Source organism: Streptomyces sp. ICC4, from assembly GCF_003287915.1.
Taxonomy (GTDB): domain Bacteria; phylum Actinomycetota; class Actinomycetes; order Streptomycetales; family Streptomycetaceae; genus Streptomyces; species Streptomyces tritrimontium.
Genome location: NZ_CP030286.1, coordinates 1427508 through 1882746, shown reverse-complemented (window position 1 = coordinate 1882746; position 455239 = coordinate 1427508). Strand labels below are relative to the sequence as shown.

The 455239-nt window shown below is 71.6% G+C and carries 407 protein-coding genes, 5 tRNA genes, 18 pseudogenes and 2 riboswitches (2 of these 432 only partly in view); of the genes and pseudogenes, 210 read left to right on the top strand and 220 right to left on the bottom strand.

Going from position 1 to position 455239, the window contains the following annotated elements; genetic code table 11:
• The 4 genes from DRB89_RS08560 to DRB89_RS08545 all read left to right on the top strand — a co-directional run.
• Positions 1-2527: the 3' portion of a UPF0182 family protein gene (locus tag DRB89_RS08560; RefSeq protein WP_239516759.1), read on the top strand. It extends 356 nt beyond the left edge of the window; 2527 of the gene's 2883 nt are visible here — the last part of the coding sequence; its start codon lies beyond the left edge, outside the window; it ends in the stop codon at positions 2525-2527.
• Between the two features lie 44 nt (positions 2528-2571).
• Positions 2572-2645: transfer RNA gene (locus tag DRB89_RS08555), tRNA-Met, on the top strand.
• 206 nt (positions 2646-2851) lie between these two features.
• The gene (locus DRB89_RS08550; RefSeq protein ID WP_112447775.1) at positions 2852-4807 is read left to right on the top strand and encodes a tetratricopeptide repeat protein; all 1956 of its coding nucleotides are present in this window, start codon (positions 2852-2854) and stop codon (positions 4805-4807) included.
• A 110-nt stretch (positions 4808-4917) separates the two neighbouring features.
• Positions 4918-4991: transfer RNA gene (locus DRB89_RS08545), tRNA-Met, on the top strand.
• Positions 4992-5117: 126 nt separating this feature from the next.
• Here DRB89_RS08545 and DRB89_RS08540 read toward each other — a convergent pair.
• The gene (locus DRB89_RS08540; RefSeq protein ID WP_112447776.1) at positions 5118-5534 is read right to left on the bottom strand and encodes a Fur family transcriptional regulator; all 417 of its coding nucleotides are present in this window, start codon (positions 5532-5534) and stop codon (positions 5118-5120) included.
• 130 nt (positions 5535-5664) lie between these two features.
• Between DRB89_RS08540 and DRB89_RS08535 the strand changes: the two genes are divergently transcribed.
• On the top strand, positions 5665-7137 hold the full coding sequence (locus DRB89_RS08535) for a catalase (protein WP_112447777.1): 1473 nt from the start codon (positions 5665-5667) through the stop codon (positions 7135-7137).
• A gap of 133 nt (positions 7138-7270) precedes the next feature.
• Here the strand turns inward: DRB89_RS08535 and DRB89_RS08530 are convergent, their stop codons facing one another.
• Positions 7271-7672, bottom strand: coding sequence for a CBS domain-containing protein (locus DRB89_RS08530; RefSeq protein WP_112447778.1), 402 nt, complete (start codon positions 7670-7672; stop codon positions 7271-7273).
• A 174-nt stretch (positions 7673-7846) separates the two neighbouring features.
• A complete protein-coding gene (hisN, locus tag DRB89_RS08525) occupies positions 7847-8659 on the bottom strand; it encodes a histidinol-phosphatase (RefSeq protein ID WP_112447779.1) in 813 nt (270 codons plus the stop codon).
• 107 nt (positions 8660-8766) lie between these two features.
• Between hisN and DRB89_RS08520 the strand changes: the two genes are divergently transcribed.
• Positions 8767-9366 (top strand): TetR/AcrR family transcriptional regulator, encoded by a 600-nt coding sequence (locus DRB89_RS08520; RefSeq protein WP_239516058.1) that lies wholly within the window; start codon positions 8767-8769, stop codon positions 9364-9366.
• On the opposite strand, the gene DRB89_RS08515 is transcribed toward DRB89_RS08520, so the two are convergent.
• From DRB89_RS08515 to DRB89_RS08500, 4 genes are all read right to left on the bottom strand, one after another.
• Positions 9332-9655 carry a multidrug efflux SMR transporter gene (locus DRB89_RS08515; protein WP_112447780.1) on the bottom strand — a complete coding sequence of 108 codons (324 nt, stop codon included), beginning with the start codon at positions 9653-9655 and terminating at the stop codon, positions 9332-9334. The two genes, DRB89_RS08520 and DRB89_RS08515, sit on opposite strands and share 35 nt — an antisense overlap.
• A 120-nt stretch (positions 9656-9775) precedes the next feature.
• A complete protein-coding gene (gene rsgA, locus DRB89_RS08510) occupies positions 9776-10786 on the bottom strand; it encodes a ribosome small subunit-dependent GTPase A (RefSeq protein WP_112447781.1) in 1011 nt (336 codons plus the stop codon).
• A gap of 8 nt (positions 10787-10794) precedes the next feature.
• Positions 10795-12147 (bottom strand): 3-phosphoshikimate 1-carboxyvinyltransferase, encoded by a 1353-nt coding sequence (gene aroA / locus DRB89_RS08505; protein ID WP_112453283.1) that lies wholly within the window; start codon positions 12145-12147, stop codon positions 10795-10797.
• A gap of 100 nt (positions 12148-12247) precedes the next feature.
• Positions 12248-12961: a M50 family metallopeptidase gene (locus DRB89_RS08500; protein ID WP_112447782.1), complete on the bottom strand. Its 714-nt coding sequence runs from the start codon at positions 12959-12961 to the stop codon at positions 12248-12250.
• Between the two features lie 53 nt (positions 12962-13014).
• On the opposite strand from DRB89_RS08500, the gene DRB89_RS08495 reads away from it, so the two are divergent.
• The 8 genes from DRB89_RS08495 to def all read left to right on the top strand — a co-directional run bounded on the left by DRB89_RS08495 (position 13015) and on the right by def (position 20772).
• The gene (locus DRB89_RS08495) at positions 13015-13830 is read left to right on the top strand and encodes an SOS response-associated peptidase (RefSeq protein WP_112447783.1); all 816 of its coding nucleotides are present in this window, start codon (positions 13015-13017) and stop codon (positions 13828-13830) included.
• A 27-nt stretch (positions 13831-13857) separates the two neighbouring features.
• Positions 13858-14517: an alpha/beta family hydrolase gene (locus DRB89_RS08490; RefSeq protein WP_112447784.1), complete on the top strand. Its 660-nt coding sequence runs from the start codon at positions 13858-13860 to the stop codon at positions 14515-14517.
• A 279-nt stretch (positions 14518-14796) separates the two neighbouring features.
• A complete protein-coding gene (locus DRB89_RS08485; protein WP_008741505.1) occupies positions 14797-15441 on the top strand; it encodes a sigma-70 family RNA polymerase sigma factor in 645 nt (214 codons plus the stop codon).
• A complete protein-coding gene (gene rsrA / locus DRB89_RS08480) occupies positions 15438-15767 on the top strand; it encodes a mycothiol system anti-sigma-R factor (RefSeq protein ID WP_112447786.1) in 330 nt (109 codons plus the stop codon). The genes DRB89_RS08485 and rsrA overlap by 4 nt, the downstream gene beginning before the upstream one ends.
• 229 nt (positions 15768-15996) lie before the next feature.
• Positions 15997-17613: an HD-GYP domain-containing protein gene (locus tag DRB89_RS08475; RefSeq protein ID WP_112447787.1), complete on the top strand. Its 1617-nt coding sequence runs from the start codon at positions 15997-15999 to the stop codon at positions 17611-17613.
• Between the two features lie 20 nt (positions 17614-17633).
• Complete coding sequence (locus tag DRB89_RS08470) at positions 17634-18860, top strand: HD domain-containing protein (RefSeq protein WP_239516057.1); 1227 nt, start codon at positions 17634-17636, stop codon at positions 18858-18860.
• A 141-nt stretch (positions 18861-19001) separates the two neighbouring features.
• A complete protein-coding gene (locus DRB89_RS08465) occupies positions 19002-20021 on the top strand; it encodes a hypothetical protein (RefSeq protein WP_112447789.1) in 1020 nt (339 codons plus the stop codon).
• Positions 20022-20127: 106 nt separating this feature from the next.
• Positions 20128-20772, top strand: coding sequence for a peptide deformylase (def, locus tag DRB89_RS08460; RefSeq protein ID WP_112447790.1), 645 nt, complete (start codon positions 20128-20130; stop codon positions 20770-20772).
• 8 nt (positions 20773-20780) lie between these two features.
• On the opposite strand, the gene DRB89_RS08455 is transcribed toward def, so the two are convergent.
• Entirely contained in the window at positions 20781-21761 is a 981-nt protein-coding gene (locus DRB89_RS08455; RefSeq protein ID WP_112447791.1) for a helix-turn-helix domain-containing protein, read from the bottom strand.
• Between the two features lie 81 nt (positions 21762-21842).
• Here DRB89_RS08455 and DRB89_RS08450 point away from each other — a divergent pair, with 81 nt between their 5' ends.
• The gene (locus DRB89_RS08450) at positions 21843-22079 is read left to right on the top strand and encodes a hypothetical protein (RefSeq protein ID WP_112447792.1); all 237 of its coding nucleotides are present in this window, start codon (positions 21843-21845) and stop codon (positions 22077-22079) included.
• 20 nt (positions 22080-22099) lie between these two features.
• On the opposite strand, the gene DRB89_RS08445 is transcribed toward DRB89_RS08450, so the two are convergent.
• The 6 genes from DRB89_RS08445 to DRB89_RS08420 all read right to left on the bottom strand — a co-directional run bounded on the left by DRB89_RS08445 (position 22100) and on the right by DRB89_RS08420 (position 29777).
• Positions 22100-23056: a ribonucleotide-diphosphate reductase subunit beta gene (locus DRB89_RS08445; RefSeq protein WP_112453284.1), complete on the bottom strand. Its 957-nt coding sequence runs from the start codon at positions 23054-23056 to the stop codon at positions 22100-22102.
• A gap of 71 nt (positions 23057-23127) precedes the next feature.
• The gene (locus DRB89_RS08440; protein WP_112447793.1) at positions 23128-25533 is read right to left on the bottom strand and encodes a ribonucleoside-diphosphate reductase subunit alpha; all 2406 of its coding nucleotides are present in this window, start codon (positions 25531-25533) and stop codon (positions 23128-23130) included.
• A gap of 141 nt (positions 25534-25674) precedes the next feature.
• Positions 25675-25787: riboswitch (cobalamin riboswitch) on the bottom strand.
• A 56-nt stretch (positions 25788-25843) separates the two neighbouring features.
• On the bottom strand, positions 25844-26341 hold the full coding sequence (locus tag DRB89_RS08435; protein WP_112447794.1) for a GNAT family N-acetyltransferase: 498 nt from the start codon (positions 26339-26341) through the stop codon (positions 25844-25846).
• A gap of 91 nt (positions 26342-26432) precedes the next feature.
• Positions 26433-26630: a YbdD/YjiX family protein gene (locus DRB89_RS08430; RefSeq protein WP_112447795.1), complete on the bottom strand. Its 198-nt coding sequence runs from the start codon at positions 26628-26630 to the stop codon at positions 26433-26435.
• On the bottom strand, positions 26627-28789 hold the full coding sequence (locus DRB89_RS08425; protein ID WP_112447796.1) for a carbon starvation CstA family protein: 2163 nt from the start codon (positions 28787-28789) through the stop codon (positions 26627-26629). Before DRB89_RS08425 ends, DRB89_RS08430 begins: the two co-directional genes overlap by 4 nt.
• Before the next feature lie 223 nt (positions 28790-29012).
• Positions 29013-29777 carry a GntR family transcriptional regulator gene (locus DRB89_RS08420; RefSeq protein ID WP_112447797.1) on the bottom strand — a complete coding sequence of 255 codons (765 nt, stop codon included), beginning with the start codon at positions 29775-29777 and terminating at the stop codon, positions 29013-29015.
• A gap of 295 nt (positions 29778-30072) precedes the next feature.
• Between DRB89_RS08420 and DRB89_RS08415 the strand changes: the two genes are divergently transcribed.
• The 4 genes from DRB89_RS08415 to DRB89_RS08400 all read left to right on the top strand — a co-directional run bounded on the left by DRB89_RS08415 (position 30073) and on the right by DRB89_RS08400 (position 34959).
• Positions 30073-31353 carry an extracellular solute-binding protein gene (locus DRB89_RS08415; protein ID WP_112447798.1) on the top strand — a complete coding sequence of 427 codons (1281 nt, stop codon included), beginning with the start codon at positions 30073-30075 and terminating at the stop codon, positions 31351-31353.
• Positions 31354-31528: 175 nt separating this feature from the next.
• Complete coding sequence (locus DRB89_RS08410; RefSeq protein WP_112447799.1) at positions 31529-32551, top strand: sugar ABC transporter permease; 1023 nt, start codon at positions 31529-31531, stop codon at positions 32549-32551.
• A 56-nt stretch (positions 32552-32607) separates the two neighbouring features.
• The gene (locus DRB89_RS08405) at positions 32608-33444 is read left to right on the top strand and encodes a carbohydrate ABC transporter permease (protein ID WP_239516758.1); all 837 of its coding nucleotides are present in this window, start codon (positions 32608-32610) and stop codon (positions 33442-33444) included.
• Between the two features lie 6 nt (positions 33445-33450).
• Positions 33451-34959, top strand: coding sequence for a glycoside hydrolase family 3 protein (locus tag DRB89_RS08400; RefSeq protein WP_112447800.1), 1509 nt, complete (start codon positions 33451-33453; stop codon positions 34957-34959).
• Positions 34960-35038: 79 nt separating this feature from the next.
• Here the strand turns inward: DRB89_RS08400 and nagB are convergent, their stop codons facing one another.
• Both nagB and DRB89_RS44345 read right to left on the bottom strand, forming a co-directional pair.
• Entirely contained in the window at positions 35039-35824 is a 786-nt protein-coding gene (gene nagB, locus DRB89_RS08395) for a glucosamine-6-phosphate deaminase (protein ID WP_112447801.1), read from the bottom strand.
• A gap of 134 nt (positions 35825-35958) precedes the next feature.
• Positions 35959-36105, bottom strand: a pseudogene (locus DRB89_RS44345) (short-chain dehydrogenase); the annotation flags it as partial.
• A gap of 7 nt (positions 36106-36112) precedes the next feature.
• Here DRB89_RS44345 and DRB89_RS44340 point away from each other — a divergent pair.
• Positions 36113-36379: pseudogene (locus DRB89_RS44340) on the top strand (elongation factor G-like protein EF-G2); the annotation flags it as partial.
• Here the strand turns inward: DRB89_RS44340 and DRB89_RS08380 are convergent.
• Positions 36377-37141: pseudogene (locus tag DRB89_RS08380) on the bottom strand (GTP-binding protein); the annotation flags it as partial. The pseudogenes DRB89_RS44340 and DRB89_RS08380 sit on opposite strands and share 3 nt — an antisense overlap.
• Before the next feature lie 245 nt (positions 37142-37386).
• On the opposite strand from DRB89_RS08380, the gene pgsA reads away from it, so the two are divergent.
• The 15 genes from pgsA to DRB89_RS08305 all read left to right on the top strand — a co-directional run bounded on the left by pgsA (position 37387) and on the right by DRB89_RS08305 (position 52743).
• Positions 37387-38085 (top strand): phosphatidylinositol phosphate synthase, encoded by a 699-nt coding sequence (gene pgsA, locus DRB89_RS08375; protein WP_112446773.1) that lies wholly within the window; start codon positions 37387-37389, stop codon positions 38083-38085.
• The gene (locus DRB89_RS08370; RefSeq protein WP_112446774.1) at positions 38085-38990 is read left to right on the top strand and encodes a phosphatidylinositol mannoside acyltransferase; all 906 of its coding nucleotides are present in this window, start codon (positions 38085-38087) and stop codon (positions 38988-38990) included. Before pgsA ends, DRB89_RS08370 begins: the two co-directional genes overlap by 1 nt.
• Complete coding sequence (locus DRB89_RS08365; protein WP_112446775.1) at positions 38987-40150, top strand: glycosyltransferase family 4 protein; 1164 nt, start codon at positions 38987-38989, stop codon at positions 40148-40150. The genes DRB89_RS08370 and DRB89_RS08365 overlap by 4 nt, the downstream gene beginning before the upstream one ends.
• Before the next feature lie 32 nt (positions 40151-40182).
• Positions 40183-40722, top strand: a complete 540-nt coding sequence (locus tag DRB89_RS08360) for a hypothetical protein (protein ID WP_112446776.1) — start codon at positions 40183-40185, stop codon at positions 40720-40722.
• Positions 40723-40862: 140 nt separating this feature from the next.
• Positions 40863-41780, top strand: a complete 918-nt coding sequence (gene pdxS / locus DRB89_RS08355; protein WP_112446777.1) for a pyridoxal 5'-phosphate synthase lyase subunit PdxS — start codon at positions 40863-40865, stop codon at positions 41778-41780.
• Positions 41781-41788: 8 nt separating this feature from the next.
• Entirely contained in the window at positions 41789-42379 is a 591-nt protein-coding gene (gene pdxT, locus DRB89_RS08350; protein WP_112446778.1) for a pyridoxal 5'-phosphate synthase glutaminase subunit PdxT, read from the top strand.
• A 57-nt stretch (positions 42380-42436) separates the two neighbouring features.
• Positions 42437-43189, top strand: a complete 753-nt coding sequence (locus DRB89_RS08345) for a YebC/PmpR family DNA-binding transcriptional regulator (RefSeq protein ID WP_112446779.1) — start codon at positions 42437-42439, stop codon at positions 43187-43189.
• Positions 43190-43373: 184 nt separating this feature from the next.
• A complete protein-coding gene (gene ruvC / locus DRB89_RS08340) occupies positions 43374-43910 on the top strand; it encodes a crossover junction endodeoxyribonuclease RuvC (protein WP_112446780.1) in 537 nt (178 codons plus the stop codon).
• A complete protein-coding gene (gene ruvA, locus DRB89_RS08335; RefSeq protein ID WP_112446781.1) occupies positions 43907-44539 on the top strand; it encodes a Holliday junction branch migration protein RuvA in 633 nt (210 codons plus the stop codon). Before ruvC ends, ruvA begins: the two co-directional genes overlap by 4 nt.
• Positions 44540-44837: 298 nt before the next feature.
• Positions 44838-45899, top strand: a complete 1062-nt coding sequence (ruvB, locus tag DRB89_RS08330; protein WP_112446782.1) for a Holliday junction branch migration DNA helicase RuvB — start codon at positions 44838-44840, stop codon at positions 45897-45899.
• Between the two features lie 166 nt (positions 45900-46065).
• Positions 46066-46530, top strand: a complete 465-nt coding sequence (gene yajC / locus DRB89_RS08325; RefSeq protein ID WP_275431881.1) for a preprotein translocase subunit YajC — start codon at positions 46066-46068, stop codon at positions 46528-46530.
• Positions 46531-46682: 152 nt separating this feature from the next.
• On the top strand, positions 46683-48470 hold the full coding sequence (gene secD / locus DRB89_RS08320) for a protein translocase subunit SecD (RefSeq protein ID WP_112446784.1): 1788 nt from the start codon (positions 46683-46685) through the stop codon (positions 48468-48470).
• Between the two features lie 3 nt (positions 48471-48473).
• Entirely contained in the window at positions 48474-49529 is a 1056-nt protein-coding gene (gene secF, locus DRB89_RS08315; protein WP_112446785.1) for a protein translocase subunit SecF, read from the top strand.
• A 2-nt stretch (positions 49530-49531) separates the two neighbouring features.
• On the top strand, positions 49532-50080 hold the full coding sequence (locus DRB89_RS08310) for an adenine phosphoribosyltransferase (RefSeq protein WP_112453193.1): 549 nt from the start codon (positions 49532-49534) through the stop codon (positions 50078-50080).
• 230 nt (positions 50081-50310) lie between these two features.
• Positions 50311-52743, top strand: coding sequence for a bifunctional (p)ppGpp synthetase/guanosine-3',5'-bis(diphosphate) 3'-pyrophosphohydrolase (locus tag DRB89_RS08305; RefSeq protein WP_112446786.1), 2433 nt, complete (start codon positions 50311-50313; stop codon positions 52741-52743).
• A gap of 99 nt (positions 52744-52842) precedes the next feature.
• On the opposite strand, the gene DRB89_RS08300 is transcribed toward DRB89_RS08305, so the two are convergent.
• Both DRB89_RS08300 and DRB89_RS08295 read right to left on the bottom strand, forming a co-directional pair.
• Positions 52843-54072: a DUF349 domain-containing protein gene (locus DRB89_RS08300; RefSeq protein WP_112446787.1), complete on the bottom strand. Its 1230-nt coding sequence runs from the start codon at positions 54070-54072 to the stop codon at positions 52843-52845.
• Positions 54073-54282: 210 nt separating this feature from the next.
• A complete protein-coding gene (locus DRB89_RS08295; protein ID WP_112446788.1) occupies positions 54283-55065 on the bottom strand; it encodes a peptidylprolyl isomerase in 783 nt (260 codons plus the stop codon).
• A gap of 154 nt (positions 55066-55219) precedes the next feature.
• On the opposite strand from DRB89_RS08295, the gene DRB89_RS08290 reads away from it, so the two are divergent.
• The gene (locus DRB89_RS08290) at positions 55220-55951 is read left to right on the top strand and encodes an MBL fold metallo-hydrolase (protein ID WP_112446789.1); all 732 of its coding nucleotides are present in this window, start codon (positions 55220-55222) and stop codon (positions 55949-55951) included.
• A gap of 10 nt (positions 55952-55961) precedes the next feature.
• Positions 55962-57221: a histidine--tRNA ligase gene (gene hisS / locus DRB89_RS08285; RefSeq protein WP_112446790.1), complete on the top strand. Its 1260-nt coding sequence runs from the start codon at positions 55962-55964 to the stop codon at positions 57219-57221.
• Positions 57222-57362: 141 nt separating this feature from the next.
• Here hisS and DRB89_RS08280 read toward each other — a convergent pair whose 3' ends face one another.
• The 4 genes from DRB89_RS08280 to DRB89_RS08265 are packed head-to-tail and all read right to left on the bottom strand — an operon-like array spanning position 57363 to position 60919.
• Positions 57363-57989: a response regulator transcription factor gene (locus DRB89_RS08280; protein WP_112446791.1), complete on the bottom strand. Its 627-nt coding sequence runs from the start codon at positions 57987-57989 to the stop codon at positions 57363-57365.
• A 13-nt stretch (positions 57990-58002) separates the two neighbouring features.
• The gene (locus DRB89_RS08275; RefSeq protein ID WP_239516056.1) at positions 58003-59202 is read right to left on the bottom strand and encodes a sensor histidine kinase; all 1200 of its coding nucleotides are present in this window, start codon (positions 59200-59202) and stop codon (positions 58003-58005) included.
• Entirely contained in the window at positions 59199-60044 is an 846-nt protein-coding gene (locus DRB89_RS08270) for an ABC transporter permease (protein WP_112446793.1), read from the bottom strand. Before DRB89_RS08270 ends, DRB89_RS08275 begins: the two co-directional genes overlap by 4 nt.
• Positions 60041-60919 (bottom strand): ABC transporter ATP-binding protein, encoded by an 879-nt coding sequence (locus tag DRB89_RS08265; RefSeq protein ID WP_112453194.1) that lies wholly within the window; start codon positions 60917-60919, stop codon positions 60041-60043. The genes DRB89_RS08270 and DRB89_RS08265 overlap by 4 nt, the downstream gene beginning before the upstream one ends.
• Before the next feature lie 137 nt (positions 60920-61056).
• Between DRB89_RS08265 and DRB89_RS08260 the strand changes: the two genes are divergently transcribed.
• The 3 genes from DRB89_RS08260 (at position 61057) to DRB89_RS08250 (ending at position 63870) form a co-directional block, all read left to right on the top strand.
• Positions 61057-61677: a vitamin K epoxide reductase family protein gene (locus DRB89_RS08260; RefSeq protein ID WP_112446794.1), complete on the top strand. Its 621-nt coding sequence runs from the start codon at positions 61057-61059 to the stop codon at positions 61675-61677.
• Between the two features lie 81 nt (positions 61678-61758).
• A complete protein-coding gene (locus DRB89_RS08255; RefSeq protein ID WP_112446795.1) occupies positions 61759-63114 on the top strand; it encodes a replication-associated recombination protein A in 1356 nt (451 codons plus the stop codon).
• 45 nt (positions 63115-63159) lie between these two features.
• Positions 63160-63870: an HNH endonuclease family protein gene (locus DRB89_RS08250; protein WP_112446796.1), complete on the top strand. Its 711-nt coding sequence runs from the start codon at positions 63160-63162 to the stop codon at positions 63868-63870.
• Here the strand turns inward: DRB89_RS08250 and DRB89_RS08245 are convergent.
• Positions 63867-64784, bottom strand: a complete 918-nt coding sequence (locus DRB89_RS08245; protein ID WP_112446797.1) for a DUF2470 domain-containing protein — start codon at positions 64782-64784, stop codon at positions 63867-63869. The genes DRB89_RS08250 and DRB89_RS08245 overlap by 4 nt on opposite strands.
• Before the next feature lie 55 nt (positions 64785-64839).
• On the opposite strand from DRB89_RS08245, the gene rpsD reads away from it, so the two are divergent.
• Positions 64840-65451: a 30S ribosomal protein S4 gene (gene rpsD / locus DRB89_RS08240; RefSeq protein ID WP_112446798.1), complete on the top strand. Its 612-nt coding sequence runs from the start codon at positions 64840-64842 to the stop codon at positions 65449-65451.
• Between the two features lie 27 nt (positions 65452-65478).
• Here the strand turns inward: rpsD and DRB89_RS08235 are convergent, their stop codons facing one another.
• Entirely contained in the window at positions 65479-67707 is a 2229-nt protein-coding gene (locus tag DRB89_RS08235) for an AAA family ATPase (protein ID WP_112446799.1), read from the bottom strand.
• A gap of 166 nt (positions 67708-67873) precedes the next feature.
• Between DRB89_RS08235 and DRB89_RS08230 the strand changes: the two genes are divergently transcribed.
• From DRB89_RS08230 to DRB89_RS08155, 15 genes are all read left to right on the top strand, one after another.
• Positions 67874-68314 (top strand): DUF948 domain-containing protein, encoded by a 441-nt coding sequence (locus DRB89_RS08230; RefSeq protein WP_112446800.1) that lies wholly within the window; start codon positions 67874-67876, stop codon positions 68312-68314.
• Positions 68315-68322: 8 nt separating this feature from the next.
• Entirely contained in the window at positions 68323-68697 is a 375-nt protein-coding gene (locus DRB89_RS08225; protein ID WP_112446801.1) for a DUF6167 family protein, read from the top strand.
• Positions 68697-71366, top strand: a complete 2670-nt coding sequence (gene alaS / locus DRB89_RS08220; protein ID WP_112446802.1) for an alanine--tRNA ligase — start codon at positions 68697-68699, stop codon at positions 71364-71366. The genes DRB89_RS08225 and alaS overlap by 1 nt, the downstream gene beginning before the upstream one ends.
• Positions 71366-71836 carry a Holliday junction resolvase RuvX gene (gene ruvX / locus DRB89_RS08215; RefSeq protein ID WP_112446803.1) on the top strand — a complete coding sequence of 157 codons (471 nt, stop codon included), beginning with the start codon at positions 71366-71368 and terminating at the stop codon, positions 71834-71836. The genes alaS and ruvX overlap by 1 nt, the downstream gene beginning before the upstream one ends.
• 125 nt (positions 71837-71961) lie before the next feature.
• Positions 71962-73716, top strand: coding sequence for an endolytic transglycosylase MltG (mltG, locus tag DRB89_RS08205; RefSeq protein WP_112446804.1), 1755 nt, complete (start codon positions 71962-71964; stop codon positions 73714-73716).
• A 6-nt stretch (positions 73717-73722) separates the two neighbouring features.
• On the top strand, positions 73723-74547 hold the full coding sequence (locus DRB89_RS08200; RefSeq protein ID WP_112446805.1) for a shikimate dehydrogenase: 825 nt from the start codon (positions 73723-73725) through the stop codon (positions 74545-74547).
• 26 nt (positions 74548-74573) lie between these two features.
• Positions 74574-74777 (top strand): hypothetical protein, encoded by a 204-nt coding sequence (locus tag DRB89_RS08195; RefSeq protein ID WP_162688506.1) that lies wholly within the window; start codon positions 74574-74576, stop codon positions 74775-74777.
• A 113-nt stretch (positions 74778-74890) separates the two neighbouring features.
• Complete coding sequence (aroC, locus tag DRB89_RS08190) at positions 74891-76075, top strand: chorismate synthase (RefSeq protein ID WP_112446807.1); 1185 nt, start codon at positions 74891-74893, stop codon at positions 76073-76075.
• Positions 76076-76119: 44 nt separating this feature from the next.
• Entirely contained in the window at positions 76120-76602 is a 483-nt protein-coding gene (locus DRB89_RS08185) for a shikimate kinase (RefSeq protein WP_112453195.1), read from the top strand.
• Positions 76599-77690 carry a 3-dehydroquinate synthase gene (gene aroB, locus DRB89_RS08180; RefSeq protein WP_112446808.1) on the top strand — a complete coding sequence of 364 codons (1092 nt, stop codon included), beginning with the start codon at positions 76599-76601 and terminating at the stop codon, positions 77688-77690. Before DRB89_RS08185 ends, aroB begins: the two co-directional genes overlap by 4 nt.
• Positions 77691-77786: 96 nt before the next feature.
• Complete coding sequence (locus DRB89_RS08175) at positions 77787-78554, top strand: AAA family ATPase (protein ID WP_112446809.1); 768 nt, start codon at positions 77787-77789, stop codon at positions 78552-78554.
• Positions 78555-78689: 135 nt separating this feature from the next.
• Positions 78690-79799, top strand: coding sequence for an aminopeptidase P family protein (locus tag DRB89_RS08170; RefSeq protein ID WP_112446810.1), 1110 nt, complete (start codon positions 78690-78692; stop codon positions 79797-79799).
• A gap of 59 nt (positions 79800-79858) precedes the next feature.
• Complete coding sequence (gene efp, locus DRB89_RS08165) at positions 79859-80425, top strand: elongation factor P (RefSeq protein ID WP_112446811.1); 567 nt, start codon at positions 79859-79861, stop codon at positions 80423-80425.
• A gap of 2 nt (positions 80426-80427) precedes the next feature.
• Entirely contained in the window at positions 80428-80865 is a 438-nt protein-coding gene (gene nusB, locus DRB89_RS08160; protein ID WP_112446812.1) for a transcription antitermination factor NusB, read from the top strand.
• Between the two features lie 407 nt (positions 80866-81272).
• Positions 81273-82004 (top strand): tyrosine-protein phosphatase, encoded by a 732-nt coding sequence (locus tag DRB89_RS08155; protein ID WP_112451862.1) that lies wholly within the window; start codon positions 81273-81275, stop codon positions 82002-82004.
• A gap of 76 nt (positions 82005-82080) precedes the next feature.
• Here DRB89_RS08155 and DRB89_RS08150 read toward each other — a convergent pair whose 3' ends face one another.
• On the bottom strand, positions 82081-82299 hold the full coding sequence (locus tag DRB89_RS08150; RefSeq protein ID WP_112451861.1) for a hypothetical protein: 219 nt from the start codon (positions 82297-82299) through the stop codon (positions 82081-82083).
• Positions 82300-82410: 111 nt separating this feature from the next.
• Here DRB89_RS08150 and DRB89_RS08145 point away from each other — a divergent pair, with 111 nt between their 5' ends.
• On the top strand, positions 82411-84021 hold the full coding sequence (locus DRB89_RS08145; RefSeq protein WP_112451860.1) for a hypothetical protein: 1611 nt from the start codon (positions 82411-82413) through the stop codon (positions 84019-84021).
• A gap of 4 nt (positions 84022-84025) precedes the next feature.
• On the opposite strand, the gene DRB89_RS08140 is transcribed toward DRB89_RS08145, so the two are convergent.
• Complete coding sequence (locus DRB89_RS08140; RefSeq protein ID WP_112451859.1) at positions 84026-85645, bottom strand: ATP-binding cassette domain-containing protein; 1620 nt, start codon at positions 85643-85645, stop codon at positions 84026-84028.
• 220 nt (positions 85646-85865) lie between these two features.
• Here DRB89_RS08140 and DRB89_RS42755 point away from each other — a divergent pair, with 220 nt between their 5' ends.
• The 14 genes and pseudogenes from DRB89_RS42755 to DRB89_RS08075 all read left to right on the top strand — a co-directional run.
• Positions 85866-86021: a hypothetical protein gene (locus tag DRB89_RS42755; RefSeq protein ID WP_162688505.1), complete on the top strand. Its 156-nt coding sequence runs from the start codon at positions 85866-85868 to the stop codon at positions 86019-86021.
• Positions 86022-86150: 129 nt separating this feature from the next.
• On the top strand, positions 86151-87152 hold the full coding sequence (locus DRB89_RS08135) for a cupin-like domain-containing protein (RefSeq protein ID WP_112451858.1): 1002 nt from the start codon (positions 86151-86153) through the stop codon (positions 87150-87152).
• Positions 87142-88554, top strand: a complete 1413-nt coding sequence (locus DRB89_RS08130; RefSeq protein ID WP_112451857.1) for an ABC transporter substrate-binding protein — start codon at positions 87142-87144, stop codon at positions 88552-88554. Before DRB89_RS08135 ends, DRB89_RS08130 begins: the two co-directional genes overlap by 11 nt.
• Positions 88551-89699: a ThiF family adenylyltransferase gene (locus DRB89_RS08125; RefSeq protein ID WP_162688504.1), complete on the top strand. Its 1149-nt coding sequence runs from the start codon at positions 88551-88553 to the stop codon at positions 89697-89699. The genes DRB89_RS08130 and DRB89_RS08125 overlap by 4 nt, the downstream gene beginning before the upstream one ends.
• Positions 89690-91294: a hypothetical protein gene (locus DRB89_RS08120; protein ID WP_112451855.1), complete on the top strand. Its 1605-nt coding sequence runs from the start codon at positions 89690-89692 to the stop codon at positions 91292-91294. The genes DRB89_RS08125 and DRB89_RS08120 overlap by 10 nt, the downstream gene beginning before the upstream one ends.
• Positions 91233-92843: a metallopeptidase TldD-related protein gene (locus DRB89_RS08115; protein WP_162688503.1), complete on the top strand. Its 1611-nt coding sequence runs from the start codon at positions 91233-91235 to the stop codon at positions 92841-92843. The genes DRB89_RS08120 and DRB89_RS08115 overlap by 62 nt, the downstream gene beginning before the upstream one ends.
• Before the next feature lie 91 nt (positions 92844-92934).
• Entirely contained in the window at positions 92935-94455 is a 1521-nt protein-coding gene (locus DRB89_RS08110; RefSeq protein WP_162688502.1) for an FAD-dependent oxidoreductase, read from the top strand.
• Positions 94452-95765, top strand: coding sequence for an MFS transporter (locus tag DRB89_RS08105; protein ID WP_343234498.1), 1314 nt, complete (start codon positions 94452-94454; stop codon positions 95763-95765). Before DRB89_RS08110 ends, DRB89_RS08105 begins: the two co-directional genes overlap by 4 nt.
• A 164-nt stretch (positions 95766-95929) precedes the next feature.
• A complete protein-coding gene (locus DRB89_RS08100; RefSeq protein WP_162688501.1) occupies positions 95930-96229 on the top strand; it encodes a transposase in 300 nt (99 codons plus the stop codon).
• On the top strand, positions 96226-96945 hold the full coding sequence (locus tag DRB89_RS08095) for an IS3 family transposase (RefSeq protein ID WP_162688500.1): 720 nt from the start codon (positions 96226-96228) through the stop codon (positions 96943-96945). Before DRB89_RS08100 ends, DRB89_RS08095 begins: the two co-directional genes overlap by 4 nt.
• 166 nt (positions 96946-97111) lie before the next feature.
• A pseudogene (locus DRB89_RS08090) lies at positions 97112-97792 on the top strand (helix-turn-helix domain-containing protein); the annotation flags it as partial.
• Positions 97793-98471: 679 nt separating this feature from the next.
• On the top strand, positions 98472-100274 hold the full coding sequence (gene ltrA, locus DRB89_RS08085; RefSeq protein ID WP_112453169.1) for a group II intron reverse transcriptase/maturase: 1803 nt from the start codon (positions 98472-98474) through the stop codon (positions 100272-100274).
• A 72-nt stretch (positions 100275-100346) separates the two neighbouring features.
• Positions 100347-100865 (top strand): annotated as a pseudogene (locus DRB89_RS08080) (IS30 family transposase); the annotation flags it as partial.
• A gap of 49 nt (positions 100866-100914) precedes the next feature.
• Positions 100915-101145, top strand: a pseudogene (locus DRB89_RS08075) (integrase core domain-containing protein); the annotation flags it as partial.
• Positions 101146-101186: 41 nt separating this feature from the next.
• Here the strand turns inward: DRB89_RS08075 and DRB89_RS44335 are convergent.
• The 3 genes and pseudogenes from DRB89_RS44335 to DRB89_RS08060 all read right to left on the bottom strand — a co-directional run.
• Positions 101187-101367, bottom strand: a pseudogene (locus DRB89_RS44335) (enoyl-CoA hydratase/isomerase family protein); the annotation flags it as partial.
• Between the two features lie 118 nt (positions 101368-101485).
• Positions 101486-102397 carry a hypothetical protein gene (locus DRB89_RS08065; RefSeq protein ID WP_112446597.1) on the bottom strand — a complete coding sequence of 304 codons (912 nt, stop codon included), beginning with the start codon at positions 102395-102397 and terminating at the stop codon, positions 101486-101488.
• Positions 102394-109659, bottom strand: a complete 7266-nt coding sequence (locus tag DRB89_RS08060) for an RHS repeat-associated core domain-containing protein (RefSeq protein ID WP_162688499.1) — start codon at positions 109657-109659, stop codon at positions 102394-102396. Before DRB89_RS08060 ends, DRB89_RS08065 begins: the two co-directional genes overlap by 4 nt.
• 433 nt (positions 109660-110092) lie before the next feature.
• On the opposite strand from DRB89_RS08060, the gene DRB89_RS08055 reads away from it, so the two are divergent.
• From DRB89_RS08055 to DRB89_RS08040, 4 genes are all read left to right on the top strand, one after another.
• Positions 110093-114304, top strand: a complete 4212-nt coding sequence (locus DRB89_RS08055) for a LamG domain-containing protein (protein WP_162688498.1) — start codon at positions 110093-110095, stop codon at positions 114302-114304.
• 549 nt (positions 114305-114853) lie between these two features.
• Positions 114854-114926: transfer RNA gene (locus DRB89_RS08050), tRNA-Arg, on the top strand.
• Between the two features lie 153 nt (positions 114927-115079).
• On the top strand, positions 115080-115649 hold the full coding sequence (locus DRB89_RS08045; protein WP_112446600.1) for an HAD family hydrolase: 570 nt from the start codon (positions 115080-115082) through the stop codon (positions 115647-115649).
• Positions 115627-117222 (top strand): ISL3 family transposase, encoded by a 1596-nt coding sequence (locus tag DRB89_RS08040; protein WP_239516755.1) that lies wholly within the window; start codon positions 115627-115629, stop codon positions 117220-117222. The genes DRB89_RS08045 and DRB89_RS08040 overlap by 23 nt, the downstream gene beginning before the upstream one ends.
• On the opposite strand, the gene DRB89_RS08035 is transcribed toward DRB89_RS08040, so the two are convergent.
• From DRB89_RS08035 to DRB89_RS08020, 4 genes are all read right to left on the bottom strand, one after another.
• Complete coding sequence (locus DRB89_RS08035) at positions 117185-117751, bottom strand: DUF2716 domain-containing protein (RefSeq protein ID WP_112453170.1); 567 nt, start codon at positions 117749-117751, stop codon at positions 117185-117187. The genes DRB89_RS08040 and DRB89_RS08035 overlap by 38 nt on opposite strands.
• Before the next feature lie 78 nt (positions 117752-117829).
• Positions 117830-118084: a hypothetical protein gene (locus DRB89_RS08030; RefSeq protein ID WP_112446602.1), complete on the bottom strand. Its 255-nt coding sequence runs from the start codon at positions 118082-118084 to the stop codon at positions 117830-117832.
• A gap of 200 nt (positions 118085-118284) precedes the next feature.
• Positions 118285-118674 (bottom strand): hypothetical protein, encoded by a 390-nt coding sequence (locus DRB89_RS08025; protein WP_030722049.1) that lies wholly within the window; start codon positions 118672-118674, stop codon positions 118285-118287.
• 182 nt (positions 118675-118856) lie between these two features.
• A complete protein-coding gene (locus DRB89_RS08020) occupies positions 118857-119078 on the bottom strand; it encodes a hypothetical protein (RefSeq protein WP_112446603.1) in 222 nt (73 codons plus the stop codon).
• Positions 119079-119865: 787 nt separating this feature from the next.
• Between DRB89_RS08020 and DRB89_RS08015 the strand changes: the two genes are divergently transcribed.
• The 5 genes and pseudogenes from DRB89_RS08015 to DRB89_RS07995 all read left to right on the top strand — a co-directional run.
• Positions 119866-120069, top strand: a complete 204-nt coding sequence (locus tag DRB89_RS08015) for a cold-shock protein (protein ID WP_112446604.1) — start codon at positions 119866-119868, stop codon at positions 120067-120069.
• Between the two features lie 318 nt (positions 120070-120387).
• On the top strand, positions 120388-121920 hold the full coding sequence (locus DRB89_RS08010; RefSeq protein WP_112446605.1) for a DEAD/DEAH box helicase: 1533 nt from the start codon (positions 120388-120390) through the stop codon (positions 121918-121920).
• 46 nt (positions 121921-121966) lie between these two features.
• The gene (locus tag DRB89_RS08005; protein WP_112446606.1) at positions 121967-122371 is read left to right on the top strand and encodes a CBS domain-containing protein; all 405 of its coding nucleotides are present in this window, start codon (positions 121967-121969) and stop codon (positions 122369-122371) included.
• Positions 122372-122420: 49 nt separating this feature from the next.
• Positions 122421-122735, top strand: coding sequence for an SCO5918 family protein (locus tag DRB89_RS08000; RefSeq protein ID WP_112463238.1), 315 nt, complete (start codon positions 122421-122423; stop codon positions 122733-122735).
• A gap of 105 nt (positions 122736-122840) precedes the next feature.
• Positions 122841-123035 (top strand): annotated as a pseudogene (locus tag DRB89_RS07995) (STAS domain-containing protein); the annotation flags it as partial.
• A gap of 59 nt (positions 123036-123094) precedes the next feature.
• On the opposite strand, the gene DRB89_RS07990 reads toward DRB89_RS07995, so the two are convergent.
• Positions 123095-123499: an ATP-binding protein gene (locus DRB89_RS07990; RefSeq protein WP_112452791.1), complete on the bottom strand. Its 405-nt coding sequence runs from the start codon at positions 123497-123499 to the stop codon at positions 123095-123097.
• A gap of 927 nt (positions 123500-124426) precedes the next feature.
• Here DRB89_RS07990 and DRB89_RS07985 point away from each other — a divergent pair.
• From DRB89_RS07985 to DRB89_RS07965, 3 genes are all read left to right on the top strand, one after another.
• On the top strand, positions 124427-124765 hold the full coding sequence (locus tag DRB89_RS07985) for a helix-turn-helix domain-containing protein (protein WP_112452790.1): 339 nt from the start codon (positions 124427-124429) through the stop codon (positions 124763-124765).
• A gap of 247 nt (positions 124766-125012) precedes the next feature.
• Positions 125013-125216 carry a cold-shock protein gene (locus DRB89_RS07980; RefSeq protein ID WP_112452789.1) on the top strand — a complete coding sequence of 68 codons (204 nt, stop codon included), beginning with the start codon at positions 125013-125015 and terminating at the stop codon, positions 125214-125216.
• Positions 125217-126729: 1513 nt separating this feature from the next.
• Complete coding sequence (locus DRB89_RS07965; RefSeq protein ID WP_112451173.1) at positions 126730-128304, top strand: alpha/beta hydrolase; 1575 nt, start codon at positions 126730-126732, stop codon at positions 128302-128304.
• 88 nt (positions 128305-128392) lie between these two features.
• Here the strand turns inward: DRB89_RS07965 and moeZ are convergent, their stop codons facing one another.
• From moeZ to DRB89_RS07910, 13 genes are all read right to left on the bottom strand, one after another.
• Positions 128393-129571, bottom strand: a complete 1179-nt coding sequence (gene moeZ, locus DRB89_RS07960) for an adenylyltransferase/sulfurtransferase MoeZ (RefSeq protein WP_112451172.1) — start codon at positions 129569-129571, stop codon at positions 128393-128395.
• A gap of 63 nt (positions 129572-129634) precedes the next feature.
• Positions 129635-130381, bottom strand: a complete 747-nt coding sequence (locus DRB89_RS07955) for a spherulation-specific family 4 protein (RefSeq protein WP_112451171.1) — start codon at positions 130379-130381, stop codon at positions 129635-129637.
• A complete protein-coding gene (locus DRB89_RS07950; protein WP_112451170.1) occupies positions 130369-131382 on the bottom strand; it encodes an NAD-dependent epimerase/dehydratase family protein in 1014 nt (337 codons plus the stop codon). Before DRB89_RS07950 ends, DRB89_RS07955 begins: the two co-directional genes overlap by 13 nt.
• A gap of 114 nt (positions 131383-131496) precedes the next feature.
• Positions 131497-132396 (bottom strand): hypothetical protein, encoded by a 900-nt coding sequence (locus DRB89_RS07945; protein WP_112451169.1) that lies wholly within the window; start codon positions 132394-132396, stop codon positions 131497-131499.
• Positions 132393-134192, bottom strand: coding sequence for a DUF3492 domain-containing protein (locus DRB89_RS07940; RefSeq protein ID WP_112451168.1), 1800 nt, complete (start codon positions 134190-134192; stop codon positions 132393-132395). The genes DRB89_RS07945 and DRB89_RS07940 overlap by 4 nt, the downstream gene beginning before the upstream one ends.
• Before the next feature lie 175 nt (positions 134193-134367).
• The gene (locus DRB89_RS07935) at positions 134368-136053 is read right to left on the bottom strand and encodes an ABC transporter ATP-binding protein (RefSeq protein ID WP_112451167.1); all 1686 of its coding nucleotides are present in this window, start codon (positions 136051-136053) and stop codon (positions 134368-134370) included.
• Entirely contained in the window at positions 136050-137042 is a 993-nt protein-coding gene (locus tag DRB89_RS07930; RefSeq protein WP_112451166.1) for an ABC transporter permease, read from the bottom strand. Before DRB89_RS07930 ends, DRB89_RS07935 begins: the two co-directional genes overlap by 4 nt.
• A complete protein-coding gene (locus DRB89_RS07925) occupies positions 137039-138022 on the bottom strand; it encodes an ABC transporter permease (RefSeq protein WP_112451165.1) in 984 nt (327 codons plus the stop codon). The genes DRB89_RS07930 and DRB89_RS07925 overlap by 4 nt, the downstream gene beginning before the upstream one ends.
• Positions 138019-139761, bottom strand: coding sequence for an ABC transporter substrate-binding protein (locus DRB89_RS07920; RefSeq protein WP_112451164.1), 1743 nt, complete (start codon positions 139759-139761; stop codon positions 138019-138021). The genes DRB89_RS07925 and DRB89_RS07920 overlap by 4 nt, the downstream gene beginning before the upstream one ends.
• A 184-nt stretch (positions 139762-139945) precedes the next feature.
• Positions 139946-140041: an Ms4533A family Cys-rich leader peptide gene (locus tag DRB89_RS46300; RefSeq protein ID WP_343234612.1), complete on the bottom strand. Its 96-nt coding sequence runs from the start codon at positions 140039-140041 to the stop codon at positions 139946-139948.
• Positions 140042-140087: 46 nt separating this feature from the next.
• Positions 140088-140897: a DUF3152 domain-containing protein gene (locus DRB89_RS07915; protein ID WP_162689188.1), complete on the bottom strand. Its 810-nt coding sequence runs from the start codon at positions 140895-140897 to the stop codon at positions 140088-140090.
• 20 nt (positions 140898-140917) lie between these two features.
• Entirely contained in the window at positions 140918-141274 is a 357-nt protein-coding gene (locus DRB89_RS46295) for a hypothetical protein (protein ID WP_343234821.1), read from the bottom strand.
• 4 nt (positions 141275-141278) lie between these two features.
• Complete coding sequence (locus tag DRB89_RS07910) at positions 141279-142298, bottom strand: alpha/beta hydrolase (protein ID WP_112448732.1); 1020 nt, start codon at positions 142296-142298, stop codon at positions 141279-141281.
• Positions 142299-142423: 125 nt separating this feature from the next.
• Here DRB89_RS07910 and DRB89_RS07905 point away from each other — a divergent pair, with 125 nt between their 5' ends.
• The 4 genes from DRB89_RS07905 (at position 142424) to DRB89_RS07890 (ending at position 144252) form a co-directional block, all read left to right on the top strand.
• Positions 142424-142639, top strand: coding sequence for a hypothetical protein (locus DRB89_RS07905; protein ID WP_112448731.1), 216 nt, complete (start codon positions 142424-142426; stop codon positions 142637-142639).
• A gap of 180 nt (positions 142640-142819) precedes the next feature.
• A complete protein-coding gene (locus tag DRB89_RS07900) occupies positions 142820-143458 on the top strand; it encodes a TetR/AcrR family transcriptional regulator (RefSeq protein ID WP_112448730.1) in 639 nt (212 codons plus the stop codon).
• A 131-nt stretch (positions 143459-143589) separates the two neighbouring features.
• A complete protein-coding gene (locus DRB89_RS07895; protein ID WP_112448729.1) occupies positions 143590-143817 on the top strand; it encodes a DUF3107 domain-containing protein in 228 nt (75 codons plus the stop codon).
• A gap of 132 nt (positions 143818-143949) precedes the next feature.
• Positions 143950-144252, top strand: coding sequence for a hypothetical protein (locus tag DRB89_RS07890; RefSeq protein WP_204357715.1), 303 nt, complete (start codon positions 143950-143952; stop codon positions 144250-144252).
• Positions 144253-144362: 110 nt separating this feature from the next.
• Here DRB89_RS07890 and DRB89_RS07885 read toward each other — a convergent pair whose 3' ends face one another.
• Positions 144363-145121, bottom strand: a complete 759-nt coding sequence (locus DRB89_RS07885; protein WP_112448728.1) for a ferritin-like fold-containing protein — start codon at positions 145119-145121, stop codon at positions 144363-144365.
• 308 nt (positions 145122-145429) lie between these two features.
• Between DRB89_RS07885 and DRB89_RS07880 the strand changes: the two genes are divergently transcribed.
• The 3 genes from DRB89_RS07880 to DRB89_RS43665 all read left to right on the top strand — a co-directional run bounded on the left by DRB89_RS07880 (position 145430) and on the right by DRB89_RS43665 (position 148864).
• Positions 145430-147586, top strand: coding sequence for a DEAD/DEAH box helicase (locus tag DRB89_RS07880; protein ID WP_112448727.1), 2157 nt, complete (start codon positions 145430-145432; stop codon positions 147584-147586).
• 121 nt (positions 147587-147707) lie between these two features.
• On the top strand, positions 147708-148592 hold the full coding sequence (locus tag DRB89_RS07875; RefSeq protein WP_112448726.1) for an alpha/beta hydrolase: 885 nt from the start codon (positions 147708-147710) through the stop codon (positions 148590-148592).
• 119 nt (positions 148593-148711) lie between these two features.
• Positions 148712-148864: a hypothetical protein gene (locus tag DRB89_RS43665; RefSeq protein WP_204357714.1), complete on the top strand. Its 153-nt coding sequence runs from the start codon at positions 148712-148714 to the stop codon at positions 148862-148864.
• Between the two features lie 104 nt (positions 148865-148968).
• Here DRB89_RS43665 and DRB89_RS07870 read toward each other — a convergent pair whose 3' ends face one another.
• The 4 genes from DRB89_RS07870 to DRB89_RS07855 all read right to left on the bottom strand — a co-directional run bounded on the left by DRB89_RS07870 (position 148969) and on the right by DRB89_RS07855 (position 152016).
• Positions 148969-149574, bottom strand: a complete 606-nt coding sequence (locus DRB89_RS07870; RefSeq protein WP_112448725.1) for a MarC family protein — start codon at positions 149572-149574, stop codon at positions 148969-148971.
• Between the two features lie 65 nt (positions 149575-149639).
• Positions 149640-150506: a PHP domain-containing protein gene (locus DRB89_RS07865; RefSeq protein WP_112448724.1), complete on the bottom strand. Its 867-nt coding sequence runs from the start codon at positions 150504-150506 to the stop codon at positions 149640-149642.
• Between the two features lie 207 nt (positions 150507-150713).
• A complete protein-coding gene (locus DRB89_RS07860) occupies positions 150714-151355 on the bottom strand; it encodes a DUF6758 family protein (RefSeq protein WP_112448723.1) in 642 nt (213 codons plus the stop codon).
• A 76-nt stretch (positions 151356-151431) separates the two neighbouring features.
• Positions 151432-152016 carry a suppressor of fused domain protein gene (locus DRB89_RS07855; RefSeq protein ID WP_112448722.1) on the bottom strand — a complete coding sequence of 195 codons (585 nt, stop codon included), beginning with the start codon at positions 152014-152016 and terminating at the stop codon, positions 151432-151434.
• Between the two features lie 392 nt (positions 152017-152408).
• On the opposite strand from DRB89_RS07855, the gene DRB89_RS07850 reads away from it, so the two are divergent.
• Both DRB89_RS07850 and DRB89_RS07845 read left to right on the top strand, forming a co-directional pair.
• A complete protein-coding gene (locus DRB89_RS07850) occupies positions 152409-153524 on the top strand; it encodes a magnesium and cobalt transport protein CorA (protein ID WP_112453405.1) in 1116 nt (371 codons plus the stop codon).
• A gap of 31 nt (positions 153525-153555) precedes the next feature.
• On the top strand, positions 153556-154068 hold the full coding sequence (locus DRB89_RS07845) for a hypothetical protein (protein WP_112448721.1): 513 nt from the start codon (positions 153556-153558) through the stop codon (positions 154066-154068).
• 36 nt (positions 154069-154104) lie between these two features.
• On the opposite strand, the gene DRB89_RS07840 is transcribed toward DRB89_RS07845, so the two are convergent.
• Positions 154105-154896 (bottom strand): hypothetical protein, encoded by a 792-nt coding sequence (locus tag DRB89_RS07840; RefSeq protein ID WP_112448720.1) that lies wholly within the window; start codon positions 154894-154896, stop codon positions 154105-154107.
• 202 nt (positions 154897-155098) lie between these two features.
• On the opposite strand from DRB89_RS07840, the gene DRB89_RS07835 reads away from it, so the two are divergent.
• The 3 genes from DRB89_RS07835 (at position 155099) to DRB89_RS07825 (ending at position 158339) form a co-directional block, all read left to right on the top strand.
• Positions 155099-156415 (top strand): CBS domain-containing protein, encoded by a 1317-nt coding sequence (locus tag DRB89_RS07835; protein ID WP_112448719.1) that lies wholly within the window; start codon positions 155099-155101, stop codon positions 156413-156415.
• Positions 156416-156620: 205 nt separating this feature from the next.
• Entirely contained in the window at positions 156621-157127 is a 507-nt protein-coding gene (locus DRB89_RS07830) for a DUF1003 domain-containing protein (RefSeq protein WP_204358023.1), read from the top strand.
• A 42-nt stretch (positions 157128-157169) separates the two neighbouring features.
• Positions 157170-158339 carry an Mrp/NBP35 family ATP-binding protein gene (locus DRB89_RS07825; RefSeq protein WP_112448717.1) on the top strand — a complete coding sequence of 390 codons (1170 nt, stop codon included), beginning with the start codon at positions 157170-157172 and terminating at the stop codon, positions 158337-158339.
• An 85-nt stretch (positions 158340-158424) separates the two neighbouring features.
• On the opposite strand, the gene DRB89_RS07820 is transcribed toward DRB89_RS07825, so the two are convergent.
• From DRB89_RS07820 to sigE, 5 genes and pseudogenes are all read right to left on the bottom strand, one after another.
• Positions 158425-159144: a hypothetical protein gene (locus DRB89_RS07820; RefSeq protein ID WP_112448716.1), complete on the bottom strand. Its 720-nt coding sequence runs from the start codon at positions 159142-159144 to the stop codon at positions 158425-158427.
• A gap of 157 nt (positions 159145-159301) precedes the next feature.
• Positions 159302-159754: a sec-independent translocase gene (locus tag DRB89_RS07815; protein ID WP_112448715.1), complete on the bottom strand. Its 453-nt coding sequence runs from the start codon at positions 159752-159754 to the stop codon at positions 159302-159304.
• Between the two features lie 116 nt (positions 159755-159870).
• Positions 159871-160968: pseudogene (locus DRB89_RS07810) on the bottom strand (trypsin-like peptidase domain-containing protein); the annotation flags it as partial.
• Positions 160969-161356: 388 nt separating this feature from the next.
• Complete coding sequence (locus DRB89_RS07805) at positions 161357-162046, bottom strand: zf-HC2 domain-containing protein (RefSeq protein ID WP_239516055.1); 690 nt, start codon at positions 162044-162046, stop codon at positions 161357-161359.
• Positions 162043-162822 carry an RNA polymerase sigma factor SigE gene (gene sigE / locus DRB89_RS07800; RefSeq protein WP_112448713.1) on the bottom strand — a complete coding sequence of 260 codons (780 nt, stop codon included), beginning with the start codon at positions 162820-162822 and terminating at the stop codon, positions 162043-162045. The genes DRB89_RS07805 and sigE overlap by 4 nt, the downstream gene beginning before the upstream one ends.
• A gap of 143 nt (positions 162823-162965) precedes the next feature.
• On the opposite strand from sigE, the gene DRB89_RS07795 reads away from it, so the two are divergent.
• Complete coding sequence (locus tag DRB89_RS07795) at positions 162966-163628, top strand: class I SAM-dependent methyltransferase (RefSeq protein WP_112448712.1); 663 nt, start codon at positions 162966-162968, stop codon at positions 163626-163628.
• 162 nt (positions 163629-163790) lie between these two features.
• On the opposite strand, the gene DRB89_RS07790 is transcribed toward DRB89_RS07795, so the two are convergent.
• Positions 163791-163958 carry a DUF3117 domain-containing protein gene (locus DRB89_RS07790; protein ID WP_003966491.1) on the bottom strand — a complete coding sequence of 56 codons (168 nt, stop codon included), beginning with the start codon at positions 163956-163958 and terminating at the stop codon, positions 163791-163793.
• Positions 163959-164289: 331 nt separating this feature from the next.
• Here DRB89_RS07790 and DRB89_RS07785 point away from each other — a divergent pair, with 331 nt between their 5' ends.
• A complete protein-coding gene (locus DRB89_RS07785; protein WP_112448711.1) occupies positions 164290-165093 on the top strand; it encodes an enoyl-CoA hydratase-related protein in 804 nt (267 codons plus the stop codon).
• Between the two features lie 22 nt (positions 165094-165115).
• Here DRB89_RS07785 and DRB89_RS07780 read toward each other — a convergent pair whose 3' ends face one another.
• Entirely contained in the window at positions 165116-165691 is a 576-nt protein-coding gene (locus DRB89_RS07780) for a DNA-3-methyladenine glycosylase I (RefSeq protein ID WP_112448710.1), read from the bottom strand.
• Positions 165688-166023 carry a DivIVA domain-containing protein gene (locus DRB89_RS07775; RefSeq protein WP_112448709.1) on the bottom strand — a complete coding sequence of 112 codons (336 nt, stop codon included), beginning with the start codon at positions 166021-166023 and terminating at the stop codon, positions 165688-165690. Before DRB89_RS07775 ends, DRB89_RS07780 begins: the two co-directional genes overlap by 4 nt.
• A gap of 76 nt (positions 166024-166099) precedes the next feature.
• On the opposite strand from DRB89_RS07775, the gene folP reads away from it, so the two are divergent.
• Positions 166100-166960, top strand: a complete 861-nt coding sequence (gene folP, locus DRB89_RS07770) for a dihydropteroate synthase (RefSeq protein WP_112448708.1) — start codon at positions 166100-166102, stop codon at positions 166958-166960.
• A 13-nt stretch (positions 166961-166973) separates the two neighbouring features.
• Here folP and DRB89_RS07765 read toward each other — a convergent pair whose 3' ends face one another.
• The 4 genes from DRB89_RS07765 to DRB89_RS07750 all read right to left on the bottom strand — a co-directional run bounded on the left by DRB89_RS07765 (position 166974) and on the right by DRB89_RS07750 (position 171138).
• Positions 166974-167732: a TIGR00730 family Rossman fold protein gene (locus DRB89_RS07765; RefSeq protein ID WP_112448707.1), complete on the bottom strand. Its 759-nt coding sequence runs from the start codon at positions 167730-167732 to the stop codon at positions 166974-166976.
• Between the two features lie 64 nt (positions 167733-167796).
• On the bottom strand, positions 167797-168876 hold the full coding sequence (gene dapE / locus DRB89_RS07760; RefSeq protein WP_112448706.1) for a succinyl-diaminopimelate desuccinylase: 1080 nt from the start codon (positions 168874-168876) through the stop codon (positions 167797-167799).
• 20 nt (positions 168877-168896) lie between these two features.
• Positions 168897-170567 carry a transposase gene (locus DRB89_RS07755; protein ID WP_112448705.1) on the bottom strand — a complete coding sequence of 557 codons (1671 nt, stop codon included), beginning with the start codon at positions 170565-170567 and terminating at the stop codon, positions 168897-168899.
• Positions 170560-171138 carry an IS607 family transposase gene (locus DRB89_RS07750; protein WP_112448704.1) on the bottom strand — a complete coding sequence of 193 codons (579 nt, stop codon included), beginning with the start codon at positions 171136-171138 and terminating at the stop codon, positions 170560-170562. Before DRB89_RS07750 ends, DRB89_RS07755 begins: the two co-directional genes overlap by 8 nt.
• A gap of 147 nt (positions 171139-171285) precedes the next feature.
• Between DRB89_RS07750 and DRB89_RS07745 the strand changes: the two genes are divergently transcribed.
• Entirely contained in the window at positions 171286-172281 is a 996-nt protein-coding gene (locus DRB89_RS07745; RefSeq protein ID WP_239516054.1) for a hypothetical protein, read from the top strand.
• Positions 172282-172353: 72 nt separating this feature from the next.
• Entirely contained in the window at positions 172354-173028 is a 675-nt protein-coding gene (locus DRB89_RS07740) for an SMI1/KNR4 family protein (RefSeq protein WP_112463237.1), read from the top strand.
• A gap of 28 nt (positions 173029-173056) precedes the next feature.
• Here DRB89_RS07740 and DRB89_RS07735 read toward each other — a convergent pair whose 3' ends face one another.
• Entirely contained in the window at positions 173057-173914 is an 858-nt protein-coding gene (locus tag DRB89_RS07735; RefSeq protein WP_112452186.1) for an aldo/keto reductase, read from the bottom strand.
• Between the two features lie 44 nt (positions 173915-173958).
• Here DRB89_RS07735 and DRB89_RS07730 point away from each other — a divergent pair, with 44 nt between their 5' ends.
• The gene (locus DRB89_RS07730) at positions 173959-174960 is read left to right on the top strand and encodes a 2-dehydropantoate 2-reductase N-terminal domain-containing protein (RefSeq protein ID WP_112452185.1); all 1002 of its coding nucleotides are present in this window, start codon (positions 173959-173961) and stop codon (positions 174958-174960) included.
• Positions 174961-175386: 426 nt separating this feature from the next.
• Here DRB89_RS07730 and DRB89_RS07725 read toward each other — a convergent pair whose 3' ends face one another.
• A complete protein-coding gene (locus DRB89_RS07725) occupies positions 175387-175878 on the bottom strand; it encodes a hypothetical protein (protein ID WP_112452184.1) in 492 nt (163 codons plus the stop codon).
• A 758-nt stretch (positions 175879-176636) separates the two neighbouring features.
• A complete protein-coding gene (locus DRB89_RS07715; protein ID WP_112452182.1) occupies positions 176637-176825 on the bottom strand; it encodes a hypothetical protein in 189 nt (62 codons plus the stop codon).
• A 141-nt stretch (positions 176826-176966) separates the two neighbouring features.
• On the opposite strand from DRB89_RS07715, the gene DRB89_RS07710 reads away from it, so the two are divergent.
• Complete coding sequence (locus DRB89_RS07710; RefSeq protein ID WP_112452181.1) at positions 176967-178073, top strand: helix-turn-helix transcriptional regulator; 1107 nt, start codon at positions 176967-176969, stop codon at positions 178071-178073.
• Positions 178074-178164: 91 nt separating this feature from the next.
• Here DRB89_RS07710 and DRB89_RS07705 read toward each other — a convergent pair whose 3' ends face one another.
• The 14 genes from DRB89_RS07705 to DRB89_RS07645 all read right to left on the bottom strand — a co-directional run bounded on the left by DRB89_RS07705 (position 178165) and on the right by DRB89_RS07645 (position 191922).
• Positions 178165-178908: a sirohydrochlorin chelatase gene (locus DRB89_RS07705; RefSeq protein ID WP_239516753.1), complete on the bottom strand. Its 744-nt coding sequence runs from the start codon at positions 178906-178908 to the stop codon at positions 178165-178167.
• Positions 178909-178990: 82 nt separating this feature from the next.
• Positions 178991-179887, bottom strand: a complete 897-nt coding sequence (locus tag DRB89_RS07700) for an ABC transporter permease (protein WP_112452179.1) — start codon at positions 179885-179887, stop codon at positions 178991-178993.
• The gene (locus tag DRB89_RS07695) at positions 179874-180668 is read right to left on the bottom strand and encodes an ABC transporter ATP-binding protein (protein ID WP_112452178.1); all 795 of its coding nucleotides are present in this window, start codon (positions 180666-180668) and stop codon (positions 179874-179876) included. Before DRB89_RS07695 ends, DRB89_RS07700 begins: the two co-directional genes overlap by 14 nt.
• 40 nt (positions 180669-180708) lie before the next feature.
• Complete coding sequence (locus tag DRB89_RS07690; RefSeq protein ID WP_204358137.1) at positions 180709-181845, bottom strand: aliphatic sulfonate ABC transporter substrate-binding protein; 1137 nt, start codon at positions 181843-181845, stop codon at positions 180709-180711.
• 214 nt (positions 181846-182059) lie between these two features.
• Positions 182060-183400 carry a GTP-binding protein gene (locus DRB89_RS07685; RefSeq protein ID WP_112448391.1) on the bottom strand — a complete coding sequence of 447 codons (1341 nt, stop codon included), beginning with the start codon at positions 183398-183400 and terminating at the stop codon, positions 182060-182062.
• Positions 183401-183402: 2 nt separating this feature from the next.
• A complete protein-coding gene (gene cysD / locus DRB89_RS07680; RefSeq protein WP_112448389.1) occupies positions 183403-184341 on the bottom strand; it encodes a sulfate adenylyltransferase subunit CysD in 939 nt (312 codons plus the stop codon).
• On the bottom strand, positions 184338-184883 hold the full coding sequence (gene cysC, locus DRB89_RS07675) for an adenylyl-sulfate kinase (protein ID WP_112453346.1): 546 nt from the start codon (positions 184881-184883) through the stop codon (positions 184338-184340). The genes cysD and cysC overlap by 4 nt, the downstream gene beginning before the upstream one ends.
• Before the next feature lie 71 nt (positions 184884-184954).
• A complete protein-coding gene (locus DRB89_RS07670; protein WP_112448388.1) occupies positions 184955-185674 on the bottom strand; it encodes a phosphoadenylyl-sulfate reductase in 720 nt (239 codons plus the stop codon).
• Positions 185671-185850, bottom strand: a complete 180-nt coding sequence (locus tag DRB89_RS07665; protein ID WP_112448387.1) for a hypothetical protein — start codon at positions 185848-185850, stop codon at positions 185671-185673. Before DRB89_RS07665 ends, DRB89_RS07670 begins: the two co-directional genes overlap by 4 nt.
• Positions 185847-187559 carry a nitrite/sulfite reductase gene (locus DRB89_RS07660; protein WP_112448385.1) on the bottom strand — a complete coding sequence of 571 codons (1713 nt, stop codon included), beginning with the start codon at positions 187557-187559 and terminating at the stop codon, positions 185847-185849. The genes DRB89_RS07665 and DRB89_RS07660 overlap by 4 nt, the downstream gene beginning before the upstream one ends.
• A gap of 184 nt (positions 187560-187743) precedes the next feature.
• Positions 187744-187827 (bottom strand): putative leader peptide, encoded by an 84-nt coding sequence (locus DRB89_RS46290; protein ID WP_312847410.1) that lies wholly within the window; start codon positions 187825-187827, stop codon positions 187744-187746.
• Between the two features lie 220 nt (positions 187828-188047).
• Positions 188048-188611, bottom strand: coding sequence for a GNAT family N-acetyltransferase (locus DRB89_RS07655; protein WP_112448384.1), 564 nt, complete (start codon positions 188609-188611; stop codon positions 188048-188050).
• Between the two features lie 13 nt (positions 188612-188624).
• Positions 188625-189920: a GAF domain-containing protein gene (locus DRB89_RS07650; RefSeq protein ID WP_112453345.1), complete on the bottom strand. Its 1296-nt coding sequence runs from the start codon at positions 189918-189920 to the stop codon at positions 188625-188627.
• Between the two features lie 358 nt (positions 189921-190278).
• Positions 190279-191922, bottom strand: a complete 1644-nt coding sequence (locus tag DRB89_RS07645) for an acyl-CoA dehydrogenase family protein (RefSeq protein WP_112448383.1) — start codon at positions 191920-191922, stop codon at positions 190279-190281.
• A 17-nt stretch (positions 191923-191939) separates the two neighbouring features.
• Between DRB89_RS07645 and DRB89_RS07640 the strand changes: the two genes are divergently transcribed.
• Positions 191940-193055, top strand: a complete 1116-nt coding sequence (locus DRB89_RS07640) for a YihY/virulence factor BrkB family protein (protein ID WP_112448382.1) — start codon at positions 191940-191942, stop codon at positions 193053-193055.
• 23 nt (positions 193056-193078) lie between these two features.
• Positions 193079-193876: a helix-turn-helix domain-containing protein gene (locus DRB89_RS07635; RefSeq protein WP_239516053.1), complete on the top strand. Its 798-nt coding sequence runs from the start codon at positions 193079-193081 to the stop codon at positions 193874-193876.
• Here DRB89_RS07635 and DRB89_RS07630 read toward each other — a convergent pair.
• Positions 193810-194208, bottom strand: coding sequence for a VOC family protein (locus DRB89_RS07630; RefSeq protein ID WP_112448381.1), 399 nt, complete (start codon positions 194206-194208; stop codon positions 193810-193812). The genes DRB89_RS07635 and DRB89_RS07630 overlap by 67 nt on opposite strands.
• Before the next feature lie 113 nt (positions 194209-194321).
• Positions 194322-195098, bottom strand: coding sequence for a TetR family transcriptional regulator (locus DRB89_RS07625; protein ID WP_204357695.1), 777 nt, complete (start codon positions 195096-195098; stop codon positions 194322-194324).
• A gap of 474 nt (positions 195099-195572) precedes the next feature.
• On the opposite strand from DRB89_RS07625, the gene rsgA (DRB89_RS07620) reads away from it, so the two are divergent.
• Positions 195573-196679 (top strand): ribosome small subunit-dependent GTPase A, encoded by a 1107-nt coding sequence (gene rsgA / locus DRB89_RS07620; RefSeq protein WP_112448378.1) that lies wholly within the window; start codon positions 195573-195575, stop codon positions 196677-196679.
• A 98-nt stretch (positions 196680-196777) separates the two neighbouring features.
• Here the strand turns inward: rsgA (DRB89_RS07620) and DRB89_RS07615 are convergent, their stop codons facing one another.
• From DRB89_RS07615 to DRB89_RS07580, 8 genes are all read right to left on the bottom strand, one after another.
• Positions 196778-198208 carry an FAD-dependent monooxygenase gene (locus DRB89_RS07615; protein ID WP_112448376.1) on the bottom strand — a complete coding sequence of 477 codons (1431 nt, stop codon included), beginning with the start codon at positions 198206-198208 and terminating at the stop codon, positions 196778-196780.
• Entirely contained in the window at positions 198205-199413 is a 1209-nt protein-coding gene (locus DRB89_RS07610) for a DUF6545 domain-containing protein (protein ID WP_112448375.1), read from the bottom strand. The genes DRB89_RS07615 and DRB89_RS07610 overlap by 4 nt, the downstream gene beginning before the upstream one ends.
• A 139-nt stretch (positions 199414-199552) precedes the next feature.
• Entirely contained in the window at positions 199553-200704 is a 1152-nt protein-coding gene (locus DRB89_RS07605) for an MAB_1171c family putative transporter (RefSeq protein ID WP_112448373.1), read from the bottom strand.
• Positions 200704-201291, bottom strand: a complete 588-nt coding sequence (locus DRB89_RS07600; RefSeq protein WP_162688496.1) for a toxin-antitoxin system, toxin component — start codon at positions 201289-201291, stop codon at positions 200704-200706. The genes DRB89_RS07605 and DRB89_RS07600 overlap by 1 nt, the downstream gene beginning before the upstream one ends.
• Positions 201292-201334: 43 nt before the next feature.
• Complete coding sequence (locus DRB89_RS07595; protein WP_112448370.1) at positions 201335-201919, bottom strand: helix-turn-helix transcriptional regulator; 585 nt, start codon at positions 201917-201919, stop codon at positions 201335-201337.
• 191 nt (positions 201920-202110) lie between these two features.
• Positions 202111-202494, bottom strand: a complete 384-nt coding sequence (locus DRB89_RS07590; RefSeq protein WP_112448368.1) for a PPOX class F420-dependent oxidoreductase — start codon at positions 202492-202494, stop codon at positions 202111-202113.
• A gap of 110 nt (positions 202495-202604) precedes the next feature.
• Positions 202605-203096 (bottom strand): DUF456 domain-containing protein, encoded by a 492-nt coding sequence (locus DRB89_RS07585; RefSeq protein ID WP_112448367.1) that lies wholly within the window; start codon positions 203094-203096, stop codon positions 202605-202607.
• A 24-nt stretch (positions 203097-203120) separates the two neighbouring features.
• The gene (locus DRB89_RS07580) at positions 203121-204098 is read right to left on the bottom strand and encodes a helix-turn-helix domain-containing protein (RefSeq protein WP_112448366.1); all 978 of its coding nucleotides are present in this window, start codon (positions 204096-204098) and stop codon (positions 203121-203123) included.
• Positions 204099-204299: 201 nt separating this feature from the next.
• Here DRB89_RS07580 and DRB89_RS07575 point away from each other — a divergent pair, with 201 nt between their 5' ends.
• The 4 genes from DRB89_RS07575 to DRB89_RS07560 all read left to right on the top strand — a co-directional run bounded on the left by DRB89_RS07575 (position 204300) and on the right by DRB89_RS07560 (position 212618).
• On the top strand, positions 204300-208091 hold the full coding sequence (locus DRB89_RS07575) for a S8 family serine peptidase (RefSeq protein ID WP_112448365.1): 3792 nt from the start codon (positions 204300-204302) through the stop codon (positions 208089-208091).
• Between the two features lie 106 nt (positions 208092-208197).
• Entirely contained in the window at positions 208198-210219 is a 2022-nt protein-coding gene (locus DRB89_RS07570) for a protein phosphatase 2C domain-containing protein (protein ID WP_112463236.1), read from the top strand.
• 66 nt (positions 210220-210285) lie between these two features.
• A complete protein-coding gene (locus tag DRB89_RS07565; protein WP_112448363.1) occupies positions 210286-212028 on the top strand; it encodes a pyruvate dehydrogenase in 1743 nt (580 codons plus the stop codon).
• A 209-nt stretch (positions 212029-212237) separates the two neighbouring features.
• Positions 212238-212618 (top strand): ATP-binding protein, encoded by a 381-nt coding sequence (locus tag DRB89_RS07560; RefSeq protein WP_112448362.1) that lies wholly within the window; start codon positions 212238-212240, stop codon positions 212616-212618.
• Positions 212619-212685: 67 nt separating this feature from the next.
• Here DRB89_RS07560 and DRB89_RS07555 read toward each other — a convergent pair whose 3' ends face one another.
• The 3 genes from DRB89_RS07555 to DRB89_RS07540 all read right to left on the bottom strand — a co-directional run bounded on the left by DRB89_RS07555 (position 212686) and on the right by DRB89_RS07540 (position 217008).
• The gene (locus DRB89_RS07555) at positions 212686-213753 is read right to left on the bottom strand and encodes a DUF2637 domain-containing protein (RefSeq protein WP_112448360.1); all 1068 of its coding nucleotides are present in this window, start codon (positions 213751-213753) and stop codon (positions 212686-212688) included.
• 105 nt (positions 213754-213858) lie between these two features.
• Positions 213859-215289: an RNA-guided endonuclease IscB gene (iscB, locus tag DRB89_RS07550; protein WP_239516052.1), complete on the bottom strand. Its 1431-nt coding sequence runs from the start codon at positions 215287-215289 to the stop codon at positions 213859-213861.
• 846 nt (positions 215290-216135) lie between these two features.
• On the bottom strand, positions 216136-217008 hold the full coding sequence (locus DRB89_RS07540; protein WP_112453343.1) for a (2Fe-2S)-binding protein: 873 nt from the start codon (positions 217006-217008) through the stop codon (positions 216136-216138).
• 128 nt (positions 217009-217136) lie between these two features.
• Between DRB89_RS07540 and DRB89_RS07535 the strand changes: the two genes are divergently transcribed.
• The 4 genes from DRB89_RS07535 to DRB89_RS07520 all read left to right on the top strand — a co-directional run bounded on the left by DRB89_RS07535 (position 217137) and on the right by DRB89_RS07520 (position 221435).
• Positions 217137-217799 (top strand): GntR family transcriptional regulator, encoded by a 663-nt coding sequence (locus DRB89_RS07535; protein WP_112448358.1) that lies wholly within the window; start codon positions 217137-217139, stop codon positions 217797-217799.
• A gap of 188 nt (positions 217800-217987) precedes the next feature.
• Entirely contained in the window at positions 217988-218935 is a 948-nt protein-coding gene (locus DRB89_RS07530) for an SGNH/GDSL hydrolase family protein (RefSeq protein ID WP_239516051.1), read from the top strand.
• 142 nt (positions 218936-219077) lie between these two features.
• Complete coding sequence (locus DRB89_RS07525) at positions 219078-220298, top strand: acetyl-CoA C-acetyltransferase (protein WP_112452763.1); 1221 nt, start codon at positions 219078-219080, stop codon at positions 220296-220298.
• Between the two features lie 315 nt (positions 220299-220613).
• Positions 220614-221435 (top strand): hypothetical protein, encoded by an 822-nt coding sequence (locus DRB89_RS07520; protein ID WP_204357935.1) that lies wholly within the window; start codon positions 220614-220616, stop codon positions 221433-221435.
• Here DRB89_RS07520 and DRB89_RS07515 read toward each other — a convergent pair.
• Positions 221419-221796 carry a hypothetical protein gene (locus tag DRB89_RS07515; protein ID WP_112452765.1) on the bottom strand — a complete coding sequence of 126 codons (378 nt, stop codon included), beginning with the start codon at positions 221794-221796 and terminating at the stop codon, positions 221419-221421. The two genes, DRB89_RS07520 and DRB89_RS07515, sit on opposite strands and share 17 nt — an antisense overlap.
• A 101-nt stretch (positions 221797-221897) precedes the next feature.
• On the opposite strand from DRB89_RS07515, the gene DRB89_RS07510 reads away from it, so the two are divergent.
• Positions 221898-222128 (top strand): DUF4287 domain-containing protein, encoded by a 231-nt coding sequence (locus DRB89_RS07510; protein WP_112452766.1) that lies wholly within the window; start codon positions 221898-221900, stop codon positions 222126-222128.
• A gap of 134 nt (positions 222129-222262) precedes the next feature.
• Here DRB89_RS07510 and DRB89_RS07505 read toward each other — a convergent pair whose 3' ends face one another.
• Both DRB89_RS07505 and DRB89_RS07500 read right to left on the bottom strand, forming a co-directional pair.
• Positions 222263-223117 (bottom strand): Bax inhibitor-1/YccA family protein, encoded by an 855-nt coding sequence (locus DRB89_RS07505; protein ID WP_112450937.1) that lies wholly within the window; start codon positions 223115-223117, stop codon positions 222263-222265.
• A gap of 181 nt (positions 223118-223298) precedes the next feature.
• Positions 223299-223380: transfer RNA gene (locus DRB89_RS07500), tRNA-Leu, on the bottom strand.
• Positions 223381-223842: 462 nt separating this feature from the next.
• Between DRB89_RS07500 and DRB89_RS07495 the strand changes: the two genes are divergently transcribed.
• Entirely contained in the window at positions 223843-224607 is a 765-nt protein-coding gene (locus DRB89_RS07495) for an ABC transporter ATP-binding protein (protein ID WP_112463847.1), read from the top strand.
• Between the two features lie 62 nt (positions 224608-224669).
• Positions 224670-227231 (top strand): ABC transporter permease, encoded by a 2562-nt coding sequence (locus DRB89_RS07490; protein ID WP_112450935.1) that lies wholly within the window; start codon positions 224670-224672, stop codon positions 227229-227231.
• Positions 227232-227297: 66 nt separating this feature from the next.
• Here DRB89_RS07490 and DRB89_RS07485 read toward each other — a convergent pair whose 3' ends face one another.
• From DRB89_RS07485 to DRB89_RS07445, 9 genes are all read right to left on the bottom strand, one after another.
• Positions 227298-228620, bottom strand: coding sequence for a cyclopropane-fatty-acyl-phospholipid synthase family protein (locus DRB89_RS07485; protein WP_112450934.1), 1323 nt, complete (start codon positions 228618-228620; stop codon positions 227298-227300).
• 177 nt (positions 228621-228797) lie between these two features.
• Complete coding sequence (locus DRB89_RS07480) at positions 228798-230183, bottom strand: NAD(P)/FAD-dependent oxidoreductase (RefSeq protein WP_112450933.1); 1386 nt, start codon at positions 230181-230183, stop codon at positions 228798-228800.
• 412 nt (positions 230184-230595) lie between these two features.
• Positions 230596-231537, bottom strand: a complete 942-nt coding sequence (locus DRB89_RS07475) for a Ppx/GppA phosphatase family protein (RefSeq protein ID WP_112450932.1) — start codon at positions 231535-231537, stop codon at positions 230596-230598.
• Positions 231534-232082, bottom strand: a complete 549-nt coding sequence (locus DRB89_RS07470) for a DUF501 domain-containing protein (RefSeq protein WP_112450931.1) — start codon at positions 232080-232082, stop codon at positions 231534-231536. The genes DRB89_RS07475 and DRB89_RS07470 overlap by 4 nt, the downstream gene beginning before the upstream one ends.
• A gap of 67 nt (positions 232083-232149) precedes the next feature.
• On the bottom strand, positions 232150-232638 hold the full coding sequence (locus DRB89_RS07465; RefSeq protein WP_112450930.1) for a septum formation initiator family protein: 489 nt from the start codon (positions 232636-232638) through the stop codon (positions 232150-232152).
• Between the two features lie 120 nt (positions 232639-232758).
• The gene (eno, locus tag DRB89_RS07460; RefSeq protein WP_112450929.1) at positions 232759-234051 is read right to left on the bottom strand and encodes a phosphopyruvate hydratase; all 1293 of its coding nucleotides are present in this window, start codon (positions 234049-234051) and stop codon (positions 232759-232761) included.
• A gap of 296 nt (positions 234052-234347) precedes the next feature.
• Positions 234348-235040, bottom strand: a complete 693-nt coding sequence (locus tag DRB89_RS07455) for a transglycosylase family protein (protein ID WP_112450928.1) — start codon at positions 235038-235040, stop codon at positions 234348-234350.
• 2 nt (positions 235041-235042) lie between these two features.
• Positions 235043-235214: riboswitch (cyclic di-AMP (ydaO/yuaA leader) on the bottom strand.
• Positions 235215-235489: 275 nt separating this feature from the next.
• Positions 235490-236527, bottom strand: coding sequence for a transglycosylase family protein (locus tag DRB89_RS07450; RefSeq protein WP_343234601.1), 1038 nt, complete (start codon positions 236525-236527; stop codon positions 235490-235492).
• Between the two features lie 142 nt (positions 236528-236669).
• Positions 236670-237905, bottom strand: coding sequence for a cytochrome P450 (locus DRB89_RS07445; RefSeq protein ID WP_112463846.1), 1236 nt, complete (start codon positions 237903-237905; stop codon positions 236670-236672).
• Positions 237906-238134: 229 nt separating this feature from the next.
• Between DRB89_RS07445 and DRB89_RS07440 the strand changes: the two genes are divergently transcribed.
• Entirely contained in the window at positions 238135-239322 is a 1188-nt protein-coding gene (locus DRB89_RS07440) for a globin domain-containing protein (RefSeq protein ID WP_239516050.1), read from the top strand.
• Positions 239323-239358: 36 nt separating this feature from the next.
• On the opposite strand, the gene DRB89_RS07435 is transcribed toward DRB89_RS07440, so the two are convergent.
• Together DRB89_RS07435 and DRB89_RS07430 are read right to left on the bottom strand one after the other, a co-directional pair.
• Positions 239359-240348 carry a nucleoside triphosphate pyrophosphohydrolase gene (locus DRB89_RS07435; protein ID WP_112449655.1) on the bottom strand — a complete coding sequence of 330 codons (990 nt, stop codon included), beginning with the start codon at positions 240346-240348 and terminating at the stop codon, positions 239359-239361.
• 29 nt (positions 240349-240377) lie between these two features.
• On the bottom strand, positions 240378-240998 hold the full coding sequence (locus DRB89_RS07430; protein ID WP_112449656.1) for a SurA N-terminal domain-containing protein: 621 nt from the start codon (positions 240996-240998) through the stop codon (positions 240378-240380).
• Positions 240999-241190: 192 nt separating this feature from the next.
• On the opposite strand from DRB89_RS07430, the gene DRB89_RS07425 reads away from it, so the two are divergent.
• The gene (locus tag DRB89_RS07425) at positions 241191-243578 is read left to right on the top strand and encodes a YfhO family protein (RefSeq protein ID WP_112453576.1); all 2388 of its coding nucleotides are present in this window, start codon (positions 241191-241193) and stop codon (positions 243576-243578) included.
• On the opposite strand, the gene DRB89_RS07420 is transcribed toward DRB89_RS07425, so the two are convergent.
• The 3 genes from DRB89_RS07420 to DRB89_RS07410 all read right to left on the bottom strand — a co-directional run bounded on the left by DRB89_RS07420 (position 243571) and on the right by DRB89_RS07410 (position 246263).
• On the bottom strand, positions 243571-243987 hold the full coding sequence (locus tag DRB89_RS07420; protein ID WP_112449657.1) for a hypothetical protein: 417 nt from the start codon (positions 243985-243987) through the stop codon (positions 243571-243573). The genes DRB89_RS07425 and DRB89_RS07420 overlap by 8 nt on opposite strands.
• Positions 243988-244122: 135 nt before the next feature.
• Positions 244123-245634 carry a serine/threonine-protein kinase gene (locus DRB89_RS07415; protein WP_275431968.1) on the bottom strand — a complete coding sequence of 504 codons (1512 nt, stop codon included), beginning with the start codon at positions 245632-245634 and terminating at the stop codon, positions 244123-244125.
• A complete protein-coding gene (locus DRB89_RS07410) occupies positions 245631-246263 on the bottom strand; it encodes a hypothetical protein (protein WP_112449658.1) in 633 nt (210 codons plus the stop codon). Before DRB89_RS07410 ends, DRB89_RS07415 begins: the two co-directional genes overlap by 4 nt.
• A gap of 208 nt (positions 246264-246471) precedes the next feature.
• Here DRB89_RS07410 and DRB89_RS07405 point away from each other — a divergent pair, with 208 nt between their 5' ends.
• A complete protein-coding gene (locus tag DRB89_RS07405) occupies positions 246472-246645 on the top strand; it encodes an antitoxin (protein WP_112449659.1) in 174 nt (57 codons plus the stop codon).
• Positions 246646-246802: 157 nt separating this feature from the next.
• Here DRB89_RS07405 and mfd read toward each other — a convergent pair whose 3' ends face one another.
• From mfd to DRB89_RS07390, 3 genes are all read right to left on the bottom strand, one after another.
• Complete coding sequence (gene mfd, locus DRB89_RS07400) at positions 246803-250348, bottom strand: transcription-repair coupling factor (protein WP_112449660.1); 3546 nt, start codon at positions 250346-250348, stop codon at positions 246803-246805.
• 299 nt (positions 250349-250647) lie between these two features.
• On the bottom strand, positions 250648-253221 hold the full coding sequence (locus DRB89_RS07395) for an ABC transporter permease (RefSeq protein ID WP_112449661.1): 2574 nt from the start codon (positions 253219-253221) through the stop codon (positions 250648-250650).
• Positions 253218-254006 carry an ABC transporter ATP-binding protein gene (locus DRB89_RS07390; protein WP_112449662.1) on the bottom strand — a complete coding sequence of 263 codons (789 nt, stop codon included), beginning with the start codon at positions 254004-254006 and terminating at the stop codon, positions 253218-253220. The genes DRB89_RS07395 and DRB89_RS07390 overlap by 4 nt, the downstream gene beginning before the upstream one ends.
• Positions 254007-254326: 320 nt before the next feature.
• On the opposite strand from DRB89_RS07390, the gene DRB89_RS07385 reads away from it, so the two are divergent.
• Positions 254327-255970, top strand: coding sequence for an MFS transporter (locus tag DRB89_RS07385; protein ID WP_112449663.1), 1644 nt, complete (start codon positions 254327-254329; stop codon positions 255968-255970).
• 133 nt (positions 255971-256103) lie between these two features.
• The gene (locus DRB89_RS07380; RefSeq protein ID WP_112449664.1) at positions 256104-256910 is read left to right on the top strand and encodes a hypothetical protein; all 807 of its coding nucleotides are present in this window, start codon (positions 256104-256106) and stop codon (positions 256908-256910) included.
• A gap of 116 nt (positions 256911-257026) precedes the next feature.
• Here the strand turns inward: DRB89_RS07380 and DRB89_RS07375 are convergent, their stop codons facing one another.
• From DRB89_RS07375 to DRB89_RS07365, 3 genes are all read right to left on the bottom strand, one after another.
• Positions 257027-257899 (bottom strand): DivIVA domain-containing protein, encoded by an 873-nt coding sequence (locus DRB89_RS07375; RefSeq protein ID WP_112449665.1) that lies wholly within the window; start codon positions 257897-257899, stop codon positions 257027-257029.
• A 160-nt stretch (positions 257900-258059) separates the two neighbouring features.
• A complete protein-coding gene (locus DRB89_RS07370) occupies positions 258060-260591 on the bottom strand; it encodes an SUKH-4 family immunity protein (RefSeq protein ID WP_112449666.1) in 2532 nt (843 codons plus the stop codon).
• 7 nt (positions 260592-260598) lie between these two features.
• Entirely contained in the window at positions 260599-261606 is a 1008-nt protein-coding gene (locus DRB89_RS07365) for an SMI1/KNR4 family protein (protein ID WP_112449667.1), read from the bottom strand.
• A 465-nt stretch (positions 261607-262071) separates the two neighbouring features.
• Between DRB89_RS07365 and DRB89_RS07360 the strand changes: the two genes are divergently transcribed.
• A complete protein-coding gene (locus tag DRB89_RS07360) occupies positions 262072-262536 on the top strand; it encodes a YwqJ-related putative deaminase (protein WP_112463845.1) in 465 nt (154 codons plus the stop codon).
• An 8-nt stretch (positions 262537-262544) separates the two neighbouring features.
• Entirely contained in the window at positions 262545-263069 is a 525-nt protein-coding gene (locus DRB89_RS07355) for an SUKH-3 domain-containing protein (protein ID WP_112453032.1), read from the top strand.
• An 88-nt stretch (positions 263070-263157) separates the two neighbouring features.
• Here DRB89_RS07355 and DRB89_RS45905 read toward each other — a convergent pair whose 3' ends face one another.
• Positions 263158-263697, bottom strand: a complete 540-nt coding sequence (locus tag DRB89_RS45905) for a hypothetical protein (RefSeq protein WP_112453033.1) — start codon at positions 263695-263697, stop codon at positions 263158-263160.
• Positions 263698-263782: 85 nt separating this feature from the next.
• Here DRB89_RS45905 and DRB89_RS44325 point away from each other — a divergent pair.
• A pseudogene (locus DRB89_RS44325) lies at positions 263783-263926 on the top strand (MerR family transcriptional regulator); the annotation flags it as partial.
• A 274-nt stretch (positions 263927-264200) separates the two neighbouring features.
• Here the strand turns inward: DRB89_RS44325 and DRB89_RS07340 are convergent.
• Both DRB89_RS07340 and DRB89_RS07335 read right to left on the bottom strand, forming a co-directional pair.
• Positions 264201-264419, bottom strand: a complete 219-nt coding sequence (locus tag DRB89_RS07340; protein WP_112447660.1) for a hypothetical protein — start codon at positions 264417-264419, stop codon at positions 264201-264203.
• 420 nt (positions 264420-264839) lie between these two features.
• Entirely contained in the window at positions 264840-265040 is a 201-nt protein-coding gene (locus DRB89_RS07335; protein WP_112447659.1) for a hypothetical protein, read from the bottom strand.
• 119 nt (positions 265041-265159) lie between these two features.
• On the opposite strand from DRB89_RS07335, the gene DRB89_RS42745 reads away from it, so the two are divergent.
• The 3 genes from DRB89_RS42745 (at position 265160) to DRB89_RS07325 (ending at position 266761) form a co-directional block, all read left to right on the top strand.
• Complete coding sequence (locus DRB89_RS42745; protein ID WP_239516751.1) at positions 265160-265315, top strand: DUF6131 family protein; 156 nt, start codon at positions 265160-265162, stop codon at positions 265313-265315.
• A gap of 327 nt (positions 265316-265642) precedes the next feature.
• A complete protein-coding gene (locus DRB89_RS07330) occupies positions 265643-266194 on the top strand; it encodes a hypothetical protein (RefSeq protein WP_112447658.1) in 552 nt (183 codons plus the stop codon).
• A 51-nt stretch (positions 266195-266245) separates the two neighbouring features.
• On the top strand, positions 266246-266761 hold the full coding sequence (locus DRB89_RS07325; RefSeq protein ID WP_112447657.1) for a hypothetical protein: 516 nt from the start codon (positions 266246-266248) through the stop codon (positions 266759-266761).
• Between the two features lie 244 nt (positions 266762-267005).
• On the opposite strand, the gene DRB89_RS43660 is transcribed toward DRB89_RS07325, so the two are convergent.
• Positions 267006-267173: a hypothetical protein gene (locus DRB89_RS43660; RefSeq protein ID WP_204357664.1), complete on the bottom strand. Its 168-nt coding sequence runs from the start codon at positions 267171-267173 to the stop codon at positions 267006-267008.
• Between the two features lie 47 nt (positions 267174-267220).
• Positions 267221-267577: a PRC-barrel domain-containing protein gene (locus DRB89_RS07320; protein WP_112447656.1), complete on the bottom strand. Its 357-nt coding sequence runs from the start codon at positions 267575-267577 to the stop codon at positions 267221-267223.
• An 86-nt stretch (positions 267578-267663) separates the two neighbouring features.
• Between DRB89_RS07320 and DRB89_RS07315 the strand changes: the two genes are divergently transcribed.
• Positions 267664-268146 (top strand): hypothetical protein, encoded by a 483-nt coding sequence (locus DRB89_RS07315; protein WP_204357663.1) that lies wholly within the window; start codon positions 267664-267666, stop codon positions 268144-268146.
• Between the two features lie 110 nt (positions 268147-268256).
• Here the strand turns inward: DRB89_RS07315 and DRB89_RS07310 are convergent, their stop codons facing one another.
• Positions 268257-269114: a DUF2785 domain-containing protein gene (locus tag DRB89_RS07310; RefSeq protein ID WP_204357662.1), complete on the bottom strand. Its 858-nt coding sequence runs from the start codon at positions 269112-269114 to the stop codon at positions 268257-268259.
• Positions 269115-269239: 125 nt separating this feature from the next.
• Between DRB89_RS07310 and DRB89_RS07305 the strand changes: the two are divergent.
• Positions 269240-269569, top strand: a pseudogene (locus DRB89_RS07305) (metalloregulator ArsR/SmtB family transcription factor); the annotation flags it as partial.
• A 39-nt stretch (positions 269570-269608) separates the two neighbouring features.
• On the opposite strand, the gene DRB89_RS07300 reads toward DRB89_RS07305, so the two are convergent.
• Complete coding sequence (locus DRB89_RS07300) at positions 269609-270433, bottom strand: sulfite exporter TauE/SafE family protein (RefSeq protein ID WP_239516049.1); 825 nt, start codon at positions 270431-270433, stop codon at positions 269609-269611.
• Between the two features lie 355 nt (positions 270434-270788).
• Between DRB89_RS07300 and arsB the strand changes: the two genes are divergently transcribed.
• A complete protein-coding gene (gene arsB / locus DRB89_RS07295; protein ID WP_112447654.1) occupies positions 270789-271910 on the top strand; it encodes an ACR3 family arsenite efflux transporter in 1122 nt (373 codons plus the stop codon).
• A 300-nt stretch (positions 271911-272210) separates the two neighbouring features.
• Here arsB and DRB89_RS07285 read toward each other — a convergent pair whose 3' ends face one another.
• The 3 genes from DRB89_RS07285 to DRB89_RS07275 are packed head-to-tail and all read right to left on the bottom strand — an operon-like array spanning position 272211 to position 274409.
• Positions 272211-273269 (bottom strand): ArsO family NAD(P)H-dependent flavin-containing monooxygenase, encoded by a 1059-nt coding sequence (locus DRB89_RS07285; protein ID WP_112447652.1) that lies wholly within the window; start codon positions 273267-273269, stop codon positions 272211-272213.
• The gene (locus DRB89_RS07280) at positions 273266-274060 is read right to left on the bottom strand and encodes an aquaporin (protein ID WP_112447651.1); all 795 of its coding nucleotides are present in this window, start codon (positions 274058-274060) and stop codon (positions 273266-273268) included. Before DRB89_RS07280 ends, DRB89_RS07285 begins: the two co-directional genes overlap by 4 nt.
• A gap of 34 nt (positions 274061-274094) precedes the next feature.
• A complete protein-coding gene (locus DRB89_RS07275) occupies positions 274095-274409 on the bottom strand; it encodes a metalloregulator ArsR/SmtB family transcription factor (RefSeq protein ID WP_112447650.1) in 315 nt (104 codons plus the stop codon).
• 73 nt (positions 274410-274482) lie between these two features.
• Here DRB89_RS07275 and DRB89_RS07270 point away from each other — a divergent pair, with 73 nt between their 5' ends.
• The 4 genes from DRB89_RS07270 to trxA are packed head-to-tail and all read left to right on the top strand — an operon-like array spanning position 274483 to position 276817.
• The gene (locus DRB89_RS07270; RefSeq protein ID WP_112447649.1) at positions 274483-275022 is read left to right on the top strand and encodes an arsenate reductase ArsC; all 540 of its coding nucleotides are present in this window, start codon (positions 274483-274485) and stop codon (positions 275020-275022) included.
• A gap of 50 nt (positions 275023-275072) precedes the next feature.
• A complete protein-coding gene (locus DRB89_RS07265) occupies positions 275073-275492 on the top strand; it encodes an arsenate reductase ArsC (protein WP_112447648.1) in 420 nt (139 codons plus the stop codon).
• A 6-nt stretch (positions 275493-275498) separates the two neighbouring features.
• A complete protein-coding gene (gene trxB, locus DRB89_RS07260) occupies positions 275499-276464 on the top strand; it encodes a thioredoxin-disulfide reductase (RefSeq protein ID WP_112447647.1) in 966 nt (321 codons plus the stop codon).
• A 26-nt stretch (positions 276465-276490) separates the two neighbouring features.
• Positions 276491-276817: a thioredoxin gene (gene trxA / locus DRB89_RS07255; RefSeq protein WP_112447646.1), complete on the top strand. Its 327-nt coding sequence runs from the start codon at positions 276491-276493 to the stop codon at positions 276815-276817.
• A gap of 174 nt (positions 276818-276991) precedes the next feature.
• Here the strand turns inward: trxA and DRB89_RS07250 are convergent, their stop codons facing one another.
• From DRB89_RS07250 to DRB89_RS44320, 10 genes and pseudogenes are all read right to left on the bottom strand, one after another.
• Positions 276992-277270 carry a hypothetical protein gene (locus DRB89_RS07250; protein ID WP_112447645.1) on the bottom strand — a complete coding sequence of 93 codons (279 nt, stop codon included), beginning with the start codon at positions 277268-277270 and terminating at the stop codon, positions 276992-276994.
• A gap of 353 nt (positions 277271-277623) precedes the next feature.
• Positions 277624-278427: an arsenite methyltransferase gene (arsM, locus tag DRB89_RS07245; RefSeq protein ID WP_112447644.1), complete on the bottom strand. Its 804-nt coding sequence runs from the start codon at positions 278425-278427 to the stop codon at positions 277624-277626.
• Positions 278428-278705: 278 nt separating this feature from the next.
• A pseudogene (locus DRB89_RS07240) lies at positions 278706-278912 on the bottom strand (ATP-binding cassette domain-containing protein); the annotation flags it as partial.
• Between the two features lie 91 nt (positions 278913-279003).
• The gene (locus DRB89_RS07235; RefSeq protein ID WP_112447643.1) at positions 279004-279330 is read right to left on the bottom strand and encodes a DUF1048 domain-containing protein; all 327 of its coding nucleotides are present in this window, start codon (positions 279328-279330) and stop codon (positions 279004-279006) included.
• A 1-nt stretch (position 279331) separates the two neighbouring features.
• Positions 279332-279688: a DUF1048 domain-containing protein gene (locus DRB89_RS07230; protein WP_112447642.1), complete on the bottom strand. Its 357-nt coding sequence runs from the start codon at positions 279686-279688 to the stop codon at positions 279332-279334.
• Positions 279685-280011, bottom strand: a complete 327-nt coding sequence (locus DRB89_RS07225; protein WP_112447641.1) for a PadR family transcriptional regulator — start codon at positions 280009-280011, stop codon at positions 279685-279687. The genes DRB89_RS07230 and DRB89_RS07225 overlap by 4 nt, the downstream gene beginning before the upstream one ends.
• A 556-nt stretch (positions 280012-280567) precedes the next feature.
• The gene (nhaA, locus tag DRB89_RS07215) at positions 280568-281872 is read right to left on the bottom strand and encodes a Na+/H+ antiporter NhaA (RefSeq protein ID WP_112447639.1); all 1305 of its coding nucleotides are present in this window, start codon (positions 281870-281872) and stop codon (positions 280568-280570) included.
• 395 nt (positions 281873-282267) lie between these two features.
• Complete coding sequence (locus DRB89_RS07210; RefSeq protein ID WP_112447638.1) at positions 282268-283338, bottom strand: SPFH domain-containing protein; 1071 nt, start codon at positions 283336-283338, stop codon at positions 282268-282270.
• Positions 283339-283341: 3 nt separating this feature from the next.
• A complete protein-coding gene (locus DRB89_RS07205; protein WP_112447637.1) occupies positions 283342-283773 on the bottom strand; it encodes an NfeD family protein in 432 nt (143 codons plus the stop codon).
• 56 nt (positions 283774-283829) lie between these two features.
• Positions 283830-284174, bottom strand: a pseudogene (locus tag DRB89_RS44320) (slipin family protein); the annotation flags it as partial.
• A gap of 307 nt (positions 284175-284481) precedes the next feature.
• Here DRB89_RS44320 and DRB89_RS46285 point away from each other — a divergent pair.
• The 4 genes and pseudogenes from DRB89_RS46285 to DRB89_RS07175 all read left to right on the top strand — a co-directional run bounded on the left by DRB89_RS46285 (position 284482) and on the right by DRB89_RS07175 (position 288079).
• Positions 284482-285583: pseudogene (locus DRB89_RS46285) on the top strand (SLC13 family permease).
• Between the two features lie 23 nt (positions 285584-285606).
• The gene (locus DRB89_RS46280; RefSeq protein ID WP_112447636.1) at positions 285607-285891 is read left to right on the top strand and encodes a DUF3040 domain-containing protein; all 285 of its coding nucleotides are present in this window, start codon (positions 285607-285609) and stop codon (positions 285889-285891) included.
• A gap of 572 nt (positions 285892-286463) precedes the next feature.
• Positions 286464-287417: a HAMP domain-containing sensor histidine kinase gene (locus tag DRB89_RS07180; RefSeq protein WP_204357661.1), complete on the top strand. Its 954-nt coding sequence runs from the start codon at positions 286464-286466 to the stop codon at positions 287415-287417.
• Positions 287414-288079 carry a response regulator transcription factor gene (locus DRB89_RS07175; RefSeq protein ID WP_112447633.1) on the top strand — a complete coding sequence of 222 codons (666 nt, stop codon included), beginning with the start codon at positions 287414-287416 and terminating at the stop codon, positions 288077-288079. The genes DRB89_RS07180 and DRB89_RS07175 overlap by 4 nt, the downstream gene beginning before the upstream one ends.
• 113 nt (positions 288080-288192) lie before the next feature.
• Here the strand turns inward: DRB89_RS07175 and DRB89_RS07170 are convergent.
• Positions 288193-288700: pseudogene (locus DRB89_RS07170) on the bottom strand (nucleotidyltransferase domain-containing protein); the annotation flags it as partial.
• A 206-nt stretch (positions 288701-288906) separates the two neighbouring features.
• Here DRB89_RS07170 and DRB89_RS07165 point away from each other — a divergent pair.
• The 4 genes from DRB89_RS07165 to DRB89_RS07155 all read left to right on the top strand — a co-directional run bounded on the left by DRB89_RS07165 (position 288907) and on the right by DRB89_RS07155 (position 291628).
• Positions 288907-289557, top strand: coding sequence for a hypothetical protein (locus DRB89_RS07165; protein ID WP_112463235.1), 651 nt, complete (start codon positions 288907-288909; stop codon positions 289555-289557).
• 644 nt (positions 289558-290201) lie between these two features.
• Positions 290202-290606, top strand: a complete 405-nt coding sequence (locus tag DRB89_RS07160) for a proline dehydrogenase (RefSeq protein WP_239516047.1) — start codon at positions 290202-290204, stop codon at positions 290604-290606.
• 3 nt (positions 290607-290609) lie between these two features.
• Positions 290610-290750: a hypothetical protein gene (locus DRB89_RS44305; RefSeq protein ID WP_239516046.1), complete on the top strand. Its 141-nt coding sequence runs from the start codon at positions 290610-290612 to the stop codon at positions 290748-290750.
• Positions 290751-291100: 350 nt separating this feature from the next.
• The gene (locus DRB89_RS07155; RefSeq protein WP_162688495.1) at positions 291101-291628 is read left to right on the top strand and encodes a hypothetical protein; all 528 of its coding nucleotides are present in this window, start codon (positions 291101-291103) and stop codon (positions 291626-291628) included.
• Positions 291629-291976: 348 nt separating this feature from the next.
• On the opposite strand, the gene DRB89_RS07150 is transcribed toward DRB89_RS07155, so the two are convergent.
• A complete protein-coding gene (locus tag DRB89_RS07150) occupies positions 291977-292483 on the bottom strand; it encodes a DinB family protein (RefSeq protein WP_112447630.1) in 507 nt (168 codons plus the stop codon).
• 555 nt (positions 292484-293038) lie between these two features.
• Here DRB89_RS07150 and DRB89_RS07145 point away from each other — a divergent pair.
• On the top strand, positions 293039-294256 hold the full coding sequence (locus DRB89_RS07145) for an acetylhydrolase (protein ID WP_112447629.1): 1218 nt from the start codon (positions 293039-293041) through the stop codon (positions 294254-294256).
• 353 nt (positions 294257-294609) lie between these two features.
• Here DRB89_RS07145 and DRB89_RS07140 read toward each other — a convergent pair whose 3' ends face one another.
• The gene (locus tag DRB89_RS07140) at positions 294610-295218 is read right to left on the bottom strand and encodes a TetR/AcrR family transcriptional regulator (RefSeq protein ID WP_239516045.1); all 609 of its coding nucleotides are present in this window, start codon (positions 295216-295218) and stop codon (positions 294610-294612) included.
• A gap of 81 nt (positions 295219-295299) precedes the next feature.
• Between DRB89_RS07140 and DRB89_RS07135 the strand changes: the two genes are divergently transcribed.
• Positions 295300-295815: a cupin domain-containing protein gene (locus tag DRB89_RS07135; protein ID WP_204357660.1), complete on the top strand. Its 516-nt coding sequence runs from the start codon at positions 295300-295302 to the stop codon at positions 295813-295815.
• A gap of 346 nt (positions 295816-296161) precedes the next feature.
• A complete protein-coding gene (locus DRB89_RS07130; protein WP_112447627.1) occupies positions 296162-296650 on the top strand; it encodes a hypothetical protein in 489 nt (162 codons plus the stop codon).
• Positions 296651-296891: 241 nt separating this feature from the next.
• Here the strand turns inward: DRB89_RS07130 and DRB89_RS07125 are convergent, their stop codons facing one another.
• The 7 genes from DRB89_RS07125 to DRB89_RS07095 form a co-directional block, all read right to left on the bottom strand.
• Positions 296892-297497 (bottom strand): hypothetical protein, encoded by a 606-nt coding sequence (locus DRB89_RS07125; protein WP_112447626.1) that lies wholly within the window; start codon positions 297495-297497, stop codon positions 296892-296894.
• Between the two features lie 353 nt (positions 297498-297850).
• Positions 297851-299041 (bottom strand): hypothetical protein, encoded by a 1191-nt coding sequence (locus tag DRB89_RS07120; protein ID WP_162688494.1) that lies wholly within the window; start codon positions 299039-299041, stop codon positions 297851-297853.
• Positions 299042-299234: 193 nt separating this feature from the next.
• Positions 299235-299423 (bottom strand): transposase, encoded by a 189-nt coding sequence (locus tag DRB89_RS07115; RefSeq protein WP_112453260.1) that lies wholly within the window; start codon positions 299421-299423, stop codon positions 299235-299237.
• A 591-nt stretch (positions 299424-300014) separates the two neighbouring features.
• Entirely contained in the window at positions 300015-300761 is a 747-nt protein-coding gene (locus DRB89_RS07110) for an ISL3 family transposase (RefSeq protein WP_162688493.1), read from the bottom strand.
• Between the two features lie 199 nt (positions 300762-300960).
• Entirely contained in the window at positions 300961-301500 is a 540-nt protein-coding gene (locus DRB89_RS07105) for a DUF1877 domain-containing protein (RefSeq protein ID WP_112447623.1), read from the bottom strand.
• Between the two features lie 61 nt (positions 301501-301561).
• The gene (locus DRB89_RS07100) at positions 301562-302254 is read right to left on the bottom strand and encodes an SMI1/KNR4 family protein (protein ID WP_112447622.1); all 693 of its coding nucleotides are present in this window, start codon (positions 302252-302254) and stop codon (positions 301562-301564) included.
• A gap of 9 nt (positions 302255-302263) precedes the next feature.
• On the bottom strand, positions 302264-303742 hold the full coding sequence (locus tag DRB89_RS07095) for a carboxylesterase family protein (protein WP_112447621.1): 1479 nt from the start codon (positions 303740-303742) through the stop codon (positions 302264-302266).
• Positions 303743-303879: 137 nt separating this feature from the next.
• Here DRB89_RS07095 and DRB89_RS07090 point away from each other — a divergent pair, with 137 nt between their 5' ends.
• Positions 303880-304728 carry an MBL fold metallo-hydrolase gene (locus tag DRB89_RS07090; RefSeq protein ID WP_112447620.1) on the top strand — a complete coding sequence of 283 codons (849 nt, stop codon included), beginning with the start codon at positions 303880-303882 and terminating at the stop codon, positions 304726-304728.
• A 131-nt stretch (positions 304729-304859) separates the two neighbouring features.
• On the opposite strand, the gene DRB89_RS07085 is transcribed toward DRB89_RS07090, so the two are convergent.
• Together DRB89_RS07085 and DRB89_RS07080 are read right to left on the bottom strand one after the other, a co-directional pair.
• Positions 304860-306197 carry a carboxylesterase family protein gene (locus DRB89_RS07085; protein WP_204357659.1) on the bottom strand — a complete coding sequence of 446 codons (1338 nt, stop codon included), beginning with the start codon at positions 306195-306197 and terminating at the stop codon, positions 304860-304862.
• A gap of 257 nt (positions 306198-306454) precedes the next feature.
• On the bottom strand, positions 306455-307780 hold the full coding sequence (locus DRB89_RS07080; RefSeq protein WP_162688492.1) for a M20/M25/M40 family metallo-hydrolase: 1326 nt from the start codon (positions 307778-307780) through the stop codon (positions 306455-306457).
• Between the two features lie 236 nt (positions 307781-308016).
• Here DRB89_RS07080 and DRB89_RS07075 point away from each other — a divergent pair, with 236 nt between their 5' ends.
• On the top strand, positions 308017-308769 hold the full coding sequence (locus tag DRB89_RS07075; RefSeq protein WP_112447618.1) for a methyltransferase: 753 nt from the start codon (positions 308017-308019) through the stop codon (positions 308767-308769).
• A gap of 415 nt (positions 308770-309184) precedes the next feature.
• The gene (locus tag DRB89_RS07070) at positions 309185-309571 is read left to right on the top strand and encodes a hypothetical protein (protein WP_112447617.1); all 387 of its coding nucleotides are present in this window, start codon (positions 309185-309187) and stop codon (positions 309569-309571) included.
• 160 nt (positions 309572-309731) lie between these two features.
• On the opposite strand, the gene DRB89_RS07065 is transcribed toward DRB89_RS07070, so the two are convergent.
• The 4 genes from DRB89_RS07065 to DRB89_RS07050 all read right to left on the bottom strand — a co-directional run bounded on the left by DRB89_RS07065 (position 309732) and on the right by DRB89_RS07050 (position 314961).
• On the bottom strand, positions 309732-310916 hold the full coding sequence (locus tag DRB89_RS07065) for a cation:proton antiporter (RefSeq protein WP_162688491.1): 1185 nt from the start codon (positions 310914-310916) through the stop codon (positions 309732-309734).
• Positions 310917-311083: 167 nt separating this feature from the next.
• The gene (locus tag DRB89_RS07060; protein WP_162689054.1) at positions 311084-312064 is read right to left on the bottom strand and encodes a HEAT repeat domain-containing protein; all 981 of its coding nucleotides are present in this window, start codon (positions 312062-312064) and stop codon (positions 311084-311086) included.
• 306 nt (positions 312065-312370) lie between these two features.
• Positions 312371-313963, bottom strand: a complete 1593-nt coding sequence (locus DRB89_RS07055) for an acyl-CoA carboxylase subunit beta (RefSeq protein WP_112447576.1) — start codon at positions 313961-313963, stop codon at positions 312371-312373.
• Between the two features lie 170 nt (positions 313964-314133).
• A complete protein-coding gene (locus tag DRB89_RS07050) occupies positions 314134-314961 on the bottom strand; it encodes an AfsR/SARP family transcriptional regulator (RefSeq protein WP_112447577.1) in 828 nt (275 codons plus the stop codon).
• A 281-nt stretch (positions 314962-315242) separates the two neighbouring features.
• On the opposite strand from DRB89_RS07050, the gene DRB89_RS44300 reads away from it, so the two are divergent.
• The 4 genes from DRB89_RS44300 to DRB89_RS07035 all read left to right on the top strand — a co-directional run bounded on the left by DRB89_RS44300 (position 315243) and on the right by DRB89_RS07035 (position 319760).
• Positions 315243-315470: a hypothetical protein gene (locus DRB89_RS44300; protein WP_239516044.1), complete on the top strand. Its 228-nt coding sequence runs from the start codon at positions 315243-315245 to the stop codon at positions 315468-315470.
• Complete coding sequence (locus DRB89_RS07045) at positions 315467-317719, top strand: TOMM precursor leader peptide-binding protein (RefSeq protein WP_239516043.1); 2253 nt, start codon at positions 315467-315469, stop codon at positions 317717-317719. Before DRB89_RS44300 ends, DRB89_RS07045 begins: the two co-directional genes overlap by 4 nt.
• A gap of 97 nt (positions 317720-317816) precedes the next feature.
• On the top strand, positions 317817-319115 hold the full coding sequence (locus DRB89_RS07040; protein ID WP_112447578.1) for a histidine kinase: 1299 nt from the start codon (positions 317817-317819) through the stop codon (positions 319113-319115).
• 30 nt (positions 319116-319145) lie between these two features.
• Complete coding sequence (locus DRB89_RS07035; protein ID WP_112447579.1) at positions 319146-319760, top strand: response regulator transcription factor; 615 nt, start codon at positions 319146-319148, stop codon at positions 319758-319760.
• Positions 319761-319774: 14 nt separating this feature from the next.
• Here the strand turns inward: DRB89_RS07035 and DRB89_RS07030 are convergent, their stop codons facing one another.
• The 4 genes from DRB89_RS07030 to DRB89_RS07015 form a co-directional block, all read right to left on the bottom strand.
• The gene (locus DRB89_RS07030) at positions 319775-321010 is read right to left on the bottom strand and encodes an acyltransferase domain-containing protein (RefSeq protein WP_112447580.1); all 1236 of its coding nucleotides are present in this window, start codon (positions 321008-321010) and stop codon (positions 319775-319777) included.
• Positions 321011-321050: 40 nt separating this feature from the next.
• Entirely contained in the window at positions 321051-322766 is a 1716-nt protein-coding gene (locus DRB89_RS07025; protein ID WP_239516042.1) for a fatty acyl-AMP ligase, read from the bottom strand.
• A 219-nt stretch (positions 322767-322985) separates the two neighbouring features.
• Positions 322986-323198: an acyl-CoA carboxylase subunit epsilon gene (locus DRB89_RS07020; RefSeq protein ID WP_112447582.1), complete on the bottom strand. Its 213-nt coding sequence runs from the start codon at positions 323196-323198 to the stop codon at positions 322986-322988.
• 147 nt (positions 323199-323345) lie between these two features.
• Positions 323346-323966 carry a hypothetical protein gene (locus DRB89_RS07015; protein ID WP_112447583.1) on the bottom strand — a complete coding sequence of 207 codons (621 nt, stop codon included), beginning with the start codon at positions 323964-323966 and terminating at the stop codon, positions 323346-323348.
• 163 nt (positions 323967-324129) lie between these two features.
• On the opposite strand from DRB89_RS07015, the gene DRB89_RS07010 reads away from it, so the two are divergent.
• The 9 genes from DRB89_RS07010 to DRB89_RS06970 all read left to right on the top strand — a co-directional run bounded on the left by DRB89_RS07010 (position 324130) and on the right by DRB89_RS06970 (position 330834).
• Positions 324130-324387: a hypothetical protein gene (locus DRB89_RS07010; RefSeq protein ID WP_112447584.1), complete on the top strand. Its 258-nt coding sequence runs from the start codon at positions 324130-324132 to the stop codon at positions 324385-324387.
• Between the two features lie 54 nt (positions 324388-324441).
• Positions 324442-326184 (top strand): acyl-CoA dehydrogenase, encoded by a 1743-nt coding sequence (locus DRB89_RS07005; RefSeq protein WP_112447585.1) that lies wholly within the window; start codon positions 324442-324444, stop codon positions 326182-326184.
• Positions 326185-326260: 76 nt separating this feature from the next.
• Entirely contained in the window at positions 326261-327094 is an 834-nt protein-coding gene (locus DRB89_RS07000; RefSeq protein ID WP_239516041.1) for a 4'-phosphopantetheinyl transferase superfamily protein, read from the top strand.
• 89 nt (positions 327095-327183) lie between these two features.
• The gene (locus DRB89_RS06995; RefSeq protein WP_112447586.1) at positions 327184-327978 is read left to right on the top strand and encodes an alpha/beta fold hydrolase; all 795 of its coding nucleotides are present in this window, start codon (positions 327184-327186) and stop codon (positions 327976-327978) included.
• A 118-nt stretch (positions 327979-328096) separates the two neighbouring features.
• Positions 328097-328945 carry an AfsR/SARP family transcriptional regulator gene (locus DRB89_RS06990; RefSeq protein ID WP_112447587.1) on the top strand — a complete coding sequence of 283 codons (849 nt, stop codon included), beginning with the start codon at positions 328097-328099 and terminating at the stop codon, positions 328943-328945.
• Between the two features lie 20 nt (positions 328946-328965).
• Entirely contained in the window at positions 328966-329235 is a 270-nt protein-coding gene (locus tag DRB89_RS06985) for an acyl carrier protein (protein ID WP_112447588.1), read from the top strand.
• A complete protein-coding gene (locus tag DRB89_RS06980) occupies positions 329232-329996 on the top strand; it encodes a 3-oxoacyl-ACP reductase family protein (protein WP_112447589.1) in 765 nt (254 codons plus the stop codon). Before DRB89_RS06985 ends, DRB89_RS06980 begins: the two co-directional genes overlap by 4 nt.
• The gene (locus DRB89_RS06975; RefSeq protein WP_112447590.1) at positions 329996-330385 is read left to right on the top strand and encodes a SchA/CurD-like domain-containing protein; all 390 of its coding nucleotides are present in this window, start codon (positions 329996-329998) and stop codon (positions 330383-330385) included. Before DRB89_RS06980 ends, DRB89_RS06975 begins: the two co-directional genes overlap by 1 nt.
• Complete coding sequence (locus DRB89_RS06970) at positions 330382-330834, top strand: DUF1772 domain-containing protein (RefSeq protein WP_112447591.1); 453 nt, start codon at positions 330382-330384, stop codon at positions 330832-330834. The genes DRB89_RS06975 and DRB89_RS06970 overlap by 4 nt, the downstream gene beginning before the upstream one ends.
• 265 nt (positions 330835-331099) lie before the next feature.
• Here the strand turns inward: DRB89_RS06970 and DRB89_RS06965 are convergent, their stop codons facing one another.
• The 12 genes from DRB89_RS06965 to DRB89_RS06910 all read right to left on the bottom strand — a co-directional run bounded on the left by DRB89_RS06965 (position 331100) and on the right by DRB89_RS06910 (position 339767).
• Positions 331100-331411: an antibiotic biosynthesis monooxygenase family protein gene (locus DRB89_RS06965; RefSeq protein ID WP_112447592.1), complete on the bottom strand. Its 312-nt coding sequence runs from the start codon at positions 331409-331411 to the stop codon at positions 331100-331102.
• Complete coding sequence (locus tag DRB89_RS06960) at positions 331408-333060, bottom strand: FAD-dependent monooxygenase (protein ID WP_112447593.1); 1653 nt, start codon at positions 333058-333060, stop codon at positions 331408-331410. Before DRB89_RS06960 ends, DRB89_RS06965 begins: the two co-directional genes overlap by 4 nt.
• 13 nt (positions 333061-333073) lie before the next feature.
• Complete coding sequence (locus DRB89_RS06955) at positions 333074-333940, bottom strand: NAD(P)-dependent oxidoreductase (RefSeq protein ID WP_112447594.1); 867 nt, start codon at positions 333938-333940, stop codon at positions 333074-333076.
• Between the two features lie 83 nt (positions 333941-334023).
• The gene (locus tag DRB89_RS06950) at positions 334024-334335 is read right to left on the bottom strand and encodes an antibiotic biosynthesis monooxygenase family protein (protein WP_112447595.1); all 312 of its coding nucleotides are present in this window, start codon (positions 334333-334335) and stop codon (positions 334024-334026) included.
• Positions 334325-334657 carry an antibiotic biosynthesis monooxygenase family protein gene (locus DRB89_RS06945; protein WP_112447596.1) on the bottom strand — a complete coding sequence of 111 codons (333 nt, stop codon included), beginning with the start codon at positions 334655-334657 and terminating at the stop codon, positions 334325-334327. Before DRB89_RS06945 ends, DRB89_RS06950 begins: the two co-directional genes overlap by 11 nt.
• On the bottom strand, positions 334657-335412 hold the full coding sequence (locus DRB89_RS06940) for an SDR family oxidoreductase (RefSeq protein ID WP_112447597.1): 756 nt from the start codon (positions 335410-335412) through the stop codon (positions 334657-334659). The genes DRB89_RS06945 and DRB89_RS06940 overlap by 1 nt, the downstream gene beginning before the upstream one ends.
• Positions 335413-335470: 58 nt before the next feature.
• Positions 335471-335932 (bottom strand): anthrone oxygenase family protein, encoded by a 462-nt coding sequence (locus DRB89_RS06935; RefSeq protein WP_112447598.1) that lies wholly within the window; start codon positions 335930-335932, stop codon positions 335471-335473.
• A 10-nt stretch (positions 335933-335942) separates the two neighbouring features.
• On the bottom strand, positions 335943-336410 hold the full coding sequence (locus DRB89_RS06930; RefSeq protein ID WP_112447599.1) for an SRPBCC family protein: 468 nt from the start codon (positions 336408-336410) through the stop codon (positions 335943-335945).
• Between the two features lie 77 nt (positions 336411-336487).
• Entirely contained in the window at positions 336488-337720 is a 1233-nt protein-coding gene (locus DRB89_RS06925; protein WP_162688489.1) for a ketosynthase chain-length factor, read from the bottom strand.
• Positions 337721-339004, bottom strand: coding sequence for a beta-ketoacyl-[acyl-carrier-protein] synthase family protein (locus DRB89_RS06920; RefSeq protein WP_112447600.1), 1284 nt, complete (start codon positions 339002-339004; stop codon positions 337721-337723).
• Complete coding sequence (locus DRB89_RS06915; protein ID WP_112447601.1) at positions 339001-339435, bottom strand: cupin domain-containing protein; 435 nt, start codon at positions 339433-339435, stop codon at positions 339001-339003. The genes DRB89_RS06920 and DRB89_RS06915 overlap by 4 nt, the downstream gene beginning before the upstream one ends.
• Positions 339432-339767: a TcmI family type II polyketide cyclase gene (locus DRB89_RS06910; RefSeq protein ID WP_112447602.1), complete on the bottom strand. Its 336-nt coding sequence runs from the start codon at positions 339765-339767 to the stop codon at positions 339432-339434. The genes DRB89_RS06915 and DRB89_RS06910 overlap by 4 nt, the downstream gene beginning before the upstream one ends.
• 167 nt (positions 339768-339934) lie before the next feature.
• Here DRB89_RS06910 and DRB89_RS06905 point away from each other — a divergent pair, with 167 nt between their 5' ends.
• Positions 339935-340318, top strand: a complete 384-nt coding sequence (locus DRB89_RS06905; protein ID WP_112447603.1) for a SchA/CurD-like domain-containing protein — start codon at positions 339935-339937, stop codon at positions 340316-340318.
• A gap of 81 nt (positions 340319-340399) precedes the next feature.
• Here DRB89_RS06905 and DRB89_RS06900 read toward each other — a convergent pair whose 3' ends face one another.
• Positions 340400-341890 carry an MFS transporter gene (locus tag DRB89_RS06900; RefSeq protein ID WP_162688488.1) on the bottom strand — a complete coding sequence of 497 codons (1491 nt, stop codon included), beginning with the start codon at positions 341888-341890 and terminating at the stop codon, positions 340400-340402.
• A gap of 238 nt (positions 341891-342128) precedes the next feature.
• Between DRB89_RS06900 and DRB89_RS06895 the strand changes: the two genes are divergently transcribed.
• Genes DRB89_RS06895 through DRB89_RS06885 form a run of 3 tightly spaced genes read left to right on the top strand, consistent with a single transcriptional unit; the run spans position 342129 to position 346749 of the window.
• Positions 342129-343964 (top strand): asparagine synthase-related protein, encoded by a 1836-nt coding sequence (locus tag DRB89_RS06895; protein ID WP_112447605.1) that lies wholly within the window; start codon positions 342129-342131, stop codon positions 343962-343964.
• Complete coding sequence (locus tag DRB89_RS06890; RefSeq protein WP_239516040.1) at positions 343961-345157, top strand: Xaa-Pro peptidase family protein; 1197 nt, start codon at positions 343961-343963, stop codon at positions 345155-345157. The genes DRB89_RS06895 and DRB89_RS06890 overlap by 4 nt, the downstream gene beginning before the upstream one ends.
• 8 nt (positions 345158-345165) lie before the next feature.
• Entirely contained in the window at positions 345166-346749 is a 1584-nt protein-coding gene (locus DRB89_RS06885; protein WP_112447606.1) for a multicopper oxidase family protein, read from the top strand.
• Positions 346750-346846: 97 nt separating this feature from the next.
• Here DRB89_RS06885 and DRB89_RS45890 read toward each other — a convergent pair whose 3' ends face one another.
• Positions 346847-348484, bottom strand: a complete 1638-nt coding sequence (locus DRB89_RS45890) for an FAD-dependent oxidoreductase (protein ID WP_162688487.1) — start codon at positions 348482-348484, stop codon at positions 346847-346849.
• A gap of 146 nt (positions 348485-348630) precedes the next feature.
• Here DRB89_RS45890 and asnB point away from each other — a divergent pair, with 146 nt between their 5' ends.
• From asnB to DRB89_RS06830, 11 genes and pseudogenes are all read left to right on the top strand, one after another.
• On the top strand, positions 348631-350481 hold the full coding sequence (gene asnB, locus DRB89_RS06875) for an asparagine synthase (glutamine-hydrolyzing) (RefSeq protein ID WP_112447608.1): 1851 nt from the start codon (positions 348631-348633) through the stop codon (positions 350479-350481).
• On the top strand, positions 350481-351437 hold the full coding sequence (locus tag DRB89_RS06870) for a DUF6410 domain-containing protein (protein ID WP_112447609.1): 957 nt from the start codon (positions 350481-350483) through the stop codon (positions 351435-351437). The genes asnB and DRB89_RS06870 overlap by 1 nt, the downstream gene beginning before the upstream one ends.
• A 23-nt stretch (positions 351438-351460) precedes the next feature.
• On the top strand, positions 351461-352207 hold the full coding sequence (locus tag DRB89_RS06865; RefSeq protein WP_112447610.1) for a GNAT family protein: 747 nt from the start codon (positions 351461-351463) through the stop codon (positions 352205-352207).
• Positions 352204-353172: a 2,3-diaminopropionate biosynthesis protein SbnA gene (gene sbnA, locus DRB89_RS06860; RefSeq protein ID WP_112447611.1), complete on the top strand. Its 969-nt coding sequence runs from the start codon at positions 352204-352206 to the stop codon at positions 353170-353172. Before DRB89_RS06865 ends, sbnA begins: the two co-directional genes overlap by 4 nt.
• A gap of 242 nt (positions 353173-353414) precedes the next feature.
• A complete protein-coding gene (locus DRB89_RS06855; RefSeq protein WP_112447612.1) occupies positions 353415-354710 on the top strand; it encodes a cytochrome ubiquinol oxidase subunit I in 1296 nt (431 codons plus the stop codon).
• Positions 354711-354729: 19 nt separating this feature from the next.
• Entirely contained in the window at positions 354730-355740 is a 1011-nt protein-coding gene (cydB, locus tag DRB89_RS06850) for a cytochrome d ubiquinol oxidase subunit II (RefSeq protein ID WP_112447613.1), read from the top strand.
• Entirely contained in the window at positions 355740-357533 is a 1794-nt protein-coding gene (gene cydD / locus DRB89_RS06845) for a thiol reductant ABC exporter subunit CydD (protein ID WP_112447614.1), read from the top strand. Before cydB ends, cydD begins: the two co-directional genes overlap by 1 nt.
• Positions 357530-358372: pseudogene (locus DRB89_RS46275) on the top strand (ABC transporter transmembrane domain-containing protein); the annotation flags it as partial. The gene cydD and the pseudogene DRB89_RS46275, both read left to right, overlap by 4 nt.
• Positions 358373-358678: 306 nt before the next feature.
• A complete protein-coding gene (locus DRB89_RS42740) occupies positions 358679-359146 on the top strand; it encodes a ferritin-like domain-containing protein (protein WP_162688983.1) in 468 nt (155 codons plus the stop codon).
• 74 nt (positions 359147-359220) lie between these two features.
• Positions 359221-360123: an aminoglycoside phosphotransferase family protein gene (locus tag DRB89_RS06835; RefSeq protein WP_112449338.1), complete on the top strand. Its 903-nt coding sequence runs from the start codon at positions 359221-359223 to the stop codon at positions 360121-360123.
• Positions 360124-360165: 42 nt separating this feature from the next.
• The gene (locus DRB89_RS06830) at positions 360166-361017 is read left to right on the top strand and encodes a slipin family protein (RefSeq protein WP_112449339.1); all 852 of its coding nucleotides are present in this window, start codon (positions 360166-360168) and stop codon (positions 361015-361017) included.
• 25 nt (positions 361018-361042) lie between these two features.
• Here DRB89_RS06830 and DRB89_RS06825 read toward each other — a convergent pair whose 3' ends face one another.
• The 12 genes from DRB89_RS06825 to DRB89_RS06770 all read right to left on the bottom strand — a co-directional run bounded on the left by DRB89_RS06825 (position 361043) and on the right by DRB89_RS06770 (position 378660).
• Complete coding sequence (locus tag DRB89_RS06825) at positions 361043-362740, bottom strand: proline--tRNA ligase (RefSeq protein ID WP_112449340.1); 1698 nt, start codon at positions 362738-362740, stop codon at positions 361043-361045.
• A gap of 75 nt (positions 362741-362815) precedes the next feature.
• Positions 362816-363388 (bottom strand): GNAT family N-acetyltransferase, encoded by a 573-nt coding sequence (locus DRB89_RS06820; protein ID WP_112449341.1) that lies wholly within the window; start codon positions 363386-363388, stop codon positions 362816-362818.
• 73 nt (positions 363389-363461) lie between these two features.
• A complete protein-coding gene (locus tag DRB89_RS06815) occupies positions 363462-364307 on the bottom strand; it encodes a GNAT family N-acetyltransferase (protein WP_204357757.1) in 846 nt (281 codons plus the stop codon).
• Positions 364308-364507: 200 nt separating this feature from the next.
• On the bottom strand, positions 364508-365665 hold the full coding sequence (gene ispG / locus DRB89_RS06810) for a flavodoxin-dependent (E)-4-hydroxy-3-methylbut-2-enyl-diphosphate synthase (RefSeq protein WP_112449343.1): 1158 nt from the start codon (positions 365663-365665) through the stop codon (positions 364508-364510).
• 206 nt (positions 365666-365871) lie between these two features.
• The gene (locus DRB89_RS06805) at positions 365872-367173 is read right to left on the bottom strand and encodes a site-2 protease family protein (RefSeq protein WP_112449344.1); all 1302 of its coding nucleotides are present in this window, start codon (positions 367171-367173) and stop codon (positions 365872-365874) included.
• Positions 367170-368423, bottom strand: a complete 1254-nt coding sequence (gene dxr, locus DRB89_RS06800; protein ID WP_112449345.1) for a 1-deoxy-D-xylulose-5-phosphate reductoisomerase — start codon at positions 368421-368423, stop codon at positions 367170-367172. Before dxr ends, DRB89_RS06805 begins: the two co-directional genes overlap by 4 nt.
• Before the next feature lie 20 nt (positions 368424-368443).
• A complete protein-coding gene (locus DRB89_RS06795) occupies positions 368444-369778 on the bottom strand; it encodes a hypothetical protein (RefSeq protein ID WP_112449346.1) in 1335 nt (444 codons plus the stop codon).
• 88 nt (positions 369779-369866) lie between these two features.
• A complete protein-coding gene (locus tag DRB89_RS06790; RefSeq protein WP_239516039.1) occupies positions 369867-371861 on the bottom strand; it encodes an acyl-CoA dehydrogenase family protein in 1995 nt (664 codons plus the stop codon).
• A gap of 133 nt (positions 371862-371994) precedes the next feature.
• On the bottom strand, positions 371995-372717 hold the full coding sequence (locus DRB89_RS06785) for an alpha/beta fold hydrolase (RefSeq protein WP_112449348.1): 723 nt from the start codon (positions 372715-372717) through the stop codon (positions 371995-371997).
• A gap of 173 nt (positions 372718-372890) precedes the next feature.
• On the bottom strand, positions 372891-374336 hold the full coding sequence (locus DRB89_RS06780) for an aldehyde dehydrogenase family protein (RefSeq protein ID WP_112449349.1): 1446 nt from the start codon (positions 374334-374336) through the stop codon (positions 372891-372893).
• A gap of 150 nt (positions 374337-374486) precedes the next feature.
• A complete protein-coding gene (locus DRB89_RS06775; RefSeq protein ID WP_112449350.1) occupies positions 374487-376067 on the bottom strand; it encodes a PucR family transcriptional regulator in 1581 nt (526 codons plus the stop codon).
• A 139-nt stretch (positions 376068-376206) separates the two neighbouring features.
• Positions 376207-378660 (bottom strand): ATP/GTP-binding protein, encoded by a 2454-nt coding sequence (locus DRB89_RS06770; protein WP_112449351.1) that lies wholly within the window; start codon positions 378658-378660, stop codon positions 376207-376209.
• Between the two features lie 242 nt (positions 378661-378902).
• Between DRB89_RS06770 and gabT the strand changes: the two genes are divergently transcribed.
• Together gabT and DRB89_RS06760 are read left to right on the top strand one after the other, a co-directional pair.
• Positions 378903-380237 (top strand): 4-aminobutyrate--2-oxoglutarate transaminase, encoded by a 1335-nt coding sequence (gabT, locus tag DRB89_RS06765; protein ID WP_112449352.1) that lies wholly within the window; start codon positions 378903-378905, stop codon positions 380235-380237.
• 165 nt (positions 380238-380402) lie between these two features.
• A complete protein-coding gene (locus DRB89_RS06760; RefSeq protein WP_112449353.1) occupies positions 380403-381188 on the top strand; it encodes a phosphatase PAP2 family protein in 786 nt (261 codons plus the stop codon).
• Here the strand turns inward: DRB89_RS06760 and DRB89_RS42735 are convergent.
• A complete protein-coding gene (locus DRB89_RS42735; RefSeq protein WP_162688486.1) occupies positions 381148-381321 on the bottom strand; it encodes a hypothetical protein in 174 nt (57 codons plus the stop codon). The two genes, DRB89_RS06760 and DRB89_RS42735, sit on opposite strands and share 41 nt — an antisense overlap.
• A 152-nt stretch (positions 381322-381473) precedes the next feature.
• On the opposite strand from DRB89_RS42735, the gene DRB89_RS44285 reads away from it, so the two are divergent.
• Entirely contained in the window at positions 381474-383612 is a 2139-nt protein-coding gene (locus DRB89_RS44285; RefSeq protein WP_239516038.1) for an SUKH-4 family immunity protein, read from the top strand.
• A 111-nt stretch (positions 383613-383723) separates the two neighbouring features.
• On the opposite strand, the gene DRB89_RS06750 is transcribed toward DRB89_RS44285, so the two are convergent.
• The 8 genes from DRB89_RS06750 to DRB89_RS06715 form a co-directional block, all read right to left on the bottom strand.
• Positions 383724-385568: a glycoside hydrolase family 18 protein gene (locus DRB89_RS06750; RefSeq protein ID WP_112463231.1), complete on the bottom strand. Its 1845-nt coding sequence runs from the start codon at positions 385566-385568 to the stop codon at positions 383724-383726.
• A 100-nt stretch (positions 385569-385668) separates the two neighbouring features.
• Positions 385669-386133 carry a hypothetical protein gene (locus DRB89_RS06745; RefSeq protein WP_112449768.1) on the bottom strand — a complete coding sequence of 155 codons (465 nt, stop codon included), beginning with the start codon at positions 386131-386133 and terminating at the stop codon, positions 385669-385671.
• Positions 386134-386333: 200 nt separating this feature from the next.
• Positions 386334-387752, bottom strand: a complete 1419-nt coding sequence (locus DRB89_RS06740; RefSeq protein WP_112449769.1) for an FAD-dependent oxidoreductase — start codon at positions 387750-387752, stop codon at positions 386334-386336.
• 32 nt (positions 387753-387784) lie between these two features.
• A complete protein-coding gene (locus DRB89_RS06735; RefSeq protein WP_112449770.1) occupies positions 387785-388591 on the bottom strand; it encodes an ABC transporter permease in 807 nt (268 codons plus the stop codon).
• Positions 388591-389523 carry an ABC transporter permease gene (locus tag DRB89_RS06730; RefSeq protein WP_112449771.1) on the bottom strand — a complete coding sequence of 311 codons (933 nt, stop codon included), beginning with the start codon at positions 389521-389523 and terminating at the stop codon, positions 388591-388593. The genes DRB89_RS06735 and DRB89_RS06730 overlap by 1 nt, the downstream gene beginning before the upstream one ends.
• On the bottom strand, positions 389520-390671 hold the full coding sequence (locus DRB89_RS06725; protein WP_112449772.1) for an ABC transporter ATP-binding protein: 1152 nt from the start codon (positions 390669-390671) through the stop codon (positions 389520-389522). The genes DRB89_RS06730 and DRB89_RS06725 overlap by 4 nt, the downstream gene beginning before the upstream one ends.
• An 85-nt stretch (positions 390672-390756) precedes the next feature.
• Entirely contained in the window at positions 390757-392007 is a 1251-nt protein-coding gene (locus DRB89_RS06720) for a spermidine/putrescine ABC transporter substrate-binding protein (protein WP_112449773.1), read from the bottom strand.
• 52 nt (positions 392008-392059) lie between these two features.
• Positions 392060-393586: a gamma-aminobutyraldehyde dehydrogenase gene (locus DRB89_RS06715; protein WP_112449774.1), complete on the bottom strand. Its 1527-nt coding sequence runs from the start codon at positions 393584-393586 to the stop codon at positions 392060-392062.
• Between the two features lie 194 nt (positions 393587-393780).
• On the opposite strand from DRB89_RS06715, the gene DRB89_RS06710 reads away from it, so the two are divergent.
• Positions 393781-394329 carry an NADAR family protein gene (locus tag DRB89_RS06710; protein ID WP_112449775.1) on the top strand — a complete coding sequence of 183 codons (549 nt, stop codon included), beginning with the start codon at positions 393781-393783 and terminating at the stop codon, positions 394327-394329.
• 467 nt (positions 394330-394796) lie between these two features.
• Positions 394797-396419 carry a TROVE domain-containing protein gene (locus DRB89_RS06705; protein WP_112449776.1) on the top strand — a complete coding sequence of 541 codons (1623 nt, stop codon included), beginning with the start codon at positions 394797-394799 and terminating at the stop codon, positions 396417-396419.
• A gap of 135 nt (positions 396420-396554) precedes the next feature.
• Here the strand turns inward: DRB89_RS06705 and DRB89_RS06700 are convergent, their stop codons facing one another.
• Positions 396555-397238 carry a DUF4190 domain-containing protein gene (locus DRB89_RS06700; protein WP_112449777.1) on the bottom strand — a complete coding sequence of 228 codons (684 nt, stop codon included), beginning with the start codon at positions 397236-397238 and terminating at the stop codon, positions 396555-396557.
• A gap of 108 nt (positions 397239-397346) precedes the next feature.
• Here DRB89_RS06700 and DRB89_RS06695 point away from each other — a divergent pair, with 108 nt between their 5' ends.
• From DRB89_RS06695 to DRB89_RS06675, 5 genes are all read left to right on the top strand, one after another.
• Positions 397347-398372, top strand: coding sequence for an adenosine deaminase (locus DRB89_RS06695; protein ID WP_112449778.1), 1026 nt, complete (start codon positions 397347-397349; stop codon positions 398370-398372).
• 21 nt (positions 398373-398393) lie between these two features.
• Positions 398394-399083, top strand: coding sequence for a glycerophosphodiester phosphodiesterase (locus tag DRB89_RS06690; RefSeq protein ID WP_204357781.1), 690 nt, complete (start codon positions 398394-398396; stop codon positions 399081-399083).
• Positions 399084-399178: 95 nt separating this feature from the next.
• Positions 399179-400276, top strand: a complete 1098-nt coding sequence (locus DRB89_RS06685) for a histidine kinase (protein WP_112453593.1) — start codon at positions 399179-399181, stop codon at positions 400274-400276.
• Positions 400273-400983 (top strand): response regulator transcription factor, encoded by a 711-nt coding sequence (locus DRB89_RS06680; protein WP_112449780.1) that lies wholly within the window; start codon positions 400273-400275, stop codon positions 400981-400983. The genes DRB89_RS06685 and DRB89_RS06680 overlap by 4 nt, the downstream gene beginning before the upstream one ends.
• Positions 400984-401127: 144 nt before the next feature.
• Complete coding sequence (locus DRB89_RS06675; RefSeq protein WP_112449781.1) at positions 401128-402342, top strand: serine hydrolase domain-containing protein; 1215 nt, start codon at positions 401128-401130, stop codon at positions 402340-402342.
• Here the strand turns inward: DRB89_RS06675 and DRB89_RS06670 are convergent.
• From DRB89_RS06670 to DRB89_RS06660, 3 genes are all read right to left on the bottom strand, one after another.
• Positions 402335-402838, bottom strand: coding sequence for a hypothetical protein (locus tag DRB89_RS06670; protein WP_112449782.1), 504 nt, complete (start codon positions 402836-402838; stop codon positions 402335-402337). The genes DRB89_RS06675 and DRB89_RS06670 overlap by 8 nt on opposite strands.
• Before the next feature lie 104 nt (positions 402839-402942).
• Positions 402943-404121: a spermidine/putrescine ABC transporter substrate-binding protein gene (locus DRB89_RS06665; RefSeq protein WP_112449783.1), complete on the bottom strand. Its 1179-nt coding sequence runs from the start codon at positions 404119-404121 to the stop codon at positions 402943-402945.
• A gap of 104 nt (positions 404122-404225) precedes the next feature.
• Positions 404226-405665, bottom strand: a complete 1440-nt coding sequence (locus DRB89_RS06660; protein ID WP_112449784.1) for a gamma-aminobutyraldehyde dehydrogenase — start codon at positions 405663-405665, stop codon at positions 404226-404228.
• Between the two features lie 169 nt (positions 405666-405834).
• Between DRB89_RS06660 and DRB89_RS06655 the strand changes: the two genes are divergently transcribed.
• The 3 genes and pseudogenes from DRB89_RS06655 to DRB89_RS06645 all read left to right on the top strand — a co-directional run.
• A complete protein-coding gene (locus tag DRB89_RS06655) occupies positions 405835-406338 on the top strand; it encodes an Lrp/AsnC family transcriptional regulator (protein WP_112449785.1) in 504 nt (167 codons plus the stop codon).
• Positions 406323-407702 (top strand): aspartate aminotransferase family protein, encoded by a 1380-nt coding sequence (locus DRB89_RS06650; RefSeq protein WP_112449786.1) that lies wholly within the window; start codon positions 406323-406325, stop codon positions 407700-407702. The genes DRB89_RS06655 and DRB89_RS06650 overlap by 16 nt, the downstream gene beginning before the upstream one ends.
• Positions 407703-407905: 203 nt before the next feature.
• Positions 407906-408628 (top strand): annotated as a pseudogene (locus DRB89_RS06645) (ATP-binding cassette domain-containing protein); the annotation flags it as partial.
• Positions 408629-408702: 74 nt separating this feature from the next.
• Here the strand turns inward: DRB89_RS06645 and DRB89_RS44280 are convergent.
• The 6 genes from DRB89_RS44280 to ssd all read right to left on the bottom strand — a co-directional run bounded on the left by DRB89_RS44280 (position 408703) and on the right by ssd (position 413343).
• Entirely contained in the window at positions 408703-409056 is a 354-nt protein-coding gene (locus tag DRB89_RS44280; RefSeq protein WP_112447490.1) for a TadE family type IV pilus minor pilin, read from the bottom strand.
• Positions 409043-409240 (bottom strand): DUF4244 domain-containing protein, encoded by a 198-nt coding sequence (locus DRB89_RS06635; protein ID WP_112447489.1) that lies wholly within the window; start codon positions 409238-409240, stop codon positions 409043-409045. Before DRB89_RS06635 ends, DRB89_RS44280 begins: the two co-directional genes overlap by 14 nt.
• A 140-nt stretch (positions 409241-409380) precedes the next feature.
• A complete protein-coding gene (locus DRB89_RS06630) occupies positions 409381-410154 on the bottom strand; it encodes a type II secretion system F family protein (RefSeq protein WP_112447487.1) in 774 nt (257 codons plus the stop codon).
• Positions 410154-411038, bottom strand: coding sequence for a type II secretion system F family protein (locus DRB89_RS06625; protein ID WP_112447485.1), 885 nt, complete (start codon positions 411036-411038; stop codon positions 410154-410156). Before DRB89_RS06625 ends, DRB89_RS06630 begins: the two co-directional genes overlap by 1 nt.
• Positions 411035-412183: a TadA family conjugal transfer-associated ATPase gene (locus DRB89_RS06620; RefSeq protein WP_112447483.1), complete on the bottom strand. Its 1149-nt coding sequence runs from the start codon at positions 412181-412183 to the stop codon at positions 411035-411037. Before DRB89_RS06620 ends, DRB89_RS06625 begins: the two co-directional genes overlap by 4 nt.
• Positions 412180-413343, bottom strand: coding sequence for a septum site-determining protein Ssd (ssd, locus tag DRB89_RS06615; RefSeq protein WP_162688981.1), 1164 nt, complete (start codon positions 413341-413343; stop codon positions 412180-412182). Before ssd ends, DRB89_RS06620 begins: the two co-directional genes overlap by 4 nt.
• 492 nt (positions 413344-413835) lie before the next feature.
• On the opposite strand from ssd, the gene DRB89_RS06610 reads away from it, so the two are divergent.
• Positions 413836-414705, top strand: a complete 870-nt coding sequence (locus DRB89_RS06610; protein ID WP_112447479.1) for an HAD-IB family hydrolase — start codon at positions 413836-413838, stop codon at positions 414703-414705.
• Positions 414706-415095: 390 nt separating this feature from the next.
• Here DRB89_RS06610 and DRB89_RS06605 read toward each other — a convergent pair whose 3' ends face one another.
• Entirely contained in the window at positions 415096-415929 is an 834-nt protein-coding gene (locus DRB89_RS06605; protein ID WP_112447476.1) for an oxidoreductase, read from the bottom strand.
• Between the two features lie 109 nt (positions 415930-416038).
• Here DRB89_RS06605 and DRB89_RS06600 point away from each other — a divergent pair, with 109 nt between their 5' ends.
• The gene (locus DRB89_RS06600; RefSeq protein ID WP_239516037.1) at positions 416039-417145 is read left to right on the top strand and encodes an ATP-binding protein; all 1107 of its coding nucleotides are present in this window, start codon (positions 416039-416041) and stop codon (positions 417143-417145) included.
• Here DRB89_RS06600 and DRB89_RS06595 read toward each other — a convergent pair.
• On the bottom strand, positions 417099-418457 hold the full coding sequence (locus DRB89_RS06595) for a hypothetical protein (RefSeq protein ID WP_112447474.1): 1359 nt from the start codon (positions 418455-418457) through the stop codon (positions 417099-417101). The genes DRB89_RS06600 and DRB89_RS06595 overlap by 47 nt on opposite strands.
• A gap of 234 nt (positions 418458-418691) precedes the next feature.
• Between DRB89_RS06595 and DRB89_RS06590 the strand changes: the two genes are divergently transcribed.
• From DRB89_RS06590 to DRB89_RS06570, 5 genes are all read left to right on the top strand, one after another.
• The gene (locus DRB89_RS06590) at positions 418692-421079 is read left to right on the top strand and encodes a SulP family inorganic anion transporter (RefSeq protein ID WP_112447472.1); all 2388 of its coding nucleotides are present in this window, start codon (positions 418692-418694) and stop codon (positions 421077-421079) included.
• A gap of 157 nt (positions 421080-421236) precedes the next feature.
• Positions 421237-423246 (top strand): acetate--CoA ligase, encoded by a 2010-nt coding sequence (gene acs / locus DRB89_RS06585; protein ID WP_112447470.1) that lies wholly within the window; start codon positions 421237-421239, stop codon positions 423244-423246.
• A gap of 219 nt (positions 423247-423465) precedes the next feature.
• A complete protein-coding gene (nhaA, locus tag DRB89_RS06580) occupies positions 423466-424899 on the top strand; it encodes a Na+/H+ antiporter NhaA (RefSeq protein ID WP_112447468.1) in 1434 nt (477 codons plus the stop codon).
• A 52-nt stretch (positions 424900-424951) separates the two neighbouring features.
• Positions 424952-425410 carry a phage holin family protein gene (locus tag DRB89_RS06575; RefSeq protein ID WP_112447466.1) on the top strand — a complete coding sequence of 153 codons (459 nt, stop codon included), beginning with the start codon at positions 424952-424954 and terminating at the stop codon, positions 425408-425410.
• Positions 425407-426384 carry an alpha/beta hydrolase gene (locus DRB89_RS06570; RefSeq protein ID WP_112447464.1) on the top strand — a complete coding sequence of 326 codons (978 nt, stop codon included), beginning with the start codon at positions 425407-425409 and terminating at the stop codon, positions 426382-426384. The genes DRB89_RS06575 and DRB89_RS06570 overlap by 4 nt, the downstream gene beginning before the upstream one ends.
• 417 nt (positions 426385-426801) lie before the next feature.
• Here DRB89_RS06570 and DRB89_RS06565 read toward each other — a convergent pair whose 3' ends face one another.
• The 3 genes from DRB89_RS06565 to nth form a co-directional block, all read right to left on the bottom strand.
• Positions 426802-428004 (bottom strand): MarP family serine protease, encoded by a 1203-nt coding sequence (locus DRB89_RS06565; protein ID WP_112447462.1) that lies wholly within the window; start codon positions 428002-428004, stop codon positions 426802-426804.
• A 13-nt stretch (positions 428005-428017) separates the two neighbouring features.
• Complete coding sequence (locus DRB89_RS06560) at positions 428018-428875, bottom strand: CoA pyrophosphatase (RefSeq protein WP_239516036.1); 858 nt, start codon at positions 428873-428875, stop codon at positions 428018-428020.
• An 85-nt stretch (positions 428876-428960) separates the two neighbouring features.
• Entirely contained in the window at positions 428961-429761 is an 801-nt protein-coding gene (gene nth / locus DRB89_RS06555) for an endonuclease III (protein WP_112447460.1), read from the bottom strand.
• A gap of 397 nt (positions 429762-430158) precedes the next feature.
• Between nth and DRB89_RS06550 the strand changes: the two genes are divergently transcribed.
• Positions 430159-430833: a Crp/Fnr family transcriptional regulator gene (locus tag DRB89_RS06550; protein WP_003981529.1), complete on the top strand. Its 675-nt coding sequence runs from the start codon at positions 430159-430161 to the stop codon at positions 430831-430833.
• Between the two features lie 142 nt (positions 430834-430975).
• On the top strand, positions 430976-431815 hold the full coding sequence (locus DRB89_RS06545; RefSeq protein ID WP_112447458.1) for a nucleotidyltransferase domain-containing protein: 840 nt from the start codon (positions 430976-430978) through the stop codon (positions 431813-431815).
• 10 nt (positions 431816-431825) lie between these two features.
• Here the strand turns inward: DRB89_RS06545 and DRB89_RS06540 are convergent, their stop codons facing one another.
• The 4 genes from DRB89_RS06540 to DRB89_RS06525 form a co-directional block, all read right to left on the bottom strand.
• On the bottom strand, positions 431826-432671 hold the full coding sequence (locus DRB89_RS06540; protein ID WP_112447456.1) for an MBL fold metallo-hydrolase: 846 nt from the start codon (positions 432669-432671) through the stop codon (positions 431826-431828).
• A complete protein-coding gene (locus DRB89_RS06535) occupies positions 432668-433603 on the bottom strand; it encodes an NUDIX hydrolase (protein ID WP_112447454.1) in 936 nt (311 codons plus the stop codon). Before DRB89_RS06535 ends, DRB89_RS06540 begins: the two co-directional genes overlap by 4 nt.
• Before the next feature lie 301 nt (positions 433604-433904).
• Complete coding sequence (locus DRB89_RS06530) at positions 433905-434375, bottom strand: RidA family protein (protein ID WP_112447452.1); 471 nt, start codon at positions 434373-434375, stop codon at positions 433905-433907.
• A complete protein-coding gene (locus tag DRB89_RS06525) occupies positions 434372-434536 on the bottom strand; it encodes a DUF4177 domain-containing protein (protein ID WP_112447450.1) in 165 nt (54 codons plus the stop codon). Before DRB89_RS06525 ends, DRB89_RS06530 begins: the two co-directional genes overlap by 4 nt.
• Before the next feature lie 76 nt (positions 434537-434612).
• Here DRB89_RS06525 and DRB89_RS06520 point away from each other — a divergent pair, with 76 nt between their 5' ends.
• Positions 434613-435593 (top strand): ArsA-related P-loop ATPase, encoded by a 981-nt coding sequence (locus tag DRB89_RS06520; RefSeq protein WP_112447448.1) that lies wholly within the window; start codon positions 434613-434615, stop codon positions 435591-435593.
• Between the two features lie 8 nt (positions 435594-435601).
• On the top strand, positions 435602-436891 hold the full coding sequence (locus DRB89_RS06515; RefSeq protein WP_239516035.1) for an ArsA family ATPase: 1290 nt from the start codon (positions 435602-435604) through the stop codon (positions 436889-436891).
• 58 nt (positions 436892-436949) lie between these two features.
• Here DRB89_RS06515 and DRB89_RS06510 read toward each other — a convergent pair whose 3' ends face one another.
• On the bottom strand, positions 436950-437300 hold the full coding sequence (locus tag DRB89_RS06510; protein ID WP_204357996.1) for a WhiB family transcriptional regulator: 351 nt from the start codon (positions 437298-437300) through the stop codon (positions 436950-436952).
• Between the two features lie 385 nt (positions 437301-437685).
• Here DRB89_RS06510 and DRB89_RS06500 point away from each other — a divergent pair, with 385 nt between their 5' ends.
• Positions 437686-439965: a transglycosylase domain-containing protein gene (locus tag DRB89_RS06500; RefSeq protein ID WP_112447442.1), complete on the top strand. Its 2280-nt coding sequence runs from the start codon at positions 437686-437688 to the stop codon at positions 439963-439965.
• Between the two features lie 150 nt (positions 439966-440115).
• On the opposite strand, the gene DRB89_RS06495 is transcribed toward DRB89_RS06500, so the two are convergent.
• Positions 440116-440577: a GatB/YqeY domain-containing protein gene (locus tag DRB89_RS06495; RefSeq protein ID WP_112447440.1), complete on the bottom strand. Its 462-nt coding sequence runs from the start codon at positions 440575-440577 to the stop codon at positions 440116-440118.
• Between the two features lie 79 nt (positions 440578-440656).
• Between DRB89_RS06495 and DRB89_RS06490 the strand changes: the two genes are divergently transcribed.
• The 4 genes and pseudogenes from DRB89_RS06490 to DRB89_RS06475 form a co-directional block, all read left to right on the top strand.
• Complete coding sequence (locus DRB89_RS06490) at positions 440657-441595, top strand: metallophosphoesterase (protein ID WP_112447438.1); 939 nt, start codon at positions 440657-440659, stop codon at positions 441593-441595.
• A 31-nt stretch (positions 441596-441626) separates the two neighbouring features.
• Positions 441627-442316: a Pr6Pr family membrane protein gene (locus DRB89_RS06485; RefSeq protein ID WP_112447436.1), complete on the top strand. Its 690-nt coding sequence runs from the start codon at positions 441627-441629 to the stop codon at positions 442314-442316.
• A gap of 39 nt (positions 442317-442355) precedes the next feature.
• Positions 442356-442429, top strand: a tRNA-Pro gene (locus DRB89_RS06480).
• A 210-nt stretch (positions 442430-442639) separates the two neighbouring features.
• A pseudogene (locus DRB89_RS06475) lies at positions 442640-444070 on the top strand (SulP family inorganic anion transporter); the annotation flags it as partial.
• Between the two features lie 48 nt (positions 444071-444118).
• Here DRB89_RS06475 and DRB89_RS46270 read toward each other — a convergent pair.
• Together DRB89_RS46270 and DRB89_RS06465 are read right to left on the bottom strand one after the other, a co-directional pair.
• Positions 444119-446143: an RNA polymerase sigma factor gene (locus tag DRB89_RS46270; protein WP_112447434.1), complete on the bottom strand. Its 2025-nt coding sequence runs from the start codon at positions 446141-446143 to the stop codon at positions 444119-444121.
• A 126-nt stretch (positions 446144-446269) separates the two neighbouring features.
• Positions 446270-446593, bottom strand: a complete 324-nt coding sequence (locus DRB89_RS06465) for a YciI family protein (RefSeq protein WP_112447432.1) — start codon at positions 446591-446593, stop codon at positions 446270-446272.
• Between the two features lie 178 nt (positions 446594-446771).
• On the opposite strand from DRB89_RS06465, the gene DRB89_RS06460 reads away from it, so the two are divergent.
• The 4 genes from DRB89_RS06460 (at position 446772) to DRB89_RS06445 (ending at position 449840) form a co-directional block, all read left to right on the top strand.
• Positions 446772-447446, top strand: a complete 675-nt coding sequence (locus DRB89_RS06460; RefSeq protein ID WP_112447430.1) for a DUF998 domain-containing protein — start codon at positions 446772-446774, stop codon at positions 447444-447446.
• Positions 447447-447553: 107 nt separating this feature from the next.
• Positions 447554-448177: an ABC transporter ATP-binding protein gene (locus tag DRB89_RS06455; RefSeq protein ID WP_112447429.1), complete on the top strand. Its 624-nt coding sequence runs from the start codon at positions 447554-447556 to the stop codon at positions 448175-448177.
• Positions 448174-449052, top strand: coding sequence for a metal ABC transporter permease (locus DRB89_RS06450; protein WP_112447428.1), 879 nt, complete (start codon positions 448174-448176; stop codon positions 449050-449052). Before DRB89_RS06455 ends, DRB89_RS06450 begins: the two co-directional genes overlap by 4 nt.
• Entirely contained in the window at positions 449007-449840 is an 834-nt protein-coding gene (locus DRB89_RS06445; protein ID WP_112447427.1) for a zinc ABC transporter substrate-binding protein, read from the top strand. The genes DRB89_RS06450 and DRB89_RS06445 overlap by 46 nt, the downstream gene beginning before the upstream one ends.
• A gap of 73 nt (positions 449841-449913) precedes the next feature.
• On the opposite strand, the gene DRB89_RS06440 is transcribed toward DRB89_RS06445, so the two are convergent.
• Both DRB89_RS06440 and DRB89_RS06435 read right to left on the bottom strand, forming a co-directional pair.
• Entirely contained in the window at positions 449914-451665 is a 1752-nt protein-coding gene (locus tag DRB89_RS06440; protein ID WP_112447426.1) for a class I adenylate-forming enzyme family protein, read from the bottom strand.
• A complete protein-coding gene (locus DRB89_RS06435; RefSeq protein WP_112447425.1) occupies positions 451662-453575 on the bottom strand; it encodes a CoA transferase in 1914 nt (637 codons plus the stop codon). The genes DRB89_RS06440 and DRB89_RS06435 overlap by 4 nt, the downstream gene beginning before the upstream one ends.
• 247 nt (positions 453576-453822) lie before the next feature.
• On the opposite strand from DRB89_RS06435, the gene DRB89_RS06430 reads away from it, so the two are divergent.
• Positions 453823-454953, top strand: coding sequence for an acyl-CoA dehydrogenase family protein (locus DRB89_RS06430; RefSeq protein WP_239516746.1), 1131 nt, complete (start codon positions 453823-453825; stop codon positions 454951-454953).
• A 201-nt stretch (positions 454954-455154) separates the two neighbouring features.
• Here the strand turns inward: DRB89_RS06430 and DRB89_RS06425 are convergent, their stop codons facing one another.
• A protein-coding gene (locus DRB89_RS06425; protein WP_112453245.1) for a sugar ABC transporter permease crosses the window boundary here: on the bottom strand, positions 455155-455239 show its 3' end. It continues 974 nt past the right edge of the window; only the last 85 of its 1059 coding nucleotides appear in the window; the start codon falls outside the window, past its right edge — the gene reads right to left on this strand; its stop codon occupies positions 455155-455157.

Here is a 455239-nt window from a genome sequence, read left to right as displayed (position 1 = left end):
GTGGCTGCTCCTGGGCATCGCCGCGCTGGTCGGCCTGATCGCGGGCGCCTCGGCGGCGGGCCAGTGGAAGACCTGGCTGATGTATGTGAACGGGGTGCCCTTCGGCCAGAAGGACCCGCAGTTCAACCTGGACGTGTCGTTCTACACCTTCGACCTGCCCTGGTACCGCTTCCTGCTCGGCTTCGGCTTCGCCGCGGTCGTGCTCTCGGTGATCGCCGCCGCCGTCGTGCACTACCTCTACGGGGGACTGCGCGTCACCAGCCCGGGTGCGCGGGCCACCGCCGCGGCGACCGGCCACCTGTCGGTGCTGCTCGGTCTCTTCGTCACCCTCAAGGCGGTCGCGTACTGGCTCGACCGGTACGGCCTGGCCGTGAAGTCCAGTGACTTCAAGGCCGCGGACAACTGGACCGGCCTGCGCTACGTCGACGCCAACGCCTACCTGCCGGCCAAGACGATCCTCGTGGCCATCGCGGCGATCTGCGCGGTGCTGTTCTTCGCGACGCTGTGGCGGCGCACCTGGCAGCTCCCGGTGATCGGCTTCGGCCTGATGGTCCTCTCGGCGATCCTGATCGGCGGGCTGTACCCGGCGATCGTGCAGAAGTTCCAGGTCCAGCCGAACGAGCAGGCCAAGGAATCCCCGTACGTCGAGAAGAACATCAAGGCGACGCGCGACGCCTACGGGGTCGCCGGCTCGGACGTGACGGACTACGCCGGCGTCCCGGCCGAGGGGACCGACAAGGCCCAGCTGCGCAAGGCGGCCGACACGACCGCCAGCATCCGCATCCTGGACCCGAACATCGTCTCCCCGGCCTTCCAGCAGCTCCAGCAGGTCAAGGGCTACTACGCCTTCCCGTCGACGCTCGCCGTCGACCGGTACAGCGGCCAGGACACGGTCATCGGCCTGCGCGAGCTGAACATCGGCGGCATCCCGAAGAACAACTGGATCAACGACCACTTCAAGTACACCCACGGCTACGGCGTGGTCGCCGCCAAGGGCACCACGGTCGGAGACCAGGGCGCGCCGGACTTCACCCAGTCCGACCTGCCCTCCAAGGGCATGTTCGGCTCGGACTTCGAGCAGCGGGTCTACTACGGCGAGCAGACGAAGCAGTACTCGATCGTCGGCGGACCGCAGAAGGAGCTCGACTACTCGGACGACAAGGGCGAGAAGGAGACGAGCTACAAGGGCGACTCCGGCGTCAACCTCGACAACCCGGTCAACCGTGCCGCGTACGCGCTCGCCTTCAGCGAGCCGCAGATCATGTACTCCGGCGCCATCGGCGAGGGCTCGCGGATCCTGTACAACCGCACGCCCAAGGAGCGCGTCGAGGCCGTCGCCCCGTGGCTGACCATCGACGGCGCCCCGTACCCGGCGGTCATCGACGGCCGGATCAAGTGGATCGTCGACGCGTACACGACGACCAACGGCTACCCCTACGCCTCGCGCACCACGCTGGGCGAGAGCACCCACGACTCGCTGACGAACAACCAGCGCGCCGTGGTGGCCCAGGAGAACCAGGTCAACTACATCCGCAACTCGGTGAAGGCCACCGTCGACGCGTACGACGGCACGGTCGACCTGTACCAGTGGGACACCCAGGACCCGATCCTCAAGACGTGGATGAAGGCGTTCCCGGGCACGGTCAAGGCCAAGAGCGAGATCTCCAAGACGCTCATGGACCACATGCGCTACCCGCAGGACCTCTTCAAGGTCCAGCGCGAGCTGCTGACCCGCTACCACGTCACCGACCCGCAGACCTTCCTCAGCGGCAGTGAGGCCTGGGCCGTCCCGGACGACCCGACCGCGAAGCCGGGCACGGCGGTCCCGCCGTACTACCAGTCGATGAAGATGCCGGGGCAGAAGGAGAAGGACCAGGTCTTCTCGCTCACGACGACGTTCACGCCGAACGAGCGCGACAACCTGAGCGCCTTCATGGCGGTCAACGCCGATCCGGGCACCCCGGACTACGGCAAGATCAGAATCCTGAAGCTGCCGACCAGCAAGCCGGTCGACGGCCCCAAGCAGGTCCAGAGCAAGTTCCAGTCCGAGCCGAAGATCGCCGAGTCCATCCGCCTGCTGCGCGGTGGCGACTCCGAGGTCGAGTACGGGAACCTGCTCTCGGTCCCGCTCGACGGCGGAATGCTCTACGTGGAGCCGGTGTACGTGCGCAGCTCCGGGCTGAAGTACCCGCTGCTGCGCAAGGTGCTCGTGACCTACGGCGGTCAGACGGCCTTCGAGGACACCCTCGAGAAGGCGCTGAACGTGGTGTTCGGGTCCGAGACGGCGACCCCGCCGACCAACCCGACGACCCCGCCGGGCGACGGCACCACCACCCCGCCGACCAGCCAGGACCCGACGGTCAAGGCGGCCCTCTCGGACGCGCAGAAGGCGGTCGAGGATGCCGACAAGGCGCTGAAGGCCGGCGACTGGGCGGCGTACGGAAAGGCCCAGGGTGACCTGCAGGCCGCGCTGAAGCGGGCCATCGAAGCCGAGGCGAAGCTGCAGGCGGCCAAGCCTGCGGGCTGACGGTAATGGCTCCACCCCGCGTCGTGATACTGTGGTTTCACCGACGCGGGGTGGAGCAGCTCGGTAGCTCGCTGGGCTCATAACCCAGAGGTCGCAGGTTCAAATCCTGTCCCCGCTACTGAAAACGAAGGCCCGGATCCGATGGATCCGGGCCTTCGTCATGTCCGGTGCGATGTGTGTTCTTCACCGACGCGGTCACTGGGGTGGGTGAGTTGGGGTGCGAACGTGTTTGACTTGTCTCTCTGTGGGCATGTCGACAAAACGCTGTAGTGACCTCACTGGCTGCGACATACCAGGTGTACGCGGGTAGCAGGTGATGCGACGATGGGATTTATGGGGGACAGGTCAACTCTGCTGGAGACAGGGCGGTTTGTGAGGGCGGAGGCCGAATCGGGTACCGAGGCCGATGGGGCGGCTCAGGCTGTTGACGTGCGGACCGCGATGACCACGCGGGAAGCGCGGGAGACGACGGCCGTGGACCCCGTGCGGCCTGTTCCGGCCACACGCGCCGCGCGGACGCCCCGGACCCCGCAGACGGCACAGGACGACGCGGTCTTCGACGACGAGGTGTTCACCCTGGCCGACGCGGCCAGCGACGCCGAGCTCGAGGCCCGCCACCGGGTGGCCGCCGACAAGGGGGACCCGGGCGCCATGAGCGTGCTCGGCGCGCTCCTGCTGCGCCGCGGCGACCTCGCCGGAGCCGAGCCGTACCTGCGCGGGGCGACGGGGGAGGGCGACCGCGCCGCCGCCAACAACCTCGGCGTGCTCCTGCACCAGCGCGGCTACCCCGAAGAGGCCGCCGGCTGGTGGCGCGTGGCCGCCGTGGCCGGGTCCGCTCCCGCCGCGCACGCCCTGGGCCGCCACTACCGCGAGCGCGGCGACGAGCCCGCGGCCGAGTACTGGATGCGCCAGGCGGCGGAATCCGGCCACGCGCTGGGTGCGTACGGGCTCGCGGACCTGCTCGAGCACCGCGGGGACAAGGGCGTCGAGCGCTGGTTCCGTGCCGCCGCCGAACAGGGGCACCGCGAGGCCGCCTACCGGCTGGCACGGCACCTGCGCAAGGGGGACCCCGCCGAGGCCGAGCAGTGGTACCGGCAGGCCGCCGCGCGCGGGCACCGGCGCGCCGCCCTGCACCTGGGCACGCTGCTGGAGGCGCGCGGGGAGCTGAAGGAGGCCGGGCGCTGGTACCTGACCTCCGCCAAGCAGGGCGAGCCGCGGGCGGCGTGCGCGCTCGGCTTCCTGCTGCGCGACGCCGGCGACGAGGAGAACGCGGCCACGTGGTGGCTGCGGGCGGCCCAGGACGGTGACGGCAACGCGGCGAACGCGCTGGGCGCGCTGCACGCCGCGCGGGGCGAGACCCAGACCGCGGAGAAGTGGTACCGGGCCGCGATGGACGCCGGCGACCAGAACGGGGCGTACAACCTCGCGCTGCTGTGCGCCGCGCAGGAGCGGACCGCGCAGGCCGAGCAGTGGTACCGGCGCGCCGCGTACGCGGGGCACCGCGAGGCGGCCAACGCGCTGGCCATCCTGCTGCTGCAGGGCGGGGACGCGGCGGGTGCCGAGCCGTGGTTCTCCAAGGCGGCCGAAGCCGGCAGCGTGGACGCGGCCTTCAACCTCGGGATCCTGTTCGCCAGCCGCGACGAGGACCGCACCGCGCTGAAGTGGTACGAGCGGGCCGCGTCCGCCGGACACACCGACGCGGCGCTCCAGGTCGGCATCGCGCTGGTCCGGGACGGCGAGGAGCGGGCCGCCGAGCGCCACCTGCGGTGCGCGGCGGGCGGCGGCAGTGCGGAGGCGGCCTTCCGGCTGGCCTCCCTGCTGGAGTCGCTGGCCCCGCCGCCGGAGCCGGTGGCACTGGGCGAGCCGGTGGGCGGCGCGCCCAAGACCGAGGGCGAGGAGTGGTACGAGCGGGCGGCCGAGCTGGGGCACCGGCGGGCGCAGGTGCGCATCGGCATGCTCGCCGCCGCGCGGGGCGAGCTGGGGCTCGCCGCGCGGTGGTACCGCGAGGCGGCGGAGGCGGGCTCGCGCAACGGGGCCTTCAACCTCGGGCTGTTGCTCGCGCGCGAGGGCAACGAGCCGGAGGCGGCGCTGTGGTGGACGCGGGCGGCGGTGGCCGGTCACGGCCGGGCGGCGCTGCGGCTCGGACTGCTCGCCGCCCGCCAGGGTGACCTGGCGGAGGGGCAGAAGTGGTGCGTGCGCGCGATGGAGCTGGGTCCGGCGGAGGTCTCGCAGCGCGCGGCCCGGCTGCGCGAGGCGCTGGCCGAGGAGCTCTCGGCCTGACCCGGCCCCCGGGCCGGGCCGCCCCGCGGCCCTCTCGGGGCGGCCCGCGACCCGGCCTGTTAACCGATTTGCATCTGCTCGCCGCGCTCGCGTAGAGTCAGGTTTACCGACGCGGGGTGGAGCAGCTCGGTAGCTCGCTGGGCTCATAACCCAGAGGTCGCAGGTTCAAATCCTGTCCCCGCTACTGAAGGCTTGAAGGCCCGGATCCATTGGATCCGGGCCTTCAGTCGTTTCCGGACGCCAAGACAGCGAAGAAAAGGGGGCGGGGGCTCATCGAGCCCCCGCCCCCTTTCGCCGTCCTTCCGGCCCGTTACGCGCCGGCGCAGTTCGGGCACACCCCGCGGTACGTCACCTCGACCGCCGACACCGTGAAGCCGAAGCGCTCCGTGTCGGGCAGGTCGGCCAGCGGGTTGCCCGCCGGGTGGACGTCGCGGATCGCGCCGCACCGGGCGCACACCAGGTGCTGGTGCGGCCGGTGGGCGTTCGGGTCGTAGCGCTTGGCGCGCCGGTCCGTGGACACCTCCAGGACCTCGCCGAGGGTGACGAGCTCGCCCAGGGTGTTGTAGACGGTCGCGCGCGAGATCTCCGGCAGCCTGGCCACGGCGCGCGAGTGCACCTCGTCGGCCGTCAGGTGAACGTGGTCACCGTCGAGCACCTCGGCCACGACGCGCCGCTGTGCGGTCATGCGCCATCCGCGTCCGCGAAGTCGTTCCAGCAGGTCACTCATGGACGTCAGCCTAACAGCGAGGGGATTCGGTGTAACTCCCGAATCAGTGCGGACTTGGATGCTTACTTGACTTAGACAAAGTCCATCGTAGGATCAGATACGGCGAAGGCCAAGGACAGGACATGCAGGAATGACGCAGGAGGCGCACGTGACGCAGCAGGGACCGCTCACCACGGAGGCCGGGGCACCGGTTGCCGACAACCAGAACAGCGAGACGGCCGGCATCGGCGGTCCCGTTCTGGTCCAGGACCAGCTGCTGCTCGAGAAGCTCGCGCACTTCAACCGCGAGCGCATCCCGGAGCGCGTGGTGCACGCCCGCGGCGCCGGCGCGTACGGCACCTTCACGCTGACCCGCGACGTCTCGCAGTGGACCCGTGCGAAGTTCCTGTCCGAGGTCGGCAAGGAGACCGAGACCTTCCTGCGCTTCTCCACCGTCGCGGGCAACCTCGGCTCGGCCGACGCCGTGCGCGACCCCCGCGGCTGGGCGCTGAAGTTCTACACCGAAGAGGGCAACTACGACCTCGTCGGCAACAACACCCCGGTGTTCTTCATCAAGGACGCCATCAAGTTCCCGGACTTCATCCACACCCAGAAGCGCGACCCGTACACCGGCTCGCAGGAGGCGGACAACGTCTGGGACTTCTGGGGTCTGTCGCCCGAGTCCACCCACCAGGTGACCTGGCTGTTCGGTGACCGCGGCATCCCGGCGACCTACCGCCACATGAACGGCTACGGCTCGCACACGTTCCAGTGGAACAACGAGGCCGGCGAGGTCTTCTGGGTCAAGTACCACTTCAAGACCGACCAGGGCATCAAGAACCTCACCCAGGCCGAGGCCAACCAGCTCGCCGGTGAGGACCCCGACTCGCACCAGCGCGACCTGCGCGAGTCGATCGAGCGCGGCGACTTCCCGTCCTGGACCGTGCAGGTCCAGATCATGCCGGCGGCCGAGGCGGCCGAGTACCGCTTCAACCCGTTCGACCTCACCAAGGTGTGGCCGCACGAGGACTACCCGCCGATCGAGATCGGCAAGCTGGAGCTCAACCGCAACCCGGAGAACGTCTTCGCCGAGGTCGAGCAGTCGATCTTCTCCCCGGCGCACTTCGTCCCCGGCATCGGTCCGTCCCCGGACAAGATGCTCCAGGGCCGTCTCTTCGGCTACGGCGACGCCCACCGCTACCGCGTCGGCATCAACGCCGACCACCTGCCGGTGAACCGCCCCCACGCCACCGAGGCGCGCACCAACTCCCGTGACGGACACCTGTACGACGGCCGCCACAAGGGTGCGAAGAACTACGAGCCGAACAGCTTCGGCGGCCCGCACCAGACGGACCGCCCGCTGTGGGTCTCCACCCCGGTGACGGGCGGCACGGGCAACCACGCCGCTCCGGTGCACAGCGAGGACACCGACTTCGTCCAGGCGGGCAACCTCTACCGCCTGTACTCGGAGGACGAGAAGTCCCGTCTGGTCGAGAACCTGTCCGGCTTCATCGCCAAGGTCTCGCGCGACGACATCGTCGAGCGCGCGATCGACAACTTCCGCCAGGCGGACGGCGACTTCGGCAAGCGTCTGGAAGCCGCGGTCCAGGCCCTTCGCGGCTGAACCCCTCTTCGCGGCTAGACCGCCGCCGCTCTCGCGGAGGTGGTTGCCCGCCATGGGGGCATCTCGATTGATGGTTGCTCGCCGAATGAGGAGGGCCGGATTCCCGTCCAGGGGATCCGGCCCTCCTCGCTGTTCAGCCGGCCAGCTGGGCCGTGCGCCGTCGACTCGGAGCCCAGCAGCGGATGACGTCGCGGACGGAGACGATGCCCACGGGGCCGCCGTCCTCCAGCACGATCAGGTGCCGGAAGCCGCCGTGGGCCATCGCCTCGGCGGCTTCCTGCACGGTGGCGTCCGGGGTGCAGAAGACCACGTTGTTGGTGGTGTGGGCGCCCACGGACTCGTGGTCGGGGTCGTGTCCGGCCCCGACCGAGTTGAGGATGTCGCGCTCGGTCAGAATGCCGATCCCGCTGTGCTCGGGATCGAGGACGACCGCCGCGCCGACGCGCCGGCCGGACATCAGGCAGGCCGCCTGACGCAGGGTGTGTGTGGGTCCGAGGGTGAGGATCACGGTGCTCATGGCGTCACGGACGAGCATGAAGAGAGCCACCTCCTGTGGGTCCCTCCGCTCGGGTGGGGTGCGCCGTGAAGGACCGGACTTAGAGAAGTCCTTCACAAGCGCACAAGCGGAGGAGTCCCAGATTCCCATGAACACGGAGTGCCAACAAGGAGGCGTGCAAGGGGGCGCGCCGGGCACCTCCTCGCGCGCCCGTCAGGTGCGCGGGCGCAGCAGGTCCAGCATCCGCTCGTGCAGCAGCCCGTTCGAGGCCGCCGCGTTCCCGCCGTGTACGCCGTCCGCCCCGTCCAGGTCGGTGAAGCGGCCGCCGGCCTCCTCCACCACGACCGCCAGGGCCGCCATGTCCCACAGGTTCAGCTCCGGCTCGGCGCACAGGTCGAGCGAGCCCTCGGCGACCATCATGTACGGCCAGAAGTCGCCGTAGCCCCGGGTGCGCCAGCACGCGCGGGTCAGGTCCAGGAAGCCGGGCAGCCGCCCCTGCTCCTCCCAGCCGCTCAGCGAGGAGTAGGCGAAGGAGGCGTCGGCCAGATCGGCGACCTTGGACACCCCGAGCGCGGTGGTCTCGCCGAGCGCGCCGCCCGCGTACGCGCCCTGGCCGCGCGCCGCCCACCAGCGGCGGCCCAGCGCCGGGGCGGACACCACGCCGACGACGGGCCGGAAGACCCCGGCCGGGTCCTCGGGGTCCGCCTCCATCAGGGAGATCAGCGTGGCCCAGACCGGCACGCCGCGCACGTAGTTCTTCGTCCCGTCGATCGGGTCCACGACCCAGCGGCGCGGGCCGTCGCCCTTGAGGCCGTACTCCTCGCCCAGGATCGCGTCGGCGGGCCGCGCGGCGGCGATCCCGGCCCGGACGATCTCCTCGGTGGCGGTGTCGGCCTCGCTCACCGGGGTCATGTCGGGCTTCGTCTCGACCTTCAGGTCGAGGGCGCGGAACCGCTCCATCGTGGCGGCGTCCGCCGCGTCGGCGAGTTCGAGGGCAAGGCGCAGGTCATCGTCATACTCGGGCATGGCCGAACCCTACCGAGAGGGCCGGGGAGCGCGCGTGCGGCGTCCACGGTGCGGCCCGCGCACCCTTGACAGGACCTGGCGGTCCGTCAACTCTGACGGTGACGTCAATGGGGGAGGCGACGGTGCGGACGGCCCGGGAGTCCTTGCTGGAAGCGGCGGGAGCGGCCCTCGCGGCGCGCCCCTGGCCGGCGGTGCGGATGGTCGACGTGGCGGCCGCCGCCGGGGTGTCGCGCCAGACCCTCTACAACGAGTTCGCCGGCAAGGCGGGCCTGGGCCACGCCCTGGTCCGGCGCGACGCCGCCTGGTACCTCGACGGGGTGGACCGGGTGCTCGGCTCCCCGGACGGCCCCGCCGAGCGGCTGCTGGCCGTCGCGGAATGGACCGTCAGCGCGGCCGGCGCGCGCCCCCTGGTACGGGCCCTGCTGACGGGGTGCTGGAACGGGAACTTACCCGTGCCGGCCGGTCGGGGTCTGCGGCCGGGACTGCCCGCGCTGGGCCCCGCCGAACTGGTCCGCGCGGTGCGCGAACGGGCCGCCGCGGCCTTCGCCCCGGGAGAGGGGGCGCACCGGTGCGAGCTGGCCGTACGACTCGCGGTGTCCTACCTGATCGCCCCGGGCGGCCCGCCGGGACCCGGCTCCGGCGAACTGCTGCGGCTGCTGAACGGGTCGGGCCTCAGTGCGACGAACCCGACAGCTGCAGCCCGATGACGCCGAGGATGACCAGCGAGATCGAGACGAGTTTGAGCGTGGAGACCAGGTCGCCGAGGAAGACCATCCCGTAGATGGCGGTCCCGGCGGCCCCGATGCCCGTCCACACCGCGTAGGCCGGGCCCACGTCCAGCTTCTTCAGGGCCAGCGTCAGCAGACCGAAGCTGCCGAGCGCGAAGCACGCGAAGGCGATGGTCGGCCACAGCCGGGTGAAGCCGTGCGACAGCTTGAGGCAGACCGCGAAGCCCGTTTCCAGGATTCCGGCGACCACGACCAACAGCCACGCCATGGCGCATGCCTCCCCGCGTCACGTGGTGCGCTCCCGGCATCAGCCGTCGCACCACTTGGTGCGATTATGCATTTACCAGGCACCCCGTACGGCAAACCCCGCCGGGCCGTAAGGCGTCGATCAGTCGCCCTCGCGCCGCTCCCGCGTCTGGAGCAGCCGGCGCAGCGAGTACAGCCGTGCGGGATCCGCGTGGCCGTCCTCCACCCACTTGTCGAGCGCGCAGTCCGGCTCGTCGTGGCTGCACGCGCGCGGGCACCCCTCCGTCCCCGGCACCAGCTCCGGGAAGGCCAGGATCACCCGGGACGGGTCCACGTGGTGCAGGCCGAAGGAGCGCACGCCCGGGGTGTCGATGACCCAGCCGTCGCCGCCCGGCAGCGGCAGCGCGAGCGCCGAGGTGGTGGTGTGCCGGCCGCGGCCGGTCACCGCGTTGACCACGCCGGTGGCGCGCTGGCGGCCCTCGGCGACCAGCGAGTTCACCAGGGTGGTCTTGCCGACGCCGGAGTGGCCGACGAAGGCGGTGATCCGGCCGTTGAGGAACTCGCGCACCCGGTCGGCCGCGTCGCCCGCCGCCAGCTCCTCGCGGTTGGTCACCACGTACTTCAGCCCGAAGGTCGAGTAGATCTCCAGGATCTTGTCCGCGGAGGTCAGATCGGACTTGGTGAGCACCAGCAGCGGCTCCAGCCCGGCGTCGTACGCGGCCACCAGGCAGCGGTCGATCATCCGGGGCCGCGGCTCCGGGTCGGCCAGCGCCGTCACGATCGCCAGCTGGTCGGCGTTGGCGACGACGACGCGCTCGTACGGGTCGTCGTCGTCGGCGGTGCGCCGCAGGACGGACTTGCGCTCCTCGATCCGCACGATGCGGGCGAGGGTGTCCTTCTTGCCGGACAGGTCACCGACGATCCAGACCCGGTCGCCGACCACGGCCGCCTTGCGGCCCAGCTCACGGGCCTTCATGGCGTGCACCGCCCGGTCCTCGACCAGGCAGGTGAGCCGGCCCCGGTCCACGGTCAGGACGAATCCCTCGGCCGCGTCCTCGTGCTTGGGACGGATGGTCGTACGCGGCCGGTTGCCCTTGGGGTTGGGCCGCTGGCGGATGTCGTCCTCGTCGGTGTTCTTCCCGTACCTGCGCATGGCGGGCCCTACGCTCCCGTTCCCAGCGGCGGATGGCCGAGCATGTCCGACCACATCTTCGGGAAGCCCGGCAGCGTCTTCGCGGTCGTCGCCACGTTCTCGACGAGCACGCCCTCGACGGCCAGGCCGATCACCGCGCCGGCGGTGGCCATCCGGTGGTCGTCGTACGTGTGGAAGGTGCCGCCGTGCAGCGGGCGCGGCCGGATCCGCAGACCGTCCTCGGTCTCCGTGACGTCACCGCCCAGGGCGTTGATCTCCTTGGTGAGCGCCGCCAGCCGGTCCGTCTCGTGCAGCCGCAGGTGCTGGACGCCGCGCAGCACGGACTCCGAGTCGGCCAGCGCCGCGACCGCCGCGATGCCCGGGGTGAGCTCGCCGACCTCGCCCAGGTCCACGTCGATGCCGTGGATCTTGCCGGTGCCGGTGAAGACCAGGCCCGCGTCGGTCAGCTCGCAGGAGCCGCCCATCTCCGTGAAGATCCGGCGCAGCGCATCACCGGGCTGGGTGGTGCGGCGAGGCCAGTCCGGGATGGTCACCGTGCCGCCCGTGATCATGGCCGCCGCCAGGAACGGCTGGGCGTTGGACAGGTCCGGCTCCACGACCAGGTCGCGGCCGAGCAGGGCGCCGGGGGCGACCCGCCAGACGTTCTTCTCGCCGCCCGCCTCCGGGGTGTCGACCTGGGCGCCCGCCGCGCGCAGCATCTCCACCGTCATCCGGATGTGCGGCATCGACGGCAGGTTGGTGCCCACGTGCCGGACCTCGACGCCCTGGTTGAAGCGCGGGGCGGAGAGCAGCAGCGCGGAGACGAACTGCGAGGAGTTGGTCGCGTCGATCTCGACGGTGCCGCCCTCCAGCGCCCCGCCGCCCTGGACGGTCAGCGGCAGCGCGCCGCGGCCGTCGTCGTCGATGCGGGCGCCGAGGGTGCGCAGCGCCGTGATGACCTGGCCGAGGGGGCGCTCGTAGGAGCGCGGGTCGCCGTCGAAGCGGATGTCGCCGGAGGCGAGGGTGGCGACGGGCGGCAGGAAGCGCATGACCGTGCCGGCGTTGCCGACGTCGACGGTGGCCGGGCCGTGCAGCGCGGCCGGGATGATCCGCCAGGCCTCGCCGCTCTCGCCCGCCCCGGCGGAGCTGGAGGAGACGGTCTCCTCGATGCCGACGCCGAGCGCGCGCAGCGCGTCGGACATCAGCTGGGAGTCGCGCGAGCGCAGCGGGCGGCGCACCCAGCCCGGCTCGGAGGCGAGCGCCGCGAGCACGAGGGCGCGGTTGGTGACCGACTTCGACCCGGGCACGGTGACCGTGGCCTGGACGGCGGATTCGGCGAGCGGTGCGGGCCAGAGAGCGGGAAGAGCGGGGGTCGCGGTCATGGCCACCACTTTAATGGCTTCCCGGCGCCGCAGATCTTGATCGCGGTGGGCGTCTCGGCGGGCGGACGGGCCCGGCAAGATCCGAAAGAGACGGCCTAGGCTAGAGGGCGAGCAGCCAGCGGCCGCCGCCGACGAGCGAGCACAGCGCGACGACGTGGAAGAGCAGCAGCCACACGACCGGGTGCACATGGGTGAGCCGCCCCAGCTGGTCCGCGTCCGAGTCGGGCGCTCCGCCGTGCCGGCGCTTCGCCCCCAGCTCGAAGACCGGCCGGACCCCGCCCAGCAGCAGGAACCACACCACGGCGTAGGCGAAGACCGCCTGGACGTCGGCCGTGGCCAGCCAGGAGACCAGGACGAAGGTGGCGCCCGTCAGGACCACCGTCAGCAGCCCGTAGGCGTTGCGGATCATCACCAGCACCGCCAGCAGCAGGGCGGTCGCCACCCACAGCAGCAGCGTGATCCGGTGCGCGGAGAGCAGGGCCGCCCCGCCGAGGCCGAGCAGCGAGGGCGCCGTGTACCCGGCGGCGGCGGTGAGGATCATCCCGAGGCCGGTCGGCTTGCCCCGGCTGACGGTGACCCCGCTGGTGTCCGAGTGCAGCCGGATCCCGTCCAGGCTGCGGCCCGTCAGCAGCGCCAGCAGCCCGTGCCCGCCCTCGTGCGCGATGGTGATCGCGTTGCGCGACAGCCGCCACAGCGGGCGCGGGCCCACGGCGGCCAGCGCGGCCAGGCCCGTCGCGATCACCAGCCACAGGTCGGGAGTCGCCTGTATGCCGGTGAGCCGGTCCCACAGGCCGGCCGTGGTGCTCGTGTCCATGAGGTGGCGGACTCCTTGCGGTGGTGGTCGGGTGCCATGGCAGTGTGGCAGCCATGTGCGGAAGGTATGCGGCGAGTCGCAAGCCCGAGGATCTGGTGGAGGTCTTCGGCGTGGAGCGGTGGGAGTCCGAGGAGACCCTGGACCCCGACTGGAACGTGGCTCCGACGAAAGAGGTCCACGTCATCCTCGACCGTCCACTGAAGGACGCTCCGAGCCCGCGTCCGGTTCGCCAGCTCAGGGTCCTGAGATGGGGACTCGTCCCGTCCTGGGCGCAGAATCCCGACGGCGCCGCCCGGATGATCAACGCCCGGTCCGAGACCATCGCCGAGAAGCCGTCCTTCCGCCGCCCCTTCGCGCAGCGCCGCTGCATCATCCCGGCCGACGGCTACTACGAGTGGGTCACCGCCCACGACGAGCGGCAGCTGGAGGTGGAGGGGAAGAAGAAGCGGGCCCGCAAGCAGCCCTACTTCGTCCGCCCCTGCGACGGCTCCGTCTTCGCCATGGCCGGGATCTACGAGTTCTGGCGCGACCGGACCCTGCCCGACGAGCACCCGCTCGCCTGGTGGGCCACCTGCTCGGTGATCACCCTGGAGGCCGAGACCGGACCGCTGGGCGCCGCCCCGGCCGACGGCCCGCGCTCGCTCTCCGAGATCCACCCCCGGATGCCGCTGATGCTCACCCCGGACCGCTGGGACGCCTGGCTGGACCCGGCGCGGACCGACCCCGACGAGCTCCAGGGACTGCTCGCCCCGCCGCCGGGCGGGCTGCTGCGCGCCCACCCGGTGTCCACGGCCGTGAGCAACGTGCGCAACAACGGGCCCGAGATGCTCGAAGAACTGGCCGCGCCGGAGGAGAGCACGCTCTTCTGACCGCCCCCGGACCGGCATGATCGGGGGATGACCACGCGTACCGAGAGCGTCGACACCCCGGCGGGCGAGGCCCGCATCACCTGGCACCCGGCCCGGGGCCGCGGGGCGCGCCTCGTGCTCGCCCTCGGCCACGGCGCCGGCGGCGGGATCGAGGCCCGGGACCTCGTGGCCCTGGCCGCCGCCCTGCCCGCCCACGGGGTCACCGTGGCGCTGGTCGAACAGCCGTGGCGGGTCGCGGGCAAGAAGGTCGCCGCCGCGCCCAAGGTGCTCGACGAGGGCTGGCGCGCCCTGTGGCCCGCGCTCGCGGCGCCGGGAGCGCCCGTCGTCGCGGGCGGGCGCAGCGCCGGGGCCCGGGTGGCCTGCCGGACCGCAGCCGGGCTGGGCGCGGCCGGGGTGCTGGCCCTGGCCTTCCCGCTGCACCCTCCGGGCCGGCCCGAGAAGTCCCGGGCCGAGGAGCTGCTGGGCGCCGGGCTGCCGACGCTCGTCGTGCAGGGCGGCCGCGACCCCTTCGGGCGGCCCGGCGAGTTTCCGGCGGCGGCCGGGCGCGAAGCCCCGTACGAGCTGGTGGAGGTGGCCTTCGGCGACCACGGCTTCGCCGTGCCGAAGAAGGCGGACCTGACCCAGGACGAGGCCCTGGAGGTGATCACCGGGGCGGTGGCCGGGTGGCTCGGCCGGCTTCCCGTGTGAGCCCGGACGCCCGTTCGGCCCCGAACCCGCCGCCGCCGGGGAATGCCGTGCCCCGCCCTTCTGTTGTCCCGGATGTCGGTACATACGGGAGCACGTCGTGAGGAGAGCGAGCGCATGACGCAGGTCATCAGCCAGAACCGTCCGCAGGCCGCTGACCTGGACTGGACAGTGCTGCCCGCACCGGGGCGCGGGACGCTTCGGGCGGCGGCCGACCGGGATGGTCGACTATTCTCCGATTCGAGCGGGTCCGCTTTCGGAGCCGCCACGCAGTCGGAGGAGGTGGGTCCTGTCGCCGGGACCGACGAAGGCCACGCGGAGGAGACGACCCCGGAGCGCAACGCGCGCTTCGAGAGGGACGCCCTCGGCTACCTCGACCAGATGTACTCGGCCGCCCTGCGCATGACGCGCAATCCGGCCGACGCCGAGGACCTGGTCCAGGAGACGTACGCGAAGGCGTACGCGTCGTTCCACCAGTTCCGCGAGGGCACCAACCTCAAGGCGTGGCTGTACCGCATTCTGACCAACACCTTCATCAACTCCTACCGCAAGAAGCAGCGCGAGCCCCAGCGCAGCGCGGCGGAGGAGATCGAGGACTGGCAGCTGGCGCGCGCCGAGTCGCACATGTCGACCGGGCTGCGTTCCGCCGAGTCGCAGGCGCTCGACCACCTGCCCGATTCGGATGTGAAGGAAGCCCTGCAGGCCATTCCGGAAGAGTTCCGCATCGCGGTCTATCTTGCCGACGTAGAGGGCTTTGCGTACAAGGAGATCGCGGACATCATGGGTACACCCATCGGTACGGTCATGTCGCGACTGCACCGTGGCCGCCGTCAACTCCGCGGAATGCTGGAGGACTATGCCCGTGAGCGCGGGCTCGTCCCCGCCGGCGCGGGAGAGTCGAACGACCTGAAAGGCTCGGGCTCATGAGCTGCGGAGATGCGCACGAGACGGAGTGCTCCGAGGTCCTGGACCACCTATACGAGTTCCTGGACCAGGAGATGCCCGACAGCGACTGCACGAAGTTCGAGGCGCACTTCGGCGAGTGCAATCCCTGTCTTGAGAAGTACGGCCTGGAACAGGCCGTGAAGAAGCTGGTCAAGCGCTGCTGCGGATCGGACGACGTACCGACCGACCTGCGCTCGAAGGTGATGGGACGGATCGAACTGATCCGTTCGGGTCAGGCCGTTCCGGACCACGACGTCACCGCCTCGCCGGTGGTCGCCGAACCGCTGCCGGGATCAGCGAAGGGCTGAATTCGGCCGCGTACGCCGATGGGGCCGATCAAGTAGTCGCTGATTGAACCATCTCGAACAGCCGCCCCCGGAAGGGCACTTCCTTCACTCGAAGGTGGTAATCCGGGGGCGTCCGCATGGTGCAATGCGAAAATGTGGCCCAGCTCGCTCCCGGCCCCACTTATTCTCCCCATTCGGTACTGGTTTGATTCGGTACCTGGCTTGCACGGCTCAGGGGGAGGAGAGCGCCATGCGGGTACTTCCGTCGGCGGCGCGCGCCTACATCCTGTGCGCCGTCCTCGCCGCCTGCGCCTGCATCGCCCCGGCCCTCGTCGATCCCGCCACCCCGTGGCCCTCCGCGGGCCTGCTCGCCGTGCTCTACCTCGGCTGTGAACTCGTCAAGGTCTGCCCGCTCATGGGCCGCCGGGTGCCCGAGGGGCTCGGCTCCTTCTTCCCCGTGGTGCTGGCCGCCGTGTTCCTGCTGCCGCCCGCCGCGGCCGCCCTCGTCGCGCTGCCCGGCGCCTTCGCCGGGACGGTGGTGCAGCGGCCCGCCCGGGTGCGGCGCGTCTGGCACGCGGCGCAGCAGGCGATAGCCGCCTGGACCGCCGGCCGGCTCTACGGGCTGCTGGGCGGTCCGACGGCGCTGGGCGCGGGCTCCTCCGGCGGTGCCGGGCCGCCGGGTCCGGGCGCCCCCGGTCCCGCGGCCTGGGTCGCCGACTTCCCCTACGCGATGCTCCCCGCGGCGGCCGCCGCCGTCGCCTTCTGCCTGGTGCTCACCGCCCTCGACGGCGGCGTCCTGGCCACCGCCGAACGCCGGCCCGCCGCCACGGCCTGGCACGGTCTGCTGACCCGGTCCCTCGCCCCGCACTGCGTGCACGGCCTCGCCGGGCTGATGATGGCCGTGATGTGGCGCAGCCCGTACGGACTGCCGGCCGCACTCCTCGTCCTGCTGCCGATGTACATCTCCTGCTGGGTCTTCGCCCAGTACCACCGCGAGCGCGCCGCCCACCAGGCCACCATCCGGGCACTGGTCCAGGCCGTCGACATCAAGGACCGCTACACGCGCGGCCACAGCGAGCGCGTCGGCCAGGCCTCCGCGATGATCGCCCGCGAGCTGGGCATGGCCGAGGACCGCCTCGAAGTCGTCCGCATCGCCGGGATCCTGCACGACGTGGGCAAGCTGGGCGTGCCGACCCGACTGCTGCGCAAGGACGGACCGCTGACCCCGGAGGAACGCCGGATCATCGAACTGCACCCCGAGTACGGGCACGAGATGGTGCGCGGCATCGGCTTCCTGGGCGAGGCCCGGGCCGCGATCCTGCACCACCACGAGCGGGTGGACGGCTCCGGCTACCCGTACGGGCTGACCGGTGAGCAGATCCCGGTGCTGGCCCGGGTGGTGGCGGTGGCCGACGCCTTCGACGCGATGACCTCGACCCGGTCCTACAGCCGGGCCCGCCCGGTCCCGGTGGCGCTGGCCGAGCTCGAACGGTGCGCGGGGGCGCAGTTCGACCCGGACATGGTGCGGGCGCTGGTCGAGGCCATCGGCCGGCAGGGCTGGCACCCGACGGTGACCTCCGACGAGGACCTCCAGGTGATCCCCTCGGGGGCCCCGGCCGACAAGGCGGCCCCGGCCGACAAGGCGGCCCCGGCCGACAAGGCGGCCCCGGCCGACAACGCGGCCCCGGACGCCCGGAGCGGGCCGGACGCCCGGAGCGCCCCGGACGCCCGGAGCGCCCCGGACGGCAAGGGTGCCCCGGTGCTCGCCGGACTGCCCGCCCAGGCGGGCCGGCCCGCGGAGAGCGGCGCCGCGCCCCAGACCGGCCGCGACGCCGACGGCGCCGGCGCGGCGGGGGCGGGCACGTGAGGACATGGGCCGCCGGATGCGTGCGCGGGGTAGCCGGCCTGCTGACGGCGGCCGCGCTCGGGCACACCCTGTGGACCGGGCTCGCCGAGCCGGGCATCGCGCTGGCCTTCGGCACCCTGATCACCATCGGCGAGCTCGCCCGCCGGGACCGCGGCGACGCCGCCCGCCGCCGGCCCGCGCCGCTCGGCTCCGCCGGAGCGCTCGCGTACGCCCTGCTCGGGCAGAACGCCGGGCAGTCCACCCACCACGGGGTCCTGCAGATCGTCGCCGTCGTCGTCGCGGCCGCCCTCGTCGGGATCGTCCCGCACATCGCCCGCGGCCGCGGCCCCGCCCTCGACCACCTGGCCCGCCGGGTCCTCACCGTCACCTTCGCCGCCGTCTGCTTCCAGCCGCTCTACAACTCCGGCCGGCTGGAGGACTGGGTCGGCCAGGGCCCGTACCTCGTGCTCTTCCTGCTCGGACTGACGGCCCTGTGCGACGCCCTCCTCGCCGCCGTCCTCGGCTGGGCCCGCACCGGCTGGCCCTTCGCCCCGCTGCTGCGCGACGAGATGCGCGCCCAGCTCGGCATCGGCTCCGCGATCTGTGCCACGGGCGTGGTCATGGCGCTGGGGGTCGCCGTCGCCGGCCTGTGGGCGGTGCCCGTCTTCAGCGTGCCGCTGCTGCTGACCCAGATGTCCTTCCACCGGATCACCGCCATCCGCACCACCTACCGCCAGACCATCACCTCGCTGGCCCGCGCCACCGAGATCGCCGGCTACACCCGGCCCGGCCACTCCCGCCGCGTCGCCGCCCTCAGCTGCGCGGTGGGCCGCGAGCTGGGGCTCTCGGAGCGGGAGCTCACGGTGCTGGAGTACGCCGCCCTCATGCACGACATCGGGCAGCTCTCCCTCGTCGACCCGGTCCCGGCCGGGGCCACCGCCGAGCTGCCCGCCGCCGAAGCCCGCCGGATCGCCGCGCTCGGCGGGGAGGTGGCCCGCCAGACGGGAGTCCCGGCCGAGGTCGCGGTGGTGGTGGAGCTCCAGGCGGACCCGTACCGGGACCAGCCCGTCGCCGCCCGCATCGTGCGCGCGGTCAACGCGTACGACGACCTCGTGGGCGGGGCCCGTCACCCGGGCGGCTCACTGGAGGCCCTGGAGCGGCTCCGGCTGGGCACCGGGCACGACTACCAGCCAGAAGTGGTCGAGTGTCTGGCCAGGGTGCTCGCCCGCGGGGGACGTGCCAGAGTCGTACCCGTCCCGCCTGGGTAACCCATGGGTAATGAGCGGCCGCCCGAGTGGGCATGGTTGGATGCCAGTAAGAGTGTCCCGGGCAAGAATGTCACCAGGAAGAGTGTCCGGAAGAGTCCGCAAGGCTGCACCGTTGCATCGTCGGACCGGCAGGCGGGAATCGTGAGGATCTTCGGGAAGGTACGGCACAGGCCCTCCGCCTCGTGGCGGCAGGCCACCGACCGCGCGTTCACGCTGATCGGCGACGGTCGGTACGAGGACGCGGGCGCGCTCCTGACCAGAGCCGCGGACCTGGAGCCCTGGCTCTCCGAGTCCTGGTTCAACCTGGCGCTGCTCCACAAGTTCCGCCACGACTGGGAGCAGGCGCGGGCCGCCGGACTGCGCGCCGTGGCCCTGCTCGACCGGGAGACCGGCGCCCCGGACTGGTGGAACGTCGGCATCGCCGCGACCGCCCTGCAGGACTGGCCACTGGCCCGCCGAGCCTGGCAGGCGTACGGGCTGAAGGTGCCCGGGGACCCGCACGGAGCGGGAGCGGGCACCCGCCCCGGGGGGCCCGCCCACGGCGAACCGGTCGGCATGGAGCTGGGCAGCGCGGCCGTGCGCCTGTCGCCCGAGGGCGAGGCCGAGGTGGTCTGGGGCCGCCGGCTGGACCCGGCCCGCATGGAGGTCCTGTCGATCCCGCTGCCCTCCTCGGGGCGGCGCTGGGGCGAGGTCGTGCTGCACGACGGGGTCCCGCACGGCGAGCGCGTCACTGCGGCCGGCCCCTCCTACCCCGTCTTCGACGAGATCGAGCTGTGGGCCCCCTCCCCGGTGCCGACCTGGGTGGTGCTGCTGGAGGCGGCCACCGAGGCCGACCGCAATGCCCTGGAGCAGCTGGCCTCCGACGCCGGCTTCGCCGCCGAGGACTGGTCCTCGTCGGTGCGGCTGCTGTGCCGGACCTGCTCGGAGAGCGCGATGCCGAGCGGCGAGGGGGACGGCGAGCACCTGGACCCGCACGACCACAGCGAACCGGGGCACCCCGGCCCGCTGGGGCACCGTACGGCGGGCTCCGGATCCCTGTGGGTGCCCGAGCGGGAGTGCGGGATCGCGGCGCCGGCCGGGCTCGTGCGCGGGCTGCTCGACGGATGGGTCGCGGACAGCCCGGACAGCCGCGAGTGGCGGGATCTCGAAGAAGTCTGCTGAGCGGGGGCCGTAGGCTGTACCGGCACATCAGGACGCGCCGATCAGTGGCGCGGTGCTCATGTTTTTTATTGGGCGGACCGGGACTTACGGAAGGCGTACGGCGGACATGGCGCAGCAGGAGAACGACGTGGTCGGTGTCGTCGGTGAAGAGAACGACGGGTACGTCGTGGACACCGAGGACTGTGAGGCGCGCGAGCTCGCCCACCGCGAGCGCGGCACGGCCCGCCCCATCACGGTGGTCGGCAACCCGGTCCTGCACCGGGAGTGCAAGGACGTCACCGAGTTCGGCGACGAGCTGGCGCGGCTGATCGACGACATGTTCGCCAGCCAGAAGGCCGCGGAGGGCGTGGGCCTGGCCGCGAACCAGATCGGCGTGGACGCCAAGGTCTTCGTCTACGACTGCCCGGACGACGACGGCAACCGCCACACCGGCGTCGTGGTCAACCCGAAGCTCGTCGAGCTGCCGGCCGCCGCGCGCGTCCTGGACGACTCGAACGAGGGCTGCCTGTCGGTCCCGACCGCCTACGCCTCGCTGGCCCGCACGGACTACGCCGAGGTCACCGGGCAGGACGCGCAGGGCAACCCGATCAAGGTGCGCGGCACCGGCTACTTCGCGCGCTGCCTCCAGCACGAGACCGACCACCTGTACGGGTACCTGTACATCGACCGGCTCTCCAAGCGGGACCGCAAGGACGCGCTGCGCCAGATGGAAGAGGGCACCCCGCGCTACGAGACGGTCCCGAACGCGTAGCCGACCCCTCAGGCCGCCGCCGGGCCGCGGAAGGCACGGCGGAAGGCGTTCGGGGTGGTGTCCAGGGCGCGCAGGAAGTGGTGGCGCAGGGCGGCCGCGGTGCCGAAGCCGCAGCGGCCGGCGATCGCGTCGACCGTCTCGTCCGTGGCCTCCAGGAGCTCCTGCGCCAGCAGGACCCGCTGGCGCAGCACCCACTGGTACGGGGTCGTGCCGGTCTCCTGGAGGAAGCGGCGGGCGAAGGTCCGCGCGGACATGTGGGCGCGCTCCGCGAGCTGCTCCACGGTGATCTCCTCCTCCAGGTGGCGGGCCATCCAGCCGATCACCTCGCCCACGGTGTCGCAGGCGGTGCGGGGCAGCGGGCGCTGGATGTACTGCGCCTGCCCGCCGTCGCGGTGCGGCGGGACGACCATCCGGCGCGCGATGGTGTTGGCCACCTCCGCGCCCTGCTCCTGGCGTACGACGTGCAGGCAGGCGTCGATCCCGGAGGCGGTGCCGGCCGAGGTGATCACCTGGCCCTCGTCCACGTACAGCACGTCCGGGTCGACCACGGCCCGCGGGAAGCGGCGGGCCAGGGCCGGGGCGTGCATCCAGTGCGTGGTGCAGCGCCGGTCGTCGAGCAGGCCGGCCGCGCCCAGCAGGAAGGCGCCGCTGCACACGCTCAGCACGCGCGCCCCCCGGTCCACGGCCCGCCGCAGGGACTCCAGGAGGGGCTCCGGATAGTCGCGGGTGGGGGCGTCGCGGTCGGCGGGCAGGCAGATCAGGTCCGCCTCCTCCAGCCGCTCGGGTCCGTGGGGGAGGGTGAGGCGGTAGTGGCCGTCGCCGACGGTGAGCGGGTTGTCCTCCATCGCGCAGACGGCGAACTCGTAGGTCGGCAGCCCCATCGCGCTGCGGTCGATCCCGAATACCTCGCAGAAGATGCCCATCTCGAAGGGGGCGACGCCGTTCACGACGGCCACGGCGACGTTGTTCAGCGAGGAAGTCTTCACCATGACCCCAGTGTGGCAGTAATTCGCTCTCTTGTGACAGTCCTGCCACTGTCCGGTTTCTGGCGACCCGGCGAAAGTGGAGTCATGAACACGTTCCTCGATTACCTCCTCGTCCTCGCCGTGGCCGCCCTCCTCCTGGGGCCCGCGCTCTACGGGGCCCTGCGCGAGCGCCGCCTCGACCGCCAGATCCGCGCGGCCCGGCGGGGCGCGCGGACGCCGGGAACGACGAAGCGCCCCCGCCCGGGGATCCGACCGGCCAAGCCGGTCGCCCCGTGGGCGGGGACGCTGTCGGGAAAGCCGATCGGCTCTCCCCGGGCCTAGGTCCAGGCCTCGGTCCAGGCTTAGAAGTCCTCGTCCAGGTCGACCGAGCCCTCGACCGCGACCTGGTAGGCCGACGGGCGGCGCTCGAAGAAGTTCGTCAGCTCCTGGACGCCCTGCAGCTCCATGAACGAGAACGGGTTCTGCGAGCCGTAGACCGGCGCGAAGCCGAGGCGGACCAGGCGCTGGTCCGCGACGCACTCCAGGTACTCGCGCATGGACTCGGTGTTCATGCCCGGCAGGCCGTCACCGCACAGGTCGTGGCCGAACTGCAGCTCCGCCTCGACGGCCTCCTTCAGCATGTCGACGACCTGCTGCTGGAGGGCGTCGTCGAAGAGCTCGGGCTCCTCCTTGCGGACCGTGTCGATGACCTCGAAGGCGAAGCTCATGTGGGCGCTCTCGTCGCGGAACACCCAGTTGGTGCCCGTCGCCAGGCCGTGCAGCAGGCCGCGGGAGCGGAACCAGTACACGTACGCGAAGGCGCCGTAGAAGAACAGGCCCTCGATGCACGCCGCGAAGCAGATCAGGTTCAGCAGGAAGCGGCGCCGGTCGGCGGCCGTCTCCAGCCGGTCGATCTTCTCGACCGAATCCATCCAGCGGAAGCAGAACTGGGCCTTCTCGCGGATCGAGGGGATCTCCTCGACCGCGTCGAACGCGGCCGCGCGGTCGTCCGGGTCGGGCAGGTAGGTGTCGAGCAGCGTCAGGTAGAACTGGACGTGCACGGCCTCCTCGAAGAGCTGGCGCGACAGGTACAGGCGCGCCTCCGGGGAGTTGATGTGCTTGTAGAGCGTCAGCACCAGGTTGTTCGAGACGATCGAGTCGCCCGTCGCGAAGAACGCGACCAGACGGCCGATCATGTGCTGCTCGGAGGGCGTCAGCTTCGCGAGGTCGGCGACGTCCGAGTGGAGGTCGACCTCCTCGACGGTCCAGGTGTTCTTGATCGCGTCGCGGTAGCGCTCGTAGAAGTCCGGGTACCGCATGGGGCGCAGCGTCAGCTCGAAGCCCGGGTCCAGCAGGTTCTTGACGGACGCGGTCTTGGTGTCGTTGGAGCTCACTGGCAGGCCTCGCAGGACTCGGGGTTCTCAAGGGAGCAGGCCAGCGCGTCGGCGTCGACGGCCTGCGGGAGGGGGGCGGCGGCCGCGGGGACCACGCTGCCGGAGGCGGCGCGGGCGATCTTCGTCGCCGGGCGCGAACGCAGGTAGTACGTGGTCTTCAGACCCTGCTTCCAGGCGTACGCGTACATCGAGGACAGCTTCCCGATGGTCGGCGTCTCCAGGAACAGGTTCAGCGACTGCGACTGGTCGAGGAACGGCGTACGGGCCGCCGCCATGTCGATCAGGCCGCGCTGCGGGATCTCCCACGCCGTGCGGTACAGCTCGCGCACCTCCGCCGGGATCCAGCCGAAGCCCTGGACCGAGCCGCTGGCCTCGCGCAGCGCCTCGCGGGTCTGGGCGTCCCACACGCCGAGCCGCTTGAGCTCCTGCACCAGGTAGCCGTTGACCTGGAGGAACTCACCGCTCAGGGTCTCGCGCTTGAAGAGGTTGGAGACCTGCGGCTCGATGCACTCGTACACGCCCGCGATGGAGGCGATGGTCGCCGTCGGGGCGATCGCCAGGAGCAGCGAGTTGCGCATGCCGCTCTTCGCGACGCGGGCGCGCAGCGCGACCCAGCGCTCCGGCCAGTTCAGCTCGACGTCGTAGTGGTCGGGGTGCAGGACGCCGCGCGCGGTGCGGGTCTGCTCCCACGCGGGGAGCGGGCCGCTGCGCTCGGCCAGGTCGCACGAGGCCTCGTACGCCGCGAGCATGATGCGCTCGGAGAGCTTCGTCGAAAGGGCCTTCGCCTCGGGGGAGTCGAAGGGCAGCTTCAGCTGGAAGAAGACGTCCTGCAGACCCATCGCGCCCAGGCCCACCGGACGCCAGCGGCCGTTGGACCGGCCGGCCTGCTCGGTCGGGTAGAAGTTGATGTCCACGACGCGGTCGAGGAAGGTCACGGCGGTGCGGACGGTCTCGTCCAGCCGCTCCCAGTCGATCTCCCCGTTCACCACGAAGGCGCCGAGGTTGACCGAGCCGAGGTTGCAGACGGCCGTCTCGCCGTCGTTGGTGACCTCGATGATCTCGGTGCAGAGGTTCGAGGAGTGGACGACGGTGCCCGGCTCGGCGGTCTGGTTCGCCGTGCGGTTGGAGGCGTCCTTGAAGGTCATCCAGCCCTGGCCGGTCTGCGCGAGGGTGCGCATCATCCGGCCGTACAGGTCGCGCGCGGGCATGGTCTTGCGGGCCAGGCCCTCGGCCTCGGCCTTGCGGTAGGCGGCGTCGAACTCGTCGCCCCACAGGTCCACCAGGTCGGGGACGTCGGCCGGGGAGAACAGCGACCAGTCGGAGTCGGCGTTCACGCGGCGCATGAACTCGTCCGGCACCCAGTGGGCCAGGTTCAGGTTGTGCGTGCGGCGCTGGTCCTCACCGGTGTTGTCGCGCAGCTCCAGGAACTCCTCGATGTCCGCGTGCCAGGTCTCCAGGTACACGGCTGCGGCCCCCTTGCGGCGCCCGCCCTGGTTCACGGCGGCGACGGAGGCGTCGAGGGTCTTCAGGAACGGCACGATGCCGTTGGAGTGGCCGTTCGTGCCGCGGATCAGGGAACCGCGGGCGCGGATGCGGGAGTACGACAGTCCGATGCCGCCGGCGTGCTTGGACAGGCGCGCGACCTGGTGGTAGCGGTCGTAGATCGAGTCCAGCTCGTCCAGCGGGGAGTCCAGCAGGTAGCAGGAGGACATCTGCGGGTGGCGGGTGCCGGAGTTGAAGAGCGTGGGGGAGGACGGCAGGTAGTCGAGGCGGCTCATCAGCCGGTAGAGCGAGGCCACTTCCTCGACGGCCTGGACGCCGCCGATCTCACCGTTGGGACCAGCCTCCGCGAGGCCGCAGGCCACGCGCAGCATGAAGTACTGCGGGGTCTCGACGACCTGGCGGGTGATCGGGTGGCGCAGCAGGTAGCGGCTGTGCAGGGTGCGCAGGCCGAAGAAGCCGAAGCGGTCGTCGGCGCCCTCGGCGAGCGCGTGCTCGACCAGCGCGTCGAGCCGGTTCGCGTGCAGGCGCACGAAGTCGGCGGTGCGGTCCGCGATGAGCCCCTCGCGGTGGCCGACCTCGACGGACTCGGAGAAGGAGGTGGCGCCCTGGCCGGCGGCCTCGTCGCGGACGGCCAGCGTCAGCAGGCGGGCGGCGAGGCGGGAGTACGCCGGGTCCTCGGAGATCAGGCCGGCGGACGCCTCGGTGGCGAGCGTGCGCAGCTCCGCGTCGTCGGCGGCCGCGCTGCGGCCGCGCAGCGCGGCGGCGGCGACCCGGCCGGGGTCGGTGTCGGGGAGGTCCGCCGTCAGTTCGGTGAGGGTACGCAGCAGCGTGGCCCCCGGGCCCTCGGTGTTGTCGCCAGAAATGGACTCGGCGCGCGGTGCGGAAGGCGCGATGGTCACGGCGGGAGCTCTCCCTCGCTCGGCCCGGATCTTCGGCGGGCGGGCACGGGGGAGCGCATGCGGGCGTGGCAGGAACGCGTACACCGCACGGCGTCCACCGGCCCAACCTCGAGGCCCGGACGTATCGGCACCCGGTTCGGTCGACCCGGGCGCGCTGTCGGCAGGTCCTCGGACTTTTCATACCGTTGCGGGACAGTTCCGGATTCACACCGGATTTCCCTGCGGCGACAGCAGCCATGAGCATACATGTGGGGGCGACCGTATGCGGTAGCCCCCACATGTTGTGTCGTTCACCGAAGTCGGCGCACCGTCACAGCTCGATGCGGTAGGTGAGCAGGGGGAGTCCGGGGACCGGGTACCAGTCCCGTTCCGGCGTCCGGACGAAGCCGAGACGGTGGTAGATCCGGTGGGCTCCCAGCATTTTCTCCGTGGTCGAGAGCACCAGGTGGTCCACGCCCTCCAGGCCCCGGGCGCGGGTCATGCAGGCCCGTACGAGCGCCTCGCCGGCGCCGCGCCCGCGCGCGGCGGGGGAGACGGCCAGCATCCGGAACTCCGCCTCGCCGGGGCCGGCGATGTCGCACAGCGGGCTGCCGGGCGGGGCGAAGGTCACGCAGCCGAGCAGCGCGCCGTCGTGTTCGGCGACGAGCACCTCGCCGTCGGGGGCCCGGCCGGCGACGTCGCGCAGCCGGCTCAGGTAGGGGTCGTCCTCGGAGAAGGTCAGCAGTCCGTCATCGAGGTAGGCCCGCGCGGTGAGCTCGCCCAGCTCTTCGTATTCGGCGGCCGCTGCCGCCCTGATGAGGATGTCCATGGCACCGAGTGTGCGACAGGGCGCGCGAAAGGGCCGCCGCGTTTCGCACCGTGAACGGCGCGGACGCGGCGGCCCTTTCGGCCCCGCGGGTTCAGCAGCAGCGGAACCCTTGGCGCGGGTCGGCCTCGCGGGCGTCGGTGCGGGCGCGCTCGAAGGCCCGGCGGCTCTGGACCCGCGCGTCCGGGTCGTGCGTACGGGCGTGCGCGACGTAGCGGTCGTACGCGGCTTCGCCCGAGAACTCCCGTACGAAGAACCGGGCCCGGCCCAGCACGCGGCGCAGCCCGCTCACGCGGGTTCCCGTACGGTCTCCTCGACGCGGCCCCCGCCCGAGTCGAGGCCGGCTGCGGCGAGCTCCGCCCGCTCTTCGGCGGTGGCGATCAGCCCGGCGGGGGCGATGATCTTGGACTCGCTCCACGGGACCTCGGCCAGTGTCACCGACTCCGGCTTGCGGATGGCGCGGAAGCAGGTGCGGGCGGCGTCCAGCAGCACGATGATGATCAGCACGGCGAAGAGCACCGACAGGACGCCGTCCACCGTGGCGTTGGTGACCACGGTGTGCATCTCGTCCATGTTCTTGGCGGGCTTGAGGACCTTGCCCGCGTCGATGCCGTCCTGGTAGACGTCCCGCTGTGCGAAGAAGCCGATCTTCGGGTTGTCGGAGAAGATCTTCTGGTAGCTGGCGGTGAGCGTGACGGCCACGTCCCAGGCCAGCGGGATGCCCGTCACCCAGGCCCACTTGAGCCGGCCCGACTTGATCAGCAGGGTGGTGCAGACGGCCAGGGCGACCGCGGCGAGCAGCTGGTTCGCGATGCCGAACAGCGGGAAGAGCTGGTTGATGCCGCCCAGCGGGTCCTTGACGCCGACCCACAGGAAGTAGCCCCAGCCGCCGACCACGACCGCGCTGGCGAACCAGACGCCCGGCTTCCAGCTGACGTCCTTGAAGGACTTGTGCACGTTGCCGAGGGTGTCCTGCAGCATGAAGCGGCCCACGCGGGTGCCCGCGTCGACCGTGGTCAGGATGAACAGGGCCTCGAACATGATCGCGAAGTGGTACCAGAACGCCTTCATCGAGGCGCCGCCGATCACGGAGGAGAAGATCTCCGACATCCCGAGTGCGAAGGTCGGGGCGCCGCCCGTACGGGACAGCAGGCTGGTCTCCTCCACGTCCTTGGCGGCCTGGGTGAGCGCCTCCGGGGAGATGGAGAACCCGAAGTTCGTGACCGCCTGGGAGGCGGTCTCGACGGTGGCGCCGACCACGCCGGCGGGCGAGTTGATCGCGAAGTACAGGCCCGGCTCGATGATGCAGGCCGCGATGATCGCCATGACGGCGACGAAGGACTCGGTCAGCATCGCGCCGTAGCCGATGACCTTGACCTGCGTCTCCTTCTGGATCATCTTCGGGGTCGTGCCCGAGGAGACCAGCGAGTGGAAGCCGGACAGCGCTCCGCAGGCGATGGTGATGAAGACGAACGGGAACATGGAGCCGGCGAAGACCGGTCCGTCACCGCGCGAGGCGAACTCGGTGACCGCGGGCATCTTCAGCGTCGGCATGGCGATGACCACGCCCACGGCGAGCAGCCCGATGGTGCCCACCTTCATGAAGGTGGAGAGGTAGTCGCGCGGGGCGAGCAGCATCCACACCGGCAGCACGGACGCCACGAAGCCGTAGACGACCATCCAGATGACCAGCGTCTCCTTCTCCAGGGTGAAGGTGCCCGCCAGGGAGGACTCCGCGACCCAGCCGCCCGCGACGATGGCGAGCAGCAGCAGCGCCACGCCGACGGCGGAGACCTCGGTGACCCGGCCCGGGCGCAGGACGCGCAGGTAGAAGCCCATGAAGAGGGCGATCGGGATGGTCATGCCGATGGAGAAGACGCCCCACGGCGAGTGCGCCAGCGCGTTGACGATGACCAGGGCCAGCACGGCCAGCAGGATGATCATGATGATGAAGACGGCGATCAGCGCGGCGGCGCCGCCGACCGGGCCGATCTCGTCCCGGGCCATCTGGCCGAGCGAACGGCCGTTGCGCCGGGTGGAGAAGAAGAGCGTGACCATGTCCTGGACGGCGCCCGCGAAGATCACGCCCGTGATGATCCAGATGGTGCCGGGCAGGTAGCCCATCTGCGAGGCGAGTACGGGGCCCACGAGCGGCCCGGCGCCGGCGACGGCGGCGAAGTGGTGGCCGAAAAGCACCCGTCGGTCGGTCGGGTGGAAGTCGACACCGTTGTCAAGGCGTTCGGCGGGGGTGGCGCGGGTCTTGTCCACCCGCAGCACGCGGGTCGCGATGAAGCGCGCGTAGAAGCGGTAGCCGATCGCGTACGAGCCCAGTGCGGCGGCGAGCAGCCAGGCGGCCGAGATCTCCTCGCCGCGCGAGAGCGCGAGCACGCCCCAGCCGATGGCCCCCACGAGCCCCACGAGCACCCACAGGGCCACTGACTTGGGGGACATGCCCCCGAGCCCGCCCTGCGCGCCCGCAGGGCCCCCTGATGGAGAAGGCGAGCCCGGCATGGTGCCCGGACTCGCCGCGTTCCGTTCCGTTTCCGATGCTTCCGGTTCCGGCATGATCTCTGGTCCCCTCGTCGATCATCTGCGTAAGCGCAGGGAATCTACGGGGGCCCGACCGCTGGACGTAAGCCCCCGTCCGCATAGCGGAACGAGAGTCAACTACGGATCAGAGGGCGGGGCGCTGGAGTCGGGCGACGAACTTGTAACGATCGCCGCGGTAGACGGAGCGCACCCATTCGACGGGCTCCCCGTCGGCGTCCAGCGAGTGGCGCGAAAGCATCAGCATCGGCAGGCCGACGTCGGTGCCGAGCAGGCCGGCCTCCCGCGGGGTGGCCAGCGAGGTCTCGATGGTCTCCTCGGCCTCGGCGAGCCGTACGTCGTACACCTCGGCGAGGGCGGTGTAGAGGGAGGTGTACTTGACCAGCGAACGGCGCAGCGCCGGGAAGCGCTTCGCCGAGAGGTGGGTGGTCTCGATGGCCATCGGCTCGCCGCTCGCCAGGCGCAGCCGCTCGATGCGCAGGACCCGGCCGCCGGTGGCGATCTTGAGCAGGCCGGCGAGGGTGTCGTCGGCCGTCACGTAGCCGATGTCCAGGAGCTGGGACGTCGGCTCCAGGCCCTGGGCCCTCATGTCCTCGGTGTACGAGGAGAGTTGGAGCGGCTGGGAGACCTTGGGCTTGGCCACGAAAGTGCCCTTGCCCTGGATCCGTTCCAGCCGGCCCTCGACGACGAGCTCTTGGAGCGCCTGTCGCACCGTGGTGCGGGAGGTGTCGAATTCGGCCGCGAGCGTGCGCTCGGGCGGTACCGGCGTGCCGGGCGGCAGTGTCTCGGTCATGTCGAGCAAGTGCCGCTTGAGTCGGTAGTACTTGGGCACGCGCGCCGTGCGGGTGGCTGGCCCGCCGTCCGGCTCCGTGGTCGCCCCTTCGGTGGCCATCGCCGCCCGCCTTCCCGACTCCAGTTTCGTTGCCGTCACCGGCTCCTCCGATATGTGCGGTCACATCGTGACACGGGCGGGAGGACAGGCCTCCTCCCTCCCCCAGGTGTCGGTCCGATAACGGACCGAGCACCCGCTCATTAGACCCTTGACACCCCCAAAGGTCTAGGCCAAGCTCCAGCTACTGGTCTACACCAATATGGATCAGATCCCGGCCCCACGGGCAGTACTTGACGCTTTTGAGTCACCGCGGCGGGCGAGGGAAGTTGCAGGCAGCATCCCTGAGGAGGGTGGCGTGAAGCGCAAGCTCATCGCGGCGGTCAGTGTCGCGGGCATGATGGTCGGAGTCGCGGCGTGCGGCAACGGCGACGACAAGCCGAAGGCCGACGCGGGTGGCGCCAAGGAGATCACCGTCTGGGTGATGGACGGCTCCGCACCGAAGACCTGGATCGACGCGGTCAACGCGGAGTTCTCGGCCAAGCACCCCGGTGTCACGGTCAAGGTAGAGGTCCAGCCGTGGAAGGGCATCCAGGAGAAGGTCACCACGGCCCTCTCCGAGAACACCCCCCCGGACGTCCTGGAGCTGGGCAACACCCAGACCGCCGGTTACGCGGTCACGGGCGGCCTCGCCGACCTGACCAAGGACAAGGCCAAGCTCGGTGCGGACGCCTGGGCCAAGAGCGGTCTGGCCTCGGCCGAGATCGACGGCAAGCTCTACTCCGCTCCCTGGTACGCGGCCAACCGCGTCGTCATCTACGACAAGAAGGCCTTCGAGAAGGCCGGCGTCACCGCGCCGAAGACCCGCGACGAGTGGGTCGCCGGTCTGGAGAAGCTGAAGGCGGCGGACCCGGCCTCGCAGCCGATCTACCTGCCCGGCCAGAGCTGGTACGTCCTCGCCGGTCTGATCTGGGACGAGGGCGGCAACCTCGCCGTCAAGGACGGCGACAAGTGGAAGGGTGGCCTCGCCACCCCCCAGGCCGCTTCCGCGATGGAGTTCTACAAGAAGCTCCAGTCCTTCTCCACCGCCCCGAAGGACAAGGACGAGGCGAACCCGCAGCAGTCCACCGACGTCGTTCCCAAGGGTGGCGTCGCCTCCTGGATCGGTCTCGGCTGGGAGGCCGGCGGTGCCGAGAAGGCGCTGAAGGACGCGGGCAAGGAAGCCGACTTCGGTTACTTCCCGATCCCGGGCAAGACCGCCGACAAGCCGGGCACCGTCTTCCTCGGTGGCTCGAACCTGGCGATCGCCGAGCGCTCCAAGAACAAGGACCTCGCCAAGGAGTGGCTGGCCCTCGCCGCAGGCAAGGACCAGATGACCAAGTACGCCGCCGAGACCAAGGGCGCGCTGCTCCCGAACCAGGTCGGCGCGAACTTCGCCCCGGCCCCGGGCTCCTTCGCCGAGGCGATGGCCAAGGCCGGCGCCAACGGCAACATCACCCCGGTGACCCCGGGCTGGGCGAACGTCGAGACCGAGCCGAACCCCATCAAGGAGTTCATGACGAAGGTCCTGAAGGGTGACGACGCCGCCAAGGCGGGCGCGGACGCGGACAAGGAAATCGCGAGCCGCATCAACAAGTAGCACCCCGAAGCACCCGAAGGACCCGCAGTACCAGTACTGAACGCACCGGGGGGTGCGGTGGGCGCCCAGAGCGCCCGCCGCGCCCCCGGTCGCGCATTGACAGACGTAAGCGCCGCCTGCTCCGAGCGGGGAAGCGGGTGCGAGTCGCCACAGTCAACCGCGAGGAAGCCCAGACATGACCGTGCACTCCCAGGGAGCGGCGACCTCCGCTCCACAGGACGCACCACACGAGTCCGCGGGGCCGGCCAAGACGCCGCCGCCCACCGGAGCCAAGGCAGCGTCCCAGTCTCCTCGCGGGGGCAGAAAGTCGCTCCCCTCAGGGTGGTTGCCGTACCTCCTGATCGGGCCCGCCGTGCTCAGCATGGCGACCCTGCTGCTGTACCCGCTGGTCAAGAACATCATCCTGTCGTTCCAGAAGGTCGACAAGATCGAGTTCATCCAGCGGAAGGCGCCGTTCAACGGCGTGGAGAACTACACCCAGCTGCTGGGCGACTCCCAGTTCTGGACCGTGGTGGTCCGCAGCTTCCTCTTCACCGCCGGCAACGTCCTCCTGATCATGGTGATCGGCAGCCTCATCGGGCTCCTGCTGAACCGGCTCGGGAAGTGGATGCGCCTGGTCCTGTCGATGGCGCTGGTGATGGCCTGGGCCATGCCGATCGTCGCCTCCGTGACCGTCTTCCAGTGGCTGTTCGACGAGCAGTACGGCGTCATGAACTGGATCATGCGCACGCTCGGCTTCGCCGGCTACGACCAGCACAACTGGTTCGAGACCGGCCTCTCCACCATGGTGATCATCACCGTGCTGGTGGCCTGGGGCTCGATCCCCTTCGTCGCCCTCAACATGTACGCCGGCCTGACCACGGTCAGCGGCGAGCTGTACGAGGCCGCGCGCATGGACGGCGCCAACGGCTGGCAGACCTTCTGGAAGGTCGTCTTCCCGAACCTCAAGTCGTTCTTCCTGGTCACCACGTTCCTCGAGGTCATCTGGGTCTTCAAGGCCTTCACCCAGATCTACGCGATGAACAAGGGCGGCCCCGACCGCGGCTCCGAGACCCTCACGATCTACGCGTACGTAGAGGGCCAGAGCCAGGGCCACTACGGCCTGGCCGCGGCGATCTCCGTCCTGACGATCGTGATGCTCGTGATCGTCATGTCCTTCTACTTCCGTCTGATCCTGAAGCAGGAGGAGGAGCAGTGAGCACCACCACCGCCCCGAAGCCCGCGCCGTCCGCGCCGTCCGCGAAGCCCCAGCAGCTGCGCAACCGCCGGCCGATCCGCCCCGCGGCCGTCGCCAAGAACGTCGGCGCCCTGCTCCTGGCCGTCCTCTTCGTCTTCCCCGTCTACTGGATGTTCTCCTCGGCCCTCAAGCCGTCCAGCGAGATCCTCTCCAAGGACCCCGTCTTCGTCTTCACCCCGACGGCGGAGAACTTCACCAAGGCCACCGGCGTCGACCTGTTCTGGACCTACGTCACGAACAGCTTCATCGTCACCGTCGGAGCCGTCACCCTGGCCCTGGTCGTGGCCCTCGCCGCGAGCTTCGCCATCGCCCGCATGAAGTTCAAGGGCCGCAAGGGCCTGGTCCTCGCGGTGATGATGGCCCAGATGGCGCCCTGGGAGGTCATGGTCATCGCGATGTACATGATCGCCCGTGACTCCGAGATGCTGAACAGCCTCCCGCTGCTCACCGCGATCTACTTCGTGATGGTCCTCCCCTTCACCATCTGGACCCTGCGCGGCTTCATCGCCGCCGTCCCGGTGACCCTGGAGGAAGCCGCCCAGATCGACGGCTGCACGCGCGGCCAGGCCTTCCGCAAGGTGATCTTCCCGCTGCTGGCCCCCGGCCTGATGTCCACCTCGCTCTTCGGCTTCATCACGGCCTGGAACGAGTTCGCGATGGTCCTGATCCTGAACAAGGACAAGACCGCGCAGACCCTGCCGCTGTGGCTCACCCAGTTCCAGACGGCGTTCGGCAACGACTGGGGCGCCACCATGGCCGCGTCCTCGCTCTTCGCGGTCCCGGTCCTGCTGATCTTCATCTTCCTCCAGCGCAAGGCCGTCGGCGGCATGACCGCCGGCGCCGTGAAGGGATAACGGCCCATGACTGTCCTTGCGCACCGCACGACCGTGCCCGATCCCGGCGACGACCTGACCCGCGACGCCCTCGCGGTCCTCCAGCCCGGCTTCGAGGGCACCACCGCCCCCGCCTGGCTGCTGCGCCAGGTCTCCGAAGGCCTCACCTCCGTCGGCCTCTTCGGCCGCAACATCACCTCGCCCGAGCAGCTCGCCGCGCTGACCGCGCAGCTGCGCGCCGAGCGGGACGACGTCCTCGTCGCCATCGACGAGGAGGGCGGCGACGTCACGCGCCTGGAGGTCCGGGGCGGCTCGTCCTTCCCCGGCAACCTGGCGCTCGGCGCCGTGGACGACGTCGACCTGACCCGCGACGTCGCCCGCGAGCTGGGCCGCCGGCTCGCCGAGTGCGGGGTCAACCTCAACTGGGCCCCGTCCGCCGACGTCAACTCCAACCCCGACAACCCGGTCATCGGCGTACGGTCCTTCGGCGCCGACACCGGCCTCACCGCCCGGCACACCGCCGCGTACGTCGAAGGCCTGCAGGCCGCCGGCGTCGCCGCCTGCACCAAGCACTTCCCGGGCCACGGCGACACCAACGTCGACTCGCACCACGCGCTGCCCCGCATCGACGTGGACCTCGACACCCTGGCCGCGCGCGAGCTCGTACCGTTCCGCGCGGCCATCGAGGCCGGCACCAAGGCCGTCATGAGCGCGCACATCCTGGTGCCCGCCCTGGACCCGACCCGGCCGGCCACCCTGAGCCCGCAGATCCTGACCGGTCTGCTGCGCAAGGAGCTCGGCTACGACGGCCTCATCGTCACCGACGGCATGGAGATGCACGCCATCGCCGGGACGTACGGCATCGAGCGCGGCTCGGTGCTGGCCATCGCGGCCGGCGCCGACGCCATCTGCGTCGGTGGCGGGCTCGCCGACGAGGGCACCGTGCTGCGGCTGCGCGACGCGCTGGTCGCGGCCGTGCGCGAGGGCGCGCTGCCCGAGGAGCGGCTCGCCGAGGCCGCCGCCCGGGTCCGCTCGCTGGCCGAGTGGACCCGCCAGGTCCGTCAGGGTGCGCGGTCGGAGGGGAGCCGCGCGCCCGGCATCGGACTGGCGGCGGCCCGCCGTGCCGTGGTCGTGACGGGTTCGCCCGCCGCGGCCTCCCCGGTCAACGCCCCGTACGTCGCCACGCTCACCCCGGTCGCGAACATCGCGGTCGGCGACGAGACCCCGTGGGGGGTGGCCGGCGAGCTGGCCGCGCTGATCCCGGGCACCGAGTCGGGTGTGTACCCGCAGGGTTCGGCAGCGGCCGACGTCCTGGCGGCCGCGGGCAACCGCACGGTCGTCGCGGTGGTCCGCGACGCGCACCGCCACCCGTGGATGACCGAGGCCCTGGACGCGCTCGTCGCGGCGCGCCCGGAGACGATCGTGGTCGAGATGGGCCTGCCGCGGGCCGAGCCGCGCGGCGCCCTGCACATCGCCACGCACGGCGCCGCCCGGGTGTGCGGGCGCGCTGCCGCCGAGCTCATCGCCGGGGTGTAGCGGGCCCCTGGCGGGGCCACGCACGCGTGAAGGGCCGGGCCCCCGAGGGGGCCCGGCCCTTCACGCGTACCGGTACGTCTTACAGGCCCTGCCAGGCGGGCTTGTTGACGAACGCGTGGCGGAAGTAGTCCGCCAGCTTCAGCTTGGACGCCGCGGCCTCGTCCACGACGACCGTGGCGTGGCGGTGCAGCTGGAGCGCGGAGGCCGGCACGAGGGCGGACAGCGGGCCCTCGACGGTCTGCGCGACGGCCTCGGCCTTGCCCTCGCCGGTGGCCAGCAGGACCAGGTGGCGGGCGTCGAGGATGGTGCCGATGCCCTGGGTGATGACGTGGTGGGGCACCTGGTCTATGTCGTTGTCGAAGAAGCGTGCGTTGTCCACGCGGGTCTGCTCCGTCAGCGTCTTGATGCGGGTGCGGGAGGCGAGCGAGGAGCAGGGCTCGTTGAAGCCGATGTGCCCGTCCGTGCCGATGCCGAGCAGCTGCAGGTCGACGCCGCCGGCGGCGGCCAGGGCCTGGTCGTAGGCGTCGCACGCGGCGACGATGTCGGCGGCGGAGCCGTCGGGGCCGATGAAGGAGGCCTCGGACAGGCCCAGCGGCTCGACGACCTCGCGCAGGACGACGGCGCGGTAGGACTCGGGGTGCCCCGCGGGCAGGCCGACGTACTCGTCGAGCTGGCAGATGCGGGCCTTCGAGGCGTCGACCTTGCCCGCCTTGACCTGGGCGGCCAGGGCCTCGTAGATGGGCAGCGGGGTCGAGCCGGTCGCCACGCCGAGCAGGGCGTCGGGCTTGCGACGGACCAGGGCGGCCATGGCCTCCGCGATGAGCTCGCCGCCTGCCTTGGCGTCCGGGACGATGACAACTTCCACGCGGGGCCTGCCGATCTGGAGTGTGGTGACGTTGTGGTATAGACCAATCTAGCAGAGGTGGCGGCCCGTTGCCGGGTGTTCGCCCCCGTCCATCGTGGTCCGGATCCGCCGCCTCGGCCTCCCGGGGCCGGCCCGCCCGCGTTGTTCACCAGGACATCCACCTCCTCGGTGGCCAGCGGATGGGCCGCGTACGCCGCCCAGAGCGCCTGTGCGTCGCCCGGGACCCCCAGCTCCGCCCCTACCGCGAAGGCGCGGCCCCCGGCCGCCTCGATGGCGTCCACGGCCGCCCTCTCAGGAGTTCTCTCCCAGCTGGTCTACGACTCCACCTCCGGCGACCGCGTGGAACGCGATCCGGACCCCGCCGAGCTCGCCCTGATCACCGACGCCCGCGCCCGCCTGATCGAGGGGATCATCGCCGAGAGCGAGGACGAGACCCTCATGGACCGCTACCTCGGCGGCGAGGACATCGACCTCAAGACCCTCGTCGACGACCTTGAGCGGGCCGTCGCCCGCGGCACCTTCCACCCCGTCCTGATGGCCGCCCCCGCCGCCGAGGTAGCGGTCCATGAGGGTCTCGTCCTCGCTCTCGGCGATGATCCCCTCGATCAGGCGGGCGCGGGCGTCGGTGATCAGGGCGAGCTCGGCGGGGTCCGGATCGCGTTCCACGCGGTCGCCGGAGGTGTAGTCGTAGACGCGCTGGGAGAGCAGCCCGAGCAGGCCGGTGACCGGGGCGTGCCCGTCGGGTCCGGCGGGGCCGTGGAGGGGGAGGTAGAGGGGGCGGACGGCATCGGGGTCGTCGGCGCCGAAGGCGTCGCCGCAGACGGCGGTCATCTGCGTGTAGTCGGCGCGGGCGGCTTCCAGGTGGGTGACGACGATGGCGCGGGGCATGCCGACGGCGGCGCATTCGTCCCAGACCATGCGGGTGGCGCCGGACAGCCCGTCGCCGTCCTCGGCGGCCGAGACGACGAAGAGGGCGGCGTCGGCGGCGCGCAGCCCGGCCCGGAGCTCTCCGACGAAGTCGGCGTATCCGGGGGTGTCCAAAATGTTGATCTTGATTCCGGCCCACTCGACGGGGACCAGGGAGAGCTGGATCGAGCGCTGGCGGCGGTGCTCGATCTCGTCGTAGTCGGAGACCGTGGCGCCGTCCTCGACGCGCCCGGCCCGGTTGACGGCGCCGGCGGTCAGGGCCAGGGCCTCGACCAGGGTGGTCTTGCCGGATCCGCTGTGGCCGACCAGCACGACGTTCCGTACGGAGGCGGGGCGGTCGGCCGTCAGTGCCCTGCCGGCGGCCCCGGCTTGGTGTGATGTGGCTCCCATGGTGTTCGTGCCTCCCGGTTGGAGGGGAAATGGGGCCCTTCGAGCTTTGCACTGCCGTCACACTGCGTCCATACGTCGTACGGGAGCCGCTGTCCGGGAGGCGGCGAGGGGGCGCCGATGGCCGAAGAACGGCTTACGTGGTGTGAACCGGTGGGTGCGTGGCGTTGACGGGGCGAGGTGCTGGCTACGATGGGCCAGCCGGTGGCCGCAGTGGCCGTGCGGCCCAGCGACCCTCCGGGAAGGCCATGCTGAACAAGTACGCGCGTGCATTCTTCACGCGTGTTCTCACGCCATTCGCCGCTCTTCTGCTCCGGCTGGGAGTGAGTCCCGACGCGGTCACCCTCATCGGCACGGCCGGAGTGGTGGCGGGAGCGCTGGTCTTCTTCCCCATGGGCGAGTTCTTCTGGGGCACGATCACCATCACGCTCTTCGTCTTCTCCGACCTGGTGGACGGGAACATGGCCCGCCAGGCCGGCGTCTCCAGCCGGTGGGGCGCCTTCCTCGACTCCACCCTCGACCGGGTGGCGGACGCGGCGATCTTCGGCGGGCTCGCGCTCTGGTACGCGGGCTCCGGGAACAACAACGCCCTGTGCGCCGTCGCGATCTTCTGCCTGGCCAGCGGCCAGGTGGTGTCCTACACCAAGGCCCGCGGCGAGTCGATCGGGCTGCCGGTCGCCGTGAACGGGCTCATCGAGCGCGCCGAACGCCTCGTGATCACGCTGGTCGCGGCAGGCCTGTCCGGCCTGGCGACCTTCGGGGCGCCCTCGTGGCTCGGGCTGCTCCTGCCGATCGCGCTGTGGGTGGTCGCGGCGGGCTCGCTCGTGACACTGATCCAGCGCGTGGTGACCGTACGGCGCGAGTCGGCGGAAGCCGACGCGGCGGCCGCGGCCGCCACCGCTTCGGAAACCCCTTCGGAAACCCCTTCGGAAAGCGGAACGGCCTGATGGGCAAGGCACAGGACAAGCTGGTCGACGGGCTGTACGGGCTCGGCTGGGCCGGGGTCAAGAAGCTGCCCGAACCGGCCGCGACCGCCCTCGGCCGGCGGATCGCGGACTACGTCTGGAAGCGGCGCGGCAAGAGCGTGCTGCGGCTGGAGTCGAATCTCGCCAGGGTGGTGCCGGACGCGGGCCCGGAGCGGCTGCGCGAGCTGTCGCACGCGGGCATGCGCTCGTACATGCGGTACTGGATGGAGTCCTTCCGGCTGCCGACGATGGCCAAGGAGCGGTTCAGCTCCGACGTGGACATGAAGGACGACCACATCCTGCGCGAGGCGCTGGCCACCGGGCGCGGAGTCGTGGTCGCCCTGCCGCACCTGGCCAACTGGGACCTCGCGGGCGCCTGGGCCGTCACCCACATCGGCGTCCCGTTCACCACCGTCGCCGAGCGGCTCAAACCGGAGACCCTCTACGACCGCTTCGTCGCCTACCGCGAGAGCCTGGGCATGGAGGTGCTCCCGCACAACGGCGGCGCCGCGTTCGGCACGCTCGCGCGCCGGCTGCGCTCGGGCGGCCTGGTCTGCCTGGTCGCCGACCGCGACCTGTCGGCGTCCGGCGTGGAGGTGGACTTCTTCGGTTCGGCGACGCGCATGCCGGCCGGGCCGGCGCTGCTGGCGCAGCAGACGGGCGCGGTCCTGCTGCCCGCCACCCTGTACTACGGGGAGTCGCCGCAGATGTACGGCCGGATCCACTCCCCGGTGGAGGTGCCCGCCACCGGCACCCGGCAGGAGAAGACGGCCGCCATGACACAGGCGCTCGCCGACGCCTTCGCGCAGGGGATCGCCGAACACCCGGAGGACTGGCACATGCTCCAGCGATTGTGGCTCGAGGACCTGGAGGAGCGCTCCGCGTGAAGATCGGCATCGTGTGCCCCTACTCGTGGGACGTGCCGGGCGGCGTCCAGTTCCACATCCGGGACCTGGCGGAACACCTGATCGGCCTCGGCCACCAGGTGTCCGTGCTGGCCCCGGCGGACGACGAGATCCCGCTGCCCCCCTACGTGGTCTCGGCGGGGCGGGCGGTGCCGGTGCCGTACAACGGGTCGGTCGCCCGGCTGAACTTCGGCTTCCTGTCGGCGGCCCGGGTGCGGCGCTGGCTGCACGACGGGGTCTTCGACGTGGTCCACATCCACGAGCCGACCGCCCCGTCGCTGGGCCTGCTGACCTGCTGGGCGGCGCAGGGGCCGATCGTGGCCACCTTCCACACCTCCAACCCGCGCTCCCGGGCGATGCTGGCCGCGTACCCGATCCTCCAGCCGGCGCTGGAGAAGATCAGCGCGCGGATCGCGGTGAGCGAGTACGCGCGGCGCACGCTGGTGGAGCACCTCGGCGGGGACGCGGTGGTCATCCCCAACGGCGTGGACGTCGACTTCTTCGCCAAGGCCGACCCGAATCCGGACTGGTCCGGCCAGACCCTCGGCTTCATCGGCCGGATCGACGAGCCGCGCAAGGGCCTGCCGGTCCTGATGGCAGCCTTCCCCCGCATCGTGGAGGAGTGCCCGGACGTACGCCTCCTCGTGGCGGGCCGCGGCGACGAGGAGGAGGCGGTCGCCTCCCTCCCGGCGGACCTCCGCTCCCGCGTCGAGTTCCTCGGCATGGTCTCGGACGAGGACAAGGCGCGGCTGCTGCGCAGCGTCGACGTGTACGTGGCACCGAACACCGGCGGCGAGAGCTTCGGCATCATCCTGGTCGAGGCGCTGTCCGCCGGGGCGGCGGTCCTCGCGGCCGACCTGGACGCCTTCGCCCAGGTCCTGGACCAGGGCGCGGCGGGGGAGCTGTTCACGAACGAGGACCCCGCGTCCCTGGCGCGCTCGGCGATCGCCCTCCTGCGGGACCCCGGGCGCCGCGCGGAACTGAGCGCCCGCGGCGCGGCGCACGTGCGCCGCTTCGACTGGTCGACGGTCGCGGCGGACATCCTGGCGGTCTACGAAACGGTGACGGACGGCGCGGCGGCGGTGGCCACGGACGAACGCGTCTCCCTCCGCACCCGCCTGGGCCTCTCCCGCGACGCATAGCCCCACCGCGGCGAAAGGTAGAGTCGCCGCCCGTGATCGAAACCCTTGTCTGGATTGCCCTCGTGCTCGGCCTCGTCGGGGTCTACCTCAGTTGGACCGCCGGGCGGCTCGACCGGCTGCATTCGCGGATGGACGCCGCGCGGGCCGGGCTCGACGCGCAGCTCGTGCGGCGGGCCTCCGTGGTGCTGGAGGTCGCCACCTCCGGGGTGCTCGACCCGGCCTCCGCCCTCGTGCTCTACGAGGCCGCGCACGCCGCCCGGCAGGCCGAGGAGGAGCACCGCGAGGTCGCCGAGAGCGAGCTCAGCCAGGCGCTGCGCGCGGTGTTCGCCGACGCCGGGCAGGTGGACGCGCTCAAGGCCGCCCCGGGTGGGGCGGAGGCCACGGAGGAGCTCGCGGCGGCGGTCCGCCGGGTGCCCATGGCGCGGCGGTTCCTCAACGACGCCGTGCGCGCGGCCCGCGCGCTGCGCCGCCACCGCAAGGTCCGCTGGTTCCGGCTGGCGGGCCACGCGCCCTTCCCGTTGGCCTTCGAGATGGACGACGAGCCTCCGGCGGATCTGGCGGAACGGCCTTAACTTGTACCCAATGGCCAAATCGCGAGGAGCCACCGGCTGCACATTGGCCCTTGCAGTGGACTGGTCGACAGGGTTTCCTCGGTCAAGTACCACCAGGTCACCAGTACCGCCTGAATTTTCCTTTCGAGTGAGGTCAATCCGTGAGCACGCTTCCCTCCACCCCGCAGTCCGCTGAGTCGGCGATCGGCACCTCGCGCGTCAAGCGCGGCATGGCCGAGCAGCTCAAGGGCGGCGTGATCATGGACGTGGTCAACGCCGAGCAGGCGAAGATCGCCGAGGACGCCGGCGCCGTGGCCGTCATGGCCCTGGAGCGGGTTCCGGCCGACATCCGCAAGGACGGCGGCGTCGCCCGGATGTCCGACCCGAACATGATCGAAGAGATCATCGAGGCCGTCTCCATCCCGGTCATGGCCAAGTCCCGCATCGGCCACTTCGTCGAGGCCCAGGTGCTGCAGTCCCTCGGCGTCGACTACATCGACGAGTCCGAGGTCCTGACCCCGGCCGACGAGGTCAACCACTCCGACAAGTGGGCGTACACCACCCCCTTCGTCTGTGGCGCCACCAACCTGGGCGAGGCCCTGCGCCGCATCGCCGAGGGCGCGGCCATGATCCGCTCGAAGGGCGAGGCCGGCACCGGCAACGTGGTCGAGGCCGTCCGCCACCTGCGTCAGATCAAGAACGAGATCGCCCGCCTGCGCGGCTACGACAACAACGAGCTGTTCGCCGCCGCCAAGGAGCTGCGCGCGCCGTACGAGCTGGTCAAGGAAGTCGCCGAGCTCGGCAAGCTCCCGGTCGTGCTGTTCTCCGCCGGTGGCGTCGCCACCCCGGCCGACGCCGCGCTGATGCGCCAGCTCGGTGCCGAGGGCGTCTTCGTCGGCTCCGGCATCTTCAAGTCGGGCGACCCGGCCAAGCGCGCCGCCGCCATCGTGAAGGCCACCACCTTCTACGACGACCCGAAGATCATCGCGGACGCCTCCCGCAACCTGGGCGAGGCCATGGTCGGCATCAACTGCGACACCCTCCCCGAGTCCGAGCGCTACGCCAACCGCGGCTGGTAGTCATCACCATGACCACCCCCGTGATTGGTGTCCTGGCACTCCAGGGCGACGTACGGGAGCACCTGATCGCCCTGGCCTCGGCTGACGCCGTGGCCAGGCCGGTCCGGCGCCCCGAGGAGCTCGCCGAGGTCGACGCCCTGGTGATCCCCGGCGGCGAGTCCACGACCATGTCGAAGCTCGCCGTGCTGTTCGGCATGCTGGAGCCGCTGCGCGAGCGCGTGCGGGCCGGGATGCCGGTCTACGGCACCTGCGCCGGCATGATCATGCTCGCCGACAAGCTCCTGGACGGCCGTGAGGACCAGGAGACCCTGGGCGGCATCGACATGATCGTGCGCCGCAACGCCTTCGGTCGGCAGAACGAGTCCTTCGAGGCGCAGGTCGACTTCGCCGGCATCGAGGGCGGCCCGGTGGAGGGCGTCTTCATCCGCGCCCCCTGGGTCGAGTCCGTCGGCGCCACCGCCGAGGTGCTTGCCACGTACGACGGCCACACGGTCGCCGTGCGGCAGGGCAATGTGCTCGCCACCTCGTTCCACCCCGAGCTGACGGGTGACGACCGGGTCCACGCGTACTTCGTCGACATGGTGCGCGCGGGGCTGTAATGGTGTCCCGGTAGGATCTGAGGCGAACACTGTTGGTGACGCGAAGGAGACAGGCAGATGTCCGGCCACTCTAAATGGGCTACGACGAAGCACAAGAAGGCCGTGGTTGACGCCAAGCGCGGCAAGCTCTTCGCGAAGCTGATCAAGAACATCGAAGTCGCGGCCCGCATGGGCGGTGCCGACATCGACGGCAACCCGACCCTCTTCGACGCCATCCAGAAGGCGAAGAAGAGCTCGGTCCCGAACAAGAACATCGACTCCGCGGTCAAGCGCGGCGGCGGCCTCGAGGCCGGCGGCGCCGACTACGAGACGATCATGTACGAAGGCTACGGACCGAACGGCGTCGCGGTGCTCATCGAGTGCCTCACCGACAACCGCAACCGTGCCGCGTCCGACGTGCGTGTCGCCATGACCCGCAACGGCGGCTCGATGGCCGACCCGGGCTCGGTCTCGTACCTGTTCAACCGCAAGGGCGTCGTGCTCCTGCCCAAGGGCGAGCTCTCCGAGGACGACGTCCTGGAGACGGTGCTCGAGGCGGGTGCCGAAGAGGTCAACGACCTCGGCGACAGCTTCGAGATCATCAGCGAGGCCACCGACATGGTCGGGGTCCGCACCGCGCTCCAGGAGGCGGGCATCGACTACGACTCGGCCGACTCCAACTTCCTGCCGACCATGCAGGTCGAGCTCGACGAGGAGGGCGCGCGCAAGATCTTCAAGCTGATCGACGCGCTCGAGGACAGCGACGACGTGCAGAACGTCTTCGCCAACTTCGACGTCTCGGACGAGGTCATGGAGAAGGTCGACGCCTGACCGGCGCAGACCGCTCACAGCGTGGAGCAGCGGGCCGACGGGGGACACACCCCGTCGGCCCGCTGCGTTGTCAGAGGCAGCCATTAGTCTGGCGACCGCAACCATCGATCGAGCAGCCACGACGGCGAGGCGCCACCTCCGCGAGAGCGGCGGCGGCCTCGCCGCACAGGGGGAAGGGGGCGGGGTGCGCGTACTCGGCGTTGACCCGGGGCTGACCCGGTGCGGTGTCGGCGTGGTCGAGGGGGTGGCCGGCCGCCCCCTGATGATGCTGGGTGTCGGGGTCGTACGGACTCCCGCGGACGCGGAGTTGGGCCTGCGCCTCGTCGCCATCGAGCAGGGCATCGAGGAGTGGCTGGACGAGTACCGGCCCGAAGTCGTCGCAGTGGAGCGGGTGTTCAGCCAGCACAACGTCAGCACGGTGATGGGCACGGCCCAGGCCAGCGCCGTGGCGATGCTGTGCGCCGCCCGGCGCGGACTGCCGGTCGCCCTGCACACGCCGAGCGAGGTCAAGGCCGCCGTCACCGGCAGCGGCCGCGCGGACAAGGCGCAGGTCGGAGCCATGGTGACCCGGCTGCTTCGGCTGTCCGCCCCGCCCAAGCCCGCCGACGCGGCGGACGCGCTGGCCCTCGCCATCTGTCACATCTGGCGGGCCCCCGCCCAGAACCGCCTCCAGCAGGCGGTCGCCCAGCATGCCACCGCCCTGAAAGGCCGCACCTCATGATCGCCTTCGTCAGCGGCCCCGTCGCCGCGCTCGCCCCCACCCTGGCCGTGATCGAGGTCGGGGGAGTGGGCATGGCCGTCCACTGCACGCCCGGCACCATCGCCGGCCTGCGCGCGGGGGAGACGGCCCGGCTGGCGACCTCCCTGGTCGTGCGCGAGGACTCGCTCACGCTGTACGGCTTCGCCGACGACGACGAGCGCCAGGTCTTCGAGCTCCTCCAGACGGCGAGCGGGGTCGGCCCGAAGCTCGCGCAGGCGATGCTCGCCGCGCACAGCCCGGACGCGCTGCGCGTCGCCGTCTCGGTGGGGGACGAGAAGGCGCTGATGGCCGTCTCCGGCATCGGGAAGAAGGGCGCGCAGAAGCTGCTGCTGGACCTGAAGGACAAGCTGGGCGCGCCGCTGGGGTCGAGCGGGATGGTCGGCGCGCAGCGCGCGGCGGCGGTTGGTCCGGCGGCGTGGTCCGAGCAGTTGTCCGCGGCGCTGATCGGGCTGGGGTACGCCTCCCGGGACGCGGAGGAGGCCGTTTCGGCGGTGACGCCGCAGGCGGAGGCGGCGATTGCCGCCGGCGGGTCGGCCCCGGTTCCGCAGCTGCTGCGCGCCGCCTTGCAGTCCCTGAACCGGGCCCGGTGACGCCGGTGCGGCGCCGCTGCCGGGGGCCGGCCCCCGGCAGCGGCGCCTCAAGCGCCGGCGGGGCTGAAGGATCGCCTCAAACGCCGGCGGGGCTGCAAGATCGCCTCAAGCGCCGGCGGGGCTGAAGGATCGCCTCAAGCGTCGGCGGGGCTGCAAGATCGCCTCAAGCGTCGGCGGGGCTTGATTTTCGCCGGCGGGGCTGGATTTTGGCCGACGGCGGCGCGCACGTGCGCGCAGCGCATCCGGTGTGACGGCCCGCGCACAGACCACCGCACGACCGAGAAAGCAGACTGACACCGTGAACTGGGATGACGAGAGCGACGACCGGATCGTCGCGGCGGCGGCGGACGGCGAGGACACCGCCGTCGAGGCCGCGCTGCGGCCCAAGGACCTCGGCGAGTTCGTCGGCCAGGAGAAGGTCCGCCAGCAACTGGACCTGGTCCTCAAGGCGGCCCGCCAGCGCGGTGCCACCGCCGACCACGTGCTGCTGTCCGGCGCCCCGGGGCTGGGCAAGACCACCCTGTCCATGATCATCGCCGCCGAGATGGGCGCGCCCATCCGGATCACCTCCGGCCCCGCCATCCAGCACGCCGGCGACCTGGCCGCGATCCTCTCCTCCCTCCAGGAGGGCGAGGTCCTCTTCCTCGACGAGATCCACCGCATGTCCCGGCCCGCCGAGGAGATGCTGTACATGGCCATGGAGGACTTCCGGGTCGACGTGATCGTGGGCAAGGGGCCCGGCGCGACCGCCATTCCGCTGGAGCTGCCCCCGTTCACCCTGGTCGGCGCCACCACCCGGGCCGGTCTGCTGCCCCCGCCGCTGCGCGACCGCTTCGGCTTCACCGGCCACATGGAGTTCTACGCCCCCGAGGAGCTGGAGCGCGTCATCCACCGCTCCGCGCGCCTCCTGGACGTGGAGATCGACACCGCCGGCGCCGCCGAGATCGCCGGGCGCTCCCGCGGCACCCCGCGCATCGCCAACCGGCTGCTGCGCCGCGTCCGTGACTACGCCCAGGTCAGGGCCGACGGCGTGATCAACCGCGAGGTCGCCGGTACCGCCCTGAAGGTCTACGAGGTGGACGAGCGCGGGCTCGACCGCCTCGACCGGGCCGTCCTGGAGGCGCTCCTCAAGCTCTTCGGCGGCGGACCCGTCGGCCTGTCGACGCTCGCCGTGGCCGTCGGCGAGGAGCGCGAGACGGTGGAAGAGGTGGCCGAGCCGTTCCTCGTACGGGAGGGGCTTTTGGCCAGGACCCCGCGGGGGCGGGTCGCGACCCCGGCCGCATGGGCCCACCTGGGACTTGTCCCGCCGCAGCAGAGCGGGAGCGGATCAAGCGGACAACAGGGCCTGTTCAGGGCCTGACGGCGAGGAGGATGGCCCCACCAGGAACTGCGGTGACATGCTGGGCGTTGTTCCATCGGTGCGGACTCGCCTAGACTCCGCCGATGCCGACCCTTACGGTCGGCGTACCCACCCCCCGTAGAAAAGGCCGCCTTCTCGTGCGGTCGATGCGAAGGACCTGCGTCCCGTGACGAATATCTACTCTCTCCTCCCGTTCTTGCTGATCATCGGGGCGATGTTCCTGCTGACCCGCAGCCAGAAGAAGAAGCAGCAGCAGGCCGTGAAGATGCGCGACCAGCTGACGCCCGGCACCGGTGTCCGCACCATCGGCGGCATGTACGCCACGGTGAAGGAGATCGGTGACGACACCGTCACGCTCGAGGTGGCTCCCGGCGTCCACGCGATCTACGCGAAGAACGCCATCGGCGCTGTCCTGGAGGACGAGGAGTACAACCGCATCGTCCACGGCATCACCGATGATCTGACGATCGACGCGCCGGTCGTCCCGGACGACGCGTCCTCCCTCACCGACGACGAGGCTCCCAAGCTCGACCTGGGCAAGAAGGACGAGCCCAAGGCCGACGAGGCGAAGGCGCCCGAGGGCGACGAGCCCAAGGACGGCAAGGCCGACGGCGAGGCCGGCGCGAAGTAGCGCCCGGCCGGGGGCCGCGAAGGGCGCCTGACCGGCGGCCGCGCGGTCCCCGCCTGTGACACTTCTGCGGGGGGCAGGGGTCCCCACACACATTTCGTGGCCGTCCGCGCGCTGACCCGGCGCAGGACGGTTGGACAGGGAGATACGACAAGGTGGCAGCACCGAAGAAGGGCCGGCGGCCCACGGGGGCTCAGGGGAGGCCGGGGCGTTCCCTGGCCATCATCCTGATCGCGATGGTGGCGCTCACCGCGGGGATGTTCCTCACGAAGCAGACGACGCCGCGCCTCGGCATCGACCTCGCCGGCGGTACGAGCATCACGCTCAAGGCCAAGAGCGAGCCCGGCAAAGAGAGCGCCGTCAACGAGACCAACATGAACACGGCGGTCGGCATCATCGAGCGCCGCGTCAACGGTCTCGGCGTCTCTGAAGCCGAGGTCCAGACGCAGGGCAAAGACCACATCATCGTGAACATCCCCAAGGGGACGAACGAGCAGCAGGCGCGCGAGCAGGTCGGTACCACCGCCCAGCTCTTCTTCCGCCCGGTGCTCGCGGTGGCGGACGGCGCCCCGATCGTTCCCGAGGCGAACGCGAGCGGTTCTCCGAGCCCCTCCGCCAGCGGCTCCGGGTCTCCGTCGGCCGGTGCGCCCACCCCGTCGTCCAGCGCCACTTCCCAGGGCCGTGCGCTCAGTGAGGCCCTCAAGGCCCCGAACGCCCCCTCTCCCTCGCCCTCGGCGAGCGAGTCGAAGAAGGCAGACGACAAGGCCACCCCGTCCACGTCGCCGTCCGCGCCGACCGCCGACGAGGCGGCCGCCGCCGACCTGCAGGCGAAGTTCGCCGCGCTGGACTGCAGCAACGAGGCGCAGCGCGCCGCCGTCAGCAAGAACGTCAAGCCCGAGGACCCGACGCTCGCCTGTGGCAAGCGCGGCGACGCCTGGGGCAAGTGGGTACTCGGCCCGGCGCAGGTCAACGGCCAGGACGTGAAGGACGCCAAGGGCGTCATCGACCCGCAGCGCGGCATGTGGATCGTCACGATGCAGTTCACGGACAAGGGCGCCGACAAGTTCGCCAAGATCACCGGTGAGCTGGCGGCCAAGCAGTCCCCGCAGAACCAGTTCGCGATCGTGCTCGACGGCGAGGTCATCTCCGACCCGTCCGTCAGCCAGGCGCTGACCGGCGGCAACGCCGAGATCTCCGGCGGCTTCACCCAGCAGTCCGCGATGGACCTGGGCAACATGCTCTCGTACGGCGCCCTGCCGCTGTCCTTCCAGGAGGACAGCGTCACCACCGTCACCGCCGCGCTCGGCGGCGAGCAGCTGAAGGCCGGCCTCATCGCCGGCGCCATCGGCCTCGCCCTCGTCGTGATCTACCTGCTGGCGTACTACCGGGGCCTGGCGTTCGTCGCCATCATCAGCCTCATGGTCTCCGGCGTCCTGACCTACACGATCATGGCGCTGCTCGGAAAGGGCATCGGCTTCGCGCTGAACCTGCCGGCCGTCTGCGGTGCGATCGTCGCGATCGGCATCACCGCGGACTCGTTCATCGTGTACTTCGAACGCATCCGCGACGAGATCCGCGAGGGCCGCACCCTGCGTCCGGCCGTCGAGCGTGCCTGGCCGCGTGCCCGGCGCACCATCCTGGTCTCCGACTTCGTGTCGTTCCTGGCCGCCGCGGTGCTGTTCATCGTCACCGTCGGCAAGGTGCAGGGCTTCGCCTTCACCCTGGGTCTGACCACCCTGCTCGACGTGGTCGTGGTGTTCCTCTTCACCAAGCCCGTCATGACGCTGCTGGCCCGTACGCAGTTCTTCTCCAGCGGTCACCCGTGGTCCGGGCTGGACCCGAAGCGACTGGGCGCGAAGCCGCCGCTGCGACGCTCGCGTCGTACCGGCTCCGACGCGGCCGCCGCGACCGCCTCCGTTCCCGTCGACGCAAAGGAGGCGTGAGAGATGTCGAAGCTCGGAGATCTCGGCGCCAAGCTGTACCGGGGTGAGGTCGGCTACGACTTCGTCGGCAAGCGCTTCGTCTGGTACGGCGTTTCCATCCTGATCACCATCACGGCGATCGTGGCCGTGGCCGTGTCCGGCCTCAACATGGGCATCGAGTTCAAGGGCGGTGCCGTCTTCACCACCCCGAAGACCTCCGTCTCGGAGACCCGGGCCCGCGAGGACGCGGAGAAGGCCTCCGGCCACGACGCGATCGTCCAGAAGCTCGGCACCGGCGGCCTGCGCATCCAGATCTCCGATCTGGACACCGACTCCGCCGCCGAGGTGAAGACGAAGCTCGCCGCCGACTTCAAGGTCGACGCGGGCCAGATCAACGCGGACCTGGTCGGCCCCAGCTGGGGCGAGCAGATCGCCAACAAGGCCTGGACCGGCCTCGGCGTCTTCATGGTCCTCGTGGTGATCTACCTGGCCATCGCCTTCGAGTGGCGGATGGCGATCGCGGCCCTGATCGCGCTGATCCACGACCTCACGATCACGGTCGGCGTCTACGCGCTGGTCGGCTTCGAGGTCACCCCGGGTACGGTCATCGGCCTGCTGACCATCCTCGGTTACTCCCTCTACGACACCGTCGTCGTCTTCGACGGTCTCAAGGAGGGCTCGAAGGACATCACCAAGCAGACCCGCTGGACGTACAGCGAGGTCGCCAACCGCAGCATCAACGGCACGCTGGTCCGCTCGATCAACACCACCGTCGTGGCGCTGCTCCCCGTCGGCGCGCTGCTCTTCATCGGCGGCGGCTTCCTGGGCGCCGGCATGCTGAACGACATCTCGCTGTCGCTGTTCGTCGGCCTCGCGGCCGGCGCCTACTCGTCGATCTTCATCGCGACCCCGCTGGTCGTGGACCTGAAGGAGCGCGAGCCGGCGATGAAGGCGCTGAAGAAGCGGGTGCTCGCGAAGCGGGCGGCCGGCGACGCCAAGGGCGGGGCGCCCGAGGACGGCGTCGAGAACGAGGACGGGCCGCAGGTGGTGGCCCAGGGCCGTTCGGGACGGCGCCGGTGACCGTGGAGCTGTCTCCCGACGTACGCGACCTGCTGCTCAGCCGGATCACGGACGTGGCGGACTACCCGAAGCCGGGCGTGATGTTCAAGGACATCACCCCGCTGCTGGCCGACCCGAAGGCGTTCGGCGCCCTGACGGACGCGCTGGTGGAGCTGGCGCGGGCGTACGGAGCGACGAAGATCGTCGGACTGGAGGCGCGGGGGTTCATCCTGGCGGCTCCGGTGGCCGTCCAGGCGGGCATCGGCTTCGTGCCGGTGCGCAAGGCCGGGAAGCTGCCGGGGGCGACGCTCCTGCAGTCCTACGACCTGGAGTACGGGTCGGCGGAGATCGAGATCCACGCGGAGGCGCTGGACGCCGGGGACCGGGTCATGGTCATCGACGACGTGCTGGCCACCGGCGGTACCGCGGGGGCCTCGCTGGAGCTGATCCGGCGGGCGGGTGCGGAGGTCGCGGGCGTGGCGGTCCTGATGGAGCTGTCGTTCCTGCCGGGGCGCGAGCGGCTGGCGCCCCTGTTGGGCGATGCCCCGCTGGACGCACTGATCGTGGTCTGACCCCGTTCGCGTGAAGCGGCGGGCACCCGGGACACCCGGGTGCCCGCCGCTTCTGCGTGCGGCGCCGTTGCCGGGGCCGGGGCGGAGCCGCCGGGAGCGGACCCGCACCCGTCGCGCAGGCTCGGGGAACGGCGTGCCGCAACCCTCGCTACCATGGGTTGTCCGGACCTGACCGGGGCCACCGGATCCTCCCCCGGACTCCGTCCGGGGGGACTCCCAGAGGAGCGCTCTTGCCAGACGAGGTCCAGCCAATCTCCGCCGCGCAGCCCGACCCGCAGGCCGAGCCGGCCGCGGCGCCCGCCGCCACGCCCCCGTCGGCCCCGCCGGCCCCGCCGGTCAAGCCCGCGCCCGCGAAGTCGGCCGGGTCCTCCAACCGGGTACGCGCTCGGCTGGCCCGCCTCGGCGTCCAGCGCACCAACCCGTACAACCCGGTCCTCGAACCGCTGCTCCGCATAGTCCGCAGCAACGACCCGAAGATCGAGACGTCGACGCTGCGCCAGATCGAGCAGGCCTACCAGGTCGCCGAGCGCTGGCACCGCGGCCAGAAGCGCAAGAGCGGCGACCCGTACATCACCCACCCGCTCGCGGTGACGACGATCCTCGCCGAGCTGGGCATGGACCCGGCCACCCTGATGGCGGGGCTGCTGCACGACACCGTCGAGGACACCGAGTACGGGCTGGAGGACCTGCGGCGCGACTTCGGCGACGCGGTCACCCTGCTCGTCGACGGCGTCACCAAGCTCGACCGGGTCAAGTTCGGCGAGGCGGCCCAGGCCGAGACGGTCCGCAAGATGGTCGTCGCCATGGCCAAGGACCCCCGGGTCCTGGTCATCAAGCTCGCCGACCGCCTGCACAACATGCGCACCATGCGCTACCTCAAGCGGGAGAAGCAGGAGAAGAAGGCCCGCGAGACCCTCGAGATCTACGCCCCGCTGGCGCACCGCCTGGGCATGAACACCATCAAGTGGGAGCTGGAGGACCTCGCCTTCGCGATCCTCTACCCCAAGATGTACGACGAGATCGTGCGCCTGGTGGCCGAGCGGGCGCCGAAGCGCGACGAGTACCTCACCGTCGTCACCGACGAGGTGATGGCCGACCTGCGGGCCGCCCGCATCAAGGCCACCGTCACCGGGCGCCCCAAGCACTACTACAGCGTCTACCAGAAGATGATCGTGCGCGGCCGCGACTTCGCCGAGATCTACGACCTGGTCGGCATCCGGGTGCTCGTCGACACCGTCCGGGACTGCTACGCCGCCCTCGGCACCGTGCACGCGCGATGGAATCCGGTCCCCGGCCGGTTCAAGGACTACATCGCGATGCCCAAGTTCAACATGTACCAGTCGCTCCACACGACGGTCATCGGACCCAGCGGCAAGCCGGTCGAGCTCCAGATCCGCACCTTCGACATGCACCGCCGCGCCGAGTACGGCATCGCCGCGCACTGGAAGTACAAGCAGCAGACCGTCGCCGGCACCTCGAAGGTGCGCACCGACGTGCCGCAGGCCGCCAAGGGCAGCGCCGGCCACGACACGGTCAACGACATGGCCTGGCTGCGCCAGCTGCTCGACTGGCAGAAGGAGACCGAGGACCCGAGCGAGTTCCTCGACTCGCTGCGCTTCGACCTCTCGCGCAACGAGGTCTTCGTCTTCACGCCCAAGGGCGACGTCATAGCGCTGCCGGCCGGAGCCACCCCCGTGGACTTCGCGTACGCCGTCCACACCGAGGTCGGCCACCGGACCATAGGGGCACGGGTCAACGGGCGGCTCGTCCCGCTCGAATCGACCCTCGACAACGGCGACCTGGTCGAGGTCTTCACCTCCAAGGCCGAAGGCGCCGGACCGTCCCGCGACTGGCTCGGCTTCGTCAAGTCCCCGAGAGCCCGGAACAAGATCCGCGGCTGGTTCTCCAAGGAGCGCCGCGACGAGGCCATCGAGCACGGCAAGGACGCCATCGCGCGGGCCATGCGCAAGCAGAACCTGCCGATCCAGCGCATCCTGACCGGCGACTCGCTCGTCACGCTCGCGCACGAGATGCGCTACCCCGACATCTCCTCGCTCTACGCGGCGATCGGCGAGGGCCACGTCACCGCGCAGAACGTCGTCCAGAAGCTGGTCCAGGCCCTCGGCGGCGAGGACGCGGCCAACGAGGACATCGAGGACACCATCCCGCCGGCCCGCGGCCGCAGCTCGCGACGCGGCAACGCCGACCCGGGCGTGGTCGTCAAGGGCGTCGAAGACGTGTGGGTCAAGCTGGCCCGCTGCTGCACCCCGGTGCCGGGCGACCCGATCGTCGGGTTCGTCACGCGCGGCAGCGGTGTATCGGTCCACCGCGCGGACTGCGTCAACGTGGACTCCCTCTCCCAGGAGCCCGAGCGGATGCTCGAGGTCGAATGGGCCCCCACCCAGTCCTCCGTCTTCCTGGTCGCCATCCAGGTCGAGGCACTGGACCGGTCCCGGCTGCTGTCGGACGTCACGCGCGTCCTGTCCGACCAGCACGTCAACATCCTCTCGGCGGCCGTGCAGACCTCCCGCGACCGGGTGGCCACCTCCCGGTTCACCTTCGAGATGGGCGACCCGAAGCACCTGGGACACGTCCTGAAGGCCGTCCGGGGCGTCGAGGGCGTCTACGACGTCTACCGGGTCACCTCGGCCCGCAGGCCGTAGCCGCACACCGCACGCCGCCGGAACACCGTGCGCACGCGCGAGGGCCCCGGTACGGAAGATCCGTACCGGGGCCCTCGTACGTGCGGGGGCGGCCCCGAATCAGCCGCCGAACTCCTCGAGACCCTTCAGCGCCTGGTCCAGCAGGGCCTGACGGCCCTCCAGCTCCCGGGACAGCTTGTCGGCCTTCGCGTTGTTGCCCGTCGCGCGCGCGGCGTCGATCTGGCCGCGCAGCTTGTCCACCGCCGCCTGCAGCTGACCCGTCAGGCCGGCGGCACGGGCCCGCGCCTCCGGGTTGGTGCGGCGCCACTCGCCTTCCTCGGTCTCCTGGATGGCCCGCTCGACGGAGTGCATCCGGCCCTCGACCTTGGGACGCGCGTCCCGCGGTACGTGGCCGATGGCCTCCCAGCGCTCGTTCAGGGAGCGGAAGGCGGCACGGGCCGCCTTCAGGTCCGTGACCGGGACGAGCTTCTCGGCCTCGTCGGCCAGCTCCTCCTTCAGCTTCAGGTTCTCCACCTGCTCGGCGTCGCGCTCCGCGAACACCTCGCTGCGCGCCGCGAAGAAGACGTCCTGCGCACCGCGGAAACGGTTCCACAGGTCGTCCTCGGACTCGCGCTGCGCGCGGCCCGCGGCCTTCCAGCTCTCCATCAGCTCGCGGTAGCGGGCGGCGGTCGGACCCCAGTCGGCCGACTTCGACAGCGCCTCGGCCTCCGCGACCAGCTTCTCCTTGACCTTGCGGGCGTCCTCGCGCTGCGCGTCGAGCGAGGCGAAGTGGGCCTTGCGGCGCTTGGAGAAGGCGGAGCGGGCGTGCGAGAAGCGGTGCCACAGCTCGTCGTCCGACTTGCGGTCCAGGCGGGGCAGACCCTTCCAGATGTCCACCAGCGCCCGCAGCCGCTCACCGGCGCTGCGCCACTGGTCGCTCTGCGCCAGCTGCTCGGCCTCGACGACCAGCGCGTCCTTGGCCGTACGGGCCTCGTCCGTCTGCTTGGCCTTCTGGACCTTGCGCTCCTCGCGCCGCGAGTCCACGGTCGACACCAGCTTGTCCAGCCGGACGCGCAGCGCGTCGAGGTCGCCGACGGCGTGGTGCTCGTCCACCTGCGTGCGCAGGTGCTCGATGGCCGTCTGGGCGTCCTTGGCGGGCAGATCGGTGGTCCGCACCCGTCGTTCGAGGAGGCCGATCTCGACCACCAGGCCCTCGTACTTGCGCTCGAAGTAGGCCAGGGCCTCCTCCGGGGTGCCGGCCTGCCACGAGCCGACGACCTTCTCGCCATCGGCAGTACGCACGTACACGGTGCCGGTCTCGTCGACTCGGCCCCACGGGTCGCTGCTCACAGCGCCTCCTCCACCTGATGCCTTGCGAGGGGTTCACCCCCTGGGCATCGTCCACAGTTTCCTGGGGGCGGGCCGCGCCCGCCCTGCACAACGCCAACATAGGCGACCGCCGGGCCGGCTGTCCGCATCCAGCACGACGGAATATCGCCGTACCAGAGCGCCGTCGAAGAAATCGAGGGGACAGCCCGGGCCCGGGGCGCCCGGTCCTGGTCAGTTCTGGGTGACGGTGCCCTTCTCGATGGTCACGGGGGTCTTGGGGGCCCCGTCCTGGCCGCCGTCGGCCGTACCGGCCTTGGCCACTTCTTCGAGCACCTTCAGGCCGGCCGCGTCGATCTTGCCGAACGGGGTGTACGAAGGCGTCAGAGGGCTGTCCTTGTACACCAGGAAGAACTGGCTGCCGCCCGAGCCGGGCTGGCCGGTGTTGGCCATCGCCACCGTGCCCGCCGGGTAGACCACCTGGCCCTGCTCGTTGGGCTTGCCGAGGGACTCGAGGTTCTCGTCCGCGATCGTGTAGCCCGGGCCGCCCGTGCCGGTGCCCTGCGGGTCACCGCACTGCAGGACGAAGATCCCGCTCGTCGTCAGGCGGTGGCACTTGGTCTTGTCGAAGAAGTTCTTGTCGGCGAGCGACTTGAACGAGTTGACCGTCTGCGGGGTCTTCGCCGCGTCCATTTCGAACGTGACGTCGCCCGCGCTGGTCTTCAGGTCGAAGGTGTACTTCGCCTTGGCGTCGATCGCCATCGCCGGCGAGGGGGACTGCTGGGGCGTCGGCGAGGCCGACGGGTTCGCGGCCGGGTCGGCCGCCTCGTCCTTCTTGTCCTTGTCGAAGACGCCGCCGACCACCAGGCCGACCAGCGCGGCGACCACCACGGCCACCGCCGCGCCGATCACGGCCGCGCGCCTGCGCGACTTCTGCCGTGCCTCGGCACGCCGCTTCTGCTGGCGTTCGTACTTCTCCCTGGCGAGCTGGCGCCGCCGCTGATCGTTCGTGACCACCGGGTCGTCTCCTTGTGCGTGTCTGGTACCACTGTCCGGGCTGGGTTAGGCCGTACCGTATATGGGTTCGCTGTGTAATGAGCGGCGCCGGTAGGCTCTGAGCAGCAGCATTCCGATCTGCAGCCTCCCACCCGGACGACGATTGAGGACGAACGTGCTGATTGCCGGATTCCCCGCCGGGGCCTGGGGGACCAACTGTTACGTGGTCGCCCCCGCCGCCGGTGAGGAGTGCGTCATCATCGACCCCGGCCACCAGGCCACCCGGGGTGTCGAGGAGACGCTGAGGAAGCACCGGCTCAAGCCCGTCGCGGTCGTCCTGACCCATGGCCACATCGACCACGTGGCCTCGGTGGTCCCGGTGTGCGGAGCGCACGACGTACCGGCCTGGATCCACCCCGAGGACCGCTTCATGATGAGCGACCCGGAGAAGGCGCTCGGCCGCTCCATCGGGATGCCGCTCATGGGCGAGCTGACCGTGGGGGAGCCGGACGACGTCCGCGAGCTCACCGACGGCGCGGGCCTGAAGCTGGCGGGGATGGACTTCTCGGTGGCGCACGCCCCCGGCCATACCAGGGGGTCGGTGACCTTCCGGATGCCCGAGCTGGCTGCCACTCCACAAGATCAAGGGTGCCCGCCGGTCTTCTTCTCGGGCGACCTGCTCTTCGCCGGCTCCATCGGACGCACCGACCTGCCCGGCGGCTCCCACGCCGAGATCCTCGAGTCGCTGGGCCGCGTGTGCCTGCCGCTCGACGACTCGACCGTGGTGCTGTCCGGCCACGGTCCCCAGACCACCATCGGCCGAGAGCGCGCGACCAACCCGTACCTGCGGGAGGTCGCGGCCGGCCTGGCAGCGGATCCGACAGCCGCTCCACGACGAGGAATGTGACGAGAGTTTCGTGAGTACTTTTCAGGCCCCCAAGGGCACGTACGACCTGCTGCCGCCCCGCTCCGCCACCTTCCTGGCGGTGCGCGAGGCGATCTCGGCGCCCCTGAAGAACTCCGGCTACGGGTACATCGAGACCCCCGGCTTCGAGAACGTCGAGCTGTTCTCGCGCGGTGTCGGCGAGTCCACCGACATCGTCAGCAAGGAGATGTACACCCTCACGACGAAGGGCGGCGACGAGCTCGCCCTGCGTCCCGAAGGCACCGCGTCCGTGCTGCGCGCGGCGCTCCAGGGCAACCTGCACAAGCTCGGCGGCCTGCCCGTCAAGCTCTGGTACTCCGGCTCGTACTACCGCTACGAGCGGGCGCAGAAGGGCCGCTACCGCCACTTCTCCCAGGTCGGCGCCGAGGCGATCGGCGCCGAGGACCCGGCGCTGGACGCCGAGCTGATCATCCTGGCCGACCAGGCGTACCGCTCGCTGGGCCTGCGCGACTTCCGGATCCTGCTGAACTCGCTGGGCGACAAGGAGTGCCGCCCGGTGTACCGGGAGGCCCTGCAGTCCTTCCTGCGCGGGCTGGACCTGGACGAGGACACCGTCCGCCGTGCCGAGATCAACCCGCTGCGCGTCCTCGACGACAAGCGGGACGACGTACAGAAGCAGCTGGTCGGCGCGCCGATGCTGCGCGACTACCTCTGCGACGCGTGCAAGGCGTACCACGAGGAGGTGCGGGCGCTGGTGACGGCGGCCGGGGTCGCCTTCGAGGACGACGAGAAGCTGGTCCGCGGGCTGGACTACTACACGCGGACCACCTTCGAGTTCGTCCACGACGGCCTGGGCTCGCAGTCGGCGGTCGGCGGCGGCGGCCGCTACGACGGCCTCTCCGAGATGATCGGCGGACCGGCGCTGCCGTCGGTCGGCTGGGCGCTCGGCGTGGACCGTACGGTGCTGGCGCTCGAGGCCGAGGGCATCGAGCTGGACATCCCGTCGGCGACCTCCGTCTTCGCGGTGGCGCTGGGCGGGGCGAAGCCGGTGCTGTTCGGTCTGGTGACCGAGTTGCGGCGGGCCGGTGTCGCCGCGGACATCTCGTACGGGGGCAAGGGCCTCAAGGGTGCGATGAAGGACGCGAACCGCAGCGGGGCGCGGTTCGCGGTGGTCGCGGGCGACCGCGACCTCGAAGAGGGCGTGGTCCAGCTGAAGGACATGGAGTCCGGGGAGCAGACGCCGGTGGCACTGGCCGACGTGGTCGCCACGGTCCAGGCGCGCCTGGCCTGACGGACGCTGCCGCCTGGTGGGGCGGGGCCGGGGGACCCGCTGCGCGGAGCTCTCCCCGCCCCGCCCTTTCGCCGTTTCCCGGGGCGGAGCCCCGGTTTCGGGAAGGGGCGGGGTGGGGGAAGGCCCGCGCAGCGGCCGCAGTCACAGCAAGCCGTGCCGCATGGCCGTGGTCACGGCGGCCGTGCGGTCCGTGACCTCCAGTTTGCCGAAGATGCGGAGCATGTGGGTCTTGACCGTCGACTCCGCCACGAACAGCCGGCGGCCGATCTCGGCATTGGTCGAGCCCTCCGCGACCAGGCGGAGCACCGCCACCTCCCGGTCGGAGAGCCGCGGCAGCGACGGGCGGGTGCGGAGCTGGTCCACCAGGCGGCCCGCCACCGTCGGGGCGAGGACCGTCTCGCCGCGCACGGCCGCCCGGATCGCGGCCGTCAGCTCCGCCCGCGCCATGTCCTTCAGCAGATAGCCCGCCGCTCCCGCCTCCACCGCGCGCAGGATGTCCCGGTCGTCCTCGTACGTGGTCAGGACCACCACGCGGACCGGCAGCCCGGCCGCGCAGATGCGGGCGATCGATTCGACGCCGTCGCCGCCCGGCATCCGCAGGTCCATCAGGATCAGGTCCAGGTCGGGGAGCAGCCGCGCGGCCAGCGCCTCCGCCTGCGGGCCGTTCGAGGCCTCCGCGACGACCTCCAGGTCCGGCTCGGCGCTGAGCATGCCGCGCAGGCCCTCCCGCACCACGGGGTGGTCGTCGGCCAGCAGGATGCGGATCATGTCGTACGGCTCCTCAGCGGATCGGGAGGGTGACGGTGACGGTGGTACCGGTCGAGGCCGTGCTGTCGATCGCCGCCGTCCCGCCGGCCTCCGCCGCGCGGGCGCGCAGGCCCCGCAGGCCGTAGCCCGGTGCGGGGGCCGCCGGGTCGAAGCCCCGCCCGGTGTCCCGGACAGTGACGGTCAGCTCGGAGCCGCCGTAGGCCAGGGACACCGCGCAACGTGCCTGCGGGCCCGCGTGCTTGGCCGCGTTCGAGAGGGATTCCTGACAGGTGCGCAGGGCCACGACCTCCAGGGCCGGGGCCAGCGGACGGACGTCCCCCGTCACCGACACGGCCGCAGGCGGGTCGTGCCGGGCCGCGAGGCGGCGTACGGCGTCCGGCAGCGAGCCGCCGTCCAGATCGGCGGGTGCGCCGCCGGTGACCAGGGCGCGGGCCTCCGCCAGGTTCTGCCGGGCGGTGGCGGCCATCAGGTCCAGGTGGCGGCGCGCCTGCGCCGGATCGGTGTCCAGCTCCGACTGCACGGCCTGCACCAGCATCAGGAGACTGGTGAAGCCCTGCGCGAGCGTGTCGTGGATCTCCCGGGACATGCGTTCCCTCTCGGTGTGGGCGCCGCGTTCGGCGGAGAGCCTGGCCACCTCCTCCCGGGTGGCGTCGAGTTCGGCGATCAGGGAGGCCCGGTTCTGGCTCTGCTCGATGATGCGGATGATCCAGGCGCCGAAGAACGCGGAGAACGCGAAGGTGACGACGGAGCCGAGGACGCCCACGAACACCTCGTTCCCGGGCGGCCGCCACAGCAGCGCCCAGCCGGCCACGGGCAGCAGGGCCACCATCCCCATCGCGGCCACCGCCCGGCGCAGCGGCAGCAGCATGAAACAGGGCGGGGCGAGCGCGAAGGTGATCAGGCGGGCCTCGCCGGCGAGGGCGGAGGCCGGCAGGAACAGCGCCAGGTTCCCCGCCAGGTAGCGCACCGACCGCCCGTACCGGGCGCCCGGCTCCAGCAGGAGCAGCGGGCGCCCGGCCCACGCGTACCAGGGGACGAGCAGCGCGAGCAGGGCCACGGCGGCCAGCCGGTGGGGGAGCGGCGGGAAGTCGCCGCCGAGGACGAAGGCCGCGGTGGCGGCCCACACCAGCCCGAAGTAGAGGTCCCACGGCCCGAAGGCGCGGTCCCAGACGTGGGACTCGCGCGCTCCGGGGAACCGGGCGGGGCCGCTCAACCGTCGCGGCGGTTCTTCCACTTGAAGGTCAGCAGACACAGGACCAGCCCCCCGACGACCCAGGCGCCCAGGACCAGGGCGACCTTGCCATACTCCCAGCCGCCGGCCTGTTCGAGAACGGCCGCGGACTCCGGGAGGAACACCCCGCGCAGCCCCTGGCACATCCACTTGAGCGGGAACAGCGCACCGATGTTCAGCAGCCAGTCGGGGATCTGGTGGACCGGGATGAAGACCCCGGAGACGAACTGCAGGATCAGGAACGGCAGGACCACGACCGAGCTGGCGCTCTTCCCGGACTTGGGCAGGCTGCTGATCGCGATGCCGAGCAGGGCGCAGCCGGCCAGCCCGAGGGCGAAGATCCAGGCGAAGGTCAGCCACTTGGCGGCGGACACCGGCAGATCGAGGTCGAACAGGGTGGAGCCGACCAGCAACAGGATCGCGGTCTCGGCGAGCCCGGTGACCAGCACCAGCCAGACCTTGCCGAGGAAGTACGCCGCCGGCGGCATCGGCGTGCCGCGCAGCCGGCGCAGCACCTTCTCGTCGCGTTCGACGGCGATCGAGATGCCGAGGGACTGGAAGCTGGTGGACATGATGCCGGCGGCGACCATGCCGGCCGCGTACATCTGGGAAGCGGTGACCCCGGTGCCCTCCATGCCGTCGCGGAAGATCGAGGCGAACAGCGCGAGGAGGACGATGGGGAAGGCGAAGGTGAAGATCACCGCGTCGCGCTGGCGGGCGAACTGCCTGATCTCCAGCGCGCCCCGGCTCAGCCCCAGCGACCAGGCGCCGGGCAGGGCCTTGGCGCGGCCGCCGCGCACGCTCGTACCGGTCACCGTGCTCATCGGGACTCCTCCTGCCGCGTCGTGCCCGGGTCGAGCTGGCCCGTGAGGCGCAGGTACACGTCCTCCAGGGTGGGGCGGGTGATCCTCAGGTCCGGGACCTCGCCGTCGAAACGGGCCGCCAGCTCGGCGACCGTACGGGTGGGCGTGTCGGTACGGGTGCTGCGCGTGCCGCCGTCGCGGTCGGTCCACTCGACGGTGGCCCCGGTCCCCAGGCGGGCCCGCAGCGAGGCCGGATCGCCCTCGGCGACGACCTTGCCGCGGGCGATGACCGCGAGCCGGTCGGCGAGGGCCTCGGCCTCCTCCAGGTAGTGGGTGGTGAGCACGATGGTGGTGCCGGCGTCGGACAGCAGGCGGATCAGGTCCCAGAACTGCCGCCGGGCCGCCGGGTCGAAACCGGTCGTCGGCTCGTCGAGGAGCAGCAGCTCCGGGTCGCCGATGACGCCCAGCGCGACGTCCAGACGCCGGCGCTGGCCGCCGGAGAGGCCCTTCACCCGGTGGCCGCGCTTGTGCTCCAGGCCGACGAGGGCGATGACCTCGGCCGGATCGCGCGGCGCCGGGTAGTAGCGGGCGAAGTGCTCGACCGTCTCCCGTACGGTCAGTTCGGCGGGCGCCGACTCGTCCTGCCAGACGATGCCGACGCGCGAGCGCCAGGCCCGCCCGCCGGTGGCGGGGTCCGCGCCGAGCACGGACACCTCGCCGCCGTCCCGCTCCCGGTGCCCCTGGAGTATTTCCACGGTCGTGCTCTTGCCTGCGCCGTTGGGCCCGAGGAGGCCGAAGACCTCGCCCCGCCGGATCGTCAGGTCCAGTCCGTCCACCGCGGTGACCCCGCCGTACTGCTTGCGGAGCCCCCGCACTTCCACCGCGTTTCGTGTCATGTCCCCCATGGTGTGCCGGGGGCGCGTCCACCGGTTCCCCCGTGCGTACGTCCTTATGTCCGTCGAACGGTGGACAGCGGGCCGCGTACGGCACAATGGCCGGTGCTTGTTGACCTTGCAGATGTGGAGCGGGCGGGATGACGACACGAGGGACCGGCACGGACACCGCGGAGCCGCGGACGGCGGTCGGCGGAAGCCGGGCGCTGGCCCTGCTGCTGGTGATCACAGGGCTCGCGGGACTGCTCGCCGCCTGGGTCATCACGATCGACAAGTTCAAGCTGCTGGAGGACCCGGACTTCACGCCGGGCTGCAGCCTCAACCCGATCGTCTCCTGCGGCAACATCATGAAGAGCGACCAGGCGGCCGTCTTCGGCTTCCCCAACCCGATGCTGGGCCTGGTCGCCTACGGCATCGTCGTCTGCGTCGGCGTGAGCCTGCTGGCCCGCGCCCGCTTCCCGCGCTGGTACTGGCTGACCCTGAACGCCGGGATGCTGTTCGGCGTCGGCTTCTGCACCTGGCTGATGTACCAGTCGCTGTACAACATCAACTCCCTGTGCCTGTGGTGCTGCCTCGCGTGGGTCGCCACCATCGTCATGTTCTGGTACGTGACCTCGCACAACGTCCGGGGCCGCCTGCTGGGGGCCCCCGGCTGGCTGCGCGCCTTCTTCGACGAGTTCACCTGGGTGCTGCCCGTCCTGCACATCGGGATCATCGGGATGCTGATCCTGACGCGCTGGTGGGACTTCTGGACCTCCTGAGGCCCCTGTGAGGCACCTGTGAGGCCCCTCGCGGATCCCGCCCCGGGCGGTCCTGTCAGTGGGCTCGCATAGGCTTCCGGTGTGGAACCAGACCTCTTCACCGCCGCAGCCGAAGAACGACAGGCGAAGGACCCCTCCAGTTCTCCGCTCGCCGTCCGGATGCGTCCGCGCACCCTGGACGAGGTCGTCGGCCAGCAGCACCTGCTGAAGCCCGGCTCACCGCTGCGCCGGCTCGTCGTGGACGGGGCGGGCGGTCCGGCCGGAGCCTCCTCGGTGATCCTGTGGGGTCCGCCGGGCATCGGGAAGACCACGCTCGCCTACGTGGTGAGCCAGGCGACGAAGAAGCGGTTCGTCGAGCTGTCCGCGATCACCGCCGGCGTGAAAGAGGTACGGGCCGTCATCGAGGGCGCCAAGCGCGCGGCCGGCGGCTACGGCAAGGACACCGTCCTGTTCCTCGACGAGATCCACCGCTTCAGCAAGGCGCAGCAGGACTCCCTGCTCCCGGCCGTGGAGAACCGCTGGGTCACGCTGATCGCCGCGACCACGGAGAACCCGTACTTCTCGATCATCTCCCCGCTGCTGTCGCGGTCCCTGCTGCTGACGCTGGAACCGCTGACCGACGAGGACCTGAGCGCCCTGATGCACCGGGCGCTGACGGAGGAGCGCGGACTGGGCGGGGCCGTCACCCTGCCGGAGGACGCCGAGGCGCACCTGCTGCGCATCGCGGGCGGTGACGCCCGGCGCGCCCTGACGGCCCTCGAGGCGGGCGCCGGTTCCGCGATCGCCAAGGGCGAGCCGGAGATCACCCTCCAGACGGTGGAGGAGGCGGTCGACCGGGCGGCGGTGAAGTACGACCGGGACGGCGACCAGCACTACGACGTGGCGAGCGCACTGATCAAGTCGATCCGCGGCTCGGACGTGGACGCGGCGCTGCACTACCTGGCACGGATGATCGAGGCGGGGGAGGACCCGCGGTTCATCGCCCGGCGGCTGATGATCTCGGCGAGCGAGGACATCGGGCTGGCCGACCCGACGGCCCTGCCGCTCGCGGTGGCGGCCGCGCAGGCGGTGGCGATGATCGGCTTCCCGGAGGCGGCGCTGACCCTGTCGCACGTGACGATCGCGCTGGCGCTGGCCCCGAAGTCCAACACCGCGACGACGGCGATCGGTGCGGCGCTGGCGGACGTCCGGGCCGGGCTGGCCGGCTCCGTTCCGGCTCACCTGCGGGACGGGCACTACAAGGGGGCGGCGAAGCTGGGCCACGCGGTGGGGTACGTCTACCCGCACGACGTGCCCGGGGCGATCGCCGCGCAGCAGTACGCGCCGGACGCGGTGCACGGCAAGCGGTACTACGAGCCGACGCGCTACGGCGCCGAGGCGCGGTACGCGGACGTGGTGGAGAAGGTCCGCGAGCGCCTGCGGGGCGGCGGGTCCTGACGTGTCGGCGGGCCGGGCCCGGGGGAGGGGCCTAGGCTCCGTCGCATGGGACGTCCCGCTCCGCTCGTCGCCGTCGCCGCCACCGCGCTGCTGCTCGGCGGATGCCACCACGGGGACGCCGGGAAGGCCCGCGCCAGCGCCGCCGCGCTCGTCGCGCAGGTGCCGCTCGCGAGCGCCGGGTTTCCGCCGGACGCCGCCACCGCCAGGACCGGGCTGGGCGGGCTCACCGTCGAGTGGGGCAAGAACTGGGAGACGTACAAGCGAGAGAACTTCGGCAGGTACTGGTCCGACGAGACCGACGCCGTCGGCGGGCGCAACGGCTGCGACACCCGGGACGACGTGCTCCGCAGGGACCTGCGGGAGCTGCGCGAGGGGGACCGCAACGCCTGCGTCGTCCTGTCCGGGGTGCTGCACGACCCGTACACCGGCAAGGAGCTCCCCTATTTCTACCGGCGCGCCTCGCAGATCCAAACCGACCACGTCGTCGCCCTCGGCGCCGCCTGGCGCGGGGGCGCGTACGCCTGGACCCCGCAGCGCAGGCTGGAGTACGCCAACGACCTCGACGTGCTGCTCGCGGTGGACAAGCAGACCAACTACGACAAGAGCAGCAAGACCGCCGACAAGTGGAAGCCGCCGCAGAAGGCCTACTGGTGCGAGTACGCGCGGCGCTACACCGGCATCAAGGTGAAGTACCGGCTGTCCGTGACCCCGCCCGAGAAGCAGGCGCTGCAGGAAATGCTCGCCACCTGTCCCTAGTCGAACAGTGTGCGCATGGCCTGGCGCAGCTCGCAGACGTCGGCCACCGGCTCGGGGAAGTCGAAGCGGGCGTCGAAGGCCGACCCCGCGCCCGTGCCCGCGCCGCGCGTGAAGCGCACCCGCAGGCCCAGGCGGTCGAGTGCGAGGGGGACCGCCGTCAGGTCCGCCGCCTCCCGGGTGCCGAGCAGCGCGCGCAGGTCGGCCAGCCGGTCGCCGTGCGCGGTGGCCAGGTGCTGGAGGATCTCGGTCTCGTGCGCCGTCATCGGGTCGGGCTCGGCCGCGGCGAGCAGCTCGGGCTCCACGTGCTCGGCGCCCCACAGGTCGTCGACGGAGATCTCCCCGACCTCCAGGCGCAGCAGCATCCACGCGGGCCGGCCGCCGCCCTCGAGGAGAGCGGACGGGCCCTCGAGGGTTTCGGACATCCCGAGGAGCTCGCCGACCGGGTGGCGCTCCGCCAGCAGGGCCGCGCAGGCCGCCCGGTCGGCGTCCCCGCGCACCGGGGTGAGCCACCCGGCGAGCCACGCTCGGCCTCGGATACGATGGGGCACGGACACCGGCGCCACATCCGTGATCTCGATCACGGCGGTGAGGTCGTCGTCCTGGGCGTGAGCGGCTGCCCTGGCAGCCGCGGATTCCCCTGATACCAGGAGAATCACGTCCCCGTCCGGGGTGACGGTCCTTGCGGCCGGCGCCCCCGTTCCGAACTCTCCCTGGTCACGAGCACCGGGCAGGGTGAGGGATACTGAGGCGTTGGACTCTACGAGGGTTCGTACGCGTTCGGCTCCGGTGAGCTGCCGAACGCCTTCCCTGGGACGCGGCTGACCTTGCCAATCGTCGTCGAAAGCAGATCCTGTTTCGTTTGGATCTGAACTTCGATGCGCACTGGGCAGGGGGATCCCATGTGGTCGAGACATTACGTCCTCCTCGCTAAGGTAAGCCTCACCTAACTTACATGGAGGTAGGTTCCACGTGAACCAGAAGCGACCCAAGGTCAAGAAGTCGCGTGCCCTCGGCATTGCGCTGACCCCGAAGGCCGTCAAGTACTTCGAGGCCCGCCCCTACCCGCCGGGCGAGCACGGCCGTGGCCGCAAGCAGAACTCGGACTACAAGGTTCGTCTGCTGGAGAAGCAGCGTCTGCGCGCTCAGTACGACATCTCTGAGCGTCAGATGGCCCGCGCGTACGACCGCGCCAAGAAGGCCGAAGGCAAGACGGGCGAGGCGCTGGTCGTCGAGCTCGAGCGTCGCCTCGACGCCCTGGTCCTGCGTTCGGGCATCGCCCGCACCATCTACCAGAGCCGTCAGATGGTCGTTCACGGCCACATCGAGGTCAACGGCGACAAGGTCGACAAGCCGTCGTTCCGTGTCCGCCCGGACGACGTCATCACGGTGCGCGAGCGCAGCCGCGAGAAGGTTCCGTTCCAGGTTGCCCGTGAGGGTGGCTACGCAGGCGAGGGCGAGACCCCCCGTTACCTGCAGGTCAACCTGAAGGCCCTGGCCTTCCGCCTGGACCGCGACCCGAACCGCAAGGAAATCCCGGTCATCTGCGACGAGCAGCTCGTCGTCGAGTACTACGCTCGCTGATCCAGCGGACGTAGCCTCACAGGCTGGTCAGCCCGCCGGTTCCCCCTTGGGGGAGCCGGCGGGCTTCCTGTTGTCCGCCCCCGGGCGGGTCGCCGGCCGGTCGGCGGCGGCGCGCGGCCTCGGCAGCGGACCCGTCGGCGCGGGTGCCGGCTCCGGCCCGCGCAGGGCCCGCTCCACCAGCGCGTCCACCCCCAGCGTCCGCCCGTGCCGGGCGCAGGACGCGTACCGCTCGGCGCCCAGCAGCTCGCCCGCCCGCTCCTGGCACATCAGCCGCGGGGCGTTGAAGTACCCCGAGCCGAACAGCCGCAGCCCCACCCCGTCCCACATCGGCTCCGCCGCCCCCTGGAGCAGCGCCGCCTCCGCCGGGTGCCCCTCGGCCACCGTCACCAGCGCCAGCAGCTCCACCGCCAGCACCAGCCCGACCAGGTCGCGGAAGGCGTGGTTGACGGCCACGCACTCGGACAGCAGCCGCCGCGCCTCGGCCGTGCCCCCCGCGTCCAGCGCCGCGTACGCCAGGACGTACAGGGCGTACGCCTTCGTCCAGCGCTCCCCGCGCTCCTCGCAGATGTCCCGGACCTCCTCGCACAGCGAGAGCGCGCCCTCCTGCTCCCCCTGGAAGGCCAGCGCCATCGCCAGCTCCACCTGGCACATCAGCACGTTGCTGTTCAGCTCGCCGGCCTCCCGGTAGCGCTCCAGCGCCGAGCCCAGCAGCTCCCGGGCCCGCACCATGTCGTCCGAGACCAGCGCCAGGCAGCCCAACCGGTGCACCGCGTACGCGGCCGCCACCGGGTTCCCGCTCTGCGCGGCCCCGTCCCGGCACTCGTACAGGGCGCTCATCGAGGCCACCGAGTCCCCCTGCAGGGCGGCGACGTACCCGAGCACCCACAGCGCCTTCAGCCGCGAGCTCTCGTACTCCGAAGGCTCGCCCGGCCCGGGTCCGGCCTCCAGGGAGCGGTCCAGCCAGTGCCGGCCCTCGGTGAGCCGGCCGCAGCCCGCCCAGTAGAACCAGAGGGTGCCCGCCAGGTACTGGCCGAGGTGGACCTCGTCCGGCTCGTCCAGGCAGCACTCCAGCGCGAGCCGCAGGTTCGCCAGCTCCGCCTCGACCAGCGCGGCCACCTCCTGCTGGCGCGGGCTGAACCAGTCCAGCTCGCACCAGGTCGCCAGGCCCATGTACCAGTCCCGGTGCCTGCGCCGCAGCCGCCCGGCGTCGCCCGTCGACTCCAGCCAGCCCGCCCCGTAGATCCGTACGGTCTCCAGCATCCGGTAGCGGACCCCGGCGGCCGTCTCCTCCCGGACCAGCAGGGACTGCCCCAGCAGCTCCCCGACCAGGTCCAGCACCGACTCCACCGGCAGGTCCGGGCCCGCGCACACGTACTCGGCGGCATCGAGGTCGAACTGCCCGGCGAAGACCGAGAGCCGCGCCCACAGCAGCCGCTCCGCGGTGGTGCACAGCTCGTGGCTCCAGCCGATCGCCGTGCGCAGGGCCCGGTGGCGGGGCAGCGCCCCGCGCGAGCCGCCCGTCAGCAGGGCGAAGCGGTCCTCCAGCCGGGACAGCACCTGCGCCGGGGACAGCGTGCGCATCCGGCCCGCCGCCAGCTCCAGAGCCAGGGGCAGGCCGTCGAGCCGGGCGCACAGCTCGGCCAGCACCGCCCGGTTCGCCTCCGTCAGGCTGAACGAGGGATCGGCCGCAGAGGCCCGTTCGATCAGCAGGGCCAGGGCCTCCTCGGGGTCCAGCGGGGCCAGCGGCCAGGACAGCTCGCCGTCGAGGGTCAGCGGGCGCCGGCCGGCGGCGAGCACGCGCAGGCCGGGGGAGCCGCGTAGGAGGTCCCGTACCAGGGCGGCGGTCTCGTCCACCAGTTGCTCGAAACCGTCCAGGACCAGCAGCAGCCGCCGTTCGGCCAGGTGCTCGGCGAGCACCTGGCGGGGCGGCCGGACGGTGTGGTCGGTCAGCCCGAGGGCCTCCGCGATGGTCAGTTCCAGCAGCGTCGGATCCCGTACGGAAGCCAGCTCGGCCAGCCACACGCCGTCGCAGTGGCGTTCCTGCGCGGGGTCCGCGGACCTGTCGTCCGCCGCGGCCCGGGCCGCCGCCAGGACCAGCCGGGACTTGCCGACCCCGCCCGCGCCGGTCACCGTGACCAGCCGCGAGGACTCCAGCAGTCGCTCCAGCTCGGCCAGTTCGACCCCCCGCCCGACGAAGCCGCTCAGGTCCGAGGGAAGATTGCCCGGCGTCCTTCGGGGAATGGGTCTCTGTCGCATGGGACACGGAGGGTACTGGTCCGGATGCTCTGCGTACAAGGCGGACTCCGCCCGGCCGCGGGCCGGGGCGCGGCCGGGAATTCCGGTACTTCGGCGGATCTCCGGCGCGATAGGGTCGGAGGACGACTTTTTCGCTTGCTGATCAATGTGTAGAGAGCGGTGTGACGTGTCCGGTGGAGAGGTGGCCGGGATCCTCGTGGCCGTCTTCTGGGCCATCCTGGTCTCCTTCCTCGCCGTGGTGCTGGTGAGGCTGGCCCAGGTGCTCAAGGCGACCACCAAGCTGGTGGCCGACGTGACCGACCAGGCCGTCCCGCTGCTCGCGGACGCCTCCACGACCGTCCGCTCGGCCCGCACCCAGCTGGACCGGGTCGATGCCATCGCGAGCGACGTCCAGGAAGTCACCTCCAACGCCTCCGCGCTGTCCTCCACCGTGGCGTCCACCTTCGGCGGCCCGCTCGTCAAGGTCGCGGCCTTCGGCTACGGCGTCCGCAAGGCGCTCGGCAAGAACGGCGCCGCCCCCGAGGACGTGCCGCGCAAGACGCCGCGACGTAACGTGATCGTTGGCCGTACGGTGCCGGCGGCCCGGCGCCGGAAGCAGAAGGGCTGAGACCGCCGATGTTCCGCCGAGCCTTCTGGTTCACCGCAGGCGCAGCCGCCGGCGTGTGGGCCACCACCAAGGTCAACCGCCAGCTCAAGAAGCTGACACCGGAGAGCCTCGCCGCCCAGGCCGCCGACAAGGCGCTGGAAGCGGGCCACCGCCTCAAGGACTTCGCCCTCGACGTCAAGGCGGGAATGTCGCAGCGCGAGGACGAGCTGAACGACGCACTGGGGCTCCACCAGGACCCCGACCTGCCCGGCAACGTCAGCGCCCTTCCCGGGCCGCGGCGGCTGCGGGCCATCGCGCACGACCCGTACGACAAGCAGGACCAGACCACCACTCACCGCTCGAGCCGCTCGAGGGGCAAGTACAACCGGAATGAGGACCACTGATGGAGTCGGCTGAAATCCGCCGCCGCTGGCTGAGCTTCTTCGAGGAGCGCGGTCACACCGTTGTCCCTTCGGCGTCGCTCATCGCGGACGACCCGACTCTGCTGCTGGTGCCCGCGGGCATGGTGCCGTTCAAGCCGTACTTCCTGGGCGAGGTCAAGCCGCCCGCACCCACGCTCACCAGCGTGCAGAAGTGCGTCCGCACGCCGGACATCGAAGAGGTCGGCAAGACCACCCGCCACGGCACGTTCTTCCAGATGTGCGGCAACTTCTCCTTCGGCGACTACTTCAAGGAAGGCGCCATCAAGTACGCCTGGGAGCTGCTCACCAGCTCCGTGGCGGACGGCGGCTACGGCCTCGAAGCCGAGAAGCTCTGGATCACGGTCTACCTCGACGACGACGAGGCCGAGGCCATCTGGCGCGACAAGATCGGCGTCCCGGCCGAGCGCATCCAGCGCCTGGGCAAGAAGGACAACTTCTGGTCCATGGGCGTCCCGGGCCCCTGCGGCCCCTGCTCGGAGATCAACTACGACCGCGGCCCCGAGTTCGGCGTCGAGGGCGGCCCCGCCGTCAACGACGAGCGCTACGTGGAGATCTGGAACCTGGTCTTCATGCAGTACGAGCGCGGCGCCGGCGACGGGAAGGAAGACTTCCCGATCCTCGGCGACCTGCCGTCGAAGAACATCGACACCGGTCTCGGTCTCGAACGCCTCGCCATGATCCTGCAGGGCGTGCAGAACATGTACGAGACCGACACCCTGCGCGTGGTCATGGACAAGGCCACCGAGCTGACGGGCGTGCGGTACGGCGCCGCCCAGGGAACCGACGTCTCGCTGCGCGTGGTCGCCGACCACATCCGCACCTCCGCCATGCTCATCGGCGACGGCGTGACCCCCGGCAACGAGGGCCGCGGCTACGTGCTGCGCCGCATCATGCGCCGCGCCATCCGCAACATGCGCCTCATGGGCGCCACCGGGCCGGTCATCCAGGAGCTCGTCAACGTGGTCATCGAGACCATGGGGCAGCAGTACCCGGAGCTGGTGACCGACCGCAAGCGCATCGAGACCGTCGCGCTCGCCGAAGAGGCCGCCTTCCTCAAGGCCGTCAAGGGCGGCACGAACATCCTCGACACCGCCGTGACCGAGACCAAGGCCGCCGGCGGCACGGTCCTGGCCGGCGAGAAGGCGTTCCTGCTCCACGACACCTGGGGCTTCCCGATCGACCTCACCCTGGAGATGGCCGCCGAACAGGGCCTCGCCGTGGACGAGACCGGCTTCCGCCGCCTGATGCAGGAGCAGCGCGACCGCGCCAAGGCCGACGCCAAGGCCAAGAAGACCGGCCACGCGGACATGTCCGCCTACCGGGAGATCGCCGACGGTTCCGGCGCCACCGAGTTCACCGGCTACGCCACCACCCAGGGCGAGTCCGTCATCGTCGGCCTCCTGGTCAACGGCGTCTCCGCGCCCGCCGCCTCCGAGGGCGACGAGGTCGAGGTCGTCCTGGACCGCACCCCCTTCTACGCCGAGGGCGGCGGCCAGCTCGCCGACCAGGGCCGGATCCGGCTCGACACCGGTGCCGTCATCGAGGTCCGCGACGTCCAGCAGCCGGTCCCCGGTGTCTCCGTGCACAAGGGCTCCGTCCAGGTCGGCGAGGTGACGGTGGGCGCCTCGGCGTACGCCGCCATCGACATCAAGCGCCGCCGGGCCATCGCCCGCGCCCACTCGGCCACCCACCTGACCCACCAGGCGCTGCGCGACGCGCTCGGCCCCACGGCCGCCCAGGCCGGTTCCGAGAACTCGCCCGGCCGCTTCCGCTTCGACTTCGGTTCGCCGAACGCCGTTCCCGGCTCGGTCCTCACCGACGTCGAGCAGAAGATCAACGACGTGCTCTCCCGCGAGCTCGACGTCACCGCCGAGGTCATGAGCATCGACGAGGCGAAGAAGCAGGGCGCCATCGCCGAGTTCGGCGAGAAGTACGGCGAGCGCGTGCGCGTCGTGACCATCGGCGACTTCTCCAAGGAGCTGTGCGGCGGCACCCACGTCGGCAACACCGCCCAGCTCGGCCTGGTGAAGCTGCTCGGCGAGTCCTCCATCGGCTCCGGCGTGCGCCGCGTCGAGGCCCTCGTCGGCGTGGACGCCTACAACTTCCTCGCCAAGGAGCACACGGTCGTCGCCCAGCTCCAGGAGCTGGTCAAGGGCCGTCCGGAGGAGCTGCCGGAGAAGATCGCCTCCATGCTCGGCAAGCTGAAGGACGCCGAGAAGGAGATCGAGAAGTTCCGCGCGGAGAAGGTCCTCCAGGCCGCCGCCGGCCTCGCCGCGGACGCCCAGGACGTACGCGGCGTCGCCGTGGTCACCGGCCGGGTGCCGGACGGCACGGGCGCCGACGACCTGCGCAAGCTGGTCCTCGACGTCCGCGGGCGCATCCAAGGAGACCGCGCGGTCGTCGTGGCCCTGTTCACCGTCGCCAACGACCGCCCGCTGACCGTCATCGCCACCAACGAGGCGGCCCGCGAGCGCGGCCTCAAGGCCGGCGAGCTGGTCCGTACCGCCGCCAAGACCCTCGGCGGCGGCGGTGGCGGCAAGCCGGACGTCGCGCAGGGCGGCGGCCAGAACCCGGCCGCCATCGGCGACGCCATCGCGGCCGTCGAGCGCCTCGTGGGCGAGACCGCCTGATGACGCTGCGCCGCGGCCGCCGGCTGGCCATCGACGTCGGGGACGCCCGGATCGGGGTCGCCTCGTGCGACCCCGACGGGGTGCTGGCCACACCGGTGGAAACCGTGCCGGGCCGGGACATCCCCTTCGCCCACCGGCGGCTGCGGCAGCTCGTCGAGGAGTACGACCCCATCGAGGTGGTGGTCGGTCTGCCCCGTTCGCTCAGCGGGCGGGAGGGGCCGGCCGCGGCCAAGTGCCGCGCCTTCGCCATGGAACTCGCCAAGGGCATCAAGCCCGTGACGGTGCGTCTGGTGGACGAGCGGATGACGACGGTCACCGCGGCCCAGGGCCTGCGGGCCTCGGGGCGCAACGCCAAGAAGGGCCGGTCCGTCATCGACCAGGCGGCCGCCGTGGTCATCCTGCAGAACGCCCTGGAGACCGAACGGGTATCAGGTAATCCGCCCGGTGAGTGCGTCGAAGTGGTTGTCTGATCGCGATACGGTAACGTTCCGCGCGAAGTGACGGCATTCGAACAGCCGTCGCCCACCAAGAGGCGGAACCGGGTGTCGCGGCGGATGGAGTCGCGGCCAACGCCCTGCGGCGCGCTAGGGGATCGATGACTGAGTATGGCCGGGGCCCTGGCCCCGAACCGTGGCACCCCGAGGATCCCCAGTACGGGGACCAGGGGTGGACCGGGCACGAGGCCCAGCAGGGTCAGATGCCTTACATCGATGGTCAGCAGCAGTACCCGCAGGAGCCGCAGTACCAGCAGCAGGTCCAGTACCCGCAGCAGACGTATCAACCGGAGCAGCAGTACCAGCAGCAGCAGTACCAGCAGTACCAGCAGCAACCGCAGCAGCAGTACCAGCAGCACCAGGGGACGTACGGGGGCCAGGGCTGGGACACCGGCCAGGTCCCCGTCGGCCTGGACCAGAACCACGGTTTCGACCCGAACGCCGGGTTCGATCACGGCGCCGGGTTCGATGCCGGCTACGTGAACGCCGCGCAGGCCGCGGACCCGTACGCGGGTGCGGACCCCTACGCGCAGCAGCAGACGGCCGGCTATCCCGGCGAGACCCCCGACCTCTACGGCACCCCCGAGGCCTTCCCTCCGCCGCGCCCCCCGGGCCGCCGGCACCTGGAGCCGGAGGAGCAGTGGCAGGAGGAGGCCCCGGCCGAAGAGCCCGAGGAATCCTTCCTGGCCGGCGGCGGTGGCGGCCGCGACGACGGTGACGACGACGAGCCCGGCGGCCGCCGCTCGGGACGCTCCGGCGGCAAGCCGAAGAAGCGCAGCGGCATGGCCTGCCTCATCGCGTCCGTGGTCATCATCGGCGTGCTCGGCGGTGGCGGCTACTACGGCTACAGCTACCTCAAGGACAAGTTCGGCGCGGCCGAGGACTTCGCGGGCGCCGGCATCGACGAGGCGGTCGACGTCGAGATCCCCAAGGGCGCGGGCCTGGGCCAGATGGGCCGCATCCTCAAGGAGAAGGGCGTGGTCGCGAGCGCCCAGGCTTTCGTGGACGCCGCGACGGCCAACCCCGATGGGAAGAAGATCCAGCCCGGCATCTATCCGCTCAAGAAGAAGATGTCGGCGGCCTCGGCGGTCGCGGTCATGGTGGATCCCACCAAGCTCCACGTGCTCACCATCACCGAGGGCATGCGCAACAGCACGGTCTACGACGCGATCGACAAGAAGCTCGAGAAGCCGGCCGGCACCACCAAGGACATCGCCTTCAAGGAGGCCAAGAACCTCGGCCTGCCGGCGTGGGCGAACAACGACCCGAAGATCATGGACCCGCTCGAGGGCTTCCTGTACCCGATGCGCTACGACCTCTCCAAGGACAGCACCCCCGAGTCGCTGCTCAAGCAGATGGTCAAGAACGCCACCGACAAGTACATGGAGCTCGGGATCGAGGGCAAGGCCAAGGACCTGGGCCTGAGCAACCCGCTCCAGGTGGTCACGGTCGCCAGCCTCGTCAACGCCGAGGGCAAGAACCACGACGACTTCCGGAAGATGGCGGAGGTGGTCTACAACCGCCTCAAGAAGACCAACGACATCTCCAACCAGAAGATCGAGTTCGACTCGACGTACAACTACGTCAAGGGCACGAGCGAGATCAACTTCAACCTCACGGAAGCCAGGAACTTCGTCCACCCCTACAACACGCACAACGTCAGGGGACTGCCCCCCGGCCCGATCGGGAACCCCGGCCTGGACGCGGTGACCGCTACGCTCAACCCGGACGGCGGCGGCTGGATGTTCTTCGTGTCGGTCGACGGCGACAAGACGAGCTTCAGCAAGACCTACGACGAGCACCTGAAGCTCGTCGCCGAGTTCCAGGCACGGCAGAAGCAGAAGAACGGCGGGTAGCAGGACATGTCACGGATACGGGCCGCGGTGCTGGGTTCGCCCATCGAGCACTCCCTCTCGCCGGTGCTGCACCGCGCCGCGTATCAGGAGCTCGGCCTCGCCGACTGGTCGTACGACCGGTTCGAAGTCGACGAGGCCGCGCTCCCGGACTTCATCGCCGGGCTCGGCCCGGAATGGGCCGGCCTGTCGCTGACCATGCCGCTCAAGCGGGCGATCATCCCGCTGCTCGACGGGATCAGTGACACGGCCGCCTCGGTCGAGGCGGTCAACACGGTCGTGTTCACCGAGGACGGCCGCCGCGTCGGCGACAACACCGACATCCCCGGTCTGCTCTCCGCCCTCGCCGAACAGGGCGTGGGCAAGGTGGAGTCCGCCGCGATCCTCGGCGCCGGCGCCACCGCCTCCTCGGCGCTCGCCGCGCTCGCGCGGATCTGCTCCGGCGAGGTGACCGCGTACGTACGCTCCTCCGCCCGCGCCGCCGAGATGCGGGAGTGGGGCGAGCGGCTCGGCGTGGACGTCCGCACGGCCGACTGGTCGCGGGCGGCCGAGGCGCTGGCCGCGCCGCTGGTCATCGCGACCACCCCGGCCGGAGCCACGGACGAGCTGGCCGGCTCCGTTCCCACGGCCCCGGGCACCCTCTTCGACGTGCTGTACGACCCCTGGCCCACCGCGCTGGCCGCCGCCTGGTCCGGCCGCGGCGGCAAGCTCCTCGGCGGCCTGGACCTGCTGGTCCACCAGGCCGTGCTGCAGGTCGAGCAGATGACCGGCAGCCCCGCGGCGCCCCTGGCGGCCATGCGGGCCGCCGGAGAGCGGGCCCTCGCCGCCCGATAGGCTTCCCGGTCGGGACAACGGGGACCTTGGGGGGCCAAGTGGACGAGATCGGCACGGATCAGGTGTTGGCGTCGAGGTGGGACGCCGCGTACGCGGTGGGTCTCTTCTTCCGCAGCCTGCTCAGCTCGTGGCCGCTCTGGGTCAAGCTGACCATCGGCGCCCTGGTGGGTGGCGCGGTCTGCTGGGAGGGCTACCGGTGGTGGTCCCGGCGCCGGTCCGCCGTCCGATAGCTGGACCGAGGGCGGTGTACCGGCGCGGACATGGGAGGATCGGGTGAAGGCGGGTCCGGGCCGCGCACCCGGTCGCGCCGTCGCTGAATCAGGCGCGAGCATGAGGAGCATCGTTGAGCAGGTTGCGTTGGCTGACGGCCGGGGAATCGCACGGCCCGGCTCTGGTAGCGACGCTGGAGGGGCTTCCCGCCGGCGTTCCGGTCACCACTGAGCTGGTGGCCGACCACCTGGCCCGGCGCCGGCTCGGCTACGGCCGCGGTGCCCGGATGAAGTTCGAGCAGGACGAGATCACGTTCCTCGGCGGTGTCCGCCACGGTCTGTCCCTCGGTTCCCCGGTCGCCGTGATGGTGGGCAACAGCGAGTGGCCCAAGTGGGAGACGGTCATGTCGGCCGACCCGGTCGACCCCTCGCTGCTCAAGGACACCGGCCGCAACGCGCCGCTCACCCGGCCGCGTCCCGGCCACGCCGACCTCGCCGGCATGCAGAAGTACGGCTTCGACGAGGCCCGGCCGATCCTGGAGCGCGCCAGCGCCCGTGAGACCGCCGCCCGCGTGGCCCTCGGTGCCATCGCCCGGTCCTTCATCAAGGAGGTCGCCGGCATCGAGATCGTCTCCCACGTCGTGGAACTGGCCGCCGCCAAGGCCCCGTACGGCGTCTACCCGACCCCCGCCGACGTCGAGAAGCTCGACGCCGACCCGGTGCGCTGCCTCGACGCCGACGCGTCGAAGGCGATGGTCGCGGAGATCGACCAGGCCCACAAGGACGGCGACACCCTCGGCGGCGTCGTCGAGGTGCTCGCCTACGGCGTGCCCGTCGGCCTCGGCTCGCACGTGCACTGGGACCGCCGCCTCGACGCGCGCCTCGCGGCCGCGCTCATGGGCATCCAGGCCATCAAGGGCGTCGAGGTCGGCGACGGCTTCGACCTGGCCCGCGTACCCGGCTCGCAGGCGCACGACGAGATCGTCTCCACCCCCGAGGGCCTGCGGCGCACCTCCGGCCGCTCCGGCGGCACCGAGGGCGGTCTGACCACCGGTGAACTGCTGCGCGTCCGCGCCGCCATGAAGCCGATCGCGACCGTGCCGAAGGCCCTCGCGACCGTCGACGTGGCGACCGGCGAGGCCACCGTCGCGCACCACCAGCGCTCCGACGTCTGTGCCGTGCCCGCCGCGGGCATCGTCGCCGAGGCCATGGTCGCCCTGGTGCTGGCCGACGCCGTCGTCGAGAAGTTCGGCGGCGACTCCGTCCCCGAGACCCGCCGCAACGTGCGGTCGTACCTCGACAACCTGCAGATCCGGTGACCGCCGCCCCCGCGACCGGCCCCCTGGTCGTCCTCGTCGGCCCCATGGGATCCGGCAAGTCCACCGTGGGCGAGATCGTCGCGCACCGGCTCGGCGTCTCCTACCGGGACACCGACGCCGACATCGTCGCGGCCCAGGGCCGGGAGATCTCCGACATCTTCGTGGACGAGGGCGAGCCCTACTTCCGTGCGCTGGAGCGGGAGGCCGTCGCGGCCGCCGTCGCCGGGCACGACGGAGTCCTCGCCCTCGGCGGCGGCGCGATCCTCGACGAGGAGACGCGCGCCCTGCTGGCCGGGCTGCCCGTCGCCTACCTCTCGATGGACGTGGAGGAAGCCGTACGGCGCGTGGGCCTCGGCGCCGCGCGCCCGCTGCTCGCCGTCAACCCGCGCCGCCAGTGGCGCGAGCTGATGGAGGCCAGGCGCCCCCTGTACACCGAAGTCGCGCGCGTCGTGGTGGCCACCGACGACCGCACCCCCGAAGAGGTCGCGCAGGCGGTCCTCGACGCTCTGGAGTTGAAGAACGCATGACAGACCAGGTGACGCGGATCCAGGTCGGCGAGAGCGCCGGGCACGACGCGTACGAGGTGCTGGTCGGCCGGCAGCTGCTCGGCGAGCTGGGCTCCCTGATCGGCACGAAGGCCCAGCGGGTCGCGGTCATCCACCCGGAGGCCCTGGCCTCGACCGGGGAGGCGCTGCGCGACGACCTCGCGGCGCAGGGCTACGAGGCCGTCGCCATCCAGGTGCCGAACGCCGAAGAGGCCAAGACGATCGAGGTCGCGGCGTACTGCTGGAAGGCCCTGGGGCAGTCCGGCTTCACCCGCACCGACGTCATCGTCGGCGTCGGCGGGGGAGCCACCACCGACCTCGCGGGCTTCGTCGCGGCCTCCTGGCTGCGCGGCGTGCGCTGGATCGCCGTGCCGACCACCATCCTGGCGATGGTGGACGCGGCCGTCGGGGGCAAGACGGGCATCAACACCGCCGAGGGCAAGAACCTCGTCGGCGCCTTCCACCCGCCGGCCGGCGTGCTCTGCGACCTGGCAGCGCTGGAGTCGCTGCCGGTCAACGACTACGTCAGCGGCCTCGCCGAGATCATCAAGGCCGGATTCATCTCCGACCCGGTGATCCTCGACCTGATCGAGGAGGACCCGGAGGCGGCCCGCACGCCCGCCGGCCCGCACACGGCCGAGCTGATCTGCCGCTCCATCCAGGTCAAGGCGGACGTGGTCTCCAGCGACCTCAAGGAGGCGGGGCTGCGGGAGGTCCTGAACTACGGGCACACGCTCGCGCACGCCATCGAGAAGAACGAGCGCTACAAGTGGCGGCACGGCGCGGCCGTTTCGGTCGGCATGCTCTTCGCGGCCGAGCTCGGCCGGCTGGCGGGCCGCCTCGACGACGCGACGGCGGACCGGCACAAGGCGGTCCTCGCCTCGGTGGGGCTGCCGCTGACCTACCGCGGCGACCAGTGGCCCAAGCTGCTGGAGACGATGAAGCTCGACAAGAAGTCCCGGGGCGACCTGCTGCGCTTCATCGTCCTGGACGGGCTGGCCAAGCCGACCGTCCTGGAGGGCCCGGACCCGGCCGTCCTCGTGGCGGCGTTCGGCGAAGTCACGGCCTGATCGGGGCCTTCGCTTGATCGAGTGACCCGCCGGAGCTCCCGGGTCATATAACGTTCTCGCATCAGTCGGGCCGGAACGGGACGGGGTTGGCAGCGGATGCAGCACGGAGTGGGTGGCGGGAGCTGGGATCCGTCGGGGCGTCAGCACTCGGCGGCGCCCCCGCAGCCGCCGGTCCCCCCGGCGCAGGGCTGGCCCGTTTCCCCGGTGCCCGCGCCCGCGTCCCTGCCCGTCCGGCATCCCGGGGCCCCCGGGATGCCGGACGGGTCCACCGGGCACATCCCGCTGCCGCCCGCCGTCGCGGGCACCGGCGGAGCCACCCTCGCGGTGCTGCTGATCGGTCCCGCGGGCGCCGGCAAGACCACCGTGGCCCGCCACTGGGCGGCCACCCGGCCGGTCCCCACGGCGCACGTCAGCCTGGACGACGTACGGGAATGGGTGTGCTCGGGGTTCGCGGACCCGCAGGCCGGCTGGAACGACCACTCCGAGGCCCAGTATCGCCTCGCCCGCCGCACCTGCGGCTTCGCCGCCCGCAACTTCCTGGCGAACGGCATCTCCTGCATCCTCGACGACGCGGTCTTCCCCGACCGCCCCGTGGTGGGCCTCGGCGGCTGGAAGCGCCACGTCGGGCCCGCGCTGCTGCCCGTCGTCCTGCTGCCCGGCCTGGAGATAGTCCTGGAGCGCAACGCGGCCCGCTCCGGGAACCGGCGGCTCTCCGACGAGGAGGTCGCGCGGATCCACGGCCGCATGGCGGGCTGGTACGGATCCGGGCTGCCGATCATCGACAACTCCCACCTGGACGTCGAGGGCACCGCCCGCGCCCTGGACGAGACCCTGGCCCGCGCCATCTCGGCGCCGGCCCACTGAAGCCCGGGCCCGCTGAAGCCCCGGCCCACTGAAGCCCCGGCCCGCTGAGGCCCCGGCCCTCCGAAGCCCCGGCCGCGTCCTCGTACGGCCGCGCTCACCAGGCCGGATGCGCCCGCCGCTCGTAGGCTCGGAAGCATGTCAGACGTGTACGCGGCCCGCCGGGGCCTGCTTCGCGACCGCTGTGCGGCCGCCGGAAACGCCGCCGCACTCATCACGCGTCCGGCGAACGTCCGCTACCTCTCCGGGGCGTCGCCGCTGGGCGCCGTCCTGCTGGTCGGACCGGGCGGGGAGGACATGCTGTTCTGCGCCGGGCAGCCCACCGGGGAGGCCGACGAGGGACGGCTCGACGAGAACCTGCGGATCTCCGTGCTGGCGGGCCCGGGAGCCGATCCCGCCGTCGCCGCCGCCGACCTCGCCGCTTCCGCGCGCGCCGACTCCCTCGCCGTCGAGGAGCACCACCTCACCGTGGGCCGGCACCGCGCCCTGCGCTCCGTGGCGCCCGGACTGCGCCTCGCCGACCTCGGGACCGCCGTCGAGCAGCAGCGCCTCGTCAAGGACGAGGAGGAGATCGCCTGCCTGCGGATCGCCGCCGAGATCGCCGACCAGGCCCTCGGCGAGCTGCTGGAGTCGATCCTGGTGGGCCGCACCGAGCGGCACCTCGCCCTGGAGCTCGAACGCCGCCTCGTGGACCACGGGGCGGACGGCCCGGCCTTCCCGACCTCCGTCGGCACGGGTCCGCACTCCGGTCGCTCCCGGCACCGGCCCTCCGACCGACGGGTGGAGGAGGGCGACTTCCTCTCCGTCTGCCTCGGCGCGAACTACCGGGGCTACCGCTGCGAGATCGGCCGGACCTTCGTCATCGGCACGACCCCCGCCGACTGGCAGATCGAGCTGTACGACCTCGTGTTCGCCGCCCAGCGGGCGGGCCGCGAGGCCCTGATGCCCGGGGCCGCCTACCGAGACGTGGATCACGCCGCCCGTTCCGTGCTGGACTCCGCGGGACACGGGGAGGCCCTCGCGGCGTGGACCGGACACGGCGTCGGTCTCGAAATCGACGAGGACCCGCAGCTTGCACCTACGGCCATGGGTAAACTGGACGCTTGCGTGCCGGTCACCGTCGAACCGGGGGTTCACCTCCCGGGCCGGGGCGGTGTCAGGATCGATGACACGCTCGTCGTACGCCCCGAGGCGGACGGCGGTCCCGAGCTACTCACCATTACGACCAAGGAGCTGCTCGCGCTCTAGCCCGCATCGCCGGGCTGTGCGCGCACCCGTGGTCTTCCAGTGCAGGAGATTCCCAAACCGTGGCTTCCACGAACGACCTCAAGAACGGCATGGTGCTGAAGCTCGACGGGGGCCAGCTCTGGTCCGTCGTCGAGTTCCAGCACGTCAAGCCCGGCAAGGGCCCGGCCTTCGTGCGCACCAAGCTGAAGAGCGTCATGTCCGGCAAGGTCGTCGACAAGACGTTCAACGCCGGCACCAAGGTCGAGACGGCCACCATCGACCGCCGCGACATGCAGTTCTCCTACATGGACGGCGAGTACTTCGTCTTCATGGACATGGAGGACTTCGACCAGCTGATGGTCGACAAGAAGGCCGTCGGCGACTCCGCCAACTTCCTGATCGAGGGCTTCACCGCCTCCGTGGCCCGCCACGAGGGCGAGGTGCTCTACGTAGAGCTCCCGGCCGCCGTCGAGTTGACCATCCAGCACACGGACCCGGGCGTCCAGGGCGACCGCTCCACCGGCGGCACCAAGCCGGCGACGCTGGAGACCGGCCACGAGATCCAGGTCCCGCTCTTCATCAACACGGGCGAGAAGATCAAGGTCGACACCCGCACCAGCGACTACCTCGGCCGGGTGAACAGCTAACCGTGGCTGCCCGGAGCAACGCGCGCAAGCGCGCTTTCCAGATCCTGTTCGAGGCCGACCAGCGCGACGTGTCCGTGCGCGAGGTCCTCGCGGACTGGATCCGCCACTCGCGGTCGGACACCGACCGCCAGCCCGCGGTGAACGAGTTCACCATGGAACTCGTCGAGGGGTACGCCGACAAGGTGGACCGCATCGACGATCTGATCGCCACCTACGCGGTGGACTGGGACCTGGACCGCATGCCGGTCGTGGACCGGAACATCGTGCGCCTCGGTGCCTACGAGCTGATCTGGGTGGACGACACCCCGGACGCCGTGGCGATCGATGAGGCCGTCCAGCTGGCCAAGGAGTTCTCCACGGACGAGTCGCCCTCGTTCGTGAACGGACTGCTCGGCCGCTTCAAGGACCTCAAGCCGAAGCTGCGTCGCAGCGAGAGCTGACCCGCGCCGGACCGGCGCGGACGAAAGGGCCCGCAGCGCACGCGCGCTGCGGGCCCTTTCGTCGTGCCGGTCCGGGTCGTGCCGGGTCGTGCCGGGTCGTGCCGGGTCGTGTCGGCCCGGGCCGGCTGGGTCCGCGGATCCGGGACGGGACGCAAAAGACCGGCGGGGCGCCGGGGGCCTCTCGCGGCCGCCCAGCGCAAGGCTGGGGTCCGGCTCGGCGCGTGGACCAGCCTGGTGTACGCCTCCGCCAGAGCGGTCGTCGTCCTGCCCACCGTGAACTCGTTCGAGTCGATGGCGCGGACGGGCTGAACCTCGTAGGCGGTGCCCGTGAGGGATCGGCGGGGTGGCGGACGTTTTGAACTCCAGCGCTCCGGACCGCCGGAGCCCGCGAGCAGGGGGACCCCGCGATGACCACCCGTCACATCGACTTCGAGCGGCTGCACAACTTCCGCGACCTCGGGGGCTACCGCACGGCCGACGGCGCCACCGTCGCGTGGGGCGCCCTGTACCGCGCGGACTCGCTCGGCAAGCTCGCCGGCGCCGACTGGGACCGCTTCCTGGACCTCGGCGTCCGCACCGTCATCGACCTGCGCTACCCGTGGGAGGCGGACGCGAAGGGCCGCATCCCGGAGCCCGAACGGTTCACGTACGCCAACCTGAGCATCGAGCACCGGCCCTACGACCAGGCGGAGATCGATCCGGACCTCGACCCGTGGCGGTTCCTCGCGGACCGGTTCGCGGAGGTCGCCGAGGACGGCGCGGCCGAGATCCGCCAGGCGATCGAACTGCTCGCCGAGGGCCCCGGCCCGGCCGTCTTCCACTGCACCTCGGGCAAGGACCGCACCGGCCTGATCGCCGCGCTCGTCCTGACCCTCCTCGGCGTGGACGAGGAGCAGATCCTCGCGGACTTCGCCCTGACCGAGCTGGCCACGGACCGCCTGAAGGCCGACTGGCACACCGCGCACCCGGGCCGCACCATGCGCTGGCCGGCGTACGGCCGCGCGCCCGCCGAGATCCTGCGCCTGACCCTCGCGGACCTCGGAGCCCGCCACGGCTCGGTCGAGGCCTACCTCACCGAGGCGGTCGGCATCACGGCCCCCACGAGGGCCGCCCTGCGCACCCGCTTCCTGACGGCCTGACGGCCTGACCGCCTGGCCGCCTGGCCGCCCTGTCTCCTGGCCGCCTGACGGCCTGGCCGCCTGGTCTCCCGGCGGGTCAGCGCTCGCGGCTGCCGTGGAGCACCGCCCGGGACCAGGAGGTCAGTTGGCGCAGCATGCCCTCCGTGCGCGGGCGGGCGGCCGGCACGAAGGGCAGCACGAGCAGCGCCGGAAGGAACGCGAGGGTGACCAGGGTCAGGGGGACCAGCGCGAAGAGGACGATGAGCGCCCGCTGGAGCCGGCGTACGGAGTGGGCGAGACCCGGGGGGACGGACATCTGGAGGTTCCTCTCGTCGGTCGGTGTGACAGGTCCGAGAGTCCGCGCCGCGGGATACTTGCGACAGCGGTCAAGAGTTGCCGGAACGGCGGCAACGGAGCGGGGGCCTTCATGGACGATCTGCCCGGCCGAAGCCGGAACTCCTCGGAGGTCGAGCGGGGCGCGGCGCCCGAAGTTGTCACGCTCGGCAAGACGTTGACAGGCCTGTTCAACGGGCTGGGCGTGACGCAGAAGGTCTACGGAGTCCGCGTCGGCCTCGACAACACGACGGTCTCCCGCTACTTGGGCGGCAACCGGGTGCCGCCCAAGCCCTTCATCGAGCAGCTCGTGCGCGAGGTGGAGGGCGAGTTGGGCCTCCCCCTCCAGGAGAGCGCCAAGGAGACCGTCCACCAGCAGTACCTCGCCGCGCTCAAGGTGACGAGCAGGAGCGGCGAGTACGAGCTCGCGGTCATGCGCGACGAACTGGAGCTCGCCAAACGGGAGGTCGCGCGGGAGCGCCGCACCGTCGAGTCCCTGCACCTGCTCCTCGACAGCAAGGAGGAAGAGGCGCAGGGGCTGAAGGTGGACGTACAGCGCCTCGCTCTGGACTGGGCGCGGGAACGCTCCACCACGCAGAGCGCCGCCGCCGGCTTGAGGAAGGCCTACGAGGATTCGGCCGGGCAGGCGGACTCCTTGATGGAGCAGATCAGGGAGCTGAAGGCCCAGCTCGGGGAGGCCGAGGCCAGGCGGGAGACGGCGGAGGGGCGCAGCGCGTCCTTGCGGGAAGAGGTCCGCCACCTGGAGGGCCTGCTTGCGGAGCGGGTGGCGGAGCGGGTGGCGGGGCCGGTTGCGGGGCCGGCGTCGCTCGAGGAACTGAAGGCGGAGTTCGCGGCCGGCGAAGGCCGCCCGGCGGTGGAACTGGCACGCCAGTTGACCGACGCGGCGTGGAGTCGGCCGGTGGCCGAAGTGATCGAGATCTACTCCTGGCTGCGGACGACCCGCACCCCGCACCAAGTGGCCCAGTTCTGCGGTGATGTGGCCCGCCTGCGGGATCTCGACGAGAGCGTCGACTTCCTCGCGGCCACCTGTCCGGAGGCTTCCAGGCAGACGGTCGCGAGCATGGTGGAGGTGATCGCTTCCCGGATCGACCCCGGCAACGTCAGTCGGGTGTGCGGCCGGTTGGGGGACGTCCGTACCGGGTGGTCCGCCGTGGCCGCGGACTCGGTGATGAGCACCTTCGGCACCCCCGCCCTCCGTCCGCGGATCCCGCAGTCGGAATACGTCTCGCTCCTCACCGCGATACGGCCCGAGGACCGGTATCCGCGGCCGACGTCCACGGGGATGCGCCTGGACTCCCTCGGGGCGGGCCAGGACCCCGGCAGAACCCCGAAAGCCCTGCTGGACGTGGCCGCGGCGGGCTGGGAAGAGCTGGCGCTCACCGCGCTGGCCGTCCTCGTCAGCCGCAGGGGAGCCCGCGGGACCGCTCGCCTCCTGGACGAGATCGGTGTTCCGCAGGCCGGGCACTTGATCCGTTTCGCCGCGGCCGCGAGGCACGAACCGATTCGCCTCCCGCAGGCACCCGTCGTTTCCGTCGCGGCCCTGTTGGCCGACGCCCTGTTCTCGGGCAGCACGATTTCGCCCTGGTTCTTCCGGCTCCACGACGCCCTCGGCGACAGCGGCAACCTGGATCAGCTCAAGCATTCGGAGATCATCACGGTGCGCAAACTCGCGACGGAGCCGTAGGGCGTCAGCGGGCCCGCTCGACCCGTCGTTCGACCCACACCGGTTCGGTCGTCTCGCGGAGGAGGCCGTCCGAGCCGAAGACCAGGAAGCGGTCGAAGGAGCGGGCGAACCAGCGGTCGTGGGTCACGGCCACGACCGTGCCGTCGTACGCCTCGAGGCCCTCCTGGAGGGCCTCCGCGCTCTCCAGGTCGAGGTTGTCCGTCGGCTCGTCCAGCAGCAGCGCGGTCGTCCCCGCCAGCTCCAGGAGCAGGATCTGGAAGCGGGCCTGCTGGCCGCCCGAGAGCCGGTCGAAGCGCTGCTCCGCCTGCCCGGTGAGCTCGTACCGGCGCAGGACGGACATCGCGGCGCCGCGGTCCTGGGACTGCTCGTTCCACAGGATGTCCAGGAGGGTGCGCCCCTCCAGCTCGGGGTGGGCGTGGGTCTGCGCGAAGTGGCCGGGGACGACCCGCGCGCCGAGCTGCCACTTCCCGGTGTGCGCGACCTCCTCGCCGGCGAGGAGCCGCAGGAAGTGCGATTTCCCGGAGCCGTTGGAGCCGAGCACGGCGACCCGCTCCCCGTAACTGACCTCCAGGTCGAAGGGCTTCATCAGCCCGGTCAGCTCCAGGCCCTTGCAGGTGACCGCCCGCACCCCGGTGCGCCCGCCGCGCAGCCGCATCCGGATGTCCTGCGCCTTCGGGGGCTGCGGCGGCGGCCCGGCCTCCTCGAACTTGCGCAGCCGGGTCTGCGCGGCCGCGTACCGCGAGGCCATGTCGTGGCTGACGGACGCCGCCTGCTGGAGCGTGGCCACCAGCTTCTTCAGCTGGGCGTGCTTCTCGTTCCAGCGCCGGCGCAGCTCCTCGAAGCGGGCGAACCGCTCCGTACGCGCCTGGTGGTACGTGCCGAAGCCGCCGCCGTGGACCCAGACGTCGGCGCCGCCCGGGCCCGGTTCGACGCTGACGATCTTCTCGGCGACGCGGGCGAGGAGTTCGCGGTCGTGGGAGACGAACAGCACCGTCTTGCGGGTCTGGCGGATCTGCTCTTCGAGCCAGCGCTTGCCGGGCACGTCGAGGTAGTTGTCGGGCTCGTCGAGCAGCAGCACCTCGTACGGTCCGCGCAGCAGCGCCTCCAGGATCAGGCGCTTCTGCTCGCCGCCGGACAGGGTGCGCGCGAGCCGCCATTGCGCCTTCTCGTACGGGATCCCGAGCGCGGCCATGGTGCACATGTCCCAGACGGTCTCCGCCTCGTACCCCTGCACCTCGGCCCAGTCGGCGAGCGACTGGGCGTACCGCATCTGCGCGGCCTCGTCGTCGACCGTCATGACCCGCTCCTCCGCGGCGTCGACGGCCCGCCCGGCTTCCCGGATGCGGGCCGGGGCGACGGCCAGGAGGAGGTCGCGGACCGTGCGCTCGTCGCGGACGCTGCCGACGAACTGGGGCATGACGCCGAGTCCGCCGCTGACGGCGACCGTGCCGCCGTGCGGCTGGAGTTCGCCGGCGATCAGGCGCAGGAGCGTCGTCTTGCCGGCGCCGTTGGGCCCGACGAGGGCCATGGCGGCCCCTTCGGGCACACGGAACGAGACATCGCCCAGCAGTGCCCGACCGTCCGTCAGATAATACTCAAGATGCGCAGCTTCAAGATGCCCCATGATCGGGAATTCTCGGCGATCCGGGCTCTCGCGCGCAACACATTTTCCCGGCGGGGTTTTTGCGAAACCAGCCACATCCAGACAAGGAATCGGCCATTCCCGGCCGTCTTGACCGATGCGGCATAGACGCTCATTCCGGCCACTCGCTAACATCCAGGTGCCGGAGCACATTCACTCCGGACAACGCGGCAACATCAATTTCCACAAGAAATGAGGAACCGTGGAGAAGGCCAAGAAGACCGAAACCGTCACCCCCGAACTCACCCCGAAGCCCGTCCAGGAGCAGGACCGCGTGAGTGCGCGGGAGAGCATCGAGCTGCGCGTCACCGACCTGAGCAGCCCCGCGATGGTCGCGGGGCTCGCCCGCCGTTGTTGATCCGCCACGCGTGACGAAATAGCCCGGAGCGAGGAACACAAGGGCTGTTTTGTCACCACATCCTCCCCGTGGAACACCCTCCACGGGGAGGACGTCGCTTCCGGCCCGGTCTCATGAGGAGGGACACGCGTGGCGCCCATACCGGTCACCCCCCTGCGGACGCTGGACGCCCAGGCCGCCGCCGACCTGGGTGACATCGACGGGCCGGTGGTCATCCGCGGCCTGCACGCACCGTGGCGCGCGCGGGGGCTGTGGACCACGGAGTTCTTCCGCCGGGAGTACGGCCCGACGCCCGTGCCGGTCCGGAATTACCCCGCCGGTTCGGAATACGACTACACGCTCGCCCACACCACGCTCGGGGATTTCCTGGACTACTGGGAGAACACCCCGGCCGACACCGCACTCGTCAGGGACCGGCAATACCTCGCCGAATGGAATTTCGTCCGCGACTGCCCGGGGCTCCTCGACGACTTCGACATTCCGGAGATCTTCTCCGAGGACTGCATCGAGAGGCTTCCGGAGCAAGTGCGCTTCGGCCGGATGTGGTTGTTCTTCGGCGAGCCCGGATGCTCCACCGGACTGCACCGCGACACCTTCTCCACCAGCGCCTGGCTGGCGGTCCTCAGCGGCAGCAAGACCCTGCGGCTGGTGACCCCGGAAGCCGGCGGGAAGCTGCGGCCCGGGGACGGCCTGTGGTCGGCGGCCTCGTACGACGAGGTGCTCCGGCCGGCCGGCGCGGTCGTCCACGAGGTCACGCTCCGGGCCGGGGACACGCTCTACATCCCCGGCGACTGGTACCACGAGGTCCGCAATCCGGAGCGCAACCTCATGCTGACCGCCAACTTCGTCGAGGAGCGCCGGCTCCTGTCCTTCCTCTCCCAGTTCGAGACGCGGCTCATCGAGCCCATCTCCGTCCTGCGCCGGGCCCGCAACGCGCAGGTGCGCACGTGGGCGGAGCGCGAGGAGAAGACCCCGCCGACCGAGCTCGACGACGAGGCGTTCCGCGCCCGCGAGGCCGCCTGGGTTCGCGGGATGACCGCCGAACTCGAGGAGTACGGGCGGGCGCTGGCCCGGTGGGGCGCGGAGCGGCCGGACGGCCCGGAGCACGAGGCGCCGTCCGATGCCGGCTGACCGGGCCGGGGGCGCGGGCGCGTACGAGGCTGGGGGCGCGGCCGCGTACGGCGCCGGTAGCGCGGCCGCGCACGAGGCTGAGGGCGAGGGCGAGGGCGCGTACGACGTCGAGACCGTCGTCGCGTTCGACTCCATGCCGTCCACGCCGGAACAGCCCGACTGGAGCGACCACAGCGGACTGCAGCTGGCCGCGCTCACGACCCGCCCCCTCCTCGCCCACCGCGACGGCGTTCCCGCGCTGATCGGTGCCCGCTCCCTGGACTCCTCCCCGGACGGGCGCCGGCACGAGTTCGCCGTCCGCCCCGGCGCCCGCTGGGCGGACGGCAGCCGGCTCACCGCCGCCGACTACGCGAAGGCCCTGCGCCGCGCCGCGTCCTCGCACACCGCCACCGGCTACTGGCTGCGCCACGTCGAGCGCGTGCACGCCCGCGGGGACCGCCTCCGGGTGACCCTGGCCGAACCGGACTTCGGGTTCCCGCTGATGACCTCGCTGCCCGCGCTCGCCCCGTACCGCGGTACGGGCGACGGCGTCGGCCGGTACCGCATCGCCCGGGCGACGTCCCGCACGATCGTCCTCGACCGCGCCGGCCACCGCGCCGAAGGCGCCGCGCGCGTGCTCGTCCGCAGGATCAAGAGCCCCGAGCGGGGCATCGCGGCCTTCGCCGAAGGCCGGATCGACGTCACCTCCGACACCGCCTTCCCCCTGCACCGGTACCCGCAGTACGCGGCCCACCCCGCCCTGCGGATCCGGCCGCTCGGCATCATCGTCGCGCTGTGCTTCGAGGGCGCCCTGCTCGGCCCGGGCGCGGACACCGCACGGCAGGCGATCCGCCGCGCCCTGGCGGCGCCCGGAGCCGGGGCCCTGCTGCCGGCCCCGCTGCTCGCGCGCGACGGCTTCCTGCCGGTGCGGGACTTCGACGGGGCCTTCCGCGGGGCGGCGGAGCGCGAGGCCGTCCCCGCCGGCCGGATCGCGCGGCCCGCGCCCGGCCCCCGCCACCGGCTCGCGTACGACACGTACTACCCGAACCGGGAGCTCGCCCGGGCCGCCGCCCGGCTCCTGGGGCGGGCGGGCATCGCGGTGGAACTCGTACCCGACCGGTACGAGGCCCGGTCCCGCCCGGCCGACCTGCGCCTCAACCTCTTCCGCGGGCTGCGCCAGGACCCGCTCGGGGTCCACCGGGGGCTGGTGTTCCTGGAGGCACTGCGTACGCACGCGTCGCTGGAGTCCTACCTGAAGGTGCTGCGGCGCTACGACACCTCCCCGCAGACCTCGGAGACGCTGGAGGAAGCCGTCGGGGAACTCGACGCCATCCTGCTGGACAACGCCCTGTGCCTCCCGCTCGCGGAGGTGCCCGGGATCTTCCTCGCGCGCCGGGCGCGGGCGCCCTGGGAGTGGACGTGACCGGGGACGGGGGCGCGAGCGGGGACGAGGGCGTATACGGGGACGGGGACGTGAACGGGACCGGGGAAGCGCCACTCCTCGACCGGCTGCGGCGGCGCTTCCCCGCCGGGGTCATGCTCCGCGCGAACACCACGATCGCCGCCGGGGAAGCCGGGGAACTGCTGGTGATCGGGGAGAACGGCTTCGGCATCGACGGCGCGGACGACGGCTTGCGGGAGCTGGCGGGACGGCTCGCCGGTGGCCTGGCCTGGCCCGACGGCCGCGGCGCCCTCAGCCCCCGGCAGCTGGCGCTGCTGGAGGTGTTCGAGGCGCGCGGCATGCTCGTACCCCTGCCCCGCGCCGGATCGGCCGACCAGTACACCAAGCAGCGGCACTGGCTGGCGCACTTCGACCCGCGGCCCGAGGACGCGATGGAGCGGATCGCCCGCCACCGGGCGGTCGTCGTGGGCTGCGGCGGAACGGGGTCCATCGTCGCCACCCACCTGTGCGCGATGGGCGTGCGGGACCTCCTGCTCGTCGACCACGACCGGGTCGAGATCACCAACTTCAACCGGCAGTTCAGCTACCGGCGCCGCGACCTCGGCCGGCCCAAGACCGAGGCCCTGCGGGACTTCCTGCGGGAGCGGTACCCGGACGCCGAGATCTCGGCGTCGCAGGTCTTCGTCGACGAGGACACCGTGGGCGGACTCGGCGGGGCCGGCGGGGCCGGCGGGCCTGGTGGGACCGGCGACCCCGGCGGGCCCGGAAGCCGTGGGTCGTGGACGCTGTTCTGCTGCGCGGACCGGCCCGTGGGCACGCTGGCGCTGCTGCTGGCCGCGCACGCCCGCGCGCACGGCGGCGCGGTGATCTTCGCGGCCGCGGGGCTCGAGGAAGCGGCCGTGGGGCCGCTGCTGCTACCGGAAGCGGACGCCGCCCACCGGGAGTTCGCACGGGAGATGGCGGAACTGGGCGCCTTCGCCCGCACCACGCTCGCCGACCCGGTGATGAGCGCCTCGATCGCCCCGGTGAACACCGTGACGGCGGCCTGGATGGTCGGCGAGTGGACGAACGGCGTGATCCTGAGCCGCGCCACCCGCGCTTCGAACGCGCGGTTCGTCGTGGACCTCGGAAACTCAACTACGCGCGAGGAGAGGACATGGGGATGACGAACTCCCCCGGCCCGCGGGCGGTCACCATCGCGGTACGGCACGCACGCGAGGGCGGGCCCCTGTCGAAACGGGCCTGGGCCCTGCGCGAGGCCTTCGGCGTGGAGAGCGCCGAGGAGACCGTCAGCCTCGCCCCGGTCTCCGTCTCCCTCGACGGCATCACCCTGGTCACCGGCTTCAGCGGAACCGGGAAGTCGAGCGTGCTGCGGGAGCTGTCCCGCCTCGCGAAGGTCCGTACGGTGGCCGACCTGCCGCCCCACGGCCCCACGGACCGCGTCATCGACCTCTTCGACGGCGAGGTCGGGGCGACCGTGTCCTGGCTGGGACGGTTCGGCCTGGGCGAGCCCCGGCTGATGATGTCGCGGCCGGAGCACCTCTCCGACGGACAGCGGCACCGGCTCACCCTGGCCCGGCTGGCCCGTACGGGCGGCGGTGACGGCAGCGAGGGCGGCGGAGGCGAGGGCGGTGACGGCTTCGACCTGATCGTGGTGGACGAGTTCTGCTCCAACCTGGACCGCACCACCGCCAAGGTCATCGCCCACAACTTCCAGCGGGTCTGCCGCTCCCTGCGGTTGAACGCCGTCGTCGCGACCGCCCACGACGACCTGCACGAGTTCCTCTCCCCGGACGAACACCTCCGGCTCGACTTCGACGGCACGGCCCGCAAGACGGTGGGCGCGTACGTGCCGGGGCGGCGCATCGAGCGGTGGATCGGCGAGGAGTTCGCGGAGTCCGCGGGAGACCGCGCCGACTACGAGCAGCTGGCCGACTACCACTACCGCGTCGAGGACGAGCGGTGGATCGACTGGGAGAACCTCGTCACCGAGGTGCGCACCATCCGCGTCGGCGGCACGCTCGCCGCGGTCAAGGTCTTCTGCCGGCCCTTCCCCCGCGAGTTCGAGGCGCTGGAGACGCTCCGCCGGATCAACGGGTCCGTCCTGCTGCAGGAGCGGGTCATCGTGCACCCCGCCTTCCGGGGGCTCTCGCTGAACGCGCGCATGTGGCCGGAGTCGGGGTCGGAGTCGGGGTCGGGGTCGTCCGGTGTGCCGCCGGCCGAGCCGGAACGCAAGACCGTCTTCGCGCAGTCCGCCCTGGGCCGGCTCTTCCCCTTCCACCTGCGGGCCGGCTACCGCGCTGTCGAGCATCCTTCCGAGACCCCGGCCCGGGAGCAGATCGACCTGGCGGCCGCGCTGCGCCGGCACGACCCCGGCATCAACGCCAACTCGACGCGGGCGATCGCCGCACTGCTCACCGCCCTTCCCGAGGAGGGCCTTTCGGAGATCCGGGAGCTGGCCTCCGCCGCGTTCGTCATCGCCACGCGCCGGCAGATCGTGTTCCTGGCGGAGCTGGCCGGGCTCGAAGCGCGGGAAGCGGACCTGGACTTCGTGGGCCGCGCCTCGCTGGAGGCCGCGCGGACCGCGGACCCCGCATCGCTGGCCGTCCTGGTCGAGACGGCGACCCCGTTCCGCATGGCCGGCTTCATCCGGCACTGGTCCCCCGAGCACGGATGGCGCGTCACCACGAATGGAACCCATGACGACGAGGCCACGCCCGCCGATCCCGCGACCGCCCCGGTCGCCGCTGCCGGCCGCTGACCGGCCGTTCGGCGTGGACGCCGCCGCGACGGCCGGGATCGCCGACCTGCTCGAGGAGGTACGGGCCGCCACGGGCATCCGCATCGACCTCTTCGCCGAGCGCGTGCTCGGGGACGAGTTCTTCCTGCTCGACGACGCACCCGTGCGCGAGGAGTCGTACCGGCAGGCCGGCTTCTCCGTGAGCATCCGGTACCGCGGGAGCACGGGCCACGCGGCCGTCAACAGCCTCTCCCGGGAGGGGTTCCTGCTCGGCCTCGAAGCCCCCGCCTCCGCCCGCGCGGCGGGGGTCCGCGTACCGCACCCGGAGCGGCTGGCCGCCGTACTGCACGGGGCCCTGGCCGCGTGGGACCCGTCGTACGACGACCCCTCGTGCGGCAGCCCGTCGTACGGCGGCGAAGGCGACGGGCCCGCGCGGGTCGCCGTGGCCGGGGCCGCCGAACTGCTGCGCACGGCCCGCGCGGCGGCCCTCGACGCGGCGCGGCGCGGCGGCGGCCTCGACTCGCTCTCCGTCTCGTACTCCGCGGTGGCCCGGGACTTCGTCCTGCTCGGGCCCGGCACCGCGCACCTCCAAGGCGACGGGCAGCGGCACCTGCTGTCCTGCCGGGCCATCGCGGACGGCACGGGCACGGGCGGCACAGGTACGGGCGGCTCCTGCACGGGCGGCTCCGGCCCGGGCGGCCCGTCCGTCGGGTACCGCAAGGCCGGATACCGCAAGGCCGGGGACCCGGGCTCACGGGAGTCCGGCGCGTGGGAGCCCGGCCGGGACGCCCTGGCCGTCGGGCGCGGTGCGGCCCTCGCCGCCGTGGCCAAGCGCGGGGCGGAGCCGGTGGCCGAGCGGAACGCCACGGTGGTCATCGCCGCCGGCGCCAGCGGGGTGTTCGCGCACGAGCTCCTCGGACACCCGCTGGAGCGGGACGTCATGGCCGGCGGCCTCGCGGGCGTGTCCTGGCGGGAGGGCGAGCGCGTCTGCCCCGTCGCGCTGGACGTCACCGACGATCCGGGGATCCCGGGCGCCTGGGGCAGCTACGCGTACGACGACGAGGGGACCGCCGCCCTCCCCGGACACCTCGTCCGGGGAGGCACGGTCGCGGGGTTCGTCGAGGACGCGGGACGCCTGCGCCGGCAGTCCTTCCGGCATCCGCCGATGTGCCGGATGAGCAATGTGTGCATCGGTCCCGGCCCCGACGACCCCGCCGCCCTCCTGGCCTCCGTCGCCCGCGGCTACCACGTGTCCCGCCTCGGCGGCGGGGAGGTGCGCGCGGACGGCACGTTCTCCCTCGGCGCGGTGGACGTACGCCGCGTCCGCGACGGCCGGCCGGCCGAGCCGGTCGCCGACGCCGTCCTCACCGGGGAGGTCGCGGCCGTCCTCGCGGGCCTCCGGGGGATCGGCTCCGACTTCGCGATGGGCAGCCCCGCCTCCTGCGCCAAGTACGGCCAGGAGGTGCCCGTGGGCGACGGCGGTCCCACGCTCCTGGTGACGGGCGTGGACCTGGGGCCGGGGGTGGACCCATGGCCCGGGCCGGGGCCCAGGCCGGGGCCGTCGGGCTGAGGCGGCGCGCGCGGACCCGTACGACCGACCGCTCCCCGTCGGCTTCCCGTCAGCTCCCCGTCCGACCATCGACCGAGGAAACGAGAGAGACTTGATCACGGCAGACATCGCCATCGTCGGCAACGGCATCCTCGCCCTGTCCACGGCCTTCGAGCTGACCGCCCGCGACGCCTCCCTGTCGGTCGCCGTCATCGGCCCGGAGGACCGCGCGGGCGCGGCCACGCCGGCCTCCGGCGCGATGCTGAACTGCTTCGCCGAAATCACCAAGTACACGCTGCGCTCCGACGCCTCGCGCGCCAAGTTCGCCATGTGCCGGGACGCGTTGGCCCTCTGGCCCTCCTGGCTCGACCGGATCGGCGAGGCGTCCGGCCACGACCGGCCCCACACCGTCTCCGGCACGGTCGTCATCGAGAACGCCGTCTCCGGCGAGCTGGACTCGGAGAACTTCGACGCCATGCTCGACGCCGTCGCCAAGTACGGCGAGGCCCACGAGCTGATCAGCCCGCGCTCGATCGCGGGCCTGGACCCGACCCCGACCGCGCGGCCGCTGCGCGCCCTGTTCCTCCCCGACGAGGGCGCCGCCGACAGCGCGGCGGTGTACGGGGCGGTGCGGGCCGCGCTCGACGCGCGGGGCGTGCGCTTCGTCCCGTACGCCGCCCGCGCGCTCACGCGCGACGGTGACAAGGTGACGGGCGCCGTGCTGGAGAACGGCGACCAGGTGCGCGCGGGCACCACGCTCGTGGCCGCCGGGGCGTTCACCACTCCCCTCCTGGACACCGTGCTCGGGCCCGACGACGTACAGCCCGTCTTCTCCGGCACGGGGATCGCCGCGGTCACCCATCGCTCGGACGCCACGCCCTTCCACCACGTGGTGCGCAGCGTCAACCGGGCGGGCTCGTGCGGGCTGCACGCCGTCCCGTTCCCGGGGGGACGCGACTACCTGGGCGCCACCAACGTCGTCTTCGCCACTCCGCGCACGCTCCCGTCGGCGGGTCTCAGCCATTTCCTCCTGCAGTGCGCGATCGACCAGTTGAACAACGGCTTCGCCTTCTCCGAGATCATGGAATGGCGCGTGGGCAACCGGCCGGTGTCGCTCGACACGTTCCCGCTGATCGGGCGGGGCCCCTTGGACGGCCTCCACATCGCGACCGGCACGTACCGGGACGGGTTCCACAACAGCCCGCTGATCGCCGCGATCACGGCGTCCGAAATCCTCGGCGGCGCCGAGGGAGCCGAGGAAGCCGACGGATACGACCACCCCTTCGTCCCCGCCCGCCGCCCGATCAGCGTGTTCACGGCGGCGGAGAGCGCCGGCGAAACCGCGTATCAGGGCGCGTGCACGGGCTTCGAGGCCTCGCTCGTCCTCCCGCGCCTGTGGCGGCATCAGGCGGTGCCGACGCTTTTCAGCCAGGGCGCCGTCCGCCTGTACGAGGACCTGGGCGCGGCGGGGGGCGCGGCTTCCGGGGAAGCGTACGGATTCTCGCCGGACCTCGTACCGTTCCTCGTCGCGGGCCTGTTCAGTGAGGACGGGCCCGATCGTGAGGCCTATCTACGGGTGAAGTCGCTGCTGGGCAGCCGCGGAGCCTCTGTCGGACTGGAGACGGCACGTTGACCACGGATTCGAGCGAGATCGCGCAGGACGACGGCACCACGCCGGGAACATCCCCGGGAACACCCGCGGGAACCCCGCCGGGGGCCACTGAGGACTCGTCGTCCCTCCAGTCGGCCCGAAGAGTGGCGCTGCCCTTCTACGCGTACGCCATCCTCGCCAACTCCCTCTTCCAGCGCGGTGTGTTCGTCCTCTACCTGGCCCACCAGGGCTTCTCCATCTCGCAGATCGCGCTGCTGCAGACGCTGCTCTACATCATCAGCGCGGTGGCCGAGGTCCCGACCGGGTTCGTCGCGGACCGCGTGGGCCGGCGGGCGAGCATCGTGATCGGCCAGGGCCTGATCGCCGCCTGCCTGGTGGGCCAGGTGGCCCTGACGGGCTTCCCGTGGTTCATCGCGCTGTTCGCCGTCCAGGGCATCGGCATGGCCTTCGTCTCCGGGGCCGACACCGCGCTCCTCTACGACCTGCTCAAGCGGCGCGGCGCCCAGACCCACTACATCAAGGTCAAGTCCCGCTACGCCACCTTCGGCGCCACGACCATGGCACTGGCCATCGCACTGGGCGGCAGCCTGCAGAAGCTGTCCTGGGAGCTGGTGTACCTGGCCTCGGCCGGCGCGCTCGTGCTGGCCGCGTGCGTCCTGCTGGCCCGGGTGCCGGAGATGGGCGGGAAGGAGGCCGCGGAGCTGGACGAGCCGGAGGACTCCGCGTCGGAGAACGGCGCGACCCCGTTGGGCACGGCGGCGGTCCTGCGCGCGCTGACCCCGCGCCTGGCCTCCCTGGTGGTCGTCTCGGGCCTGATGCACGCCACGATGACCCCGTACTTCATCTTCACGCAGGAGGCGCTCAGCGATCAGGGCTTGGCCACCACCCTGGTCAGTGTGGTCATGTCGGCGGGCTTCCTCATCGGCGGCTTCGCCCCGCTCCTCGCCGACCGGGCCGACCGCCGCCTCGGCGTACACCTGCTGGTCCCGCTGACCCTGCTGGTCCTCGCGGCGGCCCTGGGCGTGAGCGGCCTGGGCCTGGTCTGGCTGACGGTGGCCGTCTTCCTCCTGGCGGTGGGCGCCCCGGACATCACGGCGGTCGTGGTCGACAACGTCTTCAACGAGGGGGTCCCGTCGCGCTACCGCGCGAGCCTGCTCTCGATGATCACGTTCGTGGAGTCCCTCCTCATCGGCTGCGGCTACCTCGCGCTGGGCAAACTGATCGACGTCTTCGGCCCGGGCGAAGGCTTCGCCTGGTACGCGGCGGTCCCGACGCTGGCCCTGCTCCTCAGCATCCCGTCCCTGAGAAAGGGCCACTGGATCAAACCCTGACCGCCGACGCGCCACTATCGCCAGATGCTGTTCGCCGGAATTACTGGAACCCACGAACCCTGTTCGTCAAACCGTCTCAGCGTGATCGTGGGCTTGATCCGCTTTGACGGACATCTGAGATCAGGGGCTTCAGCCCCGGAAGGATGATGTTCATCATGGAGAGCATGGGGAAGAAGAAGGCGCGTCCTCGCCGCTCGTTCACGCCGGAGTTCAAGGCAGAGATCGTCGAGCTGTGCCGGCGGGGCGACCGCGTGGTTGGCCAGGTCGCCAGGGGTTTCGAGCTGACCGAGACCGCGGTGCGGAGCTGGGTGAGGCAGGCCGAGGTCGACGCCGGCGAACGGGACGGTCTGACCAGCAGCGAACACGAGGAACTGGCCGCACTGCGGCGGGAGAACCGCCGGCTGCGGGAGGACGTCGAAATCCTCAAGCGCGCGACGGCTTTCTTCGCGACGGAGACCCGGTGAACGTGCACCCGTTCATCGAGGCGGAGAAAACCGCAGGTCACAACGTCAAAAGGGCGTGTGAACTCCTCAAGGTCTCCCGGACCGCCTACTACGCCCGCCGCACTGGCACCCCTGGCCTCCGGGCGGTGCGGGACGCCGAGCTGACCGAACAGATCACCGCTGTTCGCCAGCAGTCCCGTGGCACCTACGGTGCCCCGCGCGTTCACTCCGTCCTCGAGCGCGAGGGCGCCGGCTGCGGACGCCGCCGGGTCGCACGGCTGATGCGGCTGGCCGGCCTGACCGGTAGGCACCGACGACGCCGGCACCGCACCACCATTCCCGACCCACACGCGTCCACCCGAACTGACCTGGTTCTTCGTGACTTCCAGCCCGATTTCGCAGCTCTCGACACCCGCTGGTGCGGGGACATCACCTATGTCGCCACAAGTGAGGGCTGGCTCTATCTGGCCACCGTGATCGACATCGCCTCACGCCGTGTCGTCGGCTGGGCGACGGCCGACCACCTGCGAACCGAGCTCGTCGCCGACGCACTGCGGACCGCCTGCCGAACCCGGCGGCCGGCCGGTCCGGTGATCTTCCATTCCGACCGCGGCTGTCAGGGTGAATTCAACTGGTCGTCGCAACACCTCGTGATCATGGAGGTGTGTAATGGGTCTGCCGAGGAAGCAAGGGTCGCAGCCGCCATCCGGTGTGCGTCGGCAGTGGGCTGCGGATAGGGCGATGCGGCCGCCGATGCGCTCACCGGGCCGGCCTGAGCCATCGCGTGCTGTGCAACGAGACTTCTGGCGCCTGATCGCCTCGGGGATCACTTCTGTCCAGGCTGCCGAGGGGGTCGGGGTGTCGGCACCGGTCGGGATCCGATGGTTCCGACACGCTGGCGGGATGGCGCCGCTGAGTCTGGACGAGCCCTCGGGCCGGTACCTGTCGTTCGCCGAGCGTGAGGAGATTGCACTGCTCAAAGCTCAGGACAAGAGCGTGCGTGAGATCGCCCGCACGATCGGGCGCGCCCCGGGAACGATCTCTCGCGAACTGCGTCGCAACGCCGCGACCAGGAGCGGCAAGCCGGTCTACCGCGCCGTGGTAGCCCAGTGGAAGGCGCAGCAGGCCGCGAAGCGCCCAAAGACGGCGAAGCTCGTGGACAACGACCGTTTACGTGAGTACGTGCAGGACCGGCTCGCCGGTGACATCCGTCGGCCCGACGGCACGATCGTTTCAGGTCCTGCGACGGCACCGTGGAAGGGACTGAACAAGCCCCGCCGCCAGGACAGGCGGTGGTCGACGGCATGGAGTCCGGAGCAGATCGCGCGCCGGCTGCGGGTCGACTTCCCTGATGATGAGTCCATGCGCATCAGCCACGAGGCGATCTACCAGTCGCTGTTCATCGAGGGCCGGGGCGCGCTCAAGCGCGAGCTGGTCACGTGTCTGCGCACGGGCCGTGCGTTGCGGGAGCCAAGGACTCGGTCCCGAAACAAGCGGCAGGGCCACGTCACCGCTGACGTCGTTTTGAGTGAGCGCCCGGCCGAGGCCGACGACCGTGCTGTCCCTGGCCATTGGGAGGGCGACCGTGCGACACGAAGTTGCACGAATTTGAGTGGACTGACCGATTGGAGAGGCAGTTGATGAAGCTGTAGGTGCAGTCACGGGTCCGTGTCCGTGTGACCCGTCCCCGCCCTTGACGTGCGATGCCGGTAACGGAGTGGTGCGAAGCTCAGGGGAAAGCCCAAGAACTTCCGTTCCATCCGGGAGTTACCGGCAAGGGGAAGACCGGACGGGTGAAGTACATGAACTCCCGATGATGCCTCGTGATCCCAAGCCCCGCCGATGGAATGCGTGAGTGGGGTGCATGGCTAGCCGTCGAGAAGCGGCAGGCGCTGGCTGGTAGAGGTCACTCCGGCCAGGTGGACACCGCCGCCTCGGGGTAAAGGGAGCACCCACCCCGGTCGTATCTCATTCGTGTGGAACGTGGAAACCCCGTTGGGGTCCGGGCCGCTTTGGCCCGGTCAGCCGACCGTAAGGAAGGCTCAACTCCCCAGCGGGAACAGGACGGCCCAAGAAGCCAATGCCGGAAGCCGAAGGGAAACGGAAACCCGGGGCAGAAGATCGGACTCTCCGCCGGTCGCCTCGCATAACCGTCCGGATACGGGTGATCTGCCCGGACCCGAAAGGGTGCTGACGTGGGCCGGGTGAGCCTGTGCAGAATCACTGGACAAAGACGACGGAACCGAGGGGCAAGTTGGACATCATGCAGATAGCGGACGGGCTGGCCTCGGCCCTTCCGGCTGCTCCTGCACCGGTGAACGGACCCGAGGGCGAAGACTTGGACTGGGCGTCGATTGACTGGCGGCGGGTCGAGGAGGACGTACGGCGTCTGCGGCAGAGAATCTTCACGGCATCGCAGGCAGGGGATCTGAAGAAGGTCCGTAATTTGCAGAAGTTGATGCTCCGGTCCCGGTCGAACACGCTCCTGAGCGTGCGACGGGTCACGGAGATCAATGCTGGACGCGCGACGGCGGGAGTCGACGGAAAGGTAGTGCTGCTTTCCCAGTCCAAGGCCGCATTGGCCCACTGGGTTCAGCACCGTTCCCGACCATGGATTCCCAAGCCCGTCAAGCGGGTGTTCATCCCCAAACCGGGGACCATGAAGAAGCGCGGACTCGGGATTCCCGTGATTGTTGACCGGTGCCTGCAAGCTGTGGCATTGGGAGCATTGGAGCCCGAGTGGGAAGCGCGGTTCGAGCCGAAGTCGTACGGCTTTCGGCCCGGCCGTGGCTGTCACGACGCGATCGGGGCCATCTACTCCACGCTCAACGGGAAGAACCCGCAGCGTGCGTGGGTGCTCGACGCGGACCTGACGGCGGCGTTCGACCGTATCGACCACGGCCGGCTCATGGCCGCTCTCGGCACCTTCCCCGCCCGGGGACTGGTCCGTCAGTGGCTGAAGGCCGGGGTCGTGGATCGCGGTCGGTTCGCCCCGACCGAGGAGGGAACTCCACAGGGTGGGGTGATCAGCCCATTGCTCTTCAACGTGGCCCTGCACGGAATGGAGGAAGCCGCAGGGGTCCGCTATTACACCACCGGCAGAGATGCCGGGAGTGCGCAAAGCGGCAGCCCCGTGCTGGTGCGGTACGCAGATGACTTTGTCGCGATGTGCACCAGCCGTGAACAGGCCGAGCAGGTCAAGGAACGGCTGGCTGCATGGCTGACGCCCAGGGGACTCGCCTTCCACGAGGACAAGACACGAATCGTCCACGCGGAGAGCGGATTCGACTTCCTGGGGTTCAACGTCCGCCGCTATCACGGCAAGCTGCTGATCAAGCCGAGTAAAGCGGCTCAGCGACGGATCCGGGAACGGCTCAGTACCGAAATGGTGGCTCTGCGAGGGGCCAACGCCGGTGCGGTACTCAAGAAGATCAACCCGATCGTGCGGGGTTGGTCGGCCTACTACCGGACGGTGGTGTCCAGCGAGATCTTCACGGCGCTGGACAATCACATGTGGAAGCTCGCTTACAAGTGGGCCAAACACAGCCACCCGAACAAGCCGAAGCACTGGATATCCGACAAGTACTTCGGCCGGTTCAACAGGTCCAGGAACGACCGGTGGGTGTTCGGTGACCGCGACAGCGGTGCCTACCTGCTCAAGTTCTCCTGGACGAAGATAGTCCGGCACCAACTGGTCAAGGGGAAGGCGTCCCCGGACGATCCTGCCCTGGAATCCTATTGGGCTCAGCGGCGCCGCAAGGGAACCCCTCTACCGGTCGATGCCATGACCGTGCGCCTACTACAGGCACAGCACGGCCGGTGCTCGATCTGCGGAGGGCTCCTCCTGCACGCCGACCACCCGCCACAAAGCCCAGGAGAATGGGAAGTATGGCGGGCTGTCATCCGGAAGGCGATCTCCAAGCAATACATCGCGTTCCCGGACGGGAGCACGCCGGACGGTCAACGACCCCGTCTCCTCCACACCCATTGTCAACGGCGGAATGGAGACGCCGCGATGACGAGTCCAGCACTTTTGTCTGCCAACGAGCCTCTGGGGCTTGCTTGAGCCGTGTGCGGTGAAAGCTGCTTGCACGGTTCTGAGGGGGCGGGGACGCAGTAATGCGTCCCCGCTACCCGACTGATCATCGGGACGGGTAGGTCCGCGATCGGCACGCTCGTCGAGCGCAGCAGCAGGTCCACGCTCCTGGTCCATCTGCCACGGCTGGACGGCTGGGGCGAGGAACCGTATGTGAAGAACGGGCCAGCGCTCGGCGGATACGGGGCCGTCGCGATGAACGCGGCACTGACGGAGTCGATGACCAAGTTGCCCGAGCAGCTACGGAAGACCCTTACCTGGGACCGCGGGAAGGAGCTCTCCGGTCACGCCCAGTTCGCCATGGAGAGCGGGACGCGGGTGTTCTTTGCTGACCCCCACTCGCCCTGGCAGCGACCGACGAACGAAAACACCAACGGGCTCCTGCGACAGTACTTTCCGAAAGGCACGGACCTGTCTCGGTGGTCCGCCGAAGACCTCGAAGCCGTCGCATACGCACTCAGTAGCCGACCCCGCAAGATCCTCGGGTGGAAGACACCCGCCGAAGTCTTCGAAGAGCAACTACGCTCACTTCAAAAACCCGGTGTTGCATCGATCGGTTGAACTCGCCCAGTACACGAGCCGTGAACTCGCCCTCTTGGCAGCCGAGGTCGGCATCCGCCTGTCGGTCGGACGCACTGGGCAATGTTGGGACAACGCGCTCGCGGAATCGCTTTTCTCGACCCTGAAGAACGAGCTGGGCGACACCAACCCCTGGCCGAGCCGGGCTGCCGCACGCACCGCGATATTCGAGTGGATCGAGAGCTGGTACAACTTGCACCGGCTCCACAGCAGCCTCGGCTACCGCAGTCCCGCCGAATACGAGACCGCCCTCGCCGCCTGACCACCACACCAAAGGTGTCCGTCAAAGCGGAACAAGCTCACCCCACCGCCACAAAGCCCACGCTCCCCGGCCCCTGAATGACCACCTGCTTGACGCCTGGGTCCCGCTCCCACCCGACCAGCGCCTCGGCCATCCGCGCCACCATGGGGTGGGTCAGCACATTGAGGGCCCGCGCCGATTCAGGGTGATCACTCGAGCCCAGCCGTCACAGGTACACAACACGGGTCGTCGTCACTCATCACCCACCAAGTGGGCCCTCTCCCCAGCCCCTGCTCGACGGCCTCCGGTCCCCGCCTTGAATACAGTTGGCACTCGATCAGCCCGGACGGGCCGGTGCGCATCACATTCGCGCCCAAGGCCTGGGATTCGGACAGCGCTGCCACCACCAACCAGCCATGCCCGGTTCGACGGACACACCCATCAGCTCTCTGTAAAGACTCCCCGACGCGTCTCCGTCTGTTGCCGCGACGAATCGGCAGTCCAAATCCTCCAGAGCCCCATCAAGAAGCTCGGCGACCTCACCCGGCAGACGTGCACCGATACGGGCGAGCTCGTCCCGGGCTTCCAGTCGTTCTCGGTAGAGGTCTGCCGGATACCAACCCGACGGCGCCCACCCGGACTCCATCTGCCGGATAACCCGTTCCCATATGACCAGGTTGTCCTGCACAGCCCAGAGGATGCTGCCGATTCCGTCATCGAGAGAGGGACGAGCCCCGTTCGAGTCAGTGCGCCGTAGCTGTTCCACCGACACTTTGAAGGCCTCGGCTACAGGGCTTGCCAGCCGCTGCTCCCGTACGATCTCTGCGAAACGCGTGACGATCGCCCGCGGAAGCTGCGGAACAGCCTCCTCGACGGCGGTCACCTCAAGCAGTGGGGGCTCGTCATCGGACGGTTCGAGCCGTGCACGCGTGAGAAGACCTCCCGGCGTCACAGCCCAGTATGCGCTGGGGGGTGCTTCAACGGCAGGGAATAGGACCGTCGTCGCTGTGGCCTGCGCGAGTCCGGCGGCAACCTCGGACTCGGTCGGCCGCACGGTGATGTAGTCCTGGATGTAGATGTCCAGCGACCACGCGACGTCGCCAAAGGTCGCTTGGTAAGTGCACAGGACAGGCGCATCCCAGTTCGGGAGACCGGGGTCGCCATCGGGGTCGACCATCTCCACGTCATTAGCTGCCGTCCCGAGGCATGCGGCAAGTGCGGCGGCCATGGCCGTGGGCCTGACAGCGTCGACCGTGAGAAGGTTGTACGTCACTTGTACGTCCCGTTGTAGATGGCGAGCGCTTTCTCGACGATTCCTGGATTGTTGGTGAAGCGCGGGTTCCTGCTCAACTGCGGCGCGGCACTAAGGTCACCTTTCGCCTTGGCGACCTGCTGCAGGGCAGCGTACTCATTCCTGTCGAGACTCACGAAGCCAGGGCCGGAGTCAGGGAACACCGTCCCTGAGTGCTCGACACCATATAGGCGATTGTTCACTTGGTAGCGGTCGAGTTCACTAATATAGGCCGCCTTCCCACTGGCAATGTCAGCGACATCCTGCTTAACGGTGCCCATCTCGCCGCGCAGGATGACAGTGTTGTTCCCCCTCACCTCGCCACTGGCCGACCCCGAAACAGTATGGCGCGCGTTGGGTGCCTTCAGGTTCTTTCCGGCAGCTGGACCTGGTATATCGCTTGATGCTGGCCAGGGACCTCGACCGGGCCCCGAATCCGCCCCGGAGGACGACCCGTCCCCGCCCGGAGCCTTCGCAGTGCCTGATTCCGGGGTGCTGGGCGACGTGCTGTCCGGAGCGGAGTCGGCCGGGGTGTCCTTGCCTGCGGGCTTGGGGGTGTCATCGATGAGGCTTTTCAGTGCCGAGATGAGGGACTGACCTCCGCCGAGGCCATCAGCCTTAGCGAGTTTATACTCCCGGTATGCGACCACCCCGACTTTGCCCACACCGTAGCCGTCCACGAAGAGCGAGCCGATGAGCCCAGTCCACCAGCCAGCCTGGTAAGCCTTCGAGTCCGGATCGATATTGAAGAGCTCACCGGCCGGCCGGCCACCCCAGAGATTTGGTACATGCCGCTTCGGCGCCTTGTAGCCGGTCCAGTCGTTGAATTTCTTATTCTTGCCGTTATAAATCTCAACGCAATTATTGAGCAGAAATCCGGGGGCATTAAACCCGAGGTTGACACTATTCATGCCTCCGAGCGCTCCGTCGACCACCCCCGCGAGGAATTTGCCGACGTCGGCCCAGCCAACGAATAGCCCGGACGGGTCGCTCATGTTGACGGGGTCGTCGCCGGCGTAGGTGTAGCCGCCCATTTGGTTCTGGTCGCCGGCTTCGAAGACCGGGTCGCAGGTGAGGAAGCGGCCGATGACCGGGTCGTAGTTGCGGGCGCCCAACAGGTTCAGGCCGCTGGTGGGGTCGACTGGCTGGCCCAGGTAGGCGCGGTTGTCGGCCCAGGCCGGCGGGGCGGTGCCGCGCGGGGCTCCGTACGGGTCGAAGGCGCGGCGGGTGACCGTGAGGGTAGTTGCGTCGATCTGGAGCTGGGAGGTGTTCTGCGGGGTGGTGAGCTGGTAGGTGACGGAGCCGGTGGAGGAGCGGGTGATCCGGGTGCCGTCGGGGCTGGTGTAGTTGCGGAGGCCTTCGACCGTCTTCGTGGTGTTGTTCAGCTTGAGCTGTTCGGTGCCGCCGAAGAGGTAGAGGGTGTCGCTGTCCGGAGACCGCTGGATCAGCAGGCCGCCGTCCGCGTCGTACAGGTAGGTTGCGGTCTGGGTGCCGCCGCCCGGCTTGGGGGTGGTGACCGTTTCGGTGCGGCCCTGGGCGTTGTACGTGAACGTCTGGGTCGTGGTCGCGGCCGTGCCGGCCTTGGTGTCACGGCTGGTCGTGTTGCCGACCGAGTCGTAGTGCGGGGTCAGCGTGGTCGTACCGGTGGGCCCCGTGGTGGTGATGGACGTGGCCGTGTTCGGCTGGGCCGCCGGCGTGGAGCCGCTGCCGGGGTAGGTGCTGGTCTGGGTGACGTCCTTGAGGGGGTTGCCCGCGGGGTCGTGCTTGACCTGCTGGGTGCGGTCGCCGAGCTGGTTGTAGGTGAAGGACTGCCAGTACGGGTTCGGTCCGCCGATCGTCGTGGACGTCGGCTGCGCGGTGTTGCACTTGGACAGCTGGCCGGCCTTCGGAGCCGCGAGACCCTTGGTGTCCGTCCAGGCTTGGGCCAGGCGGTTCTGCCCGTCGTAGAGGAAGCACTGCGTGTCCGTGCCGGTGGCCGATCCGCCGCTGGACTGCACGCTGGACGTTCCGGTGAGGTTGCCAGCCTCGTCATAGGCATAGGTGGTGTCTTCGACCGCGTCGCCAGTGGTGCCGGTTTGCAGGCTGACCCTGTTGGTGGCCTGTCGGCCGGTGGCGTCGTCGTAGGTCTGAGCGGTGCGGAGCTGCTTTCCGTAGGGACCGTACGTGGACTGGATGACCTGGCCCAGCGGTGTGTAGATGGCCTTGTTCAGGTACGGGGTGGTGGCGGATCCGTACCCGGTGAGGCCGCCCTGCGGGTTGTACCCGTACCCGATCCGCTCGGCCGGCAGGCCGCCGTCGGCGCCGTAGGTCGTTGAGTTCAGCAGCCCTACAGTGGGCGTGTATTCGGCGGTCGCGGTATACGTCCCTGCGAGCTTGCCCTCGTCGGAAGGGATGACCGTCGTGGTGCCCGTGGGCTGGTAGGCGGTCGTGTAGCCGTCGATCTTCTTCGTGTACGCCTTGCCGGCTGTTCCGCCCACGAATCGGGTCGAGGACGTCGGGCGTCCCTTGAGGAGCGTGTCGTACGTCCACTCGGCCAGCTTCTTGGTCTGGTCCGTGGTGCTGGTGCCCTCGTATTCACCGGTCTTGCGGCCGAGGGTGTCGTAGGTGGTGGAGAGGCTCTTGCCCCGCGCATCGGTGCTCAGGATCACTCGCCCGAACAGGTCGTAGCCGGTGGTGGAGGTACCGGTGTCCGGGTCGGTCTGGGACAGTTTCTGGCCGAGCAGGTTGTACGTGTAGGTCCACTTATTGCCGGCGGTGTCGCCGATGGACGCGACGTTTCCGGCAGGGGTGTACGAGTACGTGGTGGTCGCGTCAGCCGTGGCGGCCTTGCCCGCGGTCCCGGACGTCCAGATGGAGGTTCCGGCGGCGTCGTACATCTGGGCGGTGTCGTCGCCCTTGACGAGGAGGTAAGCGCCCGTGGCTCCGGCGGTGCCCGTACCCGAAGACCAGAGAACGGTTCCTGTGATGCTGGTGACGACGAGGTTGCCGTCGGCACGGACCGTCGCACTCGCGCCCGGGTTGCCGGCAGTGCCCGAGGACCAGAGAGTCTTGCCGTCCGTTATGGCGGCCAGGACGAGGTTGCCGTCCGCCTGCATGACGAGCCGGACGCTCCGGGAATCAATGGTGGTGCCGGATGAAATGGTCTTGCCGGCTGTCAGCTTGTTGTCTGCCGTGGTGTCCAGGGACTGGGTGGACGTCGTCTGGCCGATGGCGTTGGTGTAGGTGAGCGTGGCCTGCCCGCCCTTGGGCGGAGTGGTGGAGGTCTTGTCGACACCCGAGTACGTCGTGCTTCCCTGCCAGAGCTTGGCCCCCTTCGACCACTGCTCCGAGGCGGTGACACGTCCCTGGCCGTCGTACACCTGACGGGCCTGGCTGGGCACTGTGTTCTCGGCCTCGACCCACAGGGTGGTCCCAGGAGCGGTGGTCGGATCCGCGTAGGGCGCGATGCTGGAGACGGCCCAGCCGTGGCTGTCGTAGGCGGTCGAACTGATCAGACGGCCGGCGGAGTTGTTCGCGGTCGTCGACTGTTGCTGACGAACCTGGAGCATGCCGTCGTAGAGCGTGACGGACTTGCCGTAGCTTCCGTTATCCCGGAGCGTCTCCGTGGTGACCGACGGCGGGTTCGGGCTGTCGCCGGCCCCGCTGACGGTGTACGTGAACTTGCGGTCCGGGGTCTGCGTGGCCTTGTCCCGGCCCGGTGTCCAGACTGCGGTACGGCGGCCCAGCGTGTCGTAGGTGCTGGCGGTGACGCGACCGTTGACATCGACAGATTGGAGATCCAGCCCGCGCGCCGGAGACACGTCCATCGTGGATGTCCAGCCATAGGGCTGCGGGTACGTCGTAGTGACCTTGGTCGGCAGGGTCACCGAGGAAGGCGTGTACGAAATAGTCGTGAACTGCGAAGCCGCGTCGGTCTGCTTGATGGCGCGCCCGTAGTCGTCATACGTCAGACCGCCGTTGGTCTGGAAGACCGGATTCCCCGCGCCGTCGTACTTGGTTACCACCTGCGCCGCTGTCAACCGGCCGACAGAATGGGTCTTTCCGTCCGAGGCCCAGGTCTGCCCGAGCTGCCCGTGCGTGCCAGGACTGGTAACGGACCCGTCGCCGTCGTAGAAGAACCGTTTGTGGCTGAGGGTCGTACCCGCACCAGGCGTCGTGGTGCAGGGGCCGGCCACTGCGATGACCTCACTCTGAAGGGTCACCATCATCGGGTTGCTCGCAGGCGCCGATGCGTACGTCGTGGTGGTGCAGTTCTCCTGTTCGGGTGCGGCGACGTCACCCTTGTCGTCGATCTGATGGACCCGGCCCAGGTCGTCGTACTTGGTTACGACTTTCGACGTGCGCCATGCCCCGGTCGACATGAGTCCCATCGACCGGTTGGCCACGTCCGTGGTCCGCCGGGAAACCAGGCCCGGCAGCGTGGACAACGATGCCGGAGCGGGAACCTTGGATGTCCAGGCCGTGCGGCTCTGAGTTGAGGTGACCTTCGTGGTGAGCGGACCGTTGAGCGTCTTGGAGGTGACGGTCCCACCGGCCGCCGTGAAGACCTGCGACTCCAGCGTGGCGCCGGACAGCCAGTCACTGTCCGGGAAGGATTCGCCCAGGGAGTTGGTCAAGGAGACCGATCGCCGGGTGCCGTCCTTCTTGTAGTCGCCGTCCATGCCCTGCAGGTACGTCGAGACGGACTGCGTGATCGGGTCAGGGGCGACGCCGGACTTCGTGGTCACGGTGCGGTAGCCGCGGAAGTCGTTCCACGTCCGGTACTCGTCGTCGGTCAGCTCCGAATCGTCCCGGTGCCAGGCCGCGCCGCCGCCGTACTCGTAGTTGGTGACCTGGTGAGGAGAGCCCGCCTTGGTGAGGTCGCTGGTGACCACCTGGGTGACGAGGGTCTTCACGAACCAGTCGGCGATCGGCTTTGCCACCCCGGACGGGGCCCAGTAGGCCTGGTAGCAGGCCATCGTGTTGTTGTCCGCCGCCGCGGGCATCGTGTTCTTGACGCGCGAGCACTCGGGATCTCGGTAGGTGACCGCCGTGGAAGCGCCGGTCTCCGTACGGATGCTCGAGATGCGGGGGTGGTAGAGCGCCGGCGCTGCCGGCGTCAGCCCGTCCACGCGGTTGTCGATCTCGATGCCCGTGAAGGTGACCGGGTCCATCGTGAGGGGTTTGCTGCCACCGCCGGTGGTGTCCCGCCCGGTGTGCTGGATGGAGGACAGCCACAGGATCGACTGAAGCATTCCGGCGCTGTCCGGCTTGCCTGTCTTCCCGGTGACCGGGTCGATCACGCCACCGGCGTCGGAGAAGACGTGCGTGAGGGAGTACGAGTCGACGTCCTGCCAACCCGTACCGATCTTTACCTTGGTGTTGATGCCCATCAGCCGGTGCGTGGACCAGAACGTCGGAGAACCGAACCGGCAGACGTCGTCGCCCTCACCCTTGGTCTTGTAGGTGGAGGGGCAGTTGATGTCGTAGGGGACGTCGGGCCAGTTCTTGGCCGTGTCCTTCGACAGGTTGCCGGCCGCGCACACGGTGTCGGAGGTCGTGCACCGCTGCTTGGTGTCGAAGTTGATCTGAGCCGCGGGGTCCCTGCCGGCGACGGCGTCGGCGAGCTTGTAGCCGTAGGAGATGCGCGTGAGCTCGCCCGAGCGCGTGTACGGGGTCAGGGTGCCACCCTCACCCTTCGCGGCGACCTGACCAAAGCCCATGTTGTAGTAGTTCGACTCGGTCGTGTAGTCGTACCGCTGGACGTTGCCCTGCGAGTCGACGGCGAAGTCCAGGTTGAAGCGGTACCCGACCTGCTCGTCGCACCGGGAGGCGTTGCCCTTGGCCGCGCTGTAGCAGGGGTCCCCCGACTTGGGGTGGTATACCGGAATGCCCCAGGCGCTGTTGGTCGCGGAGTCCGCCGCTGTACCGGGCGCGTGGTTGAGGCCGAGGTAGTACGCGGTGCCGTCGGTCGTGGTGACCTTGAAGTACTCGCCATCCCACAGGCCGTTCGTCGCCCCGCTGAGCCGCTCGATCTTCGTGCCGTCGTCGGACGCCAGGCGGTAGACGCCGTCACTGCCGCGGATGAGCTGGCCGGTGTGCGCGCCGAGCGAAAGCGTGCCGTTGAAGCCGGCCCAGCACTGGTCACCCGAGTCCTTGATCCCCGAGTCCTTGCAGGACTTGTAGGAGCGCTCGATGAAGCCCGGCGCGTACGACCAGCCGTCACCGATCCAGGAGGACTGCGAGTTCCGCGCGGACGTCTTCCCGTCGATGGACTGCGAGTTGTACGTGAGCGCCACGGAGGGCGCCGTGCCGCCCAGCGAGGGCGGTACCGCGATCGGGTAGCTGTAGGTGAAGGCACCGGATGCCGACTGCGCCCAGGATCCCGACGCCGACAGGGACGTCGCCGCGTATTCGCCCTGCGAGCCACCCGTGTCGGACACCGCCGCGACGGCGACCTCCTGAGTCGCGGCCGACGCGGCCATCAGCGGGGTCGCCGCACCGGAGAGGACCGCATCCTTGAACCGCGGCGTGCTGCTCGGCATGTCGACGTTGGCCGTGAGCCGCTGCTTCGTCGGGTCGTTGACTGTCTGCAGGGGGGTCTGCACCCGGCAGGCGGCAACCGACGGAGTGGTGAGAGCGCAGCCTGGCAGGGACACCAGATGCAGACGGGATGCCCATCCGCCGCCATATGCGTTGACCAGTTCGCCGTAGTCCACGCCCACTGACAACTGGCCGCCGACTGCCTTGCCGTCGGTGGGCGCCACACCGATGAGCATGCCGTTGACGTTCACCGATTCGGTCTGCTGACGGCTCGCCGTCTGCACGCGAACGGCTGTCGGGCCGTCCGCTGCCGGGCCGCTCTGCGCCCCGCCGGCTGAACGCGCTACGCCCTGTGCCCCGGCAGGCGCGGCCGGAGCGATCCAGACCGGCGACTTTCCGGCCCGGACCGGCTGAACCGGATCCGCGCCGACACTGTCCGAGCGCAGCAGGGAGCCTGACGCCGCCTTCGTGGGCTGGTTCACCGAGACGGTTTCCGTGCCCGCCGTCGACCACTTGGGGGTCTTCGGCACGTGGGCGCGCAACTCGCGCGCCCCTTGCGGAGTACGCGGAGCCGCAGGCTTGGCCGAACCCTTGACCGGGTGGCCCTTCACCACGGGCAAAACCGGCAATGTGCCATCCGGCCAGGATTTGCCCGTGTACTTGTATCCGACCATGCCGTCGGCGTTGGCCAGCGGCACGACAAGCGACATCGCCGCCGTCATCACCGTGACGAACAGGGCCCGACGCCTCCAACCCTTAACGGGCATACCGGTAGATCTACGAATCGATGAACGCACCTTGACAGTCCCCACCCCAAGTGCGCGGTCCAAGAAGAACCGGAAATAGACAGAGCCGCAATCAGCCCTGCAAGATCAGTGGAACAGTATTGCGACGACAACTCGAACCGCAATAGCCTTCTCGCGGATCAGGCCTCAACCCTTTAGATGGGTGTGCCCCAATAGCACCTCGTTGAGGCCGGTCGATTCGGCTCAAGAAAGCCGGAACGGATAATTCAACATGCCACAAGACTGCGCATCTTTGGCCATTTCCGTTCGCAACTTGGCTGGATGAAACCATCCGGCAAAAGCGCCATGTGGGGGGATACCACGTATGCAGCAACATCGAATTTCAGACATTAGACGGGCTGCTGTTCTCATGACTGCCCTCGGCCTGCTCGCCGCAGGTCCTGGGACCGCCTTCGCCGGTACGCGCTCTGTCGCGCCCTCCGGCACTGCCTCCGCGGCTGCTGAGCCACCCGCTGGTTCCATCCCCGGGGCGATCCAGCGCGCGAAGGCCGAAAGAAAGCCGGCCCCGGTCACCACGCTGACCACTACGACCGCGGAAACGGTCGCGAACCCTGACGGCTCGCTGAGCACGACCACCCGTCTGAAGCCCGTACGCGTCCTGAAGTCCGGAAAGTGGACCGGGGTGGACGCGACCCTTCAGCGGAACGTCGACGGCACCTACACCCCGCTCGCGACACCGTCGGGCGTGACCCTCTCCGGAGGCGGCACCGGCCCCCTCGCAACACTGACCAACGGCGAAGGCCGTCGCATCACGCTGTCCTTCCCCACCGCCCTGCCCGCCCCGAAGGTCACCGGCAACAGCGCTCTGTATCCGGAGGTCTTCGCCGGAGTCGACCTACAGGCCTCCGTCAACGACCAGGGCGCCTTCAGCGAGGTCCTGATCGTCCATAACGCCGAAGCGGCAGCCAATCCGGCGCTGCGCAGCCTGCGTCTGGCGACCACGGCCGACGGCCTGACCTTGGGCAGCGACGCCGCCGGCAACTTCCAGGCCACCGCTCCCGACGGAACCCCCGCGTACACCAGCGCCACACCGCTCATGTGGGACTCCCGTACGGATCCGGGCCAGAAAGCAGCCGCAGCAGGCAAGGCCTCCGTGCTCCTCCGCAACGCGGCTGCTGCCGGCGGAGAGGGCCCCGTTGCCCCTCCCCAGGAGGATCCGCAGACCCGGTCGTCGGCCAGTAGCCCCGGCCTTGGTGCTCAGGTCAAGCCGATCGGCATCTCGACGCGGCCCGACGCGCTGACCCTCACTCCCAACCAGGAGTTGCTCACCGGCACAGGGACGACCTATCCCGTCTACATCGACCCCATCGTCAATCCGGTGACGTCGGGAACGGGCCACTTCGTCGTCGCCCAACAGGGCTGCGAGACCGCAACCACCTACGACAAGCCGCAAACCAACGGAGAGGGAGTCGGCTACCAACAGTACTCCTCCACCTGTTTTGGCATGCAGGAGTCGTTCTTCGAGATCAACACGAGCGCGCTGTCACCCCAGATGGTCATCTCGAAGTCGACTCTGTACTTGACCGAGACCTATGGGGCCGATCACGGCTGCTCCAACACGTGGCCCATCACGGTGAAGCAGACGGACCGCATCCACAGCGGAACCAACTGGCGCAACCGTCCCGGTGTCATCGCCACCGTGGACACCCAGCAGATCTCCAGCGCCTACTTCGACTGTGGCTACAAGTACGCGAACTTCGACATCACCGACCGCATCCGGCAGGTGGCTTCACAGGACGCGGACACCTGGACCTTCGGGCTCTACGGCAACGCGAGTACCTCGGCGACGAACCACGGCTTCATGCGGTTCAGCACCAACCCGTACATCACCACGGTCTTCGACATCCCACCGGCCGCGCCTGACTCCCCCAGCACTACGCCCGACTCCGCGAACCCGTCCGGTGCGGCCTGCAACAGCGGTACCCCCGGCTGGATCGGCCGCACCTCCACGACCGGTGGAAAGAGCAACATCTCGCTCAACGCCCGCCTGACGACACCTATGGAGGGCGTGAACCTCCAGGCCGTCTACCAGGTCTGGGACAACATGAAGAACAACGGCAGCGGCGGTGCCGCGACCGTCTCCCAGCCCCGAAGCCCCTACGTGGCATCCGGCACGACGGCACGGACCAACGTGGACGTCGCCGTGGCCGACGGTCACCGATACGGCTGGGGAGTCAAGGCATACGACGGGACCCTGGACGGTCCCTGGACCTCGAACTGCAGCTTCAAGGTGGACCTGACGCTTCCCACCGCCGCCGCGTTCGGCGACTCCACGGCGTTCCCTCCGCTCGGCAGTGGCCGCACCCCCACCGCACACGCCGGCGACACGGGAATCACCATCCCCGTATCCAGCACGGACGTCCTTCCCACCGGCTGTGAGCTCACCGCGTGCCTGAGCAGCGGCATCCGCCGCTTCGAGTACGCCCTCGATACGGCCATTCCACCGACCGGTGCCCAGCAGATCACCGTCACACCGGACGCGAACGGCGCCGCCACCGCCAACATCCCGATCAACCTCACCGCCCAGCAGTGGGGCACACACACCCTCTACGTCCAGGCCGTGGACGGAGCCAACAACGCGGGCCCCGCCACCTACAGCTTCTACGCCCCCTGGAACCCGGCAACGCCGGTCACCGCGGGAGACGTCACAGGGGACGGGATCCCGGACATCCTCAGGCCCGACCGGGCCGGCAGCGGAAACCTCCTGCTCATCCCCGGCAACACGGACGCCTCCGCGACGCCCATCACAGCATCCACGCCGGACAGGAGCCCTGACCAGAACACGGGCTGGGACAACTACCTCATCACCCACCGGGGCAGCCTCAGCCAGTCCGGCGTAGACGACATCTTCGCCTTCAACAAAACCACCCACAGCATGTACGTCTACGGCAACGACGCCTCCGGCAACGGAACTCCGGGGCGCTTCACGCTCACGGACAACATCACGCACATCCCGATCAAGCCCTCGTGCAATACGGCAGCCCCATGCACCGGATACCCGGCAGACTGGTCAAAGGTCACCCAGATACTGGCCCCGGGCAGCTTCAACAACCCGGCCGGACTCGCCGACCTGATCACCATCGAGGACAAGCGCCTCTGGTACTACCCCGGCACTTTCAGCGGTGACTCCCGCCTCGGCCAAGGCATGCTGCTCGGCACCGGCGACTGGTCGGGCACCACCCTCATCGCCCCGGGCAAGGTCGGCGGGACGCCCACCCTTTGGGCGCGCGACGACATCACGGGCCGCATCCACAGCTACTCACTGACCTTCAACGCCGCAGGCGTACCCACCACCCAGCTGACACCGCCGTCGGGCCAGACGCCGGCTACAGCGATCACGACCCTCGACCCCGCGCTGTACCCGCAGGTCGGCTCGTACGGGGACCTCAACGGGGACGGCCGCGCCGATCTCTGGGCGATCGACAGCAACCAGCAACTCGTGGCGTTCTCCGGCACGAGCACGGGCTTCTCCACGAAGCCCACCCCCCTCGGCAACCTCAACAAGCCGACCGCGCAATGGAAGCTGGCCGGGCAAACCGCCGGCACCTCCACGACACCGAGTGCTGTCGGCAACTACCCCGCCACCGCTGCCAACATCGCCTGGCCCACAGAGTCCATCGGTGGCCGCTCCACCCCGTACGCGAACTTCAACGGCGCCCAGTCCACCATCACCACGACCGGCCCCGTGATCGACACCCGCAAGAGCTTCACCATCAGCACCTGGGCCAAACCTGGAACCGGGATGAGCATCATCGCCAGCCAGGACCTCACGCGCGGCAGCTCGTTCCGCCTCTACGCCGAGGAATCCACCTCCCAGTGGCACTTCGGCCTGGCCTACGCGGACGCCAACGGCTATCCCTTCGACTACACCTCCGCAACCAACAACGCAGCCGTCTTCACCCCCGGAGCGTGGGCCCACCTGACTGCCGTCTACAACGCCGACAGCGGCCTGATGAGCCTCTACGTCAACGGCGTGCTCGCCGGAAGCGGCACGCACAAGGCCTCGACCAGCCCCGCCCCCAGCGGCTCGCTCGTCTTCGGACGCTACAAGGCCAACGGCGCGCCCCTGGACAGTCTGAAGGGCGGCGTCAGCAACTTCGCCACCTACCCGTACGCCGCCGCCCCCGCCGCAGTCGGCACCAAGAGCCCGATCACGCTGACCGCCGCAGCAGCCAACTGCATGGACAACGACCACGGCTCCACCAATGACGGCAGCAAGATCGAGATCTGGACCTGCGGAGGTGGCGACAACCAGAACTTCGAAATCCGAGGCGACGGAACCATTCGCATCCAAGGCAAATGCCTCGACGCCACCGGCGCGGCCACAGCTGCCGGCACCCTGCTACAGCTGTGGACCTGCAACCAAGGGCCCAACCAGACGTTCCTCCCCCGCGCGGACGGCTCTGTCTACAATCCGGCCTCCGGCCGGTGCATCGACCTGGATCACATGAACACCACACCCGGCATCCAGCTCTGGCTGTGGGACTGCCACGGAGACGACGCCCAACGCTGGACCATTCCGTCCCTGGCCACAGTGACACTGCCCGCCCCGACCCCGTAGCACGGGACTTCACTAGCCAACACGGCCGCCTTCCTGTAGTCGGGAGGGCGGCCGTCGCCATACCCAGGGCAGCCCGCGCAAGAAGCCACCATCAACGGCCCACCGGCTGCCAGCAGGCTCATGGGACTCTTCCCCGCGGACGCCCCCAAGGTCTGGAGTCGACCTGAGCGCCGCCAGCTCCTGGTCGGGGACGCCACCGTCCCCAAAGCGCCCTCGAAATCCCGCACTGTGGAAATCTCCGACGAGAACACCGGCCTGATCCGAACCCACCGCGTCGACCCGCCGCCCGCATCTACCACCCCAGACGCTCAGAAACCCCAGGTCACGACCATGCCTTCACCTCAGGCCCACTCCCACGGCAATCCATGCGACCACTCCCAGCACCATCCGCTAGGCTGTCAGCGGTCAGACGACTACCAGGCGTGTGCCCGGGAAAGTGTCCGCGAGGGCATCTCCATCTGGGTGTATGCACGTCATCTGACCAGCATGTTTGTCGAGGCAGCTCACGTGATCCCTCTGGGGTTCCGGCAACGTTTCCGACAAGCCCCCGCCTTCGTAGCTCAGGGGATAGAGCACCGCTCTCCTAAAGCGGGTGTCGCAGGTTCGAATCCTGCCGAGGGCACAGCACGCAAGCCGCCGACCTGGGATTTCTTCCCAGGAAGGCGCTCCATTCGGCCCCGGACTCCGCGTCCGGGGCCGTTTGCGTGAGCGGTGCGTGAGCGGACGTGCCAGCGGCCTCTGGGATTCCCGCCGACGGATCGGCACGATCCGGCACGTGCTCCGCGCCTTCTTCCGGCTCCGCGGCCGCCTTGGCAGGGGCTTCCTGTCCGGCTACCCGGGCACGCGGTACGAGCCGGGCGGCGGCCTCGGCGATCGCGAGATCGGCTTCGGGGAGATGGACCGCGCCCGCGCCGTGGTCACCGCCTGGTCCGACCTCATGCCACGCGTTGATCAAGAGGTCGTCGCCCTGCTCAAGCGCGCCCGCAAGGCCGTCACCGTCGCCCTGGTCTCCAACGCGACCACGCGGCTGGATTCGGATCTCGCTCGGCAGGGGCTGGACGTCCTCGCCGACGCCGTGGTGAACACCGCCCACATCGGTGTCGCGAAGCCGGACCCGCGTGTCTACCTCATCGCCGCCGAGCCAGTCGGGGCGCCAGTCCAGCGCTGCCTCCCCAGGCTCCCCAGGCTCCCCAGAACGTTCAACCCCCAACCAGCTGAGGGGAAGAGCGACCCTGGGGATTTTCACGGCTCTGACCGGAGTTCCGTGAATCCCCAGGTCAGGGGGTGTGTGAAGGAACGTTCCGGCAGGGCATCCATTGCTGGTGGGGGTTTGCTCGCTGGATGATGTGCTGTTTCCGGATGTCGACGTGCGTTTGGAGGGTGTGGAGTTCACGGCGGACATCCTGGTCGTCGTGGCGGCTGCGTGCGGTCCGCCGTCCAGATGCCCGGGATGCAACGCCAGGGCTCGACGGGTGCATTCCTGCTACGAGAGGCGCCTGGCCGAGCGGCCTTTGACCGGGAGAAAGCTACTGGTCAGGCTGCGCGTCCGACGATTCTTCTGCGACCGGGCCACGTGCCGGCGGCGGACCTTCGTCGAACAGGTCAGTGGCCTGAGCGAGCGGTACCGTCGCTCCAGCCTCGGGCTGAAGACATGGCTCCGCCGGGTCGCGGTCGAGCTCGGCGGCCGGGCCGGCGAACGGTTGTGCCGTCGCCTGCATCTCGTCGCAGGACGGACGCGGCTGCTGGGACTTCTGGAGCCCCCGATGGCGCCGGAACGGTCCCCGCGGGTCCTCGGCGTCGACGAGTTCGCCTTTCGCAAGGGCCGCACGTACGGAACCATCCTGGTCGACGTGGAGGCCGGCCAGGTCGTGGACGTCCTGCCCGACCGCACCTCCGAGACCTTGGCCGCCTGGCTGCGCAACCATCCCGGCGCCGAGATCATCTGCCGAGACCGGGCCTCGGCCTACACGCGGGCAATCAAGCAAGCGGCCCCCGACGCTGTGGAAGTCGCCGACCGCTGGCACCTGCTCCAAAACCTCGCCGCCGCAGTGGAGAAGACCTGCCACCAGCACCGCGCCTGCCTGCGCAAACGGGCCGACGAGGAGACCGGCCGCATCCGAGAGGCACCACCGCCCATACAGGTCCCAGTCCACGAATTACCCCGGACGCAGATCGTCGAACGGACCCGGCACCGCTACACCGACGTCCAGAAACTCGTTGCGGCTGGCTGGACGATCAGCGCCATCGCCCGTCGTCTCCACCTCGACCGCAAGACCGTCCGACGGTTCCGCGACACTGACCTCGACCAGTTGCTCGCCTCCGCCAACGAACGACGCCCGGCAGGAGTGCTGGAACCGTTCAAGCCATACCTCAATACCCGGTTCACCGAGAGTCTCGGCCAGGTCAGCGGTAGCCGCCTCTTCCTGGAGATCCAGGAACGCGGCTACCGAGGCAGTCGCCAGGTCGTCCGCAAACACCTCGCGGCCCTTCGCGTCGGCAACGCCGAACCCGTCCGCGCCGACATCCCCAGCCCTCGCAAGATCACCGGCTGGATCATGCGACCGCAGGACACACTCCCACCCGAACTCGACCGCCGCCTGCTCGAAGTACGCATCGCTTGCCCCGACATCGCCCGTGCCTGCGACCTTGCCCGAGCCTTCGCCGAACTCCTCCGCCACCGACGCGGCTTCCTGCTCACCGAGTGGATCCGCCAGGCCGAGCGAGACGCACCGAAGCCAATCAGCGGCTTCGCAGGCTTCCTCCGCCAAGACCTCGACGCCGTCACCGCGGGACTCACCCTGAGCTGGAGCTCAGGCGTCGTCGAAGGCCACGTCAACAGGGTCAAGACAATCAAGCGGGCCATGTACGGCCGAGCCTCGTTCACCCTTCTTCGGACCCGGATTCTCGCGCGTTCCTGAGTCCATCGACGCGCGATACGTGATGAGAATGCTGGCCAGACCTGCGGATCGGAGAGCCCAGGATGTCATCGATCTTCGCTGATGCGACATCAAGGAGACCCTGCCCGAACAGGCACAGTGACCCCTCCCAGGGGTGACCGAAGCTGCCGGTCAGGAAGTCCTCTGACAGGTAGATGTAGTAGTCGCCATCGGGGTACGGGCTCAGGGGCCACTGCTCCTGTTCGGAGCCGCGAACGAGGTGAGGCGAGAATCGGAACGAGGCGTGTTGCCAGTCCAGTGCGAACAGCGTGCCTTGCGGAGGTACGCAGGCTGTAAGGCCCTGCTCGACCACCTCGACGAGCCGGTCGAGCCGCTCATATTCAGGGTCGTCGTCCAACGAGGCCAAGCTCCAGGTAACGGAGTCGAGAGGCTCCTTGATAGCCGGCCATTTAGCCTGGTTCATACCGGGATGAAAGGCGAACTCCGCGTCGAAACGGTCCCAGACGTTGCGGTACTCCGCTTCTGAAAGTTGGACCACAGGCTCCTTCATCACCCGCAGATCCTACCGATCAGCCCTCTGTGGTCAGCTCACGAGCAGCCGTTCACGGAACTCCGGTCAGAGCCATTTTCACGAATCCTCATCAGCACCCCGTTGCCGTGTTCGCCCGCCGCTTTCGACGCTGCGGCCGCTCCGTGGCGTGAGGCCCTCGAGGACCTGGACGAAGACGTCCTCGCCGAGGCCGGCGCCGAAGCGCGGGCCTTCGGCGCCGGCCCGGCGGCCGCCGTCGACGAGCTGGTGCGCGGCCTGCTCGGGCAGTTGGCCGACTGGCAGCAGTCGATCGGCGAGCTGGGCCGCGCGCTCACCACGGCAGCTGAAGGCCAACCGCTACCCGGCTGGTCCACCGACGCCGGCCGCACCGAGGACATCGGGTGGCGCCAGGCCCGCACCACGCTGCTCGAGGCTGTCGCACGCCACCACCACGCTCACCTGATCGCCGCCATCGTCGAGCTCGGCGGTGAGCTGGAGCTCCCAGCTACCCGTAACGGGCGCTTCAGGGGCGCGGCATCCAGAAGGCTGCGCGGTCAGCGCCGGCCGCCGCCGATGCGGCGGTCGTCGGCCAGTGCGGTCAGCGGGCCGAACTCGCGGGCAAGCTGGTTCCACGTCAGAACCTCGCCACAGCGGGCCGGGAATTCCTTCGGGTTGAACTCGGGCATGGTCCAGGTTCCAGTGCCCCGGTCCCGCAGCCACAGGTCCCCGTCACCGTCGACCACAGTCGGCGGGACCGGTACGGGCTCGGCCTGATCGGTGGGCTCCCAGGTGACCCGGCCCGGGTGGGAAACGCGGCGCAGCTCGGTGGTGGCCAGCCGCGCGGCCAAGTCACGGGTGGACTCTTCGGCGTCCTTGACCGACTCGAGTCGGAATGCGTCGTCAAGTACGGGCAGGGCTGGATTCTTGCTGCGCTTTGAACTCATACGCTGACCTACCTCCGGTGGGGGGCGTCACATCTGTTATGGCACCCCGTAGAGGAACACGGTATCCGAGGCGGGAGCCGGGCCGGCTACGACCACTGTCCAGGTGGAGGCGCTGGCACACCGGGCTGTGGGGCTAGGTGGTGAGCTGATCCTGGACGTGGCGCAATCCGTGGTGGTAGCGCTCAGATCTGGCGGTCCGGGTCTGAGAAGGCGGGGCTGCCGGGGGCGAGCGGACGTCGGGCCGGGGCGGGTGCGGGCTCGGGCTCGGCCTCGCCGGGCGGCTGGCGGAAGTCGGCGCCCTGCTCGACCGGCACCAGCCGGCGTCCACCCGCCCGGGCGGGTACGGGAGCGTCGGAAGCGGGCTCGGAGAAGGCGGGCAGCGAGAGCGGTCGACGGTCGGTCATGATCCCTAGTCTCCCAGGTCCGGCCCTACGGGTAGGGCCAGGCCGCTCTCAGCGGTGATAGTGCTCTGGCCCTGGCCAGCAGGGCCAGGCTGGTTGTTTCAGCTCACACCGCGAGCAGGAATTCGCGTGACCCACACCACAGGCCCGCTCCGATTCGCCAGTTCGCACCCTGAAATGCGGACAATCAACCACCCCGCCCACGCTTCCCAGCTCGCGGGGGCACAGCACCCCACCGACCCCAGGCGCCCCAGCCGCCGGAGGGGGTCCTATCGAGCACTTGGGCACGGGAGGACTGCGCACCGTCAAGCCCCCTCCGGGTACCCAGACCATCTCCACGACCACGACTTCGCGTTCGTTGCCGTACAGGACTTCGTCACCGCGAGGACCGCTCCAACGGTCCGCCACGTCGGAACCTGTCCCCAACACGTCCCCAACCAGCCGACTTCGCTGCCGCCTCCTGCAGCCGGTGGCGAACACCTAAAAAACGCTGCGGTCGGGGCGAATCAATATCTGTCACCGCGACCTAAGGATTTAACGGATCCCGCGGGGAGAGTTTCTACCGCAACACGGCGGACGGAAATATCTCACGCACACAGGCCGCTGCAGCATGCTACTGTCGATCTCGGTTGCAGTTGTGGTACCCAAGAACTTCAAGCGCCTCCAGCCGGAATTCATTCCACTGGAAGCGCTTTGTATTTCCCGGTCATTTACCGGGCGGGGCATCATCGCGGCGACACGGCGTCCGCACAGTGCAGTCGCCGATGTATTGCCCCAAAGGAGATATGACATGGCTGCTGGTACCGTTAAGTGGTTCAACGCGGAAAAGGGTTTCGGCTTCATCGAGCAGGACGGTGGCGGCCCTGACGTGTTCGCCCACTACTCGAACATCGCCGCCCAGGGCTTCCGCGAGCTGAACGAGGGCCAGAAGGTCACCTTCGACATCGCGCAGGGCCAGAAGGGCCCGACGGCCGAGAACATCGTTCCCGCCTAAGCGCTGACACGCATTCTGCAGCTGGGGCCCGCATCCCTCGGGGTGCGGGCCCCAGCTGCATGCATTTCCCGCGGTGGGTCCACCCGCGGTTCGAACAGTGAGAGATCCGGCCGACTGGCCCTCTCGGGGCTACACCCGAGTTAATTACTTTGGTTGCCGCGTCCACGTGACGCCACCTTGTTTCAGCGCCTGGCCCGTACAGATTCCCTGTCCGCCAGATCTGCTTTCGCATTCCATTCGGCCCGTTCTCGCAATTCCCTGCGCTGCTTCTACGCTGCGGGAATTCCTTGATACGTGCCGCATCAAGGAAGGTTCCGCATGAACCCCGCACGTACGAACGACCGCTCCTCCCGCACCCGCAGCCGCACCGGCGGCCCCGCTTTCGGCGCCGGCGCCGGTTCCGGCCGGGGCAGCCGCTTCGGCTCTTCGACCCCGAGCCGTTCCGGAGCCCCGAGCCGCTCCGGTGGTCCGAGCCGCTCGGGCGGATACGGCCGTCGGCCCGCCGCGATCCAGGGCGAGTTCGCACCGCCGAAGACGATCACCCCCGCGCTGCCTGCCGTCGAGGCCTTCGCCGACCTCGACATGCCGGCCCAACTGCTGACCACGCTCACCCGTGAGGGCATGGCCACGCCGTTCCCGATCCAGGCCGCCACCCTGCCCAACACCCTCGCGGGCCGTGACGTCCTGGGCCGTGGCCGCACCGGCTCCGGCAAGACCCTCGCCTTCGGCCTCGCCCTGCTGGCCCGTACCGCCGGCCAGAGCGCCGAGTCGGGGCAGCCGCTCGCGCTGATCCTCGTACCCACCCGTGAGCTCGCCCAGCAGGTCACCGCCGCGCTCACCCCCTACGCCCGCGCGGTCAAGCTGCGCCTGGCCACCGTCGTCGGCGGCATGCCCATCTACCGGCAGGCCGCTGCGCTGCGCGCCGGGGCCGAAGTGGTCGTCGCCACCCCGGGCCGGCTCAAGGACCTCATCGACCGTGGTGACTGCCGCCTGAACCAGGTCGCCGTCACCGTCCTGGACGAGGCCGACCAGATGGCCGACATGGGCTTCATGCCCCAGGTCACCGCCCTCCTCGACCAGGTCCGCCCCGAAGGCCAGCGAATGCTGTTCTCCGCCACCCTGGACCGCAACGTCGACCTGCTGGTGCGCCGCTACCTGACCGACCCCGTCGTGCACTCCCTCGACCCCTCGCAGGGCGCGGTCACCACGATGGAGCACCACGTCCTGCACGTCCACGGCGCCGACAAGCAGCGGACGACGACGGAGATCGCCGCCCGCGAAGGCCGCGTGATCATGTTCCTCGACACCAAGCACGCCGTGGACCGCCTCACCCAGGACCTCCTCAACAGCGGGGTCCGCGCCGCCGCCCTGCACGGAGGCAAATCCCAGCCCCAGCGCACCCGGACCCTGGCCCAGTTCAAGACCGGCCACGTCACCGTGCTGGTCGCCACCAACGTCGCCGCCCGCGGCATCCACGTCGACAACCTCGACCTCGTCGTCAACGTCGACCCGCCGACCGACCCCAAGGACTACCTGCACCGCGGCGGCCGTACCGCCCGCGCCGGCGAGTCCGGCAGCGTCGTCACCCTGGTCACCCCCAACCAGCGCCGCGAGATGGCACGCCTCATGCAGGCCGCGGGCATCACCCCGCAGACCACCCAGGTCCGCTCCGGCGACGAGGCCCTCAACCGCATCACCGGCGCCCAGACCCCCTCCGGCATTCCGGTCACCATCACCGCACCGGTCTCCGAGCGGCCCAAGCGCAGCACGGCCTCCCGCGGCCGCCGCGGCCCCGCCTCGGCCGCCCGGCGCGCGAGCGCACGGCAGTCCTCCTTCGATGCGGCGGCCTGAGAACCACGTGATCCGGAAACTGACCCATCTCTGCAGGAGGCAGATTTTGACGCTGGTCCAGATGCAGCCCCGCTCCGCGCACGCCGACCTCACCCACCGCACGGTGGACCAGGCCATGGAAGCCGCCGGTCCGCAGGTCTGCGACGACATGACCGTCGAGGTGGCCCTGGCCGTCACGGCCGGCTCCCGCACAGACCATCTGCTCGTCTGCGACGAGGACGGCCTGTGCACCGGACTGATCACCCAGGCCCAGCTCACCGCCATCCGCGACAGCGCCGCGTACACCGACCGGCTCCGTCTGCGCGATGTCCTCGGCGACCGCGGGCCGTTCACCTCACCCATGACCACCATGGCCGAGGCCGAGCACGCGATGCACTACCGCAGCCTCACCGCCCTGCCCGTCGTCGACGGACAAGGCAGCGCCCTGGGCGTCCTCGCCCTCGCCCGCTGAACCACCTCACCGCCGCACGACCGTCCCCTCCTTCTCCCTGTGAGGCATCATGCGCTGTGTCATCGCCCGCTTCCCGTTCGAGCTGACCAAGTCGGGTGTCCTGGAGTCCATGAAGGGCGTCAAGCCCGAAGAAGTCCTCGGCGAGTCCGTGATCATCGGCCGCCGCACCTACCCCGTCAAGCAGGTCGGCCAGGTCCTCACCCGCCAGGACCGCCGCGACTTCAGCATCGGCGAAGTCCTGCGCGCCATGACCCAGCTCGGCTTCACCTGCCGCAGCAGCCTCCCCCGGACCACCGCGCCCACACGCGTGCCCAACCCCCTCCAGCGGGCCTCCGCGATGCTCGGCACCCCCATCACCGCCTGACCGGCAGGCCGGCGCACACCGCCACCCGCCCAGCGAAGAGGGCCCGACCGGCACACGCCGATCGGGCCCTTCCGCGTACCCACCAGGAAGCGCAGATGGGTGAACCGCCTCGTCCTGGACCTCGCCCGCATGGAATTCTGCGACTCCAGCGGCATCAGCGCACTGATCGCCGCCCGCAACCACGTACGGGCCGCCCACGCCGACATCGCACTCGCCGCCGTCCCCGCCCACACCCTGCGCGTCCTGCGCATCATCGGCCTGGACCAGGTCTTCCGCCTCCTGCCCGGCACCGGGTCCTGACCGCCAGGACTCCGCGCGGAGAGGCCCTGGATCGGAGCTACTCGACCGCGGGCTCGCGCCTATCCGCCGGTCCGACGGGGCAGGAGGGCCCGTACGATTTTCCCGCCTTCGGGCGTGGGCGTGACGATGGTGGCGTGGGCGAGGTCATTGACCATGTGCCAGCCGAAACCGCCGGTGCCGTCGACCAGGTCGGGGGTTCGCATGCGCGGCGGTCGGGGGCTGGAGTCCTCGACGGAGACCTCGACGGTGTCGGGGTGCGCGGCCAGGCGAAGCACGTAGGCGCCGCCGCCGTGACGCAGGGCGTTGGTCACGAGCTCGGAGACGACCAGGATCACGGTATCGGCGTGCTCCGGCTCGATGGCCGGCTGCCCGAGGGTTTCGAGGAAGGACCGGGCGGCCTGGCGCGCCTCGGCGACGGCGGACAGTGGACGAAGGACTGTGCGCTCGGCGCTCATCGTGGTCATCGCGCGCTCCTGGTCTGGTGTCGGTGTCCGGACCTTGCCTGCCCGGTCGTTGTTCCCTGACCCACGACAGTTCAACCTGACAGGACCCGATTACCTCAGAGACACGCACTCAAAAATCTATCTCGGCTGGAGTAGACATTGGGCGGTGGCGTGGTTATGGTTTCTCTCGTAACCCAGAGAGACAGCAGGGCCTGGCAGGGACGAACTGCCGGGCAGTAGTACACGCAGTACCCGTAGTTGCAGTGCGCAGTGCGGTGCGGTGGTGGAGTGTCGAAGCCAGGGCTGGTGCAGGACGGCGACGGGACTGACGACCGGACCGGGTGGCCCGCAGGCATCAGGGGCCACCGCGAGCAGTACCGCAGTTGACGCAGTAGCAGTACCTGTAGGTGCAGTACCCAGCAGTGAAGTCAGTGAGCAGCACCTCGGTGAAGGCGTCGGCTGCGGGCGCGCGCACCGGGAAGTTCGGCAGTGGGGTTCCAAGCCAGAGCAGACGCACGACGGGCGACGGGGCTGGCTGCCGAAGTGGCGCTAGGTCAGGCCACGAGCAGTACAAGCGGTTCGCAGTACAGCAGTACAGCAGTACAGCAGTACAGCAGTAAGAGAAGTACCAGCAGTACGCAGTCCCCCGCTTGGTAACTAGTTGACACCGAGGGATGAACGGAGGAGTTGAAGCGCCATCAGGATCGCCCGGACGTACGTCTGAGTCCGGGTACCGCAGGACATCGATAGTGAGGTGGTCTCCGGTCAAGCAACCGCGATCCCCGCATTCCCGGCAGCATCTCGGCCGGGTCAGCGGAAACAGAAGGCCGGCGCAGTAACAGGGCCGGCAGATGGTGTAGCAGTTCCTTCGGGGCCCTGGTGTCGTACGCGCCAGGGCCCCTCCCCACGTTCCGACCCCTTCCTCCACCTGTTTCGCAGTGAGGTGCGATGACAGCAGACGACTCGTTCAGCCGTCTCGACGACGACGGCTACCCCGCCTACACGATGGGCCGGGCCGCAGAGATGCTCGGTACCACCCAGGCCTTCCTCCGCGCCATTGGAGAGGCCCACCTGATCACCCCGCTGCGTTCCGAGGGCGGTCACCGCCGCTACTCCCGCTCCCAGCTGCGCATTGCCGCCCGCGCCCGGGAACTCGTCGACCAGGGCACTCCCATTGAAGCCGCCTGTCGGATCGTGATGCTCGAGATCCGACTCGAGGAAGCTCAGCGCGTCAACGCCGAGCACCACTCCCCCGCGTCCGAAGGGCGCCCGCGCACGGCGGCCTGAGGTGGACGTGCCCGCCGGTCGCGGTGGGCACTCCCGCTCGCGCGTGTCGGAGGTATGACGCACCTTGCTCCCTATGGTGACGGGCCGTGGGGGGCGTGTAGCGTCTGCGTCAGCTGTCGTGGTTCGGAAGTCCCCTTTGCCCACGCCTTGGTGTGGGCGTTTTGCTGTGCTGTGCCGCAGGAACCAGGACGATCACCTCCGCCTTCCGCATGGAGCGGGAGGCGTTCATCGACTGGAAGGCATGGATATGGCTACGGGAACTGTGAAGTGGTTCAACGCTGAGAAGGGCTTCGGCTTCATCGCCCAGGACGGTGGCGGCCCGGACGTGTTCGCCCATTACTCCGCGATCAACTCCTCGGGCTTCCGCGAGCTCCAGGAGGGCCAGGTCGTCACGTTCGACATCACCCAGGGCCAGAAGGGCCCCCAGGCCGAGAACATCACCCCGGCCTAACCCTTCCCCGGCCTAACCCTTCCCCGCCCCGCCCGCGCGGCCGCCGCGATCGGCGCTCGCGGCTTTCCGTACAGCTCGCAGGCGCCCGAACAGCGGACGTCTGCGATGTCGGCGGGATCCGAGGAGTACTGGATCAGGCCGCGCAGCGTTCGCTGCGCGGCCTGATCCGCGTCTGGAGCGGACCGACCGACGGGGATGCGGGCCTGCGCCGTCCGCACGGGCCGGCAGGCGGACTCCAACGGGTGGGCAGCATGGCTGTCGGTCGTGCTCGGGTGGCGCATGTCCTTCACACCGTCCTACGGCGTCCTCGCGTGGGATCAGTGCCGCCTTGTCCCGCTTACCCCGGGTAGGCAGGGGCACACAGGGCTTTGACGGTGAGCCCGGGATCGCGTCACGCCGGTGCCGTCAGGACGTGATCGGCGTGGGGAAGCTCGGAGATATGAGCGGCCGCCCCTTCCAGGGGCAGGAGAGGCCGCAAGGGGCAGGAGACCGTGGTGCGGTCGTGATCGACTTCCCAGGTCGGCAAGGGAGCCGAATGGACGCAGGTGGTGGAAACGGCGTAGAGGGTGCCGGAACAGCCCCGGCACACCAGCGAGCCGTGGATCACGCGAGTACCTCCCCTCGAACCGACGCGGCTGCGCCGTCATCAGGATGGGCGTCCCCTGCCAGATACAGCTGCCGCAGCGTCCTTTCCGTTTCGCGCCGGAAGTGCACGGCAGAGACCAGACGCTGCCACAGCGGGTCAAGGCGGCAGGGGACGGTGGCGCCGCGGGCCGCCCACTCCTCGGCCAGCCGCGCGTACAGGGGTGCGCTCTCGTCCGGGACCTCTCCACCGGCCTGCCCACCGGCGTGCGCCGGACTACGGGAAGGCCGCCGGCGCAGTTGTTCCGGAAGACGGGCAGCGGCTCTGCGCTTGCCGCTGCCGGCCTGAGCACTGCGGTCGAGGCATGCCCCATGATCATCCGTCACGTGCGTCAAAACGATTCTTCCACCCCGTTGGACACCGTTTCCGGTTGGCCGCAACAGCCCCTGCGCCTCCTCCGCTCCCCTGGAGCGGCCGGGATCGGCAACCGCTCGCCGCAGTGGCGTCGCGAACTCGGCGGCGCGTCCGGTGTCCAGGTCCAGCTCGGCAGCCTCAGGGAGCGGCCGTGTTCGAGCCCGATTACCTCCTGACCAGCCAGGAGCAAATCTATCTCGGCTGGAGTAGACATTGGACGGTGACGTGGCTATGGTTTCTCTCGTAGCCCAGCGAGACAGCAGGGCCTGGCAGAGACGAACTGCCGGCAGTAGTACACGCAGTACCCGTAGTACCCGTAGATGCAGTGCGCAGGACGGTGCGGTGGTGGAGTTCCGAAGCCAGGGCTGGTGCAGGACGGCGACGGGACTGACGACCGGACCGGGTGGCCAGCAGTGATCAGGGGCCACCATCCCTGCCCCCGCCCGCCTCCGCGGCCGCTGACCCGGATGGGTCAGCGCGGGGGCGCGCCGGACGGGCCGCCCACAGGATGGGGACATGCCCACAAACTCCCTCCGGGTCGCCGCTGCCGCCGTCACCGCCGCCGCGCTGCTCGCCACCAGCGCCTGTTCCGACGGCGGCGGCAAGGAGAAGAGGGGCAAGGACGGTGCCGCGCAGGGCGCCAAGAAGCTGAAGTGGGGGGACTGCGAGGCCCCCACCGCGGCGGAGGGCGGCGGGCAGGTGCCGGGCAAGGACTGGCAGTGCGCGGTCCTCGACGTGCCCCTGGACTACGCCGAGCCCGAGGGCGAGACGATCCCCCTCGCGCTCATCCGGGCCAAGGCCCGTGACAAGGACAAGCGGATCGGCTCGCTCGTCTTCAACTTCGGCGGCCCCGGCGGCTCCGGCATCACCACCCTGCCCGGCGCCGCGACCGAGTACGCGGCCCTGCGCGACCGGTACGACCTGGTCAGCTTCGATCCGCGCGGGGTCGGCCGCAGCGCGCCCGTGAAGTGCGAGGACGACAAGCAGCTGGACGCGTACTACGCCTCCGACTCCACCCCCGCCACCCCGGCGCAGGAGAAGGACTTCCTCGCCACCATCGACACGTACCAGAAGGCCTGCGAGAAGAACTCCGGCAAGGTGCTGCCCCACGTCGGAACGGAGAACGCCGCCCGCGACCTGGACCGGATCCGCCAGGCCCTCGGCGACGAGAAGCTCCACTACTTCGGCATCTCCTACGGCACCGAGCTCGGCGGGGTCTACGCCCACCTCTTCCCCAAGAACGTCGGGCGGGCCGTCTTCGACGCCGTCGTCGACCCGACCAAGACCTCCGAGGAGGGGGGTCTCGGCCAGGCCAAGGGCTTCCAGCTCGCGCTCGGCAACTTCGCCCAGGACTGCGTGAACCGCGGCGACGCCTGCCGGCTCCAGGGCAGCACCGCCAAGGAGATCGAGGCGAACATCATCAAGCTCCAGAAGGACCTGGCGGCCAAGCCCATCGCCGGCTCCGGCGACCGGCAGCTCACCGAGACCTCGGCCACCAACGGCATCGCCCAGTCCCTGTACTCCAAGGAGCTGTGGCCGCTGCTGGAGCAGGGGCTCGACGAGGCCGAGGGCGGGCAGGGACAGCTGCTCCTCGCCCTGTCGGACGCGCTCAACGGGCGGGACCAACAGGGCCGTTACAGCAACATCGGCGCCGCGAACACGGCCATCAACTGCGCGGACTCCAAGGAGCGCTACACCCTGGAGCAGACGAAGGCGAAGCTGCCGGACTTCCGCGCCGCCTCGCCCGTCTTCGGCAACTTCCTCGGCTGGTCCATGATGAGCTGCACCGACTGGCCCGTCGCGGGCGCCTGGAACACCCCGGACGTCTCCGCCCCGGGCTCGGCGCCGATCCTGGTGATCGGCAACACCGGTGACCCCGCGACCCCGTACGAGGGCGCGCGCAAGATGGTGGAGCGGCTCGGCCCGGGCGTCGGCGTGGAGCTCACCTACAAGGGCGAGGGGCACGGCGCCTACAACAGCGGCGACCCGTGCGTGCAGCAGGCGGTGAACTCCTACCTGCTGGACGGGAAGGCGCCCGCGTCCGGCACGGTCTGCACCGCCGCGCCGAACGCCTCCCCCTCCGCCGTCTGACCCCGGGAACGCCGCAGGGGCCGTACGCGCGCGGTGCGCGGTACGACCCCTGCGGGGACTGCCGGTAGACCCGGTAGACCCGGTAGACCTAGTAGACCGGCTTCTCGGGCTCGATCTGGTGGACCCAGCCGATGACGCCGCCGCCGACGTGGACCGCGTCCGCGAAGCCCGCGGACTTCAGGACCGCGAGGACCTCCGCACTGCGGACACCCGTCTTGCAGTGCAAGACGATGCGCTTGTCCTGCGGCAGGTCCGCGAGGGCCGTGCCCATCAGGAACTCACCCTTGGGGATCAGCTTCGCGCCGGGGATCGAGACGATCTCGTACTCGTTGATCTCGCGGACGTCGATGATCTCGATCGGCTCGTCGTTGTCGATCCACTCCTTGAGCTGCTTGGGAGTGATCGTCGAGCCGAGCGCGGCCTCCTGGGCCTCCTCCGACACGACGCCGCAGAAGGCCTCGTAGTCGATGAGCTCGGTGACGGTCGCGTTCGGACCGCAGACCGCGCAGTCGGGGTCCTTGCGGACCTTGACCTGGCGGTACTGCATCTCCAGGGCGTCGTAGATCATCAGCCGGCCGACCAGCGACTCGCCGACGCCCGTGAGCACCTTGATGGCCTCGGTGACCTGGATGGACCCGATGGACGCGCAGAGCACGCCCAGCACGCCGCCCTCGGCGCAGCTCGGGACCATGCCCGGCGGGGGCGGCTCCGGGTAGAGGCAGCGGTAGCACGGGCCGTGCTCGGACCAGAAGACCGAGGCCTGGCCGTCGAAGCGGTAGATCGAGCCCCACACGTACGGCTTGTTCAGCAGCACGCAGGCGTCGTTGACGAGGTAGCGCGTGGCGAAGTTGTCCGTGCCGTCGACGATGAGGTCGTACTGGCTGAAGATCTCCATCACGTTCTCGGCTTCGAGCCGCTCTTCGTGAAGGACCACGTTCACGTACGGGTTGATGCCCAGCACGCTGTCGCGGGCCGACTGGGCCTTGGAACGGCCGATGTCCGCCTGGCTGTGGATGATCTGGCGCTGGAGGTTCGACTCGTCGACCTCGTCGAACTCCACGATGCCCAGCGTGCCGACGCCGGCCGCGGCCAGGTACATGAGGGCGGGCGAGCCGAGGCCGCCCGCGCCCACGGCCAGCACCTTGGCGTTCTTCAGGCGCTTCTGGCCGTCCATCCCCACGTCGGGGATGATCAGGTGGCGGGAGTACCGACGGACCTCGTCAACGGTGAGCTCAGCAGCTGGCTCTACCAGGGGTGGCAGCGACACGGGGACTCCGTAGATGATTAAGTCTTAACGGTGGTTCTTCCCGTAACACTGCCACGCCCTCCTTCATTCCGAGACACCCGGTCCGATCCGCGAGACGATTTCGTCCCAGTACCCGGGCATCGACGCCCAGGGGTCCCGGTCGGCCGCCCCTCTGCGGTCGGTGAACCAGATGGTCCCCGCGCCCTGCCAGCGGGCGATCCGGACCGCCTCCTCCAGGTGCGTGCGCGGCACCCCGTGCACGAGGTGGCAGAACCGCTCCGGCGGATGGTCCGCCGTCCACTCCGCCACCTGCGACCAGCGGTAGTCGGCCCAGGTCCCGGAGAAGGTGACCAGTTGGTCGGCGGTCTCCACATAGCCCTCGCACGGGTGGGTGCCCTGTCCGAGGACGATCCGCGGGTCCCCGCCGATGCCCCGCAGGGTGTCGGTGACCCGCCGGACGGCGGCCAGTTCCGCCGGTCCGGCCGGGGCGTCGGCGAGGTAGAAGCCGCCGACCCCGTACCAGTCCCGGAAGCGGTGGGCGTCGGAGACGAGCTCCCCGAAGGAGCGCTCCCCGTCTCGCATCGCGAGATGGCCGAGGACCACGCCGCCCGCGCCGCGCAGCTTCGCGGCGGCCTCCGTGCAGTGCGGGTCGGGCCGGCCGCCCGGCCCGTCCGCGACGTTGAGGACGGCCCAGTGCAGCGGTGTCCCCGGCCGGGTCAGCTCGGCCCACTCGACCGGGGCCAGCAGCGGGTGCGCGTAGCCGGGGACGCCGAGGCCGACCTTGCCCGTCCCGGTGGCCGGCTCGGCCGCCGGCGTCGTCAGATGCGGCACGCGGCCTCCATCCAGATGTCCGCGAGGGACTCCTCCAGGTTGATCCGGGGCCGCCAGCCGAGCCGGTCGCGGGCGGTGCGGACATCCGCCTGCTGCCAGGCCCCGCAGCCGTCCGGGTAGGGGTACGGGGGCTGCGCCGCCGCGGCCAGTTGCTCGGCCGTGGCCTCGGAGCGCGGGGAGCCGATGGCGGCGAGCCCCTGCGGCCGGCCGGGGTGCCCGTGCCCCTGCGGGTGCTGGGCGTGCTGCGGCAGGTCCAGCTCGTGCAGCGAGCCCCCGTAGCCGGCGACCCGCGCCAGCACGGCGGCGGCGTCGCGCAGCCGGACCGCGCGCCCGGTGCCGATGTTGACGACGCCCTGGGCCGCCGACAGCGAGGCCGCGTGCACCGCCCGCGCCACGTCGCGCACGTCGACGAAGTCGCGCTGCACGCCGAGGCCGCTGAGCTTGAGCTCGCCGTCCCCGGACTGCATCGCGCGCCGCATGGCCTCGGCGAGCCGGCCCAGCGGGGACCCGGCCGGGGTGCCGGGGCCGACGGGCGAGAACACCCGCAGGACGACGGCGTCGAGCCCGGAGCCCAGCACCAGTTCGGTGGCGGCCAGCTTGCTCACTCCGTACGGCCCTCCAGGTCTGGGCACGGCGTCCTCGGCCGTGGACGACCCGGGCTGGCTGGGCCCGTACTCGGCCGCACAGCCGAGCTGGACGAGCCGGGCGCCGCAGCCGCTGCGGCGCAGCGACTCGCAGATGGTGGCGACGGCGACGGTGTTGTGCCGGGTGAGCTCCCGGGCGCCGCCGCGGGTGGCGCCCGCGCAGTTGATGACGACGCCGGGGTGGACGGCGTCGAGGAACCGGGTGAGGGCGCCGGGACTGCCGGTGGCGAGGTCGAAGCGGACGTCCGCGTCGTCGCCGCGGCCGAGCGCGGTGAGCTGGACCGCGGGGTCGGCGAGCAGGCGGTCCGCGACGTAGCGCCCGAGGTATCCGTTGGCTCCGATCAGCAGCACCCTCATCGCGTGGCCCCTTGGTTGGTTGGCTGGCCGGTCATGTCCTGTGTCTCCTTGCTGGATGGGTCGGTACGGGGGTACGGGGTACTTCGGTGTCGGCTTCCGATGGGCTCGGGCCGCTCAGGGGCGCGCGTGCGCGGAGGCCCGCGACAGTGCGAGGACGGCGGGTACGAGGAGTCCCGCGGCGGCGGCGAACGGCGCGGCCGGAATCGGGAGCAGGGCGAGGCCGAGGGCCAGGGCGGCGGCGAGCGCGCCGCGCGGGGCGCCGTGGCCGAGGAGCAGCCGGATCAGGAACAGCAGCACCGCGAGCGGTACGGCCACCGCCGGCGCGGCCCCGGCCAGCGCGGCCGCCCCCGCGGCGGCGGCGGCGAACAGCGCGAGCGTGCCGAAGAGCAGCGGCCTCAGCCCGTCGGCGAAGTCGTCCAGGGCCCGGCTCCCGGCGAGGCGGCGCCGGGCTCGGGCCGCGAAGACGGCGCCGGCCAGGTGCGCGGGGGCGACGGCTGCGGCCAGGGCGAGGCCGAGCGGGGTCCCGTGCCGGTGGACGGCCCAGCCGAGGGCGGCCGCGGCGAGCAGGTACACCGCGACCGGGAAGCGGCTGCCGGCGGCCCGGCCCGGCCGCCCGAGGGCGGCCACCGTGGCGAGCACCGCGACGGCCCCGGCCCAGGGCACCCCGGCGGCGGCCGCGCCGAGGGCGAGGGCGCCGGGCAGCAGGGCGTAGCCGAAGCCCCGTACCGCCTCGGGGCCGACGGGGATCCCGGCGTGCGGGGCGGGCGCGGTCTGCGCGCGGGGGGTCCGGGCGTAGAGCTCCTCGGCGAGGGAGAAGACGTCGCGGTGCCGGAACCGGGCGGCGGTGCGGTCGGTGATGCCGTGCGCCTCCAGCCCGGCGGCGATCTCCAGCGGGTCCACGGCGCGCTCGCACAGGTCGCGGTGGCGGTGGAGCAGCGCCTTGACGGGGTCTCCGGCGGGCCTGCGGCGGGGCGCGGGCCCGGCGGGTACGGCTTCGTCCAGGGGGATGGTCATGCCAGCGCCTCCGCGCTCGTGACGGGCACGGCGACGCGCGCCGTGCCGGACGCCCGGCCGGGCTCCGCGGCGGACGCGCCGGGGTCCGGGCCGACCGCACCGGCGACCGGGGCCGGATCCGCGTCCGGGACCAGGTCCGCATCCGAGTCCGGGTTCCGGACCTGCGCCGGGACCTCGGCCGCGGCCCGGCCGGCGCCCGCGGCCCCGGCGGGAGCCGCGGCCCACGTCGGGGTCGCCCAGTGCCCGGGGACCCGCGCCTCGGGCGGCTGCTCGAAGGGCACCCCGGAGCCGGCCCCTTCGGGCCGGGCCGGGCCGCGGGCGAGCAGCCAGAGGTAGGACTCGTGGAAGGCGGTGACGTTCTGCTCGACCGTGAAGAGCTCCAGGGCCCTGGCCCTGGCGGCGGCCCCGAGCCGCTGGGCCCGCTCGGGGTCGTGCAGCAGGGCGACGCAGGCCTCGGCGAGCGCGCGCGGATTGCGCGGCGGCACCACGAGCCCGGTCCCGCCGATCACCTCGCAGACGGCGCCGACGTCCGTGGACACGGTGGCCCGGCCGCAGAACATCGCCTCGGCCAGGGCGATGGGGAAGCCCTCGATGACGGAGGAGAGCACCACCACCCGCCCGGCGCCGTACGCGTCGGCCGGGGTGGGCGCCTCGGGCCCGCCGACCTCCTCGAAGGTGACCGGGCTCTCGCCGACGGCGTGGGCGTCGGCCGCCTCGTCCGGGAAGAGCTGTGCGGCGAGCGAGCGGCAGTCGGCGAGGTACTGGACGGCCGCCGCCCCCGCGGCGACGGCCGTCGAGAAGATCCGCAGCCGGGTGCGCGGCGCGGCCTTGCGCACCTCGGCGAAGGCGTGCAGCAGGGCGATCAGGTCCTTGGCGGGCTCTATGCGGCCCACCCACACGAGCGTGTCGGGGTCCCCGGAGGCCGGGTCCTCGCCGACGGCGGCGAATCGGTCCGCCTCCATCCCGGGGTAGACGGTGCGCAGCCGCTCGCGCGAGGCCCCGCACCGCTCCTGCCAGCGCCGGGCGTGGGCATTGCCGGGGGTGAGCAGGTCGGCACGGGCGTAGATCTCGCCGGCCAGCCGGGTGTGGAAGGCGGCAAGCAGGGCCCGTACGGCCGGCCGCTCTTCCTGCGAGGAGCTCTCCAGGTAGTGGGCCCGGAGCTGGACGCCGTACTCGGTGACGAGCAGCGGGGTTCCGAAGAAGCGTTTGGCCAGCAGTCCGGGCAGCGACGCCACCCCGCCGGCCGCCGCGTGGCAGACATCGACCTCGCGCAGGCCCTCGTACCAGTCCAGGGACAGCGGCCGCAGCTGCCGCTCGAGCTCGTCCACGAACTCCAGCAGGTCGGCGACCTGGGCCCGCTGCACGGCCCGGTTCGCGCCGGGGGCCCGGCAAGCGGACTCCGCCGCGCGCACGGCCGTCTCGGAGCGCAGTGCGGCGCACAGACCGCCCTGGTCCCAGGCGAGTTCGGCCAATGCGTACAGTCCGTCGGCGAACCGCACGGCGTCGGCCCGGCAGATGCCCCGGACCAGTTCGGTGAAGGCGCCGGCGAAGCGGCGGCGCTCGCGGCGCCCGTAGCTGCGCCCGTCGTCGGCCGGCGCCCACAGGGGGGCGGTGCTGACCCGGGTGACGTGGGCGGGAAGCGGAACCCGGCCGCGCTCCTCCTGTTCGGCGCTGCGGCTCAGCGCGTAGAGCTCGAACTCGTGCTGCGGGAGGCCGCGCACGAGCCGGTCGCACCACAGCCTGGCTTCTCCCGTCGCATACGGATAACCACCTTCCGTAAGCAGTCCGATCCGCACGAGTGGCACCCCCGATCTCCCGTCGCAGGCGGTCTCCGTCGGTCCGGCGACCCGCCGGATACGAACTCAAGCGGATATGCCGAAGGCGCGACGGACGGTTGTCCGTCGCGCCACCGGAAGGGGTGAAGAGTCGTAACTTTCCCGTACGGTTCGCGTTCGAGCACGCTAAGAAGGACTAGGAGCGTGCCGGCACCTTGTCCGGACGGGGTGCGGCGAGGCCGCGGCGGCGCAGTCGGCGCTCGGCCGCCAGCGCCGGGTCCAGGGCCGGTACGGCCGCCAGGAGTTGACGGGTGTAGGCGTGCGCCGGCCGGTCGTACACCTCGTCGACCGGGCCCTCCTCCACGATCGCCCCGCCCCGCATGACCGCCACCCGGTCGCTGACCTGCCGGACCACCGCGAGGTCGTGCGCGATGAAGACCAGCGCGATGCCCAGCTCCCGCTGGAGCTCGGCCAGCAGGGCGGTGACCTGCGCCTGCGTGGTCACGTCGAGGGCGGAGACGGGCTCGTCGCAGACGATCAGCCGGGGCCGGGGCGCCAGCGCCCGGGCGATGCCGACGCGCTGGCGCTGGCCGCCGCTGAACTCGTGCGGGTAGCGGTCGTAGTGCGCCTCCTCCAGCCCGACGCGGACCAGCAGTTCGCCGACCCGGGCCCGGATCACGGACTCCTCGCGCTCTCCGGCCGCGCGCAGCGGATCGGCGATGGACTCGCCGATGGAGCGGCGCGGGTTGAGCGAGGACACCGGGTCCTGGAAGACCATCTGCACGCCCGCGGCCACGCCCGCCACCTCCCGGCCCGCGTGGCGCACCTGCCCGGAGCCCGGTTCCAGCAGTCCGACGAGCATCCGCCCGAGCGTGCTCTTGCCGCTGCCGCTCTCCCCCACGATCCCGAGCGTCTCCCCGGCCCGCACGGCGAGCGAAACCCCGTCGACGGCGGCCACCCGCCGCTTGCCCCGCCCGAACTCCTTGCGCAGCGAGAACGCTTCGACGACGGGCGCTTCGTCCACGGGTGCCTCCGCGGCGGCCCCGGGGCCCGGTTCCGCCCCCGGCCGGGCCGGGCGCGGCACGTCCAGCCTCGGCACCGCCGCCAACAGGGCCCTGGTGTACGGGTCGGCGGGCGCCGAGAGGACCGAACCGACCGGCCCCCGCTCCACCGCGGAGCCGTCCCGCATGACCAGCAGCTCGTCCACGCTCTCCGCCGCCACGCCCACGTCGTGGGTGACCAGGAGCAGGCCGAGGCCGCGCTCCTCGCGCAGCCCGTGGAGCAGGTCGAGGATCTGCGCCTGGACGGTGACGTCCAGCGCGGTGGTCGGCTCGTCCGCGATCAGCAGCCGCGGCTCGCACGCCAACGCCATGGCGATCAGCGCCCGTTGGCGCATGCCGCCGCTGAACTCGTGCGGGCGCGCCCGGGAGCGGCGTACGGCGTCGGGGATGCCCACCCGGTCCAGCACCTCCACGGCCCGGGCCCGGGCGGCGCGCCGCGAGACGTCGGCGTGGATGCGGTACACCTCGGCGATCTGGTCGCCGATGGCGTAGTACGGGTCGAGGGAGCTCAGCGGGTCCTGGAAGACCATGGCGGCCACGGCGCCGCGCAGGGCGCGCAGCTCGGCCGGGGAGGCGGAGCCGACTTCGGTGCCGCCGACCCGGACGGAGCCGCCGAGCCGGGCCCCGGTGCCCTGCTGGAGCCCCAACAGGGCCGCCGCGACGGTGGACTTGCCGCTGCCGGACTCCCCCACGAGGCCCAGGGCCCGCCCCTGCTCCAGGGTGAAGGAGATCCCGTCGACGGCCCGGACGAACTCCCCCGGCGCGCCCACCGGGAAATCGACCACGAGGCCGCTCACTTCCACCAGCGAGTCGGTCGTCATGCCAGGGCCACCCTTCGGTCCGCGACGGCGTACAGCAGGTCGGCGACGGCGCCCGCGACCACGACGGCCGTGCCGATGGTGAGGACGACGCCCACCACGACGGGCAGGTCCACCACCCGCACCCCGTCGATCAGGGTCTTGCCGAGTCCGGGGATGCCGAACAGCGACTCGGTCAGCACGGCGCCGCCGATCATCGTGCCGAAGTCCACCGCGCTGAGCGCGATCACCGGGGCCACGGCGCCGCGCACCGCGTGCCGGGTCACGATCGCCCGCTCCCCCACTCCGTAGGCGCGGAAGGTGCGGATGTGGTCCTCGGCGAGCGTTTCGAGCGTGGAACTGCGGGTGATGCGGGCGTACTTGGCGCTTTCGAAGAAGCCGAGCGTGACCCAGGGCAGCAGCAGGTTCCAGGCCCACTGCTCCGGGTCCTCGCCGAACGGCACGTACGTCGGGAAGGGCAGCCACTGGAGGTAGGCGCAGACGGCCATGAGCAGCAGCAGCCCGAGGATGAAGACGGGGGTCCCGGTGGCGGCGAGGGTGAGCACGGTCAGTGCCCGCTCGGTGAACCCGCCCCGGCGCAGCGCGGACAGCAGTCCGGTGCCGACGCCGATGACGAGCCAGATCACCAGCGCGCCGAGCGCCAGCGACAGGGTGGCGGGGAGCCGCTCGATGATCAGCTCGGTGACCTCGCGGTCGTTCTGGTACGAGAACCCGAGGCAGGGCGCGTCGCAGTGCAGCACCAGCCCGGCGCCGCCGGAGTAGTCGCGGCCGACCAGCAGCCCCTGGAGGAAGTGCAGGTACTGGACGGCCACCGAGTCGTTCAGCCCGAGCTGCTCGCGCACCTGGGCGATCTGTGCCGGGCTGCACCGCTCCCCGCACGCGACGCGGGCGGGGTCGCCGGGGGCGACGTAGAAGAGGGCGTAGACGGCGATGGACAGGGCGAGCAGGACGAGCAGTGCCCCGCCGAGCCGTTTGAGCGCGAAGAGGGTCACGCGCTGCGCTCCTTCCGGGTGCCGACCCGCAGGCGCGAGCCCTCGCGCGGGTCGAGGGCCGTGCGGACGCCGTCGCCGAGGACGGTGAAGGCGAGCACGGTGACGAACAGCAGCCCGGCGGGCAGCAGGACGTAGGCGGGGTCGGCGCGGAACCAGGTCTGCGCGCTGGAGAGCATCTGCCCCCAGGAGGGGGTGGGCGGCTTCACGCCGACGCCGAGGAAGGACAGCGAGGCCTCGGTCACCATGTTGCCCGGCAGGTTGATCGCGGCGAGGGTGATGACGGGGGCGGCGAGCGAGGGCAGCAGCTCGCGGCGGGCGATCCGCCAGGTGCCGCTGCCGGACAGGCGGGCGGCGTCGACGAAGTCGAGGCCGCGCAGGGCCAGGGTCTGGGCCCGCACCATCCGGGCGGTGCCGCCCCAGCCGAGCAGGCCGATGACGAGGATCAGCAGCAGCGGGCGCGGGAACCCGGGCGGGACGACGGCGGTGAGCGCGACGCCGAGCACCAGCATGGGAAGGGCGATCATCACGTCGGTGAAGCGTCCGAGCAGCTGGCCCACGAAGCGGTTGCCGAGGGCGGCGGCCAGTCCGGCGGCGATGCCGACGCAGAGCTGGACGACGGTCGCGCCGAGCGCGACGAGCAGCGAGATCCGCGCGCCGTAGAGCAGCCGGGTGAACAGGTCGCGGCCGGTGCCCGGTTCGACGCCGAGCCAGTGGTCGCCGGAGATCCCGCCGAAGGAGCCGGTCGGGACGCCGCCGCGCGCGGAGTCCACGAGCTCGTCGTGGTAGGCGTTCGGGTCCTGGCCGGCGAGGTGCGCGAGCAGCGGCGCGGCGAGGGCGAGGAGGACGAGGACCAGCAGGACGGCGGCGGCCGCCACGGCCGAGGGCCGTGCGCGCAGCCGCCGCCAGACCTGCCGTCCGGCGCCCGGGCCCGGGGCGGTGGCCCCGGGCCCGGACGCCGGCGGGTGGGCGAGGAGCGTCATTTGACCGAGACCTGCGAGATGTCGAGGACGCCGGTCCAGTCGCTGATGACGACGTTCTTGACGTCCTTGCCGACGAGCCGCTTGTAGACCGGGTGGAAGAGCGGCACGTCGAGCGCCTGCTCGCCGATCTTCTTGTCGAGGGCGCCCCAGCGCTTGCCGGCCGCCGCGAGGTCGGTCAGCTTGGCGATCTCGTCGATCTCGGCGTTCACCGCCGGGTCGTCGAGCTGCGCGTGGTTGTAGTTGGTGCCGTTGGTCACGATCTGCCGGCCGTCGTAGATCGGCGCGAGGAAGGGCGCGCCGGACGGCCAGTCGGCGCCCCAGCGGGAGAGGAAGAAGCCGGGGGTGTTCTTGACGTCCCAGCGCTTCTCGTTGAAGGCGTTGTTCTCCAGCCCCTCCAGCTTGACGGTGATCCCGGCTGCGGCGAGCGCCTGCTGCACGGCGGTGGCGACCTCGGGGCTCGTCTGGCGGTTCTGCGCGGTGGAGTGGGTGAGGGTGATGCTCAGCCCGTCCTTGAAGCCCGCCTCGGCCAGCAGTTCCTTGGCCTTGGCCGGGTCGCCGGTCTTGCCCGCCGGGAAGTGGTCGTACGCGGTGAAGCCGAAGGCCTCCTGCTCGGGCAGGAAGGTGGTGGCCGGCTCGGCGAGGGCGGAGCCGCCGGCCGCGTTGATCACGCTGGTGCGGTTGATCGCGTAGGAGATGGCCTGGCGGACCTTCGGGTTGTCGAAGGGGGCGGTCTTCGGGTTGAAGGCCAGGTAGTTGACGTAGCCGAAGTGGCCCGTGCCGACCCGCGCCGCCAGCTCCTTGTTGTCCCCGACCTGGGCGAGTTCGGCCGGACCCAGGTTGGTGTCGGTGGTGACGGCGGCCGCGTCCGCGCCGGAGCTGGTGGACAGCCGCTGGTTGATGACCGCCGCGTCGAGCCCGGAGCGGACGTCGATCTTGTCCGGGTAGGCCTTGCGCTCCTCGTCGGTCTTCTCGTCCCAGTTCTCGTTGCGCTCGAGGGTGAGGTGTTCGCCGTCGTTCTCGTTCTTGACGACCTTGTACGGGCCGGAGGAGACGGGGTGCTCCTCGTACTTGACCCCGGTGTCCTTGGCCTTGGGCACGGGCGCGAACTGCGTCTGCGTGGCGAGGAAGGGGAACTCCCCTTCGGGCTTGCGGAGCTTGAAGGTGATCGTCTTCGCGTCGGGCACGACGATCGAGTCGAGGCCCTTGCCGCCGTCCTTGTACGGGCCCTCGTACGCCTCCCCGCCGACCAGCCAGTCGCGCAGGTACGGGGCGCCGCCCGACAGCTCGGCGGCGAAGGAGCGCTCGATGCCGTACTTGATGTCCGCGGTGGTGATCGGCGAGCCGTCCTCGTACTTCAGCCCGTCCTTGAGCGTGTACGTCCACTCCGTCGCATCGGCGTTGGGCTTGCCGAGGTCGGTGGCCAGGTCGGGCACCACCTTGGCGCCGGCCGGGCCGGCCTCGCGGTTGCGGGTGGTCAGCGTGCGGAAGACGAGCGAGGGGACGTTGCCGCCGCCGGAGGTGTAGAGCCGGGCGGGGTCGAAGTCGCTCTGCGGCTCGTTGTTGAGGACGGTGAGCGTGCCGCCCTTCTGCGGGGCGCCGGCGGCGCCCGAGGCGCCCGGCTTGTCCGCGGCCTTGTCCGCGCCGTCCTTGGGCCCGCAGGCCACGACGCCTCCGGCCAGTACGAGGCTGACGGCGGCGGCTGCGGCTGCGCGGCGCGATATCTGGGACTGACGGGGCATGGCGGGGAGGACCTCTCGGCGTGGAACGGGACGGGGAAGGGGCCACGCGAGGGCAACGGTCGACGTCGGTGCGGCCGGCGGTGTGCCGACGGCTCAACGGAAGATGCCGCGCCTGCGGGCGGAAGTGCCCCCGGGCGCGGCGAAGCGACGAAGAAAAGGGAAGTCGCGCGCGCTCAGGGAGGCGTCAGCGACAGAGGATGTCGGCCACGCTGTGCGCGGTCACACCAAGCAGCGCCAGCTCAATGGCGGCGCTCGCGGCGATGGTGTGATGGTGCGACATGCGGAGAACAATTACCGACCATCGGACAGCTTGTCAACGCGGTTCGTCAACTGCCGGGAAACACCCAGGGGTTGGCCTTGCACTGGATTCCGTTGACGTCCAGGGACTTCGTCTGCTGCTGCATGATCGGCGCGAGCGCGCCCGGTGTCTGGCAGCTCACGTGCCCGTGTCCGAGCCGGTGGCCGACCTCGTGGTTGATCAGCATCTGGCGGTAGGCGAACATCTCGTCCGCGCCGTACGTCGCCGAGCCCTGCGCCCAGCGGTACGCGTTGATCATCACGCGGTCGGTGGACGCGGAATCGCAGGAGACGTTGTCGACGGTGGTGTCCAGCCCCGACTTGCGGCACCAGACGCCGGTGGTCCCCGGACTGGCCAGCGTGATGACGAAGTCGGCCTCGCCGCCCGGCACCCGCTCGAAGGTCTTCGTACCGCCGTGGCCCCAGCTGCGGTCGTCGTTCAGGGTGCGGTGGACGGCCTCGGCGAACAGCTGCGGGTCCAGTCCGAGCCCCTGTTCCACGTCGACGCGGTAGCGGACCACCTTGCCCTTGCCGGGCGCGGGGGCGAGGCCCGGCACGGTGTCGAAGGTGCCCGGGCCCTTCAGCTTCTCGTCGATCGGGAGTCGCTGCGCCATCTTCTGCTCGTACGAGAGCTCCGGCGCGGCCGGCGCGGCCCGCACGGCCGCGGAGGGCTCGGGAGTCGGGCGGCCGTCGGAGCGCGAGGCGGCCGAATTGCCCTGGACGGAATGGCTGTTGGCGTCGTCGGAGGCGCGCGCCGCGGTCTTGCCGCCGTCCCCTTCGGAGGCCACCTGGCCCGCGACGACGACGGCGAGCACGGTGGTGACGGCCGCGGCGGCCATGCCGGTGTAGGTGCGGACCTTCAGGCCCCGCCGGCCGGCGCTCCCCTGCCGCGCGGCGCCCCGCGCCAGTCCCCGTACACGGAGCTTCCGGGCACGGAGCCGGCTGGCACCGAGCCGGCGGCCACCGGGCCGGACGGGGCGGGGGCGCCCCAGGCGCCGCCGGGCTCGTACTGCTGGGGGTGGCCCCCGCGCGCACCGGACGGCTGCCCGGGCCGGGGCGCGGGCACGTAGCCCTGGTGGGTGACGGTGGGTTCGGCCCACGCGCGGGCACCTGCGGCCGTACCCCCGGCGGTCGGCGCGGACGCGGCCCGCGCGTCCGGTTCCGGATGGCCGGGGCCGGGAGCCGGAGCCGGCTCCTTGCGACTATGTCGTCCCACGTCTTCAGCCCTTGCCGTGTTCGTCGGTGTCCGCGTCCGCCTCGGGGGCCGGCTCGGTGCCGCGCACGTCGCCCGCGCCCTCCAGCAGTTCCCGGAAGGCGGCCGCGACCACCTCGGGGTACTCCATCATCGCCACGTGCCCGGCCTCGGGAAGGCACAGCAGCCGCGAGTCCCGGAAGGCCGCCGCGGCCTTGCGCGCCATACGGTACGAGACCAGTTGGTCCCGGCCACCGTAGACCAGGAGCGTGGGAGCCAGGACCCGCTGCGCCTGGCGCCACAGCCCGTGCTGCCCGCCGAGGGTGTACGCGTCGACGATGCCGCGCGAGGAACGGGTCAGGGCCTCCCAGAAGTACGGCAGCGCGAGCCGGCGCCCCATCTCCTCGACGGCCGCCTCGAACGCCTCGGGCGTCACCCGTGAGGGGTCTCCGTAACAGAGGTCCGTCACCCCCCGGGTGCGCTGCTCGGCGCTCATCCCGCGGGTGAGGCGGTCGAGGACCCCGGCCATGCCGGGTACGGCGAGCAGCGCGGTCGGCACGGCCGACTTCTGCACGCGCAGCTCGGGCAGGGCCGGTGACACCAGGGTCAGCGTGCGCACCAGGTCGGGGCGGACGGCCGCGATCCGCGTGGAGACGGCCCCACCGAGGGAGTTGCCGAACAGGTGCACCGGGCCGCGCCCGGCCGCGTCGAGGTGGCGGATGACGGAGCGCGCCAGTCCGGTGACGGAGTAGTCCCGGTCCGCGGGCGGCGGGGACCAGCCGAATCCGGGCAGGTCGACGGCCTCGCCGTCGACGGAGTCGGCGAGCCGCGCCATGAGCGCGGACCAGTTCTGCGAGGACCCGCCGAGCCCGTGTACGAAGAGCGCGGGCGGCAGCCCGGCGCGGACCGGCGGGCGGACCCGCACGTTCATTTCCAGCCCGGGCAGCCGGTCGGTGCGCAGCTGCTCTCCTTCGGCCACTCGCACGGCTCCCACCTGGGAGGACGACGCGGCGGTGGACCGTACACCCGGCAGCTCGGTCGAAGACATGGGGGCAATGTTACGAGAGGATCACGCCCGGTCCCTTGTGTTCGCCGTCACAGGCGCATGCCGGGCCGTCTGGCGGGGTATCCGCGATCCTCCTAGGCTCGTAGGTATGGAAAGGGGGAGTCCCCATGACCGTCGACCCTGCGGAACCGGAATCCTTCCAGGAAGAGCTGCGGGAACCCCTCGACCCGGAGGCCCCCGAGGCGGACGCGGCGGAGCAGCGGGCGGAGTTGAACCCGCGCGAGGACGATCCGCTGACCGGCGTGGGCACCGGCGAAGCCGCCGACGGGGACGCCGCGGAACAGGCCCGGGTGGTGGCCCTGGACGAGGACGACTACCGCTGAGCCGCTGCCCGGCCGCCGCCGCGTCGCCGTCGGGCCGCCGCTGACCAGCATCTCCGGCGGGTGACCGGCGGTCCGTACCGCGAGAAAACTCGGCTTGAACCCTCCAGATTCGGTTACCGAAAAGTACGATGGCGGCGCGGCGCCAAGGCGCACTGTGTTCTAGAGAAAGTGGGAGGCGGCGTGACAGCCATCGAGCAGACCGAGGCAGCGCGTCCGCGGGGCACGCGACTTCCGCGCCGGGCCCGGCGCAACCAGCTCCTGGGCGCGGCCCAGGAGGTGTTCGTCGCACAGGGCTACCACGCCGCCGCGATGGACGACATCGCCGAGCGCGCCGGGGTCAGCAAGCCGGTGCTCTACCAGCACTTCCCCGGCAAGCTCGACCTCTACCTGGCGCTGCTGGACCAGCACTGCGAGGCCCTGCTGCTCGCCGTGCGCACCGCGCTGGCGTCGACGAGCGACAACAAGATGCGCGTCGCCGCGACGATGGACGCGTATTTCGCCTACGTCGAGGATGAGGGCGGCGCCTTCCGGCTGGTCTTCGAATCGGACCTGACGAACGAGCCGGCGGTGCGCGAGCGCGTCGACCGCGTCTCGCTGCAGTGCGCCGAGGCCATCTCGGACGTCATCGCCGAGGACACGGGCCTGTCGAAGGACGAGTCGATGCTGCTGGCCGTGGGTCTGGGCGGGGTCTCGCAGGTCGTCGCCCGGTACTGGCTGTCCAGCGAGAGCCCGGTCGCCCGCGACACCGCGGTGGGGCTGCTGACCTCGCTGGCGTGGCGCGGAATCGCCGGTTTCCCGCTGCATCCGACGGACATCTGAGCGGCGCTGACCGGCGACTGTTCGCTGCGAGCGTGTCCGCCCTGCGGCGGACACGTCCCCTCTCCGGGCTAATGTGGACCGGGTAACGGCGCGGCTGATCGCGCGAACCGGACCGTCGGAGGGACAAGGCCGTGGAGGTCAAGATCGGCGTGCAGCACGCACCCCGGGAGATCGTGCTCGAGAGCGACCTGAGCGCCGAGGAGCTGGAGACCATCGTCGCCGCCGCCCTGTCCGGCTCAGCGCCGCTGCTCAGCCTCACGGACATCAAGGGCCGCAAGGTCCTCGTGCCGTCCGACCGGCTGTCGTACGTCGACCTGGGCGAGCCCAACGTGCGCAAGGTCGGCTTCGGAGCGCTCTGAGGAGCGCGCCGCAGATCGTCCGGAACGGCCCGGTGGATGACTCCACCGGGCCGTTTCCGTGTCCTCCGCTTCGGGTAGGAGCGCAGTGCGACACCACTCCGGTACGCCCACGTCACTCTGGGAGGAACCCCCATGCTGCTGATCGAGGCACTTGGCTCCGCTCTCCTGGGCCTCGCCCTGTCCGGGGCGGCCGTCCGAGTGTTCGCCCGGCGGCTGCCCTCCGCGCGGACGGTGCTGGTGAGCGGCGTGTCCGGCGCGCTCTTCGGGGCCTATCTGACGCACACCTCGCTGGGCCCCGGGCACAACACCCTGCTCGCGACGTTCATCGGCGGCGTCCTGGTGTCCGCGGTGGTCCTGTCGCTGCTGCTGCGCCCCGCCCAGCGCACCGGGAGGCCGTCCCCCCGGACTCCGTTTTCGGTTCCGACGCGGGGCTGACCGACCCCACTGACCGACCCCACTGACCTGCCCCACTTGCGGAAACGCGAAAGGCCCCCCGCGCGGACACTTCCCGCGCGGGGGGCCTTTCGTACGTCCGGGGACGGAAACTAGGCCGCGAGGCCCAGGGCCGCCATGCGCTTGGTGTGCGCCTTGGTGATCCGGGTGAACATCTCGCCGACGGCCGCGAGGTCGAAGCCGGCCGCCATCCCGTCGACGCCGCCGACGAGCATCGTGGAGAGCGCGTCGCGCTCGGCGACCACGCGCTGCGCCTGCGAGAGGGCCTCGCCCATCAGGCGGCGGGCCCACAGCGCGAGGCGGCCGCCGCAGCGCGGGTCGGCCTCGATCGCGGCGCGCACCTTCTCGACGGCGAAGCCGCCGTGGCCGGTGTCGTCGAGGACGCTGACGACCAAGCCGCGGGTGTCGGTGTCGAGGTGGGTGGCGACCTCGCGGTAGAAGTCGCTGGCGATCGAGTCGCCGACGTACGCCTTGACCAGGCCTTCCAGCCAGTCCGAGGGCGCGGTCTGGCGGTGGAAGTCGTCGACTCCCTTGGCGAAGGGCTCCATCGCGGCGGTGGCGTCGGCGTCGATCGCGGCGAGCCGGTCGCGCAGCCGCTCGAAGTGGTGGAATTCGGCGGAGGCCATCTTCGCGAGCTCTGCCTTGTCGCCGAGGGTGGGCGCGAGTTTCGCGTCCTCCGCGAGGCGTTCGAAGGCCGCGAGTTCGCCGTACGCGAGCGCCCCGAGGAGGTCCACCACGGCGGCGCGGTACTGCGGCGACGCGGAGGCCGTGGCCCAGTCCTGGGCTGCGATGCCGACTGCCTCGGCGGAGGCGCTTTCGTCGGCGGGCGATGCGTTTTCAACGGTCGACATGCTCCGCACAATAGCTCGCCGAAACGCGCCGCGAACCACCTGCTCAGTCCACGTAAACGCGCCTACCTGGTGAATTCACCCGACACAGCTGCGAGATTCCGGGGTACAGTGGTAATGCGCCTGCCGAACACTCGGCGGGCCATCCGAATGAGGATGCCCGGTCGGTGGCCCGATCGGCTCCACCCGACCGCCCTCGGCGTGATGCGTACGTTCATGCGTACCGCGTCCCACGAGGGGCCCCCTCAGCGGCATAAAGCGCTTGAGCGAAGGCTAGTGGTCCCGCGCAGCTCTGTACGGCTCGCCCGAAAATGGGCGGGCGTAGTACTGCAAGCCCGGCACGGTACGACCCCCTCTCGCCGCCTCGCGCCGCGTCTCACAGAAGAGGCAGCACCCTGACTACGTTCCGAGACCTCGGGATCCTTCCCGAGACGGCCGAAGCCCTCGAGGCCGTCGGCATTGTGTCCCCCTTCCCGATCCAGGAGATGACCCTCCCCGTCGCCCTTTCCGGCACGGACGTCATCGGCCAGGCCAAGACCGGTACCGGCAAGACGCTCGGTTTCGGCCTTCCCCTGCTGGAGCGGGTCACCGTCCCCGCGGACGTCGAGGCGGGCCGGGCGCGGCCCGACCAGCTGACCGACGCCCCGCAGGCCCTCGTGGTGGTTCCGACCCGCGAGCTGTGCACCCAGGTCACCAACGACCTCCTGACCGCGGGCAAGGTCCGCAACGTCCGCGTGCTCGCCATATACGGCGGCCGCGCTTACGAGCCGCAGGTCGAGGCGCTCAAGAAGGGCGTCGACATCATCGTCGGCACCCCGGGCCGCCTGCTCGACCTGGCCGGGCAGAAGAAGCTCGACCTGTCGCACGTCCGGGCCCTGGTCCTGGACGAGGCCGACGAGATGCTCGACCTGGGCTTCCTGCCCGACGTCGAGCGGATCATGAGCTACCTGCCGCCGAAGCGCCAGACCATGCTGTTCTCGGCCACCATGCCGGGCGCGGTCATCGGCCTGGCCCGCCGGTACATGACGCAGCCGACGCACATCCGCGCCGTCTCCGAGGACGGTGAGGGCGCGACCGTCGCCAACACCACGCAGCACGTCTTCCGTGCGCACAACATGGACAAGCCGGAGCTCGTCTCCCGCATCCTGCAGGCCGAGGGCCGTGGCCTGGCCATGATCTTCTGCCGCACCAAGCGCACCGCGGCCGACATCGCCGAGCAGCTGGAGAAGCGCGGTTTCGCGTCCGGCGCCGTCCACGGCGACCTCGGCCAGGGCGCCCGCGAGCAGGCGCTGCGCGCCTTCCGCAACGGCAAGGTCGACGTGCTGGTCTGCACCGACGTCGCCGCGCGCGGCATCGATGTCGAGGGTGTCACCCACGTCATCAACTACCAGACGCCCGAGGACGAGAAGACCTTCCTGCACCGCGTGGGCCGCACCGGCCGCGCGGGCAAGAAGGGCATCGCCGTCACCCTGGTCGACTGGGACGACATCCCGCGCTGGCAGCTGATCAACAAGGCGCTGGAGCTGGACTTCCACGACCCGGTCGAGACGTACTCCACGTCCCCGCACCTGTTCGAGGAGATGAACATCCCGGCCGGCACCAAGGGCACCCTGCCTCGCGCCGAGCGCACGCGGGCGGGCCTGAAGGCCGAGAACCTGGAAGACCTGGGCGAGACCGGCGGCCGCGGTGGCCGTGGCGGCCGCGACAACCGGGAGGGCCGCGGCCCCGCCGCCGCCGCCGCGCCGGTGGCCGAGGAGCGTCCCGCCCGGACCCGTACGCCGCGCCAGCGCCGCCGCACCCGCGGCGGTTCGGAGCAGGGCCCCGAGACCGTGATCGCCACGGTGGCCACCACGGTCCCCGCGCCGGTCACCCCGGTGGTCGACGCTCCGGAGGCCCCGGCCGCCGACGAGTCGCGCAAGCCGCGCCGCCGCCGGACCCGGTCCGCCGCGCCGGCCGCGTCCTTCGTGGCCCCCGTGGCCGTGCTCGAGCCCCTGGCGCCCGTCGTCAGGGAGCCGGAGCCGGACTTCCAGATGGCCCCGCTGGTGGAGCCGGTGCGCGCGCCGCGCCGCCCCGTCCGTGCCCCGCGCAAGGCAGCGGCCGCCCCGGTCGCCGCGGCAGCCCCGGTGGCCGAGGCCGTCGCGCAGGCCGCCGTGGTCGAGGCCCCGGTCGCCGTCGCGGTCGCGGTCGCCGAGGAGGCTCCGGTCAAGCCGAAGCGCACCCGGACCCGCAAGGCCGCCGTCGCCGCTCCGGAGGCTCCGGCCGCCGAGGTGGTGGCCGAGGCCGCCGCCGCTCCGGTCGCCGAGGAGGCTCCGGTCAAGCCGAAGCGCACCCGGACCCGCAAGGCCGCCGCCGTCGCCCCGGAGGCTCCGGCCGCCGAGGCCGCGCCGGTCGCCGAGGAGGCCCCGGTCAAGCCGAAGCGCACGCGGACCCGCAAGGCCGCCGTCGCGGTGGAGACCCCGCAGGACTGAGCACCCGTCCGATGGCCCCGATCCCCTTGTCCGGGGGTCGGGGCCATCGGCGTACCCGGACCCGGCTCCGGGCTCCGCGAGCGGCTGCCCGTACAGGCGTACGGGCCGGTAACCTCGGGCCATGAGCAAGCCTCCGACCCTGTCCCTGCCGCCCGCGGCCCGCGCCCACCGCCTGGCCACGGCCCGCGGCGAGTTCGCCGTGCACGAGGCCTCGCCCGCCGGTCCGGCCCGCGGCACGGCCCTGCTGGTACCCGGCTACACCGGCAGCAAGGAGGACTTCATCGGCCTCCTCGCGCCGCTGGCCGCCGCCGGCTACCGGGTCGTCGCCGTCGACGGGCGCGGCCAGCACGAGAGCGGCGGGCCGCGCACGGAAGCCCCGTACGCCCTGGAGGAGCTGGCGCGCGACGTCCTCGCGCAGACGGCCGCCCTGGGCGCCGCCGGCCCGGTGCACCTGCTGGGGCACTCGCTGGGCGGGCTGATCGCCCGCGCGGCCGTGGTCCGCGACCCGGCGCCGTACGCCAGCCTCACGCTGCTGAGCAGCGGGCCGGGCGCGGTCTGCGAGGAGCAGCGGGCCCGTACGAAGCTGCTGGTCTCGGCGCTGGAGTCGTTGGGCGACGACATGCCGGGCATCTGGACGGCGATGCGCGCCATGGACCCGCGCGACCAGGCCCCGGACTCCCCCGAGCTCGCCGCGTTCCTGCGCGCACGGTGGGTGGGGACGGTCCCGGAGCAGCTGATCGTGACCGGCCGCGCGCTGATCGGCGAGCCGGACCGGATCGGCGAGCTCGCCGCGGCGGCGCCGGGGCTGGCGAAGCTGGTGCTGTCGGGGGCGGCGGACCCGGTGTGGCCGGTGGAGTGGATGGACGACATGGCGCTCCGGCTCGGTGCGGCGCGCGTGGTGGTCCCGGGCACGGAGCACTCCCCGAACGCCGAGGATCCGGCGGCCACGGCGGCGGCGCTGGTGCGGTTCTGGGGGGCGTTCGCGCAGGCTCCGACGGCCGTTTGACGACTCCGGTACCGGTTAGTAGTTAGACAAGGAAAAAATTTCCTTAGCGTAGGGAATGTTTGCGGCTTACACTTCGTTAACCCTGTACAAGGAGAAACACTGACGAAGGGAGAAGCCCCATGCGCTTCGAGATTCTGCGCCTGGACGACGTCGACGGAATCGCCGTGGACAGCACCGTCGTGGACGCGGCCTCCGTCAACCGGATCGTGCAGCAGGCCGCGGCCATCGGCCAGCGCATCCTGATCCGGCCGGCCGAGACCGCGTCCATCTGACGACCGCCGCCCGCCGCCGACACACACAGACGCCCCCGCACCGTTTCCGGTGCGGGGGCGTTCGCATGCGCGGCGGGGCAAGACCACCGAAGGCGCGAAGGGCGCTACGAGGTGTGGATCACCTGGAGGACGCCGTTGATGATCTGCTGGACGGCGATCGCGGAGAGCATCATGCCGGCCAGCCGCGTCACGAGGACCACGCCGCCGTCCTTGATCACGCGGATGATGACGAGCGAGTACCGCATCACCACCCACAGCACGACGTGCATGGCGATGATCGCCGACCAGACGGAGAGCTGGCCGCTGACCCCGTCGGCCTTCTGGACGGCCAGGATCACCGAGACGATCGCGCCGGGACCGGCGAGCAGCGGCATGCCGAGCGGGACGAGCGCGACGTTCACGTCCTTGGTCTGCTTCGGCTCGTCGGTCTTGCCCGTGAGCAGGTCGAGCGCGATGAGCAGGAGCAGCAGACCGCCCGCGATCATCAGGGCCGGCACGGAGACGTGCAGGTAGTCCAGGATCTGCTGGCCGCACAGGCCGAAGACGGCGATGACGCCGAAGGCGACGCAGACGGCCTGCCAGGCCATGCGGCGCTGCACCTTGGCGGGGCGGCCGGAGGTCAGGGCGAGGAAGATGGGCGTGATCCCCGGGGGGTCCATAATCACGAAAAGCGTGAGAAAGAGGGATCCGAAGACGGCGAAATCGAGCACAGTGATGCCTTGCAGGAGAGGGGTGTCACGAAAAAGGGGCGGTGTGGGCGGTGCAGCGGCAGCGGTCAGCCGCGCAGGCGTCCACCGGCGCCGGGAACCGGGAACGCCCCGGTGGCACGGCGGGTGATCTCGCCGTAGATCTCGGGGTCGGTCGTGTACTCCCCGAGGAGGCAGGTCTTGCGGCTGCCGTGGTAGTCGCTGGACCCGGTGGTCAGCAGCCCGACCTCGGCGGCCAGGCCGCGCAGGCGCGCGCGGGTGGCGGCGTCGTGGTCCATGTGGTCGACCTCGATGCCGTCGAGCCCGGCGGCGGCGAGGGCGGCTATCGCGTCCTCGGGGACGCAGCGGCCGCGTTTGACGGCCGCCGGGTGCGCGAAGACGGTGACCCCGCCGGCCGCCTTGACCAGGCGGATCGCGTCGAAGGGGTCGAGCTCGTGCTTCTCGGCGTACGCGCGGCCGCCGTCGGCGAGCCAGTGCGGGGTGAAGGCGTCGGACACGGTGGGGACGACGCCGAGCTCGACGAGCGCGGCCGCGATGTGCGGGCGCCCGACGGAACCCTCGCCGGCGATCCGGTCCACCCGTTCCCAGGTGATGTCCACGCCGAGGTCCCGCAGCTTGCGGACCATGGCCTGCGCGCGGGGCGTGCGGTCGTCGCGCACGAGCTCCCGCTCGCGGGACAGCTCGGGCTCCTCGGGGTCGAAGAGGTAGGCGAGCATGTGCAGCCCGATGCCGTCGAGGCGGCAGCTCAGCTCGGCGCCGGTGACGAGGGTCAGCCCGCCGGGCAGCGCGTCGATCGCCTCGCGGTATCCGGCGACGGTGTCGTGGTCGGTCAGCGCGACGACGTCGAGTCCCGCGGCGGCGGCATTGCGCACCAGCTCGGCGGGGGTGTCCGTACCGTCCGAGGCCGTGGAGTGCGCGTGCAGATCGATGCGCACAGCAGAGCTCCAGGGTTCACACGCGGACAGGGGGGACACTCCAGGATACCGCCCCCATTTCCCTCCACGGGCCCCAGCGCCGTCCGCCCGCGCCGCGCGGTGACGTGGCCCCACCGGCGATCCGCCCCCGGCGCTCGCCGGACGGAGTCCGGCGCAGCGCCGCGAAGCCGGCGAGGCGCCCCGGCGCCGAGCCGCGCGAGCGGCGCGTCAAGAGGAGAGGATGCGGGGACTCAGCGCGCCGCAGGGCAGCAGTTCGAGCTCGGCCCCGGCGTCGCGGAGGTCCGTCAGGACGAGCTCGTCGTACATCAGGAGGCCCGACTGCTCCGGCCACACGATGGCCCACAGCCACAGGCCGCGGGCCTCGCCGGCGAAGACGGCCCGGTCGTCGGGGACTCCGGTGACGTGCCAGAGCGGTGTCGGGCGGCCCGCGGCGACGACCTTGGCGTGCGGCGGCGCGGAGACGTTCATGAAGGGGCCTGGATCGGGGGCGTCGAGGCCCGCGAACCGCGCGCCCAGGCCGACGCCCAGCTCCTCGGCGATCAGCAGGAGTTCGCCGATGCCGCCCAGCGGCCCGGGGCCCGAGCAGGCCACGGCGGTGGCACGGCCGCCGCTGCGGTCGTCACCGGCCGACGCCGCCCCGGTGAACAGCCATCCCACGGGCAGTGGCCACGGCATCCAGACCGGCACCTGCGCCCGGTTCGCCACCACGCTCAGGCCTTCGACGCTCGGCGGGACCACGGGCTGCAGGGGATGCACGGTGCCGTGCAGGGCGCACTGCCAGGAGTCGGCGAAGAGGCCGGGCGCCCTGACCCGGCCACCGCACTTCGGGCAACTCGGTTCGCCCCTCATAAGAAGCCACGCTCCTCCCCGCCGCGCGCCCCGTCAAGACGCGATCACCCGTCCGGGCAGCCCGGCGGCCGGACGATCAGTCCAGCGCGACCGCCGTACGCAGAGGGTCCCGCAGATCGGTGCCGCGCGCGAGCCAGCGTTCCTGCAGGGCGGCCGCGCCGTGCACCCGCTTCCACGCCGCCTCGTTCGCCGTCATCGGCAGGAGGGGGAAGAAGGCGACCGGGTCCATGGGGTCCGCCAGCTCCACGTCCTCCACCAGCCCGCCCGGCTCCGCGACCAGCACGGAGGTGAACGGTGCCCCGTCCCACAGCGGTTCCCCCACGTCCAGCGAGGCGCCGGGGGCCACGACGAGCCCCTCCACCTGCGGGGCCGCCGCCAGCACCGCCAGCGGCCGCAGCAGCTTGTCGGTGGGCGCGAGTCCTCCCCGCACGGTCAGTACGAGCTCCGCGCGCGGGCCCCGCAGCGGATCGGCGACCACGGCCGTCGGGTCGGTCATCGGGTGGGCGGACATGCCGAGGGTCGCGTACCGCACGAGGTCGCCCTCGGTGAAGCGGAGGACTTCGATGCGGTCGGTGCCCAGGAAGGTGACGGCGGCGCGGGCGTCGGGTTCGCCGAGCGCACCGCGCAGCCGGGCTTCCACAAGGGCCAGAATTTCTGCCATGGAACGAGCATAGAACTCGTATCAGCCGGGTAAAGGGCGGGTCTTGACCATCCGTCGGCTGATATCGTTGACCGTTGGTCGGGGACGCTCTCAGAAGAGAAGTTTCAGTGCCCCGGCGACAGGACGTCCCCCACGGGGGACCGGCCGGAGGAGGTGGGGCTGCGGTGCATCGAAGTCGATCGTGCAGTACCAATCGCTCTTCCGCTTCCCTGCCGGGCGCGCCGCGCCCCCTTTGATCCGCCCGTTCGGATCAGTCGAAGAGCGACGGCAGAACTTTGTCCTCCCGTCCTGTCTCCTTCCGCTCGCCCGGGCCTGCCCGCCGCGGCGATCCCGCTCCTCGGAAGGACCTCCCACCCGTACGGTCCGCAGCCGTGCGCGAGAAGGAGCCCGCGATGTCGATGCTGCCCTACCTCCGTGCCGCCGTCCGTCCCGCGCTGCGCAGGTCCACCCCGATCCAGCCCGGCTACGACACCACCCGCGACCCGTCCGCCAACAGCGCGGTGGTCGACTGCGCGGTCTACCGCGACGGCCGGCGCGCCCCGGGACGCGACTGCCTGACGCCCCGTGAGGCGATGCGCCGGGTCCGCGAGGACGGCGGTTTCGCGTGGATCGGCCTGCACGAGCCGACCGAGGACGAGTTCGCGGGGATCGCCGCCGTGTTCGGGCTGCACCCGCTCGCCGTGGAGGACGCGGTGCACGCGCACCAGCGGCCCAAGCTGGAGCGCTACGACGACACCCTGTTCACCGTCTTCAAGACGATCCACTACGTCGAGCACGCCGAACTCACCGCCACCAGCGAGGTCGTGGAGACCGGCGAGGTGATGTGCTTCACCGGCCCCGACTTCGTCATCACCGTCCGGCACGGCGGCCAGGGCTCCCTCAAGGGACTGCGCCACCGCCTCCAGGACGACCCGGCGCTCCTGGCCAAGGGGCCGTCCGCCGTTCTGCACTCCCTCGCCGACCACGTCGTCGACGGCTACATCGCCGTCGCCTCCGCCGTCCAGGACGACATCGACGAGGTCGAGAGCGACGTCTTCGCCGCCCCCGCCAAAGGCGCCGCGCGCGGCGGCGACGCGGGCCGCATCTACCAGCTCAAGCGCGAGGTGCTGGAGTTCAAGCGGGCCGTCTCCCCGCTGCTGCGGCCCATGGAACTGCTCAGCGAGCGGCCGATGCGGCTCGTGGACCCGGACATCCAGAAGTACTTCCGCGACGTCGCCGACCACCTGGCGCGCGTGCACGAGCAGGTCGTCGGCTTCGACGAGCTGCTGAACTCCATCCTCCAGGCCAATCTGGCGCAGGCGACCGTCGCCCAGAACGAGGACATGCGCAAGATCACCTCATGGGCGGCGATCATCGCCGTGCCGACGATGATCTGCGGCGTGTACGGGATGAACTTCGAGCACATGCCGGAGCTCCAGTGGCGCTACGGCTATCCGATGGTGATGGCCACGATCGCCGGCACCTGCTTCACGATCCACCGGGCGCTGCGGCGCCACGGCTGGCTGTAGGGGCGCGCGCCCCTCTGGCTACCCTGTGCGCATGACTCTCAGCGCGCTCGATCTGGCCCTCGTCGAGGAGGCCACCAAGAAGTCCGGCCTCATCTGGGTCCGCGGCACCGGGGCCGACCGGGGCCTGTGGCACGCCTGGGTGAACGGCGCGGCGCACGTGCTCGGCGACGGGCCCGGGGAGCAGCCGTTCCCGGGACTCGCGGACGGGGCGGCCGCCGAGGTGACCGTGCGCAGCAAGGACAAGGGCGGCCGGCTCGTCGCGTGGACGGCGACCGTACGGGAGCTCGTGCCCGGGAGCGAGCCGTGGGAGGCCGCGGTGGCCGAGCTCAAGGGCAAGCGGCTCAACGCGCCCGACTCGGCGCAGATGACCGAGCGGTGGGCGCGCGAGTGCCGGCTGTTGCGCCTGGAGCCCTTGTCGGTGCGGGACGAACTGCCGCAGGGCTCGCTGGCCGCGGCCCCGCCCGGCTCCCCTGCGACGACCCGCCGGCCGATGCCGGCCGCGCTGCCGAAGCTGCTGTTCAAGCGGAAGAAGGCGGCCCGCTAGTGCTGTGACCGGGCCACCGTCGGAGCCGGAGCCGGGTCAGCGCTTGGGCGCCGTGCCCTGGCCGGAGCCCTTGGGCGCGGGCTGCGCGGGATCCGCCCCCTGCTCCTTGGTCGTGGGCAGCTGGGAGCCGTAGTCCACCGTCTGGTCCTGCGCGGGCGCGGTGAGCTCGACCGGCTTGCCCCACTCGGCGAGGACCACCCGGCCCGCGCCGCCCGCGCGTTCCATGAGCAGCGGGTAGGGCGTGCCCTCCAGGGAGACCGCGAGCTTGCCGCCCTTGCCCTCGTCCGCCGTGACCTGGACGGCCCGGGTGTGCCCGACCTTGGTGTAGTCGCCCTTGGTGAGCGTCCCGTCGAGCCCGAGCAGCCCCTCCAACAACACGTGCATGTCGGTGAAGCCGCGGAACTTCTTGTACGAGGGGTCGCCCTCGGGCACCTTGACGAACTTGTCGCCGAGCTTGCCGGCCGCCTCGGACTGGCCCCAGAAGGCGGCGCCCGCCTTGAGGTAGAGCTGCTCCCCGACCCGCAGCAGCTGGAAGGTGGTGTCGTCCGGTGCCTTCACCTCGCCGGATCCGCCGTCCGCGCCGAGGCGCATGTCGAGGGTGAAGGACTTGCCGCCGCTGATGAGGGTGCCGGACAGGTGGACCGACCGCGCACCCGAGACGGCCGCCTGCGCCTTGCTCTCGATCTGGTCGGCGGGGAGCTTGCCCACCCCGTTCGTGCCCTCGTCGGGGTCCGCCCCGCACCCCGTGGCGGCGACGGCCAGGCCCGCGCACAGGGCCCCGACGAAGGCGGCCCGGCGCAGCCGTGCGGCGGGGGAACAGTCGGTCACGGGCAGGTGCCTCTCGTCGGTCGTCTGCGGGCAGCTGGCAGCGTACCCGCCCGTACGGGAGCCCCCGCGCGGCGCCCGCGCGGTCCCCGTGGGGACGCCCGTGCGGACCGCCCCATCAGGAGGTTCGGCGCGGCACGGGCTAACCTGAGGCACGGCAGTACCGGTGATCGACGGATGACGCACGCTCGTAGGAGGCGCTCGGATGGCGGCAGGCGCCCCACGGATCTTCGTCTCGCATCTGTCGGGTGTGCCCGTCTTCGACCCCAACGGCGACCAGGTGGGCCGCGTGCGCGACCTCGTCGCGATGCTCCGGGTGGGCGGCAGGCCGCCCAGACTGCTCGGCCTGGTGGTCGAAGTCGTCAGCCGGCGCCGGATCTTCCTGCCCATGACCCGGGTGACGGGCGTCGCGTCGGGTCAGGTCATCACCACGGGCGTCGTCAACATGCGGCGCTTCGAGCAGCGTCCCACCGAGCGGCTGATCCTCGGTGAACTGCTGGACCGGCGGGTGCGCCTGGTCGCGGACGACGAGGAGGTCACCGTCCTCGACGTGGCCATCCAGCAGCTGCCGGCCCGCCGGGACTGGGAGATCGACCGGATCTTCGTGCGCAAGGGCAAGGCGGGCGCGCTGCGCCGCCGCGGCGAGACCCTGACCGTGGAGTGGTCTGCGGTCACCGGCTTCTCGCTGGAGGAGCACGGGCAGGGCGCCGAGAACCTGGTCGCCACCTTCGAGCAGATGCGCCCGGCCGATGTCGCCAACGTGCTGCACCACCTGACGCCGAAGCGGCGCGCCGAGGTGGCCAGCGCCCTCGACGACGACCGGCTCGCCGACGTCATGGAGGAGCTGCCCGAGGACGAGCAGGTGGAGATCCTCGGGAAGCTGAAGGAGGAGCGCGCGGCCGACGTCCTGGAGGCGATGGACCCGGACGACGCGGCCGACCTGCTGTCCGAGCTGCCCGAGGACGACAAGGAGCGGCTGCTGACGCTGATGCAGCCGGACGACGCGGCCGACGTGCGGCGCCTGCTGTCGTACGAGGAGAACACCGCGGGCGGTCTGATGACGACGGAGCCGATCGTGCTGCGGCCCGACGCCACGGTCGCCGACGCGCTGGCCCGCGTACGGCAGGCGGACCTCTCGCCGGCGCTGGCGGCGCAGGTGTACGTGTGCCGGCCGCCGGACGAGACGCCGACGGGCAAGTACCTGGGGACGGTGCACTTCCAGCGGCTGCTGCGGGACCCGCCGTTCACGCTGGTCAGCTCGATCGTGGACACGGGCCTGGCGCCGCTGCGGCCGGACGCCTCGCTGCCGGTGGTGACCAGCTACCTGGCCGCGTACAACATGGTCGCGGTGCCCGTCGTCGACGAGAGCGGCTCGCTGCTGGGCGCGGTGACCGTCGACGACGTCCTGGACCACCTGCTGCCGGACGACTGGCGGGAGACCGACTTCCACGCCGAGGGCCCCGAGGGACTCGAGGCGTACGAGGATTCCGAGCGCGGGGAAGGGGCCGTCCGTGACCACTGAGCGGGGGCGCGGCGAGCAGTCGGACCGGGAGCCGCGGCGCGAGCGGCGCCGGGAGCAGGTCCGGGAGCGGCGCGAGCGGGCGCGGGCCCAGGCGCGCGAGTACGGGCTCGCCGAGGCCGCCGCGGAGCGGGCGGAACGTTCTTCCTTCGAGCGCGGCGAGCGGGCGAAGGCCGGCCAGTCGGGCCAGTCGACGGGGGCGAGCGCGCTGTCGCGCTCGCGCGCGCGGCTGGACCTGCCGCGCCCGGCCCGCCGGCGGCTGCTTCCCGAATACGACCCCGAGGCGTTCGGCCGGCTCTCGGAGCGGGTCGCGCGGTTCCTGGGCACCGGCCGGTTCATCGTCTGGATGACCGTCGTCATCATCCTCTGGGTGCTGTGGAACATCTTCGCGCCGGAGGATCTGCGCTGGGACCAGTACCCGTTCATCTTCCTGACGCTGATGCTGTCGCTGCAGGCCTCCTACGCCGCCCCGCTGATCCTGCTCGCGCAGAACCGGCAGGACGACCGGGACCGGGTCAACCTCGAGCAGGACCGCAAGCAGAACGAGCGCTCCCTGGCCGACACCGAGTACCTGACGCGCGAGATCGCGGCCCTTCGGATGGGTCTGGGCGAGGTCGCCACGCGCGACTGGATCCGCTCCGAGTTCCAGGACCTGATCAAGGAGATGGACGAGCGGAGGCTATTCCCGGCGGAGAGTGACGAAGGCGACCGCTGACGGCCTTTCCCGAGGCCCGCCGCGGCGCCGTACCATCGGGGCATGGCTACCGACACAAGCTCCGCCGACGCCGCCGCCGTACCCGAGCAGGACGCGATCCTGGACGCGCTGGCGACGGTGAACGACCCCGAGATCCACCGGCCGATCACCGAGCTGGGCATGGTCAAATCGGTGGACATCGGCGCTGACGGCGCGGTCGCCGTCACCGTGTACCTCACCGTGTCGGGCTGTCCCATGCGCGAGACGATCACCAACCTCGTCACCGGGGCCGTGCAGGACGTCCCCGGCGTCACCTCGGTCGCCGTCACGCTGGACGTGATGAGCGACGAGCAGCGCAAGGCCCTCGCGACGACCCTGCGCGGCGGCACCGCCGAGCGCGAGGTCCCCTTCGCCCAGCCCGGCTCGCTGACCCGCGTCTACGCGGTCGCCTCCGGCAAGGGCGGCGTCGGCAAGTCCTCGGTCACCGTGAACCTCGCGGCGGCGATGGCGGCCGACGGACTCAAGGTCGGTGTCGTCGACGCCGACATCTACGGCCACAGCGTGCCGCGCATGCTCGGCGTCAGCGGCCGCCCCACCCAGGTCGAGAACATGATCATGCCGCCGTCGGCGCACGGCGTGAAGGTCATCTCCATCGGCATGTTCACCCCGGGCAACGCGCCGGTGGTCTGGCGCGGTCCGATGCTCCACCGGGCCCTCCAGCAGTTCCTGGCCGACGTCTTCTGGGGCGACCTGGACGTGCTGCTGCTCGACCTGCCGCCGGGCACGGGCGACATCGCGATCTCCGTGGCCCAGCTGGTGCCGAACGCCGAGATCCTCGTCGTGACCACCCCGCAGCAGGCGGCGGCCGAGGTCGCCGAGCGGGCCGGCTCGATCGCCGTGCAGACGCACCAGAAGATCGTCGGCGTCGTCGAGAACATGTCCGGGCTGCCGTGCCCGCACTGCGACGAGATGGTCGACGTGTTCGGCTCGGGCGGTGGCCAGAAGGTCGCCGACGGACTGACCAAGACGGTCGGCGCGTCGGTGCCGGTGCTGGGCTCGATCCCGATCGACGTCCGCCTGCGCGAGGGCGGCGACGACGGCACCCCGGTCGTCCTGTCCGACCCCGACTCCCCCGCCGGCGCGGCCCTGCGCGCCATCGCGGGCAAGCTCGGCGGCCGCGCACGCGGCCTGGCGGGCATGTCCCTGGGCATCACCCCGCGCAACAAGTTCTGACCCGGCCGCGCGGAGGTCCGCGACGCGACGCGAAGGGCACCGCCGCCGGCGGTGCCCTTTCCCGTACCCGGCTACTCGTACGCGGTCACTCGTACGCGGCCAGGTCCCCGATGACCGAGAACCCGAGCCCGTACGCGCTCATCCCCCGCCCGAACGCACCCAGGTGCACCCCGCTGCCGGTCGAGCCGGCGAGCACCCAGCCGAACTCCGACTCCCGGTAGTGGAACGGCGTCGGCTCCCCGTCCACGGGCAGCGACAGCGTCGACCAGTCCTCGCCGCCCAGGTCGTCCGCGAGCTCCCACGCGGCCTCGGTCTGCTGGTCGAGCCAGTCGTTGCGCAGGCTGTGGTCCATCTGCCCGGGCCAGCTGTAGGCCAGCAGCCCCGAGCCGGCCAGCCAGGCCGCCGAGGAGACCGAGGTGGCCTCCAGGACGCCGGTGCCGTCGCCGCTGCGCCGCAGGGGATTGCTGGCGACGGTGACGACCACCGCGAAGCGCTCCTTCTCTCCGGTGGCGATCTCGCCCCGGGCGGAGGGCTCGTCTCCGTGGCCGGTGGAACCGTGCTCCACACGGCCGTCCGCGCCGATGCCCACCTGCATGAGCCAACGGGGGCCGGTGAAGGCGCCGTCCAGCCCGTACCAGGGGAAGTCGGCCCGCAAATAGCCCTCCGCGGCCCGGCGGGCCGCCGGGACGGGCGCGGCAGCCTCGTCGGGCTGCCGGGGCTCCGGATGCTCCTGCGGGTCGGTCTGCGTCTGTGCGGATGCCTCGGCGGGCTGCACGCCTACCCGGCTACTGCTCGTCGTCTCCATCTGAGCGGCCTCTCGTTCCGTGGAGTCCGGAACGGCCCTCCCCCTCGCTTCGCTGGGGGGACCCCCTCGGTCGGGCTTCCTGGTCCGGACTCATGGAGGATAGCCATCCGACCCCGGATCACCGGGCAGGCGGGCGCGCGGGTGGTGTCGGGTGGCGTCAGGTCGCGTCGGCGTCGAAGGGCGTGCGCTGGTCCTGCGCCGGGGCGGCGGGCTTCTTGACCATGTCGGGTCCGGTGCCCTGGGCGGGCGCGGCCGAGTCCGCGATGGCCGGGGCCGGGGCCGGATCGGCCTCCTTGCCGTTCACCGCGTCGGTGACGTCATTGAGCTCCTTGCGGAGGTCAAAACTGCCGCGGATCTCCTTGAGGTCCTCGTTCTCCGTCAGCTGCTTGCGGATGAAGTTCTTCGGGTTCAGGTCCTCGAACTCGAAGTCCTTGAACTCCGGGCCGAGTTCGGAGCGGATGTCCTGCTTCGCACTGTCCGAGAACGCGCGGATCTTCCGGATGACGCCCGTGACGTCCTGGATGACCTTGGGCAGCTTGTCCGGGCCGAAGATGAGAATGGCGAGCACCACGATCGTGACCAGCTCGAGTGCGCCTATGTCGTTGAACACCTTGCCGCTCCTCGGCTCTCTTCACGTCCGGCCCGACACACGGTACCCGGCCGGGTCCACAGGCCAATACACCAGGACCGGCTGATTGCCGGACCGGGTCCCCTTTCACCCTCCCGTCATGATCCGTTCGCCGACCCGAGGACCACCTCCAGCGTGCGCTCCCGTCCGTCGCGCAGCACGGTGAGCGTGAGCGGATCGCCCGGCCGGTGGGCCCGGATCTTGATGACGAGCTCGTCGCCGCCGTGTACGCGCACCCCGTCGACCTTGGTGATCACGTCGCCCGGCTTGATCCCCGCGCGGGCTCCCGGCCCGCCGGCGGTGACGGCCGGCTTCCCGCCCTCGCCCTCGTCCCCCACGCGGGCCCCGTCGCCGGAGTACTGCATGTCGAGGGTGACGCCGATGACGGGGTGCGTGGCGCGGCCGGTGCGGATCAGCTCCTCGGCGACGCGCTTGCCCTGGTTGACGGGGATGGCGAAGCCGAGGCCGATGCTGCCGCGCTGCTGCCCCGAACCCTCGCCGCCGCCGTCGCCGCTGTCGCCGCCGCCCCGGATGGCGCTGTTGATGCCGATGACCTGGGCCTTGGCGTCGAGGAGCGGGCCTCCCGAGTTGCCGGGGTTGATGGGGGCGTCGGTCTGGAGGGCGTCGACGTAGCTGACGTCGCTGCCGTCACCCTTGTCGCCGCCCGCGGTGATGGGGCGGCCGGTGGCGCTGATGATGCCGGCGGTGACGGTGTTGGAGAGGTCGAAGGGGGCTCCGATGGCCACGACCGGGTCGCCGACCTTGACGTTCTCGGAGTTGCCGAGCGCGAGCGGGCGCAGGCCCCGTACGCCGGTGACCTTGACGACGGCCAGGTCGTAGCCGGTGTCGCCGCCGACCAGCTCGGCGGCGACGCTCTCGCCGGTGCTGAAGGTGACCGTTATGTTCTGGGCGCCGTTGACGACGTGGTTGTTGGTGAGGATGTGGCCCTGGCCGTCGAGGACGAAGCCGGTGCCCGTCGAACTGCTCTGCGCCCCCTTGACGTGCAGGGTGACCACGCCGGGCAGCGCGGTGGCGGCGATCCCGGCGACGCTCTCGGGCGCGCGGCCCGTGTCGGCGGCGGCGGCCGCCTGGGGAAGTTCGAGGCGCGTGTTGGCCTGCCGTTCGGCGAGGACGCCGACGTAGCCGCCGATGCCGCCGGCGAGGAGGGCGACCCCGATGCCGAGGGCGAGGCCCCGGCTCAGCCGGATCCCGCGCGGCCCCGCCTTGCCCCGGTCCACCGCCTGCAGCGGCCCCGCACTCCAGGGGTCGTACTTGGGCCCCGTCCCCGGGTCCGCGTCCGACGCGGCCCTCGGGGCCGGTACGGACGCCTCGCGCAGCTCCACGGGCCCGTCGGGCCGGCTCCACCAGCGGGGCACCGGAGCGGGGGCCGGGTCCGGCGCCGGATCGGTCTGCTGACTGTCGGACATGGGCGCTCCCCGCGTACCTGGCTCCGCCGGCCACCGGGGCGGCATGTGCCGCCGATTCAACCAGGTCCGGCCCGCACCCCACCGGCGGGGCGCACACAAAGGCGTTCCCGCGGACGCCCTCCCGGGCGCCCGCGAACGGCGGGCGGGCCGGCGGACGTCAGCGGGACAGCGACACCGGCCGGGCCGAGGGCGTGGCGGACGGCGAGACCGCGGCGGAGGCCACGGGCAGCTCCGCGCGGAGCGTCGGGACCACGCCCGGGTTCGGCATCCGGTTCTCGCGGACCACCGCGTCGAACACGGGCACCACCGGACCCGGACGCGTGGCCGGGGCCTCGCCCCGGGCATTGGGCTCGATCGCGTCCATCGGCAGCGTGCCGCCCAGCGCGATCGCCGCGAGCGACACGGCTCCGGCGGCCACGAAAGCGAACCGGCGCCTCGGCCGGCCGCCCACCTCGTGCCGGCCCACCTCGTGCCGGCCCACCTCGTGTATGCGGAAGCCGGACTGCGGCGCGGCGGCCGCCTCGGGGGGCGCGTAGGCGAAGGAGGAGGAGAAGGGGTCGGCGCCCGGCGGCGGGCCGAAGGGGCCCGACGGGCCTTCGGGGCCGCCTCCCGGCAGTCCCTGCAACCGGGCCAGCAGGCCGGCCGACAGCGGCGGCGGCGCGCTCTCCACGAACATGGCTTTCAGGCGCCGCTGCGCATCGGCCTCGACCTTGCACTTGGGACACGTCGCGAGGTGCGCCAGCACCCGCTCGCGCGCGTCGTGGCTCAGCTCCCCGTCCACGAGGCCGGCGAGCCGGTCGCCCAGGTGTTGTTCGGCAGGCGACGGGGACGGACTGATCCCGCTCACTCGGCTCCGCCCTCTCCCCCGGCGCCGGGGGCGCCCACGGCCACGCCCGCCAGCGCGCGCTGCTCCGCGCGGGCCTCGGGAGACCGGTGCTTGAGCGCCTTGCGCAGGTGCGAACGGCCCCGGTGGATACGGCTGCGCACGGTGCCGAGCTTGACGCCGAGCGTGGCGGCGATCTCCTCGTACGACAGGCCTTCGATGTCGCACAGCACCACGGCGGCGCGGAACTCGGGCGCGAGGGTGTCCAGCGCCTGCTGCACGTCCGCGTCGAAGTGGGTGTCGTGCAGGGCCTGCTGGGGGGAGGGCTCGCGGCTCGGCAGCCGCTCGGCGGCGTCGTCGGCGAGCGCGTCGAAGCGGATGCGCTGCTTGCGGCGGACCATGTCCAGGAACAGGTTCGTGGTGATCCGGTGGAGCCAGCCCTCGAACGTGCCGGGCGTGTAGGTGGACAGCGAGCGGAAGACGCGGACGAAGACTTCCTGCGTCAGGTCCTCGGCGTCGTGCTGGTTGCCCGTCAGCCGGTAGGCCAGGCGGTAGACCCGCGCACTGTGCGTGCTGACGATCTCCTCCCACGAGGGAGGGGTCCACGCCTGGGAGCCCGCATCGGCGGCAAAGCTCGCGGTGGTTGCGGTGTCTGCGGTGCGGAAGCGGTCAGCAATGTCGGTCACGGATTTCGGCTCACCCGCCGACCGGAAGAGGCGTCTGAGGACACCCCGACGATCCACAGGCGCAGCCGCACCTCCCCTGTCGGCTCTGGTGGTGTCCAGCGGATTCCCTACCATAGCCACCCCTCCCGTCAGCTCCGGATAAGTGTTTTTGCAGTAACTTTGCACGGGCTCCGGGTCCCGCACCGCCTTTGTGCTTCTACTGCTCTCAACGCCCGGTCCCATCTGCGGGTTCCCGACTCCAGCGGATACAGTCACCGTTGCGCCAACTATGGGGACAGGAGAGGGTCATTACCGGCAACCGGCAGACGAGCTGGGCGTTCGCCGACGCGTTTGTCGCCGAAGACGACGCTCTGCGATGGGCCCGCGACCGGTCCAGGGAAGCGGGACTGCGCTCCGTCTCCCCCGGCACCGGGGCCGCGCTGCGCCTGCTCGCCGCCACCGCGGACGCCAAGGCGGTCGCCGAGATCGGCACCGGAACCGGCGTGTCCGGCATCCACCTCCTGCACGGAATGCGCCCGGACGGGGTGCTGACCACGGTGGACCCCGAAGTCGACCGGCAGGCCTTCGCCCGCCAGGCCTTCCGCGCCGCGGGCTTCGCCGGCAACCGCGCCCGCTTCATCCCGGGTCGCGCCCTCGACGTACTGCCCCGGCTGACGGACGGCGGGTACGACCTCGTCTTCTGCGACGGGGACCCGACCGAGTCCCTCGACTACCTCGCCGAATCGTTGCGCCTGCTGCGCCCCGGCGGGCTGGTCTGCTTCGAGGGGGTCTTCTCCGACGGCCGCACGGTCGACTCCGCGGCCCAGCCGCCGGAGGTGCTCCGCGTCCGCGAGCTGCTGCGCAGCGTCCGCGAGAGCCCGGCCCTGGAGGCCGCCCTGCTGCCGGTGGGCGACGGCCTGCTGTGCGCGGTCCGGCGCTGAGCGCTCGCTGACCTGCTCGAACCTGCTCGGACCCGCACCGCCCCGACCCGCGCCGACCCGCACCGACCCGCGGAGAACCGGGCGGGGAGACAACACTGCCCCGGGCGCGGTGTGCGACCGGGGCAGTGCAGAGATTTCAGTGCGTCAGTACCCTCGCGAGGGCTAGCCGACGACCTTCTTCAGGGCGTCACCCAGGGCGTCCGCCTCGTCCGGAGTCAGCTCGACGACGAGCCGACCGCCGCCCTCGAGCGGTACGCGCATGACGATGCCCCGCCCCTCCTTGGTGACCTCGAGCGGGCCGTCGCCCGTCCGCGGCTTCATGGCCGCCATGCTCGTTCCCCTTCCTGAAACCAGCTCATCGTCAGCCGACGGCCCCGTTCAGGCGCCTAGTACCCGGCATCGAACACATTGCTTCCAGGCCATTATCCCGCATGTCAGGACCCGATGACCAACATCGGCCGGGAACGCTTGTGCAACGCGCTTGACCAAAACCACTCATTTCGGGGAGCCGCCTGCGATACTTCGCCGCTGCGCCCCGCGCCTGCCGTCCGGTTTGTTTGACGCACATCACATGTGCGACCGAGGTCCGGTCCGCCATGCTGACCCTTGCACCGGCCGGTACCGGCCGGTAGCCAGCCCGCGACGAAGGGGGACCCCCGCCATGGCCGACAGCGTGCTCTACGAAGTGACCGACGGACTCGCGACCATCACGATCAACCGTCCCGACGCCATGAACGCCATGAACACCGAGACCAAGGTCGCCCTGCGCGACGCGGCCCTGGCGGCGGCCGCGGACCCGGCGGTACGGGCGGTCCTGCTCACCGCGGCCGGCAACCGGGCGTTCTGCGTCGGCCAGGACCTCAAGGAGCACGTCGGCTTCCTGGCGGCCGACCGCGAGAGCGGCTCCTCGCTCACCATGAGCACGGTCTCGGAGCACTACAACCCGATCGTCCGCGCGCTGACGCAGATGCCGAAGCCGGTGGTGGCGGGCGTGAACGGCGTCGCGGCGGGCGCGGGCTTCGGCTTCGCCCTGGCGGCGGACTTCCGGGTGGTCGCGGACACCGCGTCCTTCAACACCTCGTTCGCGGGTGTCGCCCTGACGGCGGACTCCGGCGTCTCGTGGACGCTGCCTCGGCTGATCGGGGGGTCGCGCGCGGCGGATCTGCTGCTCTTCCCCCGCTCGGTGAAGGCCCAGGAGGCCCTCGACCTCGGCATCGCGAACCGCGTCGTCCCCTCGGAGCAGCTCGCCGAGGAGGCGGCGTCGGTCGCCAGGCGCCTCGCGCAGGGCCCCACGGTCGCGTACGCGGCCCTGAAGGAGTCCCTGGCCTACGGGGCCTCGCACTCCCTCTCGGAGGCCCTGGACCACGAGGACGTGCTCCAGTCCCGCGCGGGCGCCTCCGAGGACCACGGGATCGCCGTCGCGGCCTTCCTGGCGAAGGAAGCCCCGCGCTACCTGGGGCGCTGACCCCGACCCCGGGACCCGCCCGTCAGGCCGGGTCGCGCGCCACGCAGCGGGCGAGGTGGTCGTTGACCAGTCCGCAGGCCTGCATCAGGGCGTAGGCCGTCGTCGGGCCGACGAAGCGGATGCCCGCCTTCTTCAGGGCCTTGGCCAGGGCCGTGGACTCCGGGGTCACCGCCGGGATCTCGGTGGTGCTCCTCGGGGCCCGGCCCGGTGCCGGGGCGTGGGACCAGACCAGGGCGTCCAGTTCGCCCGCCCGCCACCCGACCAGGGTCTTCGCGTTGGCCAGGGTCGCCTCGATCTTGGCCCGGTTGCGGATGATCCCCTCGTCGCCGAGGAGCCGTTCCACGTCCGGCGCCCCGAACTCCGCGACCGCGGCGATCTCGAAGCCCGCGAAGGCCGCCCGGAACCCCTCGCGCCGGCGCAGGATCGTCAGCCAGGAGAGCCCCGACTGGAACGCCTCCAGGCACAGCCGCTCGTACAGGGCGTCGTCCCCGTGGACCGGACGCCCCCACTCGCTGTCGTGGTAGGTGATGTAGTCCGCGGTGGACAGCCCCCAGGGGCACCGCAGCCCTCCGTCGGGCCCGGCGACGACCCCGCTCACTGATCGGCGGCCTTGGTCAGGCTCACCGGACCGGTCCCGGCCTCCACGGCGGCGCTGAGCTCGGCGATCCGCGCGTCGCGCTCCGCCAGCTCCGCCGCCAGCCGCTCCAGTACGTCGTCCACCTCGGCCATCCGGTAGCCGCGCGGCGCGACCGGCAGCCGCAGCTCGTCGATGTCGGCCCGTACGACGGGTCGGTTCTCCGGCAGGACGTCCGCCACCCGGTCCGGCTCGGCCTCCGGCAGCACGGCCTCGGATCCGCCGCCGATCACCGCCAGGGTGACCGCAGCGACGACCACGATCAGTGCGATGAGCAAGAACGCGAACACGATCAACTCCCCTGAGAGACTCCGGCCACCAGGTTAAGGTCACAGGCGAGGCGCAAGGGCCGCCGAAGGAGGAAAGAGCAGGATGCTGCGACTGGGCAGGCGCGAGTTCGACACCCACGAGCCAGTGATCATGGCCATCGTGAACCGGACCCCTGACTCCTTCTACGACCAGGGCGCGACCTTCCGTGACGAGCCGGCCCTGGACCGGGTCGAGCAGGCGGTCGCCGAGGGCGCGGCGATCATCGACATCGGCGGGGTCAAGGCCGGGCCCGGCGAGCACGTGGACGCGGCCGAGGAGGCCCGGCGCACGGTCGGGTTCGTCGCCGACGTGCGGCGTCGCCATCCGGACGTGGTGATCAGCGTCGACACCTGGCGGCACGAGGTCGGCGAGGCGGTCTGCGAGGCCGGGGCCGACCTGCTGAACGACGCGTGGGGCGGGGTCGACCCCAAGCTCGCGGAGGTCGCCGCGCGCTACGGCGCCGGCATCGTCTGCACCCACGCGGGCGGGGTCGAGCCGCGCACGCGGCCGCACCGGACCTCGTACGAGGACGTCATGGAGGACATCCTGCGCGTCACGGTCGGGCTCGCGGAGCGGGCGGCGGCCCTGGGCGTCCCCCGGGAGTCGATCATGATCGACCCGGGCCACGACTTCGGGAAGAACACCCGCCACTCCCTGGAGGCCACCCGCCGCCTCACGGAGATGACCGCGACGGGCTGGCCGGTGCTGGTCTCGCTGTCGAACAAGGACTTCGTCGGCGAGACCCTCGACAAGCCCGTCAAGGAGCGCCTGCTGGGCACCCTGGCCACCACGGCCGTCTCGGCCTGGCTCGGCGCCCAGGTCTACCGCGTCCACGAGGTCGCGGAAACGCGGCAGGTCCTGGACATGGTCCGCGCCATCCAGGGCCACCGGCCCCCGGCGGTCGCCCGCCGGGGACTGGCCTAGTCCGTACCTCGGGCTACTTGCCGACTTCCTTCGTCACCAGGGCGATGGCCTCGTCCACGTCGTCCGTGACGTGGAACAGGTAGAGGTCCTTCTCCGAGGCCTTGCCCTGCGCGATCACCGTGTTGCGCAGCCAGTCGATCAGGCCGCTCCAGTACTCCGTGCCGAACAGCACGATCGGGAAGCGGGTGATCTTCTGGGTCTGCACCAGGGTCAGGGCCTCGAACATCTCGTCCAGCGTGCCGAGGCCGCCCGGCAGCACCACGAAGCCCTGGCTGTACTTCACGAACATCGTCTTGCGGACGAAGAAGTAGCGGAAGTTCAGCCCGAGGTCGACGTGCTCGTTGAGTCCCTGCTCGAAGGGCAGCTCGATGCCGAGGCCGACCGAGAGGCCATTGGCCTCCCGCGCGCCCTTGTTGGCCGCCTCCATCGCGCCCGGGCCACCGCCCGTGATCACCGCGAAGCCGGCCTCCACGAGCGCGCCGCCGATCCGCACGCCCGCCTCGTACTCCGGCGACCCCGCCGGCGTCCGGGCCGAGCCGAACACGCTGATCGCCGGCGGCAGCTCCGCCAGCGTGCCGAAGCCCTCGATGAACTCCGACTGGATGCGCAGGACCCGCCACGGATCGGTGTGCACCCACTCGGAGGGCCCGGCCGAATCCAGCAGCCGCTGGTCCGTCGTACTGCCGGCCTGCACCTGGCCCCGCCTCCTCAGCACCGGCCCGAGCTGCTGCTCCTCGGGCCGACGACGAGCGGACCCTTCAGGGTTGCCCATGATGTGCTCCCTCCTGCTGATCGTTGGATCAGGTTAGGCGCACAAAGGTGACGAGAAGCGGAATTCAGGAGGTCAGCCAGGCGCGGAGTCGTTCCTCGCAGTGCAGGATCGCCTTCGTCTCCACCCGCTCGTCCACCTTGTGGGCCAGCAGCGCGTCGCCCGGGCCGTAGTTGACGGCCGGGACGCCCAGCGCGCTGAAGCGGGAGACGTCCGTCCAGCCGAACTTCGGCATGGCGCGCCCGCCGACGGCCTCCATGAAGGCCGCCGCGGCCGGGTGGCCGAGGCCGGGCAGGGCCCCGCCCGAGGAGTCGTCGATCACGAACTCGGCGATGTCGCAGTCGGCGAACACCTCCCGGACGTGGGCGACCGCCTCGGCCTCGCTGCGGTCCGGCGCGTAGCGGAAGTTGACCGTCACCGTGCACGCGTCGGGGATGACGTTGTTGGCGACGCCGCCCTCGATGCGGACCGCGTTGAGGCCCTCGTGGTACTCGAGGCCGTCGATCACGGGCCTGCGGGGCTCGTACGCCGCCAGCTTGGCCAGGATCGGGCCCGCCGAGTGGATGGCGTTGGAGCCCATCCAGCTGCGCGCGGAGTGGGCGCGCTCGCCGGCCGTGCGGAGCAGGACGCGCAGGGTGCCCTGGCAGCCGCCCTCGACCTCGGCGTTCGACGGCTCCAGCAGGACCGCGAAGTCGCCGGTCAGCCAGTCGGGGTGGGCTTCGGCGACCTTGCCGAGGCCGTTGAGGTCGGCGGCGACCTCTTCCTGGTCGTAGAAGACGAAGGTGAGGTCGCGGTTGGGCTCCGGCACGGTCGCGGCGATGCGCAGCTGTACGGCGACGCCCGACTTCATGTCGGTGGTGCCGCAGCCCCACAGGACGCCGTTCTCGTCGAGGCGGGAGGGCACGTTGTCGGCGATCGGCACGGTGTCGAGGTGCCCGGCCAGTACGACGCGTTCGGCGCGGCCGAGGCCGGTGCGCGCGACGACGTTGTTGCCGAAACGGTCCACGGTCAGGTGCGGGAGGCCGCGCAGCGCGTGTTCCACGAGGTCGGCGAGTACCTTCTCGTCGCCGCTCACGGAGGGGATGCCGACGAGCCGGGCGGTCAGCTCGGCGGCGTCCTGGGTGAGGTCCAGCTCGGATTCGGACATGGAACTGACCCTAACCGTTCCTATCCAGTGTGCAGGAGTGAGTCTTGGACCCACTGGTGCGTACTGGGCGCATCCCGAACGGTTTTGGATGCACTGGGTCCCCGCTTTCTCTTCCCGCTCGGCGTCGGCTCTCCGTAGAGCCGGTCCGTTGTGGGTGGGCGGATTCCGTCACGCCCCTGGGTGCCTGGTCCGGCCTGGACGGTCCGATGCCCCGCACGATCGCTCTGGTCGTGTGGGGGCGGTGCCGTCCCTCCCCAAGCTCTTCGAGCAGGGGATACCCCATGCCGGATCGGGTGTCCGAGGGCGCGTCGTCCGATCGCGATGCCGGCGGCATCGTGACGGGACATCTTTCGGCGTGGGGTGGCCAGTGGCTTCTGCCAATACTGACCTCCCCACTGGGAGGTGTAGGCGGGATCGGCTGCGACGATGGCGAGGCCGTGTTCGGTGGCCATCGAGACGAGGCGGGCTTTGAGCTTGCCGGTCGGAATGCCGGAGATCAGCTGCCGGAACCGTTTCCTGCGGCCGTGCTTCTCCCGGGTCTTCTCGGCGGTGAAGTCGAGGTCTTCGATCGCGATGGCCTTGACGCCGGTGCTCTTCGTCCAGTGCAGCAGCCGGGTGATGGCGTGCCGGATCTGAGCGTCGCGGTGGGCGGCCGATCCACTGAGGTCGTAGGGGAAGCGGTGTGGCTCGCCAATGGGGTTGCCGTGCGGGTCGAGCCGGTAGGCGGCGAAGTGGCCGGCGTTGGTATCCACACCGACCATGCCCTTCGCGCGGGCGGTGGCGAGCGGGACCGTCTGGACTACAGGGCGTTGCCAGGCTGCGGTCAGGTACCAGCGGCCGCGTGTGACGTCCAGGTGGATGCGGTAGGCCACGGCCCGATTCTCTTCCATCCGGTCCGCCCACTCCGCGCCCCGGTGCGCGAATGCGATCCGGCAGGTCAGGACGTACCGGCCGTGCTTGGCATCGGCCAGGTGTGCGAGTGGGGTCGGGAGCTTGATGCTGACTTCGCCGTCGGGGGTGACGCGGATCGTCTCGTTCCCGAACCGTTTCCCGGACTCACCGTCGGCGGCCAGGAACCAGCGTTCGGCTTCCCACCGGGCACGCCACTGCTCCTCCGTAAGCTGGGCTCTGTCCAGGTGGTGCCGGGTATTCGCCAGCCGCTTCCCGCCCCGGGCCACACGAACCCGACCCGCCCGCCAGTCGGCGACAACGGCCGCGTGCCGCTCTTCCAGCGTCACGAGACGCCGGGACTTGCGAAACCACTCGCTCCTGGAGCGGTAGCCACCCGCCGCCCGCTTACTCCCCTTCTCCCCGACCGGGAGGCCGAGACGGTGACGTAGTGCGTGGATGCCGGCGGCCAGAGTCTTGATGTGCGCGGCCTGGCAGCGGCGGGCGAGCGCCCACTGATCGTGACTGGCCTTGGTGATCGCCCCGGCGATCCTCGACGACGACTCCCTCGTCAGCCCCCGCTTACGAGTCGCCCACGTCTCAGTGGAGTGGTCGCGACCGTCCGCGCACCGCTGCTTGAGGTCACGGGAAGCCAGAGCACCCTGATGCGCGCCAACCAGCCGCAGAACCCTCTCATCCTCGACGCTCAAATTTTTCAGACGGTCGCGTATCGCCACACCGGACGGGCCGAGCGCCACAAACGAGGGAGCGATGGCGCGCAGCTTCCCTGCCGGATCAGCCATCGCCGGCCGCCGCCTGAAGCGCCCTTCGTGCCCGGTTCTTCGCGGAGCGCTGTCCGTACAAGCGGGCACAGAACGAGGTCAGTACCTCGATCATGTCGCGGACCAGGTCATCCTCAACCTCACCGTCATCCAGGACCACCAGGCGGCGGCCCGTCGCGGACAGGGCCGCTTCGACGAGTTCGACGTTCATGCGGCCAAGGCGGTCCTTGTGCTCCACCACCACGGTCGTGACATCGGGATCGGCCAACAGACGACGCACCTTGGTACGCAAACCGTCCATCCCGGATGCGACCTCGGATTCGATCCGCACCACCCGATGCCCGGCCTTCGCCGCCCACGCCGACAACCTGGCCGCCTGACGCTCCAGATCCAGCTTCTGATCGTGAGAGGAGACGCGGGCATACAGCCCGACGCCACCGACCTTTTCCGGCACGGCAAGGGCCTCAACGTTCACCAGAATCGTGCGCGGCCCGACCCGCTCAGCCGGAACCGGCAAATTGCCCTCACGGAACCAGCGATACGCAGTCTGCGGATGCACACCCTGCGCCTTCGCCCACCCCTTCAGGTTCATACACCCGACCGTAATCACACTCACCCAAATGCACTATCACTCACAAGAGTGACCTAAAGAATCAACAGCCCCAACCCCACGGGCTGCGGCGAAGCCCTGTCCGTCCGGCCGATGGACGCGCGGGGCGCCTCCAGTACGGTGGGCGGCGTGTCGCAGACCGATCAGCCCCGCCGTCGCCGCCGTCGCCGCCCGCTCCGCTGGGCTGCGGGTTTCCTCGTGCTGATGGCGGTCGCCGGCTACTTCGCCGTCCAGCGCGCGTCGAACGGCGGTGGCGGCGCGCCGTACTGCACGGCCTCGGTCAACGCCGCGGGCGGCGGCAAGGGCGGCAGCGGCCAGTACTACGAGATGAGCACGGAGCAGGCGGCCAACGCGGCGACGATAGCGGCCGTCGGGGTCTCCAAGGGGATGCCGGACCGGGCGGTGACGATCGCGCTGGCGACGGCGATGCAGGAGTCGATGCTGCGCAACCTCGACCACGGCGACCGGGACTCGCTCGGCCTGTTCCAGCAGCGGCCCTCCCAGGGCTGGGGCACGCCGGCGCAGATCATGGACCCCGTGTACTCGGCCGGGATCTTCTACGACCGGCTGGCCGAGGTGAAGGGGTACTCGCGGCTTCCGCTGACGGTGGCGGCGCAGAAGGTGCAGCTGAGCGCCTTCCCGCAGGCGTACGCGAAGCACGAGCCGGACGCGACCGTCCTGACGACGGCCTTCACCGGCTCCGGCCACCTGGTCTGCGCCGGGCCCGCGCCCGCCCGGGCCGGCGATCCCGCGAAGCTCAGGGCGGAGCTGTCCCGGCTGGTCGCCAAGAACGGGCCGCACACGGTGCCGGCGGAGCCGGCCGGAGCCGCGGGCGGCCCCGCGGCCTCCGCATCCTCCGGGGAGGCCGGGGAGACCGAGGTGTCCGTGGTCGCGAAGGGGGGCGGCGGCGAGGCGGCGGCGCGCTCCGGGCAGGTGCTCGCGCAGTGGGCGGTGGCCAACTCCCGCGAGCTGGGGATCACGCGGGTCTCGTACTCCTCGAGCACGTGGACCGCGGGCCCGGACGGCGGCCGGTGGAAGGGCAAGGGCGCTGCGGGAGCCAAGGACGGCGACGGGGACCCCCTCGACGCGGATCCGGGCCGGATACGGATCTTCGTGCGCACCTGAGCCGCCCGCTCGGCCCCGGCCAGCAAGGCGCTCTCGCTGTTCCACGAGAACCGGCAGCCCCTGTGGGAGGGCGTGACGCACTTCCGGCTGGCCAAGGTCCACCTGGCCGCGCGCCGGCCGGCGCTGGCCGCCCCGCCCCCGGACACCGGGCCGCGACTGACCGGCGAGCGGCGGGAGTTCGCCCTGACCACCGGCACCGGCCCGGCCGCCCTGACGGAGCTCACCCCGCCCCCGCACCACCCGTACCTCGGGGGCGGCACCTGGGAGCGGCTCTTCGAGGAGCTCGGCACCCGCCTCCCCGCCGAGTACGTGGCCCTCATGGACCGGTACGGCGCCGGCTGCTGGGGCGACTGGCTGCGCTTCCACACCCCGCTGCGCACCGACGGCGGATTCCGGCGGCTCGCGGAGCAGAACGCCGAGGCCTACCGGGGGGCCATCGGCGGATGGCGGGCCGAGGACCCCTTCCCGGTGTGGCCGGAGCCCGGCGGGCTGCTGGCCTTCGCGACCTCGAACGACGCGGACGTGCTCGGCTGGCTCACCGAGGGCCCCGACCCGGACGCCTGGCCGCTCGTCGTCTGGCCCCGGCACGCCCCGCAGGGGCCGCCGCTGCCGTACGGGCTCGTCGACACCCTGCTCGCCTGGCAGCGCGGCCGGTTCGAGACCGAGGGGCTGCCCGGCCTCGACCGGGACGACGACCCGGTCGAGTTCGCGCTCTTCGAGCCCTGGGACGCGACGGCCTACTGGTGAGTGCGCCGGCCGCCGTGCCCGGGTCCGCTCAGCCCGTCAGGGCGTCCAGCAGGGCCACCTCGCGCGGGGTCAGGCGGACCGTCGCCGCGTCCAGGTTCTCCGCCAGGTGGTCCGGGGAGCCCGTGCCCGGCGTGGGGCACAGCACGGGGGAGTGGTGCAGCAGCCAGGCCAGGGCGATCTGGCCGGTGGACGCGCCGTGCTCGGCGGCGACCGTCGTCAGCGCGGCCGCGCTCTCGCGGGTCAGGGCGCCGCTGCCCAGCGGGTAGTACGGCAGGAAGGCGATCCCGCGCTCCTCGCACAGTGCGAGGAGCTCCGCCGAGGAGCGGTCCAGCAGGTTGTACGGGTTCTGCACCGAGGCCACCGGGACGGTCTCCAGCGCCTCCCGCAGCCGGTCCGCCGTCACCGTGTTCAGCCCGATGTGGCGGATCTTCCCCTCCGCCCGGAGCTCGGCCAGCGTCCCCAGCTGCTCCGCCGCCGGGACGGCCGGGTCGAAGCGGTGCAGCTGGTACAGGTCGATCCGGTCCAGCCGGAGCCTGGCCAGGCTCGCCTCGCACATCGCCCGCAACTGCTCGGGCCGGCCCGCGGGGTGCCACTGGTCCGGGCCGGTGCGCACCACCCCGCCCTTGGTGGAGACCACCAGCCGCTCCCCGTACGGGTGCAGGGCCTCGGCGACCAGCTCCTCGGCCAGGTGGGGGCCGTAGTTGTCGGCGGTGTCGATCAGGGTGACCCCGCGCTCGACCGCCGCGCGCAGCAGCGCACGGGCCTCGGCGCGGCCCGCCCGCGGGCCCCAGTAGCCGTCGCCGACCAGCCCGCCCGTCCCGAGACCGAGGCGGCGTACGGGCAGGTCGCCACCGAGGAGGAACGTCGCATCCGCATGAACAGACATGGCCCGACGGTAGCCCAGGAGCCGGGATGTGCCAGGCTCGGGGAATGCGTTACATCATCATCGGCGCCGGGGCGATCGGCGCGACCATCGGCGGACGGCTCGCGGAAGCGGGCGGCGAGGTCGTCCTCGTCGCGCGCGGCGCCCACGCGGAGGCCCTGCGGGCCGACGGGCTGCGGCTCACCACGGCGGACGGGGAGCGCGTGCACCGGCTGCCCGTGGTCGCCGGCCCGGCCGAGCTCGGCGAACTGCGCCCGGACGACGTGCTGTTGCTGACGGTCAAGACCCAGGACGCGCTCGCCGCGCTCGACGCCTGGGGCGATGCGGAGGTCGCGGGCGGCGGGACGGCGGCCCAGCGGCTGCCGGTGCTGTGCGCGCAGAACGGCGTCGAGAGCGAGCGCCTCGCCCTGCGGCGCTTCGCCCGCGTGTACGGGGTCTGCGTGTGGCTGCCGGCGACGTTCCTGGAGCCCGGGGTGGTCTCCGCGCTGTGCGCGCCGCTGACCGGGATCCTGCACATCGGCAAGGCCGCCGGCGGCGCGGACGGGCGGGCCCGGCGGATCGCCGCCGACCTGGAGAAGGCCGGGTTCGGGGCGCCGGTCGCCGAGGACGTCATGCGGTGGAAGCACGCCAAGCTGCTGGGCAACCTGGGCAACGCGATCCAGGCGACCACCGGTCCCGAGCCGGAGCCGGCGAAGGCCGCGCTGCTGCTGCGGGCGGTCCGCGAGGCGAAGGCCGCCTTCGAGGCCGCCGGGATCGCCTACGCCTCCGACGCCGAGCAGGCGGCGGCCCGCGACGGCAGGGTGGAGCAGCCGGCCGGGGTGCGGGGAGGGTCGTCCTGGCAGAGCCTGGCCCGGGGCACGGGCTCGGTGGAGGCCGACTACCTCAACGGGGAGGTCGTCCTGCTGGGGCGGCTGCACGGGGTGGCGACGCCGGTCAACGACACGCTCCGGCGCGCCGCGAACATCTTCGCCCGCGAGGGCCTCCCGCCGGGTGCGATGTCCGTCGAGGACCTGACGGCCCTGGCCGACGAGGCCGCGTCGAGGGCGTAGCCGCCGGGTACGGGTGCCGCCGCGTCTCCTGGGGCTCCGCCCCGGCGGACCCTACACCCCGGTATCTAGAAAAACACCAGGTCAGTAGGCTCGAAAAGCCCCGTGCGGCGTGTGCTCGGATGGGGCTCTTCGTCGCCTCAGGTCGTTGACGAGCAGCAAGCCGCGCAGGCCACGTTGCGAGCCTGCCCGGTGACCGGGTCAACGATGACCGTCACACCCTCGCCGTGCGGGCAGACTCGGCGTCGCCGCTGGCTGGGGCTCTTCACGGTCCGGCAGGTGCCCAGCAGTGTGACCGCCTCGCGGTACCGAGGATCCGCCCAGTCGCCCCGACGCGCTTCTTCGCTCACCGCATCCTCCTAGTGGCAGAACGTAGCCAACGGTAGCGGGTCAGAGTGCGTCCACGATGCTGTCCGCCCAGAGTCCTTGCTAGCTCGGCGGAGCCGCACAGCCAGACCCTCCGTCCGTGCACTCGCTGTGCATGCAATCGGCCGAGACGAGAACTGACGATTGTGCTTCCAGGCTCCACAGGTACTCGTCGGGTTCGTGCCCCGCTTCGCGGATCGCCTTGAGCGTCCGGTCGACAGTGGCTGTGTCGTGCTTCTTCGTTGCTGGGGTTTCCGGGACGTGGTGGACGAACCGGCCCAGCAGCTGGCACAGCTCGGCGTATGACTTCGTGTCCGTGATGAGCGCGTGCCAGCCTTCATCGACAACTTGGGACGGGCGCAGTGCCAGGCCCGGAGTGCTGTTCAGTGCTGCCGCCGCGACGAACTTCACGGCCTCGCTGACGATCCGATCGGCCATACCGTCCGTCAGCTCGGGGTTGGCCTTCTCGACGGTACGAACGGCGGTTGCAAAGGCCGTGGCCGTGAGGAGGCTGGACGAAGGTAAAGCGGTCTCATGGGCTGTGGTCTGTGACATGTGAACTCCGTTGCTGTTGAAGGTGTTGTGTTGCCCGCCCCGTGAAGGACGGGAGATCAGTGGAGGGTCGGCCCGCACCACGCGCACTGGCACGGCGGGAACTCGACTCCGAACCCGTCCCAGTAGCCGAGAGCACGGAACCGTGCTCGTTCGGCTGCCGACCGGTGAATGACCGGGCCTTGTCTGCCGGACCGAATTACGCGCGTCTCGCCGGTCCGTGCGAACAGCTCGGAGTCCCCGGGAGCCAACCGAACGAGCACCACACGGGTGATCTGTAGGGTCATCCGGGAACGGCTCGACACGCCACCCGAGCCCGACGGGAACGGCGGGGGCGGCTTACGCATCGCATCCTCGGCAGCAATCTCCCGAAGAGCGCAGCGGACTTCCCGGGCTTGCTCAGCCGGGATCACGCGCCCCACCCCTTGGCCACGATGCAGGCGACCACTCCAATCCATGCGATCGCTCCGAGGGTCACGGCTAGCGCGCTTCGCCGGCTGGGCTGCACGTGGTCCTGGTGCTCGTTGCCGTCGGTCACTAGGCACGCTCCACAACGGCTACTTCCGAGAACTCCCGGACGAACGTCATGTGGCCCGTGCGGCCAGTGTGCTGAATGCACATATCGCTGCACACATCAGCGTTCGACGTCGGTTCCGCAGACCAACCGCACTCAGGAGCCAGGCACCGCGCGGTCGCTGTCGTCTCGGCGGAAGGGTGCCGCCGCATGACATACGGGATGTAGCGCATCACCGAAATCACGCTCATACCGTGGCCCGGCGGTGCGGGTGGTTGCGAAGCTCCTCGTTCTGCACCGCCACCGCGCACGGATCGCCGGCTTCCCGCGAGATCTCACGCGCCGTGACCAGCGCGAGGCACACCCCGCATCCAGACACGGGCACCGGTTCGAGTTGATCGGTCCGTGCCGTCTCCTGCTGTGCTGCCGTCACCATGCGCACCCCTCGCGTCGCGTTCGGTGCTCGGGATCGTCTCGCTGCCGAGGAAGCCCGGCCCAGTGTGATCCGTAGTGGCAACCGGCTCGGAAGGCGAAGAATCCCTCGGTCTAGTGGCAGCCCTAGTAGCAAGATGGGCGCATGGACATCGGGGAACTGATCCGTGATCTCCGCAAGGCTCGCGGCTGGAGCCAAGGGCGGTTAGCTTCGGAGATCAACAACGCGCACGGCACGACGCTGACGCGGGAGTACGTCAGCAACTGGGAGTGTTCCAAGGTCAGGCCAGGCCCGTTCTACCTAGCCGCGCTCTCTGCCGTTCTCGACGTTCCCCTAGCTGTCCTTGAAGGTGAAGTGGACCGACGCGAGTTCCTTACCGACGTCGCCGGGGCTGCCATAGCCCCCGTGATCGCCTCTGATCTGATCAGCGCAGGGTTCGCCGCCCGACTACGGGGCGGACCGTCAGTGGACACATGGGAAGCCAAACTGACTACGTACGGCACTGAGTACATGTCGATGGGTGCGGCGGACATCCAGCGTCGGGTTTCCGGTGAACTCGTCGCCGTGCAGCAGCAGTTGGAGAACCCCCGGCTGTGGTCGGTGGCTTCCCGGCTGATGACTCTGTACGCAAAGACGTTTCCCGGGTCGGACGGCTCCAAAGCGGTCCACTGGTACCGGATGGCAGCGAGAGCCGCAGACGAGTCTGGAGACGATGACGCGCGCGTGTGGGTACGTGGACGTGCAGCTATCGCCCTGGGCTACGAGGGGGCATCGCTGGGAGTGGCTGACGTGCTTGCAGACCAAGCCTTGGCCATATCGGAACGGCCCTCCCTCGGCCTCCTGAATGCTGTGATGGGTAAGGCCCATGCCGCCGCGCTTCGCGGTGACCGAGCCACGGCACTCAAGCTTGCCGACGACGGCCGGCGAATCTTCGACAAGGCTGGATCGTACGAGCAGACCAGCGACTACGCCGTGCCCTGGTGGCGGATGAACGTCTTCTTGTCGCTTCTTCTGGCCCGTCTGGGTGACGAGCACGGAGCCGTTGAGGCACAGGAGGCAGCACGCCGCGAACTCCCTGCAGAGCTGCCCCGGTTCGCCACTCACCTTGAAATGCACCGGGGGCTGATGCTCGCCCGGTCCGGCGACGTGTCCGGCGGGGTGGCCTACGCACGGGGCGCGCTGGATGCCCTGCCGCCGGAGAAGCATTCCCTCACGCTGAGACTGCTCATGTCGGAGATTGAAGAGTCCTGACGATCCACCAGTCCTTCCAAATGCCCGCCCCAGGGTGTTGGTTCCACTCCAGACCCCGCGCCTCAAACGCCGGCGGGGCTGGAGAGACCGGCTACGCCGCCAGGGCCGACAAGCGGGCCGGGGCGCGCAGCGCGTCCTCGTAGCGGCGCAGCAGCAGGCGGGCCAGTTCCGGGGAGGGCCCCAGGACGTCGGCCACCACGTCCGCGCCGGCGGCTTCCGCGCCCGCCGCGATGCGGTCCGGCAGCCGGCCGGGGGCGATCACGTACGGCGCCACCGCGATCCGGCGGACGCCCTCCGCGCGCAGGGCCCGTACGGCGTCTTCCGTACGGGGGAGAACAGCGGAGGCGAACGCAGGCCGCACGGCGCACCAACCGGTGTGCCGCCACTCCCGCGCGGTTTCAGCGATCACTGCGATCGCCTCCGGGTCTGAGGAACCGGCGGACGCGAGCACCACACCGGTGGTGGCGCGGTCCGCCGGGGTGAGGCCGGCCTCCCACAGGCGGCGTTCGAGGTTCGCCAGCAGCAGCGGGGACGGGCCGAGCACGTCCGCGGTACGGACCGAGAGGTCCGGCAGGTGGGACGCGGCCGCGGCGAGGACCGCCGGGATGTCGGACTTCGCGTGGAACGCCCGCGTCAGGAGCAGCGGGAGGGCCACGATCTCCCGGACGCCCGCCAGGTGGAGGGAGGCCACGCACTGGTCGACGGTCGGGCCGTCGAAGTCCAGGAAGGCCGTCTCCACGCGCACCCCCGGCCGCAGCGCCCGTACCCGCCGGGTGAGGGCGTGCACGGTCGCCGCGTGCCGCGGGTCGCGGCTGCCGTGGGCGATGACCAGCAGGGCCGGCCGGTCGTGGCGGTCCTGCCGGTCGTGCCTGTCGTGCCGGCCGGCTTGGCGGGCGTGGTGGGCGCTGAACACGGGACTAGCTCTTGACCAGCAGGCCGCGGGTGCGCAGCACCCACCGCTCGATCGGGCTGAAGATCAGCAGGTCGATCGCGATGCCGACGACCAGGATCAGGATGATCGCGAGGAACACGCCCGGCAGGTCGATGTTGTTGCGGCCGTTCTCCAGCAGCTGGCCGAGGCCGAGGCCCAGGTCGGGCGAGCTGGCGATGATCTCGGCGGCCATCAGCGAGCGCCAGGAGAAGGCCCAGCCCTGCTTGAGGCCCGCCAGGTATCCGGGCAGTGCGGCGGGCATGACCACGTGCCGGGCCCCGCGCAGGCCGGTGGCGCCGAGGGTGCGGCCGGCCCGCAGGAACAGCGGCGGGATCTGGTCGATGCCGGAGACGAGGCCGTTGGCGATGGAGGGGACGGCGCCGAGCAGGATGACGGTGTACATCATCGCGTCGTTGAGTCCGAACCAGAGCACGGCCGGCGGCACCCACGCGACCGAGGGCAGCGACTGCAGCCCCTGGAGGATCGGGCCGATCGCGGCGCGCACGAACTTCACCCGGGCGACCAGCAGGCCGAGCGGGGTGCCGATGGCCAGGGCCAGCAGGAAGCCGAGCAGACCGCGCGAGACGCTGGTCCAGATGACCTCGAGCAGGGTCCCCTTGAGCCACATGTCGGACAGGCTGTCCCAGACGGAGGACAGGGCGGGGAGCTTGGTCTCGTCGGTGACCTTCGCCGCGACGAGGATCTGCCACACGACGAGGACCAGGCCGACGGCCAGGATCGGCGGCAGGACCTTCTTGAGGAGCACCTCGCGGACCGGGGTGCGGTGGGTCTGGACGGCGTCGAGGGCGTCGAGCCCCGCCTCCAGGCCGGCGAGGTCGTCGCTCCTGGCCGAGGTCTTGGGGCTGGTGTCAGTGCTGGCCATGGCGGCGGATCTCCCCACGCAGGTGTTCAGTGATCTCAAGGGACAGCTCCGCGACGTCCGCGTCCTCGATGCGGCGCGGCTGCGGGATGCCCACGGTCCACTCCTTCGCGACCCGCCCGGGCCGCGAGGACAGCAGGACCACACGCTGCGCGAGCCGTACGGCCTCGCGGACGTTGTGCGTGACGAACAGGACGGACAGGTTCGTCTCTTCCCAGATGCGGGTGAGCTCGCCGTGCAGCACGTCCCGGGTGATGGCGTCGAGCGCGGCGAACGGCTCGTCCATCAGCAGCAGCTGGCTGTCCTGGGCGAGCGCCCTGGCCAGGGCCACGCGCTGGCGCATGCCGCCGGACAGCTCGTGGACCCGCTTGCCGTACGAGCCGCCGAGCCGCACCAGCTCGAGCAGCCGCTCGGCCTCCGGCTTGCGGTCGGCCTTGGCCACCCCGCGCAGCCGCAGGGCGAGTTCGATGTTCTTGCCCGCGGTGAGCCAGGGGAAGAGGGCGTGCTCCTGGAACATCAGGGCCGGCCGCCCGCCGGGCGTCTCGATGGCGCCGGCGGTCGGCTTGTCGAGCCCCGCGACGAGGTTGAGCAGGGTGGACTTTCCACATCCCGAGGCGCCCAGGATGGTGACGAACTCTCCGGGAGCGACATCGAGGCTGATGTCGTCCAGGACGAGCTGCGATCCGGCCGGGCCGGAGAAGGACTTCGAGACGTGCTCGATACGGGCGGCGTGCGTCTGCTCCGCTACGGTGCCCTCGGCAGCCTTGGCAAGCGTGGTGGCCATGGTCGTCACCTCCTGGGGATTCGGGACGGGGAAGAGGGGATCACTTGGCGCCGAGGTCGGCGTCGGAGACCTCGGGCTTGCCGGCGGCCTTGAGGACCTTGTTGAGGAGCGTCAGGTCGTAGATGCCGGTGAGGTCGGGCTGCTCGATGAGCTTGGCCTTGACGGCCCAGTCGGACTCGGTCTTCAGGGTGGTGGCCAGCGGGTCGTCGGTGACGAGGATGCTGGTCCAGGCCGGGTCGATGACCTTGGCGTCGAGCGGCTTGCCGCCTTCGGCGGCGAGCTTGGCGTTGGCGGAGGCCTTCGCCTTGTCGGGGTTGGCGTTGATCCACTCGTTGGTCTTGACGGTGCCCTTGAGGACGGCCTCGACGACGTCCGGGTGCTCCTTGAGGAACTTCTGGGACACGATGATGTTCGTGATGACGAACTTCTTGTCGGGCCACAGGGAGGTTTCGTCGAGGAGGACGGTGCCGCCGTCGGAGACGAGCTTGGAGGCGGTGGGTTCGGGGACCCAGGCGCCGTCGATGGAGCCCTGCTTGAAGGCGTCGGGGGTGACCTTGTTGTCGGTGCGGACGACGGAGACGTCGCCCTTGCCGGACTCGGGGTCGACCGTCCAGCCCTTCTCCGAGATCCAGTTGAGGAACGCGACGTCCTGCGTGTTCCCCTTCTGGGGGGTGGCGATCTTCTTGCCCTTGAGGTCGTCGAGGGTTTTGATCTTGTCCGGGTTCACGACCAGCTTGACGCCGCCGGAGGCGGAGCCGGAGATGATGCGCAGGTTGTTGCCCTTGGACTTGACGTAGGCGTTGATCGAGGGGGAGGGGCCGATGAAGCCGATGTCGAGAGAGCCGCCGTTGAGGGCTTCGATCTCGGAGGGGCCGGCGTTGAAGGACTGCGGCTTGATGGTGGTCGCGCCGAGTTCCTTGGCGATCAGGCCTTCCTGGAGGCCGACGAGCGCGGTGGCGTGCGTCAGGTTGGGGAAGTAGCCGATGCGGACCTCGGAGGCCGAGAGCTTCTTGCCGCCGGCGGCGACCTCCTTGGCGGGAGCGTCGTCCTTCTTCGCGTCGGAACCGTAGCCGCACGAGGCGAGCGCGCCGATCAGGAGCGGGAGGGCGGCGGCGACGACGCCGCGGCGCAGGCCGTTACGGGAAAGCGCGGAACGCGGGGTACCGGTGGCAGGCACGGGAGGACTTCCTCTCGAAGCACCGTGAGGTCACGGCGCAGGTCTTCGTCTCTGGAGCAAGGGCAGGTACGGCTCGTGGGGGGTGTGGGCGCGCGAGCGGTGCGCGTACGTCATCACGCACATCGCCCCACGCCTCCCTGGCCGCTGCCGAGGGCGCCGCTGCCCACTCGGCCGCCCTCCTTCGCGAAGGTGGAGTAGATGTCGGCAAGCATGATCAGAAGTCCCACCCTTCCTCATCGGCCTGGATGGTGGTCTCGGCCTTGGAGGCGAAGGACTCGCCGACCATGCCGGCCGCCAGCGTCGTGCCGTCCGCCGGGTCGATCAGCAGGAAGGAACCGGTGCGGCGCGAGTCGGCGTACGAGTCGAGCGCGAGCGGCTCGGCGGTGCGCACGACGACCCGGCCGATGTCGTTGGCCACCAGCTGACCGGGGTTCGGGTGCTGGGACAGGTCGTCCAGGGTCAGCCGCGAGGGGATCTCCTTGACGATCGCCTTGACCGTGCGCGTCGTGTGCTTGATCAGCACCCGGGCGCCGACGGCCAGCGGCTGGTCCGCCACGTGGCAGACCGTCGCCTCGACGTCCTGCGTGGTGGCCGGGGCGCTCGCGGACGGGGCGATCAGGTCGCCGCGCGAGATGTCGATGTCGTCCTTCAGACGCACCGTCACCGACTGCGGGGCCCAGGCGATGTCCACGCTCTCGCCGAGCGCGTCGATGCCCTCGATGACCGAGGTGCGCCCCGACGGCAGGACCGTGACGGGCTCGCCGACGCGCAGTACGCCGGAGGCGATCTGGCCGGCGTAGCCGCGGTAGTCCGGGTGCGCGGCCGTCTGCGGACGGATCACGTACTGCACCGGGAAGCGCGCCGGGCAGGCGGTGAGGTCGTGGCTGACCGGGACGGTCTCCAGGTGCTCCAGCACCGTGGGGCCGCCGTACCAGTCCATGTGCGCGGAGGGCTCCACGACGTTGTCGCCGGCCAGGGCCGAGATCGGGATCGCGGTGATCTCCGGGACGCCGAGGTCCGAGGCGTACGCGGTGAACTCCTCGGCGATCGCCGCGAAGACGGCCTCCTGGTAGTCCACCAGGTCCATCTTGTTGACGGCCAGGACCACGTGCGGGACGCGCAGCAGCGCGGCGACGGCCGCGTGCCGGCGGGTCTGCTCGATCACGCCGTTGCGGGCGTCGACCAGGACCACGGCCAGGTCGGCGGTGGAGGCGCCGGTGACCATGTTCCGGGTGTACTGCACGTGCCCCGGGGTGTCGGCGAGGATGAACCGGCGCCGGGCGGTGGCGAAGTAGCGGTACGCGACGTCGATGGTGATGCCCTGCTCCCGCTCGGCCCGCAGGCCGTCGGTGAGCAGCGCGAGGTCGGGGGTGTCCTGACCGCGCTGGGCGGACACGGCCTCGACGGCCTCCAGCTGGTCGGTGAGGATCGACTTGGAGTCGTGCAGGAGGCGCCCGACGAGCGTGGATTTGCCGTCGTCGACGGAACCGGCGGTCGCGAAGCGCAGCAGCGTGGTCGCCGACAGATCGGCGAACTGCTCGGTGGTGGAGGTCATGGTTAGAAGTACCCTTCGCGCTTGCGGTCTTCCATCGCGGCCTCGGACATCTTGTCGTCGGCGCGGGTCGCGCCCCGCTCGGTGAGCCGGGAGGCGGCGATCTCGGTGATCACGGCGTCCAGCGTGGTGGCGTCGGAGTCGACGGCACCGGTGCAGGACATGTCACCGACGGTGCGGTAGCGGATCAGGCGGGTCTCGGTGGTCTCGTCGCCCTTGGCGCCGCCCCACTCGCCGGCCGTCAGCCACATGCCGTTGCGCTTGAAGACCTCGCGCTCGTGGGCGAAGTAGATCTCCGGCAGTTCGATCTTCTCGCGGGCGATGTACTGCCACACGTCCAGCTCGGTCCAGTTGGACAGCGGGAAGACGCGCACGTGCTCGCCGGGCGCGTGGCGGCCGTTGTAGAGCTGCCACAGCTCGGGGCGCTGGCGGCGCGGGTCCCACTGGGAGAACTCGTCGCGCAGGGAGAAGACGCGCTCCTTGGCGCGGGCCTTCTCCTCGTCGCGGCGGCCGCCGCCGAAGACGGCGTCGAACTTGAGGCTCTGGATCGCCTCGGTCAGCGGGACGGTCTGCAGCGGGTTGCGGACGCCGTCGGGGCGCTCGCGGAGCTTGCCGGCGTCGATGTACTCCTGGACGGAGGCCACGTGCAGGCGCAGGCCGTGCTTGGCGACCGCGCGGTCGCGGTAGTCCAGGACCTCGGGGAAGTTGTGGCCGGTGTCCACGTGCAGCAGGGTGAACGGCACCGGCGCGGGCGCGAACGCCTTCAGCGCCAGGTGCAGCATGACGATCGAGTCCTTGCCGCCGGAGAAGAGGATCACCGGCTTCTCGAACTCGCCCGCGACCTCGCGGAAGATGTGCACGGCCTCCGACTCGAGGGCGTCGAGGTGCGACAGCGCGTAGGGCGCGTCCGTCCCTTCGTGGACGTGTGCGACGGTGGCGGTCATGCCAGACCCCTCTCGGTGAGCAGCGCGTGCAGTGCCGAAGCCGACTCCTGTACGGACTGCGTGTGCGACTCGATACGCAGGTCCGGGGAGCCCGGCGCCTCGTACGGGTCGTCGACCCCGGTCAGACCGGAGATCTCGCCTGCCGCCTGCTTGGCGTACAGGCCCTTCACGTCGCGCTCGGAGCAGACCTCGACCGGGGTGGCCACGTGGACCTCCAGGTACGCGGTGCCCTCGGCGGCGTGCCGCTTGCGAACGGCCTCACGGCTGTCCGCGAACGGTGCGATCACCGGGACGAGCGCCTTGACGCCGTTGGACGCGAGGAGTTCGGCGACGAAGCCGATCCGCTGCACGTTGGTGTGCCGGTCCTCGCGGCTGAAACCGAGACCGGCGGAGAGGAACTCCCGGATCTCGTCGCCGTCGAGGACCTCCACGCGGTGGCCCTCGGCGCGCAGCCGCTCGGCCAGCGCGTAGGCGATGGTGGTCTTGCCCGCGCTCGGCAGCCCGGTCAGCCACACCGTGGCGCCCTGGTCGCTCACGCTCATCTGGTTCGTCTCCGTCGGTTCTGTGCGTTCGGTGCGTTCTGTGCGTGCGGTGGTCGCGCTGGTGGCCGTCATCAGCCGTGCAGTCCGCACTCGGTCTTGCCGAGCCCCGCCCAGCGGCCGGCGCGGGCGTCCTCGCCCTCCGCCACCCGGCGGGTGCAGGGGGCGCAGCCGACGGAGGGGTAACCGTCCATCAGCAGCGGGTTGGTGAGGACGCCGTGCTCCAGCACGTACGCGTCCACGTCGTCCTGGGTCCAGCGGGCGATCGGGGAGACCTTGACCTTCCGCCGCTTCTCGTCCCAGCCGACCACCGGGGTGTTGGCCCGGGTCGGGGACTCGTCGCGGCGCAAGCCCGTCGCCCAGGCGCGGTAGGCGGTCAGGCCCTCTTCCAGGGGCTTGACCTTGCGCAGCGCGCAGCACAGGTCGGGGTCGCGGTCGTGCAGCTTCGGGCCGTACTCGGCGTCCTGTTCGGCGACGCTCTGGCGCGGGGTGAGCGTGATGACGTTGACGTCCATCACGGCCTCGACCGCGTCGCGGGTGCCGATGGTCTCCTCGAAGTGGTAGCCCGTGTCGAGGAAGACCACGTCCACGCCGGGGAAGGCGCGGGAGGCGAGGTGGGCGACGACCGCGTCCTCCATGGAGGAGGTCACGGCGAACTCCTTGCCGAAGGTCTCGGCCGCCCAGGTGAGGATCTCCAGGGGGGAGGCGTCCTCGAGGTCCCGGCCCGCCTGCTCGGCCAGCACCTTGAGATCGGCGTCCCGGGTGTTGAGACCGGCGGTCTGAAGCGTGGTCATATCTCGTCCCCTCCAGCGGTGTTCGACGACACGCCCCGGGCCAGCAGCCCGAGGTACTTCAGCTGGAAGGCTCGATTGCAGGCCCTGCATTCCCAGGCGCCGTGGCCTGTTTCGTTCGGGAACAGGTCCTCGTCGCCGCAGTACGGGCAGTAGAACGGTGCGGCGCGCTCGCTCACGACAGGTCCTCGTCCTTCGCACGGGTCGCCCAGGCGGCGAAGCGCTCGCCGTCCCCACGCTGCTCCTGGAAGCGCGTGACGACCCGCTCGACGTAGTCGGGCAGACCGGCCGAGGTGACCTTGAGGCCGCGGACCTTGCGGCCGAAACCGGCCTCCAGGCCGAGCGCGCCGCCCAGGTGGACCTGGTAGCCCTCGACCTGGTTGCCCTCGTCGTCCAGGACCAGCTGGCCCTTGAGACCGATGTCCGCCACCTGGATGCGGGCGCAGGCGTTGGGGCAGCCGTTGATGTTGATGGTGAGCGGCTCGGCGAACTCCGGCAGGCGTCGCTCCAGCTCGTCGATCAGCGAGGCGCCGCGCGCCTTCGTCTCGACGATGGCCAGCTTGCAGAACTCGATGCCGGTGCAGGCCATCGTGCCGCGGCGGAACGGGGACGGCTTGACCCGCAGGTCCAGCGCCTCCAGGGCCGCGACGACCGAGTCGACCTTGTCGGCCTCGACGTCGAGCACGATCATCTTCTGCTCGGCGGTGGTGCGCAGCCGGCCGGAGCCGTGCCGCTCGGCCACGTCCGCGATCTTGGTCAGGGTGGCGCCGTCGACGCGGCCCACGCGGGGCGCGAAGCCGACGTAGAACTTGCCGTCCTGCTGCTGGTGGACGCCGACGTGGTCGCGCCACTGGCCGCTGGGCTGCGCGGGTGCCGGGCCGTCGGTCAGCTTGCGCTTCAGGTACTCGTCCTCCAGGACCTGGCGGAACTTGGCCGGGCCCCAGTCGGCGACGAGGAACTTCAGGCGGGCGCGGGTGCGCAGCCGGCGGTAGCCGTAGTCGCGGAAGATCGAGATGACGCCCTCGTAGATGTCCGGCACCTCGTCGAGCGAGACCCAGGTGCCGAGGCGCACACCCAGCTTGGGGTTGGTGGAGAGGCCGCCGCCGACCCAGACGTCGAAGCCGGGGCCGTGCTCGGGGTGCTCGACGCCCACGAAGGCGATGTCGTTGATCTCGTGCGCCACGTCGAGCAGCGGCGAGCCGGAGATCGCGGACTTGAACTTGCGGGGCAGGTTCGAGAAGGCCGGGTTGCCCACGATGCGGCGGTAGATCTCGTCGATGGCGGGGGTGCCGTCGATGATCTCGTCCAGCGCGATGCCGGCCACGGGCGAGCCGAGGATGACGCGGGGCGTGTCACCGCAGGCCTCGGTGGTCGAGAGGCCGACGGCCTCCAGACGGCGCCAGATCTCCGGGACGTCCTCGATGCGGATCCAGTGGTACTGCACGTTCTGCCGGTCCGTGAGGTCGGCGGTGCCGCGCGCGAACTCCTGGGAGATCTCGCCGATGACGCGCAGCTGCTCGGTGGTCAGCCGGCCGCCGTCGATGCGCACGCGCAGCATGAAGTACTTGTCGTCCAGCTCCTCCGGCTCCAGGATCGCGGTCTTGCCGCCGTCGATCCCGGGCTTGCGCTGGGTGTAGAGGCCCCACCAGCGCATACGGCCGCGCAGGTCGTTGGGGTCGATCGAGTCGAAGCCCGCCTTGGAGTAGATGTTCTCGATGCGCGTCCGCACATTGAGACCGTCGTCGTCCTTCTTGAACTGCTCGTTGCCGTTGAGGGGCGTGTGGTGTCCGACGGCCCACTGGCCCTCACCGCGGTGACGGCCGGTCTTGCGGCGCGCGGCAGCGGCAGCGGGTGCGGCGGCTGCGGGCGTTTCGGGGGTGGCGGCCATGACGGTACGTCCTTCTTCAACGGCTCAAGGCAAGGGCAGGGGGGAGTGGCGGCGGGACCCCTGGCACGGAGCAGGTGTGGCTGATTCGCCGCCTTTTTGGGGCGACTGTCGGCCTACAGGGGACTGCGGTGGTGGCTGACTGCGGGCGGTGTGGTCGCGTCCGCGGCAACGATGGTGCGGTGCGTCAGCGCGCCGGACAGATGGCGCTGGACATGCGGCCGAGGTCGACGTGCCGCCGACTCACCAAGGCAATTCCAGCTCCGTTCATGGCGGAAGCGTGGCATGTGGCGATTGGAGGAGTCCACTACTGTCCACTATGCGGACGAAGTCGTCTCGGATCATGAGATTCCCGTGACGGGGGTCACCTCGTGGGCCCCCGAGGCCCCCCCCGCCCCACGGGGCCGCGGGCCCATCCGGCCCGCTCCCGTGGGGCCGGTAGGGCTCCCGCGACTCCCGCGACTCCCGCGGGGCCGGTGCGGCTCCCGCGGCTACGCGCCGGGCCAGGGGCCGGGGGTCGGGGAGGTCTCCTTCTGCTCGGACTCCTCCTTGAAGACCTTGAGCCCGCGCCGGAGGTAGTTGTCCATCGCCGTCGGGCCGTCCTGGCTGCACGTGTGCAGCCAGACGCGCCGGGTCGCGGGCAGCTCCGGCCAGCGCTCGGCCAGCGACCAGGCCCGCTCGATGCCCACCGTCAGCAGGTGGCCGCCGATGCGCCGGCCCCGGAAATCGGGGAGGAGGCCGAAGTACATGATCTCCACCACACCGTCCGGCTGCGGATCGAACTCCACGTAGCCCGCCGGCGTGCCCCGGTCGTACGCCACCCACGTCTCCACCCCGGGACGGCCCAGCTGCTCCACCCACTGGGCGCGGGTCAGCGCCAGCCGGTCCGTCCAGTGGATGTCGCCGCCCACCGAGGCGTAGAGGAAGCGGCTGAACTCCGGCGAGGGCACCTCCGAGCGCGCGATCCGGATCTCCGGGCCGGGGACGGCCGCCGGGACGAGATCGGCCTGCGAGGTCATTTCCAGGGACCAGGTGGTCAGTGTGATGGTGCTCATGCAAGCCAGGGAATCACACGCCCCGGCCGCCGCCGGGATCCGTCCGGGGTTCGGTCCGGGGTTCGGTCCGGCCCAGCCGGGCCCCGACCACCGCCGGGGCCGTGGAGTGGGGCAGCAGGGCGGCCGGGTCCGCGGGGCGCACCAGCTCGACCTCCACGTCCTGCGCGAAGCGGTACGGGCGGTGGGCCAGGACCCCCGCGAGGTTGCGGCGCATGCGGGACATCTCCGCGCGGACCGTCACCGTGCGGGTCGCGTCGCCGAAGAGCTCGAGGGCGAGCTCGGCGGCGGAGCGCCCCTTCGGCGACTCGGCCAGCAGGAACAGCAGCTCCGCGTGGCGCGGGGTGAGCTCCTGAGACCAGCTGCCCGCGGGCCCGGAGACGGTCGCCAGCCAGGCCCCGGGCCGGCTGAGGTCCAGGACGACGCGGGTGGCCGCCCCGGCGCCGGTACGGGCCTCGGCGACGCTCAGCAGCCAGCCGCCCGGCAGCGGCTCCACCAGGCAGTCGCCCAGCTGCGGCACCCACACCCGGCCCGGGCCGAAGGACTTGGGCAGCGGGATCCGCTCCGCCGGCGCGAGCCCCGTGACGGCCGCCGTCCAGCCGTGGGCGTCGACGGCCAGGGCCCGCCCGGGCAGCCGGGCCAGCAGCGGGGCGGCCACGGAGCGCAGCCGCTCCAGGGACTCCAGGTGGCGCACCCGCAGCTCCCGCTCCGCGAGCCGGGCCACCGAGCTCACCCACGCCAGGGTCGCCGGGTGCATGGTGGCCAGCGGCCCGCTGACGTCGATGACGCCGAGCAGCTGCCCGTCGCGGGGGTCCCGTACGGGGGCTCCGGCGCAGGTCCAGGCGTGGTGGCTGGAGACGAAGTGCTCCGCCGAGAACACCTGGACCGGTCTGCGGGCCACCAGGGCGGTGCCCACCCCGTTCGTGCCGACCACGGCCTCGTCCCAGTCGGCGCCGACCGCGAAGCCGAGCCGGTCCGCCTTGCGCAGGATCGAGGCGTGGCCCTCCCGCCACAGCAGCCGGCCGTCCGCGTCGGCGACGACCATGATGTGCAGGGCCTCGTCCAGCGAGGGCAGCAGCCCTTCGCGCAGGACGGGCAGCAGGTCCCGTAGCGGAGAGGTCTGGCGCCGCTCCTCGGTCTCGGCGGCGGACAGCATCCGGGAGCGGGTGTCGCGGTCCGGGTGGACCCCGCCCGCCAGCATCCGGCGCCAGGACTCGGCGATCTCCGGGCGCGGGGCGGCCGGCGGCCGGTCCCCGGCGAGCGCGGCGGCCCGTACCCCCTTGAGCAGACGCGCGGCATCCCGTGCGTCCATGGCCGAGATGCGTGCCACATCGACCGCACTGCCTGTGGTGTGGGCCACCGGAACCTCCCCGTGTGGAACAGCCCTACGACGGATACCGCCCGGGAGCGACCCGGTGCGCGCCGCTTCCGTGGCGCGCCCGGCACGCCCGGTGGGCGGTTCCGATTCAAAGGTTGCAACGTCATGCAACTCTCGCCAAGTCCCGGTCGCACGATCGAAACTGTGCGGACGCCGCCGAGCGGCGTGACAGCTCCTTCCTCGGGGCTTTCGGACCAGGGGCGGTGCCGAGTCGGCGCGGCGCCTTCCCTGGTCCAGGTCAACGGGCCCGGATCTCGGCCCGCAGTGCTCCTCGGAGGGTTGGGGCCCTCCGCTAGCCCGCGATCCGGGCCCGTTCCACCACCGATCCCAGGTCCAGGCTGTGCGGCAGCGTGCCGAAGGCCGCGCCCCAGTCGCCGCCCAGCCGCGAGGCGCAGAAGGCGTCGGCCACCTCCGGCGGGGCCCAGCGCACCAGCAGGGATCCCTGCAGCACCAGGGCCATCCGCTCCACGACCCGGCGGGCCCGCGCCTCGATGCCCTCCAGGTCCGCGAGCTCCGTCAGCAGCCCCTTGATGGCCGAATCCAGCCGGTGGTCGGCGCCGCGCGCCAGGCCGACCTCCTGGAGGAACGCGTTCAGCGCCTGGGGCTCGCGCTGGAGCGCGCGCAGGACGTCCAGCGCCTGTACGTTGCCCGAGCCCTCCCAGATGGAGTTCAGCGGGGACTCGCGCAGCAGCCTGGGCAGCCCGGACTCTTCGACGTAGCCGTTTCCGCCCAGGCACTCCAGCGCCTCCGCCACCATCGGCGTACAGCGCTTGGTCACCCAGTACTTCGCGGCGGGCACCGCCAGGCGCAGGAAGGCCCGCTCCTGGTCGGTGTCGGCGTCGTAGGCGGCCGCGAGGCGCAGGGCGAGGGTGGTGGCGGCCTCCGACTCCAGGGCGAGGTCCGCGAGCACGTTGCGCATCAGCGGCTGCTCGATGAGCGGTGCTCCGAAAGCAGAGCGGTGCTCCGTGTGGTGAGCGGCCTGCGTCAGCGCCTGCCGCATCAGCGAGGCCGAGCCGATCACGCAGTCCAGCCGGGTCGCCGCGACCATCTCGATGATGGTCCGCACCCCCCGGCCCTCCTCGCCCACCCGCCGCGCCCACGTCCCGTCGAACTCCACCTCGCTCGACGCGTTCGACCGGTTCCCCAGCTTGTCCTTCAGCCGCTGGATCCCGAACACGTTGCGCGTCCCGTCCGGCAGCACCCGCGGCACCAGGAAGCAGGTCAGCCCCCCGGGCGCTTGCGCCAGCACCAGGAACCCGTCGCACATCGGCGCCGAGCAGAACCACTTGTGGCCCGTCAGCAGGTACTCGCCCGAAGCGTCGAGCGGCACCGCCGCCGTCGTGTTCGCCCGTACGTCGCTGCCGCCCTGCTTCTCCGTCATCCCCATGCCGAAGAGCACCCCGGCCTTCTGCCCGGCCGGCCGCAGCCCCTCCTCGTACACGTGCGAGGTCAGCAGCGGCTCCCATTCGGCGGCGAGCACCGGATCGGTCCGCAGCGCCGGCACCGCCGCGTGCGTCATCGAGACCGGGCAGCCGTGCCCCGCCTCCGCCTGCGACCACACGAAGAACCCGGCCGCGCGCCGCAGATGGCCCGCCGGCCGCCCCCAGGCGTCGGTGAGCCCGGCGCCCACCGCGTGCCCGAGCAGCCGGTGCCACGACGGGTGGAACTCCACCTCGTCGATCCGGTTCCCGTACCGGTCGTGCGTCCGCAGTTTCGGCGGGTTCTCGTTCGCCTGCGTCCCCCACTCCTGTGCCTGCCGGGACCCGGCCGCGCGCCCCAGGTCCGTGAGCTCTTCCCTGACCTCCGCGACCAGTTCGGGCGCCGCGTCCGCGAGATGCCGCTCCACGCCCTCGCTCAGGACCCGGTCGCTGCCGTAGACGTCGTGGCCCACGAGGAGCGGGGCCTGGTTGGTGACTGTGTGGGTGGTGGCTGCCATGCCGATACCGTAAGGACGTGCAGCCAGCAAAAGAAACACCCGAGCGGATTCCAGGACGGCTCCATCGGGCCCGCGTCCTCTACCGCAACGTCTCCAAGCGCAAGATGACGTGGCTGCTGCTCAAAGACACCGTGAACTCGTGCATCGAGTACCGGATCCTCGGACTCGCGGCCGAGGCGGCCTTCTTCACCCTGCTCTCGCTGCCCCCGCTCTTCCTCGGGCTGCTGGGCCTGCTGGGCTACGTGGACGGCTGGTCGGGCGGTACGACCGTCGCCAGCATCGAGGAGAACATCCTGGGGGCGGTCGGCACCGTCCTGTCCGACCGGGGCGTCAACGACATCGCCAAACCGATGCTCGACGACGTCACCAACCGGGGCCGGCCCGACCTGATCTCCCTCGGGTTCGCCTTCGCCCTCTGGTCGGGCTCGCGCGCCGTCAACGTCTTCATCGACACCATCACCGTCATGTACGGGCTCGACGGCCACCGCGGGATCGTCAAGACCCGGCTGCTCGCCTTCCTCCTCTACGTCATCGCCCTGCTCATCGGCGCCATCGTGCTGCCGCTGATGGTGGTCGGGCCGGACGCGGTCGTGCGGCTGCTGCCGTGGAGCACGGAGGTGATCGAGGTCCTGTACTGGCCCGTCGTCACCCTGCTCTCCATCGTCTTCCTGACGACGCTTTACCACGTCTCCGTCCCGGTCCGCTCGCCCTGGATCGAGGACATCCCGGGCGCGCTGGTGGCCCTCGCCATGTGGGTGGTCGGCTCTTTCCTGCTGCGGATCTACCTCACCAACACCGTCGAGGGCCCCACGATCTACGGATCCCTCGCGGCCCCCGTCGCGATCCTGCTGTGGATCGGCATCTCGGCCTTCGCCGTCCTCGTCGGCGCCGCCGTCAACGCGGCCATCGACCGCGTGTGGCCCTCGGTGGCCACGGCGGCGGCGCGCGAGCAGAACGAGCGGGTCCGCGAGGCGGAGGCGGCCCAGCTCGTCGCGCGGGCCGCCGCCTGGCGGGCGCTGGCCGAGGGGGAGTCGGAGGACGACGAGGGCGACGACATGCCCTCGGAGTTCCCCGAGCGCTGGTCGAAGTTCCTCCCCCCGGAGGACTACCACTCGCGCCTGCGCAAGCACTGACCACCCGTCGTAGCCTGAAGGGCGTGTACGAGGAACAGCCGTCCCGGACGATCGCCGGAGCCGTGCTCTGGCGATCCGCCGGGCCGGGCGGCGTGGTCCTGCCCGACGGCTGCATGGACCTGCTGTGGGTGGACGGGCGGCTCCTGGTGGCCGGACCCGACACCGCCGCGCACCCCGCCGGAGAGGTCCGGGGCTCCGGTTTCGCCGGGATCCGGCTGGCCCCCGGCGAGGCGCCCGCGCTGCTCGGCGTACCGGCCCGGGTGCTGCGCGACCGCAGGGTCGAGCTGGCCGACCTGTGGCCCGCCGCCGAGGTCCGGCGCCTCACCGGGCGGGTGGCCTCGTACGGGGACCCCCGCGCGGGCCTCGAAGAGCTGGCCGGGCTCCGCGCGGCCGCCTGCGGGCCCCCGGACCCGCTCGTCAGGGAGGTCGCGGCCCGGCTGCGCGCCGGGCAGGGCGTGGCCGCCGTCGCGCAGGCGGTCGGAATCGGAGAGCGGCAGCTGCACCGGCGCTCGCTCGACGCCTTCGGCTACGGGCCCCGGACCCTGGGGCGGATCCTGCGGCTCCAGCGGGCCCTCGCGCTGACCCGCGCCGGCCTCCCGCACGCGCAGGCGGCCCAGACGGCGGGATACGCCGACCAGGCCCACTACACCCGCGAGGCGCGCGCCCTGGCGGGGACGACCCCGGGGCGCCACGCGGCGGGGCCGGGCGCGCCCTTCGCCCGGGCGGAGCCGGTGGCTCAGGCGGAGCCGGTGGCTCAGGCGGGGTCGGCCGGGGCGAAGAGGGAGACGCCGGAGCCGTCCGGGTCGAGGACCACGGCGTAGCGCTGGCCCCAGAAGGCGTCCCAGGGCTTCAGGTGGCCCGTGGCGCCGGCGTCCGTCAGCTCCGCGTACAGGGCGTCCACCTCGGCGGGGGAGCCGCACAGGAACGCGAGGCCCACCCGGCCGTCGCTCGCGGGCCGGGTCCAGGACGGGTCGAAGGAGCGGATGACCTCCTCCGTGTCCCAGCCGATCCGCAGGCCGCCCGGCAGGGCGCCCTCCACGTGCGGCTCGGACTCGGCGCCGGCCGGGATGTCGAGGCCGAGACGGCGGTAGAAGGCGAGCGATGCGGCCATGTCGGAGACGATGATGCCGATCATGTCGAGTCGGGGAGTCATGGCGTCACCCTAGGGGCGCCCCCGCCGCCGGTCTTGAACGCATCGGACACCGGCGGCCCGCGCCGCCCCGGTGCCCGGCCGGGTCAGGCCGTGTCAGGCCGTGTCAGGCCGTGTCAGTCGGTGTCCTCCTCCGGCGGCAGGTGCCGGTAGACCGTGGCCCGCGAGACGCCGAGGGCGGCGGCGATCGCGGTCGCCCCGCTGCCCGCCGCGTGCATCCGGCGGGCCGCCTCGACCATGGCCGGGGTCATCGTGACGGGCCGCCCGCGCCGCCCGCCGGGCCCGGGCCGCCCGGTCGCGGACCCGGTCGCGGACCCGGTCGCGGACCCGGTCGCCCCATCCAGGAGTCGCCGTACGCCGTCCAGGACGGCCGCGCGCAGCTCGGGGACCGGGGCGTCGGCGAAGAGCACCACCGGGTCGGAGAGCATCGCGATGGCCTGGGCGGCCCGCACGCGCTGCTCGAACCCCGGATCCGCCCCCGCGACAAGGGAGTTCGCGCGCAGCATCGCGTCGCGCAGCCGGGCGAAGCCGGGGCCGGGCGTGGCCGGACCGGTGTCCTGGAGGTTGAGCCGGAGCAGGTGGCGGTGGTTCAGCCAGACGTCGAGGACCCCCTCGATCACGGCCCACCGCACCCGGTCGGTCCCGTCGGCCCCCGGCCCCGAGCCGCCCGGGGCCGGACCCGCCGGACCCGCCGAACCCGATGGACCCGCCGTCGTGGCGCGCGCCAGGGCGTCCGCCAGATCGCGGAGCATCGGCTCGACGAGGGCTCCGAGGATGTCGGCCTTGCCGGGGAAGTGGTACAGCACCGCCGGCTTGGAGACGCCCACCCGTTCGGCGATCTCCCGCAGGGAGGTCTCGTGGAAACCGTGGACCGCGAACAGCTCCGTGGACACCCGCAGGATCCGCTTCCGGGTGTCGGAGGCCGTCTCGATAATCGACTCATTATGCGACGCGACGGGGGCGATTCGCGTCTCGTAAATCGTCTCAGAACCTGCGGTTCTCCGGTTGTCCATGAAGAACAGCTTAGTACCTCACCTGACTTGGAGGCAGAGCTTTATGACCGGTCCTGACCAGCGGTAAGTCCATGCCGGTCAGGAGCGCGGCGCCCCGCGCGGGAGGCGGCCGCAAAAGAAGTGGCGCGCGCCCGACGGGACTTGTTACGGTGGGGACGTTCCCGCCGATCGCCGCGGGACCGTTCGGCCCGTGTGTTCGACCCGGAGGTGAGTTCATTGATGACTGTCATGGCGCAGGGCGTTGCCCGCACTCAGAAGACCATCAATGTCACTTCCGTGGTCTCCGGCTGACCTCTCACCTTCTCCGCGCCGTAGCGGCGCGCACCGCCGGGGCCACCCTGTGAAGGGTTTCCCTTGTCTTTCTCTTCTTTCCCGCAGGCCTCGCTCTCGCACGCCCTCAGCCCGTACGGCTGGGACGACGCCTGGGCGGCCGAATTCACCCCGTACACCGAAGAGGGCCTCGTGCCCGGTCGGGTGGTACGGGTCGACCGCGGCCAGTGCGACGTCATGACGGCGGACGGCATCGTCCGCGCCGACACCGCCTTCGTCACCCCGCACGACCCGCTCCGGGTCATCTGCACCGGCGACTGGGCGGTGCTGGAGGCGCACGGCCATCCGCGCTACGTCAGGACGTACCTGCCGCGCCGGACCGCCTTCGTGCGGTCCACCTCCTCCCAGCGCTCCGAGGGCCAGATCCTCGCCGCGAACGTCGACCACGCGATCATCGCGGTGTCGCTGGCCGTCGAACTGGACCTCGGCCGCATCGAGCGGTTCCTCGCACTCGCCTGGGAATCGGGGGCGCAGCCGCTCGTCGTCCTGACCAAGGCGGACCTCGTCCCGGACCCGGTCACCCTCGGACACCTCGTCGAGGACGTCGAGACGACGGCGCCCGGTGTCCAGGTCCTCACCGTGTCCTCGATGACCGGGGAGGGCACGGACGTGCTCGCCGCGGTGGTCGGGGGCGGTACGAGCGTGCTCCTGGGGATCTCCGGCGCGGGCAAGTCCACGCTGGCCAACGCGCTGCTCGGCCAGGAAGTGATGGAGGTCCAGGCGACGCGCGACATCGACGGCAAGGGCCGCCACACCACCACGACGCGCAACCTGCTGGCGCTGCCGGGAGGCGGCGTGCTGATCGACACCCCCGGGCTGCGCGGCGTCGGGCTCTACGACGCCGAGTCGGGCGTCGGGCAGGTCTTCTCGGAGATCGAGGAGTACGCCCGCGAGTGCCGCTTCCACGACTGCGCGCACGAGGCGGAGCCCGGGTGCGCGGTGACGGCGGCGGTGGCCGGCGGCGAGCTGCCCGAGCGGCGCCTGGAGAGCTACCGCAAGCTGCTGCGGGAGAACCAGCGGATCGTCGCGAAGACGGACGCGAGGCTCCGGTCGGAGATCCGGCGGGACTGGCGGATCCGCTCGGCGGAGGGCCGCGCGAACTACGCGGCCAAGCGCAACGGCCGGGCCTGACACCGGCCCCGCGCCTGACACCGGCCCGCCCCGGGCCCCGGCCGATCGGTCGGGGCCCGGGGCGGGCGGTCGGGTCGGGTCGGGGTGTCCGGACCGCCTCAGGCGGTCTGGCTCTTCTTCACCCGCAGCAGGGGCTCGCGGTCCAGGACGCCCTGCTCCCGCGAGGTGAGCTCCGGCCCCTTGAGCAACGGCTTGCGCAGGCCGCGGGCCGCGGCGATCAGCACGTCGGGGTTGCCGAGGACGGCGGCGGGCTTCTTCATCGTCATCACATCGGTGAGTGCCTTGACGATGAGGAAGTTCCCGATGGCGGTACGGCTGAGGCGGTGGACGTAGCGGGCCGCGAGCCGGTCGGCCAGGTTCGGGGCCCTGCCGACGGCGCCCGGGTAGAACCGGTCCTGGCCGACGGCGAGGAGCCAGGCGGCGGTGGCCGGACGGGAGACGGCCTTCTGGGCCTGGGCGGCGAACTTCGGCGCGCCCACCGGGGTCTTGGCGGCCGTCTCGCGCAGGGCGACGGCGCCGAGGGCCGCGGCCGACATGCCGTGGCCGTAGACCGGGTTGAGGCTGGTGGCGGCGTCCCCGATGACGACGAGGCCGGCGGGCATCTCGGCCTTCTCGAACTGGCGGCGGCGGTTGGCGGTGCGCCCGTAGACGACGACTTCGCTGACGGGTTCCGCGCGGGCCAGGAACTCGGCGGCCAGGGGGTGGCGGACCCCCCGGGCGAACTCCTCGAAGAGGGACTCGTCGGCGCTGGGCTCCCCGCCGCGGGTGCCCGAGAGGCTGATGTGCCACTGGCCGTCCTCGATGGGGATGATCGAGACGACCTGGCCGGGCCGTCCCTCCCGCGGGTCCGCCTGGATGTGGATGACGGGCCAGTCGGTCTCGGCGCCTTCCGGGGCGCGGTAGCGGCGGCTGGCGTACCGTACGCCGGCGTCCACGACCGTCTCCTCGACCGCCGGGCCGCCGATCTCCCCCAGCCACTGAAGGACCTTGGAGCCGCGGCCGGTGGCGTCGATGACGAGGTCGGCGTCGAGCACGCTCTCCTCGCCGTCCTCGTCCCGGACGCGCACGCCGCTCACCCGGGCGGCGTCGCCCACCAGCGAGGTGACGGTGACGGCGGTGCGCACGCGGACGTTCGCGATGGCCAGGACGGCGGTGCGCACGCCCCAGTCGATGAGGTCGCGGCCGGCTCCGATGAGGTAGTGGGTCTCGGTCCAGCGCCGGTACCAGCCCGCGGACGAGAAGGACACCATCCCGTTGGGGATCGGTATGCGGTGCGCGCCCGCCTTCAGCCACCGGTCGGTCGTGCCGGGAAGCAGCTCCTCGATGGCGTCGGCGCCGCCCGCCCACAGCATGTGGGCGTGGGCGGCCTGGGGAAGTCTGGGCCGGGGTGCCGCGGTTTCGGGGAGCGCTCTGTCGCGTTCGAGGATGAGCACCTCGCGGACGTGCGGGGCCAGCGCGGCGGCCGCGAGGGTACCGGCCAGGCTGCCCCCGAGGATGACGACGCGGGTGGTGCTGCTGGGCTGGGTCATCGTGTACTGCTCTCTAGGACGGCGGCTTCGCGGGTGGCTCGGACGATGGGGGACTTCGACAGGGCCTGGGACAGGAGGACGAGGCCGGCGGCGTTGACGGCGGAGGAGAGCACGGGTGCGTCGGCGGACGGCTCCTCGGGCACGGCGGCCTGTTCCTTGGTCCTCCTGGCCCATACGACGACGGCGTGGGCCAGGGCGGCGGCGTCCGCGATGACGGCCGCGTCCTCGTCGGTCCGGGCCGTCTTGCGCGCTTCGACGAGCGAGAGGGCGTGCACTTCGCGGTCCAGGTACGGGTGGACGGTGAGGATGCCGTCGTAGATGTCGGACTCCAGCTGGCACACCCGCACGTCGATCGGGGTCCGCAGACCGCGCGCCAGGTTGATGCTGTGCTGGGTGGCGACCCGCAGCTCCTTCCACGCGGGCTGCAGCTGGTAGTACCGGCGCCAGGGGCTGACCAGGTTCATGAGCCGCTGGGACAGCAGCGGGGACACGAACCCGATGCCGATGAGCAGCGCGGAAACCGCCGCGATCGGCGGGGCGATGGGCCAGCTGAGGTGGTCCAGGTCGTGGCCGCTCCAGCGGGCGCCCACCGCCGTGAACTTCAGCGCGTCGTAGACCAGGTTGAGGATGTAGCCGATGACGATCAGGACCAGACCGGCGCGCAGGGGCCCGTGGACCACCCTCGCCCAGCGGGTGCACAGGACGGTCATCATGACCGCGGCCGTGGTGTGCGCGACCAGGTACAGCACGATCATCTCGCGGATGAACGGGGTGTTCGCGTAGTAGGTGTCGAGGTCGATCAGCCGTTCCACCGGGGCCTTGCCCAGCGCGAAGAACCCGATGATCGCGGCGATGACCGCGATCGTGGCCCAGCTGCAGCGACGGGACCAGCGGGCCGCCTGCTCCGCCTCGTCGGGGCCGCTGCTCCAGCGGATGATGAGCACCAGGTTGGAGCCGGAGAAGGCGGTCAGGATCGTGTACACGACCGGCGCGGCCGCGTTCGGGATCCCGGTGATCCGGTTGATGGCCGCGATGGACGGCACCGCGGCGACGGCGAACACGCCGGCGGCGACGAAGAGCAGCACGCAGACGGACCGCAGGAGTTCGTCCTTGGGGTTGCGCCACAGCGCGGGCAGCTTGAGGCAGCCGGCCAGCAGCAGGAGCGCGCCCGGGATGTAGAACGCGACGCCGTTGGGATTGCTCACGGAGCGACCTGCTGACCGGAGCCGGCCGAAGCGGCGTTCTGGGCGGCGGACCACAGCGGGGTGCGTCGTCGGTGCGCGGGCTGTGCGGACTGCCGGGGCAGGTGGAGCCGAGGGCCATTCATAAGGGGTGTCTTTCTCACTAGGCAGCCACGGTGTCGTGGCGAAGGGCGCCGAACTGGCGGGAGATGCGTGCGATGCCCCGTGTTCCGGTGCCGAGCACGGCGCCGAGGGCGTCCGTGCCTGTCTCCTGGAGATCCCCGCCCGTTTCGGCAGCGGATCGCTTGGCCTCGATGGCGCGCGCGATCATCGTGGCCGCGGCGAGGTCCCATGCCTCGCCGGGGCTGACTCCGTCGTCGAGCGCCCGGTCGTGGCAGGCCGCCATGGTCCCGAGGTCGCAGTACGGGGCCAGTGCCAGCAGGTCGTCGTGGATCTCGGTCTCGCGGTCGAAGAGCCGCGAGGCCAGCGGGTCCCACCAGTTGGTGGTCGCCGGCAGCCCCATGAGGGTGCGGAGCCCGCGCCACAGCGGCCCCATCCACCGGTAGGTCCGCCAGGTGTCCCAGGCCGCCGCCGCCCGCCGGCCCTGAGGCAGCAGGAAGCCGGTGGTCGTCAGTACGGCGCCCAGGCCGGCCAGCGGCGGGGCGACCTCCGTGCTGAGGAAGTCCAGGTCGCCGCCCGCCCAGCGGGCGGCGACGGCAGCGGCCTTGGCCAGGCCGAAGCCGGTGCTGAAGACGAATCCGGCCACGAGCGTGAGCAGTCCGGCGCGCAGCCACCCGTCCACCACCCGCGACCACCTCCAGCACATCGTCGGGACGACCACGCCGACGACGATGTGCCAGGAGAGGTAGATGACGATCATCTCGCGGATCCAGGGCGTGGACGCGTAGTGCGTGTCCAGGTCCCGCAACCGCTCCACCGGGGCCTCGCCCAGGGCGAAGCAGCCCGTGATCAGGAGGACGACGGCGCCGCAGGCGGCGAACCACCGGCGCACCCGGCGCTGGACGTGCTCGCCGAGCCCTTCGCGCCAGTACGCGAGCAGCACGATGCAGCAGGTGTTGAAGACGCTGAGGATCGCGTAGACCAGCGGTCCCGAGACGTTCGGCACTCCCACCGCGCGGTTGACCACGGTGATCGTGGGGGGCGCGGCGAAGGCGAAGCCGGCGCTGGACATGAAGAGCAGGCCGGCGACGGACCTGACCATCGGGTCGTGCCGGCGCCGGATGAGCCCGGGCACCTTGGAGAGGAAGGCGATGCCGAGGGCGGCCGCCGGTACGTAGTAGTCCGATCCGTTCATCAGCCGTCGCCGAGTGAGGCCTGGATCCTGGCGGCCGGTCCCTCGAGGACCGGCTGCGAGGGGTCGAATTCGACCAGGTGGCGAAAGCGCCGGCCGAGCATGCGTCCGTACTGCTCGGCCTCGGCCTCGTCGCCGGCGAAGGCATGGGTGCGCGCGGCGACCAGGCGGACCGCTTCGTCGAGGTCCCCCTCGCTCAGGACGTCGTCGCCGAGCAGACGCGTGGCGACCTGCACGCCCAGCACGTGGGTGCCGCAGTGGCCGCGGACCATGTGCCAGATCTCGTGGCCCAGGATGACGAGGGCGTGGAAGGGGCTGGTGGACTTGGCGACGACGATGACGTCCTCGGTCTCGCGGTCGAGCCAGAGTCCCGAAACGGGGCCGAGGCCCTGCGGGAAGTCCCGGCGCACGACGCGGACGGGGCGTGCGGGATCGCCGCGGTACGCGGTGAGGTATCCGGCGATACGGGCGATCAGATCATCGATGTCCCTGGGCGCGGGCTCGCCGAGGCCGGCGTACAGCTCGTCGCACAGCCGACCCATCTCCGCTTCCAGTTGCTGGCCGCGCCGCCGGTTCCGCACTGTCCCCACCCTCCCGTAGTCCCCTGGTGTCCCTGTCCCCGGCGCCGCGTGCTCACGTCGGTCTCGGCTGGTCGTCCACGATGAGGTTCAGGAGGTCCTGCATCGCGGCCAGGGTCTCGGGGGCACCTCGGAACGCGATCGAGCGCAGTTGGAAGCGCTCCTTCAACTCCCGCAAGCCGGTGAGCTGCTGAGCCTGCTCGTGCGCGAGCTTCTCCTCCAGGGCGCGGTTGAGCGCCTGCGAGGGCGTCGCGGTCAGGAAGCCGCGGGGGACCTTGAAGAGGTCCTCGATCCGGGAGGCGAGTTCGAGGCTGGGCACCTTGCGGCCCTTGAGGAGCTCACCGACCCACTGGGGGGTCACGTCCGCGCCGTCGGCGATCTCGGCCTGCGTGTACGGGCCGCCGTCCGCCCGCATCCGGGTCTCGCGCAGGAACGCCAGCCGCTGGGCCACCTGCTGCTGGAAGTCCGTCTGGGGCAGGGGCCGTCGGGTCAGGCCGGCCCGCACGGCACTGACGGGCAGGCCCGTGCTCATCGACAGCGGAGCGGGATCGAGCACCGAAGCCCGGTCCAGGTCGGCTTCTTCGATCAACTTCTCCAGGAGGCCGAGGCTCTTCAGGTGGGAGTCACCCTCGTCGATCACGGATTCTCCTGGCGGGCTGGGCGTCGATGCGGCGGGCGGACGGCAGAGCCCCCACCTGCGATGCCACTACACCAGAGCGACGATCGATTCCACAACTGAAACGATCGTTGAATTTCCCCGCGGGCGCGGGGCGGTGCGCGGGACGGCGCCCAGGCCGTCCCGCACTGCCAGTTGGGCTCCACCGTCCCGCATCACCCCTGGCCGTCGAGGCCCCACGCCAGGACGCGGTCGGGGTGGATGCGGATGACCTCCGGGCTGAAGTGCGGGCCCAGGGAGTGCGGGCCGACCTCCAGGGTGGCCCGGCCGCGGACCTCCACGCCGCGGACCCGCCACGGGCGGGTGCTCACCAGGTCGTCCACGACCAGGGACAGCCGGGGGTTCCCGGACAGGTTGCGCCACTTCTTCGTCGTGCCCATCGCGAGCCCGCCCACCAGGATCGTGCCGTCGTCCTGCGGGAAGAACCCCACCGGGTTCGCCTGCGGCTGCCCGGCCGCGTCCACCGTCGCCAGCCGCCCCAGGTGCTGCGACCGCAGATATGCCAGGTCCGGCTCGCTGAAACCCTTGAAGTCAGTCATGGGGGAGACGATCCCAGCCCGCGCCACCCGCCGCATCGGGCCCCGGACCTACGCCCAACGGCCCGGCCGGACCGCCACCGGCCCGGCCATGCCGCTACGCCGCCATGCCGCTACGCCCACAGCACCGTCCCGAGCCACGTCCCGACCACCAGCAGACACGCGAACAGCTCCACCAGCACGCTCGTCCCCACCGCCCGCATCACCGCCCGGACCGACGCCCACGCCTCGTCGTGCCCGCCCAGCCGGCGCCGCTCGCAGAGGTAGATCCCGCCCACGAAGCCCGGGACCGTGCCGACCACCGGCAGCAGCACGAAGCCCAGTACCGCCCCCGCGCCCGCGCAGAGCACCATCCGGCGGGTGACGCCCACCCCGCGGAGCCTTCGCGGAGGCAGCCGCCACTTCACCGCCTGCACCACCAGCAGCAGCGCCGTCGCCCCCGCCAGCAGGCCCCACGACACCGCCGACTGCTCGTGCAGCGCCCACCACAGCAGCCCGGCCCACACCAGCAGGGTCCCCGGGGCGCCCGGGACCATGACTCCGACCAGCCCGAACAGCAGCACCATCCCCACCAGGAGGAGCTGGGGCAGCTGAGGCAGATCCATCTGCCCAGCCTGCCCGACCCGGGACTAGCGGGCCACCCAGCCCCGCTCGTACGCGTGCCAGCCCAACTGGAGCCGGGTCGTGACCCCGGACAGCTCCATCAGGCCCTTCACCCGCCGCTGCACCGTCCGCAGCCCCAGCTCCAGGTGCTTCGCCACGCTCGCGTCCGTCATCCCCGCCAACAGGAGCGAGAGGATCTCCAGGTCCGTGGTGTCCGGACCGCCGTCCCCCTCCTCCGGGGACCCCGAGGAGCCCAGCCGCAGCGGCAGCGATTCCCGCCAGACCGCCTCGAAGAGGCCCATCAGCGATTCCAGCAGCCCCGACGCGTGCACCACCAGGGCCGCCGGCTCCGCGCCGCGCGCCGTCAGCGGCACCATCGCCAGCGTCCGGTCCGCTATCACCAGCTTGGTCGGCACCTGCCCCGTCACCCGGATGTGCTCGCCGCGCGCCAGCGCCGTCGACGCCTCCCGGATGCCGCTCGGCAGGGCCAGCACCTCCCGCTCGATGACCACCCGGTAGGCGACGCCCCGCACCGAGGCGCGCTCCTCCGCCTCGTTCTCCGTCCCCGTCACCACCTGGGGCCGGCCGCTGACCAGCGCGCACACCTCCTCCGCCGCGCCCAGCTGGAGCTGGTGGAAGCGGTGGGCCACCGCGCTCGCACCCGTCACCACCTCCACCAGGTCGTGCACGGCCGGCTCGGAGGCCTCCGCCCGGTACTCCTGCGCGAGCAGCGCCGCCGCCAGCTCCGCCTGCTCCAGCTCGTGCCGCTGCTGGGTGAGCAGCGCCCCGAGCGCGACCCCGGGCGGTGCCGCCACCCACCGGCCGGGCCGCGCGGAGGACTGGGCGGCCAGCCCCTGGCGCTCCAGGTGGCGCAGGGCCCGCTCGGTCTGCGGCACCGGCAGCGTCAGCCGGTGCGCGAGGTCGGGCACCTCCGCCGCACCCAGCGCGACCAGCGCGCGGTACGCCGACTCCTGTCCCTCGTCGAGTCCTATCGCACCCAGCATCCCGTCCACCCAACTCTCTCCACACCGTTCCTGGCGGGAAGCGGCCACGGCGCAAACCCGCCGCGGACATCATCGCCGCACCCCCCGCCTCTCTGCCAAGGTGACGCCACCGCAGCACCAACATCCGCTGGCCAGAAGCCATTTACGCGGCAGTTTCGCCGTGCAATGCAGTAGTTGGCCGGAATTCACCTGGGGAGAGCGATGCGTCCGATATCGCGTACGGCACTGGGAGCGGCCATCGCGGCCGTCCTGGCCGTCACCGCCGTGGGACCCTCCACGGCACAGCCGAGCGACGGAGCGTCAGGGACGGCGAAGAGGCCCCTCACCGGCAGCGGGGCGGCCGCACAGCAGCCGACCGCGCCCGTCACCGTGACCCTGGTCACCGGTGACCGCGTCCTGGTCTCCACCGATGCGGCGGGGCGCAGCGCCGCCACCGCGATGCCGCGCACCGACGGCTCACAGCCCATCGTGCAGACCCGCCAGTCGGGCAAGGACCTCTACGTCTACCCCGAGGGCGCGGTCGCCGCGCTCGCCGCGGGCAAGGTCGACGAGGAACTCTTCAACGTCACCGGCCTGATCCGGCAGGGCTACGACGACGCGCACGCCAAGAAGCTCCCGCTCATCGCGGTCTACGACACCTCCGCGAGCCTGGCCCGCAGCGCCCCGCCCGTGCCGCGCGGCGCGGAGCGCTCGCTCGTCCTCGACTCCATCGGCGGCGTCGCGCTCGCCGCCGACAAGGAGAAGGCGGCCGACTTCTGGGCCGACGTCACGGGCGGCGGCGCGAACGCCCACGCGCGCGTCGCCGGCGCCGCCCCGCTGAAGAAGCTGTGGCTGGACGGCAAGGTCCAGGCGAACCTGGAGCGCTCCACCAAGCAGGTGAACGCCACCGCCGCCTGGGCCGCCGGCTTCGACGGCACGGGCACCAAGGTCGCCGTCCTCGACACCGGCACCGACCTGGCACACCCCGACCTCAAGGGCCGGGTCGCCGAAGCGAAGAACTTCACCGACTCCGACACCGCCGAGGACCGCCAGGGTCACGGCACCCACACCATCTCCACCGTCGGCGGCTCCGGCGCCGAGAGCGCCGGCGCGAAGAAGGGCGTCGCCCCCGGCGCCCAGCTGCTCAGCGGCAAGGTCCTCAACGACTCCGGCTACGGCCTGGACTCGTGGATCATCGCGGGCATGCAGTGGGCCGTCGACAGCAAGGCCGACGTGGTCTCCATGAGCCTCGGCGACCCCTCCCAGCTCTCCTGCGACGACCCGATGGCCGCGGCCACCGAGGCGCTCGCCAAGAGCAGCGGCACCCTCTTCGTCGTCGCCGCCGGCAACTCCGGCCCCGGCAACAACACCGTCTCCTCGCCCGGTTGCGCGCCCAGCGTGCTGACCGTCGGCGCCGTGGACCGCGACGACACGACCGCCTCCTTCTCCAGCCGCGGCCCGGCAGGCCTGCAGCACACCCTCAAGCCGGAGATCGCCGCCCCCGGCGTCGGGATCTCGGCCGCCGCCATGGGCGGCCGCGGGGTGTACGCGTACCAGTCCATGTCCGGCACCTCGATGGCCACCCCGCACGTCGCGGGCGCCGCCGCCATCGTCAAGCAGCGCCACCCCGACTGGACCCCGCAGCAGATCAAGGCCGCGCTGGTCGGCTCCGCCAACACCGCGATCCCGGGCGACGTACGGGAGACCGGCGGCGGCCGGCTCGACGTCAAGGCGGCCATCGACACCACCGTCGTCGGCGCCCCCTCGCTCCAGGGCGGCGCCTTCAACTGGCCGCAGGACCGCAGCGACCGCACCGGCGTCGAGGTCCCGTACACCAACCTGGGCACCAAGCCCGTCACACTGAGCCTCTCCGTCGAGAAGGTCACCGGCAACGACGGCTCGGCCGTCCGCGGCCAGATCGCCCGCCTCGACAAGCGCACCGTGACCGTCCCGGCCGGCGCCACCGTCAAGGTGCCGCTCGCCCTGGACCCCGCCGCGAAGCTGGAGCGCTCCCAGTACGGGGACGTCGCCGGCCGCGTCGTCGCCACGGCGAACGGAGTGCACGTCTCGACCCCCTTCTCGCTCTACGTGGAGCCCGAGACGGTCACCCTGCGCGTCAAGCTCATCGACCGCGACGGCAAGCCGGCGTCCGGACCGTCCTCCCTGGACGTGATCGGCACCGACGACGCCAGCGGTGAGCGCCGCTTCAACGAAGGCGCCGTCGACCAGGTCTACCGGGTCCGCCCGGGCGCGTACTTCCTCTCCGCCTTCGTCGGCACCCCCGACGCGGGCGAGGGCGACCGGATGATCGACTCGCTCACCTACCTGGGCCGTCCGCAGACGGAGATCAAGAAGGACACGGTGATCGTGCTGGACGCCCGCAAGGCGGCCAGGCTGAAGATCGAGACCGACCGGCCCACCGAGGCGCGCGCCACCACCCTCGCCTTCGCCCGCTCCTGGGACGAGGCCTGGCTGCACGCGGGCACCGCCATGGGCGGCCGCACCATCCGCGGCTACTACGCCTCCGTCGAGGGCAAGGCCACGGACGGCACGTACGAGTTCGGCAGCTACTGGCGGGCGGCCGCGCCGCTGCTCTCCGAGCTGAAGGCGAACGGCGGCCCCGTGCTGCACCCGCTCACCGCCTCCACCGGCAGCGACAACCTCGACGGCACCGGCAGCGCGCCGCTCGTCAACGCGGGCTCCGGCAGCGCCGAAGAGCTCGCGGCCGTCGCCGCCAAGGGCGCGATCGTCCTGGTGAAGACCGAGGACGGCGCGCTGTACGAGATCGCGGCGAACGCGAAGGCGGCCGGCGCCAAGGCCGTCCTCGCCCACCGCGAAGCCCCCGGCCGCTGGCAGGCCTTCACCGGTTACGCGGGCGGCTCCCTCCCGGTGCTGTCGGTCGAGTCGGGCGAGGGCAAGGCCCTGCTGGCCAAGCTCGCCAAGGCCCCGCAGGGCAAGGTGACGCTGAGCTGGAAGGGCAGCGCGAAGAGCCCGTACGTCTACAACCTCGCCCAGATCGAGAAGGGGCAGGTCCACGGCGACCGCACGTACCGGGTGCGCGACCGCGAGCTCGGGACCGTCGAGTCGGCCTACCAGTCGATGGGCGTCGCGGCCGACTTCGTCGACGTCACCGGGGCCTACCGGCCGCTCGGCACGGCCGTGTACTTCGGCAGCCTCGACACCGTCGCGGTGCCGGGCAAGCGCACCGAGCTCTACTCCGCCGGGGACACCGCCTGGGACCACCTGGTCTCCAGCAGCTTCCCGTGGGGCGAGTTCATGACGGACCAGCACCGCACCTACAAGGCGGGCTCCCGGCGCACCGAGAGCTGGTACGACGGGGTCATCGGCCCGGTCGCGCCGCGCGACACCGCGGGCAAGGAGCAGCTGGCCGGCGAGCGGCAGGGCAACTGGATCGGTTTCGCCTCGGCCATGTGGGGCGACACCGGGCACTACGCGCAGCAGGGCGGCTTCGGCGACCTCGGCAACGTCTCGCTCAAGCGCGACGGCGAGTCGCTGGGCGACAGCGGCTACCCGTTCGGGGCCTTCGAGGTCCCGGCCGGGGAGGCCACGTACGAACTGACCCAGTACCTGGAGAAGTTCGGCCAGCCGGCCCGCACCTGGCAGCGCTCCTCCGGGATCCAGACCACCTGGACCTTCCGCTCGAAGCTGGACGCGACGCAGTACTCGCAGGCGCTGCCGCTCCTCTTCCCGCGGATCTCCGCCCCGCTGGACGGTCTGAAGACGCTGGCCGCGGCCAACGGCCAGAAGATCACCCTCGGGGTCAGCGGACACGCGGGCTACGCGCCGGGCGCGCTCAAGTCGGCCAAGCTCTCGTACTCGTACGACGGCGAGAACTGGACCGAGGCGAAGGTCGGCGCGAGCGGCGGGCAGTGGTCCGCGACCGTGGACCACGCCGGGGCCGCGGGCCAGCAGGTCATGCTCAAGGTCGAGCTGACCGACACGAACGGCGCCACCGTCACCCAGACGGTCGCGCGGGCGTACGACATTCGCTAAGTCGTACGACGAATACGAGGGGGGTCCATCGGACGGCGGTCCGATGGGCCCCCCTTTTCGTGCGTTCGCCGTATTCCGGCAGCCCCGGAGCCCGACAATGAGGGCCATGAGTCAGCAGGGCGCGGGCGCGGACGACTGGTGGCAGAAGCTCTACTACGAGGACCCCGACGCGGGGCCGGACCCCGATCCCCGGGACACGCTGGACCACCGCTTCCGCTCGGCGGCGGTCCTGGTGGCCCCGCCGGCGGTGCCGGGGCCCCGGCGGGACCCGGAGCGGTCGGCGGAACCGGTGCCGGAGCCGGGCGCTGAGCCGGAGCCGGTGCCGGGCGTCGAGCCGGAGCCGGAGGATGCGTACACCGACTCGGTGCTGCCGCCGCCGCGGGATCCCCGGGAGGGCGGGCAGACCTGGTACGCGCTGGGCGACGTCGCCGTTCCGCCCGCGCTGCCCGACGAGGAGCCGGACGGACCCGCGGCCCGGGGCTGGGGCGTACGGGGCGAAGAGCCCGCGGCAGCCGAGACCCCGGAGCGGGGTCCGGCCGGGGCGGAGCAGGACCCCGACACCGGTCCGGGGCCCGCCGCCGCGCCCGGCTTCGCCCTCGGCTTCCACCCCGGGTCCGCGTCCGGCTGGGGCCCCGGGCCCGATTCCGCTCCCGGATCCGGTTCCGGCCACACCGACGGCCCGGGCTCCGGTGCGGGTTCCGGCCACGGCTCCGATCCCGGCTCCACTCCGAGTTCCGGCCACGGTTCCGCCCCGGGTTCCGCTCCAGGCTTCGGCCACGGCTCCGATCCCGGCTCCACTCCGAGTTCCGGCCTCGGTTCCGCTCCGGGTTCCGCTCCGGGCTTGGGCCACGGCTCCATCCCGGGCTCCGGCCACGGTTCCGCCCCGGGTTCCGCTCCGGGTTCCGGCCACGGTTCCGCCCCGGGTTCCGCTCCAGGCTTCGGCCACGGTTCCGCCCCGGGCTCGGGCCACGGCTCGGCCCTGGGCTCCGGGCACGGTTCCGCCCCGGGCTCCGGCCACGGCTCCGTTCCGGGGGCCGGTCCCGGCCACACTCTCGGCAGCGGTCTCGGAGCCTCCCCGGGGCCCGGTCCCGGATCCGGTGCGGGCTTCGGCGGCGGGGCCGACCCCGAGCCGGAGCCCGATCCCGGCCAGGGGTCCGGGGCCGGCGGCCCCCGGGACGGGTCCGGACCGCTGTCCGGGGCCGAGGCCGGACGGGGCGACGAGCCCCGGACCGGGTCCGGGTCCGCGACCGGCGGTACGGTCCCGACCGCGAGCCCCGTTCCCCCACGGCCAGTGGTCACGCACCTCGGGGACCGGCCGCCCACCTACGCCGCCGAGCCCGTCGCGCTGCCCGCCGCCGATCCGGCCGGGCTGGACGCACTGACCCCCGACACCGTCCTGGAGGGGGCCCAGTACGGCGCCTACACCCTGCGCGCCGCCTCCGTACGAGGGGACTCCGCCCGGTTCCGCGGCGAGGCCCGGCGGGACTTCCTGCTCACCGCCCGCTTCGGCGGCGGCCCCGACGCCCTGGTCCTCGTCGTGCTCGCCGGCGGGGACCGCTCCGCGCCCGGGGCCGCCGACGCCTCCGCCGAGCTGTGCCGGTCCGTCGCACGCGCCGTCGGGCGGAGCCAGGAGCGGCTGGCCGACGACATCCGCACCGGCCGCCGCGAGGCCCTGCGCTCAGGGCTCCAGCGGCTCACCGACCGCGGCTACGGCCGGCTGCGCGCCCGCGCCGCCGAGCTGGGGCTCGAGGAGGACGGCTACACGGCCGGGCTGCGCGCCCTGCTGCTCCCGGTCGATCCGGAGTGCCGGACCCGGGTCTGCTTCGGCGCCGGCTCCGGCGGGCTGTTCCGGCTGCGCGCGCGGGAGTGGCAGGACCTGGAGGACTCCGCGCCCGCGGAGGCCGGGTTCCGCTTCCGCGCCTCCGTGGCCCGGCCCGGAGACACCCTGCTCATGTGCTCCGGGGGCTTCGCGGACCCGATGCGGGAGGAGGAGCCGCTGCCGGCGGAGCTCGCCGGCCGCTGGTCGGACACCACCGCGCCGGGCCTCGCGGCCTTCCTCGCGGACACCCAGCTCCGCCTCAAGGGATACGCCGACGACCGGACGGCCGCCGCGGTCTGGGAGGCGTAACCCCGCGGTTCGTGCGTGGATGGAAGGCGCACGCGGCAGAGCCGAACGGGAAAGGGCGCCCCCTCCATGGCCAAGCAGAACGTGGCGGATCAGTTCGTCGACATCCTCGTACGCGCGGGCGTGCGGCGGATGTACGGAGTCGTCGGCGACAGCCTCAACCCCGTCGTGGACGCGATCCGCCGAACGGGCGGCATCGAGTGGATCCAGGTCCGCCACGAGGAGACCGCCGCCTTCGCGGCCGGCGCCGAGGCCCAGATCACCGGCGGCCTCGCCGCCTGCGCGGGCTCCTGCGGCCCCGGCAACCTCCACCTCATCAACGGCCTCTACGACGCCCACCGCTCGATGGCCCCGGTCCTCGCCCTGGCCTCGCACATCCCCTCCAGCGAGATCGGCCTCGGCTACTTCCAGGAGACCCACCCCGACCGGCTGTTCACCGAATGCAGCCACTACAGCGAGCTGATCTCCAACCCGCGGCAGATGCCGCGGGTGCTGCAGAGCGCCGTCCAGCACGCCATCGGCCGCGGCGGGGTCAGCGTGGTGTCCCTGCCCGGGGACATCGCCTCGCTGCCCGCGCCCGAGAAGACCGTGGAGCACGCGCTCGTGACCGCGCGCCCGACCGTGCGGCCCGGTGACGGGGAGATCGAGAAGCTGGTCCGGCTGATCGACGAGGCCGACAAGGTCACACTGTTCTGCGGGAGCGGCACCGCCGGGGCGCACGCCGAGGTGATGGAGTTCGCGGGCCGGGTCAAGGCCCCCGTCGGGCACGCCCTGCGCGGCAAGGAATGGATCCAGTACGACAATCCGTACGACGTCGGCATGAGCGGGCTGCTCGGCTACGGCGCGGCCTACGAGGCCACCCACGAGTGCGACCTGCTGATCCTGCTCGGCACGGACTTCCCGTACAACGCCTTCCTCCCCGACGACGTGAAGATCGTGCAGGTGGACATCCGCCCCGAGCACCTCGGGCGGCGTTCGAAGCTGGACCTCGCGGTCTGGGGCGACGTACGGGAGACCCTGCGCGCGCTGAACACCCGGGTGAAGGCCAAGACGGACCGCCGGTTCCTGGACCGGATGCTGAAGAAGCACACGGACGCGCTGGAGGGGGTGGTGAAGGCGTACACGCGCAAGGTGGAGAAGCACACGCCCATCCATCCCGAGTACGTGGCCGCCGTGCTCGACGAACTGGCCGACGAGGACGCCGTCTTCACCGTCGACACGGGCATGTGCAACGTGTGGGCGGCGCGCTATCTTTCCCCGAACGGCAAGCGGCGCATCATCGGCTCCTTCAGCCACGGCTCCATGGCCAACGCCCTCCCGCAGGCCATCGGGGCACAGTTCACCGATCGCGGTCGTCAAGTGGTGTCGATGTCGGGCGACGGCGGTTTCTCCATGCTGATGGGAGATTTCCTCACCCTGGTGCAGTACGACCTCCCCGTCAAAGTGGTCCTCTTCAACAACTCATCCCTCGGAATGGTCGAGTTGGAGATGCTGGTTTCCGGCCTGCCTTCGTACGGAACGACGAACAAGAACCCCGACTTCGCGGCGATCGCCCGCGCGGCGGGCGCGTTCGGGGTCCGGGTGGAGAAGCCCAAGCAGCTCACAGCCGCTTTGAAGGACGCCTTCACACACAAGGGGCCCGCCCTGGTGGACGTGGTGACCGACCCCAACGCCCTGTCGATTCCACCGAGGATCAGCACCGAAATGGTGACCGGATTCGCACTGTCCGCCAGCAAGATCGTGCTCGACGGAGGGGTCGGCCGGATGATCCAGATGGCGCGATCCAACCTGCGCAACGTGCCGCGCCCGTGAGCCCGGATGCGTGCGGATTCCCCCGGGGGGCATGCATCCCGTAGGCCTGTTCGACAGGCGGGCCGTTTCGGCCGAGGGCATTCGGGAGGTACATCGCCGTGCGGGTGGGGGCGAAGAGCGGAAAACTGTGGAGGAGAGGGCGGCCGGTACCGCGTGAACCGTCCGTCGAGGACGGGGGAACCGCGGGCGCGCTGGGGATCACCCGGAGCGTGCGGCGGGCCGATCTCAAGGCGGTGGGCGAAGTCCGCTGGGCATTAAGGGAGTTGATGCGGCACCGGTGCAGGGCGGAAGCGGCCGACGTGGCCGAGCTGCTGATCACCGAGCTCGTCACCAACGCCCTCGTCCATACCGATCAGGGCGCCGAGATCTCCGCGACGATCGCGAAGGACCGCCTGCGGGTGGAGGTCCGGGACTACGCGGCCCGCCGGCCCCGGCCGCACGTACCGTCCGCCGACGACGGTACGCACGGCAGGGGGCTGGCGCTGGTCCAGGCGCTCGCCGATGCCTGGGGCGTGGACGCGCTGGCACGGGGCGGCGGCAAGGTGGTGTGGTTCGAGCTGGACGGGGCGAGCGACGCGGGACCCGTCTGACGACAGGTCAGACGGGCCCCGCACCGGAACTCCGGCCAGTCGGACTCCGGCCGCGGCCAGACCCCGGTCAGCCGAACTGCTGTTCCAGATCCTTCAGCTTGCGCTCGAGCGAGTCGAGCCGGGGAAGGGTCTGGGTGTCGTCCTCGGCGGTGAGGTCCACCGTCCGGGGGCCGCCGGCCGTGTCAGCGGGTTCGGTCCCGCCCACGGCCTGCAGGGAGGGCCTGCGGCGCAGGGGCAGCTGTCCCGTTTCCGCTATGGCCGGCTCCGCGCCGACCGGCGCGGAGCCCGCTCCGGGGGCGAGCCCCGGTACGTCGACCTGGCGGGCGCGGGCCATGCGCCCGAACGCCCGGTTCTGCCGGCCGAGCGCCTTGATGTGCGCGCGGTCCAGGCGGTGTTGCTCCCGCCTGCGGTGCCGGTCCTGCTCCTTCTCCTTCTTGTCCTCGCGCACCTCGTCCACGGCCTCGTCGAGCGTGCGCACCCCTTCGAGCAGCATCAGCGACCAGGCGCCGAAGGTCTCGCGGGGGGCCCGCAGCCAGCGCACCATCCGGATCTGCGGCAACGGCCTCGGGATCAGGCCCTGTTCGCGCAGTGCGGCCCGGCGGGTCTGCTTCAGGGCCCGGTCGAAGAGCACGGCCGCCGAGAGCGACATGCCCGAGAAGAACTGCGGAGCTCCGTCGTGGCCGATGCCGCGCGGGGCGTGCACCCAGTTGAACCAGGCGGCCGCGCCCGCGAACAGCCAGACCAGCATGCGCGATCCGAGGGCCGCGTCGCCGTGGCTGGCCTCGCGGACGGCGAGCACCGAGCAGAACATGGCGGCGCCGTCGAGGCCGAAGGGGACCAGGTACTCCCAGCCCCCGGAGAGGTTGAGGTTCTGCCGGCCGAAGCCGACCAGTCCGTGGAAGGAGAGTGCGGCGGCGACCGCCGCGCAGCAGAACAGCAGGACGTAGGAGGCGGTCCCGTAGACGGCTTCCTTGCGCCGCCGCCGCTCCTCGCTGCGCTCCCAGCTGTCCTCGGCCACCGCGGCCTTCTCGCCTTCGCGCTTGCCCCGGGCCAGTACCGCCACTGCCGCAAGTACGCCCAGGATCAGCAGGCTGCCGGGCAGCAGCCAGTCCAGCGATATGTCGGTCAGTCTCATCGGTTTCTTCTTTCGTGGATACTCCCTGCTTTAGCTGGGAGAGGAAACGAATCCTTGGCTCGGGGGTGCGGAGCGCCGGAGGTCTCTTCGGTTTGTCGGTGACGGTCAGGTGGTGCCGGTGGGTCCTTCGGGCCGGGTGGTGTAGGCGTAGCCGTCGGCTCGCTGGAGGAGACGGAAGTGCTTGTGTCCGATGCCCTGGACGAGGCCCTGGGTGGTTTTGATGTCGAAGCTGCCGGTGGCGCGGACGGCTACCCGGCCGATGTGGGTGCCGGCCTTCTTCCCCTTGAGGACGACGGCGCGGGCGAAGTCGCCGGTCTGGTGGCCGAAGAACGTCTTCTGTCTGGGCAGGCGCTGACGTGGGAAGCCGTACCTGTCGGTGCGGGTGCGGGTGCGGGTGTAGGTGCCGCGCCCGGTTGCGGTGACCGTGAGTATGCGGGCCGGAGTGCGGGTGACGGTGTCGAGGTGGCCGACGCATAGGGCGTCGAGCGTATGGGTCTTGGGCAGGCCGGTCCGCTGCCGGTTCCATTTGGTGCGGCCTCCGGATGCGGTGTGCACCGTGGGGAAGCCGGAGTCGAGGGCGCGCCATAGTGCCCAGCGGGTGGCGTTGACGGCTGCCGCGTCACGGAGTGAAGCTTTGGCCTGAGTGAGGATGCGGGCCAACTTGCGCGGGGATCCTTTGAGGAACTCTTCAACCTGCTGGTTGGACTTCTTCTGGTTGCAGGGGATGCAGGCGGTGCACAGGTTGGAGATGCGGTCGCTGCCACCGCGTGAGCGGGGGTGGATGTGGTCGATGTTGAGCAGGACTCCGGTGATGCCGCAGTAGGCGCAGGCCCTCTCCCACTTGGCGAGGAGGTACTCGCGGGCCTCTGTGCCGTGCAGGGTGCCGTGCAGGGTGCCGTGCTGGTATTCGGTTCCCTCCAGCGGTCCGCCGTGGGACATGGCGTGGGTGTCGAACGCGACCCGTTCCACGTGCACGGTGCGGATGGGTGCCGAACGTGCGAGCCGGGTGGCCCACGACATGGTGGTGTCCACGCGGTGACGCAGTGATGGGGCGAGCCACCCCTTGGAGCGGGTGCGGTTGGAGAAGCGGGGCGCGCGGTAGCGCAGGTTGCCGGTGCGCCTACGGCGCCGGTAGGCGGAACGAGCGGTGAGCTTGTGCCGGATTGCGCTGCCCCGGTGGGTGAGTTCGACCGCGTACAGGCCACGGCGTTCGCCGTCTTTGACGGTGAACACGGCGATGCCGGTGTGTTTGGAGCCGGGGTCGATCCCGAGTTCCACACCATCCACCTGGGATTCGGAGACCGTGCGGTCTTTGAGCCGGATGGCGAACGGGGTGTGCCGGGCCATGACGGCCCGGCCCTGATGGAGGAGCTTGCGGGCTCTGGCAGGCGTAGTCGGTTGCAGCGGATGGCCGTGCTTGTCCAGGACGAACACAGCAGGGTGGCCCTCACGGGCCTTCTCCCCAACCTCACGGTTGGGGGTGACGCCGTCGATGCCAGGTGAGGCATCGGCGGTCTCCCCTCGCACATGTTCCACGTCGGTTACCGCGCGTGTGCGGTGTTCGAGTCCCGTTTCGTCCCCGATCCGGGGGGTGTCTGCTGACTCGAATTCCAGAGCAGCCCGCTGAGGAAGCACGGGCTGGTGGGTCTTCTCGCCTGCGTGGAACGTAGCCAACTTCGTTCACCTCCAAAATGTGTGTCGTTGGCTGGTGCTGGTAACGGCGGCCCTCAACCAAGGCGGCTGAAGGCCCCCTCCTTCAGGGGGGGGATCCCGTGACATGCGGCTGTTCGGGGCGCCCATAGTGGCGCAGCCGGTGAGTTGTACACGCGGGTTTCGGGGCAAGTGGACGCCATCGGGGGGCGGAGCCCGCCGGATAGGGTGTTGCTGCTCGAACTGTCGCTCGTACATGGCAGGTTGAGTTCGATTACGGGTCAGCCGGACGGGTGGTGTCAGTCGGTGCCGGCCGACTCGGTACTCGGCGTCGAGCCGGGCGAGGATGCGGCGCAGTTCGCGGCCGCGCCTGCCGGACATGCCGAGGGCGACGGTCTCGAGGAAGCCGCGGGCCTCGTGGGGGTCGGGGCAGCACTCCCAGACCCCGCAGTCGCCGTCGTTCGCGACCCACAGCCGGCGGTAGGGGTGTCGTACGAAGTCGGCCCAGACCAGGACGGCCCTGGCCGTCACGCCGGGCCAGAGGTGGCTCCGGCTGCGCTCGATCCGGGCCACTTCGGCGTGGGCGCGCGAGGACAGCCCGGCGATGGCGGGACGGTATGCGAGGGGACTGTGTGCGTGGGGCCGGTGCCGGGGACGCTGTCCGGCGCGGATCCGCCCGGGCCGGTTACGCGGCACGGGCCTTTCGGTCGAGGTTCACGAAGCAGGCGAGGTTCACGAGGAAAGTGTCCCAGGGTCCGCCGTCAGCCGGGCCACGCGGTCCGCGTCGCAGGTGCGGGGGCAGGTGACGCAGGTGTCGTCGGGGCGGATCGTGTAGAAGAAGCAGCAGCTCGCCCGGTCGCGCGTGGGCAGTTCCCGGCCGCCGGGGCCCTCGAGCGTGCGGAAGCCCGCGCCGCCCGTGTACGGGGCGGTCGCGCCGGGGAGCAGCAGCTCCAGCTCGTGCGCGGCCCGCCGCTTCTCGGCTTCGCCCAGCAGCTCGGCGACGTACCACAGGCCCTCGACGATGTCGTCGGTCGCCATCCCCCACAGGGCGCGCCGCCCGCGCCGCGTGCGCGGGCCGAAGCCCTCCATGACCGGTTCGAGGTGCCGGGCCACCGCGACCCGGACCTCGTGGCGCAGCGCGTCCTCGTCGGGGACGACCCGGGCCCCACGGAGCGCGGCCGCCGGGTCGTCGGGCAGGCAGGCGAAGGACCCCGTGCGCACGGCCATGTGGCCGTCGGTCCGGTGGTAGGACACGGACCCGGGGAGCAGCAGGGGCACGCGCCGGTCCAGGAACCAGGGCACGGTGACCAGCAGGCAGAACTCCCACGCGTACCGGTGCAGGCCGAAGCCCGCCACCACGTCGGGCCGGGCCCGGCTGCCGTAGTCCCGCAGCACCTGGGCCTCGTCCCACGCCAGGAAGGCGTCCAGGCCCTCGCCGCCCGCCGCGAGCTCGTCGGCGCCGACCCACCCCACACCGCGAGGGGAGGGTTCGTGCGCGGCGAGCTCGGTGACGCGCAGACCGCTGTACGCCCGGCCCAGCCGTGCGTACGCCGACGCCACCGGAGAGCCGGCCGGGGCGTGCGTGCGCAAGGGCTTGACGGCCATGACGGTCATGCGGGACCACCGAATCACGCGATCGTTAACAGGTAAGCCTTACCTTACCTGATCTCTTTCGGATCTGGGATACCCGCCGGGATACCCTCTGGTCAGGTCTAGACCCGTAGGAGGACCGAGTGCACGACACGGCCCGAGCCCGGGTTCCGGCACAGCAGACGCGGAAGGTGACCCGCCCTTCGGTGCGCGGCCAGATCCTCGACGCCCTGCGCGCGGCGCTCGTCGAGGGCGAGCTGGTGCCCGGGGAGATCTACTCCGGGCCGGCGCTGGGGGAGCGGTTCGGGGTCTCGGCGACGCCCGTGCGCGAGGCGATGGCCCAGCTGGCGCTGGAGGGGGCGGTCGAATGCCTCCCGAACCGCGGCTTCCGGGTCCTGACCCGGACCCCGCGGGAGCTGGCGGAGCTGGCCGAGGTCCGGGCGCTGCTCGAGGTCCCGGTGATGCTGCGGCTCGCCCGCACGGTGCCCGCGGAGGCCTGGGCGGCGCTGAGGCCGGCGGCGGCCGCGACGGCGGAGGCGGCGGCCGCGGGTGATCTGGCGCGGTACGCGGACGTGGACCGGGCGTTCCACCGTGCGGTGCTGGCGCTGGCGGGCAACGGCCAGCTGTTGCTGGTGGCGGACGACCTCCACCGCCGCTCCCAGTGGCCCCTCCCGGGGCCCCCGCGGATCCGCCGCGCGGATCTCGTCGCTGACGCGGCGGAGCACACGGCGCTGCTGGCGGCGCTCGCCGCGGGTGACCTGCCGGTCGTGGAATCCCTGGCCCGCGAACACTTCGCCACGGCCTGAGCAGGCCCTGGCGGATCCAGAGCGCCGGCGTGTGAGGCGCGGGGTCCGGGGCGCTGCCCCAGGGTCTTGTGCGCAGCCTGGGTCCTGGTGCCGGGCGCCTACCGAGCCCCTGGGTCCGCCTCCTGTCCCCTTCTCTTCTCTCACTCTCCACCTTCCTACCACCTACACGTCGACCACATAGTACTACAATGAGTAGTTCGTCGGCATCGTCAGGTGTTGAAAAGAGCCAAGTCGGCACCGGACTGGCGGATCCGCCGCGCGCGGACGGACTGTACGGGAGCGAGTTCGGCGGGCCGGAGATGAGCCCGGGGCCGCTGCGGTTCGGGATCCTCGGCGATTCCACGGCCGCCGGCCTGGGCGTGCGGCGGGCGCGGCAGACCCCGGGCGCGCTGCTGGCCTCGGGGCTGGCCTCGGTGGCCGAGCGGCCGGTGGAACTGCGCAACGTGGCGCTGTCCGGTGCCATGTCGGACGACCTGGACCGGCAGGTGGGGCTGCTGCTGGACGGTGACGGGCCGGCCCCCGACGTGTGCGTGATCATCATCGGCGCCAATGACGTGACCCGGCGGATGCCGCCGACCCAGTCGGTGCGGCTGCTGACCTCGGCCGTACGCCGGCTGCGGCTCGCGGGCTCCGAGGTCGTGGTCGGCACCTGTCCCGACCTCGGCACCATCGAGCCGGTCTACCAGCCGCTGCGCTGGCTGGCCCGGCGCGTTTCGCGCCAGCTGGCCGCCGCCCAGACGATCGGGGTGCTCGCGCTGGGCGCCCGTACCGTCTCGATGGGCGACCTGATGGGGGCCGAGTTCGCGGCGAACCCGCGCGAGATGTTCGGCCCGGACTCCTACCACCCCTCGGCGGAGGGGTACGCGACCGCCGCCATGGCCGTCCTGCCGACCCTGTGCGCGGCCCTGGGCGTCTGGCCCGAATCGGACCGGCTGGACGTCTCGCGGGACGAGGACATGCTCCCGGTGGCCAAGGCCGCCTCGGCGGCGGCGGGGCAGGCGGGCACCGAGGTCACGGGGGCGCGCGGGCCGTGGGCCCTGCTCAAGCACCGGCGCAGGCGGCAGGTGCCGGGCGAGGACCTCACCGCCCTCCCGGGCCCCGAGCGGCTCGCGGCGGGGTCCGGCGGGGAGGCGTAGGGAAGGTGTCCCGCGGAGACCCGGGACACGCCCGGGGGTGCCGGAGCGACCGGAGTCACATCCCGCGGGCAGTGACCTCGACGGTACGGGGCGGTAACTTCGCATGCGGTCCCGGTACGACACCACCTCCCTTGGAGCCCCGATGCCCGAAGCCGTCATCGTTTCCACCGCCCGGTCGCCGATCGGCCGCGCCTTCAAGGGATCCCTCAAGGACGTCCGCCCGGACGACCTGACGGCCACGGTCATCCAGGCCGCCCTCGCCAAGGTCCCGGGCCTGGACCCCCGCGAGATCGACGACCTGATGCTGGGCTGCGGCCTGCCGGGCGGCGAGCAGGGCCACAACCTGGGCCGGATCGTCGCGGTGCAGATGGGCATGGACCACCTGCCCGCCACCACGATCACCCGCTACTGCGCCTCCTCGCTCCAGACCTCCCGGATGGCGCTGCACGCCATCAAGGCGGGCGAGGGCGACGTCTTCATCTCCGCGGGCGTCGAGATGGTGTCCCGGACCGTGAAGGGCTCCTCCGACGGCCTGCCGGACACGCACAACCCGCTGTTCGCCGAGTCCGAGGCCCGGACGGTCGAGGTCGCCCAGTCCACCGGCTCCACCTGGCACGACCCGCGCGAGGACGGCCGGACCCCCGACGCGTACATCGCGATGGGGCAGACCGCCGAGAACCTGGCCCGCCTCAAGGGCGTGACGCGCGCGGACATGGACGAGTTCGGCGTGCGCTCGCAGAACCTGGCCGAGGAAGCCATCAAGAACGGCTTCTGGGCCCGCGAGATCACCCCGGTCACCACCCCGGACGGCACCGTCGTCTCGCAGGACGACGGCCCGCGCGCCGGGGTCACCCTGGAGGCCGTCCAGGGCCTCAAGCCGGTCTTCCGCCCCGACGGCCTGATCACGGCCGGCAACTGCTGTCCGCTGAACGACGGCGCCGCGGCGCTGGTCGTCATGAGCGACACCAAGGCCCGCGAGCTCGGCCTGACCCCGCTGGCCCGGATCGTGTCCACCGGCGTCACCGGCCTGTCCCCCGAGATCATGGGCCTGGGCCCGGTCGAGGCCTCCAAGCAGGCGCTGAAGCGGGCGGGCCTGACCGTCGGCGACATCGACCTGTTCGAGATCAACGAGGCCTTCGCGGCCCAGGTGATCCCGTCCTACCGGGACCTCGAGATCCCGCTGGAGAAGCTGAACGTCAACGGCGGGGCCATCGCCATCGGTCACCCCTTCGGGATGACCGGCGCGCGCATCACGGGCACGCTGATCAACAGCCTGCAGTTCCACGACAAGCAGTTCGGCCTCGAGACGATGTGCGTCGGCGGTGGACAGGGCATGGCCATGGTCATCGAGCGCCTGAGCTGACCCGGAGCGGAGACCGGCCTTCGGGATCAAGGTCCGATGCCAGGCGGCGTACGGGATCCCGCTTGATCCCGTACGCCGTACTGACGCGAAATCTAATCCTCTCGCGGCCATTCTGTAACCAAATGTCCCCCAGGATGTGACCTTCGTCCTGGGGGATCATCGTTTTCGCAGGTCAGGACGGTTCCCAGTGGGGGCTCCGGGACGAAAGACCTGTCCAATTCATGACGTAATGCACTGCAAGCCATTCCCAGGTCGGGACAAGCTGATGTAGGAAGTCGGGGGATCGAATCAACCAGGAGCTAGTCAGTGAGCGCCATGTCTCTTGCCCTACTGCTGACCACGGCCGCTGCCACGGCCGTGGGCGCTGCTGCGCTGCACGCCGTCCACGGCCTGCGCAAGCAGGTCAGCGCGCTGCGCGGTGAGCTGGCGGTGTCGGCGCACCCTCGCGGTGCGACCGTTCCGCACGCCCGCAGCGCCGTGGAGTCCCCCGCGGCCGAGATACGAGCCGCCGTCGCCGAGGCCCTGGCCGAGGAGCGCGAGCGCGAGCTCGCCGAGGCGCGCGCCTTCTGGGCCGCGCAGGAGGCGCGTGACGCCGCCGACGCCCCCTCGCTGCTGGGCGGCCTGGGAGGCCTCGGCGAGGACAGCCCGGTCTTCCTGCCCCGGCAGGTGGACATGGTCGGCCTGGAGCCGCTCCTGGGCGAGGAGGTCGACGGGTCCGGCGAGTACCCCGCCTACCCCGAGGACTCGGCCGAGCTGGCCGCCGCCCGCCGGCGCCACCCCTCGCACCCCGACTTCGTGCCCGTCCAGGCCTCGCACCCCGGCGCCGACCACGAGCGCACGGTCAGCCGCCTGGAGGAGCTCGCCGAGGCCCGCACGGCCCTCGCGGACGTCCGCCCCGGCCCGCTGGGCACCCTCGACGTGTACGTCTTCACGGACGGCACCACGCTCTGCATGACCCCGGGCCACCGGGAGACCGCCGAGCGGCTGGCCGAGGCCCTGCGCTCGGGCAGTGCGCCTGTCCTGCTGGGCGGCTCGGGCATCTCCGGCGCCTACGCCCTGACCTTCTCCTGCGGTGACTCCGAGGACCCGGACAGCAACGTCTACATCCTCGCGGACCGCGTCATCGCATCGCTCTGACTTCCGCCTGCTCCACCAGTCGAACGGCCTCGTCCAGCGCCTCGGACGGGGCCTTCGTGCCGTTCGGGCCCGCCCCGGGCCCGACCCCGCGCAGCGCCTCGGCGAGGTCCGTCCCGGCCACGGCCACCTGGTCCCCGACGACGAAGATCCCGGCATCGGGCATCTCCCGCGCCGGAGCCGCCCCTGTGGCGCCCCCGCGGCCCCCGGCGGCCTCCTCCAGCCGCTGCGCCCGTACGGAGAGCTCCCGGGCCAGGTCCAGCGCCACCTCGGCGGCACCCCGCTGGAGCCGGCTCTGCGGCGCGGCCCGCAGCCGGTCGGCGAAACGTTCCACGGCGGCGGTCAGGGGTGAGGTATCGAGCACCCGGCCGACCTTACGCGCCGCCCGCGCACCATTGCCAACGGGCGAACTCTCCGGCACGGTTGCGTGAAGAGAGCAGCACGGCGATACCTCCGGAGGCGCCCATGTCCGTAGAGTTCTCCGAGCAGACACACCGCAACATGATCGACAGAATCCCCCAGACCACCGGTCGTGAACTCTCCGACTGGCTCCGCACCGTGGACGACGGCCCCTCCCTCGTCCGATTCGAGGAGAAGGTCAGCTGGCTGCGCGGGGCGCACGAGCTCTCGTACGGCCAGGCCAAGGCGATCATCCACGAGTACGACCTGCGCAGGGCCGCCCGCAAGTTCGGCTGAGCAGCCCCTGCCCCCGTCCCGTCCCCTCGTCACCACCTGTCCGCGCACCCCCGATCCCCCGCCGGCCCCGACATGCGGGAAGGCCCCGCGAGCACGTGCTCGCGGGGCCTTCCTCAGCTCAGTGGGGTGCGCTGCTAGTCACCCTTGAGGATGGAGATCAGGCGCAGCATCTCCATGTAGATCCACACCAGGGTCATGGTGAGGCCGAAGGCCGCCAGCCAGGACTCCTCGCGCGGGGCGCCGTAGGTCACGCCGTCCTCGACCTGCTTGAAGTCCAGGGCGAGGAAGCAGGCACCCAGGAGGATGCCGACGATGCCGAAGACGATGCCGAGGCCGCCGCTGCGGAAGCCGAGGCCGTCACCGCCGCCGAAGACCGAGAACAGCAGGTTGACGACCATCAGGAGCATGAAGCCCATGGCGGCGGCCATCACGAAGCCGTAGAAACGGCGGTTGACGTTGATCCAGCGCATCTTGTACGCGATCAGCACGCCGGCGAAGACGCACATCGTGCCCATGACGGCTTGGATGACCGTGCCCGGACTGATGTAGGTGCTGACGGCCGAGCTGATGACGCCGAGGAAGACGCCCTCGAAGGCCGCGTAGGCCAGGATCAGCGCCGGTACCGGCTTGCTCTTGAACGACTGGATCATCGCGAAGACGAACGCGATGAGCGCGGCGCCGATGGCGATGCCGTACGACTTGTTGATGTTGGCCGGGTCGACGGGCAGCGCGATCCAGGAGATGACCGCCGTCAGGACGACCGTGCCGAGCGTCATGGCCGTACGGCTCACGACGTCGTCGATGGTCATCGCATTTTCGCGGACCGGCGCCTGCGGCATACCCGTGGCCGGGTCGGTCGCGTAGGGGTTGGTCGCGTACGGGTTGGTCGTGGTCCCGGCCTGGGGCTGCTGCTGCGTGCCGAAGCCCGCATAAGCGCCGTTGTCGCGGCTGAACCCCCGTCGCGAGAAGACCGGGTTGCTGCTCCTCATCTCACTCCTCCGTGGCCACCGTGCGCGGCCTTGGAGTCAAGAGTAATGCGAACGCAAAGGAATCGCCCTACTGCTGGAGGAGGATCTTTGTCCAGGTGTACGGGGCGGGCCTGCGGGACGGCGGGGGTGCCAGGGGCGACCCCCGCCGCTCGCGCGTTCCGGTCTGCACGGAACGCCGTCGTGCCCGAAGCCGGACTTGAACCGGCACGACCCGAAGGTCAGCGAGGTTTAAGCTCGCCGTGTCTGCATTCCACCATCCGGGCAGGGCGTATCGGCCCCCTGGGAAAAGCCTTGAACGCTGTGCCGAGCCTATCCGGAACGCGTGTGTCCCGACCTGGGCGTCTCGCCGATGTTGTCTGATTTTATTGGTGATTGATGGGCCGTCAGCGCGCAGAACGCACGGTCGGCCCCCTCCGGGCATCGATCATGGGCGCCGTGGGATTGACGGGATTTCGATGGCCCGCGCCACCCCTTTCGCCACCCCCCTGCGGTTCCGGCCGCCACGGGACCGGAATCCGCCCTCCCCCCACTCCCGACGGACGGCCGTCATCCCAGAGGAGGAGGCCGCGGCCCCCCTGGTCAGACTCCAGTGGGCCCGAGAACGGGCACCACGGCTGATCCGGAGCGGGGGCGGGCGCCGCGAGGATGGGGGTGTCCCGCCGAACGCGGACCGTGAGCCCGGTCCGCACGCCCCGTTCCTGTCAGGAGTCGCCCCCGTGACCACCATGAACTACGCCCCGCACACCACTCAGGCCGTCGCCGCCCGCGCCACCGGCCTCTCCAAGGTGTACGGCCAGGGCGAGACCCAGGTGGTCGCCCTGGACAAGGTCACCGTGGACTTCGCCGCGGGCCAGTTCACCGCGATCATGGGGCCGTCGGGCTCCGGCAAGTCCACGCTGATGCACTGCGTCGCGGGACTGGACACCTTCTCCGACGGCTCCGTCCGGATAGGCGAGACCGAGCTCTCCACCCTGAAGGACAAGCAGCTCACGCAGCTGCGCCGAGACAAGATCGGCTTCATCTTCCAGGCCTTCAACCTGCTGCCGACGCTCACGGCCCTGGAGAACATCACCCTCCCGATGGACATCGCCGGCCGCAAGCCCGACAAGCAGTGGCTGGACTCGGTGATCGACATGGTCGGCCTCTCCGACCGCCTCGGCCACCGCCCGACCCAGCTCTCCGGCGGCCAGCAGCAGCGCGTGGCCGTCGCCCGCGCCCTGGCCTCCCGCCCCGAGATCATCTTCGGCGACGAGCCCACCGGAAACCTCGACTCGCGCTCCGGCGCCGAGGTCCTGGGCTTCCTGCGCAACTCCGTGCGCGAGCTCGGCCAGACCGTCGTCATGGTCACCCACGACCCGGTCGCCGCCTCCTACGCGGACCGCGTCATCTTCCTCGCCGACGGCCGCATCGTCGACGAGATGCTCGAGCCCACCGCCGACGGCGTTCTCGACCGCATGAAGGCCTTCGACGCCAAGGGCCGCACCAGCTGAGGGACGCCCGCCCCTCGCAGACGCCCGTCCCCGCCGGCCCCTTACACCTGGACTCCTCCACCATGTTCCGTACCGCCCTGCGCAACGTGCTCGCGCACAAGGCCAGACTGCTGATGACGGTGCTCGCCGTCGTCCTCGGCGTCGCCTTCGTCTCCGGCACCCTCGTCTTCACCGACACCGTCGGCAAGGCGATGTCGAACCAGTCCGCCAAGAGCTACGACGGCGTGGCCGTATCGGTCACCTCCTACGGGCCCTCCCGCAACACCGAGGGCACCCAGGAGGGCGAGCCGGGCATCAGCCAGCAGACCCTCGACAAGGTCAAGGCGCTCGGCGGCGTGGACAGCGCCTCCGGCCGCGTGCACGGCTTCGCCGCCGTGGGCGACCAGGACGGCAAGCTGCTCGGCTCCGGCTGGTCCAACTCCGGCGCCAACTTCTACCCGTTGAAGGACGGCAAGGACCCCCGCTACACCTTCATCCAGGGCAGCGGTCCGGCCGGCGGCGGGCAGATCGCCCTGGACAACGAGACCGCCCAGCGCGGCAAGTACCAGGTCGGCGACAAGGTCCGGGTGGCGGACAACGGCCCGGCCAAGGAGTACACCCTGGCCGGCGTGTTCACCACGGAGGACGGCGCGGTCAACGCGGGCGGCTCGCTCGTCCTGTTCGACACCGCCACGGCCCAGCAGCTCTACCTGCAGCCCGGCTTCTACGAGGAGCTCTCGGTCGGCGCCAAGGCCGGCGCCGACGCGGACCGGCTCCTCGCCGAGATCAAGCCGATCGTCGGCAAGGACGCCAAGGCCCAGACCGGCGCGCAGCTCGCCGCCGAGCAGGCGAAGAACATCAGCAACGGCATGAAGAACGTCAACCAGATGCTGCTGACGTTCGCGCTGATCTCGCTCTTCGTGGGCATCTTCCTGATCTACAACACCTTCACCATGCTGGTCGCCCAGCGCACCAAGGAACTGGCCCTGCTGCGCGCCGTCGGCGCCAACCGCGGCCAGGTCAAGCGCTCGGTGCTGGCCGAGGCCCTGGTCGTCGGCGTGATCTCCTCCGCCATGGGCCTGATCGCCGGCATCGGCCTCGCGGTCGGCATGCGCTCCACGATGAACGCCTTCGACGTCAAGATCCCGGCCGGCCCGCTGGTCGTCGCCCCCGGCACCATCGCCGCCGCGATCGTCATCGGCGTCTTCGTCACGATGCTCGCCGCCTGGCTGCCCGCCCGCCGCACCGCCAAGATCGCCCCGGTCGCCGCCATGGGCAGCGCCCACCTGCCGGCCACCGCGAAGTCCCTGGTGCTGCGCAACAGCATCGGCGGCGCGATCACCCTGCTCGGTCTGCTCGCCGTCCTGGGCGGCGCGCTGACCGGCAAGGACGGCAAGATGATCATCGGCGCCGGCGCCTTCCTCACGATGATCGGCATCATCATCCTGCTGCCGGCCCTCTCCCGCCCGGTCATCGCGGCCGTCCGCCCGCTCCTGGAGAAGGTCTTCGGCGTCGCCGGCAAGCTGGCCGCGCAGAACGCGGTCCGCAGCCCGCGCCGCACCGCGGTCACCGCCGCCTCGCTGGCCATCGGCCTGACCCTGGTCACCGCGCTGTCCGTGCTCGGCATCACCATGGGCAAGGCCATCGACCGGATGACGACGGACAACCTCAAGGCCGACTACACGGTCTCCATGGGCGACTCCTTCGGCAGCCTCGACCCCTCCGTGCTCCCGGCCCTGGCCAAGGCGCCGGGCGTCAAGGCGGTCTCCCCGCAGCAGGAGGGCTACCTCCAGCTCGGTGACGGCACGCAGTTCGGCTCCGTCTCCGGAGTCGACCCGGCCACCATCGGCCAGCTCCTCAACTTCGACGTGGTCAGCGGGCAGATCAGCAACATCGCCAAGGGCGAGGTCGCGGTGGCCGAGAAGGCCGCGAAGAAGAACGGCCTGTCGGTCGGCTCCACCCTGAAGGTCACCTTCGAGGACAGGAAGGAGGCCGACCTGAAGGTCGGCGCGATCTACAAGGACATGGAGGGCATGCTCTCCTCCTACGTGGTGGACCACGGCGTCCTCGGCAAGCACCTCGCGCAAGGCGAGCAGCCGAACCTGCCCAAGGTGCTCGTCAAGATGGACGGCGGCCCCTCCGACAAGGGCGAGAAGGCCCTCGTCGACGCCCTCGGCAAGAACCCGGCGATCACCTTCGCCACCCAGCAGGACATCCGCAACGAGATGGGCGGCATGATCAACACCGCCCTGAACATCATGTACGGACTGCTCGGCATGGCCTTGATCATCTCGGTCCTCGGCGTCGTCAACACCCTGGCGATGTCGGTGTACGAGCGGACGCAGGAGATCGGCATGCTGCGGGCGATCGGCCTGGACCGCGGCAAGGTCAAGAACATGATCCGGCTGGAAGCCATCGTGATCTCGCTCTTCGGCGCGGTCATCGGTGTCGCCCTCGGCACGTTCATCGCCTGGGCCGTCGGCGAGACCATCAAGGGCTCGATCCCGAACTACGCCCTGGTCATCCCCTTCGACCGGATCGCGATCTTCATGCTGCTCGCCGGCATCGTCGGCGCCCTGGCTGCCATGTGGCCCGCCCGCAGCGCCGCCCGGCTGAACATGCTGACCGCCATCAAGACGGAGTAGCCGGCCGCCGCCGCACGAAGGCCGAGGGCCCCGCGACCGTGTCGCGGGGCCCTCGGCCTTCCGCCGTCAGAGGGCCGGCGCCGGCCACTCGCGGGCGCGCAGCGGCAGCCCGGAGGCCGACCGCTTCCCGGTGCGCACGGCGAGCACCTGGTTGACCCCGAGCCGGTTGTGCTCGAAGGCGAGCGCCGAGGCCGCCATGTACAGCAGCCAGACGCGGGCCCGGCCGGGCGAGGTCAGCCGGACCGCCTCCTCCCAGCGCCCCTCCAGCCGTGCCACCCAGGCCCGCAGGGTGAGGGCGTAGTGCTCGCGCAGCGCCTCCACGTCGCGGACCTCGAAGCCGGCCCGCTCCAGTTCGCCGACGGTGGTGCCGATCGGGGACAGCTCCCCGTCGGGGAAGACGTAGGCGTCTATGAACTCGTCGATGCGGTAGGCCTCCTCGTCCGGCTGGGGGCGGCGCGCGATCTGGTGGTTGAGCAGCCGGCCGCCCGGCCCCAGCAGTCCGTACAGGGTGCGGGCGTAGGTGCGGTAGCGCTCGGCGCCGACGTGCTCGGCCATCCCGATGGAGGAGACGGCGTCGTACGGTCCGTCCCCGACGTCCCGGTAGTCCTGCACCCGGATGTCGACCAGATCGGCGAGGCCCTCCTCGGCGACCCGCTTGCGGGCGTAGGCGGCCTGCTCGCGCGAGAGCGTGATGCCGGTGACCCTGGCCCCGTACTCCCGGGCCGCGTGCAGGGCCATGGAGCCCCAGCCGCAGCCGACCTCCAGGAGCCGGTCGCCGGGGCTCAGGGCGAGCTTGCGGCAGACCAGGTCGAGCTTGTCCCGCTGGGCGTCCTCCAGGCTCCCGCCGGGGGTCCAGTAGGCGCAGGAGTACACCATCGAGGGGCCGAGCACGTGCTCGTAGAACGCGTTGCCCACGTCGTAGTGGTGGCTGATGGCCTGCCGGTCGCTGCCCTTGGTGTGCCGGGGGCCGCCGCCGCGCCGGACGGCCTCCTCCGGCGGCGGGGCGGGCGCCGGCCACGGCCGGGCCAGGCCCACGAGGGAGCGTACGGCGGCCCGCGTGCCGGGATCGCGCAGCAGGGCGGCGCGCCCGGCGGGCCCGGGGGCGTCCGCCGGCGCGGGGTCCCGTTCCCAGAGCAGCCCGCCGACCCGGTCCAGCAGCTCGAAGAGGTCGCCCTCGACGGTCAGGTCCCCGGACACCCAGGCGCGGGCCAGCCCCAGCTCGCCCGGCTTCCACAGGATCCGGCGCAGGGCGCGCCGGTGGTGCAGGACCAGGGTGGGGCCGTCGGCCGGGCCGGCCTCGCTGCCGTCCCAGGCCCGTATGCGGACGGGCAGGGGGGCGCCCATCAGGGTTTCGGTTAAGGCGGCCAGCCGCGGCGCGGCGTCGTTCATCGAGGCACCTCCAGAAAGTTCCGACCGATCGGCCTACCCATTTCCGGCGCCGGTCAAGCGTCCGGCCTGCTCCTACGGAGTACGGGTACGCCGAAGGGGCCGCCCGCACCACGGATGGCGGGCGGCCCCTTCGGGGTCACTCTGGGTCGTGCTCCTCGTACGGCCGGCCGGAGCCGGTCAGGAGGCCTTGGCCTTCTCGGCCGGGACGCTCGCGGCGACCGGGGCCGGAGCCGGCTTGGCGGCCTCGTAGAACTCCTCGCGGGGAGTCTCCAGGGCGCCGAGGGAGACGACCTCGCGCTTGAGGAACATCGCGAGGGTCCAGTCGGCGAAGACGCGGATCTTGCGGTTCCAGGTCGGCATGGCCAGACCGTGGTAGCCGCGGTGCATGTACCAGGCGAGCCGGCCCTTGACCTTGATCTTCATCTTGCCCATGACGATCATCGCGACGCCCTTGTGGAGGCCGAGACCCGCCACCGCACCCTTGTTGGCGTGCGAGTACGGCGCCTGCGGGAAGCCCCGCATGCCCGAGATGACGTTGTCGCCGAGGACCTTGGCCTGGCGCAGCGCGTGCTGGGCGTTCGGCGGGCACCAGGCGTTCTCGACGCCGGCCTTGCGGGCCGCGAGGTCGGGAACCTGGGCGTTGTCGCCGGCGGTCCAGATGTAGTCGGTGCCCGTGACCTGGAGGGTCGGCTGGGCGTCCACGTGGCCGCGGGGGCCGAGCGGGAGGCCGTAGCGGGCCAGCACCGGGTTGGGCTTGACGCCGGCGGTCCACACGATGGTGTTGGAGTCGACCTCGAGGCCGTTCTTCAGCACCACGTGGCCGTCCACGCAGGAGTCCATGGAGGTGCTCAGGTAGATCTCGATGCCGCGGGACTCGAGGTGCTCCTTGCCCCAGGTGCCGAGCTTGGGCCCGACCTCGGGGAGGATCTTGTCGGCCGCGTCGACCAGGATGAAGCGCATGTCCTCGCGCTTGATGCTGGAGTAGTACTTCGAGGCGTCGCGGGCCATGTCCTCGACCTCGCCGATGGTCTCCGCACCGGCGAAGCCGCCGCCGACGAAGACGAAGGTGAGGGCCTTGCGGCGGACGTCCTCGTCCGTCGTGGACTCGGCCTTGTCGAGCTGCTCGAGTACGTGGTTGCGCAGGCCGATGCCCTCTTCGACGCCCTTCATGCCGATGCCCTGTTCGGCGAGGCCGGGGATCGGGAAGGTGCGGGAGATGGCGCCGAGCGCGATCACCAGGTAGTCGAAGGGCAGCTCGTACGCCTCGCCGACCAGCGGCGTGACGACGGCGACCTTGCGGTCCTGGTCGATGCTGGTGACCCGGCCGGTGAGAACCTCAGCCTTGGGCAGCACGCGTCGCAGAGGTACGACGACGTGCCGAGGCGAGATGCTGCCTGCGGCCACTTCGGGGAGGAAGGGCTGGTAGGTCATGTACGAGCGCGGGTCGACGACCGTGACGGTCGCCTCGCCGTAGCGCATCTTCTTCATGATGCGCTTGGCTGCGTACAGGCCTACGTACCCACCTCCTACAACGAGGATCCTGGGACGCTCCGTGGTGCTCATGGAACGAGTATCCAGCACCCCATGGAGTGACGCTCGTGAGCCCCTTCACAAGGGACTCGAGACCCTCTGCTACACTCCGCCGCCCACGTGACCGAGGTCATGGCGCGGGACGGGAACCACGGTGTAACGGGAGGCGTTGAGCACCAGTCCTGAACTGGGCTCCGACCCTCTAAGCGGAGTAGACCACCCGGTTCGTGGATACCTACCGCCGGAGCCTCCCGGCGTCCGTCATTCGCACGAACGCTCGCAAAAAGAAGGCCCGGAGGGCCCTCGAGTCACCCAAAAGGCCCCTCAAGAGCCCTCACGGGCATCTTTTCCTTGTGAAGAACTTCACGAAGTTCGTGTGGACGACGGGACCTAAGGCCTCCGTAAGAGCCCCGGAAGACCTCCCGGAGCCCCCTCGGGACCTCGGTCAGGCGATCGACCAGGCGATTCCGTCGAGGATGTCGTGCTCGGAGACCACGACCTCCGAAGCCCCGACCCGCTCCATGACGGCCAGCAGGACCAGCGCGCCCGCGCCGATCACGTCGACCCGCCCCGGGTGCATCACCGGGATCGCCGCGCGCTCCGCGTGCGTCAGCGCCAGCATCCGCTCGCTGATCTCGCGGACCTTCCCGTAGGGGATCCGTGAGTGGTGGATCGCCGCCGAGTCGTACCGCGTCAGGCCCAGCGCGATCGCGGCGACCGTGGTCACCGAGCCGGCCAGCCCGACCAGGGTGCGCGCCTCGCCCAGCGGAACGCTCGCGGCCGCCAGGTCCAGCGCCGCCTCGATGTCCGCCCGTACGGCGGCCACCTGCGCCGCGGTCGGCGGGTCGGTGACGACCCCGTCGACCACCAGGTGGCGCTCGGTCATCCGCACGCAGCCCACGTCCACGGAGCGGGCCGCCCGGACGTGGTCGTCGCCGACCACGAACTCCGTGGAGCCGCCGCCGATGTCCACCACCAGGAACGGCTTCTCCAGGTGGTCGGTGCCCGTCAGCTCCTTGGTGGCGCCGGTGAAGGAGAACTCCGCCTCCTGGTCGCCGGAGATCACCTCGGGCTCGACGCCCAGGATGTCCAGCACGCCCCGGACGAACTCGTCCCGGTTCTCGGCGTCCCGGGAGGCCGAGGTCGCCACGAAGCGCACGCGCTCGGCGCCGAGCTCCTTGATCACCGCCGCGTACTCGCGGCAGGCCGCGAAGGTGCGCTCCAGGGCCTCCGGGGCCAGCCGGCCCGTCCGGTCCACGTCCTGACCGAGGCGCACGACCGTCATCCGGCGGTCCAGCTCGACGAACTCCCCGGTGGCGCCGTCGCAGTCCGCGACGAGCAGGCGGATGGAGTTCGTACCGCAGTCGATGCCCGCGACCCGGGTCACGCGCCGGTGTCCTTCTGCTCCGCCTTGTCCCCGCACGGGGTGACGCAGGCGCCCTTGGCCCACCACTCGGGCAGCATCGCCAGGGCCTCGTCGCCGAACGGGTTCACGCCCGGGCCCGCGGCCAGCGAGTGGCCGACCAGCACGTGCAGGCACTTGACCCGGTCCGGCATGCCGCCGGCGCTCGGGAAGCCCTGGAGCACCTCGATGGCGTCGCGGCGGGTGATGTAGTCCTCGTGCGCGGCCCGGTAGGCGTCGGCCAGCTCCGGGTCCACGGCGAGCCGGGCCTGCATCTCCTTCATCACGCCGTTGGCCTCCAGCGTGCCGATCGCACCGGCGGCCCGCGGGCAGGTCAGGTAGTACAGCGTCGGGAAGGGCGTGCCGTCGGGGAGCCGCGGGGCGGTCTCGACCACGTCCGGCTGCCCGCAGGGGCAGCGGTGCGCGATGGCGCGCAGCCCGCGCGGCGGGCGGCCGAGCTGCTGCTGGAACGCCTCGATGTCGGCGGCGGTCGGCTCGGTCCGGTCGGTCTGGGGCGGGGGCGTCTGCATGCCTGGAGGAAGTCTTTTCGTTCTCGTGGATGGGTGCGTACCGACGTCGGGTACGTCGGGTACGTCGTCAGTCGCCCGGGCGGTCGGCCTTGTCGACGCCGTCCCAGACGTTGGAGTACCAGGGCCGGTCGGTGGCGGCCTGTCCGCTGCGGCGGTGCTCGGCGGCTTCGCCCCCGGGGTCGCTCATGATGTAGCTGATCTCCCCCGGCCGGACGAAGTGCAGGTGCTTGCGCGCCTGCTGCTCCGCGTAGGCGTTGTCCTGCCAGCGCGCCTTCTCGTCCCGCAGCCGTTCCAGCCGCTCCCGCGCGGCGGTGGCGGCCTTCTGCTGCTCCGCGATCTCCGAGCGCTGGGACACGTACTGGCGCATCGGATAGGCGAGGGCGACGACCAGGGTACAGAGGACGAGGACGAGCAGGGCGGCCCGGCCGGTGAGCCGGCTGCGGCGGACCTGCCGCCTGGACTGGGAGCGGTAGACGTGCGCCGCGGTCCGCTCGCCCAGCTGCTTGAGCCTCGTCGCGGTCGAGAACGTGGCGAACCGGTCCCGGTTCCCGGCCATTGATCCGCCTCCCCTGTCACACGCGCTACGCAATACGTCCCCGCACACGGTACGGGACCGAGTGCGGGGACGTAGGGAGGCGTGCGCCCTAAAGGACGGTTCAGCCCTTACTGTGCTTGATCAGTTCGCAGGGCGAAACCGCGGGAAGGCGCTGCGGCCCGCGTACACCGCGGCGTCGTCGAGGATCTCCTCGATGCGCAGCAGCTGGTTGTACTTGGCGACGCGGTCCGAGCGGGCCGGGGCGCCGGTCTTGATCTGGCCGCAGTTCACGGCGACCGCGAGGTCGGCGATGGTGACGTCCTCGGTCTCACCGGAGCGGTGCGACATCATGCACTTGAAGCCGTTGCGCTGGGCCATCTCGACGGCGTCGAGGGTCTCGGTCAGCGAACCGATCTGGTTCACCTTGACGAGCAGGGCGTTGGCCGAGCCCTCTTCGATGCCGCGGGCGAGACGCTCCGGGTTGGTGACGAAGAGGTCGTCGCCGACGATCTGGACCTTGGCGCCCAGCTTGTCGGTGAGGGTCTTCCAGCCCGACCAGTCGTCTTCGTACAGCGGGTCCTCGATGGACACGAGCGGGTACGCGGAGACGAGCTCCTCGTAGTACTCGGTCATCTCGGCGGCCGAGCGGGACTGGCCCTCGAACTCGTACTTGCCGTCCTTGTAGAACTCGGACGCGGCGACGTCGAGCGCGAGCGCGATGTCCTTGCCCGGGACGTAGCCGGCCTGCTTGATGGCCTCGACGATGAGGTCGAGCGCGGCGCGGTTCGACTCGAGGTTCGGCGCGAAGCCGCCCTCGTCGCCCAGACCGGTGGAGAGGCCCTTGGTGTGCAGGACCTTCTTGAGGGTGTGGTAGACCTCGGCACCCCAGCGAAGGGCCTCGGAGAAGGACTCCGCGCCGATCGGGGCGATCATGAACTCCTGGATGTCGACGTTGGAGTCGGCGTGCGACCCACCGTTGAGGATGTTCATCATCGGAACGGGCAGCAGGTGCGCGTTCGGACCGCCGAGGTAGCGGAACAGCGGGAGGTCGGAGGCCTCGGCCGCGGCGTGCGCCACGGCGAGGGAGACGCCGAGGATGGCGTTGGCGCCGAGGGAGCCCTTGTTCTCGGTGGCGTCCAGGTCGATCATCGCCTGGTCGATCAGGCGCTGCTCGGTGGCGTCGTAGCCGACGAGCTCCGGGCCGAGCTGCTCGATGACGGCGAGGACGGCCTTCTCGACACCCTTGCCCATGTAGCGGTTGGGGTCACCGTCACGGAGCTCTACGGCTTCGAACGCTCCGGTGGAGGCGCCGGACGGGACTGCAGCACGGCCGGTGCTGCCATCGTCGAGGCCCACCTCGACCTCGACCGTGGGATTGCCTCGGGAGTCCAGGATTTCCCGGGCTACGACGACGTCGATGGACGGCACGAGCATCTCCTTCTGGGATGTGACGCTGAGTGTGCGGTGGCGTGTCAGGCCGTGGGATGGCCTTGCCGCTTAGAGCCTAACCGCCTCGGGGCAGTCGGCCAGCCGACCGCCCGGGTCCTGGGACGAAAAAGGGCCTGAATGCCCCTCTTACAGGACATAGGACCCTTGATCATCGGGGATTTCCGGGCCCGCCACCGGCCCGGACCCGGCACACAGCACCGCCCGGCGCGAAGGGGGTTGCGCGCCGGGCGGTGGAATACTGCGCGTTGCGAACGCGGGACCTACGGCTGTTGCCGCAGGGTTCAGCTGACCTTCAGCTTCTGGCCCGGGAAGATCAGGTCCGCGTCCGAGACGATGTCCTTGTTGAGCTCGAAGAGCTTCTCCCAGCCGCCCGGGACACCGTTCGCCGCGGCGATGTTGCCCAGCGTGTCGCCGGACTTGACCTCGTAGGAGCCGTTGCCCGTCTTGGGGGCCTCGGTCTTCGGTGCGGCGGCCGGGCGCTCGGAGCGGGTGGTCGGAGCCTCGGTGGAGCGCTTGGTCTCCTTCTTCGGCTCGGCCTTCTTCTCCTGCTTCTTCGGCTCGGCCTTCGGCTTGGGGGTCTCGGCGGCCCCGCCCGTGTAGGACGAGTTCGACAGGCCCACGCCGCAGGACGGCCAGGCGCCCTTGCCCTGGCCCTTGAGGACCTTCTCCGCGATGGCTATCTGCTGCGACTTGGAGGCCTGGTTGGCCTGCGCGGCGTACGACTTGCCGCCGTACGCGGCCCACGTGGAGGACGAGAACTGCAGGCCGCCGTAGTAGCCGTTGCCCGTGTTGATGGACCAGTTGCCACCGGACTCGCACGAGGCGACGCGGTCCCACTCGGAAGCGGTCGCGGCGGACGCGGTGCCGGCGGTCATCAGCGGGGCCGCCACGGCGACACCGGCGACACCGGCGAGCGTGATGATGCGGGCGGCTTTGGAGCCGCGACGGTGCTTGCCCTTGCCGGAAATCAGCATGGAGTTCTCCTCACCGACGCCTACGAGGTGAGCTGTCGGGTTCGGGCGAGTGAGTGCCCGGACGAGCGGCCTAGCGCCCGTCTTAACCCCTAGCCGGTTCCGTGGCCGTCTCTCAACGGCCGGTTCCGGCGCCTACCTTGGTTCCCCCGCTCCTGCCTTCGGCGCTTACGCGACGAGTGTTCCCTCCGTCCGCCGGCAGGATTCGGCGATGCGGTCGAAGGAGCCCGCGGTGGCGGGCGACTCAGAAGGTAGACAGGTCTCTCCCCGATGTTCAACGAGAGACATCGGGGAGAAACAGGGCCTGCTTGCACTCTTCCCACCGGTGTTTGCGCAGGTGAGGGCAGGGTTTGCGGAACGCTGCGGACCGGACACGCCAGTTGACCTGAAGAGACACATGTCTCACTTACAGAAAACGGACAATCAACTGTTTCCGGACGACCTAACTGCCCTTATTCGTCGGTTAGATCCAGGTTCTGGCCGGGCTTGATCAGGTCCGCGTCCCCGCCGATGACCTGCTCGTTGGCCTCGTAGAGCGCGTTCCAGCCGCCCTTCACCCCGTTGGCGTCCGCGATCGCGGCCAGGCTGTCGCCCGCTTTCACCGTGTACGTGGGGTCCGACGCGGCGTCAGACGTGACGGGCGCCTCGACGGCGGCCGGGCCGCGGTGCTTTCCGCCGCTCTGCGCCGCGCCCGCCGCCGGTGCGCCCGGCGCGGCCGGGTCCGCGGGAGCCGACGGGTCGGCAGGTCCCACGGGAGCCACGGGGGCGGTCGGGGACGCCGGGTCGGACGGGGCCACCGGAGCCGTCGGGTCCGCGGGCACGGAGGGGTCCGCGGGCTGCTCCGGGTCCGTGGACGGCGGCGTGGGAGCCGTCGGGCTCGTGGGGGCCGTCGGGTCGCCCGGCAGCCCGGGGGGCGTCTCGGGGAGGACCGGGTCGGGCATGACGGGCAGTCCGCTGGGCGCCCCGAGCGGGTAGTCGGGCAGCAGGAAGGACGGCGAGGCGGCCGGGGAGGGGCTCCCGGGCGTCGGGGCCCCGAAGTCCGTGGACGGCGTACCCGTGCCGAGGTAGGGGATGGAGTCGTCCGGGCGGGACGGGGCCGGGGAGGGGGACGCGGTGCCCTTGGGCAGGCCCGGGTCCACAGCGGCGGCGGGCGCCTCCTGGGTCAGTCCGGCCGGCACCCCGCACAGCGGCCACGCCTGGGGGCCCTGGGAGGCCAGCACCCGCTCGGCGACGGCGATCTGCTGGGAGCGGCTGGCGAGGTCGGCGCGCTCGGCGAAGTCGAGCCCGCCGGCGTTTTGCCACTGCTCCTGCGTGAACTGCAGCCCGCCGTAGGCGCCGCTGCCGAAGTTGGCGCTCCACGTGCCGCCGCTCTCGCATTCGGCGACCTTGTCCCACGTGGAGGTCTCGGCGGCGCTGGCGCCGGTGGCCGCGAGCAGCGGCAGGGCCAGCGCGGAGCCGGCGACGCCGGCGGTGACGACAAGTGCGGGCACTTGTCGGGGGCGTCTGTGGCGGCCGTTCCCGGAACGCATGAGGCTGCACCTTTCGCATAACGGCGGGGTAACGGCAGAACCTAGCGGCCTTCGAACGCCTGTCACAAGTTCGGGCTCGAACTGGCTCCGGGTCACCCCGGTTTCAGGTGTTTTGGGGGGTGAACCGCACCGGAAGCGTCCGCAGGCCCCGCATGATGAGCCCGCCGCGCCAGCGCAGCTCCCCGGTGGGCACGGCCAGTTCCAGGTCGGGCAGGCGCGTCAGCAGGGTCGCGAGCGCGGTCTGCCCTTCGAGCCGGGCGAGCGGGGCACCCAGGCAGTAGTGGATGCCGTGCCCGTACCCGAGGTGCTGGTTGTCGGTGCGCGAGAGGTCGAGGGTGTCCGGGTCGGCGAACCGCTCGGGATCGCGGTCGGCGGCCGCGAGGACCACCAGCACGGGGTCGCCGGCCGCGATGTCCTGGCCGCCGAGGACGAAGGGCTCCGTGGCGAACCGCCAGGTGGCCAGCTCCACGGGGCCGTCGTAGCGCAGCAGCTCCTCCACGCCGGTGGCCAGCAGGCCGCTCTCGCCGGCCGCGAGGGAGCGCTGGAGGCGTTCGCGCTGCTCCGGGTTCATGAAGAGGGAGTGGACCCCGTTGCCGATGAGGTTCACGGTGGTCTCGAACCCGGCGAAGAGCAGGATGAAGGCCATCGCGGTGGCCTCGGCCTCCGTCAGGTGGTCGCCGTGGTCGCTGGCCCGGATCAGATCGGAGATCAGGTCGTCGCCCGGGGCGTCGCGCTTGCGGTGGATGAGCTCGCCGAGGTAGGTCCGCATCTGCTTGACCGCCCGGGCCACACCGCCGCGCGGACCGCCTCCGTGCCGGATCATCATCCCGGCCCAGTCGCGGAAGTCGTCCTGGTCCTCTCGCGGTACGCCGAGCATCTCGCAGATGGCGTAGATGGGGAGCGGGAAGGCGAACTCGTGGATGAGATCCGCCTCCCCCTTCTCCGCGCCGTGCTGCCTTTCAATGATTTGGTCGATGAGCTGGTCGGTCAGCTCCTGCACCCGCGGGGTGAACTCGGCGATCCTGCGCGGGGTGAACGCCTTGGACACCAGCCGCCGCAGCCGGGTGTGGTCCGGCGGGTCGATGTTGAGCAGGTGCGTCATCAGCTCCGCCTTGCGCTCCCCCGGGATCCCGGTCTTGCCCTTGGCGTGCGCCGGCTCCGCGTGGTGGGCCGGGTTCTTGCTGAGCCGCTGGTCGGCGAGGGCCTGGCGGGCGTCGGCGTACCGGGTGACCAGCCACGCGTCCACCCCGCTGGGGAGCTTGGTGCGGTGCACGGGTGCGTGCTCGCGCAGCCAGGCGTAGGCCGGGTACGGGTCGGTCGCGAACTCCCAGTCGAACAGGGTCGGACCGGGAGGCGCGCTGGGCTCCGCGGCGGGCTCGGCCGGGGGCGGGACGGGGACTTCGGGGGTCTGCTCGTGCACCCGGAGACCGTATCCCGCCCGCCGCCCGTCACCCCATATGGCCGGTTCGTCGCGGCTGTCCGTAGATCCGCCTTCGCTTGACCTCACGTTCTCCGGCATTCCTACTTTCGGTTTTGTGGATGTGAGGATCTTGAAAAGCAGTTTCGCGGTGGTGGAGAGACGGGCCGAGCACGCGGTCAAGTTCTTCTACTCCCACCTCTTCTGGCACAACCCCGGAGTCCGTGAGCTCTTCCCGGCCTCCTTCGAGGACATGGAGCGGCAGCGGGACCGGCTCTTCGCGGCGCTCACCCATGTGATCGCCCACCTGGAGGACGAGACGCTCGTCCCCTATCTCCGCGACCTCGGGCGCGACCACCGCAAGTTCCTGGCGGGCCCCGAGCACTACGCGGCGGTCGGCTCCAGCCTGCTCGCCGCGCTCGCCGAGACCTCCGGCGAGGCGTGGACCCCGGCGGTGGAGAAGGCCTGGGCCGAGGCCTACCAGGTGATCGCCGACGCGATGACGGCCGGCGCCGCCGACAGCGAGGACCCGCCCTGGTGGGACGCGGAGGTCGTGCGCCACCTGCTGTACGGCGAGGACATAGCCGTCCTGACCCTGCGCCCGCACGCGCCCTTCCCCCATCAGCCCGGCCAGTACGCGAGCGTGAGCAGCGACCGCGTCGCGACGACCTGGCGCACCTACTCGATCGGGAACGCGCCCCGCCCCGACGGGACGGTCGACCTGCACGTCAGCCGGATCGAGGACGGGCGCCTGAGCACCTCCCTGGTCCGCGAGGCGCAGCCCGGGGACGTGCTCAGGCTCGGCGCGGCCGGCGGGCAGATGACGTTCCGGCGCGAGGACCGCCCGGTCAGCTTCATAGCCGCCGGCACCGGCTGGGCGCCGGTCCGCGCCATGCTGGAGGACCTGGCGGAGCATCCTCCCGATCAGGACGTGCGGCTCTTCGTGGTCGCGCGGGACGCCGCGCACCTCTACGACCGCCCGCTCGTCGACGCGTACGCGGCCGCCTTCCGCTGGCTGAGCGTCACCTACATCACGCCCGCGCCCGGGCAGCACCGCAACCAGGCCACCGACCGGCTGGCGACCGCGCTCAGCAACCGCGGGCTCTGGCCCGACCAGGACGTCTACCTGAGCGGTCCGCCGCAGTTCATCGAGGAGATCTCGTACCTCCTGGAGGAGCTCGGCGCCCGGCCCGCCCGGATGTTCCACGACTCCGTCCCGGCCAGTGGCGGGGGCCACGGCCGGCCAGGACGGCCGACGGGGTTCGGGGAGTGGTTCCTGAACCGCCCCGACCCGCACTGGCACAACCCGTCGGGCCGCGCGCCCCGTCCGTACCGGTAGGGGAACCGCCGCCCGTACGGGAACCGCCGCCGACGGCTACCCGCCGACGCCCTCGGCCGCACGGATCGCCTCCCGGTAGACCCGGGCCGCCGCGCGCAGCGCGGTCTCGGGGTCGGTCCCCGCCGCATCGGCGCGTGCCGCCAGCTCCAGCAGTTCGTACCCGACGCCCGCACCGCGGGGCAGCGGCGCGGGCACCGCCCCCGCACGGGCGCGGCCCGCCAGCTTGGCCGCGAGGGCCAGGGCCGGCTGGGCGAGCGGGACCCCGTCGGTCACGGACTCCCGCTGCTTCTCCACCTGCTTGGTGCGCTGCCAGTGCGCGTTGACGTCCTGCGCGGTCTGCGCCGTCTCGTCGCCGAAGACGTGCGGGTGGCGGTGGATCAGCTTCTCGACGAGCGCTCCGGCCACGTCGTCGATGGAGAACGGCTCGTCCTCCTCGCCCGGGCCGCCCTCCTGCGCGATCCGCGCGTGGAAGACCACCTGGAGCAGGACGTCGCCGAGCTCCTCGCGCAGTTCGTCCCGGTCCCCGGCCTCGATGGCCTCGACGAGCTCGTACGCCTCCTCGATCGCGTACTTCGCCAGTCCCTCGTGCGTCTGCTCCGAGGTCCAGGGGCATTCGCGGCGGACCCGGTCCATCACCTGGACGAGGTCGAGCAGCCGCGCGCCCGGCAGGTCGTACGAGCCGGGCAGCAGTTCCAGGTCCGGCATGGCGATCCGGCCCGAGCCGGCGAAGCGGGCCAGGCCGTCGGTGAGCCGCCGGTCGCCCTCGCCGCTGAGCAGGACCACGACCGTGCGCCCACCGGCGCACTCCTCGATCAGCGCCTGCGCGTCCGGGGCCTCGTGGGCGACGGCGACGCCCGCCTCGCGCAGGTAGGGCAGCTGTACGTGCCCGGGGTCGGCGCACAGCACCCGGTCCGCGGCGTGCAGGGTCTGCCAGGCGGGCCAGGACAGCACGCCGGGGGCGACCCGGTGGCTGGTGGTCAGCAGGACGATGCGGCCGGTGGGCTCGGAGGGTACGTCGTCAGTCACCCTCCGAACCTACCTCCCCGCCGTCTTGTCTAGGCCCCGGCGGGGGGCTGCTCGGGCCGGGTGACCTGGGTGATCCAGGGGGTCGCGCCGTCTCCGAGGGTGACCCGCTGGGCGTCCCAGGCGCCGTAGCGCGGATTGACCTCGATGCCGAGCTTGCCGGCGGCCTTCGCGGCGGGCTCGGCGAGCTTGCCCTCGCCGTACTTGGCGTTGAGCTTGGTGAAGAGCACCTGGTCCCGGACCCACCGCTCGATCTGGTCGGGGGCCATGGCGGCCTTCTGCAGGACCGCGGCCTCGAAGGCCTCGGCCCCGCCGTTGTTCTGGTCGTAGGCCTGGCGCTCCGTCTCCAGCTCCTTGGTCGTGACGGTGATCCCGGCGTCCGAGGCCATCCGGTCCAGGATGCGGCTCTGGAGCATCGCGCTGAGCTTGACCCGGTCCAGCTGCGGGACGGCCGCGATCAGCTCGGCGGGGTGTTCGGAGCGGTTCTGGGCGGTGCGGACGTCGTTCACCTGGGCCTGGACCGCGGAGGTGGTGATCCGTTCGCCGCCGATGACGGCCGCGGTGCCGGGGCGGGCTTCGCCCGAGCACGCGGACAGCAGTGGGGCCGCCACGAGCAGGGCGGCGGAGACGGAGAGCGCTGTGCGACGGTGCAAAGGAGCCTCCAGGGCCGGGAGATTGTGCGTCGGTGCACAAGGGCCGTGCGATGATCGATGTTATGCAGTCAGGGTGACCAGAGCCACCGGTTCGACCAACGATTCCGGGGGTGTTGGGGTGCTGTGCTGTTCGTGTCGGCGCCACCCGGCGGCCACCCGGTGGACCGGCGGCACTGCCAGGGTCGGCCCACCATGTCGACACCGCACCGCTCCGCGCGCCGCCCCAGTCTGCTCGGCTCGGCATTCGCCGCCCTGATCACGGCGGTGGCCGTGTGCGCCGGGGACCGCGTCGCCCGCGTCTTCCCGTACGGGCCGCGCCACCGCAGCGTCAACGACCTCGGCAACCAGTTCGTGCCCTTCCACGCCCGTCTGTGGGACCTGCTGCACGGGCGCGCCGAGGGCGGACTGCTGCTGAACTGGCAGTCCGGCTACGGGACCAGCTTCCTGCCCGACTTCGGGACGTACCTGACCAGCCCGTTCGCGATGCTGGTGGCGCTCTTCCCGCGCCAGGACATCGACCTCGCGGTGTACGTGGTCACCGTGCTCAAGACCGCGGCCGCCGCGGCGGCGATGGCCTGGCTGCTGCGCACGCAGCGGCGCGGCCCGTGGTGGGCGGCGGGCCTGCTCGGGGCCTCGTACGCGCTGTGCGGCTGGTCGGTGATCGAGGCCTCCTACAACCCGATGTGGCTGGACGGGCTGATCGCCTTTCCGCTCCTGTGTCTGACGGGTGAGTGGGCGCTGCGCTCGCGCCGGCCGGCGGCGGCCGTGCTGGTGGCGGCCCTGTGCTGGACGGCGAACTTCTACACCGCCTACATGGCGACCCTCGGCGCGGTCCTGGTGCTGCTGGTGCGGGTGCTCCTCGCCCGGGAGGGGGCGGGGCCGCGGGTACGCGTCCTCGTGCGGGCGGCGGTGACGACCGCGCTGGGCATCGCCCTGTCGGCGCCGGTCCTCGTCCCCCTCTTCCTCAGCTCGAAGCAGGCCTACCCGGGGTGGTTCAAGCCGTTCCAGCCGGTACCGGCGCAGGACCTGCTCGCCCGGCTGATGCCCGCCACGTACTCCTTCTCCTCCCCCGCCCTGTTCGTGGGCACCGGCACCCTGCTGCTGGTGGCGGCCCTGCCGTTCCACCGGGCCGTCGCGGGGCGGACCCGGCTGTGCTGGGCGGGGCTGGCGGCGGCGGTGCTGCTGTCCTTCCAGTGGGAGCCGACGCACCTGGCCTGGCACCTGTTCGCGACGCCGAACGGAAGCCCGTACCGGCAGACCTTCGTGCTGGCCGGGATCGTGGTGATCGCCGCCTGGGCCGCCGTGGCCCAGGGCCTGCCGGGGCCCCGGGCGCTCGCGGGCGGGGCCGCGCTGCTGGCGGCCGCCGCGTCGGCGGCGCGCGGCAGCGCCCTGGCGACGGGGTGGGGCCTCGCGCTCTTCGGCGCCGGCCTGGCCCTGTCCGGTGCGGCCTGGTGGGCGCTGCGCCACCGGCGCCTGGCCCTCCCGGCGGCGGGCGTGCTGACGCTGGTCCTGCTCGCGCAGGCGGCGGCGACGACGGCTTACGGGGAGAAGGGCAAGCTGGCGGGCCTGGACGACTACCCCTCCTGGGGCGCGGCGCACTCCGCGCGCTCCGGGGCGCTGGCGGGCGCCGGGGGCTGGCCGGCGTACCGCACGGACGCGGGGCGGCCGGCGCTGACGGGCAACGACCCGATGCTGCTGGGCGGCGAGGGCGGCGCGTACTACAGCAGCCACACCCCGGACGTGTTCACCCGGACCATGGTGGCGCTGGGGGCGGGCTGGACCTCGCGCGGGCGCAATGTGCAGAGCCTCGACAATCCGGTGACGGACGCCGTGTTCGCCGTCGGGGCCCGGCTGCGGCCGGACGGCACGATCGCCCGGGCCGAGGTCCCGCCTCTGGTCACGGTCCGCCCGTCGGGACCTGAGCCCGGCTATGGTGCTTCGCCCTTCGCCAACCAGGAACTCCTGCTGGGCGCGCGGGTCTACGAGGAGCCGCTCTCCCCCGGCGTCTGCCGCGCGGGCACGGAGGCCTTCCTGTGGGCCCCGGAGTACAACGCGACGGCGCGGCTCGCGGACGGCCCGGCCTTCCGGCTGAACGCGAATCCGCCGCGCAACCGGGCCGCCCTGCAGCCCATGGGGCCCTCGCACGGGCCGGCCTCGCGGCTGGTCTTCGACCAGGGCGCCCCGGCGCGGTGGGAGCTGTCCTGCCTGGACCGGCCCCGCCTGACGGCCGCGGTCGCCGCCCTGCGGGCTTCGGCGGCCTCGTCCGTGCGGGTCGGCTCCTCGGGCATCCGCGCGACCTTCCCCGCGGGCACCACGGGCACGGCGGTCCTGGCCGCCCCCGCCATCGCCGGCTGGAGCTGCGGCGGCCGCCCGGCCTCCGCCCACCTGGGGCTGGTCGCGGCCCCCTTGGACGGCCGCGCCACCACCCTCGCCTGCGAGTTCCGTCCCCCGGGCCTCTCCGCGGGCCTGGCGGTCGCGGGCGCGGCCCTGCTGGGTCTGCTGGCGCTTCTCCTGCACGCGAAAAGGGACCGGGCCGGCCGCGGTGCGGCCGGCCCGGTCCCCACGCCGGGTCTTACTTGACCAGCGATTCCATGCAGAGGACGAACTTGTCCGAGCCCAGCTGCTGCGCGAGGGCGACGTCACCGGTGCCGGCGCAGGCCTCGACGTCGAAGGTGTCGTCGACGACCTTGACGACCTTGTAGTTGGCGTCCTTGTCGGTGCAGTCCTTGGTCGACACCTTGGGGTCGGTGTCGCTGCCGGTCACCTGGACGCAGTCGCCGGACTTGGCGTGCACGACCTCGTCCGAGAGGAAGGTGGAGAAGCCCACCTTGACCACGACGAGGACGACGATCAGCGCGAGCACCCGCAGGACCTGCTTGCCCTTGCCGCCCTTCTTCTCCGGCGCGACGGAGACGATGGGCTCGACGGGCTCGGCGTGCGGCGGGACCTGCTGAGGGTCGACAGGGTGCGACGGAGGCGGGGTTGCCATGGGGCTGTCCTCTGAGACGATTGAGTGATCGAACGCGCGTACGCTACACGGCGCGAAATACCCAAACCGGACCAACGCCTTCCGTTCTCCGATGAGATGCGGAGTCGTGATCCTGCCGTCTCCGACGGACCCCTCTCAGCGCACTTGGCCCAGCCACTGGAGGGTGCGCCGGACCTCCGCGGAGAAGGGGTGCACGGGTCCGTGCAGGCGCTCCGCGTCGAAGAGGAGACGGGAGAGGGTCTCGTGGGCCGCCGGGCGGTCGCCGAGGGACAGCAGCAGGTGCGCTATCCGGCGGCGGACCTCCAGCGGGAGGCCCGGGTCCGGGTTCGCGTAGTGGTTCTCGAACAGCGGCAGCAGCGAGCGGTACTCGGCGAGGGCGGCGGCGGGTTCGCCGAGCTGCTCCAGGCACTGGGCCGCGTCGTAGCGGAAGCGCAGGGACCGCGGGTCGCCGGCCGGGAACTCCTCCGCGAGGCGCCGCAGCTCGGGCATGGCCCGGCGGTACTGGCCGTCGTCCATCAGCGTGGCCGCGTACTGCTTGCGCAGGGAGCGGACCACCGTCGAGTGCTCGCCGTGCTGCTCGGCGGCCGCCGGGAGGATCCCGCCGAGGATGTCCACGGCCTGGGCGAGCCGGCCCTGGTCCAGGAGCTTCTTCGCCTCCTCCACGGCCGCCGGGACGTCAGGCCGCGGCGGCGAGGCGGGCGGGTTGGCCGGCCTCGGCGGGATCACGGAGGCCCGGTCGGGCCAGGGGGCCTGCGGGCGCAGGAAGGGGCGGGTCGGGTCGAGCGCGCCGGCGGGGGATCCCGAGCCGCGGTGCGGCAGCAGCGGCGCGAGGGCCGCGTACACCGCCTGCGCGGAGGCCGGCCGGTCCCGCGGGTCCTTCGCCAGGAGGTGCAGGAGTACGGCTTCCAGCTGCTGCGGCACCTCGGGGCGCAACTGGCGCACCGGGACCGGGGCTTCGTACAGGTGGCGGTGGAGCACCCCGAGCGCGGTGGATCCGGCGAAGGGGACGTTGCCGGACAGCAGCTCGTACAGCACGACGCCGAGCGCGTAGAGGTCGGTGTGCGGGCCGACGGCCCCGCCCATGGCCTGCTCGGGCGCCATGTACGCGGGGCTGCCGATCGGCGAACCGGTACTGGTGAGGCGGGTGGTGTCGGTGTCCATCACCGAGGCGACACCGAGGTCCAGGACCAGCACGGTCCCGTCGGGGCGGACCATCACGTTGCGCGGCTTCATGTCCCGGTGCACGATCGGCACCGCGTGCACGGCCGACAGCACCGAGCACAGCTGCGCGATCACCGAGACCGCCCACGGCCACGGGTACGGGGTGTGCTCGGCCAGGTGGTCGGCGAGGTCGGCGCCCTCCACGTACTGCATGACGAGGTAGAGCTCGTCGCCGTCGCTGCCCGCGTCGTGCACGGTGACCAGCCCGGGGTGGTCCACCTGCGCCGTGACCCGGCATTCGCGCACGAAGCGGCGGCGCAGCTCGTCGGCGACCGAGCCGGGGCCCGCCACCTTGTCGGGGCGCAGCAGCTTGACCGCCACGCGGCGGTCCAGCCGCTGGTCGTACGCCGTCCAGACCTGGCCCATGCCGCCCTGGCCCAGGATGGAGGCGAGCCGGTAGCGGTCTCCGATGAGCCGGTCCGTCACGGGCGCGGGCCCTCGTTGTGGGGGCCGTCGTGGTGCGGGGGCTGGTTGCGCAGGAGTTCGCTGAGCTCGTCGAGCTCGGCGCGGACCTGCCCGATCCGCGGGGGCTGCGTCGGCGCGGGCGCGGGCTCGGGGGCCCGCCGGGGCGGCTGCTGGGGCAGCTGCTGGGGCGCCTGGCGCGGGACGGCCGGCGGGTAGCCGTAGGAGGGGCGGGTCTCGTGCCCCTGCGGGAGGGGCGCACCGTACGGCGAGGCGGGCTGCGGGTACCACCCGCCGGCGGCCCGGGCCTTCCGCGCCTCGTGGTGGCGGATGTCGGCGACGAGGAAGTACACGGCGACCGAGAGGCCGGTCACGATCGTGCCCATGCCGCCGGTGTTGGCCTGCCAGCCGGAGTTGTCGGCGGTCGGGTCGAGCCCCGACAGCACCATCCAGATCACCGAGGCCGCCGCGGACACCCCGAGCAGCCACCAGTCCCGGGGTTTGCGGGTGACCAGCGCGAGCCGCAGCATCGTCCCCCAGGCGAGGAGCCCGCAGCTCAGGATGGGCAGCAGCGCGAACAGCACGCGAAGGGCCACCACGCCCCCGTTGCTGGGCTGGTGACCGTGGGGCGGCGGGGTGCCGGGGCCGTGCATCGCTGCTCCTGACGGGCCGGGGAAGGCGAGTTTCGGGTCTGAGCGTATACAGCGTTTCCGGCCGGGGGTGAGGGGATGCCCCCAACCGTTGCAGGGTCGCAGCGCGGCAGCGCCCGCGGGCGGGGAACAGCAGGTGGGAGGCTTCCCCGAGCGAATCACCCAAAACGCGCGTAGCGTCGCAAACGGGATTACGGAAGGAGCCCGTGACATGGGGATCTTTGACCGGTTCAGGGACCAGGCGAAGGACAAGGGAAAGCAGATCTCGGACAACCTCGAACAAGAGGCCAACGAGAAGACCGGCAACAAGTACGCGGATCAGATCGACAGGGCCCAGCAGCAGGCGGAAGAGCGCCTCGGCATCGACGACGACCCGAAGAAGTAGCCTTCGCCCACCAGCCTCCGCGGGAACGCGACCGGCCGCGGCCGGGGACCGGAAAGGTTCCCCGCCGCGGCCGTCGCCGTTCCCAAGGGCCTCCGCCCAAGGCCTCCACCCGAGAGGGCCTCGGCCTGGGAAAGTCTCGGCCTGGGAGAGCCTCGGCCTAGGAGCCGAGGATCGTGGCGAGGAACTCCCCGGTCCAGCCCAGCAGATCCCGCCCGACGAGCGGCTTGCCGCCCACCCGCGCCGTCTTGGGCCGCGGGATCAGCACCTGCGAGGTGGCGGGCTTGAGCACCGCGCCCGGGTAGAGCCGCTTGAGGCGCAGCTCCTGCGACTCGCGCAACTCCACCGGCCCGAAGCGGATGTTGGGGCCTTGCAGGGTGATGTCGCCGACCCCGCAGGCGCGGGCGAGCATCCGCAGTCCGGCCACCAGCAGCAGGTTCTCCACCGGCTCCGGCAGCTTGCCGTAGCGGTCGGTGAGCTCCTCGCGGACGGCCTTGACGTCCTCCTCGGAGTTGGCCGCGGCGATCGAGCGGTAGGCCTGCAGGCGCAGCCGCTCGCCCGGCGCGTAGTCGTGCGGGACGTGCGCGTCGACCGGCAGCTCGATCTTCACCTCCAGCGGCGGCTCCTCCTCCGGGCCGCCCTCGATCGCCGCCCGGTAGTCGGCCACGGCCTCGCCGACCATCCGGATGTAGAGGTCGAAGCCGACGCCCGCGATGTGGCCGGACTGCTCGCCGCCGAGCAGGTTGCCCGCGCCGCGGATCTCCAGGTCCTTCATCGCCACGTACATGCCGGCGCCCATCTCGGTGTGCTGGGCGATCGTCGCGAGCCGCTCGTGCGCGGTCTCGGTGAGCGGCTTCTCCGGCGGGTAGAGGAAGTAGGCGTACCCGCGCTCGCGGCCCCGGCCCACGCGGCCGCGCAGCTGGTGGAGCTGGGAGAGGCCGAAGTTGTCGCCGCGCTCGACGATGAGGGTGTTGGCGTTGGAGATGTCGATGCCGGACTCCACGATCGTCGTGGAGACGAGCACGTCGAACTTCTTCTCCCAGAAGTCCACGACGACCTGTTCCAGGGACTGTTCCGACATCTGCCCGTGCGCCGTCGCGATGCGCGCCTCGGGCACGATCTCGCGGAGCTTGGCGGCCGCCCGGTCGATGGACTCGACCCGGTTGTGGATGTAGAAGCACTGGCCCTCGCGGAGCAGTTCGCGGCGGATCGCGGCGCCGATCTGCTTCTCCTCGTAGGGGCCGACGAAGGTGAGGACCGGGTGGCGCTCCTCGGGCGGGGTGGTGATCGTGGACATCTCGCGGATGCCGGTGACCGCCATCTCCAGGGTGCGCGGGATCGGGGTCGCGGACATCGTCAGCACGTCGACGTTGGCGCGCAGCTTCTTCAGCTGCTCCTTGTGCTCGACGCCGAACCGCTGCTCCTCGTCGACGATGACCAGGCCCAGGTCCTTGAACTTGGTCTCCTGCGAGAAGAGCCGGTGCGTGCCGATGACGATGTCGACGGAGCCCTCGCGCAGGCCCTCCAGCGTCGCCTTCGACTCGCCCTCGCTCTGGAAGCGCGACAGCGGCTTCACCTTGACGGGGAACTGCGCGTACCGCTCGGAGAAGGTCCCGAAGTGCTGCTGCACCAGCAGCGTGGTCGGTACGAGGACGGCGACCTGCTTGCCGTCCTGGACCGCCTTGAACGCGGCGCGCACGGCGATCTCGGTCTTGCCGTAGCCGACGTCGCCGCAGATCAGGCGGTCCATGGGGACCGACTTCTCCATGTCCTCCTTGACCTCGGCGATGGTGGTGAGCTGGTCGGGCGTCTCCGCGTACGGGAAGGCGTCCTCCAGCTCGCGCTGCCAGGGGGTGTCGGGGCCGAAGGTGTGGCCGGGGGCGGCCATGCGGGCGCTGTAGAGCTTGATGAGGTCGGCGGCGATCTCCTTGACCGCCTTCTTCGCGCGCGCCTTGGTCTTGGTCCAGTCGGCGCCGCCGAGCCGGTGCAGGGTCGGGGCCTCGCCGCCGACGTACTTGGTGACCTGCTCCAGCTGGTCGGTGGGGATGTAGAGCCGGTCGCCGGGCTGCCCGCGCTTGGCGGGCGCGTACTCGACGAGGAGGTACTCGCGGGTGGCGCCCTGCACGGTTCGCTGCACCATCTCGACGTAGCGGCCGACGCCGTGCTGCTCGTGGACGATGTAGTCGCCGACCTCCAGGGTGAGGGGGTCGATCGTCTTGCGGCGCCGGGTGGGCATCCGGCCCAGGTCCTTGGTGGCGGTGCGCTGGCCGGTCAGGTCGGTCTCGGTGAGGACGGCGAGCTTGAGGGCCTGGTCGACGAAGCCGTTGTCGAGGGAGCCGCACGAGACGTGGACCAGGGAGGGTTCCAGGGTCGCGAGGTCGGCCTCGAGGCGGGCCGGGATGCCCTCGCCGCCGAGCACCTCCACGGTGCGGGCGGCCGGGCCGTGGCCCTCGGTGAGGTAGACGGTGCGCCAGCCCTCGGCGATCCAGGCCTTGGTGTCGGCCAGCGCCCGGGCGGTGTCGCCGCGGTAGGCCTCGGGGGCGTGCATGCCGAGCTGGAGGGTGTCGCTGCCGAGCGCCCCCTCCTCGTCGGCGGCGAACGGGGACACCGACCACCACAGCATGCCGAGCTCGCGCGCGTGCTCCCGTACCTCCGCGATCCCGCGCAGCGAGGCGGCGCCGACGTCGATGGGGGCCTCGCCGCCGCCGGCGGTGGCCGCCCAGGAGGCCATCAGGAACTCCTGCGAGGTGGCGACCAGGTCGGAGGCCCGGGTCCGCACCCGCTCCGGGTCGCACACCACGGCCATCGAACCGGCGGGCAGTACGTCGATCAGGAGCTCCATGTCGTCGACCAGGACCGGGGCGAGGGACTCCATGCCCTCCACCGCGATCCCTTCGGCGATCTTGTGGAGCAGTTCGCCGAGCTCGGGGTGGAGCTCGGCGAGGGCCGCGGCGCGCCCGCGCACCTGGTCGGTGAGGAGCAGCTCCCGGCAGGGCGGGGCCCACAGGCCGTGCTCGGCGATCTCCAGGGACCGCTGGTCGGCGACCTTGAAGTAGCGGATCTCCTCGACCTCGTCGCCCCAGAACTCCACGCGCAGCGGGTGCTCCTCGGTGGGCGGGAACACGTCGAGGATGCCGCCGCGCACGGCGAACTCCCCGCGCTTCTCGACGAGCTCGACGCGCGCGTACGCGGCGGCCGCGAGCGCGGAGGTGACCTCGCCCAGGTCGACGCTCTCCCCCTGGCGCAGGCTCACCGGTACGAGGTCGCCGAGCCCCTTGACCTGCGGCTGGAGCACGGAGCGGATCGGCGCGACCACGATGGACACGGGTCCGGCGGCCGGATCGTCCTTGCTCGGGTGCGACAGCCGGCGCAGCACGGCGATCCGGCGGCCCACGGTGTCGCTGCGGGGCGAGAGCCGCTCGTGCGGCAGCGTCTCCCAGGACGGGTAGTCCACCACCTCGTCCTGGCGGCCCGGGGGCATCAGCGAGCGGAGCGCGGCGGCCAGGTCCTCGGCCTCGCGGCCGGTGGCCGTGACCGCGAGCACGGTCCGCTCGGTACGGGTGGCCAGCGCGGCGATGGCCAGGGGCCGGGCGGCGGCGGGTCCGACGAGGTCCACGTGCATGCGGTTGCCGTCCACCGCCGCGGTGACCGCTTCGGCGAGAGCGGGGTCCCGGGTGACGGCGTCGAGCAGTCCGTGCAGGCTCATGAAGGCGGCTTTCCGTCCGGTGAGGTGCGGCGAGTTCCCGCGAGGCGGCAACGCGAAGGGCCCGACACGTCGAACGGGCCGGGGGTTCCCACCCTACGACGCGGGTCCGACACCCGCGCGTGGGGTTCGGCCCCCCGCAGGGGTGACGGAGTCGGCGCGCGAGGGAAGCGGCCCGACGATGCCGAGCGGCTTGTCCACGTCTACGACGTGCCCGTCATGGCCATGTGAACGACCCCGGCCCCGCCCCACCCGAACGGGTGAGGCGGGGCCGGGGCGTTCCCCCGTACGACCACCGGCGATTACTCGCTGGCGATCGCGTTCAGGATGTTCATCCGGCCCGCCCGGAAGGCCGGGAAGAGCGCGGCGAGCAAGCCGACCAGGGCGGAGCCGGCGAAGACTCCGAGGATCGTCGGCCAGGGGATTTCCAGGATCTTCATGCCCTGGAGCGCGAGGAGCTGGTGGGCGGTGGCGCCCCAGCCCATGCCCAGGCCGAGGCCGAGCAGGGCGCCGAAGAGCGCGATGACCACCGACTCCAGGCGGATCATGCGGCGCAGCTGGCGGCGGGAGAGGCCGATGGCGCGCATCAGGCCGATCTCGCGGGTCCGCTCGACCACCGAGAGGGCCAGCGTGTTCACCACGCCCAGGATCGCGACGATGATCGCGAGCGCGAGGAGTGCGTAGACCACGTTCAGCAGCTGGCCGACCTGGTCCTTCAGCGCCTGCTTGTAGTCGGTCTGGTTGAGCACCTGGTACTGCGGGTACTCGGCCAGCGCCGCCTTGACCGCCTTGTACGCGGCGGCCTCCTGGCCGTCCTTGGCGGTGCCCAGCAGCATGAAGGGGCGGGGCAGCTTGTCGGCCGGCACGTTCGCCTCGGCGACGGCGGTGCTGACGTACTTCATGCCCTTGTCGAGGTTGCCGTCGTCGCTGGTGATCGCCGCGACCTTCAGCTTGACCGTCTTGCCGCCCGTGAAGGCGACCGTCAGCTCGTCCCCGAGCTTGACCTGGTGCTTGGCCGCGTACTCCGAGCCGACCGACATCGAGTTCGGCCCGTACGCCGCGGCGTGCTCGCCGGCGGTCGTCTTGCGCCGGACGTCCTGGGCGTACGTCGGGTCCTGTGCCCCGACGCCGTCCGCCTCGGTGGTGCCGTCCGGGGCGGTGATCTTGGCGTCGAGCTCGCGGTAGGCCGTGACGTGCGCCAGGCCCTGCGTCTTGCGCAGCGCCTCCTCGGCCTGCGGTACGACGGGCTGCCCGGTCATCGACTGGACGATGTAGTCCGCGCCGACCGACTTGTCGAGCTCGTCGGTGGCGGAGGCCACCATCGAGGAGCCGACCACCGACAGGCAGGCGACCAGCGCGAGGCCGATCATCAGCGCGGCGGCGGTGGCGCCGGTGCGGCGCGGGTTGCGCAGCGCGTTGCGCTCGGCGAGCCGGCCGATGGATCCGAAGGGCCTCAGCACCGGGGCGGACAGTGCCCGCACCACGACGCCGGCGAGCAGCGGGCCGATCACGATGAAGCCGATCAGGGTGAACAGGATGCCCGCGCCCAGCCACAGGGCGCCGGGGCCGGCCTTGTCCGACGTCGCGGCGAGGAACAGGCCCGCGGTGCCGATGCCCGTGAGGACCAGGCCGATGGCGGCGCGGATCCGGCCGGCCTTCTTGTCGCCGGGGGCGCCGACCTCGCGCAGGGCGGCCATCGGGGAGACCTTGCCGGCCCGGCGGGCCGGTATGTAGGCGGAGACGACGGTCACGACGATGCCGAGGAAGACACCGATGGCCGGGGTGGTCCAGGCGATCGTCAGATCGTCGGTGGACAGGCTCATGCCCAGCTGGCCCATCAGCTTCATCAGGCCGACGGCCAGTCCGATGCCCGCTCCGACACCGAGGATCGAGCCGAAGACACCGAGCAGGAAGGCCTCGACCACGACCGACTTGAGCACCTGGCCGCTGTCGGCTCCGATGGCCCGCATCAGGCCGATCTCGCGGGTGCGCTGGGCGACCAGCATCGAGAAGGTGTTGAAGATCAGGAAGATGCCGACGAGGAAGGCGATGAGGGCGAAGCCGAGCATCACCCACTTCATGATGTCCAGGAAGGACATGTCCTTGCGGTTGGCGTCCGCGGCTTCCTTCGCGGTCTGCAGCTTGTAGGTGTCCGCGCCGACCGCGGTGGCGACATTCGCCTTGAGCTGCGCGTCGCTCACGCCTTCCTTGGCGGTGACGTTGAGGTGCGTGAAGACGTCCGGGGCGCCGAGCAGCTTCTGCTGCGCGGTGGCCGTGTCGAAGTAGACGACGGTCGCGCCCGGGTTGGTCACGGTGAAGGCGGCGATGCCGGTGATCTTGGAGCGGATGTCGCCGGTGACGGCGATGGTGCGGATGTCGTCACCGAGTGCGAGGTGGTGCTTCTTCGCGGTGTCACCGTCGATCATCACCTCGGTCGGGCCGCGCGGGGCCTGACCCTCGATGATCTTCATCGACCTGAGCTCGTTCTCCGTCCAGTTGCCCGCGAAGGTCGGGGCTCCCGTGGTCGAGCCGAGGTTCTCGTTCTTGGAGTTGACGACCGTGACGGCCATCGACGCGACGCCGCCCTCGACGGCCTTCACGCCCTCGGCCCGCTTGACCCGCTCGATGACCGAGGCGGCCAGCGCCTCGGGCTTGCCGGTGTCGGGGGTCTCCCCGGCGCTCTCGACCTGCTTCGGGGTGACCGTGACGGAGGAGTTGGTGACCGCGAACAGCTTGTCGAAGGTCGTGTTCATGGTGTCGGTGAACACCAGGGTGCCGCAGACGAAGGCGACGGAGAGCATGACGGCGACGGCGGAGAGCGCCATGCGCCCCTTGTGCGCGACGAAGTTGCGACGCGCGGTCTTCATGACGGTCATGACGTCCGCCCGCGCGCGTCGAAGTCCTTCATCCGGTCCAGGACCTGATCGGCGGTGGGCCCGTGCATCTCGTCCACGATCCGGCCGTCGGCCAGGAAGATGACGCGGTCCGCATACGAGGCGGCGACCGGGTCGTGGGTGACCATGACGATCGTCTGCCCCAGCTCGTCCACCGAGCGGCGCAGGAAGCCGAGCACCTCGGCGCCGGCCCGGGAGTCGAGGTTTCCGGTCGGCTCGTCGCCGAAGATGATCGCGGGACGGGCGGCCAGCGCGCGGGCGACCGCCACACGCTGCTGCTGGCCGCCGGAGAGCTCGGTGGGCCGGTGCTTGAGGCGGCCCGCCAGGCCCACCGTCTCCACGACCCGGTTCAGCCACTCCGCATCGGGCTTGCGGCCCGCGATGTCCATCGGGAGCGTGATGTTCTCCAGGGCGTTCAGCGTCGGCAGCAGGTTGAACGCCTGGAAGATGAAGCCGATCCGGTCCCGGCGCAGCTGCGTCAGCTTCTTGTCCTTCAGACCGGTGATCTCGGTCTCGTCCAGGAAGATCTGGCCACTGCTCACCGTGTCCAGGCCGGCCAGGCAGTGCATCAGCGTGGACTTGCCGGAGCCCGACGGGCCCATGATCGCGGTGAACTGCCCGCGATGGATGTCCACGTCGACCGAGTCGAGGGCGACGACGCGCGTCTCCCCGGAGCCGTAGGCCTTGACGACCTGCCGCGCTCGCGCCGCGACGGCTCCATGCCCTCCAGTACCCCCGTGCCTGGTTTCGGTCATAGCCGTTGTCACGGTGTTTCCCCTCGCTCGTTTCGTACGGTCCGTCGGTTCACTCGAAGTCTCTTGGGCGGGGGGCTTCGGCGCGCTGGTGCCAAGCGCCGTATCCATACGGGTGCTAGCCCTACCCCCCGGCTTCCCGCCCTGTAGTAACCAGTTAAGGACCGCTCCGGCCGGACTTCCTCCTCCGCCGGGACGAAGCGTCCCTGGATCCTTGTGAGGAGCAACCCCTAGGGGATCTCGGCCCTACGGACGAGGCGTTCTCAGGGGTTACCTTCCCGTGACGCGGCGGTGAGAGGGTGTTCGCGCAGGTAGGCGCGGGGGAAAGGCAGTTCATGGACTCAGGGGACAGCCCGGGCACGAGCACCGGCACCGGAGGCGGCTCCAGCACCGGATCCGGCGACGGCCCGGGCACCGGCGACGGCTCCGCGGGCACACCCGGCGGCATACCCGCCGCCGGCTCCCCGGCGGGCGGCGCGGCCCCGCCCGGGCGGCCCCGTACCGCCGTCGTCGCCGCGCTGATGCTGACCATGGGGCTCGTCTCGCTCGACGCGGCCATCGTCTCCACCGCCGTGCCGCAGATCGTCGGAGACCTCGGCGGCTTCGCCGTCTTCTCCTGGATCTTCTCCGGCTACATCCTGGCCGGAACCGTCACCCTGCCCGTCTACGGCAAGCTCTCCGACACCTACGGCCGAAAACCCGTCCTGCTCCTCGGCATCAGCCTCTTCCTGCTCGGCTCCCTGCTGTGCGCGGCCGCCTGGAACATGGCCGCCCTCATCGCCTTCCGGATCCTCCAGGGCCTCGGCGGCGGCGCCCTCCAGGGCACCGTCCAGACCCTGGCCGCCGACCTCTACCCCCTCAAGGAACGGCCGCGCATCCAGGCCCGGATGTCCGTGGTGTGGGCCACCTCGGCACTGGCCGGCCCCGCGCTCGGCGGGCTGATCGCCTCGTACGCCGACTGGCGCTGGGTCTTCCTGCTCAACCTGCCGCTCGCCTCCGGCGCCCTGTGGATCATCAACCGCCACCTGGTCGAGCCCACCCGGCCCCCCGGCCGCAGCGGCCCCGTCGACTGGGCGGGAGCACTCGCCGTCTTCGCCTGCGGCGGACTGCTCCTCTTCGCGCTGGTCGAAGGCGGGGTCGCCTGGCCCTGGCTGTCCGCGCCCTCGCTGGGCCTGCTGGCCACCAGCGCGGCACTGGCCGCGCTGGTCGTCCGCATCGAACGCCGCGCCGCACAGCCGATCCTGCCCGGCTGGGTGTGGCGCCGGCGCACCATCGCCGCCGTCAACCTCGCCATGGCCGCACTCGGCCTGCTGATGGTCGCCCCGATGGTGTTCATGCCCATGTACGCCCAGACCGTGCTCGGACTCGGCCCCACCGGAGCCGGGCTGGTCACCTCCGCGATGACCCTGAGCTGGCCCATCTCCGCGGCCCTCGCCCAGCACGTCTACCGGCGCATCGGCTTCCGCAACACCGCCGCCACCGGGGTCTCGCTGGCCGCCGTGATCCTGTGCTCCTTCACCCTGCTCCCCTACCCCGCCGCGCCCTGGCAGCCCGCGGTGATCATGCTGCTGCTCGGTGCGGCCCTCGGCCTGTTCCAACTGCCGCTGATCGTCGGGGTCCAGTCCACGGTGGGCTGGGCGGAGCGCGGCACCACCACCGCCTCCGTACTGTTCTGCCGCAACGTCGGCCAGAGCATCGGAGCCGCACTGCTCGGGGCCGTGGCCAACGCCACCATCGCCGGCCGGCTGGCGGACGCCCCCGTGCCCGGACTGCCGACCCGCCTGGACGACGTGTCCCAGGCCCTGGACCAGCCGCACCTGCTGTCACCGGCCGCCGCCGAGTACCTGCGCCAGGCGGTGGCCGCCGCCGGGGACCACATCTTCGCCGGCGCCACGGTGGCGGCGGTGGCGGCCGCGCTGGTGCTGCTGCTGGTGGCGCCGCGACGGTTCCCCGTACTGCCGGAGCAGCGCGAACCGTGAGGACGGGAACCGTGGGGCCAGGAACGGCGGGGACGGCAACGGCGGGGACGGGAACGGCGGTGGCCGGGCGGCGACTTGTCATGCCCGGACCCAAGCGGTAACTCTCTGCGGAGACACGATCCCGGGGGGACCCATGCTTTCCGCACTCTGCGCACTCGCCTTACTCGCCGCGCTGGCCGGCCCCATCACCCTGCGCCTCATGCGCCACCCAGGCTTCGTCACCGGCCGCGACGGACGCCTCTCCACCTCGACCACCCTGGCCCTGGCCTGGACGGTCATCCTCATCTGGCTGCTGCTCACCACCCTGGCCTACGGGCTCACCGCCGGCGGCGGCACCGGCTGGTTCCAGGGCTCCGACGGCCCCCTGTCCAACCTGACCACCGTCTACCTCCCGCTCCTCGGCGGCCCCTACGCCGCCCTGATCGCGGCGAAGACCGTGGTCGGCATGCGCGTGGAGAACGGCACCATGGCCAAACCCGCGCCCAAGGGCACCAAGCGGCGCCCGCTGCGCGACCTGATCGCCAACGACGGCGGCCGCACGGACCTGGTCGACCTCCAGTACGTCGCACTCAGCGCGGTCACGATGCTGTACGTGGTGGCGTTCTTCGTCGCGGACGTCGGCGGCGGCCTCCCGAGGATTCCCACCGAGATGTGGGCGCTGACCGGGGCGCCGGCCGGCGCCTACCTGCTCAACAAGATGGCGACACGGGCCACTCCGGTCATCACGCGCGTCTCCGTGAACGAGGGGCTGCTGACCGTCGAGGGCGGCGGCTTCGGCGACCACCCGCGGATCGAGGTCGACGGCACCGTTCTGGCGACCGCCGCCACCGCGACGGGAGCCGCCGCGCCGCTCCCGGCCACGGCGCCGCCCGCCTTCAGCGTGGTGGTCACCACCCGGGGCCTGCGCAGCGACCCGGCCCGGTACGCCCCCACGAGCTGACCGCCGGCGGGGCCGCGCCCCGACCCCGGCGGGGCCGCAAGACCCGGCCCCGCCGCCGGTCAGCCCTCGGAGGTCAGCCCTCCGCTGTCGGCCCGCCTGAGGTCGGCCCGCCGCGGTCAGCCCTCCGCCGGGGCCCGGCCCGTCAGGGCGGCCAGGCTCGAGCGGACGTGGTTCATGTGCGCCCGCATCTCGTCCTGGGACTCCGTGTGCTCGCGCAGGATCCGGTCCGTCTCCCGGCCGAGCCGCTCCTCCGTCACCCGCGCCTCCGCGATCAGCTCCGCGCCCCGCGCCTCCGCGTCCTCCTGGCCGTGCCGCGCCGCCTCCTGCGTCTGCGCGAACCCCCGCTTCGCCTCCGCCAGCCGGGATTCCGCGTACCGCTCCAACTCGGCGTGCCGGGCCTCCAGCTCCGCCTCCCGCGCCGCCAGCTCCCGCTCCGCCGCGTCCCAGCGCTCCGCGTGCTCCTGCTCGCGCTCCGCGAGCAGCGCCTCGGCCCGGCGCGCCATCTCCGCCAGCCCTGCCTGCGCCTCCGCCCGCCACGCCTCCGCGTCGTCGCGCGCCTCGGTCCGCGCGTCGTCCGCCTCCCGGCCCGCCCGCAACAGCCCCTGCCGGGCCCGGACCTCGGTCTGCTCGCGCACCGCGTCCGCGTCGGTCCGCGCCAGCTGCGCCACCCGGTCGGCGTGCGCCTCGGCGGCGCCCGTCGCCGCCAGCGCGTCCGCCCGCGCGTCCGCCCGCAGCGTGTCGACCTCCTCCTCGGCCAGCAGCAGGATCCGCCGGGCCCGCTCGCTCAGCTCGTCGTACCGCTGCGGGGCCAGCCCCGAGACCTCCGCCCGCAGCCGCTCCGCCTCCGCTTCCATCCGCTTGGCCAGCACGGTCAGCCGGGCCACCCGCTCCCAGGCCTCGTCCCGGCTCCCCGACAGCCGCGCGAGATACCGGTCCACCTCTTCCATCCGGTAGCCGCGGCCGCGCACGGTCGTAAAGGGTGCACTCATGCTGGAAGCGCCTCTCTCGCGGGGATCCCTGCCAAGGATGCGTCATTTGCTCCCAGAAGCCCGAATGGCCGGGCCGGAACCCCGTTCGAGGGTCCCAACCCGGCCACGCGCGACGAGCGACGAGCGACGAGCGACTGATCGCAGACCGATCAGCGACCGGTCACAGCAGTCCGTCCCACATCTGCTCCAGCAGCACCGACCACCAGTTCTCCGGCGACGCCAGCGCCGCACTGTCCAGCCCCGCCAGATTCGCCTGGAAATCGCCGGTCCAGCGGCCCGCCTGCTCCGGCGTCAGATGCTGGCGCAGCCGCCACATGTGGCCCAGCAACGCCAGCGACCGCACGAACTGCGGCAGCGAGGAGTTCACGAACTGCGGGGGCACCGGAGCACCGCCCGGACCGGCCTCCACCGGCACCGCCACGATGTGCGCCGTCCCGTACTGCACGCACAGCGCCTTGCCGAAGTCGCTGCCCACCACCAGGTACGAGCCCGCGTCCGACGCCGGCTGCACCTGCCGCTGCGCCGCCAGCTCGGCCAGCGTCGGCAGCGGAGCACCCGGCACCGCCTGCGCCCAGAAGAACGGCCCGAAATCGACCGGCAGACCCGACCACATCAGCGTCTGCGCCACGATCTCCGGCACGCCCTGCCGCGACACCGCACGCTGCTCGAACCGGAACACGCCCTGCGGGCCGAACGCCCCCGCCAGCTCCTGCGCGATCGCGTCCAGCGGGATCGCCGGCTGCAGCGGCACCTGCGGCAGCGGCGCACGCACCGGCGCGGGGCGCGCCGGACCGTCCGCCACCTGATGCAGCTCGCCCTGATGGGTCAGCAGGTGCCGCATGCCCTGCTGCCGGCCCGCGTGGTCCGTCCCGTACGGGGCCACGCTCGTGATCCGCACCTGCGGCCAGGTCTCCCGGATCATGCGGGCGCAGTAGCCGCCGGGCAGCTCGCAGGAGGCCAGCTCGGTGTGCAGCTCCAGCACCTGCTGCGGCGGCACGTTCATCGCCCGCAGCTCGTACAGGATCTGCCACTCCGGGTGCGGAGTACCGGGCGCGGAGCGGCGGATGAGCTGCTGCTCCGAGCCGTCGGGCGCGCGGTAGCGCAGCACCGCCTGGTAGCCGGGTCCCACCGTGGGCACGCCCGGGGCCTGCGGCACGGGTACGGGTGCCTGCGGCGCCGGACCGGGCGGACCGGGAGGCGCGGGCCGCCCCACCACGGCCGGACCGGCCAGCATCGTCGCGGCGTGGTCCAGCCCGGCTCCGGGCGCGCCCGGAGCCCCGGGCGGACCGGGCGGCTGCGGTACGCCGGGACCCGCGAGCATGGTGGCCGCGTGGTGCGCGCCGGCGCCGGGGGCGCCGGGCGGACCGGGAGGCGCGGGCTGCTGCCCGGCGCCCGGAACCCCGGGAGGGCCCGGCGGCGCGGGCTGCTGCGGTCCACCGGGGCTCGCCAGCATGGTGGCGGCGTAAGCGGCTCCGCTCCCGCCGGACGAACCGGACGAGCCGGGCGCCCCCGGCGGGCCGGGAGGCGCGGGCGGCTGCCCGGTGACGGACGGACCGGCCAGCATCGTCGCCGCGTGGTCCAGTCCGCCGCCCGGCGCGCCGGGGGCGCGGGGCGGACCCGGAGGAGCCGGCTGCTGCGGCCCGCCGGGGCTCGCCAGCATGGTGGCCGCGTAGGACGGGGACTCCGCACCGGAGCCGCCGGATCCACCCGGAGCACCCGGGGCACCGGGCGGACCCGGCGGCGTCACGGACCCGGAGCCCGGCCGGTTGACCCGGGCCTTGCTCGTCGGCGCGTCGGCGATGTCACCCGAGGCCGAACCCGGCCCGGAAGCCCGTGCGGACCCCGCGGAGCCCGCGTTCGGGTCCAGCGCGGGCACGACGGCCGTCTTCGGCAGCGCGCTGCCCCTCGGCATCAGCGTCGTGCGCGCCTCCGGACCCGGCCCGGACGGCGCCGGGGCGTCGTCCACGTCCGACCCGGACAGCGGCGGCGCGAACACCGTCGCCGGCAGCGGCACGGACACCGAGTCCGCGCCGGGGTTCACATCGGTGCCGGCCCACGGCGTGGCCCCGACCGGGACCCCGTCGTTGGCGGTCGGCTCGTACGGCACCTCGCCCCCGCGCCGCAACGGCACGGGCTGCGGCTGCGACTCGGCAGCCGCTGGCTCGGACGCGACCGGGGCAGCCGGGGCGGAAGAGGCGGAAGACCCTGAAGAGGCCGAAGAGGCGGAAGCAGGAACGGCAGAACCCACCGGATCGGCGGGCACGACCGGTGATGCGACCGGTGTGACCGGTGCAACCGGTGCGGCCGGCGTCGCCGGCGGAATCCCCGCCCGGTCCGCCGCCTCCTGCAGCCACTCCGGCGGACTCAGCATGAAGGAGGTCTGCTCCGAGTCGATCCGCGGCACCGGGACCGAAGCCTCGGCCGGCGCGGCCGAAGCCCCGTACTCCTCCTCGTACCGGCGGATCACCTCACCCACCGGCAGCCCCGGCCACAGCGTCACCTCACCGCTGTCCCGCGCGATGACCAGCCGCTGGCGGCCCGCACCGGACACCGGCCCGGCCGCGCGGTCCTCGGCCCACACCACGAAACCGAGTCCGAACTCCCGTACCCGCACCTCGCGGTGCTGGTACGCGGGCACGTCCCCGTTGATCCATTCCTCGGCGCGCTCCTGCGCCTGCGCAAACGTCACCATCGAGCCGTCACCCCTCCACCGGCGCCGAAGCCGACGCACCGCCCGCCACGGGAACCGCGCGCGCGAATCCGCCGTCCACCATCAGACCGGCCACCGTTTCCAGCTCCGGCGGATTGCCCGCCAGCCGCTCCAGGAAGGCATCGAAATCCGTACCGCACGGCAGCAGCAGCCGCTCCACGCGCTCCTGGACCGACCAGCCGTCCTGGTCGCGCGCGTCGTCGTACGGAGAGAACCAGACCGAGCCGAGCGCGTCGCCGCGCACCTTCACCGCGACGAGCCCGCCCTGCGCGAAGGCCACGCACAGATAGTCCTTCGTCAGGTGGTCCCGCAGACACTTGTTCACGTAGACGAGGTCGTTGACCGCCGCCTCCTCGCGCACCGTGAAGAACGGCTGGTCCACCAGCAGGCCCAGCGCCACGTCCAGCCCGGCGCCCACCGGCGCGCAGCCGCCCGCCGCCTTCAGGAACGAGCGGTACGCCTCCGGCAGCCGGTAGCCGAGGTCCTCCTCGACCCCCTGCACCTGCGCCTCGGACACCGAGACCACCGACTTCGGCAGCCCCAGGTGCACCGGGCGCACCTCCTGCAACGTCCGCGTCCCGCGCTTCTCGTGGTCCACCGCCGCCGTCACCAGACCGGCGTGGTGCCGCAGCAGCGCCTTCACCTCGACCGGGACCAGCTCCATCCGGCGCGTGCCCGCCACGTGGTGCCAGGTCCAGCCGTGCGGGGTCGCCACCGGGCCGACCGTGTCCCACAGTTCGTGACCGGTCGCCCGCATGGCGGCGTTCGCGGACACGCAGTCCGTCAGCCGCAGCTCGTCCACGCCGAAGCCCTCCGGCGGTTCGGCGATCTCCACCGCCGCCCGCGCGTAGGGCGCGAAGTCGGGATGCCCGTTCGCGTCGATGCGGACCCCGTGGGGATGGCGCGCGGCCCGGACGGGGTCCGGGAAATGCACGACCTGCCCCGAATAAGCGGCGTTGGGTGGCGCGGCCTGCTGCCCGAGCCGACCTGTCGTCATGGCGGTAGCCCCCTGCTGGATCTGGCTGGTTCACCACAGCCTATGTGCTCCGGCAAGGGCCTCACCCGCTCTCGAGCGGGGCACCCGCGCGACAGCCGGGAAGATCCGAATTGATACGAATATTCGACCCCGCTTCCACATGTCAGGGGACATTTGACAGGCTGTCCCCGCAGCACGGGGGCGTGCGCGACAGCGGTTCACCACCGCAGCCACGGGAGGGAGAGCGCAACCATGCAGAACACGGCTACGCGAGCGGAACCGGCCGACGCCGCGTCAGGACCCCTGGGATCCCACGGACCGGCGGGCACCGCCGGCACCACCGGCCCCGGGGGGACCGCCACCCCGGCGACCGTCCCGGCACAGGGCCACGCCCAGGGCCAAGCGCCCGGCAACGCGCCCGGCCACCCCGCGGGCCACCCCGCCGACCCCGGCGCCGAGGCCCCCGCCGCACCCGGCGACCCGCGCCTGCGCTGGAGCAGCGACGACGGCCGCCCCACCGTGCCCACCCTGCGCTTCCGCCGCGACGGCATCCTCCCCACCGTCGCCGCCGCCCTCTCCGTACGCGGCGAAACCCTCACCGGCACCGCCGGCAAGGCCGACCAGCCGCCCGTACTGCACCCCCTCGTCCAGGACTACCTGGACACCCTCACCAGCGGCCAGCGCGAACGCTTCACCGGCCGATGCCCCGAGGCGATCCTGCTCTCCCGCCACCTCGCCGGCGTCGAGGGCTCCCGCAGCAAGCGCGCCTCGCGCAAGCCCCTCACCCCCAGCGACGCCCGCCGCTCCCTCAAGCACTCCAAGATCACCGCCCGCCGCATCCGCGAGGACGGCGACCCCCTCCACGGCACCTACGCGGCCCCCTGCCGCTCCTGCGAGGCCCTCCTCGCCCACTTCGGCGTACGACCCGTCGACCTCACCCACCCCGAGTAGCCGCTGCCATGACCACCGCATCCGCCTCCTACGACCGCTCCTCGGCCGCCCGCTTCCCCGTCGCCGTGGACTCCGCCCTGCGCACCGCGGGATGGGAACCGGGCCGCTGGGACATCAAGCAGGCCGAGTACTGGGCCGACGCCCTGCGCGACCACACCACCCCCGCCGGACACCGCCACACCGTCTTCCCCGCCGCCGTCGAGACCTGGGCGGAATTCGGCAACCTCACCATCACCGCCCCCGGGCCCGGACGCCAGATCGCCCCCGTCGCCGTACGGCTCGACCCGCTCACGGGCCTGCACCTCGCCCGCACCTTCGCCGACCTCGGCCGGGCCCTGTCCACCCAGCTCTGCCCCCTCGGCGTCGAGGCCGACACGCGCCTGAACGGAGGGGGCTCCCACCTCGCCCTCGACCGCGAGGGCCGGATCTACTGCGTGGACCACACCGGCGACTGGTACCTCGGCGCGAACCTCGACGAGGCCCTCACCCTCCTCCTGACCGGCCTCCAGCCCACCCGCCTCACGACGGGGTAGGGGTCCAGGGCCAGGGCCTGAGCCAGGGTCGGAGCCTGAGCCAGGGTCGGAGCCAGGGCCAGGGCCAGGGCCGGAGCCGGGGCCGGGGCTACCCCAGCTCCGGAAGCCGCTCCCCGGCCACGGGGTAGCGCCCCTCCTCCAGCCGGAACAGGTACGCCCGCAGATCCGCGGCGAGCCCGTCCGCCAGGTAGCTCCGGAAGTGCCGTGCCCCCAGCGCCGCGTCCCGGTCCGCCCGGTGGACACTCTCCCCGTACTCCGCCAGAGTGGCCGCCAGGTGCTCCTCGACCCGCGCCCGCTCCGACCACCAGCGCCGCACCAGCACCGGCGTCCACCACAGGTCCCCGTCGCAGGCGTACTCCTGGAACGGCTCCTCGTCCGCCGCGTCCACCACCTGCCGGACCTGCCCCGGATCACGCGGCTGCCGGAACACGTACTCCAAGCCGTGCTCACTGCTCGCCGCGTACATCACGTTGTCCGGCGCGTTCAGCCGCCCGGTCCAGCACGTGTCCGTCTCGCCCGTGTAGAAGGGGCCCGGCACGTTCAGCCACAGCCGCTTCTCCCACCGCCCCTGGAACAGCTTGCGGTCCTCACCCGTCAGCTCCGCCACCGGATCCCAGCCCACCGTCATCCCCACTTCCCCCTGTCCGCCCGCCTCACAGCCGCGGAAGCCGCTCCCCGTCCACCGGACAGCGCCCCGCCTCCAGCCGGAAAGCGCCCGCGAACTCGTCGACCAGGGAACCCCGATCGACTCCGCCTGCCGCATCATCATCCTCGAAGACCAACTCGAAGAAGCCCAACGCATCAACGCCGAATACCGCCGCGCCGGCGAATCCTCCGCTCCACCGGCATCGGCCTGAGGCGAGCGGGGACGGGAGGCCGCGCAGTCCCGCACATCACCGGGACTGATCGCGCGGCGGTCATCCAGGCAGACGCCGGCATGCGCGGATGACGACGCCCCTGACGCCGGGCACGGAATCAGGGGCCGGCACGCACCTCTTGCCCCCTGGAATGTGGGCCGGGGCACCTGTCGGCGGTCGACGCCGTGGGTCCTCCGGGTCGCACCGCTGGGCCCCCTCAGGTGTGCAGACGGCTGTTGGGGCCGTCCTGGTCGCCGGCACTCTCGTCGTTGAATCAGTAGTCACCGGCGGCCAGGTACCGGAAAGAATGCGTGCTCTTGCTCGGCAGCTGGACCGTGACCGCCCGCTTCCCGTCTTTGCGCGGCCGCAGGGTGTGGGTACCGGGCTGCCAATCGTTGAAGTCGCCCACCACGCTGACGGGGCCGGGCGGCGTGTCGGCGGGCAGGACGAAGGTGACATCCGTGCGGTCCTTGCGCAGCGTGCGCTCCAGCATGAGACGGGCTCCTGACAGCAGGGGGTGGGGGCTCGCGCCCATCTTCGGTACGGAAGGGACGGCCCGCCTCCCGGCGCCGCCGCATCGGGGACGGGCGTCACCCGTGTGCCTCGCTTCGTAGCCGAGGTGATGCAGGCCGTCACTGTGCGTGTCAGCGTGATCCGAGAGGAATCCGTAGGGGCCCTCTTTCCCGCATCGGCGGGCGACCGTGATGGGCTCGACCCCTGAACGGGGGCGAACCATGAACGACGGCATCCGCGTCACCATGAGCCACGATCCACAAGGCGACTTCCAGCGGCGTCGGGCATCGTCGGCCCCCCAGCGGATTCCAGCGGCAGCCCACACAGCTCCTCACCCTCACCTCCAGCGAGCACTTGCTCCGCAGCATTCCGCCACGCAACGTCGTCTTCTCCTCGGTCTTCAGGGAGCTGGTGTCCCTCCCGACGCCGGCCTTGAGGCGGTGCCGTAGAGGAGGACGGTCCCGGTCGAGCCGGTGACCTCGTAGCCGAAAACGGAGAATCCGCCGGTCATCTCGTGGGCGCTGCCGTCATTGGTGACGACGCCGGCCACGCCGACGACCAGGGCGGCGATCAGGCGGGCGAGTCCGAGGATGACGAGCACGGCGCGCTCCAGAGGTACCTCTCCGCGGTAGGACCGTCCTCCCCGGGAAGCCACCAGCAGAGGGCAGATCTACCCTGAGAACAGGGGCTTTGCATCACTCCGTGAGATCGGCGGACATCATGATCGTCCTCGGAATCATCCTGCTGGTCGTCGGCTACGTAGCCGGCATCTCCATTCTGTGGACCATCGGAATCATCCTGGTCGTCGTCGGCGTCATCCTGTGGATCCTGGGATCCGTCGGACACAAGGTCGGCGGACGGAGGCACTACTGGTAGCCACCCCTGACCCCGCGCGGGGACCACTTCGTTCCCGCACGACCCCCGACGCCGCTCTACCTCGCCGTGCGCTCGGTACTGCACCGGCGTCGCCCGGCCCACTGATCCGCCTGCCCGCCTGCCACCACCCTGTCGGCAACTGGCTCCGGACCTCGGTCGGCGTTGCCCGGCGCGAGACGGAGCGTCCACCACCCGTCGAACTACCATATTTCGGGCGATATGTGAAATTCTGAAACGTGGCACCCCAAGGGATGGCACCTGCGGCGGGGATCCTCGTACGCCCTGGTTCTGGCTGCCTGCGTGAGCTGTCAACGAGTGGAGGATGCGATGTGGACCATCATCATCATCGTGGCCGCCGTGGTGGTCCTGGCCGCCGTCGCGCTGACCATGCGGACCATGACCCGGCGCCGGCACCTTCGGGAGCAGTTCGGGCCCGAGTACGACCGCACGGTCGAGGCGGGGCAGAGCCGCGGAGCGGCCGAGCGCGATCTCAAGGAGAGGGAGGAGCGGCATGAGGCGCTGGAGATCAGGCCGCTGCCCTCCACCGTCCGGGACCGGTACGCACGGGACTGGGCCAGCGTGCAGGAACATTTCGTCGACAGCCCCGACCAGGCCGTGGGTGAGGCGGACCGGCTCGTGACCACGCTCATGAGCGAGCGCGGCTACCCGACGGAGGATTTCGAGCAGCAGAAGCGGGACCTCTCGGTCGAACACTCCCGGACACTGGACCACTACCGCATCGCCCATGAAGTCAAGGGGCGGGCCGGCAGCAGGGACACCACGACGGAAGAACTGCGGAGCGCCATGGTCCACTACCGGGCGCTGTTCGAGGAACTTCTGAAAGACGACACCGCTTCGCCGGATGAAGAACGCCGCTGACTCCCAGCAGCCGCAAAGCGGCCGTTCGCCACCGCATGGAGGTGAAGGGACATGCAGAGAGAAGGACCATACGGGCGCGACGACGAGTACGCCGAGCCCGAGCCCGCCGGAGAGACCCTGTCCACCGAGGACATCGCCCGCCCGCAGACAGACACATCGCAACAGACCGCAGACGATGGCCTGACGGCGGTTCCCGAAGACGAGGGGGCGGCGCCCAGGACCAGAGTCACGGACGACAGCGGAGGTGAGCCGGACGCTGTGCCCGGCGAACAGGACGGGTCGGAGCGGGAGCCCGATACCGCCCCGCTTCTCGGGGCCCAGCAGGCGGAAGACCTCCGTATCCGGTGGCAGCAGATCCAGCAGGGGTTCGTCGACGACCCGAAGCAGTCGGTGTTGGCGGCAGACGGGCTCGTCGCCGAGGTGATGCAGTTGCTCGCCACCACGTTCGCCGACCACAAGCAAGGACTCGAAGGCCAGTGGCACCGCGGCGAGGAGGTGGCCACCGAGGACCTGCGCCTGGCCCTGCGCCAGTACCGATCCTTCTTCGACCGCCTGCTCAGCACCTGACCACCGGCTCGGACCCGCGACGACTACCGCCCGCCGTGGGTGCGGGACGCAAAACACCGGCCGGTGTCTCCCTCACGCAGAGGATCGCGTGGGCGGCCACCGGCCGGTACAGGTCGCCGGGCCGTCACATGGGGGGAGAGAGCGGATGCCGCCAGCGAAACGGCACCCCACGTCCGCGCATCCCGGACGGTCACCCACCGCTATCCCGGCAGCACAGAACGGTGCAGAAGGTCACCCGGCCTACTCAGCGGATGTGTCGGCGCCCGGAGCGACGCCCGCGCATGCCCAGGTGGACCAGGGCCGCCACGAAGACCAGGATGCCGATGAACAGCAAATAGAGCATGCCTTCGGCAGCAACGCCGATGATGCCCAGCACCATCGCCACGATGACCAGGATCAAGAAGACCTTCACGACGTGGACACCTCCTCGAGCAAGTGGGGGCTCAGCCAAGTGGGGGCTCAGCGGCGGGCGAGCTGCCGCTCGCCGCCCGCACCGGGCCGGTAGGTGAGGCCGTAGTGCTGGAAGATGTCGGCCTCATTCTCGGCGGGCAGGACGTCGTCCGTGCCGATCGAAGGGCTCTCCCTCACCAGCGCCTTGTCGTAGTGGACCTGGACGTACCCCGGCCCGACGACCGCGCCGTCCAGCGGAACGAAGACCAGCCGGTGCCGGGTGGGCAGCCCCACCAGCACGGTGGCCATGGCCGGCTCGTCCGTGCTGGTGTCCACGTAGACGGCCTCCAGCGCGCCGATCCTGCGCCCGCCCGCGTCGACCACGTCGTGGGTGCGCCACTCGCGAATGTCCGCTGCCTGGATCATCCTCAGGTCCCTTCGCACGATCACAGCCCGAGATTCAGCCTCCCCCCGCCGTGCTGCCCTTGCCGGGCAGTAGGGATGATGCCTCAGTGGCGACCAACCTTGAGCTCTTCGCGGACTACTTCCAGATCCACGTTCTGGATGAGGGATCCGAAGGTGATTTCAGCGGCGTGTGGACCGAACAGACCGTCGTGGACGGGCTCGGCGTCCTTGAAGATGCCCTGGCCATCGGCACCGCCGTCAACGACACCGTGGCGGTCAGTGTCCATGTCCTCGCAGATCAGCCGCACGACGACAGCGATGACTTCGACCACGTCGTCGAGGCGAGCCTCCACGCGCCCTCAGGACTGGTCATCGTGATGGGCTGTACCGACTACCTCGACGACGCGGCTCGATTCGAAGTGCCCGCAGGCTGGACCCGAGCCCGAGCCTCTCGGCGGAACCTCGCCGCCGCCGTCCGTTGGCTCGAGTCAGACGAGGAGCCCGAGGCGACCGAGGAGGTCCGGCTGCAGACCTGGCCCGCTCCGTTCTCCGCACCGCACATCGTCAAGCGATGGACCCAAGCGGACTAGCCTCCGACTCAGTACGGCGCTTCGTGCTCACCGTGTCGTCGCACACCAAGTACACGACCCGTGGCGCTATGCACGGCTTCTCTTGTCCAAACCGGCGGGAGCGAGAGCGATCAGGCTGCCGGCGGGAAGTCCTTGACCGGTGGGTGTCCGAAGACGTGGTCGAGAACGGACGCCAGGCGGACCTTCAGCGGCTCGGCGTGCGGGACGGGTTGTTTGGGGCCGTTCGGTACCAGTGGCGCGCCGCGGTCGAGGAGCAGGTAGAGCATCCGCAGTGTGCGCATCGCGTTGGATGCGTACGCGGGCTTGGGTCCACGCCCGATCGCACCGAAGTCGGCCGCGATCGGGTCGAGCCAGGCGGTTGCCGCCGCAGCGCTCAGTTCCGGTCGCGTCAGGACCCTGGCGATCGCGCCTGCGAGCCGGTCGTCCTCCTGCTGGTCCCAGACGTGGTCCGTGCGCGCGAGTATGCGCTCGGTCGCGAGGGCGAGCATGGCCGCGGGGTCAACGTCCGGGTGGGTGCCGAAGGTCCCCAGTAGGTCTGCCCCGTGTGCGACGGCGTGCAGCCAGCCCAGCTTCGGATCGTGGCCGCGTAGGTCGGTCTCCTCGGGGAACCACGCCCCGAAGGCCTCGAGCCACGTCTGCCGGAAATCGCCCCGAGTAACGATCATGTCGAGGACCAGCGGGGCGAACGTACGGGCCTGGATCTCGCTGTCCGTGAACCGGCGCGCCATATCGTCGCCCAGCCGCAGCCGCTGTGGACCGGCGATGACATCGCGCGCGATCCAGGTGCGCAGCACCACGTACGGTGCGCCGTCGCGCACCTGCGGGTCGGGGTCGCGCAGGCAACTGGCCAGTTGCTCCGTAAGCTCGTCGAGATCCACGTCCACGGGCACGCCGAAGCCGGTAGCGCAGAGGCCATCCCAGTCGATTGTCATGGCTTGGACACTATCGGGCGTGATCTTGGCGTCCACCGATTTGTTCCCCACCCTGTGTCGAAGATCAATCGCCGGGTAGCCCGTTAGCCCGTTGGCCGGTTGCGTGCCGGCGTGGCGGGGGAGCGGGCGACTCCGGAGCCCGTGCCGGGTCGGTGCTGAATGTGTTGCCGCTGCTGGAGCCGGAAGCCGTCGTGCCGTGCTGCCCGCCGCTCACCGAGCGCCCGCTGACCGCGGACGAGGCGGAGCGCACGGCCACGATGTTCAAGGCCCTGGGTGATCCCGTGCGCCTGCGGCTCTTCTCCGCGGTCGCCTCGCACGAGGGCGGGGAGGCGTGCGTCTGCGACATCTCCGACGTGGGCGTCTCCCAGCCGACCGTCTCCCATCACCTGAAGAAGCTGAAGGAAGCCGGACTGCTCTCCTCCGAGCGGCGCGGCACCTGGGTCTACTACCGGGTGGAGCCGACGGTCCTCGCCGGCATGGCCCAGCTCCTGGCCCGCGCAGCCGGCGTATGGGTCGCTGCCCACTGCCGGTCAGTCGTGACGGGCGAGTTTGACCGCGGAAACGAGAAGGATCAAGGCCAGCGCGGGGATGAGCGCGAGGTCCGGGAACACGCCGAGGAGCAGCCCGCCCAGCACCGCCCCGGCGACGGAGCCGGCGGCCATGACCAGGGTGAAGCGGAGGTTCGCGCCGAGCACCGCGAAGCTGCCGTCACGGCTGTAGCGGGCGAAGGCCACGAGCATCGTCGGCAGGGACACCAGCAGGGAGAGGCTTCCCGCGGTCTTGATGTCGACGCCGAACAGCAGCACGATCGTCGGGATCAGCAGCTCGCCTCCGGCCACGCCCATGATCGCCGCGACCACCCCGATGCCGAACCCGGCCACGACCCCGCACGGCACCTGCGCCCACAGCGGCAGTGCGAGCGTGCCCAGCGTGGTGGTGTGCGTGACCAGCAGGGCCGCCGCCATGAGCACCATCAGGGCGGCCAGCACCTTGTACAGGGTGGCGGAGCGCATGCGTACCGCCCAGGACGCTCCGACCCAGGCACCCAGCAGGCTCCCGGCCAGAAGGTTGACGGTGACCGGCCAGCGTGCGGCCACTTCGGCGGCGGGTACCGCCGCCAGGCGGGCCGGCAATGCAACCAGCACCACCACCAGGCTCATCGCCTTGTTCAGGATGACGGCCGAGAGGGCGGCGAAGCCGAAGAGGCCGATCAGCAGCGGCAGGCGGAACTCCGCGCCGCCCAGACCGATCATCCCGCCCAGCACACCGATGGCCGCTCCCGCACCGAACGCCAGCGGTGCCGAGTGCGTCGGGCGGAGGGGAGCGAGGTTCTGATCTGTGGCCACGATGGGCATCTTCGCTGGTCGCCGCGCCTGCCTGCTACGCCACGACCCCACCTTCGGGCAAAGGCACCGGGCGTCCGCTCAGGAGTCGTCTGGTCCTCCGAGCGCCCGCAGCGAAGCGACGCCCGAGCCGTCTCTGAGCGAGCACCCGTCCGCGGTGCGCTGCTCTGAACGTCGCGTCACCCGTTAGACCATTCGGTGCTGATGTCAGCTGCAAATGGAATCAGGATGCACTGATGTGAGAACATCAGTTTGTACTGACGTCAGCTATGCCTGATGTGACTGGCGCGCCCTGCTCCTTCCCGGGCTCAGTCACCCGCGCACGCCAGTCACTGCCCCTCGAACAGAACCGAAAGCGAGTCCGCTGATGACCGCGACCGAATCCGGCATCCCCTCCCAGCCGCCAGGCGTCGAGGACGCCTCGATCGTCGCCAAGATGTCCACCCTCGACCGTTTCCTGGCGGTGTGGATCCTGGTCGCGATGGGCCTCGGACTTGGGCTGGGCAGACTCGTACCCGGGCTGAACGACGCTCTGGCGAAGGTGGAGGTGGGCGGGATCTCCCTGCCCATCGGCATCGGTCTGCTGGTCATGATGTACCCGGTCCTCGCCAAGGTCCGCTACGACAAGCTCGACTCCGTCACCGGCGACCGGAAGCTGATGCTCTCCTCGCTGGTCATCAACTGGATCGTCGGCCCGGCGGTCATGTTCGCGCTCGCCTGGATCTTCCTGCCGGATCTGCCCGAGTACCGGACCGGGCTGATCATCGTGGGCCTTGCCCGCTGCATCGCCATGGTCATCATCTGGAACGACCTCGCCTGCGGCGACCGCGAAGCCGCCGCCGTGCTCGTCGCCCTCAACTCGGTCTTTCAGGTCTTCGCCTTCGGGCTCCTGGGCTGGTTCTACCTCGACCTGCTGCCCAGCTGGCTCGGACTCGGCGACGGACAGGGGCTCGACGTACCCGTCTGGCACATCGCGCTGAACGTGATCGTCTTCCTCGGAGTGCCGCTCCTGGCGGGCTTCCTCACCCGCCGCATCGGCGAGAAGAGGGTCGGACGGGCCGCCTACGAGGCGAAGTTCCTGCCGATGATCGGACCGTGGGCGCTGTACGGGCTGCTGTTCACGATCGTCATCCTCTTCGCCCTCCAGGGGAAGACCATCACCTCGCAGCCCTTGGACGTCGCACGCATCGCCCTGCCGCTGCTGGTCTACTTCGCCCTGATGTGGTTCGGCACCTTCCTTCTGGGCAAGGTCATCGGCCTCCCGTACGACCGCACCGCCACGCTCGCGTTCACCGCCGCCGGCAACAACTTCGAACTCGCCATCGCGGTCGCCATCGCCACCTTCGGCGTCACCAGTGGCCAGGCGCTCTCCGGGGTCGTCGGCCCCCTCATCGAGGTCCCCGTGCTGATCGCCCTGGTGTACGTGTCCCTGGCCTGGCGCAAGAAGTTCGCGGCCCCTGAACTGGCCGTCCCTGGAAAGGCCCACTGATGCACTGCCTCGACTGCCACATTGCGGGAACCGCCAGTCCTGCTGTCGGCGTCTGCCGCGACTGCGGTGCAGCCGTCTGCGTCAACCACGCGCGCGTCACCGAACGGGAGGTCCGGCGGCGGCCGTTGCTCGCGCCGCCCGTCGAGACGCCCGCCCGAACCGTGCACTGTTTCCAGTGCGCAGGAGTTCATGCCCGCTGACCAGCGCCGCCGGACGATGACGAGGCCTTGGTCGCGTTGTCGACGTGGGCCGTGTGGTCGGTGACGACCGCACGGCCTGGCAGGCGCGGCGACGTGAAGGTCAGGCTCGAAGCAGTTCCGCGATCTCTCGGGCAGCTTCGCGTGCGGGGCGGCCGACGCCGATGAGGGTGGCGGAGGCGGGACCGGTCCAGTCGCCGTAGCCGAGCAGGTGCAAGCGGGGTTCGTCGACGGCGCGGGTGCCGATCGCGGCGATGTGGCCCCGGGTGCCGCGCAGGCGGAGCGAGGAGAAATGGGCCAGGTCCGGGCGGAATCCCGTGCACCAGACGATCGCGTCGGCCTGTGCGCTCGTTCCGTCGGCCCAGGCGACTCCGTCCTCGGTGAGGCGGCTGAACATGGGCGTGGCGGTGAGGAGGCCGGCGTCGCGGGCGGCGCGTACGGGCGGGACGGCGACGATGTCGCCGAGCGAGGCGACGCCACCGGTGTCCGTGCGGCCGGCGTCCAGGGCCTGGCGGCGGGCGGTCGCGGCGTCGAAGAGCGCGCGGCCGTCGATCTCGTCGGGCAGGTAGCGGGGCGGACGCTGGGTGACCCAGGTCAGGTCGGCCGTACCCGCGAGGTCGGCGGCGATCTGCGCGCCGGAGTTTCCACCGCCCACGACGATCACGCGTTGCCCCGCGAAGTCCTCGGGGCTGCGGTACTGCACGGTGTGGAGCTGGCGGCCGGCGAAGTCGCGGCGGCCTGGGACGGCAGGCAGGAAGGGGCGGGTCCAGGTGCCGGTGGCGCTGATGACGGCCCTGGCCTGCCAGTCGCCGCAGTCGGTTTCGACACGGAGGAAGGCGCCGTCCCGGTGGACGGCATCGACCCACGTGCCGCGCTGAACCGGCAGCTCGTACCGCTTCTCGTAGTCGGCGAGGTACGACACCACGTGCTGTGCGTCCGGATAGACCTCGCCGGGCTGGACGGGCATGAGCCGACCGGGCAGCGAGGAGTACGCCGCCGGGGAGAACAGCCGGAGCGAGTCCCAGGTGTGCTGCCATGCCCCGCCGGGTGCCGCCTGGGCATCGAGGATGACGAACTCGATGCCCAGGCGACGCAGGTGGTATCCGGCGGCGAGCCCAGCTTGGCCGCCACCGATCACCACCACGTCCGTGCTCTGTGTCATGCCGCCGGAGCTCCGGCGGTCGCGGTCTTGCCGCGCATGAAGATGACCGCCACCAGGGCCAGGCCGACGATGACACCGGCCAGCTGGGCGCCGATGAAGCCCGGAACCGAGGCGGGCGCGATGCCCGCGAAGGTGTCGGTGAACGCGCGCCCGATCGTGACGGCCGGGTTGGCGAAGGAGGTGGAAGAGGTGAACCAGTAGGCGGCGCCGATGTAGGAGGCGACCGCGATGGGGGCGAAGCGGAGCCGGTCGGTGCGGGCCAGGCCGAAGATCACGAGGATCAGTCCGGCGGTGGCGACGACCTCGCCGAGGAGGAGGTTCCCGGCGGAGCGGTCGTGGGTGGCCCACTTCACCAGAGACTCGCCGAACATCGCGTCGGCCAGAATGGCTCCTGCGATCGCGCCGGCGATCTGCGAGGTCACGTACACGGCCAGCTCGCGGGCGTTGACGCCCGCGCCGCCGCGACGGGCGGTCCACCACTCGGCCAAGGTGACGGCCGGGTTGAAGTGGGCGCCGGACACCGGGCCGAGGAGGGCGATCAGTACGCCGAGGCCGAAGACGGTGGCCAGGGAGTTCGCCAGCAACTGCAGGCCCACGTCCTGGCTGAGCTCGGTGGCCTGGATGCCGGAGCCGACCACCACCGCCACGAGCGCCGCGGTGCCGACGAGCTCGGCGGCGGCGCGGGCGATCAACGGGGTCTGGGGCGGGGTCGCGCCGGGCGCGGGTTGGGGCGCGTCGGCGGCTATGCCGGACGCCGCTGCGGGGGCGGCGACGGGCTCGGTGACGGACAACGGTTCTCCTCGGGCAGGTGAGGCAAGAAGCGGGCTATGGGCAGGACCGCTTGAGGTTCGCTTCGGCGGTGGCGCGCGCGGTCTGAGCGAGGTCGGCGAACTGACCGGCGATGGCCTCGATGACTTCCGGGCGCAGGCGGTAGTAGATGTACCGTCCGCATGGCTCCGTATCCACGACCCCGGCCTCGCGTAGGACCTTCAGATGGTTCGAGAGGTTCGTCTGCTTGGCACCCGTCTCCTCCACGAGATGGGTGGTGCAGAGCGTCTCCTTGGCGAGGAGGGTCACGATCTGGAGCCTGAGCGGGTCGGCCAGTACCCGGATCAGTTCAGTGTCGACTGACGTCATCATGGACTGATACTGTCACATCACCCGGCCCTGATACCAGCCCGGGCTGACCTCTTGGAGCCCGTGGAGGGTTCTCATGTCTTCGCCTCCGCCCCCCACACTGCCTGATCAGCGGCTCTTCACCGGAGTGGCGCGCCTCGCAGCACGCCACGAAGGCAGGCTCGCCCCGGAGACCGTGCAGCGGCTCCTCGCCGACTCCTACGCGCTCCTGGCAGCCGACGCCCAGGTCCACACCCACCTCGTCGTGCGTGCCGAACGCCTCACGGCCGAGCGCTTGGGGGCACTCGCCAAGGTCCAGGGAGCGCCGGGCACCGAACCCGTCACCGAACCCGCCACCGTGGTCGATCCCCACGTCGTCCAGGCGCTCACCGAGGTCGGCGCGGACGTCAGCGCCGCCTACCCCAAACCGCTGACCGATGAGGTCGTCCAGGCCGCCGACATCGTGATCACGATGGGTTGTGGCGATGCCTGCCCCATCGTCCCCGGCCGTCGCCACCTCGACCGGCCGGTGCCGGACCCCGAGGGGGCCCCGATCGCCGTCGTCCGCGAGATCCGCGAGATCCGCGACGAGATCGACGCCCACATCACCGAGCTGCTCACCCGGCTCGGCGCATGACACACCCGCTCGTTCCCACCCCGCAGTTGACTTCACCCCAAGGAAGAACGATGTCCTCCACTCCTGTCGCGTCCGTGCTGTTCGTCTGCATCCACAACGCCGGCCGCTCGCAGATGGCCGCAGGCTTCCTGCGCCACCTGGCCGGAGACCGCGTCGAGGTCCGCTCCGCGGGCTCCGTCCCCGGCGACCGGATCAACCCCTCCGCCGTGGCTGCCATGGCCGAGCTGGGCATCGACATCTCCGACCAGACGCCGAAGGTCCTCACCCCCGAGGCCGCCCAGGCGTCCGACTACATCATCACCATGGGCTGCGGCGACGCCTGCCCCTACTTCCCCGGCAAGACCTACCTCGACTGGCAGCTCGAGGACCCGGCCGGCCAGGGAGTCGAGGCCGTCCGACCCATCCGCGACGAGATCAAGGGCCTCATCGAGGGCCTGATTGCCGAGATCGACGCCAAGTCGAAGGCCTGAACCGACGTGACTGACTCGAACACCGCTGATGGCATACGCAACGTCATCGTCATCGGCTCCGGCCCCGCCGGATACACCGCCGCCCTCTACACGGCGCGCGCGAACCTCCAGCCCCTCGTCTTCGGCGGCGCGATCTTCGTCGGCGGCTCACTGACGACGACCACCGAGGTCGAGAACTTCCCCGGCTTCCCGGAGGGCGTCGACGGGCCCGTGCTCATGGAGAACATGCGGGCCCAGGCCGAGCGGTTCGGCGCCGAGATGATCGACGACGACATCGTCTCCGTGGATCTGACCGGCGACATCAAGACCGTCACCGACTCGGAAGGCACGGTCCACCGTGCGAAGGCCGTGATCATCGCGACCGGCTCCGGCTACCGGAAGTTGAACCTGCCCAAGGAGGAAGAGCTCTCCGGGCGGGGCGTCTCCTGGTGCGCGACCTGCGACGGCTTCTTCTTCCGAGACCGCGACATCGTTGTGGTCGGCGGCGGCGACACCGCGATGGAGGAAGCCACCTTCCTCACCCGCTTCGCCCGCTCGGTCACCATCGTCCACCGCCGCTCGACCCTGCGGGCCTCCCAGGTCATGCAGAACCGTGCGTTCTCGGACGACAAGATCTCCTTCCTCTTCGACAGCGAGATCACCGAGCTGGAGGACAAGGACGGCAAGCTCTCCGGCCTCACGGTCCGCAACGTGATCACCGAAGAGATCCAACACCTCGACGCCACGGGCCTGTTCATCGCGATCGGCCACGACCCGCGCACCGAGCTGTTCACCGAGCAGCTCGACCTGGACGCCGAGGGCTACCTCAAGGTCCAGTCCCCGTCCACGCGCACCAGCCTTCCCGGCGTGTTCGCCGCGGGCGACGTCGTCGACCACACCTACCGCCAGGCCATCACGGCCGCCGGTACCGGCTGCGCTGCCGCCCTCGACGCAGAGCGGTACCTCGCCGCGCTCGCCGACGCGTCGCAGTAACCACCACCATGGGAGGAGGCCGCATCATGGCCCTCAAGAACGTGACCGACGCGTCCTTCATCGAGGACGTCCTGCAGAGCGACAAGCCCGTCCTCGTCGACTTTTGGGCCGCCTGGTGCGGCCCCTGCCGCCAGTTGACTCCGTCGCTGGAGGCCATCGCCGCCGAGCACGGCGAGAAGATCGAGATCGTCAAGCTCAACATCGACGAGAACCCGGAGACGGCTGCCGCGTACGGAGTCATGTCCATCCCGACCATGAACGTCTACGTCGGCGGCCGGGTCGCCAAGTCCATCGTCGGCGCCAAGCCCAGGGCCGCTCTCGAGCGGGAACTGGGCGGGTACCTCGGCGCCTGACCTTCCGACCGGGCATGGAATCGGGTCCTCTGCACCGCCACGGCGCGCGGTGCGGGGGACCCGCTGCTCGCGCGGAAAGTCGCTCGGTCCGCCTGTGGCCGTTGACGGCGAGAGCGTCAACGGCCCGAGCAGCACGGCAACCCGTTCATGGGCCAGACCCGGTGGCCCGCTCCGTCAGAACGGGCGGGGTGACATGATGTGATCCTCGGCTCCCGGGAACTCCAGAATGCAGCGCGGTACGCCGGGAGCGGGCGTCACCCGTACGGACACCGGAGTCGGCGGATCTGTGGGCAGCTCGACGTGCACGGTCACGGGGTGGTCATCGTGCGTCGTGCCGTGACCGGTCTCCTTGCCGTCGACCAGAACCTCCACCACGACCATGTGGCCGGTCTCGACGGTGGCACTGACCGAGTGCCCCACGTAATCGACGTGGAAATGATGGCGTCGTCCCATCGGTGCCGCCTCCAGCTGATCACCCAGACCGGCGCCCCACCTCAAGCGTAGCCGCGGAGCCGTCACGCGGCCTGCTCGGCAGAACAAAGCCGGCCATGACCGCCGCCCCCGTGAGCGCGGAGCCCGAAGTGACGGCGATCGACTCCACGCCGAGGGTGACCCCCGCAGGGGATGGGGACGGTGAGGAAGCCGAGGACGGCCGGGGTGGTGACGGCGGCGGACCTCGCCGAGCGGCGGACCCGTCGACCCCAGGATGCGGGCGGGCGCGGTACGAAGCGTCGTACGGCCTTCACGCCGATCATGTCGAGCGCGAAGAGCACCATCAGGACTGACGCAGATGCCGCCGCTCCCCGTCAGCCGCAGCAGGACGTTCCGGCCGTCGCGGCCTTCGTCGCAGCGGGGAGCACGGCATCGGCGGGCTTCACCGCGCGGACGATCGCCGAGTGCATGCCATCCGCGACCGAATGCGTCGGGGTGATCTCGACGCCGGTGAACCCTGCCGCCTCCAAACCCTCGCGATACTCGGTGAACGACAGTGCGCCGGCGATACAGCCGACGTAGTCGCCGCGCTCGGCACGCTCGGTCGGCGAGAGCTCGTCGTCGGAGACGACGTCCGAGATGCCGATCCGGCCGCCGGGAGTCAGGACCCGGAACATCTCCGCGAACATCGCGGGCTTGTCGACCGACAGGTTGATCACGCAGTTCGAGATCACGACATCGATGGTGCCCGCGGGCAGCGGGATCGCCTCGATCGTGCCCTTGAGGAACTCGACGTTCTTCGCCTCCGCCTTCTTGGCGTTCGCGACCGCCAGAGCGAGCATCTCCTCGGTCATGTCCAGGCCGTACGCCTTACCGCCGGCTCCCACACGGCGGGCGGACAGCAGGACGTCGATCCCGCCACCCGACCCGAGGTCGAGCACGCGCTCGCCCTCCCGCAGCTCCGCCACCGCGAGCGGATTGCCGCACCCCAGCGAGGCCGCGACGGCCTCGGCCGGGAGCGACTCCCGCTCCGCCGTCCCGTAGAGGCCCGACCCGAAGTTCTCGTCGATCTCGACGCTGCCGGACCCGCAACAGGCGGTACCGCCCTCGGTCACCTGCAGCGCTGCCGCCGCGTACCCGGCACGGACGCTTTCGCGCAGATCGGACTCTTGACTCATGGGATGCTCCTCGCGCGATTGGTTCGATGTCTATGGAATCAACAGTGCCTCCCGGATCGACAGTCGTCAACATAGAGGTCTATCGAATCAGGCGGGTGCCGGCACGGTCGTCCCGGCTACTTCGGGTCACGGGTGAACTGTGCCGCCGACCAGCGGTAGCCGAGCGCGATCAGGCCGACGCACCAGCCGGGCATGGTGTCGGCCGGGCTGAAGGCGCTGGAGATGAGGGGCAGGAGGATCAGCGGCATGGCCATGCTGCCGGCCGCCTCGTTCAGCACCTCGCCGGTGATCAGGCCGTCGACGGCGGAGAACTGCCCGGTGACACCGATCGCGGCACGGACCGCCTGCGGGTCGGCGGCCAGGTCGTGCCCGCCGACGCGCAGGTCGCCGGCGTCGGCGGTGACGAGCGTGGAAAGGATCTTCACGGCGGTGGTCTTCCCGGCGCCGTTCGGGCCGAGCAGCGCGAACACGGACCCGGCCGGGATGTTGCTGGTCGTTCGGGCCGCGCCTGTTCGCGCCGCGCCGAAGCGGTGAACCGTGCGTACGGGCTATGCCCACTGGTGTGAGCGGCGGAGGCTACTTCCCGGCTGTGCCGGGTTCCCTGCTGAGGGACTCCTGGTAGACATCCGCATAGGTGCGGGAGTCCTTGATCAGGTCGTCGCAGAACGCGGCGACGTCATCGCCGATGAGTTGCAAAATTCCCTTGCCTGCTGCGGCGCCCTCTTCGAAGAAGTCGACGATCCCGGGGAGTAGGGGCCCGTCGGGCAGGTCGATGGGTCCGACCTTGAACAGGTACTTCTGCATTTCCTTGTAAACGATCTGGTAGTCGGGCGGAAGGGCCTTGACTCGGGCCGTGTGTGCCCGCCACTGCTTCTTGCCCTCGATGATGTCCTGGATGCCCATGTCAGCCTCCCAGCCTGCTCAGTTTCCTGGCGACGTTCCTGTTCAACTGCTCGCGCCAGCAGTCGCGATAGGTTCGGGCCCCTTCGCCGCCGGCCAGTGCCGTGCAGAAGCCCCGGATGTCGTCGCCGAGCACCTCGTTGACGCTCTGTCCGTCCGCCGCCGTCTCTTCGAGCAGTCCCAGGGCAGCGTCGAGGATCGGCATCAGGTTGCGACCGGTGAAGTCCCCGTGGGGGAGGAGGTCGACCTTGATCTGTTCCCACGCCGCCCGGTAGTCGTCCGGCAGGGCCTCGGCCCGGGCCTCGAACGCCTTCCATTCCCTGGTGAGATCGCTGCCCGTGATGGTCTCCCAGAAGTTCATCGCCCGCCCTCCTTGAGCTTGTCGATGCGTGATGAGACGTACTGCCATTTCGCCCAGAACTTCGCGAGTTCCTGGCGGCCGGCGTCGTTGAGTGCGTAGAACTTGCGCGGTGGGCCGACCCCGGACGGTCGTTTCGTCACCTGGACGAGTCCGTTCCTCGCCAGTCGCAGCAAGATGGTGTACACCGTCCCCTCGACGACGTCGGCGAAGCCCAGCTCGTTCAGCTGACGGGTGATGGCGTACCCGTAGGTTTCCTCGCTGGCGATGATCTCGAGTACGCACCCTTCGAGCGTGCCTTTCAGCATCTCCGTCAGGTCGTCCATCGCAAGTCTTCCTCCTTGGCGCCTTCGGTACTACGTAGTACCGAGTACAGCTATACGGTACCACCGAGTAGTGGGGGTGCCAGCGATCGGCGAGCCGCGTTCACCGGTTGCTGGGGGCGCAGACGGTCAGGGTGACCGGGGCAGACCCGGCTGACCCGCGCACGCGCTACACACTTCAGACGGCGGTCATCGGCGCCCGCCTGCTGGGCTGGCCGGGCCGGGGGAGTGAGCACCTTCGTCAGCGGGCGAGGCAGGGAGGCGCGGTGCTCAGGTGCTCACCAAGGAAGCGGCGCACCCACTGGGCTACTTCGCCCAGTGCTACCAGAAGACCGGCGCTGAGCGCATGTCACCACGGAGGCTGGCGCCTGCCCGCTTGCCCGCCTGCCTGGAGATACGAGCAGACCTCAGGCGACCGGGGCCAGCCCTTTGGGCCCGAAGCAGGCGGAGACGAGAGACGGCCTGGCCCGGGCGGCGGCACGGCGACGGCTGCGCCGACGAGGGCCAGGCCCCAGGCGTCCTTGAAGGGGCACTCGCCGTACGTGCCGCGGCGCGTACGTCAGCCATGCTCGCGGGTGACGGGTTCCGCTTCGCGCTGGTAGATGTCGGGGATGCCGTCCGCGTCAGCGTCGATGTTCTCCTCTTCGTACAGGCGCTTGTAGAGGGTGTTGCGGCGCCGGAGGAGTACGGCCGCAAGGACGGCGGAAGTGAGGGCGGCGATGAGGACGGCGGCTTTGACGTGTTCGCCGATCTCTTGGCCGGGGAAGGCGAGTTCGCCGATGAGGAGGGCGACGGTGAAGCCGACGCCTGCGAGGACGGACAGTCCGAGGACGTCTGCCCAGGCGAGGTCGGGGTTGAGTTCGGCTCTCGTGAAGCGTGCGGCGAGGTAGGTGCCGATGAAGATGCCGAGGATCTTGCCGACAACGAGTCCGATGACGACGCCGAGCGGTTCGGGGCTGGTGAACACCGAGGCCAGGGCGGGGCCGGAGATACTGACGCCCGCGGCGAAGAGGGCGAAGAGGGGAACGGCGATGCCCGCGGAAATCGGGTGCATCACATGGGAGACGCGGGCTGCGGGGGACACGTCCTCGCTCTTGTCGCGGGTGGTGCGCAGGATGAGGCCCATGGCGACGCCGGCGACGGTGGCGTGGACGCCGCCGTTGTACATGAGCGCCCAGATGGCGATGCCGAGGGGGAGGTACCACCACCAGCCTCGGACGCGGTAGCGCTGGAGGAGGTAGAAGACGGCGAGTCCGGCGAAGGCTCCGCCGAGGGCCCAGAGGTTCAGGTCGCTGGTGAAGAAGACGGCGATGATGAGGATGGCGCCGAGGTCGTCGACGACGGCGAGGGTGAGGAGGAAGGCGCGCAGGGCGGAGGGCAGGTGGGTGGAGATGACAGCGAGGACGGCGAGCGCGAAGGCGATGTCGGTGGCCATGGGGACGGCCCAGCCGTCGAGGCTGCCGTTGCCGAGGCCCGCGGTCAGTCCGTACAGGGCCGCCGGTACGGCCATGCCGCAGACTGCGGCGATGACGGGCAGTGCGGCTGTAGCCGGGGTGCGCAGCTCGCCGACGACGAGTTCTCGTTTGAGTTCGATGCCGGCGACGAGGAAGAAGACGGCGAGGAGCCCGTCGGCGGTCCAGTGCCCGATGGAAAGGTCCAGGCCGAGTGCGGGTATGCCGAAGTGGAAGTCGCGTATCGCCTGGTAGACGTTGCTGAACGGGGTGTTGGCCCAGATCAGTGCGATGACGGCGGCGGCGAGGAGGACCAGCCCGCCTACGGTCTCGGTGCGCAGGGCGGAGGTGATGGCCTGGCGTTCAGGCCAGGCCATGAGTCCGAACGCGATGCGAGGGCGCGGGCTGCTCATGGTGGTGGCCTTCCGGGGCGTCGGCTGAAGAGGGGCACACGGCCCCTATTTCGCCGACCAGACTTCCCGGCACACCGCGCGTCACTGGCAGCTCGGCTGCCCCATTGACGTGTTCTTTACACCGTATGGGAGATGTCCAGATGTCGCCAGAGGGCTTCTCACCTGCTGAAACGCAAGCGAGCGGGCTCGTACACACCAAGGCGCGGACCCTTCACCCCGGGCTGACCCCTCGCGGGGCTGGCGCAGGGCTGGCCGAGAGCGCACGTACGGCTGGAGCCGCCCCGACAGCGGCATCTGGGCGGAGGAGGGCCGGCACCTTACGGGCTGTACCGCTACCTGCCCGAGGACTCGCCCGATGGCCTGGGTCAGTCGGAGGTGATCCGCGAGGGGCGGAGTCAGTCCTGTGATCCGGAGTGCGGCGCTGCCTCTGCGCCGCGTCCTCCCGGCTCACGTCGCGCTGCGAGCGCGCTGTCGGCCTCCGCGGCGTCGGCGAGGGCTTCGGCGGCGGCTTCCGCGGCTTTCGCCGCGTCGTTCGCGGCCTGGACGGCCAGGTCGTCGGAGGATGCCTCGCGGGTGGCGGCGGACTGGGGGAGGGATTCCGTGAAGGCGCGGGTGACGTTCTGGAGGGCGGAGGTGACCTCGCCGGGTATCACCCAGAAGGTGTTGCCGGGCCCTTGCGCGAGCTGGGGGAGCATCTGGAGGTATTGGTAGGCGAGGAGCTTGGGGTCGGGGTCGTTGCGGTGGACGGCCTGGAACACCTCGTCAATGGCCCGCGACTGCCCCTCCGCCTTCAGGATCTCGGCCGTCCGGTTGCCCTCGGCGCGCAGGACGGCGGACTGCTTGTCGCCCTCGGCCGTGAGGATCTGGGACTGGCGCTGGCCCTCGGCTCCGAGGATGGCGGCCCGCTTGTCCCGCTCGGCCCGCATCTGCTTCTCCATCGCGTCCTTGATGGACTGCGGCGGGTCGATGGCCTTGATCTCCACCCGGTTGACCCTGAGGCCCCACTTGCCCGTGGCTTCGTCGAGAACGCCGCGGAGCTGGTTGTTGATGGTGTCCCGTGAGGTCAGGGTCTTCTCCAGGTCCATGGACCCGACGACGTTGCGCAGCGTGGTGACCGTCAGCTGTTCCACCGCCTGGAGGAAATTGGCGATCTCGTAGGCGGCGGCGCGCGGGTCGGTGACCTGGAAGTAGAGGACGGTGTCGATCTCGACGACCAGGTTGTCTTCAGTGATGACCGGCTGCGGCTTGAAGGAGACGACCTGCTCGCGCAGGTCGATCACCGGGTACACGCGGTCGACGTACGGGATGACCACGTTGAGTCCGGGCTTGAGGGTGCGGTGGTAGCGGCCGAGGCGCTCGACGTTGCGGGCGCGGGCCTGGGGGACGATGCGTACCGCCCGCACCACGGTGAACACCGCCAGCACCGCGACGAGCAGGCCGACGACGAGGAACGCGGACACTTCCATGGCTCACTCCCGGGGGTAGACCAGCGCGGTGGTGCCTTTGATCTCGATGACGTCGACGGTCGTACCGGGAGGGATCACCAGTGACTCGTCGTAGGCGCGCGCCGTCCATTCCTCACCGCCGATGCGGACCCTGCCGCCCCGCATCGACACCTCCGCGGTCACGTAGGCGGCCGCGCCGACCAGCGCGTCCACGCCGAAGCGCTCCTCGGGTCGCGGGGACAGACGGCGCAGGGCGACAGGGCGTACGAAGACCACGCCGACCGTCGCCACGACCGCGAACACCAGGAACTGCAAGGGCAGGGGCAGGCCGGCGGCAGCGAAGGCGGCGGTGACCAGAGCCGCGCCGCCGAGGAGCCCGAGCGCCACGGTGAGGGTGGCGATCTCTGCCGCGCCCAAGACCAGAGCGGTGATCAACCAGATCAGCCAAGGATCCATTGCTTAGCCTCCTGGTGGGGGCGGCAGGGTGCGGAGATTGTGCTCTTTTGTGTCTTTTACCCGTTATAGGCCAAAGGAAGCCTTTGGGTCGTCCCGGCTACCTGCGGGTCATGGCTCCGTGGGTAGCCGGGACGAGCAGTCCGGACGGGTCCTTGCGACGCGACATTGAGGCATGGCGGGGACGCTGCGACACGATACGAAATGACATGACATGACATTCGCAGGCAACGGCTGAGCGACGCAGCCCGCACGAGGGCGGACTGCGGCGGGGCGGCCCGCTCGAGGAGGCGCAGCAGCTCGACTGGGAACGCCAGCACGAGGGTGGAGTTCTTCTCGGCGGCGACCGCGACCACCGTCTGCGGCAGCCTGAGTTGGAGGGCGGCAGGCTGGTCGGACATCACGGTGACTGGCCGGTCCACCGTGGGGGAGGTCGTCGCCCGCACCGGTCCGGGGCGCGGAGCCTGCCACCGGGCCGCTCACGGCGGGGGCTGCCGAGGGTGAGGTCCCTGCCGTGTCAGGGGTGGGGAAGATGGGTGCTGGCCCCGATGCGCCGGTCAGGGGCGCCAGGTGATGGTGGGGATCTGGAGCACCTTCTGTTCGGGGTGGCCCTCGTGGGGCGCGGGTGCTCGCGCCTGCACCTGTGAACGGAGCCGCGCCGATGACGACCCCGTCTCCGCGTATCCCCGGCACTGGCTGGGCGGGCCCGCCATGAGTGTCACCGCGTGGCTGGCTGTGGCGGTGTTCGGGGCCGTCTACGTACTGATCGCCACGGAGAAGGTCCACCGGGTCGCCGCCGCCCTGGGCGGTGCGGTCGTCATGCTGCAGATCGGCGCGACGAGCCCGGAGCACGCGTTCTTCTCCGACGTGGCCGTTTGAATCGATTGGAACGTCATCTTCCTGCTGCTGGGCATGATGCTGATCGTCTCCGTCCTCAAGCGCACCGGCCTGTTCGAGTTCGTCGCGATCTGGGCCGCCAAGCGGTCGCACGGCCGCCCGTACCGGCTGATGGTGTTCCTGATCTTCGCCACCGCGTTGCCTTCGGCGTGGCTGGACCACGTCACCACCGTTCTGCTGATCGCCCCCGTGACCATCGGGGTCTGTACCAGGCTCGGCGTCCCGGTCGTGCCCTATCTGATCGCCGAGGTGATGGCCTGCAACATCGGCGGCGCCGCCACGCTGATCGGTGACCCGCCCAACATCATGATCGGCTCCCGCGCCGGGCTGTCGTTCAACGACTTCCTGCTCCACCTGGCGCCCATCGCCACGGTGCTGGCGCGGTGTTCGCGCTGATGGCCCGCTGGATGTTCCGCGGCGCCTTCACCTACGACCCCGAGCATGCCGCGCACGTCATGGCCATGCGCGCGAGCGGGATGCCCTCACCGACACCCGGCTGCTGGCCGTCAGCGGCATCGTTGTCGAGTGGGAGACCCTGGCGTTCTTCGCCGGCCTGTTCGTGATGGTCGGCGCGATGGTGCGGACGGGGATCTTCGCGGACCTGGGCGAGGCCGCGGCCCGGGTACTGGACGGCAACCTGTTCGGCGCCTCCATGGCCCTGCTCTTCGGATCGATCGTGCCGTCCGCGGTCATCGACAACATCCCCTTCGTCGCCTCGACCAGCCCGATCGTCTCCGAGATCGTCGCCAGCTCCGGAGGCATCGAGCAAGCCCAGGTGTTGTGGTGGTCCTTCGCCCTCGGCGCGGACCTGGCCGGCAACGCCACGATCATCGCCTCCTCCGCCAACGTCGTCACCGCTGTCACCACCGTGCTGGCCGGGCTGTACGTGTGGCTGCGCCACTTCGCCCTCGCCTGACCGATGGAAGGGAGTGAAGGACCGTGCCGGAATCAGACGACGAGAGGATCGCCGACCTCGAAGCCACGCTGTGGCACGACGATCCCCGCTTCGCCCGCGCCCTGGGCAAGGGGCGTCCGCGCCGGCCCCGCGAGCGTCGCAGCCGAGTAATCCCCGGCCTTGTTCTCCCGCATCCCGGCCCCCTGGCGTCGGAGCGTGCGGGGTCGATCAGTGGACGCCCGGTCCGGGAACCGAGCATCACCAGGCACGTGATGAACAGGGACAGGCCAATGTTCAGCGCCGGGGTCCCAGGTTCGGAAAGGGTGTGAAGGGCTACGCCCGTCAGTGTGGCGGGGGCCCAACGGCCACCATCGCCGCGGCGAGGTGGAACTCGGTGACGTTGCGGCTGAGCCAGGAGGCGACTCGCGTCCTGAGCATGGACGGTCAGCCCCCGATCCTTGAGACCGAGTGCTGGGGGAGCCGGGCGGCACGGACAAGGAACGCAACTGCTGCCGCAGTGGGCGCGAGCCCTGCTGCGGTGCATGCCGTCACCACCGTCGGTATCCAGTCGGCGAGGATGGCCACGGGGAAAGGGAGCAGGAGCAGGAGCAGGGTCGCCACCGCGAAACTGATGGCGTGGTACGCCGGGTCTCCGTTCCTTGGTGCCTCCCGGAGCTGACGGCGGACGCTCGATCTCAGGCAGGAGAAGCCGCTCGGCGAGCCCATCGTGCCACTTACCGCCCGGCGGAAATATGGGTGCTGGCACGGATGGACAGCATCCTTCCGCCGGCGTGAAGATGAGACGGGGAAGTGGGCTCCGTCGCAGTTCAGGGCACCTGGGGACGGGGTGGCCGGCAGGCCGTGGCGGATGCTGGGAGACCGGCGGGAAAGGCGTGTAGCCGTGTCGATGTACTGGCGGATCTTCCTCCTGAACGCCGGCGTTCTGGCCCTCGCCGTGGCCTTGTTGCTCGGCCCGGTCACCGTCTCCACGCCGGTCCTCTTCGGTGAGGCGCTCGTGCTGCTCGGCGGGCTGGCCGCGATGCTGGTCATCAACGCGGTTCTCCTCAGGGTCGGGCTTGCCCCGCTGGCCCGGCTGAACCGGGCCATGGCCACCGCCGACCTCCTCAAACCCGGCACGCGCCCGCCGGTCACCGGCGGAGGGGAGGTCGCCGAACTCACCCGGACCTTCAACGCGATGCTCGACCGCCTCGAAGCCGAGCGGGCCACCAGCAGCGGCCGCGTGCTCACCGCGCTGGAGGCCGAACGCAAGCGCATCGCCCAGGAGCTGCACGACGAGATCGGCCAGACCCTCACCGCCGTCCTCCTCCAGCTCAAGCACGCCGCCGACCGCGCCCCCGAGCCGGTGCGCGCCGATCTGCACCAGGCCCAGGAGACCACCCGCGCCAGCCTGGACGAGATCCGCCGCATCGCCCGCCGCCTGCGCCCCGGTGTGCTGGAGGAACTCGGCCTGCACAGTGCGCTGCGCTCCCTGGCCGGCGAGTTCACCACCCCGCGCCTGGGTGTCACCGCCCACATCACTCCCGGGCTGCCCCAGCTGGACCCGGCCACCGAACTCGTGCTCTACCGCGTCGCGCAGGAGGGCCTGACCAACGCCGCCCGACACTCCGGCGCCACCCGCGTCGAGGTCCACCTGCGCCCCCTGTCCCGCGGCGGCGTGGGACTGCTGGTGCGCGACAACGGCCAGGGCCTCGGGGACGCACACGAGGGCGCCGGCATCCAGGGCATGCGCGAACGCGCCCTGCTCATCGGCGCCGAACTCCTCTTCGGCGCCAGCCCGCACGGCGGCACCCAGGTCCGCCTTGAAATCCACGACACCACGGGGGCAACACCATGAGTCAGCCGGACGACGGGCCCGCCCGCATCCTGCTCGCCGACGACCACACCCTCGTCCGCCGCGGCGTACGCCTCATCCTCGACGCCGAACCCGACCTGACCGTGGTCGCCGAGGCCGCCGACGGAGCTGAAGCCGTCGCCCAGGCACGCAGCCTCGACATCGACCTCGCCGTCCTGGACATCTCCATGCCCCGCCAGACCGGCCTGCAGGCCGCCCGCGAACTCGCCCGCCTCCGGCCGGGCCTGCGGATCCTGATGCTGACCATGTACGACAACGAGCAGTACTTCTTCGAAGCCCTGCGCGCCGGCGCCTCCGGGTACGTCCTCAAATCCGTCGCCGACCGCGACCTCGTCGAAGCCTGCCGCGCCGCGCTGCGCGACGAGCCGTTCATCTACCCCGGCGCCGAGACCACCCTCATCCGCACCTACCTCGACCGCGCCCGCAGCGGCGGCCCGATCCCGGAGCGGCCCATCACCGAACGCGAGGAGGAAATCCTCAAGCTCGTCGCCGAGGGCCACAGCTCCAAGGAGATCGGCGACCTCCTCGTCATCAGTCCCAAGACCGTGGAGCGCCATCGCGCCAACCTGCTCCAGAAACTGGGCCTGCGCGACCGCCTCGAACTCACCCGCTACGCGATCCGCGTCGGCCTGATCGAGCCGTAGCGGTTAGCCGTACCCGTACCCGTATCAGTAGCCGTAGTCGCTCCGACGGGGACCGGGGGGATACACCGAACCCTGCAAGCCGCAGGCCTCCCCAGCCCACTGAACGCTGCGTGGCGGACGGTGCGACGGCCGACGAGACGGCTGAGGGACCGGCGATCGGTGTCCGTCGTGGCTTCAGCTGCTTGGCACGCCAGCGTGGAAGCACGCGGGCAAGGTCACCGTTGGTCTCCCGCGCGAGTAGGGCTGTGGGGCGGTAACGGGGCAGTTGTTCCGCGAGGTCAGGGCCCAGCAACGGGGTGCAGAGGCACGCGATGAAGAATCCGCCATCGTGACGTTCGGCGTCGCTGAGCAGAACCCGCGTACTGGTCAGCAAGATCCCGACGCCGTCGATCTGCGGGAATGCATGGTCGAGGACGACCTCGATGGCTTTGGCGTCAGCGCGGTCGCCTTCGGTGGGCTCACCGTACAAGGCGAGCTGGAGGTCGAGATCGGAGACTCCAGGGGTGGCGGTGCCACGGGGGATGCTGCCGTAGAGGTAGGCCTGTGCAGGCGAGTACCGTCGAACGTCTCGGTGATACGTGCGCGGGCGGCATCGACGACGGGAACGAACGCTGCCCGCACTCGGCCCAGTGCGCCTTCGCGTGCGATCGTTCCGTCGCGGTCCAGCCCTTGCTCATCCGTACAGCCACTGTGCCTTGCGCTGCGACGTGCTGCCGAGCGGATCTCGTGGCGGCTCCGGCGGGGGCCCGGCCGTCTCCGCGCGCACAGGTGGCCCTACGTAGACTCGCTCCAGCTTTCCAACTGGGCTACACGGGGATGAGATGAACATGCGCACCATACGTACGGCCGCGAGGATCGTCGGCCGGCGTACCGCACTGCGCTACCTGGCGATCGGGGCCGGCGCGGCGTTCCTGGCGGCGTGTACGGGCAAGGACAAGCCGTCGGCACGGGCTTCCGCCGCACCGCCCTCGACCGACACGCCCTCGACAGCCGGCTCAGGCTCCGCTCCCCCCACCTCGTCCGCACCTGCGAAGACCCCCGGCGGGCAAGGTGTGATCGAGCGTTCTGTGGAGGCCTTCCTCACCGGCACCTGGAGCATCCGGACCACCACGCCCGGCGGCCAGACACTTCGGGGCAGGGCGACAGTGCAGGGCCAGCAGGAGGCGAACGGGAAGTGGACCATCGAATGGGAGGGTGGGGCCGGCACCTGGAAGGGAGGCTTCGTCTTCCGCCGCGGCCTTCTGATGACGCAGGTCAACGAGGGCCCCAAGCGAGGCGCCAAGGGTGCCGCCTCCGCCCACGACGTACCCGGCAAAGTGGGCGACGGCTTCGACCTGACCCTGCCTTGGCAGCCTCCCGAGAAGGACGGCACCGGCGACGGCGAGCGGCTTACGGTCGGTTACGCGAAGAACACCCTCACCATCCGCCACTTCAATGCCTCGGGCAGCACGACCATCCACACCGCCACCCGGGCCTGACAGCGAGGGCGTGCCCCGCAACGCCCCGTCGGCTTCCCGCGTGCGCATGCGGCGGCTGCCAGCTTGCCGTTTAACGTCCGGTGTCGAACGCGGCTCGTGCTTGACCAGTGTTTTCGCAGTTCAACGGACGTGAAGGCGGCCTTCGCCTGGTCCTGTGCTCCGTCACAGAGGCACGGGACCAACACAAAGGCCGTAGCCATGAGTTTCGTGGACCGGGATGTCCTTCGGGCCGCGTTCGCGGAAGCGTCACGCTTCCGGTCGGAGTCGTACGCGTGCCTGACCACACGGGGTGGCCTCTTGTTCGAGCTGGCCGACGCACTGGTGGGTGCCGCTGCCCAAGGCGGCGGACGGCCGGCTCGGCGCTCGCTCGCCCACTGGTCACCGACCTCCGTGGGCCCCGGGAGAAGCCGGCCGACTTGAACAGACTCACCCGGCCCGGGTTTGACGAGGCGTCAGAAGTCTGTGCTCTCAAGCCTCTTCGTCAGCATGTGCTCCAAAACCTCCCCGACCAGGGCCCGGACGAGCGCTCGGTTCGATAGGCCACCCCTCGGCCACCCGTCACGCGTGGGACGGGTACTCGCCACCGGTGAGGGATACAGCTGTCCCGCCCACCATGAGAAGGGCACGAAGCCCCGAAGAACTGGATGAACAACAAGAACGGCAGACTGGGGCCCATGGACTCAGGACTCGCCGCACTGCTGGGCGCCGCCGTCGGTTCGGCCACCACCCTCGGGGCCGCAATCGTCAACGGTCGTGCTCAGGCACGGTCCCAGCACGCCCAATGGAGACGCCAGCATCGCCGCGACGCATACGCCGGCTACCTCAGCGCACTCCATGACCGCGACATCGCCATGGACGCCGTCCTAGACGCGCTGCGTTCGGACCAACCCGACCTCCCCGACATTGACGAGAAGATAGGCCGCTTCATCAGACTGGCCCGTGAGGTCCACCGCGCCGGCGAAGTCGTCATCCTCGAAGGGCCGACATCCCTCGCGGAAGTCGCGGAACGCGTTGCCAAGGCCTCCAGCGATCTGTCACACGTCATGTGACGGATGGCCGAGAACGCCCGCGCGGGAAACGCCACCCACAAGGCCGAAGACACCGCCCTTGCCGCCGAACGAGAGCGAACCCTCTACCAAACAGTCAAAGACTTCCGCCTCGCGGCCCGCAGCACCATCGGCAAAGCCAACTGACCCGGGGACTCTCGGCCCCGGCCGCCCAGACCGTTGAGACTGAGGCGCTGTTCAGCATGAATCGGGGGGAGGGAACGCGTTCGGGGAGCGCCACAAGCCCTTTGCTTCCGGGGCGTGGCACAGAGGGAGGGCCACACGACGGACTGCGCGTGCCGCCCTCCAGGCCCTGGTGTGATCAGCCGGTCAACGACCAGCCATGGTCGGGCACCACGCCCAGCCGGGCCGCCATCGAGTTCACGGCGGTGGCCGCCGATTCCGGTACTCGGCTGTGGACCGCGACGGTCGACAGGCCCGACGGCCGGGACAGTGGGGATCCTGTACTGCTTGGTTCCGACGGTACGACCGCGGTCATGCGCCTCGATGGCGCGGCCAAGGGCTTCTGCGGTGAACTCGTCGACCGCGGCATCGTCGTCGGACGCGGCGAGAGCGCCAGGGTGAACGGGCTGGCGATCGTCGATGGCAAGGAGGCGTGGCCGTACCGGGGGAATGCGGCGAAGCTGGACCCGGTCGGCGCGGGTCTGTTCACGGCGACGGTGGGCGGGTTCCCGACGCGCGCCCCGGACAGCGTGGCGCTGCTGGACCTGTCCGCCGGCCGACCGCCGGCCGGCTTGGACGAGAAGGCACTGGGCGAACCGACAGATCTTTCCTGCTGGCACGACCGGCGCTCGATGATCGTGTGCACGGTGGTCGACAAGCAGTACCAGAAGCGGGTGTTCGCGCTCGACGCCCTCACCGGCAAGGACAAGGCCACTCCCGGCCTCGCCCCCCCACCGAGGTCAACGGCTTTGTCGGCCTCGCTCCCGAGTACGTCGGGATCTCGGCGCACCCCGCGATCGGCTAGCCGACCCCGGACCCCTGAAGGGGGCGGCTCCCGCTGACGCCCGTTCAGCGGTCTGCGGGGTCCGCCCCTACTCCGAGGGTCGGCCGACCGGCGGTGTGGGTGGAAAGCCAGGCGGAGGACCGCCCCGGTGGTGGTGATCCGCGCTGCGGTGCGGGGGCGTTCGTCGAGTGCTTCGGGGGTGCTCCACGCCTGCTGAGCGTGCGTTTCCCCATCGCCATCGAGGACCTGGAGCAGACGTGCCGACGCCGACGCCGACGCGGAAGGCCGGATCGGCTGGTCGATGGTGAGCGTCGACTCGACCTCTCGCAACCGCGGCTACATCTTCCACGGCACCGCCACCGTCGCCTCGATCCGACGCTGGCTCCGCCCGTGATCTCCGCCGGATCTAGTCGCCGGTCTGGCCGTCGAGCATCTCGCGCAGGATGTCCAGGTGGCCGTTGTGGCGGGCCGTCTCCTCGGTGAGGTGAAGGAGGATCCAGCGCAGGTCGACATGGAGACCGTCACGGACGGCTCCCTTGGCCTGGGTGTCCAGGCTGTTCCCGGCGACCAGTTCGCGGTAGCGGGCGCTCTGTTCGGCGTATTCGTCGAGCAACTGCGTGAGCGGGAAGTCGACGGCGATACGCATCTCGCGGTCGGGGTCCTCATCGGTCCAGGGGCCCCGGTCTTCCTCGCCGAGGAAGACCACCTGGAACCAGTAGTACTCGACCCAGCGGAGGTGGTTGATCAATCCGCTCATGGTCATCAGCGGTGAGCCCGGCAGGAGCGCCTTGCGGGCGTTCTCCGCGGAGACGCCGTCGCACTTGGCGCGGGCGGTATCACGTGTGTAGTCGAGAAACGTGGTGAGCTGGGTGCGCTCGTCCCACGCGGGCGGTGTGTCGTCGATTCTGGTCATCGCGCGAAGCGTCCCCGATCACGCGATCGATGTCGAAGTGTTTTTCGACGGGCCCAACCTGTTCCACCTGGTGCTGTGGCCGGGAAGGTTTGCCGGGTCGCGGTGTCCGGTGCGGTGCCTCTCCCCCAGCTACCGCCGGGAGGGGCCCCCGGGCGGAGGGCCGCGGCTCGTACTGGACGTACCGGTGTGGTCCGACAACGCGGCGAGGTGCCGTGCCGGGCGCCGCGCCCCGGTGGACCTTTCCGGTCACAGCACTAGCTCCTTGTCCGGCGGGTCGCTCCAGCGATTCAGCGCCGGTGGGCCTAGCCCGGTGAGGTCTGCGACCGCCGCGACTGCGCCCAGCGGGCCAGGACCTCGGCCGGTGACCGGAGTGCCTGGCTACCGGACGACACCGCCGACCGCATCAGCACCGGGGCGTAAACCCGTGGGCCTATGCCCTCGCGCGTTGTCCATCGGTGAGCCGATGCCACGCAGGAAGGCACGTGACAGCGTTCCCCTGTGCCCACGGACCATCCGCAGCGGCACAGTTGACGATGCGTCACCATGGGAGGGACCATGACCACCACACCGTTCATCAGCCGCGAGGGCATGTCGCGCCGACGCGTGCTGGGAGCCGCGCTCGCTGTCGGCGCCGCCGTACCGCTGGCCGCCACCAGCCCCGCGTGGGCCGGCCAGGCTGTGGCCGCCGACGCTCCGAAGCGGCTCACACTTCCCGCGCCGACGGGGCCGCACCCCGTGGGCACGGTCCAGCTGCACCTCGTCGACCGATCGCGCCCCGACGCCATCGCGGGGCCCGGACACTTCCGTGAGTTGATGGCCACCGTCTGGTACCCCGCCCGGGACGTCCAGCGGTACCCGGTGGCGCCCTGGATGCCGGCCGGGGCATTTCAGGCGTTCCTCGACGACGCCGGGTTCAGTGATCTGGCCTCCCTGGGGCCGCTCACCGCCGGCCGCGTGGGCGCTCCGGTGCGCAGGTCAGGCCGGCGGCTGCCCGTCGTCGTCTTCTCGCACGGCGCGCACAGCCACCAGGGCGACCACACCGTCATGGTCCAGGAGCTCGCCAGTCACGGATATGCGGCCGTGACGATCGCGCATCAGTACGACACGTACACCGAGTTCCCCGACGGCCGGGTCGCCGTCCCGCTCCAGGACAGGCAGGCGCCGACGCTGCCCGGGGACTTCGCCGCCGACCTGCGCTTCGTCCTCGACTGCGTAGAGCAGATCGCCGCGGGACGGAATCCGGACGTCGACCACAGGAAGCTGCCGGCCGGGCTGCTCGGCGCACTCGACCCGCGCTGCATGGGCGCGTTCGGCTGGTCGAAGGGGGGGACGGCCACCGCGTGCGCCACGCTCGCGGACGAGCGCATCCGGGCCGGGCTGAGCCTCGACGGCCCGATGCAGATGAACCCGCCGCTGGCCGGCGAACTGGAACGGCCGTTCATGATGATGTCCGCCGAGTTCAGCCGGGCCACGGATCCCGAGGCCGCCGCATTCTGGTCGCACCTGCGGGGCTGGCGGCTGGACATTCAGGCCGAGGGCGCCGTTCACATCTCCTACGGCGACAACGAGGCGCTGTTCCCGCAAGTGGCGAAGTTGTACGGATGGACCGGGCAGCAGCTCCAGGACGTGATCGGCACCCTCGATCCCGACCAGGCGGTGAAGATCCAGCAGGCCTACCCGCTCGCGTTCTTCGACGAGCACCTGCGCCACTGTCCGGGGCACCTGCTCGATGGGCCGTCCCCGGCCTTCCCGGCGGTGACGTTCCTTCCCTGACTCCCTGGGGCGGGAGCACCTGGATTCCTCGCAGGTGCCCGAGCGAGCGGCAGGATGACGGGGCCGAGCGTCCTGGATCGTTCGGTAGGTCGGAGGAGCGGCCGCGCTCGGGCGACGTCGACTGCGTTCGCCAGCGACGTCGGGACCCTGCGGCGCCGGCGCGGTGCGAGGACTTGGTTTCGCCAAGGAAACCCGGCACGACCTCGACCCGATGGCCGGGTTGGCCGGCGGCCGGGCCATGCGGCGGCCATTGCTCGGCGGGGACGCGAACCGGATGCGGCTGCCGCCCCACCGCCGGGCCGTGGCCACAGCCGCCCCGTCGCGGGCGCAGAGGATCAGAACGTCCTCGGATCTCAGGACCTGGTGCCGACCGCTTCCACCAGCGTGACCATGACCTCGACCGCCTCGCGGTTCGTGAGCCCTTGCTCCCGGCACAGAGAACGCCACGAGGAGAACGCCGCGGCATGTCCGATCACCGCACGGCGGACCGGGTCGGCGGCCTCCGGCCAGGCATCGGACAGTACTTCGATGTACTGCCGGGTCATCTTTGCTCGGGCCTCGCGGATCGGCTCGGGTACGGCATGCGCGTCGCGGATGACCAGTGTCAGCATCCGCTCGCCCGCGCGATAGAAGCGGTAGAGGTCGGCAAGCCCGGCCGACAGCCGCTCGACGGGGTTCTCGATCGCGCCCCACTCCTCGGGTCGGGGCAGCCTCTGCCGCGACAGCCAGTGTCCCGAGCAGGCCTCGAACAACGCCGTCTCATCCGGGAAATGCCGGTAGACGGTCAGCCGGGTGACCCCGGAGCGCTCGGCGATCGCCGCGATGGTCGTCCACGCCGGGCCCGAGGTGCCGTGGAGATGCACCGCGGCCTCGACGATGCGCTGCCGCGTCCGGCCCACGTCCTCGGCGCGTTTGCGCATCTCGTAGCCACGTGGTTTCGGTGAACGCTGCTGTTCACTCAACTCTTGACATCCCGGGATCCATGGTGAAACCTTTTAATGGAACACCAGTGTATCTCCAAATTCTGTCGAGGAGTGATCGCCATGACAGAGCCGCTGGCCCCGCCGCTCACCATCGTCCGCCCCGGCGAGGGGACCGAGGTCTTCCTCGGCTCGATCGGGGTCGCCTTCAAGCTGTGGGGTGCCGACACCGATGGTGCGGTCTCCGTCGTTGAGCACCCCTTCCCGGTCGGGGCACTGGTGCCGCCGCACCTGCACACCCGGGAGGACGAGTACTCGATCGTCACCGAGGGCGAGATCGGTTTCCGGTCCGGCGACCGCGAAACCGTTCTGGGCCCCGGCGGCTACATCACCAAGCCGCGCGGGGAGCTTCACGCGATGTGGAACGCGGGCCCCGTCCCGGCCCGAATGATCGAGATCATCAGTCCGGCCGGATTCGAGCACTTCTTCCGCGAGCTGGCCGAGATGCTCGCCGACGGGCCGCCGCCGACCGAGGACGCAGTGCCGGTGCTCGCCGCCAAGTACGGGCTCGAGTTCGGACGGCCCGCCTGGCTGCCCGAGGTCATCTCGCGGTTCGATCTGACGCCGCCCGCCGTCTGACTGAGGTCCGGCCCACCCGATCCAAGCCGCGTGCCGCATCGACCGAGGTTCTTCGCGCGCTGGTGGAAGACCTGTGCGTCGCCTCTGCCGAGCAGCACCCGCCGACCGTGAGCCGCGGTCAAGCGACCTGCGGCTCGCGCATCCGGCGCCGGCCGTCGGCGCCTGCGTAACCGCCGACCAGGGTCAGACCTCGCGTTCCAGGGAGAGCCCTGTCCAACACGGGATCGCAGGCGAGCTGCATCAGCATCGGCACCACAGGCGGAGCGGAGCAGCCGCCAGGGGGTACCGCCGTGGGGGACGGGAGACCGGCAGATCTGCCGCCGGACGAGTGTGACAGCATCCGGCCATGCCCATCCCGCACCCCAACGGCGACTACGCGATCACCGCGATGTACTCCCTGCCTGACGATGCCTGGTACCTGGAACTGGACCTCGTCGCCGAGCAACGAACCCTTGTGGGCGCGGTCGTCCCGGACGAGGACCCAGCGAGGGAGCCGACGGTGAGTTTCGACCCCGACGGGCGGCACGTGGACATCCCCTTCGAGGTCATGCGCTGGTTCATGGAGCAGGTCGAGGAGGAGATCCGTACCTCCCGTGCCTGGATGCAGCTGCGGCCTGAACTCGTCCAGGTCATCCACCAATTGCGCCAGGAGCACCTGGGCATCATCGACGACGGCGACTTTCCCCGCGTCCTGTCGGAAGTGCGCGGGGCTGTCCCGGAGGCCGACCTCCCCGCTGTCCTCGCGGCCGCCTTCGGGCGAAAGCTCGACGGCACCGCCGCGGACGTGGCCCGTGAGCTCCAGCCCGTGGATGACCAAGGAGCCAGGAGCGAATAGGGGATCAGGAGGTTCTGGTCTCGTGCGCGAGTGACCCCTTTCAGGGGTGGATTGGGCCGGGCCTCGCCGGGTGTGACGGCGCCGAGATCGTCATCCACTGACCACGGCCCAGCTGGTCCAGGGCTGCTACGGCGACCAGTTCGCGGTAGCGGGCGCTTTGGTCGGCGCGGGGGGAGTCGAGGCATTCTCCGGCGAGTCCGCACCGCTCCTCCCGGCTCGGTCCTCCGTCCTGCCGCGCCCGTCAGGGCTTCAGGCCCGCCCGCCTGAGGGCGATCTCGGACAGGTCGGCGATGACTTGCCGGTCGCCGCGGCGCCAGGCGTCGGCGAGGCCGCCCGCAGGGGTGGGGATCGTGGAGAGCGCGCGCGGCGGTCCGGTGAGGGCGCGCAGGGCGAGCAGGTCGGCGCCTCCGGGTGCGTCGAGGAGGTCCCGGACGGCGGCGCTGCGGCGGATCCAGCGCACGCGCAGGGGAAGCCACAGCAGCAGGATGAAGGCCACGGGGAGGATGATCAGGGCGAGGGTGGCGAGGGTGGCCACCTGGCTGACGACATCCTGCAGTGACTGTCCCGCGTCGGCGAGTCCGATGCCGGCGTCAGCCGCGGACCGGAACGGTTTCCTCAGCAGGTCGCCGACGAGTGGCACGTTGGAGGCGGTGTCGCCGGCTTCGGCGAGGGCGTCGGCGAGGCTTTCGCCGGAGCTCTCGACCTTGCGGCCGGGTTCGGCCAGCCGCATGATCGCGCCGTGGACGGTGAGGGCGAACTTCACCGTGGCGGCGATCAGCAGTACGGCGATCAGGTCCGCGAGGATCTGTCGGTTCCGCCGTGCGGGGGTCTGGGCGTAGAGAAGCATGGGCTGCTCCTGTTCCGGTGCCGGCGGCAGGGGTCGGCCGGTCACTCGACCGTATGCCGGACCCGGCCGTCACGCGGGGTCCGTCGGCGGGTGGCCGCGACACCTTGCCGGGTTGGCGCAGTGCCGGTGCCGCGACGCCACCGGCGGACCTGTTCGTCCCGGCCCGTCCGGACGCCGTCTGTCTGGTTCCGTACGGCCTCGTGTGGGCGGTCACGCACTTCGGCTCTGTCGCTGATCTTGTGACGCTGCGTCGGCCTGACGGCCCTGGTGGTGCTGGCCGAGGTGGTCGGATACCTCTCGCTGGACGGCGGGCTGATCGCCCTGCAGGCCATGCATCAGCCGCTCGCCTAAGGTCAGCGTGCCCGGGCGAGGTCCAGCAGGTGGTGCATGACCGCCACCGGCAGTGCCGGATTGCCTGCGGCAGCGGCGGCATGTGCCGGCAGGGTGAGCCGCCGGAGCAGTTCGTCGGCGGGCAGCCTGGGGTCGCGCACCGCCCAGCCACCCACCTCAGGGTCGTCGGCCAGCCGCAGCACCAGCTCCGGCCCGGCCTCCGGGTCGTCCAACGCGGCGTGCCGCAGCCGCGGGTTGGGGTCGTCGGCGAACCGGGCCAACCCGGGCCGGGCGAAGTTGCGGTGGTTGCGGTACCCCGACCAGTACCGGTCCTGCACCGTGGCGTACAACTCCACCAGCAGCTCGTGCGGCGCGTCCTCGCACGACTCGGCCAATGTGCGCCGCACCCACTCGTCCTCGTCCGCGGCCAGCAGGGCCACCACGCCCGGCGTCAGGTGCGGCTGAGCCGCGAGCACCCGCCGCAGCCCGACGTGCGCCGACCGCGCGATCCGGCGGGCCGCCTCCGGGTCGGTCGCCTGCCGTGCGATCCAGGGCGGCGGCGACCAGAAGTGCTGCCACACCGTGCAAGGGATGGCCGTGCGCTGTTCCTCCGTCAGCTCCTCCCGCATCGACACCGCGAGCCGGACGTCGTTCTCGGGATCCTCCGCCAGTCGCAGGGCCAGGACGGTCGGTACCTCGGGATCAGCGGCGGCCTTCATCCGCACCGCCGGATCCGGGTGCGTCACCCGCTGCTCCGCCGTCAGCACGGGCGGCGGCTCCTGCACCGCGACGGGCGGTTTCTCACTCCCGCCGACGATCCGCCGGATCTTCGGTTCCAGGTCCTGCGCCAGGATCTCCAGCACCCCGGCAGGGATACGGCGCTTGTACTCGAAGAGCATCACCGCGTACACGAACCGGACCCGTGGTTCCGGATCCCGCGCGAGCCGGGCCAGCACGTCGACGTCCGCCGTCGCGTTCTCCGTCACGTCCAGCCGGTGCTGGATCTGCGGCGAAGCCACCAGCAGCTCCGTCGCTGCGGCATCCAAGGTCCTGTACTTGAGCCAGAAGCTCGGCATCGGCAGCTCGTCGAACTCCAGCAGCCGGGCCAGCATCTCCACCGGCAGCACCTGATTGCCCGCCAGCCCCTGGAGCCAGCCGTCCACCACATCGCCATCCGCAGTTGCCCGCTCCAGCGCCCCACCCAGTCCGTCCATCCCGCCATTCTCGCTGCCCCGACGCCGTGGGTTCGCCGCTGGCCGGCGCCACCAGGCCCGCCCAGCACGGGCGCACGCCCGGCCATGGAGGAGCACGGAAAGGGACGCTGGGGCCCGGTCGCGGCTGCCGTCGCGATTTCGTGATCGGCGATTGCGGGGCTGTGGGCTCGGGCGCTGATCTTGTGACTGGCCATCAGGTTCTGTGCAGGATCCGCTTGCGCAGAAGGTCGAAGTTGGCGCGGCCGTACCCGGCCCGCTTGATGAACTTCACTCGCGTGTTCTGTCCCTCGACCTGGCCAGAACTCCAGGGGCTGGAGAGTCCGGCGATGACGGCGTCCTGGTCGCGGCGAAGCCCGTTGACCAGGGAGTGCAGTGCGGGCAGGGGGTCCTGCGCCCCGCTCCATCCACTGGGGCAGCTGGTCGCCGCGCAGGTCGCGCATCATCTCGGCGAAGTCGCGGACGTGGTCGGTGACCGCGTCGAGTTCGGGGCAGCCGGCGCGGATCTCCTTGAGGGTGAGGGTGTCCTCGTCCGGGAGGTTGCCCGGATTGGTCATGATCCACCGGACGATGCGGCGGGGCCGCGGCGCGGGCCTGGGCGCCGGCGCGGGAGCCGAGGGCGTGAAGTTCCGCAGGTAGCGGCGGACGGCCTGGATGCTTCCGGTGAAGCCGAGGGCCGAGATGTCGCGGTGAAGTTGAGCGGTGTCGTGGCGATCCTCGTTCCACTGCTGGTGGAGGTAGGGCCGGTACTCGTACAGGATGGTGGACCGGTTGACCGCCTTGGCCAGGAGTTCGTCGATGCTTGTCGCGCGGGCGAAGCGGCGGACTGTGGAACGGTCCAGCTGGAGCCGGTGGCAGATCGACTCCAGCGAGGCTCCCTCGTGCAGCAGGTCCTGGACCAGGGTGAACCGTTCCCGGGTCCGGACCACCAGGCGGCGCTCGCGCCCGCAGACGTCCAGGGTCCCGACCGGTGCCGTCACCTGGCCTGCGTCATCAGTGGGCGCGTCGGCGGGTTCGGGTGCCGGCACTTTCTCGAACACGGCCCGCACGCAGGCGTAATGGGCGCCGACCGTCTTCTCGACCGCCTCGCCGAGGTCTTCCACAGGTGCCACGCGTCGGCGACCTGCACCGCTTGCGGGGCACCGGTGCGGGCGCCCTCCACGTACACCCCGGCCCGGTCCCGGCAGATGACCTCCACCTCGGGGTGGTCACGCAGCCAGGCGGCCAGTGGTTCGGCGTCTCGTCCCGGCAGCACGTCGATGGGACGGCGCCGCTCCAGGTCGACCAGGATGGTGGCGTACGAGTCCCCCTTCCGTAGCGCGAAATCGTCGACGCCCAGCACCCGGACCTGCCCGGCCGGCTCCTCGGGGAAGGCTCTGAGCAGGCGTAACAGGGTGTCCTTCGCCACCGGGACCCCCAGCGCCACCGCGAGTCGGCCTCCAGCCCGCCCGGCCAGCGCCAGCGCGATCGAGGTCAGCGTCCCGCGCATCAGCGGGGTGTAGCGGGCATGCGGGCTGGTCAACCCGGTGACCTGCTCGGCGAACGTCACGGCCGCGCAGGCGGCGTTGAGGCACCGGAACCGGCGTATCAGCAGCTCGATGACCACCCGGGTGCCGCTGATCGCCGCGTCAGACAGCCGTCGCAGGTATCGGCCGTGCACCCGTCCCGATGCGCTCCGGCAGTGCGGGCACAGCGCGTCGGCCGCACGGACACGGGCATGCATCGTAATCCCGCCGACTGACCGCTCGACCAACTCCACCACGACACCGGACAGATGAGGCAGGAGCACCTCGAAACTCCGCGAAGTACACGCCGGACAGGATGACAGGCGCCACCGACAACACACGCCCGATCACAAGATCAGCGACAGAGCCCGTAATTTCCCCAGGTGCTCGCGGTCGGGACGCGTGGTGGGTCGCGGGTCAGTCCCACCAGAGCACGACGAGCAGGTGGCGCTCGGCTGCGTCGAGGTAGAAGTCGCGCAAGGCGTTGAAGTGCTCCAGCAGGTACGTCCTCAGACCGCCGGTGATGGGGCCGCCCAACTGGCAGATCAAGGCTGCGGCGTCACGCTCATCGGCCGGCAGGCCGGCAGCCGGCAGGCCGGCGAGAAGGACGGGCATGTCGATCTGGCCCAGCAGTTCGGAGACGTGCGCCACCTGAGAGACGCCCAGGCCGGTGGGGGCGCCCCCGAAGGGGGCTATGGCGTGTGGGTGAGTGTCGAGGAAGCCGAGGTCAAGAGCGGTGTCGCCGTCGGTGGCCCGGCGCAGAGCATCGAGATGGACCTCTTCGAGTCCGGCCACCTCGCCGACGCGTTTCAGCAGCGCCGGTGCCCAGTCCAGGTCCAGCACGTCGTACGCCGGTGGATCCCAGTGGGGATCGCGGTCCGGGGACGCACCGGCGGACTGACGGCAGGCGGCGAGATGCCCCTCGGGGATGCGGGCGAGCTGCTGAGTAACGGCCATGACGGCAGTATTCCTGCCACGTCTACCGGATTTCGGACTGCAGGACCGCTCACACCCCGGATCAGTCCTGGCTGGGAACGGCGGCGAACACCGGGTCGCCGACGGCCCGGGTCAGGCGGTACCGCCCGAGCTCCCGGTCGAAGCGGGCGCGGCTGCCCGGCAGGACTCCGCGGAGGTCGGCGATCAGCGCGCCGTCCGGCACGCGGGCGGCGAGGCGGGCGACCACCGGGTCCGGGCTGCCGCGGAGTTCGGCTGCGGGGTGCAGCGGCAGTTCGGGGCCGTCCAGCTGCAGGAGGTCCCAGAAGTCGTCGGCGTACGGCTGGACGCCCTCCTCGAAGCCGGTCTGCTCGACCAGTTCCTCCGCCGTGCCGATGAGCCGGTCGAGCCAGTGCGGCAGCGACTCGGCCTCGACGTGGAGGCCGCCCTCGCGGTACTGCATCAGGACCTGGCCCCACCGGCCGTCGGCCTCGATGTCGACCCAGGTGACGCCGCCGCCCCCGTCGTCGGTGACCAGCCAGTGGGGGTGCGGCAGGCCGTGGTCGCCGGCCTGGCGGGGGTGGCCGGTCAGCGTGAACTCCACCGGCGGCACGGCGAAGCCACCGAGTCGGCCCAGCAGTTCGCGGGCCTCGGCCGGCACCGGGACGGGCCAGCGGTCGAAGTCGGCAGCCGTGGCGCCGGGTTGTACCGCGAGGTCGAACGGCACTCGGGCGGCCAGCTCCCGCAGCCGCTCGAGGAGAGTGTCACCGGAGATCATCCGGCCACGCTACCGGAGCAATGCGGCCTCGAAGCGCATGGTGGTGCGCGATGGCCGGTCGTAGCGGTCCCAGCGCGGCATGGCCGAGTGGTTGGGGTCGCCGGTGCGTACGAACGAGATCCACGCCTGGTGCACGGTCCTGGCGAGGCCGTCCCTGCTCCGGGTGTCCATCCCCGCCAGGAACGGCGCGTGCGACCACTTGTCGAAATTGTCGAAGACGAACGGCAGGTCCAGGCAGTGCGGGGCACCCAGGCGGCCGTCGTGCGCGGGGGTGGGGAAAGCGAACTCGTACGCCCAGACCGGGCGACCTCGTGCCGCCCGCGCTTCCGCGAACGCCAGGGTGGGTTTCTTGAACAGCTCGTCGGTGGTCAGGTCGATGAGGACGTCGATCGGCCGGCCGCCCGGGCGGGCGGCCGCGTACGCCGCGTACGCTTCGGCCGCACCGTCGCCGAAGCTGTCCCGCGCCCGCCGGAGCACCTGTTCCGCGGTCGCCGACGCGTACGCCTCGCCCAGCGCGAAGGCGAAAGAGGACTCCTCCGCGGTCCAGCCGATGAGTACGTCGATGTCCGCACCCGGACCGTCGAGCAGGTTCTCGACCGGTTGCCGCGCCGCCGTCACGCCGTCGAGCACCGGCATGAACGGCGCGGTCCAGTGCCCCCATTCCATGGTGGCCGCGAGGAGTCCGGCGGTGGCCCCGACCAGTCGCGGCCACGGCACCGTCCGCAGTTCGTCCACGTCCTTCGCACCGACGATCTCCAGATAGGCGGCGGTACGGGCCAGGGCCTCGGCCGGTGTGGCGAGGGGCATGGCGAGCGGGACGCTCTGGAGGATGGCCCGGCGGAAGAGCCGGCCGCCGTCGGCGTGGCCCGCGAGCGCCGTCGCGGACAGGGCGCCGGCGGACTGGCCGGCGACGGTGACGTTGCCGGGATCCCCGCCGAAGGCCGCGATGTTGTCCTGCACCCAGCGCAGCGCCGCGAGTTGGTCGGTGAGCCAGAGGTTGCCGCACTCGGCGCCGTCGTCCGCCGCGAAGTGCAGCAGGCCGAGCGGTCCGAGCCGGTAGTTGAGGTTCACCACCACCAGGTCGCCGCCCCGCGCGAACGTCTCGCCCGAGTAGTTCGGCATCGCCCCGGAGCCGGAGATGAAGGCGCCGCCGTGGATCCAGACCAGGACGGGTCGGCGGGCGTCGTCAATGCCGGGCGTCCACACGTTGAGTGTCAGACAGTCCTCGTCGAAGGGCGCGAAGCCGTGGCCGCCGAGTATCGGGTCGCCCTCGCGGACGGCCTGCGGCGAACCGGGGCCGTACGCCGTCGTGTCGAGGGTGTCGCTCCATCCCCGGTGCGGCTGCGCGGGGCGCCACCGGAGGGGCCCGACGGGGGGTGCGGCGTACGGCACGCCCTTGAACACGGCCAGATCATCTTCGACGGCGCCGCGGATCGGGCCCGATCGCGTGTGTACGACGGGCGCGGTGCGGTCCTGGGTGAAGCCCATCCAGTGAGTCCTTCCAGGCCGGGATCGAGGGATCGAGGGATCCAAGGAACGAGGGAGTGGGGGTCGTGAGCCTCAGGGTATTGCGTAAATTTGGCGAGCGTCAATATTCTTCGATCAATCATCAAGTGGAGGCTCGCATGACGGCGTGGCGTATCGGTACGACGGTGATTCACAAGGTGCTGGAGGCGGAAGTCACCGTGCCCGTCGCGGGGGCCCTGCGGACGGACGACACCGCACTCTTGAAGAGGTACCCGTGGCCCGCTCCCGACTTCGCCAGGGCCGACGGGACCTTCGTGCTCTCGGTCCACGGGCTGGTCGTGGACACCGGTGCGCGCCGGATCCTCGTGGACACGGGTGTGGGCAATGCCCGGGCGTCGGTGCCGTTCCTGCGCATGCTGGACTCGACGTGGCTCGAAGACCTCGCCGCCCTCGGCTACCCTCCGGAATCGATCGACACGGTGGTGTGCACCCACCTCCACTTCGACCACATCGGGTGGAACACGCGCCTGGTGGAGGGGAAGTGGGTGCCCACGTTCCCCCGTGCACGCCACCTCGTCACCCGGGTGGAATGGGACCACTGGGCCGACGAGGGGGACGTCGGCCTCCACGACACGATGCAGCCCTTGATCGACGAGGGGCTCGTCGACTTCGTCGGGGACGACCACCAGGTGGCTGACGGCGTACGCCTGGAAGCCGCCCCCGGGCACACCCCGGGCCAGGTCGCGGTCGTGGTCGAATCCGGCGGGGAGCGCGCCGTGATCACCGGTGACCTGGTGCACCATCCGGTGCAGTTCATCGAACCGGACGTGGCCGGCCTCGCCGACACCGACGCGGTGCGGGCCGCTGCCACCCGGCGGGCATTCGTCGACCGGTACGCCGACACGGGAACGCTCGTGATCGGCACCCATTTCCCCGCCCCCACGGCCGGCCTGCTCCGGCGCGGCGGTGACGGGGGCGTGCGGTTCGTCGTGGACGGACCGCGCTGAACCGTGGGCTTCCGCCAGTTGACGTACGTCCTCGCCATCGTGGACCAGGGCGGTTTCCCCCGGGCGGCCGCTCGCGACGTCCGACCCGGGGGCCCGGGAGGCAGGCCCCCGACCCGATGTGTCCCGCGTCGTCAGAGACCCGACTCCTTGTGCCAGATGCGGCGGGATGCCGCGAGCGGGTCCTCGACGACCGACGGTTCGCTGTCCCAGAGGCGAGTCGTCGGCCGGTCCGTCGTGAAGGGTGCCCAGCCCGGATCCCCCGAGGCGGCGAAGGATGTCCAGGAGGCGCGGAGCAGTTCGGACAGGCGCGTGAAGTCCTGGGACGGGGCCTTGCCGCCGAACAGGAAGCCGGCCAGGGGTCCTCGCGTGTGGCCGAAGGTCGCCGGGATGTCCACGGTGTGACAGGCGCCGAGTGCCCCGCCGAAAGCCGGACTGCTCCACGTGAAGTCATAGAGCCACGCTCGTCCGCCCGACGCGGCGTGTGCCTCGGCCAACCACGTCGCGGGCATCCGGAACAACGCGTCCGAGAACATGGTGACGTACAGCTGGGGGTCGGTCAGATCCGGGTGGGCGCCGCGGTAGTCGGCTGCGGCCTGACGGCCGAGCCCCAGTCCATCGGCGACGGCACCGAGGTCGAGGTCGCGGATCTTCGCCGGGGGCTGCGCCGACTTCCGCTTCCGCGATGCCCGATCGCGGAATCCCGCGCGTGCCGCCGCGAACATCATGGGCAAGGCCTTGACCATCGCACCGAGTTCCATCTTGACGAGGCCGCGTCCCATCGCGAACAGCGTGAACTCGTCATGCGTGTAGCCGGAGATCAAGTCGACGTCACGTGCGCACCCCGAACGGAGGGCGAGCCATGGCTTGTCGACCACGGTGATGCCGTCGATGACGGGTGAGAACGCGGTGATGGCCTCGGGAGTCGTCCAGTTCGCCGGATCCGCCCTCATCGCGGGCAGAGGCTCGTCCTGAACCGCCAGCAGGGCTTCCGGGGACACGGAAGCCAGCGCGTCGAGGCTCACGCCGGCCGCTTCCCCGATCATCGTGGCGATCCGCCGGGCTTCCTCCTCGGGCAGGAAGCGCCCGGCCATGCTCTGCACGATGGCGCGACGGAACAGACCGCGCGCGCCGGGTGCGGTCAGCAGGGCGGCGACGGACGCGCCCCCGCCGGACTCGCCGAAGATCGTCACGTTGTCCGGGTCGCCGCCGAAGGCCGCGATGTTCTCCCGTACCCATGCGAGTGCGGCGGCCTGGTCGAGGAAGCCCCGGTTGGCGGGTGCCCCCGGTACGAAGCCGAACCCCTCGAATCCGACGCGGTAGTTGAACGTCACCATGACCACGCCACCCCGGGCGAGTACCTCGCCGTCGTAGCTCGGGTCGGCGGAATGGCCCGTCTTCCACCCGCCGCCGTAGATCCACACCATGACCGGCAGCCGGTCACCGGCGCTCCCCGGGGTCCAGACGTTCATGCTGAGGCAGTCCAGGCCGTCCTCCGGCGACCGAGGGCATTCCGGGAACCATCGGCAGCTGTGGCGGTGCGGCGCTGAAGGACGTGGCCGGACGGACACCGTCCCACGCGGGGACCGGAGCGGGGGCCTGGAACCTGAGGGGCCCTTCCGGGGGGAGGGCGTAGGGAATCCCCTTGAAGACCGACAGTCCGTCTTCGGCCGTTCCCTCGACCTTGCCGGTCGAGGTTTCGATGATGACACCCATGGGGTGGCTCCTTTCACGTGGACAGTCTGAGGACCGCGTCGAGCAGGCATTTCCCGCCGAACATCAGGTCGGTGATCCGGGTGTGCTCGTCAGGTGCGTGGATGAGTCGCATGACGTCCGCGTCACTGGCGGAGGGAAAGAATCCGACGACCTTCGTGTCGGGGAAGGCGCGGGCATCCGTGGCGGCCGGATTGATGTACGGCAGCACCCGTGCACCCGGTTCGTGGGCCGCGACGGTGTCGCCCAGAACCCGCAGGAGTCCCGGGTCGTCGTGCACGCCGTGGCTCACTCTGCCGTGCAGCAGCGACACCTCGGCACGGTCTCCGACCGCCCTCTGGACCTCCGCCACCCACCGGTCGGGCAGCTCGCCCGGAAGGAGGCGGCCGTCGAGCACCACGTCGGCTTCGACGGGCACGACGTTCTGGCGCTGCCCCGCGGACAGCACGGTGGGAGTGGCGGTGTTGTGCAGCCCGGCGACGACGAACTCCCGCAGGACGGGATCGATGGGCAGGCTGTGTGCCCGGTCCCAGGTCGGGTCCTTCAGCAGTTGCTCGATCGCCTCCGCGCCCGGGCCCGGATGCAGGTCCGCCAAGGTGCTGAGCATGCGCCGCGAGGTCGGCAGCAACACTGATTCCGGGGCGAACGCGCGCAGCCTCAACAGGGCCTCGGCCAGCCTGAAGACCGCCGACTCCGAGCGCGGGACGGAGGCGTGGCCGCCCGGTCCGCGAGCGGTGACCCGCATCCGGGCGCTGCCCTTCTCGGCCACCTGGACGGTGTAGACGGGGCCGCCGGGCGTCATGAAGCGCTGGCCGCCGCCTTCGTTGAACGCGAACTCGGCCTCGACGAGGCTGCGGTGGTTCTCCCACAGCCAGTAGGCCCCCAACCGGCTGCCGGCTTCCTCGTCGGCGGTGACCACCAGCAGCACGTCCCGCCGGAGCGGGGTCCGGTGCGCGGCGAGGAGTTGCATGATCAGCAGGCTCGCGGCGACTTGGCCCTTCATGTCGAGTGCCCCGCGGCCCCACACGCGGCCGTCGGCGACCTCGCCCGAGAAGGGGGGACGGCTCCATCCGCCGGGTGGGGCGCCGACCACGTCGGCGTGGCCCAGCAGCATGAGCGGTGGCTCCTGTCCGGTCCCGGGCAGCCGGGCGACCAGGTTGGCCCGTCCGGGCTCGGACTCCAGGACCTCGTGTGCGATACCGGAGAGGGACAGCTCGCGGGAGAGGTGGCGTGCGACGGCGATCTCATGGCCCGGAGGGTTCGAGGTGTCCAGGCGGATGAGCGCCGAAAGGTGGCTGACGAGGTGGTGTTCCTGGTCGGCCCAGGAGAAGGGCAGAGACATCGGCCGAGGTGAGGTGGACATCTGAGCTTCGAAGCCTCCGTGGCGTGATGCCGGATGCTGGGCGTTACAGGATGTTACACGTGTAACTACATCTGGGGTTCCTGTTTAGCATCGTCAGGCGCTCCGGGCCAGCCCGATGGCTCGGTGTGCTGTGAACCGTGACCTCCGCCGCCGCTGCGGAGGCGTCCGGTCGAAAAGAAATCCGTACGCCTCCACGGCGGGCGTAGCGTGCCCCCATGACGAACGCCAACGGCTACGAAGAGCGCATCGTGGAAGCCCGACAGGCGACCATGTCGGGCTGGGACTTCAGTTGGCTGGAGGGCCGGGCGCACGGTGAGGGGCCCTCGTGGGACTACGTGCGGCACGCCCGAGCCCTGCTCCCGCGCGCGCGAAGCCTCCTGGACGTCGACACCGGCGGCGGCGAACTCCTCGCCTCGCTCGCCCCGCTGCCGCCGCGGAGCGTGGCCACCGAGAACTGGGTGCCCAACCTCCGCCTGGCGCGGCAACACCTCGCTCCGCTGGGGGTGGAGGTCCACCGGGCATCGGGCTCGAACCTGCCGCCGGGTCCCTTCGACCTGATCCTCAACCGCCACGGATCGCTGGATGCGGCAAGCGTCCGCGCCGCACTCGCGCCGGGCGGCCGGCTCCTCACCCAGCAGGTGGGCGGCCGCAACCAGTTGGGACTGAACGAAGCCCTCGGCATCCCTTCGCCGGGCAACCCCGACGGGTGGACCCTGGGTGTCGCCGTACGGGCACTGGAAGACGCGGGCCTTCACGTGACCACGGCGCGAGAGGAGATGAGCCCCTACACCTTCCACGACATCGGGGCGGTGGTCTTTCAAGTGCGCGCCATCCCCTGGCAGTTCCCCGGATTCGAGCCCTCCGTGCATGAGCCGGCGCTACGCCGACTCGACCGGCACCTCAGAAGTGCGGGCGGATTCACCGTGCACGACCACCGGTTCCTGATCGAAGCGCAAGCGCGAAGTTGAGAATCGAGCTCAGCCGAGGGCCGGGCCGGCTGTGCCGCCCACCATCGTGGTCGGCCTCCTGCTGGCATGCGAAAGCCTGCCGGCGCGTTGTCCGCGAGGGTCCTCGAGGCGTCCAGCTCCCCCCGCGAAGCGCCGGGAGAGGTGGTGCGACCAGTGGCTTCCGGCTACCGAAATGGTTCCGCCAACCGTACGCACGCAGGGGCCGGGGTGGAATATTTCCGTCCGCTGCCGGTGGTGGGCATGACCTGGTGATCTTCGTGCGACGGCGGTGCAGAGGCCGGGAAATGGTTCAGGCCAATGATGGCCGTGGGGCCAGTGGGTTTGCAGTAACGCATGTGATTCGGCGGAGGAGTTCGTTAATTTGACGGGGCGTCAGGGGTCGATCAGCGACCCCCGCGCTTACTTGGGAGGTACCGTGATCAAGAAGATCTCGTCCCGCAAGCGCCACACCCTCGGCAGCGTCCTCGCCGCCGTCGGCCTCGCCGCGACCGCCCTCGTGGTGACGGCCCCCGCCGCGAGCGCCGGAGGCACCGGCTCGCTCGCGTGCAACCAGAACTGGTCCATCAGCTCCGGTCAGGGCTACGCCAACGGCCAGTGGTGCGACGGCAACACCCGGGTCTCGGGCACCGTCCACGACAACAACGCGGACGGCCGCTGCCCGTTCGTGCGCGGATACCTCTCGGGCGGCGGCTACCACGACAGCGCCTGGGCCGGCCCCAAGGGTGACTCCTCGCCGGTGAACCTCTACGCCCCTTCGGGCCAGACCTTCACTTCGCTGTCCATGAAGTACATCACCTGCTGAGTCGGACACAGACCGACACCGGCACGCGCACCCTCCCACTGCTTCGGGTGGTGGGAGGGTGCGCGTGCCGTCTTGAGGTTCGTCAGGCTCTGGCTTCCGGGGTGGTGGCCTGGTGGCGCGTGAACGGCGGGCCGTTCCTGTGGCGAACCTGCGGGCTTCCTCATGGGACCTTGAAGAACGCCTCCAGGCCGCCATTTTCGCTGGTCACCACCCTAGGCTCGGGGAACCGTCCTCCCCACTTCCCGCTGAGAGGTCCCCCAGGCATGAGCCGCAGCCGAACTCCCGGAATCCCGTCCCGCGTCGAGGCGCGACGGAAGAAGACGGTGCGCACGCGCATCGTGCTCTCCCTCACCGCGGCGGCCGCGGTGGTGGCGGTCGGGGTCGCGGTGGCCGACTCCGACGACGGCGCCGCACACGCCGGCGGACCGAAGTCCGGGGCGGCGGGCTCCGGTGGCGAGGAGGCGACGGCAACCCCCTCCGCCACCGCCCCCACGCTCACCGCCGACGCCGCGTCCGCGACCGGGGCACCGCCCGGCGGCTGCGTCTGGGCGACCGGCTGGGCCCGAGCCGGCCGGCGCGCGGGGCGGGGGAGCAGCGGCGGGAGGGATGCCACCCACGCGACCGAGAGGGGCGCCCGGCCCGCCAGGACCGCGGTGAGCACCAGCCAGCTGCCGCCGTCCCCGACCGCGGCGGCGAACAGGGCGAGCCGCCCGGGCTCGGTCCGGGTGAGGTCCAGGTCGGCGAGGATCCGGGCGAGCACCGGGAGGGCCGTGATGCTCAACGCGCAGCCCACGAACAGCACGAAGGAGAGTGGGTCCGCGCGCGGCCCGGCGAAGGCGAGCAGCCAGGTTGCGGCGACCGCGCCGACCGCGAACGGCACGAGCATCGACGCCTGGCTGACCAGCAGGGCCTGCGTCGCCGCGCCCCGCAGGCCCTGCCCGGCCAGCTCCCGCCCCACCCCGAACACGAAGAGGACCAGGCCGAGTTGGGCGAGCCCGTCCAGGAGCCGGAGCGAGGGGGCGGGGAACAGCCAGCCCGTGGCGGCCGGCGCGAAGTGCCCGAGCAGCGAGGGGCCGAGCGCCAGCCCCGCGCAGATCTCCCCGATGACCGGCGGCTGCCCGGCCCGCCGCGCGATCCGGCCGCCGAGGTGGGCGGCCGCGAGGATGACCGCCACGGCCAGGAAGAAGTGCCCCGTGGTGTCCAGATGGGGCACGGAGTCCGCCGCCCCGGAGGCTCCGCCCGTTCCGCCCGCTCCGCCCGCGAAGTGGACCGCCACGCCGCCGATCACGGCGGCGGGCACCAGCACGGTGCCCGCGAGGGCCCCCCAGAACCGTCGGCCGCGCATGGCCGCCTCCCCCCGCGTGTCGGGCCCCAGTGTCAGCACGGGGGCGCCGCGGGTGTCGAGTACGCCTGCCCCGAACTCCGACTCCGAACTCCGACTCCGAGCGCCGAACATCGCACGGCCGAAGCGGGCCGACGCCTGACCGGCATCCTGCCGGCCACCCCGCGCGCCTACGCCACGGAGGACGGGCCCGCGCGCCCGGCGGTGACGCCGGAACGCCCCGGCAGGTCGGCCGAGACCAGCGCGGCGGCTCCCGCGGGGTCGCCGGCCCCGCGCGCGAGCAGGAGCTCCACGTCGTACGCCGCCGACGTGCCGCGGGCGCCGAAGCCCAGGGCGAGCCCCGGGCCGAAGAGCTCCGCCGAGACGGCCGCGTCCAGGTCGGGCCGCAGCCGGTGCAGCGCGCACACCAACTCCCAGGCGGCCGCGTCCAGCCGGGCCCTGCGCACCGGATCGCACGCGTGCACGGCGGCGGTGACCCCGGCGCCTTCGGGCTCGTAGTCCAGCAACGCGGGCAGCAGCTCGGGGGCGCCCATGATCCGCGCCGCGTCGAAGGTGTGGACGTGCGCGCCGTCGGGGTGCGCGAGCAACTGCGCCAACAACGGGACGGCCCGCGGGTCGCGGCGCCGGGCGAGTCCGCGGACGCCCTCCTCCCGGACCTCGCGGTCCTCGTCGCCCGTGCGCTCCCAGAGCGCGGCGCGGACCTCGGGGCCGTCGGCCTCCAGCTGGAAGCCCAGGACGAACGTCGCCCGGTCGCGGACCCGCGGGTCCGCGTCACGGGTCAGCGCGAGGAGCGCGCGGACGGCGTCCGCGTCCGGCGGGCAGCCGGCCAGCCCCGCGAACGCTCCGGCCGCCTCCAGGCGCACCCGGTCGTCGGGATGCCCCGCGAGGACGGCGAGTGCGGGAACGGCGCGCCCGTCGGCCGTCCCGCCGAGCGCCTCCGCCAGGGCCCGCAGCACCCGTACGTCGCTCTCCCGCCGCGCCAGGGCGACCAGCGCGGTCGCCGCCCCGGCGCGCACCGATTCGTCCCGCTCGGCCGCCCGGCCCAGCAGCGCGCAGCCGCGCTCGCGCGCGGCCGGATCGCCGTCGCCCATTCGTGCCAGGCCGCGCGCCAGTGCCGGTGCGACGGGATTTGCCTCCCTACCTGATTCCATTCCGGCATCGTGGTGCACGAACCCGCGCCCGCGTGATCCGGGTTCGCACGTGCCCGGCGCATTTGCCATTGCCGGGAAAACGTCATGCTCCGGGTTATGCGATTTTCCTGGTACGGCACACGCATCTGACGGCCGAATTGATTTTCCGGGGCCTCTCGGAGCCAATCCGGAGGGGTGGGCGCCGGCACCCGGTGTTTCGACCGGTGAACGTCCGGCGCGCAGGACCCGCCGGACCCGCCGGACCCGCCGGGCGCGCGAGGGGCCGCGGTTCCGCCGATCCGGAACCGCGGCCCGTGCGCCGCGGCCTCACACCGGCTGATTGCCGTGCTTGCGCTCCGGCAGCGGGGCGTGCTTGGCCCGCAGCATCGCCAGCGAGCGGATCAGGACCTGCCGGGTCTCACCCGGATCGATGACGTCGTCCACGAGCCCGCGCTCCGCGGCGTAGTACGGATGCATGAGCTCGGCCTTGTACTGCTTGACCAGACGTTCTCGTGTCGCCTCGGGATCGTCGGACGAGGCGATCTCCTTGCGGAACACCACGTTCGCCGCGCCCTCCGCACCCATCACCGCGATCTCGTTGATGGGCCACGCGAAGGCCAGGTCGGCCCCGATGGACCGCGAGTCCATGACGATGTACGCGCCGCCGTAGGCCTTGCGGACGACCAGGGAGATCCGCGGGACCGTCGCGTTGCAGTACGCGTACAGCAGCTTGGCGCCGTGCCGGATGATGCCGTTGTGCTCCTGGTCGACGCCCGGCAGGAAGCCGGGCACGTCCACGAGCGTGAGCAGCGGGACGTTGAAGGCGTCGCAGGTCTGGACGAACCGCGCGGCCTTCTCGGAGCTGTGGATGTCCAGGACCCCGGCCAGGGCGGCCGGCTGGTTGGCGACGATGCCCACGACGTGTCCGTCGAGCCGGGCGAAGGCGCACACGACGTTCTGCGCCCAGGCCTCCTGCACCTCGAAGAACTCGCCGTCGTCGACGATCTCCTCGATCACCTTGCGCATGTCGTACGCCTGGCCGGGATCGGCCGGGACGATGCCGGCGAGGGCGTCGGTGCGGCGGTCGGCCGGGTCGTCGCCGCGGACCACCGGGGGCAGTTCGCGGTTGTTCTGGGGGAGCAGCGAGAGCAGGTAGCGGACGTCCTCGAGGCACTCCTCCTCGGAGTCGTGCGCGAACCCGGCGACGCCGGAGACGGAGGCGTGCACATCGGCGCCGCCGAGGCCGTTCTGGGTGATCTGCTCGCCCGTCACCGCGCGGACCACGTCCGGGCCGGTGATGAACATCTGCGAGGTCTCGCGGACCATGAACACGAAGTCCGTGAGCGCCGGGGAGTACGCCGCGCCGCCCGCGCACGGGCCGAGCATGACGCTGATCTGCGGGATCACCCCCGAGGCGCGGGTGTTGCGGCGGAAGATGCCGCCGTATCCGGCCAGGGCCGAGACGCCCTCCTGGATACGGGCGCCCGCACCGTCGTTCAGGGAGACCAGCGGGGCGCCGGCCTGCTCGGCGAGGTCCATCACCTTGTGGATCTTGGTGGCGTGGGCCTCGCCGAGTGCGCCGCCGAAGACCCGGAAGTCGTGGGCGTACGCGAAGACCGTCTTGCCGTGCACCAGGCCCCAGCCGATGACCACGCCGTCGCCGTGGGGCCTGCGGTGCTGGAGGCCGAAACCGGTCGCCCGGTGCCGGCGGAGCGGCTCGATCTCCGTGAACGTGCCTTCGTCAAAGAGGAGATCGAGCCGTTCGTAGGGGGTCAGCTTGCCCTTGGCGTGCTGCCGCTTCGTCGCCTCGGGATCCGGACCGCGGCTCACCTCGTCCTTCAGCCGGTTGAGTTCTGCGGTGGACCGGTGCAGGCTCGGCGAGGGAGCGAGCGTGGTCAGCAGTTCGTCGAAGGTCGTCATCGGCCCAAGCTAGGAACGACCCCTCAAAAGCCGTGGCCACGCGCCCTGGAGCCTGGCTCGAGCGGCGCTGCGGGCGGCCGCTGCTACGCGCGGCCACCGGCCATGTGCCGCCGGCCGCACGGCCACCGCTCCCCGGCCGCTGGTTCCCGGCCACCGCTCCCCGGCCGCGGCTACTCGGCCGCGGCCACGGGCTGGAGCACCCGGGGCATCCCGGCGCCGACCGGGTCGAACCGGTCGAGATCGCCCGAGAGCACGGCCTGGTGCAGCTGCTGGAGCGGCGCGGACGGTTCGAGCCCCAGTTCGCGCACCAAAGACCCCCGCAGCCTCTGGTACGCCTCGAGAGCCCGCCAGCCCCCGCCCGCCCGGTGCAGGGCGCGCATGAGCTGTCCGCAGAACCCCTCGTGGAGCGGATGGCGGGCCGCCAGCACCCGCAGTTCCGGGATCACCTCGGCATGGCGGCCGAGCCGGATGTCCGCCTCGATGCGCCGCTCCAGGGCGGCCGTGCGCTCCTCGTTGAGCCGCAGCACCTCGAGTTCCAGCACGGAACCCGCCCGTACGTCGACCAGCGCCGGGCCCTGCCACAGCGCGAGCGCGCGGCCGAGCAGTTCGGACGCGGCACGGTAGTCGCCGACGTCGTAGGCGGCCCGGCCGTGGCCGGCGAGCCTCTCGAACTCGTGGGCGTCGACCTGGCCCGGAGCCACCTGGAGCAGGTAGCCGCCGAACTGGGTGACGAGGACGTCCTTGGCGTCGAGCAGCGGATCCCCGTCGAGCGCTGCGCTGATCTTCCGGCGCAGCTGGAGGATGTACGTCTGCAGTGTGGTGGCCGCGCTGCGGGGGATGTCCTCGCCCCAGATCTCCTCCATCAGCGTGGGTACGGTGACGACCCGCTCGGCGTGGAGGGCGAGCAGCGCGAGCAGCTGCCTGGGCTTCGCGGCGCTCGGAACCACCGAGACGCCGCGCTCGTGGACGGCGAGCGACCCGAGTACTTTGATCTCCATGTGCGTGCTCCCCCTTGTCGGGCCACGGCCGCCGGCCAAACCCTGCGACGACCCTTTGGAGTCAGGTACGCAGACTCGCACCAAGGGGGCGCCGCGGCCCAGTGACCCACACATGAGGCGATTCATGAAAATGTCATAGGTGGCCGGTGACCGGTGCACTGCCGGTTCCATGAGGTCCCGCCCCAGACTCTCGACCCAGACAGACGTAAACGCAGCGCCGTTCGTCACAGGGGGAAGACATGAACGAGGCCCGGGACTATCTACGCTTCGCCGATCGCACCATGAGCACCGGACCTCAGCCCACGCCCGGACGGAGCTTCGACCGGGACCTCTCCTGGGCCTTGCTGGAGTTCGGCCTCGGAGCCGACGCAGTGGACTGGACGGCCGGCGCGACCGTCTCCATAGACGACCTGAGCGATGCTGCCGCCGCCGTCGGCAGCGCCGACTGGTGCATCCGCCCCTGCACGTGCGGCATGGGTGTCCCCTTCGCCGCTCAGGTGGCGGCGTGAGCCCGATACAGGAGCCCCTGGCGGGCCCCTTCGTCGCCTTCAAGCGCCACGTCAGAGCCGAGGCCGTGCCGGGCGAGGCCGCGTTCGTCCTGTCCGACAAGGGCGTGACCGTCCTGCGCGGCGGCGGGATCGAGAACCTCGTCCCGCTGCTCGACGGCAGCCGCACGCTCACCCAGTTGCTGAGGGACGCCTCCCGCAGCATGTCGATCGCCGAGGCGGGCCGGGCGCTGCGCAGCCTCGCCGAGGCCAACCTGGTGGGCTACCGGCACGCCGCCGATCTGACGGGCGAGGACACGGCCCTGGCCCAGGCCTACTGGGACCGCGCCGGCCTCGACGGGTACGAGGCGACGGCCGAGGTCGGCAGGGCGCCGGTGGCGGTGATCCCGGTCGGCGGGGTCGACACCACCGCGGCCCGCGCCGCCTGCAACGCCTCGGGGCTCAACGCGGTGGACGAGCACGCCGACGCCCCGCTGGCGCTCGTGCTGTGCTCGGACTACCTGGACCCGCAACTGCGGACCGTGGCGGCGCGCCTGCGGGTCCAGCGCCGGACCTGGCTGCTGGCCAGGCCCTTCGGCGCCGATCCCTGGACCGGACCGTTCTTCGCCCCGGACGGCAGCGGGCCCTGCTGGACCTGCCTGGCCCACCGGCTCTCCGAGCACCGCTTCAGCGAACTGCCCGTACAGCGCGCGCTGGGACTGGACGGACCCGCCGCGCGGCCGGCCCCGACCCTGTCCGCCGTGCGGTCCCTGGGACTGCACAGCGCCGTGCTGGAGATCTCCAAATGGCTCGCCGGACTGCGCTACCCGGAACAGCGGGCGGTCTGCGTCCTGGACAGCCTCAATCTGAGCACCGCCCACCACATGGTGATGCGCCGCCCGCAGTGCCCCGACTGCGGGGACCCCGCGATGGTCGCCGAGCGGACGGCACGGCCCGTGGCCCTGGTGTCCCGGCCTAAGGCCGAGGGCTCGGGCAGCAACGACCGCGCGATCTCCGCCGAGGGCATCCTCATCGAGAACCGCCGGCTGATCAGCCCGGTCACCGGCATCGTCACCAACGTCCGCCAGGTGCCGGGACTGCCCGACGGACTGCACGCCTACGACTCCGGCCACAACCTCGCCCTGCGCGGGCGCTCGCTCGCCGGGGTCCACGAGGTCCTGCGGGCCCGCAGCGGAGGCAAAGGGGCCACCGCCACCGAGGCGCGGGCGAGCGCCCTGTGCGAGGCGGCGGAACGGTACAGCGCCGCCCGCCAGGGCGATGAGCTCGTCATCCGGGACTCGCTGACGGGGCTGGGAGACCAGGCCCTGCACCCCAACGCCTACCAGTTGTTCGACGAGCGGCAGTACGCCGACCGGGAGCGCTGGAACGCGGTCGAGTCACCCTTCCACCGGGTCAGCGAACCCTTCGACCCGACGGCCGGGACCGACTGGACGCCGGTCTGGTCCCTCACCGCGGGGGTCCACCGGCTGCTCCCCACCTCCACCCTGTACTTCGGCGCGGGCGCGGGCGCGGGCGCGGGCGTCCGCGGCGACCACCTGTGGTCCGACTCCAACGGCAACGCGGCGGGCGGCAGCCTTGAGGACGCCGTCGTCCAGGGCGCCCTCGAACTCGTCGAGCGCGATGCCGTGGCCCTGTGGTGGTACAACCGGCTGCGCCTGCCGGGCCTCGACCTCGACGCCTTCGACGAGCCCTGGCTGGCGTCCACGCGATCCGCGCTGGAGCGGTCCGGCCGCCGGGTCTGGGCCCTGGACCTCACCTCCGACCTCGGCATCCCGGTCGTGGCGGTGGTGTCCCGGCACGACGCGGGGCCGGCCGACGGGTTCGTGTTCGGGTTCGGGGCGCACTTCGACCCGCGCCTGGCCCTGCGCAGGGCGCTCACCGAGATGGTGCAGATGCTTCCGGGCCGCGACGCCTCCGGTACGCCGCTGCCCGGCCAGCCGCAGTTGTTCCCCGATCCGGGGCAGAGTGCCCGGACGCCCGCCTCCTGGTCGTACGCCGGACGCCGCGAGGACCTCCTCGAAGACGTGCACCACATCCGGACCCTGCTGGAGTCGCACGGAATGGAACTCCTGGTCCTCGACCAGACGCGTCCGGACGTTGAAATTCCGGTTGTCAAGACCATCGTGCCGGGGTTGCGTCCCTTTTATGCCAGGTTCGCCCCGGGGAGGCTCTTCGACGTACCGCCGAGCCTCGGGCAGCGGGACGGTGCTCTCGCATTCGGGGAACTCAATCCGGTTCCACTGCCGTTGTAGATCGGGCAGGGCTGTCCGTTGCCTGCCCTTCACCTGGCCCGCTCGGCATATAGTGCGATCTCAGACTCTCCCGAATTGCGTACTGAGGAGTGAGCATATGACGGGCCGTTTCCGGACTGCGGACAACGACCTGACTCAGGGCGCGGGGCAAGCGGAAAGTTTAAGTCCGGACAAGCGCGGGCGACTTTCCGACATCCTGGCACCGCGTCTCGCCCAGGGCATCGTGATCACCGTCCTGACCGGGTACGGAATCATGACCCTGCTCAATGTCGAATTCGCCCTGCGCGGCCAGACCCGTGATCTCCTCATATGCGTGGCGGGCGTCCTGGTCCTCTACGGGGTTCAGATCGTCCTCACCCTGCCCCGGGCCCGGCGCTGGTCCACCGGCCGCAAATGCGGGGCCCTGGCCGTCCAGACCGTCCTCACCTTCTTCCCGCTGGTCGTGCTGAACACGGCCTGGGGCAGCGTGGCGGGACCGCTCAGCGCCTCGATCCTGCTGCTCCTGCCGCCCCGCGTCGCCTGGCCCGGCTTCGCGCTCATCACGGCCCTGGTGCTGGGCTGGGGGGTGAACAAGGGCGGCGGCACCGTCATGGACTTCGCCTACCTGGGCATCTCCACGGCTCTGACCGGACTCGTCGTCTACGGCCTCACCCGGCTCACCGACCTGGTCCGCGAAGTCCACGAGACCCGCGCCGAGATGGCCCGGATGGCCGTCACCCAAGAACGCCTGCGGTTCGCACGCGATCTGCACGACCTGCTGGGTTACAGCCTCTCCGCGATCTCGCTCAAGTGCGAGCTGGTCCAGCGCCTCGTGCCCGCCAACCCGGAGCGGGCGACCACCGAGATCATCTCGGTGCTCCAGGTCTCCCGGCAGGCGCTCGCGGACGTACGGCTGGTCGCCAGGGGCTACCGGTCCATGTCCCTGGCGACGGAGGCGGATTCGGTGGCCGACGTGATGGCCGCGGCCGATGTCGACGCCGTGGTGGACGTCGACTGCGGTCGGCTCCACCCTCTGGTGGACACTGTGCTCGCGACCGCCCTGCGCGAGGGAGTTACGAATATCCTCAGGCACAGCAAGGCGCAGAGCTGCACCATCCGGGCAGAGATCGTGGAGGAGACGGTGCGGCTGGTGCTCGACAACGACGGTGTGAGCGAGAGCCGCCCGTCGGATTCCGTGGACCGCGGCAGTGGGCTGGGGAATCTCGACATCCGGCTCACCGCCATCGGCGGCCGGCTGACCGCGGGTCCCGCCCCCGGTGGCCGGTTCCGCCTGACGGCCGAGGCACCACTCAGGCCTGTCACGGTCGATCAGACCGAGGCCCCGGAGCCACGGAGGAACGGGGTCGCCGGCATCACGCCGGCCGCGGTTCAGGACGCGGGGAGACCCGCCGCCTGAGCCGGCAAGGATTGAACGGGGGAACAACCAATGCTGACTCTGAAGATTCTTCTCGCCGAAGACGTGCACATGGTCCGCGGCGCGCTCGTCGCACTGTTGGAGATGGAGCCCGACTTCCAGGTGGTCGCCTCGGTCGACCGGGGCGACCTCATCCTGCCGTCCGCGCTGGAAACGCGCCCCGATGTCGCCATCATCGACATCGACCTGCCCGGCACCGACGGGCTGACGGCCGCCGCCGACCTGCACGAGAAGCTGCCGGACTGCCGCACGCTCATCCTGACCAGCCTCGGCAGGCCCGGCACCCTGCGCCGGGCGATGTCGGCCCGGGTCTCGGGGTTCCTGCTGAAGGACTCCCCGCCGGCCCGGCTGGCGCAGTCCGTACGGTCCGTCGCCGCGGGGCAGCGGGTCATCGACCCCGATCTCGCCCTCAGCGCCTGGGAGGCACCGGACAACCCGCTCTCGCCCAGGGAGACCCAGGTGCTCAGGCTGGCGGCCCGCGGTGCGGACACGGCCGAGATGGCCGTACAGCTCTTCCTCACCCAGGGCACCGTACGGAACTACCTGACGGCCATCGTGGACAAGCTCCGCGCACGCAACAGGATCGACGCCATCCGGATCGCGGAGGAGGCGGGCTGGATCCCGTAGCGTGCCCGCCGCGCTCAACCCAGGGCCAGCGGGCCCGCGTTGAGTGCGGAAAGGACCCCGGCCAGGTCCACCGCGTTCGTCTCGGGACCACGGCAGACCGCCAGACACTCGGGCCCCCGCGAACCGGCCATGCGCCGGAGGAACGGCATCAGCACGGCCTTGGGGCCGATCTCCACGACATGGCTCGGGGTCTGCTGGGCGAGCATCTGCCGCGCCGCGTCGACGAACCGCACCGGAGAGGTGATCTGGGCCGTCCAGTACGCGGCGTCCAGCGGTTCCTCGATCCTGCGCCCGTACACCGTGGAGTAGTACGGCACATGGGGCGCGGCACCCGCCAGATGCCGGGCGGCCGCCTCGAAGCGCGGGGTCACCGGTTCCATCAGCGGTGAGTGGAAGGCGTGGGTCACCTGGAGGAAGGCGCTGGCGATCCCGATCGCGGCCAGCCGGTCCCGGACCCGCTCCAGCCCCTCGATCTCGCCGGACAGCACGGTGGCCCGCGCCGCGTTGAAGGCTCCGATGGACACCCCCGGCTCGCTCGCGGCGGCCTCGGCCGCCTCGAAGGGATCGGCGCAGGTCGCCATCATCCCGCCCCCGGTGGGCAGGTACTGCATGTACATGCCCCGGAAGCACACCAGCCGGGCCGCGTCCTCCAGCGTCAGCGCGCCGGAGACGGCGGCCGCGGCGATCTCGCCGATGCCGTGGCCCAGCACGGCGACCGGGCGCACCTGCTCCTCCCGGAGCAGCGTCATCGCCAGCGCGTACTCGACGGCGAACAGCGCCGGCTGGGTCAGCGCCGTCTGGTGCACCCGCGGATCGCCGCCGAGGATCAGCTCGATGACGGACATGCCGAGGTAGGGGCGGATCGCCGCGTCGGCCTCCGCGAGGTGGTGCCGGTAGCCCGACAGGTGCTCGTACAGCGCGGCCGTCATCCGCGGGTGCTGGGAGCCCTGCCCGGTGAACACGAACGCGGCGCGCACCTGTCCGGGGCGCCGCCCCATGCCCTCCCGCATCGCGAGGAAGCGGGCCAGATCGCGGATGGTGGGATGGGCCCAGATGTCCGCCGGTTCCAGCAGCGGGCCGAATCTCTCCTCGATGTCACCGTAGAGTCCGAGCAGGCCGACCGAGTCGAGCCCCCATTCGGACAGCGGCTCGTCCGGGGGGACCTCCCGCCGTGCGTAGCCGCCGATCCGCTCGGCGAGCCACGTTGCGAAGACCCGCTCGTCAGGTTCGCCCGGTGCATCCGCGTTCACGTCCAGCTCCCTTCCGACTCGATGGCCGTACTGGCCGCGACTAGCGCGACGAACCGGCCGATGCCATCAGTTCCTTGTCGAGATGCTGGTACAGGGGCTGGATGCCGCCGCTGAGGAACAGCCGGCGCATCGCAGCCCGCTCCACCTTCCCGCTGGTGGTCCGCCGGACGGTGCCGGGACGCACCAGCAGGACCCCGCCCACCGCGATGTCGAACTCCTCGGCGAGGCAGCGCTGTACGTCCTTGGCGACCGCCTCCAGGTCCAGCGCGTAGCGCTCGTGCGTACGCAGCTCCTGGACCACGACGACGCGTTCGCGTTCGGCCGGCACGGCGAACGCCGTGCCCGTGCCGAAGAGGGTGCTGATCCGCTGCACCGCGTGTTCGAGGTCCTGTGGGTACAGATTGCGTCCGGCGACCACGATCATGTCCCGCAGCCTGCCGGTCACGTGGAGGCTCCCGTGGTGCAGGACACCCAGGTCACCCGTCCGCAGCTGGCAGCCCGCGCCGCCCGTCGAGGCCTCGAAGCGCTCCGCCGTGGCCGCGCGGTCGCGCCAGTAGCCCTGCGCGACCCCGGGTCCGGCCACCCAGATCTCACCGATCTTGCCGTCCGGGACCTCTTCGAGCGTCTCGGGGTCGACGATCCGCACCGTCGTGGCGGCCGTGTCGGGCGTGCCGCAGGACACCAGGGTGCGGACCGGTTTGCCCGGGCGCGGACCGCGCAGCTTGTGCTGCTCCAACGACTCGGCGTCCACCGTGAGCTCTTCGTCCGCCCCGGAGTCCGGTGCGGGGCCCCCCGTGACGATCAGGGTGGCCTCCGCGAGGCCGTACGCCGCGCGCATCGTTCCGGGGCGGAGCCCGGCGGAGGCGAACCGCTCGTGGAAGGACCGCAGGGTCCGGGGGCTCACCGGCTCCCCGCCGGAGACGGCGACCCGCCAGCGGGACAGGTCGAGACCGTCGAGCTGCTCGTCGGTGATCCGGCGCACGCACAGCTCGTACGCGAAGTCGGGGGCGCCGCTGACCTCGATGCCGTACCGGCTGACGGCCTCCAGCCAGCGCACGGGGCGTTTGACGAAGGCCTCCGGCTTCAGCAGCACCGAGGTGCCGCCGAGCCACAGCGGGTGCAGCAGCTGTCCGACCAGGCCCATGTCGTGGTGCAGCGGCAGCCAGCCGCCGATGCGGGCGCCGGGGCCCGTGCCCAGCAGCCGGCCCAGCGACTCCTGGTTGGCCAGCAGGTTCCCGTGGGTGACGACCACTCCGCGCGGGCTGCCGGTGGACCCCGAGGTGTACTGGAGGTAGGCGATCGTGTCCCGGTCGAGGTCCGGCAGCCGCCATTCGGTGTGGCCGGGCACCGCGTCGGCGGCGAGGCACAGGACGTGGCCGTGGCCCTGGAGGGCCAGCAGCCGGGAGACGTCGGGGGCCAGCGCGGCATCGGTGAGGACCGCGCAGGGGGCGGACTCCTTGACGATCCCGGTGACCCGCTCCTCGTGGTGGCCGCGGCCCCCGGTCACCGGGACCGGGACGGCTATGGCGCCCGAGTACAGGCAGGCGAGGAAGGAGACGGCGAACTGGCGGCGGGAGCCGTGGAGCAGCAGTACCCGCTCGCCGGCGGCACCGCGCTCCTGGAGCCAGCCGGCGAGCTCCCGGGCGGCGGCGTCCAGCGCCCGGTACGACACCGAGACGGCGCGGCCGCGCTCGTCGCTCTCCGGGAGCAGGACCAGCGCGTCGCGGTCGGGTGCCTGCCGCGTTCTGTCGAGCATCAGTTCGGTGAAACTTTGGTGGTGATCGGCCATTTCCGGGTCCCCCTGGCAATGTCTTGTGGGCGCGACAGGCACGCTTCGCCTCGGTGCCCGCTCCGCCCGGAGCAGGAACGTAGGTGCGCCGTCTCGAAGGCCGCTCGACCCTCGCTCAGGACGCTCGACCGTCACGGGGACCCTCCGGCCGGTGCTCCGGCCGCCGTTCGCGCGAGGGGCCCGGGATCAGGTCTGGGTGGCCCACCCGACGCGCGGGCGGCGGCGGCGCGTGCCGCCCCAGGGCACAGTGGGCGCCGTGGTCCCGTTCTCCCCGGCCTCGTCCGCCCCGAGGGCCCGCAGACGGGCGCACAGTACGGCGGTCAGCGCGGCGAGTTCCACGGCGTCCGGCCGTCCCCGCAGAACGGTGAACCGGATCTGCGCATCGTTGGACTCATCCATGCGTCCGATGCTGCGCCTTCGCCCTAGCAGGGCGCTCGCAGTCGGGTGCGTGCGCCGCAGGAGCGCCGCAGGAGCGCGGCAGGAGAGTGGCTGGAGTACGGGCGGACCGCGGCCGGAGCGCGGCGGGGGATCCGCCCGAGCCGCCGGTCAGGCAGCCCAGAGCAGCCGGGCGGGCTCCTCGGTGATCTGCGCCGAGGCCGAGAGCTTCGTCAGGCGGTCCAGGTAGCCGGCTCCGGACCGCACCTGCTCGCACCCCTCGGGATCCAGCCACCACAGCATCCCGGTGTACGCGTGCGGATCGGCCGCGGAGCGCAGCAGGCAGCTGCCCCCGAAGCCCGTGTCCGGTACGCACTGCCCGACCAGGGCGCCGAAGTCCAGCTCGAACTGCTCCGCTTCGCCCTCCAGCACGGCGTGTACGAAGACGACGCACGCGGCGTCCACGAGCTTGCCCCGGGCGGTCATCCGGCCCGCGCTGACCATGAGTTCGCTGTGCGCGGCCGTACACGTGCCGAGCCCGGGCAGCCGGGCGGCCGACTCCCCGCCCTCGTGCGAGACCTGGAGCAGCCGGTCCAGGGAACTCCACCGGTCGAGGTGCAGATACGTACCGGGACGGGTGATGGACTCCGCCGTCACCAGGGCCTCGAAGCCCTTGTGGGTTTCCCGTCGGCGGGCGTAGGCGACCAGCTCCCGCTCGAAGACGGCGGGATCGAGGGGAGTCGTCAGGCGCTCGATGACCGTCACCTGCGGGCCGCGCTCGTGTTGGGACATCGGCCGGACCCCCTCCTGCTTTCGTGCACGTGGAACGACTCTGCATGTCAGCACACCCTGCTTGAGTCCCACTCGAACGCGAGCGCGCGCGAGGGATCCTCAAGGCTCCGCCGAGCCGCAGGGACGACCGTGCCCTCCCGCTGTCAGAAGGGAAGTCACGACCATGCCCGATTCGAGCACGACCACCGGCACGCGTACCACCACAACAGCACACCCGTTCGCCGGGATCGTGCTCAGACGGGTGCTGCGGCCGCTGTGGAACGCCCTGGTGATCTACGGAACCCTGTGGCTGCCGACCGGTCAGTACCGCCTCCGCTACATGCCCGACGGAACCGTCGTCCCCCATCCGATAGACGAGCCGGAGGTGCCCGGCGGCGGCGATCGGATCCAGCCTGACCGGGAGACCTTGAGGGCCTCTTGAGCCGTGCCGGTTAAGCAGGACCCCGCGGGCCGCACACGAGGACGGAGAGCAGCCATGACGACGGTGGCGAACAGGGCGGACTCCTCGGAGGCCGCCGTTCAGGAACGCATCGCGCAACTCGAACACGACTTCGGTGATCTTGACGACCCGGGGAACCCGATGGGCGCGGAGCAGTTCCTCGCCGCCGACGAGCGCGGACGGCTGCTGCCGGCCGCCGAGCGGCTGCTCGACGGCTTCGGCCTCAACGCCGAGTTCGTTCCCAGGGAGCTCGGGGGCAGGCTCGACCGGATCGACGCCCTGTCCCGGGTGCTGCGCGCCGTGTTCCGGCGGGACGCGGCACTGGGGCTCGGCTACGGACTGAACTCCTACATGGCGTCCGTCATCATCTGGGCGGACGGTACGCCGGACCAGCGCCGGGACACCGCGGAACTGCTGCTGGGCGGCGGCCGGATGGCGTGCGCCTACCCGGAGCCCGCCCAGGGCAACGACTTCCTGGCCAATCGGCTCAGCGCGCGGCCGGACGGCGACGGCTACCTGCTGTCCGGCCGCAAGGAGGCCCTCAACGGAGTCGCCTCCGCCCAGTCGCTGCTGCTGTTCGCGCACACCCCGGGCGCCGGGGAGGGAGAGCTGAGCGCCTTCCTGATGCCGGGCCCCGACAGCCCGGCCGGCGCCAACCTGGGGCTCACGCCCCGGCGCCGGACCGTCGGCATCCGCGGCTGCGCGGTCCAAGGCCTGGAGTTCGACGGGCACCACGTCACCCGCGAGATGCTGGTCGGGGCGGCCGGCGCGGGCGCCCGGCTCGCGGAACGGGCCTTCCCGCTGACGCGCAGCACCGGCCTTTCCATGGCACTGGGCTGCGCCGACACCGCGCTGCGCACGACGACGGCCTTCGCACGCTCGCACCGCTCCCGCAGCCGGGCCTCGCTGCACACGGCCCGTACCCGCACCGCCCTGGTGGACGCCTTCACGGACCTGCTGATCTGCGACTGCGTCTCGCTGGTGGCCACCCGGTCGGTGCACCTGCTGCCCGGCGAGAGCCGGACGCTGGGCGCGGTCGCCAAATACCTCCTGCCGACCGTGCTCAACGAGGCCATCTACGACCTGTCGATCGTGCTCGGCGCCGAGTCCTATGCCAGGACCGGGAGTTACGGGATCTTCCAGAAGGCGGCCCGCGACCTGCCGATGATCGGCCTCGGCAGCGCGGGCACCGCCGCCAGCCGGGCGGTGATCATCGCCCAGCTGCTGTGGCTGCCGGAGCTGCCCGCGTCCTGCGGGGCGGAGGCGCCCGCCGCCCTGTTCCGGCCGTTCGACGCCGACCTTCCCCCGTACCGGCGGGAGGAGCTGGTGCCCGCACCCGAGGGTGATGCGCTGCTCGCCTCGCTCGCGCACTCGGCGCGGTACGCGTCCGTCGTCAGCGGGCCGCTGGGCGAGGCGCTCGCCGAAGCCGCGGCGGCGCTCACCGAGCAGCTGCGCGGGCTGCTGGACTCCTGCGCGGCGCTGACCGACCACCCGGCGGGCCGTCCGGTGAGCCCCCGCGCGTACGCCATGGCCGACCGGTACGCGCTGATCGCCGCGGGCGCGGCCTGCCTCGGCGTCTGGCGCCACCAGCGCGGGACCGGCGGCTTCCTCGCGGACCCCGCGTGGGTGGCGATGGCGCTGACCCGGATCGCGGGCCGGCTCGACCAGTCCGCGGCCCGCCCCCTGCCGCTCGGCGAGGAGCGCCTGCTCACCGAGCTGCTGCACCGCTTCGACGACGCCCGCAGCTACGACCTGTACGCGACCGCGATCGGCAGCTGACGCACGACCCCGGAGGTAGGACCATGAGCAACCCAGCGGCGGCGCAAACGAGCCCCACACGGCCCACGGAGGCGTGATGGAACGGCTGACGGAAGGCCCCTCGCATCCGGTGATGCGTCCGCTGCGGCAGCGCGGGCCCACGGAATCCTGGCAGCCGGTGCGCCACGAGATGGCCACCCGCGGCACCTGCGTCGTCTACGCGGCCGTCGGCGATTGGCTGCCGCCGGACCTGGACGCCCCCGCCCTGGCCGCCGACCTGGGCCCCGACGTCCGGCGGATGCGGCGGATGACCCATGCCCAGAACCGGGCCCGGTTCGTCGCCTCCAGGCTGCTGTTGAAATCGGCGGCCAGCGCCGTACTGGGCACGCGGCCCAGCGAACTGGAACTCGCCTACAAGATCGGCGGACGCCCGCACCTGCGCGGGATCGACCAGCTCGACGTCAGCCTCAGCCACACCGACGACCTGGTCGTCGTGGGCCTGACCCGGTTCGGCCGGATCGGCGTGGACACCGAGTCCACGGACCGCAGGATGCTCGACCTCGGCACGGAACGCCAAGCCTGCACCCCGCACGAGCTGGAGGCGCTGGAGCAGGTGCCGCTGGAGCGGCGCAACCGTGAGCTCGTGCGCCTGTGGACCCTCAAAGAGGCCTACAGCAAGGCCATCGGCCAGGGGCTGCGCTTCCGCTTCACCGAGTTCGGCTTCGGCCCGAACGACGAGGGGGTACGGATGCTCCGGCCCGACGGGACGCCGGGGACCGGCTGGGAATGGTCCTTCCACAGCTGGCAGACGGCCGACTCCTACACGGTCAGCGCCGCCCTCTACGATCCGGGATTCGACGCCCGCCACCGGTCCTCCGGAGTGCTGCCCCTGCTTCCGGTGCTCACCGACCCGCGCTCCAGCGCCAGTTGAGCCGGGGGCGAGGACCGGCGGTGACTCTCTGATCCCGCAGGCGGCCAGCCGCCGACCGCGGACCCGGTCAGTTTGGGAAGGGAGTCCGGATGCCTCGTTGTCTCGCGGTCCGTCCGCCGGCCGGTCCGGCCGGAATCCGGCTGTTCTGCTTCCACCACGCCGGCGCCGGCGCCATGACCTTCGCCGGGTGGAAGCGGGCCGTCGGCCCCGGGGTCTCCGTACTGCCGGTACGGCTGCCCGGCCGGGAGTCCCGGCTGCGGGAGCCCCGCGTCACCGACGGCGACCAGCTGATCCAGGAGCTCACCGAAGACCTCGGGGAGATCCTGGACGGGCCGGAACCCTACGCCTTCTACGGGCACAGCCTGGGCGCGATGGTCGCCTACCGGTTCGCCGAGCACCTCGTGCGCACCGGCCGGCGCCCGCCGCTGATGCTGCTGGTCGGTGCCAGTCCCGCACCCCAACTGCCCTCCGCCGTACTCGACGGGGCCCGCGCCCTGCGGCCCGACGCCCCGGACAAAGAGCTGCTCAAGGCACTCGGGGACGAGGACAGCCTGCCGCGGGAGCTGCTCGCGCGGCCCGGCTGGCTCAGCCTCACCCTGGACACCCTGCGGGCCGATCTGCGACTGGCCCGCAGTCTGCGGTCCGCACCGGTCGTCCCGTTGCCCTGCCCCGTCAGGGCCTTCGCGGGATCGGAGGACCCGCTGGTCTCCCCGGCCGAGGTCGGCGCCTGGGCCCAATGCACGACAGCGGGGTTCCGCATGCGGATCCTGCCGGGTGCCCACTTCTTCGTACGGGGCGACGAACTGCCCCGGCTCGTCGGGGAGGCACTGCACATCGAATCGGCGCTCGCCGAAGCCCCGCCGCTCGGGGCCGCGGCGAGCTGAGCCGCTCCGCCAGGGCGCGGCCGTGCGGCGCATCCCCGGGATGCGCCCCCAGGACGCGTCGTCAGGACGCGTCACCGAGGCGATCCCAACCCCCCAACCACGAGGAGCTGTTCAAGGCATGGACATCAGCGTGCTCGGTCCATTCCGAGCCACTCAGTCCGGTGTTCCCCTCCACCTGACCGCCGTCAAGCCGCGCAAGGTCTTCGCGCTGCTGGCCCTCCAGGCCGACCAGGTCGTCTCGGTGGCCTCGCTGGTGGAGGAGGTATGGGGAGAGAGCCCGCCGCGCAGTGTGCAGACCACCCTGCAGACGTACATCCTCCAGATCCGCCACCTCATCGGCGCCGCGCTCCGCGAGGAGCCGGCCGGTGCCGGACTGCCCCGCGGGGCCAAGAGCGTCCTGGTCACCGAGCCGGGCGGCTACCGGCTGGACACCCAGGGCGGGCTCATCGACGCGCAGGAGTTCGACGCGCTGTCCTCCGCGGGCCACCGTGCCCTCGACCACGGGGAGTGGCAGCAGGCGTCCGCGTACTTCGGACGCGCCCTCTCCCTGTGGCACGGGCGGGCGCTGGCCGACGTCCAGTGCGGCGTGCTCCTCGAAGCCGAGGCCACCCGCCTCGACGAATCGCGCATGAGCGTGCTTCACCGCCGAATCGAGGCGGATTTGAGGCTCGGCCGCCACCATGAGCTCATCGGCGAACTGTCCGGGCTCGCCGCCCGGCACCCCTTGCACGAGGCGCTGCACGAGCAGCTGATGCTCGCGCTGTACCGGGCCGGTCGGCGCAGTGACGCACTGATCGTCTACCGGCAGCTGCGCGCCTCCCTCAACCAGAGTCTGGGGCTCGACCCCTCACACAGCATCGAGTACCTGCACCGAGCGGTCCTCGACTCCTCGCCGCAGCTCGACCTGGAGGGAACCCGGATGCTGTCCGGTGTCTCGGGAATCCCGCTGCTGGCGAGGGCCAACTGATTCTCCTGAGAGGAATCATCGTGAGCGACATAACCCTGTCCGAACTCGGTGAGCTGCTGCTCGAGTGCGTCGGAGCGCCGGAGGAGGGAATGGCGTTCGAGGGCGATGAGGCCCTGGACACCCCGTTCCTCGAGTTCGGCTACGACTCCCTCGCCCTGCTTCAGGTCACCAGCGTGATCAACCGTACGTACGGCATCGTGCTGAACGACGACGCGGTCGCGGAGGCGGAGACCCCCCGCCTGCTGCTCGCACTGATCCGTACGGCTCCGCGGGCCGGAGCCGTACGGTGACCGACGCTCTTTCGGGTCCCGCCGGCTTCGCCGGCAAGCGGGTCGTCGTCACCGGCGCCACCCGCGGCATCGGCCGGGCGACGGCTCTCGCCTTCGCCCGGTCCGGTGCCCGGCTCGTCGTCTCGTACCGCAGCGACGGCGAGCTGGCCAAGGCACTGGGCGTCGAGCTGGAGCAGCTCGGCGCCGAGTTCGAGCTCGTCCAGGCCGATCTGACCACGCGCGAAGGCGCCGGACTGCTGGCCGCCACGGCCACGGAGCGGTTCGGCGGGGTCGACGTGCTGGTCAACAACCTCGGGGTCGACGGGCACGTGCCCTTCGGCAAGCTCTCCGAGGCGGAGTGGCACCGCGTGCTGGACCACAACGCCACGTCGGCGTACCTGGTGACGCAGGCGGTGCTGGAAACCATGGGGGACGCCGCCGCGGGCGGTGCGATCGTGAACATCGGCGCCTCGGTGGCCCTGCGGGGCCGGCCGTTCGGCGTCCACTACAGCACCTCCAAGGCCGCCCTGGTCGGGTTCACGCGCGCGCTCGCCAAGGAGCTCGGGCCGCGCGGGATCAGGGTCAACCTGGTCGCGCCCGGGGTCACCGAGACGGAACCGGGCGGCGGAATGCCCCCGCCGCTCGTCGCCAAGCTCACCGCGCTGACCGCGCTGGGGCGCCTCGGGCAACCGGAGGACGTGGCGGGGGCGGTGCTCTACCTCGCCGGGGACTCGGCCTCGTACGTCACCGGCACCACGATCGAAGTCGACGGAGGAATCTGATGCCCTACGCAGCCATCACGTACAAGGTCAAGCCCGGCCACGAGGACGAGATCGCGGCGATCTTCGCGGCGTTCGAGCGGGTCGACACACCCGACTTCGCGGGGGAGACCGGGGACGCGGCCGGCCGGCTGCTCGGCACCGCGGTGTTCGTCAAGGACGAGAACATCGTCCGGGTCATCCACTACGAAGGCGACTTCGCGGCGGTCGGCCGGCACATGTCCACGCAGAAGGGCGTCCACGTCCTGGAGGAGAAGCTGGCGCCGTTCCTCGCGGAGCAGCGGGACACCGCCGCGCCGCAGGACTTCGCGGAGTACTTCCGCAAGGCGATCATGCGCAGTGTCCAGCAGCTGACCGTCGACACCCACCCCGTGGGTGCCCCGGCGTCATGATCGAGGCGTTGGGCGTGGCGGCCCTGCTCGGCAGCGGCGTCACCGCGGGAGTGCTCTTCGCCGTCGCGCTGAGCGTCGTACCGGCGCTCTCCGCGATGCCGGCCGGCACGTACATCTACGCGCACAAGCTGCTGGGCCGGAACTGGGATCCCACGATGCCGGTCATCGTGCTCGGCAGCACCCTGGTCAACGGCGTGCTGGCCGTGCTGGCGGACGGCTCGGCGCGGCTGCTCTTCGGGGCCGCGGCCGTGCTGCTGCTGGGGGTCTCGGGGGTCTCCCACCTCTGCAACGTGCCGATCAACCGCCGGGTCAAGTCGATCACCGACGAGTCCGCGATCCCCTCGGACTGGGAGGACCCGCGCCCCTTGTGGCGGAGCTACCACCACCTGCGGACGGTTCTGGCCGTCCTGGCGCTGCTCGTCACGTCGGCGGGGGTGACTACGCTCTGACCGGCCGCGCCCCTCAGCGCACCGTGCCGGGAGGCCGGCCCCGTACCCACGGGGCCGGCCTCCCGGTGTTCGGCCCTCCCTGCGTCCGGAGAGTGCGCACCGCGCGGCCCGCAGGGCCCGTCCCGTACGGCGGGCCGGACAGCACGATGCCCCTGCGGTGGCGGCCTTCGACGGGCGAAGGCCGCGCAGGGGCAACCGATACGGGACCACCCGGCAGCCTGGGGAGAGGCTGCCGGGTGGTCCTTGCGTGCGGTGCGGGCCGCCGTCAGGCAGCCGACGCGGGGACGATGTGGCGGACGATCTCCGTCACGTTCATGCCGCCGCCCTTGCGGTACGGCTTCAGCCGCTGGCGGTGGACGACGTGGCGGGCGCTCAGCTCGAAGGCGCGGAACCGCGGTTCGTCCTCCCAGTCCGTGAGGACCCAGTAGACGCCCTCGTCCTCCGTGTCGCGCACCAGCGTCTGGCCGAGGTTCGCCGGCTCGCGGGAGATCGACTCGCCGATCTCCGACCAGGTCTGCTCGAAGTCCCGGGCCAGCTCGGGGAAGATCTCCATACGCAGGATCACTCGGTGGGTCATCGCTCCTCATGCCTTCCCAGCAGGCGCTCCATCGCGGAGCGCAGCGTGTTGCGGGTGAATACCGGGGCGTCGCCGCAACGCCAGGCGACCACCCCGTCGGGCCGTACCAGGACCGCACCCTGGGCGGTCACCCCGTACAGCTCCGGCCAGCGGTCGTCGAGGTCGGTCAGTTCCGAGCCGACTCCGTACACCGCCAGCGGTACGCCCAGTTCGTGCGAGACCGCGCGGGCCGCGTCCAGCCACGGGCCGTTGACGGGGCCCGTGAGCAGCACCGGCCGGTCCCCGAACAGGTCCAGGGCGGAGATCTCCGAGCCGCCCTTCAGCAGGCGCAGGTGCGGCGCCCGGCTGCCGGGCCGGCCGTGGTTCTGCGCGGACCACACCCCGTGCCCCGCCGGCATGCCCTCGTCCCAGGGCGTCACCGCGGAGGAGCTGTACCGCCAGGAGAGCCAGACCAGGGCGTCCTCGACGATGTCGGGGTGCGCGGGCTCCTGTTCGCGGCCGTCCAGGCGCACCCGGTCCTTCGATCGCAGCACCGCCTGCTCGACCGTCGCGGCGGAGACCGGGCGGCGCTCCTCGTCGTAGCTGTCCAGCAGGGCCGGGTCGGCCCAGCCGTCGATGACGGCGGAGAGCTTCCAGGCCAGGTTGTGGGCGTCCTGGATGCCCGTACTGGAACCGAAACCGCCGCTGGGCGGCATCACGTGCGCCGCGTCCCCGACCAGGAAGACCCGGCCGCCGCGGAACGAGGAGGCCGTGCGGGCCGCGCTCTCCCACGGGGAGGCGGAGAGGATCTCGGGCGCGAGGCCGGGGACACCGGCCGCCGCGCGGACCAGGTCCGCGCACCGCTGCGGGGTGAAGGACTCCAGCGGCTCCGACTCCGGGTCGTACACGAGGTGCAGCAGCCACTCGTCGGTGTTGTTGAGGGGCATCAGCGCGCCCCGCACTTGCTCGTTGAACACGTAGCACATCAGGAAGCGGCGGCCGGCGAACTGCTCGGTCAGGTCGGCGCGGAAGTGCACGTTCACGTAGTGGCCGAGCACCTCCCCGTCGAAGGGGATCCCCAGGGACTGGCGGACCCCGCTGTGGGCGCCGTCCGCCGCGACGAGGTAGCGGGCCTTGATCTCCCGCTCGGCGCCGGTGGCGCGGTCCCTGACGTACGCGGTGACCTCCTCGCCCTCGGGCCCCTCCTGATCGACGGAGAGCAGCTCGGTGTTGAACCGCAAGGCCACGCCGAGCCGCTCGGCGCGTCCCCGCAGCACGTCCTCCAGCTCGCCCTGGTGGCACAGCGCCCAGCCCGTCGGCGACAGCAGGCCGATGTCGGCCTGCACGTCCATGACGTACTTCTCGTCGAGCGTTCCGAGTTCCGGCCCGGCCAGTGAACCGGCCGTCACCACCCCGGAGTTCCCGGCGAGAAGGCGCGCCGAGGGCATGGCCCTGATCTCCTGCTCGACACCGGCCGAGCGCATCAGCTCCATGGCCCGCGGATGGACCCCGCGGGCGCGCGGGTGCCCGGAGAGCTCGGGCTGCCGCTCGACGAGCAGGCAGTCCACCCCCTGCTGGGCGAGGAAGACGGCAGTGGACAGCCCTGCCAGCCCCCCGCCGACCACGAGGACGTCGACGTTCCGGAGCGTGCTCCGGGTGGTACTCAGCACAGCCTCACACTCCCTACTGCGGTTGGTATTCCACGAGCACGGACGCGTCCTTGTCGCCGTCGCCCGCGGCGATCACGGCCGCGTACCGCTTCCGTACGACGTCCAGTACGGGCAGCTCTGCACCGAGCGCGGCCGCCGCCTCCTGCGCGATCCGGATGTCCTTCTCCATCAGCTCGGAGCGGAAGAAGGCCGGCTCGTAGGAGCGCTTGAGCATCAGATCGGCGCGGAAGCGCATCACCAGGGAGCTGAAGCCGCTGCCGGCGATCGCGCTGATCAGCTGGTCGCGGTCGAGGCCCGCGGCCACGCCGTAGCCGACGGACTCGGCGAGCGAGGCGACCTGCGCGCCGAGCAGGAGGTTGAGGATCAGCTTCATGGCGGCCGCGTTGCCCGGGGCCCCGACGTGCGTGACCTCGCTGCCTATCGCCTCCAGGACCGGGCGGGCGTCGTAGAGGTCCGCCGGGTCGCCGGAGACGTACACGCGCAACTGGCCCTTGCGGGCCTGGAGCGGGTTGCCGACGACACAGGCCTCGACGCGGCGCAGGCCCTTGTCCGCCAGGCGGACGGCGGCCTCGCGGGCGTAGCCCGGCGAGACCGTCGAGGTGTCGACGACGATGGTGCCGGGGGCCAGTACGGGCACCACCCGGCCGAACAGGATCTCCTCGACCGCCTTCTCGTCGGAGAGGCTCAGCACGACGATGTCGTGTCCGGCGGCGGCGCGCTCGGGTGCGTCGGCGAGCTTGGCACCCGCCTCGACGAGTCCGGCCGCCTTGGAGGCGGTCCGGTTGTAGACGGTCAGGGCGTACCCGGACTCCACCAGGCGGCCGGCCATGCCGCCGCCCATGTTGCCCAGGCCGATGAAGGCCAACTGTCGGTTGGTCATGGGAGGTTCTCTTTCGTTTCCGGGCCGGCTGCCGGTTCGGGAGTCCGGGGCGAGCGGCGTCGAGGGGTACGGCCGTGAAGCCGTCAGTACGCCGCGTCGACCTCGTAGAGGGCGAAGGGGGCGCTCGTACGGTTGTCGCGGAACGGCCGCAGCGGGGCGGTGTCCTCGCGGTGCTCCGCCCCCTCCTCCCAGACCTGGAAGGCGGCCATGGACTCCCAGCGGCTGACCACGACGAGCGCGGTCGGGTCGCCGGGGGACCTCAGCAGCTCGTTGCCGAGCATGCCGGGAACCCCCGCGAGCCGCTTGCTGACCAGGTGGTAGGCGTCCCGTACGGCGGCCAGCTGCTCCTCGTCGAAGGCCGCCTGGTAGACCAGGACCCTCACCTCACCGGGCATCGGCCGCAGCCTTGCCCTCGATGGTGGTGAGCACCTCCATGACGTGGAAGGAGCCGCCCTTGCGGAAGGGGTGCAGGGTCGCCCGGTGTTCGAGGTGTGCGGGGCTCTCCTCGAACTCGCGGAAACGCGGCTCGTCCGTCCAGTCGCTGATGATCACGAAGATCGTCTTGTCGCCGGCCGTGCGGGCGTCCTCGCGGGCGAGGGACTGGCCGAGGTTCGCCGGGTGACCGGTGACCGCATCGGTGCCCTCGTGCCAGGCCTTCTCGAAGTCGGCCTCCTTGCCGGGCTCGATCTCCATGCGGAGCATCACGCGGAAGGCCATCAGGAGATACCTCCGTCGACACCGATCGTGTTGCCGGTGACGTAGCGGGACAGGTCGCTGGCGAGCCACAGGATGGCGCCGGCCACCTCGTCGGGGGTGCCGAGCCGGCCCAGGGCGGTCTTCGCGCCGTACCGCTCCGACATCAGCTTCTGCTGGTCGGCCGGCATCGCGAAGAAGTTCTCGGTCTCGATGACGCCGAGCGCGACCACGTTGAAGCGGATGCCCTGCGGGCCGAACTCCTTGGCCAGCGAGCGGTTCAGGCCCACGAGCGCGGCCTTCGTGGTGGTGTAGTGCGCGCGCAGCGGGATGCCGGCGTCGACGGCGCGGGAGCCGATCGAGACGACGGAGGAGCCCTCGCCGAGCAGCGGCAGCGCGTTCTGGATGACCAGGTGGGCGCCGGTGATGTTGGTGGCGAGGATCCGGTTCCACTCGTCGAGCGGGAGGTCCTTGTACGGGACGTGGCTGATGGCGCCGGCGTTGTTGACCAGGAGGTCCAGGCGGCCGCCGGTCAGCTCGCCGACCTGCCGGAGCAGGCCCGCGATCTCCTCGGGCTGGGAGAGGTCGGCGCGCAGCACGTGGTGGGTGCCGCCGATCTCCTTCAGCTCGTTCTCCAGGGAGGTGACGAAGTCGCTTTCGCGCTGGTAGCAGGTGATGACGTCGACACCGGCGTGGGCGAGCGCCAGAACGACGCCTCGGCCGACACCGCGGGTGCCGCCGGTGACCAGGGCCTTCTTGCCCCGGAGTTCGAGGTCCATGGGTGTTCCTCCGTGAAGTTGCGTATCGAGGGAAAGCGGTGCGGCGGAGCGGGACGCCTCAGAGCAGGAAGCCCAGCGCCGTGCAGTTCAAGGCGAGCGCGGCGATGGTCAGCCAGCTGCGCCGGCGGTTCCAGGCACCCCAGACCTTGCGGGGGTCGCGCTCGGCGAAGTCGCCGGGCAGGTTGTCCGGGTCGAGGGTGCGCATCCACCGGTTGACCGGGACGTTCTTGATGACCGAGATGGCGGCCGTGACCAGGGCGAGCAGCGCCGCCGCGGCGAACAGGGTCCGTGCCCCGGCCACCGGCGCGCCGATCGCCAGCGCCACGTCACAGGCGATCGTGCCGACCAGGCAGATGGGCATCGCCGGGTCGTAGCGCGTTCCGAAGAACGCGTGCGCGTTGACGTAGCGGTCGGCGGGCAGCGAGGCCAGGTAGGGGAAGCCGCCGAGCTGGGTGCCGAAGAGGACTCCGGCGGCCAGCCCGTTGAGCAGCAGGACCAGCGGAGCGATGAAGGTCAGCACCGTCGGCTCCTCAGCGGACGAGGGCGCGGGCCTGGGCTTCGACCCGTTCCTTGATGAGGTCCATCTGGATCTTGGTGTTGCGGTTCAGGTACTCCGTCATGGCGTTGTCCGTGGCCGGGGCCTCGGGCTTCATGTGGAAGTCCTGGATCCAGCGCATCCGCACGCCGCCCGAGGGCTCCTGCGTGTACTCCCACGTGATGTGCATGTAGTCGAACGGGCCGGTCTCCACGCGCTGGGCAGAAACCGTGCGGGCCGCGGCGTCACCGGTGCGGCGCGAGACCCAGCTCCAGACGTTGCCGTCCTCGTCCGGGTGCATGGTCAGGCGGAAGACGATGGTGTCGTCGCCCTCCCGCTCGATCACCTCGGCGCTGGCGTACTCGCTGAACAGGTTCGGCCAGTTCGGGACGTCGTTGGTGATGTCCCAGACGACGTCCATGGGGGCGTCGATGACGATGAAGTTGTCGGTGTGTCCAGCCACGGTTCCGTGCTCCTCTGTGGTGTCTGCTCGGTTCGTGTCTTCAGGCGTGTCGGCCGTGTGGGGGGAGGTGCGCCGGGTCAGCGACCGAGGACGAGAGCGGAGGTGAAGCCTCCGTGACCGCGGGCCAGAACCAGTGCGTGGCGCAGGGGCTGCTCCCGGGGGGCTCCCGTGACCAGGTCGATCTCGAAGCCGGGTGCGAGCGTGCGGACGTGGGGGGTGTGGGGGATCACGCCCTCGCGCAGCGACAGCAGGGCGGTGGCGACGTCGAGCGGCGCGCCTCCGCCGTACAGCCGGCCGGTGAGCGTCTTCGGCGCGGTGACCGGGACGCCCCGGGGGCCGAAGATCGCGGTGATGGTGCGCGCCTCGTCGAGGTCGTCGGCGGGGACGCCCGCGGCGTCGGCGAAGACGACGTCGATGTCGGCCGGGGTGAGGCCGGCGTCGGCGATGGCGGCCTCGGCCGTGCGGCGCAGTGCGCGCGGCCGCTCGGACTCGGGCGCCGGGTCGAAGCCCGAGGCGTAGCCGAGGACCCGCCCGTAGGCGGTGGCGCCGCGCTCGTCGGCGGCCTCGGCGCTCTCCAGTACGAGGATCGCGCCGCCCTCTCCGGGCAGGTAGCCGGAGGCGTCGGCGTCGAACGGCACGTAGGCGCGCTCCGGGTCGGGGACCCGGGAGAGCTTGCCGTTGGTCAGCTGCGCGGTCAGGGCGTACGGGCACAGCGAGGCGTCCGTACCGCCGGTGACCACGAGCCGGGAACCCTTGCGGGTCAGGCGCCGGGCCTGGCCGATGGCGTCGAGTCCGCCGGCCTGCTCGCCCGCGAGCACTCCGCACGGGCCGCGCATCTTGTGCTTGATGGACACCTGGCCGGTGGTCGCCGCGTAGAACCAGGCGATCGACTGGTAGGCGCCGACCCAGCCCGGGTCGTTCTGGTAGAGCGCGGTCATCTCCTTCTGGCCGAACTCCGTGCCACCGGAGGACGAGGAGGTGACGACGGCCATCTCGTACTCGGGGATGGCGCCCAGATCGGCGCCCGAGTCCTCGAGGGCCGCCTCGCTGGCGGCCAGTGCGAGATGGGTCCAGTGGTCGGTCTGCGAGATGAGCCGGTTCGGCTTGACGGAGTCCTGGGCGCTGAAGCCCGGTACCTGTCCGGCGTGCTGGACCGGGTAGCTCGACGGGTCGAACCGGCCGATCCGACCGATCCCCGACTTCCCGGCGAGCACCGAGGCCCAGTGGGCCTCGACGCCGACACCGGTGGGAGCGAAGATCCCGAGTCCGGTGATCACCGGGGGGCGGTGGTCGGGGGAGGGGGCCATCATTCAGCTCCTTCCGGCCGCGGCCGCGGCGGAGCCGGGGCGCGCGAGCAGCATGGCCGTCTGGAAGCCGCCGAAGCCGCTGCCGACGGTGAGGACGACGTCCATGGAGTGGTCGCGGGCCGTGATCGGGACGTAGTCCAGATCGCAGAGCGGGTCCTTGGTCGTCAGGTTGGCGGTGGGCGGGACGACCTGCCGGTCGAGCGCCAGGGCGCTGGCCGCCACCTCGATGGAGCCGATGGCGCCCAGCGAGTGGCCGACCATCGACTTGATGGAGCTGACCGGGATGTCGTAGGCGTGGCTGCCCAGGCTCCGCTTGAACGCGGCCGTCTCGTGCCGGTCGTTCTGCAGGGTGCCCGAGCCGTGCGCGTTGATGTAGCCCACGGCGGTCGGGTCGATCTTGGCCTGGTTCAGGGCCACGCCGATGGCCTCGGCCATCTCGCGCCCGTCGGGCTTGAGACCGGTCATGTGGTACGCGTTGCTGCGCCCGGCGAAGCCGACGATCTCGGCGTAGATGCGGGCGCCGCGGGCGATGGCCGCCTCGCGCTCCTCGATGACCATGACGGCGGAGCCCTCGGCGAGCACGAAGCCGTCGCGCGTCCCGTCGAAGGGGCGCGACGCGTGCGCCGGGTCGTCGTTGTTCGCCGTGGTCGCCTTGATCGCGTCGAAACAGGCCGAGGTGATCGGCGAGATCGGCGCGTCGGTGGCGCCGGCGATGGCGACGTCCGCGGAGCCCTCCTCGATGAGCTGGACGGCGTGCCCGATGGAGTCCAGGCCCGAGGTGCAGCCGGTGGAGACCAGCGCGACCGGGCCCTCGGCCCCGACCTCCCAGGCGACCTCGGCCGCCAGGGTGGAGGGGATCATGTAGCCGTACAGGTGCGGGACGCCGTACTCGTGGTCGACGAGCCACTTGCGGCCGCTGTCGGAGAGGGTGACGTACTCCTCCTCCAGGCCCATCGTGCAGCCGACGGCCGAACCGATGGAGACCGTGAGCCGCTCGGGGGCCAGCGAGGAGAGCTGGATCCCGCTGTCCGCCACCGCCTCCCGGGCGGAGACGACGGCGAACTGCGCGGCGCGGTCCATCCGGCGGACCTGGCGCGGGGTCAGCCCCGAGGCGGCCGGGTCGAAGTCGACCTCGGCCGCGACCTGCGAGCGGAACGCGCCCGCGTTGAACAGGGAGATCCGCCGGGTGGCGGTGCGTCCCTCGGACAGCGTCCCCCAGAACGCCTCACGGCCCACCCCGCCCGGCACGACCGTGCCGATGCCGGTGATGACGGCCCGTCGGGTCACTTGGCACCGCCGACATCGGGGTTGGCCTGCTCGGGACGCTGGGCCACCTCGGTGTCGACGTGGCCGTACTCGGGGCTCGGCGCGAGCGGCGAGAGGTGGAAGGCGCAGCGGGCCGTGGTCTCGCCGACGTTGACCAGGCGGTGGCGCACGCCGATCGGGACCAGCAGCGAGTCGCCGGCGCCGAGGGTGAGCTTCTGGCCGTCGAGCGTCATCTCCAGCGTGCCGTCGACGACGTGCAGGAACTCCTCGGAGTACGGGTGGTAGTGCTCCGTGATCCAGTCGGCCGGGTCGAGGGTCATGACCCCGCCGAATCCGGAGGTGCAGCCCACGCTCTTGGGGCTGAGGGTGACGCGGATGTCACCGCCGCGCTTGGTGTTGGCCTCGACCTCGTCGGAAGCCACCTTCACGGTGCGGGAAATGGCGGTGGTCACTTGATCCGTCCTTCGTTCTTGGTCCAGATGTAGAAGGGGTCGGCCATCGCGTCCTTCGGCTCTTTCCAGTTCGGGTCGTACGGCTCGACGCACTCCGCGAGACGGGTGTTGATGTCGTCGTAGAGCGGGTGGCTGCGGGCGCGGTAGAGGTTCGCGTTGATGTCCTCGTCCGCCTCGACCAGGTGGAAGTACAGGCCGTGGAACTTGAAGAGGGTGCGGCGGGAGACGCCGATCATGTGCGGCAGCTCGGATTCGTCCGACTCGCCGAAGATCTTGGCGATGTCGTCCGTCTTCTCCGGCCGCAGCTTGGCGACGATCAAAGTGCGATGCACGGTGGGCCCTCCGAAGGGGTCGGTGGTTGCGAGGAAAGGTCTCACCGCGAACTGGAGGGTGGCTCGGCTTCCCCTCCAGCCCGGCTGGTGGGGAGAGTTCGAGCCAGGATCGAGCCGCGCCGGGTCCCCTGCCCGCGGACCGACCCACGACAGCGGAGGACCTTGCGATGGCATTCGCGGCGATCACGTACGACATCGAGCCGGGCTACGAGAAGGAGCTCACGGCGATCTTCCAGGACTTCAAGCGGGTGAGGAGCAGCCAGGTCAGGGACGAGTCGGGGCAGCAGGCCGGCACGCTGCTGGCGACGGCGGTCTTCCTCCGCGAGGACACGCTGGTGCGCGTCATCGAGTACACGGGCGAGCTGGACGCGGTCGCCCGCCACATGGCGACGCAGCCCGGCGTGCGCGATTTCGAGGCCAAGATCAAGCCGTACCTGAGCCGCCCGAGGGAGACGGACACGCCGGAGGGCTTCGTGGCGACCTTCCAGCGCAGCCTGCTGACCACGGTGGTGCAGTTCTCGAGCCGCGACGGGGTCCCGGCAGGGGCGTAGCGGAGCAACGAAAGAGGCGCGTGCCGGTCGTGAGGACGACCGGCACGCGCCTTCCCGCGCGCCCCGCGGGGCCGGGCGGGACTACCGCAAGGCGCTCTCCTTCGGCTCCGCGGGGCGCTGCGAGGACTCGCCCGCGGCCAGGTCCGGCTCGGCCGCGCGGGGGCGGGGGAGCGCGAACCGCAGGAGGGCCAGGGCCAGGACGTACATGACCAACTGGCCGGCCAGCGCCCAGGCGATCGCGGCCTGCGAGTACCCGGCCCCGCCCGCGATCCCGTAGAAGACCGTGCCCACGAGCGCGACCCCGGTGGCGCTGCCGACCTGGCCGAACGTGGAGAACACCCCGCTCGCCGAGCCGATCCCGCCGCGGGACATCGCGGACAGGGTGATGTTGTACAGCGGAGGGCTCAGCAGGCCCATGCCCACGCCGCACAGGACGAGGCCCGGCAGGATGTGCAGCGGGCGCAGCTCCGTGCCCCGGGTGACGGTCAGCCAGAGCAGCACCCCCGTGCCCGAGGCCAGCAGCAGCGCGCCGGCCTCCAGCATGGGCCGGCCCAGTTTCCCGGTCAGCGGGACCGAGGCCCCGGAGGCGACGGCCGCGGACAGCGCGAACGGCAGCAGCGTGAAGCCCGCCTCCTTCGCGCTGAAGCCGAGCCCGTCCTGCAGGTGCACCACGAACACCAGGAAGAAGGACGCGACCGCGCCCATCACCAGGAAGTTCACCGCCGCACCGGCCGGGAACGCCCGCCCCCGGAACAGCTCGGGCGCGAGCAGCGGCGTCCGCCCGGCCCGCTGCGCCCGCCGCTGCAACGGCGCCAGCAGCCCCAGCAGCACCGCGCCCGCGACGAACAGCGGGATCAGCCACAGCGGCCAGCCGATCTCACGCCCCTGCACCAGCGGGACCAGCAGCAGCAGCAGACCGGCGGTGGCCACCGCCACTCCCGCCAGATCCAGCTGCGCCCCCTTCGCCGCCCGCTCCACGGGCAGCCAGCGCGCCGCGAGCACCAGCGCGAGCGCGCCGATGGGCAGGTTGACGAGGAACACCGCGCGCCAGCCGAGGCCGAACAGGTCCGCGTGCGCGAGGAGTCCGCCCGCCACGGGACCGCCACAGGTCGCCGCCGCGATGACGGCGGCCTGCACCCCGAAGGCCGGGCCGCGCCGCTCCTTCGGGAACAGCAGCATGATCACCGGGGCGATCTGCGGGGCGAGGAGCGCCGCCGAGAACCCCTGCACCACACGGGCCGCGATGAGCGTGCCGGTGCCCGGGGCCGCCGCGCACAGCGCGGAGGCCGCGGTGAAGGCGACGATCCCCCACAGCACCAGCGGCCGCCGCCCGTAGGAGTCGCCGAGCCGGCCCGCGGTGACCAGCACGAGCGCGAAGGCCAGGCTGTATCCGGCGAGCATCCACTGCACGGCCGAGTCCGAGGCGCCGAGCCCGTCCTGGATGGAGGGCGCCGCGATGCTGACCACGGTCATGTCGAAGGTGTGCAGGAATCCTGCGAGCAGCACCGCGCCGAGCGCGAGCCAGGAGCTGCGCGGCACAGCGCTGTTCGCGCCTGTCGGGGGTCCGGTCACGGATTCACCCTCCTCTGGGTACGGGCGTACGGGCGTACGGGTGTACGGGGCGCGGGCCACGGGTCGTGCACGCGTCGGCGCACTCTCGGGTCCGGGCACCCAAGACCGCTCGAGGATCGTTCGGGCCCCGCCCGCGACCTGCGCGATCGACCGTCCCTCCAGTGCCGCGCGGTCGCGGCGCGACTGCGCCGCCGGATGCTGCCCGTACCAAAACCGACACATGAGGAGAGGTGGCAACGTGTCCGGTCTCGTTGGCTGGATCGACTTCGACAGGGACCTGCGCAGGCACCGGCCGGTTGCCACGGCGCTTGCCTCCACGCTGGCGCAGCGCGGCCCGGACGGCGAGGCGGTGTGGGTCGGGCAGCACGCCGCGCTCGGCGCCCGCCTGCTCACCGTGGACGGCGTGAAGGACGAGCAGCCGTACGTCGTGCGCGCGGGCGAGCATGAGATCGTCTCCGTCGTCACGGGCTGGCCGACCGGCACCGGGGCGATCCGCGCGGAGCTGGCCACGGCCGGCGTCACGCTGCCCGCCGACACCGGCCCCGCCGCCCTGGTGGCGTACGCCTACCGGGAGTGGGGCGCGGACTTCCTGGCGCGCCTGAACGGCTCCTGGGCGGTGGCGATCTGGGACGGCCGCACCGAGGAAGTGGTCCTCTCCCGCGACCACCTCGGCGGCCAGCCGCTGTACTGGACCCGCACCGCCACCGGCGTGGTGTTCGGCTCCGAGCGCAAGGTGCTCCTGGCCCACCCCGAGGTGGACCCGGTCGTCGACGCGGCCGGTCTGCGCGAGGCGGTCTCCCAGGCCCTGCCGCACGGCGGCATCTTCTCCGGCTTCGACCGGATCGGCGCCGCCGAGATCGCCCGCTACGGGCGCGGCGGCTGGCAGCGCGGCAAGTTCTGGGGCATCAGCACCCAGCCGCACACCGACGACTACGACACCACGGTCGCCAAGGTCCGCGAGATCCTCACGCGCAGCGTCGAGGACAACCTCACCGACGACCCCTCGCAGCTGCTGGTGATGCTCTCCGGCGGCATCGACTCCTCCGCCGTCGCCGGCCTCGCGGCCGATTCGCTGTCCCGCGCCGGCAAGGGCGCGCTGCGCACCTTCACCATCGGCTTCCAGCGCAGCGACTTCCAGGCCGATGTCATGCGCAGCACGCACGACACCCCGTTCGCCGAGGAGGTCGCCGGCCACATCGGCGCGAACCACACCCTCGTCGAGCTCGACACCGGCGACATCCTCGACCCGATCGTCCGGCTGGGCATGCTGAAGTCGAAGGACTTCCCGACCCGCCAGTACGACATGGACACCGCCCAGTACCTGACGGTGCAGCGCGCCGCGCAGGAGGGCTGCAAGGTCGTCTTCGCCGGCTACGGCGGCGACAAGTACTTCCAGGGCGCCACCTGGTACACGCACAAGGACCTCGTGCTGTCCGGCACCTTCCCGTGGGTCGCGCTCGCCCAGAAGCACGGCGCCGCCAACGGCTTCGGCACCGGGCTGTTCAACCAGGAGGCGCTGGCCGCGCTCGACTTCCAGACGTACTACAAGGACGTCTACGCGACCGCCGTCTCCGAGGTCGAGTACCTGCCGGAAGAGGACGAGTGGCAGCGCCACATGCGGCGCGTGGCCTACCTCATGAACACCCGGTTCGGCATCGACGCGGGCTCGTACTCCGCCGCCGGCCTCCAGCTCCGCACGCCGATCAACCACCCCGAGCTGGTGCAGTACGCGTACAACATCCCCAACGAGATGCACAACCGCCGCGGCATCGAGAAGGGCATCCTGCGGGCGGCCGTCGCCGACCTGATGCCCGAGTCGGTCCTCGACCGGCACCGCAGCGCGTCCCCGGTCTCCAACCACCCCGACTACCCCGCCGGGCTCCAGCGCGCGATCAAGGCGGTGCTCGCCGACCCGCAGGCGCCGGTGCGCCAGATCATGGACGTCGAGGCGGCCGCCGCGATCGCGTCCAGCCTGGAGCGGCTCACCAAGGACCGGATGGCCCGCGCGGACATCGAGATGATGCTCCAGCTCAACAACTGGCTGGACCACTACCGGGTGAGGCTGGCGCTGTGACCTCGCGCTCGGAACGCCTCGCCCGCCACATGGACGAGGCCGGGCTCGACGTGCTCGTCGCGACGTCCGCCGAGAACGTGCTGTACCTGACCGGGATCTCCAGCGTCGGCGGCCAGAACCACCCGTACAGCAGCAGGGCGCTCGCCGTGGTGACGCGCGAGCGCCCGGACGCGCCGTACTACGCCAGCTCGCGCAGCGACGTGGACCAGTTCCTCGACGCGACGACCGCCCTCAGCGGGGTCGTCGGCTACGGCACCTTCTTCCGGGAACTGCCGGACGGCATCGAACTCACCGACCGGGAAACGCGGTTCAAGGAGGTCGGGCACGACGCCGAACCGCCGCCGAACGCCCTGGCCGCCCTCGTGGGCATCCTCACCGGGGCGGGCCTGGCCAAGGCCCGGATCGGGATCGACGAGAACGCCGCGCCGCTCGGCTTCCTCGACCGGCTCGCCGAGGAGCTGCCGGGCAGCACGGTCCGCCCGGCCGGCGCCCTGCTCCAGCAGGTGCGCAAGGTCAAGACCGAGTCCGAGCTGCTGCGGATCGCCGAATCCGCGGCGGCCTCGGAGGCGGGCATCCGGGCGGCCGTCGCCATCGCCGCGGAGGGCGTCACCGAGCGGGATATGGTCAGGGAGTTCGAGACGGCGGTGGCCCGTGCGGGCGGCCGCCCCCGCTTCACCCTGATCAAGTTCGGCAGGGAGGCCGTCCTGGGCCAGACCCGACCGTCCGATGCCCCGCTGCGCCGGGGCGAGTCCATCTGGTTCGACGTCGGCTGCACGCACCGCGGCTACTGGTCCGACATCGCGCGCACCTTCAGCTTCGGCGAGCCCTCGGCGCGGCTGGTCTCCGTCTACGCGGCCATGCTGGCCGGAGAGCAGGCGGCCCTGGAGGGCGCCAAGCCCGGGATGACCGGCGGGGAGCTGTTCGACCTCACCGTCGACGCCGTCCGCGCGGCCGGGGTGCCGCACTACCGCAGGCAGCACGTCGGGCACGGCATCGGCGTGGAGATCTACGAACCCGTCCTCATCACGCCCGGCAACACGGACGTGATCGAGGAGGGAACCGTCGTCAACTCCGAGACGCCCTACTACGAGTTCGGCCTCGGCGGAGTCCACGTAGAGGACCCCTTCGTCGTCGACTCGGGCGGCAACCGGCTCCTGACCACGCTGGACCGCTCTCTCACCGTCATCGAATAGGAAGGTCCATGACTCCTCTCTCACGACGCGGGTTCCTGGGCGCCGTCGGCGTCACCTCCACCGGACTTGCGCTCCCCTTCGTCATCGGCCGGGACAACTCGGACGGCAAGAACGGCGAGGCAGCGAACCTCAAGTCCGCGGCGGCGGCGGCGATACCCGCCCACTTCACCCTGCCGTTCAAGACGCCCCAGGTGATCCAGCCGACCTCGTCGGTCGGCACCACCGACTACTTCGACGTCCGGGCGTACGCCACCACCGCGGAGATCCTTCCCGGTGTGCAGACGCCGATCTTCAGCTACAACGGAACCTTCCCGGGGCCGACCTTCAGCGTCCGCAAGGGCCGTACCGCCGTGGTGCGGACCAAGAACGACCTGCCGGTGCCCATCGTCACCCACCTGCACGGCGGGAAGACGCCCGCCGAGAGCGACGGCTATCCGACCGACTTCATCCTGCCCACCGCGGGCTGGGCCGCGAAGACGGGCGGCAGCGGCCACCACGCGGCGGCCGGCATGGCGATGGAGGGCACGACCGCCAACGGCAACCGGGACTACACGTACCCGAACGCCCAGCGGGCCTCCACCCTCTGGTACCACGACCACCGGATGGACTTCACGGGACCGCAGGTCTGGCGCGGCCTGGCCGGCTTCTACATAGTCCGGGACGACGAGGAGGAGGCGCTGCCGCTGCCCAAGGGCGCCCGCGACCTCCCCGTCATGATCATGGACAGGGCGTTCAACGCGGACGGCTCGCTGTCCTACCCGTCCATCGACCCGACGCTCAAGACCACCCCGGGCGTCACCGGCTCCGCGCACAACGGCATGACCGGCGACGTCATGCTCGTCAACGGCGTGCCGTGGCCGAAGCTGGACGTCCAGGGCGCCCGGTACCGGCTGCGGCTGCTCAACGGCTCCAACTCCCGCCGCTACCGCGTCAAGCTGAGCCCGGAGCCCTCCGGCTCCGACTCGTTCACCCTGATCGGCAGCGACGGCGGTCTGCTCGACAAGCCGCAGCAGATGGACTCGATCTACATGGTCCCCGGCGAGCGCTTCGACGTGATCGTCGACTTCGCCAAGTACGCGCCGGGCACCAAGGTCACCCTGAAGAACAGCCTGGGCGAGAGCGGTACCGACGAGATCATGCAGTTCGTCGTCGGCGCCAAGATCACCGACACCACGAGCGTCCCCGCGACGCTCTCCACCATCCAGCGGCTCGACCCGACGAAGGCCGTGCGCACCCGGTCCTTCCAGCTCGCCCGTGACTCCCAGAACGTCTACAAGATCAACGGTTTCCCGTTCAGCACCGACCGCAGCTGGGCCGATGTGAAGCGCGGGGACATCGAGATCTGGGAGTTCACCTCCACCACGCACCACCCGATCCACCTGCACCTGTCGCCCTTCCAGGTCTGGAAGCGCGGAAGCTCGACCACGGTCCAGCCGGAGGACGTCGGCTGGAAGGACACGGCACGGATGCAGCCGAACGAGAAGCTCAGCGTCCTCGTCCGCTTCGACGACTACACCGGCAAGTTCGTCTTCCACTGTCACAACCTCGAACACGAGGACATGGCGATGATGGCCAACTTCAACGTGACCTAGGACCCGGGTACGACAAGCGGGTACGACAAGCCGGGTACGACGAGTGGGGCCGCTGATCCCTTCGGATCAGCGGCCCCACTGCCGTCTCCCGCCGGCCTCAGCCGGCCCGCACCACCGCGGTCGCCAGCGCCTGCGCCACGGCCTGCGCGCGGTCCTGCGCCCGCTCGGGGGCGCCGGACGAGCGCCAGGCCACGAACCCGTCGGGGCGCACCAGCACCGCCCCGTCCGCCGTCACCGCGTACCGCTCGTACCAGCCGCGCTCGGAGAGGTCCTCCAGCTCCGTGCCGAAGCCGGCCGTGACCAGCCGCACCCCGGTCCGCTCCGAAGCCTCCGCGGCGGCCGCCCGCCAGTCGGTGCCGTCCGATCCGATGAGCAGGACGAACGAGGAGCCGTACACGTCCAGCACCGAACCGTTGCGGTCCTCGCCCCCCTCGCCGCCCCCGCGCAACAGCACCGGCACGTGCGGGGCCCGGGTGCCGGGCTCACCGCTCAGCTTCTCCGGCTCCCGGAACTGCGGCAGACCCGCCTCGGGCGCCACCGACGGATAGGAGTGTCCGAGCATCACCGCCAGCACCTCCACGGTGGCCTTGCGCTGCTCCTCCGTCGCCCGCCCGGAGCGCACCATCAGCCGGAGCTGCGCCTGCGCGATCGTCGCCTCCGCGACGGGCCGGCGCTCGGCGTCGTACGTGTCCAGCAGGCCCTCGCCGGCCTCGCCGCGCAGCACCGCCGCCAGCTTCCACGCCAGGTTGTGCGCGTCGTGGACACCGGTGTTGGCGCCGTAGCCGCCGATCGGCGGGATGACGTGCGCGGAGTCCCCGATCAGGAACGCGGAGCCGTCCCTGAACCGTTCGGCCGACAGGGCCGCCAGCTCCCAGGGCAGCACGCCGATGATCTCGACGTCGGCCGTCGGGTCGCCGATCGCGGAACGGACCAGCCGCACGCTCTCCTCGGTGGTGAAATCGTCCGGCGTCGCCCCCTCCTCCGGGTGGTACTGGAGGATCAGGGTGCCGCGTCCGAGGGTGTCGTCGTGGCCCAGGACGGCCCCGCTCAGCTCCTCGTTCTCGATCTGGCAGATGGAGAACCGGCGTCCGTCCAGCGGTCCTTCGAGGTCGGCGCGGAACAGGATGCTCACCTGGTGCTGGAGGGTGCCGCGGCCGGTGCGCCCGATCCCCAGCGCCTCGCGGACCGGGCTGCGCGCGCCGTCCGCGGCCACCAGCCAACGGGCCCGCAGCTGGCGCACCTCGTCCGTCGCGCGGTCCTTCAGCGTCGCGACGACCGGCCCCCCGGGCCCCTCGGGCCGGTCGAAGGAGACCAGCTCGGTCCCGAAGCGCAGATCCGCGCCGGCCCGGTCCGCCGCCTCGCGCACCAGCGGCTCCATGCGGTCCTGGCCCAGCGAGATCTGCCGGGACGGGGTCAGGGAGCTCAGGTCGCCGGGCTCCGGCAGCATCACCGCCTTCAGCTCCTTGCCCCGCAGCGACTCCACGGTCGCCTGGCGCCGGTGCCCCGCGTACCCCGCGGCGGCCTCCAGCACCGCCTCCTCGGCGCCCGCGGACCTGAACGCCTCCAGGGTCCGCGGGTACCACCCCCAGGCCCGGGGGTGGATCGAGGTCGAGGCGTGCCGTTCCACCAGCACGGCCCGCACCCCGTGGTGCCGGAGGAACAGCGCACAGCTCAGTCCGGTGATCCCTCCGCCCACGATCAGGACGTCCGTCAGCTCCTCGGGCTCCTTGCCCACGGCAGCTCTCCCTTCAGGTTCGCAAGCCGGGGCCTGGTACGGATCCGGCTCTACGGATGGTCGGCGCCGCTGCTGGAGAGGCTGTCCAGGGAAACTTGAGGTGGCCCGGTCAGCCTGTGGCTCCACTGTCGAAGGGAGTCCCTGCGGTGTCCGGAATAGCAGGATGGATCGACTACGAGCGCGACCTGCGGCGGGAACGGCCGACCCTGGTCGCCATGACCGCGGCCCTCGCCCAGCGCGGCCCGCTCGGGGAGCGCCTCTGGGTGTCCGAGACCGCCGCGATCGGCACCCGCTGGTCCGACGTCGCCGGAAACGGCGCCCCGGACCAGCCCTGGGTGTTCGAAGAAGACGGACGCACGGTGGTCACCGCCGCCGTCACCGGCGTTTTGCTGGAGCCCGAGCTGCTGCGGGCCGAGCTCGGCGTGACCGGGCCCTCGACCGACGCGGAGCTCGCCGGCCGCGCGTACCTGCGATGGGGCGAGCGTTTCGCCGAGCACCTCGACGGCGCCTTCGCCGTCGTCGTGTGGGACGCGCGCACCGCCGAACTGGTGGTGGCCCGCGACCGCATGGGCAACCAGCAGCTGTTCTACTACCGCCACGGCAGCGGCGTGCTGTTCGGCACCGAGCGCAAGGCGATCCTCGCGCACCCCGGAGTCGAGCCGGTCATCGACGCCGACGGCCTGCGCGAGCTGTTCTCGTACGCGGGCACCGCCGGCCACGGCATCCTCAAGGGCTTCCACCAGGTTCCGGCCGCCCACGTGCTGCGCCTGGGCAGCAAGGGCGAGACCTCGTACCGCTACTGGCAGCTCACCGCCGAAGAGCACCCGCACGACCAGGCGCAGACCATCGCCCACATCCGCAAGCTGCTGTCCGACTCGGTCCGCCGCAACCTCGGCGCGGGCGCCGTCCCCGGCGTCCTGCTCTCCGGCGGCATCGACTCCAGCGCGGTCACCGCGCTCGCCCACGAGGCGCTCGCCGAGCGCGGCGAGGGCCCGGTCCGCACCTTCACGGTCTCCTTCGGCGACGCCGGGGAGTTCAAGGAGGACGAGATCTGGGGCAGCCCCGACGCGCCGTTCGTCCAGTCCGTCGTCCGCCACCTCGGCGCCGAGCACACCGACCTGGTGCTCGACACCGCGGACATCATCGACCCGGCCGTCCGGGCCGCCGTCCTGCGCGCCAAGGACGTGCCGAGCCCGCTCGGCAACATGAACACCTCGCTGTACCTGCTCACCGGCGCCGTCCGCGAGCACGTCGGCGCGGTGCTCTCCGGCGAGATCGCCGACGCCGTCTTCGGCGGCTTCGCCTGGGTCCACAACAAGGAACTCGTCGAAGCGCCGACCCTCCCGTGGGTGGCCATGGCCCGCTTCGGCGGCGGCAGGCACGGCCTCGGCGGCGACCTCCTGGACCCGGCCCTGCTGGAGACGCTCGACCTCAACGGCTACTGCGGCGACGCCTACGCCGCCAGCATGGCCGAGGTCCCGCGCCTCGAAGGCGAGGAGGGCCAGACCCTGCGGATGCGGGAGATCACCTACTTCCACCTCACCCGCTGGCTGGAGACCCTGCTCAGCCACGACGAGTCCCTCGGCGCCGCCTCCGATCTCGGCACCCGGATGCCGTTCTGCGACTGGCGGCTGGTGCAGTACGCGTACAACGTGCCGTGGGCGCTCAAGAGCTTCGACGGCCGCGAGAAGTCCCTGCTGCGCGCCTCCGTCGCCGACCTGCTCCCGGAAGACGTCATCAACCGCGCCAAGAGCCCCTACCCGGTCACCCAGGACCCGGCCTACGGCCACGCCCTGTGCGAGGGCATGGCGGCGCTGCTCGCCGACCCGGCCGCGCCGGCCGCACCGCTCGCCAACGCCGCGGGCATCAAGGCCCTCATCGAGGACCCGTCCGTGCTCGACAGCGGCATGCGCGCCTGGGTCGCCCGCGCCAACGTCGAGATGCTGCTCGGCCTCAACGACTGGCTGCGCAGCTACGGCGTACGGGTGGAGCTCTGATGGCTGCCGCCTCCTCCGGGGCGCGGACCGCCCGCGGGGCCGCGACCGTCCTGGGCCGGGACGCGGGCCCGGGAGGCCGGATCGTCCGCGTCCTCGCGGGGGCCCTGGCCCTCACCCATCTGATCACCACCAAGGTTCCCGAGCGGAGCACCGGCGAGAACCTGGTCGCGGTCACCACCGCGGTCGGCATCGCCGTCGCCTTCACGGTCGCCCTCGCCCTGCTCAAGCCCCGGCTCACCAAGGGCATTTCACGCGGGCTGTCGGGCTGGCCCGGCGGTGCGCTGCTGCTGCTGCCGATGCTGATCTACCCGATCGGCGTGCTGCCGGACGGGCCCGCGCTGGGCGTCGCGCTCTACACCGAGCTCTCCGTGCTGATCGCGGGGCTGATCGGCTACGGCGGCCTCGAGCTGGCCGCCCTGCCGACACTGGCGCTCGGCTTCCGGCCGGTGCTGTACGGCCCGTTCAACGCCGTCGACCTCGCCGAGCGGGGTATGCGCAAGAGCCGGTACGGACGGGCCTCGCAGGCCGGTGGAGTGCTCGCGATCATCGGCCTCGGCTACTTCTGGACCGTGCCGCCGCTGGCCGCCGTACACGGCTCGGTCGGCGACGCCGTGTCCGGGCTGGGGGGTCTCGGCCCGGTCGCCGGTGCGCTGGTCATCGCCGCCGCCGCGCTGGTGGCCGTGCCCTTCAAGGGGCCGGCCCGGATCCGCCGGCTGCGTGCCGGAGCCCTCCTCCTGCTGGGCCTGGGCGGAGTGGTCGGGGCCCTCCCCGACGCGCTCTGGCCCGTCGTCATCCTGACCGGCCTGGTGGTCGGAGTCCTCCGGCTCAGCCGGGGCGCGCGGGACCGGAAGCCCGCCCTGCGGTCCATACCCGTACAGCCCGTGCCCGTCCAGCCCCCAACCGACCGGCCGGTGGCCGACCGTCCGACTGTCGAGACGTCTTCCACCGCCCGTTGAGACCGCCTGCGGAGCATCGCCTCATGGCAGAGAACACTCCTGAGACCACGCCGGGGAGCAAGCCCGGACACGACCGTACGGCGATCGCGGCCTGGATTCCGCAGCTCCGGCTGCGGCTGACCACCCCGAGGCTGGAGTTCCGGGTACCCGACGAGAGCGACCTGCGCGCACTCGCCGAACTCGTCGCCGAGCAGGGCATCCACGACCGCGGCACCGTGCCCTTCCAGGGCGGCTGGAGCGACGCGCCCCAGCAGGTCGTCGCCGGCCGCGTCCTGCAATACCTATGGAAGGGGCTCGCGCTCAGCCGTCCCGACTACTGGAACCTCGGCCTCGCCGTCTTCCTCGACGGCCGGCCCGTCGGCGTCCAGGGCCTCCAGGCCCGGCGCTTCCCCCAGCTGCGGGAGGTCGCCTCCGAGAGCTGGCTGGCCCGCGGACACCAAGGCCAGGGCCTGGGCACCGAGATGCGCGCGGCGGTACTGCGCCTGGCCTTCGAGGGCCTGGGCGCCGGACACGCCACCTCGGCCGTCTACGAGGACGGCGCCGCCGCCATCGCCGTCAACAAGAAGTACGGCTACCAGCCGGACGGCATCGAACTCACCGAGCGCCAGGGCAAGCCCACGGTGCTCACCCGCTGGCGCCTCACCCGCGACCAGTGGGAGCTGAGCGCGGCCGCCGAGGTGCCGACCGAGATCCACGGACTCGAGTTCTGCCGCGGCCTCTTCGGAATTACCGCACCCGACCACTCCTCCGCACCCCGGGAGCCGGCGTGATCCACAACTCCATCACCGACTGCATCGGCGCCACCCCGCTGGTCCGGCTCGGCCGACTCTTCCCGCAGCACGGCATCGAAGTGCTGGCCAAGCTGGAAATGCTCAACCCGGGCGGCAGCGTCAAGGACCGCTCGGCGCGCTACATCGTCGAACGCGGCATCCGGGACGGCATGATCCGCCGCGGCACCCGGATCGTCGAGAGCACCTCGGGCAACTTCGGCGTCGCGCTGGCCATGGTGGCCGTCCGCTACGGACTGCGGTTCACGGCCGTCGTCGACCCCAACGCCTCCCGCACCAACCTGCGCATCCTGCGCCAGTACGGCGCCGAGATCGAGATGGTCAGCGAGCCCGACCACGCGGGCGGCTACCTGCACACCCGGCTGGCCCGGGTGCAGGACCTGCTGGCCGACGACTCGGACGCCGTCTGGATCAACCAGTACGCCAACGAGCTCAACTGGGAGACGCACGCGGTCACCACCGCGCGCGAGGTCATCGAGGACTGCCCGGAACCCGTGGACGTCCTCGTCGCCGCCGTCAGCACCACCGGCACCCTGCACGGCCTCGCCCGCGGACTGCGCCGCGAATGGCCGGCCCTGAAGGTGGTGGCCGTCGACGCCGTCGGCTCGGTCATCTTCGGCACTCCGCCGGGCCCGCGGATGCTCCCGGGAGTCGGCTCCAGCCGGGTCCCCGAACTCCTCACCCCCGGCGAGATCGACCAGGTCGTGCACATCGACGACGCGGCCGCCATCCACGGCTGCCACCGGCTGCTGAGGCACGAGGCGATCTTCGCCGGCGGATCCTCCGGCTCCGTGGTCGCGGCCATCGAGGAGCTCCTGCCGGAGCTCCCGCGCCCCAGCCGGATCCTGACGCTGCTGGCCGACCGGGGAGAGCGCTACCTCGACCTCGTCTACACGGACGAGATGGCGATCGAGCACGACGAGCTCGCCTACTCCAGCCACTCCTGAGCCGGGCCACCGGTTCCTGCGGCCACTCCCGAGAAGCGCTGCGGCCGCCCGATGAGGGCGGGCGGCCGCAGCCCCCGGCTCCCGCGCCCGGACTCGACCGCGCCCGGACTCGAGCGCGCCTCCACCGCGGACCGAGCGGTACTCCACCGTCCTCGGCTGAAGTGGAAAGGCCGCCTATCCACCACTCCTGACCACAGCGACCACCAGACAGACGGCTGCACAGCCGACCGAGGGGAACCACCGTGGACGTGCTAGAACTCGCACGGCTCCAGTTCGCCATCACCGCAATCGCGCACTTCCTGTTCGTCTCCCTGACGCTCGGGCTGGTGGCCTACCTCGTGGTGATGCAGACGCGCTGGGCGATCACAGGCAAGGAAGAACACCGCAGGCAGACCCGCTTCTGGGGGCAGCTCTACGTCATCAACTACGCGCTGGGCATCGGCACCGGCATAGTGATGGAGTTCCAGTTCGGGCTCAGCTGGAGCGGGCTGACCCATTTCGTCGGCAACGTCTTCGGCGCGCCGCTCGCGATCGAGACCCTGGTGGCCTTCTTCGCCGAGTCGACCTTCCTGGGCCTGTGGATCTTCGGCTGGAACCGGATGGGCCGCAAGCTGCACACCCTGATGCTGTGGCTGGTGGCGCTCACCGCGTACTCCTCGATCTTCTTCGTGCTCACCGCCAACGGATTCCTCCAGCACCCCGTCGGCTACGAGATGAAGGACGGCAAGGCGGTCCTCACCGACTTCGGGGCCCTGCTCTCCAACACCAACGCCTTCTCCGCCTCGCTCCACATCGTGGCCGCGGCGCTGCTCACCGGATCCTTCTTCATCGTCGCCGTCAGCGCCTGGCACCTGCGCAGGAAGACCGGCCACGAGAAGTTCTTCTGGTCCTCGATGAAGCTCGCCCTGCCGCCCATCCCGGTCCTGGTCCTGGCGACCGCCGCGCTCGGCGGACTCCAGATCGGCTACTCGGTCAAGCAGACGCCGACCAAGTACGGGACGCGCTCCGAGCGGGCCCAGGCACTGGTGGAGACCTTCACCCAGAAGTTCGGCCCCGACAACTACTTCCCGCCGGGCTTCGCGCAGACCGCCGAGTTCGTGATGATCATCCCGGCGCTGTTCATGATGCTGGTGGCGGTCCTCGCCATCCCGTTCATGATCAAACGGAACCTGATCCGCCGCAAGGTGCTGCTCTGGTTCCTGACCGCGGGCCTGATCCTCCCGTACGTCTCCATGATCTCCGGCTGGATCTTCCGCGAGGTCGGCCGCCAGCCCTGGGCCGTCTACGGAGTGCTCAAGACCGAGGACGCGCTCACCCCGGGGCTCACCTCCGGCACCGTCCTCACCTCGCTGCTGGTCTTCGGCACCCTCGTCCTCGTCCTGCTCTTCGCCGACTGGGCGCTGCTCCTGCGCTTCGCCCGGCGAGGCCCCGACGGCGCGCAGCTGGGCCTCATCCCCGGCGACAAGTCCGTGCCCGTCGCTTCCGGCTCCGGCGCCGGCGCGGAACGGGTCTCCGAGAACTCCGCCCCGACCTTCTGACAGCGCTGGGAGTCTCAACGTGTGGCACAACATCTGGTACGCGCTGCTGGGGCTGCTCGTCGCGGGCTACCTCGCCCTGGACGGCATCACCATCGGCACCGGGATCATCGGCCGCTGGCTCGCCAAGGACGACCGCGACCGGCACACGGTCGCCGCGGCGACCGGACCCTTCTTCCTCGGCAACGAGGTCTGGCTGGTCGCGGCGGGCGGCATCATGATCGGCGGGTTCCCCGGCCTGGAGTCCACCGCCATCGCCGGGATGTACCCGGTCATCGTCTTCGCCGTCGCGAGCCTGCTCGTCCGGGAGGCCGCCGTGCAGTTCCGGCGCCGCCTGTCCGGCGCCCGCTGGCGGCGCCGCTGGGACGGCGTCGCCCATGTGGCCTGCGTGGTCCTCGCCCTCATGTGGGGCGCGCTGGGCGGCGCCCTGCTCGGCGCGGTGCCGGTCGTGGACGGTGAACTCCACGTCGACCTCGGCGTGCTGTTCCAGCCGCTGCCGATCCTGTCCGCGCTGACCGCCGTCGCCGTCTTCGCGCTGCACGGCGCGGTGTTCCTCGCCGTACGCACCGAAGGGCCGGTCTCCGGACGGGCCGCGGAGTTCGCCGCGAAGCTGGCGCCCGCCGCGACCGGCCTCGCCGTGCTCACCGCGATCACGGCCACCGCATTCGGCACCTCCCGCGACGGGCTGCTCAACCCGGTCTCCGCCGGGCTCGTCCTCGCCGCGGCCGTCGCGTCGCTGTGGCTGGTGCCGCGGCTGATCGCCGGCGGGGGCTGGAAGGCGCCGGTCGTCAGCGGGTTCGCCGCACTGTCCCCGGTGCTGCTGCTCGCCGCCGCCCACTACCCGCAGGTCATCGTCAGCAGCGCGGGCTCCGCGGAGCACATCTCGGTCGCCGAGGCCGCCGCCGATCCGTCCACGCTCAGCGTCGTGGGCCCCGTGGTGCTGCTGGTCTTCCCCGTACTGCTCGCCTTCCAGGCCATGCAGTGGTGGGCCTTCCGGGCCAAGGCCGACGACCGTTCCCCGGCGTACTTCTGATGGGACGCGTCCGCGCAGAGGCAAGCCGCCGGGCCCAGGGCCCGGCGGCTTCGCCGCGTCCGCTCACCGACCGGGAAGTACGCGGCCGCCTGCTCGGGGCGGCCGAAAGCACCCGGTCCGCCGGGCTGCTGGTGCTCACCGCGGTCGTCCTGGGCGCCACCGGAGTCATCGGGCAGGCCCTCGCCCTCGCCGTGCTCCTGGGCGAGGCCTTCTCCGGCGGGCCGACCCTCACCCCCGCACTGTGGGTCGCGGCGGCCGTCGCCCTGCGCGGAATCGCCGGCTGGCTCCAGGCCACCACCGCCCAGCGGGCCGCCGCGGAGATCAAACTCCGGCTGCGGACGGGGCTGTTGGCCGCGGCCGCGCGCAGGGTCTCCTACGAGGCCCGTGACCGTCGCACGGGCGAGAGCAGCACCCTGGTCACCCGGGGCCTCGACGCCCTCGACCCCTACCTCGTCGGCTACCTGCCGCAGATGCTCGCCGCCGCGCTCGTACCGACCGCGATCGTCGTCACGATGGCGCTCCACGACCCGCTCAGCGGGGTGATCCTCCTCGTCACCCTCCCCCTCATCCCCGTCTTCGGCGCGCTCGTCGGCCTGCACACCAGGGACGCCACGGAACGTCAGTGGGCGGCGCTCACCCGGCTCGGCGGACACTTCCTGGACGCCCTGCGCGGGCTGACGACCCTGCGCACGTTCGGCCGCGCGGAGGCCCAGGAGGCCATCGTCGGCGAGGTCGCCGAGCAGCACCGCAAGGCCACCATGGGCACGCTGCGCATCGCGTTCCTGTCGACGCTGGTCCTCGACACGGTCGCCACCCTGTCCGTGGCCCTGATCGCGGTCCCGGTGGGCCTGCGCCTGCTGGGCGGCTCCCTGGACCTCACCACGGCGCTGACCGTCCTGCTCCTGGCCCCCGAGGCCTACCTCCCGCTGCGCTCCCTGGGCAACCGCTTCCACGCGGCGACCGAGGGCATGACCGTGGCGAGGGAGGCGCTGGCCGAGCTGGACACCGCCGCATCCGCCTCCGCCTCCGCCCCCGCATCCGCGCCCGACTCCGTCTCCGCCTCCACCGCGGCCGCGGGCCGGACCGCTGCGGGAGGCACCGCCCCGGCCGCCCGGCCCATCCGCTTCGAGGGGGTCACGCTCCACCTGCCGGGACGCCCCCGCCCGGTCCTGTCCGACGTCTCGTTCGTCATCGCCCCCGGGGAGCGGGTCGCCCTCACGGGCCCCAGCGGCGCAGGCAAGTCGACGCTCCTCGCGCTGCTCCTCGGACTCGTCCAGCCGGACGAGGGCCGGATCCTCGCCGGCGGCCAGGACCTCGCCGAACTCGATCGGGACGGCTGGGACGACTGGCGGCGCACGATCGGCTGGGTGCCGCAGCGGCCGTACCTCTTCGACCGGACCGTCGCGGACAACATCAGGCTCGGAGACCCCGGGGCCACGGACGAAGAGGTCGAACGGGCCGCCCGGGCCGCCGCCGCGGACGGCTTCGTCCGCGCGCTGCCCGACGGCTACGCGACCCGCCTCGGCGCCCGCGGTACGGGACTCTCCGCGGGCCAGCGCCAACGCGTGGCGCTCGCCCGGGCGTTCCTGCGCGACGCGCCCCTGGTCCTGCTCGACGAGCCGACGGCCGGACTCGACAAGGAGAGCGAGGAGGCCGTCCTGGCCGCGAGCGAACGCCTGATCGCGGGCCGCACGGTCCTCGTGGTCGCCCACCGCCCCCGACTCCTGCACGGCGCCGACCGCCGATTCCACGTGTCCGAAGGAACCTTCAGGGAACGCGAGGTGCCCCGATGACCCCCGGCCGGACCAACGCCACCGCCCCGCCGGCAGCTCCGGCCGGCCCGCCGGCCGCGGGACCCGTCAAGGCGCTGTTCCTCGTGCTGCGCACCGCCGGCCCCTTGCGCACGCTCGCCCCCGCCGCCGCACTCGCGCTGGCCGCCGATCTCGGCGGGGTCGCCCTGATGACGCTCGCCGCCTGGCTCATCGCCCGCGCCGCCGAGCAGCCCGCCATGGGGGTCCTGTCCGTCGCCATCGTCGCCGTACGGGCGCTCGCCGTCACCCGCGGGCTGTTCCGGTACGGGGAGCGGCTCGCCGGGCACGACGCCGCGCTGCGCGCCGTGGCCAGGCTGCGGCGGCGGGTGTTCGGCTCGCTCGCGCGGCGGCCCGCCCACGAGGACGCCCGCACCGTACGGGACGCCGACACCGTCTCCCGGCTCGTCGCCGACGTCGACCTCGTCCAGGACGCCCTGCTGCGCGTCCTGCTGCCCGCCCTGTCCGCCGTCCTCGTCTCGGCCGCCGTGATCAGCGGTGCCGCACTCGTCTCCCCGGCCGCCGCCCTCGCCCTCGCCCTCGGCCTGGCTGCCGGCGGGGTGCTCCTGCCCGCGCTCACCGCCCTGGCCGCCGCCCGTGCGGACCGCCGCAGCGCCGACCTCCGCGCGGAACTCGCCGTGCACACCGTCGACCTGCTGGACGGCGCCGAAGACCTCGCCGTCTTCGGCGCGGCCGCCCGGGAGACCGACCGGGCCGTCGCCACCGCCCGCCGGCTCCGCGCCCACGACCGCGGAGCCGCGCTCCTGTCCGCCGTTTCCGTCGCCGCCCTGACCGTCGTACAGGGCGCCACCACCATCGCCGTGGCCCTCCTGTGCGCCGGCTCGACGTCCCCCGTGTGGGCCGTGGCCCTGCCCCTCCTCGCGCTGGCCTCCTTCGAGGTGCTGACCCCTCTCCCGGCGGCCGCCCAGCTGCTCGCGGACCTGACGGCCGGCGCCCGCCGCGTCCACGCGCTGCTGCGCGATCCGGCCCCGGTCAAGGACTCCGCGAGCACCGGCGGATTCTCTGGGGACGTGCGGCGCGCGCCCCCCCACGGCCCGGATGCTGGCCTCGCTGGCCGCCTGCGGCCACGTACACGCCCATCTGCTGACCGCGCCCCCGGGAGCCCCCTCGTGACCTCGACCGCTCCCGCCCCCTCCCCCGCCGGCCAGGTCCTGGAGGCCGCGCAGGCCGCGCTGGCCGCCGAGCACGCGGCCGCGTACGGCTACGGCGTGATCGGCGCCCGGACCTCGGGCGCCCCCCGCGCCGCCGAGGCCCGCGAGGCCTACGGCGGCCACCTCGCGCGCCGCGACGCGCTGGCCCGCACCGTGCGCGAGCTGGGCGGTTCCCCCCGTCCCGCGGAGGCGGCGTACACGCTGCCGTTCACCGTGCGCACGCCCGCCGACGCCGAGCGGCTGGCCGCCGTGATCGAGGAACGGGTGGCCGGGGCCTACTCCGACCTGGTGCGCGCGGCCGAGGGCCGGTTGCGCCGCGAGGCGGCTGACGCGCTGAGCGCCGCGGCCGTGCGCGCGGCACGCTGGCGTGGTGTCGGCGTAGCCTTCCCTGGGCTCACGGAACGCGCGTCCGCGGCGCAGAACTAGTGCGGAACCCGTGCGGGAGCGGCGCGCAAGCACGCGCGACGGGCCCGCGCACAGCTGAAAGGGACCACTCACGCATGGCTTTCGAACCGCCGCAGCGGCTCGTACGGGCGCTCGGCGAGCTGCCGGAGACGGCGCGGACCGCGGACTGGCTGGGGCAGTTGCCCGATCTGGCGGAGTCCGCGCTGGCCCGGCGGGGAGTGCAGGCCCAGCGGGTGCAGGCCCCCGGCGGCCGCAGCAGCCTGGTCGTCCTCGTCCGGTACGCCGACGGCACCCCGGCCGCGCTGAAGCTGGCCCCGCCGGCCGCCCGCCCCGGGCGGGAACTCGCCGCGCTGGCCCACTGGGGCGGATTCGGGGCCGTACGGGTCCTCGACACCCGCCACCACGAGGAGGACGGGGGGCTGCTGCTGGAGCGGCTCCACCCCGAGGTCTCGCTGCGGTCGCTGCCCGAGGCCAAGGCCCTGCTGGAGGCCTGCGGCACGCTGCGCAGGCTGTGGGTGGCCCCGGAGCCCGGACACGGCTGGGAGACGGTCACCGAGCGCACGGCCGCGCAGGCCGAGGTGCTCCGCAAGGCCCCCGCCGAGGCGGCAGAGCTGGCTTCGGCGGCGCTCGCCGCCCGTGAGGAGCTGACGGCGGCGCCGGCCGAGGAACTGCTGCTGCACGGGGCCTTCCGGCAGGGCAAGGTGCTCGCCGGCGAGCGGGCGCCTTGGCTGGCGGTGGGCCCGGATCCGATGGTCGGCGAGCGGGCGTACGACCTGGCGCGGCTGGTACGGGACCGCCTGGAGGACCAGGTGGCCTCCTCCGCGGGGGCCGCGGGCGCGCGGCGCCGGGTGAACAAGCTGGCCGACGCGCTGGAGGTGGACCGGGACCGGCTGCGGGGCTGGACGCTGTTCCGTGCGGTCGAGTCGGGCAACCGGGCGCTGGCCGCCGGACGGCGGCGGGAAGCGGAACAGTTGTTGGAGTTCGCGGGCTGGTTGTAGGGCATAAACCCTTCGGGGAGTCGTGCCCGGCAGGAGGCCGTCATGGTCCAGGAACTGCTGACAGCCGCGATCGCCGCGGGCGTGGGAGCCGCCGTCTACATGGGCGCCGCCGCCCGGGTGGTGAAGCAGTACGAGCGCGGTGTCGTCTTCCGCCTCGGCCGGCTCCGGGAGGGCATCCGCGGCCCCGGCTTCACGATGGTCCTCCCGCTGGTGGACCGGCTGCACAAGGTGAACCTGCAGATCGTGACGATGCCGGTGCCGGCCCAGGAGGGCATCACCCGGGACAACGTCACGGTGCGCGTGGACGCGGTGGTCTACTTCAAGGTCGTGGACGCGGCGAACGCGATCATCGCGGTGGAGGACTACCGCTTCGCGGTCTCCCAGATGGCCCAGACCTCGCTGCGGTCGATCATCGGCAAGTCCGACCTGGACGATCTGCTGTCCAACCGGGAGATGCTCAACCAGGGCCTGGAGCTGATGATCGACAGCCCGGCGGTGGGGTGGGGCGTGCAGATCGACCGGGTCGAGATCAAGGACGTCTCCCTGCCGGAGACGATGAAGCGGTCGATGGCCCGGCAGGCCGAGGCCGACCGCGAGCGCCGCGCCCGGGTCATCAACGCGGACGCGGAGCTCCAGGCCTCGCACAAGCTGGCCGAGGCGGCGGCGGTCATGTCGGACCAGCCGGCCGCGCTGCAGCTGCGCCTGCTCCAGACGGTGGTGGCGGTCGCGGCGGAGAAGAACTCCACCCTGGTCCTGCCGTTCCCGGTGGAGCTCCTGCGCTTCCTGGAGCGCGCGGCGCCGGCTGCGGCTCCGGCTCCAGCGGTGGCCCCGGTGGCGCCGCCGGGACCGGAGCCCGTACCGCCCGCCGCGGAGCCGGACGGGCGGCACGAGTAGCCGCCGCTCGGGGCTGCCCGCGGGGCTACGCGGTCAGGCGGGCCAGGGCTTCGGCGAGCGGGAGCTCCTCGCGGGTGCCCGTGGCGCGGTTCTGGAGCTCGACCACCGACTCCGCCGAGCGGCGGCCCGCCACCAGGATCCAGGGAACGCCGATCAGCTCCGCGTCCGTGAGCTTCACGCCCGGGGACAGGCCCGGCCGGTCGTCCAGGAGGACGCGCAGGCCCGCCTCCGCCAGGGACGCGGCCGCGGAATCCGCGAGCGCGAGCGGCACCGCCTTGCCCGCCGCCACCACGTGCACGTCCGCGGGGGCCACGGCCGCGGGCCAGCACAGCCCGCGCCCGTCGGCCGTCTGCTCGGCCAGCGCGGCCACCGCGCGCGAGACGCCGATGCCGTAGGAGCCCATCGTGACCCGGACCGGCTTGCCCTCCTTGCCGAGGACGTCGAGGCCGAAGGCGTCCGTGTACTTGCGGCCCAGCTGGAAGATGTGCCCGATCTCGATCGCCCGGTCCAGCCGCAGTCCCGCGCCGCACGAGGGGCAGGGGTCGCCCTCCTCGACGACCACCACGTCCAGGTACCGGTCCACCTCGAAGTCCCGCCCGCACACCACGTTCCGGGCGTGCGTGCCGGGCTTGTTGGCCCCCGTCACCCAGGAAGTGCCCGGCGCGATACGGGGGTCGGCGAGGTAGGGGACCTTCGCCAGGCCCTGCGGGCCCACGTAGCCCCGTACCAGGTCGGGCCGGTCGGCGAAGTCCTCGGCCGTCACCAACTCCACCACCGCCGGGGCCAGATGCTCGCCGAGCTTGCCCAGGTCGACCTCCCGGTCACCCGGTACGCCGACGGCCGTGATCTCACCGTCGACCTTGACGAGGAGGTTCTTCAGCGTCGCCGACGCGGGGATGCCGAGGTGCGCCGCCAGGGTCTCGATGGTGGGGGTGTCGGGGGTCGGGACCTCCTCCAGCGGACCGTGGTCCCCTTCGGCCGGGGTCAGGGCGAAGGTCACGGCTTCCGTGTTCGCCGCGTAGGCGCACGAGGGGCAGTCCACGAAGGTGTCCTCGCCCGCCGCGGCCGGCGCGAGGAACTCCTCCGACGCCGAGCCGCCCATCGCGCCCGACACCGCCGACACGATCCGGTGGTCGAGGCCGAGCCGCTCGAAGATCCGCTGGTAGGCCGCGCGGTGGAGGGCGTACGACTCGGCCAGCCCCTCGTCGGTCACGTCGAAGGAGTACGAGTCCTTCATGTGGAACTCGCGGCCGCGCAGGACGCCCGACCGGGGGCGCGCCTCGTCCCGGTACTTGATCTGGATCTGGTAGAGCATGACCGGCAGGTCCTTGTAGGACGTGCACTGGTCCTTGACCAGCAGGGTGAAGATCTCCTCGTGCGTGGGGCCGAGCAGGTAGTCCGCGCCCTTGCGGTCCTTGAGCCGGAACAGCAGGTCCCCGTACTCCGACCAGCGCCCGCTGATCTCGTACGGCTCCTTCGGCAGCAGCGCCGGGAGCAGCACCTCCTGCGCCCCGATCGCGTCCATCTCCTCGCGGACGATGCGCGAGACGTTGTCCAGGACCCGCTTGCCGAGCGGCAGCCAGCTCCACACCCCGGCGGAGGTGCGCCGGACGTAGCCGGCCCGGACCAGCAGGCGGTGGCTGAGGGTCTCGGCGTCGGCCGGGTCCTCGCGGAGGGTCTTGGCCATGAGGCGGGACATGCGCTGCACGTGTTGCGTTGACATGACGGGAGGCTACCGGGGCGGACCGGGCTCCGAAAAACGGTTTGGGGCGCTGCCCGGCGGCCGGTCCGCCGCCCGTCAGGGCCGGCGCAGGGGCAGCGGGGCGCCCATGACGGCGTACGGGAGGCTCGCGCTCGGGAAGTGGACCGGGCGGGCGAGATCGGCGTACCCAAGGGAGCGGTAGAGCCCCCGGGCGGGGCTCTCGACGTCGATCGCCGAGAGGATCGAGCGCGGCTCCTCGGCGGCGGCGGTGATCGTGGTGATGAGGGCGCGGCCGACGCCGCGGCCCTGGAAGCCGGGGTGGACGTGGAGTTCGGTGATCACGAAGGAGCCGTCGAGCCAGCCCTCGTGGCCGCCGGCCCGCAGGTAGGGCTCCACGACGCCCGACCACCAGTGCGCGCGGTCGTTGGGCATGCCGTAGACGAACCCGGCGAGCGCCCCGTCCTCGGTGAAGGCGCCGAGCGCGCGGGCACCGCGGCAGGTCATGTGGCGCTGGACGATGTAGCGCCGGATGCCGACCTCCTCCTCGCTGAGCCCGAAGGCCTCGGCCTGCACGCGCAGGGCCTCGTCGACCCGGTCGGCGAGGTCGAGGTGCCCGATCCGTAGTCCGGCGGGCCGGGCGGGGTCTTCTCCCCCGGGGGTTGGCAGCATGCGGTGACCTTACTGGGCCTCCCCGGCCTGCGGGTATGCCGCCCGGCGGGCTCGCGGGCCCAGAACGGGACGATCAGAACAGGACGCTCATGAACGCGCCGACCTCGCGGAAGCCGACCCGGCGGTAGGACGCGCGCGCGGCGGTGTTGAAGTCGTTCACGTAGAGGCTCACCACGGGGGCCACGTCCCTGAGCGCGTACGCGACGACGGCCGCCATCCCGGTCTCGGAGTGCCCGCGGCCGCGGAACTCGGGGGCCACCCACACCCCCTGGATCTGGCAGGCGCGGGGGGTGGCGGCGCCGATCTCGGCCTTGAAGACGACCTTGCCGTCCTCGACGCGGGCGAAGGAGCGGCCGGTGGCGACCAGCTCGGCGACCCGGGCCTGGTAGAGCAGGCCGCCGTCGCCCGCCATCGGGGAGATGCCGACCTCCTCCGTGAACATGGCCACGCAGGCGGGCATGATCAGGTCCATCTCGTCCTTGCGGATGCGGCGGACCTGCGCGTCCGCGGCGACCGCGTCGGACGGCTGCTCGATGATCATGAGCGGCTGGTGGGAGCGGACGTCGCGGGCCGGCCCCCAGCTGGGCTCCAGGAGCTGCCACAGCAGCCGGGTGGCCGCCGAGGGGCCGACGATGGAGGAGCAGCGGCGGCCGGTGCGGCGGGCGCGGTCGGCGAAGGCGCGGATGGCTTCGGGGCCGGCGCAGACGGGGACCAGGTTGGCGCCGGCGTAGCAGAGGGAGCGGAGCTCTCCGTCGGCGTACCAGCCCCACATCTCGCCGCCCAGGCGCCACGGATCGAGCCCGGCGACCTGGACCCGCGAGGTGACGAAGGCGTTCTCGACCGGCTCGCGTCCGAGGATGTCGAGCGCGGCGTCAAGATCACTGGGCTCTAGGACCCGGGTGGTGGTCTGCGTCAACACTGGGGCCTCACCATGCAAGTCTGCTGATCTCCGCACTGTACCCGGCGCGGCTCGCGGATGCCGCGCGGCCCCTGTGCGGCCCCGGCGAGGCCCCTCGGCGGCCCGCCGGGGACCCGGGCGGGCCCGCCCGGGCAAAGCGACGGGCCCGGCGCCGCCTGGGGCGGAGCCGGGCCCGTGGGAAAGCCGGGTGGGCCGCAGCACTAGACCCCGATCGCCACCGTCGGCTCGCCCGACATCACGCCGTCCTTCTCCATCTGCTCGGCGATCTTCAGCGCCTCTTCGATGAGGGTCTCCACGATCTTCGACTCGGGGACGGTCTTGATGACCTCGCCCTTCACGAAGATCTGGCCCTTGCCGTTGCCGGAGGCGACACCGAGGTCGGCCTCGCGGGCCTCGCCCGGGCCGTTCACGACGCAGCCCATGACGGCGACGCGCAGCGGGACCTCCATGCCCTCCAGGCCGGCCGTGACCTGCTCGGCCAGCTTGTAGACGTCCACCTGCGCGCGCCCGCACGACGGGCAGGACACGATCTCCAGGCGGCGCGGCTTGAGGTTCAGCGACTCCAGGATCTGGCGGCCGACCTTGATCTCCTCCACCGGCGGGGCCGACAGCGAGACGCGGATGGTGTCGCCGATGCCCTCGGAGAGCAGCGCGCCGAAGGCGACGGCGGACTTGATGGTGCCCTGGAAGGCCGGCCCGGCCTCGGTGACGCCGAGGTGCAGCGGGTACGTGCACTGGGCGGCCAGCTGGCGGTAGGCGTTGACCATGACGACCGGGTCGTTGTGCTTGACCGAGATCTTGATGTCGCTGAAGCCGTGCTCCTCGAAGAGGGAGGCCTCCCACAGCGCGGACTCGACCAGCGCCTCGGGGGTGGCCTTGCCGTACTTCTTCAGCAGCCGGGCGTCGAGCGAGCCCGCGTTCACGCCGATCCGGATCGGGGTCCCGGCGTCCTTGGCGGCCCGCGCGATCTCCTTGACCTTGTCGTCGAACTGCTTGATGTTGCCCGGGTTCACGCGGACCGCGGCGCAGCCGGCGTCGATCGCGGCGAACACGTACTTCGGCTGGAAGTGGATGTCGGCGATGACCGGGATGTTCGACTTCTTCGCGATCACGGCGAGCGCGTCGGCGTCGTCCTGCGTCGGGCAGGCCACGCGCACGATGTCGCAGCCGGAGGCGGTCAGCTCCGCGATCTGCTGGAGCGTGGCGCCGATGTCGGAGGTCCTGGTGGTGGTCATCGACTGCACCGAGATCTGTGCGTCGCCGCCGACGGCCACGGAACCGACCTGGATCTTGCGGCTGACCCTGCGGTCGGCGAGCTTCGCCGGCACGTCCGGCATTCCGAGAGAGATGGCAGTCATCTGCTGTGCAACCCCAAGGTGTGGATCAAGGTGGGTCAAGGTCCCGAAGTCGGCGGGCTCCAGCCTTCGAGATTACGCCAAGCAGCGCGTGCCCCTCGCATCGCGGGGGGCGTGCCACCCGTACGTAGGGAGCCGGGCACGAAGCGTGCCCGGCTCCCGACCGGATGAGGTAGGGGGCTCTGCGAGCCCCCGCGCCGACCGCTCGGTCAGGTGATCCTGATGGGGTTCACCACGTCCGCGGCCAGCACCAGCAGCGTGAAGCAGACGAAGACGGCCGCCACCACGTACGCGGCGGGCATCAGCTTCGCCACGTCGAAGGGGCCCGGGTCCGCGCGCCGGAAGACCCGCGCGAAGGCGCGCCGCGCCGACTCCCACAGGGCGCCGGCGATGTGCCCGCCGTCCAGGGGCAGCAGGGGCAGCATGTTGAAGAGGAAGAGGGAGAGGTTGAAGTAGCCGAGGACCCCGAGCATGATCGAGGCCCGCTGCTCCTTGGGGATGTCCAGGGTCGCGATGTCGGCGCTGATCCGGGCCGCGCCGACGATGCCCATCGGGGAGTCGGCCTCGCGCTCGCCGCCGTTGAACACGGCGTTCCACAGGGCCGGGACCTTGCCCGGGAGGTTGGCCAGGCCCTCCACGCTGGCCTCGACGACCTCCACGACGTGCTCCGCGGACTGGGTGAAGGTGAGCGGGGCGATCACGGTCTCCGCGCTGACGCCGAGGTAGCCGGCCGACACGTACTCGTCCTTGAGGTAGCCGCCGCGGCCGTCGGTCTTGGCGACGCGGTTCTCGACGAGGGTCGGGTGGAGCTCGATCCGCTGGCCGTCGCGCAGGACGGTGAGGGTGGCGGCGCCGATCGTGGTGCGGATGTTCCGCTGGAGGGCGTCCCAGTCCTCGACCGGCTTGCCGTCGAACGCCACGATCTTGTCGCCGACCCGCAGGCCCGCGCCCTTGGCCGGGGCCACCGGGTCGCCGTCCTGGCAGACCTTGCGCTTGTCGCTCTGCTTGAGGACGCAGTCGGTGACCGTCGCGACCTGGGTGGTCGTCTGCTGCACGCCGAAGGTCATCCACACGCCGAAGAAGATCGCCAGCGCCAGGACCAGGTTCATGAACGGTCCCGCGAACATCACGATCACGCGCTTCCAGGGCTTGCGCGTGTAGAAGAGCCGCGACTCGTCGCCCGGCTGCAGCTCCTCGTACGCCGCCGAGCGCGCGTCCTCGATCATCGAGCGGAACGGCGACGTCGAGCGGGCGGTGACCTTGCCGTCCTCGCCGGGCGGGAACATCCCGATCATGCGGATGTAGCCGCCCATCGGGATGGCCTTGAGCCCGTACTCGGTGTCGCCCTTCTTGCGGGACCAGATGGTCCGGCCGAAGCCGACCATGTACTGGGGCACGCGGATGCCGAAGAGCTTGGCCGTCGAGAGGTGGCCGAGCTCGTGCCAGGCGATGGAGAAGAGCAGCCCGACCACGAAGACGAGCACGCCGATCAGGTTGAGCAGGATGGTCATGCGCGCGCCTCCACTGCGGCCCGTGCCGCCGTCTCCCGTGCCCGGGCCCGGGCCCAGGTCTCCGCTTCAAGGACGTCCGTGACCGTGAGGGAAGTTCCCGCGGCGGGAGTCCCGTGTTCGTCGACCACGGCAGAGACCGTATCCATGATTGCTGTGAACGGCAGCCGACCGGCCAGGAAGGCCTCGACGCACTCCTCGTTCGCCGCATTGAACACGGCGGGCGCGGTACCGCCCAGGGCGCCCACGTGCCGGGCCAGGCCCACCGCCGGGAAGGCCTCGGTGTCCAGCGGGAAGAACTCCCACGTGGACGCCTTGGTCCAGTCGAAGGCGGGGGCCGCGTCGGGGATCCGCTGGGGCCAGCCGAGGCCGATCGCGATCGGGCCGCGCATGTCCGGCGGGGTGGCCTGGGCCAGCGTGGAGCCGTCCGTGAACTCCACCATCGAGTGGACGTATGACTGCGGGTGGACGACGACCTCGATGCGCTCGAAGGGGATGTCGTAGAGCAGGTGCGCCTCGATGACTTCGAGGCCCTTGTTGACCAGGGTCGCCGAGTTGATGGTGATCACCGGTCCCATGGCCCAGGTCGGGTGGGCGAGGGCGTCCTTGACGGTGACCGAGGCCAGCTCGGCGCGGGTGCGGCCGCGGAAGGGTCCGCCGGAGGCGGTGACGACGAGCTTCTGCACGTCCGCGCGGGTGCCGGCGGCGAGCGCCTGGAAGAGCGCCGCGTGCTCGGAGTCGACGGGGATGATCTGGCCGGGCTTCGCGAGGGCCTTGACCAGCGGGCCGCCGACGATCAGCGACTCCTTGTTGGCGAGGGCCAGGGTCCGGCCGGCCCGCAGCGCGGCGAGGGTGGGTGCGAGGCCGATGGAACCGGTGATGCCGTTGAGCACGGTGTGGCACTCGGAGGCGGCGAGCTCGGTCGCGGCGTCCGGCCCGGCGAGGATCTCGGGCAGCGGCTCACCGGCGCCGTACTGCGCGTCCAGCGCTTCCTTCAGGGCCGGTACGACGTCTTCGCGCGCGACGGCCACGGTGTTCACCCGCAGCAGCCTGGCCTGCTCGGCCAGCAGCGCGACCCGGCCGCCCGCGGCGGACAGCGCCGTGACCCGGAACCGGTCCGGGTTGCGCAGGGCCAGGTCGATGGCCTGGGTCCCGATGGAACCGGTGGAGCCGAGGATGACGATGTCCCGGCGGCCGGCCGCGGGGTCGAAGAGGAGGTGCGGATCGGCGAGGGGGGCTGGACGGTCGCTCATGCACCCATTGTTGCCGCAACTCAGGGGCGATTGGACACGGAACCCCCTTCGGTGATCCGCAGGAGGAGGTGCGGGAGCGTTCCCGCGAAGTCCGGCAGCGTACTGGCGGCCCGCCACCAGGCGTCCGGGTCCTCGCCGAGGGCCACGGCGAACAGCCGGTCGGCCTCTGCGCGGGCGGCGAGCACGGCCTCGGGCCGGTCGTAGCGGTCGGGGTGGTCCACGACGCCCAGCCAGTGGTCCTCGTCCAGGGCCCAGACGGCCGGGAGCTTGTGGCGGATCACGTCGACGCCGGTGAGCAGCCGGCGGTCCAGGCAGTCGCGGACCCACCGGACGTCCTCCTCGACGGTCTCCATCGGTACGGCGAGGCTGGCCAGGGCGAGCTCGCGCTCCACTCCCCCGGCGGGCCGCGGGGACGCCGGGGCGAGCCGGGCCACGGCCCGGTCCAGGCCGGGCAGGGGCGGCCCGTCCGGGGGCGCGGACAGGGTGCCGGCGGCGGTCCGGGAGGCGAGTTCGGTGAGCGGTCCGGGGAAGGTGTGGGCGTGGCGCAGCAGTTCGGCCCACAGGCGGGGGTCGTCCCCCAGCGGGGCCAGGGCGCGCCGCAGGGCCGTGTGCATCCCGGCCAGCTCGGTGAGGTTCCAGCGCAGTCCGCGGGTCGCGGGCAGGTCGGCGAGGAGCAGCGCGAGGCCGGCGGGGCGGACGTCGTCCACGAGCTCGGCCTGGGTGACCAGGCCCATCCGGACGGCGCGGACGGCGGGGCGGTACCAGGAGCGGCCGTACGAGCGGGCCGTGCGCAGGTCGAGCAGGCCCCGGGCGGCTCTGGGGGGCAGGCCGCCGCGGAGCAGCAGGGCCTCGGCCGAGCCGGGCGGGAGCGGTTCGCGGGCGTGCGCGAACCAGAGCAGCTCCGGGTCCGCCTCGTGCGGGAGCGCGAGGACGTCGAGGGGGATCCGCGGCCGGTGCGTGCCGTGCCGGCGCAGCAACAGGAGCAGCTCGTCCGAGGTCAGGGGTGCCGGGTCCGGGGCCGGTGCGGCGCGCGGGTCCCGGCCCAGTTCGGCGCGCAGGACGGGCAGCAGGGCGGGCGGGGTCCGGCGGGCGGCGTACCGCACCGGTCCGGGCAGGCCGGGCAGCGGGCGGCCCAGCACGTGGGGGTTGCGGGCCACCGACCGGCGGTCCTGGTCGCTGCCGTCGCGGAGCAGGAGGCTGACCGCGGAGGCGGGCAGCCGCTCGTCCCGGGTGAGGTGGGTGCGGGTGGCGGGGTCGACGCGCCCGATCAGGTTCGCCGCGATGTGCTCCGGTGCGTGGCGCAGTACGAGCGCCACGCACCAGGCGAGCCGCCTGCTGTCCCTGTGCTGGTCCATCGCCCCGTTCCTCGCCGTGTCCGCAGCCTGCCGTCCGGGCCGGTCACCAGAGTCGTACATCCGCCCGGCGTCCGGCGATCATCGCAGGTCAGCGCAGTGGTCGGTGCACGTTCTTCCGCGTCGAGGGGCCGGGAGAGGCATCGGCGATCCACGGGCCGTCGCCGGACGGGTCGAGGATGCCCTCCTCCAGCCAGGTGTAAGTGCCGGACAGGACGCCGGCGACCACCTTGCGGTCGAGGTCGTCGGTGTTGGCCCAGAGCCGGCCGAAGAGCTCCTCCACGCGCAGCCGGGACTGCCGGCAGAAGGCGTCGGCGAGCTGGTAGGCCTCGCGGCCGTGGTCGCCGGTGGCCCGCAGGTGCTCGGCGCGCACGCAGGCCGCGCTCATCGCGAAGAGCTCGGCGCCGATGTCGACGATCCGGCCGAGGAACCCCTGCTTGGTCTCCATCCGGCCCTGCCAGCGGGACATGGCGTAGAAGGTCGAACGGGCGAGTTTGCGCGAGCCCCGCTCGACGTAGCGCAGGTGGGTGGCGAGGTCGGGGTGGCCGTCGGGGTGGAAGGCCTTGTAGGTGCCGGGGACCTGGCCGGCTCCGGCGGCGAGCCGGGGCAGCCAGCGGGCGTAGAACCCGGCGGCGCGGGCGCCCGCCTTCGCCTTGTCGCCCAGGTCCTTCTCGGGGTCGATGAGGTCGCCGGCGACCGACAGGTGGGCGTCCACGGCCTCGCGGGCGATCAGCAAGTGCATGATCTCGGTGGATCCCTCGAAGATCCGGTTGATGCGCAGGTCGCGGAGCATCTGCTCGGCCGGGACGGCCCGCTCGCCGCGCGCCGCGAGCGATTCGGCGGTCTCGAAGCCGCGTCCGCCGCGGATCTGGACCAGTTCGTCAGCCATCAGGCAGGCCATCTCGGAGCCGTAGAGCTTGGCGAGGGCGGCCTCGATCCGGATGTCGTTGCGGTCCTCGTCGGCCATCTGCGAGGCGAGGTCGACCACGGCCTCCAGGGCGAAGGTGGTGGCGGCGATGAAGGAGATCTTGGCGCCGACGGCCTCGTGCAGGGCGACGGGCCGCCCCCACTGCTCGCGTACGCCGGACCACTCGCGGGCGATCTTCAGACACCACTTCCCGGCGCCGACGCACATGGCGGGCAGCGACAGCCGGCCGGTGTTCAGCGTGGTCAGGGCGATCTTCAGGCCGGCTCCCTCGGCGCCGATGCGCTGGGCGGCCGGAACCCTGACCTGGTGGAAGCGGGTGACGCCGTTCTCCAGGCCGCGCAGGCCCATGAAGGCGTTGCGGTGCTCGACGGTGATGCCCGGCGAGTCCGCCTCGACGACGAAGGCCGTGATGCCGCCCCGGTGGTTCTCGCTCCGGGGGACGCGGGCCATGACGACGAGCAGGTCGGCGACGACCCCGTTGGTGGTCCAGAGCTTCACGCCGTCCAGGACGTACGCGTCGTCCCCGTCCGGGACCGCGGTGGTGGCCAGCCGCGCCGGGTCGGAGCCGACGTCCGGCTCGGTGAGGAGGAAGGCGCTGATGGCGGTGGTGGCGCAGCGCGGCAGGTAGGCGTCCTTCTGCTCCTGCGTGCCGAACATCTTCAGCGGCTGGGGCACGCCGATCGACTGGTGGGCGGAGAGCAGGGCTCCGATGGCCGGGCTGACGGAGCCGACGAGGGCGAGCGCCTTGTTGTAGTACACCTGGGTGAGGCCGAGGCCCCCGTACTCGGTGCCGATCTTCATGCCGAGCGCGCCGAGCTCCTTGAGCCCGCGCACGGTCTCGTCGGGGATCTTCGCCTCGCGCTCGATGCGCGCCCCGTCGATGGAGGTCTCGCAGAACTCCTTCAGCCGGGCCAGGAAGGCCTCGCCCCGCCGGACGTCGTCCGCGGCGGGGGTGGGGTGCGGGTGGATCAGGTCGAGCCGGAACCGGCCGAGGAACAGCTCCTTGGCGAAGCTCGGCCGCTGCCAGTCCTGTTCCCGGGCCGCTTCCGCGACCTGCCGTGCCTCGCGCTCGGTCACCTTGGGCTGAACGGGCTGTGCGGGCTGTTCGGGCTGTACGGGCTGTACGGGCTGCGTGCCGCCTGGCTGTGTTGCGGACATGAGGGGACTCACCTCGCCGCCGAGAGTGGGGTGGTTACCGGTCGGTGCCACCAGTGAGTCGTACCCGTTTCGGGCGGCGGGGAAGCGACTGCAATGAGGGGACGGCGGATCCCCCGCGCGGCGGGCCGTGCGCTCAGCCGCCGGGTCGGGCCACGGCCAGGCGGGCGACCTGCGCCGCGTGGGGGACGAGGTAGAAGTGGTCGCCCTCGAAGACGTGGGACGTGAAGGCGCCCGCGGTGACCTTGGACCATTCCTCCGCGCCCAGGGGGGTGACGCGGGGATCGCGGTCACCCGTGAGGGCCATGACGCCCGCGCGCAGCAGTGGAGCGTCCTCGCGGCGGCGGTAGGCGTCGATCAGGCGGTAGTCGTTGCGCAGGACCGGCAGGAACAGCTCGCGCAGCTCCGGGTCGCTCCAGAGCGCCACGTTGGGGCCGCCCAGCGAGGTGACGGAGGCGATCAGGTCCTCGTCCGTCCGTGCAGTGACCGGGGCGGTGGGCGCGAGTCCGCGGCCCGAGACGCACAGGCGGGTGAAGTGGTCCGCGCCCGCGGCTTCGAGGCGCAGGAGGGTCTCGTACGCCACGGCCGCGCCCATGCTGTGGCCGAGGAGCACGGTGGGCACGGCGGGTTCGGCCAGGAGCTCCGCGGCGATGTGCGGCGACAGCGCGTCCATGGTCGGGATCAGCGGTTCGCCGAAGCGGCTCTCGCGCCCCGGGTACCGCACCGCCACGACGTCGACCGAGGGGTCCAGGTGCCGGGTCCAGTCGCGGAAGAAGCTCGCGCCGCCTCCCGCGTGCGGGAAGCAGACCAGGCGCAGGGCGGGGTCGGCGGTGGCACGGTGCCGGGCCAGGTAGGACATGTGCGACTCGATTCGTCAGACGGAGACCGACGGGTCCGACGATGTTCCCGCGGAGCCCGGGGAACCAACCGGGACCCGGCTGTTCCCGCAGGCTAGTGGGAGGGAAAAGGGGGACGGCCGGAGCCCCCGCACAGTAGGCTCCGGCCGTCGGCTTCTTGGCCGTACGAGTCCGCTCAGATGTCGAGGCCGCTGAGGACCAGGACCCGCTCGTAGGTGTAGTCGTCCATCGCGTAGCGCACGCCCTCGCGGCCCACACCGGACTGCTTGACCCCGCCGTACGGCATCTGGTCGGCGCGGTAGGACGGGACGTCGCCGACGATCACGCCGCCGACCTCCAGCTCGCGGTGGGCGCGGAAGGCGGTCTGGATGTTGCGGGTGAAGACGCCCGCCTGCAGGCCGAACTTCGAGTCGTTGACGGCGGCGAAGGCCTCGTCGGTGTTCTCGACCTTGCGCAGGGTCAGGACCGGCCCGAACACCTCTTCGGTGGCCAGCGTGACGCCCTCGGGCACCTCGGCGACGACGGTGGGCTCGTACGAGGCACCCTCGCGCTTGCCGCCCGTGAGCAGCTTGGCTCCGGCGGCGACGGCCTCGTCGACCCAGGACTCGACGCGCTTGGCGGCGTCCTCGGAGACCAGGGGGCCGACGTCGGTGGCCGAGTCGTTCGGGTCGCCGGTGACCTGCTCCTGGACCTTCGCGACGACCTTCTCGACCAGGCGGTCGTAGACGGCGGCGTCGGCGATGACGCGCTGCACGCCGATGCAGGACTGGCCGGCCTGGTAGTTCGAGAAGGTCGCGATGCGGGTCGCGGCCCAGTCGAGGTCGGCCTCCGAGGCCCAGTCCTCCAGGACGACGGCCGCGGCGTTGCCGCCGAGCTCCAGGGTGCAGTGCTTGTGGGGCACGGCCTGCTGGATGGCGTAGCCGACCTTGTCGGAACCGGTGAAGGAGATGACCGGCAGGCGCTCGTCCTTGACCAGCTCCGGCATCTTGTCGTTGGCGACGGTCAGCACGGACCAGGAGCCGGCCGGGAGATCGGTCTCGGCGAGCAGCTCACCGATGATCAGCGCGGAGAGCGGGGTGGCCGGGGCCGGCTTCAGGATGATCGGCGCGCCGACGGCGATGGCGGGGGCCACCTTGTGGGCGCACAGGTTCAGCGGGAAGTTGAAGGGCGCGATGCCGAGGACCGGGCCCTTGACGAAGCGGCGCGTCAGGGCGAGACGGCCGACGCCGCCGGCGTCGGTGTCGAGGCGCTGGGCCTCTCCGCCGTTGAAGCGGCGGGCCTCTTCGGAGGCGAAGCGGAACACGGACACCGCACGGCCGACCTCACCGCGGGCCCACTTGATGGGCTTGCCGTTCTCGGCGGAGATCAGCAGGGCGATCTCCTCGGTGCGCTCGGCCAGCCGGCGCGACACGTGGGCCAGGGCCTCGGCGCGTACGTGGGCCGGGGTCGCGGAGAACTCCGCCGTCACGGCGTGGGCCGCGGCCACCGCCTCTTCGACCTGGGCGTCGGTGGGGACGCTCACGGTACCGACGAGACGGCCGTCCCACGGGGAGTGGACGTCGAGGCTGTCGTCGCCGGTGGCCTGACGGCCGGCGAGCCAGAAGGCGTGGGTGGAAGTCATGCTGATCCCGGCCCTTCGGAGTGTGTGCGGTGGGCTTGTCCCCTCCACGGTAGGACTCCGTCACGGTTTCGGGGCTTGTCCGGGGTGGAGTACGCGCGTGGCGCGGCGCGCCGCTTTGTCAGTGTCGCCGCCGGCGCCCGGCGTGCGGGGTCACGCCGGGGCGGACGTGGCCTTCAGGGCGAGCCAGAGCTCCATGCGGACGTCCGGGTCGTCCAGGGAGCGGTCGAGGATCTCCTCCACCCGCCGCATCCGGTAGCGCAGCGTGTGGCGGTGGACCCCGAGGTCGGCCGCCGCCGCGTCCCACTGGCCGTGGCGCGAGAGCCAGGCCTGGAGCGAGGCCACCAGGTCGCCGCGGCCCTTCTCGTCGTGCTCGCGCAGCGCCCGCAGCGTGCCGTCCGCGAAGGCCTGTACCGCGTCGTCGGCCAGCAGCGGCAGGACCGAGCCGGCGGCGAGCTCCTCGTGCTCGACCATCGGGCGGCCGCGCCGCCGGGCCACGACGAGGGCCTGGTCGGCCTGCTTGAAGGCCGCCGCCACTCCGGAGGCCAGGGCCGGCGCCGACAGGCCGAGCACCAGTTCGTCCGGCTCCGGTTCGCCCGTCTCCCCGCCGCGGCGCGATTCCAGCGCCTCCGCGTGCTCCGAGCACGCCTGTACCGCCGAGCCCCCGTCGGCCGCCAGGACCACGAGGCGGCCCGGCTCCGGCACCACCAGCAGGGTCTCCCCGGTGCGCGCCGCCGCCGACTCCACGGCGTCGGCCAGCTGGGCCAGGCCCTGCGGCTGGGCGGTCCCCGTCAGCGCCGGCTCGGCGACGATGATCCGGAACGGCGCGTCCAGCAGGGCCCCGTACAGGTCCCCGGCCACGGCCTGCGCGTGCTCCGGCTGGCCGGCGAGCAGCATGCGCAGCACGGCCGCGCCGAGGCGGGACTCCGCGTCGTGCAGGGACCGGGAGCGTTCGGTGGTGAGCGTCAGCAGCGCCACCGCCGAGTGGACGGCGTAGCGCTCCGCCGTGCCGAGCGGGGCTCCGGTGCCGACCGCCAGGGCGCCCCGGGCCCGGCGCCCGGTGCCCAGGGACTGCAGCTCGACCCGGTCCTCGGAGCCGCCCACCACGGCGCTGGCGGGCGCGGGCCGCTCGCGCAGCCGCTCCACGTCGGGGGTCAGCCGGGCGGCCCGGCGCGCGGCCCAGTCGGGAGCGGCCGCGACGACGGCGCCCGAGGTGTCGTAGAGGGCGGCCCAGCCGTGCACGTGCGCCGCGAGCTTGGTCAGCAGCTCGGCGGGGCCGTCGGCGGACAGGGCGGCGCGCGTCAGCTCCCGCTGCGCCTCGAAGCCGGCGGTCACGGCCCGGTACTGGTCGGCGGCGAGGGCGGCGGAGACGGCCTTGCTGATGGCGAGGAAGGGGGTCCGGCGGGGCACCTCGAGCAGCGGCAGGTCCTCGGCGCGGGCGGCCTCGACCAGCGCCTCGGGCACGGCGTCGTAGTTGACGCCGACGGCGAAGCCGATGCCGACGACCCCGGCCGCCGCGAGCCTGCGCACGTAGCGCCGCATCTCCTCGGGGTCCTCCGCGTCGAGCTTCATCGCGGTGATGAGGAGCAGCTCCCCGCCCTCCATGTAGGGGACGGGGTCGGCGAGCTCGCTGACGTGGGCCCAGCGCACGGGGGTGTCGAGGCGGCCCTCCCCGGCCCGGACGCTGAGTTTGAGCGCCGAGTGCTGGACGAGCGAGGCGAGGGTGAGCGGCATGGGTACCGGGCGCCTTAGGGGAGGAGGAAGGTGCGGCGGCGAGGTGCCGACGGAGGATTCTCGCCGTGGAACACCACGTCGGATTTCGCCGTGTCGTATGAACGGCCCACCTTGATTCTGCCACCCCGTACGGTTCGCCTCAGCTCGTTCCCCCGAGCCGGACCAGCAGCGGCGCGGCGCGCTCGCCCCGGACGGAGGTGAGCGAGAGCACGGCATGGCCGGGGGGCACGGTGTTGGCGAGGGCGGACGCCGACCACCGCTCCCGCTCGACCTGCCGCACGGTGACGGCATCGGTGGTGACGGCCTTGCCGGTGACCATCTTGCGCAGCGAGTGCAGGGCCCTGGTCATGGGGCGGTCGGCGTAGACCGTCCGGCTGGTGACGTCCCGCGTCTCGACCAGCTCGGTCCCCCAGGCGTCGGCGAACCACTTGCCGTCCCAGGTGGTGACCCCGGAGAACGCCACCCGGCAGCCGACCGCGCCGAGCAGCGGGGTGCGCAGCGGTTCCGGTACGTCGTCCAGGGTGCGCAGCGTGAGCAGGACCCCCGCGTTCGCCGAGCGCAGCCGCTGGACGCCGCGCACCGCCTCGGGCGTGAGGGTGCGCGAGGCGTCGTCGAAGGCGAGGAAGGCGAAGAGGGAGCGGTCGGTGCGCGCCGCGACCGAGGCGTTGAACTGGGCGAGGAGCAGCCGGGCCAGCAGTCGGGAGGCGTCGGCGTGGCCGCGCTCGGGCAGGTCGACGCGGACCCGCACGGGGTGTTCGAGGGCGCGCGGGGAGAAGGGCCGGCCGGCTCCGGTGGTGTCGAAGAAGCCGTGGAAGGCGGGCCGGTCGAGCAGGGCCACCCGATCGGCGAGGACGGGCCCCGGATCGCCGTGGGCCCCGTACTGGCGGGTCCGGGCGTCGAGCTCGCGCAGCATGGCCTGCCGGCCGGAGCGCTCCAGCACCTCGCGCAGTGCCTCGACCGCGGCCGGCCGGCCCTCGAGGAGTTCCCGCAGCTCGGCCACGGTGGGGAAGCGGCCGTACGCGGCCCGGAAGGGGCCGATGAGCTGCGCGAGGGCCGTCGCCGAGCGGCGTACGTCGATGCCGGGCAGGTCGCCGACGAAGGCCTCGGCGAGCAGCGAGGCCGCTTCGTCGGGGTCGGCGGCGCCGCCGTAGAGGTCGAGGTCGTGGACGGAGGCGGGGTCGCCGAGCCGGACGACGATGTCGTAGGCCTCGTCGGGCCCGAGCGGCGTCCCGGCCGCGGCGACGGTGATGACGGCGGCCTCGCCGGCGAGGGCCTGGAGCATCAGCGATTCGACGACCGGACGGACCAGCCGGGCGGTCTTGCCCGCTCCCGAAGGGCCGACGGCGAGCATCGAGGTCCCCAGGACGGCGGGGTCCAGGGCCAGGCCGGTCCCCCGGCGCTCGAAGGGGTTGGGTTCGGCGTCGGTGACGCTCCCGAGGCGGACCTGGCCGACGACGAGGTCGTGGCGGGCCGTGCGGACGGGCAGGTCGCGGGCTCCGGAGGGGTGGCCGCAGGCGGCGGCGCCCTTGTCCCGTACGGCCTGGACGAAGGCGGCGCGCCGCCCGGGGTCGGCCAGCACGGAGTCCCAGGCCCGCCGGATGCGCACGTGGTCGACGTCGTTCATCCGCCCGGCGGCGGCTTCGGCGGCCAGCCGGTCGGCGGATTCCGGGAACCCGGCGGCGCGCAGCCGCGGCCAGTCGGCGGGGTCGTCCGCGAGGTCCGGCCCGGCCGGGTGGGCGGCGGGGGCTTCTGCGCCGGCGGGGCCGGCGAGGGCTCCGTGCACCAGTCCGGCCCAGTCGCCGAGCCGCCCGAAGAAGAGGATGACGGGGAGGTAGACCGCCGCGTAGAGGAGGTAGGTGACCAGCGAGCCGGCCGAGCCGCCGAGCTCCGCGTACGGCAGGTGCCCGAAGGCGAGGGGGTAGACCGGCAGGGTCTCGCTCACGATGAGCAGGGTCACGACGAGGGCGCCGATCAGGGCGCCGAGCGCGCGGTACCAGGGTCCGCGGGCCACGACGAGCCGGTCGAAGGCGGTCCGCCAGCCGCCGAGCCGGGCGAACCCGAAGAGGATCCCGCCGGTGACCAGCAGCTCGTAGAGCTCGGTCGCGGCCAGGCCCCGGTGGTCGACGGGCTCGCGCCGCAGCCCGTTGGTCCACCAGTCCTCGGGGGTGAAGAGGTCGAGCGGTACGCCCACCAGGGGCAGGGCCCCGCCCACGAAGAGGCGCCAGACCGCGAAGCAGATCACGAGCGAGATCGCGACCCGCTTGAGCAGGGAGGCGTCGGCCGCGTCGGGCCGGGGCGCGGCCGGGACGTAGGCGTGGCGCCAGACGCCGGGCCCCGCGTCCGGGCGGGGGACGCGCAGCCAGTCCGCGAGGGTGGGGCCCGCGGCCGGGGCCGCGCCCGGTGCCGCTGCCGGTCCCCCGGCCGGGGCGCGGCCCGGGGCCGCCGGGTCGTGTGCGGGCCTCGGCGGGAGGCCCGGCGGACCGGAAGGCGCCGGCGGCGCGGGCGGTCCCGGCGGCGCCGCCGGGCGGGGGACGTGCCCGGCGGCGCGCGGGGCCCGCTTCTCGTGCGTGCCGTGCGTGCCGTCGGTGTCCATGTAACCCCTGCCCCCTGCCCGTTACCGCACTGTGCTGCGGGCTCAATCTAGTGGGCGCCGCCGTCCCGCGACCCGCACCCGGTCATGATCCACAAGACACGCCCCGATTCCCTCCTATGGCCGTCGCGGACAAGGACACGCGGGCACCACTCCCGAACGGAGCATGCAGGACCCCGCCTCGCGGGCCTAGCCTGCGGACAAAGACACAAGTGCGTCCGAAAACACCCCCCAGGAGCCCCCCTATGACCGCTGTCCCGCAGGAGCGCCGCATCGTCACCGCGATCCCCGGCCCCAAGTCGCAGGAGCTGCAGGCCCGCCGCCTTTCGACGGTGGCCGGCGGCGTGGGCTCCGTGCTCCCCGTCTTCACGGCCCGCGCGGGCGGCGGCATCATCGAGGACGTCGACGGCAACCGCATGATCGACTTCGGCTCCGGCATCGCCGTGACCTCGGTCGGCGCCTCCGCCGAGGCCGTCGTGCGCCGCGCCACCGCGCAGCTCGCCGACTTCACCCACACCTGTTTCATGGTCACCCCCTACGAGGGCTACGTGGAGGTCTGCGAGGCCCTCGCCGAGCTCACCCCGGGTGACCACGCCAAGAAGTCGGCGCTGTTCAACTCCGGCGCCGAGGCCGTCGAGAACGCCGTCAAGATCGCCCGTTCGTACACCAAGCGCCAGGCCGTCGTCGTCTTCGACCACGGCTACCACGGCCGTACGAACCTCACGATGGCGCTGACCTCGAAGAACATGCCGTACAAGCAGGGCTTCGGCCCGTTCGCCCCCGAGGTCTACCGCGTCCCGGTCGCCTACGGCTACCGCTGGCCGACCGGCGCCGAGAACTGCGGCCCCGAGGCCGCCGCCCAGGCGATCGACCAGATCTCCAAGCAGATCGGCGCCGACAACGTCGCCGCGATCATCATCGAGCCGGTCCTCGGCGAGGGCGGCTTCATCGAGCCGGCCAAGGGCTTCCTCCCGGCGATCGTGAAGTTCGCCAACGACAACGGCATCGTCTTCGTCGCCGACGAGATCCAGTCCGGCTTCTGCCGCACCGGCCAGTGGTTCGCGTGCGAGGACGAGGGCATCGTCCCCGACCTGATCACGACCGCCAAGGGCATCGCGGGCGGTCTGCCGCTCGCCGCCGTGACCGGCCGCGCCGAGATGATGGACTCCGTGCACGGCGGCGGCCTGGGCGGTACGTACGGCGGCAACCCGGTGGCCTGCGCCGGTGCGCTCGGCTCCATCGAGACCATGAAGGAGCTCGACCTCAACGCCGCGGCGAAGAAGATCGAGTCCGTCATGAAGGCCCGTCTGACGGCCATGCAGGAGAAGTACGAGATCATCGGCGACATCCGCGGCCGCGGCGCCATGATCGCGATCGAGCTGGTGAAGGACCCCTCCTCCAAGACCCCGAACCCGGAGGCGGCCGGCGCGCTCGCCAAGGCCTGCCACGCCGAGGGCGTGCTCGTCCTCACCTGCGGCACCTACGGCAACGTGCTCCGCTTCCTTCCGCCGCTCGTCATCGGCGATGACCTGCTGAATGAGGGTCTGGACGTCATCGAGGCCGCGTTCGCGGCGCTCTGATCGAACGTCTGACACAAGCGGTAGAACGCGGGAGCACAATGCTCGATCACTTCTCGATCACTACCGCGGGTAACGGTCGGGCGCTGTGAAGAACGTGTGGGGGGCCGATGGCGGGAGCGTTTTCCGGCTGTCGGTCCCCCTTTCGCTGCCGTACGGTTTCTGCAGATGAGTGAGACACCCCGCTCCGGGGAAACCGGGAGCGACACCAGTACCGGGCTTCCCCAGCGCCGCACTGGGCATGCGTTCGCGCACACTCCTCACCGATCGGACGGCCGCTCGCCCCAAACCCCCCGGGGCGCCCGGCAACCCGATCCGGGCGGCCGTCCCGGAACCACCCCCCCTGTTCCGGGACGGCCGGCCATTCTCCTCGCCGCGCTCTGCGCCGCGCTCTTCGCCCTGATCACCTGGCAGGTCCTGGTGTCGGGCCCCCTGTTGACCCCGGACGCCCACCTCAGCCGCGCCCTCGTGCGCACCGTCCCGGACGCGGTCACCCAGCGCCTCTCCGACTTCGGCAACGTCCCGGTGGCCGTGCCCGTCCTGCTGCTCACGGTGCTCTACGCCGCCCGGCGCGGCGACCGCCGGGGCGCGGCGGCCGCGGCGGCGGCCATGGCCCTGGTGCCGGTCCTGGTCGTCCCGCTGAAGGAGTGGACCGGCCGGCCCGGCCCGCTGGAGCCCTGGGCCGCCGGCTACTACCCCTCGGGCCACACGGCCACGGCGTACGTGGCGTACACGGCCGCGGCCCTGCTCGTCGCCCCGCACCTGCGCCGGCGCCGCCGCTGGCCCCTGGCGCTCGCGGCCGCCCTCACCCTCCTGACGACGACGGGCCTGATCCTGCGCGGCTATCACTGGCCCCTGGACGTCCTGGCCAGCCTCCTGATGTGCACGCCGCTCCTGCTCGCGGTGCGCGCCGTCATCCACCGCCGTTCCCGGCCGACCCCACCAGGGCGATGAGCACCAGCAGGACGGCGGCGAGCATCGCGACGTCCCGGGGCTGCCAGCCCTGCTGGAGCGCGAGGACGAGGATCGCCGTCACCGCGTAGGGCCAGGAACGGCGCTTCTTCTCCTGCGGGTCGGGTGTGGTCACTGGGGGCTCCCGGAGTCGGTTCGGCTGGAGGCTCCACGGTCGGCAGCGCCGCGGTTGTCCGCTGTGCCGGTTCGGCAAAGCCGCAGCTCGTCCGCCGGAATCGGGGACAATGCCGTGGTGTCCGGCTGGACAACGACGAGGGCGGGTGGGAAATGGGGCGTCCACAGGGCGAGTTACGGGGGCGGACCGCGCAGGCCAACGCGCTGGCGCAGTGGCTCCGCACGGTGATCGGCCATGTTCCGGTACGCGAGTTGGAAGCCTCCCTGTACGTGGGCAAGAGCTCCTGGGCCGCCTACCGCAGCGGGAGCACCCTGATCACCGAGAAGCTGCTGGCCGAGGTCGTGGAGCGCTACATCCCCGACCCGGCGATGCGCGAGCGGCAGCGGGCCGAGGGCCTGCGCCTGCTGGCCGAGGCCGAGGAGGCGGGACAGCACCTCAAGGACACGGGCCGGCAGGCCGTGCTCGTGGTGCGCGAACGGCCCCGCGAGCCGCTCGCGGTGGCGCTGCTCAGGCTCGACGACGCGCGGCTGCTGCAGATGGAGGCGGTGCGCAAGCTCGCCGACTCCGAGAAGCAGTGCGCGCTGCTGGGCAGCACGGTGAAGGTCCTCCAGGACCGCTGCCTGGTGCTGGAGCAGGAGCGGGACCGCGCGCTGGAGGACCGGGCGCGGCTCCAGCGGGAGTTGGACCTGTCACTGGAGTACCGGCGGCAGGCCGGTGAGCAGTTGGAGCACGCCCGGCACGCCCGGTCGGCCGCGGAGCGGCTCGCGCTGACCGCCGACGAGCACGTGATGCGCGAGCGCATAGCCGTGGAGCGGCAGGCCGCCGATGCCACGCCGGCCGGGGATCCGGCGAACGCCCGGCGCGGCGCGGCCGGCGAGGACCTCGGGCTCGCTCCGCTCGACCAGATCGAGGCCGTTCTGCGCGCCTCCCGCGAGCAGTTGGAGGAGCAGGACGAGGAGCTCGACGACCTCCGCGGGCGCATGGGCGACGAGCGGGCGGAGAGCTCACAGGAGCCGCCCCCGATTGTCCGGGGATCGCTTCTGGACAACGAGATCACAGGTCAGCAGGGTGTTGTCCAGCCGGATCCGGTGGACGGGGCGGACGGGGCGGACCGGGCGGACACGGACGCGGGCTTCGACGTAGGCCCCGACTTCGACGTCGGCCCCGACTTCGACTTCGCACCGCCGGCCTGGTACACGCCGAAGGCGCGCACCCCTGCGCAGTCCGAAGCGGAAGCGGAAGCGGAACTCGAAGAGTTCACGATCGACTACACGCCGCCCGCCTGGTACACCGCGGGGACACTGCCGCAGCCGGTGGCGCCGGTCTCCGGCCCCGGCCACCGGGCGGTGCTGCGCTACCGCGCCGCCGACGGCTCCGTACAGCACCTCGTCCGCCACTCGGCGCCGGGAGTCGCGCACCCCGAGTGGCAGCTCTTCCACGCGCTGCGCGTCCTGAACGTGGCTCCGGAGCGGGTGCTGGGACTGCACACCGAGCTGGAGCCCTGCGACCTGCCCGGCGGCTACTGCGCCCGGATGGTCCGCGAGACCTGGCCGCAGGCCCACGTCTCGTACGACGTCCCGTACGGCGGGGACCTCCGGGGCCGCCAGGAGGGCATCCGGCGGCTACTGGCCTTCCCCGGCCGGGTCCGGACCGGTCCGGACCCACGCCGGGAGCCGCTTCCGGGACCCCCGGACGTGCCCTCGGGATCGGGGGCCGAATCCGCCGCGCAGAAGGTGTGGGAGGTCTTCGCCCCGGAGAACATCTTCCGCTTCGCCCTGGAGGACGCGTTGCGCGCGGGCGCGCCCGCGGTCGTCCGGGAGTACGTGGTGGCGGTGGGCCTGCCCCGGGACATGGGCCCGTTCTTCTGGTCCCAGCCCCAATCCGGGCGGCCCTGGCCCACCCTGGACGAGGTGGCGGCGCGCAGCGGCGTGCGCGCCCTCGACGGCCCGGCCGTCTCCCTCGTCGTGGGCCACGACTTCGGCAGGGCGCTGGGCGTCCAGTACGGAACCGCGCACATCGTGGCCGTACCGCTGGAAGCACAGGGGCAGGAGGGGCCTACGGAGCCGCAGCTCCCCCTGCAGTTCGTCAACTCGGGCCTGCCGGAGTTCGCGCACTGCATCGCGCTCCTCGGCAGGACGTGGCCGCTGCGCCAGGGCCTCACCCCGGAGCAGGCGGGGCGCTGGGCCGGCGATTTCCAGGCCGCGCTCGTGGAGCTGGATCCCCCGGCGCTGGCCTCGCCGGAGAACTGGTGGTCCCTGCTGCTGGAGCAGATGTGGGACGGGCTGCTGTGAGCGCGTGACCGGACCGGACCCGACCGAACCCGACCGGGCCGGACCGAACCCGACCGGCCCGGACCGGGGCCCGTGCGCCCCGACCGGTCCGGTCACGGCCCGCTCCGGCCGTCAGGAGCCGAAGTAGGCGTCGAAGTTCTTCGAGAACTCCCAGTTGCCGAAGCGGTCCCAGTTGATCGACCAGGTCATCAGGCCGCGCAGGGCGGGCCAGGTGCCGTGCGTCTGGTACGACCCGCAGCTCGTGCCCGCCTTCTTCGTCAGGCAGTCCAGCGCCTTGGTCACCTCCGCCGGGGAGGTGTGGCCGTTGCCCGCGTTGGTCGTCGCCGGGAGGCCGATGGCGATCTGGTCGGCGCGCAGCGGCGGGAAGACGCGGGCGGTGTTGCCGGCGACCGGGAAGCCGGTGAGCAGCATGTCGGTCATGGCGATGTGGAAGTCGGCGCCGCCCATGGAGTGGTACTGGTTGTCGAGGCCCATGATCGAGCCCGAGTTGTAGTCCTGGACGTGGAGCAGGGTCAGGTCGTCGCGCAGGGCGTGGATGACCGGGAGGTACGCGCCGGCGCGCGGGTCCTGGCCGCCCCAGGGGCCGGAACCGTAGTACTGGTAGCCCAGCTGGACGAAGAAGGTCTCGGGGGCCATGGTCAGGATGAAGTCCGGGCCGTACTTGGCCTTGAGGGTCTTCACCGCGGATATGAGGTTGACGATCACCGGGGTGGTGGGGTCGCGGAAGTCGGTGTCGCCGGTGGCCAGGGAGAGGGAGTGGCCCTCGAAGTCGATGTCGAGGCCGTTGAGCCCGTACTCGTCGATGATCTTGCTGACGGAGGAGACGAAGGTGTCGCGGGCGGCCGTCGTGCCCAGCTGGACCTGGCCGTTCTGGCCGCCGATCGAGATCAGCACCTTCTTGCCGGCGGCCTGCTTGGCCTTGACGGCCGCCTTGAACTCGGCGGCCGATTCGACGTTCGGGCACTCGCTCGCCGGGCACAGCCGGAAGCGGATGTCGCCGGAGGTCACCGAGGTCGGCTCGCCGAAGGCCAGGTTGATGACGTCCCACGAGGCGGGCACGTCGGCCATCCGGACGTAGCCGGAGCCGTTGGCGAAGCTGGCGTGCAGGTAGCCGACCAGCGCGTGGGCGGGCAGGCCGGGGTTGCCCGGGTTGCCCCCTCCGTTCGGCGTGGTGAGCGCCGTGGCGGCGCTCTTCGGGGATTCGCCGGCCGCGTTCACCGCGCTGACCTGGAAGGAGTAGGTCGTGGAGGCGGTGAGGCCGGTGACCGTCGCCGAAGTGCCGGTGACCGTGGCCGGGTTCGCCCCGTCGCGGTAGACCTTGTACGAGGTGGCACCGGCCGCGGCCGACCAGGAGAGGTCGGCCGAGGTCGAGGAGGGCGCGGACGCCGTCAGGCCGGTGGGGGCGGCCGGGATCTGGGGCTGGCCGGGTCCCGAGCCGCCGGGGTCGGGGCCGACGAGGCTGACGTCGTCCGTGAACTGCGGCGGCTGGCCGTACCAGCCCTGCGTGTACACGGTGACCGAGGTGGTGGCCGCGCCGGTGCGGAAGCTCGTGCTCAGCTGCTTCCAGGTGCCCGGGGTCTGCGTCCAGGTCTGCACGTCCGTGGTCCCGGTGCCGGTCGCGCCGAGGTAGACGTACGCGCCCTGCACCCAGGCGGTCAGGGTGTAGGCGGAGTCGGGTTTGACGGTGACGGTCTGGGAGCAGCGGGCGTTGTCCTGTCCGGCCGGGGTGCCCTTGAGGGCGGAACTCCCGCCGTGGACGGGGGTGCTGACGGCGGCTCCGCTGCCGGCCGTGCAGCTCCAGCCGTCGAGGCCGGCCTCGAAGCCGCCGTTGCGGACGAGGTCGGCGTCGGCCGCCGCGGCCTGCGGGCCGACGGCGAGGAGGCCGGCCGCCCCGAGGGCGGCGGCGGTAAGGAGGGAGAGGACCGAGCGTCTGGCGGTGCTTCGGGTGGGGCGCACAACTGCCTCCGGTACATGGGGGGATGGAGCCAGGCCGCGAAGGGGGGTGCGGCGGGGGAAGGCGCAGCGGCGCCCAAGATGGTCCAGACCAATCCTCTTGTCAAGACTTCCCGCCTCCCTGTCCCACGACGCGCGCCGCCGCCTCGTGCATGGCCAGCTCCAGGACCACCGGATCGGTGAGCGTGCCCAGCCCGTCCGGGACCACCAGCCAGCGCACCCCGCCGGTCGCCCGGCCGGGGTACGGGACCACGATCCAGGTGCCGCGTCCGGCTCCCCGTACGCCCGTCCCGATCCAGCGGGACGCCGTGCCCGCGGGCACGAAAAAGCCCAGCCGGGTGTCGCCGAAATCGGCGAGCACCGGGCCGGGCCGCTCCAGCAGCGAGGCCAGCACCTCCAGGGTGGCGTGCCCGAGCTCCCCGGGCAGGATCAGCACGTCCCACCGCCGGCCGGCGGGCAGCAGGGCGACCCCGAGGGGGTTGCGCTCCCACTCCCACCGGCAGGCCTCAGGGTCGGGTGCCACCGAGACCAGCCATTCCACTGCCGTCTTGTCCCCCGGGATCGCCATCGCCCGGCCTCCGCTCTCTCAATGTGTGTGGTGAGCAGTTCTCACCTGGGAGAGAGCGGGGCCGGGCGCGACTATGACGCGGGTTTCGTTACTCCGTGGTAGTGAATCGGGTCACAGCGCCGCGGCCGGGGTGCGCCCGGGGCGTGCGGACGTCTCTAACCCGATCAGCACACTGCCCCGGGGGGCGAGACGGGGCGGTGTCAGCTGTCGAAGCCGAGGCCGAGGCGGTCCAGGGTCTTCAGCCACAGGTTGCGGTGCCCGCCGAGGCGGTCAGCCCTGGCCAGCGACCACTTGGTCAGCGTGATCCCGGTCCAGGCGAAGGGCTCCGGCGGGAACGGCATCGGCTTGGTGCGCACCATCTCCAGCTCCGTGCGCTCGGTCGGCTCCCCGGAGAGGAGGTCCAGCATCACGTCGGCGCCGAAGCGGGTGGCTCCGACGCCCAGCCCGGTGAAGCCGGCCGCGTAGGCCACCTTCCCCGCGTGCGCGGTGCCGAAGAAGGCCGAGAAGCGGGAGCAGGTGTCGATGGCCCCGCCCCAGGCGTGGCTGAATTTCAGCCCTTCCAGCTGCGGGAAGCAGGTGAAGAAGTGCTCGGCGAGCTTGAGGTACGTCTCGGGCCGGTGGTCGTGCTCGGCGTCGAGCTTGCCGCCGTAGGGGTAGATGGCGTCGTAGCCGCCCCACAGGATCCGCCGGTCGGGGGTGATCCGGAAGTAGTGGAACTGGTTGGCGCTGTCGCCGATCCCCTGCCGGCTCTTCCAGCCGATCGAGGCGAGCTGCCCCTCGGTGAGCTGCTCGGTCATCAGCGCGTAGTCGTAGACCGGGACGGTCAGCGGGCGCACCCGCTTGACCAGCGACGGGAAGATGTTGGTGCCCAGCGCCACCCGGCGGGCGAAGATCCGCCCGTAGGGGGTCCGCACGGCCATCCCGGACCCCGAGCCGGCCAGGTCCAGCCCGCGCGTGTTCTCGTAGATCCGCACGCCCAGTTCCAGGCAGGCCCGCTTCAGGCCCCAGGCGAGCTTCGCCGGGTTGAGCATGGCGACGCCGTCGCGGTCCCAGATCCCGCCGAGGAAGGTCGGGGAGTCGACCTCCGCGCGCAGTGCGTCTTGATCCAGCCATTCGGAGCGGCCCGCGAAGCCCAGGCGCTCGGCCTCCGCGTGGAACTCGCGGAGCTCTTCGACCTGGTGCGGCTCGGTGGCCACGTCGATCTCACCGCTGCGCTCGAAGTCGCAGTCGATGCCGTAGCGGGCGACGGCGGCCTCGATCGCGTCGAGGTTGCGGGCGCCGAGCTCCTCCAGTTTCGCCAGCTCGTCCGGCCAGCGGGCCATCCCGTTGGCCAGGCCGTGGGTGAGGGAGGCGGCGCAGAAGCCGCCGTTGCGGCCCGAGGCGGCCCAGCCCGCCTCGTGCCCCTCGATCAGGACGACGTCCCGTGCGGGGTCGCGCTCCTTGGCGAGCAGCGCGGTCCACAGGCCGCTGTAGCCGCCGCCGATGACGAGCAGGTCGCAGTGCTCGTCGCCGGTGAGGGCGGGTTCGGCGGCGGGCTTGCCGGGGTCGTCCAGCCAGTACGAGACCGGCTTCGCTTCGGAAAGGGATCGTGCAGCGGTGCGCATGGCGTCTGGGGCCATGTCTTCCAACTCCCTACGGGTACGGCGAGGTGTTACTTGGGCTGTGCTTTCTTGCGGCGGTTGCCGACCATCTGGCCGGCCAGCACCACCAGGACGGCGATGACGAACATCGCCGTGCCGATGACGTTGATCTGGACGGGCGTACCGCGCTGGGCCGATCCCCACACGAACATGGGGAAGGTGACGGTGTTGCCCGAGTTGAAGTTGGTGATGATGAAGTCGTCGAAGGAGAGCGCGAAGGAGAGCAGCGCGCCTGCCGCGATGCCGGGGGCCGCGATCGGCAGGGTGACGCGCAGGAAGGTCTGCACGGGACCTGCGTAGAGGTCGCGGGCGGCTTCCTCCAGCCGGGGGTCCATGGAGAGCACGCGGGCCTTGACGGCGGCGACGACGAAGCTGAGGCAGAACATGACGTGGGCGATCAGGATCGTCCAGAAGCCCAGCTGGATGCCCATGTTGAGGAAGAGGGCGAGCAGCGAGGCGGCCATCACGATCTCGGGCATGGCCATCGGCATGAAGATCAGCGAGTTGACGGCCCCGCGCCCGCGGAAGCGGTAGCGGACCATCGCGAAGGCGATGGCGGTGCCCAGCACGGTCGCGCCGATGGTGGCCCAGACCGCGATCTGGAGCGAGAGGGACAGGGAGGCGCACATGTCGGCGACTCCGCAGGGGTCCTTCCACGCATCGAGGGAGAACTCCTGCCAGGCGTAGTTGAACCGCCCGGTGGGGTTGTTGAAGGAGAAGACCGTGACGACGACGTTCGGCAGGATCATGTAGGCGAGCGTGCCGAGCCCCGCGATCACGACGAGATTGCGGCGCAGCCAGGTGGTGGCGCTCTTCATCAGACCAGGTCCTCCGTCCCCGCTCGGCGGATGTAGATGGTGACCATGATCAGCACGATGGCCATGAGGATGAAGGACAGCGCGGCCGCCGTCGGGTAATCGAGGATGCGCAGGTACTGCGACTGGATGACGTTTCCGATCATCCGGGTGTCCGTAGATCCGAGCAGTTCGGCGTTGACGTAGTCGCCGCTCGCCGGGATGAAGGTGAGCAGGGTCCCGGAGACCACGCCCGGCATGGAGAGCGGGAACGTGACCTTGCGGAAGACCGTGGCGGGGCGGGCGTACAGGTCCCCGGCCGCCTCGTGGAGGCGGGTGTCGATGCGCTCCAGCGAGGTGTAGAGCGGCAGGATCATGAAGGGGAGGAAGTTGTACGTCAGACCGCAGACGACCGCGAGCGGCGTGGCGAGGACGCGGTCGCCCTGCGTCATGCCGAGCCAACTGGTGACGTCCAGGAAGCCGACGTTGTTCAGGACGGCGACGACCGGGCCGCCGTCGGCCAGGATCGTCTTCCAGGCGAGGGTGCGGATCAGGAAGCTGGTGAAGAACGGGGCGATGACCAGCACCAGCAGGAGGCCCCGCCAGCGGCCGGCCTTGAAGGCGATCAGGTAGGCCAGCGGGTACCCGAGCAGCAGGCACAGCGCCGTCGCGGTGCCGGCGTAGAGCAGGGAGCGCAGGAACTGCGGGTAGTAGTCGGTGAAGGCGTCCCAGTAGGTCTGGAAGTGCCAGGTGACCTTGAAGCCCTCTTCGAGGGAGCCGGTCTGCACCGAGGTCGAGGCCTGGTAGATCATCGGCAGCACGAAGAAGACGAGCAGCCACAGGATGCCCGGGAGCAGCAGCCAGTACGGGATCAGCCGCTTCTTCAGGGACGGCTTGTGGACCGGGGGCTCGCCCGGGGCGGGCGCCTGGGGCGGCGCGGCGGCGGCGGTGGTCACGCGCCCTCCTCGACCGTCTCGATGCCCGCGTCGATGTCCTGGGCCGCGTCCAGGCCGAAGGTGTGGTCCGGGTTCCAGTGCAGGATCACGTCGGCACCCGGGAGCAGGCGGGCGTCGCGCTCGATGTTCTGGACGTACACCTCGAGCTCGGGGCAGACCCGGCTGTCGATGACGAACTGGGTGGAGACGCCGATGAAGGAGGAGTCGGCGATCTTGCCCGCGACCTTGTTGCGGCCGGCCGCGATGGTGCCCTCCTCGTCCGCGTGGACCAGGGAGATCTTCTCCGGGCGCACCCCGACCAGCAGTTTTCCGCCGGCGCGGGGTGTGGTCGAACAGCGCGCCGCGGGGACGCGCAGCTTCGTGCCGGCAGAGCTGACCACGACGTCGGACGCGCCGGCTTCCAGGACCTCGGCCTCGATGAGGTTGGAGGTGCCGAGGAAGTTCGCCACGAAGGTCGTCTTCGGGTTCTCGTACAGCTCGGCGGGGGCGCCCAGCTGCTCGACGCGGCCGCCGTTCATCACGGCGACCGTGTCGGCCATGGTCATGGCCTCCTCCTGGTCGTGCGTGACGTGCACGAAGGTGATGCCGACCTCGGTCTGGATCCGCTTGAGCTCCAGCTGCATCTGGCGGCGCAGCTTGAGGTCGAGGGCGCCGAGCGGCTCGTCGAGGAGGAGGACCTGCGGGTGGTTGATCAGCGCCCGGGCGACGGCGACGCGCTGCTGCTGGCCGCCCGAGAGCTGGTGCGGCTTGCGCCGGGCGAACTGGCCGAGCTGGACCAGTTCCAGCATGTCGTCGACCTGCTTCTTGACGGACTTGATGCCGCGGCGGCGCAGTCCGAAGGCGATGTTCTCGGAGACGTCCAGGTGCGGGAAGAGGGCGTAGCTCTGGAAGACCGTGTTCACCGGGCGCTTGTACGGCGGCAGGTGCGTGACCTCGCGGTCGCCGAGGCTGACGGTGCCGGTGGAGGGCTCCTCCAGACCGGCGATCATGCGCAGGGTGGTGGTCTTCCCGCAGCCCGAGGCGCCGAGCAGGGCGAAGAAGGAGCCCTGGGGGATGGTGAGATCCAGCGGCTGCACGGCGGTGAAGGATCCGTAGTGCTTGCTGATCCCGGCGAGGCGGACGTCGCCGCCCGCGGTCTTGTCAGTCATGGGCCTGGGCCTTCGGTGGTGTGTCGTGGAAGGGGCAGGTGCCGGTACGGGCGCTGTTGCTGGTGGGGGGCAGCGGCGCGACCCGTCAGGCTCCGATGAGCTTGGCGAACTTCTCCTCGTACGCCGTCTCTTCCTCGCTGGTGAGGGAGCGGAAGGCGTGCGACTTGGCGGACATCGCCTTGTCGGGGACGATCAGGACGTTGTCCGCGAGTGCCGGGTCGATCTTGGCCAGCTCGTCCTTGACGCCCTCGACCGGGCAGACGTAGCTGATGAACGCGGCCAGCTGGGCGGCCACCGCCGGCTCGTAGTAGTAGTCGATGAGCTTCTCCGCGTTGGCCTTGTGCCGGGCCTTCACGGGGACCAGCAGGTTGTCGCTGGAGGTGATGTAGCCGGGGGCCGGGATCGCGTACTGGATGTCCGGGTTGCCGGCCTGCAGCTGGATGACGTCGCCGGCCCAGGCCAGGCAGGCTGCGAGGTCGCCCTTGTCGAGGTCCGAGGTGTAGTCGTTGCCGGTGAAGCGGCGGATCTGCTTCTTGTCCACGCCCTTTTGGAGCCGGCCGATCGCCTCGTCGTAGTCGGCGTCGGTGAAGTTCGCCGGGTCCTTGCCCAGGTCGAGGAGGGTCATCCCGACGCTGTCGCGCATCTCGGTGAGGAAGCCGACGCGGCCCTTGAGGGAGGGGTCGTCGAGCAGCTGGGTGACGGAGTCGACCTTCTTCCCGCCGGTCGCCTTGGTGTTGTAGGCGATGACGGTGTCGATGCCGGTCCACGGGTAGCTGTGCGCGCGGCCCGGGTCCCAGTCGGGGTTGCGGAACTGCGGGATCAGGTTGGCGTAGGCGTGCGGGAGGTGGGAAGGGTCCAGCTTCTGCGCCCAGCCGAGGCGGATGATGCGCGAGGCGAGCCAGTCGGTGACGACGATCAGGTCGCGGCCGGTGTCCTGGCCCGCCGCGAGCTGCGGGCGGATCTTGCCGAAGAACTCGACGTTGTCGTTGATGTCCTCGGTGTACTTGACCTTGATTCCGGTCCGCTTGGTGAACTCCTCCAGCGTGGGACGGGTCTTCTCGTCCTCGCTGGTGTCCATGTACTCGGTCCAGTTGGAGAAGTTGATCTCCTTCTCCTGGTCCGAGTGGTCGTCGGAGGCCACGGCGGGGCCGTCCGCGCGCTTGGCGGGCGGGATGCCGCAGCCGGCGAGCGCGGACAGGCCGCCGAGCGTGAGAGCGCCGACTCCGGAGGCGCGCAGCAGCGAACGGCGGGTGAGGGCCCCGCGCCCGCTGTCGATGCTGCGTCGCATCGCCGCGAGTTGCGCCGCCGAGAGGCGGTCGGGCTCGAACTGCTCCATGGGAGGTGCCCTTTCGGGATGGGTGCGGGCCGCTGGTCGGGCGGCTACTTGGCTATCGGTCCCCGAAGATCGTGCGGTGCCAGTCCTTCGCGGCGACCGCGGTGTTGTCGTACATCACGTGCTTGACCTGCGTGTACTCCTCGAAGGAGTAGGTGCTCATGTCCTTTCCGAAGCCACTGGCCTTGTAGCCCCCGTGGGGCATCTCGCTGATGATCGGAATGTGGTCGTTGATCCAGACGCAGCCCGCCTTGATCTCGCGGGTGGCGCGGTTCGCCCGGTAGACGTCGCGGCTCCAGGCGGAGGCGGCGAGGCCGTACGGGGTGTCGTTGGCCAGTGCGATGCCCTCGTCGTCGGTGTCGAAGGGCAGTACGACGAGGACCGGCCCGAAGATCTCGGACTGGACCACCTCGCTGTCCTGCGCGGCGCCGGAGATCAAGGTGGGCCGGTAGTACGCCCCGTCGGCCAGGTCGCCCCCGGGGATCTCGCCGCCGGTGACGACGGTGGCGTAGGAGCGGGCGCGCTCGACGAAGCCGGCGACCCGGTCGCGCTGGGCGTGCGACACCAGCGGGCCGAGGTCGGTGGACGGGTCGAAGGGGTCGCCGACGCGGACGGTGTCCATCAGCTCGGCGACCCGGGCGACGAAGGCGTCGTGCAGCGGGCGCTGGACGTAGGCGCGGGTGGCGGCCGTGCAGTCCTGGCCGGTGTTGATGAGGGAGGCGGCGACGGCGCCGTTGGCGGCGGCCTCCAGGTCGGCGTCGTCGAAGACCAGGAAGGGCGCCTTGCCGCCGAGCTCCAGGTGGAGCCGCTTGACGGTGGCGGTGGCGATCTCGGCGACCCGCTTGCCGATGGCGGTGGAACCGGTGAAGGAGGTCATGACCACGTCCGGGTGGCCGACCAGGTGCTCCCCCGCGTCCCGGCCGGCGCCGGTGACGATGTTGACCACGCCGTCGGGCAGGCCCGCCTCCTTGGCCGCCTGCGCGAACATCAGGGAGGTCAGCGGGGTGAGCTCGGCCGGCTTGAGGACGATGGTGTTGCCCGCGGCGATCGCCGGAAGGATCTTCCAGGCGGCCATCTGCAGCGGATAGTTCCACGGCGCGATGGAGCCCACGACCCCGATCGCCTCGCGGCGCACGTAGGAGGTGTGGTCCCCGGAGTACTCGCCCGCGGCCTGCCCCTGGAGGTGGCGTGCGGCGCCCGCGAAGAACGCGGTGTTGTCGATGGTCCCCGGCACGTCGAACTCCGTGGACAGCTTGACCGGCTTGCCGCACTGCAGGGACTCGGCGTACGCGAACTCCTCGGCCCGTTCGGCCAGTACGCCGGCCAGCCGGTGCAGCGCGTCGGAACGCTCGCCCGGGGTGGCGCCGGACCATCCGGGGAAGGCCCGCTTGGCGGCGGCGACGGCCGCGTCGACGTCCGCGGTGGAGGCCAGCTCGTAGGTGAGCACCTCCTCGCCCGTCGCCGGGTCGACCACTGTGTGTGACCGTCCGGAGGTTCCGGGCCGCAGCTGCCCGTCGATGTACTGCGCGCCCTCGGCGAAGCGGTCCTTGACCTGGACCTTGACCTGGAAGCGGTTGCCCATCACGCTCTCACGCTCTCCGTAGCTACAGTTCGAGCTAAAGCTCGAATTGAGTGCCGATCCTGGCAGAGGTGCACCCCTCGGCCAAGTGATTCCGTTGTTGCCTTTTGATTACGCGACGGAATCGGTCGACCATGTGTCGAGGCGCGCCCAAAAACCCGTACGAAGTGTCCGTGGCTCCTGCGAGACTCGCGTGCATGGAGATGATCGAGGAACTGATCGGGCAGGTCAGCCGGGGTGAGCGGGTGAAGTACCTGCCGTTCTGGGGACACCGTCCGCGGCCCGACGGGACGCTCGGCCCGAGCTGCCTCAGCCAGTGGTGGCCGTCCGTGTTCACCGTGGGTGACGTGCGGTACGCCACCGCCGAACACTGGATGATGGCCGGAAAGGCCCGCCTGTTCGAAGATCCGGAGGCGGAGCGCGCGGCGCTGGAAGCCAGGAGTCCTGCGGCCGCGAAGAAGGCCGGGCGGCTGGTGCGCGGCTTCGACGACGCGGTGTGGGAGCGGGAGCGGTTCGCGCTGGTCGTGGAGGGCAGCGTGCACAAGTTCGGCTCCGACCCGGCGCTGAAGTCCTATCTGCTCTCCACCGGCAAGCGGGTGCTCGTCGAGGCCAGTCCGATGGACCGGATCTGGGGCATCGGGCTCGCGGCCGACGACGAGCGGGCCCTGGACCCGGCGCGCTGGCGGGGGCTGAACCTGCTCGGCTTCGCCCTGATGGAGGCACGGGAGCAACTGCGCGCCGGGTAGGGGCGGCGGTGCGTTAATTCGATCGCGGCCGCCGGGGAGGGCGGCTAGCGTGATCCTCGTCCAGGTGCGAAGGCGAGACCTACTTCGACTCATAATCGGGCGGCCGCGGGTTCGAGTCCCGTCACCGGCTTCGGGCCGGTGTAGCTCAGCTGGTAGAGCACCTTGTGGTTTCGCCGAATCCGACCTCTGGACACCTACGTCACGCACCTCCCGGTGCGCATGGCTGCGGCTACTTCTTGCAGAAATCACGCCGCCGCCGCTTCTGATCTCGGGAGGCACGCGTGTGGAACGCCCGGTGCGCAGGCAGCGGCTACTTCCGGATCAACGGGTTGCGGGTTCGAGTCCCGCCCGGCTCCGGCCGGTAGCTCAATCGGATAGAGCAGTCGACACAGTCCGCCGCCGACTTCGATCTCGGGCGTTCCACACGTCACGCCTCCCCCCGTTCCACTGAATTCGGGGGGATTCACATGGCTCGTTTCAACCTGCGCCCGTCCAAGGCGGCCCCGGCCGCCGCTGTGGCGCCGCCCACCTCGCCCGTCACCTCGACCGGCGCCCGGGCCCGCAACCACCACGGCAGCCGCGGCTTCGTCCGCGACCCGCGTTCCGAGCTGTTCCTGCTCGCCGTCGCCAACTTCGTGACGCAGCGGACCACTTACGAGGACGGCGGGGACCGCGACGACCGCTTCGCCGCGCTCGTGCGCGAGCTCGCCGTGGAGGACCCCGCGTGGACGGCCGGCCTGCTCGGCTGGCTGCGCCGCGACGGCGGCATGCGTACGGCCTCGCTCGTCGGCGCCGCCGAGTACGTCAAGGCGCGGCTCGACGCCGCGGCGACCGGGGGTCCGTCGAACCGGCAGGTCGTGGACTCCGTGCTGCTGCGCGCGGACGAGCCCGGCGAGCTGCTCGCCTACTGGACCGCGACGTACGGGCGGGCCGTGCCCAAGCCCGTCAAGCGCGGGATCGCCGACGCGGTGCGCCGCCTCTACGGCGAGACCTCCCTCCTGAAGTACGACACCGCGTCCGCCCGGCGGGGGTACCGGTTCGGTGACGTCCTCAACCTCGTGCACGCCTCGCCCGACCCGGCCAAGCCCTGGCAGGGCGAGCTGTTCCGCCACGCCCTCGACCGCCGGCACCACCCGCAGGACGCCGAGGTCCCGGCGGGCAGCCGCACGCTGCTCGCGCACCGGGCCCTGATGGAGCTGCCCGTGGCCGAGCGCCGGGCCGTGGTCACCGCCGCGGACGGCGCCGAGCGGCTCGCCGCGGCGGGCATGACGTGGGAGACCCTCGCGGGCTGGCTGCAGGGGCCGATGGACGCGGCCGCCTGGGAGGCGGTCATCCCGTCCATGGGCGCGATGGCGCTGCTGCGCAACCTGCGCAACTTCGACCAGGCCGGAGTCTCGGACGAGGTCGCCGCGCGGGTCGCGGCGAAGGTCTCCGACCCGGAGACCGTCGCCCGGGCCCGGCAGTTCCCCTTCCGCTACCTGGCCGCCTATCAGCACGCGCCCTCGCTGCGCTGGGCGTACCCGCTGGAGCGGGCGCTCGGGCACTCGCTGGGCAACGTGCCGGCGCTGCCCGGCCGGACGCTGATCCTCGTGGACCGCTCGGGGTCGATGTGGTCACCGCTGTCGGACCGCTCGCAGCTGAACCGGGCGGACGCGGCGGCCGTCTTCGGCACGGCGCTGGCGCTGCGCGCCGAGCACGCGGACCTGGTGCAGTTCGGCACCGCCAGCAAGGCGGTCGCCTACGGCCCGGGCGAGTCGGTGCTCAAGGTGCTCGAGCGGTTCGGGGACCTCGGCGGCACCAACACGGCGGAGGCCGTGCGCGCGCACTACGAGGGGCACGACCGGGTGCTGATCGTCACCGACGAGCAGGCCACGTACTCCTCCGGCGGGGACCCGACCGCGCTCGTGCCGGACACCGTCCCGGTGTACACGTGGAACCTGGCCGGATACCGGGTCGGCCACGCGCCCTCCGGGTCCGCGAACCGGCACACCTTCGGCGGTCTCACCGACGCCGCCTTCCGCATGGTGTCCCTGATCGAGGACGGCCGGGACGCCGCGTGGCCGTGGGAGGCCGCGGACGCGCGGGCCTGACCGAGCCGACGCCCCGACGGGCCGGGCCGGGACACCACGTGTCCCGGCCCGGCCCGCTCTTCGTGGCCCGCTCTTCGTGGCCCGCTCTTCGTGGCCCGCTCTTCGTGGCCCGCTCTTCGCGCCCCCGCGCGCGGCTCAGTCCTGGTAGAGGACCTGTGTGTTCCTCGGTCCCGAGTACCCGCCCTCCGAGTCGGAGTCCGGGTCGCCGAATATGACGCCCACGACGATGAGCACGATCATCAGGCAGCTGATCGCGATGCCGACCGCGCCGGTGATGATGCCGGCCAGCGCCATGCCGCCGTTGTCCGCCTCGCCGCGCTTGGCCTTGCCCCGGCCGAGCACGCCGAAGATGACGGCGGGTACGCCGAACAGCAGGCCCAGGTAGCAGGTGACCACGGCGATGATCCCGAGCACGAGCGCCGTGACGCCGAAGCCGTTGCTCCGCTGCGGGTAGGCCGGGAATCCGCCCTGCCCCGGGTATCCGGGGTAGCCCTGGTACCCGCCGTACGGAGCCTGCGGGGCAGCCGGCTGGCCCGGGTAGCCGTACGGGGTCTGCGGCGCGGCCGGCGGGGCCGGGTAGCCGTACCCGGCCGGATCCGGCTGCGCCGGATACCCGTAGGCGGGCGTCGGCCCCGGCTGGGACGCGGGCACGGGCGCCTGCCCGGCCGGCGGCGCACCCGGCGGCATGCCGGCGCCGGGCATGCCCGCGACGGTCTGCTGGTCGTGGACCCCCGGCACGCCCTGCTGCTTCCCCAGGTCGACGGCGGGCCTCTCGGGCGGCGCCCAGGGGTCTCGCGGCTCAGGGCTCTGATCGGTCATACGGCGCCCCCCTCTCGTACAGCCATGCTAAGCGCTGCCTGCGACAGTCCGGGGCCTGCCTACGATGAAGGCGATCCGTCCGCACCGCGTCCCTCCGGAGGCACCCTCATGCCCGACCTGCACCCCTTCATCGCGGGGCTGCCCAAGGCCGAACTGCACGTCCACCACGTCGGCTCGGCTTCCCCGCGCATCGTGGCCGAACTCGCCTCCCGGCACCCCGACTCCAAGGTGCCCACCGATCCCGAGGCCCTCGCCGACTACTTCACCTTCACCGACTTCGCGCACTTCATCGAGGTCTACCTGTCGGTCGTCGACCTCGTCCGCACCCCCGCCGACGTACGCGACCTCACCTTCGAGGTCGCCCGCGACATGGCCCGGCAGAACATCCGCTACGCCGAGCTCACCATCACCCCGTACTCCTCCACCCGCCGCGGCATCGAGGAGAAGGCCTTCATGGAGGCCATCGAGGACGCCCGCAAGGCCGCCGAGAGCGAGCTCGGCGTCATCCTGCGCTGGTGCTTCGACATCCCCGGCGAAGCCGGTCTGGAGGCCGCCGCCGAGACCACCCGCCTCGCCGTCGACCTGCGCCCCGAAGGGCTCGTCTCCTTCGGCCTGGGCGGACCCGAGATCGGCGTGCCGCGCCCGCAGTTCAAGCCGTACTTCGACGCCGCCCGCGCCGCCGGCCTGCACAGCGTGCCGCACGCCGGTGAGACCACCGGCCCGGAGACCGTCTGGGACGCCATCCGCGAGTTGGGCGCCGAGCGCATCGGCCACGGCACCAGCTCCGTCCGTGATCCGGAGCTGCTCGCCTACCTCGCCGAGCACCGCATCGCGCTGGAGGTCTGCCCGACCTCCAACATCGCCACCCGCGCGGTCACCGACCTCGACCTCCACCCGGTCAAGGAGATGGTCGCGGCCGGCGTGCTCGTCACCATCAACAGCGACGACCCGCCGATGTTCGGCTCCGACCTGAACAACGAGTACGCGGTGGCCGCCCGGCTGCTGGACCTGGACGAGCGGGGCCTGGCCCAGCTCGCGAAGAACGCCGTCGAGGCCTCCTTCCTGGACCCGGCCGGCAAGGCGGAGCTCAGCGCCGAGATCGACACGTACACCTCCGCCTGGCTGGCCTCCTGACGCCTGCGCAGAATGGGGTGCATGCGCACCCTGACTGCCGTAGGCCACCGCGGGGATCCCTACCGCGTCCGCGAGAACACCCTCGCCTCGATCCGCTCCGCCTTCGACCGCGGGGCGGACGCGGTCGAGATCGACGTGCGACTGACCCGCGACGGGGTCCCCGTGCTGCTCCACGACGAGAAGCTCCAGCGGCTGTGGGGCCACGACGTGCGGCTCGACGCCGTCACGGCCCCGCAGCTGCGGGAGTTGGCGGGCGGCGGGGTTCCGACCCTGCGCGAGGCCCTGATGGCGGCCGGCCCGGGCCGGGTCATGGTCGATCTGCCCGGCGCGACGGCCGAGACCGTGCGCACCGTCGTCGGACAGGTCCGCGAGTGCGGGGCGCGCGACCGCACGTACTACTGCGCGGGGCCGGACACCATGCTGGCCGTGCGCGCCGCCGACCCCGGCGCCGAGATCGCGCTGACCTGGACCACGCTGGCGCCGCCGCGCCGGGTGCTGATCGACGCGGTGGCCCCGAGCTGGCTCAACTACCGTTTCGGGCTGGTCGGCCGGGAGCTGGTGGACGCCGTGCACCGGGACGGCCTGCTGGTGTCGGCCTGGACCCCGGACACCAAGCGGTCGATGCGCGCGCTGGTCGCGGCCGGCGTCGACTCGATCACGACGAACCGGGTGGACGTGCTGACGGCGGTGCGGGCCGGGTTCGGCCGGTGACGCGCGCCTGGGGGGAACTCGGCGCGCGGATCCGGCGGACCGATCCGCGCCGGCAGGACCTGGGGCTGACGCTGCTGGTGCAACTGGCCGTCACCATGCCGTTCGTGGTCCCCCGGTCGGACGACGTGCCGCCCGCGGACTGGGCCTCGTACGCGATGACCTCGCTCGGCGTGCTTCCGCTGGTCTGGCGGCGGCGGGCTCCGGTGGCGGTGCTGGTCGCGATCCTGTTGGCGGGCGGCGCGTACAAGCTGGCGATCGACGGTCCGGGGCAGCCGCTTCCGTACGCGGGCCTGCTCGCCCTCTACACGATCGCCCTGCAGTGCACGGCCCGCGTCCGCCTCGCGGTGGGCGCGCTCACGGTCCTCACGGTCGCCGTGTCGGTGGGCTGGAACACCGGGACCGCGCGCGAACTGCTCTTCACGCTCTTCGTGTCGGGCGCCGCCTACGCGCTGGGCCGGCTCCAGCACACGCGTCAGGCCTACCTGAGCGCGGTGGAGGACCGGGCGGCACAGCTGGAGCGGGCCAACCGGATCGAGGCGGAGCAGGCCGCCGCCCGCGAACGGGCCCGGATCGCCCGGGAGATGCACGACATCCTCTCGCACGCGGTCAGCATCATGATCGTGCAGGCGGAGGCCGGTCCGGTGGCGGTTCGCCGGGCCCCGGAGCGGGCCGAGGCCGCCTTCGACGCCATCGCGGACGCGGGCCGGGAGGCGATGACGCAGCTGCGCGGCATGCTGGGCGTGCTGCGGGAGGACGGTCCGGCGCCGCGCGAGCCCCAGCCGGGGGTCGCCGGACTGCCCGCGCTGCTGGACCGGGTGCGGATGGGCGGCCCGGAGGTCTCGTACGAACAGACCGGCCGGGTGCGGGAGCTGGCCCCGGCGGTGGACACCACCGTGTACCGGATCGTGCAGGAGGCGCTGACCAACGTGGTCAAGCACGCGGAGGCCGGGCGGGTGGCGGTACGCCTCCACCACGCGCCCCGGGAACTGGCGATCACGGTGACGGACGACGGTCGGGGTCCCGCGCCGGGCGGCTCGGGCGGGCACGGCGCGCGGGGCGGCCACGGGCTGATCGGCGTACGGGAGCGGGCCGCGGCCCACGGGGGCACGGCGGAGTCCGGGCCCGGGCCCGGCGGGCGGGGCTTCTCGCTGCGGGTGGTGCTTGTAACCTCGCCGCTGGAGGTGTGGAATTGACGATCCGTGTGGTGGTGGCCGATGACCAGGAGCTGGTGCGCAGCGGCTTCGCGATGATCCTCGACGTCCAGGACGACATCGAGGTGGTGGCGGAGGTCGGGGACGGCGCGGCCGCCGTGGAGGCGGTCAGCTCGCTGCGGCCCGACGTGGTGCTGCTGGACGTGCGGATGCCGGTGCTCGACGGGATCGCGGCGTGCCGGACCATCACGGCGCAGAGTGCGTGCCGCACGGTGATGCTGACGACCTTCGACTCGGACGAGTACGTGTACGAGGCGCTGCACGCGGGGGCGAGCGGTTTCCTGCTGAAGGACGTGCGGCGGGACGACCTGGTGCACGCGGTACGGGTGGTGGCGGCGGGCGAGTCGCTGCTGGCGCCCTCGGTGGCGCGGCGGCTGATCGAGGAGTACACGGCGGCGACGGCCCGGTCGGCGGGGGCGGCCGCGGGGGCGGCGCTGTCCGCCGAGCGGCTGGCGGTGCTGACGGCCCGGGAGCGGGAGACGCTGCTGCACCTGGGGCGGGGGCTGTCGAACGCGGAGATCGCGGTGGCGCTGACGGTGAGCGAGCACACGGTGAAATCGCATGTGGGCAACGTGCTGTCGAAGCTGGGGCTGCGGGACCGGATCCAGGCGGTGATCTGCGCGTACGAGACGGGGCTGATCGCGGCCGGCGCGGTGTCCGGCTCTGGGGTATCTCCCTCTGGGGAGTGAGGTGGCGGGGGTCTCCTCCCCCGCGGTGGTGAGTTGTCGTACCGGTGAAAACCCCTCTCGGTGGTGATCCGCAACCACCGCTCTGACCTGGAGCATTGAGGTCATCGGGGCGGCACCGCCCCGCGGATCTCACAGGGGGAAACCATGAACGCGACCACGCGCACGCTGCTCGCCGCCGCTCTGGTCCTGGGCGTCGCGGCCGGACCGGCCGTCGCGCACGCCGCTCCGGCGCCGGCCTCGGCATCGGCCTCGGCGCCGGTCTCGGCCTCGCCCTCGGCGCTGTTCTCGACACCGCCCGATGCGGCGGCTCTGGAGCGGGCGATCGCCGGCCTCGGCGCCGACCACAAGTACGCCACGGCCGCGTCGGTCCGGGTGAGCGGTCCGAGCGGCAGCTGGCGGGGCAGCTCGGGCGTCTCGGACGTCCGCACGGGGGCGGCGGCGATCGCCGACGGCCGCTTCCGGGCCGGTTCGGTGACGAAGACCTTCACGGCGGCGGTGGTGCTTCAGCTGGCCGCGGAGCGCAGGGTCGATCTCGACAGGCCGGTCCAGGAGTACCTGCCGGGCACCTTCCCCGAGAACTTCGAGCCGATCTCGGTGCGGCAGCTGCTGAACTACACGAGCGGCATCCGCGCCGCCGACGGTCCCGGCGATTCCTTCTCCGCCCAGTGGGAGCACCGCTTCGACGTGACCGACCCGCACGCGCAGATCGCGAACGCCCTGGCGAAGGGGCCGGAGAGCGCTCCCGGCGCGTTCCAGCACTACCAGAACATCAATTACACGCTGCTGGGCGTCCTGATCGAGAAGGTGACGGGCTCGACGTACGAGAAGGCGGTCGAGAAGCGGATCCTGAAGCCGCTGGGCCTGCGCCAGACCTCCCTCCCGGGCCGGACGCAGACGCGGATCCCCGGCCGGCACAACCTCGGCTACCAGGCGGTGCCGCTGCCGGGCGGGGGTAGCGAACTGCGCGACGTCAGCGTGTGGAACGTGTCCGACCGATGGGCCGCGGGGGACCTCATCTCCTCGACGGCGGACCTGGAGCGGTTCACGCGGGCGCTGTTCGCCGGGCGGATCGTGCCCCGGCCCCAGCTGGAGGAGATGTTCACCGTCCCCGAGGGGGCCCTGGAGTTCGGGTCCGCCACGACGCCCGCCTCGCGGACGGCGGGGATGCAGCGGCTGGTCCTCCCGGACGGCACCGTGGTCTACGGCAAGACCGGTGCCCGCCCCGGCTACAGCACCGGGATCGGCGGCGCGGGGGACGGGTCGCGGATCGTGGTCTTCACGGTCAACTCCAAGGACGCCAAGAGCGAGGACCCGAGCCCGGTGACCGGGGCGATAGTCGCCGCGTCCATGGCTAGGTAGCCGGGGCGGGCACGGGCATCCTCTCGGGCACAGGCTCGGGCATGGCCTCCAGGCGCTTGATCATGCGGCGCAGGACCAGCAGGGGGACCACCCCGAAGACGCCGAACGACATGTCGATCAGCGACCAATAGAAGGGGATGCCCCGGATGGGCCCGCAGATCAGGGCCAGCGGGATGATGCCGGCGCAGGCGATCATGCCGGCGTCGACGATCCAGATGTTGCGGACGGGGTCGCGGTGGACCCCGTAGAAGAACACGGCGATCACCAGGTGGGCGAAGGCCAGCCAGTCGGTGCCGTAGAGGAGGAAGGGGTATGCGGAGTCCGCCTGGTCCAGTCCGTCGCCGACCCGGCGCAGCCACTCGTTGTCCAGCAGGGCATTGGCCCAGCGGAGTTCGCTGACCAGGGGGAAGGCCGTGAGTCCACTGAGTACGAGGCAGACGAGGAACAGGGTCAACCAGGCACGGATCCGCCGCTGAAGGGCGCTTCTCTCGCTCATGGAAGGAAGACTATCCAGTTTTCTGAACACGTTCAGCACTTTCCCTGAACATGTTCAGTTCCGTGGCCGGACCGTGATCACGACTCCGCGCGGCCCCGCGCGCCTCACAGGCCGACGATGGCGTTCCAGCGCTTGGCGAGGGGACCCCGCTCGGCCGAGGAGATGTCGCGGGACACCACCAGCCGCTTGCGCATCTCCTCGTCGGGGAAGATCAGCGGGTTCTCGGCCAGTTCGGCGGTCTCCCTGTCGTCGGAGGAGGCCAGGACTTCGCGGGCGGCCGGGACGGGGCAGACGTAGTTGACGGAAGCGGCCAGCTCCGCGGCCACGGCGGGGTCGTAGTAGAAGTCGACCAGGGCCTCCGCGTTGGCCTTGTGCCGGGCGAGGTTGGGGATGAGCAGGCTCTCCGCCCAGAGCTCGGCACCCTCCTCGGGGATCACGAACTCGATGTCGGGGTTGTCGGCCTGCAGCTGGATCACGTCTCCGGAGTAGGCCTGGCAGGCCAGGACGTCGCCCTTGCTGAGATCGGAGGTGTAGTCGTTGCCGGTGAAGCGGCGGATGTGCTTCTTCTTCACCATGCTCTCGACCTGGTCGCACATCCGGTGGAAGTCGGACTCGGTCCACCGGGTCACGTCGACGCCGTTGCCCTGCATCAGCAGCGAGAAGGACTCGTCGAGGCCGGAGAGGAGCGTGACCTTGCCCGCCAGGTCCGGGTGCCACAGGTCCTTGACCGACTTGATCTCCCGGCCGAGCGCCTTGCGGTTGTAGGCGATGCCGGTGATCCCCGACTGCCAGGGGACGGTGTGCAGCCGGCCCTCGTCGAAGGCCGGGGAGCGCAGCTGGGGGTCCAGGTACTTGGCCACGTTGCCCTGCGCCGAACGGTCCATCTTCTGGGTCCAGCCCAGGTGGACGAAGCGGGCGGCCATCCAGTCGCTGACCACGACCACGTCGTGGCCGGTCTCCTGGTGGTTCATCAGCGCCGGACTGACCTTGCCGAAGAACTCGTCGTTGTCGTTGATCTCCTCGGAGTACCGGACCTCGATGCCGGTCTTCTCCGAGAAGGCGTCCAGCGTCGGCCGCCGGGTCTCGTCCTCGTCGTCGGTGTCGATGTAGAGCGGCCAGTTCGAGAAGGAGACGCTCCGGTCCCGGTCGGAGCGGTCCCGGCCCTCCCGCCGGCCCTCGGGGACGTATGCGGCGGGGACACCACAGCCGGTGAGGGCGGCCAGCAGGCCCGCGGCACCGAGGCCGCGCAGCGCCGCGCGGCGGGAGAAGGCGAGTTCAGGCATGGGCAAAGCCTCGGGGAACGCGAAGGGGCGGGCAATAGACATGTTGTCTACTGCCCGCCCCATCAAGGCCTTGCCCTGATCAGTGCGATCGGCGCCGCGGAAGGTCAGCCGTCGAGCGAGGTCATCACGTGCTTGATCCGCGTGTAGTCCTCGAAGCCGTAGGCGGAGAGGTCCTTGCCGTAGCCGGACTTCTTGTACCCGCCGTGGGGCATCTCGGCGACGAGCGGGATGTGGGTGTTGATCCACACGCAGCCGAAGTCGAGGTTCTTGGACATCCGCATCGCGCGGCCGTGGTCCTTGGTCCACACGGAGGAGGCGAGGGCGAACTCGACGTCGTTCGCGTACTGCAGGGCCTGGGCCTCGTCCGTGAAGGACTGGACCGTGATGACGGGGCCGAAGACCTCGTTCTGGATGATCTCGTCATCCTGCTTGAGGCCGGAGACCACGGTCGGGGCGTAGAAGTAGCCCTTCTCGCCGACCCGGTGGCCGCCCGCCTCGACCTTGGCGTGGGCGGGGAGGCGCTCGATGAAGCCCGCGACCTGCTTCAGCTGGTTCGGGTTGTTCAGCGCGCCGTAGAGCACGTCCTCGTCGTCCGGCTGCCCGGTCTTGGTGTCGGCCGCGTTCTTGGCCAGCGCCGCGACGAACTCGTCGTGGATCGACTCGTGGACCAGGACGCGGCAGGCCGCCGTACAGTCCTGGCCGGCGTTGAAGAAGCCCGCGACCGCGATGTCCTCGGCGGCCTTGGCGATGTCGGCGTCTTCGAAGACCACGACGGGGGCCTTGCCGCCGAGCTCCAGGTGGACGCGCTTGACGTCCTTGGAGGCGCTTTCGGCGACCTGCATGCCCGCGCGGACCGAGCCGGTGATGGAGGCCATCGCCGGGGTGCGGTGCTCGACCATGGCGCGGCCGGTCTCGCGGTCGCCGCAGACGACGTTGAAGACGCCCTCGGGCAGGATCGAGCCCATGATCTCCGCCATCAGGACGGTGGAGGCCGGGGTGGTGTCCGAGGGCTTGAGGACCACGGTGTTGCCCGCGGCGAGGGCCGGGGCGAACTTCCAGACGGCCATCATCATCGGGTAGTTCCACGGCGCGACCTGGGCGCAGACGCCGACCGGCTCACGGCGCACGATCGAGGTCATGCCCTCCATGTACTCGCCGGCCGAACGGCCCTCGAGCAGGCGCGCGGCGCCCGCGAAGAAGCGGATCTGGTCCACCATCGGCGGCAGCTCCTCGCTGGCCGTGAGGCCCAGCGGCTTGCCGGTGTTCTCCGACTCGGTGGCGACCAGCTCGTCGGCGCGCGCCTCGAAGGCGTCCGCGATCTTCAGCAGCGCCTTCTGGCGCTCGGAGGGGGTCGCGTCGCGCCAGGCCGGGAAGGCCGCCGCGGCGGCGGCCATGGCCTCGTCGACGTCCGCCTGGCCGGAGAGCGGGGCGGTCGCGTACGCCTCGCCCGTGGCGGGGTTGACCACCTCGGTGGTCCGCCCGTCGGCGGCGTCCTTGAACTCCCCGCCGATGTAGTTGCGCAGACGACGCAGTTCGGTGGTCACTACAGCCACACTCCTGATCACATGTCCAGTGGTTGAGACAGCTCCTCAGCCTATCCCCTTGGACGCCGTTTTCGACAGGCCCACCCACCACGAACTACGGAATCGGTGAGATCCGAGGTCCGAAACAACGAATTACATCGTTCTCGCCTTGCGGAACAGACGACTCCTCGTGCAGAGTGAGGTTGTGGTCAGTCGAAGCGCAGATTCCAGGAACAGACAACCGTCCCCTTCGGTCGATGCTGTGTCCCTGGCGATCATCGAGCAACTGCAGGAGGACGGTCGCCGTCCCTACGCAGCGATCGGCAAGGCCGTGGGCCTGTCCGAAGCGGCGGTGCGCCAGCGCGTACAGAAGCTGCTCGACCAGGGCGTCATGCAGATCGTCGCGGTCACCGACCCGCTCACCGTGGGGCTACGGCGCCAGGCGATGGTCGGCATCAACGTCGAGGGAGACCTCGACCCGGTGGCCGATGCTCTGACCGCCATGGCCGAGTGCGAGTACGTGGTGATGACCGCGGGCTCGTTCGACCTAATGGTGGAGATCGTCTGCGAGGACGACGACCACCTGCTCGAAACGATCAACAAGAAGATCCGCGCGCTCCCCGGCGTGCGATCAACCGAAAGCTTCGTTTACCTGAAGCTGAAGAAGCAGACCTACATGTGGGGAACGCGATAGCCGTGAGCCAGGACCTCTCCAAGACCGCCTACGACCACCTGTGGATGCACTTCACCCGCATGTCGTCGTACGAGAACTCGCCCGTACCCACCATCGTGCGGGGCGAGGGCACCTACATCTTCGACGACAAGGGCAAGCGCTACCTGGACGGTCTCGCCGGCCTGTTCGTGGTCAACGCAGGTCACGGCCGCAAGGAACTGGCCGAGGTCGCGTACAAGCAGGCGCAGCAACTCGCGTTCTTCCCCATCTGGTCGTACGCGCACCCCAAGGCCGTCGAGCTCGCCGAGCGTCTCGCGCACTACGCTCCGGGCGACCTGAACAAGGTCTTCTTCACCACCGGTGGCGGCGAGGCCGTCGAGACCGCGTGGAAGCTCGCCAAGCAGTACTTCAAGCTGCAGGGCAAGCACACCAAGTACAAGGTCATCTCCCGCGCGGTCGCCTACCACGGCACCCCGCAGGGCGCGCTGTCCATCACCGGCCTGCCGGCCCTCAAGGCCCCCTTCGAGCCGCTGGTCCCCGGCGCGCACAAGGTGGTCAACACCAACATCTACCGCGCCCCGATCTACGGCGACGACCCCGAGGCCTACGGCCGCTGGTGCGCCGACCAGATCGAGCAGGAGATCCTGTTCGAGGGCGCCGACACCGTCGCCGCCGTCTTCCTCGAGCCGGTACAGAACGCCGGCGGCTGCTTCCCGCCGCCGCCCGGGTACTTCCAGCGGGTCCGCGAGATCTGCGACGAGTACGACGTGCTGCTCGTCTCCGACGAGACGATCTGCGCCTTCGGCCGTCTGGGCACGATGTTCGCCTGTGACAAGTTCGACTACATCCCGGACATGATCACCTGCGCCAAGGGCATGACCTCGGGCTACTCCCCGATCGGTGCCTGCATCATCTCGGACAAGCTCGCCGAGCCGTTCTACAAGGGTGACAACACCTTCCTGCACGGCTACACCTTCGGCGGACACCCGGTGTCCTCCGCGGTGGCGCTCGCCAACCTCGACATCTTCGACAAGGAAGGCCTCAACCAGCACGTGCTGGACAACGAGGACGCCTTCCGCTCGACGCTGGAGAAGCTGCACGACCTGCCGATCGTCGGCGACGTCCGCGGCAACGGCTACTTCTACGGCATCGAGCTCGTCAAGGACAAGGCCACCAAGGAGTCCTTCACGGACGAGGAGACGGAGCGCGTGCTCTACGGCTTCCTCTCCAAGGCGCTCTTCGAGAACGGCTTGTACTGCCGCGCCGACGACCGTGGCGACCCGGTCATCCAGCTGGCCCCGCCGCTGATCGCCGACCAGGGCACCTTCGACGAGATCGAGGGCATCCTGCGCCGCGTGCTCACCGAGGCCTGGACCAAGCTCTAACCAGCGGCGTCCGCCGGCCGCGAGCGGCAGGCGGTTCTTCGCGCAGTAGTCCGACCACACGGCCCGGATCCCCCGTTCGAGTGAGAACGCGGGTGTCCGGGCCGTGTGCTGTCCGCATCCAAGGCGTTCATCTCTTTACATCTCATTGTGGCGCCAGTGACCAAGCTGGCTCCGCTTCGTTCCCCCGGACGGAGGTGTACGCCATGGTGGCTCCACCGGACAACGCTCCGCCAGACAACGCCCTGCCCCGCGAGGACGTCCTCTGGGCGCGGTCCCTTCACTACTCCCACAGGGGGTCCCCCCGGACGAAGTCTGGGGGAGGTTCGCCGGGCCTCATCGGGGTCTCGATCGGCGTCCGCGCGGGCGAGATCCTCGCCGTCACCGGCCCGCGCGGCAGCGGCAAGACCACCCTGCTGGGCTGCCTCTCCGGTCAGCTGCGGCCCGAACAGGGCGAGGTCTGGTTCAACAGCGTCCCCGTGCACACCATGGGGGCCCTGGCCCGCGAGCGGCTGCGCCGCGACCGGTTCGGCTGGATCGGCCCCGAGCCAGGGCTGCTGCCCGAGCTCCGGGTCTGGGAGAACGCCGCGCTGCCGCTGCTGATCGCCGGCGCGACCCACCGCAGTGCCAAACGGGCCGCCTGCGAATGGCTGGACCGCCTCGACATCAGCGCCTTCGCCCGCAAGCACCCCGACGCCCTCAACCGGGCCGAGTCCCAGCGCGTGGCCCTCGCCCGCGCCCTCGTGGGCGAGCCCGCCGTGATCTTCGCCGACGAGCCCACGGCCCCGCTGCACCGCGCCGAGCGCGCCCTGCTGCTCCGTACGCTCACCACCGCGGCCCGCTCGCACGGCATCACCGTCCTGCTGGCCACCCACGATGAGGAGACCGCCGCCGTCGCCGACCGGCGGGTCGCCCTGCTCGACGGCCGCCCCGCCGCGGCCGCCCCACACCGTGGCCGCCCCCCGGTCCCGGTCCCGGTCCCGCACCCGGGCCGGGGTCGGGGTCACGGCGGCGGCCCCACGGTGTCCTCGGCCAGGGCGGCCGCCTGGGCGGTGAGCCGGACCGGCAGGGCGGCCGGGCCCGGGGCCGGGGCCGAGACGCGGACCTGCCACAGGTCGCCCGTCCGCGACAGCTCCACACGCGCCCCGGGCGGAGCGGCGGCCCGCGCCGCCGCCACCGCCGCTTCGGCCGGCTCGGACCGGGCCGCCGCCCGGGCACCGGCCCGCGCGGCGTCCACGCACCGGATCTGGGAGGCGGCGGCCATCAGCGCCCACACCAGCAGCGCCGCGAACAGCACCAGCGCCGGAATCACCAAGGCCGCCTCCGCCGTCACATATCCCCCGTCAGAACGGCGCATCGAGTGCCTTCCCGATGGTCGACTGAAGTGCCGTCGAGACCACTTCGCTCGTCACCACCTTGTACAGAACGGCGGCGAACGCACACGCCGCGATCGTGCCCATGGCGTATTCTGAGGTGGACATTCCCGCGTCACCCGCGCGGCCCCTCAGCGCCGCCCGCACGCGAAACCAGATGATCCTCATGGCAACCTCCCGTTGATTCGGCTTTTTGACGTGATCTCAGATCGTGATTTCAGATGGTGATCTCGGATGGTGATCTCGGATGGTGATCCCAGAACGTGATCGCAGAAGGTGATCGGAGAGGGATGCTCCGGGTCGGTGTTTCAGGTTCCCGAGAGGAGCCCGGACGCCATTCCGATCACCACGGGCGCCACTCCGATCGCGAGGAATGCGGGGAGGAAGCACAGCCCCACCGGCGCGGTGACCAGGACCGCCGCCCGCTGCGCCCCGGCTCCCGCGCGGCGCGTCCGGTCCGCCCTGAGCGCCGCCGCGAGCCGGGAGACCGGTTCGGCCGCGGGAGCCCCCGTACGGGCGGAGCGCTCCAGGCATTCGGCCAGCCCGCGGGCACCCGGTATCTCCGCCAACCTCCCCCACGCGGCTCCCGGTTCTCCGCCGAGCCGCAGCTCCGCCCCGGCCAGGGCCAGCCGCTCGCCCACCGGGCCGCCCAGCGACTCGCCCACCACCTCGGCGGCGTCGACCGGCCCGGCTCCGGCCGCCAGGCAGGCGGCCAACAGGTCGGCGGCGAACGGGAGCTGACGCTCGATCTCCCCGGGATCCGCCCCCGAAGCCGGCCGGGGTCTCGCGAGCCATCTGCGGACCCCGAAGGCCGCGGCGCAGCCCGCCGCCGCTCCGAGGAGTCCGCCGATCAGCGCCCAGGCCACCGCCAGCGCCCCGACCGGCCCGGCCCACGCGGCCACCGCGCCGCGCAGCCCGGGTGCGAACGGCGGCCGGCGGCGCGCCGCCTCCACCGCGAGCAGGGCCGTGAGCCGCCGCCGGGCCGCCCGCTCCCGGATTCGCGCCGCCAGCGCCGAGCCCGTGCACAGGGCCGCCGCGAAGCACAGCGCCATCCCCAGGCTGTGGATCGCGAAGCCGCCCATCACCGCTCCCCCGTCCGTACGATCCGCCGGCACCACAGCAGCCCCAGGGCCTCCAGCGCCGTCCCCGCCAGCAGGCAGCCCCACCCGACCGGCGTGTGCAGCAGCACCCGCAGCGGATCGGCCCCCAGCCCGGTGCCGATCAGCAGACCGACCACCGGCAACAGGGCCAGCACCCCCGTCGTCGATCTGGCTCCCGCCAACTGGGCGCGCAGTGACTCCTCCCGGTCCCGCTCGGCCCGCAACGCCCCTTCCAGCCGGTCCAGTCCGGCGGCCAGCCCGGCGCCTCCGTCCACCGAGACCCGCCAGCAGGCCGCCATCCCGGCCAGCCCCTCCGCGCCGGGCTCCCGCGCCGCCTGGCGCAGCGCCCCGGGGACGTCCCCGCCGAAGGCCGCGGCCGCCAGGAGTCCGGCCTGGGCGGGTCCCGGACCGCCCGGGCCCGACACCGTGCGGCGCATGGCCGCGCTCAACGCCTGGCCGGGCTGGGCGCCGGAGCGCAGCTCGCCCACCACCGCACCGCACAGGGCCGCCACTTCGGCGGCCCGCGCCGACCGGGCCCGGGCCCGCTCCCTGGCCCGCAGCCACCGGCGCACCAGCGGCAGGGCCGCCGCCCCGGCCAGCAGCGGGATCACCGACCCGCCGAGTAGTGCGAGCACCAGACCGGCCCCCAGGCAGGCCCACTCCCGGCGGTGCGCCGCCCCGACCCGCACGGCGAGCAGCAGCCGCTCCCAGGGCGCGGGCCCGCCCGGTACCGCCGGACCCGCCCCGGCGAGCACCGCCTTGGCCCGCCGGGACACCCGGTCGCCGCCGGCCAGCGCCCAGGCGGCCGCCCCGGCGCACAGCACCCCGGCGAACACCGGCACCGGGAGCACCGCGGCCGCGCTCATCGGGCACCTCCGAGCAGCGGGCGCAGCCGCTCCCAGCCCCGTTCCCGTACGAATCCCCGCGCGGCCCAGCGCAGCGCCGGCACGGTGACCACGAGCCCGGCGGGGTCCCGCTCCAGCACGTGCACCTCGGCGACCCGGCGCCGGCCGGCCCGGTCCCGCACGAGGTGGACGACGAGGGTCAGCGCGGCCGCCAACTGGCTGTGCAGGGCGGCCCGGTCGAGCCCGGCGGCCGTCCCCAGGGCCTCCAGCCGGGCCGGTACGTGGGCGGCGGCATTCGCGTGGACCGTGCCGCAGCCTCCCTCGTGGCCCGTGTTGAGGGCGGCGAGCAGGTCCGCGACCTCGGCTCCCCGGACCTCGCCGACGACGAGCCGGTCGGGCCTCATCCGCAGCGCCTGGCGGACCAGGTCGGTGAGGGTGACCAGGCCGGCGCCCTCCTGATTGGCCGGTCGGGTCTCCAGCCGCACCACGTGCGGATGGTCGGGCCGGAGCTCGGCGGAGTCCTCGGCGAGCACGATCCGCTCGCCGGGACCGACCAGTCCCAGCAGGGTGCTGAGGAGGGTGGTCTTGCCGGTGCCCGTTCCGCCGGAGACCAGGAACGACAGACGGGCCTCCACCATGTCGCGCAGCAGCCGCTGTCCGCCGGGCGGCAGGGTCCCCGCGGCGACCAGCTCGTCCAGCGTGAACGCGCGCGGCCGCACCACCCGCAGGGACAGGCAGGCAGATCCGACGGCGACCGGGGGCAGTACGGCGTGCAGCCGGGTGCCGTCGGGCAGCCGGGCGTCCACCCAGGGCCGGGCGTCGTCGAGGCGGCGGCCGGCGACGGAGGCGAGGCGCTGGGCGAGCCTGCGCACGGCCTCGGCGTCGGCGAAGGTCACCCCGGTCAGTTCCAGCCCGCCGCCGCGGTCCACCCAGACCCGGTCGGGGGCGGCCACCAGCACGTCGGTGACCTCGGGGTCGGCGAGCAGTGCCTCCAGCGGGCCCGCGCCGACCAGTTCGGAGCGCAGTTCGGCGGCGGCGCCCAGCACCTCCGTGTCGCCCAGCAGCCTGCCCTGGGCCCGCAGTGCCGCCGCCACCCTCGCCGGGGTGGGTTCCGCCCCGCTCTCGGCGAGCCGTCGGCGCACCGCGTCGAGCAGTACGGCGCTCATGCCGTCACCACCCCTTGGGCGGAGCCGAGCGCGCGCTGCCAGAAGCCGTCGCAGAAGCGGGCCAGCGCGCCCCGCCCCTGCGATCCCGGCGGCTCGCCCTCGGCCACCCGTCCCGGCAGGCCGACCTCGACCGGTACCTCGCCGGCCAGCGGCGCGCCCAGCAGGGCGGCGACCGCCTCTGCGTCCAGTCCGCCGGGCACGCGGCCCCGTACGACCACGCGGACGTCCCGGGCCACCATCCGGACGCCGGCGGCCACCCGGGAGGCCGCGGCCACCGACCGCAGCTCGCCCGGCACCACCAGCAGCACCAGGTCCAGCTGTGCCAGGACCTCGGCCACGGCCTCGTCGACCCGGCGCGGCAGGTCGACCACGACGACCCCGCCCCGGCGGCGCGCGGCGGCCACCACCGACCGCATCGCGGCGGGCGGCACCACCACCCGGTCTCCCCGGTCCCAGCTGAGCACCCGCAGGGCGTGCAGTTCGGGCAGCGATTCCGCGAGGGCTCCTGCGCCGACCCTGCCGCGGGAACCCGCGAAGTCGGGCCAGCGCAGTCCTTCGGCGGTTTCCCCGCCGAGCAGGACGTCCATGCCGCCGCCGAGCGGGTCGCCGTCGATGAGGATGGTCCGCTCCCCGGCGCGGGCGGCCCGCAGGGCCAGGGCGCAGGCGAGGGTGGAGGCTCCGGCGCCGCCGCTGCCTCCGATCACCCCGACGGCGAGGGCGGGCCGCCCGGCCCCCTCCACGACATCGGCGATGCGGTCGACGAGCCGGCTCTCGGCGTCGGGGAGCGTCAGGACCTCCTCGGCGCCGATCTCCAGCGCCCGCTGCCACACGTGGGGGTCGTCCAGATCCCTGCCGACGAGGAAGACCCCGTCCCGCCGGGGTGCGCCGCGCACGTGCCGGGCGGCGTCGTCGCCGACGAGGACGAGCGGTGCGGACTCCCATCCGACGCCGGATGCGCTCCCGCCACCGGCATCACCACCGTCACCATCGGCTCCGCTTTGCTCCGGCACCGCCTGGTGCACATGCGGCTCGACCCCCGCGGCGGCGCACAGCCGCAGCAGATCGTCGAGCAGCAGCGGGTCCCCGGTGATGATCAACGGCCGTCCGCCGCCGGGCACTGGCCCCCCGACAGCGGGATGCCGGCCGTCCCCGCCCGCCACCACGAGGTTCCGGACTTCACACGACTTCGATCCAGCCACGATCTCCGCCTCCTTCTCACCGCATATCCAGCGCCGCGGACTTCGCGGCCGGAATCACCGTGACGGGATCGGGAAAAAGAAGTGGATCTTGCTCGAAAACTGTGGACAACCGGCCCTATGTGAATAGCCGGCTCACCCCAACAGGTGAGTTCCGGAGCGCGCCGGAACCGCTACGCTCTGTTACCGGTTCGAGGGGGTGAGGGTCTTCGCCACGCGGGCCCCGGGAAGACGAGGGGGTCCGAGGAGTGGGCACTTGGGGTCGAAGACGAGGACGCAAACCGCGTCCGGACATGCGACGACCCCCGCCGGGGGGGAGAGCGGGGGTCGTCCCCACGGTCCGACTCGGGGGGGGGAGGAGCCAGACCGGGTTAGCACGGTCGCGAACGATCCGTGACTTCCATGGTGTACCCGAGAGGCTTCTCAGGCAAACCCACGCGCCAGACTTTACGCCGAATGGTGGGCGCATATGCTCGGGTCGTGGAAAATCAGCCCTTGCCGCACTCCTTGCCTCGTACCGCAGCCTTCTTCGACCTGGACAAGACGGTCATTGCGAAGTCGAGCACTCTGACGTTCAGCAAGTCCTTCTACCAGGGCGGCCTGATCAACCGACGGGCCGTGCTGCGCACCGCCTACACGCAGTTCATCTATCTGGCCGGCGGCGCCGACCACGATCAGATGGAGCGGATGCGCGAGTACCTGTCCGCCCTCTGCAAGGGGTGGAACGTGCAGCAGGTCCGGGAGATCGTCGCCGAGACCCTGCACGACCTCATCGATCCGCTGATCTACGACGAGGCCGCATCCCTCATCGAAGCCCACCACACCGCGGGCCGCGACGTGGTCATCGTGTCCACCTCGGGCGCCGAAGTCGTCGAGCCCATCGGGGAGATGCTGGGCGCCGACCGCGTCGTCGCCACGCGGATGGTGGTCGGCGAGGACGGCTGCTTCACGGGCGAGATCGAGTACTACGCCTACGGCCCCACGAAGGCGGAGGCCGTGCGCGAGCTCGCGGAGTCCGAGGGGTACGACCTCGCGCGCTGCTACGCGTACAGCGACTCGGCCACCGACATCCCGATGCTCGAGGCGGTCGGCCACCCGCACGCGGTCAATCCCGACCGGGCGCTGCGGCGGGAGGCGCTGGCGCGGGAGTGGCCGGTACTGGTCTTCAACCGGCCGGTGCGGCTGAAGCAGCGGCTCCCCGGACTGTCGATGCCGACGCGGCCGGCCCTGGTCGCCGCGGCCGCGGTGGGCGCGGCCGCGGCCACCGCGGGGCTGGTCTGGTACGCGAGCCGGCGGCGGGCGCTGGCCGCGGCCACATCGGCCTGACCAGCGGCGATACCGGATGCCTGATTCGCACCAGGATGTCCCGTAAAGCAAAGAAATGCGGCCAGGGGTTTCGCTCGGCTCCGAAGCGGAGTACAAAGGAGTCAACGGCCCGCGAGACCAAAGAACATCCGAGAGGATCATCTTTAAAACGCAGTAAGGCCCACGGACCGAAGCATGAACGCCGAGCACCCACGCGACGTCGACCCGTCGATTACGGGCCAGCCGCACCAGGTGACGGGCAAAGTTCCCGACCTGATGGGCAATCTTCGAGGACGCTTGGTAACTGGGCGTGAATGCCAGCGGCGACACCAGAGCAACACGGGTGTCGCCGCAACCCTTTGCCCGGCGCCGGGCCTCAGGCCGCCGCGCCAGTCCTCAGGCCGCCGAGCCTCAGGCCGCGCCGCGCTGGAGCGCCTCGCAGACCGCCATCGATTCGCGGGCTCCGAGCTCGATCGCGCGGCCGCAGTGCGCGATCCAAGCCGCCATCCCCTCCGCGGTCCCCGAGACGTAGCCCCCGAAGGCCTCCAGGTACGCGTCCTTCCCCTGCTCGGCGTGACCGACCTCCCCCGGGCAGATCCCCTTCGGGTCCAAGCCGCTGTTGATCAGCACGATCCGCTCCGCGGTGCGCGCCACCAGGCCGTTGTACGAGCCGAAGGGGCGCAGGGCGAGCAGTTCGCCGTGCACCACCGCCGCCGTGACCAGCGCCGGGGCGGAGCCGCCCGCGATGATCAGGCCGGAGAGCCCTTCGAGGCGCCCCGCCACCTCCTGCGCGTCCGGGAGGGGGAGGGAGACCAGGGGCTCGTCCACCGGTTCGCCGGCGAGGCGGGGCCGGCCGACGACATCGCCCTGCGCCGTGGAACCCGAGGCCACCAGGTGGAGCCGCGCCAGGACCCGTAGCGGCGACTGGCGCCAGATGCTCAGCAATTGGCCCGCCTCCGCCGCCAGGCGCAGGGCGGCGCCCACCGTGCGGGCCTCCGCGTCCGAGCCGAAGTCGGTGCGGCGGCGGACCTCTTCCAGCGCCCAGTCGGCCCCGGACAGCGCCGCGCTCCCGCGCGCGCCGCGCAGCGCGGCCTCGGAGGTGATCTCCCCGGCGCGGCGGCGCATGACGCGGTGGCCGTAGACCCGGTCCACGGCCTTGCGTACGGAATCCACGGACTCGGCGACGCCCGGAAGACCGGCCAGCGGGGCGAGGGGGTCGGCGGCGGAGGCAGAAGCGCTACTCATAAGTAGGGAGCCTACGCACTGCTCCCCCATAGCACCGACCCCTCCTTGGAGTGGTCTTCTTCACTCAGGCACACAACACAAAGACACCGACCCACTACGCTTGGTGAACATGAAGATCGCTTTCGTGGGGAAGGGCGGCAGCGGCAAGACCACGCTGTCCTCCCTTTTCATCCGCCACCTCGCATCCAATGAAGCCCCCGTCGTCGCGGTGGACGCCGACATCAACCAGCACCTGGGCGCCGCGCTCGGGCTCAGCGAGGAGGAGGCGGCCGCGCTGCCCGCGCTGGGAGCGCACCTGCCCCTCATCAAGGACTACCTGCGGGGCTCCAACCCGCGCATCGCGTCCGCCGACACGATGATCAAGACCACTCCCCCCGGCGCCGGCTCCCGGCTGCTGCGCGTCGACGAGGACAACCCCGTCTACGAGGCCTGCGCGCGCACCCTGGTGCTGGACGGCGAACCCGTGCGGCTGATGGCCACGGGGCCGTTCACCGAGTCCGATCTGGGCGTGGCCTGCTACCACTCCAAGGTCGGCGCGGTCGAGCTCTGCCTCAACCATCTGGCCGACGGTCCGGACGAGTACGTGGTCGTCGACATGACGGCCGGCTCGGACTCCTTCGCCTCCGGCATGTTCACCCGCTTCGACGTGACCTTCCTGGTCGCCGAACCGACCCGCAAGGGCATCTCCGTCTACCGCCAGTACAAGGAGTACGCGCGGGACTTCGGAATCACGCTCAAGGTCGTCGGCAACAAGGTCCAGGGGCCGGAGGACATCGAGTTCCTGCAGGACGAGGCCGGCGAGGACCTGCTGGTCACCGTCGGGCACTCGGACTGGGTGCGGGCGATGGAGAAGGGCCGCCCGGCCGCCTTCGAGCTGCTGGAGGCGACGAACCGGCTGGCCCTGCAGTCCCTGCAGGACGCGGCCGACGACTCCTACGCGCAGCGCGACTGGGTCCGCTACACGGAGCAGATGGTCCACTTCCACCTGCGCAACGCCGAGAGCTGGGGCAACGCGAAGACCGGGGTGGACCTGGCGGAGCAGGTCGACCCCGGTTTCGTCCTGCGGGAGCACGCGGGCACGCAAACGGAAGCAGAGGCGGGGGCAGAGATGGGGGCGGAGGCAGAGGCGGAAGCCGGGGCCGGAGCCGGGGCCGGGGCCGTCGGGCTGCTCAGTCCTCGCTCTGACTCGCTTCGGCCGGCTCCGCAGCCGGCTTGACCTCGGCGGGGGCGGCCGGCTTGGCCGGCGGCCCCGCCGTCAGGAACTTGTTCCAGCCCTCCTTCGGCGCCTCGCCGACGTCGAGGGTGCGCATCCACTCCAGGGCCTTCGGGTCCTGGGCGTCCAGCCAGTCCGCCAGTTCGCGGAACGGAACGCAGCGGACCTCCTTCTGCGTGCACATGGTCTTGATGGAGTCCTCGACGGCGCGCATGTAGGTGCCGCCGTTCCAGGACTCGAAGTGGTTGCCGATGATCAGCGGCGCACGGTTGCCCTGGTAGGTCCGCTCGAAGGCCTTGACGAGGCCGTCGCGCATCTGCTCACCCCAGTACGCGTGCTGCGAGGGGTCGCCCTGCGTCGTCGTACCGGACTGGTTGACCAGGTAGTTGTAGTCCATGCTGAGCGTTTCGAAGGCCCGGCCCGGCATGGGGACCAGCTGCAGCGGGATGTCCCAGAGGCCGTCCGTCTTCTTCGGCCAGATCTGCTTGCTGATGCCGCTGGAGTCGTAGCGGAAGCCGCCCATCTCCTTCGCGGCCAGCATGAAGTTCTTCTGGCCCTCGAGGCACGGGGTGCGGGCCCCGATCATCTCCTTGTCGTAGTCGAACGGGAGCGCCTCCATGCCCTTGAGGGCGGGCGAGTTGGTCTTCCAGTTCTTGACGAACGACTTCGCCTGGTTGATCTCGCTCTTCCACTCCTCGACGGACCAGGTCCCGACGCCGCCCTCGGGTCCGCAGAAGTGGCCGTTGAAGTGGGTGCCGATCTCATTGCCCTCCAGCCAGGCGGCGCGCACCTGGGTGGCGGTGTCCTTGATGCCCTGCGGATCGCCGAAGCCGATGTCCGAGCGGCCCGAGGAATGCTGGGGCGCGGTGTAGAGGGAACGCTTCTCCTCCGGGAGCATGTACACGCCGCTGAGGAAGTAGGTCATGCGGGCGTTGTACTTCTTGCCCACGTCGCGGAAATGCGAGAAGAGCTTCTGGCTGTCCTCGCCCGCCCCGTCCCAGGAATAGACCACGAACTGCGGCGGCTTCTCGCCGGGCTTCAGCTTCTGCGCCTTCTGGACGTTCGGCTGCAGGCCGGTGTACGCCGTCGAGCCGTCGCCGATGAGCCGCTTGACGCTGCCGGGGGCCGGGCCTTCCGGGGCCGCGGCGCCCTTCTTGGCCGCCTGACCGCCCGGGGCCGGGCGGGAGCCGGGCTCCGAGGTGCTGCACCCGGCCACTCCCAAGACCAGTGCCGTGGCGACCAGACCGCCGGCGATCTTCTTCTTCGCGACCCTCTTCGCGGCCTTCTTCGTCGCCTTCTTCGTGGTGGCAGTCATCCGCCCACCTCTTCCCTCGCAGTGCCATCGCAGGACTTCCGCGCCGCAACGTCCCATGCGGTCCGTTTTAAGGAAGGTGTGACAAGCCGGACTAAATGCCTAATCACCCCTGGGTGCTAATTCCTAGGCCATTTGCCCGCATTCTCCACCACAGGGCTTTACTCTCCATTACCGTTCATTTACCTAGTGTTGATAATCCCGCCGCTTCATCCCTCCCCCGAGGAGACGGGACCCATGAAAGACATCTCCCCTCCGCCCACCGCCGAAGACCTCCGCAGCAACCGCCGCGCCCTCCCCGCCGACCTCTCGGCCTCCGTCGCCGTCTTCCTGATCGCCCTGCCGCTGTCCCTCGGCATCGCCCTGGCCACGGGCGCCCCCCTCCAGGCGGGACTCGTCGCCGCGGCGGCCGGCGGAATCGTGGCCGCGCGGCTCGGCGGCACTCCGCTCCAGGTGAGCGGTCCCGCGACCGGACTCACGGTCGTCACCGCCGAGTTGATCCAGCACTACGGATGGCGCACCACCTGTGCCATCACGGTGCTCGCCGGCTGCTGCCAGCTCGGCCTCGCCGCCCTGCGGACCGCCCGGTCGGCGCTGATGGTGAGCCCGGCCATCGTCCACGGCATGCTCGCCGGAGTCGGCGTGACGATCGCGCTGGCCCAGCTGCACATCGTGCTCGGCGGCACCCCGCAGAGCTCCGCGCTGGCCAATGTCCGCGGACTGCCGGACCAGTTGGCCGATCTGCACCCGGCCGCACTCGGAGTCAGCGTGATCACGCTGGCGGTACTGCTCTGCTGGCCGCGGCTGCCCGGGCGGGCGGGCCGGTCCCTGCGCAAGGTGCCGGCCGCGCTGGCCGCCGTCGCCGTGGCCACGGCCGTCGCCGCCCTCACCGGGCTGCGGCTCCCCCGGGTGGACCTGCCGTCCTGGCGCAGCCACGCGCTGCCCGAACTGCCCGAGGGGCCGGTCCTCGGCATCATCGCCGCCGTGCTGACCATCACCCTGGTCGGCAGTGTGGAATCCCTGCTCTCGGCCGTCGCCACCGACAAGCTGATCGCCGCCCAGCGCGGTACGGGCAACCGTCCGCCGCGGGCCGACCTGAACCGCGAACTGCGCGGGCAGGGCGCGGCGAACATCGTCTCCGGGGCACTGGGCGGCCTTCCCGTCGCCGGAGGCGCCGTCCGCAGCATGGCGAACGTCAAGTCGGGCGCCGTCAGCCGCCGGGCGTCCATGCTGAACGGCCTGTGGGTGCTGCTCGCGGCCGGGCTGCTGGTCCCCGTGCTCGACCTGATCCCGCTCGCCGCGCTGGCCGCCCTGGTGATGGCGGTGGGCGTGCAGATGGTGAGCGCCACGCATCTGCGTACGGTCACGCGGCACCGCGAGTTCGTGGTCTACGCGACGACCATCGCGGCCGTGGTGCTCGGCGGGGTCCTGGAGGGCGTGGCCATCGGCATCGCGGTGGCCGTGGCCCTGGCCCTGCACCGCCTCGCCAGGACCCGCATCACCACCGAGCGGCTCGACAGCGGGGTCCACCGGGTGTGGGCACGAGGCCAGTTGACGTTCCTCGCGGTGCCGAGGCTGAGCCGGGTGCTGAACCAGATCCCGCACGACGCGCACGCGGTCATCGAGCTCGACGGCTCGTTCATCGACCACGCCGCCTACGAGACGCTCCAGGACTGGCAGGACTCCCACCTGGCCCACGGCGGCTCGCTGGAGATCACCGGACGGTCGGGGGCCAGGATCGCCGAGGCCGAGCAGGCCCGGCGGGACGGGCTCACGGAGCCGGCCCATCGGGGTGCGCAGCGCGGGGACCACCAGTGCTGCCGGCCCTGGACGCCCTGGCAGAACCACTGCGACCACCGGAGCACGGTGGCCCGTACCGCCCAGACGGCGGCCGCGAGTGCTGACCCGCCCGCGACCCCGGCGGCGCAGGGCGGGCCCCGAAGGCGTGGCGCCGGTCAACTGGCCGACGGAATCAGCGCCTTCCAGCGGGACACCGCGCCGCACGTACGGGACGAGCTGGCCCGGCTGGCCCGCGAAGGCCAGCGGCCCTCGCAGCTCTTCCTCACCTGCGCCGACTCCCGTCTGGTGACCAGCATGATCACGGCCAGCGGTCCCGGCGACCTGTTCACCGTCCGCAACGTCGGCAATCTCGTCCCGCTGCCGGGAGCGGAGTCCACGGACGACTCGGTCGCGGCGGCCATCGAGTACGCCGTGGACGTCCTCCAGGTCGACAGCATCACCGTGTGCGGGCATTCGGGCTGCGGGGCCATGCAGGCGCTGCTCAACTCCTCGCCCGGGGTGCCGATGACACCGCTGAGGCGGTGGCTGCGGCACGGGCTGCCGAGTCTGGAGCGGATGGCCAGTCGCCATCACGCCTGGGCGCGGATCTCGGGCCGGCTGCCGGCGGACGCGGTGGAGCAGCTCTGCCTGACCAATGTGGTGCAGCAGCTGGAGCACCTGCGGGCCCACGAATCGGTGGCCCGGCGGCTCGCCGAGGGGTCGCTGGAGCTGCACGGGATGTACTTCCACGTCGGCGAGGCCCAGGCGTACCTGCTCTCGGAGGGGGAGGACTTCTTCGACTGCCGGGTCTTCGACACCGTCCGCGCGGCCGCGCTGCGCGGCTGACCGGCCCGAACCGATACCCTCCCGTATCCGTGCCACCGGGTGGCCCCTTTCCGCGCTCCGCAGCGGGAGGGGCCACTCGCGCGTGGGCCCAGCCGAGTAATAGGTCTACACCAATTCCCGACAACCTCTTGTCACCTGGGCCATTGACTGATGAGCTATGCCCGGGGACACAACCGGGGACACAACGGACACCCTGGGAAAGGGAGATGTCGTGAGCAACGAAAGCCTGGCCAATCTGCTCAAGGAGGAGCGGCGGTTCGCACCGCCCGCCGATCTGGCCGCCGCTGCCAATGTGACTGGGGCCGCGTACGCACAGGCCGACGCGGACCGGCTGGGCTTCTGGGCCGAGCAGGCGCGGCGGCTGAGCTGGGACACGGAGCCGACGGAGACGCTCGACTGGACGAACCCGCCCTTCGCGAAGTGGTTCGCGGACGGCAAGCTGAACGTCGCGTACAACTGCGTGGACCGCCACGTCGAGGCCGGCAACGGCGACCGCGTGGCCATCCACTTCGAGGGCGAGCCCGGTGACAGCCGCTCGATCACCTACGCCGAGCTCAAGGACGAGGTCTCCAAGGCCGCGAACGCCCTGACCGAGCTGGGCGTGCGGGCCGGCGACCGGGTCGCGGTCTACCTGCCGATGATCCCCGAGGCGGTCGTCGCGATGCTCGCGTGCGCCCGTGTCGGCGCCGCGCACTCCGTCGTCTTCGGCGGTTTCTCCGCCGATGCCGTGGCCTCCCGCATCCAGGACGCCGACGCGAAGCTGGTCATCACCTCCGACGGCGGATACCGCCGCGGCAAGCCCTCCGCACTGAAGCCCGCCATCGACGAGGCCGTCGCCAAGTGCCCGCAGGTCGAGCACGTCCTCGTGGTGCGCCGCACCGGCCAGGACACCGCCTTCACCGAGGGCCGCGACGTCTGGTGGCACGAGATCGTCGAGCGGCAGAGCGCCGAACACGCGCCGCAGGCCTTCGACGCCGAGCACCCGCTCTTCATCCTCTACACCTCGGGGACCACGGGTAAGCCCAAGGGCATCCTGCACACCTCCGGCGGCTACCTCACGCAGGCCTCGTACACCCACCACGCGGTGTTCGACCTGAAGCCGGAGAGCGACGTCTACTGGTGCACCGCCGACATCGGCTGGGTGACCGGGCACTCCTACATCGTCTACGGGCCGCTCGCCAACGGCGCCACCCAGGTGATGTACGAGGGCACGCCCGACACCCCGCACCAGGGCCGGTTCTGGGAGGTGGTGCAGAAGTACGGCGTCACCATCCTCTACACCGCGCCCACCGCGATCCGCACGTTCATGAAGTGGGGCGACGACATCCCCGCGAAGTTCGACCTCTCGAGCCTGCGCATCCTGGGCTCGGTCGGCGAGCCGATCAACCCCGAGGCCTGGATCTGGTACCGCAAGCACATCGGCGGCGACCGCTGTCCGATCGTCGACACGTGGTGGCAGACCGAGACCGGCGCGATGATGATCTCGCCGCTGCCGGGCGTCACCGAGACCAAGCCCGGCTCCGCGCAGCGTGCGCTGCCCGGCATCGGCGCCACCGTCGTGGACGACGAGGCGAACGAGGTCCCGAACGGCGGTGGCGGCTACCTGGTCCTCACCGAGCCGTGGCCCTCCATGCTCCGCACCATCTGGGGCGACGACCAGCGGTACATCGACACCTACTGGTCGCGCTTCGAGGGCAAGTACTTCGCGGGCGACGGCGCCAAGAAGGACGAGGACGGCGACATCTGGCTGCTCGGCCGCGTCGACGACGTGATGCTGGTGTCCGGCCACAACATCTCGACCACCGAGGTCGAGTCGGCGCTCGTCTCGCACCCCTCGGTCGCCGAGGCGGCGGTCGTCGGCGCGAACGACGAGACCACCGGCCAGGCCATCGTGGCCTTCGTCATCCTGCGCGGCAGCGCCTCCGAGACCGACACCCTGGTCGCGGAGCTGCGCAACCACGTCGGCGCCACGCTCGGCCCGATCGCCAAGCCCAAGCGGATCCTGCCGGTGCAGGAGCTGCCGAAAACCCGCTCGGGCAAGATCATGCGCCGTCTGCTGCGCGACGTGGCCGAGAACCGCGCGGTCGGTGACGTCACCACGCTCGCCGACTCCTCGGTCATGGACCTGATCCAGAACAAGCTGCCGTCCGCCGGCAGCGAGGACTGAGGTCCCGGCACCGCACCGCACCGCACGACACGGGAATGGGGCATCCGGCGCGCCGCGCCGGATGCCCCATTCGCACATAAAGTGATGATCGCCGGATACGCCCTTGCGTGTGCCCTGTAAAGTATCGGAAGCGTAAAGAACTACTCCACAGGGTGCGCCGGGAAGTCTGGTCGGCAACGTGCTTCGTCATGCCGTCCAACCACCCCGGAGGTGCCACCCGTGGCCGCGCCCACCCCCACCGACCACCAGAGCCGCAAGCTCCTCGGCCGCCTCTCGCTGCCCGAGCGCCGCTTCGTGGCCGATGCCCTGCGCGCCGAAACCGTCGGCGGCGTCCTGCTCCTCGTGGCCGCGATCGCAGCGCTCATCTGGGCGAACGTCCCGGCCATCGCGGCCGGCTACGACAGCGTCCGCTCCTTCCACATCGGCCCCGCCGCCCTCGGCCTGGACCTCTCGCTCCAGCACTGGGCGGCCGACGGCCTGCTCGCCATCTTCTTCTTCGTCGCCGGCATCGAGCTCAAGCGCGAGCTCGTCGCGGGCGACCTGCGCGACGCCAAGGCGGCCGCGCTCCCCGTGATCGCCGCCGTCTGCGGCATGGCCGCGCCCGCGCTGGTCTACGTACTGGTCAACGTGCTCGGCGACGGCTCCACGGACGGCTGGGCGGTCCCGACCGCCACCGACATCGCCTTCGCGCTCGCCGTCCTCGCCGTCATCGGCACCTCGCTGCCGTCCGCGCTGCGCGCGTTCCTCCTGACGCTGGCCGTCGTGGACGACCTGTTCGCCATCATGATCATCGCGGTGTTCTTCACCAGCGACATCAACTTCCTGGCGCTCGGTGGCGCGGTCGCGGGCCTGATCCTGTTCTGGTTCCTGCTCCGCGTGGACGTGCACGGCTGGTACGTCTACGTCCCCCTCGCCCTGGTGATCTGGGGCCTGATGTACAACAGCGGCGTCCACTCGACCATCGCCGGCGTGGCCATGGGCCTCATGCTGCGCTGCCACCGCAAGGAGGGCGAGCAGCACTCCCCCGGCGAGCACATCGAGCACCTGGTGCGGCCCGTCTCGGCCGGCCTCGCCGTCCCGCTCTTCGCCCTCTTCTCCGCGGGCGTGTCCCTGTCCGACGAGTCCATCGGCCAGGTCTTCAGCCGTCCCGAGCCCCTCGGCGTGGTCCTCGGCCTGGTCGTCGGCAAGACCGTCGGCATCTTCGGCGGCACCTGGCTGGCCGCCCGCTTCACCAAGGCGGAGCTGAACGACGACCTCGCCTGGCCGGACGTCTTCGCCGTCGCCTCGCTCGCCGGCATCGGCTTCACCGTCTCGCTCCTGATCGGCGAGCTCGCCTTCACCGACGACCCCGTCCTCACCGACGAGATCAAGGCCGCCGTCCTGATCGGGTCCCTGATCGCCGCGGTCTTCGCGGGCGTCCTCCTCAAGATGCGCAACCACAAGTACAGGGCGCTCACCGAGGCGGAGGAACTCGACGAGGACCTCGACGGCATCCCCGACATCTACGAGCAGGACAAGCCGGAGTACCACTTGCGGATGGCGAAGATCTACGAGGCCAAGGCCGCCGAGCACCTGCGCAGGGCCGAGGCGGCCTCGGCCGGCGCCGGTGAAGGGCCGGGCGGGTCCAGCGCCGACGGCGGCCGTCCGGCATGATCTGACTGACGACAGGACAGCCGTCGCCGACGGCCGACAGAGGGAGAGAGCGATGAGCGCAGTGGACCAAGGGGCGCCGGGAGCCGAGCGCACACTCGGCCAGCTGGTCGCCTCGGCCACCGCCGAGATGTCCGCCCTGGTGCACGACGAGATCGCCCTCGCCAAGGTGGAGATCAAGCAGGACGTCAAGCGCGCGGGGATCGGCAGCGGGGCCGCCATCGCCGCGGGAGTGCTCGTGCTCTTCTCCCTCCCCGTACTGAGTTTCGCCGCGGCCTACGGCATCCACAACCTCGGGCTCGGGCTGGCCTGGTCCTTCCTGATCGTCGGTGTGGCGTTCTGGCTGCTCGCGGGTCTGGTCGGACTGCTCGCCGTGGTGAAGTTCAAGAAGATCAAGCCGCCGACGAAGACCATCGAGTCCGTCAAGCAGACCGCCGCGCTCGTCGGGACGGCCAAGCCGCACGCGCGGTCGGTCAGTGACAAGGCCGTGGGTGTGGCACGCTCGTCGTCATGACAGCGCCCTCCCCGGAATCCGGTACGTCCGGCCCGTCCGGCACTCCTCCCACGACTGCCTCGGCGGTACGGATCGACGTGCCCGGCGGGCGGACGGTGACCCACCGGGACGTCGCGGCCAACGGAGCGCGGTTCCACGTCGCCGAGATGGGCGACGGGCCGCTGGTGCTGCTCCTGCACGGCTTCCCGCAGTTCTGGTGGACGTGGCGGCACCAGCTGACCGCGCTCGCCGACGCCGGCTACCGGGCGGTCGCGATGGACCTGCGCGGGGTGGGCGGCAGCGACCGCACCCCGCGCGGCTACGACCCGGCCAACCTGGCCCTCGACATCACCGGGGTCGTACGGTCCCTCGGCGAGCCCGACGCCGCCCTCGTGGGGCACGACCTGGGCGGCTACCTCGCCTGGACGGCGGCGGTGATGCGGCCCAAGCTGGTGCGCCGGCTGGTGGTGTCCTCGATGCCGCACCCGCGCCGCTGGCGCTCGGCGATGCTGTCCGACTTCGGGCAGACCCGGGCCAGTTCGCACATCTGGGGCTTCCAGCGGCCGTTCGTGCCGGAGCGTCAGCTCGTCGCGGACGACGGGGCGCTCGTCGGGGAGCTGATCCGGGACTGGTCGGGGCCCCGGCTGCCCGACGAGGACGACGTGGCGGTGTACCGGCGGGCGATGTGCATCCCGTCCACCGCGCACTGCTCGGTGGAGCCGTACCGCTGGATGATGCGGTCCATGGCCCGGCCCGACGGGCTGCAGTTCAACCGGCGCATGAAGCGCCCGGTGCGGGTGCCGACGCTGCACCTGCACGGCTCGCTCGATCCGGTGATGCGGACGCGGAGTGCGGCCGGGTCCGGGCAGTACGTCGAAGCCCCCTACCGCTGGCGGCTGTTCGACGGGCTCGGGCACTTCCCGCACGAGGAGGACCCGCTGGCCTTCTCGACCGAGCTGGTCAACTGGCTGAAGGACCCCGAGCCCGACCGCTGAACCCGGCCGCCGAGCCCGCCGCGGGCCGGGGCCGCCCCGGCCGGGCCGGGGCCGCCCGGCCGCCCGGCCACCCGTGCGCGGGGGCCGGTGACGCGTGAGGCGTGTTGTATGACAAGCATTCAATTGCCTGGCGCATAGGCCAATTGGCCGCCCTCAACGCGATTACGGACCTTGGGGCCCGGGCACAGCTCGGAGTATGGGCTTGACGCACGACTACGGTGACACCGCACACGAACGCCGCTCGACGGTTACGCCGGGCACGCACAGGGGGCACGGCCAGGACGGCCACGACCTCCGACTCGATATTCCGCGCATCCTGCGCCGGCGGGCCCGCTGGGTCTCGGCCCGGCTGCGGCACCAGCGCACGTAGACACCACCGGGGCCCGGTCCCGGGGGTGAGTCCGGGGCCGGGATCCGTCAGAGGGCGCAGCCCTGGCTCTCGACCCGCCGGTCGGCCGTCTTCCCGATCCTGATGTCGTCGCGGATCTCGTCCGCCGTCAGGGCGTAGCCGGTGTTGGGGTCGTCGAGGGACTTCGCGAAGACGACCCCGTAGACCTTGCCTTCGGGCGTCAGCAGCGGGCCGCCGGAGTTGCCCTGGCGGACCGTCGCGTACAGGGAGTAGACGTCCCGTCGCACGGTCCCCCGGTGGTAGATGTCCGGACCCTTGGCGTTGATGCGGCCGCGGACGCGCGCCGAGCGGACGTCGTACGCGCCGTTCTCCGGGAAGCCGGCGACGATCGCGTCGCCGCCGCTCGCCGCGTCCTTGTCCGTGAACTCCAGCGCGGGCGCCTTCAGCTTGGGCACGTCCAGGACGGCGATGTCCCGCTCCCAGTCGTAGAGCACGACCTTGCCGTCGTACAGCTTGCCCTCGCCGCCGATCTGCACGGTCGGCTCGCCGACCCCGCCGACCACGTGGGCGTTGGTCATCACCTTGCCCGGCGCGAAGACGAAGCCGGTGCCCTCCAGCACCTTGCTGCACGCGGGCGCGGTACCGACGACCTTCACGATCGACTGCTTGGCCTGCTCCGCCACGGGGCTGCGCGCGAGCAGCGGGTCGGGCGGCTTGACCTCGGTGATCGGCTCGTTGGAGAACGGGCTGAAGACCTGCGGGAAGCCGTTGCGGGCGAGGGTGGAGCTGAAGTCCGTGAACCAGGTGTTCGCCTGCGCGGGGAGGACCCGCGAGACGCCGAAGAGCACCTTGGAGTTGCGGACCTCCTTGCCCAGCGTGGGAATTGACGTGCCGGCGACCATGGACCCGATCAGCCAGGCCACCAGCAGCATCGCGGCCACGTTCACCAGGGCGCCGCCCGTCGCGTCGAGCGCGCGGGCCGGGGACCAGGTGATGTGGCGCCGGAGCTTGCCGCCCAGATGGGTCGTCAGCGCCTGCCCGATCGAGGCACAGATGATGATCACGATCACGGCGACGACCACGACCGTGGTGGACACCTGGGTGCCGTTGTCGGTGACCCGGTCCCAGATCAGGGGCAGCAGGGACACGGCGATGAGACCACCGCCGAGGAAGCCGATCACCGACAGGATGCCGACGACGAACCCCTGGCGGTAGCCGACGATCGCGAACCATACGGCGGCGAGCAGCAACAGGATGTCCAGCACGTTCACATGGGCCACCGTCTCATGCGCGCCAGTCGAGCGGGACTTCCCGGGACCGGTCCCAGGGGCGCTCCCAGCCGGCGAAATGCAGGATCCGGTCGATCACTCCGGCGGTAAAACCCCAGACCAGGGCCGACTCGACGGTGAAAGCCGGTCCTTGGAAGCCTCCGGGGTGCACGACGGTGACACGGTGCTCGGGGTCCGTGAGATCGGCCACGGGCACCGTGAAGACGCGGGCGGTCTCGGCCGGGTCGACGACGCCGACCGGGCTGGGGGCGCGCCACCAGCCCAGGACCGGGGTCACGACGAAGCCGCTGACCGGGATGTAGAGGCGGGGCAGCACGCCGAAGAGCTGGACCCCGGCCGGGTCGAGCCCGGTCTCCTCCTCGGCCTCGCGCAGCGCCGCGCGCAGCGGGCCGGTGGTGTGCGGGTCGCCGTCCTCGGGGTCGAGGGCGCCGCCGGGGAAGGAGGGCTGGCCGGGGTGCGAACGCAGGCTGCCGGCGCGCTCCATGAGCAGCAGCTCGGGGCCGCGGGGGCCCTCGCCGAAGAGGATCAGCACGGCGGACTGGCGGCCGCCGCCGTCCTCGGGCGGCAGGAAGCGGCTGAGCTGGGTGGGGCGCACCGTCCGGGCCGCCTCGACGACGGGGTCGAGCCAGCCGGGCAGGCCGCGGGTGCGCAGGGCCGTGCTCCCGCGCCGGCCGCTCGTGGCGCTGTGGCCGCCGTGGCCGCTGCGGGCGTCGTGGCCGCTGCGGCCGCTGTGGGCGTCGTGGCCGCTGTGGCCGCTGTGGGCGCTCTGGGCGTCGTACGGGGCCTCGTGCGCGGCGGCGGCGCGGGGCACGGCGGTGGCGTCCGCCCGGCGGTTCTGCGTGGCCTCACTCATAGGCACCCCTATCCGTGTTCCCCCACGCACCGCAAAACGCGGGGCGGGTACCGATTCGTTCCTTGCGGGTGCGGTGCTTCCCGGGCTACTGGCCCGGCCCGGGCTTCGCCGGGAGGCCCGGGTAGTCCGGCGGCGGGCTCAGGCGCTGCCCGGGCTGGCCGCCCTTCTCGTACTTCAGGAGCTTCGCGGCCTTCTCCGGATCGGTCTCGCCCTCCCCGTAGGCCGGGCAGAGCGGGGCGATCGGGCAGGCGCCGCAGGCGGGCTTGCGCGCATGGCAGATCCGGCGGCCGTGGAAGACGACGCGGTGCGAGAGCATCGTCCACTCGCTCTTGGGGAAGATCGCGCAGATCTCCGCCTCGACCTTCTCCGGGTCCTCCTGCCCGGTCCACTTCCAGCGCCGCACCAGCCGGCCGAAGTGGGTGTCGACCGTGATCCCGGGGACTCCGAAGGCGTTGCCGAGGACGACGTTGGCCGTTTTGCGGCCGACTCCGGGGAGCGTCACCAGGTCCTCGATCCGGCCCGGGACCTCGCCGCCGAAGTTGTCGCGCAGGGACTGCGAGAGGCCGAGGAGGGACTTGGCCTTCGCCCGGAAGAACCCGGTCGGCCGGATGATCTCCTCCAGCGCCTCGGGATCGGCTCCGGCCATGTCCTCGGGGGTCGGATAGGCCGCGAAGAGGGCCGGGGTCGTCTGGTTCACCCGAAGGTCGGTGGTCTGCGCGGACAGCACGGTGGCGACCAGCAGCTCGAAGGAGTTCCGGAAGTCGAGCTCGGGGTGGGCGTACGGGTAGACCTCCGCGAGCTCGCGGTTGATCCTGCGCGCCCGCCGCACCATCGCCAGGTGGCTCTCCGGCTTCGCCCCGGCCTTCTTGACCTTGCTCTCTGCCATCCCCGAAGGCTACGCCGCGGAGCCCGCCGCCCGTGGCCGGACGTGATCTCCGCCCCGCCGGGGTTTCTTGGCCGAAGTTTTGCCCTGAGGCGGGGGTGAACCCTCCGGAGGGGGCCAAGTCGAGGCATGTTCGCCCACGGCTGAATTCCGGGTCTCCGTCACTCCCCCGGAGCCCTTGGCCTGTGCTCTCACCGGCCTGTTGGACCCCGGGCCGGTCCGGGGCGGAGCGCCGACACCTCCCCAGGACCTCAGGTAACACCACCCCGATCGGCCTCTCGCCGCACAGCACACCCGTACGTCCGGCATCCTTGTGATGAACGTGATTGATCGCACTGTTTGAGCCGTCCGGCAAAATGGGGGAGCGATCCCCCGGCCGGTCGACATAGGAGAGAGACTCGTGGACGACGTACTGCGGCGTGCCCCGCTCTTCGCGGCGCTCGATGACGAGCAGGCCGCGGAGCTCCGCGCCTCCATGGGCGAGGTGACCCTCGCACGCGGTGACGCGCTGTTCCACGAGGGCGACCCCGGTGACCGGCTGTATGTCGTCACCGAGGGCAAGGTGAAACTGCACCGCACCTCCCCCGACGGCCGCGAGAACATGCTGGCCGTCCTCGGCCCCGGTGAGCTGATCGGCGAGCTGTCGCTGTTCGACCCCGGCCCGCGCACCGCCACCGCCACCGCGCTGACCGAGGTCAAGCTGCTGGGCCTGGGCCACGGCGACCTCCAGCCCTGGCTGAACGCGCGGCCCGAGGTGGCCACCGCGCTGCTGCGCGCCGTCGCCCGCCGCCTGCGCAAGACCAACGACCAGATGTCCGACCTGGTCTTCTCGGACGTACCGGGCCGCGTGGCCCGCGCCCTCCTCGACCTGTCGCGCCGCTTCGGCGTGCAGTCCGAGGAAGGCATCCACGTCGTGCACGACCTCACGCAGGAGGAGCTGGCGCAGCTCGTCGGCGCCTCGCGCGAGACCGTGAACAAGGCCCTGGCCGACTTCGCGGGCCGCGGATGGCTCCGCCTGGAGGCCCGCGCGGTCATCCTGCTGGACGTGGAGCGGCTCGCGAAGCGGTCTCGCTGACGCCGGTCCCAGCCGGTTGAGGGGTCCTGCCCGTCGGGCGGGGCCCCTTTTCGTGTCCGTGCGGCACCGTTCCGGGGGCTCCGCCCCCGCGCGCCCGCGCCTCGAACGCCGGCGGGGCCGGAAATGGGGGCACAGTGGACCCATGGAGCACAGGGGCCTCGACGCGTACGGGTACTTCGAGCGCGAAGGCTCGCTCGGGCAGGTGCGGGCCGAGTTCCGGGGGCTGGTCGCCGCCGTGCGGGAGCGGATCGCGGAGGCGTACGGGCGACGGCTCCACAGCGCCTACCTGTACGGGTCCGTGCCGCGCGGGACGGCCGTGCCCGGGCGCTCCGACCTGGACCTGCTGATCGCCCTGCAGCACGAGCCCTCGGACGAGGACCGCGACACCGCCGAGGTGCTGGCGCGCGGCCTCGACGAGGACTTCGCGGAGATCGACGGGGTCGGCATCCTGCTGTACGGCAAGGACCGGCTGCTGAGCGAGCAGGAACGATTCGACCTGGGCTGGTTCCTCGCCTGCCTGTGCACCCCGCTGCTCGGCGCCGACCTGGCCGAGCACCTGCCCCGCTACCGCCCCGACAGCCTGCTCGCCCGCGAGACCAACGGAGACCTGGCCGAGCTGCTGCCCCGGATGCGCGCCTGGGCCCAGGAGGCCGCCACTCCGCAGGAGTGCCGCAAGCTGTGCAGGAGCTTCTCCCGGCACCTGGTGCGGACCGGGTTCACCCTGGTCATGCCCCGGTGGGGCGGCTGGACCAGCGACCTCGCGGAGTCCGCCGAGGTCTTCGGGCGGTACTACCCCGGCCGCGCCGCCCAGATGCGGGCCGCGGCGGCCGCCGCACTGGACCCGGTGGCGGACCCGGCCGTCCTGCGCGGGTACGTGGAGGACCTCGGGCCGTGGCTCGCCGATGAGTACACGGCCCGGCACGGGACCAAGACGGCCCGGGCCCGGGCCACGGCCCAGGCCCCCGCCGAAGCCACGGGCTAGGCGGTCCCCGTCACTCGGAGCGCCCCGGGATCAGCCCGTGGTCCCGCAGGTACTCCAGCTGCGCCCGTACGGACCATTCGGCCGCGGGCCACAGCGAGCGGTCCACGTCCGCGTAGACGTGCGCGACGACCGCCTCGGGGGAGGTCAGCCCGTTCTCGACGGCCGTCTCGATCTGCGCGAGGCGGTGGGCTCGGTGGGCGAGGTAGAACTCGACCGCGCCCTGCGCGTCGTCCAGGACCGGCCCGTGGCCCGGGAGCACCGTGTGGACCCCGTCGTCGACCGTCAGGGAGCGCAGCCGGCGCAGGGAGTCCAGGTAGTCGCCCAGGCGCCCGTCCGGGTGCGCGACGACGGTGGTGCCGCGCCCCAGGATCGTGTCGCCGGTCAGGACCGCGCGGTCGGCCGGCAGGTGGAAGCAGAGCGAGTCGGCGGTGTGCCCGGGGGTCGGGACCACGCGCAGCTCCAGTCCGCCGGTGCGGATGACGTCCCCGGCGGCCAGGCCCTCGTCACCGAGGCGCACGGCGGGGTCGAGGGCGCGGACCTTCGTACGGGTCAGCTCGGCGAAGCGGGAGGCGCCCTCCGCGTGGTCGGGGTGGCCGTGGGTGAGGAGCGTGAGCGCGACCCGCTTGCCGGCCTCCTCGGCGGCGGTGACGACCGCCCGCAGGTGTACGTCGTCCAGCGGGCCGGGGTCGATGACGACGGCCAGGTCCGAGCCGGGCTCGGAGACGAGCCAGGTGTTGGTGCCGTCGAGGGTCATCGGGGAGGCGTTCGGGGCCAGGATGTTGACCGCGCGGGCGGTGGCGCGCCCGGAGACGACCGTTCCGCGGGGCTGGCCGGGCAGGGCGGCGGCATCGGTCATGCGGGGTCACCTCCACGGGGCGCGCGGCCGGAGAGGGTGACGCGCTTGGTGAACTCGTCGTGGCCCGGCCAGCTCAGCACGAGCTCGTCGCCCTCGAAGGCGGCCCGGGCCAGGACGGCGGTCAGGTCCTGCCCGGGGGCCGCGGCCAGCGCGTCGGCGGCGCTCGCGTACGGCTCCAGGGAGCGCAGGGTGGTGATGGTGGGCGGCATCATCAGCAGCTCGCCCTTGTCATAGCCTGCGGCGGCGTCGGCGGGGCGGATCCAGACCGTGCGGTCGGCCTCGGTGGAGGCGTTGCGGGTGCGCTGGCCGGCCGGGAGGGCCGCCACGAAGAACCAGGTGTCGTAGCGGCGCGGCTCGAACTCCGGGGTGATCCAGCGGGCCCACGCGCCGAGCAGGTCGGAGCGCAGGACCAGGCCCCGGCGGTCGAGGAACTCGGCGAAGGACAGCTCGCGGGCGACGAGGGCCGCGCGGGCAGCCTCCCAGTCGTCGCCGGTGGTGTCGCCCACGACGGTGCCCGCGGACTCGCCGGCGAGCAGGACCCCGGCCTCCTCGAAGGTCTCGCGGACGGCTCCGCAGACGATCGCCTGGGCGGTGGCGGGGTCGGTGCCCATCCGGTCGGCCCAGTCGCGGCGGCTCGGGCCGGCCCAGCCGATGCCGAGGTCCGCGTCGCGGGGGTCGACGCCGCCGCCGGGATAGGCGTACGCGCCGCCTGCGAAGGCCATGGAGGCGCGGCGGCGGAGCATGTGGACGGCGGGGCCGCTCTCGCCGTCCCGCAGCAGCATGACGGTGGCGGCGCGCTTGGGCGGGACCGGGACGAGGGCGCCCTCGTTGAGCGCGCGGATGCGGTCGGGCCACTCCGGCGGGTACCACTGGCCTCCGGCGGGGGGCTCGGGCTGCGGCTCGGGCTGCTGACCATGCTGACCATTCGGCATGGCGGGATGCTACGGCCATCCGGCCCGATGTTCGAGGGTCACCCGCTGCGGGGTGCGGTGGTCCGCGTGCGGAGCGGGGCTGCGGAAGCCCGGGTGCGGGCTGCGCCCGGCCTTCTGGGGCTCCGCCCCGGACCCCGCGCCTCGAACTCCCCCGGCTACCGCTGGGAGGTGCCCCCTGGCGGGGCTGGATCTGGCCGCGGCGTCGCCGAACGCAGGGGCCCCGGCGGGCCGACGGACGGAGTCCGGCGCAGCGGGCCGAAGCCCGGGAGGCCCGCCAGGGCCGAGGGGTGCGAGGGGTGCGTCAGGAAGGGAGGAGTTCGACCTGGATCTCGATCTCCACCGGGGCGTCGAGCGGGAGCACCGCCACGCCGACCGCGCTGCGGGCGTGGACGCCCTTGTCGCCGAGGACGGCGCCCAGCAGCTCGCTCGCGCCGTTCAACACGCCCGGCTGGGCGGTGAAGTCGGGTGCCGAGGCGATGAAGCCGACAACCTTCACGACACGCGCGATCTTGTCGAGGTCGCCGACGACGGACTTCACCGCGGCCAGCGCGTTGAGCGCGCAGGTCGCGGCCAGTTCCTTGGCCTGCTCCGCCGAGACCTCGGCGCCGACCTTGCCGGTGACCGGCAGGCTGCCGCGGACCATCGGGAGCTGGCCCGCGGTGTACACGTACGCGCCGGAGCGGACGGCCGGCTGGTACGTGGCCAGCGGCGGGACGACCTCGGGCAGAGTCAGGCCGAGCTCGGCCAGCTTCGCCTCGACGACACCGCTCATGCCGCCTTCTCCCTCTTCAGGTAGGCCACGAGCTGCTCGGGGTTGTTCGGCCCGGGTACGACCTGGACGAGCTCCCAGCCGTCTTCGCCCCAGGTGTCAAGGATCTGCTTGGTGGCGTGGACCAGCAGCGGGACGGTCGCGTATTCGAACTTCTTGGTCATGGGAGCGAGGGTAGTGCCTGCCGTGCGGCCCCCCGGCACCACCGCCGCCACCCCGGAGGAATTAGGCTCGGGCCCTGTGAGCAGGCTCCAGGTGGTCAGCGGCAAGGGCGGCACCGGCAAGACCACGGTCGCCGCCGCACTCGCGCTCGCCCTCGCACGCGAGGGCAGGCGGACACTTCTGGTGGAGGTCGAGGGCAGGCAGGGGCTCGCGCAGCTCTTCGGCGCGGAGGCGCTCCCGTACGAGGAGCGGAAGATCGCCGTGGCCTCGGGCGGCGGCGAGGTCTTCGCGCTCGCCATCGACGCGGAGCGGGCGCTGCTCGACTACCTCCAGATGTTCTACAAGCTCGGCTCGGCCGGGCGCGCCCTCAAGAAGCTCGGCGCCATCGATTTCGCGACGACCATCGCGCCGGGGCTGCGGGACGTGCTGCTGACGGGCAAGGCCTGCGAGGCGGTGCGCCGCAAGGACAAGGCCGGCCGGTTCGTCTACGACCACGTGATCATGGACGCTCCGCCGACCGGGCGGATCACCCGCTTCCTGAACGTCAACGACGAGGTGGCGGGCCTGGCCCGGTTCGGGCCCATCCACAACCAGGCGCAGGCCGTCATGAAGGTGCTCAAGTCCCCCGAGACGGCCGTGCACCTGGTCACCCTGCTGGAGGAGATGCCCGTGCAGGAGACCGCCGACGGGATCGCCGAACTGCGGGCGGCGGGCCTGCCGGTGGGGCGGGTCGTCGTCAACATGGTCCGGCCGCACCACCTCGACGAGGACGCCCTGCGCGCCGCCGCCGGGGAGCACCGCTCCGACGTGGCCAAGGCGCTGTCCCGGGCCGGCCTCGGCGGCGCCCGGCGCGGCGGTCTGGCCGAACGGCTGGTGGACCCGCTGCTCTTGCAGGCGGTGGAGCACGCGAGCCGGGTGGAGCTGGAGCGCGCCCAGCGCGCCGTACTGGAGGAGCTGGACGTGCCGGCGTACGAACTCCCCCTGCTCGGCGCGGGAATGGACCTGGCCGGGCTCTACGGGCTCGCCGCGGAGCTGCGCAAGCAGGTGGGCGAGGAATGAGCGAGGCCATGAACGCGAACATGGGGACGCCGCCGAGGCTGGCCGTGGACCGGCTGCTGGACGACCCGCGGACCCGGATCATCGTGTGCTGCGGGGCGGGCGGGGTCGGCAAGACCACGACGGCGGCGGCGCTCGGGGTGCGGGCGGCGGAGCGCGGGCGCAGGGTGGTCGTCCTGACCATCGACCCGGCGCGCAGGCTGGCCCAGTCGATGGGGATCGACTCGCTCGACAACACCCCGCGCAAGGTCACCGGGGTGTCGGGCGACGGCGGTGAACTGCACGCCATGATGCTCGACATGAAGCGGACCTTCGACGAGATCGTCGAGGGGCACTCGGATCCGGAGCGCGCGCAGGCCATCCTCGCCAACCCCTTCTACCAGTCCCTGTCGGCCGGCTTCGCGGGCACGCAGGAGTACATGGCGATGGAGAAGCTGGGACAGCTGCGGTCCCGGGACGACTGGGACCTGATCATCGTGGACACCCCGCCGAGCCGGTCCGCGCTGGACTTCCTGGACGCTCCGGGGCGCCTGGGGTCCTTCCTGGACGGGAAGTTCATCCGGGTGCTGATGGCTCCGGCGAAGGTCGGCGGCCGGGCGGGGATGAAGTTCCTCAATGTCGGCATGTCGATGATGACGGGCACGCTGAGCAAGCTGATGGGCGCCTCGCTGCTGAAGGACGTGCAGACCTTCGTGGCCGCCATGGACACCATGTTCGGCGGCTTCCGCACGCGCGCCGACGCGACGTTCCAGCTGCTGCAGGCTCCCGGTACGGCCTTCCTCGTGGTGGCGTCGCCCGAGGCGGACGCCCTGCGCGAGGCGGCGTACTTCGTGGAGCGGCTGGCCGCGGAGAAGATGCCGCTGGCCGGGCTCGTACTGAACCGGGTGCACGGCAGCGGCGCCGACCAGCTGTCCGCGGAGCGGGCGTTGGCGGCGGCGGAGAATCTTGAAGAAGGCGGCATTGTCGATCAGGAGTCCGGGAAAGCTGGACTTCGTGACTCTCCCGACACCGATTTCGACGCCGAAGGCGACGCGCACAACGACACCGACGCGCACGCCGAGACCGACGCGGACGTCGGCTCCGAAGCCGACGTGGACGAGATCACGGCGGGCCTGCTGCGCCTGCACGCGGAGCGCATGCAGGTGATCGCGCGCGAACGGCGCACGCGGGACCGCTTCACCTCGCTGCACCCCGAGGTGGCGGTAGCCGAAGTGGCCGCCCTGCCCGGCGATGTGCACGACCTCGCCGGGCTGCGGGCCATCGGAGAGCGACTCGCGGCCGGGGTGCCGGCCGGAGCGTAGGCGTCCGTACGAGGCCCCCGGTTCGGGGGCGGTCCGTACGCGGGATGGCTCGGGTGGTCTACCCGGCGGCCGCGTACCTCTCGTACGGAACGTCGATCTCCTCGTCGACATCCACGGTGAGGATGCCTGTACTGCGCTCGTACTCCGTGCGGGCGGTTTCGAGCAGTCGCCGCCACGAGGTGACGGTGGGACGCCGGCGCAGCAGCGCACGTCGTTCCCGCTCGGTCATTCCGCCCCACACGCCGAACTCGACACGATTGTCGAGCGCGTCGGCCAGGCACTCGGTCCGCACCGGACATCCGGTGCACACCGCCTTGGCCCTGTTCTGTGCCGCTCCTTGAACGAACAGTTCATCCGGATCGGTAGTGCGGCAGGCTGCCTGCGCACTCCAGTCGGTAACCCAGCCCATCCCGGCGCCGTCCTCTCCCGAATCGAGGCTCCCCCACGGCGGCAGCGGCATATTCACCGCTGCCAGTTGAGGACGTTACGGAAGGCGGGCACAGTGCAACACCCCCGACGGGCCCACACTTGAATGGTCCGAACGGACTATGGGTAAGCGGCAGATCACCCGACGGAGTGATCCTGCGACATGCCCGACCATTCCGGCGATTTGGGTGAAATCGGCGGGGCGACCTGATCACAGGAGGCGAGATTCGGACATGCGTCCACCCCATTCGGGAAGGGTGAAAAACAAGCCGAGGGGTTGATGTCCCACCGCACTGCTGTGACAGTTGAGGACAGCTTAGGCCAAGGCATTCGCGTGTGTCCGGCGAATGAGAACGTAGGCTGCCCTCATGGGAAAGAAGCGCTCGGGCGGCGGGGCCACGGGGCCCCAGCAGGCCGCCAAGTTCCTCGGTGTGTCCGTTCTCGCCGGAGTTGTACTCGCGGGCATCGCGATCCCGGGCGCAGGCGCCCTGGGTCTCGCGGCCAAGGGAACGGTCGAAGGGTTCGATGAGATCCCGGCCAATCTCAAGACGCCGCCGCTGAGTCAGCGCACCACGATTCTGGACTCCGAGGGTGGCTTGATCGCCACGGTCTATTCACGCGACCGGCAGGTGGTCCCCCTCACGGCCATCTCCCCGTACATGCAGAAGGCGATCGTCGCGATCGAGGATTCTCGTTTCTACGAGCACGGCGCGATCGACCTCAAGGGCATCCTGCGCGCGGTCAACCGCAATGCCCAGGAGGGCGGCGCGGCGCAGGGCGCCTCGACGCTGACGCAGCAGTACGTGAAGAACGTGTTCGTCGAGGAGGCCGGCGACGACGAGACGAAGGTGCGCGAGGCCCAGGAGAAGAGCCTCGGGCGCAAGATCCGCGAGCTGAAGTACTCGATCCAGGTCGAGGAGGAGCTCGGGAAGAAGAAGATCCTCGAGAACTACCTCAACATCACCTACTTCGGGCAGCAGGCCTACGGAATCGAATCCGCGGCCCAGCGCTACTTCAGCAAGCCGGCCAAGGACCTGACCCTGGAGGAGTCGGCGCTGCTGGCGGGCGTCGTGCAGTCGCCGAGCCGGTTCGACCCGGTGAACGACTCGCAGGAGGCGATGAAGCGCCGCAACGTGGTCCTGCAGCGCATGGCCGACACGAAGGACATCTCACAGGCCGAGGCGGACGCCGCGAAGGCCAAGCCGGTCACCCTGAAGGTGACCAAGCCCAAGAACGGCTGCATCACCGCCGTCAAGGGCGCCGGCTTCTACTGCGACTACGTGCGCAACACCTTCCTCGACGACGCCGCCTTCGGCAAGACGCGCGAGGAGCGGGCGAAGGTGTGGAACCAGGGCGGCCTCACGGTCCGCACGACCCTGGACCCGCAGTCGCAGGATTCGGTCAACGAGTCCATCAAGGACCACGTCGACCAGGACGACAAGGTCGCGACGGCCGTCACCCTCGTGCAGCCCGGCACCGGCCGGGTCCTGGCGATGGGCCAGTCCAAGCCGTACGGCTTCGGCAAGAACGAGACCCAGATCAACTTCTCGGTGGACAAGAAGATGGGCGGCTCGAACTTCGGCTTCCCGACCGGCTCCACCTTCAAGTCGTTCGTCGCGGCCGCCGCCATCGAGCGCGGTCTGCCGCCGACGAAGATGTACCAGGCCCCGTACGACATGGACTACCCGAGCCCGGTGCAGACCTGCGGCGACAAGCCCTGGGTCAACACGGGCAGCCCCAAGGCCCGGGTGGAGAACGAGACCGAGTCCGAGGTCGGCCCGTACGGGATGAAGGAGGCGATGGCCAAGTCGGTCAACACCTACTTCGTGGAGATGATCTCCGAGGTGGGCCTGTGCCCCGTCACCGACATGACCACCAAGCTCGGCGTGATCCCGGCCAACGGCGCCAAGCTCCCCGAGGTCCCGGCCATCGCGCTGGGCAGTGAGGGCATGTCCCCGCTGACCATGGCCAACGCCTACGCCACCTTCGCCAACCGCGGCGTGTACTGCACCCCGGTCGCCATCGAGTCGATCACCGACTCGCACGGCAAGGCGCTCACGGTGCCGAAGTCCAAGTGCGACCGCGCGATGTCGGAGCGGACCGCCGACACCATCAACACGCTGCTGCTCGGCGTGGTCGACTCCGGTACGGGCCAGCAGTCGGGTCTGACCGACCGGCAGAGCGCGGGCAAGACCGGTACGACCGACAGCCGCTACAACGCCTGGTTCGTCGGCTACACCCCGAACATGTCCGGCGCGACCTGGGTCGGTTCCGGCGGTGCGAAGCAGGTGTCGATGGAGAACATCACCATCGGCGGCCGGTACTACGACAAGGTCTTCGGCGGCGGGCTGCCCGGCCCGATCTGGAAGCAGGCGGTCTCGGGCGCGCTCTCGGGCCGCGAGGCGCCGGGCTTCACCACGGTGAACATCCCCGACACCCCGAGCCCGGCCGCGGGCGGCAAGCCCACCACGGGCAAGCCCAACAAGCCCGGCAAGCCGGGCCGCGACGGCAAGCCCGGCGACGGGCAGCCGGGCGGCCAGCAGACCGCCGGGGCCACGGGCGGGACCCCGGGCGGCAGCACGGGCGGCACCGACGACCCGCTCGGCGGGATCACCCTCCCCCCGGGCATCATCGGCGGCCGCGACTGAGCGGCGGCGCGCACCGACAAAGGGAGAGGGCCTCCACCGGATCGATCCGGTGGAGGCCCTCTCCCCTTGCCCTTCGCGTACTGCCGAGTACTGCGGCGTGCTGCGGCGTGCTGCGGCGTACTGCGACGTGCTGCTGCGTGCTGCCGTCGGTCAGAGCAGGTGCTTCTTGACCGCGGCGGCGACGCGCCCGCCCTCCGCCAGCCCGGCGACCTTCGGGTTCACGATCTTCATCACGGCGCCCATGGCCCGCGGCCCCTCGGCGCCCGTCGCCTTGGCCTCCTCGACGGCCTGCGCCACGATCGCGTCGATCTCGTCGTCGCTCAGTTGCTTGGGGAGGTAGGTGTCGAGGAACTCGCCCTCGGCGGTCTCGCGCGCGGCCTGCTCGGGACGGCCACCCTGCGCGAAGGCGTCCGCCGCCTCACGGCGCTTCTTCGCCTCCTTGGCGATCACCTTGAGGACTTCCTCGTCGGAGAGCACACGGGCTTCCTTGCCCGCGACCTCCTGGTTGGTGATGGCGGAGAGGGTCAGGCGCAGCGTGGACGAGTGCAGCTCGTTCCGCGCGCGGATGGCGGTGGTGAGGTCTTCCTGGAGCTTGGCCTTGAGCGTGGTCATGACCTGAGTCTGCCAGGTACGGAGCCTTCGGCGCCCGTCCGTTTCCGGGTGGGCCCGCCGGGTCTGCGAACATGAGGGCATGCGTGCGCGTTACGGAGTACCCCTGAAGGTCACCGCCGGCATCGCCGCGGCGGGAGCCGCCGGTCTGGCCTATGCCGCCGGCTTCGAAGCCCGGTCCTTCCGCCTGCGGCGGGTCACGGTGCCCGTGCTCCCGCAGGGGATGCGCCCGCTGCGCGTCCTGCAGGTGTCGGACATCCACATGGTCGGCGGGCAGCGCAAGAAGCGGGCCTGGCTGCAGTCGCTGGCCGGGCTGCGCCCCGACCTCGTCGTGAACACGGGCGACAACCTCTCCGACACGGAGGGCGTGCCGGAGGTGCTCGACGCGCTCGGCCCGCTGATGTCCTTCCCCGGCGTGTACGTCTTCGGGTCGAACGACTACTACGGCCCCCGGCTGCGCAACCCCGGGCGCTACCTGCTGGAGAAGACCCAGGGCCGGCACGGGCTGAACGGCAACGCGCCGGTCGTCGGCGCCGTCCACAACCCGTGGGAGGGGATGCGGGACGCCTTCGACGCGGCCGGCTGGCTGAACCTCACCAACACCCGTGCCCGGCTCAAGCTCGACGGGCTCGAGCTGGCCTTCACGGGACTGGACGACCCGCACATCAAGCGCGACCGGTACGAGAAGGTCGCGGGCGGGCCGGAGGAGGACGCGGACTTCTCGATGGCCGTCGTGCACGCCCCGTACCTGCGGGTCCTCGAAGCGTTCACCGCCGATCGCTACCCGCTGATCCTGGCCGGCCACACGCACGGCGGGCAGCTGTGCATCCCCTTCTACGGGGCGCTCGTCACCAACTGCGACCTGGACACGAAGCGGGTGAAGGGCCTCTCGGCGCACGAGGCGGAGGGGCACCGCTCGTACCTCCACGTGTCGGCGGGCTGCGGAACCAACCGCTTCACCCCGGTGCGGTTCGCGTGCCCGCCCGAAGCGACACTGCTGACACTGACTCCGAAGGCCTAACGCGGACCGGGCCGCCGGGTACGTTGACAGGATGATCACACCCGCCGCCCGGCGCCTGCCGACCGTCGTCTTCCGCGCGCTGATCGCGGCCGCGGCCTTGACCGGCCTCGTCATCGAGTGCGCGTACGGCAGCATGCCCGTGGTGCTGAGCTTCTTCACGATCTGGACGAACATCCTGGTCGCGGTGGTCTTCGCCCTCTCCGCGGTCCGCGTCCACCGGGGCGAGCCGGACGTCGGCCCGCTCTGGCGGGGCGGGGTCCTCCTCTTCATCCTGGTCACCGGGCTGGTCTTCCACCTGGTCCTGGCCAACCCGTCGAGCCCCTTCAACGTGGTCGAGGAGCTGGACGAACTGTCCGGGGCGAAGGCCGTCGCCAACCAGCTCCTCCACACGGTCACCCCCGTATGCGCGGTCCTGGACTTCCTCTTCCTGACCGCCCCGCGCACCCTGCGCCCGCGCCACGCCGCGCAGTGGCTGGCCTACCCGCTGGCCTACGTGGTCTTCGCGCTGGTCCGCGGTGCCCTCCTCGACCCCGGCGCCCCGGCCCGGTACACGTACCCCTTCATCGACGTAGCCCAGTACGGCTACGCCCGGGTCGCCCTGAACGCGCTGGTCCTGGGCATCGGCTTCTACGCGCTCGGCCTGGCCCTGGTCGCGGCGGACCGCCACCGGCCGCCACGTGAAAACCGGATTTCGTCTCCGGCCGAGGGTCCGCTAAAGTAATCGATGTCGCCAGGGCAGCAGCGCTGCAAGGGTGGACATCGGGGTGTAGCGCAGCTTGGCAGCGCGCTTCGTTCGGGACGAAGAGGTCGTGGGTTCAAATCCCGCCACCCCGACTTCGTAAGACCAGGTCAAGGGCTTGATCCGCATCGCGGGTCAGGCCCTTCCTGCATGTGTGGAGATCGCCCGGGAGAGATCCGGGAGAAGGGCTTGGCCGGCTTCTCCCGGGCGTCCTGAGCGAGCTCGCCCTTCGGGTCTTCTCCGCTCACCCGCCTGCCGGTTCGGGTGGGTCCGCCGAACCCGAGGTCCGTGCCCGAGGCGGCCCCTTCCGGACCGAGGTCCTCGCCGGTCTGGTCGTGGCGCTCGCCCTGATCCCGGAGGCGATCTCGTTCTCGATCATCGCCGGTGTGGATCCGGCGATCGGGCTGTTCGCCTCGTTCACGATGGCCGTCGTGATCGCGTTCACCGGCGGGCGGCCGGCGATGATCTCCGCCGCCACGGGCGCCGTGGCCCTCGTGATCGCGCCGCTGAACCGGCAGCACGGACTGGGCTACCTGGTCGCGGCGGTGATCATGGCCGGGGTCTTCCAGATCGTGCTGGGCGCGCTCGGCGTGGCGAAGCTGATGCGGTTCATCCCGCGTTCGGTGATGGTCGGCTTCGTCAACTCCCTCGCCATCCTGGTCTTCATGGCGCAGGTCCCCGAACTCCTCGGCGTTCCCTGGGCCGTCTATCCGCTGCTGGCGGCCGGGCTGGCGCTGATGGTGTTCTTCCCGAAGGCCACGAAGGCGGTCCCGGCCCCGCTCGTGTCCATCGTCGCCCTCACCGCGATCACCGTGGCCGCGGGCATCGCGGTCCCCACCGTCGGCGACAAGGGGGCGCTGCCGTCCGCGCTGCCGGTTCCCGGTCTGCCGGACGTTCCGTTCACCCTGGACACGCTGGCGCTCATCGCCCCGTACGCGCTGGCCATGGCGTTCGTCGGGCTGATGGAGTCGCTGATGACGGCGAAGCTCGTCGACGAGATCACCGACACCCGGTCCTCGAAGACGCGGGAGTCCATCGGCCAGGGTGTCGCGAACATCGTCACCGGCTTCTTCGGGGGCATGGGCGGCTGCGCGATGATCGGCCAGACGATGATCAACGTGAAGGTGTCGGGCGCCCGGACGCGGCTGTCGACCTTTCTCGCCGGTGCGTTCCTCATGGTGCTGTGCATCGTCTTCGGGCCGGTGGTCTCCGACATTCCCATGGCGGCCCTCGTCGCCGTCATGGTCATGGTCTGCTTCGCGACCTTCGACTGGCACTCGATCGCGCCGAAGACGCTGAAGCGGATGCCTGCCGGTGAGATCGTCGTCATGGCCGTCACCGTCGTGTGCGTGGTCCTCAGCCACAACCTGGCCGTGGGCGTCGTGGTGGGCTCCGTGACCGCGATGGTGATCTTCGCGAAGCGGGTCGCGCACCTGGCGAACGTCACCTCCGTCCTCGATCCGGACGGCGGCCAGGTCGTCTACTGCGTGACCGGCGAGCTGTTCTTCGCCTCCTCCAACGACCTGGTGGAGCAGTTCGACTACGCCGGCGACCCCGGCAGGGTGGTCATCGACCTCTCCGCCGCCCACATCTGGGACGCCTCCTCCGTGGCCGCGCTCGACGCGATCGAGCACCGGTACGCCCAGCGCGGCAAGAGCGTGGAGATCACCGGTCTGAACGGACCCAGTGCCCGCCTGCACCGGACGCTCAGCGGCGAGCTCGCCGCCGGGGGCTGAGGAGCCCCGCCCCGAAGCAGCGGGTCAGCGCGCGGGTCAGCGGGTGGGTCAGCGCGCGGGTTTGAGTTGGCGGAGGGTGTAGCCGCGGTGAGTCGGGTCCAGGGGTGCGGTGGCCGTCTTGAAGAGGTGTTCGGCCCGCTCGTAGGACAGGCGGCGACGGCCCGTGTCCGGGCACAGGTCGGCCGGTTCGGGGGTGCGGGCCGGGCCGGGGCGGCGGTCGGAGAGGAACACGGGGCCGCGGGTGCGGCCGGCCAGGAGCCCGGGCAGCAGCCGGGCGGTCCCGGAACGCCAGTTCAGCCAGGTGGTGCCCGTGCGGGCCCGGCGGTCGTCCAGGTCCAGGTCCTCGATGTTCAGTGACAGGGCGGCCTTCGCCCCGGACGCGGACTCGTGGAGGAGCCGCCACAGCGTCCGTTCGCGCAGCGGCAGGTCCGGGTCGGACCACAGGGCTTCGATTTCCGCCGGGTCCAGCGGGCGCGCCCGGGGGCGGGTCTCGGCGCGGCGCTCCAGCCCCGCCGCGAGGTCGTCCAGGCCGGCCCGGGCGCAGAAGGAGCGGACCGCCGACCGGTGCCGGTTCCAGGTGGTGGCCGCGGCCCCGCCCCACGCCGCCCCGAAGACCCGGGTCACCTGGCCGGCCGTCAGGGACGCGAGCGGCAGCTGGTCGCCGAGGGCCAGGCGCAGGCGGCGCAGGGTCTGCCCGTAGGAGCGGACCGTCGCGGCGTCGAGGTCGCCGCGGGCCAGGAAGGTCCGGGCGCTCTCGCCGAGGGTGGGCCCCGGAGGGCCGGTGGCGGCGCCCTCGGCGGCAACCTTGGCGGCGCTCTCCTGCGCACGCCGGTTCAGGAAGGCCCGCTCGGCGGCGTTCCTGGTGAGGGCGGCCGCCCGCTGGAACTCCAGGCGTGCCTCGCCGTGCCGGTCCAGGCGGGACAGCAGGTCGCCCCTGACGCTGGGCAGGAGGTGGTAGTCGCGCAGCGCGGGATCCGTGAGCAGGGAGTCGACGAGATCGAGCCCGGCCCGGGGCCCGTACGCCATGCCGAGCGCCACCGCCCGGTTGAGCTGCACGACCGCCGTGGGGAGCAGCCGGGCCAACGCCCCGTACAGGGTGGCGATCTGCTCCCAGTCGGTGTCCTCGCTGGTGCGTGCCTGGGCGTGGCAGACGGCGATGGCCGCCTGCAGGACGTACGGGCCGGGCGGCGCGCCGAGTTCCCGGGCGCGCAGCATCGCGGTGAAGCCGCGGCGGATGAGCAGCTGGTCCCAGCGCCCGCGGTTCTGCTCGTGCAGTTGGACGGGCTCGCCCGAGGGTCCGGTGCGCGCGGCCGAGCGGGACGCCTGGATCTCCATCAGCGCGACCAGCCCGTGCACCTCGGCCTCCCGCGGCGCCAGCTCGGCCAGCAGCCGGCCCAGCCGGAGGGCTTCCAGACAGAGGCCCGGGCGCATCAGGTCGTCGCCCGTGGTGGCGGAGTAACCCTCGTTGAAGATCAGGTAGATGACGTCCAGGACCGAGGCGAGGCGCTCGGCGAGCTCGGCGCCGGCCGGCAGCTCGAACGGCACGCGCTCCTCGGCCAGCGTCCGCTTGGCCCCGGCGATGCGCTGGGTGATCACCGGCGCGGTGGAGAGGAAGGCCCGCGCGATCTCCTCGGCCGTCAGGCCGCCGAGCAGCCGGAGCGTCAGTGCGGCCCGGGACTCGGCCGGCAGCACGGGGTGGCAGGAGATGAGCATCAGCCGCAGGACGTCGTCCTGTTCGGGGTCCTCGTCGGGGTCGTCGGAGGGGTTCCGGGAGGAGTTCCGGGAGGCTTCCTGGGACCTGACCAGCTCGTGGCCCAGCTCCTCCTGTTTGCGCGTCCGCAGCTCGGAGCGCCGGATGTGGTCCACGGCGCGGCGCTTGGCGATGGCCGTCAGCCAGGCCCCGGGGTTGTCCGGGACGCCCGAGGAGGGCCACTGCTCGAGTGCGGCGACGAGGGCGTCCTGGGCCAGTTCCTCGGCGAGGCCCACGTCGCGGACCATGCGCGTGAGGCCGGCGATGATCTTGGCCGACTCCAGTTTCCAGACCGCGTCGATCGTGCGATGGGCATCCGGCACAGGCCCGATGACACCATCCGCCCGGCTCGCCGGCAAGCCGGCGGGCCGGGCGGGCGGATGGTCCTCGGGGTCAGGAGCCCCGTCCGGGGCCGGTCAGGGGCCGGTCCGGGCCCCATCCGGAGCCCGTCAGGCGCCGTAGACCTGCTGAATCACGCTCTCGCCGTCGCCGACGATCCTGCGGAAGCGGCGGGCCAGCTCGACGGCCTCCTCCTTGGAGCGGACCTCGACCAGCGCGAAGCCGGCCACGGCCTCCTTGGCCTCGGCGAACGGGCCGTCCATGACCGTGATCTCGTCGCCGACCGAGGTCAGCCGGACGCCGCCCGGCTCCAGGCCGCCGGTGGCCAGCAGGACACCGGACGCCGTCAGCTCCTCGATGAACCTGCCCATCTCCGCGAACAGCTTCTCGTCGGGGGCGGCGTCGGTGGGCTTGGTCGTCATCAGGTAGCGCATGGGTCTCTCTCTTCTCTTCGTGGCTCTTCGTTGCTCTTCGGGGCTCTTCGGGGCTGCCGTGCTTCTGCCCCTACGTCGAACAGCCCCATGTGACAGGGAACGGATCCATTCCCTGTCACATCGCCGGATCGACGTGTCAGCGAGAACCCCGCACGACGAAGCCCGAGGGAGAGTCACCATGACCGCCGTCCAGATCCCCACCGCCCCCGCCGCCGGCACCGAAACCGCCGCCGCCTCCACCCGCGCACTGCTCGCCCTCGCGGTCGTGGCGCAGCCCCTGTGGGTGGTCGTGTCCCTGACCCAGGCCGCCACCCGCCAGGGTTACGACATCACCCGCCACCCGCTCAGCGCGCTGAGCAACGGCTCGCTCGGCTGGCTCCAGATCACCAACTTCGTGCTCGCCGGGGCCCTGGCCGCCATCGGGGCCACCGGCCTGCGCCGGGCCCTGCGCGGAACGCCCGGCGGTGTCTGGGCGCCGCGCCTGGTGCGGATCAGCGGTCTCGGCATGATCGCCGCGGGAGCCTTCGTGATGGACCCGGCCGACGGCTTCCCCGTCGGCACCCCCTACGGGATGCCCGCCACGCTCAGCTGGCACAGCTACGCCCACTTCGCCGCCGGGTCGGTCACCTTCACCGCGCTGATCGCCGCCTGCTACGTCCTGGGCCGCCACTTCAGCCGCGCCGGGGACCGCGGCCGCGCCATCGCCTCCCGCGTCGCCGGCACCGCGCTGCTGATCGGCAACGGCTGGGCGATGAGCGGCGGCAAGGCCGGCACCCTGACCCTGGCCGTCGGCGTGATCACCGCCATGGCCTGGATCACCACGGTCGCCGCACGCTGCCGCCGCGGCCTCTGAGCCCCGCCGGGAAAAGATCCCGTACCGCCGGAACCCCGGCCCTCCCTTCCGCGACTACCTGCGTGCGTGACATGACGCCGGTGGAAGCGGAAGCGGAGGGCTGTGGGATGGGCGGGCTGGACGTGCGCATGGAAGGGGTGGGGTGCCGCCACGGGCGGGTCGAGGCCGTGGCCGGCGTCGACCTGGAGATCGCGGCCGGTGAGCGCGTCGCCCTGACCGGGACCAACGGCTCGGGCAAGACCACGCTGCTGCGCGCCGTACTCGGGCTGCACCGGCAGGTCACCGGCTCGATCCTGGTCGGCGGCCGGCGCACCGACGCGGCCTGGCGGCGGCGGGCCTGCGCGTGGATCCCGCAGAAGCCCGCCGGCGGCCGCTTCCCCCTCCTGGGCGGCGAGCTGCTCGCCAGCAGCGGTGACCCCCGCGCGGCCGCCGAGGCCGCGGACCGCCTCGGTGTGGGGCCGCTGACCGGGCGGGCGCTGCACACCCTGTCCGGCGGGCAGTTGCAGCGGATGTACCTGGCCCGGGCCATCGGCTGCGTGGCGGCCGGGGCCGGGGTGCTGCTCGCCGACGAGCCCACCGCCGCCCTCGACTTCGCCGGACAGGACGAGGCGGCCGACGTACTGACCGCGCTGCCCGTGACCCTCGTCGTCGTCACGCACGACCGGGCGCTCGCCGAACGCTGCGACCGCGTACTGGAGATGGCCGCCGGCCGGCTGCGGGAGGTCCGGTGAGCACCACCCTGGCCGCCGGCGCCGACCTCGGCACCCTGCTGCAGCTGGCCGCCGTGCAGCGCGCGGGCTTCGCCCTGCTGCTGGCCGCCGTCGGGCTGCCGGTGGTCGGCGTGGTCATCGTCGGGCTGGACATCATGCCGGTGCGGTTCGCGATGATGCACGTCGCGCTGCTGGGCATCGCCGTCGGCCTGCTCACGGGGCTCGACCCCATGCTGTGCGCGCTGGTCGCGTGCGCCCTGGCCGGAGCGGGCGTCGCACCGCTGGCCCGGACGCCGGACGGGCTGTCCGGGGCGATGGGGCTGCTGATGAGCCTCGCGATCGCCGCCGCGCTGCTGATCCTGGCGGTCTCGGGGGTGAACGCCTCCGGCGCCTTCGCCCTGTTGTGGGGGTCGATCCTGTCCGTCGGCACCGCCGATCTCGTGGTGCTGGGGCTGCTGGCCGTCCTCGTACCGGGGCTTTTCTGGTGGCGGCGGCGCGATGTGGCGCTGCTGCTCTACGACCGGGAGCTCGCGCAGTGTTCGGGCGTCCCGGTGCGGGCGCTGACCGCCGTCCTGCTGGTGCTCGTCGCGGTCGCGGTGGCCGGGGCCATCAAGCTGACCGGCGCCCTGCTCGTCGACGCGCTGACCCTGCTGCCCGCCCTGGCCGCGCGCCGGCTGGGCACTTCGCTGAGGTCGATCACGGTGTGGGCGGTCGCGATCGGCGTCTTCGTGAACCTGACCGGCTTCCTCATCGCCCTCCGGCTGGACTGGCCTCCCGGTCCGGTCCTCGTCCTCACCGCGGGGATCCTCGTCCTCGCGGTCCATCTCGTTCCCGAACGGAGAATCAGCTCATGGCGCCCGCAATCCGCGTCCGCGGCACTTCCCTCCTCGCACTGAGCACGGCCCTGGGCCTGGCACTGGCCCTGGTGACCGGCTGCGGAGACAGCGACGGCAAGAGCGTCGGCGCCGGTGCCGGTGCCGACGCCCCCAAGGGCGGCAAGCCCGTCGTCGTCGTGACCACCACCTGGGAGGGCGCCTTCGCCAAGGCCGCCGGCGCCGAGGACGTCAAGGTGATCGTGCCGCAGTCGGTGCACCACGCGCCGGACTACGACCCCAAGCCCTCCGACCTCGCCGCCGTCGGCAAGGCGGACTTCGTGCTGTACGCGCCGTTCGAGCCGTACGCCGCGAAGATCAAGGAGGCCGCCGGCTCGAAGGCCGAGCTGGTCGAGGTGAACCTCGACAACGACGCCGACAAGGTCAAGGCCGAAGTCGCCCGGCTGGGCAAGCTGTTCGGCACCGAGGCCGCCGCCGCGAAGTGGACGGCCGACTTCGACACCGAGTACGGCCGGGTCTCCAAGGAGGTCCAGGCCTCGTGGCCCGGCGGGAAGAGCCCGGCGGTGGTGAGCCAGGTCTTCACGACCTGGTCCGCGAAGCTGGCCGGCGCCACCCCGGTCGGCACCTACGGCCCCGAGGCGGTCACCCCGGTACAGCTGGCCGAACTGTCCGCGAAGAAGCCGGCGCTGGTCCTGGACAACGCGCACATGTCGACGGGGACCGTCCTGCCCGACTCGGGCGCGAAGCAGGTGAAGATCGTCAACTATCCGGGCAAGGACCTCGACCTGCTGCCCGTCTACCGCAACGCGGCCGCCGAGTTGAAGAAGGCCATGGGCGCTCCGGCCTCCTGACGGCGGACGGGCAGGCAGACAGGGGCGGCGCGGTCCGGAACGGACCGCGCCGCCCCTGTGGGCGTTCCCCCTCCTACGCCACCGCCCCGGCCCGCACCAGGCGCTCGCGCAGGGCCGCTCGGTCGGGCTTGCCCGCCGGGGTCAGCGGCAGTTCCGCGACCACCAGGAGGCGTTCGGGGTGCTTGCGCGGCTCCAGGCCGCGCAGCGTGAGGTGTGCGCCCAGCGAGCCCAGGGTCGGGCTCTGCGCACCGCGCGGTACGACGCATGCGGCGAGCCGCTCGCCCATCAGCTCGTCCGGTACGCCGACGCACACGATGTCCCGCACCTGGGCGTGGGAGGACAGCTCCCGTTCGACCTCGGCGGGGCTGATGTTGGCGCCGCCGCGGATGACGACGTCCTTCAGCCGGCCGACCACGTGCAGGACGCCGTCCTTGTCGATGAGCCCCAGGTCTCCGGTGCGGACCCAGCCGTCGGGGGTGCGGTACCGGGCGTCCAGGTCGGGCGAGGCGACGTAGCACATGGGGGTCATGGGGCCGCGGGCGACGATCTCCCCGACCTCGCCGTCCGGGAGCCGTTCGTGCGTCTCGGTGTGGTTGATGCGGATGTCGGCGACCCGGGGGTCGGGGCGGCCGGCCGCGACGCCGGCTCCGTCCGCGTCCGATTCCGGGGCGGGCGAGCCCAGGCCGGTGTGGCAGTTGACCCCGTCGGCCGAGCCGTAGAGGTTGACCACCGGGCAGCCGAAGACGCGGCTCGCCTGCTCGGCCGTGGTCTCGTCGAGCGCGGCGCCGCCGAGGATCACGGCGGTGGGGGTGGGCAATGCGCGGGCGTCGGGGCCGGGGGCGGACGCGCCCGCCTCCGCTTCCGCCGTTTCCGCCGCCCCGTCCGTCTCCGGTTCCGCCGCTTCCGCCTCCGCTTCCGCCGCCTCCGACTCCAGGCGGTCGAGCATCATGCGGATCATCGTGGGCACGCCGAAGATGTGGGTGGGCCGGTGCTCGCGCACCGCCGCGAGGGCCGCCTCGGGGGTGAAGTGGTCGAGCACGACGAGGGTTCCGCCGTGCCGGGCGAGGGTGACCGCGGTGCCGCTGGAGCCGAAGGCGGAGGCGAGCGGTACGAGGAACAGGCAGCGGGGCGGGGTCCCGTCGGGCATCAGGGAGGCGAGGAAGTTGCCGCGGCCGCCGGCGAGCGCGTTGTGCGAGTACGCGATCATCTTCGGCTCCGCCTCCGAGCCCGACGACACCAGGATGCGGGCGGCGCTGTCGGGATCGGGCCGGACGGGGACGAAGTCGGCCGGGTCGGAGCGCAGCAGCGTGGCGAGCTGAATCGTTCCCTCGGGTTCCGTGCCCACCCGGCCGGCGGCGATCACGTGTCGCAGCGCGGGCAGTTCGGCGGCCAGGGCCAGCAGATCGGCCGCGTGCCGGTTGCCCCGGTGCTCCACGGAGGCGATGACCGCCACGGCCTCGGACCGGCGCAGCAGGCAGCGGGCCTCCGCTCCGCCGCGGCCGACGGGGAAGGGCAGGACGACCGCGCCGAGGGCGGCCAGGGCCAGGTCCGCGATGACGGCGTTGCGCCCGTTGGGGAGTTGCACCCCGACCACGTCCCCCGGCCGTATGCCGAGGTCCCGCAGTCCGGCGGCCAGACATCGCACCTTGCGGTCCAGCGCGGTGTAGCAGAGCTTGCCCTTGGCGTCGATGACCGCGGTGTGGTGCAGGTCGGCGATCTGGCGGGCGCGGAAGAGGCTGTAGAGGTCGAGGTCGGGACAGGTCCCGTCGACGGCCCAGGAACGGCGCAGGCCGGCGGGCAGCAGATCGTGCAGGGCGACGGTCATCGGAAGCTCCAGGGGTCGGGAACGGCGGGGGCACCGTGCGCGTCGCGGCTGATCGAGCCGCCGAAGCGCGGGTCGTGGTGCAGGTCGGCCAGGTCGGTGGTGACGGCGGTCGCGTGGAGTCCGCGCCCGCGCAGCGCGCGCAGGGCGTCCTCGGTGGGCAGGCCGGCGAGCCCGTGGGCGGCGGCGGCCGCCGCGCAGGCGCCGGCGTCCGCGTCGGCGGGGGCGATCCAGCCGTCGGCGGTCCGCAGGGGCGTACGGAATCCGGCGGGCCGCCGGGGGTTCTCCCCGCGCCGGGCCCGGCGCAGGGCCGGGAGGGTGAGCACGTCGGCGGCTCCCAGCAGCGAGGAGTCGACGCGCACCCCGCGCCCGGTGCGCTCGCGCAGCAGCAGCCCCGCGAGGACGGCCTCGGCGCCGAGCAGCCCGCCCAGTACGTCGAGCAGGGTCATCAGGGAGGGCGCGGGCACCTCGCCCTCGGAGCGGGCGGCCTCGCCGACCCCGGTGCGGGCCTGGACCATGAAGTCGGTGCCCATCGGGGCGTCGGTGATCCGGCCGGTCCCCCAGCCGCCGGTGTACGCGTACACGAGCGCGGGGTTGGCCGCCGCGAGGTCGTCGTGGTCGAGGCCCAGCTCGGCGGCCTTGCCCGGGGCCCAGTTGTGCAGGAAGACGTCGGCGTCGGCCGCCAGGTCCCGCAGCCGGAGCCGGTCCGCGGGCGACTTGATGTCCATCTCCACGGCCCGCTTGCCCCGGTTCAGCGCCAGCCAGCGGGCGGAGACGCCCGAGCAGGCCGGCGGCATGCCGCGCAGCGGGTCGCCGCCCGGCGGCTCGATGCGGACGACGTCGGCGCCGAGCAGCCCGAGCAGATGGGCCGCGAGCGGCGCCTGGATGCGGCGGCCGGCCTCCAGCACGGTCAGCCCGGCCAGCGGCTTCGCCGGCCGCGGGGCGGCGGGCACGGCGTGGGGCACGGCGGCGGGCACCGCATGGGGCAGGCCGCCGCCGGAGTCGTACGGGGCCAGGGTCCAGGGGGCGGCTCCGTCGTGTTCGGCGGCCCGCTCGGTCAGGCTCCGCAGCCGGCAGACCTCGGCTCCCGAGGCCGCCGCCGCGTCCCGGATCCGCTGCCAGCCGTGCGCGCGGGTGGTGGCGTGCAGGGCGTCGGGGAAGGGGGCGCACGCGGTGGCGTACCGGAACTGGAAGGGCCGCCAGCCCGCCCGTATCGCGTCGGCGGGGGCGTCCAGGGCCCGCCAGAATCCGGCCCAGGCGCCCGGGTCGAGGGTCTCCAGCTCGAAGAGGGTGCCGTCGGCGGCCGTGAAGGGGGGTCCGCCCGCGGCCAGTTCGGCGGCTTCGCCCTCATCCGCCCCGGTCGCCGCGAGGTACTGGGAGACGACCAGCAGCCCGGCCCGGTCGACGTAGGTGTCCACGCCGGCCGAGGAACCGCCCCTGGCCTGGGCGAGGAGGCCCGCGAGCAGGCCCTGGGTGGTCAGGACGGCCGCGGCACCGAGGGCGTAGTCGACGGCGAGGCCGCGCGGTTCGCCGTCGCGGCGGCCGTGGACGGCCATGATGCCGGTGGCGGCCTGCGCGGTCGCCTCGTCGGTGACGGCGCGGCCCGACAGGGTGTCCGCCGAGCCGTCCGGGGCCGCGGACCAGGCGATGGCGGCGGTGGCGGTGGCGGAGCCGCCGAAACCGCTGCCGGACCCGCCGCCGGACCCGCTGCCGCTACCGATGCCGGACCCGCTGCCGCCCAGTGTGATCCGGCCCGCCCGGTCGCCCTCCCGCGCGGCCGGACCCGTACCGGCGGCGGCCCCCAGCAGCCTCAGGTGCTCGGCCACCGGTCCGGTGAGGGCGGCCGGCCCCGAGGCGGTGAAGTGCAGGCCGTCGAGCGGCCGCGCGGTCTGGGTGACGGCTGGTGACGCCATGCCTCTCCTCTTCTCCCGGCTCCGGCGGTCGGCCGGCGCCGCTGGTGATCCGGGCGCGGGAACCAAGGGGCGGGCGCACCCGACCAGTTCCTCGGGGAGGCAGTCGGACTGCCGTTCCCACGGGTTCCCGGCGGGCTGGAGGAAAGTGGTGGAGATCCGAGTGGCGCAGAACCGAGGGCCGCGGGACCGGGCGACCCTCGGCCAAGGGGCGGCCCCCCGCCCCGAACGGCGCGGCCCTGACGCGCAGTTGAAGGACCGGGTCGCCGACTTCGTGCGCGAGCGGGTGATGCCCCGCGAGCCCGTGCTGGACGCGGGCGGGCCGGCCGCGGCGACCGCCCTGCGGGGGCTCCAGGACGAGGCGAGGGAGGCGGGCCTGTGGGCCCTGCCCCTCCCCGCCGAACTGGGCGGCCAGGGCCTCGGACTGGCCGCGTACGCCCTCCTCGCCGAGGCCGAGGGGGCGAGCGACCACGGGCCGGCGGCCCTGGGCTCGGCCCCGCTGCTGGACGCCACGATGCTGCTGCGCCACGGGAGCGACCGGGTGCGCGCCCTGTACCCCGCGCGGCTGACGGCCGGGGAGCTGCGGGCCTGCTACGCCATGACGGAGCCGGACGTGCCGGGCACCGACCCGTTCCTCACCGCCACCCGCGCCGTCGAACAGCCCGACGGGAGCTGGACGGTGAGCGGCCGCAAGTGGTTCACCTCGCACGCCGCCGAAGCCGGTCTGGTCACCGTCCTCGTCCGCACCGACGGCGGGCCGGGCGACCGCGCGGGGCTCTCCCTCCTCGTCGTCCCCACCTCGTCGCAGGGCTTCCGGGTGGTGCGCGAGCTGCCCGTGTTCGGCGCGTCCGGCCAGTGGGAGATCGAGTTCGACCGGGTCCGGGTGCCCGCCGACCACCTCCTCGGCGAGCGCGGCCGGGCCCTGGACATCGCCGGGGAACGGCTCCAGCTGGGCCGTACGCTGCGCTGCCTGCGCTGGCTCGGCCAGGCGCAGCGCGCCTTCGACCTCATGTGCGGGCGCGCGGGTTCCCGTACGGGCTCGCGCGGGCCGCTCGGCGGGCACCAGCTCGTCCAGCAGCACGTCTTCGAGGCGCTCCTCGCCCTGCGCACCACCCGCCCGCTCGTCCACGAGGCCGTGGCCAGGATCGACGCCGGGCTGGACGCGCACGTCGAGGTGGGCCTGGCCAAGGTGGCGGCGGCGCGCATGCTCCAGCTGGTGACGGACTCCGCGATCCAGGTCCACGGCGCGGCCGGCCTCGGCCCGGACACCGCCCTGCCCGCCCTCTACCGGTCGGGCCGCGCCGCCCGCATCCTCGACGGCCCGGACGAACTCCACATCACGTCGGTGGCGAGGCGGGTCCTGCGGGGGTACGGGGCGTAGCGCGGGCACGAGCGGCAGCGCGGGCACGAGCGGCAGCGCGGGCACGAGCGGCAGCGCGGGCACGAGCGGCAGCGCGGGCACGAGCGGCAGCGCGGGCACGAGCGGCAGCGCGGGCACGAGCGGCAGCGCGGGCACGCCCCGCAGCGCGGGCAAGAGCAGCGCGGGCACGAGCAGCGCGGGCACGCACCGCAGCGCCGGCGGTCAGACGTCCCGGATGTCGAGCCGGCCGGTCAGCTCGGCCAGTCCGAGCGCCAGGAAGAAGGTGCCCCACACCAGTTCGTGCCGG

Bases quoted from the DNA above. Each gene is read 5' to 3' on its own strand.
- DRB89_RS08550 (WP_112447775.1), top strand. From the start codon at position 2,852: ATGGGATTTATGGGGGACAGGTCAACTCTGCTGGAGACAGGGCGGTTT.
- DRB89_RS08540 (WP_112447776.1), bottom strand. From the start codon at position 5,534: ATGAGTGACCTGCTGGAACGACTTCGCGGACGCGGATGGCGCATGACC.
- DRB89_RS08535 (WP_112447777.1), top strand. From the start codon at position 5,665: ATGACGCAGGAGGCGCACGTGACGCAGCAGGGACCGCTCACCACGGAG.
- DRB89_RS08530 (WP_112447778.1), bottom strand. From the start codon at position 7,672: ATGCTCGTCCGTGACGCCATGAGCACCGTGATCCTCACCCTCGGACCC.
- hisN (WP_112447779.1), bottom strand. From the start codon at position 8,659: ATGCCCGAGTATGACGATGACCTGCGCCTTGCCCTCGAACTCGCCGAC.
- DRB89_RS08520 (WP_239516058.1), top strand. From the start codon at position 8,767: ATGGGGGAGGCGACGGTGCGGACGGCCCGGGAGTCCTTGCTGGAAGCG.
- DRB89_RS08515 (WP_112447780.1), bottom strand. From the start codon at position 9,655: ATGGCGTGGCTGTTGGTCGTGGTCGCCGGAATCCTGGAAACGGGCTTC.
- rsgA (WP_112447781.1), bottom strand. From the start codon at position 10,786: ATGCGCAGGTACGGGAAGAACACCGACGAGGACGACATCCGCCAGCGG.
- aroA (WP_112453283.1), bottom strand. From the start codon at position 12,147: ATGACCGCGACCCCCGCTCTTCCCGCTCTCTGGCCCGCACCGCTCGCC.
- DRB89_RS08500 (WP_112447782.1), bottom strand. From the start codon at position 12,961: ATGGACACGAGCACCACGGCCGGCCTGTGGGACCGGCTCACCGGCATA.
- DRB89_RS08495 (WP_112447783.1), top strand. From the start codon at position 13,015: ATGTGCGGAAGGTATGCGGCGAGTCGCAAGCCCGAGGATCTGGTGGAG.
- DRB89_RS08490 (WP_112447784.1), top strand. From the start codon at position 13,858: ATGACCACGCGTACCGAGAGCGTCGACACCCCGGCGGGCGAGGCCCGC.
- rsrA (WP_112447786.1), top strand. From the start codon at position 15,438: ATGAGCTGCGGAGATGCGCACGAGACGGAGTGCTCCGAGGTCCTGGAC.
- DRB89_RS08475 (WP_112447787.1), top strand. From the start codon at position 15,997: ATGCGGGTACTTCCGTCGGCGGCGCGCGCCTACATCCTGTGCGCCGTC.
- def (WP_112447790.1), top strand. From the start codon at position 20,128: ATGGCGCAGCAGGAGAACGACGTGGTCGGTGTCGTCGGTGAAGAGAAC.
- DRB89_RS08455 (WP_112447791.1), bottom strand. From the start codon at position 21,761: ATGGTGAAGACTTCCTCGCTGAACAACGTCGCCGTGGCCGTCGTGAAC.
- DRB89_RS08450 (WP_112447792.1), top strand. From the start codon at position 21,843: ATGAACACGTTCCTCGATTACCTCCTCGTCCTCGCCGTGGCCGCCCTC.
- DRB89_RS08445 (WP_112453284.1), bottom strand. From the start codon at position 23,056: ATGCGGTACCCGGACTTCTACGAGCGCTACCGCGACGCGATCAAGAAC.
- DRB89_RS08435 (WP_112447794.1), bottom strand. From the start codon at position 26,341: ATGGACATCCTCATCAGGGCGGCAGCGGCCGCCGAATACGAAGAGCTG.
- DRB89_RS08425 (WP_112447796.1), bottom strand. From the start codon at position 28,789: ATGTCCCCCAAGTCAGTGGCCCTGTGGGTGCTCGTGGGGCTCGTGGGG.
- DRB89_RS08420 (WP_112447797.1), bottom strand. From the start codon at position 29,777: ATGGCCACCGAAGGGGCGACCACGGAGCCGGACGGCGGGCCAGCCACC.
- DRB89_RS08410 (WP_112447799.1), top strand. From the start codon at position 31,529: ATGACCGTGCACTCCCAGGGAGCGGCGACCTCCGCTCCACAGGACGCA.
- DRB89_RS08400 (WP_112447800.1), top strand. From the start codon at position 33,451: ATGACTGTCCTTGCGCACCGCACGACCGTGCCCGATCCCGGCGACGAC.
- pgsA (WP_112446773.1), top strand. From the start codon at position 37,387: ATGCTGAACAAGTACGCGCGTGCATTCTTCACGCGTGTTCTCACGCCA.
- DRB89_RS08370 (WP_112446774.1), top strand. From the start codon at position 38,085: ATGGGCAAGGCACAGGACAAGCTGGTCGACGGGCTGTACGGGCTCGGC.
- pdxT (WP_112446778.1), top strand. From the start codon at position 41,789: ATGACCACCCCCGTGATTGGTGTCCTGGCACTCCAGGGCGACGTACGG.
- DRB89_RS08345 (WP_112446779.1), top strand. From the start codon at position 42,437: ATGTCCGGCCACTCTAAATGGGCTACGACGAAGCACAAGAAGGCCGTG.
- ruvA (WP_112446781.1), top strand. From the start codon at position 43,907: ATGATCGCCTTCGTCAGCGGCCCCGTCGCCGCGCTCGCCCCCACCCTG.
- secF (WP_112446785.1), top strand. From the start codon at position 48,474: ATGTCGAAGCTCGGAGATCTCGGCGCCAAGCTGTACCGGGGTGAGGTC.
- DRB89_RS08280 (WP_112446791.1), bottom strand. From the start codon at position 57,989: ATGATCCGCATCCTGCTGGCCGACGACCACCCCGTGGTGCGGGAGGGC.
- DRB89_RS08270 (WP_112446793.1), bottom strand. From the start codon at position 60,044: ATGAGCACGGTGACCGGTACGAGCGTGCGCGGCGGCCGCGCCAAGGCC.
- DRB89_RS08265 (WP_112453194.1), bottom strand. From the start codon at position 60,919: ATGACACGAAACGCGGTGGAAGTGCGGGGGCTCCGCAAGCAGTACGGC.
- DRB89_RS08260 (WP_112446794.1), top strand. From the start codon at position 61,057: ATGACGACACGAGGGACCGGCACGGACACCGCGGAGCCGCGGACGGCG.
- DRB89_RS08250 (WP_112446796.1), top strand. From the start codon at position 63,160: ATGGGACGTCCCGCTCCGCTCGTCGCCGTCGCCGCCACCGCGCTGCTG.
- DRB89_RS08245 (WP_112446797.1), bottom strand. From the start codon at position 64,784: ATGTCTCGACCACATGGGATCCCCCTGCCCAGTGCGCATCGAAGTTCA.
- DRB89_RS08235 (WP_112446799.1), bottom strand. From the start codon at position 67,707: ATGCGACAGAGACCCATTCCCCGAAGGACGCCGGGCAATCTTCCCTCG.
- DRB89_RS08225 (WP_112446801.1), top strand. From the start codon at position 68,323: ATGTTCCGCCGAGCCTTCTGGTTCACCGCAGGCGCAGCCGCCGGCGTG.
- alaS (WP_112446802.1), top strand. From the start codon at position 68,697: ATGGAGTCGGCTGAAATCCGCCGCCGCTGGCTGAGCTTCTTCGAGGAG.
- ruvX (WP_112446803.1), top strand. From the start codon at position 71,366: ATGACGCTGCGCCGCGGCCGCCGGCTGGCCATCGACGTCGGGGACGCC.
- mltG (WP_112446804.1), top strand. From the start codon at position 71,962: ATGACTGAGTATGGCCGGGGCCCTGGCCCCGAACCGTGGCACCCCGAG.
- DRB89_RS08200 (WP_112446805.1), top strand. From the start codon at position 73,723: ATGTCACGGATACGGGCCGCGGTGCTGGGTTCGCCCATCGAGCACTCC.
- DRB89_RS08185 (WP_112453195.1), top strand. From the start codon at position 76,120: ATGGGATCCGGCAAGTCCACCGTGGGCGAGATCGTCGCGCACCGGCTC.
- aroB (WP_112446808.1), top strand. From the start codon at position 76,599: ATGACAGACCAGGTGACGCGGATCCAGGTCGGCGAGAGCGCCGGGCAC.
- DRB89_RS08175 (WP_112446809.1), top strand. From the start codon at position 77,787: ATGCAGCACGGAGTGGGTGGCGGGAGCTGGGATCCGTCGGGGCGTCAG.
- DRB89_RS08170 (WP_112446810.1), top strand. From the start codon at position 78,690: ATGTCAGACGTGTACGCGGCCCGCCGGGGCCTGCTTCGCGACCGCTGT.
- DRB89_RS08155 (WP_112451862.1), top strand. From the start codon at position 81,273: ATGACCACCCGTCACATCGACTTCGAGCGGCTGCACAACTTCCGCGAC.
- DRB89_RS08150 (WP_112451861.1), bottom strand. From the start codon at position 82,299: ATGTCCGTCCCCCCGGGTCTCGCCCACTCCGTACGCCGGCTCCAGCGG.
- DRB89_RS08145 (WP_112451860.1), top strand. From the start codon at position 82,411: ATGGACGATCTGCCCGGCCGAAGCCGGAACTCCTCGGAGGTCGAGCGG.
- DRB89_RS08140 (WP_112451859.1), bottom strand. From the start codon at position 85,645: ATGGGGCATCTTGAAGCTGCGCATCTTGAGTATTATCTGACGGACGGT.
- DRB89_RS08130 (WP_112451857.1), top strand. From the start codon at position 87,142: ATGCCGGCTGACCGGGCCGGGGGCGCGGGCGCGTACGAGGCTGGGGGC.
- DRB89_RS08120 (WP_112451855.1), top strand. From the start codon at position 89,690: ATGGGGATGACGAACTCCCCCGGCCCGCGGGCGGTCACCATCGCGGTA.
- DRB89_RS08115 (WP_162688503.1), top strand. From the start codon at position 91,233: ATGACGACGAGGCCACGCCCGCCGATCCCGCGACCGCCCCGGTCGCCG.
- DRB89_RS08100 (WP_162688501.1), top strand. From the start codon at position 95,930: ATGGGGAAGAAGAAGGCGCGTCCTCGCCGCTCGTTCACGCCGGAGTTC.
- ltrA (WP_112453169.1), top strand. From the start codon at position 98,472: ATGCAGATAGCGGACGGGCTGGCCTCGGCCCTTCCGGCTGCTCCTGCA.
- DRB89_RS08060 (WP_162688499.1), bottom strand. From the start codon at position 109,659: ATGACGGCGGCGATGTCGCTTGTCGTGCCGCTGGCCAACGCCGACGGC.
- DRB89_RS08055 (WP_162688498.1), top strand. From the start codon at position 110,093: ATGACTGCCCTCGGCCTGCTCGCCGCAGGTCCTGGGACCGCCTTCGCC.
- DRB89_RS08035 (WP_112453170.1), bottom strand. From the start codon at position 117,751: ATGAAGGAGCCTGTGGTCCAACTTTCAGAAGCGGAGTACCGCAACGTC.
- DRB89_RS08025 (WP_030722049.1), bottom strand. From the start codon at position 118,674: ATGAGTTCAAAGCGCAGCAAGAATCCAGCCCTGCCCGTACTTGACGAC.
- DRB89_RS08020 (WP_112446603.1), bottom strand. From the start codon at position 119,078: ATGACCGACCGTCGACCGCTCTCGCTGCCCGCCTTCTCCGAGCCCGCT.
- DRB89_RS08015 (WP_112446604.1), top strand. From the start codon at position 119,866: ATGGCTGCTGGTACCGTTAAGTGGTTCAACGCGGAAAAGGGTTTCGGC.
- DRB89_RS08010 (WP_112446605.1), top strand. From the start codon at position 120,388: ATGAACCCCGCACGTACGAACGACCGCTCCTCCCGCACCCGCAGCCGC.
- DRB89_RS08000 (WP_112463238.1), top strand. From the start codon at position 122,421: ATGCGCTGTGTCATCGCCCGCTTCCCGTTCGAGCTGACCAAGTCGGGT.
- DRB89_RS07990 (WP_112452791.1), bottom strand. From the start codon at position 123,499: ATGACCACGATGAGCGCCGAGCGCACAGTCCTTCGTCCACTGTCCGCC.
- DRB89_RS07985 (WP_112452790.1), top strand. From the start codon at position 124,427: ATGACAGCAGACGACTCGTTCAGCCGTCTCGACGACGACGGCTACCCC.
- DRB89_RS07980 (WP_112452789.1), top strand. From the start codon at position 125,013: ATGGCTACGGGAACTGTGAAGTGGTTCAACGCTGAGAAGGGCTTCGGC.
- DRB89_RS07965 (WP_112451173.1), top strand. From the start codon at position 126,730: ATGCCCACAAACTCCCTCCGGGTCGCCGCTGCCGCCGTCACCGCCGCC.
- DRB89_RS07950 (WP_112451170.1), bottom strand. From the start codon at position 131,382: ATGAGGGTGCTGCTGATCGGAGCCAACGGATACCTCGGGCGCTACGTC.
- DRB89_RS07945 (WP_112451169.1), bottom strand. From the start codon at position 132,396: ATGACCATCCCCCTGGACGAAGCCGTACCCGCCGGGCCCGCGCCCCGC.
- DRB89_RS07935 (WP_112451167.1), bottom strand. From the start codon at position 136,053: ATGACGACCGACTCGCTGGTGGAAGTGAGCGGCCTCGTGGTCGATTTC.
- DRB89_RS07925 (WP_112451165.1), bottom strand. From the start codon at position 138,022: ATGACGCTCCTCGCCCACCCGCCGGCGTCCGGGCCCGGGGCCACCGCC.
- DRB89_RS07920 (WP_112451164.1), bottom strand. From the start codon at position 139,761: ATGCCCCGTCAGTCCCAGATATCGCGCCGCGCAGCCGCAGCCGCCGCC.
- DRB89_RS46300 (WP_343234612.1), bottom strand. From the start codon at position 140,041: ATGTCGCACCATCACACCATCGCCGCGAGCGCCGCCATTGAGCTGGCG.
- DRB89_RS07915 (WP_162689188.1), bottom strand. From the start codon at position 140,897: ATGGCCGCCGCGGCCGTCACCACCGTGCTCGCCGTCGTCGTCGCGGGC.
- DRB89_RS07910 (WP_112448732.1), bottom strand. From the start codon at position 142,298: ATGTCTTCGACCGAGCTGCCGGGTGTACGGTCCACCGCCGCGTCGTCC.
- DRB89_RS07905 (WP_112448731.1), top strand. From the start codon at position 142,424: ATGACCGTCGACCCTGCGGAACCGGAATCCTTCCAGGAAGAGCTGCGG.
- DRB89_RS07890 (WP_204357715.1), top strand. From the start codon at position 143,950: ATGCTGCTGATCGAGGCACTTGGCTCCGCTCTCCTGGGCCTCGCCCTG.
- DRB89_RS07885 (WP_112448728.1), bottom strand. From the start codon at position 145,121: ATGTCGACCGTTGAAAACGCATCGCCCGCCGACGAAAGCGCCTCCGCC.
- DRB89_RS07880 (WP_112448727.1), top strand. From the start codon at position 145,430: ATGGGCGGGCGTAGTACTGCAAGCCCGGCACGGTACGACCCCCTCTCG.
- DRB89_RS07875 (WP_112448726.1), top strand. From the start codon at position 147,708: ATGAGCAAGCCTCCGACCCTGTCCCTGCCGCCCGCGGCCCGCGCCCAC.
- DRB89_RS43665 (WP_204357714.1), top strand. From the start codon at position 148,712: ATGCGCTTCGAGATTCTGCGCCTGGACGACGTCGACGGAATCGCCGTG.
- DRB89_RS07860 (WP_112448723.1), bottom strand. From the start codon at position 151,355: ATGAGGGGCGAACCGAGTTGCCCGAAGTGCGGTGGCCGGGTCAGGGCG.
- DRB89_RS07855 (WP_112448722.1), bottom strand. From the start codon at position 152,016: ATGGCAGAAATTCTGGCCCTTGTGGAAGCCCGGCTGCGCGGTGCGCTC.
- DRB89_RS07850 (WP_112453405.1), top strand. From the start codon at position 152,409: ATGTCGATGCTGCCCTACCTCCGTGCCGCCGTCCGTCCCGCGCTGCGC.
- DRB89_RS07845 (WP_112448721.1), top strand. From the start codon at position 153,556: ATGACTCTCAGCGCGCTCGATCTGGCCCTCGTCGAGGAGGCCACCAAG.
- DRB89_RS07835 (WP_112448719.1), top strand. From the start codon at position 155,099: ATGGCGGCAGGCGCCCCACGGATCTTCGTCTCGCATCTGTCGGGTGTG.
- DRB89_RS07825 (WP_112448717.1), top strand. From the start codon at position 157,170: ATGGCTACCGACACAAGCTCCGCCGACGCCGCCGCCGTACCCGAGCAG.
- DRB89_RS07820 (WP_112448716.1), bottom strand. From the start codon at position 159,144: ATGGAGACGACGAGCAGTAGCCGGGTAGGCGTGCAGCCCGCCGAGGCA.
- sigE (WP_112448713.1), bottom strand. From the start codon at position 162,822: ATGGTAGGGAATCCGCTGGACACCACCAGAGCCGACAGGGGAGGTGCG.
- DRB89_RS07790 (WP_003966491.1), bottom strand. From the start codon at position 163,958: ATGGCGGCCATGAAGCCGCGGACGGGCGACGGCCCGCTCGAGGTCACC.
- DRB89_RS07785 (WP_112448711.1), top strand. From the start codon at position 164,290: ATGGCCGACAGCGTGCTCTACGAAGTGACCGACGGACTCGCGACCATC.
- folP (WP_112448708.1), top strand. From the start codon at position 166,100: ATGCTGCGACTGGGCAGGCGCGAGTTCGACACCCACGAGCCAGTGATC.
- DRB89_RS07765 (WP_112448707.1), bottom strand. From the start codon at position 167,732: ATGGGCAACCCTGAAGGGTCCGCTCGTCGTCGGCCCGAGGAGCAGCAG.
- dapE (WP_112448706.1), bottom strand. From the start codon at position 168,876: ATGTCCGAATCCGAGCTGGACCTCACCCAGGACGCCGCCGAGCTGACC.
- DRB89_RS07755 (WP_112448705.1), bottom strand. From the start codon at position 170,567: ATGGCTGATCCGGCAGGGAAGCTGCGCGCCATCGCTCCCTCGTTTGTG.
- DRB89_RS07750 (WP_112448704.1), bottom strand. From the start codon at position 171,138: ATGAACCTGAAGGGGTGGGCGAAGGCGCAGGGTGTGCATCCGCAGACT.
- DRB89_RS07735 (WP_112452186.1), bottom strand. From the start codon at position 173,914: ATGTCTGTTCATGCGGATGCGACGTTCCTCCTCGGTGGCGACCTGCCC.
- DRB89_RS07730 (WP_112452185.1), top strand. From the start codon at position 173,959: ATGCGTTACATCATCATCGGCGCCGGGGCGATCGGCGCGACCATCGGC.
- DRB89_RS07725 (WP_112452184.1), bottom strand. From the start codon at position 175,878: ATGTCACAGACCACAGCCCATGAGACCGCTTTACCTTCGTCCAGCCTC.
- DRB89_RS07715 (WP_112452182.1), bottom strand. From the start codon at position 176,825: ATGGTGACGGCAGCACAGCAGGAGACGGCACGGACCGATCAACTCGAA.
- DRB89_RS07710 (WP_112452181.1), top strand. From the start codon at position 176,967: ATGGACATCGGGGAACTGATCCGTGATCTCCGCAAGGCTCGCGGCTGG.
- DRB89_RS07700 (WP_112452179.1), bottom strand. From the start codon at position 179,887: ATGGCCAGCACTGACACCAGCCCCAAGACCTCGGCCAGGAGCGACGAC.
- DRB89_RS07695 (WP_112452178.1), bottom strand. From the start codon at position 180,668: ATGGCCACCACGCTTGCCAAGGCTGCCGAGGGCACCGTAGCGGAGCAG.
- DRB89_RS07685 (WP_112448391.1), bottom strand. From the start codon at position 183,400: ATGACCTCCACCACCGAGCAGTTCGCCGATCTGTCGGCGACCACGCTG.
- cysD (WP_112448389.1), bottom strand. From the start codon at position 184,341: ATGACCGCCACCGTCGCACACGTCCACGAAGGGACGGACGCGCCCTAC.
- cysC (WP_112453346.1), bottom strand. From the start codon at position 184,883: ATGAGCGTGAGCGACCAGGGCGCCACGGTGTGGCTGACCGGGCTGCCG.
- DRB89_RS07670 (WP_112448388.1), bottom strand. From the start codon at position 185,674: ATGACCACGCTTCAGACCGCCGGTCTCAACACCCGGGACGCCGATCTC.
- DRB89_RS07660 (WP_112448385.1), bottom strand. From the start codon at position 187,559: ATGGCCGCCACCCCCGAAACGCCCGCAGCCGCCGCACCCGCTGCCGCT.
- DRB89_RS46290 (WP_312847410.1), bottom strand. From the start codon at position 187,827: ATGAACGGAGCTGGAATTGCCTTGGTGAGTCGGCGGCACGTCGACCTC.
- DRB89_RS07655 (WP_112448384.1), bottom strand. From the start codon at position 188,611: ATGAGCACCATCACACTGACCACCTGGTCCCTGGAAATGACCTCGCAG.
- DRB89_RS07650 (WP_112453345.1), bottom strand. From the start codon at position 189,920: ATGGACGCACGGGATGCCGCGCGTCTGCTCAAGGGGGTACGGGCCGCC.
- DRB89_RS07645 (WP_112448383.1), bottom strand. From the start codon at position 191,922: ATGGCAGCCACCACCCACACAGTCACCAACCAGGCCCCGCTCCTCGTG.
- DRB89_RS07630 (WP_112448381.1), bottom strand. From the start codon at position 194,208: ATGACTCCCCGACTCGACATGATCGGCATCATCGTCTCCGACATGGCC.
- DRB89_RS07615 (WP_112448376.1), bottom strand. From the start codon at position 198,208: ATGACCCAGCCCAGCAGCACCACCCGCGTCGTCATCCTCGGGGGCAGC.
- DRB89_RS07605 (WP_112448373.1), bottom strand. From the start codon at position 200,704: ATGAACGGATCGGACTACTACGTACCGGCGGCCGCCCTCGGCATCGCC.
- DRB89_RS07590 (WP_112448368.1), bottom strand. From the start codon at position 202,494: ATGACTGACTTCAAGGGTTTCAGCGAGCCGGACCTGGCATATCTGCGG.
- DRB89_RS07585 (WP_112448367.1), bottom strand. From the start codon at position 203,096: ATGGATCTGCCTCAGCTGCCCCAGCTCCTCCTGGTGGGGATGGTGCTG.
- DRB89_RS07580 (WP_112448366.1), bottom strand. From the start codon at position 204,098: ATGCTGGGTGCGATAGGACTCGACGAGGGACAGGAGTCGGCGTACCGC.
- DRB89_RS07575 (WP_112448365.1), top strand. From the start codon at position 204,300: ATGCGTCCGATATCGCGTACGGCACTGGGAGCGGCCATCGCGGCCGTC.
- DRB89_RS07570 (WP_112463236.1), top strand. From the start codon at position 208,198: ATGAGTCAGCAGGGCGCGGGCGCGGACGACTGGTGGCAGAAGCTCTAC.
- DRB89_RS07565 (WP_112448363.1), top strand. From the start codon at position 210,286: ATGGCCAAGCAGAACGTGGCGGATCAGTTCGTCGACATCCTCGTACGC.
- DRB89_RS07555 (WP_112448360.1), bottom strand. From the start codon at position 213,753: ATGAGACTGACCGACATATCGCTGGACTGGCTGCTGCCCGGCAGCCTG.
- DRB89_RS07540 (WP_112453343.1), bottom strand. From the start codon at position 217,008: ATGGCCGTCAAGCCCTTGCGCACGCACGCCCCGGCCGGCTCTCCGGTG.
- DRB89_RS07530 (WP_239516051.1), top strand. From the start codon at position 217,988: ATGAGTAGTTCGTCGGCATCGTCAGGTGTTGAAAAGAGCCAAGTCGGC.
- DRB89_RS07525 (WP_112452763.1), top strand. From the start codon at position 219,078: ATGCCCGAAGCCGTCATCGTTTCCACCGCCCGGTCGCCGATCGGCCGC.
- DRB89_RS07520 (WP_204357935.1), top strand. From the start codon at position 220,614: ATGTCTCTTGCCCTACTGCTGACCACGGCCGCTGCCACGGCCGTGGGC.
- DRB89_RS07510 (WP_112452766.1), top strand. From the start codon at position 221,898: ATGTCCGTAGAGTTCTCCGAGCAGACACACCGCAACATGATCGACAGA.
- DRB89_RS07505 (WP_112450937.1), bottom strand. From the start codon at position 223,117: ATGAGGAGCAGCAACCCGGTCTTCTCGCGACGGGGGTTCAGCCGCGAC.
- DRB89_RS07495 (WP_112463847.1), top strand. From the start codon at position 223,843: ATGAACTACGCCCCGCACACCACTCAGGCCGTCGCCGCCCGCGCCACC.
- DRB89_RS07490 (WP_112450935.1), top strand. From the start codon at position 224,670: ATGTTCCGTACCGCCCTGCGCAACGTGCTCGCGCACAAGGCCAGACTG.
- DRB89_RS07485 (WP_112450934.1), bottom strand. From the start codon at position 228,620: ATGAACGACGCCGCGCCGCGGCTGGCCGCCTTAACCGAAACCCTGATG.
- DRB89_RS07480 (WP_112450933.1), bottom strand. From the start codon at position 230,183: ATGAGCACCACGGAGCGTCCCAGGATCCTCGTTGTAGGAGGTGGGTAC.
- DRB89_RS07470 (WP_112450931.1), bottom strand. From the start codon at position 232,082: ATGCAGACGCCCCCGCCCCAGACCGACCGGACCGAGCCGACCGCCGCC.
- DRB89_RS07465 (WP_112450930.1), bottom strand. From the start codon at position 232,638: ATGGCCGGGAACCGGGACCGGTTCGCCACGTTCTCGACCGCGACGAGG.
- eno (WP_112450929.1), bottom strand. From the start codon at position 234,051: ATGCTCGTGCCGTCCATCGACGTCGTCGTAGCCCGGGAAATCCTGGAC.
- DRB89_RS07455 (WP_112450928.1), bottom strand. From the start codon at position 235,040: ATGCTGATTTCCGGCAAGGGCAAGCACCGTCGCGGCTCCAAAGCCGCC.
- DRB89_RS07425 (WP_112453576.1), top strand. From the start codon at position 241,191: ATGTCGACACCGCACCGCTCCGCGCGCCGCCCCAGTCTGCTCGGCTCG.
- DRB89_RS07420 (WP_112449657.1), bottom strand. From the start codon at position 243,987: ATGGCAACCCCGCCTCCGTCGCACCCTGTCGACCCTCAGCAGGTCCCG.
- DRB89_RS07410 (WP_112449658.1), bottom strand. From the start codon at position 246,263: ATGCACGGCCCCGGCACCCCGCCGCCCCACGGTCACCAGCCCAGCAAC.
- DRB89_RS07405 (WP_112449659.1), top strand. From the start codon at position 246,472: ATGGGGATCTTTGACCGGTTCAGGGACCAGGCGAAGGACAAGGGAAAG.
- mfd (WP_112449660.1), bottom strand. From the start codon at position 250,348: ATGAGCCTGCACGGACTGCTCGACGCCGTCACCCGGGACCCCGCTCTC.
- DRB89_RS07395 (WP_112449661.1), bottom strand. From the start codon at position 253,221: ATGACCGTCATGAAGACCGCGCGTCGCAACTTCGTCGCGCACAAGGGG.
- DRB89_RS07385 (WP_112449663.1), top strand. From the start codon at position 254,327: ATGGACTCAGGGGACAGCCCGGGCACGAGCACCGGCACCGGAGGCGGC.
- DRB89_RS07380 (WP_112449664.1), top strand. From the start codon at position 256,104: ATGCTTTCCGCACTCTGCGCACTCGCCTTACTCGCCGCGCTGGCCGGC.
- DRB89_RS07375 (WP_112449665.1), bottom strand. From the start codon at position 257,899: ATGAGTGCACCCTTTACGACCGTGCGCGGCCGCGGCTACCGGATGGAA.
- DRB89_RS07370 (WP_112449666.1), bottom strand. From the start codon at position 260,591: ATGGTGACGTTTGCGCAGGCGCAGGAGCGCGCCGAGGAATGGATCAAC.
- DRB89_RS07365 (WP_112449667.1), bottom strand. From the start codon at position 261,606: ATGACGACAGGTCGGCTCGGGCAGCAGGCCGCGCCACCCAACGCCGCT.
- DRB89_RS07355 (WP_112453032.1), top strand. From the start codon at position 262,545: ATGACCACCGCATCCGCCTCCTACGACCGCTCCTCGGCCGCCCGCTTC.
- DRB89_RS45905 (WP_112453033.1), bottom strand. From the start codon at position 263,697: ATGACGGTGGGCTGGGATCCGGTGGCGGAGCTGACGGGTGAGGACCGC.
- DRB89_RS07340 (WP_112447660.1), bottom strand. From the start codon at position 264,419: ATGCTGGAGCGCACGCTGCGCAAGGACCGCACGGATGTCACCTTCGTC.
- DRB89_RS42745 (WP_239516751.1), top strand. From the start codon at position 265,160: ATGATCGTCCTCGGAATCATCCTGCTGGTCGTCGGCTACGTAGCCGGC.
- DRB89_RS07330 (WP_112447658.1), top strand. From the start codon at position 265,643: ATGTGGACCATCATCATCATCGTGGCCGCCGTGGTGGTCCTGGCCGCC.
- DRB89_RS07325 (WP_112447657.1), top strand. From the start codon at position 266,246: ATGCAGAGAGAAGGACCATACGGGCGCGACGACGAGTACGCCGAGCCC.
- DRB89_RS07320 (WP_112447656.1), bottom strand. From the start codon at position 267,577: ATGATCCAGGCAGCGGACATTCGCGAGTGGCGCACCCACGACGTGGTC.
- DRB89_RS07300 (WP_239516049.1), bottom strand. From the start codon at position 270,433: ATGCCCATCGTGGCCACAGATCAGAACCTCGCTCCCCTCCGCCCGACG.
- arsB (WP_112447654.1), top strand. From the start codon at position 270,789: ATGACCGCGACCGAATCCGGCATCCCCTCCCAGCCGCCAGGCGTCGAG.
- DRB89_RS07285 (WP_112447652.1), bottom strand. From the start codon at position 273,269: ATGACACAGAGCACGGACGTGGTGGTGATCGGTGGCGGCCAAGCTGGG.
- DRB89_RS07275 (WP_112447650.1), bottom strand. From the start codon at position 274,409: ATGATGACGTCAGTCGACACTGAACTGATCCGGGTACTGGCCGACCCG.
- DRB89_RS07270 (WP_112447649.1), top strand. From the start codon at position 274,483: ATGTCTTCGCCTCCGCCCCCCACACTGCCTGATCAGCGGCTCTTCACC.
- DRB89_RS07265 (WP_112447648.1), top strand. From the start codon at position 275,073: ATGTCCTCCACTCCTGTCGCGTCCGTGCTGTTCGTCTGCATCCACAAC.
- trxA (WP_112447646.1), top strand. From the start codon at position 276,491: ATGGCCCTCAAGAACGTGACCGACGCGTCCTTCATCGAGGACGTCCTG.
- DRB89_RS07250 (WP_112447645.1), bottom strand. From the start codon at position 277,270: ATGGGACGACGCCATCATTTCCACGTCGATTACGTGGGGCACTCGGTC.
- arsM (WP_112447644.1), bottom strand. From the start codon at position 278,427: ATGAGTCAAGAGTCCGATCTGCGCGAAAGCGTCCGTGCCGGGTACGCG.
- DRB89_RS07235 (WP_112447643.1), bottom strand. From the start codon at position 279,330: ATGGGCATCCAGGACATCATCGAGGGCAAGAAGCAGTGGCGGGCACAC.
- DRB89_RS07230 (WP_112447642.1), bottom strand. From the start codon at position 279,688: ATGAACTTCTGGGAGACCATCACGGGCAGCGATCTCACCAGGGAATGG.
- DRB89_RS07225 (WP_112447641.1), bottom strand. From the start codon at position 280,011: ATGGACGACCTGACGGAGATGCTGAAAGGCACGCTCGAAGGGTGCGTA.
- nhaA (WP_112447639.1), bottom strand. From the start codon at position 281,872: ATGAGCAGCCCGCGCCCTCGCATCGCGTTCGGACTCATGGCCTGGCCT.
- DRB89_RS07210 (WP_112447638.1), bottom strand. From the start codon at position 283,338: ATGGAAGTGTCCGCGTTCCTCGTCGTCGGCCTGCTCGTCGCGGTGCTG.
- DRB89_RS07205 (WP_112447637.1), bottom strand. From the start codon at position 283,773: ATGGATCCTTGGCTGATCTGGTTGATCACCGCTCTGGTCTTGGGCGCG.
- DRB89_RS07175 (WP_112447633.1), top strand. From the start codon at position 287,414: ATGAGTCAGCCGGACGACGGGCCCGCCCGCATCCTGCTCGCCGACGAC.
- DRB89_RS07165 (WP_112463235.1), top strand. From the start codon at position 288,907: ATGCGCACCATACGTACGGCCGCGAGGATCGTCGGCCGGCGTACCGCA.
- DRB89_RS07160 (WP_239516047.1), top strand. From the start codon at position 290,202: ATGAACAACAAGAACGGCAGACTGGGGCCCATGGACTCAGGACTCGCC.
- DRB89_RS44305 (WP_239516046.1), top strand. From the start codon at position 290,610: ATGGCCGAGAACGCCCGCGCGGGAAACGCCACCCACAAGGCCGAAGAC.
- DRB89_RS07155 (WP_162688495.1), top strand. From the start codon at position 291,101: ATGCGCCTCGATGGCGCGGCCAAGGGCTTCTGCGGTGAACTCGTCGAC.
- DRB89_RS07150 (WP_112447630.1), bottom strand. From the start codon at position 292,483: ATGACCAGAATCGACGACACACCGCCCGCGTGGGACGAGCGCACCCAG.
- DRB89_RS07145 (WP_112447629.1), top strand. From the start codon at position 293,039: ATGACCACCACACCGTTCATCAGCCGCGAGGGCATGTCGCGCCGACGC.
- DRB89_RS07135 (WP_204357660.1), top strand. From the start codon at position 295,300: ATGACAGAGCCGCTGGCCCCGCCGCTCACCATCGTCCGCCCCGGCGAG.
- DRB89_RS07130 (WP_112447627.1), top strand. From the start codon at position 296,162: ATGCCCATCCCGCACCCCAACGGCGACTACGCGATCACCGCGATGTAC.
- DRB89_RS07125 (WP_112447626.1), bottom strand. From the start codon at position 297,497: ATGCTTCTCTACGCCCAGACCCCCGCACGGCGGAACCGACAGATCCTC.
- DRB89_RS07120 (WP_162688494.1), bottom strand. From the start codon at position 299,041: ATGGACGGACTGGGTGGGGCGCTGGAGCGGGCAACTGCGGATGGCGAT.
- DRB89_RS07110 (WP_162688493.1), bottom strand. From the start codon at position 300,761: ATGCATGCCCGTGTCCGTGCGGCCGACGCGCTGTGCCCGCACTGCCGG.
- DRB89_RS07105 (WP_112447623.1), bottom strand. From the start codon at position 301,500: ATGGCCGTTACTCAGCAGCTCGCCCGCATCCCCGAGGGGCATCTCGCC.
- DRB89_RS07100 (WP_112447622.1), bottom strand. From the start codon at position 302,254: ATGATCTCCGGTGACACTCTCCTCGAGCGGCTGCGGGAGCTGGCCGCC.
- DRB89_RS07095 (WP_112447621.1), bottom strand. From the start codon at position 303,742: ATGGGCTTCACCCAGGACCGCACCGCGCCCGTCGTACACACGCGATCG.
- DRB89_RS07090 (WP_112447620.1), top strand. From the start codon at position 303,880: ATGACGGCGTGGCGTATCGGTACGACGGTGATTCACAAGGTGCTGGAG.
- DRB89_RS07085 (WP_204357659.1), bottom strand. From the start codon at position 306,197: ATGAACGTCTGGACCCCGGGGAGCGCCGGTGACCGGCTGCCGGTCATG.
- DRB89_RS07080 (WP_162688492.1), bottom strand. From the start codon at position 307,780: ATGTCTCTGCCCTTCTCCTGGGCCGACCAGGAACACCACCTCGTCAGC.
- DRB89_RS07075 (WP_112447618.1), top strand. From the start codon at position 308,017: ATGACGAACGCCAACGGCTACGAAGAGCGCATCGTGGAAGCCCGACAG.
- DRB89_RS07065 (WP_162688491.1), bottom strand. From the start codon at position 310,916: ATGCGCGGCCGACGGTTCTGGGGGGCCCTCGCGGGCACCGTGCTGGTG.
- DRB89_RS07060 (WP_162689054.1), bottom strand. From the start codon at position 312,064: ATGGAATCAGGTAGGGAGGCAAATCCCGTCGCACCGGCACTGGCGCGC.
- DRB89_RS07055 (WP_112447576.1), bottom strand. From the start codon at position 313,963: ATGACGACCTTCGACGAACTGCTGACCACGCTCGCTCCCTCGCCGAGC.
- DRB89_RS07050 (WP_112447577.1), bottom strand. From the start codon at position 314,961: ATGGAGATCAAAGTACTCGGGTCGCTCGCCGTCCACGAGCGCGGCGTC.
- DRB89_RS44300 (WP_239516044.1), top strand. From the start codon at position 315,243: ATGAGCACCGGACCTCAGCCCACGCCCGGACGGAGCTTCGACCGGGAC.
- DRB89_RS07040 (WP_112447578.1), top strand. From the start codon at position 317,817: ATGACGGGCCGTTTCCGGACTGCGGACAACGACCTGACTCAGGGCGCG.
- DRB89_RS07035 (WP_112447579.1), top strand. From the start codon at position 319,146: ATGCTGACTCTGAAGATTCTTCTCGCCGAAGACGTGCACATGGTCCGC.
- DRB89_RS07025 (WP_239516042.1), bottom strand. From the start codon at position 322,766: ATGCTCGACAGAACGCGGCAGGCACCCGACCGCGACGCGCTGGTCCTG.
- DRB89_RS07020 (WP_112447582.1), bottom strand. From the start codon at position 323,198: ATGGATGAGTCCAACGATGCGCAGATCCGGTTCACCGTTCTGCGGGGA.
- DRB89_RS07015 (WP_112447583.1), bottom strand. From the start codon at position 323,966: ATGTCCCAACACGAGCGCGGCCCGCAGGTGACGGTCATCGAGCGCCTG.
- DRB89_RS07010 (WP_112447584.1), top strand. From the start codon at position 324,130: ATGCCCGATTCGAGCACGACCACCGGCACGCGTACCACCACAACAGCA.
- DRB89_RS07005 (WP_112447585.1), top strand. From the start codon at position 324,442: ATGACGACGGTGGCGAACAGGGCGGACTCCTCGGAGGCCGCCGTTCAG.
- DRB89_RS07000 (WP_239516041.1), top strand. From the start codon at position 326,261: ATGGAACGGCTGACGGAAGGCCCCTCGCATCCGGTGATGCGTCCGCTG.
- DRB89_RS06995 (WP_112447586.1), top strand. From the start codon at position 327,184: ATGCCTCGTTGTCTCGCGGTCCGTCCGCCGGCCGGTCCGGCCGGAATC.
- DRB89_RS06990 (WP_112447587.1), top strand. From the start codon at position 328,097: ATGGACATCAGCGTGCTCGGTCCATTCCGAGCCACTCAGTCCGGTGTT.
- DRB89_RS06975 (WP_112447590.1), top strand. From the start codon at position 329,996: ATGCCCTACGCAGCCATCACGTACAAGGTCAAGCCCGGCCACGAGGAC.
- DRB89_RS06970 (WP_112447591.1), top strand. From the start codon at position 330,382: ATGATCGAGGCGTTGGGCGTGGCGGCCCTGCTCGGCAGCGGCGTCACC.
- DRB89_RS06965 (WP_112447592.1), bottom strand. From the start codon at position 331,411: ATGACCCACCGAGTGATCCTGCGTATGGAGATCTTCCCCGAGCTGGCC.
- DRB89_RS06955 (WP_112447594.1), bottom strand. From the start codon at position 333,940: ATGACCAACCGACAGTTGGCCTTCATCGGCCTGGGCAACATGGGCGGC.
- DRB89_RS06950 (WP_112447595.1), bottom strand. From the start codon at position 334,335: ATGCCCGGTGAGGTGAGGGTCCTGGTCTACCAGGCGGCCTTCGACGAG.
- DRB89_RS06945 (WP_112447596.1), bottom strand. From the start codon at position 334,657: ATGGCCTTCCGCGTGATGCTCCGCATGGAGATCGAGCCCGGCAAGGAG.
- DRB89_RS06940 (WP_112447597.1), bottom strand. From the start codon at position 335,412: ATGGACCTCGAACTCCGGGGCAAGAAGGCCCTGGTCACCGGCGGCACC.
- DRB89_RS06925 (WP_162688489.1), bottom strand. From the start codon at position 337,720: ATGATGGCCCCCTCCCCCGACCACCGCCCCCCGGTGATCACCGGACTC.
- DRB89_RS06905 (WP_112447603.1), top strand. From the start codon at position 339,935: ATGGCATTCGCGGCGATCACGTACGACATCGAGCCGGGCTACGAGAAG.
- DRB89_RS06885 (WP_112447606.1), top strand. From the start codon at position 345,166: ATGACTCCTCTCTCACGACGCGGGTTCCTGGGCGCCGTCGGCGTCACC.
- DRB89_RS06870 (WP_112447609.1), top strand. From the start codon at position 350,481: ATGGCTGCCGCCTCCTCCGGGGCGCGGACCGCCCGCGGGGCCGCGACC.
- DRB89_RS06865 (WP_112447610.1), top strand. From the start codon at position 351,461: ATGGCAGAGAACACTCCTGAGACCACGCCGGGGAGCAAGCCCGGACAC.
- cydD (WP_112447614.1), top strand. From the start codon at position 355,740: ATGGGACGCGTCCGCGCAGAGGCAAGCCGCCGGGCCCAGGGCCCGGCG.
- DRB89_RS06835 (WP_112449338.1), top strand. From the start codon at position 359,221: ATGGCTTTCGAACCGCCGCAGCGGCTCGTACGGGCGCTCGGCGAGCTG.
- DRB89_RS06830 (WP_112449339.1), top strand. From the start codon at position 360,166: ATGGTCCAGGAACTGCTGACAGCCGCGATCGCCGCGGGCGTGGGAGCC.
- DRB89_RS06825 (WP_112449340.1), bottom strand. From the start codon at position 362,740: ATGTCAACGCAACACGTGCAGCGCATGTCCCGCCTCATGGCCAAGACC.
- DRB89_RS06820 (WP_112449341.1), bottom strand. From the start codon at position 363,388: ATGCTGCCAACCCCCGGGGGAGAAGACCCCGCCCGGCCCGCCGGACTA.
- ispG (WP_112449343.1), bottom strand. From the start codon at position 365,665: ATGACTGCCATCTCTCTCGGAATGCCGGACGTGCCGGCGAAGCTCGCC.
- DRB89_RS06805 (WP_112449344.1), bottom strand. From the start codon at position 367,173: ATGACCATCCTGCTCAACCTGATCGGCGTGCTCGTCTTCGTGGTCGGG.
- dxr (WP_112449345.1), bottom strand. From the start codon at position 368,423: ATGAGCGACCGTCCAGCCCCCCTCGCCGATCCGCACCTCCTCTTCGAC.
- DRB89_RS06795 (WP_112449346.1), bottom strand. From the start codon at position 369,778: ATGGACCAGCACAGGGACAGCAGGCGGCTCGCCTGGTGCGTGGCGCTC.
- DRB89_RS06790 (WP_239516039.1), bottom strand. From the start codon at position 371,861: ATGTCCGCAACACAGCCAGGCGGCACGCAGCCCGTACAGCCCGTACAG.
- DRB89_RS06785 (WP_112449348.1), bottom strand. From the start codon at position 372,717: ATGTCCTACCTGGCCCGGCACCGTGCCACCGCCGACCCCGCCCTGCGC.
- DRB89_RS06780 (WP_112449349.1), bottom strand. From the start codon at position 374,336: ATGACTTCCACCCACGCCTTCTGGCTCGCCGGCCGTCAGGCCACCGGC.
- DRB89_RS06775 (WP_112449350.1), bottom strand. From the start codon at position 376,067: ATGCCGCTCACCCTCGCCTCGCTCGTCCAGCACTCGGCGCTCAAACTC.
- DRB89_RS06770 (WP_112449351.1), bottom strand. From the start codon at position 378,660: ATGGACACCGACGGCACGCACGGCACGCACGAGAAGCGGGCCCCGCGC.
- gabT (WP_112449352.1), top strand. From the start codon at position 378,903: ATGACCGCTGTCCCGCAGGAGCGCCGCATCGTCACCGCGATCCCCGGC.
- DRB89_RS06760 (WP_112449353.1), top strand. From the start codon at position 380,403: ATGAGTGAGACACCCCGCTCCGGGGAAACCGGGAGCGACACCAGTACC.
- DRB89_RS44285 (WP_239516038.1), top strand. From the start codon at position 381,474: ATGGGGCGTCCACAGGGCGAGTTACGGGGGCGGACCGCGCAGGCCAAC.
- DRB89_RS06745 (WP_112449768.1), bottom strand. From the start codon at position 386,133: ATGGCGATCCCGGGGGACAAGACGGCAGTGGAATGGCTGGTCTCGGTG.
- DRB89_RS06740 (WP_112449769.1), bottom strand. From the start codon at position 387,752: ATGGCCCCAGACGCCATGCGCACCGCTGCACGATCCCTTTCCGAAGCG.
- DRB89_RS06735 (WP_112449770.1), bottom strand. From the start codon at position 388,591: ATGAAGAGCGCCACCACCTGGCTGCGCCGCAATCTCGTCGTGATCGCG.
- DRB89_RS06725 (WP_112449772.1), bottom strand. From the start codon at position 390,671: ATGACTGACAAGACCGCGGGCGGCGACGTCCGCCTCGCCGGGATCAGC.
- DRB89_RS06720 (WP_112449773.1), bottom strand. From the start codon at position 392,007: ATGGAGCAGTTCGAGCCCGACCGCCTCTCGGCGGCGCAACTCGCGGCG.
- DRB89_RS06715 (WP_112449774.1), bottom strand. From the start codon at position 393,586: ATGGGCAACCGCTTCCAGGTCAAGGTCCAGGTCAAGGACCGCTTCGCC.
- DRB89_RS06710 (WP_112449775.1), top strand. From the start codon at position 393,781: ATGGAGATGATCGAGGAACTGATCGGGCAGGTCAGCCGGGGTGAGCGG.
- DRB89_RS06705 (WP_112449776.1), top strand. From the start codon at position 394,797: ATGGCTCGTTTCAACCTGCGCCCGTCCAAGGCGGCCCCGGCCGCCGCT.
- DRB89_RS06700 (WP_112449777.1), bottom strand. From the start codon at position 397,238: ATGACCGATCAGAGCCCTGAGCCGCGAGACCCCTGGGCGCCGCCCGAG.
- DRB89_RS06695 (WP_112449778.1), top strand. From the start codon at position 397,347: ATGCCCGACCTGCACCCCTTCATCGCGGGGCTGCCCAAGGCCGAACTG.
- DRB89_RS06690 (WP_204357781.1), top strand. From the start codon at position 398,394: ATGCGCACCCTGACTGCCGTAGGCCACCGCGGGGATCCCTACCGCGTC.
- DRB89_RS06685 (WP_112453593.1), top strand. From the start codon at position 399,179: ATGCCGTTCGTGGTCCCCCGGTCGGACGACGTGCCGCCCGCGGACTGG.
- DRB89_RS06675 (WP_112449781.1), top strand. From the start codon at position 401,128: ATGAACGCGACCACGCGCACGCTGCTCGCCGCCGCTCTGGTCCTGGGC.
- DRB89_RS06670 (WP_112449782.1), bottom strand. From the start codon at position 402,838: ATGAGCGAGAGAAGCGCCCTTCAGCGGCGGATCCGTGCCTGGTTGACC.
- DRB89_RS06665 (WP_112449783.1), bottom strand. From the start codon at position 404,121: ATGCCTGAACTCGCCTTCTCCCGCCGCGCGGCGCTGCGCGGCCTCGGT.
- DRB89_RS44280 (WP_112447490.1), bottom strand. From the start codon at position 409,056: ATGCGCCGTTCTGACGGGGGATATGTGACGGCGGAGGCGGCCTTGGTG.
- DRB89_RS06635 (WP_112447489.1), bottom strand. From the start codon at position 409,240: ATGAGGATCATCTGGTTTCGCGTGCGGGCGGCGCTGAGGGGCCGCGCG.
- DRB89_RS06630 (WP_112447487.1), bottom strand. From the start codon at position 410,154: ATGGGCGGCTTCGCGATCCACAGCCTGGGGATGGCGCTGTGCTTCGCG.
- DRB89_RS06625 (WP_112447485.1), bottom strand. From the start codon at position 411,038: ATGAGCGCGGCCGCGGTGCTCCCGGTGCCGGTGTTCGCCGGGGTGCTG.
- DRB89_RS06620 (WP_112447483.1), bottom strand. From the start codon at position 412,183: ATGAGCGCCGTACTGCTCGACGCGGTGCGCCGACGGCTCGCCGAGAGC.
- DRB89_RS06610 (WP_112447479.1), top strand. From the start codon at position 413,836: ATGGTGGGCGCATATGCTCGGGTCGTGGAAAATCAGCCCTTGCCGCAC.
- DRB89_RS06605 (WP_112447476.1), bottom strand. From the start codon at position 415,929: ATGAGTAGCGCTTCTGCCTCCGCCGCCGACCCCCTCGCCCCGCTGGCC.
- DRB89_RS06600 (WP_239516037.1), top strand. From the start codon at position 416,039: ATGAAGATCGCTTTCGTGGGGAAGGGCGGCAGCGGCAAGACCACGCTG.
- DRB89_RS06595 (WP_112447474.1), bottom strand. From the start codon at position 418,457: ATGACTGCCACCACGAAGAAGGCGACGAAGAAGGCCGCGAAGAGGGTC.
- DRB89_RS06590 (WP_112447472.1), top strand. From the start codon at position 418,692: ATGAAAGACATCTCCCCTCCGCCCACCGCCGAAGACCTCCGCAGCAAC.
- acs (WP_112447470.1), top strand. From the start codon at position 421,237: ATGCCCGGGGACACAACCGGGGACACAACGGACACCCTGGGAAAGGGA.
- DRB89_RS06575 (WP_112447466.1), top strand. From the start codon at position 424,952: ATGAGCGCAGTGGACCAAGGGGCGCCGGGAGCCGAGCGCACACTCGGC.
- DRB89_RS06570 (WP_112447464.1), top strand. From the start codon at position 425,407: ATGACAGCGCCCTCCCCGGAATCCGGTACGTCCGGCCCGTCCGGCACT.
- DRB89_RS06560 (WP_239516036.1), bottom strand. From the start codon at position 428,875: ATGAGTGAGGCCACGCAGAACCGCCGGGCGGACGCCACCGCCGTGCCC.
- nth (WP_112447460.1), bottom strand. From the start codon at position 429,761: ATGGCAGAGAGCAAGGTCAAGAAGGCCGGGGCGAAGCCGGAGAGCCAC.
- DRB89_RS06545 (WP_112447458.1), top strand. From the start codon at position 430,976: ATGGAGCACAGGGGCCTCGACGCGTACGGGTACTTCGAGCGCGAAGGC.
- DRB89_RS06540 (WP_112447456.1), bottom strand. From the start codon at position 432,671: ATGACCGATGCCGCCGCCCTGCCCGGCCAGCCCCGCGGAACGGTCGTC.
- DRB89_RS06535 (WP_112447454.1), bottom strand. From the start codon at position 433,603: ATGCCGAATGGTCAGCATGGTCAGCAGCCCGAGCCGCAGCCCGAGCCC.
- DRB89_RS06530 (WP_112447452.1), bottom strand. From the start codon at position 434,375: ATGAGCGGTGTCGTCGAGGCGAAGCTGGCCGAGCTCGGCCTGACTCTG.
- DRB89_RS06525 (WP_112447450.1), bottom strand. From the start codon at position 434,536: ATGACCAAGAAGTTCGAATACGCGACCGTCCCGCTGCTGGTCCACGCC.
- DRB89_RS06515 (WP_239516035.1), top strand. From the start codon at position 435,602: ATGAACGCGAACATGGGGACGCCGCCGAGGCTGGCCGTGGACCGGCTG.
- DRB89_RS06510 (WP_204357996.1), bottom strand. From the start codon at position 437,300: ATGGGCTGGGTTACCGACTGGAGTGCGCAGGCAGCCTGCCGCACTACC.
- DRB89_RS06500 (WP_112447442.1), top strand. From the start codon at position 437,686: ATGGGAAAGAAGCGCTCGGGCGGCGGGGCCACGGGGCCCCAGCAGGCC.
- DRB89_RS06495 (WP_112447440.1), bottom strand. From the start codon at position 440,577: ATGACCACGCTCAAGGCCAAGCTCCAGGAAGACCTCACCACCGCCATC.
- DRB89_RS06490 (WP_112447438.1), top strand. From the start codon at position 440,657: ATGCGTGCGCGTTACGGAGTACCCCTGAAGGTCACCGCCGGCATCGCC.
- DRB89_RS06485 (WP_112447436.1), top strand. From the start codon at position 441,627: ATGATCACACCCGCCGCCCGGCGCCTGCCGACCGTCGTCTTCCGCGCG.
- DRB89_RS06465 (WP_112447432.1), bottom strand. From the start codon at position 446,593: ATGCGCTACCTGATGACGACCAAGCCCACCGACGCCGCCCCCGACGAG.
- DRB89_RS06460 (WP_112447430.1), top strand. From the start codon at position 446,772: ATGACCGCCGTCCAGATCCCCACCGCCCCCGCCGCCGGCACCGAAACC.
- DRB89_RS06455 (WP_112447429.1), top strand. From the start codon at position 447,554: ATGGGCGGGCTGGACGTGCGCATGGAAGGGGTGGGGTGCCGCCACGGG.
- DRB89_RS06445 (WP_112447427.1), top strand. From the start codon at position 449,007: ATGGCGCCCGCAATCCGCGTCCGCGGCACTTCCCTCCTCGCACTGAGC.
- DRB89_RS06440 (WP_112447426.1), bottom strand. From the start codon at position 451,665: ATGACCGTCGCCCTGCACGATCTGCTGCCCGCCGGCCTGCGCCGTTCC.
- DRB89_RS06435 (WP_112447425.1), bottom strand. From the start codon at position 453,575: ATGGCGTCACCAGCCGTCACCCAGACCGCGCGGCCGCTCGACGGCCTG.